Genomic DNA, 446,449 nt, shown 5'->3' on the forward strand with positions numbered 1-446,449 from the left:
ACAGACAAGAAGTTCCCTCATCAACCCGCTGCGGTGGCTAGGGAAAGAACTACAGGGCTGGGGGTGGTGGCAACGCGTCAGCGGACTGAGGTACCCATCAGGTACGCGGCCGTGGGATTGCGGAGCGCGGTGATGTCTTCGAGGGGATTGCCTGGTACGACGAGCAGGTCGGCGTCGTGACCAGGGAGGATGCGGCCTTTGGCGGGTAATCGGCAGGCGGTTGCGGCCTCGGAGGTAGCGGAGGCGAGGGCGAGGCTGGGCGGCATCCCTCCGGTGGTCAGGGCGATGATGGCTTCGGGGAGGATGCCGTGGCGTTTGCCGGGGGTGATGCCTGCGTCTGAGCCTGAGATGAGGTGGACGCCCGCGCGGTACAGGTCTCCGAAGACGCGGATCCGGGTGGCGTAGTCCGTTCCGGTGCGGCGCATCATTTCCAGTACTGCGGGTGGGGGCGTCGCGCCCGGGACCATCCCGAGCGTCGGGCACACCGCAGTACGGGATGAGACGAGTTGGCTCACAACAGACGAGTCGACGACCATGCCGTCGCCGGCGATGAAGGAGCAGTGTTCGATCCCGTCGACCCCGGCCGTGAGCGCGTTCCTGATCGACTCCAGCGAATGCGCGTGCGCGGTCACCGGCAGCCCGAGCGTGTGCGCCTCCTGCACGACGGCGGTGAGCTCCTCCGAGGTGAACTGAGAGGCCGCCGGATCGGTCCCGGGCGTGTTGACGCCGCCACTGGCCATGATCTTCACCAGATCGGCACCCCGCTCGGCCCGTTCGCGGACCGCGCGCCGTAGCTCGTCCAGCCCGGAAGCCTCGCCGCCCATGTTCCAGCAGTGCCCGCGGGGAACGGTGATCGGCGGCCCCGCTCGCCACGACGGTCGGGAAAGCAGACCGGTCGCCACCATCACGCCACCCGACCACGGCCCACGATCGGTCGCCGAGATCCCGCACGGTCGTTACTCCGGCCGCAAGCTGTTCCGTCAGCGACTTCTCGATCTCCGCGACCAGTTCGTCGTCGCTGAAGTCGGTAATCCGGTCAAGCGCCCCCAGCCCGCTGTCACAACACAGATGCACGTGGGTGTCGATCAGCCCGGGCAGCAGCGTCGCGTCCTCGTACCGGACCACCTCACACCCAGCCGGAACCTCCGACTCGGCAGGCAACACCGCCGAGATCCGCCCACCCTCGACAAGCACCACAGCCCCGCCGCCGGAGTACTCCACCCCGTCGAACACCCCGCCCACCGCAAGAGCCAACATCTGCTGACAGTAGCTTCCGTATGCCACGCGAGTCAGTAGTGTCGCCATGCCCGGAGTTGGGCATGAGTGAGGTCTAGCCCTGAGTGATCGAGGAGATGACGGATGTGAAGCTCTACTCCGATGTGGGGGCCCAGCGGTTCGGGCAGGTGTTCGGAGATCTGCTGCTGGTGGGCTGGATCGCGTTCTGTACGGCGCTGGGGCTGACGGTCTTCAAGATCACCAACGCGTTGGGATACCCCGGGCGGAAGGCTGCCGAGGCGGGCGACGGGCTGGCAGGGGATCTGCACAACATGTCCGAGCCCGTCGGCAAGGTGCCGCTGGTGGGGGACCAGCTACGGGCGCCGATCGACGGTGCTGCGAAGGCGGCGGCGAAGCTTGCCGAGGCGGGGCGGGATCAGGCGCATGCGGTGGAGCAATTGGCCTATCTGCTGGCTGCGGTGACGATCGGGCTGCCGGTGTTGTTCGCGTTGCTGATCTGGTTGCCGCGGCGGATCCGGTTCTCGCGCCGGGCGACCGCGGCGCGGAAGTTCATCGACAACGCGGCCGACCTGGATCTGTTCGCGCTCCGGGCGATGGCGAACCAGCCGATGCACAAGCTCGCGAAGATCTCCCACGACCCGGTCGCGGCCTGGCGCGAAGGCGACTCCACAGTCATCGCCAAACTTGCCGACCTCGAACTCCGCGCCACCGGCCTACGGGCGCCCAAACCCGCCCTGGAGTCCTGAGCCACGCGCCGGCGCCGCGTACGTCGTACGGGCTGGAGCGTTGATGGGGCGTGTTGTGGGGACGTGCCGTCTAGGTTCGGCGTATGGCGCGGGTGTTGCTGGTGGAGGATGACGACGCGATCCGGACCTCGGTGGGGAAGTCCCTGACCGCGGCCGGGCATGTCGTCACGGCCTTGGCCGCCGGCGCCGACGGGGTCGCTTCGGTCGCCAGGGATCGTCCCGACGTCATGCTGCTCGACCTCGGTCTCCCTGATTTCGACGGTCGCGACGTACTCGCGATGGTCCGCGCCGTAAGCGACGTTCCGGTCATCGTGGCGACCGCCCGCGACGACGACGCCAGCGTGGTCCGCCTCCTCGACGCGGGTGCCGACGACTACGTCATCTAGCCGTTCAGCTCGGCCCAGATCGACGCACGGATTCGCGCCGTACTACGACGCGGCGGCGCCGATCAGCAGGAGGAAGCCGCGCTCAGCGTCGGCGGGTTGTCGATCGACCCGCGCAGCCGCGAAGTCACCGTCGACGGGAAGCCGGTCGACCTGACCCGCAAGGAGTTCGACCTCCTCGTCGCGCTGGCCCGACGCCCCGGTGCCGTCGTCACCAAACGCGAACTGCTGGCCGAGGTCTGGGGCCTGCCGTGGGGTGGCGGCGACAACGGCCTGGCGGACCGTATCGATGAGGTGATCGCGGTCGAACGAGAAGCGGTCGCCGACCTCTCCCACCGACTCCGTACTCCGCTCACCGCGCTCCGCCTCCAGGTCGAGGCCCTCCCGGACCGCGACCGCGCCGAGGAGCTGAACGTCCAGGTGAACAGCCTCGAACGCACCTTCACGGCAGTCATCAGCGCAGCCCGAAGACCGCAGCGCGAAGGCCGCGTCCCGCACTGCGACGCGGTTGCGGTCACTCGTCAACGAGCGGCTTTCTGGGAGCCATTGTTCGAGGACCAAGGCCGCGAACTCACCCTCGATCTGCCAACCCCACCGGCCGACGTGAGGTCGTCAGCCGAAGATCTCGCCGCCGCCCTGGACGCCCTCGTCGAGAACGTCGTCGCACACACTCCTGACGGCACCCCCGCCCGCATCATCCTCACCGGACAACAGGTAGCCGGCAACGCCGGCGTACTGATCGTCGTCGCGGACGAGGGCCCCGGCATCCCCCTCGGGTCCGGTGAACGCGGCCCGCAGCGACCGTGGCTCAACCAGCCTGGGCCTCGACATCGCCCGCCGCTGTGCCGAAGCAGCCGGCGGCCGGCGGCCGGCTGACCATTCACCCCAATGTCCCCACCGGCTCCTCGGTCCACCTCACCCTCGCCTCCCCGTAGCCGAACACAGCTGCGGCAGGGTTCAGGTGCAAGTTTTGGCGAGGATCTGGGCGGCCTGCTGGTCGTCGCGGGTGATGGGGAGCTTGTACTTCGCGGCGACGTGGAGGTAACGGGCGACGTAGGGGCAGCGGAACGACTTGTTGAGGGGGAGCCATTCGCCGGGGCCCTGGTCGGATTTGCTGGCGTTGGTGGAGCCGTCGACGGCCAGCAGGTTGTCGGTCTGGTCGTTCGCGAAGTCGATCCGGCGTTGCTCCGGCCAGGTCGAGGCGCCGAGGTCCCAGGCGCGGGACAGCGGGTAGATGTGGTCGATCTGCACCTTGCTGGCGGCTGCCTTCCGGAAGCTGATCGTCCGGCCGGTGTACGGATCCAGCAGCGTGCCGGACATCACCACACACTGGCGGGTGCCGGCCTTGTAGGTCACCGCGGTCAGTTGCTTGGCGAGGACGTTGTCGCGGGTGTCGCAACCGTCGTGACCGCCCGCCCCGGCGTGGTTGTCGGACCAGGCCTGACCGAACGAGCAGGCGCCCTTCTTACCGCACTCGCGGCTGTAACCCTTCACTTTAGGCCGGCTCGACACCACTTTCACAGTGGCGAGTTCGGCCAGGATCGAGTTTGCCGAAGTACCGGCGGGCTCGGCCGGCTGTTGGTCAAGCGAGGTACAACCGGTGGTGAGGAGAATCAGTGAGGCGAACAGGGCAACGGGGCGGCTGGCAGATGTCATCGGCGGGTGCAGCGCTCATTTCGGGGCAGGAGGAGACGACCGGTCACCGTCGTCCGCTGGCGAGTTCTATCACCAGCACCGTCGCCCGATCCAGCAACTCGCCCTGCGCGTCGCTGCCTACTCCGAGTGCGGCATTCGTCTGGACCGCGACACCGTCCAGGATCGCCGTGATGAGCTTGGCCCGAGAGGCGATCTCGGCCTTCGTCACCTCGCCGGCCGCGCGCTCGATCACGCCGCTCAGTTGGTCGTAGAACGCCTCGTAGATCTCGCGGTTCAGCTCGCGGAACCGGTCCTGGTGGAAAGCCAGCAGCGACAGGGTTGCGAAGACACTCCCGGCTCCGGTCGTCCAGTTGCTGATCAGGCCCGGCACTAGGGCGTGTCTCCAAACCCTGTGCGTGCTGCGCGGCACTCGGTGCGGCACCTCGGTGTGCTGGAGTGAAGGCCACGATGGAAGAACATCGAGGCCTTCACTCCAGCACACCGAGCTACCGCACCGAGCACCTGCTCGCGACTGCACAGGGTTTGGAGACACGCCCTAATCGCGAGGTCGTCGTCAGGGAGGTCGGTCGCCACCCGCAGGGCGGTCAGGTCGGGCTCGAACTGCGCCCGGATCACCGCCTCCAGCAGGTCGTCCCGGGTGGCGAAGTAGTACTGCAGGTTGCCCAGTTTCATCTCGGCCGCGGCCGCCACGCGACGCAGTACGAACTGGTCGTAGCCCTCCTTCACCAGGACGTCGCGCGCGACCCGGAGGACTGCCTCCCGGCGGCCTTCGCCTCGGCTGCTCAAGACACCGCTGGGGTGGTCGATCTGGCAGGCGGGCTGCTGTTGCCGGGGTTCGTGGATGCTCATATCCACCCGGTGCAGGGCGGGCTGAGCGAGCGCGGTGCGACCTGTCGCCGGCGCATGGCCGCGCGGAGTACCTCGACAGGATTGCCGCGTATGCGGTTCGCGGATGTTCACCATCTGGCGCCATGTCTGGCGTACCCGTGTACCTCAACTTCGGGACCGCTACCGGAACGCGGAACGGGCATCCGCGAGCCATGAAGGGTCACTTCGGAGGGCCGGACCCTCGACGGTGACCCTGGGGGCGATCCTCATTTCGGTGGGCGTAAGAGATGTTCGCCGGCTAGTTGGATCGCTTCGAGTCTGGTACGGCCGGGATGGTCCAGAGCGATGAAGTGGCGACCGATTGCCAGCGCGAACGCGAGGATGCTGCGTGCCTCGATCTCGTCCGGGTCGGTGATGAAGGTGCCGAACATCGCGCGCAGGAAATCCATCCGCTCGGTGTCGATCCGGCGCAGTCTCGCCGCAACGGATTCGTCGTGGCGTGCCCATGCCCGGACAGCGAGATCGATCTGGTGGAAGTCTTCCGAGGAGGTCAGCTGACCCGCGCGCCGGATCCGGGTGGCGGCGTCGCCACCTTCAGCGTCGACATGGGAGAGGACTTCCTGGGTGCAGCGGCGTTCCCATTCGTCGAGCATCTCGACGAGCAACGCGGGACGGCCATCGAAGTACCCGTAGAAACCGCCCTTGGTCACGCCGAGTTCGGCGGCCAGCGCCTCGACCCGGACCGCGTCGGGTCCGCCTCGGGTGAGGGCTACCAGACCCGCCTCGATCCAACGGGCTCGTGGTGTGCGGGCCACGGCGGGAATCGGTCCACCTCCATTGATCGCGTTGAAGTTGTACGGTACCGTACAGGCTAATTATACGGCATCGTATAAATGAGAGGCTGGATCGTGTCCCGACTCGAAGCGATCGCCCACACCGAGGCGAAATGGCGCATTCACGAGGTGACAGCGGACTTCACAGTCGAAGACGTGTGGTCCTTCAGCACGCCCGGCGCCGGGCCCGACGACTTTCCGGCCATGCTCGCCGCCCTGCGAGCGGCCGGTGGGCTCGACAAGCAGCCCTGGCCGGCGAAGTTCTTGTTCGCTGTGCGTTGGAAGCTCGGCGCCCTCTTCGGCTGGGACAAGTCGTCGGCGGGCATCGGTCACCGGATCGCCTCGCTTCGCGACCGGTTGCCCAGCGACCTTCGCACTGCCTCCACCGGGCCGGACAGTGACCGCATGCCGCTCAAGCCGATCTATGAGCTGGAACGGGAGGCCGCTCGCGAGATGGCGAACAAGACCGTCCACACCGTGATGCATCTTGGCTGGCTGCAGGGTGAGAACGACGACTACGAACTGCGAATGGCCGTGCTGGTCAAACCCAACGGATCGTTCGGGCGGCGTTATATGGCTGCCATCGCGCCGTTACGCTACCTGATCATCTACCCGGCGTTGACCCGGCAATGGGAACGAGCCTGGCGTGACCGCGAGCAGTCGCCCGGTTAGCCTCGAAATTTCATGGGTTCCGGCGTGTTGCCGATGGTTGGTGTTTTCGGTGTTCCGGCGGGTTGGTGGCGTGGGTCGGGCTCGGCTGTCGCGTCGAACGCCGAGGCTAGTGGTCGGTCGGGGGTGAGTCGCGCAGGGCCGCCCGGACGCCCGCTTGAAAGCGGGTATGAACGCCAAGACGGTCGATCAGGGAGGCGATCCGGCGTTGGGCCGTTCGATAGCTCACGGCGAGTTGCCTGGCGATGGCCTCATCGGTGAGTCCGGACAGCAGCAGGGCGATGACGCGCTGGTCGTCGACCGAAGACCGGTTCTCGGGGGTTCGGGCACCGGCGCCTGCCAGATCCAGGGGGAGGGCGCGTTGCCAGAGCCCTTCGAAGAGGTTGCCGAGGGCATCGAGCAGGGTGGAGGGGTGCACGATGATGATTGCCGGAGTGGTGCCGGGTTCACGCTGTAACGGGAGGACTGCCAAGCGTCCGTCGCAGAGGTAGAGCTTCAGCGGCAGCTTCGGCAGGACTCGCGACTGGCGGCCGGTCTGGATCAGTTGTTCGATGTCGGCCAGTGCTTCGGGTTGCTCGACGTACGCGCTGTCATAGATGGTGCGATAGCTCACTCCACTTGCGAAGGTCCCGGCGGACGGGCCGTCGCCGAGGTCGACGTCGGGAGGCCCGGCCAGGTAACAGACCTCGCTTCGCGCGCTGCGCCTGATCTGCAGCAGCCGTTGCCTGATGGGCCGATTGCCGGTGACGATCTCGATGACGGATCCGGGCCCGGCTCGCGCCACCTGCTCCCGGTAGATGCCGGCCAGTTGGTCGGAGTACTGCCTGGCCCGATGGAGTTGCTGCTCGCTGTCCAGCAGCAGGGTGTCGATCGCGATGTCGGGCGAGACCGCAGCGTAGGTGGGGGCCTTGAGCATCGATCGTCGGACCAGGCCGAGTTTCTCCAGCCCGTCGAGCACCGGCTGCAGCTTCTCGGCCCGATCCCAGTCGGCCGCGAGCTGGCTCACCGTGGACGGTGGCCGGTCGACGACGAGTTCGTAGGCGGCGTCCTCGGCCGCGGTGAGACCGAGCGCCTGCAGTCCCATCGGCGGGTCGAAGGGCAGGTCATCGCGCGGCATCCGTGCCACCTCCCGATTCGGTCAGCCAGCCGCGGCGTACGGCCTGGTAGCCGGCCTGGAAACGGGTCGCCGCGTCGAGGCGCTGCATCATCGCCCGGAGATGCCGATGAGCGGTGCGTTCGTGCCAGCCGAGGCTGTCGGCGATGGCTTGGTCGGTCTGCCCGGCCGCGAGCAGGGACAGCAGCGCCCGATCGGTCTCGCTCGGGGCGTCATGGCCGGCCATGACGGGCTGCTCCTGCTTACTGTGCAGCGGTACCGCGCGTTCCCAGTACATCTCGAAGAGTTCCGAGATGGCGTCGAGCAGGACCGAGTCGTGGATCACCAGCCAGGTCTCGAGATCGACCGGCTGACTGCGCAGTGGAACCATCGCCGCCGTCTCGCTGAGCAGGAGCTTGAGTGACACGTCGGTGACGCGGGCCTCCTCGCCGATGACGACGCCACGCTCGATCGCGGGGGTCCGGCCGGGCAGGCCAACTGCTTGCCGGTCGTACAGCACCCGGTAACGGACACCTTCGCGGAGCAGCCTGAGCTCCTCGCCGTTGTCGTCCAGCGGATCGGCGAGGTAGGGCGGGGCGTCGATTCCGCGCATCTCGGTGCGAACCGTTCGGTAGAGCTCCTTGAACCGGGCCTGGACCGCCTCGCGGCCGTGGACCACCTCGACGAGGTCGAGCGGGTCCTCGGTGATCGCCGCCTGGCGGTAGCGGACGGCGAGCTGGTTCATTCGTTGCCGGGCAGCCACCAGCGCCTGCTCCCGCGCGGCGAGCAGCGCTTCGAGGCCGGCATCGACGGGCACGACGGCGAAGCGGGGCGGGTCCGTCGGCAGCCGGGTGACCAGCGCGAGTTCTTCCAGTCCGCGCAGGGCCGCTTCGGCGTCGACGGCCCAGACCCGGCCGGCTGTCAGCGCGTGGAGTCCTTCGAGGGTGATCGGCGGCTGGGCGAGCAGCAGCTCATAGAGGGCCTGCTCGTTCGTGGACAGTCCGAGGGCTTGGAGCACGGTATCGATCATCGCCCGGGAAGCCGCGCCCCGACCACCGGATTCTCGCCAATGGCGTGAACCCGGTGGGCAAACCCGTTCCGTCAACGGCTACGGCGGTGCGATCTTCGAACACGACATCCGTCCCTCCGCTCCGCTGCTTGCGCGAGAACTCCGATCCCTGGGAGCACCGCATGAGAACACCGCCCGGACTACACCACCGAAGGACGACGGCGATCGTCGCCGCCGCCGCGATCGTCGCCGGCCTGACCTCGACCGCGTTCGCCACCTCCTCGAAGCCATCACTCGCCGGTACTGCGGCGCCCGTCACGCAGGCTGTGACGAAGTCGCCAGGCAGCGAGCTGATCAGCCTCAAAGGCCTGAGCTCCGGGTCGCACACCGTCACCCTGATCACCGGCGACCGGGTCAAGCTGACCGAATCCGGCGGCCACTACGCGGTCACCACCGAAGCCGCGCATCGGGCCGACGGACCGACCCCCACCTTCTTCACGCAGGCCGGTCCGGACGGAATGCTCGTCATCCCCAGCGACGCGACAGCCGCAGTACAGGCGGGGCGACTGGACCGCCAACTGTTCAACGTCACCTACCTGGCCGAGAACGGCTACACCGACGACGCGGTCAAGCAGGTTCCGCTGATCGTTCAATATCCGGCCGGCAGGTCCGCGAACGCCGTACGGTCTGCTGCGGCGGCTCTGCCTGCCAGTGTGCCGACGCACGACCTGTCCAGCATTCACGCATCGGCGCTCGAAGTACCGAAGGCACAGGCCGGGACGTTCTGGGCCGGTGTTCGCAACCTGACCGCGGCGCCAGGAAAAGCAGCGGCGCTTTCCGGCGGAGTGGACAAGATCTGGCTGGACCAGAAGGTCAAAGCGGACCTGGATGTGAGTGTGCCGCTGATCGGCGCACCGACCGCCTGGGCCGCGGGCCAGGACGGCACCGGCGTGAAGGTCGCCATCCTGGACACCGGCGTCGACACCACTCACCCGGACCTGGCAGGCAAGGTCGTCGAGTCCAAGTCGTTCGTCAGCGACACGATCACGGACGGCAACGGACACGGTACGCATGTCGCCTCCACCATCGTCGGCTCCGGCGCCGCCTCGAGCGGTAGGTACAAAGGCGTCGCACCCGGCGCTCGGCTCATCATCGGCAAGGTGCTCGACGACGGCGGATCCGGCGACGAGTCCGGCATCATCGACGGCATGCAATGGGCGGCCTCGAGCGGCGCCAAGGTCGTCAGCATGAGCCTCGGCGGTGGCCCGAGTGACGGTACGGACCCGCTCAGCCAGGCCGTCAACGACCTGACCGCGGCAACCGGCACGCTGTTCGTCATCGCCGCGGGCAACGCGGGACCAGAGGAATCCACGGTCGCGTCTCCAGGTGCGGCCGACGCGGCGCTGACGGTGGCAGCCACTGACAAGAGCGACGGGCTCGCCAATTTCTCCAGTCGCGGCCCCCGGCTGGACTCGGCTCTCAAGCCTGACATCGCGGCCCCGGGCGTGAACATCGTCGCCGCGCGCGCGGCGGGAACCAGCCTAGGTACGCCGGTGAACGACAAGTACACAACGCTTTCCGGTACTTCGATGGCCACGCCGCACGTTGCCGGTTCGGCCGCGATCCTCGCCCAGCGTCACCCGGACTGGAAAGCCAGCCAGCTCAAGGCCGCGCTGATGAGCACCTCCAAGGACGATGGCTTCACCGTCTACCAGCAAGGGTCCGGCCGGGTCGACATCGGCCGTGCCGACACCCAGCAGGTGTTCGCCACCACCGCGAACCTGGACTACGGATCGGTCGACGCCGGCCAGGCGCCAGCCACCAAGGAGCTCACCTACGGCAACCTCACCGGCAAGCCCGTCACGCTGAAGCTGGCGCCGGTCCTCAAGTCCGTCGGCGGGCAAGAGGCGACCACCGCACTGACAGTTGCCCAGAGCATCGAGGTGCCTGCGAACGGCACGGCCGCCGTGACCGTCACACTCGCCTCCGCCGATCTCGCTGTCGCCACCTACACGGGTGCCGTCATTGCTACCGACGAGGCCACCGGCGTACGGCTGTCCACTCCGGTCGGCCTCGTCCGGGAGCCTCCGAAGGTCACCCTCACCATCCGCACGCTGGGCCCCGACGGGAACCTGGCGTGGCCCGAGGGCTCCAGCGTGGTCGACGTCACCGGTGACCGCGGCGGCGTGGACAGCACGCTGCGGGCGGTCTCCCAAGGCATCAGCGAGGTGAAGGTGCCGGCCGGCGTCTACAGCGTGCTGCAGTTCCAGATGTGGATCGACAAGTCCTACCTGCCGGTGCTCGCGACTCTGGTCGACCCCGGGGTGACCGTCAACGGCGACACCACGGTCACACTCGATGCCCGCAAGGCACAGCGAATTACCTACAGCACCCCCAAACCTTCCGAACCGATACCAGGGCCCGGGAGTACCCACCTGCGGGTGGAGCGCACCGCGATCAACGGAACGACCTGGGTGAGCGGATTCGACGCCGCGCCGTTCGTGCTCGCGTACGCGACGCCTACCAAAAAGGTGACCAAGGGGAGTTTCCTGCTCACCTACGCCACGCAGTACGGGCCGCCGGAAACAGTCCTGAGCATGCAGGGCCGCCGACCGATCGCCCTGCACCCTGTCGTCTATCCCCACGTCGGGGAAAACCAGAACGGTGGCCTCTTCACCGCTGACCTGCACTTCAAGGGCACCCAGACGCTCGGTGTAGTCGACGTAGGCGTCGGCAAGCCGGCGGACCTGGCCGGGAAGGACCTCCGCGGCAAGTTGGCTTTGCTCGATGACGATCAGACGTGCGCCGTCCGGATGGACCGGATCCATGCGATCCGGGACGCCGGTGGCGCAGGCATCCTGGTCTGGCCGTCGGGGCAGCTCGGGGTCTGCTTCAACGGCCCGAACATCCCGGAGAGTCCGGTGAATACCGATGACGACGCGAGCACCGAGATCGGCATTCCCTATCTGTCGCTACCTCCGCTGGAGGGGCGCGCACTCGCCGACCGGCTGACCCACGAGGCGGTCAAGCTCAAGGTCAGCGCCACTCCGCAGGAAGACGCGCCCTACACCTACTCGTTGCTCACGTTCGAGAAGGGGCGCATCCCGGCCTCGCTGCACTACCGGCTGACCGGCAAGGACCTGGCCGATGTGACGATGGAACTGCACGCCTCCAAGCCGGACGCCGCCGCCGCGATCACCACGGCTTTCACGCGTGGCCAGGTCTATTGGTCGGTGTCCGAGATTCCGCCGGTGAAGACACCGACGATCCGGCACCAGTACGTCGGCCCGCTGTACCCGGATGTGGTCCATGAACGGGAGCTGATCCCGGCCGACGGTTCGGCGGCTGCCTGGTGGTCCTTGCATGTGTTCGACCGGCCGGTCCACGTCACCGAACGACGTAACGTCGGCCTGACGACGCCCGGTTCCATCACCGCACCGGACGCCGCGTACGCCGTACCGGATCCGTCCGTGCCGAAGATCTCGCAGAACCTCTTCGCGGTCTGCGCGCTGTGCCGCCAGGGCGACAACTTCTATCCGTTCTTCGTCCGCGCCAACGGCACCGGGCAGTGGGACGCCGCCGGCTTCTCGCCGGACGACACCCACCTGTACGCCGACGGCAAGGAGCTCCCGATCGGTAGTCCGCTGCCGGGGACCTTCGGGTATACGTTGCCGAAGGCATCCAAGAGCTACCGGCTGACCGTCGACGACCTGAACACCAGGGCCACCTGGAACTTCCGTTCGGGCACGGTCGGCAAGGACGTCACGAAGCCCGGGTACATCTGCGTGGAGTCCTTCGTGACCAACGGGGAATCCACTGCTCCCTGCCGGCCGGAGCGGCTGGTATTCGTCAGCTATGACCTCGGGGCGAGTCAGGCGATGGACAACACCGTTCGGGCCGGTGGTCTGCACAGGTTCAAGGTGAACGCGTACCACGCACCGTCGTCCGCGCCGTTGCCGAAGATCACCGGCGCCAAGCTCTGGTACAGCACCGACGATGGGGCGCACTGGAAGCAGGCTCTGCTGATTCCGGGTAAGGACGGCAGCTTCACCGCGGCCGCCATCTATCCCAGGCTCACGGCGACCAAGGGCGCGGTCAGCCTGAAGGTCGAAGCATGGGATGCCGCCGGCAACCAGATCGAACAAACCACTCAGCGGGCGTTCAACCTCCGCTGACCGATCCCGATCGGGCGGTAGGCACACCTCCCTGTGCCTACCGCCCGATGTGGGTCACCAGTGTGCGGTGATGGTGAGCTCCTGCCAGTACGGAAGGACTCCTTCACGGCTGTCTGGGTTGGTGCCGTCGGTCCACACGCGCAGCTTGTGGGTGCCTGTTGAGTTGGGGCGGTAGCGCAGCAGGTAGTTGCCCTGGGCATCGGCCATGGTGGTGTCGGTGACCTTGATCCAGGCGTCGTGCTGCCAGCGCTCCAGCCACACGGGCATCGCACCCGGCCTGACCTTCCCGGTGACCTTCACCGGTTGCCGCACAGCCGGTGTGGAGTCGTTGACCGTGGCGCTCACCAGGGCATGTACCTGGACTCCGGAATAACTCGAACTGCGGTTCCAGGTGTCGTCCCCCGCGAAGAGCGCTGCCCCCGCCGCATCGGTGACGTATGCCCGCACGGTCGCGGTGTAGGCGCCCAGGTTGTCGGTGGTCACCGACAGGGGTGATGGATCGGGCAGGCGTTGCAGCACCGACAGGGTGCGATTCGGCAGCGGCTGCCATCCGGTGGCATCGGTCCGGCCCTCGAGCACGCCGGACACCGTGACCTGTGTGCCGTAGCCGACGTACTGCTCGGGCGAGGTGGACCGGATCCGAGTCAGGTTGACGACGCGAACCACGTAGGGGGCGATCGGCGGGAAGGTCTCGGTGTGGCTGGGACCACCATTGAGGTCGATGACGGTGAACGATGACAGGTACCACTCTCCCGTCCTGGTACCCAGCGGCAGCACGAACCCGCTACCGTCGCCGACCGGCGATTCTTCGGTGCCGCCGACCCTGGTCAGGGTGCCGTAGGTCGGGCAGCCCGCACCCGGTTCGATCGTTCCGGCTAAGTAGTCGGCACCTTCGTTCTGGACGGCGACCACATCGGTGATGGCCGGAAACGGGCACCCCGGATCCGCGGCATGAGCGGAAGTTGCGCCACCGATTGCGGTGACGGCTGTGAATAGCGCGGCGGCGAACAGCCGCACGGTGGACAACGAACGGGTCAATATGACCTCCAGGTTTGGAATGTACTCAGCTTGATGCCGCCCCACCCCCACAAGTTGCGATCCACGGCGCCCCAACCCGGGCCGCGATGGCGAAATCCAGGATGCAGAAATTTCTTTGCAGAAACTATTCTGCATGACCTAGAGTGGCGGGCATGGAGGAATCCGATCGCCAGGTCCGTGACGGCGAAGAGCTCAAGGCGTTGACCCATCCGCTCCGGCTGCGGATGCTCTCCGTGCTGCGGGAGCACGGGTCCGCGACCGCCACCGAACTGGCCAAGCGGTTCGACACCGACACGGGAGCGACGAGCTACCACCTGCGGAAGCTGGCGCAGTACGGGTTCGTCGAGGAGGTCGCCGCCGAGGGGCATCCGCGGGCTCGGCGCTGGGCGGCGGTGCACGCTACGACGTCCTGGAACAACTCCGAGGTCGGCGAGACGGGCGAAGGCCGTACTGCGGCCGGCTGGATGCGCCGGCAGCAGGCGGGGATCCTGGTTTCCGACGCCGAGTCCTTCGAGCAGCTGCAGGACAGCCTGCCGTCCGAGTGGATCGACGCGGCAGGAATCGGCGATCTGCTGGTCAAGCTCACTCCCGAATCCCTCGGTGAGCTCTGGGGCCGCTTCTACGCCCACCTGGACGAGCTGAAGGCGAGAGACGCGGGCGACGAAGCGGCCCGCCGAGTCTCCATCGTGGTCGGCGGTTTCCCGCGACCCGACGAGCCGAAGCCATGACCTCGCGGGAGCTTCGGCATCGGTATGCGCTGATCAGCTTCCTGACCTGGTTGCCGACCGGGCTCTTTATCCCGGTCTTAGTCGTTCTGCTGCTGGAGCGGGGGATCGGGCTGACGACGATCGCCGCGCTGGGCGTGGCCTACTCCGTGACGGTGATGCTGCTCGAGCTGCCCACCGGCGGTCTCGCGGATGTCGTCGGGCGTCGTCCGGTCATGGTCGCCTCGGCCGCGTCGAGCCTCGCCGCGCTGATCCTCCTCGGCTTCGCCGACTCGCTCGTCCTACTCGCCCTCTCCGCCGTACTGCGTGGGGTCGGCCGCGCGCTCGGCAGTGGTCCGGTCGAAGCCTGGTACGTCGACCAGGCCAACGAGCTCCCCGATGCCGACCTGACCCACGGGCTGTCAGTAGGCGCGATGGCGTCGTCCGTCGCGCTGGCTGTTGGAACGGTCGCCGGCGGGGTGATCCCGTTCGGGCTCGGTGCGACTCTTGCCTTGCCGGTGCTGCTCGCCGCGGGAGCCGATGGCGTTCGTCTGGTGGTGACGTTGGTGGCCATGCCCGAGCCGAAGTACGAGGCGAAGACTCTGCGGAGCGTCGTGCGCGGGGTGCCTTCGGCGATCGCGTCCGGGGTGCGGGTCGCAGGGCGGAGCGTGGTGCTGATCCGGATCCTGATGGTCTCCGCGGGGATGGGGACGACCCTGGCGGTGATGGAGTTGCTGACGCCTGCCTGGCTGACGGAGTTGGCAGGTGCGGCGGACAGGGGAGTGCTCGCGTACGGGCTGGTGGCCGCCGTCGGGTTCGCGGCGGACGCTCTCGGGAGCGGGCTGAGCATGCCGCTGTTGCGGCGGCTCGGTTCGGTGCGAGCGGTCTGTCTGGCGGGTTACACCGTCAGCTCGCTGGCGCTGGCCGGCATGGCCGCGGCGACGGCGGTGGACGGGATCGCCGGAGTCCTCGCGGCCGCGATCGCCTACTCGCTGATGTTCGTCGGCCTCGGGGTGACGGCCGGGCCGCTGGCCCAGTTGCTGCACAGCCAGGTGGACGCGGCCGAGCGGGCGACCGTTGTCTCCGTCGAGTCACTGATCCTGATGCTGGCCGGAGCGGTCGGCGTGGTCGGGCTGGGCCAGCTCGCGGTCTCCACCCACCCGGCGGTGGCATTCGGTGTTACGGCGGTGGTTCTGGCCGTGCTCGCCGCGCCGGTCATCGCGGTGACGCAGGGCAGCGAAGTGCGTGGCGTAGCCGGCGACCTGGCCGCGGGTGGCGTCCTCCCGGCCGCCGCTGGCGCGGCGGGCCGGGAGGCTGTCGACAGCTCACCGGACCGTCGGTAGGTCGGCCTCCGAAGCCGTCGTGTCACCTGTCAGGTCTTGTCCGGGGGTGCCGGCCGGTGGCATCCGCAGGGTGATTGCGGCCAGTACGGCGCCGGCGGCGGCGATCACGGCGGCGCCGGTGAAAGCGGCTGAGTAGCCCTCGGTGAGCGAGGCGAGGTCACCGAGGCGGTCGGCGCCGTTGGCTGCGGCGACCGCGGTCATCGCAGCCAGCCCGAGCGCGGAGCCGATCTGGTAGCTGGTGTTCACGATGCCCGATGCCAGGCCACCTTCCTCCGGGCGCGCGGATGACAGCGCGATGCCGAGGCTGGGGATGAACGCCAGCGACATTCCAGCCGCGGCGATCAGCGACGCGGGCAGTACGTCGGCCCAGAACGACCCGTCGGCGCGGATCAGGGACAGTCCGGCCAGGCCGGCGGTGAGGATCGTCATGCCGGTGACGAGGGCCTTCTTCGGGCCGATCGCGGCGATCGCCTTCGGTGCGACCACGATCATGCCCAGCATGATGAACGTCGTCATCGGCAGTAGCGCCGAACCGCTCGGGAACGCGCTCAGGCCGAGCACCTGCTGCAGGTACAGGTTCAGGAAGAACCACATCGGCACCCACGCCGCTCCCAGCAGCAGTTGCGCCACGTTGGCCGCGGCCAGGTTCGGCGCGGTGAAGATCCCCAGCCGCATCAACGGCTCACGTCGCTTGGCCTGCACGGCCATGAACACCAGCAGCAGTACGATCGCCGCCGCAGCCACCAGCAGGGTCGAAGGCGAGCCCCAGCCGACCTCCGGCGCACGCACGATCGCATACACCCCCGCGCCCAGTCCCAGCGTCACCGTCAGGGCGCCGACCACGTCGACAGATCCCCGCCGCGCCGGCGCCGGCGGCATCAACGCCCGTGTCGCGAGCAACGCGACCAGCGCGATCGGGACATTGAGGAAGAACACCCAAGGCCACGACAGGTACTCGGTGATCACGCCACCAAGGAAGACTCCCGCCGTGCCGCCGGCCGGAGCAGCCGCCCCGTACAGCGCGATCGCCTTGGTCAACTCCTTCGGACTGCCGCCGAACAGCATCATCAGCAGCGTCAGCGCGGCCGGAGCGATCAGCGCCGCCCCAACCCCCTGAACCGCGCGGCCGGTCAGCTCGGCCGCGACAGTGGTGGCGAACCCAGCCATCAGCGACCCAGCCAACAACACCGCCCAGCCTGCCGCGAAGACGCGCCGCGCGCCCAGCAGATCAGACAGCCGCCCACCGAGCAGCAGCAGGCCGCCGAACGCGACCACATAGGCGTTGAACACCCAGGACAGATCGCCCGGACTGAACCCCAGCTCGGTCCGCATCTTCGGCAACGCGACACCGATGATCGAGGTGTCCATGATCACCATGAACTGCGCCGCGGCGATCACGCCGAGCGCCCACCAGCGCCGTGACGACGCCGGGACTTCCAACTCGCTCATATTTACTCCTTACGGGTATGGGGTATGCATCGCCTACGCGACGATCCCAGGTGAGATTGAGGGATGAATTGATACCCTAGGGGGGTACCCCGTGATTAAGCAAGTGGCTGGCGGACGCAGTTGCTGCCGGCGGACCGCGAGCCGACCGCAAACTCAAGGAAGCCTCCGAGGCCATCGCGCGCCTGGTGCGTTCCTGAGGCATCCCTCCTGCCGACGTTGGCAGGCCGGCAACAAGTCATGAACCGGGCCGACTGCCTGTCGAGGGTCTGATGCTGTGATGCGCTCTAGGAGCGGCCTTCGATGGCGACGGAGTTGTCTGCCGCGTCTGGGACGGCCCGTTGAGCGGTCGGAACTGGGGCCTGCAGCCGCCTCGGCAGTGCGAGGAAAACTCCGGCGGTGATGCAAGCCCCCGCGACGGCCAGGATCAGGGGCCGATAGCCGATGGACTCAGCCAGGATCGCGCCGCCGAGCGGTGCGCTGGCTTTGGCGATGAGGACTGGTGTGGCGAGAGTTCCGGCAATGGTGGCGTAGCCGGTGGAGCCGTAGCGGTCGAGCAGGATGGCGGGGGTGGCGATGGATGCGACGCCGAATCCGAGTCCGAACAGGACCAGGCAGGCGATTGCGCCGGCAAGGTGGCGGCCGGTAATGGGCAGCAGCGAGATCGCGGCGCCTTGGATGACGAGGATGCCTGCGGCGATGGTGGCCATAGGCAACCACCGCGGCGACAAAGTCGTGACCACCCGTCCGGTCACCGACAGCAGGCCGAGCAGACCGGCCAGAGTCGCGGCGAGCGCAGGCGGGTGCCCGAGGGTGGTGAGGTAGAGGACGAGATGTACGGCGATGACGGCCAGCGCTGCGCTGTGCAGCACGAATGCTGCCGCGAGCAGCCAGAAGCCGGGGTCACGCAGGACCCGTCCCTGCGAAGCTGTCTGGTGGGCCCGTGCGGCCAGGTGGTGCCGGGGTGCTGTCTTGCGGACCGCGGTGGCGTGCAGCGGCACGGTGATCAAGGCGAGGACGCCGGCAAGAGTCAGCAGGGTTTGGCGCCAGCCGTGGGCCTCGACCAGGTGCCCGGTGAGCGGGATGAAGATTGAGCTGGCGAAACCGGCGACGAAAGTGATTCCCAGTAATGCCTTGGTTCGGCTGCGCGGGGCGGTGACGGCGATGACGACCGCGAAGGCAGGTTCGTACAAGACCATGGCCGAGGCCGCACCGATCACTACGAACGCCCCGTACAGCTGGGCGACAGTATGGACTTGTGACCAGCCGAGAACGCCGGCCGTGCCGAGCAGCGATCCGGTCGTCATCAGGGCCTGGCCGCCGCGTGCGTCGAGCCAACGCCCGACCGGAACTGACATCAGCCCGGTGACGAGAACCGCGGTGGTCAGGGCGCCGGCCGCGGTGGCGGTGGTGATGCCGAGGTCGCGGCTCATTGGACCGAGCAGCGCGCTGAAGGCGTAGTACAAGACGCCGTAGCCGATGGTCTGGGTGATCGCCAGGGACGCGACCAGGCGGCGAGGTACGCCGGAACGACCGCCGATTCCTGCCCGGGCGGAGCTGGGAGCGGCGGTCGTTCCGGGATCCATCAGCTGCAGCAGCCAGACACGATGGTGGTGGGCTTGTCGTCGATCACGGTGAGCAGGCCACCACTGATGCCCGTCGCGAGACCGCGCCCGGCCGGTGGGGTGATCTCGACTGCCTGAGGCGTCGGGCCGCAGCAGCCGCCGGCTGCCTCGCCACTGGACGAGGTTGTGTCGGTGAGGTTGGTGGAGCAGACCCCGGTCTCGGGCAGGTCGAGCTGCACGTCGCGGGCGGCGTCCCAGTCACCTGCCAGGGCGGCGACCACGGAGCGAGCCTGTTCGAAGCCGGTGGCCAGCAGGAACGTCGGCGCCCGGCCGTACGACTTCGCGCCCACGGCGTAGTAGCCCGGTTCGGGGTGGGCGAGTTCGTCGACTCCGTGTGGGGGCACGGTGCCGCACGAGTGCTGGTTCGGGTCGATCAGCGGCGCCAGCGCACGGGTCGATCCCAGGATCGGGTCGAGGTCGAGGCGCAGTTCGCCGACGATGGCGTGGTCGGGTCGGAAGCCGGTGGAGTTCACGACCGTGTCCGCGACGACGCGCCGCTCACCGGCGACCAGTTCGACGCGACCGTCGCTGGTCTGGTCGACGGACTCGATTCGGAAGCTGCTGACCAGCTCGACCCGCCCCGTCCGTACGAGGTTCTGCAGCCGTGATCCGAGTGCGCCGCGGGCGGGCAGTTCGTCGGCGTCGCCGCCGCCGTAGGTGCGGGCCTGATCCGCGCCGCGCACGACCCATACGACCTCCGTACCCGGAACTTGCTCGGCGAGTTCGCCGAGATCCAGCAGCGTGGTGGCGGCCGAGTGTCCGGCGCCGACGACCGCAGTACGGCGTCCCGCGAACCGGTCACGATCGCGGCCCAGAACATCAGGCAGCGCTCGGGAGATGTCAGCTGCCGCGGCAGTCTCGCCGCGTGCTGGGATGCCGGAGCCGCCGAGCACGTTGGGGCGCCGCCAGGTCCCGGCCGCGTCGATCACGGCCGAGGCGAGCAACTCGGACCCGTCGGCCAGGCGGACCAGGAACGGTGCATCCTCGCGACCGGCGGTGCGGATCCGGTCGAACCCGACCCGGGTCACGGCCTGCACTGGGGAGTTGTAGCGGATCCTGTCGCTCAGCTGGGGGGTCTTGGCCAGCGGCGCGAGGTAGGAGTCGATCAGGTCGCCGCCGGTGGGCAGGATGCCGGCGTCGGGTTCGGTCCAGCCGCCGGCCTGCTCCAGCAGCCTGCGCGACGCGCTGTCGATGTCGTAGCGCCACGGGCTGAACAGCTTGACGTGCCGCCATTCGTCGATCGCTGCGGCGACGCCCGGGCCGGACTCGAGGACGACGAAGTCGAGGCCGCGTTCGGCCAGGTGCGCGGCAGCGGCCAGGCCGATCGGGCCTGCGCCGATGACCACGACCGGCAGGTCGGAAACGGTGACGCTCATGGTGTTTCTCCAAGCTGTGCAGAGTTTTTGACGAGATGGTCCACGGTCGCCGTGACCAGATCCGTCGCGGCGAGCAACGTGCGAGCTTCGACCCGGTCGGGGGTCTCGGCGGGTGTCTGGTAGCCGGGCATGCCCATGCCCATGCCGATCCCGATCGCGGCCAGGCCGGCAGCGGCGTACCGGCGGTTGTCCGAAGCCATCGACCCGGCGCGCAGCGGTACGCCGGTACGCCGTCCGGCCTGGTCCACCGCGGCCAGTAGCGGTTCGGCCGGTCCACCGGCTTCGACCGCGGCCGCGTCGCCGAGCTGGGCCGCGCCGTCGACATTGATCACATAGGTGCTGGGGGCAACTTGGGGCGCGTGATGCGCCGACCCGCGAGCGCCGACTTCTTCGCCGTCGAGCAACGCGACTGCCAGCCCGGCACCGACCGGCAGACGAGCCGAGACCAGCCGGGCGGCTTCGAGCACGACCGCGACGCCGGAGGCGTTGTCGGCTGCAGCGGGATGCCGTTGTTGCGGGTCGTCGCCGACTCCGTCGAAGTGTGCGGTCAGCAGCACCGAGATGTGGCCGGGCAATGGTTCGGCGAACACCCCGTACACGTTGGTCCCGGTCGCGGTGATGGTCCGCATCGGCACCGACCCCGTCACCGTCTCGCCCGCGGTGTGGGCCAGCTCGGCGTGCAGATCGGCGCGCACCGACACGATCGCGACCTTGCCCATCGCAGGTCCGGCGATCATCTTCGGCATCCAGCCCGCCTCGTCAACACCCCTGGCGACCAACAGCCCGGCAGCCTGTTCGGCCTCCGCCCGCGCCACCGCGTGTGCGTCAGCCGCGGCGACGGCGATCCAGCCGCCACGCCACGAATCGGCGTCGGCAGACACGAGCGGACCTGAGGTTGGAGCTAGCCGAGCTGAGCTGAGCTGCTCGGCGAAGTCGCGGCGATGGACGAGCTGTCGCCGCCCGACGGTCAGTACGGGTGTGGCCAGCAGCTCCTTCACGCCACCCGCCTCGAACTGATCGAGGGCTACTGCGGCGCCAAGGTCGCGTAGTTGGCCGGCCAGCCAGACCGCGGCCGCCTTCCCGCCCGGCGTACCGATCCCGCGCCCCAGATACTGGTCGGAAGCGAGTTCACCGACGATGGCGAGCATGGCGTCGACGGAGGCGCCGCCACGGGCCGCGACGGCCTCAGCCGCGAGCGGCCACGGCGACGCGGTGCTCATCCGCAGCACCCGCCAGAAGTGGCCTCGTCCGTGGCAGCCTCGGCGACAGGAGCAGACCCGCAGCATGAGCCGGCCGCGACCGCGGTGTCGGTGCCGCAGCAACCGCCCGTGGACTCTGCAGCGGCCTGCCCGGCCGGGCCGCTTCCGCAGCAGCTGCCCGCGGACGGGGGCGCGAACGCCTGGGCCGGGTCACCGGCGAACCCGCCGGCAGGAGTGGTGGCGGTGGTTTCGGTAGCCATGATCTGGTCCTTCGTTCGAGCGGTCAGTGGAGGAACTGGATGTGCGTGCGGCGAGCGCGGACCGCCCTGGCGCTAAGTTGATGTTCATCTAAACAGCGATCCCCACCTTGCGTCTTGCTTAGACAGAAGTCAAGATAGACACATGTCGAAACAAGACTTGCCTCTGATCCGAAGCGGTGGCTGCTGTACGCCGATCACGGTCGCGGCCCTCGACGAGGCCATGGCGTCCGAGGGGGCAGCGGTGTTCAAGGCGCTGTCCGACCCGATCCGGCTGCGCCTGATGTCGATCATCGCCTCGGCCGGCGACGAAGTCTGCGTCTGCGACATCACCCCGCACTTCAACGTGTCGGGACCGACGATCTCCCACCATCTGCGGGTACTCCGCGAGGCCGGACTGGTCGACTGCGAGCGCCGCGGGACCTGGGTCTACTACTGGCCGCTGCCGGACCGGCTGCAGTGGGCCTCCTCGCTCCTGTCCGTTCCTGAGGCAACCGCGCTGGCCCACTGAGCACCACCGGCGGCGCCTCGTGTCGCCGCCCGCACCTCGGTCCACGCTGCCCTCACCAGGGAGACATCGTCATACCCTCATCTACCGAAGAACTCGTGGTGGTCGCGAAACTGTCGTTCCTCGACCGGTTCCTGGCTGTCTGGATCATCGCCGCCATGGCCCTCGGCCTGATTCTCGGCCGGCTGATCCCCGGCCTCGACGACGCGCTCGACGCGGTCAAGGTCGGCTCGGTCAGTCTTCCGATCGCGATCGGGCTGCTGCTGATGATGTACCCGGTACTGGCCAAGGTCCGCTACACCGAGACCAGCCGCGTCACCGGCGACCGGAAACTCCTGGTCGCTTCAGTGGTGCTGAACTGGGTGATCGGCCCGGCGCTGATGTTCGCGCTGGCCTGGTTACTGCTGCCCGACCTGCCGGCGTACCGCACCGGCCTGGTCATCGTCGGACTCGCCCGCTGCATCGCCATGGTGCTGATCTGGAACGACCTGTCCTGCGGCGACCGCGAAGCCGCCGCCGTCCTGGTCGCGATCAATTCCGTCTTCCAGATCATCGCCTTCGCCGCACTCGGCTGGTTCTACCTGCAGACCCTGCCCGGATGGCTAGGACTGGAGACCACGAGTGCGGAGTTCTCGATCGGCGCCATCGCGCTGAGCGTGCTGGTATTCCTCGGCGTCCCGTTGCTGGCCGGCTACCTGACCCGCACGATCGGGGAGAGGACGCGTGGCCGTAACTGGTACGAATCTCGGTTCCTGCCGAAGATCGGCCCGGTCGCCTTGTACGGGTTGCTGTTCACGATCGTCATGTTGTTCGCCCTGCAAGGCGACGCGATCACCAGCGCGCCCCTCGACGTCGCTCGCATCGCGCTACCGCTGCTGGCCTATTTCGTCCTCATGTTCGGCGGCTCGTTCGCGCTCGGGCACCGGCTCGACCTCGGCTACGCCAAGACCGCGACACTGGCGTTCACCGCGGCCGGAAACAACTTCGAACTCGCCATCGCCGTCGCGATCGGCACCTTCGGCGTCACCTCCGGGCAAGCCCTCGCAGGCGTCGTCGGCCCCCTGATCGAGGTCCCCGTTCTGATCGCTCTGGTCTACGTTTCGCTGTGGGCCCGGCGGCGCTTCTACCCCAACGCCATCACCTGACCACCTTTGCCGCAAGGAGCAACCGTCATGTCCGAGACCACCCCTGAGGTCTTGTTCGTCTGCATCCACAACGCCGGCCGCTCCCAGATGGCCGCCGCTCTGCTCGACCACCACGCCGCCGGACGTGTCGTCGTACGGTCCGCCGGTTCGCAGCCGGCCAACCAGCTCAACCCTGCGGTCGTAGAAGCGATGGCCGAGCTGGGGCTGGATATCTCCAAGGAGTTCCCCAAGCCGCTGACCGACGACGCGGTGAAGGCCTCCGATGTCGTCATCACCATGGGCTGCGGCGACGAATGCCCATACTTTCCGGGCAAGACGTACCTTGACTGGGAACTTGAGGATCCCGCCGGGCAGAGAATCGAAGCGGTCCGGCCGATCCGCGACGAGATCGACGCGCGGGTCCGCGCACTGGTCGCCGAGCTCGTCCCAGCTCCTGACGCTGCCAACTGATCGCTTCACGGTGAGCGTAGGTGACTCCGGGCGGTGGATGCGGTTATGAAGGCGGCAGTCGGGCGCGACGCGAGACGGCCGGCCGTGAGTCTGGCCAAGGACGATAATCCGTCCGAGCCGGTACTTCATGAGACGGGACAGAGTGCCGGCGGCATGCTTGGCGAGCCATCTGGTGGCTCGCAAACTGATCCGGTTGTAGATCGGTGTCATGTCCCGCCATAGCCCGGCGGGGCAGAGAAGGGTGAGCGAGGAGACCGGCCGGGTGCCGGCGATTTCAAGCCCGACCCAGCCGCCAAGGGAGTTACCGACGATATGGGGGGTTGTGATACCCAGCTCGTCGAGGAAGCCCGCCACGCCTTGCCGCGAGCCTCGCCGGGAGCGGTTCGATCTGAGCAGGCAGTGGTTCGGAGTCCCCGAAGCCGGGGAGGTCGATGGAAAGAACGCCGAAGTGCTCGGTGAGAGCCTCGATAATTGGGTCTCAGACCTGGCGTGCCGATCCGATACCGTGGAGCAGCACCAAGGGAGCGCCGTTGCCGCGCCGAGTGAACGCGAGTGACTTCATGTCTGCCTTTCTCCTGCCGTACATCCTCCCCGCTGCCCTTGGGTATCAGCCCCTCATGCCGGGCCACCTCGGTGCTGCCGTCGGACGAAACGCATCCCTGGCGGCTAGGCGTGCCCCCTGATGACCGACATGCTGTTCCGTGAACTCACCCGCCGGATCGCCGGGGACGTGCAGACCGACAGTGGTACGCGGGCGGCGTACGCGTCCGACGCGTCCAACCACCGGGTCGTCCCCGCCGGCGTCGTGTTCCCTCGCACCGCCGAGGACCTCTCGACGATCGTTGGCCTCTGCCGGGATGACGGCGTACCGATCACTTCGCGCGGTGCCGGGACCAACGTGGCCGGCAACGCGATCGGTCCCGGCGTCGTGGTGGACTACTCGCGCTACTACCAGCGGATCGTGTCGGTGGATCCGGACAGCCGGACGGCCGTCGTCCAGCCCGGGGTAGTGGTGGATCGTCTGCAGGAGGCCGCGGCGCCGCACGGGCTGCGCTTCGGTCCGGACCCGTCGACGCACAACCGCTGCACGATCGGCGGAATGATCGGGACCAATGCCTGCGGCTCCCACTCCGTGGCGTGGGGGACCACCGCTGACAACGTGCTCGACCTCGAAGTGGTCCTGGCCGATGGTCTCGTCCGGCCGATCGCGGACCTGTCCGGGCTGGCCGACCGGTTGACCGGTCTGCGGGACGCCTATCTCGCCCCGATCCGGCAGGAGCTCGGCAGGTTCCCGCGACAGATCTCCGGCTACGGCCTGCAGCACCTGCTGCCCGAGCTTGGCTTCGACCTTGCGCGGGCGTTCACCGGATCCGAGGGAACCTGCGGCATCATCGCGTCGGCGACCGTCAAGCTCGTCGACGTTCCGCCGCGGCGGGTGCTGTTGGTCGCCGGGTTCGCCGACGACATCGCTGCCGCCGCGGCGGCTCCGCTGCTCAGCAAGCTAGGTCCATTGACGGTCGAAGGCATCGACGAGAACCTCGTCCGGGCGTTCGACAGCCGCCCCGGTCCGCACTCGCGACCGGAACTACCTCGCGGCCGCGCCTGGCTGATGTTGGAGGCCGGCGGCGCGGACCAGGTAGAGGTCGAGGAAGTCAGCCACTCCCTGGCGCGGGCGGCCCAGCAGGCCGGCGCACTCGGGACCCGGATCCTCACCGATGCGCCCGACCAGAACGCCTTCTGGCGGATCAGGGAACGAGGAGCCGGCTTGGCCACCCGTACGGCGTCCGGTGACGAGGCGTGGCCTGGCTGGGAGGACGCGGCAGTTCCGCCGGAAAGACTCGCGGACTACTTGACCGGCTTTCACAGGTTGCTGACCGGCCACGGTCGTCAGGGGGTGGTGTACGGCCACTTCGGTGAAGGCTGTGTGCACGTGCGGATCGACCACGACCTGCTCAGCGACCGCGGCCGATCGGCGTACCGGGACTTTCAGCAGCAGGCCGCCGAGCTCGTCGTCGAGCACGGCGGTTCCCTGTCGGGGGAACATGGCGACGGACGGGCACGGTCCGAGCTTCTCAGCCTTATGTACGGCCCGGAGGTTGTGCGGGCGTTCGCGGCGTTCAAGCACGCCTTCGACCCCGACCGGCTCTTCAACCCGGGCGTGATCGTCGATCCGGACCCGCTCGACGCGAACCTGCGACTGGCGATCAACCGTCCGCACACAGTGGATCTGCAGTTCGGGTACCCCGGGGACGACGGCGACTGGGGCAAAGCGATGCGCCGCTGCGTCGGTGTCGGGGCATGCCGCAAGGAGAGTGGCGGCGGCATGTGCCCGTCGTACCGGGCGACCAAGGACGAACGGCACAGCACCCGGGGCCGGTCCCGGCTGCTGTTCGAGATGCTCGACGGGAATCTCAGCGCCGACGGGTGGCGGTCGAAGGACGTTCACGACGCCTTGGATCTGTGTCTCAGCTGCAAGGCCTGCTCGAGCGAGTGCCCGGTGTCGGTCGACATGGCGACGTACAAGGCGGAGTTCCTGCACAAGCATTTCCGTCGGCGGCTTCGGCCGCGAAGCCACTACAGCATGGGATGGCTGCCGCTGTGGCTGGTCGCCGCCCGACGGGTACCGCGACTGGCCAATCTCGTGATGAAGAACAAGCTGCTGGCCCGCCTCGGCGGAATCGACTCCCGACGAGCCGTGCCGAAGCTCTCCACCGCGCCGCTGAAGCTGACTCAGAGTCCGGCCGGCATTCCGGACGCGCCTCGCGTGACACTGTGGGTCGACACGTTCACAGCGGCATTCGACCCGGCCATCGCTGACGACGCGCTGACATTGCTCCGGGCAGCCGGATACGAGGTCACTGTCGTCGGTCCGGACGTGTGCTGCGGGCTGACTTGGGTTTCGACCGGGCAGTTGAACATCGCCCGGCGCGTCATGACCCGAGCTGTCACGAGACTTGCCGGCACGCCGGGCCGGATCGTGGTGCTCGAGCCGAGCTGTGCCGCCGCCCTGCGAGGCGATGCGCCCGAGCTTCTCCACACCACCGCGGCCCGCTGCCGTCGGTGACCGGATCAGCACCTTGGCCGAGTTCTTGCTCGACGTCGATCTCGAGTTCGAGCCCCTCGACGAAGCGGCAATCGGACAGTTTCACTGTCACCAGCGAGCGGTGTTCGGCACGGAACCGGATCGACGACTCCTTGCCCGGCTGGGCATCGACTTCGAGGCCATCGACGAAGGTTGCTGCGGCCTCGCGGGCAACTTCGGCTTCGAACAAGGCCACTACGACGTGTCTGTCGCCTGCGCGGAGCAGTCCTTCCTGCCGACCCTGCGCGACCAACCGGACTCGATGGTGCTCGCGGACGGATTCTCCTGCCGGTTGCAAATCCAGCAGCTAGGCGGCCGGGAGGCCCTCCATCTCGCCCAACTACTACGACGCCAGCTCCGCGAACCATTCACCACCAGGTAGCCGCCCGATCCGGTCCGGGGCGTCTGGAAGGTTCGCCTGCGGGTCGCAGTGCCTGGTGGGCACGCTTCGAAATCGAAGTGGGACGGGTTCCTTCACCTTCTTAGTCAAAGTACCGCGGCCTCCGACGACGACCTACCAGATCTCCCTGTGTGGGCTCGGCGTCGAGTTCGCCTGTCGTGGGTGAGCGCGAGTCGTGCTGTGGTCTTGAGCGGTTGTTCGATCGGCGGTCCAGCCGACGTCGGCACCCCCGAACTTGAATCCGCCCCTGCGCCACTGCCTGACACGTAACCGTCAACTGGGCTAAAGGGCGGCCCTGGCGCACATGGGCCGAACGCCAAGGCCTGGACCAACCCAACCCCGGCCGGGACTCAAAGGGTGATCGTAACAACCCAGTAACCCCCAGCAACGGACCCAAACGTCTCGAAAAGGAGGGCCCGCCATTTGACCACCACCGACAACGCCGGATCCGCCTCGAGGTGGTCGTATGGGTGACAGTCTCGTCACTGAAATTGTCCACCGCAGCAGATCGAACGCAGAGCTGCGCAACTGGCACGACCGCAGTACGACGGCACCACCTCCCCCCGTTACCCCGACGCAACCTCGTGCTCCAACTCCGAGAACAACACCTCCACCGCAGACCCGACTCGAACTCGACCACATGACCCGACTCAACGATCGGCAGGCCACCTCTCCCGGCACCCGCTCATCAGCTCCCACGCCAGATGCTCGCGGCGATGCCGACCCGACGTCTTCACCACGTCGGCGTCGTGCAGCAACTGTTCGCCTTCCAGTTGGTCGAGGCGGCGACCCGAGCGGATCACCACCCGCGACAAGCAGGCCTCGGCGTTGAATCTTCCCAGCCGGCCGCACCTACGCGGTGTTCTTCGGCGCCTTCTACGCGCGCTGATGGAGCTCGTCCCGTATCTCGGCCCTGTTCTGGGAGCCGCACCGCCGGTGCTGGTCGCGCTACTGCAGGGCGATCCGTTGACCGCGTTGTGGCTGGTGTTGTTGTTCATCGGCCTGCAGCAACTCGAAGGCCACATCGTCGCTCCCCAGGTATTCGGCCACCGCCTGCGGATCAACCCGCTGCTGGTGATGTTCGCCCTGCTCCTCGGAGGTGACCTGCACGGCATCCCGGGAGCGTTGGTCGCGCTACCGATCGCCGCCGTCGCCCGTGAGACCGTGCTCTACCTGCGCAGGCACCTGCTGCTGGAGCCCTGGGGCACGCCCAGCGCCGCCGCTCTCACCGCGAGGCCACCACAACCGACCAAACCCGAACGCACCGCGGCTCAGCGGCCACGGCGTGGTTGGGCGCTGGGGCTCGCCCAGCGCTGGTCGACCGTCCGGCTGCGTCGCTCGCCCGGCCCACAAGGTCCGACCCGGCGCAAGCGGCAGACCAGCAGGATCCAGCCGGCTCCGACCCTGCGCAGCCACCCCGGCACCCCGACAACTCCCAGGCTCACCGTGGGCTCTGAATCCGAGCGCGGAGGTCCACACTGAAGACAACATCTCGTTCGCCGCTCAGGACGCCGCGGAGGTGCGATGCGCGGACACCTCAGACGCAGCCGAGACCGCAGTTGGCCTGAAGGCCGGCGACGAATCGAATCTCATCCAGGGCGGCGTAGCCGACAAGATCGCCTTCGGCCTCACCGTCGAGTACAAGCCAGGCGCCACCGAACCCACCCCTCTCCACCGCCACCGTCATCCCGATGGTCTGAGCCGGTCGAGGCAGCAACCTGTCGGCATCTCAGCAGAGGCCGGTAGCAGACCGTCGATCCTGAGAACCGCCGAGAGCAACTGCAGAATCGTGGAACGACATTTAGTATGACTGCATGAGCGAGACTTTTCGGTTGCTTATAGCAGCTGTCGCCGTCGTGTCAGTTGCTTATCTCGTAAACCAATTCCCGCCCCTGAAGGGTTCGGTTTCAAAAGCCGCACTTGCGATTTCAAGGCGCAGCAACATCAGTCCAGCCATTTCTATGGGAATCATCTACTTCGCGTTGGCGGCACTCGCGGTAGGCGGCACCCTGCTGGCCTCCGGCATGACCTCGTCCTCCGCCCCCACGTCTTCTGGCAGCCCCTCGCCCTCGAAATCAGTCGTTATTCCCGGCAACGGATCGCTCACCGTCGAACCGAAGCAGGGGCCGGCCGGCACAAGCGTCTTCGTGTCGGCGCAGGGCTTCGCCGCAAACGAGACAGTACGCATCGAAATCTTCAATGGCGCACGCATAAAAGATTTCCAAGGCCCCTATATAGTCACGGACGCGCGAGCAAACCCCGGTGGGGAAATATCTATCGAGGCAACGATTCCCGATGAACTGTGTTGCCCCACGGGATCCGTCCGTGTTCGGGCTACCGGCAAGATGAGCAAGACCACGGCCGAGAGCAGTTTCACCCTGACGTGAGGGCCAGAGACACTTTAGCCGCGCTACTGGCCGGGTCGGGCACTCAGAGCGTCTGCGGCTCCCTCAAGAATGCATGAGACACCCCTTCCGCCCGGCCGTTCGGCGGCGGCTCAGGGCCCCGCGAGTGGACTCCAACACTCTGCAAGTCCCCGAAGGTCGGTAGTTCCGCCGGAAGTGGGCTCCGCCACTGAGATGGGACCGCCGACTGGGGCGTTGAGGTCGGGGGAGGTAGTCGAGGTCGAGGTAGTCGCCGGGGAAGGGGTACATCGCATTGCCTGCGGCCTCGGTGTCGCTCACTGTGTGGATCCGCGGCCGCGCGTGCTCCGTGGAGTGGTGCCCAGTGACGCCAAATACCGCGAGTTGGTGATCGAGGTTGGCTGTCGCCGGGGGAGTGGGATCGAGGTCGGGGTTGCCGGCCTCGATCCCTTTGGGGTGGTCAGTTCGCGGCTGACTTCAGGGCGTCTTTGTGCAGGTTGAGCCAGGTGGTGAAGGACTGGAGGTCGGGGTTGAGTTCGCGGACCAGGTTGAGGTCGCGGTCGCCGGTGAAGCGGGCTGAGTCCTCGGCGTAGAACTGGAACATGTTTGCGATCTCGACGGCCAGGGGGAAGCCGAGGGCGCGGTACTCGTCCCAGGTGTAGGGCTGGTAGGTGACCTGTTCGCCGAGCGCTTCGGTGAGGGCCGCGGCGTACTCGGTGCCGGTCAGGTGGTCACCGGCGATGCTCACGGTCTTGCCGATGAGCTCGGCGCCGCGCTTGAAGATCCCGAGCGCGGTGCGACCGATGTCCTCGGAGGCGATCCCGGACAGCGGCTGGTCGGCCATCGGCAGGGTGAGGATCAGCTTGCCGTCGGCGTCGCGGGCCGGGCCCATACCCTGCTTGAGCGAGTCGAAGTAGAACGTGGTCTGCAGGTTCGTGGTCGGTACGCCGTACTTCGTGAACAGCTCGTTCGCCTCGCCCTTGGCGTCGAAGTGCGGCACCTTGTAGCGCCCGCCGTCCAGGCTCGGGACCCGGTCGGTGTCACCGAAATGCGGCCGGGTGTCCTCCAGCGTCGACCAGACCACGTGCGCCACGCCGGCGTCCTTGGCGGCCCGGGCCGCGTTCTCGGCCTGCTCGTACTCCATCTGGCCGCGGGTCCGGGCGGCCTCCTCGGCCGGCGTCCGCTCGACCCAGTAGTTCGTCACGACGAAAGCGCCGTGCGCGCCGTCGAACGCCTTGCGCAGGCTGGTCTCGTCGTCGAGGTCGGCCTCGACCACCTCGGCACCGGCCGCGGCCAGTGCCTTCGCGCTCCGCGACTGCGCATTGCGGGTCACTGCCCGTACGGCGTACGTCGCGTCCGGGTCGACCAGGATCGCCCGGACCAGCCCGCCACCCTGCGAACCAGTGGCCCCGACTACGGCGATGAGCTTCTTGTCAGTCATCCGAATCTCCTGCGGGAAAGTTGTGGTTGATGTGTCAACTCGTCCAATCATAGCTCGCTAGGTTGATGTGTCAACCCCTGTCGGGTACGATGAATGGTGTGGCGGAAGAACGGTGGCTCGACGACGACGAGCAGAAGGCCTGGCGCAGCTATCTGCTGATGCGCAAGACGCTGGAAGCGCACATGGAACGGCACCTGCAGCGCGAGTTCGGGCTGTCCGGATCGGACTTCGAGATCTTGGTCAACCTGTCCGAGTCGGAGACCGGGCGGATGCGGGCGTTCGAGCTGGGGGAGGCGACCCAGTGGGAGAAGAGCCGGATGTCGCACCACCTGAGCCGGATGGAGAAGCGCGGCCTGATCCGCAAGGAGTCGTGTACCGCGCGGTATCCGGAGATCGTGCTGACCGACGAGGGCCGGGCCGCGATCGAGGCCTGTGCGCCCGTGCATGTGGCCCGGATCCGGGAGCTCTTCGTTGACGTCCTCGGCCCGGAGCGGCTGGGTACGCTGGGTGCTGCCTCCGACGACGTGATCGCCGCCATCGCCAAGCACAAACGCACCACCTGCCCACCGGGCATCACCGACTGCTGACCTCCTGCGTCAGCGTCTTCATTCCGTCCCTCGGCTGAGAGCCGTTCTCAGGTGGAATTCAGGAGAACTTGACAGCGGCTTGAGGTTCTCTTGGTGTGCGGCTGAGGCTGTCAGCGCGAGGCTTTCGGCATGGTCTCCCCAGATGCCCGTCCAGATCGGTCCCGGTGGTTACGCCGGGCCGGTGCAGCCGCTGTTGCGACAGCCGTGCTCGGAGTCGGCGGTACCGGCCTCGTCGTAGCCGTGCTGTCCGCGCAGCAGCCGGACAGCAACAGCGGTACCAAGGCCAGCTCCGACGACTCGAGCTTCGACAGCAGCTCCAGCTCCGACAGCACCGACGACCAAAGCAGCAGCGGTGTCGGCTCCACGCAGCAGGACTCGCCCACCCAGGGCGGGAGCAACGGCTCATGACCACCCGAGAGCGGCTGAGCGTCTCGCGGACCTGGTCGGCCTGGAGCTGCACTGTCCGGCTCACAGTCGACGACCCCGCAGTACTGGGTGCCGCGTGTGGCGCGCTCAAGGCGTTGATGGATCGCGTCGACAAGGCCGCCAGCCGGTTCCGGCCGGATTCCGAGCTCGCCGCGGTCAACACGCGCGCCGGCTCGATGGTGCCCGGGTCGCGGCTGCTGGTCGACCTCGTGGACGTCAGCCTGGTCGCCGCTTCCATCAGTGGTGGCGCTGTCGACCCCACTGTCGGAGCGGCTGTAGTCGCAGCCGGCTACGACAAAGACATCGCGGCCGTGCGCAGTCGCCGCCCGCAGACTGCCGGCAGCCCTGTCCCAGCCACTTGCTGGCAGACCGTCCAGCTCAACCGCAAGCTGGCGATGGTCGGCGTACCGAAGGGCACTCTTCTAGACCTAGGTGCGATCGCGAAAGCCTGGACAGCCGACAGAGCTGCTCTGGTACTCAGCAAGCGCCACGGCTGCGCAGTACTAGTAGAGATCGGTGGCGACCTCAGAGCCGCCGGTACTCCGGCCGAGGCGTGGGTGATCGGTGTTGCCGAGCGGGAAGGCGACCCGGTCGCCAAGGTCACCCTGTCGCACGGTGGCCTCACTACCTCGACCCGTATTGCGCGTAGGTGGGCCACGCACAAGGGCGACGCGCACCACATCATCGACCCCCGCACCGGCGAACCGGCTGACGGTCCCTGGCGAACTGCGTCGGTGTGGGCGCCAAGCGCAGTACGCGCGAACACCTTCAGTACTGCGCTCGTCGCGACCGGCGAAGCGGCTCTCGGTCGGCTGACGCTGGCCGGGCACCCGGCACGGCTGGTTGCCGACGACGGTGAGATCACCGAGCTGGCCGGCCGGCCAACGGCGACCAGGCCGCCTGATGACGCTCTGGTACTTGGCCCGCGCGGCCGGGGCGATGGCGATGGTCCTCTTCACAATCGCTGCCTCGCTCGGAGCGCTCGGTGCAGGCAGCCGCAAACCAGAGCAGCGGTTCTGGCTGCAGTACGTCCACCGCTCAGCCGCTGCCACCGGCCTGCTGCTCCTGGTCGCCCACGTGACCGCAGTAATCACCGACAGCTATGTAGACATCAACGCCGCCGTCCTGGTGTGGCCGTTCGGTTCCGGATAGCGCCCGTTCGCGGTGACGCTCGGCGTGCTGGCTATGTACGGCCTGGTGCTCGCCGCAGTGGTCGGAGCCGCTAGAGGACACCTTGCCACTTCGCAGGCATTCACCCAGCGCTGGCGCTGCAGGAGAACCCACCGCTGCTCAGGTCTATCGGTCCGCCTCGGCTGCTCGCGGGACTCAAGGAGGGCCGCGCAGACCTCCAACACCACCTCTGGGCGCACGGCGCGCAACCACAACTCACCAGGGAGGCTTACGGCGAGCTAGCGACAGCCGTCGGACTCAGAGGCCGAGGCGGCGCAGGCTTCCCGGTCGCACTCAAGCTGGCCGACCTTCCGGCGAAGGGCATTGAGGCAGTGGTCGTCAACGGCTCCGAGAGCGAGCCGCTGAGCCGAAAGGACCGCCTCCTGCTCACGCTGGCGCCACACCTCGTACTGGACGGCGCAGCCGGTCTCGCCAAAGCGCTGCATGCCAGGGAGGTCCTGGTAGCGGTCCACAACGCTGAGGCAGCCGCCTCGCTCAGGGCCGCGATCCACGAACGCCAGGACTCCGTAGAGATCCAGGTAAGCGACACCCCAGGCCGGTTCGTTGCCGGTGAGGCGCGGGCTAGTCCTGAGCATCCTGGAAGGTGGTCCGGCCGTGCCTCCTGGCCGCAGAGTGCTACCGACGAGGAAGGGCTATCACCAACGCCCTACCTTCCTGTCGAACGTCGAGACCTTCGCCCAGCTCGCAGTACTGGCCCGGCTCGGGTCCCGCGAGTTCAGCAGCACCGGCCTCACCAGCGAGCCGGGCACCCAGCTCCTGACCGTCGACGGCGCGGTCCAGCGACCCGGAGTTATCGAGACGCCGACCGGAGTGCCATTGGAGACCATTCTCCAGTACGCCGGGGCGCCCGTCGCGGGACCGGTCCTGATCGGCGGGTACCACGGCCAGTGATTGCCGAGGGCGGATGGCATCAGACTGAGTCGCCCCGAGGTCGCACTGGGAGCCGGAATCGTCGTAGCGCTCGGATCAGACACCTGCCCACTCGGTGAGGTTTACCGGGTAGCGCAGTGGCTAGCGAGCCAGTCGGCCGGTCAGTGCGGGCCGTGCGTGTTCGGTACGGCCGCCCTGGTCGACGACTTCGGCCGGCTGTTGAACGGCGACCCGGCCGGCTGGCACGACGCCCAACGGCACCTCGGCCTGGTGCCCGGCAGAGGTGCCTGCGCCCATCCCGACGGCTCGGCCCGGTTCCTGGCGTCGGCCCTCGAGGCGTTCGGGGATGACGTCCGCGCCCACCTCGCCGGCGGCTGCGGCCGCGCAGTACTGGGTGTCCTGCCAGTGCCCGGAGGTGCGTGGTGAGGAAGCTGGAGATCGACTGGACCCGGTGCGACGGGCACGGGCTCTGCGCGACCCTGCTGCCCGACGACGTGACGCTCGACGAATGGGGCTTCCCAGTGCTGACCGGTGCCCCGGTTACGGCTGGTGAACTGGCGAACGCGCGCCGCGCAGTACTGGCCTGTCCGACCCTGGCGCTGCGCTTGAGCGGCCTGTGAAAAGTGATCCGTAAGGCATCGGAAAGGAGCGTCCCGGGATCACACCAGTGACCGAAGTGGACTAATCTCTGAGGGGGCGCACAAGGGCGTGCGGTCCGGCGCACGGAAGCGTCGAAGCCACGTGGAGACGGTGGGGAATGCAGAGCAAGCTGGACGTCCAGAAGGCGGATGTTCTCGCCAAGGCAGTGTTCGCTGGAACGCACGGCAAGGACCAGTCGGTCGATGCCGGGAAGCTGCGAGGCTTCCTCGAGCGGTACTACCGGTATGTCGCGGCCGAGGACGTCGCCGAGCGGCAGCCGACGGACTGTCTGGGCGCTGCCCGGCACCACTACAAGTCCGCCTCGGTCCGCCCGCAGGGCACGGCCAAGGTGCACGTCTTCACCCCGACGGTGCAGCAGCACGGCTGGTCCGCCGACGGCCGGACGGTCGTCGAGATCGTGGTCGACGACATGCCGTTCCTGGTCGACAGCGCCGCGATGGTGATCACCGAGCACGCCCTGGAGCTGCAACTGCTGGTGCACCCGCAGTTCGTCGTCCGCCGCGACATCACCGGCACCCTGCAGGAGGTTCTCGGTGACGAGGCCGCCGCGGACGAGCACGACCTGGTCCGGGAGAGCTGGATGCACCTGGAGGTCGAGCGGATCGCCGACCCCGCCGAGCACCGCGAGCTGGAGAAGGCGCTGCAGTTGGTCCTGAACGACGTCCGCGAGGCCGTCGAGGACTGGCCGAAGATGCACGAGAAGGCGGTCACCATCGCTGCCGAGCTGGACCCGGCGAACCTGCCGGTCGGCGCCGCGGAGGTCGAGGACGCCCGGGAGCTGCTGGACTGGCTCGCCGACGAGCACTTCACCTTCCTGGGCTACCGGGAGTACGCGTTCTCGATGCGCGGTGAGCAGGGTGTCCTGCGCGGCGTCCCCGGTACCGGGCTCGGCATCCTGCGCAAGGACCCGAACCAGGACGAGAACGCCGGCCTGCTGCCGCCCGAGGTGAGTGCCAAAGCCCGCGAGAAGAAGCTGCTGATCCTGACCAAGGCGAACTCGCGGTCCACCGTGCACCGCTCGTCGTACCTGGACTACGTCGGCATCAAGCAGTTCGACGAGAACGGCGAGCCGGTCACGGAGCGCCGATTCATCGGCCTGCTCTCGTCGACCGCTTACACCGAGAGCGTCATGCAGGTGCCGGTACTGCGCCGCAAGGCGATCGAGTTGTTCAAGAGGACCGGCTTCGACCCGAGCAGCCACAGCGGCAAGGGCCTGCTGGATGTGCTGGAGACGTACCCGCGCGACGAGCTGCTGCAGGCACCGGTGGAGGACCTGCTGCCGATCGTGCAGTCCGTGCTGCACCTGCAGGAGCGCCGCGCGGTGAAGCTGTTCGTCCGCCGCGACGTCTACAACCGGTACCTGTCCTGCCTGGTCTACCTGCCGCGCGATCGCTACACGACCGCGGTCCGGCTCAAGATGCAGCAGATCCTCAGCGACGCGATCGGTGCGGAGTCGGTGGACTATGCCGCCTACGTGACCGAGTCCGTGCTCGCCCGGGTGCACTTCGTGGTCCGGATGAAGCAGGGCGAGACAGTGGGCGAGTATGACGCCGACCAGCTCGAGCAGAAGGTCATCGAGGCGACCAGGGCCTGGCAGGACGACTTCACCGTCGCGCTGCACGCCGAGGGCGGCGACGGTGCCGTCACCAGGTTGAGCAGTCAGTACGCGGGTGCCTTCCCCGAGGCGTACAAGGAAGACTTCGACGCCAGGGTCGCCGTCAAGGACGTGATGATCCTGGACGGACTGCCGGCCGCCGACGGCCTGGCGATGTCGCTCTACAGCCCGATCGACGAGGAATGGGAGGGCGAGCGCCGCTTCAAGGTCTACCGGACCGGTACGGCGCTGTCGCTGTCCCAGGTGCTGCCGCACCTGACCCACATGGGCGTCGAGGTGATCGACGAGCGGCCGTACGAGATCCGCCGGCCCGACGGCGGTACGGCGTACATCTACGACTTCGGTCTGCGCACCCCCCGTGAGGTCCAGGAGCGCGAGGAGAACCGCACGCTCTTCTCGGACACGTTCCAGGCCGTCTGGTCCGGCCGGGCCGAGTCCGACAAGCTGAACGCGCTGGTACTGCGCGGCAGCCTCAGCTGGCGGCAGGTGTCGATCCTGCGCGCCTACCAGAAGTACATCCGCCAGGGCGGTACGCCGTTCAGCCAGGACTACATCGAGAACACCTTCCTCAGCCACGTCGACGTGGCCGGGCTGCTGGTCCGGATGTTCGAGACCAGCTTCGACCCGGCGCACGGTGCGGCCGACGACCCGAACCGGCGGACCGCGGTCGACCAGCTGGAGAAGGAGATCGTCGCCGCGCTGGACACGGTGCGGAGCCTGGACGAGGACCGGATCCTGCGGTCCTACCTGACCGTGATCAAGGCGACCCTGCGGACCAACTACTTCCAGCCGGGACCGGACGGGCAGCCACGCGCCTACATCTCGTTCAAGCTGGAGCCGAAGGCCATCCCGGAGCTGCCGCAGCCGCGGCCGGCGTACGAGATCTTCGTGTACTCGCCGCGGGTCGAAGGGGTGCACCTCCGGTTCGGCGCCGTGGCCCGGGGCGGGTTGCGCTGGTCGGACCGGCGGGAGGATTTCCGGACCGAGGTGCTCGGCCTGGTCAAGGCGCAGATGGTGAAGAACTCGGTGATCGTGCCGGTCGGCGCGAAGGGAGGCTTCTACGCCAAGCAGCTGCCCGACCCGTCGGTGGACCGGGATGCCTGGCTCGCCGAGGGCGTCGCGTCGTACAAGACCTTCATCTCTGGGCTGCTGGACATCACCGACAACATCGTGTCCGGCTCCGTGGTGCCACCCCGCGACGTGGTTCGCTACGACGGCGACGACGCGTACCTGGTGGTTGCCGCGGACAAGGGCACGGCGACGTTCTCAGATATCGCCAACGGTGTCGCCAAGGAGTACGGCTTCTGGCTGGGTGACGCGTTCGCCTCGGGTGGGTCGGTCGGCTACGACCACAAGGCGATGGGCATCACCGCCCGTGGCGCGTGGGAGTCGGTCAAGCGGCACTTCCGCGAGATGGGCCACGACTGCCAGCACACCGACTTCACCGTCGTCGGTATCGGCGACATGTCGGGTGACGTGTTCGGCAACGGGATGCTGCTGTCGGAGCACATCCAGCTGGTCGCGGCATTCGACCACCGGCACATCTTCCTGGACCCGACGCCGGACGCGGCGACCTCCTTCGTCGAGCGCAAGCGGTTGTTCGACCTGCCACGCTCGTCGTGGGCGGACTACGACAGCGCGCTGATCTCGGCCGGCGGTGGGATCTACCCGCGGACCGACAAGGCGATCCCGATCTCGGCCGAGGTCAGGGCGGCGCTCGGGCTGCAGGACAACCCGGCGAGGCTGACACCGGCCGAGCTGATGCAGGCGATCGTGAAGGCGCCGGTCGACCTGTTCTGGAACGGCGGTATCGGCACCTACGTGAAGGCGAGCACCGAGACGCACGCGGATGTCGGCGACAAGGCCAACGACGCGATCCGGATCAACGGCGCGGATCTGGGCGCCAAGGCGGTCGGCGAGGGCGGCAACCTCGGCTTCACCCAGCTGGGGCGGATCGAGTACGCCGCCAAGGGCGGCCGGATCAACACCGACTTCATCGACAACGTGGCCGGCGTGGACACCTCCGACCACGAGGTGAACATCAAGATCCTGCTGGACAAGGTGGTCGCCGACGGCGACCTGACCGAGAAGCAGCGCAACGACGTGATCGCGTCGATGACGGACGAGGTCGCCGCGCTGGTGCTGAAGAGCAACTACCGGCAGAACATCGGGCTGGCCAACGCCACCGCTCAGGCCGCCGCGCTGCTGCACGTCCACCAGGACTGGGTCCGCCGGCTGGAGAAGCAAGGTCTGCTCGACCGGGAGCTGGAGTTCCTGCCGAGCGTCGCGGAGTTCAAGCGGCGCAAGGCCGACGGGCGTGGGCTGACCTCGCCGGAGCTTTCGGTGCTGATCGCCTACACCAAGATCGTGCTCGAGGCGGAGTTGCTGAAGACCACGCTGCCGGACGACGACTACCTGGAGTCGAAGCTGGCCAGCTACTTCCCACAGGCGATCCAGGAACGCTTCGCCGGGCCGATGAAGTCGCACCAGCTGCGCCGCGAGATCATCACCACCCAGGTGGTGAACGAGTTCATCAACTCCTCCGGCATCACGGCGTACCACCGGCTCTCGCTGGAGACCGGCGGGACGATCGAGGACGTCGTCCGGGCCAACCTGGCCGCGTCGCGGATCTTCGCGCAGCCCGAGCTGCTGGCCCGCAACGCCGAACTCGACAACGTCATCCACGCCGACACCCAGACCGCGATGCGGCTCGAGACCCGCACCCTGGTCGAGCGGGCCACCCGCTGGCTGGTCTCGAACCGGCGGCCCCCGGTGGACATCGCCGAGCTGATCGAGTTCTTCTCGGCCGGCATCGCCAAGCTCACCGCCGCGCTTCCCGACGTACTGCGGGGCCGCGAGCTCGCGCTGTTCGAGCATCGCCGCGAGGAGCTGATCGGCAAGGGGGTGGCCGAGGACTTCGCCACCCGGATCGCGGTGCTGCCCCCGGCGTACGCGGGGCTCGGCATCGTCGAGACGGCCGAGGCGGACGACCTGGACCTGCTCGAGGTCGCCAAGGTCCACTTCGCCCTCGGCGAGCGGCTGCAACTCGGCCTCTTCCTCGAACGCATCGTCGGCCTGCCGCGAACCGACCGCTGGCAGACGATGGCGCGCGCGGCGCTTCGCGACGACCTGCACGCCGTCCACGCCCGGCTGACCCGCCAGGTGCTCAGCCAGACGGACGCGGCCGCCGAGCCGGAGGAGCGGGTCAGGGCCTGGCAGGACATGAACGCGACCGCCCTGTCCAGGGCCGCCACCATGATGGAGGAGATCGTCGAGACCGAGGGGCCCGAACTGGCCCACCTGTCCGTCGGCCTACGCCTGGTCCGCACCTTGCTGGGCAACCACGCCTGACCCACCTCGCCCGATTGCTTACGTCCGAAGAAGTGGAGTACACGTCCCCTCCGCTTCTTCGGACGTTAGGCTTCGGCGCGTGGCGACCCTCATGGATGTGGCTGGCGGTTGTGAGTATCCGGGCCGTGGGCTGGCGATCGGGCGCGACAGCGACGGGATGCCGTTTGCCGCCTACTGGCTGACCGGGCGAAGCCCCGCCTCCCAGCAGCGCGAGCTCGTCGTGTCCGAGCGCGAGATCGTCGTCCGGGAGACGGGCGGTGGCGCGGCCGACGAACTGCGTCACTACACCGCCGCGATCCGGGACGAGGACTGGTTCATCGTCGGCAACGGCAGCCACGTCCCCGAACTCGCCGGCACCCACGCCGACTTTGTGGATCTCCAGGTTGCGCTGCGAAATCTCGACTACGAACCCGACCCGCCCATCCGTACGCCGCGCATCTTCGCCGGTGCCGTCATCGAGGGCCCTGAGCTACTCGACGTCGTCGTAGGCTCCGCCCGCTCGTATTCGGCGGACCAGGTCCAGCACCCGTCCTTGTTCCTGCGCCGCTCCGAGGAGGCCACCGCCGGCGTCATCACCACGTACTCCGGCACCGCCGCCCAGGTGGTCACCGACGGATATCCGGTAGTCGTCTCCGTAGAGGTCGAGTGGGAGTCCCTCCCCGACCTCCTCTGGAACCGACTCGACCCGTCCCTCCGCATCGCCCTCGTCGTCATCCCCCTGCTCCCCGAAACCTTCGACGAAGCCATCACCCGCGCCCGCTGAGGAATCAGCGGCCGAAGAGGGCGCAACCACCCCAGCCAGCCCGTTGATTCAGCGGTCGGAGACGACTACCTCCACGGAGTACTGGTCGGCGCGGTAACAGTGGTCGCCGAATTCGACGGGGGAGCCGTCGGCGTCATAGGCGCTGCGGGTCATCGTGACCAGCGGCTCGGCCTTGGTGAGATGCAGAGTACGGCGTTCTTCGGCGGTCGCGTTGCGGGCACCGATGCGCTGGCGGGCCACGCTCGGCCGGATGCCGCGAGCGCGGAGCAGGGCGTACAGGCCTTCCTTCTGGAGTGCCTCGACGGTCAGGTCATTCATTGCTGGCGGCAACCAGTTGCGCATGATCGCGAGCGGCACGTCGCCTGCGTACCGGAGCCGGACGATCGCGACCACCGGCGTCCCCGGCGGGAGACCGAGCGCCTCGGCGGCCCGGTCGTCGTGGGCCTCGCACTGCAACGAGAGCACGTCGGTGTGCGGCGTCCGGCCTTCGCGCTCGAGATCGTCGTACAGGCTGGTCAGCTCGGCCTTGCGGTGCACCATCTGGTTGGCGACGGTGGTGCCGATGCCGCGGCGACGGACCAGCAGGCCCTTGTTCACCAGCTCCGAGATCGCCCGCCGGACGGTCGGCCGGGACAGGCTGAGCCGGTCCGACATCGCCTGCTCGTTCTCGAACGGGTCGCCCGGGCGCAGGGTGCCGTCGCTGATCGCGGCGATCAGCTGCTCGGCGAGCTGGTGGTAGAGCGGCACCGGGCTCGCCCGATCGATCTGGATCGGGAGGGCGGCCATGTCCGGATATTACCTGAAGGGGGTTTGTATGTCTCGACATGAAAATGTGCTTACAAACTATTGACACCTCTTCGCGGGCGGACAAAGCTGAACCAGCACCGCCACTGGTCGGGTGCTTCGGGACTCACACAAGCCTTGACGAGAGGTCACAGGATGCGAATCGGGTTGGTCGGAGCCGGACGGATCGGGGCGTTCCACGCCGCGACGCTGAAGGGTCTGCCGGCGGTGGACCAGGTCGTGGTCACCGACGTCGACGCGAGCCGGGCGGAACTGGTCGCGAAGGACCTCGGCCTCGAGTTCGCGGCCGACGTGGATCAGCTGCTGAGCAGCGGCCTTGACGGCGTCGTGATCACCGCGGCCACCTCCGCGCACGCCGCGCTGATCGGCAAGGCCGTCGCCGCCGGGATCCCGACCTTCTGCGAGAAGCCGGTCGCCCTCGACCTGGCCGAGACCCAGCAGGTGGTCGCACTGGTCGAGGCTTCGGGAGTGCCGGTGCACATCGGCTTCCAGCGTCGCTTCGACCTCGGCTACCAGGCCGCGGCCGAGCAGGTCCGGTCCGGCGCCCTCGGGTTCATTCACCACATCCGGGCGAACACGAACGACGCGTTCCCGCCGCCGCAGGAGTACATCCCGACCAGCGGCGGGTTCTTCCGTGACTGCACCGTGCACGACTTCGACATCCTCCGCTTCGTCACCGGCCGCGAGGTGGTCAGCGTCTTCGCCACCGGGGCGAACCGGGGCGAGGCGTTCTTCGGCGAGTACGGCGACGTCGATGCGGCCGCCGCGCTGCTCACCCTCGACGACGGCACCTTCGTGTCGGTCAGCGGGACCAGGTACAACGCGGCCGGCCACGATGTCCGGATGGAGGTGCTCGGCTCGCTCGGATCGGTCGCTGTCGGGCTGGACGAGCACACCGCGCTGAAGTCCGCCGAGGCCGGCGTCAGCTTCCCCGGCGGCGAACCGCACGCCACCTTCATGGACCGGTTCCGGCCGGCCTACGTCGCCGAGCTCACCGCCTTCACCGAGGTGGTGGCCGGGTCCCGCGAGGTCCCGTGCACCGTCCGCGACGCACTTCAGGCCTTCCGGACCGCGGACGCCTGCGAACTGTCCCGACGCGAGAACCGCGTTGTTCTGCTGGAGGAGATCGGCGCATGACCGAGCTAGCTGACCGGATCGCCGGCGCCCCGATCTCGTGGGGAGTCTGCGAGGTGCCCGGCTGGGGCTACCAGTACGACGCGGAGACCGTGCTGGCGCAGATGCGCGAGGTCGGGATCGCCGCGACCGAGTTCGGGCCGGACGGCTTCCTGCCGGATGACCCGGCCGAGAAGGCGAAGGCGCTGGCCGACCGGGGACTGCGTGCGGTCGGGGGATTCGTCCCCGTAGTACTGCATGATCCTTCGCACGATCCGGCGCCGGAGATCTCGCAGGCGCTGGAGGGCTTCGTCGCCGCCGGAGCGAGCACGCTGGTGCTGGCCGCAGCGACCGGCGAGGAGGGGTACGACGACCGCCCGGTGCTGGATGCGACCGGCTGGGTGACGATGCTCGCCAACCTCGACCGGCTCGCCGGAATCGCCGCGGCAGCGGGGATCCGGGCCACGATCCACCCGCACGTCGGCACGATGGTGGAGAACGCGGACGACGTACGCCGGGTGCTGGACGGCTCGGCGATCGGTCTGACGCTCGACACCGGACATCTGCTGATCGGCGGGGTGGACCCGGTCGCGCTGGCGCTGGAGCACACCGACCGGATCCGGCACACGCATCTGAAGGACGTCGATGCCGCCTGGGCCGCGAAGGTGCAGAGCGGAGTGGTCAGCTACACCGACGCCGTCCGGGAGGGGATGTACCGGCCGCTCGGACAAGGCGACATCGACCTGACCACGATCGTCGGCGCGTTGGAGAAGGCCGGGTACGACGGCTGGTACGTGCTCGAGCAGGACACGATCCTGCCTGACCGGCCGACCGACGAGGGGCCGGTAACCGATGTACGGGCGAGCATCGAGCACCTGCGGCACATTGCCGAGGCGGTCTGATGGCTGACGACGTACTGACCATCGGGCGGATCGGGGTCGACCTTTATCCGCTGCAGACCGGCACGCACCTGGAGGATGTCGAGAGCTTCGGCAGGTTCCTCGGTGGCAGTGCCACCAATGTCGCGGTCGCCGCTGCCAAGCATGGCCGCAAGTCGGCGGTGATCAGCCGGACCGGGAACGATCCGTTCGGGAAGTTCATCCATCGGACGCTGCTGGAGCTGGGTGTCGACGACCGGTTCGTCACCGGGGTCGAGGGGCTGCCGACTCCGATCACGTTCTGCGAGATCTTCCCGCCGGACGATTTCCCGCTGTACTTCTACCGGTTCCCGAAGGCGCCGGACCTGGTGATCAACCCGGACGAGCTGGATCTGCAGGCGATCAAGGACGCGCGAATCTACTGGTCGACCGTGACGGGACTGTCGGCCGAGCCAAGCCGGTCGGCGCACTTCGCGGCCTGGGAGGCGCGGGAGCGGAAGGCGATCACCGTGCTGGACCTGGACTACCGGCCGATGTTCTGGGCGGATCCTTCCGAGGCGCACGAGCAGGTCAGCAGGGCGCTGGAGCACTGCACGGTTGCTGTTGGCAACCGAGAGGAGTGCGAGGTGGCGGTCGGCGAGACGGATCCCGACAAGGCCGCGCAGGCGCTGCTGGATCGGGGACTCGATCTCGCCGTGGTGAAGCAGGGACCGAAGGGGACCTTGGCTCGTACCCGTGACGAGCGGGTCGAGGTGCCGTCTTTCCCGGTCGAGGTGGTGAACGGGCTGGGCGCGGGTGACGGCTTCGGTGGCGCACTGTGCCACGGGCTGTTGGCCGGCTGGCCGCTGGAGAAGGTGATCCGCTTCGCCAACATCGCGGGCGCGATCGTCGCCTCCCGGCTGGAGTGCTCCACTGCGATGCCGTCCGAAGCCGAGGTCCTGACTTTGATGGGTGAACACGCATGAGCGCCACCGAGCGGGACCTGCAAGCGCCCGGACAGCAGCCGGCGCAGGGCGCTGGGCGCCAGCCCGGGCAAGGCGTAGGGCAGCAGGCGGTGCAGGGCGCTGGGCAGCAGGATTCGCTGCGAACGTCGGCCGGGCCGCGGACCGAGCCGCGGGCGACCGGCGTGGATCTCACTGAGCTTCGGGTGCGGTATCCGGAGCGGATCGCGGAGGCTTGGCAGCAGCGTCGGCGGCGGCAGATCGTCGGCGAGGACGGGCGGCTGCTGATCGTGGCCGCGGACCACCCGGCCCGGGGCGCACTCGGCGTACGGGACGACGCGATGGCGATGGCGAGCCGCCCCGCGCTGATCGATCGGCTGGTGACCGCGCTGGAGCGGCCGGGCGTCGACGGTGTGCTGGCGACTCCCGACGTGCTGGAAGACCTGCTGCTGTTGGGTGCGCTGGAAGGCAAGGTCGTCATCGGATCGATGAACCGGGGCGGGCTGCAGGGCGCGTCGTTCGAGCTGGACGACCGGTTCACGGCCTACGGTACGGCCGATGACATCGCTGCGCGCAGACTGGACGGCGGCAAGATGCTGACCAGGATCTGCCTCGACGATCCGGGTACGGTGGCGACGCTGGAGAGCAGCGCGCGCGCCGTCACCGAGCTCGCCGAGCGGAAGCTGATGGCGATGGTCGAACCGTTCTGGTCGGTCCGTCGCGACGGCCGGGTGACGAACCTGCTCGATCCGGACTCGGTGATCAAGTCGGTGCACATCGCCGCCGGCCTCGGTGCGACCAGCGCGTACACCTGGCTCAAGCTGCCCGTGGTGGACGACCTCGAACGGGTGATGGAGGCAACGACTCTGCCGACGCTCCTGCTCGGCGGCGATCCGACTGTCGCACCCGAAGAGACCTACGCGTCCTGGGGCAAGGCGCTCAGCCTCCCGTCGGTCCGGGGCCTGGTCGTCGGTCGCGCTCTGCTCTTCCCGCCCGACGGCGACGTCGCCGCCGCGGTAGACCAGGCAAGCGCCCTCGTCCACGGAGGCGCCGCATGACCAACAGCAACTGTCATCCGATTCCTGGCAACTCCTGTTCTGCCGAGGGAGAGCGTTCGTGACTGCTTGGTACCGACCTGCTGGATCGACCGCACGGGACGGGTTCGAGTTGGCTGTCAGTCCGGGCGAACCGGACTGGCACCACACCGGCCTGTACGTCGCTACCCTTCGCCCCGGGCAGTCGATCGAGTTCGAGACGGGCGACTGCGAATATCTGGTCCTGCCGCTGAGCGGCTCGGCCGAGGTGATCGTCGACGGTGAGACCGTGCCGCTCGGCGGACGCGCGGACGTGTTCGCCGGCCCGACCGACCTCGCGTACGTCCCCCGTGGCTCGACCGTCGCGGTCACCAGCGCCGGCGGGGCCCGGATCGCGTTCCCCCATGCGAAGGCCGCGTCGGACTACCCGTTCCGCCGGATCGGCGTGGAGCAGGTCGAGACCGAGCTCCGGGGCGCGGGTGTCGCCTCCCGGCAGGTGCGCAACTTCGGCACGCCCGCCGTCCTCGAGGCGGACTCGATCATCGCGTGCGAGGTGCTCACCCCGGCCGGGAACTGGTCGTCGTACCCGCCGCACAAGCACGACGAGCACAAGCCTGGCAAGGAGAGTGAGCTCGAGGAGATCTACTATTTCGAGCTTCAGCTGTCCGACGATGCCCCGGCGGATGCCAAGGGCAACGACCCGATCGGTTACCAGCGGGTCTACGGCACCGAGGACCGCCCCATCGACGTACTCGCGGAAGTCCGCAGCGGGGATCTGGTGCTGGTGCCACACGGTTGGCATGGTCCTGCGATGGCGCCTCCTGGGTATGACATGTACTACCTGAACGTGATGGCCGGTCCCGGCGCCGAACGTGAGTGGCTGATCAGCGACGACCCCCAGCACGGCTGGGTCCGCGAGCTGTGGCCGAGTCAGCAGCTCGACCCCCGCCTCCCGTTCGGAGCCGAGCGATGACGACGACGCCGGGCTCGATGGCACCCCGGATGGCTGTGACACCTCGGATGGCTGGGGCACCCCGGATGACAGTGGCGGGCCGGACGGCAACGGTGACGAAGCGAACGATGACGGTATTCGGAGGAGTTCGATGACGGTGCGACTCACGGTCGCGCAGGCGCTGGTGCGATTCCTGAGCGTCCAGTACTCGGAGCGCGACGGCGTGAAACAGAAGCTGTTCGCGGGCTGCTTCGGCATCTTCGGCCACGGCAACGTGGCCGGCCTCGGCCAGGCGTTGCTCCAGGCCGAGCTGGAAGACCCCGAAGCACTGCCGTACATCCTGGCCCGCAACGAGCAGGCCATGGTGCACAGCGCGTCTGCCTTCGCCCGCACCCGCGACCGCCTCCAGACCTACGCCTGTACCGCGAGCGTCGGCCCCGGCTCGACCAACATGGTCACGGGCGCGGCGCTGGCCACCGTCAACAGACTCCCGGTGCTGCTCCTCCCTTCCGATGTGTTCGCGACCCGGGTGGCCACGCCCGTGCTGCAGGAGCTGGAGAGCTACTCCGCCGGCGACGTCTCCGTCAACGACGCCTTCCGGCCCGTGTCGAAGTACTTCGACCGGATCTGGCGGCCGGAGCAGTTGCCCTCGGCGCTGCTGAACGCGATGCGTGTCCTGACCGACCCGGTCGAGACCGGCGCGGTGACCCTGGCCCTGCCGCAGGACGTCCAGGCCGAGGCGCATGACTGGCCGGAGGAGCTCTTCGCGGAGCGCACCTGGTACGTCGCACGCCCGTTGCCTGAGGCATCCATTGTCGACAAGGCGGCACAGCTGCTACGGGCCTCGGAGCGGCCGCTGATCGTCGCGGGCGGTGGCGTGGCGTACTCCCAGGCGCAGGACGCGCTGCGCGAGTTCGCCGAGGCGACCGGCATCCCCGTGGCGGAAAGCCAAGCAGGCAAGGGATCTCTGCGTTACGACCATCCGCAATCGGTTGGCGCGGTCGGGTCGACGGGCACCACGGCGGCCAACGCCCTGGCTCGCGACGCGGACCTGGTGATCGGGATCGGCACCAGGTACGCCGACTTCACGACGGCCTCCCGGACTGCCTTCCAGAACCCGGACGTGCGGTTCGTGAACATCAACGTGGCGCGCTTCGACGGTGGCAAACATGCCGGCCTCCCTGTTGTCGCGGATGCCCGGGAAGCCCTTGTTTCCCTGCGATCCGCGGTCGGCGATTGGTCTGTACAGAAAAAGTACAAGGAATTGACCGCCGAACTCGCACGAGTTTGGGACCGGACCGTCGAGCAGGCGTACAACCCGCCTGCGGAGGTTGTGGACAACCTCGCCGACGGACTGCTCACCCAGGGTCAGGTGCTCGGTGCCGTCAACGAATTGTCGGAGCCTCGTGATGTGGTGGTCTGTGCGGCCGGTTCGATGCCGGGCGACCTGCACAAACTCTGGCGGACCCGCGATCCGAAGGGATACCACGTCGAATATGGCTTCTCCTGCATGGGCTACGAGATCGCCGGCGGGCTGGGCGTCCGCCTCGGCGCACCCGACCGGGACGTCTTCGTCATGGTCGGCGACGGGTCGTACCTGATGATGGCGTCCGAGCTCGTCACCGCGGTCCAGGAGAACGTGAAGATCATCGTCGTCCTGGTCCAGAACCACGGCTTCGCCTCGATCGGCGCCCTGTCGGAATCGCTGGGCTCCCAGCGATTCGGTACGGCGTACCGGCGGCGCGGCGGCGACGGGCGGCTGGACGGGGACTACCTGCCGGTCGATCTCGCGATGAACGTGCGCAGCCTCGGCGTCGAGGTGCTCGACGTGAACAGCCGCGCCGAGCTGGAGAAGGCGATCGGTACGGCGAAGGCGGCGACCGGGCCGATCGCGATCCACGTGAAGACGGATCCGCTGATCGGCGCGCCCGACAGCGAGGCCTGGTGGGACGTCCCGGTCAGCGAGGTCTCGGCATTGGAGTCGACCCGGACAGCCTCCGCGGCGTACGAGAAGTCGAAGCAGGACCAGCGGCCCTATCTGACACCGATCGAGGGGCAGAACTGATGGGCACCGTGAAAGTCGGCAGCGCGCCGGACTCCTGGGGAGTCTGGTTCGCTAACGACGAGCAGCAGACTCCTTGGGAGCGGTTCCTCGACGAGGTCGCGGGCGCCGGCTACACGCGGATCGAGCTCGGCCCGTTCGGCTACCTGCCGAGCGACCCCGCCCGGCTGAAGGAAGAGCTGGACAAGCGCGGTCTCGAGGTGACGGCCGGAACGATCTTCGAGCACCTGCACCGGCCCGGACTCGTGGGACTCGACCTGGCGTGACGTCTCGGCCGCCGCCGAGCTGGCCGCGGCGATGGGGGCCAGGCATCTGGTCGTGATCCCGTCGATGTGGCGTGGATCGAACGGCGAGATCGTCGAGCCGCGACTGGATCACGAGGGCCAGGCGCGACACGGCCGGCAGGTGACCGAGCTGGGCCGGCGGATCGCCGCGGAGTACGGGCTGAAGACGCAGTTCCATCCGCACGCGGACGGGCACGTGGACAGTCAGGAGACGGTCGAGCGGTTCCTCGTCGAGACCGACGGGGAGCACGTCAACCTCTGTCTGGACACCGGCCACATCAGTTACTGCGGTGGCGACAACCTGGAGCTGATCCGGAAGTACCCGGATCGCATCGGGTATGTGCACCTGAAGCAGGTCGACCCCACGGTGCTGGCCGAGGTGGAAGCAGCCGGCGTGGGCTTCGACGAGGCGGTGCGGCGCGGTGTGATGTGCGAGCCGCCTCTCGGCGTACCAGAGCTGCCGCCGGTGCTCGACGCACTGGCTGCCCTCGATGTCGATCTGTTCGCGATCGTGGAGCAGGACATGTATCCCTGCCCACCGGAAGTGCCGCTGCCGATCGCGGAGCGGACGCTGTCATACCTGAGGACCCACGGGGGTGGTGTTTCCGTTTGACGACCGGGCAAGGTATCCCTTCCTGGTCACACCCGAACGCCGCGGCGTTACCGCGGGAACGTCTGAAAGGCTGGTTGTAGTCATGGTTCGGTGGCAGAAGAAGGCGGTGGCCGCGGGGGCGGCGCTCGTGCTGGTCACGGCGCTGGGTGCGTGTAGTTCCTCCGGTGGTAAGAAGGAAGAAGAGAAGTCGAGTGGTTCGACCGGCAACGTGGCGAACACGCCACGGATGAAGGTCGCGTTGATCACCCACTCCGGTCCGGGCGACACGTTCTGGGACATCGTCCGGCGGGGCGCCGAAGCGGCTGCCCAGAAGGACAACATCGAGTTGCAGTACTCGTCCGACCCGGACGGCGCCGCCCAGGCCAACCTGGTCCAGACGGCGATCGACTCGAAGGTCGACGGCATCGCGGTCACCCTGAACAAGCCGGACGCGGTGATCCCGAACGTCAAGAAGGCCGTCGCGGCAGGGATCCCGGTGACCGTCCTCAACGGCGGCCTGGACACCTGGAAGACCTCCGGTGCGATCGGCTACTTCAGTCAGGACGAGCGGATCGCCGGCCAGGCGACGGGTGAGAAGCTGAAGGCGCTCGGCGCCAAGAAGGTCATCTGTGTCATCCACGAGCAGGGCAACGTGAGCCTCGAGGCTCGCTGCCAGGGCATCAAGGACAAGTTCGGCGCCGTCGAGAACCTGAACGTCAACGGTTCCGACCAGCCGGGGACGCAGGCGACGATCACGTCTAAGCTTCAGCAGGACAAGGCGGCCGACTACGTGGTCGCGCTGAATGCAGGCATCGCCCTGACCGCGGTTCAGGCGGCCAAGGATGCCGGTTCAGCGGCCAAGATCGGCAGCTTCGACATGAGCAAGGCGATGGCCAAGGCGGTCAAGGACGGAACGGTGGACTTCGCCGTCGACCAGCAGCCGTACCTGCAGGGCTACCTGGCGGTCGACGCGATCTGGCTGAACAAGACCAACGGCGACACGATCGGCGGCGGCGAGGCCACTCTCACCGGCCCGGCGTTCATCGACAAGACGAATATCGATGCCGTCGAGAAGTACGCCACGGCCGGAACTCGCTGAGGTACCGGCCATGGCATCGACGATCACGACCCCGGACAGTATCGACGACCGGGTCTCCACGCGGTCCGTGGGTGTGCGCCTGCTGAGCCGTCCCGAGATCGGATCGCTGGTCGGCGCGGCGGTGATCCTGCTCTTCTTCGTAGCCACCGCGGCACCCTTCCGCGACATCCACAACACCGGGACGATCCTGTACGGGGCCGCACTGATCGGTGTCATGGCCGTCCCGGTCTCCCTGCTCATGATCGGCGGGGAGTTCGACCTGTCAGCCGGCGTCGCGGTGACGACCGCCGGCCTGACCGCCGGCATCGTCGCCTACCAGCTCAGCGTCAACGTGTGGGTCGGAATGGTGGCAGCCCTGGCGCTGGCGCTGCTGATCGGTGCCTTCAACGGTTGGCTGCTGATGCGGACCGGATTGCCGAGTTTCCTGGTGTCACTCGGTACCTTCTTCATCCTGCAGGGCTTGAACATCGCGGTCACCCGGCTGACGTCCGGGGCGGTCGCGTCGAACTCGATCAGCGACATGGACGGGTTCGGTACGGCGCACGCGGTGTTCGCGTCGCAGTTCAAGGTCGGTGGCATCACCATCAAGATCATCGTCGTCTGGTGGATCGTCTTCGTCGCGATCGCCGCCTGGATCCTGCTCCGGACGAAGATCGGCAACTGGATCTTCGCGGTCGGTGGCGACGCCGCTGCGGCGCGGGCGGTCGGCGTACCGGTCAAGAAGGTCAAGATCGGCCTGTTCATGACCGTGGGCTTCTTCGCCTGGTTCACCGGGATGCAGTTGCTGTTCGTCCAGAACGGTGTGGTGCAGTCCGGTGAGGGCGTAGGCAAGGAGTTCCTCTACATCATCGCGGCGGTGGTCGGAGGCTGCCTGCTCACGGGCGGCTACGGCTCCGTCGTCGGCGGTGCGGTCGGGGCGCTGATCTTCGGCATGGTGCAACTCGGCGTCGTGTACGCCGGCTGGAACCCGGACTGGTTCAAGGCCTTCCTCGGCGCCATGTTGCTGCTGGCCACGATCGTGAACCTCGTCGTCAAGAACAAGGCGGAAGCGCGATGACCACTACGACCAGCTTCGCCAACGAGGCGGCCAGCAGCCCGACCACGCCGATCGTGCACCTGGACGAGGTCGGCAAGAGCTACGGCAACGTGCACGCCCTCCGGGGGGTGTCCCTGGCCGTCAGGCAGGGCGAGATCACCTGCGTGCTCGGCGACAACGGTGCGGGCAAGTCGACGTTGATCAAGATCATCGCCGGCCTGCACGAGCACACTGACGGTGTGCTGTCGGTGAACGGCGAGGTCCGCCGGTTCGGTTCGCCGCGGGAGTCGCTGGACAGTGGGATCGCCACGGTCTACCAGGACCTGGCGCTCGCTCCGTTGATGTCGGTCTGGCGGAACTTCTTCCTCGGCAACGAGCTGACGAAGAGGTTCGGCACGCTGGACGCCACGAAGATGAAACGGATCACCGGCGAGGAGTTGACCAAGATGGGGATCTCGATCCCCAACCTCGAGCAGCCGGTCGGGATGCTGTCCGGTGGTCAGCGCCAGTGCATCGCGATCGCCCGGGCGATCTTCTTCGGCGCCAAGGTGCTGATCCTGGACGAGCCGACCGCCGCTCTCGGCGTGAAGCAGTCCGGCGTGGTCCTGAAGTACATCGTGAAGGCGCGCGACGCGGGTCTCGGCGTCGTCTTCATCACCCACAACCCGCACCACGCTTACCTGGTCGGCAACCACTTCATCGTGCTCAAGCTGGGGCGGGTCGCGCTCGACACGCATCGGGCCGAGATCACCTTGGAGCAGTTGACGAACGAGATGGCGGGCGGCTCCGAACTGGAAGCCCTCAGCCACGAGTTGCGGGGCGTGGACGCGTCGGCCGTGGTGCAGCCGGGCAGCGGCACAGGCAAGGTCGATTCCCCACTGGAGAGCAGATGACACAGCAGGACCTCCGGATCGGCATCATCGGCGTCGGGATGATGGGCGCCGATCATGCCGAGCGGGTCGCGCGACGGACCTCCGGCGCGCGGCTGGTCGCGGTGTCCGATCCCGACGTCGCCAGGGTGACCGCCCTGGCGACGGCGCTGGACGGCGTACGGGTGATCGACGACCCGCTGCAGTTGATCGCCGACGCCGGGGTCGACGCGGTGATCATCGCCTCGCCCGGGTTCGCGCACGCCGAGCAGTTGATGGCGTGTCTGGAGCATGGCAAGCCGGTGCTCTGCGAGAAGCCGCTGACGATGGACACCGAGTCCTCGTTGCGGGTGGTCGAGGCGGAGCAGAAAGCCGGCCGGTCATTGATCCAGGTCGGGTTCATGCGGCGCTTCGATCCGGAGTACGCCGCTTTGAAGCAGTTGCTCGACTCCGGCGACCTCGGCCGGACGCTGCTGCTGCACAACGTGCACCGGAACAAGACCGTCCCGGAGACGTTCCGCAGCGAGATGATCGTGCGCGATTCCCTGGTGCACGAGGTCGATGTGGCGCGCTGGCTGTTCGGCGACGAGATCGCCCGGATCACCGTGCACGCCCCGAAGCCGACCAGCCTGGTCGGCGACGGGGTGCTCGACCCGCAGTTCGCGGTGTTCGAGATGGCCGGCGGGGCGATCGCCGACGTGGAGGTGTTCGTCAACTTCCAGGTCGGGTACGAGGTGCGCTGCGAGGCGGTGGCGGAGAAGGGCAGCGCCACGATCGGCCTCGGGGTCGACGTACTGACCAAGCGGGCCGGACACTGGGGAGGAGCGGTGCCGGACGACTTCCGGGTCCGCTTCGGGCTGGCCTACGACATCGAGGTCCAGCGCTGGGTGAATGCCGCGGCGAAGGGCGAGATCGATGGCCCGACGGCCTGGGACGGGTACGCCGCCGCCGCGGTCTGCACGGCGGGCGTGCAGTCGCTGCAGGAAGGACGCCCGGTGGAGGTCGAGATGGTACGCCGCAGCGAGGTGCTTGGCTGAGACTCGACCCGAAAGATCACCGCCTAACCGAACAAGCAAGGCCGAAGAAGCAAGGGATGCAGCTGTGAGCACTGAGCGAATCACCCATCTGATCGGCGGGACCCCGTGGACGGGCGTCTCCGAGCGCACCAGCAAGGTCTACAACCCCGCCACCGGCGAGGTGACGGGCGAGCTGGACCTGGCCTCGGCCGCGACCGTCGACGAGATCGTCAAGGTCGCCAACGACGCCTCGAAGGGCTGGGGCCGGACGTCGCTCACCAAGCGCGCGCAGGTGCTGTTCGCCTTCCGGGAGCTGCTGAACGAGCGCAAGGAGGACATCGCCGCCCTGATCACCGCCGAGCACGGCAAGGTGCTGTCCGACGCCCTCGGTGAGGTGACCCGTGGTCTGGAGGTGGTCGAGTTCGCCTGCGGCATCCCGCACCTGATGAAGGGCGGCTTCAGCGAGAACGTGTCGACCAACGTCGACGTGTACTCGATCCGCCAGCCGCTCGGCACGGTCGCGGTGATCTCACCGTTCAACTTCCCGGCGATGGTGCCGCTGTGGTTCGTCCCGATCGCGATCGCCTGCGGCAACAGCGTGGTGATCAAGCCGTCCGAGAAGGACCCGTCCGCGGTCAACGCGATCGCCGCGTTGTGGAAGGAAGCGGGCCTGCCCGAGGGCGTGATGAACGTCGTGCACGGTGACAAGGAGGCCGTCGACCGGTTGCTCGAGCACCCGGACATCAAGTCGGTCTCGTTCGTCGGCTCGACCCCGATCGCGAAGTACGTGTACGAGAAGGGCACCGCGAACGGCAAGCGGGTGCAGGCACTCGGCGGCGCGAAGAACCACATGGTCGTGCTGCCCGACGCGGACCTCGACCTGGCTGCCGACGCCGCCGTGAACGCCGGCTTCGGATCGGCGGGGGAGCGCTGCATGGCGATCTCCGCACTGATCGCCGTCGAGCCGGTCGCCGACGACCTGATCGGCAAGATCCGCGAGCGGATGGCGACGCTGAAGACCGGTGACGGCACGCGCGGCTGCGACATGGGCCCGCTGGTGACCGGCGCCCACCGCGACAAGGTCGTCGGATACGTCGAGGCCGGGGTTTCCGCTGGTGCGGAGCTGGCGGTCGATGGCCGCGAGGGTCCGTTCGACGGTTCCGACGACGGCTTCTGGCTCGGCCCGACGCTGTTCGACAAGGTCACCCCGGACATGTCGGTCTACACCGACGAGATCTTCGGCCCGGTGCTCTCGGTGCTCCGCGTCCCGTCGTACGACGCGGCGCTGGAGCTGGTGAACTCGAACCCGTACGGCAACGGCACGGCGATCTTCACCAACGACGGCGGCGCCGCCCGGCGGTACCAGACCGAGGTCGAGGTCGGCATGGTCGGCGTCAACGTCCCGATCCCGGTGCCGATGGCGTACTACTCCTTCGGCGGCTGGAAGAACTCGCTCTTCGGTGACACCCACGCCCACGGCACCGAAGGCGTCCACTTCTTCACCCGCGGCAAGGTGATCACCTCCCGTTGGCTGGACCCGTCCCACGGCGGCCTGAACCTAGGCTTCCCCACCCACGACTGACCTTCTTCGACGGCACCCAGGCACAGGGCTTGGGTGTACCGTCGTTGGCAACCCCCGGGGCAGCAGGAGTACCGCGGCGAACGAAGCTCGTTGAGCCGATTCAGCCCATCTCATCCAGCCCTGGAGTGCGTCATGGCCAAGAACAAAGGCGGACGCGAAGTCCGCAAGCCGAAACAACCCAAACAGGCGAAGTCCAACGCGAGCGACAGCTCGATCATCCCGCCGACGAAGCAGGGACGTAAGTAGATAGGTCTGTCTGCGGCGGCCGGACGAGCGCCAAGCTCAGCCGGCCACTCGCAGTATGGGTCAGTGCAGTACAGGTCAGAGCCGGCTGACCGGGCGAGGCTGCAATCCCGCGTCCCGGTAGCAGGCGTCGATGAGCTCCATCGTCGCGACCGCGTCGTCGGCGTCGATCGGCAGCTCGGCGCCGTCGCGGAGGTGTGCGGTGAACGCCTCGAGCTGATACGCGTACGACGACTTGCGGCCGAGCTGCTCGACCCAGGTGTCTTCCTTCGTCTTCACCATCACCCGATCGTCCAGGTGCGGCAGGACGAAGCTCGGCGCGAACGCCTCGCCGCGCGTTCCAGTGATCCGCAGGCTGAAGTCGAGCTCCTCGGCCGCCATGCTGGTCCGCACCGCGCCCGTCGCGCCGTTGGGGAAGACCAGATCGGCATTGAGCCACTCGTCAACGCCCGGCAGCCGCTTGCGCTCACCGGCGCGCGCGTTCGCGAGGGTCGGCGCACCGCCACCCCACGGCGCGAGCATCCGAGCAGCGTGCAAGGCGTAGCAACCGACATCCATCACCGCACCGCCCGCCAGCGCAAGTGACCAGCGCGGATCGTCGTCGTCCGGCGGCGGCATCACCATCGTCGCCTCGACGTGCCGCAGATCGCCGAGCTCGCCCTTGGCCAGCAACTCGTGCAGCCGCCGGGTCACTGGATGGAAGAGGTAGTGGAAGCCCTCCATCACCACGACGCCGGCGTCGCGGGCAGCGTCGCGAACCTCCGCGGCCTCGGCCGCATTGCTCGCCGACGGCTTCTCCGTCAGCACATGCTTGCCTGCGGCAATGGCTCGCAGGTTCCACGGCCCGTGCAGCCCGTTCGCCAGCGGGTTGTAGATCGCCTCGACCTCGGGATCGTTGATGACGTCCTCGTACGACGCGTGGACGCGTTCGACCCCGTGTTCCTGTGCGAAGGCAGTCGCCCGATCGGAATCTCGCGCGGCGACCGCGACCAGCCGGGCGCCGGTCAGCCGGGCCGGTTCGACGATCGCCCGACCTGCGATCCGGGCGGCGCCGAGGATTCCGATGCGAAGCGGTTCCATGCCTTCTCCTTCAGCTGTCGTCCGTACGGCGGCGTACGGCGTACTCGTCGAGGGCGGTCTGCAGGCGATCGGCCGGCCAGTCCTCGTCGAGGGCCTGCCGGACCAGCTCGGCCTGGGTCTGCGGAGCGAGACCGCCGATCGGCTGGTCCCGATCCAGGTTGGTCGGAAAAGCGTAACCTTCGGCGCCGGCCCGCGATGATGTTGTCCAAAGTTGCCGGCGGGAAGGCGCCATCCTGCCGGAGCTTCCGTAGGACGGGATAGAGGGTGACCGCCATCCGGACCCGGTCGACGCTCTCCATCGCCCGGCCGAACGCCGACGAGATCTGCAACAGGTTCGCCATCCGGAAGATTCCCGCCGACCGGTTGCTACCGGCCGCGTGGAACAAGGCCGGGTTGAAGAACACCGCGTCGCCCTTCTCCAACGGTAACTGCACGTGATGGGCGACGAAGTGCTCGCCGAACTCGGGCTGCCGCCAAGCCAGGTAGCCGAGTTCGTACTTGTGCGAGTGCGGCAGGTACAGCGTCGGCCCACTCTCCACCGGCATGTCACAGTGCGCGACCGCCCCCTGCAAGGTCAGCACGCTCGACAACTTGTGCACATGAGCAGGGTAAAGAGCGGCGACCTCGTTCGACTGGAATCCGAGGTGGTAATCGCGATGAACGGTCTGACCTTCACCTCCCGGATTCACAACGTTCACCTGCGAAGTCACCTGGTACGCCGGTCCGAGCCAGGCCCGCGCGGTCAACGCCAGCAGGTCGTTGGCGTAGTACGCGGCGAACACCTCGGGCGCGCGCACGGCCAGCTTCTCCAACGCGTTCCAGACCCGGTCGTTCGCGCCCGGCTTGGCGAAGTGGTCGCCGGCCGCCGTACCGGCCGTCTGCTGATCGCGGATCATCGCGTTGAACTCGTCCGTCGTGGCGTCGACGATGTCCTTGCCGAAGGCACCCTTCAGCACGACGATGCCCGGGCCGTCGCTGAGCGCGTGGACCAGTTCGGCCTGCACCTCGCGCTGATCCTCCTTGCGGATCCGGTCCGCGTCGTACAGGGGGACCTGCTGCTCGATGCGGTCCGCATACTCATAGTCGGGCGTCTCGTCCCGCAGTACTTCGAGGAGGTCGGCCACCTTGGCGTCCTCCGGATCCAGCCAAACATCGGTCATCGTCGGCTCCTCTCGTCGGGTCTAGCCATCAAAGCCGTGGGCCGGTGGTGGTGCGACGGACCAGGCGGGGTGCGATCGGGGTGGGGGTGGTGTGGTCGGACGTGGTGGTTCTGGAGTGGGCCTGCTGGAGGGCCTGGTCGGCCAGTGCAGGGGTGTTCTGCGCGATCGTGGTGAGGTTGATGTGGGACAGGGCGGCGATGGTGGTGTCGTCGTAGCCGATGACCGAGAGCTCGGTGGGCACCTGACGGGACTGGCGGACGGTGTCCAGGAAGCCGACGGCGGAGCGGTCGTTGAAGGTGAAGACCGCGGTCACCGTCGGGTGCGTGTCGAGGAGTTGCTTCGCGGCCAGGGCGCCGTCGTTCTCGGTGGGGCCCGCCGGGATGACGAGTGGTGTCAGGCCGGCGCGGCGCATGGTGGTCCGGTAGGAGGCGCGGCGGTCGGTGGCGCCCGGTGATCTAGCGCCGTCGATGTGAGCGATCTCGGTGTGGCCCAGGCCGATGAGGTGCTCGGTTGCCAGCCGCGCACCAGCGGTGTCGTCCGTCCGTACTACGTCGACCCCCGCCGCGCTGACCTTGCGGGCCACGACGATCACCGGCTGGTCGGCTGCAAGCGACGCCAACGCGGACGGCGCGAGCATCGGACCCAGCAGAATCAGCGCCTCGCAGCGGTAGTCCAGCAGGGACTGGATCGCGCGAGGTTCGTCGCGGGTAGGAGCGACGGCGCTCAGTGCGAGCTCGTAACCGGCCGACTCGGCTGCTGTGTAGAGGGACTCGACCAGGTCGCCATGGAAGGGCTGCCGTACGTCGAACGTCACGCCCAGCAACCGGGTGCGGGTCCGGCCCAGCAACCGGGCTCGGTGATCCGGGCGGTATCCGAGCTTGGTGCCCGCGGCAAGGACCCGGGCACGGGTGGCTTCGCTGGCGCCTGGCGCGTCGCGGTAGACGATCGAGACCAGAGCGCGGGAGACTCCGGCCAACGAGGCAACGTCTTCCATCGTCGCGGGGCGATCCCGACGAGCCATCCGTGGTACCTCCTGAAGTTGTTGCCCGGGCGCGGAAACGATTACGGCGGTCAAGAGTCCGAGAACTCTTGACGGAGCTATCAAAGCAGTGCTCGCTAGCTTCTGACTAGAGCGCTCTAGTACCCAGAGCCGCGCTCGTCACACAACGGGGCACCCAAGCGAGGAGATCGACCAGATGCACACCGACCATGGGCTGGAAGTCGTCCGGATCGCGTTGATCGGGGCGGGCAGGATCGGGACCATGCACGCCGGCAACATCGCCCGGAGAGTGCCGGGCGCCGAGCTGGGGACCGTCGCGGATCCGCGGCTGGACGCGGCCCAGCAGGTGGCGTCGAAGTACGACGCGACCGCGACCGCGAACGTCGACGACGTGTTCAAGGATCCGGACATCGGCGCGGTGGTGATCACCTCGATCGCGGCCGCTCATGCCGAGCTGATCGAGAAGGCGGCCGACGCGGGCAAGGCTGTCTTCTGCGAGAAGCCGGCCGGCCTGACGCTCGCGGAGATCGATCGGGCGATCGAGGTCACCAAGCGCGCCGGCGTGCCGTTCCAGGTCGGGTTCAACCGCAGGTTCTCGAAGGACTTCGCGGCCGCGTACCGGACCGTCCGGGAAGGCGGGATCGGCACACCTCAGCTGATGCGGTCGGTCACTCGCGACCCCGGCCGGCCCGCGGGATTCGTCAATGCGGCCAACGTGAAGCCCTGGACGATCTTCCGGGAGACGCTGATCCACGACTTCGACACGTTGCTCTGGCTGAACGAGGGCGCCGAGCCGATCGAGGTCTACACGAAGGCGGACGCGCTGGTCGCCCCGCAGTACAAGGACAGTGGGCTGATCGACACCGCGGTCGTGATGATCACCTTCGACAACGGCGCGATCGCGACCGCCGAGGCGAACTTCTCCGCCCTCTACGGGTACGACGTCCGCGGCGAGGTGTTCGGCTCGAAGGGGATGGTGACGGCCGGGCGTCACGCGAGCAGCCCGATGCAGCACTACCACGAGCACGGGATGCAGCAGCAGACGTTGCGCAGCGACGAGGAGATGTTCACGGACGCCTACGTCCAGGAGGTCTCCGACTTCACCGACGCGGTCCGTACGCGGAGCACGCCGCCGGTGACCGGCGAGGATGCCCGCCGGGCGCTCCGGGTCGCGCTCGCCGCGATGAAGTCCCACGAGGAGCACCGCCCGGTGAAGCTGGCGGAGATCGGATGAGGCTGGCCGTCTGCGCGGAGATGGTCTTCACCGACCTCGAACTGACCGACCGGATCCGCCGCATCGACGAACTCGGCTTCGACGTCGAGATCTGGAACTGGCACACCAAGGACATCGACGCGCTGATCGCGACCGGCGCGACCTTCTCCTCGATGACCGGCTACATCAGTGGCTCGCTGACCCACGACCAGGACCAGTTGCTCAAGACGGCGGCCCAGTCCGCCGAGGTGGCGAAGCGACTCGGGTGTCCCCGGCTCAACCTGCACGGCACCGAGCTCGGCGATCACGGCCTGCCCCGCTTACCGCAGTACGAGTTGACGGGTGCGATGTGGCTCGCGGCCGAGCAGACGCTGAGGGACCTGGCGCGCCTCGGTGCGGAGTACGACGTGATGTTCGTCCTCGAGAACCTCAACACCGAGATCGATCACCCTGGTGTGCCGTTCGCGAAGGCGAAGGACGTGCTCGCGCTGGTGCGGGCCGTCGATCACCCGAACCTGCGGATGATGCTGGACGTCTACCACGCGCAGATCGGCGAGGGGAACCTGATCAGCCTGATCGAGCAGGCCGGGCCGTACCTCGGGGAGGTCCAGGTCGCAGACGTTCCGGGCCGCTGCGAGCCGGGCACCGGCGAGATCAACTATCCGGCGATCGCGGCGGCGCTGCGCAGGATCGGGTACGACGGCACGGTCGGGCTCGAAGCCTTCGCGGAAAGCGACAGCGAGCTCGCGCTGCGCCGGTTCCGGGACGCCTTCAGAAACGAAGAGATCTGATCAAATCCGTCCCTCGACTCGACGATGGGCCGCTGACGCCCCAAGATGTGCCCATGAGCACCGTCCAGGTCAGCGTCGATCGCACCAGTCGCACCCCGCTTCACGTTCAGCTTGCTCAGCAGCTCGAAGCGGCGATCCAGGGCGGCGACTTACCGGTCGGCTCCAGGCTCAGTAACGAGGTGGACCTCGCAGAGGCCTACGGATTGAGCCGCCCGACCGTGCGGCAGGCCATCGCTCGCCTGGTCGACCAGGGCCTGCTCGTACGCAAGCGCGGTGTCGGCACTCAGGTAGTCGGCAACTCCGGTCAGGTGCGCCGCTCGCTGGAGCTCACCAGCCTGTACGACGACCTCTCGGCCGCACACCGTAAGCCGGAGACCGAGGTGCTGCGCTTCGGCATCGCCCCTGCCAGCGCAGAGGTCGCCACTGCCTTGCAGTGCGAGGTGGGAGACCGCGTAGTACGGCTGGAGCGTCTGCGGCGAGCCGATGGCGAGCCGCTCGCGCTGATGCGCAACTGGTTGCCGCCGGAGATGCTGGACACGGACCCGGCGACGCTGGCCGAGCGCGGCCTCTACGAACTACTCAGGGCCGAAGGAGTTCGCCTCAAGGTGGCGCACCAGACCATCTCGGCCATCCCCGCCACAGCAGAACAAGCCCGGCTCCTCTCCGAGGAACCGGGCTGTCCGCTGCTTGCGACGACGCGGATCACGTACGACGATCACGGTCGGGCCGTCGAGTACGGCTCACATCTTTTCCGTGCTTCCCGTTACGTCTTCGAACACACCCTCGTCCACCGCTGACCGATCACTTGGACGGCCGACGGTAGACGACGCGCGGGCGAGACCCTACTTGGTGCCGCCAGGGAAGATCCAGAGCTTGCTGTCGGCCATATTCGTCAACTGCTCGACCGTGTACGCCGGAGCTGCCCGAGTGTGCTTGACCTCGGGCTTCTCGCCCAACCCGTTGAAGCTCGACATGTTGATGGTGCGCCCGTCGGGAAGGTACAGCTGGATGAAGTTCCCGACGATCCCGTACTTCTGCTGTCGGGAGTCGTCGTAGGACGGGACATTGTTTGCCCAGGCGAGCACCGAGCCGTCGGACCGGACCTTGCAGTGGGACAGACCCTCCTCCGGGCACTTCTTGACCGGGGCACTGGTTGTCAGCAGGGCGTCCACCGACGAAGCGCCCTTGCCGTCGTTGGTGACATAGGAAGCCCCGTTGTAGCCGTTCTGGCCGCCGCCCCAGGTGTGGGGCTGGCTCAGCTGCGGGTGGCCGGGGATGACCTTCTTCAGGGTCGCCAGGGTTGCGGGCAGCGGTACCACCGGCGGCTTGGGTTCAGCAGCGGGCTGTTGGGTGATCGTCTTCTTGGGTGGGTAACCCCAGTTCTTGCTGCCGGCGAGCTTCGCCAGTTCAGTCAGCGTGAACAACGGTTGCTTCCGCGTGACGGGGCTTCCCTCTCCAGCGGCGCTCATGCTCGTCAACGCGACCTGAGTACCGTTGGGCCGAGTGAGCATGACGTAATTGGACGACGCTTCCTTGAGGTGGCCGTTCCGGCTGACCGCTTCTCGCGTGACCGCCTCCAAAGCGCTTCCATCGGCCTGGATCGTGCAGGTGTGCGGGAGGCTGTTGGAGCAGTCTGTCGGGTTGCCGTAGGCATATCCCGTGGTGACCATCAGCCACGACGCACCATTGCCGTCGTCGACGACGATCGAAGCGGAGTTCTGGCCCCCTAGTCCGCCGTCCATCGACGTCGGCTTGGAGATCTGGAGACCGGCGGGGACGAGCTTGCGCAGCGTGGCCAGGGTGTCCTTTCCCGTCGCCGGTGCGGCGGGCTTTGCCGGTGTCGTGGCTGCCGCGGCCGGCGCACTGGCAACGGGTGCCTGCTTGTGGTCCGGGCTGCCGAGGACCTGGGTACCGCCGAAGACGATGCCGGCAGTTACCAGTACTGCGGTGGTGCCGCTGAGGCTGAGCAGGGCGGTACGCCGACGGCGTAGTACGGCACCGCGTTTCATGCCGCGTTCGACCAGGTCGGTGGACTCGGGTTCGAGGGTCTCGGTGGCCCGGCGCATCAGGTCGGGCAGGGAATCGTTCATGTTGTTCATCGGAGCTCCTGGTACATCAGGTCAGAGGGTGATCAGGTGGACGGCGTCTTCGCCGAGGACAGTCCGGAGCCGGTCCAGCGCCCGGGAGGTCCTGGTCCTGATCGCACCGGCGTTCTTGCCGAGATCCAGCGCGACCTGTTCGACGCTGCGATCTTCGAAGAACCGCAGCACCAGTACGGCGCGATCGAGAGGGGCCAGTTCGGCAAGTGCGTTCTGCAGTGACAGCCGCAGCGCGTGATCGCCCGGCCGTTCGGCTCGTTCCGGCAGGTCGGGGGTCGGCTGCTCGGTCCAGCTCCGCCGTCGCCGCTGCGAGATGAATGTGCGGACCAGCACCGTCTGGGCGTACGCCGGTGGGTTGTCGATCCGCTGGACTCCCCGCCAGGCCCGGAACATCTTCGCCAGTGTCTCCTGGACCAGGTCCTCGGCGTGGTGCCGATCGCCGGCCAGCAACCAGGCCGTCCGGTACAAGTGAGGTGTTCGCGCTCGGGCGAACTCCTCGAAGTTCTCCGCGTTCGGTCTCATCGCAGCCTTTCCGTCGTGGTCTCACTCTCTATGACGCTTCAGGCCAACGAGCCCGTTACAGTCCCCGTACTCCGGGCGCCGATCGGTTGCGGGGAGGTGCAAAAGGTGGCCGGGTGGGTGAGTGGACGGATACGTTCGGTGAACCTGTGCCCGTGTGAGAGTTATCCACAGGGCCCGGCAGCGGGTTGGCGCCGGTGGGCTCCGGCTTGAAAGAATGATCGCGCAGGGTGATCAGCGGGTTGCCGGACGAGACGCCACGGGGAGACGGATGACAGCCGACAGACTTGCCGCGCGCCGGTCCGGCTGGGACGGCGCGGTCGAGCTGATCGACGCCCAGGTCCGCGACGTGGTCCGGCGCGAGGGCATCGACCCACTCCGCAACCCGGCCGCGGTGAGCACCATCGTCGCGACCGTCATGAAGGAGTACGACGAGCGCAGCCTGACCGGGATCGTGCCGCCGATCGGCGATCTGGAGGCGGTCAGCCGCGAGGTGCACGACCGGGTGGCCGGGTTCGGCCCGCTGCAGCGGTATCTGGACGATCCGGCCGTTGAGGAGATCTGGATCAACGAGCCCAGCCGGGTCTTCATCGCCCGCGATGGCCGGCACGAGCTCACCACCACGGTGCTGACCGAGGAAGAGGTCGCCGACCTGGTCGAGCGGATGCTGAAGACGACCGGGCGGCGGATCGACGTGTCCCAGCCGTTCACGGACGCGCGGCTGCCGGACGGGAGCCGGGTGCACATCGTGCTCGGTGGCATCACTCAACGCTATGCGGCCATCAATATCCGCAAATTCACAGTCCGGGCGACCCGGCTGGCGGATCTCGTCGCGCTCGGTTCGCTCACCCCGCACGGGGCTGCCGTCCTGGACGCGGCCGTTGCCTCCGGCCTCAATATCCTGGTGTCCGGCGGCACCCAGGCGGGCAAGACGACGATGCTGAACGCGCTGGCCGGGTCGATCCCCGGCAGCGAGCGGGTGATCAGCTGCGAAGAGGTCTTCGAGATCAAGCTGCCGATCCCGGACTGGGTCTCGATGCAGACCCGGCAGGCTGGTCTGGAGGGCACCGGCGAGGTGCGGCTGCGCGACCTGGTCAAGGAATCCCTGCGGATGCGGCCGTCCCGGATCATCGTCGGTGAGGTCCGCGGTGAGGAGTGCCTCGATCTGCTGCTGGCCTTGAACAGTGGACTTCCCGGCATGTGCACGATCCATGCGAACTCGGCGCGCGAGGCATTGACCAAGATGTGCACGCTGCCGCTGCTGGCAGGCGAGAACATCGGGTCCCGCTTCGTATTGCCGACTGTTGCCGGGTGCGTGGATCTGGTCGTGCATCTCGGGATCGCCTCGGACGGGCAACGGCGGGTGCGCGAGATCGTGTCGGTGAGCGGCCGGATCGAGGATCAGGCGATCGAGACGGAGACGCTGTTCGGCACCGTCGACGGGCAACTGCGCCGGGCCGAGGGCCAGCTGCCCCATCCCGAGCGGTTCCAGCAAGCCGGGTACTCGCCGGCCGGTCTGCTGACCGAGTTGCCGCGTGGGGTGAGCTGATGGGCCTCCTGCTCGGACTGTTCTTCGGGATCGGCCTGTTGCTGGTCGGCTGGTCCTTCCTGTCACCGCCGGACGCGACGCCACGTGGCGACGGCCGGCTCATCAGGCGGAGCCGCGACCTGCTGGCGAGTGCTGGAGTCGAAGGAGTGACACCCGCTGCCTTCATCGGCGCTTGCCTGTTGACGGGGGTCATCGCCTTCGTGCTGATGTTCGTAGTGTCGGCAGCGCTGCCGGTCGGGCTGGTGTTCGGGGTGATGGCCGGCGGAGTTCCGGTGGCGTTGTTGAAGAGCCGGGCCCGGAAGCGGCTGGCGGAGTTCCGCGAGCTCTGGCCCGACGTGGTCGACAACGTCGCGTCCGCGGTACGGGCCGGTTTGTCGTTGTCCGAGGCCCTGGCGCAGGTCGGGGAGCGGGGACCACTGCCGTTGCGGGAGCCGTTCCGGCGGTTCGGTTCGGACTACGCCTCGACCGGGCGGTTCGCGGACTCGCTGGATCGGTTGAAGGCACGGCTCGCGGATCCGGTCGGAGATCGGGTCATCGAGGCGCTCCGGATCGCGCGTGAGGTCGGTGGCGGCGACCTCGGGCGACTGTTGCGTTCGCTGTCGAGCTTCCTGCGTGACGACGCGCGGACCAGATCCGAGCTGGAGGCCCGGCAGTCCTGGTCGGTGAACGGCGCCCGGGTCGCGGTGGCCGCACCCTGGCTGGTGCTCGGGATGTTGTCGTTCCAGGGCGATGTGATCCAGCGCTACAACTCACCGGTGGGAGCGTTGATCATCGGCGTCGGCGCGGTCGTCTGTGTCATCGCCTACAGATTGATGCTGCGGATCGGCCGACTCCCCGAGCCCGAGCGGGTGCTGCGATGAGCCCGGGGCTGCCGCGGGGCGATCGGCTGTCAGAGTCCGGGTCGCTGCTGCAAGTGAGACGAGGGCTGCCGCATGACCGTTGGCTGTCCGGGCGGCGGGTGCTGCGATGAGTCCCTTGGTGACGGGAGCGCTGCTCGGGGGACTGTTCGGAGCTGGGCTGTTGCTGGTTGTGCGGCGGCTGCCGTTTCTGCGGCGTCCCTCGGTGGACGACCGGATCGGGCCGTACCTGCGCGATATCGGTGGGTCGGAGGTGTTTCTCGGCGTGGTCGATTCGAGTTCGCCGTTCTACGCGGTTCTGCGGTTGTTCGGGCCATCGCTGCGAGCCGGGGCGACGCGCTTGGAGCGGTTGCTCGGTGGCGCGGCCTCGGTCCGGCGCAGGTTGTCGCGGGCCGGGATCGACCGCACGGTTGAGGAATTCCGGATCGAGCAGGTGCTGTGGGGTGCGGCCGGCTTCGGTCTCGGTCTGCTGGTCGCGTTGGTCGCGCTGTCGCTCGGCGTCGGCAATCCGGTCGGGCTGCTGGTGCTGTCGGCCTTCCTCGCTGTGATCGGCGTTCTGTCGCGGGATACCTACCTCACCAGCCAGGTCCGTCGCCGGGAGCGGCGGCTGCTCGCCGAACTGCCTACCGTGGCAGAGCTTCTGGCGCTGTCGGTGGCGGCCGGTGAGGGCCCGGCCGCGGCGCTCGACCGGGTCGCGCGGTCGTGCCGTGGCGAGCTGGCCATCGAGTTGCAACGCGTGCTCGCGGAGACACGTGCGGGCGAGCCGCTGGTCCGCGCGCTCGACGCCCTGGCCGATCGGACCGGCCTGGTCGCCCTGTCCCGCTTCGCCGACGGGTTGGCGGTCGCCCTCGAACGAGGAACCCCGCTGGCCGACGTACTGCGGGCGCAGGCGGGCGATATCCGCGAGGCGAGCAGGCGCGAGCTGATCGAGTCCGGTGCCCGCCGCGAAATTTCAATGATGGTCCCGGTGGTGTTTCTGGTGCTCCCGGTGACCATCGCATTCGCCTTCTACCCAGGCGCTGTCGGCATCCGGCTGATCGCCGGATGAATTGAGGAGAACTGATGTCCCTACTGCTGACCAGGTTGTTCCTGACCCTGGTGCTGACGCCACAACCGGCCCGGAAGGAGCGCGGCGACGTCCCCGGCTGGGTGCTGATCACCGTGATGACGGCCGGTCTGGTCGTCGCGATCTGGGCGCTGGCCGCCGACCAGCTCAAATCCATGCTCGAAAAGGCCCTGGACTCCGTCACCAGCAAGTGATGAGGTCCTCCAGGAACGAGCGCGGATCGGCGGTGGTCGACTTCGTGATGGTGTCGATGCTCGTGGTCCCGTTGTTCCTGGGGATCATGCAGGTCGGGCTGTTCCTGTACGTACGGAACACGGTGACGGCGGCGGCCTCGGAGGGCGCTCACTACGCCGCGGTTCTGAACCGCGAACCGGCCGACGGGGAAGCGCGCACCCGGGAGTTGGTGGACGGCGTAGTACGCAATGAGTTGATCGACTCGGTCACCGCGGAAACAGTGGATGTCGACGGCCAGCCAGGCGTTCTGGTCGTGGTCGAGGCCCACCTGCCACCGCTCGGTCTCTGGGGGCCGGGGATCGGCTTCCATGTGGAGGGCCACGCGATCAAGGAAACCGGCCAATGAACCGCGGCATCCTTCGCTTGAACCAGGGCACACTTCCCTGGTTGCTCGGCGGCATCGTCCATCGCGAGCTGAAGCTGGTGCGGCGGGTTGTCTCGCGACGACGGCGTGGTGAGCAGGGGAGTGCGGTGGTGGAGTTCTCCTGGTTGGCGTTGTTGTTGATGGTGCCACTGGTCTACGTGATGCTCGGCGTGTTCGACGTTCAGAGAGCGTCGTACGGTTCGACGGCTGCGACTCGCGCGGCGGCGCGGGCCTTCATCATCGTTCCGGCGGGGGTGTCCGAGGACGAGGCACGAGCGCGGGCGTTCGAAGCCGCGCGGCTGGCGATGAAGGATCAGGGCGTCGAGCTGAGCCCCGGCCAACTGCGGATCAGTTGCGATCCCGCCTGCCTCGAGCCGGGTTCGACCGTCACCGTCGAGCTCGACACCGAGATGCCGCTGCCACTCATCCCGTCCGCGCTTGGCGGCGAACGCCCCGCGGTCCACCTCAGCTCCGTCCACACCGAGCCGTACGGCGACTATCGCGAAGCCAAAGGCACCCGATGAGAACAACCCTTCCCCGGCGGCTCGCAGGCAGGCAACACCGACGGCTCCGGCGGCGGTCACGCCTGACCACGATGCTCCCCGTTCCGCCCGGCGCCCGCAGTACTGCGGGCAGCCGTCGTCGGAGGGATGAGCGGGGTCAGATGACTGTGCTGATCATCGGTTTCGCGGCGATCGTGTTGTTGATGATCGTGGTGGTGACCGACATCTCGAAGGTGTTCCTGGTCCGGCGGGATCTGGATGCGACGGCTGACGGCGCGGTGCTGGCTGCCGCGAACGGGCTGGCGGCGATCTATGCGCAAGGCGGGTCCGGTGAGAACGCGGAGATCGACCCGGACGAGGCGCGTCGGCTGACCGCGGAGTACCTGGATTCTGTTGACGCGAGCAACCGGTTCGACGGCCTCGGCTGGCGGGCGGACGTGACCGGGACGACTGTCACCGTTCAGCTCTCCTCGGCGGTCGATCTCCCGTTCCAGCCACCAGGCTGGCAGGGCAGCGCCGACATCGCCTCGGACGCAACCGCCGTTGTGCCGATTCGTTGACCCCGGCAACGACTCGGGCCGGACGACACGAAGCTTGATCCAGTACGGCGTGCGCTCACTGGAGTTGGCGAGATACACCGCGCGTTGCCCCGGAGGTGACAGGGTGCGACGCGCGTTGGGTGGGGGGTGTGGATGGGGGTGCGGCACGATGGGGGAATGCGGATCGACCTGGCGGGGCCTATCTGTCCGGCATGATGGAGCGCGGGTTCGGCCGGGTGATGAATATCGCCAGTGACTCGGCCGTGGTGATGCCGATCGAGAGGGTGCACTACGGCATGACCAAGACCGCCCTCCTCGCGGTGACCCGCGGCCACGCGAAGGTGGCGGCAGGCACCGGTGTCACGGTCAACTCGGTGATGGCGGGACCGACGCACACTCCTGGCGTCGAAGAGTTCGTCGGCGAACTGGTTGGCGACGATCTCCCGTGGGACGAGGCACAGAGCCAGTTCATGAAGGAGCACCGCCCGTACTCGCTGATCCAGCGCCTGATCGAGCCGGCCGAGATCGGCAACATGGTCGTCTACCTCAGCTCGACCCAAGCCTCCGCCACTACCGGCGGCGCGATCCGGGCCGACGGCGGATACATCGACTCGATCCTGCCCTGATACCCGTCCCCGGACAGGCGATCGAGGCGAACTGGTTCAGCGGGTGAAGACGTCCAGGTGGTCGTGGAGCCAGGTGGGGAAGGTGCGGCCGGGGCGGGCGGTCAGGAGTTCGACGGTGGGCTCGATCGGGTGCGGCGAACCCACGCGGGAAGCCCAGTAGGACAGCAGTAGTTCGAGCTGGGCAGGGTTGCGCATCGAGGAGCCCATTTCTTCGCGGGCCTGCTCGAGGGTGAGGTCGACCGCCTTGATCGGTACGCCGGTGAGCTCGGTGATCAGCTCGATCTGGTGGCGACGCGTCATCGATTCGGGGCCGGTCATCGGGTAGTGCTTGCCGTCGTGGCGGTCGCCAGGGCCGTCGAGCAGGACCTGGATCGCGACGTCGGCGATGTCTTGTTCGTGGATCGGGGCTTCTTCGGCATCCAGGTAAGGGAGCCGGATCTGGCCGGTGGCGCGGACCGAATAGGACCAGTAGATCGCGTTCGTCATGAAGGTGCCCGGCTGCAGGAACGTGGTCGCGTACGAGCCGGCGGCGATCGTGCGCTCGGTTTCGGCGTGCGGGTCGGCGGAGTTGCCGTTGTCGGCGTGGGAGGCCAGCGAGGAGAGCAGGACCACCTGCTTCACGCCGGCCGCCTCGGCTGCTTCGGCGAACAGGGCGGCCGACGACGGGTCGGAGTACAGGAAGACCTGGGAGACGTCCTTCAGTACGGCGGCCAGGGAGGCGGGGTCGGTCGTGTCGAGGGCGACGGCGCCGGGGAGATCGGCCGGTTCGCGGCTGGCGACGCGGACGTCGAGGCCGGCGGCGGTGAGGCCGGTGTGGACGGCTCGGGCGATCTTGCCGCGGCCGCCGGTGACGAGAATGCTCATTTGACTTGCTCCAAAAATGTAGTGACTACAAGAATGGAAGAAGTAAAGCATACGCGACTAAGATCTGTCGACATGGATGCGACGGCGGAACCGGGTGGGCGGCGGGAGCGGAAGAAGCAGCTGACCCGATGGGCCATCTCGAATGTGGCCACCGAGCTGTTCATGGAGCGCGGTTTCGATGCCGTCACCGTCGCGGAGGTCGCCGCGGCGGCGGACGTCGCGGTACAGACCGTCTTCAACCATTTCCCCACCAAGGAAGACCTGGTCTTCGACGAGACCGGCTGGTGGGCCGGGCCGGCGGAGGCGATCCGGGAAGCGCCGGCCGGGGTCGACGTGATCGAGGCGCTACGGCTGCGGTATCTGGCCCAGATCCGGAACCAGTTGGCCGTCGGGCATCTCGCGACCTGGCGCCAGTTCAACAGCACCATCGAGTCCAGTCCGGCGCTGCTGGCCAGGCGGCGGCGCATCGCCGAGGAGATGGAGGTGCTGCTGGCCGAGGCTCTGCAGGAGCGTGACGGTCGACTCTCCGACCGGATGGCCCGCCTGATCGCCGCCCAGTACGCCGCCGCGCAGAAGGTTCTGGAGGGCGAGTTGGCCCGATTCGTTCCGGTCGATCCGTCACCGGAGCAGCTCGAGGAAGCTGTTGCCGGCCTCGAGCAGGCGATCGACGAGGTCTTCGCGGTACTGGCGAGAGGCTTCGAGTTGGCTGCGCGGTCAAAACACTGATTCTCGACCGGAGTCACACACCGGGTACGCTGCTTGGTTGTGGCTGGACCTGATTTCGACACTGACCTGAAGGCACTCGACGCGACGCTGACGTCCATCGAGAAAGTCCTCGACGTTCCCTCGATGCGGCGCGACCTCGCGGACCTCGGTGAGCAGGTCGCGGCGCCGGATCTGTGGGACGACCAGGCCAACGCGCAGAAGGTGACGTCGCGGCTGTCCCGGCTGGAGTCCGACCTGGACCGGCTGACCGGTCTGCGGACCAGGGTCGACGACCTCGGCGTGCTGATCGAGCTGGCCCGTGACGAGAACGACGCCGACACGCTGGCCGAGTCCGAGCGCGAGATCTCCTCGCTGGCCAAGTCGATCCAGTCGCTCGAGGTGCGGACGCTGCTGTCCGGCGAGTACGACGAGCGCGAGGCGCTGGTGACGATCCGCTCCGGTGCCGGTGGCGTCGACGCCGCGGACTTCGCCGAGATGCTGCAGCGGATGTACCTGCGCTGGGCCGAGCGGCACGGTTATCCGACCGAGGTCTACGACACCTCGTACGCGGAAGAGGCGGGTCTCAAGTCGACCACCTTCAGCGTCAAGGCGCCGTACGCGTACGGCACGCTGAGCATCGAGACCGGTACGCATCGGCTGGTCCGGATCTCGCCGTTCGACAACCAGGGCCGCCGGCAGACCTCGTTCGCCGCGGTCGAGGTGGTCCCGGTGCTGGAGCAGACCGACGAGATCGAGATCCCGGAAGAAGACCTGCGGATCGACGTGTATCGCTCGTCGGGCCCCGGTGGTCAGAGCGTCAACACCACCGACTCCGCCGTCCGGCTGACCCACATCCCCACCGGCACCGTGGTCTCGTGTCAGAACGAGAAGTCGCAGCTGCAGAACAAGGCCAGCGCGATGGTCATCCTGAAGGCAAGGCTGCTCGCGCTGAAGAAGGCCGAGGAGCGCGCCGAGATCGACGCCCTTCGTGGCGACGTGCAGGGCTCCTGGGGTGACCAGATGCGGTCCTACGTGCTGCATCCGTACCAGATGGTCAAGGACCTGCGGACGCTGTACGAGTCGGGTAACACCAGCGGCGTGTTCGACGGTGAGATCGACGAGTTCATCGAGGCCGGCATCCGCTGGCGTCGTACCGGCCAGCAGGCCTCCGACCAGAATTAGCCTCGGTGCGGCTGGAAGATCTACGCGCGGACTGCGGTAGCTGCCACGGTCTATGTTGTGTCGCGCTGACGTTCGCGAAGTCCGCCGATTTCGCGATCGACAAGGATGCGGGCGAGCCGTGCCCGAACCTCCAGCAGGACTTCCGCTGCGGGATCCACGAGAAGCTGCGGCCCGAGGGTTTTCAGGGCTGCACGGTCTATGACTGCTTCGGCGCGGGACAGAAGGTCTCGCGGCTGGCGGGACCGAGCTGGCGCGAGCAGCCCGGCCAGAAGATGTTCGCGGCGTTGCCGATCATGCGGCAGTTGCACGAGTTGCTCTGGTATCTGACCGAAGCCCTGCAGTTGGACCAGACGCGCGAGATTCACCAGCAGTTGCGGGAGCTCCGGGACCACGTCGAGGAAGTGACGCTGCAGGACCTGGAGACCGTGGATCTTGAGGCCGAGCGGCAGGCGGTCAACGAGCTGCTGCTGAAGACCAGCCGGCTCGTCCGGGGGAAGCAGCCGAAAAGCAAGGAACGCCGCGGAGCCGACCTGTTCGGGGCCAAACTCCGCGGCGCGGATCTGCGGGCTGCGAACTTGCGGGGTGCCTACCTGATCGCGGCCGACCTGCGGGAGGCGGACCTCCGTCAGGCCGATCTGATCGGCGCTGACCTCCGCGACGCCGATCTGCGCGGCGCCGACCTCACCGGCGCCCTCTTCCTCACCCAGTCCCAGGTCAACGCCGCCCGCGGCAATACGGCTACCAAACTGCCCTCCGCCGTACTACGACCAGCCCACTGGGTCTGACCGTTGCTGGTGGTTGGCGTTAGGGAAAGCGTGAGGGCCTAGCGCGCTCGGGTGGCTAGCGGAGCTTGGCGGTTACTGGGGTCATCAGGAGTGAGATCGCGGTGATTGCCAGGGCTACTGCGGCTAGTGCGCCGCCCTGGCCCCAGGAGGTTCCTGCCAGCGACAGGTACGCCGTACCGACGGTTGCGGCGCCTAGTGCGAGACAGGTCTGCTGGCTGGTGAGCAGGATGCCGCTGCCGAGTCCTGCTTGCGCCGGTGGCACCTGACCGACGACTACACCGATCAGCGGGACCATCACCAGGCCGCTGCCGAAGCCCGCGATCAACATGGGAATCGCCAGCGTCCACGGCGTCACGTCGGGCCAGACAGTGAGGGCTACGACCGCCAGTACGGCGTACCCGACTGACTGCACGATCCACCCGCGCAGGATGAGCCCAGCGCCGTACCGCTGCTGCAGGCGAGGTCCGTAGATCGAGGTGATCAGGAAGCCGACAGCCATCGGCAGCAGGCTCAGACCGCCTTCCAGCGGAGACATTCCGGCCTCGCCCTGAGTGGCCAGTGCGAACACGAACATGAAGCCGCCGAACGTGGTAAAGAACCCGACGGCCAGCAGCAAGCCGATTCGCATCGCGCGCAGCCGCAGTACGGTCGGTGGGATCAGCGGGGCCCTGCCGGCCTTCTCGGACCTGTGCTGGTGCAGACCGAGCAGTGCGACCGCAGGGATCGTCGCGGCGAGCGAGACCCAGGTCCAGAGCGGCCAACCGAGTGGGCGGCCTTCGGTGAGCGGCAGGAGCAGCAGTACGAGAGTCAGAGCGAGTAGAGCCGCTCCGACGATGTCGACGCGTTGCGCGTTGTGCGCACGCGTCTCCGGTAGCAGCTTGACTGCCGCAATCAGAGCAACGATGCCGACCGGCACGTTGACGAGGAAGACGGAACGCCAGCCGAGGTCGAAGACGTTGGCCTCGATCAGTACGCCGCCAAGAATCTGGCCGAGTGCGGCAGCGGCACCACCGGCTACACCGAACATGGCCATCGCGCGGGCCCGGTGCTCGCCGGTGAGCAGGCTGCTGATCGACGCGAGCACCTGCGGGGTCATGGCCGCGGCAGCAGCGCCCTGCACCACGCGGGGCCGCCAGCAGTACGCCGATGGTCGGTGCGAGCGCGCAGATCAGCGACAGCACGGTGAAGCCGGCCAGCCCGATCATGAACAGGCGCTTGCGGCCGAACCCGTCGCCGAGGCGACCACCGACGACGAGCAGGGTGGCATTGGCGATGCCGTAGCTGCCGACGACCAGTTGGAGCTCGCCGGAACTGGCGTGCAGGTCCATGGCGATCGCGGGCAGTCCGACGTTGATGATGAAGAAGGAGAGCATCGGCAGGAAGGCGCCGAAGAGCAGCGTGGTCAGCGCCACCGGGCCCAGCGGCGACGCTGCCGTGGGCTCAGCGGTGGTGCGGTCGGAGAGGACCTGGTCTGTCATAGGAACCAGCTTGCGGCTGATTCGAGCCGGGTGGTGAGAGCCTGGTTATCCTGGTATTGGCAGCACCCGGCACCAGTCTGGGAAACACAGCCATCAGCCCGCAGGATGGAGAGGTGAGTCTCCTGACCAGCATCCCAGCCACCACCGACAAGACAGCACCGAGTGGCGCGCCGGTGCCTACAGGTGGCAGCGACAAGGGGGAGCGGCGGCGGGAGTTGGCGGCGTTCCTGCGGAGCCGGCGGGAGCGGATCCAGCCGGACGAGGTCGGCTATGCACCAGGCGGGCGTCGCCGTACGCCGGGCCTGCGGCGCGAGGAAGTCGCCCAGCTCGCCGGGGTCGGCGTCACCTGGTACACCTGGCTCGAGCAGGGCCGGGACATCAACGTGTCCGCCCAGGTGCTCGACGCGATCGCCCGCACCCTCCGGCTGGACCGGCTGGAGCGGAACCACCTCTACACGCTGGCGGGGATGACACTCGGCCCGGCCAAGCTCGACTGCACCGCGTTGCCCGGCTCGATCCAGCGGATGCTCGACCAGGTCTCGCCGTATCCCGCGATGGTGCTGAACACCCGGTACGACGTACTGGCGTTCAACGACGCCTATTGCAAGGTCGTGATCGACATGGCCACGGTCCCGGTGGAGGAGCGCAACATCCTCTGGCTGACCTTCGTCTCACCGGAGTGGCGCTGTTCGTTCGTGGACGGGGACTCGACCAGGTTGCACATGGTCGCCGCCTACCGGGCGGCGCTGGCCGATCACCTCGGCGAGCCCGAGTGGCAGAACCTCACCGAGCGGCTGCTGCTGAACTCGCCGCTGTTCGCGGAGCTCTGGGAGCGGTACGACGTCGCGGCGCCGAGCACGAAGGTCAAGTTGCTGGACAACGAGCGGGTCGGGTTGCTCCGGATCGAGCCGGCGAACTTCTGGCTCAGCCAGCTGGGGCAGTTCCGGGCGACGGTCTACACCGCCGCCGACGAGGACACCGAGGAGAAGCTCCGCCTGCTGGTCAACGGCTGACGGCCGGCTGGTTGTCGGCTGGGTGGTGGCGGTCGCGGGCTGACGGTTGCCGGGGCGTCCAAGGTGCCCCCGGCAACCGGGTTCAGGCGACCAAGTTCAGCCGACCGGGATGCCGGGGTTGGTCAATCCGCGGCCGCCGGTGATCGTGTTGGAGCGATCGATGCTGACCTTGCACGATGAAGCGTTGTAGTTGGTGATGTTGAACGCGTACCGCCCAGAGCCGGTCGCGCCCGTCAGATCGGACCTGTTGTCGCGGAACACTGTGCCGCAGCCCCAGCCGTTCTGCTGGGTGTGCGTCTCGTAGCCGTTGTTGGTGGTGTTCTTGCCGGTGTTGTTCTCGATCAGGTAGTTGTTGCCCTTGACATCGATCCAGCTGTCGTCGTAGTTGGCGCCGGTCAGGCCGCGGCCGTCGAAGCTGTTGCCCGCGACCCGGCCGCCGGTGGTGCCTTCCTTCAGGTCGACCGCCTCGCCGCCGACGTCCGGGCCGATGGTGTTGTCGAGGATCTGCACGTTGTCCGACTTGTCCGAGGTGCCGCCGGCGCTGCCGACGTACACGCCCTCGCCCATCCCGCGGCCGTCGTTCCCGGTGTCGTAGATCTTCGAGTTCCGGATCGTTCCGTAGGTGCTGCTGTTGCGGAAGTGCACTCCTTCCATGTCGAGGCCGTGCACGGTGACACCGTCGACCGTGACCCGGGTCGCGGAGTCGATCATGATGCCTTTCTGGCCGCCGGTGATGGTGAGTCCTTTCACCTGCCAGTAGCTCGCGCCGTTCAGGTGCAGGCCGTAGCCGCCGCTCGCGGTGAGGACGGCGTCGGCGCTGCCGGTCAGGGTGATCGGCGCCGACGAACTGCCGGACACGGTGGTCTTGAAGTTGCCGGTATAGGTGCCATCGGCAAGTTTGATGGTGTCGCCGGCATGGGCGTTGGTCAGCGCGGTCTTGAGTTGCGCGGCGGTGCTGACGTTCACGGTCGCCGCGTGGGCGGGCAGCGCTGGTAGTGCGGCTGCCAGCAGGAGGGTCGGTACTGCGGCTGCACGGAACAGTCTCATGGGAGGAGCCTTTCGGGTGACGACGGAAGGGGCGTTGCGCCGTACACAAGGGATGCGACCCGGGGCCGGCGACGGGGCGGTGCGCCGGCCCGGGACTTGGACTCAATTTGTCTCCTGCTGCGGTCTGGGACGGGGACAGGAAGGGGATTCTCGATATGATTAGGAAAGTTTCCTAATAGTTCACCGGAACCTAGCGGGGCTGCGTTCCGCTGTCAATCGGTCGCGAAGGGTGATGAAACAAATTCCCGCCTGCCGGAACGCGATAGCCGGACTAAGCCGTGTTGCGGGACTTCCAGCCGGATTTCAGAGCGGCCAGAGTGGCCGTGATGGCGGGGCGGCGAGAGGTGGCGGTGCGCCAGACGGCGTACAGGCGGCGGCTCGGGGCCGGGTGGAGCGGTACTGCGACGACGCCGTCCGGCAGTGGGCCACGGCCGAGCCGCGGCAGCAGGCCGATTCCGATGCCCTGGGCAAGCATTGCGAGCTGGGTCTGGTACTCCGCGACCGAGTACGCCACGTCGGGTTCGACGCCGGTCTTGCGCATCGTCGCGATCAGCCAGCCATGGCAGATCGAGCCGGCCGGCTGGCAGATCCAGCGCTCGCCGACCAGGTCGTCGGCGCGGACGGATTCCTTGCCCGCAAGGCGATGCGAGGTCGGCACCAGGATGTCGGCGGGATCTGAGCCGAGCTTCACTCGGGACAACTCGTCCGGCAGCGTGAGCGGTGTGTTGTGCCAGTCGTGGACGACGGCGATGTGGATCTCGCCACGGTTGACCGCGGCAACGGCCTCGAACGGATCCGTCTCGGCGACCCGTACGTCGAGGGCCGGGTGGTCGGTGATCAGCTTCGGGAGGACAGCCGGGAGCAGTCCTCGTGCTGCCGTCGGGAAGGCCGCGATCGTCAGGGAGCCGATCGCCTGGCCGCGTTGCTCTTCCAGCGTCAACTCGGCGTCCTCGACCAACCGCAACACCTGAGCCGCCGTCGCCGCCAACTGCTGGGCGGCGTCGGTCAGCACGATCCCGCGACCCCGCCGTTCCAGCAGAATCGTGTGGGTCTCGCGCTCCAGCTTGGTCAGTTGCTGGGAGACGGCGGATGGTGTGTAGCCAAGTGCCTCGGCTGCGCTGCCGACCGATCCGTAGACAGCCACCGCGTGCAGCGCCCGCAATCGGCCGAGATCGATCATTTAGCACTCCTACAGTGATAGCGGTAGCAAGATTCGCTGGTCCTAAACAGTAGCCCAGCCCAGACTTGGTGACCATGAACCCTCGTCACGTCCTGCTCGCGGTCGCCGTCGCCATCGTCTGGGGGATCAATTTCGTTGTCATCGAGGTCGGCCTGCAGGACTTTCCGCCACTGCTGTTCTCCGCTCTACGCTTCTTCTTCGCAGCGGTGCCGGCCGTGTTCATCCTCGGCAAGCCGCGAGTCGCCTGGCGGTATGTGATCGCCGTCGGCCTCGTGCTCGGGGTGGCCAAGTTCGGCCTGCTGTTCGTGGGGATGTCGCACGGCGCCCCGGCGGGATTGTCGTCGCTCGTCCTGCAGAGCCAGGTGATCTTCACGCTGCTGTTCGCAGTACTGGTACTGCGTGAGCGGCCGCGGAAGACCCAACTGCTCGGGATCGCGATCGCGTGTGTGGGGATGGTTCTGATCGTGCTCGACCATGGGCTCAAGGCGCCCGTGGGTGCGCTGCTGATGGTGATCGCGGCCGCCGCCTGCTGGGGTGTGTCGAACATCGTCACCCGGCACGCCAAGCCGCAGGACACGCTGCGCTTCATGGTCTGGGTCAGCGCGGTCGCCGTAGTACCGCTGATGCTCCTGTCGCTGGCAACCGAGGGCGCGCACGCGGATGCCGAGGCCTTGAAGTCCATCAACCTGACCGGCGTCGGCGCGATCGGCTACCTCTCCTTCGTAGCCACGCTATTCGGTTTCGGCGCCTGGGGCTTCCTGCTCCGCACCTACGACGCCAGTACGGTCGCGCCCTTCTCCCTCCTCGTCCCGGTCGTCGGCATGGCCGCCGCTTGGGCATTCCGCGGCGAGGCAGTAGGCGCGCAACAGGGCATCGCAGCCGCCCTCATCATCGGCGGCATGGCCTGCACAGTCCTCCGCCGGCGCACCCGACGGGACAGCGGAGTACTCACTCGTACTGGTTGGCCGGCGGTGTCACAGTCCTCACCCCGGTGATTGTCAGAGCGGCGATGTCGCCGTCCGCGCGCTTGGTCGGCTCGGCCCATTCGCCGGTCACCGTCACCCACTGGTTCTTCGGCGGCGCGACCTGGCCGCGCGCCTCGACCATGAACGCGGTGCCGTCGGCCACGCAGCAGGTCAGGCCGATCCGCGACACGTACCACGTGCCGTTCTTGCCCGGGGTGACGAACCCGGTCAGCTGGAAATTCCGGCCCTTCATGCTCTCCTTCTCCCACACGGCCCAGACGGCGTAGTCCCGCACCGCCAGCGGTACCGGGGTGTCGCCCTGTGCGCTGTCAGCCAACCAGGAGTTCCCCTTGGGTGCGGCCGGTTTTGACGACACCGGCGACTGCCGCTGTGCCGCATCAGCCCCGAGCGCGGGCGGATCGACAACCAGCAAGGCAAACACCGGGATCAACAACAGCCAAGCGGCACGAGGCAGCCCGTGATGACCATGCCCGTCATCACCCCGTACTGCGTGGTCGGCGTCGTCCTTCTTCCTCGTGTCGGCGAGAACGTCGACGACGGCCAGCACGATCAGGATCGCCCCGGCCGCGAGCAGCATCCAGCGCATCCCAGGCTTCACGTACCGCAGATAGGTGCCCGTGGTCGCGAGTTGCGCCACCGCGGCCCCGACGAACACGACGACCAGGCCTGCGACGTTGCGCCTCACAGCAGCCACCATCCGACGAGAAGACTGGACAAGACCGCCACCACGAAGGTGGCCGGCGCGAACCTGACGGCGAACTTCGGCCCGAACGTCCCGGCCTGCAACGCGATCAGCTTCACGTCCACGATCGGGCCGACCACCATGAACGCGAGCCGCGCGGTCGACGAGAACTGGCTCAGGCCGGGCCGCCACGAACGCGTCCGCCTCCGAGCAGATCGCCAGCAGTACGGCGAGTAGTCCGAGCACGATGACGGAGACGAGCAAGTTGCTGGCGACATGGTCGAGCCACTGCCGCGGTACGACGACATTCAGCGTCGCGGCCGCAGCAGCGCCGACGACCAGGAACCCGCCCGCGTGCAGGAAGTCGTGCAGCATCGACGAGCGGAACACCTCGAGCTTCCCGGTGCCCTCCGGATGCCGGTTCTTCGGCATCTTCAGCCAGTCGCTGCCTTTGCCGGTCAGCAGCCACAGCCAGCCGAGGATCATCGAGACCCCGAGCGACGTGACGGCCCGCGCGATGACGACCTTGGGCTGCCCCGGGAACGCGACGGCCGTCGAGGCCAGCACGACCGGGTTGATCGCTGGCGCGGACAGCAGAAACGCGATCGCCGCGGCCGGCGTTACGCCGCGATTCATCAACGCGGCCGACACCGGCACGGAGGCGCACTCACAACCCGGCAGCACCACCCCGGAGACACTGGCCACCGGTACTGCGAGGGCCGGGTGCTTCGGGAGCGCCTTCGCGAAGAAGCTGGCGGGGACGAACGCGGTCAGCGCGGCCGACAGGAACACCCCGAGGACGAGGAACGGCATCGCCTGGACCGTGACCCCGACGAACATCGTCGCCCAGGTCCGTACGCCGTCGTCGGTGAACGCGCCCGCGAAGATCTTCCGTCCGAACAGCGCGAGTCCCACCAGCAGCACCAGCGTCGCGGTGAACGCGATCGAGGAACCGGCGGGCTCCTCCTCTTCAGGCGCCTTCTCAACTACCTCGGCAGGCGTCGTCATGGGCGGCATCCTGACACAACAAAACGCACCCGAACGAGCACTCACCGCACCCGTGAAATGAAAATCACCGTCATCACGGCAAATAGTCGACCCACCCCTCCGGCAGCACCGAACGGCAGCGGGGGCTACCTGGTGCGTGGCAGGGTGGAGGTATGGATGCCAACGTCGTGGAAGCAGTCGGGAAGCTGACCGAGCGCTGGGTGCGAGAGCTGCCACCCGGCAACACCGTGGTGTCCGGATTGGGGCTATGGCCCCTGCTCGCCTTGCTGGCGACCGCAGCCGATGAGCCAGGCCGAAGCGAGCTGGCCGAGGCTGCGGGTCTCGACGCGGACAGTGCCGCGAAGAAGGCAGTCGAGTTGGTCGACGCCATCGACGGATCGGCCGACCTGCATGCCGCGCTGGCGGTCTGGGTCCACGAGCAGCTCAAGTTGAGCGAGTCGTTCGACACCGTAGTACCGGCTGCGCTGACCGGCACCCTCACCGGCGATCTGAGCGCTGACAAGGCGAAGCTCGACGCCTGGGCCGCCGAGCACACCGACGGCCTGATCCGCGAGATGCCGATCGAGGTGACGCCGGACCTTGCCGTAGTACTGGCCTCCGCGCTGTCCCTCAGGACCACTTGGACCAAGCCGTTCAAAGAGCAGATCAAGCGCCAGTACGACGGCCCGTGGTCGGGCGGCTCCTGGCACTGGCTCGAGCGCACCGACCGCGAGCTCGATTCCGTACGCCGGTACACCGACCCCGCTGCCGGTCCGTTGACCGTGATCACCGTGCAGGGCGATGCCGACGTCGACATCCTGCTCGGAATCGGCGCGGCCGACGCCCAGCGTTCCGACGTACTGGCCGGGCTCGTCGCAGCCTCGGCGAAGCCTGCCGAGGGGGAGCCGGGGAGTGCCCTGATCGAGCAGGGGGAGCCGGGTCAGGAGATCGCGCCCGGGCTCAAGATCGGTCTGACCACGACCTCGGTGCCGGATCTGAAGCTGTCGCTGCCCTCGTTCAACGTGAAGGTCGAACACGACCTGCTGGCTCAGCGGGAACTCTTCGGCCTCACGACGGTGACCGGCCCGCCGTCCGGGAGTGGTCACTTCAGCGGGATCAGCCCCGACCAACTGGTGGTCGCATCGGCGAAGCAGACCGTGCTCGCCCGCTTCTTCGCCACCGGTTTCGAGGCGGCCGCCGTCACCGCGATGGGCCTGATGCGGACCTCGATGCCCACCAACCAGGCTCGTCGGCTCGACGTCGAGCTCGCGCGCCCGTTCGCCTTCACCGCAGTACTGCGAGCCAGCCGGCTCCCCATCGTCACCGGCTGGATCGAGCAGCCCACCGAGCCGGGCTAAGCCGGTAGGGTAAACAGCTGGTTGAGCAGCGTCGACGCTTCGTCGACGCCCTCGCGGTCGCCGGTGAGGAGCAGGTCGAACAGCAGGCCGCGTGACGCCGCGAGGCCCAGTCGCGCGTACGCCGGGGCCCGGTCCGGGGCGATGCCGGCGCGGATGCAGAGGTCGATCAGCGGTGGGAGCCAGACGTTGATCAGGTCCGCCTTGAGCGCCTCGGTGTGCGGCTGGTCCTGCATCGCGTGGGCGGAAAGCTCGAAGAACAACGGGCCGTAGACCAGCGCGGCCTCGGTGACGCGACGCCAGAACTGCTCGGCCTGCTCGGCGATCGTCCCCTCCTCGAGCGAGGCGAGCAGATCCCGCTGCTGCTGCTCGACCGTGCGGACCACCTCGGCGAGCAGGCCCTCTCGCGAGCCGAAGTGGTAGATCAGCATCCGGTGGCTGGTGCCGATCGACGTCGCGATCGCGCGCAGGCTGGCGTCGCCGATGCCGTTGCGAGCGAAGTGCTCAACCGCGTCCGTCAGCAGGGTCTCGCGGCTCACGCCTGCTCGCTGACCTTCTTCAGGCTTTCGGTCTCGAGCGCGATGTACCGCTTGGTCAGGTTGGCGTAGAGCTTCCCGAACAGCCAGCCGAGCGGGCCCTCCTGGATGATCGTCGCGGTCGCCACCGTGCCCTCCGGCGTACTGACCACCCGGTGCACGCCGGTGGTCTTGATCCCGGGGCCGCGGGAGACCCACTCGAAGTACTCGCCTTCGGCCAGGTCGGTCACCTCCCAGATCGCGACCGGGAGCTTCGGCTGGCGGATCCGGGTCCGGGCGCCGAGGTGGATGCGGCCCTCGTCGAGCCGCTCGACCTGGTCGACCGTCGGGGTCCACTCGGGCCACTTGGCGACGTCGCTGAAAACCTCCCAGACGCGTTCCGCCGGGGCCTGGACTGTGATGGAGTGATCGAAGCGCATGTACCAAATGGTACATCTTTCCGCGACGCGCGCAACGGTCAGCGGAGCGTGAACGGTAGTCGGACGGAGCGTAAGAGTCCGATCAGTTCGGCGATTGCAATCTGCTGGCGGTCCGCAGGCCCAGGTAGGGTCTGCCGCATGACAGAGAAGAACCTCACGGAAAACGAGCAGGACCCGGGTGCGAACACGCAGATGTTCCGCGCCTTCGTCAACGAGGCCACCACCGAGGCAGCCGAGGAGCCGAAGGTCAACGGCCGCACGCTGGCCATCGTCGGCGGCGTCGTTGTCCTGATCGCCGTCATCGCCGCGATCCTCGTTCTCTGATCTCCCGGTGACCCGCCGCCGAGGCACCACGGACGCGGCGCGCTGCCAGTGACCACCGTCGACGTCCACGTCGTACGGGTGTTCGTCGATCCCTCCGGTGCCTTCGGGAACCCGCTGGGCATCGTCGACGGCGCCAAGGTTCCCGCTGCGGCCCGCCTCGGCGTCGCGGCCGCGCTCGGCTACAGCGAAACCGTCTACATCGACGACCCCGCGACCGGCGAGCTGCAGATCTTCACCCCCAGCATCGAGATGCCCTTCGCCGGGCACCCCACCGTCGGCGTCGCTTGGTGGCTGCGGTCCCAGGGCTACGACACCCCCGTACTGCGGGTGCCCGCCGGCGAGGTGCCCGTCACGCACTCGGGCGACCTCACCTCGGTCCAGGCCGACCCTTCGTGGGGCAGCGCCTTCACCTGGCGCGAGGTACCTTCGGCGGCCGACGTCCTCGCCGCGGACCCGGCGTCCTACTCGGACGATCACACCTATCTCTGGTCCTGGATCTCCGAGGCGGACGGCACGATCCGGTCGCGCATGTTCGCGCCGGCCATGGGCATCGCCGAGGACGAGGCAACAGGTTCGGCCGCCACGCAGTTGACCGCGCGCCTGGGCCGCCCGCTCCACATCACCCAGGGCGCCGGCTCCCAGCTCCTCACCACGGTCGTCAGCCCGACCGCTGTCACCGTAGGCGGCCGAGCCGCCGCTGCTGCCTCGCACACCTTCACCCTCTGACAGGCCTTCTCCCGAGAATCGTTGACTGGGGGAGCCCGCGGATAGAGCATGGGGACTCGGCTACGTGGGAGGTTGTTGTGGCGGACGTTGTACGGGCGGCGCTGGTGCAGACCAAGTGGACCGGCGACCAGGAGTCCATGACGAAGGCGCACGAGGACTATGCGCGGCAGGCCGCAGCCGCCGGGGCGAAGGTGATCTGCTTCCAGGAGCTCTTCTACGGGCCGTATTTCTGCCAGTTGCAGGATCCCAAGTTCTACGAGTACGCCGAGTCCGTGCCCGGGCCGACCACCGAACGCTTCCAGGCGCTGGCCGCCGAGCTCGGCATGGTGATGGTCCTGCCCATGTACGAGCAGGAGCAGCCGGGCGTGCTCTACAACACCGCCGCGGTGATCGATGCTGACGGCAAGTACCTCGGGAAGTACCGGAAGAACCACATCCCACAGGTGAACGGCTTCTGGGAGAAGTTCTACTTCCGCCCCGGCAACCTCGGCTACCCGATCTTCGACACCGCTGTCGGGCGGATCGGGGTCTACATCTGCTACGACCGGCACTTCCCCGAAGGCTGGCGGGCACTGGGCCTCGCCGGCGCCAAGATCGTCTTCAACCCGTCGGCCACCAGCCGCGGTCTGAGCTCGTACCTGTGGAAGCTCGAGCAGCCCGCTTCCGCCGTCGCGAACGAGTACTTCATCGGCGCGATCAACCGGGTCGGCATCGAGGACGACTACGGCGAGAACGACTTCTACGGTACGTCGTACTTCGTCGACCCCGAAGGTAAATTCGTCGGCGAGGTCGGCCACGACCACGATCCCGAGCTGATCGTCCGCGACCTGGATCTCGGCCTGCTCGACACCGTCCGGGATCGCTGGCAGTTCTACCGCGACCGCCGCCCCGACGCGTACGGCGACCTCACCAAGCCGTAGCCGGGTTGCGTCCGAAGTAGCGAGGGTCAGGCCCCACCCTTCTTCGGACGCAAGGAAACAGCCGAACCAATCGAGGAGCGCCGAGGATGTCGTTGCTGGTCAAGGGTGGAACCGTCGTCGGGCCGACCGGTGCGCAGCCGGCCGATGTGCTGGTCGAGGGCGAGAAGATCGTCGCGCTGTTCGACCCGGCGTACAGCCAGACCGTCCAGGCGGACGAGGTGATCGATGCAGGAGGCAAGTATGTGATCCCGGGCGGGATCGACGCGCACACGCACATGGAGATGCCGTTCGGTGGCACGTCGGCCAGCGACACCTTCGACACCGGGACCAGGGCGGCCGCGTTCGGCGGCACCACCACGATCGTCGACTTCGCGATCCAGAAGACCGGCGAGGTGGTCCAGGACGGGCTGGACGCCTGGCACACCAAGGCCGACGGCAACTGTCACATCGACTACGCCTTCCACATGATCCTCGGTGGGGTCGACGACGAGTCCCTGAAGGCGATGGACTCGCTCGTCACCGAGGGGATCACCAGTTTCAAGCTGTTCATGGCCTATCCCGGGGTGTTCTACTCCGACGACGGCCAGATCCTGCGGGCGATGCAACGGGCCCGGGAGAACGGCGCGATGATCATGATGCACGCCGAGAACGGCATCGCGATCGACGTACTCGTCCAGCAGGCGCTGTCGCGAGGTGAGACCGATCCGATCTACCACGGCATCACCAGGCCGGAGGCGCTCGAGGCGGAGGCGACCAGCCGGGCGATCTCGCTCGCGTCGGTGGCGAAGGACTGCCCTCTCTACATCGTCCATCTGTCGGCCAGCAAGGCGCTCGAAGCAGTGGCCGCCGCGCGCAACGACGGCCGCAACGTGTTCGCGGAGACCTGCCCGCAGTACCTGTACCTGACGCTGGAGGATCAGCTCGGTGCGCCCGGTTTCGAAGGGGCCAAGTGGGTCTGCTCGACACCGCTGCGGAGCAAGCACGAGTCGCACGCGCGCGATCTGTGGAAAGGCCTGCGCAGCAACGATCTCGCGATGGTGTCGACCGATCACTGCCCGTTCTGCTTCAAGGACCAGAAGGAGCTCGGCCGCGGCGACTTCTCCAAGATCCCGAACGGGATCGGCGGCGTCGAACACCGGGTCGACCTCGTCTACCAGGGCGTCGTCGACGGGCAGTTGTCGCTGGAGCGCTGGGTGGAGACGATCGCGACCACGCCGGCCCGGATGTTCGGGCTCTACCCGCAGAAGGGGATCGTCGCGCCGGGCTCCGATGCCGATCTCGTCATCTACGACCCGAACGGGACCACCCGGATCAGCGCCGAGACGCATCACATGAACATGGACTACTCGGCGTACGAAGGGGTGGAGATCCAGGGCCGGGTGGGCACGGTGATCTCGCGGGGCACCGTGATCGTGGCCGATGGCAACTACCATGGCCGCAAGGGGCACGGACGGTACCTGCGCCGCGGGCTGTCGTCGTACCTGGTCTGACGAGGGGGCAAACCGGTGGACTTCGGAGTGGTGTTCCAGTGTGATCCGCCCGCGTCGGCGGTGGTGGAGCTCGCGGTCAAGGCCGAGGAGGCCGGTTTCAGCCACGTCTGGACGTTCGACTCGCACCTGCTCTGGCAGGAGCCGTTCGTCATCTACAGCCAGATCCTGGCCGCGACCGAGCGGGTCGTCGTCGGGCCGATGGTGACGAATCCGGGCACCCGCGACTGGACCGTGATCGCGTCCCAGTTCGCGACGCTGAACGAGATGTACGGCAACCGCACGGTCTGCGGCATCGGCCGCGGCGACTCGGCGTTGCGGACCCTCGGCGCGAAGCCCGGGACCATCGCCGAGCTGAAGGAGTGCGTCGAGGTCGTCCGCGAGCTCGCCTCCGGCCGGGCCGTGGAGTATCGCGGGCAGCAACTGAAGCTGGCCTGGGTGGAGGACGGCTCGCTCCAGGTCTGGGTCGCGGCGTACGGGCCGAAGGCGCTCGCGGCGACCGGCGAAGTCGGCGACGGGTACATCCTGCAGCTTGCCGACCCGGATATCGCGGCCTGGATGATCGCCGCCGTACGCCGCTCCGCCGAGCAGGCCGGCCGCGATCCCGACGCGATCACCTTCTGCGTGGCGGCCCCGGCGTACGTCGGCGACGACCTTGCCCACCAACGCGACCAGACCCGCTGGTTCGGCGGCATGGTCGGGAACCACGTGGCCGACATCGTCGAGCGGTACGGCGCGACCAGCCAGGTGCCGACGGCGCTGACCGACTACATCGCCGGCCGCAAGGGCTACGACTACGCCGAACACGGCCGCGCCGGCAACACCCACACGGACTTCGTCCCCGACGAGGTCGTCGACCGCTTCTGCATCCTAGGCCCGGTCGAGAATCACCTGGCCCGCCTGGAAGAACTCAAGTCCATCGGCGTAGACCAGTTCGCCCTCTACCTCCAACACGACGCCAAACAAGAAACCCTCACGGCCTACGGCAAACACATCATCCCAGCGTTCTGACCGCTTACGTCCGAAGAAGTGGAGGACACGTCCCTCCGCTTCTTCGGACGTAAGGCAGGTCAGCGTTTACGGGTAGACGAAGAGGCTGGTCGGGTCGAAGGTGGTGCGGACCTCGGCCAGGCGGGCGAAGGTTGCTGGCGACCAACTGGCTTCGTACGAGCCTTCGAGTTCCAGGCCGCCGGCGAAGTTGATGTTGTTCTGGGCCGAGGTCCAGGGGGCGAGCTGGGCGAGGATGCCGTCGACGATGGGCGGCAGGACGTCCGCGAACAGGTTGGGGTCGGGCACGCCGACGAAGGAGAGGCTGAAGTCGGCCTCTCTGCCGCCGACCGCGCTGCCCTCCGGCACGTCCCGGCGGGTTGCGCCGCCGAGGTGCCGCAGTTCGACCGCGACGATCGGGATCTGCTGCTCCGGACCGACGGCCTGGAGCAGAGCGGAGACGAAGCCGTCGTCGATCCCGTCCAGGAGCAGGCCGCGCACCCAGCCGGGGCCGGGGTCGCGCGGGTCGTTGTGGATCTGCGCGATGTTGGCCGCCGGCATCTCGCCGACCGCGTCGATCAGCGTCGGTGCCAAATCGCGGATCGGCCGGAGCAGCCGGTCGCCCTCGGCCGGGTCGCCGACGAAGGCGTAGCGCAGGTTCAGCAGGGTCTTGCCCCGCAGCGGCTCCGGGATGACCTCAAGCGGTGGCAGCCGGAGGATCGCCACGGACGACGAAGCGGACTCGGGCGCCGTCTTGGTCCAGTCGGCCCAGGCGCCGAGGACCGCAGCGATGTGCTCGGCGTCGAAGAACATCGCACCGCCGTACAGGGTGGTGAGCGGGACGAGCTCGAAATCCATCGAGGTGACGACGCCGAAGCCGCCCTTGCCACCGCGCAGGGCCCAGAACAGGTCCGGATTCTCCTTGGCGTTCGCCGAGACCACGTTGCCGTCGGCCGTGACGACCCGGAACCCACGCGCCCAGTCGGAGGAGTATCCAAAGGTGCGGGCCAGCGGGCCGAGGCCGCCGCCGAGCGTGTAGCCGACGGTTCCGACAGTGTCGGAAGCGCCGGTGATCGGGGCGAGACCGTGCTCGGCCGCGGCCGTGATGACCTCGGCCCAGTCGAGGCCGGCGCCGATGCGCGCGATCCGGCCGTCGATGCTGAGGTCCTTGAGACGGGACGTGGTGATGAGGATGCCGTCGGTGACCCCTGCGACGGAGCCATGGCCGGTAGCGAGCACACGCACCGGTACTGCGTACTTCGACGCGACGCGGACGGCCGCGGCGACATCGGCCTCGGAAGTGGCGCCGACGGCCACCTCGGGTGAGTGGACAGCGATGGTGTTGTGGGCAGCGACCTCGGCGGTGAAGCCTTCGTCACCGCGCGTCAGGACCGGGCCGGCAATGCTGGAACGGAGTTCGTCGATCATGCCCCAGTCTGTACAGACGCCGGGTCATTCGCTGATCCCGGAACGCTCCACCCCTTCGACGATCCAGCGTTGCAGGAAGACGAACATGATCACCAGCGGCAGGATCGCGATGCCGGCGGCAATGAAAAGCTGCGGGAGATCGATGGTCTGCGCGGTGAGGAAGGTCGACAGCGCGATCTGGACGGTCCAGGAGTTCTGGTCCGGCGCGATCACCAGCGGCCAGAGGAAGGCGTTCCACGAACCGATGAAGGTGATCGTGCCGATCGCGGCGATGAAGCCCGTCGAGTTCGGCACCACGATCCGCCAGAACGTTCCCCAGTACGCCGTACCGTCGAGCTGCGCCGCTTCCTCCAGTTCGCGCGGGAAGTTCAGGAAGTACTGCCGGAACAGGAAGGTCGCGAACGCCTGGAAAAGACCCGGGATGATCAGGCCGCGCAGCGTGCTCACCCAGCCGAGCGAGGACACCAGCACGAAGCTCGGCACGAATGTCACCGCCGCCGGGATCAACAAGGTGGCGACGATGAAGTAGAACACCGCATTCGCATACCGGAAAGGGATGCGGGCCAGGCCGTAGCCCGCGAGCCCGGAGATCACCAGCACGCCGACGGTCTGCACCACCGCGATCACGAGCGAGTTGAGCAGGCTCCGCGCCATCGGCACGGCCGGGTCCTTGAACAGGTCGGTGATGTTGTGCCACTGCAACGACGACGGGAACAGCTTCCAGGTCGGCGAGGTGATGTCGGCCTCGGTGGACAACCCGTTGCGGAGCACCAGGTAGAAGGGCAGCAGGAAGAAGACGGCGCCGACCCCGAGTACGACGTACCGCAGGACCGAGCCGGTCTTGTAAGCTCCCGAGCGCTGGATGTTCGCCATCTCAGTCCTCCCTCCGGCCGAGGCCGAGAATCCGGTTCTGGCTGAGCGCGATCACGGCGATCAGGAGGGTGAGGATCACGGCGCCGGCGCTGCCGTGGCCGAAGTCCTGACCCTGACCGAGCGCCGCGTAGTACAGGTAGACGAGCGGTGGTCGCGCGTACGGCGGGTAGCTGCCCGAGCTCGACAGCAGGTTGTAGAACTCGTCGAACGCCTGGAACGCGTTGATCAGCAGGAGAAGCAGCACCGCGGTGGAGGTGGCGCGGAGCTGGGGGAGGGTGATGAAGCGCAGCACCCTCGGCCCGCTGGCGCCGTCGATCGCGGCGGCTTCGTAGAGCGTCGGCGAGATCCGTTGAAGACCGGCCAGGAACAAGATCATGTAGAACCCGGCCTGCAACCACATCCGCGCTGTCACGATCACCAGCCAGTACCACGGGGGCTGGGTGACCGAGAGCCACGCGATCGGTTCGACGCCGAACCAGCTGAGCACGGTGTTCATCAGGCCGAAGCGGACGCCGGAGAAGATCGACAGCTTCCAGACCAGCGACGCCACGACGTACGAGCAGGCCGTCGGCAGGAAGTAGACCGAGCGGAAGAACGTGCGCGCGAACCGGGCGCGATTCACCAGCAGGGCAAGGCCGAGCGACACCACGAAGGTGGTCGGCACGATGAACAACGCGAACAGGATGAAGGTCAGCAGGCTGGACCGGAACGCGCCGTCCCGGATCATGTCCAGGTAGTTGCCCAGGCCAACGAACTTGGTCGGGGTGACCGTGTTGTGCGCGTCGAAGAAGCTCAGCACCACCGACCAGATGATCGGGACGTAGACGAACACGATCAGCCCGAGCACGAACGGCCCGACGAAGATCCCGAACCACAGGTTGCGGTCGTACCGGCCGCGCAGCCGCCGCCCCAGCGACGCCCGGCCCGTCGCCAGGGCGGGCTGCTGCAGACCTTGCGCAGTCATCAGCCGGTGATGCGCTTCAGTTCCGCGTCCACGACCGCCTTGACGGCTTTGATCTCGGTGGCCGGATCAGAGCCGTTCTTGATGATCCGGCTGAGCGCGTCGGAGTACGCCGTACCGGACTTCGAGGTCCACAGCAGCGGGGTCTGGGCGTGCCCGTTCTCGTTGACGAACTTCGCCGCGTCGGCCGCCGGGCCGGATTTCAGCTTGCCGGCCTTCTCGACCAGGCTCTTGCGGGCCGGGATGTGGAAGCCGTACGACTGGGCCCAGTCGAGCTGCTTGTCGGTCTGGTCCACCCACAGCCACTTGATGAACTTCTTCGCCGCGTCGACGTTCTTCGACTTGGTGCTGACCGCGGCCGCGTAGGCGCCGACCGGGACACTCGGCGCACCCGTGCTCGCGTTGAGCTTCGGCCAGGGCAGCACGCCGAAGTCGTCCGGCAGTGCCTTCTGGATCTGCGGGAACGTCCACAGACCGGTGAACTGCATCGCGGTCAGGCCCTGCGTGAACGCCGACGGGTCGGACCAGTCGGTCGGTGCGCCGAGCAGCAAGGACTTCGAGGTGAACAACTCCCGGAGCTTGCGCAGCGACTCGACCGCGGCCGGGTCGTCGAACCCGAAGGTGTTGTCGTCGGTGAGGTAGTCGAGGCCGGCCGACCAGAGCGCCGGACCGCCGAGGATGCCGACGCCGCCGTCGTTGCCGACGAACAAGCCCTTCACCTTGTCGGTGGTGAGCTTCTTCGCGGCCGCGAGTAACTCGTCCACGGTGGTCGGCGGCTGGACACCGGCCGCCGAGAGCAGACTCTTGCGGTAGACGAGCAACTGCATGTCGGTCACCTGCGGGATCGCGTAGAGCTTGCCCTGGTAGGTGAGCCGGGAGATCAGCGACGGGGTGAAGTCGCTCTTGGCATCGCCGAGCAGGTCGCTCAGGTCGGCGACCTGGCCGCCCTTGATCATGTCGATGGTCGGGCCGTTGCCGTACTCGAACACGTCCGGCCCACCGTCGGTGAGCAACGCCGAGGCGGTCTTCTTGTCGTAGTCACCCGGCGACCACTGCACGGTCACGGTCGCGTCGGGGTACTCCTTGGCGTACTTCTGAACTGCTTGCTGGGTGCCCGGCTCGCCGTACTGGTGGTACCACTGCGCCAACGCGGGTTTGCCGCCGCTCGAACTGTCCGAAGTGGAGCGGCCGGTGTTCGAACCACACCCGGTCACGGCCAGCGCTGCCAGCCCACCACCCACGGCCAGGAACCGCCGCCGCCCGAACCCGTTGCCCTCAGCACCCGACATCTCGCCGTACCTCCGCTCCGGCGCGGTCCGACCACCGCGCGTCATTCCCCGACCCTACGACCAGAGAGGGCTGTCCGGTCCCCATTCTCAAACCCGCGCCGATGCCGCCGAAAATCTCGCCGCCGGATCTTCCTTCCGCGATAGCATCGCCGTCATGTCTTCTCCCCGTGCCTAGAGAGCGCTCGCTGTCGCCGAGCCCATTCGCCGTACCCCGCTCCCTTGATGGAGCCGGGGCTCTCTAGGAGCGTTTCTCGTGACCAGCACAACTCGTGCTGGGAGCTACCGCGACGTCCTGCTGCTGCCCAACGCGCTGCGCACCTTCGCGCCCGCGCTGTTCGGCCGGCTGTCGTACGGTCTGCTTCCACTGTCCATTCTGTTCACCGTTCAACAGACAACCTCTTTCGCAGTCGCAGGCATTGCTGTCGCTGCCTTCGGGCTCGCCTCGCTGTCGATGCCGCTGAAGGCTCGCCTCGTCGACCGCTACAGCCAGCGTCGGGTCCTCCCGCTCTTGGCTGCCGTCTGCACGGCCGGGCTGGCAGCGGTTGCCTGCCTCCGTACTGCGAACGCCCCGCTGCTGGTGGTCCTCGTCGGCATCACCGGCCTGTTCGCCCCACCGCTAGGCCCGTCCATGCGATCGGCCTGGCGCCTCATCACCGACGGCACCACCCTCAAGGAGCGTGCCTACGCGCTGGACTCGATCTGCGAGGAGTCCCTCTTCTTAGGCGGTCCACTCCTTGCCGGAGTCCTGATCAGTACGGCGTCACCCGCTGCCGCACTCGCCTGTACCGCGGGCCTGATGATCGTCGGCACGTGTGTGATGGCGACGAGCCCACTGGCGCGTCATACGAGCCCAGCGCCACCTCGGCAACACCTGTTGGGTCCGCTGCGCGAGCCCGGACTGCGCCGGATTCTGCTGGTCATCCTCGTCACGGCGTCCGGAGTCAGCGTCGCCTATCTGTCTCTCGCCGGAGTCGCCCAGCAGCAGGGGCACCCAGGAGCGGCCGGGTATCTCGAGGCGGCGATCGGTGCCGGGAGCGTGGTCGGCGGGCTGAGTTGGGCGCGGCGGAAGCACACCCGATCCCGGTCGAGTCACCTTGCGGGGCTGATCGGCGTACTGGCCGCAGGTCTGCTCGCCGCCTCGCTGACCACGAACCTCATCGTACTGGGGCTTGTGATGGGTCTGGCCGGGGTGGCGGTCGCGCCGCTGTTCGTCGTCTCCTATCTCGCCGCGGACGATCTGACTCCGTCGCATCAGCGAACGGAGGCGAGTACGTGGATCAATACCTCGAACAACCTCGGCAGCTCGGCGGGCGCATCACTGGCGGGGCTGACCATTGACCACACCGGGCCTTCCCGGAGCTTCCTCGCAGGGGGCATCCTGCTCGCTCTGACGGCCGGCACAGTCCTGCTGGCTCGACGGCATTTGAACCGCTAATCGCCGACGCCCGGCGTCAGGCTCCCAGTACGAGCTGACGCCGGGCGCTGGTCAGTGAGGTGTCAGGCCGTGCACTGGCTGGACGCAGCGACGCTGCCGCCGTCGTTCAGGTTGCCGTTGTACATCCAGCCTTCGATGGTGGTGTTGGCGATCCGGACGTGGGTCCATTTGTGGCCTTCGCTGTTCTGGACCCAGCAGTGGTAGAAGAGGTCCTTCGAAGTATCGACCTGCTTGACCACATCGCAAGACTGGTACGGACCGGTCCGGATCGGCGAGGAGCTGATGACCTTGCCCGCCCCGGAGCTCCGGTTCTGCCAGGCGGGGTGGCTGCCGCAGTCGGCGCTGGCCGACTGGGCGTTCAGGGCGATGAAACCACCGGCCACCAGCGGCAGGGTTACTGCTGCGGTGACGAGGCGACGGATGCTACTCGGAGTACTCATCTGATTATCTCCCGTAGTCGAGGGCGGTCGCGGTGACACTAGCCGGGAGAAGTGGTCGATGAATAGACCTTTGAAAGAAATATCAAATGCATTCTTTGGTCAAGCGATTGTTTTTCCGAATAAATGCATCTGGTATTTCTCGGATTTACTCAGGCGTCGGAGAGGCGGGCAATGGTCGCGCCGGCGCGGCGGACAATAGGAACAGGGCCGGCCGGTAGCACATCTCCGATGAATGTGTAATGCCGAAGAATGTCGGGGTCGACGTCGCCGGGGCGGGAACGGCTGTGATCGCGGACCCAGTCGATGATGTCGCCCCAGCCCGGTGCCGCCAGCGAGCCGCCGAAATGCTGGACCGAGAGGCCTGCACAAAGGTTCCCGAAGGCCAGGCGGTGGGCGAGCGGCCAGCCGCGAAGGGTGCCGAGGACGAGGGACGCCAGGAAGACGTCGCCCGCGCCGGTCGGGTCGTAGGACCGGACCGGGAGAGCCGGGATGTGCTCCTCCTCCCCGGTGGCCGAGTCGATCGCCAGTACGCCGTCCGAGCCGTTCGTCACGACCGCCAGCGGCACCCGCTCGGCCAGTTTGTGCAGCGCTGCCTTCGGGGTGTCGGTCCGGGTGTAGGCCATCGCCTCCCCGGCGTTCGGGGTGAAGGCGTGGAAGCCGTCCAGTACGTCGAGGACGGCGGGCGACCAGACGTCGGTCGGATCCCAGCCGACGTCGCCGAACAGCAGCGCGCCGGACTCGCGGACCTCGGTCGTCCAGCTCGGCAGTTCCTCCGCCACCGGGACGATCGCGGACCTGGTCCGCAGTCCCGGGCCGACCAGCTTGCTCGGGTCGCCGGGCGCCTCGTGCGCGTGGGTGACCATCGCGCGGTCCCGGTCGATCGACATCGACACGGTGACGGGGGAGTGCCAGTGGCCGATCCGGCGCGAGTGCGACAGGTCGACCTTCTCCTGGTCGGCCAGCGTCCGCCAGCAGAAATCGGCGTACACGTCGTCGCCGAAGACCGCGGCCAGTCCGCTGCGCAGGCCGAGCCGGCTGGCGGCGATGGCGAAGTTGGCGACGCCGCCGGGGCAGGAGCCCATCCCCTCGGCGAAGATCTCGGTCCCGGTCGTCGGCGCCGACTCCAGGCCGGTCAGCACGATGTCGAGGAACACGGTCCCCTGGACGAAGACGTCGTAGGTTTCCGGCTCGTCCATCACGGTGAATCCGTTCCTGTCGGTAGCTGGTGCTGTGCTGTCCTTCGTAGCATCATCGACCGGTCATCACCACGGATTTAGGAGAAAGCAATGAGTTGTGCCCCGTGTCGGAGGTTCCGCTGCGCTACCGGCGCCCGGGCACGCACCTGGACACCGCTATCGCTAGCGGAACCTCCGACACGGGGCACTGGGGTGTGTCTGTGATCCCGACCTGGATCTCGGTGGTCGGGGTGGTGATGACCGTGCTGAGCCCGGTGCTGGCGTTGGGCGGGGTCGCGCTGGGCGGGTATCTGAGCCGCAAGGCCGATCGTGAGCTCGATACCTGGCGGCACCGGGAGGAGACGATGCGGATGGTCCGGTGGGCCGTCGAGCAGATCCTCGAGGGTGACGAAGCCGGAACGGACGCCGGTGTGGTGACGCTACGCTCACTGATGAGGTCGGAACTGTTACAGCCGGAGGACTACGATCTGGTCGCCGCGCTGACGGCCGCCGTTGCGATCGACCGGGTCGGCCCGGCCGCGTACGCTGAACTCGAGAACGCGGACACCGAGGTTGTCGAGGGAGGCGCCGGTGAGTGAGAAGAAGACCGTCAAGGTCTCCCGCCAAGCCATCGAGCTGGCCCGGCTGCACGTCGAAGCGGCCCGCAAGGCCGGTCGCAAGCCAGAGCCGGGCCTGGCCCGGATCGCCGGCGCCCGCCCCGCCACCGGGCCGGAGGCAACCCCAGCCTGACGTCCGTACTACGGACGCCCGCGCGCCCCGAAGTACCGGCTATCGGTCCCGTCGGGCGGCACGCCGTAGAACCCTAGGGCCTCGTGTCGGGGGTTCCGTTGCACTAGCGGACCCCCCGACACGAGGCCCTACACTGATCGCGGCCGCTCCGGTGGCGTACGGTGCCCTCGTGGTGACCACTACGTTGCTCCCTGTTCCCGACCACGGCCGGACAATCCCGTGATCCGCTTCGAGAATGTTTCCAAGACCTACGAGGGCCAGTCCAAGGCTGCCCTGCTGAACGTCGACGTCGAGATCGAGAAAGGCGAGTTCGTCTTCCTGGTCGGTACCTCCGGGTCCGGCAAGTCGACGTTCCTGCGCCTGGTCCTGCGCGAGCACCGGACCTCCAAGGGCCACATCATGGTGGCCGGCAAGGACCTGAACCGGCTGGCCAGCTGGCGGATCCCGCAGATGCGCCGGCAGATCGGCACCGTCTTCCAGGACTTCCGGCTGCTGCCGAACAAGACCGTCGCCGAGAACGTGGCGTTCGCGCTGCAGGTGATCGGCAAGCCGCGCCAGCACATCCGCAAGACGGTCCCCGAGGTGCTCGAGCTGGTCGGTCTGGACGGCAAGGAGGACCGGATGCCGGACGAGCTGTCCGGCGGTGAGCAGCAGCGGGTGGCGATCGCCCGCGCGTTCGTGAACCGGCCGATGATCCTGATCGCCGACGAGCCGACCGGAAACCTCGACCCGGGCACCTCGATCGGCATCATGAAGCTGCTGGACCGGATCAACCGGACCGGCACCACCGTCGTGATGGCCACCCACGACGTGTCGATCGTGGACCAGATGCGCAAACGCGTGATCGAGCTGGAGAACGGTCATGTCGTCCGCGACGAGTCGCGCGGCGTCTACGGCTACCAGCACTAGGGCCGCTGCACCCCTGGTTCCCCGACCTACGACGTTACGGACTGACTTGTTATGCGCTTGAACTACATCCTCTCGGACCTCGGTATCGGGCTGAAGCGGAACCTGTCGATGACGATCGCGGTCGTCGTCACCATCTGGGTGTCGCTGTCGCTGTTCGGCAGCGCCCTGCTCGCGCGTGAGCAGGTCGACCTGATGAAGGGGAACTGGTACGACAAGATCCAGATCTCGGTCTTCCTCTGCACCAAGGACTCCGGCGGCCGCGGCTGCGCGGGCACCGAGGTGACCACGGAGCAGAAGAACCGGATCAAGCAGGTGATCGAGTCGAGCCCGGACACCGCGCCGGAGGGCGTCTTCGGGGAGACCAAGAAGGAAGCGTTCGACCAGTTCAAGAAGCTGTACAAGGACTCGCCGATCGTCAGCACGGTCACCGAGGACCAGATGCAGGAGTCCTTCCGGGTCAAACTGAAGGATCCACAGCGCTACCAGAACCTGGTCAGCGCGGTCGCGGGCCTGCCCGGCGTCGATACCGTCCAGGATCTACGCCAGTACCTGGATCCACTCTTCAAGGCGCTGAACGGGTTGCAAGTCGGTGCGCTGGTGGCCGCCGGACTCCTGCTGGTCGCCGCGCTGATGCAGATCTCGAACACCATTCGGCTGGCGGCGTACGCGCGCCGAAGAGAGATCGGCATCATGCGCCTGGTGGGCGCCTCGAACTTCTATATCCAGCTGCCGTTCCTGCTGGAGGCCGTGCTGGCAGCGCTGATCGGCGCGGTCCTTGCCTGCGGCACCCTTTGGGTCGGCGTGTACTTCGTCGTCATGCAGCGGGCCGCGGAGACCTTCCGCGTCTGGCAGTGGGTCGGCGCCGCCGAAACCTTCCAGGCCACCCTGATCATGGTGGTGGTCGGTCTGGTGCTCGCCGTGGTCCCGACATTCCTGACAACGCGGAAATACCTCAAAGTCTGACCCAGGTGACCTATGGTCGGTGTTGTGCCTTGACAAGAGGCGGCACGACACCATCACCCATAGCAAGGGGTCGACTGTGGTCCCGCACTTCCCCGGTGCGAACCCGCGCAAGCGGGGGAGCATCAAGCGAGACGACAGCATCGGCGCCACCGGAACACCGGACGGACGGATCCTCAGGCGACGCCTGGGCGGCTCGCCCGGCCGGCAGACGGTCATCGCCGCTTGCTGCGTTGTCCTGTCCCTGTCCGCCGGAGTTCTGGCGGCGGTCCCGGCTGCCCAGGCAGACCCGCCGGACCCCGCCGCGAAGAAGAAACAGCTCGACTCGCAGATCCAGAGTCAGCGGGGCGAGCTGAACCAGGCGTCCGACCAGCTCGCCAAGTCCGTTGCCGCGTACACCCAGGCCGAGACGCAGTACCAGGCCGTCCAGGTGAAGTACGCCGCGGCGCAGGGCCGGCTGGCGGCCGCGAAGGCTGCCGACACCGTTGCCGCGAGCAAGCTCAAGGTGGCCGAGGCGGCGCTCCAGACGGCGATGGACGACGTCGCCTCGGGTGAGCAGCTGATCGAGGCGAAGAAGGCCGTCGCGGGTCGCGCCGTCAGATCGGCGTACCAGCAGCAGAACACCCTGGTCGGGTTGAGCATCGTCCTGCGAGGGGCATCGCCGGCCGATCTGGCCACCGGGATGCAGGTCCAGCGCAATGTGTTCGGCATCCAGGGCAACGCGATCACCAACCTGAACAACGCTCAGGCGCAGCTCGCGAACAAGCGGGTCAAGGTCGCCGCGGCGGAGCAGGCGGTCGCCGACCAGCGCGCCGAGGCGGCTCGTACGGTCAAGGAGGTCACCGCGCTGACGCTGCAGGTGGCCGCGGACAAGGCCGAGGCGGCCAAGGTCGCGGCAACCAGGCTGACCGCGCAGCAGGCCGCCGAGAAGGAGAAGAACAGCGAGCTCGCGCAGTACAACGCGCTGGTCTCCGAGCGGACCAGGGTCGAGCAGATCCTGATCGCCCGGGCTCGCGCCGAGAAGGCTGCCGCGGCCCGGCGAAAGGCAGCCCGGGAGGCAGCCGAGCGGGCGAAGGCGAAGAAGGAGCATCGGCCGCCGCGGGACGTCCCGGACGATCCGGGTAACTCCTCGGGCCTGAGCTTCCCGATCAACACGTACATCACCTCGCCGTACGGGCTGCGGTTCCACCCGATCCTGCACGTCTGGAAGCTGCACGACGGCACCGACTTCGGCGCCGGCTGCGGTACGCCGATCCACGCTGCCGCGAGCGGGGTGATCACTGACCGTTACTACAACGGTGGCTACGGCAACCGGTTGTTCCTGTCGAACGGCGTGATCCGGGGCGACTCGATCACCACCGTCTACAACCACCTGTCCCGGTACAACGTCAGGGTCGGCCAGCACGTGAAGAAGGGCCAGGTGATCGGGTTCGTCGGTACCACCGGCTACTCGACCGGCTGCCACCTGCACTTCATGGTCTACCAGGACGGTCGCGTGGTTAACCCGATGAAATGGTTGTAGGCGACCTGAGATACTGGTCGGATGGTGAAACAGACCGGCCACAAACCGATCGCGCAGAATCGTAAGGCGCGACACGACTACCACATCGACGACGTGGTGGAGGCCGGACTCGTGCTGACCGGGACCGAGGTGAAGTCCCTGCGGCTGGGTCGGGCCTCCCTCGTCGACGCGTTCGCCGCTGTCCGCGGTCGCGAGCTGTGGCTGCAGGGGATGCACATCCCGGAGTACACGCACGGCACGTGGACGAACCACGAGCCACGGCGGACGAGGAAACTGCTGCTGCACAAGGACGAGCTCGAGAAGCTGATCAAGGCTGTCGAGCAGCAGGGTGTCTCGCTGATCCCGCTGGCGCTGTACTTCAAGGACGGCTACGCCAAGGTCGAGCTGGCTACCGGCCGGGGCAAGAAGGACTACGACAAACGCCACGCCCTCGCCGAACGCCAAGCCAACCGAGAGGCCCAGCGAGCCCTCTCAGACCGCTCCCGCCACTGACCCCGCGCCGGCTCGCTCGCGTTCCCAGCCAGGTATCCACCTTCGGGGTTGGTGGTCCCGACCCCAGCGCCTTCCTTCCCTTGTTCTTGGGGTTGGCTCAGGGGTTGGTCCGGGCTGAACCCGATGGGGTGACACGTGTTTCGGCGGGACAGTGGGTGCATGTCCACTTCTGATCTGCTGGTGACGCCGGCCCAACGGGACCGTGCGGTCGAGATTCTGCAAGAGATGTACGCCGACGGCCGGCTGGATCATGGCGAGTTCGACACCAGGATCGAACTGGCGTTGAAGTCGCGGACCCGGGCCGAGCTGAACGGCACCTTCGACGGACTGGTCTCGCGCCCGGTCCCGACGTACGCGCCCGCCGCCTTCACCCGGCCCGCCCCGCTCGTGCGAACCGACAGCCAGGGCCGCGGGATGGGTTCGATCGCCCACTGGCTCGGCTACCCGACCTTCTTCGTCGGCCCGGCGCTGATGGTCGCCAGCAGCGGGAAGTCGAACCCGGCCGTCCGCAAGCACGCGGTCGAGGCGCTGAACTTCCAGCTGACCGCCTTCGCCGCATTCGCGACGCTGGGGATCGTCACCAGTGTGGTCGGGTTCGCCGGCTTCCTGTTCCCGCTGCTCGGCCTGCTCTGGTTCGTCCTGACCGGCGTCGGCGGCCTGGCCACGCTGCTCGGCTCCAACTTCCGCTACCCGTTCACGCTGCGCCTCGTCCGCTGACTCCGGGGAATCCCAGGTGCGGGTGACTTGTTCTAGTTGATAGTGTTGAGGCTTCGCGGCCAGTCAGGGTGCTTTCGGGTCGCGGGGTTTGACAACTCAAGAGGGGGTGAACGGTTTCGACTTTGGACGTACGTTCCAAGAGAAGCGGGCCGAGGACCCAGGGTTATCTCGCAAACGATCCCTGGAAAACAATAACTGCCAACGCTAACGCGCGCAGTAGCTTCGCTCTCGCCGCCTGACGGCCTGAGCTAAAAGAAGCGGTCAGCCCGGGGTTGCTTCCGACCCGGTTCCTGGCCTCAGCTAGGAAGCTTGCTTCGTCAACTCGGTCACGGGGTTGACGCGGGACATTTACAGTGACTGAGTCTGTCAGCAACTTTGTCTGTGAGAGTGCTGGGGCTGAGAATTAGCGATTTACAGACTGCGCCCGGAGAAGTCTTGGGTCGACGCTGAAGGACGCGGGTTCGATTCCCGCCACCTCCACCCCTTTGAGTCGAACAGACAAGCCCCGGCAGCCACAGGCTGCCGGGGCTTCGTCATGCGCCTTCCGCGGACCCAGCTTCGTGTCGTGATGGGCGGGATACGGCGTTCCAGCACGAGATACAGCGTTTTAGTTGCCTCGATCATCTGGTGGTCACGTCCAGATCAGCTGCCGGATCTCCGCACCTTCGACTACCCAGCGCACTGAAGCAGGTGGATGTCCGATTCGTTATGTGAAGTCCCCGGCGAGCCGCGGCCCAGTGGCTTGCGTCCGGCGAGGAATGCGCACCAGAATGCCGGGGGTGTGTCACTTGGGGGTGGCCTGGGCGCAGTTGGCCGGGCCGAACGAGGACGCACGACTCATCGCAAGCCCGTCCCTTTGGACCGGCGTGACCAGTGGAGAGAAAGAAACCTGTGAACGACGTAGCGAAGTCGGAGCGCTCTGGTGCGCTCAAGGCAGTAAGTTCCAGGGGCGCGGCTCTGCTCGGTGGCGCCGGTGCGATCGCGCTGGCGCTGGGCGGGCTCACCGTGGTCCTTGCCTCGCCGGCCTCGGCCGACGGGATCGTGAAGGACGGCAACCCGACCTGCGCGGTGCTGGTCCCGGGCTCGGAGGAGATCAAGTTCGACCCGCCGACCGCGGGTGTCAAGTCCGAGAACGGCGTCACGGTGACGATGGCCGTCCGCACGCTGCTTGCCGACGACCCGGCGCACGCGGGTGACCAGACCGGTTCCACCGTCATCGACTTCACCGCCGTCGGTGGCACCGTGCTCGGTGCGATCGTCAAGGGCGGTCCGGTCGCGAACTTCTACGACTACCGGCCGGACGGCGTCCTGCTCGGTACCTCGCTGCACCCGCCGGTGAACGAGTCGAACAAGAATCTGCCGTTCTACGGCCTGAGCCACGTCAACTTCTGCTACGGCAAGCCGACCACGCCGACGCCGACTCCCACGCTGACGCCGACGCTGACGCCGTCCGAGACTCCTTCGGAGACGCCGAGCGAGACGCCGTCCGAGACCCCGTCGGAAACCCCGTCGGAAACCCCGTCGGAAACCCCGTCGGAAACCCCGAGCGAGACTCCTTCGGAGACGCCGAGCGAGACCCCGTCGGAGACTCCTTCGGGAACGCCGACTGTGAGTCCGTCCGAGACGCCGACCGCCACGCCGAGTCAGAGCACTCCGGTTGTCGTGCCGACCGAGGTCGACGCCGGCCTTTCCGGCCCGGCGTTGTCGAATGCTTCCGCCAGCTCCAGCCACCAGGGAATCTGGGGCGGAGTATTGCTGGCCTTCGGCGCCATCCTGCTGGCCGCAGGTGTGCTGAAGTCCCTGAAGCGCCGTGGTACCCACGCCGCCTGAAACGCCCGGTAGGCGTCGCCGCCAGGGACGCTCCCGTTCACCACGGTGGACGGCAGCGATCCTGACGGCCGGCGCCGCGCTGGTTCTTTTCGGGGCTTACGTGCAGTTCGGGCGTGACACCTCGGCCGCCGATCAGGGCGGCCGGCCCCGGAGCCCGGCTGCGACAGCTCGGTCCTCGCAGCCGGCTCCAAAGGTGAAGCCGCCGGCATCAACCGCCGGTACGCCGACCGCCGGGCCGACGAAGAGCACTACCTCGTCGGCTGGGCCGAAATCGACCCCGTCCAATCGCCCCAAGGCGGGTACCCCGATCCGGGTGTCCGTCCCGAGCCTCGGCGTCTCGGCCCGAGTGCTCGGCATCCGCGCCCATGGTGGCGCGTTGATCCCGCCGTCCAACCCGAGCCTTGTCGGCTGGTGGTCCGAGGGTGCCCGCCCCGGAGCGGCGAAGGGCTCGGCGATCATCACCGGTCACACCGTGCACACCGGTGGCGGCGCCTTCGACGATCTCGAACAGCTCCGGGCCGGCGACGCCGTCACCGTGTCGACTGGCAAGGGCACGATCAGGTACTCGGTCGTGAGCGTCGCGGTGTACCGCAAGGGAGCCCTGGCCAAGCAGGCCGCGCGCCTGTTCGACCAGGGGGTGGCCGGCCGGCTGGTCCTGGTCACGTGTGAGGACTGGGACGGCAGCAAGTACCTGAGCAACGCGGTCGTCATCGCCAAGCCGGTCGGCTGACCTTCAAGAACTTGCTTCGTCATGCCTGCAGCTCTGCGAGCTGCTGCTGCGCCTCGGCCAGTTCGGGCACCTGGAGGTCGGTGAAGATCTTGACGGCCTCTTGAAGGTAAGGCAGCGACTCGCCGGTGCGGTCGAGGGCGGCAAGGGCTGCTGCGAGGCGTTGCCGGGTGGTGCCGCGGTCGATGCCCTGGTCGAGTTCGTCCGCGAGGCCGATCGCGGTCCGGAACAGTTCCACGGCCTGCGAGTAGTCAGCCCTGAGGTGGGCGAGCTTGCCGAGACCCTGGGTCGCCTGGAGGCGAAAGGTGCCTTCGCCCTGGTCCCGGGCGGCCCGGTCGGATTGCTCGAAGAGTTGCAGCGCTTCGTCGTACCGGCCGCTGGACAGCTGGATCTCGGCCAGGCTCAGCAAGGCGCCGATTTCGGCGATGGCCTCGCCGACCTCACGGGTGTATTGGAGGCACTGACGCTGGAGGTCCGCCGCCTCCTCGTAGCGGCCGAGCTTCCAATAGGCGCCGGCGAGGCTGGCGCGCGCATAGTTCACCACCGTCCGGGTCTGGAGCTTCTCGGCTGCCGCGAGCGCCTCGCGATACTGCTCGGCGGCCTGCTCCAGCCGGCCGAGGTCGAAGTGGACGTCCCCGAGGCCGACGCCGGCATTGATCGCCACCTGGTGCTCGCCGATCTCCTCGGCCACCGCGAGGCTGCGGGCGTAGGTGATCGTGGCCTCGGCGAAGCGGGCCGAGGTGCACTGGAGGTCACCCAGCCCCAGCAGCGCCTGGCATTCGCCGGACCGATAGCCGGTCGCGAGTGACAGCTCGAGGACGCGGTCGTACTGCGCCTTCGCCTCCGCGTTGCGCCCGCTCATCCGGGCGATCTCGCCGAGCCCCATCGCGGCGACGATCTCGCCCACCTGCCAATCCGCGCGGCGCGCGGCCGCCAACGCTTCGGTGTAGGCCTCGATCGCCGGGTCCAGCAGGCCGCGGATCTGGAGGCCTAGCGCCACCATGGCACCGAGCCGTGCCACGCCGACCGCGTCGCCATCGTTCTGAGCCGCCGCCAGTGCGGCTCGGTAGAGCGGCACGGCCTCCGTCACGCGAGCGCGCGATTGGAGGTGCCGGTGGATGGTGCCGCAGAGGTAGGGATTGAGCTGGGCGTCGTCCTGGGCGAGCCTGAGGAGGGTGTCGGTTTCGCGGTCGAGCCAGCGTTCGGCCGACCTGGCGGTGCTCAGGTCGCCGGTGAGTCCGCGGGGGCGGCGTTGCTCCTCCGAGGGGTAGAGCAGGTCCATCGCCGTCGTCGCCGTACCGGCGTAGTGCGTCTTGAAGCGCTCGACGGCGGCCGATCGGCCGGCCGTCCCGTCCTCGTCGACGGACAGCAGCGCGGAGTAGGCGCGGACCAGGTCGTGGAAGGTGTAGACGGCCGGTTCGTTCTCGATCAGGAGGTGGCCGTCGACCAGGTCGTCGAGGATCGGCCGGACCTCCCGCACCGTCAGGTCGGTGCCGGCGGCAACTACTGCCTCGTCCATCGCCGCGCCCGGCGCGAGACTCATCAGCCGGAAGAGCCGCTGGTGTCCGGCCGGGAACTGCCGGTAGGACAAGGCGAAAGCGGCCGCGACGCTCTCCTGCCCGGCTCGCAGATCGGCGAGCGATTCCGCTGGTGAACCAAGCCGGCCTGCCAGCCCGGCCAGGTCACCGTCGTCGTAGCGAGCGGCAACGATCTGTACTGCGAGTGGCAGGCAGTCGCAGAGCTCGACGACCCTGCGCAGCAGCCCCGGATCCCCGGCCGCCCCGGCCAACTCGGTGAACAGGGCAACGGCCTCGTCCGTACTGAGTGGGTCGATCGAGAACGGCCGGGCGGACCCGAGTCCGGTGAGCCGCGATCGGCTGGTGATCAGGACCGCGCAGCCCGCCGTGCCGGGAAGCAGTGGGCTGACCTGTTCGGCCGAGACGGCGTTGTCGAGAACGATCAGCATCCGCCGGCCGGCGAGCCTGGTCCGGTAAAGCGCCGACCGCTGCTCCAGTTCGTCGGGAATCCGCTGGCCCGGTACGCCGAGCGTCCGGAGTACGCGGGCCAGGATCGCTCCGGCGTCCTCCGGTTCGACGCTTTCGGTGAAACCGTGCAGATCGATGAAGAGTTGGCCGTCGGGATAGTCGTCCACTACTTCGTGGGCAGCCTGTACGGCGAGCGCGGTCTTGCCGACTCCGGCCATTCCGTCGATCGTCACAATGGCCACCCCCGGATGCGGAACGCCGCCCGGTGACAAATAGCCCGAAATGGTGTCGAGGACCTCGCGCCGGCCGGTGAAAGTGGCCGGGGCGGGCGGCAACTGCGATGGCGTCGCGGTGCCCGGCCGGCGTCGCGCCGACTCGGCGAGGGCAGTTGCGTTCGGCCCGCTGAGTCCGAGCGCCTTCGTCAGTTCCTCGATCGTCTCCCGGCGGGGGAAGCGGCGCTGCCCGCGTTCCAGCAAGGAGACGGCCTTGGGGCTGAGCGAGGCGCGGTGGGCGAGTTCTTCCTGGGAGATGCCGGCCGACTGCCGGTGGTGGCGGAGCAGTTCGGCGAAGGAGGTCACGGCGCCAAGCTTAAGCAAACAACCGATTTTGCCGGGAAAGCGCTCTATTTTGAGGTGACAACGCAGTCAATGGCTGGCTTGTGCCAACGGCAGTAATGCGCCTTGCCCAGGATATGAGACGGGCATAGTGTCCGTCCGCGATCCACTGGCGGTGGACGAGGGGGAAGGGGATCAGTGCGGCCCAGTGGTGTCCGGAGCGTTCAGGCGGAACAGGTGCAGCCGCTTGCCAGCCCGGCGAATCGCAACCCGCCCTGCACCATTTCCTGAAAGGGCCACGCCCATGGTCTTGTTTCAGCGTTCCCGGAAGGCCGCCACATTCTTCGCGGTCACCGGTCTGACGGTCGCTACCGTCGCCGGTCTCGGAGCGACATCGTCCAACGCCGCGTCCAACGCGGCCCCACCGAAGCCTACCGAGGCCCAGTCGAAGGCCCTCGCGGCCAAGGCGGCGTCGTCGTTGGTGGCCAAGTCACCGGCCGGTCTGCATGCCGGCAAGAACGACAAGTTCGTCGCCAAGACGATCATCTCCGAGAAGTCCGGACTTCAGTACGTCCCCTACGTGCGGACCTTCAAGGGCCTGCCGGTCGTCGGCGGTGACTTCGTGGTCGTCACCGACGCCAACGGCGTCGTCAAGGACACCTCGGTGGCCCAGACGGTCACGATCCCCGACCTGTCGACGACGGCCCGGGATCACCGCCGCCTCGGCAAAGGCGACCGCGACCAAGCTGCTCAAGCAGGTGACCTCCAGCACGCAGCCGACGTTGGCTGTCTATGCGCTCGGCAACAAGCCGAGCCTGGCGTGGGAGTCCCGCGTCACCGGTCGCAACGCCACGGAGCCGTCGAGTCTGTCGGTCTACGTCGACGCGAAGACCGGCAAGGTGCTCGGCACGCAGGAGCACGTGATGGCCGGCAACGGTACGGCGGCGTACAGCGGTCCGAACCCGGTCCACCTGGACACCACGCTGTCCGGCAGCACGTACTCGATGAAGGACCCGGGCACCACCAACCTGTCCTGCCAGGACGCGGCGAACAACACCACGTTTTCCGGGCCGGACGACTTGTGGGGTAATGGGAACGCCACCAGCCGCGAGACCGGTTGCGTCGACGCGTTGTTCGCCGCGCAGACCGAGCGGCACATGCTGACCGACTGGCTCGGCCGCAACGGCATGGACGGCAACGGCGGCGCCTGGCCGATCCGCGTCGGCCTGAACGACGTAAACGCCTACTACGACGGCAGCCAGGTGCAGATCGGTCACAACAACAACAGCCAGTGGATCAGCTCGATCGACGTGGTGGCACACGAGATGGGCCACGGCATCGACGACCACACCCCGGGCGGGATCTCCGGCAGCGGGACCCAGGAGTTCGTCGCCGACGTCTTCGGCGCGGGCACCGAGTGGTACAGCAACCAGTCGTCGGCGTACGACCCGCCGGACTTCCTGGTCGGCGAGGAGATCAACCTGGTTGGCCAGGGTCCGATCCGCAACATGTACAACCCGTCGGCACTCGGCGACCCGAACTGCTACTCGAGCTCGATCCCGAGCACCGAGGTGCACGCCGCAGCCGGTCCCGGTAACCACTGGTTCTACCTGCTGTCGCAGGGCAGCAACGGTTCGCCGGCCAGCCCGACCTGCAACAGTTCGACGGTGACCGGCATCGGCATCCAGAAGGCCATCCGGATCATGTACAACGCGATGCTTCTGAAGACGAGCAGCAGCTCGTACCTGAAGTACCGCACCTGGACGCTGACCGCGGCCAAGAACCTGTACTCGCCGAGCTGCACCGAGTTCAACACCGTCAAAGCGGCGTGGGACGCGGTGAGCGTTCCGGCACAGGCGGGCGACCCGACCTGCTCCACCAGCGGCGGGGTAACCGTCGGCAACCCGGGCAACAAGAGCGCCACGGTCGGTTCTGCGATCGCGTCGTTCACCCTGTCTGCCTCGGGCGGCACCGCGCCGTACACCTGGTCCGCCACCGGTCTGCCGGCCGGAATCACCATCGGTTCCTCCACGGGCACCGTTTCCGGTACGCCGACCACCGCCGGTACCTACAACGTGACCGCGACGGCCACGGCGAGTGCCGGTGGATCCGGTAGCACGTCCTTCACCATCACGGTCAACCCTGTCGGTGGCGGTTGCTCCTCGCCCGGCCAGAAGCTCGGTAACCCCGGCTTCGAGACCGGTACTGCGGCGCCGTGGTCGGCGTCGGCAGGCGTGATCGACAACTCGTCCGGTCAGGCCGCACACGGTGGCTCCTGGAAGGCGTGGCTCAACGGCTACGGCACGACCCACACCGACACCCTGAGCCAGTCCGTCGCGATTCCGGCCGGCTGCCACGCGGTGCTCTCGTTCTACCTGCACATCGATTCGGCCGAGACCACGACCACGGTTCAGTACGACAAGCTGACCGTGAAGGCGGGCTCGACCACCCTGGCGACACTCTCCAACCTGAACAAGGCTGCGGGCTACTCGCTGAAGTCGTACGACGTGTCGTCGCTGGCGGGCCAGACGGTCTCGTTCAACTTCACCGGCACTGAGGACTCCTCGCTGCAAACCTCCTTCGTCATCGACGACACAGGCCTCAACCTGAGCTGACGAAGAGGGCACTACCAACACAAACAGCCGGCCGCCTCACCCTTCGGGGGTGAGGCGGCCGGTGTTGTTGTCCACAAGGGCTTTCAGTTCAGGTTCATCCTGGGTTCGCCGTTGAGGAGGCCGGTGCCGGCGATGGTGCAGGTGCCGCCGCGGTTGAGGTTGTAGGACTGGCGGACGCAGGAGCGGAGGGCCAGCTGGGCCCAGTAGTTGGGGTGCAGGGACTCCTGGATGAAGTAGTTCGAGCCGATCGTGGTGACGGTGCGGATCTGGTTGATCCACTCGGTCTTGTCGACGGCGGCCGGCTGGGTCCACGACGACAGGCCGACCTCTTCGTACAGGCCGACGGTCGACTCGCAGAGGCGGCGGCCGTTGAAGGCGGACTGGAGTTCGAGGATGCGGGTGTTGGCGAGGCCCGACTGGCCGACGGCGGCGCGGACGGTGTTGTTGATGGTCGCGAGCGCGGTGCTGTTGGCCCAGTCCGCGTCCGCGTTCCAGAAGCCGCAGCCGCCCGTGTTCTGCCGGCCGTAGCCGCTCTCGCCGTAGCGGAACCCGCTCGCGGTCGGGATCGGTGACGGGTAGGTCTGCACCTGCAGGGTCCACGCGTTGTCTGCGTACCCGGCGTTGCGCATCGCCGTCCGCAGGTTCTGGAACGAGGTCGCGATCCGGGCCCGTACGGCGGTGACGTTGGCGGTGGTGAAGTTGGCGACCACCGACGAGTCGTCCTTGCAGTAGTCCTTGAACCAGGTCGGCGAGGTGAGGAAGTCGGTCACGCAGGAGGTGACGACCGAGGCGAAGTTGAAGTCGTTGCCGCCGATCGACGCGACCACGAGCTTCACGTTGTGGGTCGAGGCGAACTGCTGCAGGAGTTTCGCCTGGCCGAGATGGCCGTTGCCGTCGTCGTAGAAGTCCAGACCGGGCTTGAAGTTGTCACCGGTCGTCGTGGCGGTGCTCGCGCCGGAGCAGGCCAGGTTCAGGCCGCTGACGCCGGCGCCGATGTAGGCCTCGGCCGACCGGCTGCGGTGACATCGCGAGATCGTCTCCGCGGTGCCACTGGCGTTGTCGTGGTAGGCGTGCGCGCCGAGTGCGTCGGCCGGTGCCTCGGAGTTGTTGGAACTGCCGGCCCAGCGGCCGGCCTCGCCCGAGATGTAGGAGTCGCCGACCGAGACGACGTACGGCGTACCGGTGCCCGGGCCGTCGGCGCGGGCGGTGGAAGTACTGACAACCAGGGCGGAAGCTGTCAGGAGGACTGCGCTGGCGACGGAAAAGCTGCGATGGATCTTCATCGATTGGCCCCATCTCGACCGTTTGGGCGGGCGATGGCCGTTCGGACCCCGTGATCGGCCATCTGGCTCGGGAATCTACCGCCGGGTAACGGCGGATGGTAGACCGAGAGTGGTGGCATGTTTTCGCCCTGTCACGATCTTGCCAATTTCCGCGCGCCCGGACCCGGCGTGGGGGAGCATGTCGGCATGTCAGTCGAGGGGCCGCAGTTGCCGGTAGGGACGCAGGTCGTACTACGGGTCGCGCGGCCCGATGCCGACGGCGGTACTGCGCAGCGCGGCGCGACCGGGCGGGTCAGCGGAGTCACCCCCGACGGTCGCTACACCGTGCACCTGGTCGACGGGCGCGACGCCACCGCGGGACGGGACCAGCTCAGCCTGCGTACGGCGTACCAGGACGAAGCTGTTGCGGTTGACCAGGTCGACGGCGACGAACTGGTGCGGGAACACACCGTGTACGCCGTGGTGGTCGGATCTCGTGCTTTCGGGCTCGACACGGATGCCTCAGACACCGATACGCGGGCCGTGTACGTCGCGCCGACGGAGGCGTTCTGGTCGCTCGCGAAACCGCCGACGCATGTCGACGGGCCCGAGCCGGAGTGGTTCTCGTGGGAGGTCGAGCGGTTCTGCGAACTGGCGCTGAAGGCGAATCCGAACCTGCTCGAAGTGCTCCACTCGCCGCTGGTGGTCAAGCAGACTCCGCTGGGTGAGGAGCTGGTGGGCCTGCGCGAGGCGTTCCTGTCGCAGCTCGCGTACCAGACGTACTCCGGCTATGTGCTGAGCCAGTTCAAGAAGCTGGAGGCGGACTTCCGGCGCGACGGTGCGCCGAAGTGGAAGCACGTCATGCACCTGATCAGATTGTTGCTGGCAGCCCGCACTTTGCTTGCTGAGGGCAAGTTGGTTGTCGACGTCGGGCCGGATCGCGAGCGGCTGCTCGCAATCAAGAGGGGCGAATCGTCCTGGCCGGACGTCGAACGCTGGCGGCTGTCCCTGCACGAGGAGCTCGACCAGGCGCTGGCGAAAACCGTGCTGCCGGCGACGCCCGATGTCGGTAGGGTCGACGCCTGGCTCAGGTCCGTCCGGAAGAGGAGCATCGGTGACGCGTGACATGCGAACGCTCGACTACACCGAGCTCCGCGGCATCGTCGGAGACCAGCCGTACGACCTGCTCTTCGCCACCGTCTCCGGCGCACACCTCTACGGCTTCCCGTCCAAGGACTCCGACGTCGACCTCCGCGGTGTCCACGTGCTTCCGGTCGCCGAGGTCGTCGGACTGACCACGGGCCCGGAGACGCTGGACCGGACCTGGTTCCAGAACGAAGCCGAGGTCGATCTCGTCACCCACGACCTGGCCAAGTTCCTCCGGCTGATGCTGCGCCGCAACGGCTACGTGCTGGAGCAGGTGCTGTCGCCGCTCGGGGTGGTGACGAGTCCCGGGCACGAAGAGCTGGTCGCGCTCGCGGACGGGTGTCTGACGAAGTGGCACTCGCATCACTATCGCGGGTTCGGGAAGACGCAGTGGGCGCTGTTCGGCAAGACGGGGGAGCTCAAGCCGCTGCTCTACACGTTCCGGGTGCTGTTGACCGGGATCCATCTGATGCGCACGGGCGAAGTACAGGCTGATCTGCGGGAGCTGGCCGACCAGGCACCGGCGTACCTGCCGGAGTTGATGGCCGCCAAGGCCGAAGTCGAACATGGTCCTGTCGACGGGCCGGCCGCCGAGCTGATCGAGCGAGACGTCCTGCGACTGCAGGCGTTGCTCGACGAGGCCGAAGCGGAGTCGAAGCTACCGGACGCCCCCTCGGCGGGGGCGGCGCTGAACGATCTGCTGGTTCGTACGCGCCTCGCTGCGCGCTGACGGCCGCTGCCCCCGGGCAGGGCGGGCGAGGGCTCCAAGGTAGTTACTTAACCTCGTGAAGCTATTGACATCCCTGACGGCAGGGTAAATAGTTCCGTCCTGAAACCAATCAAAAGGCAGAGTGAATCAACAGTGTCGAACATCAAGGTGCTGCAGCTCCGCTCCGCGGGCGTGAGCCTCCTCCTGGACTGCTCCGGTCCGGCCCTGCCGTCCGTGCTGCATTGGGGCGCGGATCTGGGTGAGCTGAGCGACACCGCTCTGGTGGACTTCCGGCGGGGAGCGGGCGCGATCCAGGTCGGCAACGGCCTCGACGAGAACCAGCCGGTCGCGCTCATCCCGGAGTACTCGTCCGGCTGGTTCGGGCTGCCCGGCCTGAACGGGCACCGCGACGGCCAGGACTTCTCCGCGTCGTTCCAGCTCACTGAGGTTGCTCAGACCGGCAACACGGTCCAGGTCACGGCGGCCGATCCGCAAGCCGGACTGAGCCTGGCGCTCGTGGTGGAGCTGACCGACTCGGGCCTCGTCCGGGCAAAGGCGGAGCTCACGAACACGGGCGGTTCGCCGTACACGGTCGATGGGCTGGTGCTCGCGCTGCCGGTGCCGACCGAGGCGACCGAACTGCTCGACCTGACTGGCCGGCACATCGGTGAGCGGCACCCGCAGCGGAGTGCGTTCACCCAGGGTCTGCACCTGCGTGACAACCGCCGCGGCCGGACCGGCGCCGACGCCACCCTGCTGCTCTTCGCCGGTACGCCGGGCTTCGACTTCGGCACCGGCGAGATCTGGGGCGTGCACACCGCCTGGAGCGGCAACCACCGCTCGTACGCCGAACGCGGGATGAGCGGGTTCGCCGTCATCGGTGGCGGCGAACTGCTCCTTCCCGGCGAGGGGCGCCTGGAAGCCGGCGGGAGCTACAGCACCCCGTGGATCTACGGCACGTACGGCGTGGGTCTCGACCAGCTGTCGACGCGCTTCCACGCCTACCTGCGGGCTCGGCCGAGCCACCCGACGACGGATCGGCCCGTCGTACTGAACACCTGGGAGGCCGTGTACTTCGACCTCGACCTGGACAAGCTGAAGGCGCTCGCGGACGCGGCGGCCGAGGTCGGTGCCGAGCGGTTCGTGCTCGACGACGGCTGGTTCCGTGGCCGCCGCGACGACCACGCCGGCCTGGGCGACTGGTACGTCGACGAGGGGATCTGGCCGAAGGGCCTGCACCCGCTGGTCGACCACGTCACCGGGCTCGGCCTGCAGTTCGGTCTGTGGGTGGAGCCGGAGATGGTCAACCCGGACTCCGACCTGGCTCGTCAGCAGCCGGAATGGATCCTTGCCACCGGCAACCGGATGCCGCTGACCGCGCGCCACCAGCAGGGCCTGAACCTGGGCATCCAGGCCGCCTACGACTACTTGCTCGAGCGGCTGGACAGCCTGCTGAGCGAGTACGACATCAGCTACCTGAAGTGGGACCACAACCGCGACTTCGTTGACGGCGGCAACCAGTTGACCGGGACGGCCGGGATCCACGAGCAGACGCTCGCGCTCTACCGGTTGCTCGACGAGCTGAAGCGGCGTCATCCCGGCCTGGAGATCGAGTCCTGCTCGTCCGGTGGCGCGCGGGTGGACCTCGCCGTTCTGGAGCGGACCGACCGGGTCTGGGGAAGCGACAGCAACGACGCGCTGGAGCGGCAGAAGATCCAGCGGTACACGCAGTTGCTGCTGCCGCCCGAGCTGATCGGCTGCCACGTCGGCCCGCCGAAGGCGCACACCACCGGCCGGACCCAGAGCCTGGCCTTCCGGGCCGCCACCGCCTTGTTCGGCCACTTCGGAATCGAGTGGGACATCAGCAAGGCGTCGCCCGAAGAGCGGGCGGAGCTGGCAGGCTGGGTCGCGCTGCACAAGGAACTCCGGCCGCTGCTGCACACCGGCAGGGTGGTCCGCGCCGATCGCGGCTCGGACGACTTCCTGCTGCACGGAGTGGTCGCGCAGGACGGTTCCCGCGCGGTGTACTCCGCCGTACAGCTGGCGCAGTCGATCACCTCCGACGTGGGCAGGGTCCGGCTGCCGGGTCTCACCAAGGACCGCGTGTACCGGGTGCGAAAGCTGGTCACGCCGGGAGCCGAGCCGCGGCACAGCGCAGCCTGGTGGAGTGACGGCGTGGAGCTGAACGGTGCTGCGCTCGCGGCGGCCGGCGTACAGGTTCCGGCGCAGTGGCCGGAGAGCGCGGTTCTGCTGGAAGTTCTGGCCATCGACTAGAAGGAGATCGCCCGTGACCGTGACGACGAGTCCCCCTCGAAAACGACGAAGTCCCGGGGATCTGAAGGTCGCGATGATCTTCCTGGCTCCGGCGACGCTGGGGTTCGTGGTGTTCTACATCTGGCCCACGCTCCGCGGCGCGTACCTGAGCTTCACCGAGTACAGCCTGCTGTCGGCGCCGAAGTTCAACGGGCTCGACAACTACGAGCGGATGGTGCACGACAGCTTCTTCTGGAACGCGCTCGGCGTCACGGTCGAGTACGTGGTGATCAACATCGGCCTGCAGACCGTGCTCGCGGTCGGCATCGCGATGCTGATGTACCGGCTGACGAAGTCGATCACGGTCCGCGCGGTGGTGCTGCTGCCGTACCTGGTGGCGAACGTCGTGGTCGCGCTGGTCTGGTACTGGATGCTCGACTACCAGGTCGGCATCGTGAACCAGGCGCTGAGCTGGATCGGGATCGACCCGGTCGCCTTCTTCGGTGACTCGCACTGGGCGATCCCGACCGTTGCCCTGATCAACGTCTGGCGGCACATGGGCTACACGGCGCTGCTGGTGTTCGCCGGTCTGCAGATGATCCCGACCTATGTGTACGAAGCGGCCGAGGTGGACGGATCGACCGAGATGAAGACGTTCTGGCGGATCACCCTGCCGCTGCTGCGGCCCGTACTCGTGATGGTCCTGGTGGTCACCATGATCGGGTCGTTCCAGCTCTTCGACACCGTCGCGGTGACGACGCAGGGCGGGCCGATCAACGCGACCCGGGTGATCTACTACTACATCTACGAGCGGGCCTTCACCCGGTTCGACTTCGGCTACGCGTCGGCGATGGCGCTGGTGCTGTTCGCCATCCTCGCGCTCGTCTCGCTGCTGCAGCTGCGGTTGCTGCGCGCCAAGGAGAGTGATCTGGCATGAGGCGTGAGCTGAACCCGGGCCGCGTCGTCGCCTGGGCCTGCCTGATCGTGTTGATGCTGCTGACGCTGTTCCCGTTCTACTGGATGCTCCGTACCGCGTTCTCGGACAACACCCAGTTGCCAGGGCATCCCAGCTCGCTGCTCCCGGTGGAGTCCACCCTCGGTGCCTTCAAGCGCGTACTGGGGCTGTCATCGGTCGCCGAGGCGCAGGCACAGGGTGGTTCCGGAGCCGCGGTGAACTTCTGGCTCTACTTGCGCAACTCGCTGATCGTGTCGACCGTCACCACGGTGTGCCAGGTGTTCTTCAGCGCGCTCGCGGCGTACGCGTTCGCCCGGTTGCGCTGGCCCGGCCGGGACAAGGTGTTCGCGCTGTTCCTGGCCGCGCTGATGGTTCCGCCGATCTTCACCCTGCTGCCGAACTTCGCGCTGATCAAGAACCTCGGGCTGCTGAACAGCTTCGCCGGCATCATCCTGCCGACCGCGTTGATGACGCCGTTCGCGATCTTCTTCCTGCGCCAGTTCTTCCTCGGCATCAACCGGGAACTGGAGGAGGCGGCGATGATCGACGGCGCCGGTCACGGCCGGATCTTCTTCGGGCTGATCATCCCGATGAGCGCCGCGCCGATCACCACGCTGGCGATCCTGACCTACATCAACTCGTGGAACGACTACTTCTGGCCGTTGCTGGTCGGTCAGCAGGAGAAGGTCCGGGTCCTCACCGTCGCGCTCGGGGTGTTCCGCTCACAGACCCCGCAGGGCGGGCCGGACTGGGCCGGGCTGATGGCGGCGACCCTGATCGCGGCGCTGCCGATGATCCTCCTGTTCGTGGTGTTCGCCCGCCGGATCACCAACTCCATCGGTTTCTCCGGGATCAAGTGAGGTCTGCGATGAGCTTCTCGAGACGGACACTGCTGAAGGCCGGACTGGCCGGACTCGCCGCATCGGCTGTCGCCGGCTGCAACAACGGGGCCACCGATCGTGGTGCCGGTGAGGTCATCTACTGGCTCTGGGACTCCGCCCAGCTACCGATGTACACCGAGTGCGCGAAGGTGTTCCAGCAGCAGAACCCGCAGTACCAGGTGAGTGTCGAGCAGTACGGCTGGAACGACTACTGGGGCAAGCTCGTCACCGGGTTCATCTCCGGAACGGCGCCCGACGTGTTCACCTCGCACTCGGCGAAGTACCCGCTGTTCGCGGACAAGGGCCAAGTGCTGGCGATCGACGACTTCGTTGCTGCTGACAACGTCGATCTCGACATCTACCAGAAGGGGCTGGCCGATCGATGGATCGGTGCCGACGGCAAGCGGTACGGGTTGCCGAAGGACTGGGACACCGAGGTCTACTTCTACAACTCCGGTCTGACCGACGCGGCCGGGATCTCCGCCGAGCAGCTGAACTCGATGACCTGGAACCCGTCCGACGGCGGCACCTTCGAGCAGATCGTCGCGCGGCTGACGGTGGACTCGAAGGGCCGGCGGGGCGATCAGCCCGGGTTCGACAAGAACAACGTCAAGGTCTACGGACTCGGGTACGGCGATGCCGGCGGCGCCGACGGGCAGACGAGCTGGAGCTGGTACGCGGCGTCGAACGGCTGGGTGTACTCCGAAGGGCAGCCGTGGGGCACCAAGTTCTTCTACGGCGATCCCAAGTTCACCGAGACGATCGGGTGGTGGCGTGGCCTGATCACCAAGGGGTACATGCCGACGTACGCGCAGGCCAAGTCGGGCGTCGACATCACCACGAGCTTCGGCGCCGGCAAGTACGGGCTGACGCCGAACGGTTCCTGGATGCTCGGCACGTACGCCGGGCTGAAGGGCGTGAAGACCAAGCTGGCCCGGCTCACCCAGGGCCCGAACGGCAAGCGGATGTCGATGATGAACGGTCTGGCGGACACCATCTGGGCGGGCACCAAGCGGCGCGAGGCGTCCTGGGCCTGGGTGAAGTTCCTCGGCTCGCAGACCGCGCAGGACATCGTCGCCAGGGCCGGGGTGGTGTTCCCGGCCGTCAGCGCCTCGATGCCGGCCGCCAATGCGTCGTTCGCCAAGGCCGGCTGGGACGTGACGCCGTTCCTCGAGCCGGTGGAGGCGGGGAACGTGTTCCCCTACCCCGCCAACCCGAACGCCGCCGACGTCTCCGCGGTGATGACGCCGGCGATGGAATCGGTGATGTCCTTCGCCTCCGACCCGGCGTCACTGGCCAAGGCCAACAACGACGTCAACAAGATCCTCGCTGCGAACGCCTAGCTGGCGCTGCTGTAGCGGCGGCTGGCCAGCTGCCAATGCAGGATCGTGAGTAGGACGCCAACAGTCAGCAGGAGTAGACCTGTCGACAAAGCAGCAACGGTGCCGGCCAAAACCTTGGCCGGCACCGCTGCTATCAGGCCCGCCGGAACGATCGTCGCGAGGACGAACTGAACGGACTTCGGGAAGTAGGCCAGCGGGTACCGCCCGGCTTCGCGGGCCTGGAGCGCGACCTCGTTGATCGGCTCCGCGCTCTCGAACCAGAACGCCAGGTAGACGAGGTTCGCCCAGAGCAGGCTGAAGCCGATGAACCCGATCGCTGTCCATCCTGCGGCTCGGACAATCAGTTCTGGTGTTATCGGTAGGTGTGCTGCGTGGGCGCCTGCAGCGGCCAGACCGAGGCCGGTGACGACGCGGCCGAGCTCCGCAGGCTCCATCCATCTCAGCGCCGCGAAAAGCTGTGCGTTCACCGGGCGGACGAGGATGAGGTCCAGTTCGCCTTTGCGCACGTAGCCGTCGATGCGGCGCAGATTCGGGGCGACGAAGCAGTCCATCAGACCGGTGCAGGCACCGTAGATGCCGACCACGATCAGGGTGAGCGGGCCGTTCCAGCCGACCGCGGCAGCCGCCGTACCGGTGAGGATCAGCACCGGGATGAGGCCCAGGACGAGTTCTGCCGTGGAGGCGATCGCGTTGGTGACCGTCTGGCTGCGGAACTGCAGGTCGCGCCGGATTGCTTGCTTTAGGCAACTCCACCAGAGCCGCGCGTAGCGCTTCATGCGCCGGCTCCTTGATAGCTGCGCAGCCCGATCCGCCAGACGAACACCGCCGCGCCGACGAACGCGGCGAACCAGGCGAACTGCAGGGCGAAGCTCCCGCGCGACGGGTTGCCGAGCAGGACCTCGAGCGGGAACGACACCATGAACCGGAACGGCTGGGCGTCGAGGAAGCTCCTGACCGCCGCGGGGAAGAGCGCGAGCGGGATCAACGCACCCGACAGGATCCGGGCCAGGAGCGAGCGCAAGCGGTCCACCGCGGAGACGTCCTCGAACCAGAACGCCAGCGACCCGATCACGATGTCGAGCGAGAAGGTCATCGCGGCGGCCATCAGGAGTGAGATCGCGAACGCGAGCCACTTCCCGACAGTTGTCGGCAGGTCGACCTGGTTGCGGAAGATGAATCCGAGCACAGCCGCGAGCGGTATCAGCAGGAACAGCTTGATGACCTTCTCGGCGAGGTTGTTGGCGAGGCCGTTGAGATGGGTGGAACACGGGCGGACGAGCCAGGAACTCAACCCACCAAGGCGGATGCTCGCCGCCAGGAACCCCGAGGTCCAGCTGCTGGTGAGCATCGCGACGATGCTCACGAGGACGAGATAGGTGGTCAGGAACGACTCGGTGACCGGTGGCTTGGCGCCCTGGGCGATCGCGCCCCGCCATACCAGCAGGGAGATGGCCGGGGCGACGATGTTGCTGAGCTGGAGCATCGCGAGCCACCAGCGGTAGTGCAGCATGATCGTCACCTCGCGGACGACGAGGATCCGCAGGACGCGGGCGAGCCTCATGCGTCCGCTGCCGCTTCGGTGAACAGCTTCGACATCACCTGGTCGAGGTCGGCGTCGACCCCGGCGTCTGCTCGCTCGCGAAGCGCTTCCAGGTCGCCGTCGAAGATGGTTCGGCCGTGGTTGACGACGGCGATGCGCTCACACAGCGCCGCGACGTCGTTCATGTCGTGGCTGGTCAGCACGATCGTCGTACCGAGGTCGCGGTTCAGCTCGGCCAGGAAGGCGCGGACGCTGAGCTTCGCGACGACGTCCAGGCCGACGGTCGGTTCGTCGGCGAAGAGCAGGTCGGGGCCGTGCAGCAGCGCGAGGATCAGCTCGCAGCGCATCCGTTGCCCGAGCGACAGCTTGCGGACCGGGATGTTCAGGATGTCTTCGACTTGCAGGCGCTCGGCGAGGTCTTTGATGGTGGCCTCGAAGCGTGGTTCGGGGATCGCGTACATCTCCTTGTGGATCAGCAGCGAGTCGTACGTCGAGACGTCCCACCAGAGCATCGACTTCTGGCCGAACACGACGGAGATCCTGGAGAGGAAGTCGTAGCCGCGCTTGGCCGGGCGGTGACCTAGGACCTCGAGGTCGCCGCTGGTTGGGCGCAGCAGGCCGCAGAGCATCTTGATCGTGGTCGTCTTGCCGGCGCCGTTCGGGCCGAGGAGTCCGATGATCTGACCGCGGGGCACGGTGAGTTGCAGGGCGTCGACCGCGACGCGTTCGCGGCGGTCCGGGCGGAAGAGGCCTTTGACGGCACCAGCCAGGCCTGGTTGCTGCTCGGTGTAGCGGTAGGTCTTGGTCAGAGCCTCGGTGTGGATCGCGGGCTCTTCAGTGCTGGATTCGGGCATGGGGCTTGCTCCAATCCGCGGCTCCAGGCTGACTGGGGAAGTCGCCTCAGTGGATCAGCAGGAACCGCCGGGGTCGCGCCGGACCCGTCGAAGACCCTAACCCGGGAGGGCGGCCCGGCTCATCCGAATTACGCCTGGTTCCAGGGTCGGACCCTGGGTTGTCCCTGGTACGGCATACGCCAGCGGGAGTACGCCGTACTGCGTCCAGGGGTGCAGGGTGCGTCGCGTGGAGTAGGTGAGGTGTAGCCGCCGAGGCGACGCGGGGGAGGGGTCTCGGGCGACACGATCGGTGCAGTTGGAAATCAGCGAGCATCGAGGAGTTGTCATGAGCGGGAACGAAGGACCTATCCGCGTTGGTGATCAGGAACGCGAGGACGCGGTGACGCGGCTCGGCGCGCACTACGAGGCCGGGCGGCTGAGCGCGGAGGAGCACCAGGAGCGCGTCGGCGAGGCGCTACAGGCGAAGACCTGGGCGGATCTGACCGCGCTGTTCGCGGATCTGCCGGGCGAGCGGCCCACCGGTACGCCGGGCGGTGGTGAGCCGGGTTCGTCGGGTGAGGAGGGTTGGGCTGGGCCGTGGGGTTGGTCCCGGCCGCCGTGGACGGCGCCGGCGGAGCAGGGCGAAGGTGCTGCCGCCGGGCGCGCGGCGTACGGGCGGGGACCGGGCGTTGGTGGACCGGGTGGGCGAGGGGCATGGAGTGCTGGTGGGCCGCCGTGGGCTCGGCGAGGGGTGTTCGGGCGGGCTCCGTTGCCGTTGCTGGTCGCGCTGGCGGTGGTCGGAGTACTGGCTTCGATTGGTTGCGTGGTCGGCGGTGGGCATCCGCCGGTGCTGCCGTTGCTGTTGATCGTCGCGGGCATCTTCCTCGTGAAGCGTCGTAGGCAGGAGCGGCGCGCATGAGGGCGGCGTACCGGGTTCTCGCGTCCCTCATCGCGATAGCCGTCGTCTTACAGATCGCGTCGATCGCGTTGTCCGGGTTCACGATCGCCAAGGACGCGGATGACGGGACGACGATCGGGTCGGACTACAGCAACTTCGGCCAGAGCTATCACAGCATGGCCGGTACGGCGATCGGCCTGCTCGCGTTGGTGCTGCTGATCTTGTCGTTCATGACCGACGTACCGCGCGGGCGAGTGCTGGCCGGGATCATCGTCGGCCTGGTGGTGCTGCAGTTCGTACTGGCAGTGGTGTCCTTCGGCCTTCCTGCGTTGGGGATCCTGCACGGCATCAACGGCATGGCGATCGCCGCCGTCGCCGGAGCAGCATCGCGGCGCGCATCGTCACCAACCCCTGTGCCCAGTGCGTAAGTGGAAGGGGCGGCTGATCGCCCTCGGAGTTGCGCTGGCGGTACTCGTACCGCTGGCGTACCTCTGGGCAACCAGCCTTGTCCAGGCAACTATTCCGCGACGGACATGGGGTACGCCGACTACGGCGGCGGGCCTGCTGTTGAGCATATGCACCATGGTGGGATGAGCGTGGCTTCACTGACCGGGCCATCTGGTACTCCGACGGTTGCGATGACTCTGGTCGCGCGGCAACAGAAGTTCACCCTTGCCAGCGGTGAATCTGTTGATGGATTCACCGTGAACGGAACGTCTCCCGGACCGCTGATCCGTGCCAGGGTTGGCGATCTGGTCGAGGTCACGTTGGTGAATGAGTCCGTGCGTTCTGGCGTCACCTTGCATTGGCACGGGATCGACGTGCCCAATGCCGAAGATGGAGTCGCCGGAGTCACGCAGGACGCAGTACCGGTTGGTGGTCGGCACGTCTACCGCTTCCGGGCTACGCAAGGTGGGACGTACTGGTACCACTCGCACCAGGTCTCGAGCGAGGAAGTCCGCGACGGCCTGTTCGGCCCGATCGTCATCGGTGCCGCGGCTGGACCCGAGGTTGTTGCCGCGATCCATACGTACGACGGAAAGCGCACCATCAACGGACACACCGGATCGCAGCGGGTGGCCTTGGCTGCTGGATCTCTGGTACGAATCCGCGTAATCAACACGGACAACGCTCTCATCCGCACCGGTCTGGTCGGCGCACCCTACAAAGTCATCGCCGTAGACGGCCGCGACCTCCACGGCCCAACGCCGACGACTTCCGCGTTCCCACTAGCAGCCGGCGCCCGAGTCGACCTAGAAGCCACCGTGCCTCCGTCCGGCGCCTTACGCCTGGACGCCGGCACGACCTCCGTCACAATCGGCCCTGTCTCATCCGCCCCACCCACCGACGCCCTGTCATCCGACACCGTCGACCTACTGACCTATGGCACCCCCGCACCACTCGGTTTCGACCCGTCCCACGCTGACCGCACCTTCGAATACCGCATCGGCCGCCGCGTCGGCTTCCTCGACGGCAAACCCGGTCTCTGGTGGACCATCAACGGCCGCAAGTTCCCCGACGTACCAATGTTCATGGTCGGCGAAGGGGACGTAGTACGAATGAAAATCTCCAACACCAGCGGCCAATCCCACCCCATGCACCTCCACGGCCACCACGGGGTCGTCCTCTCCCGCAACGGCACCCCCACCACAGGCACCCCCTGGTGGATCGACACCCTAGAAGTAGCCGACAACGAAACCTACGAAATAGCCTTCCTCGCCAACAACCCAGGCATCTGGATGGACCACTGCCACAACCTCCCCCACGCCTCCGAAGGCTTGATGACCCACCTCGCTTACACCGGCTACACCACCCCCTACGTCATCGGCGGCCCCACTTCCAACAAACCCGAATAGCTGGTACGCCGACCCGCTTCGCGTCCCCCTACGTCGCCCGCTCGACCCACCCGCCCCAGGGTCGCAACTCCTCCGTCGCCGCTCAGCAACTGCGGCGTGGCCCGCAAAACCGCGTGGCTCGCGATGACGCTGGCCGTAGTACGGGTCATGATCAGTCAGGTGAAGATCAGCTGGCCGCTGGATGAGTCCTGCCTCAGGTGAATGGTGTGTCCGAGGAGACGCCAATCTTGACCACTCGCCGAGGGGGCAGGGCCTGACGGTCGCCGAGCACGCCTCCACGCGCACACTGGCACGTGAAATCAGGCTGGCTTCCGCCGTTGCCCGCTCAACCGCCACAGCCACAGCCACAGCCAGCTTCGCGACCATTGCCGTAGCCGCATCCGGCAGGCTGCTGCTAGGGGACAACATCTGGGGCGGCGCTACTGACTAGAGGGCGGAGTGGCGATAGCGTCTTGACAGCAGCGTTGCTCGGCTTCGGGAGGAACCGTGCGAGGTGCAGAGGGAAGGGTGAACCTCGGTCCGCCTGTCATCACTGTGGGCGCGGTCGCGCTTGTGTTTGCGCTGACGGCGGCGCTTGGTGCTGATGCCTCGACTGGTTCGGTGGATAGCGACGTATTTGTCGGTGGCGTGCCGTGGACAGTCTGGCGGATGGTCGCGGCTGCGGCGGTGGTGTTGTTCCTCGCGGTGATAGTGACCGCCGTTCGCGTCCTCGTTGAGGTCGACAGGTGGGGGATCGTCGCATCCAAGTCCACCCGCTGGACGTACCTCGCATTTGCGACGGCGGGTGCCGGTGCACTGATCGTCGGCCGGCTTGTTGCTAGTGGCAATAACCCCGATCTTCCGGTCAAGAATCTCGAGCTGCGGACCGGCGCCGTACTGCTGACTGGACTGATTGCCACAATCCCCTGGCTCGTTCTCGTCTGGCTCGCGCATGAAACGTGCCACCTCCTTCAGCGTCGGATCGAGCTGTTGCCGCCGATTCCCACCAGAACAGAGGAGTCCGCCGCCGCGAGCCTCGTTGGAGGCGCCGAGTTGCATCGTGAAGTGATCAGCCGGCTGCTGCGTCTGTGGGATCTGCTGGTGCTTTGCGTCGGGGTGTTCGCGCTCGGTGTGGTCGCGGCCATCGTCACGTCGAGCACACTGCGTGCTGCATTCATCGACGTACATCCGGATCGAGAGAGGGACTTCCCGGCAGTGAACGTCCTGTACTACGGCGCCTTGTTCGCCGTCATCGCGTCGGTGCTCAGCGTGCCGCTGGTCGCGGCATGGAGGCGATGCGCCCAACACGTCGTCGATCGCGCCTACCCCCTCCCAGCGGATGGACAACCGACAGAAGCATGGGTAGCTGCCCGGGCTCGCCTCGAGGTGCTGTTGCACCTGAACGTCTCGCTGCTACGGAATCCGCTCACCGGTCTGGCCGTGCTGTCACCGCTGCTTACCAGCGCCTTGGCCGCGTTCATTCCACAGCTCGCGAAGTCCTGAGCGGAGAACGATCGCGGTCAGCTGCCGAGGAGACTCGTCTCATCTGCCGGGGGCGATGTGTGCGAAGAAGATATCGGTGGGTCTCAGGGTACCCTGCTGCTATGACGAGGCAATGCCCAACGGACCTGACTAGGCGACTTCCTTCACGAGGCTGGTGAGTTCGTGGTTGAAGCGGGGGTGGGTTTCGGTGAAGGGCAGGTGGCCTACGCCGTGGTACCAGGATGGTTTGGCGGTTTTGCAGATGTCGAGGACGTGTTCGGACATCGAGGGTAGGACGATCGTGTCGGAGCGTCCGTGGGTTACGAGGACGGGTACGGTCAGGTCGGCCAGTACGTCGTCGCTGTTGATCTCGCGCGAGATCAGCGCGCCCCTGACCTCGGGGGAAACGACCATGTTCCAAGCCAGCGCGGCGTTCCAGTCGTTCGGGGCGAGGGGCTCGCTGGTGCAGACGCTGAGGAAGCGCCGAATGGCGGCGATGTTCGTGGGGAGGTCGGGTTGGCCGGCGTCCGGCGCGTTCTCGAGATCGGCCACCCCAGGCATCAAGCGAGATGTCGTCGACGTCACGATCCGAGAGCCCACATCCACGCTCGTCGTAGCGGATGAGAGTGTGATTGTCCCCGAGAGCGTCGAGCCACTGGCGCCACACCGGACTCTCCCCGTCGAACTCCAGGTGGATCGTCCAGGTCGCGACTCTGACGAGTGGTGGACCGTCGCCACGGACCGGATACGCCAACTTCACCGCATCCGGCCGCCGCACAGTAGCCGACCTTCTGTCGCACCTCTCGATCGTACCGAGATCTGCGTCATCCGCACCGCACCAAAGCGGCTGCTGAAAGGGAGTTCGGCTAGTCGAGTTCGCGCACGCTCGTTGTCTCGTCCGGCTCGACTGCCGATCGGTCGGACGTCTGCTGAGGCAGGGGGGCATGGGGAACTTTCTTCACCAGTTTGCCCGACTGTGATTTCTCGGCCAGGATCCGGACAGCGACGAAGATGCCTGCGCTGACGAGGGCAAGGGTGGTGATCAACACGGCGAACAGCACCGGCATGCTCATCTGATCGAACATCGACCTCAGCTCCTTCTCATTGCCAAGGACGCTACGCCGATTCCCCCCAACAACCACTTACGGCAACCTAACGGCTATTCGCGCCAGCTTTCTATGCCTCTGACAACTAATTCTCGAGCTGGCGCGAGGCGCGACCGGCCTCATGCGACGGACGCACCTGTCGGCGTCGCTTCTACTTCACCGCGATGATCTCTGCGGTGCGGATGTCCGGGTCCGTTGCGAGGAGGTCGGCGCCAACCTGGCCGAGAGCGATCGGAATCTGACCGTTCAGGTGGGCCTGACGAGCGTCCTCCCCCTCGAAGGTGTCGAAGATGCCGTAGGTGGTATCGCTCAGCTTGAACGCGTACCAGGTGACGGTGCCCTCCTCGGCCAACGCCAATTCGCGTCCCTGCTTGAGGAACTCGCCGAGCTCTTCTCCCTTGCCAGGCTTGGCTTCGAGCAGCGCCAGCAGTCCACGATCGACTCCCATTGGAGATCCTTTCATCGTCAAGGCCGGGGCCTTGAAACCAATCTGGCGGACAACGCGAATCCAAGGGCGATGGCCAGCATCGTCAGGACACCGCGTGGCCAGAAGATATGACTGTCGCGGAAGGACCAGCCAGCCGCGATCAAAATGACACCGCCCGGCACAGCGCGTACGCCGTACCGGATGCAGAGGGCGACCGTCATGGCCGCGGCCGCCACGAGAAATCCGTACACCCCAACGCGACCGAACGCGTCGCCACCGGCAAATAACGGCTGTACGGCGGCGCCAAGATCCGAGAAGGCACCGCCATTTCTCGCCACCGTGCCCGCGGAGAACCCGGCAACCAGATCGAGCCCCGTGTAGAAGACCGCGTAGGTGAACGCCCCGACCCACGCCACAACAGTCGCGACGCCGGCACCATCCCGTCCGGGACGCCGCCACAGTGGAGCGATGAACCCGACCGCGAGGAGGGGGAAGACAGGCAGCAGAAACACATGAAGTCGCTGCCACGACCTCGCCGTCCCGACAGTCAGAAAGTGAGGATGAACCAGCCCGGCAACGGCAAGCAGAATCGGCGGCACGATCACCAAACCGACCAGTCGCAGCGACCTCATCGACTCAATCTAGCCTCGCCACTCACCAACCGCGCCGCCGCCGCGATCACGTCTCGCTTACGTCACGCCGCTGCTCACGGTCTCGCCGCGTCCACAGCATCGAGGCGCAATGCTCCCCAAGCGCCACCCCGAGTCACCTCGAAGTGAACGCCCTCGGCTGTGATTCACGCCTGGTCGGCGGGTCAACCCTGGTTCGCGCCGGCCTTGGTGAGGCCGGCCCCGGTCCGCGGGGTTCCGACCGATCGATCCCCGATTCGGCGTCTTTGAGCACCGGTTGAGCATGCCCCGCGGTGGCCGTGCTCATGTGGTGCACAAGGATCGCCCCGGTGTCGCGTTGTGGAGGGGGCAGGTGCTACCGGTTGAACGCTGCTTAGCCTGCTCGACGAGGGCGGGTTTAGGTCGTCGGCTGCCGGGTTTTTCGTCCGCTGCCGGACTGATAGCGCGCTATCGGCCGAACATCGTGTCAGCGGACCCGATCCCGGGCCCACCCTCACCCCGGGAGCCAGGTGGCGGCGAACCATGGTGGGCAGCGCCGTCGGAGGAGCTGCGATGCGGGGCTCTTCCCGTGGTACGTGGTCAGGCGCTGGTGGCTACTGGGGACAACAACAGGTGGCTTATGCGCTGGGATTGGGTTAGGCGGTGAGCGGCCAGGCGGGCGCAGGCGGCGTCTATGGCGGCTCGTTGGGTTGTGTAGTAGCCGTACCAGTAGGGGTCGTCCGGTTGCGGGTCGTAGGCGTCGTCGAGGTCGGCGTACCAGTCGCAGCCGGTTCGGAAGACGCGTGCGTGTAGGTGGATCTCGGTGCCCAAGTCGTTCATCGCTCGCCATCCCAGGTGAGATTGCCGTGCGTGCCTACAGTTCCCATGATGGAACTGCGTAAACGGTGTTCGGTGACGCGACACGCGGGGATGGGTCAGGTGACGAGAACGGTGATTCGCTGGGCGCTGTTGTTGGCGAAGCCGCCTCGGTTCCAGGGCGCCTCGATCGGCTGGACGCGGCCGCTTTCGTCGTGGGCGCGGACCGTCAGGACGTGTTCACCCGGACGGGCATCCCAGTCGTAGGAGAAGGAGCGCCACGAGAGGTCGTTGCTTGGAGCATCCAGTTTGGCGTCGCTCCAGGAGGCGCCGGCGTCGACGCTGACCTCGACGCGTTCGATCGGGGCCCAGCCGGACCAGGCCCGGCCGCTCAGGACAACGGAGCCGGCGGCAACGAAACGGTGGCGGCTCATGAAGTCGGGGTGACCGGGTGGGATCAGCAGGGCGCGCGGCTCGATCCGGGTCACGCCGACGCCGATCTCGCCGGCCTCCTGGCGGAAACGGTAGGCGACCGCGTTCTGGTAGCCGGTGAATTCGTGGTCGATGACCTCGATCGAGCGCAGCCACTTGACGCTCGCCATCCCGTACCAGCCAGGCATCACCAGCCGCAGGGGATACCCGTGCTGTGGCGGCAAAGGATGCCCGTTCATCTCCCACGCGACGATGGCGCCGGAGTCCAGCGCTTCGCGGACGGTGAGCCCCCGCTGGTAGTCCTGTTCGACCCCACGTTCAAACCCATGGTCCGCGCCGGTGAAGACAACATCGATCGCATCCTTGCGCAGCCCGGCCGCACGGAGCAGGTCAGCAAGCGGTACGCCGGTCCACTCGGCCGTGCCGACCGCCTCGACCAACCACGGCTGGCTGATCGGTCGCGGGTTCAAACCGGCCCGGCCGTTCCCCGCGCATTCCAGCGTGACCCGGACGGTCTCACGCCCCATCGCCCGCAAGGCTGTCAGACCGAACGACAGTGGTTGCTCGACACAACCATCAACGGACAATTCCCAGGTCGCCGCGTTGGCGGCAGGGATGTCGTAGTGCACCAGCACGTAGTGCAGGCCGGGCGGCGTCAGGTCGTACCGCAACGCCTCCAGCGGAATGCCGTGATTCCGCGCGGCCAGTTGCAGCTCGTCACCGGTGATCCCCTCCCCGGTGTCCGCAAGGCGACTCTTCGTACTGAAGTTCTCGACGGTCATGGCAACTCCTTCCCCCGATCGTCAGCCTAGGACAAAGAAGGGAACTGCACTATATGGGCCAGGCTCAGAGCCAGCCGTTGCCGATGGCGATCCGGACGGCCTCGGCGCGGGTTCGGGCGCCGGTCTTGCCGATGGCGGCGGACAGGTGGTTACGGACGGTGCCCTCGGAGAGGTGGAGTTCGCGGGCGATGTCCGCGACGGTGCCGCCTTCGCGGGCGGACCGTAGTACGTCGGACTCCCGCGCGGTCAGCGGGCTCGTGCCGGCGACCAAGGTTTCCGCCGCCAGGGAGGGGTCGACCACCCGTAGGCCCTGGTGAACGCGGCGTACGGCGTCGGCGAGCTGGGCGGCGGGGGTGTCCTTCACGACGAACCCAGTCGCCCCGGCCTCCATCGCACGCCGCAGATACCCGGGCCGCCCGAAGGTCGTCACCATCAAAACCCGAACCCCCGGTACTGCGGTACGCAACGCCGCGGCAGCCTCGATCCCGTCAAGACCGGGCATCTCCACGTCCAGCAGCGCCACATCGGGCTTGGCCGCGCGGACGGCGTCGACCACCTCATCGCCCCGGCCGACCTCGGACACCACCTCGAGATCGGGTTCCAGATCGAGCAACGCGGCAAGGGCGCCTCGGACCAGTGCCTGGTCGTCCGCGATCAACAGTCGGATCGTCACGGGGCAACTCTGACAGCCAGCCGGAATCCGCCATCCGGCGCCTGGCCGACCTGGACGCTCGCGCCCGCCTGGTCGGCCCGCTCCCGAAGCCCGATCAGCCCGTGCCCGGACGTGCCGGCGACCGCGGTTGGGCCCTTCCCGTCGTCGACGACCTCGACCATCGACTTGCTGAGCCGGATCGTGCAGCGCTTGGCGCCCGAGTGGCGGATGACGTTCGTGACGCCCTCGCGGACCACCCAGGCGAACAGTTCGCGGTTCTCCTCAGGCACCTCGTCGACCACCGTCGGCAGGTCCGCCTTGATCTCCGCAGCCTGCAGCGCCGCTCGCGCGGACACCAGTTCCCCGGCCAGACTCAACTCGCGATACCCCGCGACAGCGGCCCGTACGTCGGCCAGTGCCGCTCGCGCCAGTTGCTCCACGTCGGCCACCTCGGCCGCGGCCCTGGTCGGATTGGCCTCCATCAGCCGCCCGGCCAGCTCGGCCTTGACCGTGATCACCGTGAGCGAGTGGCCGAGGATGTCGTGCAGATCCCGGGCGAACCGGTTCCGTTCCTCCTGTACCGCGAGTTCGGCGAAGTCCTTGCGAGCGGCGGTCAACTCGATGCTGCGCAGCATCGCGCGGCGGATCCCGAAGACCGCGAGCCCGCCGAGGACGATCGACAGGCTGTAGCTCCCGTCGTCCCGCCAGCCCGGGGTGAGCCGGAGCGCGAGCTCGGCGACCGCCAGCAGACCGGCCCCGAGCGCCACGCCGACGCGCAGTGGCAGCACCATCATGCCGAGCGCCTCGACGAAAACCAGCGATGTCAACGCGGTGACGCCGGCCGCCGGAAGCATCAGCGCCGCCAAGGCGAGCAGCGTGACGATGAAACCGAGCCGAACGCCCATGGGCGTCTTCACCCGGGCCATGTTGTTGGACCGGGCGTACCAGAAGAACGCCATGTAGGCGACGGCGAACCCGACAACTCCCAGCAGCCCCAGCGCCCGCTCGGCCATGTCGTCGTGATTGAGGATGACCCCGAGCGGCTTGCCCAGGAAGAACAGCCAGACACCGGTCAGCAGCCAGCCGAAGCCGGGCCGCCGGCGCGCGCTGTCCAAGACGGCGCCGACGGCCTCGTACTGGTCCGGCTCTGCCAGCCGGTCGCGACGATTCACGGCTTCACGTTAACCGTGGCGCTCAGGCGCGGGCGGTGTCGGCGCGGTACCGGCGGAGCGCGATGAAACCGAGGACTACGGTCCAGCCCAGTACGACCAGGACGGCGTGAGTTTCGATCCCACCCTGCGACAGCGCGCTGCGGGAGCTCTGCCCGGTCCAGTACGCCGGGGTCAGCTGGGCGATGTGCTTCATCACCGACGGCATCGACTCGACCGGTAGCCAGAGTCCGCCGAAGGCCGCGATCAGCATCGTGCTCAGTCCGGTGATCGGCTGGACGCTGTCCGGCTTGGCGGCGTACCCGATGACCAGGCCGATCGCGGCGAACGGCAGGGCGCCCAGCCAGGACACCAGCGCCACGGACACCCACTGGGACAGGCTCAGGTGGACGTCGCCGGCCGCCATACCGAACAGGAAGACGACGACCAGCGGCGGGATCGCCAGCAGCAGCGACAGGATCACCTTGGATGTGACGTAGGCCTGCGGCTTCAGCGGCGTGAGCCGCAGGGTGCGGTTCCAGCCGCCGTCGCGCTCGGCGGCGATGATGCCACCGCTGCTCATCGCGGCGGACATCGAACCGAAGATCGCCATGCTCACCATCACGTAGGCGATGGCCGAGATCCCGCTCTGGCTGGCGTCCTTCGGGATCGTCAGGCCGAAGATGGCGAACAGCACCAAGGGCATCAGGATCGCGAAGATCACCACCCGCCGGTTCCGCAGCGTGCGCCTGATATCGAACTTCAGGTAGTCGAGGTTCATGCGACGGACTCCTCCTCGGCGGCGCTGATCGCCAGTACGGCGTCCTCGAGGTCGGCCGCGGTCACCTCGATGTCATGGGCGTTCGTGTTGTCGAGCAGGTAGCGCAAGGTGTCGTCGGAGTCACCGCACTGCAGCAGCACCACGTCACCCCGCGTTTCCACACTCCGTACGCCGGGAAGCGCGGCGAACGCGGCAAGGTCGGCCCCGGGCACGGTGGCGCGGATCGTCCGGCCGGAGACGCCTGCCTTGATCTGCGCGGCGGTGCCGTCGGCAACCACTTTGCCGTTCCGCATCAGCACCACGCGATCGGCGTACGCGTCCGCCTCTTCCAGGTAGTGGGTCGCGAACAGCACGGTCCGGCCGAGCGCGGTCTCGGCGTGCATGGAGGCCCAGAAGTCACGGCGGGACTCGACGTCCATGCCGGTGGTCGGCTCGTCCAGCACGATCAGGTCGGGTTGCGGGATGATCGCCATCGCGAACCGGACCCGCTGCTTCTGGCCGCCGGACAGGCCCTTCAACTTGCGGCCGGTCAGGTCGGCGATGCCGGCCCGGTCGAGTGCTTCGGCGACCGGCATCGGGTCCTTGTGCAACCCGGCGACCAGGTTCAGCAGTTCGCCGACCTTGGCGTCCTCGATGATCCCGCCGCTCTGCAGCATCACCCCGATCTTGCCGGCGGCGATCGCCTCGGCCGGCGAGGAGCCGTAGACCTGGACGCTGCCCTGGTCCGGCCGGACCAGGCCGAGCAGCATCTCGATCGTGGTCGACTTGCCGGCGCCGTTCGGGCCGAGCATCGCCACCACTTCGCCCGACCGGATCGTGAGGTCCACCCCAGCCACGGCCTGCACAGTGCCGTACCTCTTGGTCACACCGCTGAGGGTGACCGCACTCGTTGTCGTCATACCGAGAATGCTGTCGCCCGACGACGTAACGGCCATGGTTCGGCCGTCATGACCCACCCATGACATTCGTCAGCGACCACTCAGGGTCGCTGGTCAGGGTCCTGTTCAGGGGAACGAGAAGAGCTCCCCGCAGCGCCGCGGGGAGCTCTTCATATCAAGGTCGTGCTGGTTGGTCAGGCAGGCAGGGACCAGACCTGGTTGGCGCTGGCGGCGCAGTCCCAGATGCGCGTCGATACGCGCCCCTGAATTTTCCGAAAGTATCTGGAGCCGGGTGCCGTCGGCCGAGGACTGGCCGGTGGCGTCCAGGCAGCGGCCCGACGACGGGTTGCGGAGGTTGCCGTTCGACTGCGGCTGCCACGACTGCGCGCCGGTGCCGTTGCAGTCGTACAGCTGGACGAGGGTGCCGTTCGCAGTACCGGCGGCACTGATGTCCAGACACTTGCCGAGGGCCCTGATGGTGCGGTCCGGAAATCACTTCGCTCCTGCTCGCTTCGTCCGGTACGGTCGCGGGGTCGTTTTTCACCAGACTGAGAGCAGGTTTCGTCCATGGCATGTCGGATCAGTGAGCTCGTGCTCGGTTGCCGCGACCCTGAGGTGCTGGCGAAATTCTGGTGCGAGGTGCTGGACTTCGTCGTACTCGATCGCGAGTACGACGGCACGCTCGAGATCGGGCCGCGCGAAGGGTTCGGCGGTCCGCAGCCGACGATCATCCTCAGTCGCCGGGAAGAGCCGGAACCCGGGAAATCCCGGCTGCACATCGACGTCAATGCCACCGACCGCGACCAGGACGCCGAGCTCGAACGCCTGCTGAAGCTCGGTGCGCGCCCGGCCGACATCGGCCAGACGGGCGAGGAGCACTGGCATGTCCTGGTCGACCCCGAAGGCAACGAGTTCTGCCTGCTGAAGACCCGCCTCAACCCGCTCTGACACGCATCGGCCGCGGAGGGGCAGGGCGTCGTGGATGCGCGCTCAGATGTCGGGGGCCTCTGAGGCCGGCGTGCGGGTGATCGCGATCGAGGCGGCGACGACGCAAGCCATCCCGGCCAGCTGGATCACGGCCAGGCGCTGGCTGAGGATCAGGAATCCGGCGGTGGCGCCGACGGCTGGTTCGAGGCTCATCAGGATGCCGAACACGGCCGGCTTCATCCGCCGGAGCGCGAGGGTCTCGAGTGAGTACGGCAGGACGGACGAGAGCACCGCGATGGCCAGGCCGGCCACGAGTGAATGCCAGTGCAGAAGCTCGCTGCCCGCGCTGGCAAAGCCGAACGGAGTGGTGATGAGCGCGCTGACCACGATCGCCAGAGCCAGTCCGTCGAGCTGGGCGAACCGGCGGCCGGTCTCGGCGCTGAGCAGGATGTAGCAGGCCCAGAGCACCCCGGCCAGCCCCGCGAACGCGACACCTAGCCAGTTCACTGCGCTCAACTCATGACCATTCACCAGTACTACGCCGAGCGCGGCCCCGGCGACGGCGATCAGATCCCGCCGTTTCCGCGACATCGCAGCGGCGAGACCGAGTGGCCCGATGAACTCGATCGTCACGGCCACGCCCAGTGGGAGCCGCTCCAGTGAGAGATAGAAGCTGAGGTTCATCAACCCGAGCACGATGCCGAAGGCAACTACCGCTAGGAAGTCGCGCTTGGTCCGCTGCTTGAGGCCAGGCCGTGCGATCACCAGCAAGATCGGCACCGCGAGCGCGAGCCTGAGCGAAACGGTGCCTACGGCCCCCAGCTTCTCGATCAGCTGCGCCGCCAAGGCCCCACCGAACTGGACGGAGACCACCCCGCCCAACACCATCGCCGTCGGCGGAACTCGTGGCGCACGCACCTCCAGATCACACCACGCCATCTCGGCCGTACCTCGCGTCGGCCCACCTCCTGGGATGACGGTTCGTCCCGATGGACAGGTAATAGTCGAGCCGGGAGTGGAGGTTCACGCTCAGTGCGGCCTGGTCGGGGGTGGATCTGGCGACCATTACCTGTCCGTCGGGACACTGGCGCGGGGAGGTGGCTCTCTAGCCCGATCGCTTGGGCAAGCTAACCGCGGAGGGTGTTCAGGCCTTGCCAGAGGAAGGTCATCAGGGTGGTCGCGGTCTGGGCGGGGGTCGGGGGAGCGGGGTGTTTGGTGCGCCAGATGGCCAGCCGTTCGGTGGCGCCGGAGATGGATTGGGCGACGATCTGGATCTCGTCCTCGGTGAAGCTGTGGCCGGGTGGGAGGTTGAGCCGGACCATGGTGGCGATCAGTTCGACGAAATCGGCGCGGACCTCGTCGGCGGGCCTGGGCGGCGGGCCCGGCCGCGAGCATGCCCTCGTCGACCAGTACGGACCAGGCGCGCGGATGCTCGTCGAGGAACGTGAACCATTGGACGAAGCCGGCGTACATCGCCTGCTCGGCGTCCGGCGCGGCCAGCACGGCATCGGAGACGGCGTCGAGGAGCTGAGCGCGGAGCCGGGACAGGCAGGCGAGGAACAAGCCGTCCTTCGAGCCGTAGTACTGATAGATCAGCGGCTTCGAGACGCCGACCTCGGCGGCGATCTCGTCCATCGAGGTGCCCTGGTAGCCGCGTTCGCCGAAGATCCGCTCGGCCGCGTCCAGGATCTCGCGCTCCCGCGCCGCCCGATCCCGCCGCCGCTTCACCGGTACCGCGGACTCGGGTACCGCGGGCTCCGGTACTGCGCTGTCAGTGGTCGAGGTCACTTGCGCAGTCTAATTGACTCCGAGTAACTTACTGGGAGTAAGTTCAACCTAGCTCCCGGAGGCAGTCGTGCGGAACGAGTCGACGCATCACCGGATCGTCGTGGTGGGAACGGGCTTCGCCGGCATCGGGATGGCGGTGCGGCTGAAGGAAGCCGGGTACGACGACTTCGTCGTACTGGAGCGTGCCAAGGACGTCGGCGGCACCTGGCGCGACAACACCTACCCGGGTTGCCGCTGTGACGTCCCGTCGCACCTCTACTCGTTCTCCTTCGCGCCGAACCCGGACTGGTCGTCGACGTTCTCGCCGCAGCCCGAGATCGAGGCGTACCTCCGCAAGGTCACCGACGGATTCGCCGTCCGCCCGCACATCCGCTTCGACCACGCCGTCCAGGACGCGCACTGGGAAGACGGTCATTGGCGCATCCACACCAACCAAGGCGACCTGACGGCCGACCTCCTGTTGTCCGGCATGGGCCCGCTGGCCGAGCCGTCGTACCCGAAACTGACCGGGATCGAGTCGTTCGAGGGCGAGGTATTCCACTCGGCGCAGTGGGACCACGAGCTCGACTTCAGCGGGCGGAAGGTTGCCGTGATCGGGACCGGCGCCTCGGCGATCCAGTTCGTGCCGGCGATCCAGCCCGAGGTCGAGGAACTCCATCTCTTCCAGCGGACCCCGCCCTGGGTGATGCCGCGGCCGGACCGCAGGATCAGCAAGGCGGAGAAGAGGATCTACAAAGCGTTTCCCCTTGTGCAGAAGGCTGTTCGCGCCGGGATCTACTGGTCGCGCGAGTCGCTTGTGCTCGGTTTCGCCAAGCTCCCAAGGATCATGAAGCAGGGGCAGAAGATCGCCGAGCGGCACCTGGCCCAGCAGATCCGCGATCCCGAGTTGCGTGCCAAGCTGACGCCCGACTTCACCCTCGGCTGCAAGCGCGTGCTGATCTCCGACGACTACTACCCGGCCGTCGCGCAGCCGAACGTGGACGTCGTCACCGACGCGATCCACGAGGTCACCCCGACCGGGATCATCACCGAGGACGGCGTGAAGCACGAGGTGGACACGATCATCTACGGCACCGGGTTCCGGGTCACCGACCTGCCGGTGATGGACATGCTGACCGGCCGCGACGGCCTGACCCTGCGCGAGGCCTGGAGCGACGGGATGGAAGCGCATCTCGGTACCGCGGTCAGCGGCTTCCCCAACTTCTTCCTGCTGATCGGGCCGAACACGGGTCTCGGTCACAGCTCGATGGTGTTCATGATCGAGTCGCAGATCGCCTACATCCTGGACGCGATCAAGACGATGGACGCCGAGGGGATCAAGGAGGTCGAGGTCCGGCCGGAGGTGCAGCGTGAGTTCGTCGACGGCGTCCGTTCGTCGATGCGCAACACGATCTGGTCCCGCGGCGGCTGCACGAGCTGGTACCTCGACTCCGAGGGCCGCAACACCACCCTGTGGCCATCCTTCACCTTCCGTTTCCGCCAGTTGACCCGCCACTTCGACCGGGGTCAGTACCTGACGAGGTAGCTCTCGCTATGTGACATTGATCGTGTTACATTCGATCAGTCACATATCTGGGTGAAGGGTGCGCCGATGATCCCGCTGCACGGCATCGGCGGCCGGGGTGATCTCCCGGTCCCGCTCTGGCTGGCCGTCTACTCGGCCGGCGCAGCGGTGGCGGTCTCCTTCTTCGCGCTCGCAGCCTTCTGGTCCCGCCCGCGTTTCGAGCGGTCATCCGGTACTGCGCTCGCGTGGCTGGCGCAGGTCGTCGACGCGCGCCCGATCAGGTGGTTGCTCAAGGCAATCGGTCTTGCCACGCTCGCCCTGCTGCTCGGATCCGCCTGGTTCGGCAGCAGCGAGCCGTCGCTCAATCCCGCGCCGACCTGGCTGTACGTGTGGATCTGGGTCGGCATCATCCCGCTCTCGCTGCTGCTCGGCCCGGTCTGGCGACTCGCCAACCCGTTCCGCACCCTCGCGAGCGCGATCCCGCGTACGTCGTACCGGCAACTCCCGCAAGGCATCGCGTATTGGCCGGCCGTTGCCGGGCTCGCCGGATTCCTCTGGCTCGAACTCGTCTACCCCGACGGCTCGGAGCCGCTGACCGTCGCGATCACCGTCACGGCGTACGCGCTCATGAATGTTGCCGCCGGCATCGTTTACGGCCCGCACTGGTTCGCGATCGGCGACAGCTTCGAGGTGTACGCCGAGATGCTGGCCAAGCTGAGCCCTTTCGGCCGCAACGACCAGCATCAACTCGTACTGCGTAACCCGCTTGCCGGGCTCGCCACGATCCCGCAGCAACCCGGTGTCGTCGCGCTCTTCTGCCTGCTGCTCGGGTCCACCGCGTTCGACGGCATCAGCAGGTGGTCCGCCTGGACCAACCAGACCGGCCAACTCGGCCACGCCGGCCACCTCGTCATCTACACCCTCGGTCTCGTGACCTCGGTCGCGATCGTGTCCGGGCTGTTCCTGCTGGCGGCGCGATTCACTGGTACTTCGGAGGTGCGGCCGGGGGCAGTCGGCGATGCAGGTCTGCCTGGTGCATTCGTGCACTCGCTGGTGCCGATAGCGATCGGGTACGCGGTGGCGCACTACTTCTCTTTCGCGTTGTTCCAGGGGCAGGAAGGGGTGCTGCTGGCAACGGATCCGTTCGATCTTGGCTGGGATCTGCTCGGGATCAGTCGGACAGGAATTGACTACGCCTTCCTGGGTACCGGGCTGATCGCTGCAGTGCAGATAAGTGCGATCGTGCTCGGCCACGTGATGGGGGTGGTGGCCGCACATGATCGCGCCGCCTACCTGTTCCGCCGCCGGCAACTGCGACGGGCGCAGTACCCGATGCTGGCCGCGATGGTTGCCTTCACTGCCGGTGGGATCGCGCTGGTGACGGCCTCGTGATCGCGTTGCACCTGGGCGGTGTGCCCGAGCTGGCGATGTTCCTCGGCCCGATCCTGCTGATCGTCGCGTTCGTCCGGATCGCCCGTCGCAACGAGTCCCGGGTCACCGACGACGAGGACGACTGGGACGCCGACCTGGGAGACCTGGCCGAACCGCCGCAGCCAAACCGCCCGCAGCCGAACCGCCGCAGCCGAACCCCGTAGCCGAACCACCCGCAGCCGAACCACGCGCAGCCGAACCACCCGCTGTCGAACCACCCGCAGCCGAACCACCCGCTGGCGAGTCGCCCGCCGCGGAGCAGTCCGCCGAACCGTCCGCCGCCGCTGAGGCCTACGGAGTACGGGCTGGTCAGCCGGTCGAAGGCACGGAGTCGGGCGCGAGGCCGAGCTCCTCGTAGGCGACGACCTCGATCTCGCGGCCCATCGCCTCGCGGAACGCGGCGACCAGCGCCTGACCTGCCAGCGGGATGATGTTCTCCAGGGTGCGCTGGATCTCGGGCCAGCCGTCCGGAGGCAACCCGGCGTCGGCGAACTGGCGCCAGACCGTACTGCGGAACAGCTCGACGTAGACCTTCGCGACCGCGTCGGCGTGGCTGAACAGCTTCGGCAGCATCTCGAAGATCGCCTCCAGTGGCACGCCGAGCTTGATCACCTCGAGGCCGGTGCGAAGCAGATCCGGGTTGGAGATCCGGAGCTGGCCGTCGTCCTGGCGCTCGGCGATGCCCAGCTCGATCAGCTTGGCGATGGTGTCGGGGTCGTGCGGGATCCCGGCCCCGGTCGGCCAGTTGCTGCTCGGTGATCACTTCGGGCTCGGCCGGCGTCCACGGGCTGACCAGGGTCTCGAAGACGCCGAGCGCGAGCGCGCCGTCGGGGAGCTCGCTCATCATCCGCTCGACCGCGGCCAGCGTGTAGCCCTTGTCGAGCAACTCGCGGACCAGCGTGAGCCGCGCCACGTGGTCGGCGCCGTAGTACCCGGTCCTGCCCGCGAGCCGTGGCGGCGGGATCAACCCGCGTCCGGCGTACGCGCGCACGTTACGGACGGTCATGCCCACCTTCGCGGCGAGCTGGTCGACCGTGAGCTCTTCGGTGGCCGGCTCGGCCGGCAGCTGTCCTCCCACTCTTGACAGTCTTCCAGACTCCACGTTACATATCTTATGTAACATCACTCATGGCGCATGTCGTGTGGTGTGAACTTGCCCGGACCAGCGAGGGAGTCCCGTATGACCGTCCCCTTGGCGGCATCGACCGGTTCCGCCACGTTCGACCAGATCGCGATCGTGACCGGCCTCGTCTCACTGATGTACCTCGCACTCGCCGTGCTGCTGTGGCGGGAACGGACCGGCCGGGTCACGGCGGTAGGGCGCCTCGCGGACACCATCGGGAGACTGGACGGAGTCCCCCGCTGGGCTGCGCTGACGCCCTACCTGCACGCCGTCTCGCTGCTCGCCTGCGCCTTCGGCGTCTGGTGGGACATCGCGGTGCACATCGACAAGGGCCGCGACACCGGCCCGTTCGGTACGCCGGCGCACTACCCGATCTTCTTCGGCATCCTCGGCGTGATCATCTCCGGCGTGCTGCCGATCGCGCTCGCCCGCAAGCCGCTGCCGGCCCGGACGATCAAGCTCACCAAGGGGTGGCGGATCCCGTGCAGCGCCGCGCTTGTCACGGTCTGCGGGACGTTCGCGCTGGTCGGCTTCCCGCTGGACGACGTGTGGCACCGGTTGTTCGGCGAGGATGTCACCCTCTGGGGGCCGACGCACCTGCTGATGATCGGCGGCGTCGTGTTCTCGATCTTCGCGAGGCTGCTGGCGTCCGCCGAGGTCGAGCAACTGGTCGGGCTGAACCTCCGTCGCCGGTTCCAGGAGATCGTTGCCGTCGGCGCCTTGTTGATCGCCTGGGACCTGTTCAGCACCGAGTTCAACTACGGCGTCCCGCAGTTTCCGCTGATCTTGCAGCCGATCCTGATCGTCTTCGGCGCGGCGCTCGCTTTGACGCTGCTGCGGGCCCGACGCGGCCCCGGCACTGCGTTTGCCTCGGTTGCCGTCTACCTGATCATCCGGGGCGGTATCGCGTGGGCGGTCGCGCAGCCGCTGGGTGAGATCGTCGGCCACTTCCCGTTGCTGATCGCCGAGGCGGCGCTGGTCGAGCTGACGGCCTTTGCTCTCGGCAACAAGAATCGCTTCCGGCTCGGGGTTGTTGCCGGTGCGCTGATCGGTACCGTCGGTGTTCTGGTCGAGTTCGGGTGGAGCCAGGTGTGGATGCCGATCCAGTGGCCGTCGTCGATGATTCCGTCGGCGCTCGGGTTTGGCGTCGTCACCGGCATTGGTGCGGGTCTCGTCGGCGCGTGGCTCGCCACCCGGTACGCAGAGGTGGCCGGCGAGGTGCGCGAAACGCCGACCGTGCGGCGTACGCATCAACTCGGCGCGGTCGGGCTGGTCGTGGTGATCGCAGCGCTGTTCTTCTGTGTACCGCGGTCGGCCGATCCGGGGGTGAGTGCCACAGTGTCGTTGGATCGAGTGGCCACCGGAGCCGAGCCCACGGCGTACGTGACGGTGAAGCTGGATCCAGCCGACGCGGCTGATGGGGCGCGCTGGTTCCAGGCGCTGGCCTGGCAGGGCGGTGGGTCGATGACGCATCCGATGAAGAAGATTGCCGAGGGCACTTATCGGTCGACCGAACCGCTGCCGATGTACGGCAAGTGGAAGTCGATGGTGCGGCTGCATCGGGGATCGCGGGATCTGGTGGCGATGTGGGTCTACGCGCCGGAGGATCTGAAGATCGAGAAGCCGGCCGTGCAGGTGTCGGACGGGCAGAAGGTCGACTTCATCGGTGAGCAGCAGGTACTGCGGCGCGAGGAGCGGACCGACGTACCGCGCTGGATGTGGAACGGCGGATACGCGCTGCTCGCGGTGGTCGGATCGCTGGAAATCATCGGGATCGCCTGGCTGGTCGGCCGAGGCGCCCGAGGCGGTCGGCTGCGGGCGGCGCATCTGCTTGCTGAGAGCAACAAACGCGCAAAGGAGACCGCGTGACACCGAAGGGGTGGTTGGACTCGGCCGGCGCAGTTGCGTTGGCTGGCATCGGCGCACGGGCGCTCGCAGGGGACGCGCCGAGAGCCGCTGCCCGTCAGATGCTTTGCTTGTGGACTGACGATCTGGGGAAGATATGACGATGCAGGCTGAACGTGCTGGGGTGACCACGTCTGATGGCGTGCGGTTGCATGTGGAGACGACTGGTTCGTCTGATGCGCCGGTGACTGTGGTGTTGGTGCACGGGTGGACGTGTTCGACCCGGAGCTGGCATCACCAGTTGAGCGGATTGCCGCAGGTGCTGGGGGCGTCGGCCGTGCGGGTTGTCGCGTATGACCATCGTGGGCATGGGCGGTCCGAGGCGGCGCCCGTGGGGACGACGCGGATCTCGCAGCTGGCGGATGACTTCGAGGCCGTGCTGGATTCCGTCGTGGGGGATGGGCCGGTGGTTTACGCCGGGCATTCGATGGGTGGGATGACGCTGATGGCGCTGGCCGATCAGCGGCCGGAGTTGTTCGGCTCGCGGATCAAGGCGGCGGCTTTGGTGAGTACGTCGTCGGGGCAGATCGCGTCGCGGGCCTTCGGCTTACCTGCTCGCTTCGACGGCGCAGCCGCGCTGGTGGCGCCGCGCGCGATGAATCTCGCCGGCGAGCGAATGGAGCGCCGGGCGCTCCGGCGATCCGCAGTACGGGGTGCGGCGGATGGCGGACGAGGTGCGGCGGAGGATGCTGCGGTGCGGGGGGCTTGGCGGGAGTTGGCTGGGGCTCGGTTGCGGCGGCCGGCTGTGCGGGAGTTGGTGTTCGGCAAGAAGGTGGATCCGGCTGAGGTGGACATCCTGATGGCGGATCTGGCCGTGACGCCTGGGCGCTCGTACAGTGGGTTCTTCGAGGCGATCAGCCGGCACGACCTCGGGCATGCGCTCGAGGTGCTCGGCGAGATTCCGGTCGAGATCATGCACGGCACCCGCGACCGGCTCCTGCCGCCGCGGCACGCGAACCGGATGGCGCAGCTCCTACCGAGCGCCCGCCTGTGGATGTACCCGGGCGCCGGCCACATGCTCATGCAGGAACGCCCCCGAGACGTGACCCACCGCCTGGCCTCGCTCGCCCGCAAGGCCGCACTCCCAGACCATCAATAGACCGGTCGCCGGGCTCGACCAAGATCTCGCCCGCCTGGCGGGGGGCGGGAGCAGCGACTATTGATGGCCTGGCGATCCGCCTAGAGCGCGCGCATCCGGTTGTTGCGAGCGTTGTGCTCGACCTCGGCCAGCCCGAGCGCCTCGAGCACCGGAGGCACGTAGTTGCCGAAGCGCCCACGGAACCCCTTCTTCAGCCCGTACCAGCCCCCGACCGGGTTGTCCTCCGACCGCGCCCACGCCTCGACCGTCCCGGGCGCCGCGGGCTTCTGCTCATCCGCGTTCCCCAACGGCATCCAGTCGCCGTGCGCCTTGAGCATCCCGTGCAGATCGTCGATACACCTCAACTGATAACTCAGCCGAGTGCTCCCGACCTGACACACCAACGCCGGCGGATCCGCCTGCTCATCGCGATAGATCTTGTACTCCGACCCGCCGGGCGGCGTACTCAACACCCACGGATCCTCTTTCGACCCACTCCCACCGAACGCAGCCTCAGCCATGCTCCACCCCCATCTAGTACTCCGCAGGCTACGGAGATCAGGCGCTTTGCGGTAGATCCGCGATTCGCGCTCGCCGTAGGTTATGGTCCGCTGTGCTCAAGAACACCGCTGCCCTGATCCTGGCGCTGACGCTTGCCGGCTGCTCCGGCGGGTCGGATGCTCCGGCCGCCGAGCAGAAGGCGAAACCCGTGGACCCGCGCTCGTCGGTGATCCAGTCCAAGTGGTGGACCTGGGCGGCACTTCCCGAGGACGTGAACCCGGTCGCGGACCGCACCGGTAAGCACTGCGCCGAGCAGCAGCCCGACGGGATGTGGCTGGTTGCCGGGACCTTTGGCGGAGTCGCGAACCGCGCTTGTACGATCCCGGCCGGCCTACCGATCGTGGGGCCGGTGGTGAACACGATCGGGGCCGACGAGGCGGACTGTCTGTCGTTCTCGAAGATCGCCGAGGGCAGCGTGAAGCTCGACGACGGCGCGCCCGAGATCATCGAGGTCGACCCGGTGCTGTTCCAGTTCGTCGCCAAGCAGGGGAACCCCTCGGGGTATGACGCAGGCCTGCTGAAGGGCTACGGGTGTGGGCTTTGGTTCACCGCGGGTCCGCTAAAACCGGGTACGCACACCTTGGTCATCAACGGAAAGAGCGGCGACTTCTCGGTCCAGGCGACCTACAACCTGACGGTGAAGGATGCCGCCGGCCTCTGAGCGGGGCCGCGCCGGTTGTGGCGCGGAGCACCTGCTGTCAGTCGCTGATCCTGGGCCGAAGCCGCCTAGGGTGGCTGGGTGCAGAATCTTCTGTCGGATCTGGTGGTTGTTGATCTCACTCGGGCGTTGGCGGGGCCGCAGGCGGCGATGATGCTGGGGGACCTTGGGGCTCGGGTGATCAAGGTCGAGACGCCTGCCGGCGGGGACGACAGCCGGGGGTGGGGGCCGCCGTTCGTGGGGGCGGAGGACGAGCGGGAGTCGACGTACTTCCTGTCTGCCAATCGGAACAAGGAGTCTGTCACCGCTGACCTGAAGTCGGTGGAGGGCAAGGAGTTCCTGACCAAGCTGGTCCGGCGGGCCGACGTACTGATCGAGAACTTCCGGCCGGGGGTGCTGGACCGGCTCGGGTTCTCCAACGAGCGGTTGCACGAGCTGAACCCCGGGCTGGTGATCTTGTCGATCACCGGGTTCGGGCACGACGGGCCGGATGGTGGGCGGGCCGGGTACGACCAGATCGCGCAGGGGGAGGGCGGTCTGATGAGCATCACCGGGGCGGTCGAGCCGACGAAGGTCGGGGTGCCGATCGCGGATCTGCTGGCCGGGATGTACGGCGCGTACGGGGCGATGGCCGCGTTGCACGAGCGCAGCATCACCGGCAAGGGGCGGGTCGTTCGGACCAGTCTGTTGGCGTCGGTGGTCGGGGTGCACGCGTTCCACGGGACGAAGTGGACCGTGGCGGGGGAGTTGCCGGAGCGCGTCGGGAATCACCATGCGCAGATCGCGCCGTACGGGATGTATCGCACCCGGGACGACATCGTGCAGGTGGCGGTCGGGAGCGAGGGGCAGTGGCGGACGTTCGCGCCGGTCGTCGGGCTGGATCCTGATGATCCGCGGTTCGCGGTCAATTCGCAGCGGGTGGCGCATCGCGATGAACTGACGGCCGCGATCGAGGTGGCGTTCGCGGCGGAATCGGCGGACGTGTGGCTGGAGCGGCTCGCGGCGGTGGGGATCCCGGCGGGGAAGGTGCGCGACTTCCAGCAGGTGTACGAGTGGGAGCAGACCCGATCGCAAGGCCTGCTGATCGACGTCGACCACCCGACGCTCGGCCGCATCCAGCTCCCCGGCCCGCCGCTCCGCTTCGACGACAACCCGTACGCCGGTGCCCGCGAGGCCAACCTCCCGCCACCCCGCCTCGGCGAACACAACGCCACGGTCCAGGCCTGGCTGGACGAAGACGCCTGACCCTTGGTGGTGCGCCGCCGACACTCACCGTCGGGCGATCCCTGGGTTTGGTCGTTGGTGAGTGGGGGAACCTTTCCATCCTGATCGAACAGGTGCCGGTCAGGGGTGGATCCGGCCTAGGGTCGGAAGGCTGCGGTCGAGCGCCGTTTCCGCCACCGTCTTCCTGCTCCTGATCGCGGACGCAAGCGGTTGGTCGGTGTCGATCCGGAGCCAGGGGTTGACGGGTCGCGGAGCAGAGGTCTAGCGTCCGGGAAATCGATTACTCACCCGATCGCGGAGGTGTCATGGCCGAGGTCGCAGCGCTGGTCCGGATGGCGCGGATCGGCAAGCGATACGGCGGCGTCCACGCCTGCCGGGAGATCGACTTCGACCTGGGTACGGGCGAGGTGCACGCGCTGCTGGGCGAGAACGGGGCCGGCAAGAGCACGCTGATGAAGATCCTGTCCGGTGACGTCACGGACTACGACGGCCAGATCGAGATCAACGGTCAGCCCGTCACGTTCGCCGGTCCCACCGACGCGCAAGCGGCCGGGATCGCGATGATCCACCAGGAACTCGACCTCGTCCCCGGCCTGTCCGTCGCCGACAACATCTTCCTCGGCCGCGAGCTCCGCACCCGCTGGCGCACGGTCGACCGCCGCCGGATGGAACGCGGAGCGCGCACCCTGCTCGAACGCAGCGGGGTGAAGCTCGACCCGCGCCGCCCAGTCGGCGAGCTACGCGTCGGTGAGCAGCAACTCGTCACCATCGCGAAGGCGATCTCGCTCGACGCCCGGGTGCTGATCATGGACGAGCCGACCTCCGCGCTCACCTCCACCGAGGTCGAACGCCTCTTCGTGGTGATCCGCGAACTGCGCCGCAACGGCGTCGGCATCGTCTACATCTCGCACCGGATGGAAGAGATCGCCCAGGTAGCGGACCGCGCGACCGTCCTGCGGAACGGCCAGTTCGTCACCAGCTTCGACCCGCGCAAGCTCACCACTTCCGAGGTCGTCGAGGCGATGGTCGGCCGCCCGGTGCAGACCATGTTCACCACGCCCGATGCGGCGACCGGCGACGAGCTACTCCGCGTCGAGAACCTTGCGATCAAGCCCCGCCGCCCCCGTCCCGGCCGGCGCGATCCGGACGGCATCTCGCTCTCGGTCCGGGCGGGCGAGATCGTCGGCCTCGCCGGACTCCTGGGCGCGGGCCGGACCGAACTGCTCGAGACCCTGTACGGCGTGGCGCCGGGCGGCGTGCGCTCCGGCCGGATCGTGCTGCAGGGTAAGGAGATTCGGCCCCGCGGACCACGGCACGCGCTGAGCAACGGGATCGGATTCGTCCCGGAGGACCGGCGAGCATCGGGTCTGGTGCTGTTCCACTCGATCCTGGCCAACACGGTGGTGTCCAGCCTCCCGGCGTACGGGCGGTTGGGGGTGATCGCGCGCCGGATGGAACGGGCCGCTTCGGTCAAGATGGCGGACCGGTTGCGGCTGAAGTACGGGCGGCTGCAGGACGACGTCGGGACGCTGTCCGGCGGGAACCAGCAGAAGGTCGTGTTCGGGCGGATGTTGCTGACCGAGCCGAAGCTGCTGCTGCTCGACGAGCCGACTCGCGGCGTCGACATCGGCGCGAAGGCCGAGATCTACCGGTTGCTGGGCGAGCTGGCGGGCCAAGGCATCGGCGTACTGCTCGCGTCGTCGGAGTTGCCGGAGCTGGTCGGCGTCTGCGACCGGGTCGTCGTACTGCGGGACGGTCGCGACGTGGCGTCGTTCAGTACAGCCGAGTCGAGTGAGAGCGATCTGCTCGCCGCCGCGATGGGAGAGGGTGCCGTGTTCGAAGAGGTCGGAGGGCCGCAGTGACGAAGGCACAGGACAAGCCCGCCGCCGGCGCGCGACCGGCGGACGAGCCCGCGACCGGCGCGCGACCGGCGGACGAGGCGCTGGCCGGCGTACGGCCGGGGGACGAGCGAGCTGGGGCCGCAGCCGGTGCGGCGGTCGGGGTGGCGAAGGCGCCGACTGCGATCGCGGAGAGCTCCGGCGGTGTGGTCGCGACGCTGTTCCGGTTCCAGAGCGTGTTCGGGCTGCTCGCGGTGTTCGTTGCCGCGATCATCTTCTCGCCCCGGCGCGACGGCGCGATCCTGTTCGTCAGCGCGGACAACCTGGCGAACGTCGTCCGGGCCGTCTCCGAGATCGGCATCATCGCGATCGGGATGACGTTCGTGATCCTGATCGGCGGGATCGATCTGTCCGTCGGCGCGGTACTCGGGCTGGCCGCGGTCGGCTCGGCGGTGCTGATGGTCGAGAGCGACTGGGGCTTCCTGCCGTCCGTCGTCCTGGTACTCGCGATCGGCCTCGTTTTCGGTGCGCTGCAAGGGATGGCGACGGCGATGATCGGCATCCAGTCGTTCATCGTGACCTTGGCCGGGCTGCAGATAGCCAGAGGTCTGGCCAGGATCTGGTCCGACGGCCAAGGCGTGGCGATTGCCTACGGCAACGGTCCGCACGAGGCGCCGGACTCGTTCGCGATCCTGGGCGAGCGGACCTTCGGCGGGCTGGTTCCGATCCCGGTGCTGATCTTCGCGGTGGTCGCGATCGCGGCCGTGGTCTTCCTCCGGGTCAGCGCGTTCTCCCGGCACCTGTACGCCGTGGGTGGCAACGAGAAGGCGGCCCGGCTGTCCGGCGTACCGGTGGTCCGGGTGAAGGTCGCCGTGTTCGCGATCTGCGGGCTGCTCGCCTCGCTGGCCGGGATCGTGCACGCCGTCCAGCTCAACCAGGGCAGCCCGAACGACGGCATCGGCTACGAGCTGGACGCGATCGCCGCGGTGGTGATCGGCGGCACCAGTCTGGCCGGCGGCCGCGGCTCCGTGGCCGGCACGGTGGCGGGCGCGCTGCTGCTCGGCGTACTGAACAACATCCTTGCCCTGAACAACATCGACTCCAACATCCAGCTCCTGATCAAGGGACTCGTGATCGTCGCGGCGGCCGCGCTGCAACGACTCCGTCCCGCCTCCTGAGACCCCAGAAAGGCTCGTCATGCGAAAACTGCAAGCGCCCCTAGCCGCCGCGGCCGTTGCCGCCTTGGTACTCGCCGGCTGTGGCACCACCAGCGACCGTACGTCGGACACCCCGCAGGCGCAGAACTCCAAGGAGTGCAAGGGTGCGGACGGCAAGTACACGATCGGGATGAGCCAGGCGAACGTCGCCGAGCCGTACCGGCAGCGGATGGACGACGACATCTTGGCCGCCGCCAAGGAGGTGCCGCAGTTCGAGGTGAAGTTCGCCGACGCGGCGCAGGACAACGCCAAGCAGGTGGCAGATGTCGAGAACTACATCACCCAGCAGATCGACCTGCTGATCATCAGCCCGAACGAGGCCAAACCGCTGACCGCCGTGGTGAAGAAGGCCTACGACAAAGGCATCCCGGTTTTGGTCCTGGACCGCAAGGTCGAAGGTGACGCCTACACCGGCTTCATCGGTGGCGACAACGTGCAGATCGGCACCGAGGCCGGCAAGTACATCGCCGAGAAGCTGTTGCCGAACGGCGGCAACGTCGTCGAGCTGAAGGGCCTGGCCGGAGCGACTCCGCAGACCGAGCGGCATGACGGGTTCATCGCCGGGATCAAGGGCAACCCGAAGGTCAAGGTGATCGCCAGTGCGAGCGGCGACTGGCTGCGGGAGAAGGGCCAGGCGCAGATGGACGCGCTGCTGAAGGCCAACCCGAAGATCGACGTCGTCTACTCCCACAACGACCCGATGGCCGAGGGCGCCTACCTGGCAGCCAAGGCGGTCGGCCGCGAGAAGGAGATGAAGTTCACCGGCATCGACGCGCTGCCGATCCCGTCCGGCGGCATCAAGGCGGTCGAGCAGGGCCGGCTCAGCGCGACGTTCACCTACCCGACCAACGGCAAGGAAGCGATCGCCGCCGCGAAGAAGATCCTGGTCGACTGCGGCACCATCGAGAAGTCCCAGACCCTGCAGACCCGCCTGATCGACGAATCCAACGCCGCCGCGATCTACGCCGAGGAGAACCCCACCGGGTAACCCCCACCGCCACAGTCCTTGCGTCCGAAGACCCGAGGGCCCTGACCTCGGGTTCTTCGGACGCAAGCAGTCAGCCTCGGTGCGAGCTGCCGCGTTCGATCAGGCGGGCGCCGAGGGTGGTGGTTGTGGGGGGACGGGTGTTGTCGGCGATTCTTGCCAGTAGCAACCGTGCGGCGACCGTGCCGATCTCGTATGCGGGCTGGGCGACCACCGACAGCGGCGGATCCACCAGCTCTGCCCACGGAGCGTCGTCGAATGCCACCAGCCCGACATCTCTGCCAGGCCGGGTCCCGTGTTCCTGAAGCGCCTGCAGTACGCCGACCGCCATCGCGCTGTTGGCGACGAGCAGCGCGTCCGGAGGCTCCTCCTGGTTGAGCAGTTCCTGCGCCGCCCGATGCGCTCCGGCCGCCTTGTATTCGGTACGTCGCACCAGCTTCGTCGTACTGCGGCGCTTGGCCGACTTCAACGCATCGCGGTAGCCCGCGAGGCGGTCATCCGCAGTACGGACTCCCAACGGGCCGGTGATGCACCCGATCCGGTTGTAGCCCTGGGCAACGAGATGGGCAGTCGCCTGTCGAGCGGCGAGCCGGGTATCGACCAGAACCACATCGCTTTCCTGCTCCGGCAACGGCCGGTCGACGGCGACGAACGCAGTACCGCGGGTCACCAGCTTGCCGACCGAGGACGTCGTGCCGGTGGGGGACAGGATGACGCCGGCGACACGCTCCTGGATCGCGATGTCGATGTAGCGGTTCTCCTTGTCCGCGTTCTCGTCGGAATTGCAGAGGACCACCGAGTAGCCGACCTCGTGCGCGACGTCCTCGACGCCGCGAGCGATCGCGGTGAAGAACGGGTTCTCCACGTCGGAGATGATCAGCGCGACCACCGCGGCCTCCTGACGGCGCAGGTTCCGGGCCGGGCCGTTCGGCTGGTAGCCGAGCTCGTCGGCGGCCTTGCGGACCCGTGCCACCAGCTCGGGATCGACCGTCGACTTGCCGTTCAGGGCCCGCGAGACGGTCGCCGTGGAGACCCCCGCCAGGGCCGCGACCTCGCTGATCCTCGCCATCGCACCTCCCGTTGCCTGGAGGTCACCTTAGCGGTCGGGTAATGGATTACCCAGCGACTGCCGATGGACGCGACGGCGGTGGACGCACCGTGGCGGCGTTGGACGCAACGTACGGAACCTCCGGCCCCCGGAGCGGTCATGAGAAGATCCGGGCGTGACTGCCTTGCCGAGCGTTTCCTACTCCATCACCGTCCGCCTCGAGGTCCCCGCCGGTGGCTCGACGGTCAGCAAACTGACGACCGCGGTCGAGCAGGCCGGTGGCCTCGTCACCGCGCTCGACGTGACCGCGTCCGGCCATGAGCGGCTGCGCATCGACGTGACCTGCGCCGCCGCGGACACCGAGCACGCCGGCCGGCTGGTCGAGGCGATGCGCGCGGTGCCCGGTGTCGAGATCGGCCGGGTCTCCGACCGGACCTTCCTGATGCACCTCGGCGGCAAGATCTCGATGGAGGCCAAGCATCCGATCCGGAACCGCGACGACCTCTCGATGATCTACACACCCGGCGTGGCCCGGGTCTGCCTGGCGATCGCGGCCAACCCCGACGACGCCCGCAGGCTGACGATCAAGCGCAACACCGTCGCGGTCGTCACCGACGGGTCCGCCGTACTGGGCCTGGGCAACATCGGCCCGAAGGCCGCGCTGCCGGTGATGGAGGGCAAGGCCGCGCTGTTCAAGCGGTTCGCCGGGATCGACGCCTGGCCGCTGTGCCTGGACACCCAGGACCCGGACGCGATCGTGCAGATCGTCAAGGCGATCGCCCCCGGCTTCGCGGGCATCAACCTGGAAGACATCTCCGCGCCGCGCTGCTTCGAGATCGAGGCCCGGCTGCGCGAGGAGCTCGACATCCCGGTCTTCCACGACGACCAGCACGGTACGGCGATCGTCGTCACCGCCGCGCTGTTCAACGCGTTGCGGGTGGTCGGCAAGGACATCAGCGCCGTACGGGTCGTGCTGTCCGGCGCGGGCGCAGCCGGTACCGCGATCCTCAAGCTGCTGATCTTGGCAGGGGTGAAGGACACGATCGTGGCCGACATCGCCGGGGTCATCCACCCCGAGCGCGACGGGCTGTCGCCGGAGCTGCGCTGGATCGCGGAGAACACGAACGCCGCGAAGTACAGCGGGAATCTGAAGGGGGCGCTGGCCGGGGCCGACGTGTTCATCGGGGTGTCGGCGCCGAACATCCTGGACGGCGACGACATCGCCACCATGAACGAGAACTCGATCGTCTTCGCACTGGCCAACCCCGACCCCGAGGTCGACCCGGCGGCGGCCCACGAGCACGCCGCGGTGGTGGCGACCGGGCGCAGCGACTTCCCGAACCAGATCAACAACGTGCTGGTCTTCCCGGGTGTCTTCCGCGGCCTGCTGGACGCGCAGTCGTCGAAGGTGTCGATCGAGATGGAGCTGGCCGCAGCCAAGGCGCTGGCCGGTGTCGTCACCGACGACGAGCTGAACGCCGACTACATCGTGCCGAGCGTCTTCCACCCGGAGGTGCACAACATGGTCGCGCACGCCGTCCGGGACGCCGCGGGCGGCAGGCCGCCGGCCGCCGAGCAGTTCCCGGACGACTCGCCTGCTCTGTAATGCGAGAATAGGGGTGGTGGGCCGGAAGCAAGAACTGTTGTGGCGGGCCGGCTTCGTGCTGGCCTGCCTGATCCACCTGTACGGCGTGTACTGGCCGCGGCAGGCAGGGCCGGACACGCTCTTCCCGTACGCCGACAAGGTGGCCCATCTACTGCTGTTCGGGTCGGTCGCGTTCCTGGGGCTCGGCGCCGCGGTGCCGGCTCGCTGGTTGCTCGGAGCGCTGGCGGTCAACGCGGTACTCAGTGAAGTGATCCAGCACTACCTGCTGCCTCACCGCAGTGGCGATCCGTTCGACTCGCTGGCCGATCTCGTGGGCGTCGCGGTGGGCGCCTTGCTCGGGTTCTGGGCTCTGGGGACCAAAAAGGTTGCCGGGCACGACATGATGGGTTCATGACGGCCTCGACCCTGACCGGTTCGCTGCTGGTGGCGACACCGTTGCTCGACGAGCCGCCCTTCCGCCGCTCGGTGATCCTGCTCCTCGATCACGACGAAGACGGCGCGCTCGGGGTGGTGGTGAACCGTGCTGCCGACCTGGAGGTCGAGCGGGTGCTGTCCGACTGGTCGACGACCGTTTCGGAGCCCGGTGTGCTGTTCATGGGCGGCCCGGTCGGCACCGACAGCGCGCTCGCTGTCGCCGAGGTGATCGAGTCCGCCGACCCGCCGGGGTGGCGTGAGTGCTTCGGACGGATCGGGCTGATCGACCTCGACGTACCGCCGGCGCTGCTCGAAGGCGCCATCCAGCGGATGCGGATCTTCGCCGGGTACGCCGGCTGGAGCAGCGGCCAGCTGGAAGGCGAGATCACCGAGGGCGCCTGGTACGTCGTACCGTCCGAACCCGACGACGTCTTCAGCCTCCAGCCCGAAGGCCTCTGGCGCCGCGTCCTGCACCGCCAGCGCGACGAGATCGCCTACCTGGCCACCTATCCGGACGACCCGACCCAGAACTAGCCACCACGCAAGCGTGAGTTCCGGTGCCCGGCTCGGTGAGCAACACCGGGTCGGGCACCGTACGGTTTGTCGTGCGGGTTACTCCTCGCCGCCGCCGCCGTCGCCCTCGTCGCCGGGGTTCAGGGAGTCCCAGATCTCTTTGCACTCGGGGCAGACCGGGAAGCGCTGTGGGTCGCGGCTCGGGACCCAGACTTTGCCGCAGAGGGCTACGACCGGGGTGCCCATCACCATCGCCTCGGTCAGCTTGTCCTTCGGCACGTAGTGCGAGAACCGCTCGTGGTCGCCCTCGTCCAATGACGGCTTGGTGCGCTCGTCGACGACCGTCTCCGCGCCGGGGCTCAACTGAGTACTCATGCCCCCAAGTGTAGGTCGACACAGCCACCACCTCCCGCAGTTTCTCCACAAGCGATCACCAGAAACTGCCCTGTGGACAACCGGGGCAACCCGGGGCAGACGACTGCACTTTGTAGGCATGACCAACTCAAGGAGGCACCATGGTCCTCATGCAACCCGATCAGCTCTACAACCTGCCGTGGCGTCCGAACCTGCCGCTGACCAGGGACGATCTCGACCGGATGCCGGATGACGGGCACCGCTACGAGCTCATCGACGGGGCGCTGATCATGACTCCGGCACCTTCGTTGCGCCATCAATCGGTCGTCGTCAATCTGGTCTGCCTGCTGAAGGCGGCCTGCCCGCGGGACCTGAAGGTCCTGGTCGCCCCGTTCGACGTCGTTCTCGCGCCGGACTCGATCATGCAGCCCGATCTGCTGGTCGCACGCAGCGAAGACTTCACCGAGCGGGAGTTGCCGACCGCGCCGTTACTTGCTGTCGAGGTGTTGTCGCCGAGTACGCGGCGGATCGATCTGATGCTGAAGTTCTCGCGGTTGGAGGCGGCGGGGTGTGCGTCCTACTGGGTGGTCGATCCCGACACGCCGGAGTTGATCGCGTGGGAGATGCGGGACGGGGCATATGCGCAGGTGGCGAAGGTCGCGGGGGATGACGAAGCGCGGTTGACGTTGCCGTTCGGGGTGACTGTGGTGCCCGCCGATCTGATCTTGTGAGAGTTGTCGGGTAACGTTCCTGCACGGCCGACAGTCGACTATCGGGGGAGTATGCCGTCCGTGGATTCGCACGTGCCAGCACCACCAGCCGTGCTCCCTCCGGCCTACCCGGACCGCGCTGCTTGGGGTACTGCGAGCAAGCTGCGGGCGTGGCAGGCGGAGGCGCTTCAGCTCTACCTGGACAAGCAACCGAAGGATTTCCTCGCGGTCGCGACGCCGGGGGCAGGCAAGACCACCTTCGCGCTGACCGTGGCGGCGGAGTTGCTGCACAGACGGGTGATCGAGCGGATCACCGTGGTGACGCCGACCGAGCACCTCAAGGTGCAGTGGGCGGACGCGGCCGACAAGGCCGGGATCGCGATCGATCCTGCGTTCGCGGGGCGTCGCGGCCCGGACGAACAAGGACTTCCAGGGCGTCGCCGTCACGTACGCCGGCGTCGCGGTGAATCCGTTGGCCTTCCGGGTCCGGACGGAGAAGTTCCGCACGCTGGTGATCCTCGACGAGGTGCACCACGGCGGTGACGCGCTCAGCTGGGGCGAGGGTGTGCGGGAGGCTTTCGAGCCGGCCACGCGCCGCTTGGCTCTGACCGGTACGCCGTTCCGCAGCGACGACAACCCGATCCCGTTCGTCACCTACGAGCACGGTCACGACGGCGCTGCCCGGAGCCAGGCGGACTACACGTACGGCTACGGTCACGCGCTGCGCGACCACGTAGTACGGCCGGTCATCTTCATGTCGTACTCCGGGGAGATGCGCTGGCGGACCAAGGCCGGTGACGAGGTCGCTGCCCGGCTGGGTGAGCCGCTGACCAAGGACTTGACCGCGCAGGCGCTGCGGACCGCGCTGGACCCGACCGGCGAGTGGATGCCTGCGGTGTTGTCGGCTGCGGACAAGCGGCTGACCGAAGTACGGCGGCACATGCCGGATGCCGGGGCGTTGGTCATCTCTGGTGATCAGAACAATGCCCGGGCGTACGCGAAGGTGTTGCGCGAGCTGACCGGCGAAGCGCCGACTGTGGTGCTGTCGGACGAGAAGGCGGCGAGCAAGAAGATCGCCGCCTTCTCCGAGGGACAGCAACGGTGGATGGTCGCGGTCCGGATGGTGAGTGAGGGCGTCGACGTGCCGCGGCTCGCGGTGGGCGTTTATGCGACGCCGACCTCGACGCCACTGTTCTTCGCGCAGGCGGTCGGACGGTTCGTCCGGGCCCGCAAGCGCGGTGAGACGGCGTCGGTGTTCGTGCCGTCGGTGACGCGGTTGCTCAGCTTCGCCGCCGAGATGGAGGTCGAGCGTGACCATGTGCTCGGCCGGAAGAACACGAACGACGACGGCGACATCTTCGCGCTCGAGGACAACCTGATCGCCCAGGCCAACCAAGCCGAGGGTGCTAGTGACGACCTGGACGCGAAGTTCGAGGCGCTCGGGTCGGACGCGAGCTTCGACCGGGTGGTGTTCGACGGCGGTGACTACGGGACCGGCGGCGATCTCGGGTCGGACGAGGAGATGGACTTCCTCGGTCTGCCCGGGCTGCTCGAGCCGGACCAGGTCCGCGAACTGCTCCGCAAGCGCCAGGCCAAGTCGCTCGCGGCGCAGAAGCGTACGAAACGCGCAGCCGGTGAGGACGACGATGACCCGACCGTGACCGAGCTCGCGACGCACGAACAGGTCTCCCTGCTCCGCCGCGAGCTGAACGGCCTGGTCGCCGCCTGGCATCACCGCACCGGTCAGCCGCACGGCGTCATCCACAACGACATCCGCCGCAAACTCGGCGGCCCCGCGGCGGCCCACGCCTCCTCCGCCCAGCTCCGCGAACGTATCGAACTGATCCGCGACTGGGCCACCCAACGCCGCGCCTGACCGCGACCCACCCGACCGACCAGCCGGGTGGGACAGCCGGTCCACACGCCTGAGCTACCAGCCGGGTGGGACAGCCGGTCCACACGCCTCAGCTACCAGCCGGCACCCGGGCCTGGGGGCTACGGGCGGTAGACGTGGAGGTAGTCGACCTGCATCGACTCCTGGGTGACGGTGGGTGGGATGCCGGCGTAGACGAAGAGGTCGAGGATCAAGGCGTCGCCGGTTCCGGAGTACGGGCCCTGTTCGCAGATCTGGCGGCCGTCCAGGTACCAGGTGGTCTTGTCGGGGCCCAGGCGTTCGGCGATCGTGTGCCAGTCGGTGGTGAGGTCGGTCGGCGACTCGTACGTGCAACTGCCGCCCGACTGGTGGTTGGTCAGGTACAGATTGCGATGGTTGTCGCTGTAGAACTCGTACGCGTCCTGCTCGTTCGAGCCGCTACCGTTCCACGTCCAGGTCGACGGCCAGAATCCCTTCGCCGCCGGGAGTTCAGCCGGGTTTCGACGTAGTCACCAGCCTTCACCGCAAACGAGTCGGCCGGATCGTGCCCGCATGCCTGGCCGGTGGTGATCAGTCCGCTCGACCACTCGTAGCCCGGTTGCGGGTTGTCCTTGCGCGCGGTGATCGTCAGTACGCCGTTGCCGACCGACAGCGCGTCCCAGGTGTGCCATTCGAGCTGCTGATTGCCATTGTTCCCGAGGCACCCGTCCGCTTCCGCGTTCGAGTGGATGGCCCACTTCGCCCGGTCGATCGCCGTACCGTCGAACTCGTCCGCGAACACCAGTACTCCGGGGCCGTCCGCCGCCGGTTGGCCGGCCGACGCGGCCGGGCCGACCGTGGCGACGATGATCGCCGCACAGGCCAGGCCGGCACCTATGGTCATTAACTTACGCATCAATGATCGCCTCTCGTCAGAAACTAACGGTCAAACGTTCGCTTGACGAGAGAGAATTGTCAACCGTGAGGCGAAGTCAGCGACTGGGTGCCGATGACGTCGAGGAGGCGGAGGGCCTGGTCGGAAGGGGAGTCCGGCTCGGCGGTGTAGAGGATGACGCGTTGGTCGCGTTCGGGGATCACGAGGATCTCGCAGAGAACGTCGATCCTGCCGACGACCGGGTGGTTGATGGTCTGGCAGAGCCGTTGCTGGACTCCGACCTCGTGCAGCTTCCAGATGGCAGCGAACTCGTCACTCCCGGCCTGGAGGTCGCGGACCAGCGCAGCGATCGACTTGTCCTCGGGGTACTTCCCGGTCGCCGCGCGAAGATCAGCGGCCGCCTCCCGCGCGAACGCCTTGGTATCCGACTCGCCGAAGAGCTCCGCCGTACCGGTCAGGAATCGCAGCCGCAGCAGGTTCCGCTCGCGAGGTTGGAGCGCGCTGAAGTCGGTGATGAGTGCCGCCGCCAGCGGGTTCCACGCGAGTACGTCGTACTTCGCGTCCAGCACGAGTCCGGGGACGTCGAGGCGCGCCAGCATCCGCAGTACGCCGATTCGTACGTCGGCGGGCGGCCCCGGCGGCGGACCGGGCTGCTCGCCGGCCAACCGGAACAGGTGGTCGCGCTCGTCGTCGGACAACCGCAGCGCCCGGGCGAGCCCGGTCAGCACCGGGCCGGGACGGTCTCGGACCGCGTGCTTGCTCGAGCCGCGTGTAGTAGTCGGTCGACATCGTCGCCAGGCTCGCGACCTCCTCCCGGCGCAACCCCGGCGTACGGCGGCGCAGCCCGGCCGGCAGCCCAACGTCCTCCGGGCGCAATCGCTCCCGCCGGATCCGCAGGAACTCCGCCAGCTCACCTTTGTCCACACCAACACCTTCCCAAAGCACCAGGATCGCAGCAGGCCCGGACCGCAACCAGGGACTCCCGATCCCAGGCTCAGCCCGCTCTGCCCGGGATCGCCAAGGCATCGCACCGTGGAGGCATGAACAAGAAGATCGCGCTCGTCACGGGCGCCACCAAGGGAATCGGCCGCCAGATCGTCCAGCAGTTGGGCGAGCTCGGCTTCACCGTCCTGGTCGGGTCGCGGGATCTCGCCCGCGGCCAGGCCACCGCCAAGGAGCTCAAAGCCGACGGCCTCGACGCCGAGGCGATCCAGCTCGAGGTCACCGACGAAAGCTCGATCCGAACGGCGGCCAAAAGCATCGAGCAGGCTCACGGGCGCCTCGACGTACTGGTGAACAACGCCGCAATCATCGCCGAGGGCGACACCGCGGCATCGGAGATCGCAGCCGACGTACTGCGAAAGGGCTACGAGACGAACGTGGTCGGCCTGGTCGCGGTCACCCAGGCGATGCTGCCGCTGCTCCGGCAGGCCGACAGCGCCCGGATCGTGAACCTGTCGACAGGACTCTCCTCACTGACCATGGTCGGCGACCCCGAAGATCGCGCCTCGACCGTGAAGATGGCCGGCTACAACTCGTCGAAGATCGCCGTCAACATGGTGACCGTGATGCTCGCCAACGAACTCCGCGGCACCGGCATCCTGGTCAACGCCGCCGACCCGGGCAAGTGCGCTACCGAGATGGGCGGCCTCGACACCCCGCGTACGCCGGCCGAGGGCGCAGCCGTCGCCGTACGCCTCGCCACCCTCGCCGCCGACGGCCCAACCGGCCAACTCCACGCCGAATCCGGCCGCCTCCCCTGGTAGCAGTCCGGCCGCCCGCCCTGCCGGTTGGTGCTGTGACATAGGTTTGTGGGCTGTGGCTCGCCTGTTGACCGATATTCGCCCCCTGCGGGAGTCGGCGGATTTTCGGCGGCTGTGGATCGGCTCGACTGTTTCGCAGCTCGGGCAGCAGATGACCGCGGTGACTGTGTCGATCCAGGTGTACGCGCTGACGCACTCGACGTTCGCGGTCGGCCTCGTCGGGCTCTGCTCGCTGGTCCCGCTGATCGTGTTCGGCCTGTACGGCGGTGCGATGGCCGACGCCATCGACCGCCGTACGCTCGCTCTCGTCTCGTCCACCGGCCTTTGGCTGCTCTCGATGCTGCTGGTGGCGCAGTCCGAGCTGCACTGGAACCAGGTCGGAGTCCTGTACGGCGTGGTCGCGGCGCAATCGGCCTGCTTCGCCGTGAACAACCCGGCCAGATCCGCGATCATCCCGCGCTTGATCCGGCCCGAGTTGCTACCGGCGGCGAACACCCTGAGCCAGGCAGCCTTCAACCTGGGCTTTACGGCCGGCCCTTTGCTTGGCGCTGTCGTGATCGCCTGGCAGGGGTTCGGCGCTGCCTACCTAGTGGACGTCATCACCTTCACCGCGGCCCTCTACGCACTGTTCCGGCTACCTCCGGTCCCACCGACCGGCCTGGTACGACGTGCCGGCCTGCGATCCGTGCTGGAAGGATTCACCTTCCTCAGGACGGCTCCGGCCCTCCTGGCCACGTTCCTGGCCGACATCCTCGCCATGGTGTTCGCCCAGCCCCGGGCCCTCTTCCCAGCCGTGGCCGGCTCGTTCTTCGCGGGCGGAGTACGGACTGTGGGTGTGCTGCAGGCGGCACCGGCTCTGGGCGCGCTGGTGGGAGTGCTGTTCTCGGGCTGGGTCAGCCGGCTCCGGCGTCAGGGGGTGGCGATCGTGGCGGCGATCACCGTGTACGCCGCGGCGGTCGGCCTGTTCGGGTTGTCCCGGACGATCTGGCTCGGCGTGGCCCTGCTCGCGATGTCGGGTGCTGCGGACATGGTCAGTTCGGCGTACCGGAACACGGTCCTTCAATCGGCGGCCCCGGACGCGATGCGCGGGCGGTTGCAGGGCGTGTTCATCGTGGTGGTCGCGGGCGGGCCGAGACTCGGGGACTTCGTCGCCGGTACGACGGCGTCGCTCACCACCCCCACGATCGCGCTGCTGGCCGGCGCGGCGGTCTGCATCACCGGGCTCTTCGTCCTGCTCGCCTGGAACAAGCCGTTCCGCGCCTACGACTCCGAGGTCAGAGCGCTCCGCTGAGCCAGTTCCCCGCTGAGCAAGTTCCCCGTGCTAGCCGCCGGTGGCGAGCTTCCCCAGCACGGACCACCAGGAGTCCATGTCCGGGTTGATCTCCTTCATCGGCTTACCGTCCACGGTGACGATCTCGCGGTCGCCGAGCGGCTTCTTCAGCTCGATCGGCAGCAGCGAGATGTCGTTCCCGACCGGGCAGGGTTCCTTGGCGTCGTAGACGACGGTGATCCTGGTGTCCTCCTGCTTCACCTTCACGTCGCTCCCGCAGGTACCGAAGATGCCGACGAGGAAGTCCGTCTCGTCGTACGACGGGCTGTTCTGGATCCACTTCAGGTACTTCGGCTTGTGGCCGCGGACCAGCTGGTACGCCGCTACCGGCTGCTGGACCTTCTCGATCACCTCGCCGGACCCGTCGCCGATGAAGTTGCCGTAGATCATGTTGATGCACGGGTCGGCGGTCTGGGACTTGTCGTCGGACGCGCCCCAGGCCTTGGCGGCGATGTAGCAGCCGTTCGCCTCCCGGTTCAGCGACACGTTGAACCCGACCAGGGCGAGCGCGCCGAGCACCAGGGCGCCCGCGAGCATCCGGCGCGAGTAGACCTGCTTCGGCCCCAGCTGGACCGGCCCGACCGCCTCAGCGCCGTCCGGCTGCTGCTTGAACATGCCCAGGATATTGCTCGTCCACTGCGGATTCACCAGCGTCGGGACCGCGTAAATCGCGATCAGCACGACACAGACGGCGATGGCGGGAAGGAGCGACCAGTAATTTCGCACGGCAGCAAGATACGGGGCCATCGGGCCGCGACCGAAAAACGGTTACCCTTCGGATGTGCCTGCAGAGACGTCCCAGACGCTCGACAGAGGACTGACGGTTCTCGAGTTGCTCGCGGACGCCCCGGACGGGCTGTCGATCACCGAGCTGGCCGCCTCGCTCGGGGTCAGCCGGACCGTCGTCTACCGGCTGGTGAACACGCTCGAGCTGCACCGCCTGGTCAGGCGCGACAGCGAGGGCAGGGCCCGGCTCGGGCTGGCTGTGCTCCACTACAGCCGCCGGGTGCAGCCGACGCTGCGCGACGCGGCACTGCCGGTACTGCGATCGCTCGCCGAGGACACCGGCGCGACGGCCCATCTGACCGTGGCCGACGGTGACGAGGCCCTCGCGATCGCGGTGATCGAGCCGAGCTGGACCGATTTCCACGTGTCGTACCGGATGGGCTCACGCCACGCGCTCGACCAGGGCGCTGCGGGGAAGGCGATCCTGGCCGGCCGCCGCAAGCCCGATCCGGCCGGACGGCCGTTCGTCATCACCGCCGGTGAGCTCCAGGCAGGCGCACAAGGTGTGTCGTCCCCGGTACTCGGCGTGCCCGGCGTGGAGGCGTCCATCGGCGTCGTCGTCCTCGGCAAACTCGACCGCGACTTCGTGGGCCCGCGAGTAGCCCGCGCTGCCGTAGAAGTGGCCAAACGCCTCGCTTAGCTGCGCGCGAACCGCCAACACTCACCAAGCACTCCGCCGGAGCAAGATCCACGCTCGGCACGGCCGCCTCAGGCGGCTGAGGGGCGCGTTACTGACTGTTGGAAGTCCGGGACGTCGCGGCGTGGAGTAGCGGCAGCACTCGGTGGGGGATCTGCTCGGCGAGGGCGATCACCGTGGAGGCGCGCTGGATGCCGCGGACGATGACGACCTGGTCGATCACCCGCTGCAGGTCGGCGTTCGAGCGCGCCACGATCCTGCACCACAGGTCCTCGGCGCCGGTGATCGTGTGGACTTCCAGCACCTCGGGGATCTTCGCCAGCGCGGGCCGCCACCGTCGTATGACCTGAGCCCTGCTCGATCTGCAGCGTCGCGAAGGCCGTCACCGGATATCCGATCGCCGTCGTGTCCACATCCGGCCCCCAGCCGCGGACCACGCCGTCGCGTTGCAGCCGGTCCAGTCGCGCCTGGATCGTCCCGCGAGCGACACCGAGCCGCCGCGAGGCCTCCAGTACGCCGACCCGCGGCTCGGCCGCGAACAGATCGAGGATGCGGGCGTCCAGAGCATCGACAGCCGTCACAGTGGCTTCCTCCCAATCTGACCGAATAGTCCAACCGAACCCTGAGAATACTGCACAACCTGTCCAGTAAAATTTGGATGTGTTGCGCAACCTGTCCTCACCCAGCGAGGCTCCCATGCTAGTTCTTCTGAACGACGCGAATCCCTGGAGGAGACCGATGACCAGCACCGACCTCACCCCCGCAGAGCTCGACGCCGATCTCGACCTGGAGCAGCTGAAGCAGCTCGTCGGACTCGTGCCGTACGACGAGAGCACCGACCCGTTCCCGGTGACCGCGATGGATGCCGTCGTGTTCGTGGTCGGCAACGCCACCCAGACCGCGAAGTACTACCAGCTCGCCTTCGGGATGGACCTGGTCGCGTACTCCGGCCCGGAGAACGGCAACAAGGACAGCAAGGCCTTCGTCCTGAAGGCGGGATCCGCGCGGTTCGTCATCACCGGCGGCGTGCACCCGAACAGCCCGCTCAACGACCACCACCGCAAGCACGGTGACGGCGTCTCGGACATCGCGCTCGAGGTCCCGGACGTGGACAAGTGCATCAAGCACGCCCGCGAGCAGGGCGCCATCGTGCTGGAGGAGCCGCACGACGTCACCGACGAGCACGGCACGGTCCGCCGGGCCGCGATCGCGGCGTACGGGGACACCCGGCACTCCTTGATCGACCGCAGCCGGTACGACGGCCCGTACCTGCCCGGCTTCGTCGAGGCCGTGACGGCCGTGACCCGGCCGGAGGGCCACCCGAAGCGGCTGTTCCAGGCGGTCGACCATGTCGTCGGCAACGTGGAACTGGGCCTGATGGACGAGTGGGTCACCTTCTACAACAAGGTGATGGGCTTCGTGAACATGGCGGAGTTCATCGGCGACGACATCGCCACCGACTACTCCGCGCTGATGAGCAAGGTGGTGGCCAACGGCAACCACCGGGTGAAGTTCCCGCTGAACGAGCCGGCCATCGCGAAGAAGAAGTCGCAAATTGACGAGTTCTTAGAGTTTTATGATGGCGCCGGCGCCCAGCACATCGCGCTCGCCACCAACGACATCCTGCGGACCGTCGACATCATGCGCGCCAACGGCGTGGACTTCCTGAACACGCCCGACTCGTACTACGAGGACCCGGAGTTGCGGGAGCGGATCGGCAACGTGCGGGTGCCGATCGAGGAGCTGCAGTCGCGCAAGATCCTGGTCGACCGCGACGAGGACGGCTACCTGCTGCAGATCTTCACCAAGCCGGTCGGCGACCGGCCGACGGTGTTCTACGAACTGATCGAGCGGCACGGCTCGCTCGGCTTCGGAAAGGGCAACTTCAAGGCGCTGTTCGAGGCGATCGAGCGCGAGCAGGAGCGCCGCGGCAACCTCTGAGACCCTCGGTGTCGGCCCGCCTCGCGGTGGCGGGCCGGCGCCGTGTTGGCGACACGCCGTGACTTGGCGAACCTTGCGTCCGATTACCGGATTGACTGTCGGGTCAGGGTCGGTTGGACTACTGTGCCTGATGGGTACACGTCGGGGCGTGCGCCCAGGAAGGGTTTTCCGATGAAGACACTGGGCATTCTGCTCAGCACCGCGGGCTTGGCCGGAGCGGGCGCTATCGCTCTGGCCCAACCAGCACAGGCGGTCGAACTCGCCAACTGCACCGGTGCCAGATCCATCTCGTCAGCGCAGATTTATCGCGACCACAAACCACCGGGCTGGGGCGACGTCAGGCTCATGCGTGACGACTGCTCGCAGTACTGGGCCGAGGTCACCATGGACTCCACCGTGCCGGCGCATGCGCTGACCAGCGGATACCTGGTGCAGTACGGCGGCTCCAACAACGGCCGTTCGCTGTCCTGTGACGACCAGAACACCGCTGTCACGCCCGGTAAACGCACCTGCCGGACGCCGAAGGTGAGATCGCTGGACACCAGCACCACCTTCGTCGCCATCGCGCGGGAGTTCCACGACTACGGCGGCGGCTACGAACAGATCTCCGAGAACAGGACCGCGCGGACCCGCTGACTCCTCCTGACGGAGGCCGATCACACCATTAGGCTCACCAGGTATGAGTGAGGTTGTCGAGCGGCTGAAGAAGGCGCTGCCGCCGGAGGCGCTTGTCACCGATCCGGACCGGATCCAGAGCTACCGGTACGACCGGGCGATGTTCTGTCCGGCCGGAGAACCGGTGGCGGTCGTGCTGGCGCGGGAGACGGCGCACGTCCAGGCGGCGGTCCGGATCGCCGCGGAGGCCGGCGTGCCCGTAGTGCCGCAGGGCGCGCGGTCCGGCCTGTCCGGCGCCGCGAACGCCGTGGACGGCTGCATCGTGGTGTCGCTGGAGAAGATGGACCGGATCCTGGCCATCGAGCCGGTCGACCGGTACGTCGTGACGCAGCCCGGCGTGTTCAACGCGGTGCTGTCGCGCGCGGTCGCCGAGCAGGGTTTGTTCTACCCGCCGGATCCGTCCAGCTGGGAGTTCTGCTCGATCGGCGGCAACCTGTCCACGAACTCGGGCGGCCTGTGCTGCGTGAAGTACGGCGTGACCACCGACTACGTGCTCGGCCTCGAGGTCGTGCTCGCGGACGGCCGGGTACTGCGGACCGGCCGGAAGACGGTCAAGGGCGTCGCCGGGTACGACCTGACCAAGCTGATCGTGGGCAGCGAGGGGACGCTCGGCATCATCACCGAGGCGACCCTGGCGCTGCGCCCGGAGGCTGCCCGGCCACGGACCATGGCGGCGCTGTTCGACACCGGCGTGGCCGCCGGTGAGGCGATCGTCGAGATCATCCGCAGTGGCGTCTCGCTGAGCCTGCTGGAGATCATGGACCGGACCACGATCAAGGCCGTGAACGACTACAAGCGGATGGACCTGCCGACCGAGGCGGCCGCGATGCTGATCGCCCAGTCGGACGCCGGTGGCGAGGCCGGCGCGGCGGACGTCGCGATGGTGGCGAAGCTGTGCCGCCAGTACGGCGCGATCGAGTGCATCGAGGCCGACGATCCCGCCGAGGGCGAGTTGCTGCTGGAGGCTCGCCGGGCGGCGCTGGTCGCGCTGGAGCACCTCGGGACGACCATGATCGACGACGTCTGCGTGCCGCGATCCAGGCTGGCCGACTTCATCGCGGCGGTCGAGGGGATCGCCGCCGAGGTCGACATCACTGTCGGCGTACTGGGGCACGCGGGCGACGGGAACATGCACCCGACCGTGGTCTTCGACGCGACCGACCCCGAGCAGGCCCGCCGGGCCCAGGTGGCTTTCGACCGGATCATGGAGGTCGGCCTTGAACTCGGTGGCACCATCACCGGGGAACACGGCATCGGCGTACTCAAGCGGGACTGGCTGGCCCAGGAGATCGGCCCGGTCGCCCTCGACGTCCACCGCGCGATCAAGGCCGCTTTGGACCCGGAAAACCTCCTGAATCCGGGCAAAGTCATGGCGTTGGGAAACCTGTGACTCAACCGAAACGGAACTGCCGGGGCCATACGACGTCGGTGGCCGTCGAATGTGACGTCCTGGCCGCACTATGGAAGGCAGTTGACTGAAACCGCCCGGGGGATTCTGGATGAGGCACGGCAGGAGGCGAACCATGCGAGCAAGGCAGTTGCTGCCTGCTGCCGTGGTGCTGTTCGCTCTGCTGACCTTCACCGGCTGCGCGAACGGCAGCGGCCTACGCGTCGAGGGGGCCGAGCCGGCCGGTACGACGACCACTCCGGCCACGGCCTCGACCGAGGGCACTCAGGGGTTCGGCAAGACGGACCGGACACCGGCGAAGGTGACCGTGAGCCTGACCCAGGTCCGGCAGACGCTGCTCGCCGACAAGAGCTTGGACACCTACTCCCGTACGGTGCTGAGCAAGTGCCTCGTGATCGAGCGCTGCCTGAGCCGTGGCGCGACCGTGAACGTGTTGCACAGCGCCCAGCCGCAGCTCGTGGTGCTGATCCACACGATCGAGGGTTTCACCTTCGGCGCTTTCCTGATCGCCGTCGAACCGGCCGGACCACGCCGGGTTTGGAGTTTGAAGGCCGATCAGTTGAAGATCAATGCCAGCCCGCAAGGTGACCTGGTGGTCGAGTCGGAAATGTTCGGCCCCGAGGACAAAGCGTGCTGCCCGTCTGTAACTCGGGTCGAGGTCTACCGTTGGAATGGTCGACAGATGATCAAGGTGAGTTCGCAGGACCAAAAGGGAGACTGAGTTTCGGTGGTACCGGAAGAACCGGCAGCGCGCATCCTGATGGTCGAGGACGACGCGGTGATCCGTGAGGCAACCCAGTTGACCCTTGAGCGGCACGGGTACGACGTCACAACGGCCGAGGACGGGCTGGAGGCGATCGAGAGTTTCGAGAAGATCCACCCGGACGCGGTGATGCTGGACATCATGCTGCCCGGGCTGGACGGGATCTCGGTGTGCCGCCGGATCCGCGAGACCAGCACCGTGCCGATCGTGATGGTGTCCGCGCGCGGCGACGCGCTGGACGTCGTACTGGGCCTGGAGGCGGGGGCCGACGACTACGTCACCAAGCCCTTCGACACCCAGGTCCTGGTCGCCCGGCTGCGAGCCGTACTGCGGCGCGCGGTGGCCGACCCCGATCGGCCGGCTCCGTCGACCGGAGCGACCGTCGAGTCGTTCGGCGACCTGGAGCTGGACCGGGAGGCACTGGAGGTGCGGCGGGGCGGCAGTACGGTGCAGCTGACCCCGACCGAGCTGAAGCTGCTGATCGAGTTCGCGAACAACCCGGGCGTGGTGCTGAGCAGGTCCACCCTGCTCCAGCGCGTCTGGGACTACGAGTGGGGTGGCGACGGCCGGCTGGTCGACGTCCACCTGCAGCGGCTGCGGACCAAGATCGGAGCCGACCGGATCGAGACCGTCCGCGGGTTCGGATACAAGCTCAGGGCATGAAGTGGGGCTGCGCAGCAAGCTCGGCCTGATCTTTCTGCTGGTTTCCTCGCTCGCGATCCTGGTGCTCTGCGTGGCGGTCTACACGCAGGCCCAGTCATCGCGGCTGGACCGGACGCGGAGCTTCGCGGACGAACGGATCCAGTTGGCGGCGGAGAGCTACGACCGCAACGACGTACCGCTGTTCGGATCCCGGCTGGACGATCCCGACCTGCCGCCGCAACTGCGGGACGCCGTCAAGAGCGGTAAGCGGGCCACCTTCAAGACCGGTTCGCCGAACGCGAAGATGTGGGCCGCGGTCTCGGTCAAGGACGGCCGGATCCTGTCGATCGTGCAGGACTACGACGTCAACGACGCGTCCATGAACGCGCTGCGCCGTGCCCTGATCCTGGGTGGCATCGGCACGGTCGCATTGGTCGCCCTGGCCAGCGTGGTGCTGGCCGGCAGCCTGTCCCGCCGGATCGTCGCAGTAGCCGTTACGGCGCGTCGCATCGCCGCCGGTGACCTCGACGCGTCGGCGGCCGGTGCGGCGGGCAAAGGCAAGGACGAGGTGCAGTCGCTGGCCCTGGCGCTCGACACGATGGCCAGTTCGTTGCGCGGCCAACTGGAGGCCGAGCGCAGGTTCACCGCCGACGTCGCCCACGACCTCAGGACGCCCGTCACGGGCCTCCTGACGGCCGCCGAGCTGTTGCCCGCGGGACGTCCCAGCGAATTGGTCCGCGACCGCGCGAAAGTGCTGCGGCGCCTGGTCGAGGACCTGCTGGAGATCGCCCGGTTCGACTCCGGTGTCGAGCAGGCTGACCTCGAGAATGTCGGGCTCGGTGCGTTCGTCGGATCGGCGGTCGGCCGGTTGCGGATGCAGCAGTCGCTGGCTCCGGACAGCGTCGTGGTGCATCAGGTCGGCCCGGAGGAGACCGTGTCGACAGATTCGCGCCGGATCGAGCGGATCCTGGCCAACCTGATCGTCAACGGTCTGCGGCACGGGAAGCCGCCGATCGAGGTGACCGTGAACGGCCGGGTGATCGAGGTGGTCGACCACGGCAACGGGTATCCGGAGGAATTGATTGCCGAGGGCCCCCGTCGGTTCCGGTCCGGGATGGCCGAGCGCGGCGTCGGCCACGGCCTCGGGCTCACCATCGCCGCGGGTCACGCGAAGGTGCTCGGCGCCGAGCTCACCTTCGGGTCTGCCCTATCGGGTGGAGCCCTTGCCAGGTTGGTGCTTCCGGCAACACCTGAGACGGACCTGTAACACAACTTCTGACCGAGTGCCGGCGTCTCTTCGTACGTCGGGTTCACCAGAACCCTTACCAGATGTCCTTCTCCGGACCTCCGCGCGTTAGCTCCGGCGAAGGACATTACGAGGGGAAACCAAAGGATCATGCGTACTCAATTTGTTCGTCGTACTGCCGCTGTCGTCGCGGGTGTCGCTCTGGCCGCCGGCGCGATCGGTGTCGCCGGGGCCCTGCAGGCCAGCGCCACGCCGGACACCACCCGGATCACCTCGGTCGGCGCCGGTGCGGTCGCCGCGGCTCCGACGATCAGCATCAAGTCCGACCACACCACCGCGAAGGCGTGGTCGAAGGTCGCGCTGACCGGCAAGACCACCGGCCTCGCGAAGAACACCACCGTCCAGGTGCAGCGGCTGGAGAGTGGCAAGTGGGTCAACTTCCCGGCCACCACCAAGGTGACGTCGGCCTCGACCTACTCGGTCTGGGTGAAGAGCGGCCGGGTCGGCGTGAACAAGTTCCGCGTCGTCGCGGGCAAGGCCGCCAGCGCGGCCGTCGCGGTCACCATCACCAAGTGAACCATCGGTGTGCGGGTGGATTTGATTCCATCCTGCACACTGGTAGCAGGCCGGCGGCGCCACTCCCGGGGCGGGGGGTGGCGCCGCTGCTTTTCTCAGGGCCAGTCTGTCCTCGGGGTCAGGGTCAGTGCGTCCCGTAGACGTTCAGCTCGGCCGCCGAGCCGAAGACGGCCCCGTTCAGCGAGCTGGTGCCGACGAACTTCACGTACCGGCCCGCCTTCGCGGTGAAGTCGACCCGCTGGGTGTCCCGCGAGTTCGGGAACTCACCGGCCTTCACCGGTGCACCCCAGGTCTGCCCGTCGGTGCTGACGTAGATCTCGTACCCCTTGAACATCCCGTTCGTACCGCTCTGCCGGGGCAGGTAGCTGAAGCCGTCCACCTGGTACGTCGTCCCGAGATCCAGCGTGATGTGGTGCGGATAGGTAGCCGGGGTCGGCACCTCGGACCAGGCCGTGTGCCACAGCGTGCTCGGGTCTCCGTCCAGCGCACCGACGGCCGCGCCACCCGTGCCCACATCCTCGCTGCTGACGTCGGTCACCTTGATCCGCGATTGCGGCACGATGCCCGGCGGTAGCACTGTGGCCTCCGCCGAAGTGGTCGCAGTACCACCCGTTGCCGTGAGCCCGTATTTCCCGGCCGGTGTCCCGGCGGGCGGAGTCACCGACCAGGAGGTGGTCACGCCGGCACCGGCTGCGACGGTGTCGTGGGTCGCGGGCGTCGCCGCCTCGACGGTCCATCCGGCCGGCGCCTGGAGCGCGAGGGTGATGTCGTTCACCGCGACCACGTCGTTGTTGGTGAACGTGGTGACGACGGTGTTCGCCTCACCCGAGACCATGCCGTTGAGGCCGGCGCCCGACAGGCTGAGCGTCGTACAGTCTGCTGGCTCGTCGGATTCGCCCAGGTCGGCGACGGCGAAGTTGTCGATCACGAAGTCCGCCTGGTCGCCGCCGGACGAGAGCTTGCGCAGACCGACCCAGTAGTCGCCGCCGCAGCCGGCCACGAACTCCTGCGAGAAGGCCGCCTTGGTCCGTTGCTCGCCGATCGGTGTGGAGTGCACGTCGACCGAGTCCGGTCGGTCGACGCCCTGCACCCAGGCGTAGTGCCCGGCCAGACCGCTCTCGTAGTCGAAACCGACCTTGTACTTGTGGCCCGGCTTGAAGTCGACGGTCCATGGCGCGGTCCGGTACACCAGACCCTCGTTCTCCTCGTGCGACTTCAGCGACCAGTCGCCGTCTAGCGCGTCGTCGACCAGCTTGCCGTTCCAGCCGGCCTGCGTGTACGGCGCGTGCTTGCGGGCCAGCACGGTTCGCGGGTCGGTCGTGCCACCGGCGTCGCCCTTCATGAACGGGCCCCAGCCCTGGTCGGTGTGCTCGAAGTCGTCCACCAGACCCGCGGCCGGCCGGGTCGTCTCGACTACTCGTACGTCGTCGAGCCGGACCCTCGCAGTACCGTCCGCCGCACTGATGCCCAGCGTCGCAGTGGTGCCCTTGGCCTCGAAAACGACCCGGGCCCGCTGGTAGTAGGCGTCGTGCTTGTCGTCGGACGCGACCTTGTTCTGGGCAGTCGACCTGGTCACGATGACCTTCGTGCCGTCGACACTCAAGGTGGTCGGCCGCGTCTTGCCGGGCTCGACCTCGATCCAGGCGGAGGCGCTGTAGGTACGCCCCTTGATGAGGCCTGTCAGCGTCTGCTGCAACGACGCTGGCTCCGGGCCGAAGGCGGCGACGTGCTGACCGTTGGCCAGGGTGTCGATCTTCGCGAAGCCGGTCGGCTTCCACGCGTTCAGGTCACCTGCGTTGAAGCCGGGATCCTTGACCAGGCTGCCCTCACCCCACTGAGCTACCGGCTGCTGCGGCGCCTTGTCGGGGTACAGGACGTACGGCTGGCCGGGCTCGGCGTCCAGCGTGACGACACCCTTCTTGACGGGTGCGGTGGTCACCTTGACCCGGCCGGTGTCGGTCAGTTTGTAGACGGTGAACTTGGTCGTCGCGGCCAATACGGCTGGTACGCGCCAAGCGGTCAGGCCGCCCTCGGGGTTGTAGTGGTACAGCTTCTTGTTGTTGTCCCAGGGCAGCAGGTACTTGTCGCCGTCGAGCACCTTGGCGGTACCGGCGTACAGGGTGCGCTTGCCGTTCTCGACCGTGCCGCGGACGCCGCCGGTGAAGGTGATGTCGTTCGGGTTCCAGTCGGTGATCTTCTGCTGCTGCAGGAACTTGGCCGGCAGGTTGCGCTGCCAGATTCCTGCGTAGAACTTGTTCCAGTCGGTCTCACCGGTCCAGCCCTCGAACTCGACGATGGAGGCCTGGCCGAGGATCGGGTCGGCGTTCCAGACGTCCTTCTCCTGGTTGCGGGCGAACCGGATGATCTGGCTGTTCAGGCCCTTGTTGGTCGGGCCGCCGTAGTCCAGGTCGTTGGCCCAGTGCGACCACAGCGAGGTGCGCTCGTGCCGGTCGGCCCACTCGGTCGCGATCTGCCAGCCCTGGTCGGCGAGCTGCCGGGTCAGGCCGTCGGCCAGCCAGCCGGACTGGTAGTACACGTCGATGTAGAGCTCCTGCAGGTTCTTGTCGGTCTCGTCCCGCAGTTGCTGGAAGCGCTTGATGATGTTGCCCGAGGCAAGATCCGGCCGCTGCTCGATGTAGTAGCTCTGGTTGAGCCAGTTCCAGCCTTTGGCGGTCTTGTCGACGAGGTCCTCGTTGAAGGCGTTCGCCTCCGGGTAGGACTCGGTCGCGTTCACGTGCACGCCGAACGCGGCGTTCCAGTCCTTGCCCGTCTTCAGCAGGGTGTTCAGGTCGGTCAGACCGCCGGCGCGGACGTTGTAGTTGCCGCCGTAGTCGGGATGCGCCGAGTCGTGACCTTCGGACCCGTATCCCTTCAGCACTGCCAGTTGACCGAGCCCGTCGGTGCTGAGCGAGATCCGCTTGACGTCGTCGAGGGTGCGCAGGAACGGGTGCGTGGCCTGGCTGGCGAAGTTGAACGGGATGTGGGTGACCACCCGGTCCTTGACCAGGTCGCCGCCCTTCGGCTCGACCATGATCGAGCGGAACGCGATCGCGCCGTCCTGCCAGTCGACCGTGTGGTCACCGTTCGCGTCCGGGGTGACGACAACCTTTGCCCAGGGCAACGGCTCCGTGTACGGCGAGGTGTCGGCGCGGTAGGTCCACTGGCCGCTCCAGACGCCGACCCGGCTGGCGCCGTCGGCAGCTTTCCGGGCCCGGTGCCAGAATCTCGCTCCGTCGTCCACGGACTGCCCGGACGGCTTGTCGTACGTCGAGTTCGACTCGATCCCGGCCGCCAGACCGCTCGTGTTCACGAACGCGTACGCCGCTCCGGTCGGCGCCGGCTCGGCTGCCGTCGCGGCGGTCACCGAGGTGATCTTGTCCGCCGTCCGGGTGGAGTCCGGATCCAGCGTGGTGAAGGCGGTGGTCGCACCCGGGTCGGCGCTGGCCACCGAGACCAGGTCGTGGTCCGGGATGTCGATCGTCTTCACCCGGCTCGCCTCGGTGTCCCGAACGGCGTCGATCTTGAACGTGGTGACCCGGCCCGCAAGGGCGAGGCTGGCATCCAGTTCGACCCCGGGCAGTGCGTCGAAGGCGAGTTTGTAGTCAGCCCGGCTGAGGTCGGCGCTGACAACCGGCGTCCGGGTGAGCTTGGCGGTCCGGGCTGTCCCGTTGATGGTGACGGTGGAGATCACCTCGGGCTGACCACCGAGGGCCTGCCCGGACGCGTTGTCGACGTACCGGACAACGCGGGGAAAGTCGCTGCCGACGGTGACGGTCAGGTTGCCGGACCTCAGTGAGAGCGTCGCCGGGACGGCTGTAGCGGCCGTCGGGGTGGTTTGTGAGGCGGTGGCTGACGGGGCCAGTAGCAGGCCGCCGGTCAGGGCGAGAGCGGCGGCAACGGCCGCCGGGCGGATCGGAATCACGAGCGCACTCCTCGGTGGACGGAAGGGGCGATGTCGGATTCTGTGCGCAGAAGCGAGCAAGAGTCAAGAGAAACGAACAGTTATGAACAATTTTAGTTAACGTTTAGCCAGCCGAAAGCGCTTGCGTCCGAAGCTCCGAGGGGCCGGACCCTCAGTTCTTCGGACGCAAGGGCCAGCAGTGGGGTCAGTTGGCGGGGAGGATCCTGCCGGTGACCTCGCCGAGGCCGATCTTGGTGCCGTCGGGAGTGGTGGCCGAGGCGGTGATGGTGACCTCGTCGCCGTCCTGGAGGAAGGTCCGTTCCTCGCCGTTGACCGTGATCGGCTCGCGGCCGCCCCAGCTGAGTTCGAGGAAGGAGCCGCGCTGGTTCTTCTCGGCGCCGCTGACCGTGCCGGAGGCGAACAGATCACCGGTTCGCACCGAGGCGCCGTTGACCGAGAGATGGGCGAGCATCTGGGCGGCGGACCAGTACATCTCCTTGTACGGCGGGGTGCTGACCAGTTGGCCGTTCCAGCGCACCTCGAAGGTGATGTCGAAGTTCGTCAGTTCGTCACTGGCCAAGTACGGCAGGACGGCCGGTTCTTGCGGGGGGAGCGGCACCTTTGTCGCTTCCAGCGCGTCCAGCGAGACGACCCAGGGCGAGATCGAGGTGGCGAACGACTTGCCGAGGAACGGGCCGAGCGGGACGTACTCCCAGGCCTGGATGTCCCTTGCAGACCAGTCGTTCACCAGCACAACGCCGTACACGTGATCCTTGAAATCCTCGACGGCGACCCGGCTGCCGAGCGTCGACGGGCTGCCGACGACATACCCGAGCTCGACCTCGATGTCGAGCCGTTGCGTCGGGCCGTACGTCGGGGCGTCGTCGGCCGGGGCCTTCCGCTGGCCACTGGGACGGACGATTTCGGTGCCGCTGGCAACTACCGTTCCGGCCCGGCCGTGGTAGCCGACCGGGAGGTGCTTCCAGTTCGGTAGCAGCGGTTCGGCGTCCGGGCGGAAAAGCCTGCCCACGTTGGACGCGTGGTGCTCGGACGCGTAGAAATCGACGTAGTCGGCGACCTCGAACGGGAGCAGCATCGTCACCGCGGACTGCGGGATGAGATAGGGCTCGATATCGCTTCTGTTGTCGTCGTTCCGGACCAGGTCGAGCAGCCATTCGCGAGTCGCCTGCCAGGCCGGGCGGCCGAGGGCGAGGAACGCGTTCAGCGAGGGTTGGGCGAACACCTGGGAGTCGTCGCGCTGGTGCGCGACCGGGGCCAGGTCGATGATCTGGTCACCGATCGCCGCTCCCACCCTGGGATCCTCGTCGCCGGCCCGGAAGATGCCCAGCGGCAGGTTCCCGGGTCCGAACGGAGAGTTCGCCGGGATGTCGATCCAGGTCACTTCGCCTCCAGCAGGCCTAGTGCGGTCAGGTCTTGGCGCGGTTCGTCGATGCTGCAGGAACCGAACGAGGTGAACCACCGGCGCGCCCCGGCGGCCTGCTCCTCGGACAGCTCGCCGGCCGATGTCGCGAGCTCTTCGCCGTCGCGGTTGTCCAGGATCCGTACGAGCTGGTCCTGTGGCGCACCGTCGAGCCCGGCCCTGGTCGCCAGCAAGACGTTGAGGAATCCGTGGTGGACGAACCCGGTACTGCGGTCGGTGTGCCGGATCGCGTTGTGCAGCCCGGCCGTGCACTTGAAGGCGACCTCGCGATCGAGGCAGGCCGTGATGAACGCGGCAACCTCGTGGCTGGTCGGGAACAGGATCGGGTCGAGCCCGCCGGTGCGGAGCTTCGCGGCGTACCCGGCGTCGGCGACCACGTCCAGCGCTCGTTCCCAGGCGCCTTCCAGGCCTATCTCGACGTACGCCGTCTCGTCGTCCATGCAGTCGTCGCAGGCGCGGACCACCCGGAGCGCGTTGCGGGACAGGTCCTCCTCGTCGCGCAGCCGGACCTCGACCGACTTGACGATCAGGGCCGCCGAGCGATCGCCGTACCGGATGGCCGGCTCGATACCGCCGGCGCCGCCGGTGATGACGACGGAGACCTCGAGCGGCCCGTCGGCCTGACCGGCCTCGGCGGCCACCTTCATCAGGTTCTCGTCGGTGCAGACGAAGGGCCCGACCAGCTCGGCGTACTCCGCCTGGCGGTGCTCCCGGTGCGCGGCCACGGCTTCGACCAGGGGCAGCTCCCCGGGTGGGAACATCGCGGCGTCGTCGACCAGGTGCCGGAACAGCACAGGGATGGTTGACATGGCCCCGAGCCTAACGGATGCTTTCGGTAAGCGGACACATGTGTCCGATAAACGTACAAGGTCTGGATGAGGTCATGGTGCACTACCGGCAGGTCGGGCAGGTTCCGCCGAAGCGGCACACCCAGTTCCGCAAACCGGACGGCGGGCTGTACTACGAGGAGCTGATGGGCGAGGAGGGGTTCTCGTCAGACTCGTCGCTGCTGTACCACGCGGGCGTGCCGTCGGCGATCGTCGATTCGCAGGTCTGGGAGCTGCCTGACCTGGTGACGACGCCGAACCATCCGCTGACGCCGCGGCATCTTCGGCTGCACGATCTCTTCGACGGTGATGCCGCCGTTGCGGCCAACGTCGTCGAGCATCGGCGGCTGGTGCTCGGCAACGGTGACGTCCGGATCTCGTACGTCGTGGCCGAGGCGGTTTCGCCTTACTACCGAAACGCGATCGGCGACGAGTGTGTCTACATCGAGAAGGGGTCGGCGACGGTCGAGACGGTGTTCGGCGTACTGACTGCTGCTGAAGGGGATTACGTTCTGATCCCGCGTGCGACGACGCATCGGTGGTTGCCGGGGCCCGACGGGGTTTTCGCGTACTGCATCGAGGCGAACAGCCACATCGCGCCGCCGAAGCGGTACCTCAGCCGGTACGGGCAGTTCCTCGAGCATTCGCCGTACTGCGAACGCGATCTGGTCACTCCCGGTTCGAGTTTTGTTGTCGAGGGCAATGACGTCGAGGTGCTGGTGAAGCATCGCGGGCACGGGGCGGCGGGGATCGTCGGTAGCCGGATGACTTATGCGACGCATCCATTCGACGTGGTGGGCTGGGACGGGTGTTTGTATCCGTACACGTTCAACGTGCGCGACTTCGAGCCGATCACGGGCCGGATCCACCAGCCGCCACCCGTGCACCAGGTGTTCGAGGGCAACAACTTCGTGATCTGTAACTTCGTACCGCGCAAGGTGGACTACCACCCGCTGTCGGTCCCGGTGCCGTACTACCACTCGAACGTGGACTCCGACGAGGTCATGTTCTACTGCGGCGGCGACTACGAAGCCCGCAAGGGTTCCGGGATCGGCCTGGGCTCCATCTCCCTCCACCCCGGCGGTTACGCCCACGGACCCCAGCCCGCCGCCATCGAGGCTTCTCTTGGCGCCGAATCCTTCGAAGAACTAGCCGTAATGGTCGACACCTTTCGCCCCTTGGAACTGGGCGAGGGTGGGTCCGCAGTCGACGACGGCGCGTATGCCTGGACCTGGTCAGGCCGCCACCTCAACAGTTGAGTTCCGCGCCTCCAGGCAGGCACTGCTCCTCGGATCAGCGGCAGCCCGGCCGGATTCAGACGTGCTGGCCGGCGTCGACTGGCGCTACTACCTATCTGGTGAGGTGTGGCGCAATAGGGCGGGGACAGCGGTCGGCCAGGTCGCCCGCGACAAGCCCTGGCCGATGCCGGGGAGGGTGAGCAGCGTGGCGTTCGGGATTTCCGCGGCCAGCGCCTTGCCGTTCTGGTACGGGAAGAACGGGTCCTCGTCCCCGTGCACCACCAGGGTCGGTGCCGAGATCTCGCCGAGTCGTTCGCGCCACCGCGGTCGGCAGTCGATGGCCGCGAACATCGTCCCGAGGTGGCTGGCCCGCCGCGCCTTCGCCGATTGTCCCGCTCGATCGAAAATCGATCCGGCTGTCGCGCGGGCGTCCTGCTCGTCGAACCCCCGTGAGCCGACCATCAGCCGCGCGGACTCGGTCATGTAGTCGACCACGCTGTCGCGATCGGTCCAGTCCGGCGCCGGACGCCCGAACAGTTGCTTCATCGTCTCCGGGTGATGATCGGTCAGGTCGGGATCGACGGGACCGGGCGCCACCGGACGGGTCGAGACCAGCGTCAGTGACGCCACCTGGCCGGGATGGTCGAGCGCGAGTAGCTGCGCGATGAACCCACCGACGCCCACCCCGACCACGTGCGTGGGCCCCAGATCCATGACCTTCATCAGCTCTGACGCGTCGGTCACCAGGTCCCGCAGGTTGTAGTTCGGCGCGTCGGGATCAACGACCGTCGACTGCCCCGCGTCGCGCAGGTCGTAGCGCACCACAAACCGCCCAGCCAGCGCCGCGCACAGCTCATCCGGCCAGCTCAGCATGGAGATCCCGACCAGCAGCATCGGCGGATCGTCCCTCTCCCCGAACGTCTCCACACACAACTCGACCCCATTGACCTTGAACTGCATCCCTACTCCTCCCGGTTGATCACCTTCTCAACCCACCGACGAACGGCACTCACCGAAACGGACACCAAGGCGGAAACTCTCGCCCACGCCAGGCTTTCGGGCGGAGGACCGCCTTGCATCAGTCGGGCCGGATCCCCACACCATCAGTAGTCCTTGTCGGCACTGGTCAGCACGCGTGAGTTCGCCCGCGCTGCCGCCGATCCGAGCAGTACTGCTGGCCTGGAAGTCCGGATCGAGGTCACGTGGCGGAACCGCGGTCGCCTGCCGGGAGGGGCGACGCAGGATCGGTGCGGAAATGCTACTGGTGGGTCACTAACCGTGGACCCGGGGTGCGGAACAGCCTATTGTCGTCGTCGGGTCACAGTTGGTGAAGGATTTTACGGGGAGCGGGTGTATGGGTCGGTCACGTGCTGGGGAGCGGGGCGGTGGGTCTGTTGGGGCCATTGCCGTGCTTGTGCTGCTCGGTGGTGTGGCTGTCGCTGGGGTGCTCGGGAACAAGCACGATGAGCTGCCTCCGGTTGACCTCACCACGCTGACGGCTTCCTCGACGCAAACCACGATCGCGTCCGCGCCGCTCGATCCGGAGCCGTACGCGGGTACCGACGGGCTGGTTGTCCATCCGAGGGCCGAGGCCGCGCTCTACACCGCGCCGGATGCGGACGCGTTCGCCAAGATCGGGCCGAGTCAGTTCGGGTCGACCTGGTTGCCGGTGGTCGAGAAGGCCGACGGCTGGGTGCGGGTGCTGCTGCCGTCGAAGCCGAACCGGTCTACCGGCTGGCTGCAGGACGAGGATCTGGATCGCGCCGCGTCGTCGTACCTGATCCGCGTGCATACCGGCTCGCGCACGATCGAACTGTTCGAGAAAGGCAAGTCGCTCGGCGATTGGAAGGCCGGCGTGGGCGCGAAGGCGACGCCGACGCCGCCCGGCCGGACGTTCCTGCTCGGGTCCATCATCGACAAGACGCGCTCCGCGTCCCCGGTCGTGCTCCCGCTGGGAGCGCACAGCCCGACCCTCGACACCTTCGGCGGCGGACCGGGCACGGTCGCGATCCACGGTTGGCCGCGGCCGGATGTGTTCGGGGCAGCCATCAGCGCCGGCTGCGTCCGCGTACCTCGTACTGCGCTCGCCAAGCTCCAGCAGGTGCCATTGGGCACCCTCGTCCTGATTGACAGCAAGTGAAACCCAGCGATCCGCCCCGATCAGTGAGGAACTCGCAGATGCGACGACACTTCGGACCGACCGTTCTGACACTCGCGGCCGTGATCGGCCTGGTGACGTTCAGCCTCGTGGCCAGCGCCCCCGTCGGTACGGCGGTGGGCAAGCCCTCGTCGGCGTACGGGATCAGCGCGACCGGTCAGGTCCCGTTCGCGAAGACGCCTTACGTCGAATCGCTGAACGGGACCCGGCACGATTCGTCGGCACTCGAGGTGCCGAAGAACCCGCTGATCGCGCTCCGGGCCGCGAGTGTCACCGCCGGGAACAACTCGGCCGCGGTGGAACTCTTCGACCTCACCGTCGGACCGGACCTGCTCAACCAGATCAAGATCCCGCCGGAGCTGAAGAAGAGCTGCGCCAACCTGCCCGCGACCGGTGCCGGCGATCTCCCGATCCCTGAGCTGCCGTTGCCCGATCTCGGCCTGCCGTTGCCGAAGCTGAGTACCAAGGACCTGCCGGTCAAGAACCTGCCTGACCTGTGCAACCTGCTGCTCACCCCGCCGAGTTCGCTGCTCGCCATCGATAGCGTCAATGTCTATTGCACGGGCGACACCGGCGCCGTCGACATCGGTTCGCTCACGCTGCTCGGGCAGAAGATAGCGATCCCGAGCACCAAGCAGACCGTCACCATTCCGGCGGCCCCGCTGGCCAAGATCACCGTCAACGAGCAGTCGAAGAGCTCAGACGGCTCCTTCACGATCACCGCCCTCACGATTGACCTGGGCGACGGCACCGAGGTCATCAAGCTCGCCTCAGCCACCTGCGCCAAGCCCGCCGCAACCCCGAAGCCCACCCCCACCAAGAAGCCGACAATCCCGCAGCCGACCGAACCAGGCAACGTCCCGGCCGCCCCGGTCCCGAAGCCCGTCAAAACCCACCACGCCGTCACCGGCTGACCTACCACCGGGCTCCTCCGTCGCCCTCCCGAAGACGCGGCTCCTCCGTCGCCGCTGAAATGCGTGAGCGGTCGATGCCTGCTGAAGCGGGCTGAGGTTGGCTGCTCCTCGGGTGCGGGTGCGGGTGCGGGTGCGGGCTGCGGCTGCGGCTGCGGGTGCGGGCCCCGGTGTCCGGTGCCCGGCAGACCCGCGCGGGTGCGGCAGAGCGCGACGGGGAGCTCATGCGGGAGAACCGTGCCGCGTGGGAGCTGCGGACTCCTGTTCATCTCGGGTCGCCGGCGCTGGGTGGTGGCACGTGTCGGCGCGCGGGGGGAACCGGTGGGCTGAGAGGGTTTGGGGATGGAAGCGGAGCAGGTGTTTGTCGTGGGCATCGATCGGGGTGCGGTGGAGGCCCGGCGTGGGGTGGTGCGGCGGGGCGTGCGGCGTGGGGCGTGGGTGACGTTGGGGATTGGGGCCGTAGGCATCGGACTTGCCGTGTATGCCCTGCTCGCGTTCCGTGGGTCCGGGATGTGGCCGTTCGCGCTGCTGCTGATTTTGAGCATGTCGCCGTTGGTGGCTAGTACGGTGCTTGCGGTGCGGCTGGATGGTGAAAGGCAGCGGTGGTACGCCGCGAGCGAGTTGCCGCCGGTGGCGTTTCGGATGTCACCCAAAGGGCTGGAGTTGGCGTGTGACGGGGCGCCGTACCCGGTGATCCTGCCGTGGCCGGCCGTCGCTGGGTTCAAGCAGGAGAAGGTGTTCGGGCAGTTCGTGCTGCACCTGACTCTTGCCCCGGGCATCGCGGCCACCACCGCCGGAGTACGAGGGCTTGATCAGCCCGCGGTACGGGCCGTGGTCAAGCCGAGCGCCCTGCTGAAGCCGACCGGGCTTTACCTCGTCAAAGCATTGGACCAGCCCGTGCACGTCATCGATCAGGCTCTCAAGCACTTCTCCGGCGGCAAAGCGGGGATCACGACCTCAGCAAGGTAGCGAGCGGAACGTGTAGCCCTGCGCCGACAGCTTGGTCAGCGCGCGGTCCAGAGCAGCGACCGTCTCGGACCGGTTGCCGCCGCCGTCGTGCATCAGGATGATCGCGCCCGGGTGGGCGCCGCGCAGGATCGCGCGCTCGATCGCCGCCGCGCCCGGCTTCTTCCAGTCGTTCGTGTCGACGTCCCAGAGGATCTGCTGGAGGTGGTAGGACGCGGCGATCGCCTCCACCTTCTTATTCGTGTCCCGGTACGGCGGCCGGAAGCAGCGCGACTTCACCCCGCTGGAGATCTCCTGGCGGATCCGCGCGTCAGTGAGGTGGGTCAGCATCGGGTGGTCCCAGGTGTGGTTGCCGATGTGGTTCCCGTAGCCGCGGGTCAGGTCGACCAGTTGCGGGTGCGCGGCGACCTCGCGGCCGAGCACGAAGAAAGTTGCCTTGGCGTGGTGCTTGGCGAGGATGCTCAGCACCTTCGGCGTGTACACCGGGTGCGGCCCGTCGTCGAAGGTCAGGTAGATCGTCTTCGCCCCGTGCGTACTCAGATCCCAGGCCGCCGGCTTGGCCTCCCGCTGGTTCTTCCGCGCCGGCGTCTTCAGCCGTTTCCCGAGCTGCATCGTGAGCGGGCCGTGGGCGGTGGGGCGGGCGGACGGAGCGGCCTGCGCGGACGAGTGCTCAGCGGGTTGCGCGGCCTGGGCGAAGGCGGCGGCGAAGAGGACGGCGGCGGCGAGCAGGAGTTTGCCGGGCGGCAAGGTCATGGATTGCATCCTCTCCCGCCGGCAGGGCCAACTCGAAATCAGCTCCGCGTATGGTGCTGGAAGCCACATCCCAACGACGCGTGAGGCGCAAACATGACGGACAACGGTGACCCGAGGACGATGGGCAGACGTACGGTGATCGGGGGTGCCGCCGCGACGGCTCTGGCCGCGGCCGGCTTCCAGGCAGTCCCCGCGTACGCCGGGACGCACGGCGGTCATCAGCCGAAGACGGTCCGGTTGAGTGTGCTGGGGACCACCGACCTGCATGGCAATGTCTTCAACTGGGACTACTTCAAGAACGCGGAGTACGACGACAAAGCGCACAACGACATCGGCCTGGCCAAGATCTCCACCCTGGTCAAGGCGTACCGCATGCAGGTCGACCGGCATACTCCCGCCCCGCTGATGCTCGATGCCGGTGACACCATCCAGGGCACCCCGCTGGCGTACTACTTCGCCAAGATCCAGCCGATCACCGGTGGTCACACGCACCCGATGGCGGCCGCGATGAACGCGATCGGCTACGACGCCGCCGCGCTCGGCAACCACGAGTTCAACTACGGGCTCGACATCCTGCGCAAGTTCCAGCGGCAGCTGAATTTCCCGCTGCTCGGCGCGAACGCGCAGGACTGGACCACCGGGCTGCCGGTCTTCCCGCCGTACGTGCTGAAGCGGGTGCACGTGCCGGGCGAGCGGCCGATCACGGTCGGCATCCTCGGCCTGACCAACCCGGGCATCGCGATCTGGGACAAGGCGAACGTCGAGAACAAGGTCAAGTTCGGCGGGATCGTCGAGCTGGCCAAGATCTGGGTGCCGCGGGTCCGTAAGGCCGGTGCCGACGTGGTGATCGTGGCGGCGCACTCGGGGATGGACCTCTCCTCGTCGTACGGCGACGCGCTGCCGGTCCCGGAGAACGCCTCGGTCCTGATGGCCGAGACGGTCCCGGGCATCGACGCCGTACTGGTCGGGCACGCGCACCTGGAGATCCCCGAGCGCCTCGTCACCAACAAGGTCACCGGCCAGCAGGTCGTCCTTACCGAGCCGCTGAAGTGGGGTATGCGGCTGTCCGTGATCGACCTGGATCTGCAGAAGCAGCGCGGCTGCTGGAAGGTCGTCGGCCGGCACAGCCAGGTGCTGAACGCCAACACGGTCGAGGCCGACCCGCAGGTCACCAACCTGCTGCAGGCAGACCACGACAAGGTCGTCGGCTACGTCAACGCGAAGATCGGTACCTGTACCGAGGCGATGTCCGCGGCGACCGCGCCCTGGGAGGACACGGCCGCGCTCGACTTCGTCAACTTCATCCAGGCCGATGCGGTCAGCAAGGCACTCGTCGGTACGCCGCAGGCGTCGCTGCCAGTGCTCGCCATCGCGGCGCCGTTCAACCGGGCGGCGGCGATCCCGGCCGGTGACGTATCGGTCCGGGACGTGGCCGGCCTGTACATCTTCGACAACACCCTGCTCGCCGTCACGATGACCGGCGCTCAGATCACCGACTACCTGGAGTTCTCCGCGACGTACTTCAAGCAGGTCAGCGGTCCTGGCCCGTTCCCGGCGGACCAGGTGACGAACGCGGTGACGCCGACCGCGCCCGGCGGCACGCCTGACTACAACTACGACATCATGGGCGGCCTGACCAAGCCGTTGGCGTACAAGATCGACATCGCCAAGCCGGCCGGTTCCCGGATCACCGACCTCCAGTACGACGGTGCGCCGGTGGGCGCCGATCAGCAGTTCGTCGTCGCGGTGAACAACTACCGGCAGTCCGGCGGCGGCAACTTCCCGCACGTCAAGACGGCCCCGGTCGTCTACAACCGGCAGGTCGAGATCCGGCAGTTGATGATCGACTACGTCACCGCGACCGGCGAGGTGAACCCGTCGACCTTCCACACCACCGACTGGTCGCTCACCTCGGGCGGCGCCCCGATCGTGGTGAACGCCTGAGCCAGAGCCCCGCGTCGGGTGGCTCCGCTCCCTGGGGTGGGGGTTGACCCACTCCTCTTGGGGTTACCCCACTCGCATAGCAGTGGGGTAACCCCGACTGGAGGGGGTAACCCCGGGCTGGAGGGGGTAACCCCGGGCTGGAGGGGGTAACCCCGGGCTGGAGGGGGAAGCCCGACTGGAGGGGGGAAGCAGCCGCTTTGCTTCTCCGGTCGGCACTGGTCCGAGGGCCCGCCGGGTCCGGTAGACCGGCGCGACCCATGAAAGGCCGGACTTGACCCGGTCTGGCGGCGGATCCGGTCGCGGGACCGCACGGGTCCGTTGGGTTGGTCAGCGGGCACCGGTTCCGACGGTCGAGGCGGCGCCCAGCACCTGCGCGAGTAGTTGGTAGGTACGTAGTCGGTCGGCCGGGTCGTGAGTCAGCACGTTGACCACCAACTCGTCGGTGCCGTGCAGGTAGGCCAGGTCGGACAGAATGGGTGCGACCTGGTCCGGCGTACCGGAGATCAGGGCTTTGCTGTTGTACGACGCTCGCTCGAGTTCGGCGCTGGTCCACCGATGGTTCCGGGCGGTTTCGATCGAGGGGAGCGGTCTGTCGTCGCCGAGGTCCTTGCGGCTCCGCCAGAGGAGCAGGCTGGCGGCCAGATCGTTCGCGTGGGATTCGGTGTCGGCCACGATCACCCGTACGGCGAGCGCGCTGCTCGGAGCGGGCGACGCCTCGTGGTACGCCGTCATCGACTCCAGACCAGGTCCTGGATTCAAGAAGTGCGCATACGCGTACGCCGTACCGAGTTTCGCCGCGAGGGCACCTGACGAGGCGCTCGCGCCGAGCACCCAAAGGTGCGGATCGTCGCCCAACCACCTCCGCAGGTCGGCAACGTCCGCCGGGAAGGTCTCGGGCGGTCCACCGGCGCGGCCGAGACCCAGATCGACCCGGCCTGGATAGAGGTCGGCCAGAATGCTGAACACTTCGGCTACTTTTGTCGCTGGGTATCGCGGCAGCAGCACCCCGCCCGAACCGACCCGCATCCGCCGCGTGGCGCCCAGGATGATCGGCACCAGGATCTCCGGTGCGGTCCCCGCGAACCCTGGCGAGCCATGGTGCTCGGCAACCCAGTACCGCGTCACCCCGAGCTCGTCCGCCGCCTCAGCCAACTCCACCGAAGCCCGCAACGCCTCGCCCGCCGTACTGCCCTCGCCGATCGGGGACTGGTCGAGGATCGACAGTCGCGGGGCTACGAGCGACTGTCCCCCATAGCCGACAACAGCCTCGCCGGCATCCGGGCGGGTCATGCCCGGCTGACGCTCCTGGTGGCTGGCAGGCCGATCCTCGCCGCCAGTCGGCCCGTTCACGACCGTGCCTCGCTCATGGTTGCCGGGACGATCCGGTAGTCGGCCTCGAAGACCAAGTTGTGGAGGTCCGCGGCGGCGATCGCGCGCAGGGTCGGCAGTTCCGCCAGCGCTTGCTCCGGCGTGAACACGTTGAGCGGCCATTCGCCGACCGTGCCGCCGCTCAGATGCGGGTGGTGGAACCCGCGGCCGTAGTGCGCCCGGATCGCGATCGGGTTGATCCCCGCTTCGGCCTGTTCCGTCCACGACAAGGCCCAGATCGCCGCGAGCCCGCCGTCCGGCGTACTGCCCAGCCCGGTCGCCGAGACCGTTCCGGTGCCGAGCAGCAGGTCCGCGTTCACCTCGTCGAGAACCTCCTTCGCGACCGGGTCGAGCAACTCGACCGTGGCCGCGAAGAGCTGCTCCTTCTCCGCCCGGGTGACCGCGGTCTCGCCGTGCGAACGGTCCCGGAGGTCGGCGAAGTGCCGCAGCAGGGCTTCGCTGTGCGGGTGTGTCATGACATCTCCTTGCTCGAACTCAGCTCCAGAAAGGCCGAACCGATCCAGTCACGCATCGGCCCGGGCGCCAGGATCGCGCCGTGTGGCACTCCCGGCAGGACTTCCAGCCGTACTGCGACGCCGTCGGACAGCAGCCGCATCGCGTACTCCTCCACGTCGTCGCGCACCGGATCGTGCTCGCCGACGACCAGCCACGCGGGCGCAGTACCGCTCAGATCGTCAGCCTGGAACGGGGTGCTGTACCCAGCCCCGTCGCCCGACCCCAGATACGCCCGCCAAGAGGTCATCAAGTCTTCCCTGGTCGGGAAGACCGACGGCTTGTACGACGATGCGCGGCACTCCGGGTCCATCGGAGGATAGGCGAGCACCTGCGCCGCCAACTGCCGGCCCTGGTCGCGCCAGGCCAGTGCGGCGCATCCAGCGATGGTGCCGCCCGCGCTGTCCCCACCTACGGCGACCTGGTCGTCGCCTGCTTGCACAGCTACCCACTCCAGCACTGCCAGCACGTCCTCGAGCGCCGCCGGATGCGGATGCAGCGGAGCGAGCCGGTAGTCCACGCTGACCACAGTGGAGCCTGTGAGCCGGGCCAGGTCGGCACAGACCTCATGCCACCCGGCCACGGACCCACGTGTCCAGCTGCCGCCGTGTACCCACACCAGCCAGCCCTGCCACGACTCGACCGGCCGGTAGAGGCGCGCCGGTACTTCGCCGATCACCAGGGAACCCCAGGAGACCGTCACGCTCAGCGCGTCACTGACCGCGGGACGACCGAGATGACGGCCCCTCATGAACGCTTGCCCCGCTTCAGGAACACGGCGACCAGTCCGGCAGCGACCAGGCAGAGCGCGGTGTTGACCCAGATCGCGGTGGTCACGCCGCTGAGCACGGTGGCCGGGTTCTCGCCGCCGAGCGAGTTCACCCGGGCGGTGGCGATCGCACTCATGATCGGAATGCCCATCGTGATGCCGACCTGCTGACTCATCGTGGCCAGGCCGGTCGCCAGGCCCTGCTCCTCGTTCGGCAGTCCGGTGGTCGCGGTGACCATGAAGCCGACGATCGCGATCAGGTTGGCGACCCCGCCGACGAAGGTGGCGACCAGCAGCAGCGCCATCCAGGACGAGTCCGGGCCGAGCAGCACCAGGGAAAGGGTGGCGGCGGCCTGGATCAGGAAGCCGAGCACGATCGCGTTCTTCGCGCCGACGCGGCCGATCACCTTGGGTGCGACGATGCCACCGATCACGGTGCCCGCGCCGAGGACCGCGAAGGACAGTCCGGCGCCGAGCGGCGTGAAGCCGAGCGTCTTCTGCAGGTACAGCGTGAGCAGGAAGACCAGCGAGGTCTCGGTGATGAAGGCCAGCAGACCGGCGAAGTTGCCCCAGCCGATGTTCGCCCGGCGCAGGATCGCCACCGGTACGAGCGGAGCCGCGACCTTCTGCTCGACCACCCAGAAGATGGCGAGCGCGACGATGCCGACCAGCAGCGAGCCGAGAGCGGCCGGGTCGGTCCAGGACTTCTCGCCGGCCCTGGTCAGGCCGAACACGACCGCGAGCAGACCCAGCGTGACCGAGATGGCACCCGGTACGTCGAGCTTCGGCCGCTCGGCCGGACGGCTCTCCGCCAGCACCATCGGGGCGAGCACGAGAACGGCCAGCGCGACCGGCACGTTGATGAAGAAGGCCCAGCGCCAGCTCAACAGATCGGTCAGCACGCCACCGAGGATCGCGCCGGTGGTGAAGCCGGCCGCCATCAGCGCGCCGTTCAGGCCGAGCGCCTTCTCCCGCAGCTTGCCCTCGGGGAAGGAAGTGGTCAGCAACGACAGCGCGGCCGGGGTGACCGCGGCGGTCGCGAGTCCCTGCGCAACCCTTGCCGACAGCAACATCGTCGGCGAGGTGGAGATACCGCCGACGAGCGAGGCGATACCGAGCAGCGCCATCCCGATCAGGAACAGCCGGCGGCGGCCGAAGAGATCGGCCACCCGGCCCAGCAGGAGCGTGAAGCCCGCGGCGCAGAGGGCGAAGGCCGTGGCGATCCACTGCAGGTTCTCCAGGGCGAACCCGACGTCGGCGCCGATCGTCGGCAGCGTGACGTTCAGGATCGAGAAGTCGACGGCGAGGGTGAAACTCGCCGTCAGCAGCAGCACCAGCGCCAGCCGCTGCCGGCCCGTCATCCGGGCCTCGGGAACGCTCGCGGTGGCGAGATCGGATGGGGTGCCTTCTTCAACGGTGGACATGCAGGTGAACCTCTCTATCGAAACAGCTCCTACCTGCACGATCCCGGCACCGGCGCAGATCAACCAGAACCCTGTGTTGCCCACCACTCGTTTGCCTAACACTCGTAGGGACAGGACGAGCCGTGCCCGATAGGAGACGATGGTCGCGCCGTTGTGCCCCCTTCCGCCCGAGGAGAACCGGTGAATCTCGCCCTGCTTGCGTTGGCGATCGGTGCGTTCGGCATCGGTACGACGGAGTTCGTGATCGTCGGCCTGCTGCCGGACATCGCGACCGATCTGGCGGTGACCATCCCGACCGCGGGACTGCTCATCTCCGGCTACGCGCTGAGCGTGGTGATCGGCGCGCCGTTGATGACGCTGGCCGGCTCGCGGCTGCCCCGTAAGACGATGCTGGTCGGGCTGATGAGCGTCTTCATCCTCGGCAACGTGTTGTGCGCGCTGGCCGGCAACTACCCGCTGCTGATGGCCGGCCGGGCGGTGACGGCGCTGTGTCACGGTGCCTTCTTCGGCATCGGCTCGGTGGTCGCGGCCAACCTGGTCGCGCCGGCCAAACGCGCCAGCGCGATCGCGCTGATGTTCACCGGCCTGACCATCGCCAACGTCCTCGGCGTGCCGATGGGTACCGCGTTGGGTCAGCATTTCGGCTGGCGGTCCACGTTCTGGGCGGTCGCCGGAATTGGTGTCCTCGGTGTCATAGGTTTGATCATCTTGGTGCCGAAACAGCCGGCCGAGTCCGGCAGTATCCGCGGCGAGTTGGCGGTTTTCCGCAGACCACAGGTGTGGCTGGCATTAGTGATGACCACCCTGGGTTTCGCCGGTGTATTCGCATCGTTCACCTATATCGCACCGATGATGACCGGGGTGGCCGGATTCAGTTCCGGGTCGGTGACCTGGCTGCTGATCGTTTTCGGGGCCGGACTCTGCCTCGGGAACGTGATCGGCGGAAAAGCCGCCGACCGGAATTTGATGCCGAGCCTCTACGTCATTCTCTCGCTGTTGGCGGCCGTGCTGCTGTTGTTCGTCTGGACGGCGCACAGCCGCCCGCTGTCCGTGCTGACCATCTTGCTGTTCGGCGCCGCCGGCTTCGCCACTGTGCCCGCGTTGCAGATGCGGGTGATGGACAAGGCTGTCGGGGCTCCAGCGCTGGCCTCCGCGGCGAACATCGCCGGATTCAACCTGGGCAACGCGATCGGCGCCTGGCTGGGTGGTCTCGCGATCGATGCGGGATTGGGGTACACGGCACCTAACTGGGTCGGTGCGGGCCTCGCGCTGGCCGGTCTGGCGGTCGCCGTGTTCTCTGGCGCGCTCGACCGTCGTAGCCGGGTCGTCGCGACGGGTCCGCCCGGCAGAGTGGTATTACCGGTTGAATGAAAAATGAACTGAATTGAAAAGCCATTGGTGATCCCGGTGATCATCGATGGCTTTTTCATGCGTTTAAATCAATGCCCAGAGCGGAATTAGTTGTCGACCTGTTCCGTCGTGACCTTCGTCACAAATGCATTCCTAGAGTTTGCTTGACGACGAGATCACCGGACCGTAATTCTTGTAGCGCGGTCAGTAACTGACTGCGAATCCGCTGGGGGCGGGTGATTGTTACTTCTCTATTAACGGATCTGGTGGTCCGCCAAGAAGAATTCCTAGCAAATCATCAAGCGTGGAGGGGTAGACCTATGCCTGAAAAAGGTGTGCAGCGCAGATCCGTTCTGTTCGGCGCCGCCGCGGCCGCTGTCGGCGGGGTGACGGCCACCGCGGCGCAGACCGGGACCACGGCGGCGGCAGCGCCCGTAGTACCGGCGACTGGTGTGCCGGCCGGGGCGAAGATCCGGCCGGGCGATCCGCGGTACCGGGAGTTGTCCCGGGGCAACAACCAGCGGTTCGTCTCCCAGCCGGACTACATCCGGATGATCACCTCGGCCGAGGACGCCGAACACGCCGTCCGGGAGGCCGTCCAGGCCGGCAAGCGAGTCTCGATCCGCGGCGGTGGCCACTGCTTCTCCGACTTCGTCTGCAACCCGGAGATCGAGGTCGTGCTCGACGTCTCCCAGCTCACCCGGGTCTACTACGACCAGGTCCGCCGCGCGTTCGCGGTCGAGGCCGGCGCCCGGCTGATGAACGTCTACGAGTCACTGTTCAAAGGCTGGAACGTCACCATCCCGGGCGGCATCTGCTACAGCGTCGGCGTCGGCGGCCACATCTCCGGTGGCGGCTACGGCCTGCTGTCCCGGGCGCACGGCCTGACCGTCGACCACCTGTACGCCGTGGAGGTGGTGACCGTCGGTGCCAATGGCAAGGTTCGGACCGTCGTCGCGACCCGGGAGCCGAACGACCCGAACCGCGATCTCTGGTGGGCCCACACCGGAGCCGGCGGCGGCAACTTCGGCGTCGTCACGAAGTACTGGTTCCGCTCGCCGGGCGCCAAGGGCTCGAACCCGTCCGACCAGCTGATCAATCCACCGTCGACCGTGCTGATCAGCGCGATCGAGTTCCCGTGGGACCAGCTGACGCCGGCCAAGTTCCACCGGCTGCTGAAGAACTTCGGCGGCTGGCACCAGCGCAACGCGTCGCCGAACTCGCCGAACGTCCAGCTGAGCAGCCTGTTCAACGTCAGCTCCAAGGCGCACGGCAGCCTCGGCATGTTTACTCAGGTGCCGAACGACAACCCCAACGCACGGGCGATCCTGGACGACTACCTGGCGGCCATCACCAAGGGCGTCGGCATCACCGCGCAAGAGGTGACCAAGCCGCTGGCCGAGGTCGGCGTGCTGTCCGGCTTCGCCGAGCCGCGGGAGCTGCCCTGGCTGCAGGCCACCCGGCTGGTGGGGACGAACAACCCGACCATCACCAACCCGACCTCGCGCGGCGTGCACAAGTCGGCGTACATGCTGAAGAACTTCACCGACGAGCAGATCGCAGCCGTCTACAAGCACATGACCCGGCCGGACTTCCAGAACCCGGACACGATGCTGGTGCTGTTCTCGTTCGGTGGGCAGGTGAACGCCGTCAAGGAGGACGCGACCGCCAACGCCCAGCGGGACACGATCTTCAAGATGTGCTTCCAGACGTTCTGGGAGAAAGAGACCGATGACCAGTTCTACGTCGGCTGGGCCCGGGACATCTTCTCCGACTTCTTCGCGGCCACCGGCGGTGTTCCGGTGCCCGGGACGGGCGCGGACGGGTGCTACATCAACTACCCGGACAACGACATGGCCGACAGCCGGCACAACCGGTCGGGCGTGCCGTGGTCGACCCTCTACTTCAAGGGGAACTACCCCCGCCTGCAGCAGATCAAGCGGCGGTACGACCCGACCAACTATTTCCGCCACAAGCTCTCCATCGAACCGGCCTGATCAGGGCCGGGTCGAGGAGTCCAGCTCATGAGTGCCTGCAAGCAACAGCCGAAGAGCGGCTTCGGACGGCGTACCGGGCTGGGCGCTGTACATCAGGATGCGGTGCGCCGAGTCGTCGGGAAGCTGGGCCACCTCGAAGGAGAGCTCGAGCTGACCGACGACCGGGTGCTGGAACTGCTTCGTCCCGAAGGTGCAGTTGACCACCGGGTGGCGCGACCAGAGCTCGGCGAACTCGGTGCTCTTCATCGACAGCTCGCCGATCACCTCGGCCAGATGCAGATCGTTCGGATGCCGGCCGGCGATCAGTCGCAACGACGCGACCGATCGTTTCGCCTCCTCGTCCCAGCGCGCGTAGAGCTCACGCGTGTGCGGGTCGAGGAACAGCATCCTGGTCAGGTTCGGCCGGGTCTCCGCGGAGTACGGGCTGTCGGCTTCGTAGTGGCCGGCCAGCAACTGGTGGCCCAGGTCGTTCCAGGCCAGGACGTCGCTGCGCCGGTCCATCACCACGGCCGCGATCCCGTCGATCGCTTCGATCAGCTGCTTGGTCGCCGGCCGCGCGGTCTCGGGCTTGCCCGCCGGACGGCGCTTGCGGCGGGTCGGCCGGGCGAGATTGCGCAGGTGCATCGTCTCGTCGTCGCTGAGTTGCAGCGCGCGGGCGATGGCGTCGAGGACGTCGTCGGACGCGTTCTGGCTCTGGCCCTGCTCGAGCCGGGTGTAGTACGCGACGCTGACTCCCGCCAGTTGGGCCAGCTCCTCCCGGCGCAGGCCGGGCACCCGGCGGGCTCCGTAGGAGGTCAGGCCGACGGCTGACGGTTGTAGCCGCGCGCGCCGCGTGCGGAGGAATTCGCCCAACTCAGCAGGTTTCTCCATAACCGCAAGTATGCCCGGGCTCAGCGACCTGAGCCTGACCCTGCCAGTACAAGTCAAACGCTCGCATAACCCACCCGCCCTCCCAGCGAGGCCGCGCGGCGATCCCGCACGGCCGGAACCAGGAAGAATTATGCGCAAGGTAGCTGTCATCCTCGGGACCCGACCCGAAGCCATCAAGTGTGCGCCGGTGATCCGGGCACTGCAGGACGACCCGCGGTACGAACCGCTCGTGCTGTCCACCGGTCAGCACCGTCAGATGCTCGACGAGACGCTCGCCGCGTTCGGGCTCAAGGCCGACGTCGACCTCGGCGTGATGACCGACAAACAGACGCTGTCCCAGGTCACCCATCGGGCGCTCAGCGGGCTGGCCGGTCCGTTGACCGATGCCGGGGTCGAGGCGGTGATGGTGCACGGCGACACCGCCACCACGCTGGCCGGTGGCCTGGCGGGTTTCCATCACCAGATCCCCGTCGTACACATCGAGGCCGGTCTGCGCAGTGGCAACCTCTACTCGCCCTTCCCGGAGGAGGCGAACCGCCGGCTGGTCGCCCAGCTCAGTGAGCTGCATCTCGCCCCGACGCCCGGCAACTACGCCAACCTGATCCGCGAAGGCATCAACGAGTCCAAGATCGTTGTCACCGGCAACACTGTGATCGACGCGCTCCGCTGGGCCAGTGGCCAGGCGGTCGACTACGGGCATCCGTCGCTGGAGGACCTGGACGAGGACCCGCGCCGGGTGATCCTGGCCTCGGCCCACCGCCGCGAGTCGTGGAGCAAGCTGGACGAGATCGGCGCCGCCATCCGCGAGATCGCCACCACCGAGGCGGTGCGGATCGTCGTACCGCTGCATCGCAATCCCGTTGTGCGCAAGGCGATGCTGGCCCAGATCGACGGCTTGCCGACCGTGGACATCGTCGACCCGCTGTCGTACGTTTCGTTCTGCAGGCTGATGCTGCGCAGCGACCTCATCTTGTCCGACAGCAGCGGAGCAGAGGAAGAAGGCCCCGCGCTAGGCAAGCCCACGCTCGTACTGCGTGACATCACCGAGCGGCCCGAGGCAGTCGCAGCCGGTACTGCGCGGTTGGTCGGCCGTACTCGGGAGAGGATCACCGCCGAGGTTCGCGGCCTCCTCCACGACCAGGACCGCTACACCCGGATGTCCACCGCGGCCAACCCGTACGGCGATGGCAAAGCGACCGATCGGGTCGTCGGCGCACTGGCTCATTTCTTCGGCGACGGTCCGGCTGTGATGCCGTTCGTACCGGGTCACCGGATCCTGGCGGCGCCCGACCTGATCAGGTCGGTGGCCTGATGAGCCGGCTTGCCTTGTCGAACCGGTTCGTCGAGGCGACGTACGTCGAGCAGCCGAAGGACCACCCGATCGGGAACCGGGCGATCGTGGTGAATCCGGGCCTGACTCCCGTCTGGGTAGGGGAGGAGCCGGTTCGCTATATCCCGGCCCTCTCGTCGACCGTGCTGCGGGAGACGCGGGTCGAGAGCGGTGACTCCGTGCTGGTGTTCGAGATCCTCGACGAGGAGGACATCGCGGAGATCGTGCACGAGCCGGGTTGGAACCTCTTCGCCGATCTGTTGCCGGGATTCCCGCGCGAGACCTTGCTCTACCGGGGTCCGCTGGAGGACCTCGGCGTCGTCGAACTCGACCAGGGTGTCGCGCTGGGGGAGCTGCCGACCGGGGCCGCGGCCGTTCCGGGTGTCGGTGAATCTGTGGTTCGCGCCGGCCGGGACCGACTGCGCGATCCACAACGAGCACGACTTCATCGAGATCCACTCGCAGCTCCACGGCTACGGCCGGATGCAGAAGTTCAAGGACCGCGACCACACCACCTTGTACGAGGACCTGCGGATGAGTCCGGGTCATACCCCGCCGGTGCCGTTCTGCCGGAGCGTTCCCGGCGGCTTCGTCTATCCGTGGCACCAGTACCGGGCCGATTCGGACTGTGTCTGGCTCGCCGTCGAATACCACGCAGTTCACTGAGGAGGAGAACATCATGGTGACACCGCCCCGATTCACCGCTGAAATTGTTGCCGAGCAACTGCGCGACGGCTACTGGCTGGAGGCGCCGGACATCACCGGCGACGGCAGCCCTGACTTGTTCGGCTACGGCCTGCGCCTCGGCGAGATCTACTGGTACGCCAACGAGCCCGGCTGGCCGCGACGGCTCATCACCGACGGGTACCGGATGCCGGTCGGCGCCGACTACGCCGACATCAGCGGCAACGGTCATCCCGACGTGGTCGTCTGCTACGAGCTGTACGGACCGATCGGCACCATCCACGACCCGGACGAGGCCGGTGGCAAGATCGACTGGATCGAGAACCCGGGCGACGCGGGTAAGTCGGAGGAGCGCTGGAAGAAGCACTACATCGGCCGCGCGACCGGGATGCACCGGCTCCGGGTCGGTCACTTCACCCGCACCGATCGGCTCGAGGTGATCGGCCTGCCGATCGTCGCGAAGGCCGACGTCCACGCAGTACTGCCGGTTGTGCTGTTCACCCAGCCGGACGACGTTCAATCAGCTGCTGAGTGGCCCAAGACGGTCATCGACGACACGTCGTTCCGGATGATCCACGGCGCGGAGAAGCGCAAGGGGCTGATCCCTGGCTCGGATCTCGAGTCGATCCTGCTCGCGTCGGACGAGGGCGTGACGTGGCTCTGGTACGACGCCGCGCAGGGGGAATGGCGCAAGGAGCTGATCGGGACCGGTGAGCTGACCCAGTTCGAAGAGACCGGGTTCCGCGGGAGCGGCGATCTCGATGCTGGTGGTCTCGGTGGCAACCCGTTCGCGTACGTCGCGGCGATCGAGCCCTTCCACGGCAACGCGGTCGGGGTGTATGTGAAGGACGCCGACGGGGGATGGCAGCGGACGCTGCTGGATGTGTACGGCGACCCGAACGAGAACGGTGAGGGTCCGGGACACCAGATCGTCTGCGCGGACTTCGACGGGGATGGGGACGACGAGTTCCTGGTCGCCCTGCGTGGACCGTGGCCGTGGCAGGGAGTCATGTACTACAAGGCGATCGATGCCCAGCGTGGCATCTGGGCGAAGTGGCGAGTAACAGACGAGTCGGTCGCCCGGATCGCCACCGCCGACTTCAACGGCGACGGGCGGCTCGACTTCGCCACCATCGCGTACTCCGTCCAGAACTACTACGTCGCCAAGGACGCGAAGGTCATGCTCTACCGCAACGAAACCCCTCAGGTGGGCTCCGATGTCGACTGAAACCTCCGCTTCCACCCCGGCTGCCGCAACTGCCGCCACTGCCGCCGCCGAGCTGGCTGCCGCTGCTGCCGCCGCCGAGCGGGCTGCCGCTGCTGCCGCCGCCGAGCGGGCTGCCGCCACTGCCGCCACCGAGCTGGCTGCTGCCGCCGCGCCGGGCAGCAAGCGAGCGCCCTTGCACTCGCTGACCGGGTTGCGGTTCATCGCCGCTTTGCTGGTCTTCTTCTTCCATCTCACGCTGTCGAACTCGCCGGTGCCGCCGAACAGCCCGGTGAATCCGTTCGCCGACGCGGGGCTCGCCTCGTTTCTGGAAACCCTGTTCAGCAAGGCCGGCTACCTCGGCGTCTCGTTCTTCTTCGTGCTGAGCGGCTTCGTGATCACCTGGTCCGCCACTCCGGGAGAAGGCGCACTCCCGTTCTACCGGCGCCGGCTGCTGAAGATCTTCCCGAACCACCTCGTCATGTTCGCGGCGGCGATGATCCTCTTCGCCGGCGCGACCACCCGGCCCGGCGCCTGGATCCCGAACGTCTTCCTGCTGCACTCGATGTTCCCGCAGGGCGACGTCTACGTCAGCGTCAACCCGCCCTCGTGGACCCTCTGCAGCGAACTCCTCTTCTACCTGTCGTTCCCCTTGCTGATCAAGCCGATCCGGCGGATCGCGGCGAACCGGCTCTGGTACTGGACCGGCGCGATGGTGATCGCCATGGTCGGTGTCCAGCTTGTCACGCAGTACCTGATCTCCGATTCGCCCAAGTCGCCGATCACGCCGATCTCGGTGACGCAGTTCTGGTTCGGCTACATCTTCCCGGTCCCGCGGATGTTCGAGTTCATTGTCGGCATGCTCGTCGCCCGGGCCGTGATGGCCGGCCGCTTCCCGCGGATCGATATCCGCTGGTCGATCCCGGCGATCGTCCTCGGCTACGTCGCCGCTCTGAAGGCTCCGTTCGTCTACGGCTTCTCGGTCGCGTCGATCCTGCCGATCGTGCTGGTCATCGGCGCGTTCGCCACCGCCGACCTCCGCGGCGAACGCACCGGCGTCAACAACAAGACCTGGCGCTGGCTGGGCGAGATCTCCTTCGGCTTCTACATCTGCCAGGGCGTCGTCATCTTCTACGGCCGCACCCTGTTCGGATCCGACCCCTTCAGTACGCCGGTCGCCATCCTCGTCGCGATCGCTCTCTTCATCGCCACCCTGCTGGCGGGCTGGGGCCTGCACTCCTTGGTGGAGCGTCCGATGATGCGCCGCTTCGCCAGGCCCCGCCCCAATGCCACCGCACCCCCACGCCAAGGGAACTGACTCACCACCTCCGCCCCCGTTTCAAACCACCCACCCCCACCACCCACCACCCACCAAGCCAACCGAGCCACCCGAGCCACCCGAGCCACCCGAGCCACCCGAGCCAACCGAGCCACCCGAGCCACCCGAGCCAACCGAGCCAACCGAGCCACCCGAGCCAACCGAGCCAACCGAGCCAACCAAGCCAACCGAGCCGGCCTGACGAGCGACATCACCAGCGCGCGCCCCAAGCCGCCAGTCCCCGGCCGTACCTCGGTCGGCCTGACCTCGCGAGCCTCGCCAACCATGTCTCAAGTGGGCGTGGCGGGCGGGGTTGGCTGCGTGAGGTGCTCAATGGTTGCGAGGGGTCTGCCGGCGTCGCGTTGGACTCGAGTGGCTGGGCAGGCCGGGCCGATAGGTGCGGTGCTGTTCCCCGGCTGAGGCCAGGGGCGGTGGTGGTATCGCGGCCCGGCCCCGGGCGGGGGGCCGGGGTGGTGGCCGGGGGGGCGGGGTTAGCCGGTGTCGAGGGTTTCGGGGGCCCAGGGGTCGTAGTCGGCCGGGGGTCGGGTGGCTGGTGGTGGCGGGTCGTTGGCCAGGGGAAAGGCACGGACCGGGCGTCCCGGCCGGTCAGGCCGGTCGGGACGGTCAGGCCGGTCAGGACGGTCAGGACGGTCTTGTCGCCTGAACGGGTCGTTGGTGGTGTGCTCGGTGGGGCGTGACGCGGCGTCGCGGTGGGGTGTGTCGGCGGTGTCGGCTGGTGGTGATGGTGAGGTGCTGGGTGGTTGGGTGTGGCGGGGTGGGGTAGCCCAGGTGGGGCGGGTGATGTGGACGGTGCCGTTGGTGATGGTGATGGTGTAGTGGCCGGCGTGGACTGCTTTGTGGTCGGTGCTGCAGAACAGGGCGAGGTTTTCCAGGCAGGTGGGGCCGCCGTCGATCCAGTGGATGAGGTGGTGGGCGTGGCAGTAGCGCGGTGGCGCTCCGCAGATGACGCACCCTTTGTCGCGCTTGTTCAGGGCGCGTCGGATCGCTGTGGTGACGAAACGTTCCTCGCGGCCCACGTCGAGGGGTTCGGAGTCCGAGCCGAGCACGATCGGGATGATCGCGGCGTCGCAGGCCAGGCGGCGGACCGCTGCCGCGGACAGGCTGTCACCGAACTGGAGGTTCCCGGTCGCGTCGCGGCCTTGTTGTTTCAGGTCGGTGTAGTCGATGGTGACGGTCACATGCGGCTTCACGCCGCCGTGGCCGGGAAGGTCACCGGTACCGGCGGCGACGGTCAGCACCTGGGTGAGGGCGTCGGCCTGGCGTTTGTCGCGCGACCGCGGGTCGAGTTCACCGTCGACTTTGCGGGGTTTCGCGGCGGCTTCGATGAGAGTCTTGAACAGTTCGGCGTTGGCGTTGGCCAGGAACCCGGAGAACTTCACGCCACGGTCGGCGTTGGTGAGGTGGAGCGCTTCGCGGCGTTCGGCGGCGTCTTCGGCCGGTTCGGGGCCGTCGGTGTCGAGGACCTCGCAGACCTGTTTGCCGAGTCGTTTCAGTTCCCATGACGTCAGGTGCCGGGCGGCTTCGACCATCTGCTGTTCGGCGACCCGTAAGGTCTCCACCGCCACCATCGCCGCCGCCGGGACTGCTTCGAGTGTGGACACGATCGCTTCGGCCTGGGCCGGATGCAGCAACACCGCCAGCAGTTCGGCGTCAACTGGCTCATCGGCCGGGGCACCGGTCTGGCCGGGCTCGGCGTCGCCGTCGGCGTCGACGTCGGCTGAATGACCGGTCCGGGCTGGCGCGGTGCCGGCGCCGGCCGGGTCACCACCGGTCTCGCCGGTCTCGCCGGTCTCGCCGGTCTCGCCGGTCTCGCCGGTCTCGCCGGTCTCGCCGGTCTCGCCGGTCTCGCCGGTCTCGCCGGTCTCGCCGGTCTCGCCGGTCTCGCCGGTCTCGCCGGTCTCGCCGGAAGCGTCGGCGTAGTGGATGGCCGGCTCGTCACCCGTCTCACCGGTCTCGCCGGAAGCGTCGGTCTTACCGGAAGCGTCGGTGTAGTGGATGGCCGGGTCGTCACCGGCGGGTGTGTGCGGGTCGGGCAGGGCTGCGGTGACGGCGGGGTATTTGGTGAGGGCGGCAGCTAGGGCGAGGTCGCGTTTCACCTCGGGGTGGTTGAGCCGGTGGCGCGTCGCGATGAACCGGGTGGTGCCTTGGCCGCTGATCTCTTGGGTGTGGCCGGTCTCGTCGAGTCGGGCGATGACTTCGAGGCGGTAGGTCTCCCGGCGCGCGGACTCGGCATGCAGCGCGTCGAGAGCGGCGACTGCTTCCTCGCCACTCATCATGCACGCGGGCCGCGCGGACAAGAGGAGTTCCATACAGCTAACACTAGACCCGCCCACCGACAGTTTCCGAACCCACGAATCCCTTGTGGACAAGGGATTCCACGATGTACGAGATCTGGCCAAGTTGTCCACAGCACCGATCAGGCTGTGGACAAAAGCACCGTTTGCGGGCCCGTCTCCTGGTTGGTCTGGTTCGGTGTGGTGAAGCTGAGGGAGGCTTTTTGGGTACTGCGCTTTGTCGCTCGGGTGGTCGTTCGGCGGGAAGACAAGGTGGGCCCGGTTCGGCTGACCCAGCACGCCGAATCCGTCCGGCGTCTCGTGCCAGGTCGTGAACGGGTTCGGTACGCCGGGAGGCAGGTCCACTCCGGGCGGGCGCTCCGGTCAGGTGAGGTTGACGCCCGCCGTACGGAGGTCGACGAGGGCTTGTTCGGTGCTGGCCGGTGCCACCCCAGCGGTGAGGCCGGTCAGCACCGTAGTACCGAAGCCCTCGTTCTTCGCGTCCAGTGCGGTGGCGCGGACGCAGTAGTCGGTGGCGATCCCGCAGACGTCCACCTCGGTGACGCCCTTGTGCCGGAGCCACTCGGCCAGACCTTCACCGTTCTGGCTCTTGCCCTCGAAGCCGGAGTACGCCGCGGCGTACTCGCCCTTGTCGAAGATCGCGTCGAACGGCTGCGGATCGAGATTCGGGTGGAAGCCGACCCCGTCGGTGCCGGCCACGCAGTGCCGCGGCCAGGAGTCGACGAAGTCGGGTGTCTCGGAGAAGTGGTCGCCCGGGTCGATGTGGTGATCCCGGGTGGCGACGACGTACCCGTATCTGTGCTCGCCAGGCTCGGCCTCGTGCCACTCGTGCAGCAACGTGCCGATCCGGAACGCGACATCCGCCCCACCGCTGACCGCCAGACTCCCGCCTTCGCAGAAGTCGTTCTGCACATCCACCACAATCAACGCCCGAGCCATCGCAACGCTCCTTCGCCGGTGTCCTGCCCCTCACGGTACAAGCCCCACCCACCTTGTCCGGTGAGGCTCTCGTACAAGCCGCGGTCCGTCGCCTGGCGGGCGGCCGTCTGCTCGAAGAAGGTGACCATGGCCGACCACGGATCGTCGGTGGTCAGCGCTTCGCGCGCGTCGGCCGCGATCTGGGCGGTGGCGTCGGCCAGTACGGCGGCCGCGATCGCCTGCTTGTTCGGGAAGTGCCGGTACGCCGTCCCGACCCCGACGCCCGCGTGCCGGGCGATGTCGTCGAGCGTCGCGCCGAACCCGTGGTCCGCGAAGACCGTCCGGGCGGACTGGACCAGCCAGGCCCGGTTGCGGACGGAGTCCCCGAAGCGGAGGTTGTCTCTCCGATCCTTAGGGTGGAGGCATGGACCTGACCGGGATGCAGCAGCTCGCCGTGGTCGCGGCCGGGCTCGGGGCCGGGATGCTGACCTCTACGGTCGGGGTGGCGTCGCTGGTCAGCTTTCCGGTGCTGATCGCCCTCGGGATCCCGCCGGTCGTCGCCAATGTGTCGAACACGCTCGGGCTCATCCCCGGCAGCCTGAGCGGAACATTCGGGTACCGCCGGGAACTGATCGTGAAGCCGCGAGTGGTCTGGTTCGTAGTGCTGACCTGCTCTGTCGGGGCCGTTGTGGGCGCCGTACTGCTGCTGTCCCTGCCGCCCGGCGTGTTCGAGGCCGCCGTACCGTGGCTGATCGTCCTTGCTTGCCTGACCGTTGGGGTGCAGCCGCTGATCGCTCGCTGGCTGCGGCGACACGGCGAACCGGGCGGCTCGCGAGGAAGGTTGTCGCCGGCAACCACCGTGTTCGCGGGGCTGACCGGCGTGTACGGCGGGTACTTCGGCGCCGGTGCCGGAGTGATGATGATGGCCGTACTCAGCCTCGGCCTCGACCTGGACCTCCGGGTCGTGAACGCTCTGAAAACCCTGGCCCTGATGGTCGCGAACATTGTCGCCGGCCTGATCTTCGTCTTCGTCGCCGACGTGAACTTCACGGTCGCCGGCCTGCTGGCGATCGGCTCGGTGGTGGGCGGCTACGTAGGCGCGCACATCGGCCGCCGCCTGCCGCCCACCATCCTCCGCGTCCTCATCATCGCCGCGGGCCTGACCACCGCCATCACCATGTTCTGACGACCGCGCTACCTGGCCGCCGCCGAACCCAAACGCCGCGGTCGGTTCAGGCAGCGAACATGGCGCCGCCGTTGACGCGGATGATTTCGCCCTGGGTGGCAGTGGTGCGAGGCGAGCAGAGGAACACGATCGCCGCCGCCACATCCGTTGCCTCAGGCAAACGCCGGGCGGTGAACTGTTGCGCGATCTGCTCGAGCGCGGGCTTCGGGATCATCCGGTGCTCGCCGTTCTCCAAGGTGATCCCGGGCATCACGATGTTCACGAGCACACCGTCCTGGCCGAGGTCGTGCTGCAGGCTCGCCACCATCCCGTGCAGGCCCGCCTTCGCGGCGCCGTACGCCCAGGACCCGGCCATTCCGCGCTCCACCAGATCCGTTGACAGCAACACCAATCGCCCCTGCGTGGACCGCCGCAACGCCGGCGCCGCAGCCTGGACCAGGTAGAAGTTCCCCTCCAGGTTCGCCCGCATCACCGGCACCCACACCTCGGGCTTCGCGTCCTCGATCCGCGTCGGCCGATCATGGAAGCCCGCCGTACCCCAGTTCACCGCATTGCCCACCAAAGCGTCCAGCCCACCCCAATGCTCCACCGTCGCCCCGACCGCAGCGGCAATCGACTCGGGATCGCCCAGCTCCATCCGTACGGCGTACGCCTCACCGCCCGCCTTCTCGATCTCCTCCAGCACCTCGTCGGCGGCCTCCTCGCGCGAGTGATAGGTGATCGCCACCCGCGCCCCTTCCCGCGCGAACGCCAACGCGGTCTGCCGCCCGATCCCCGACGACCCGCCGGTCACCAGCGCCGCGGCCCCAGTCAACCCAAGCTCCATCTTCAGCTCCTCCATCTCTAGTGATTAGCCGACTAACCAAAAACCTAGCCGACTAACAATCCATTCGCAACCGTGAATCGCCTCGGCAGCCCGAGCTGCAGTTTTTGGTGCGTCGATGTGGAAACTTGTAGTGAACAGTTGACTTCTGTGCAGTAATGATCAAAATCAGTAGCAGCCTGGCGAGTCCGCTGGCGTCCTCGGCCCCAAAGGAGCTCCTGTGTCACGTTCGCGAAAGACTGCTGTGGTGGCTCTGCTGGGCCTCGGATTACTCGTCGGCGGTATCGGTTCGGCGGCCTCAGCGGCGCCTTCGAACGCGACGTACACCATCTCGGTCGGGTCCAAGGGCAGTTGGGGGACGCCCACCGATACCCCGGCCGGCACGTACATCGACAAGGACGGAACGTTCTACTTCCAGCAGTCCGCCGCCCTCTACGGCACCAGTGAGCCGCGGAAGTGGGACTTCTACACCGGGACGAACTTCGACACCGCGACCAAGTCGAGCGCGATCAGCAACGCGGTCAACCCGAACAACGCCAACGACAAGAACTACGACACCACCTGGCGGTGCAACAACAGCCCCACCGGGCTGGAAGCGACGTTCGCGCCGAGCGGCTCCAGCTACTCACAGAAGAACTTCTGCGACCTCGCCGGTGTCTGGGTCGACCCGGACAGCGGCGACTGGTACGGCCTGGTGCACAACGAGTTCACGCCACAGCCCTTCGGTGACGGTCTGCACTACGACGCGATCGACTACGCGGTCTCCACCGACCAGGGCAAGACCTGGACGATCAAGAGCCACGTCATCACTTCGCCGTACAGCACCAAGCGTAACGACAACACCGCGTTCCCGAACCAGACGTACTCCTACGGCGACGGCGATCAGCGACTGTTCGTCGACACCGCGTCGGGCTATTTCTACGTGTACTACGGCTCGCGGATCGTGGACAAGTCGGGCGGCTGGAAGAACTTCCGCCAGCATGTCGCCCGGGCCAAGATGTCGTCGAAGATGAGCCCTTCTTCCTGGCAGAAGTGGTACGACGGTTCCTGGTCGCAGCCCGGGGTCGGCGGTCTCGAGAGCAACCTCGTCCCGGTCGACTCGAGCAACCCCACCGGGTACACGCCGCTCGCGAAGGAATACCAGCCCACCACCACCGGCACGGTGGATCAGCAGGTCGCGGCCGGCACGCTCTCCCCGACCTCTCCGCTGTTCGTGATGGACATCGCGTACGACGCGTACCTCGGGCTGTACATCGGCGAGCCCCAGGCGGTGCGGCAGGACGGCAACGAACCGCAGCACTTCTACGTCACCGACGATCTCACCAGCCAGAAGTGGTACTCGATCGGCGACACCGGCAGCTACACCACCGCGTCGTGGTACCGCTGGTTCCTCGACAGCGTGAACAAGACGAACTCCACGATCATCGGCAAAGCCTTCCGCTCGTACTGCTCGTTCGGCTGCTCCGGCGGCACTTCCGGCGAGTACGTCAATCTCACGGTCAACTCGACCTCACCCGCAGCCGCGCCACTGGACCTCACGAAGACCTACCGAATCGCCAACGGTGGCGGGCGCGTCCTCGCCCAGCAGTCCGGTACGACGGCAACCACCTCCGTCGGCACCGCCTCGGGATCCACCCTCGAAGCCTGGTACTTCGTTGCCAACGGCGACGGTTCCTACCAGATCCTCAACTCGTCGACCGGCAATGCGCTCGGAGTCGACGCCGGTACGACGGCCAGTCGGGCGTGGGGCGCCAGGCCGACCGTCACCACTGTCGGCTCCACCGCGGGCCAGCAGTGGTGGATCATCAAGAGCGCCGGCGGAACCTTCCGCTTCGTCAACCGCCACAGCGGTCTCGTCCTCGGGCTCTCCGCGGACTCCACCCGCCTCGCCGAGACCACCCCGACCCGCGACTGGACGAACACCACCGGCAACAGCGTCGGCGGAACCCGCACCGCGGCCGAGCAGACCCTCACCGTCAGCCAGCTCGGCACCGCACCGCAGAACCTCAACGGCGTACACACCATCTCGACCGGCGGCAAAGCGCTCGACGACCCCGACCGCAGTACCGCCCCCGGCACGCAGCTGATCACCTGGACCAGCAACGGCGAGACCAACCAGAAGTGGACCTTCACCCAGCAGGCCGACGGTTCTTACACCCTCAAGAACAACTCGTCCGGCCTCTGCGCCGACGTCAACGGCGGCGCCACCACCGCCGGAGCCGCCATCATCCAGTGGACCTGCACCACCGGCGCCAACCAGCACTGGACCGCCACCAAACTTGCCAACGGCAACTACACACTCACCGCAGCCAGCAGCGGTCTGCTCCTCACCACCGCCTCCACCACCGACGGCGCCAAGGTCAGCCAACAACCCAACACCAACACATCTCTCCAGCAATGGACCATCAACTGACCACCCCTGCCGCTGGTGGCTTGTGACCACCCCTGCCGCATGACGCCCTCTGCCCCTGACCGCGGTCAGGGGCAGAGGGCGTTGGTGATGGCGTTGGTCAGCCAGGTTTCGTAGCGGGGGAGGGGCCAGGTGCGGGTGAGGACCAGTAGGTCGTAGAGGTCGATCGAGGTGTAGGTCCAGAGGGTGTCGCGGGTTTCGTCGAGGGGGAGGCCGGGGCGGAGTTGGCCGGTGGAGTGGAGGTGGGTGGCCAGCATTGTCATGCCGGTGAGGCGTTCGGTTTGGAGGTTCTGCCAGACCTCTTCGAGGGTGTCGTCGACGTGGCGGCCGTCGCGGATCAGGATCTGGACCTTGGCTGAGCGTTGCTGGCGATGCGCGAAGCCCTCGACGTACAGGGCGAGCTTGCGGCGTACGTCGGGCTCGGCCTGGATCGCGATCGCCTCGGGTCGCTCGGCGACCGGGATCGGTTCGTCGTCGCCGGCGATGACCAAATCGAAGACGGCCTTCGCCAGGGCTGCCTTGGTGCCGAAGCCCTTGTAGACGCTCTCGGCCGAGACGCCGGCGGTCCGGGCCACGGCCGCGATCGTCGTCGAGCGGAACCCGTCGCGCTCGAACAACTCCTGAGCAGCCTGTACGACGGCCAGCCGCCGCGCCACTGCGCGCTCGCGCCGGCCCGAGGCGTCGTAGGCCCTCTTGACTTCTGCCATCACCAGACCCAATCTAATTGGAGGCAGTTGAACTGTATCGAATTGGAGGGATCATGAACAGCACACCCGGGATCGTGTCGAGCGATCCCCGATCCATCGCGGTCCGCAGCATCCAGATCATGGCGGACGGCGAGCCGGCCGACTTCGAGGAGCTGGTCCACCCCGACGCCGTCAACCGCGAGGACCAGGTGGAGCCGCCTGCCGCCCGGGTGGGCGGGCCGAAGGGGTTCCAGGCGACCGCCCTGTGGCTTCGGGAGGCGTTCGCCGGGCTCCACTACGACATCCATCACGTCGTCGCCGAGGGAGATCTGGTCGCCCTGAACTGCACGATGAGCGGTCGTCATGTGGCGCCCTTCGTCACCTACACGCCCGACGGCGGGGTCGGTACCGCGTTCCCGCCGACCGGCCGGACCTTCGCGGCCACCCAATCGCACTGGCTCCGGATCCAGGACGGCAAGGTGATCGAGCACTGGGCCAACCGGGACGACCTCGGTCAGGCCGAGCAACTCGGCTGGGTGCCGCCGACGCCGGTCTACCTGTTCCGGATGGCCAGGGCGAAGTCGAAGGCCAAGCGCGGCTGAGCGGCGCCACGCTTTCGCCGTACAGGTGTCTGATCGCGGCGGTTTCAGCACAGTTATGTTCGAGCTTCGTCAGACCTTGGGCCGGGAGCCGCAGGCGACGGGTTTGGTGGAACTTGAGGGCGGTAACCTCGTGGATGATCGGTGGCTACCGACAGTTGATCGAGGAGGGACCGCGCGTGACGACAGTCCCTGCCGAAGGCGACGCGTCCCATGTCATCGACGTGAGCAAGCCCAGCGTCGCGCGGGTGTACGACCTTGCTCTCGGCGGTAAGGACAACTACGAGAGCGATCGGGTCATCTACCGGCAGATCATGGAGATCCTGCCCGAGGTCCCTGAGTGGGCGAAAGAGAACCGGCGCTGGCTCCAGCGGGCGGTCCAGTGGATGAGCCGCGAGCAGCGGATCGACCAGTACCTCGACCTCGGCGCCGGCCTGCCGACCGTGCAGAACACCCACCAGATCGCCCAGGGCGTGAACCCGATGGCCAAGGTGGTGTACGTCGACAATGATCCGTCGGTGATCGCCCACGGCCGGGCGCTGCTGATGGACAACGAGCGGACCGATTTCGCGGCCGCCGACTTCACCAGGCCGGACGAGGTGCTCTCCGATCCGGCGGTGAAGGAGACGCTGGACTTCAACCGTCCGGTCGGGCTGATCCAGGCACTGGTCCTGCACCACATCGGCGACCTCGACGAGGTCCTGGCGAACCAGGCCGAGTACCTGGCCAAACTCCCGTCCGGGTCGTGTGTGGCGATCAGCCACGCCTGCAACCCGCGCGACGGCAGCGAGGCGGCGACGCTGGCGGCAGTGTTCGAGGACAAGTTCCGGCCGCATTTCCCGTCGCTCCGCTTCCGGTCGCCGGCCGAGGTCACCTCGATGTTCGGCGACTTCGAACTGGCCGAACCGGGCCTGGTCCGGCTGTTCGACTGGTACGAGCCGGGCGCCCAGCCCGAAGAGAGCCCGGCTGAGAACTACCGCGCTGCCGCGAGCCAGTTCCTCATCTGCGGAGTGGCCCGCAAACCCTAGTCGCCGCGGTTGGGGGTGGGGGTTGCTTCCAGCTTGCGGCGGATCAGGATCAGGCTTTTGGGTGTGCCGTTGTCGAGGGCGCTGGTGACCTGGTCGAGCACGAGCAGGTACTGCTCCTTGTCCGGCCAGTCGAGCGGAACCGAGGAGACCCGGGCGCTCGCGCAGCGGATCTCGAGGCGGAATCGCAGGACGAGGTGTTCGTTCTCGTAGGCAGGGTCCTTCGTCAGGTTCTTCGCGAGCTGGAGCTCCGCGAGCAGTTCCTCGCGAGCCTGCTGAGCGACGGCGTACTGGTCGTGGGTCTCCTGCCAGGCGCGAGCGCCGTCGACTGCCTGCTGGAGTGCGACGGCGACGAGCGCGATGATGCCGGTCTTGATGGCTTCGGCGACCATCGGATCCCCGACGGCCAGCGCGCCGAGTGGCGTCGAGGCCACCGCGATCGTGACCAGCAAGGCGATCTTGAGGATGAAACCGACCAGACCGTCGAGCTGCGAATGGTCCCGGCTGACTTCGATCTCCTGCAGCTTCGTCCGCACCTGCTGGATCTGCGCCAGCGCCTGCTCACGGTCGGCGGAGCCGAGCTCGCCACGCGCGGCCAGGGAAGCCAGTACTCCGTCGACGTCGGCCCGGGTGAGGTGGAGGAGCTCGGCCACGTCGGCCAGCGGCAGGTAGCCGAGCTCGTCGATCGCCACCAGTTGCGGGACGACCTTCCGCACCTGCTTCTTCGTACGCCGGCTGCCGGCCGGCGCGCGCAACTTGGCCGCGGCGGAGGCGAGCAACGCGTCCAGATCGCCGATCACCTCGCGCAAGGCGTTGTCGGCCAGCTTCTTGTCACCCGCGTCGAGAGCGGCCAATCGGGCCCGCTCATGCTGCATCAGAGTCTGCTGTCCGGGCGGCCCGGCCGAAATCGCCTGCGCGTCGTCATCACTCGGCACCGGCGATCCGAACTCGTCGTACTCCGGCAGCTTGCCCGGCCGGGAATCCAGCCCCTTCCCGCCCACCACCGCCGACAGCGCGTCGTCCCGCTTCGGCCCAGGCCTCGAAAAACTCAACTCTCCTCCTAGTGCCCCGAGGTGCGTGCCTGGGCGCCGGTCCACGTCAAAGAACTTCGGACTCGGGGCACTAGAACGCGCCGACATCCACAACACTAGTGCGCGGTAGGGAATTCGAGCCGTCCGCCCGCTGGAACCGGCTGAAGGCGGCCCGGAGGTCGGCCATCCAGTCGTCCGGTGCCGAGTGAGCGGCGAAGTGGTTGCCGGAGGTGTACTCCGTCCAGGAGACCAGACCGGTGTGGTCATGCTCGGCCAGCGAGCGGATCGAGCGGTAGTCGTTGGCGAACTGGGCCACTGCCAGCGGGGCACTCGATGTCTGACGCCGGCCGGTACGGGACGCCTCGTAGTACAGGCGCATCGAGGAGGCGACGGTGCCGGTCAGCCAGTACGTCATCACGTTGGTGAGCACGAACTCCAGGTCGTGGCCACCGCGGTAGATCAGATCCATCCAGCCGAGCAGCCCGACCGGCGAGTCCGACAACGCGTGCGCGAGGCTCTGCGGCTGCTGAGACTGCAGTACGTCGTACGCGCTCATCGTCTGCCCGTACCACTCGCGGTCGGCGAGCACAGCCGGGTCGTCGATGACTTCGCCCGGTCGTGGCTCCGCGAAGACCTGGGTGACGTGCATGCCGATCACGTCCGAGGGGAACAATCGCCCCAATGCCAAGGAGACCGACGACCCCCAATCGTTGCCTGCAGCACCGAAGCGGTCGTAGCCGAGCCGCTTCATCAGGGTGTGCCAGGTGACGGCGATCCGCTCCAGGTCCCAGCCGCGATCACGGGTGGGTCCGGAGAACCCGAATCCTGGCAGGGACGGAATCACCAGGTGAAATGCCTGCGCCGGATCCCCGTCGTGCTGGCGCGGATCGGTCAGCGGCCCGATCACGTCGAGGAACTCGAACACGGATCCGGGCCAGCCGTGGGTCAGGATCAGCGGCGTCGCATCCGGCTCTGGCGACCGCACGTGCAGGAAGTGCACCCGCTGCCAGTCGATCACCGTGCTGTACTGCGGAAACGCGTTCAGTCGCGCCTCCCACCGACGCCAGTCGTAGTGGTCTCGCCAGTACGCCACCTGCTGCCGGACATGCCCACCCGGTACGCCGTAATCCCAGTCGCTGTCCGGAATCTCCTGCGCCCACCGAACCCGCGCCAATCGCTCAGCGAGATCGTCAAGCACCCGCTCCGGTACCGCCACCTGATCCGGCTTGATCGCACCGATACTCATGTCACTCCCTAGGCTCGAAACCGCTCTCGAGCCGTACGTCGTAGCCCCGCGCCTGAACTCGACATTCTGTGAGTCAGGCGCGGGAGACGACGACGTGGAAGTTGTTCGTCAGGCGAGACCGGTGAGGGAAGAGATCGTTGCCTTGTGCAAGTGGGTGATCACGTTCAGGGTCTTCGGGTCCGAGCGGTAGGTGTGCGAGCCCGACTCGAAGACGAGGTAGGCGCGGCCGCCGTACTCGGTCACTCCCTCGGACATGCTCGGCGCGCGGAAGCAGCTCAGCTTCGCCTTGTCGAGATCCGGCTGGCCGCGGCGGACGACGTACAGGTTGCTGCGGTTCGTCCGTCCGTAGGAGGTGCTGAAGACGAAGTGGGTGCCGGTGACGAGCAGGCCCTGGGTCTTGGCCGGCACCTCCCACGCCTTGTTGATCGTGGTCAGCGAGCCGTTGCTGTTGATCTTGTACTGGTACATCTTGTCGCGGCCCTTGTCGTTGAACTTGCCGGACCAGATGTAGCCGCCGTAGCTGGTCAGGAACGACGCGCCGTAGACCTTGCGGTCGGGGCCGACGGGCTTGATGAGCGGCGTACCGGCCTTCTTGAGCCCGGCCTTGAGGTCGGACAGCCGGTACTTGCGGATCGTGTTGGTGCCACCCTGCACGAACGCCCAGCCGTTGCTGGTGGTGATGCCGCCGCCGTGTGTCGGGGCGATCGCGACCACGCCGACGGTCTTGTTGGTGGCCGGGTCGATGCCGATGATCTGCGAGTTCGAGCCGGTGCGGTAGGCCGCGACCAGCAGCAGGTCCTTGCTGCCGTCCCAGTTCCACCAGGTACCGATGCCCTGCGGCGTGTGCGTCGAAAGGTTCGGCACCGCCGCGCTGTTGCTGAAGCGAGCGTCGTAGACCTTCGAGGCGGACGGCCCGTCGTAGAACGGCTTGCCGCCGGTCGCGGTACTACAGCTGATCGCCTGGACCGAAGCCGTGTTCTGGGTCGCTGCCTGCGAAGAGTCAGATCCGGTCAGTGCGACCGTGACAGCGGTTCCGGTACCCAGAACGCCTGCCAGGCCGAGCGCGATGACCGTACGGCGACGGGGAAAGGTGGTCGGGAGCAACATCTATTCCTCTCAAAAGTCGGACCTTTCGACCCTAACTTCCGCGGAGGTTCATCAGTCGGTGGCTTCGTAAGCGGTGAGGAATCGGTTCAGGGCGACCGGGTTCAGGTCGGATGTGTAGGCGGCGTAGCCGGGCTGGTTCCAGCCGTCGGCGCCGAAGCCGTGGTAGAGACCTCCCGCTTGTTCGACGATCAGGCGGCCGGCGCAGATGTCCCAGGCGTTGACCGAGGTGCCCATGGCGGCGTCGATCCAGCCCGCGCCGACGTGCGCGAGGCTGAGGGCCGCGCTGCCCGAGCGGCGCAGAGTCCCGTACGACGTGGCGAGGTCGCCGAAGCGGGCCAGTCCCTCGGCTCCGTCGGTGGCGACATCGCGAGCGCTCGGGTAGCCGGTGATGATGAACGCCTCGGCCTCGTCGCGGTAACCGGTCGAGCGGATCGGGCTCCCGTTGTGCCAGGCGCCCGACAGATCGGCGGTGAAGAGATCTCCGGACATCGGGTCGAGGATCGCGCCGGCCACGATCCGCCCGTCGACGACGGCACCGATCGACGTACAGAAAAAGGCCAGGCCGCGGGCGAAGTTCGCCGTACCGTCGATCGGGTCGACGTACCAGGTGACGTCGCCGGTGCCTTGGTGGGCGCCGTCCTCCTCGCCGACGATGCTGCTGCCGGGGACATTGGCGGTGAGCGATTTGGTGATGGCTTCCTCGGCCCGCCGGTCGTGCTCGGTGACCGGGTCGTGCTGGTCGCGCTTGAACTCGATGTTCATCGTGCTGCGGAAGGCCGCTCGGAGGTCATCGGCGACGAGCCGGGGCCCGCCTCTGCGGCGGCAGCGCGGAGTTCCGCGGAGTACGCGACCACGGTGGCATCGGGGCTGGCTGGACCATCGACGGAGGACATCGGGCTCCAAGGGAAGGCAGTCGGGACGCGTCCACCCTATGGCCTGCATGTAAGGATCAAGTCCGGGCATGTCAGGATCAACTGAGGAGGCCGGCATGGGTGGATTGCGGAACTGGGCGGGGAACATCGAGTTCGGCGCGGAGCAACTGGACGTGCCGGAGTCGGTCCTGGAGTTGCAGGGGCTCGTCGCCGGCAGCGACAAGGTCCGGGTGCTCGGAACCGGCCATTCGTTCAACCGGATCGCGGACAGCCCTGGGCGGCTGGTGTCGATAGCGGACCTGCCACAGGTGTTGCAGATCGACGAAGAAGCGAGCACGGTCACGATCTCGGCCGGTCTGCGGTACGGCGAGGTGACGGCTGCTGTCCAGGCCCAGGGTTTCGCCTTGCACAACCTCGGATCGCTGCCGCACATCTCGGTCGCCGGGGCGTGCGCGACCGGGACGCACGGTTCCGGTGACACCAACAAGCCGCTGGCCGCAGCGGTTTCCGGGCTGGCTTTCATCAGCGCCGACGGGGAGCTCACCGGGCTGAACCGTGACGATCCGGATTTCGCCGGTGCGGTGATCTCGCTCGGCGCGCTCGGGGTGATGGTGCGGATGAGGCTCGACCTGCAACCGGCGTACGAGATCAGTCAGATGGTGTACGACGGGCTGCCGGTCGAGCGACTCAGCTCGGACCTCGACGAGGTCTTCGGCTCGGCGTACTCTGTCAGCGCGTTCACCGACTGGGCCGACCCCGACGTGATGGTCTGGCGGAAGTCCAAGGACACCACCTTCGAGCCCGAATGGCTGGGTGCCCGGATCGCCGACGGACCGCGGCACCCGATCAAGGTGATGCCGGCCGACTTCGCCACCCAGCAGGGTGGCGTCCGCGGGCCGTGGAACGAGCGGCTGCCGCACTTCCGGCTCGAGTTCACCCCGAGCAACGGCGAGGAGCTGCAGTCCGAGTACTTCGTACCGCGGGATCGCGCCGCCGAGGCCTTCACCGAATTACGGGCCCTGGGCAACCAAATGGCAGGCCTGCTGCAGGTCTCCGAGATTCGGACGATCGCAGCCGACGACCTCTGGCTCAGCCCGAGCCAGGGGCGGGACACGGTCGCGCTGCACTTCACCTGGGTCCCCGACCAGCAAGCCGTCATGCCGGTCCTGGCGGAGCTGGAGGAGAAGATCCTTCCGCTCGGAGCCCGCCCGCACTGGGGCAAGGTCTTCGCCGCAGACGCCGGCGTGCTGCGGGATTGCTACCCGAAGGTGCCGGACTTCACCGCGTTGACGACGAAGTACGACCCGGACGGCAAGTTCCGCAACGACTATCTGGAGACCTACCTGCCGCGCTAGGTCAGATCGACCAACGCGAGGGGCAGATCGCCGATCGGGTGCTGGGTGACGTCGGTGGCACGGAGCAACGTGCCGCTGACGTGCCGGGCGCTGTTACTCAGCACGATCCGGCCCTCGGCGTTGACGATGGCAACGGTTCGGCCGGTGGCCCGCAGTGACGGCAGGACGGCCTTCTCGAAGGTGAACACCCGGACGTCCGCGCCGGCCACTCCGACGAACCGGTCGCCGGCGACGACGGGCACGGTGAAGGTGAGCGTGTAGTCGTCCGTGCAGAGGTAGTCGACGTACGGACCGGTGATGTGCCGGCGGCCGGTGTCGCGCGGCACCTCGAACCAAGGCAATGAGCCGTAGTCGTAGAAGTTCTCGCCGCGCGGATCGGTGTCCACGATCAGCCGGTCCGGCGCGCCGTTGCGGAGCATGAACCACTCCAGCCACCAGCGCGAGTCGGCCAGCACGTCCACCGCAGCGACGTACCCGGCGCCCTGGATCCGCCCGGCCGCATCGGCCAGGGTCGGCAGCACCAGTTTGCTGACGCCCGTGAGATCCGTACGCCGGACAGCGTCACGATCCGCGAAGACGTCCCGCACCTCGGCCGCGATCCGGTCAGCCAGGCCGAAAGCCTCGCCCGCCACCGCGTCGACCAGGCTCAAGATACTCGCGACGCCCTCAGTCCGTGTGCTCATCAATCCTCCAGCGTTGGCGTCGTGAGTCTGAGGTCGATCAGGCGTGCCGTCGAGTCCGCGACGCGTTCCTCGGCGGCGGCTCGGGCTGCCTCGGGGTCGGCGTCGGCGATCGCCGCGACGACGGTCCGGCAGCTTTGCACGGTCAGCCGATGGCTCTCGTCGTCGCCGAACGCGAGCCACAGCAGGGTGCCGACCTCGGCCTGCAGGCTCACTTCCGCGCGGTAGAGCCGGGTGGACTGGGCCGTGGCGGCGACCTCGATGTGGAACTGCGCGTCGGCCCGCCGCCGGGCACCGGCGCCGTCTGCGTTGTCCAACGCGTCGCAGACGCCGTTCAGGCGCTTGACGTCCTGCGGCGTGGCTCGTTCGGCGGCCAGTCGCGCGGCCGTACCGGCGATGGCGCTGTAGTGGTCACCGAGATCGCGGAGCTGGGCGAGGCTCAGCTCGGCCAGCCGGTCCCGCACGATCGCGGTCGACATCTCTTCCTGGGCCTTGACGAAACTGCCGCCGCCGCGGCCGCGCCTGGTCCGGATCAGCCCGCGCTGGCGGAGGGCGGAGAGTGCCTCGCGGATGGTCGTGGTGGAGACGCCGAAGATGCCGGCCAGGTCGGCCTCGCCGGGGAGCTGCTCGGAGTCGGGCAGCAGACCGAGCGCGATCGCGTCGGTGAGGCGCCGGGCCACCAGTTCGGACCGGCTCAGCGATTCCAGCGGCGCGAACACGGCCGCCGCACCGCTGCCGTAGAACCGCAGCGCCATTCCACCCACCCTTCTGGCCGTCGATCGGACACAGGTCCGACACGGTTGCAGAGTATTCCGGCCGATCGCTTGAACTTTAACATCTGATTTCATATGTTTACGCCCACTCAAGGCGAGGAGAGCGGGATGCGAACCGTCCGGAACCTGATCAACGGGAAGTCGCGTGACGCGAGCAGCGGTGCGACCAGTGAGCTCGTGGATCCCGCGACCGGCAAGGTCTTCGGAACGGCCCCGCTGTCCGGCGCCGAGGACGTGGACCTGGCCTACCGAGCCGCGGCCGACGCTGCCACCGACTGGGCGGCGGCCACGCCTTCGGAGCGCCAGCGCGGCCTGCTCCGGTTCGCCGACCAGATCGAGGCGCGCGCCGACGAGTTCGTCGCCGCCGAGTCGGAGAACACCGGCAAGCTGCTGGAGCTCACCAGAACCGAAGAGCTCGCCGTGATGGTCGATCAGCTCAGGTTCTTCGCCGGTGCGGCCCGGCTGCTGGAGGGCAAGTCGGCCGGTGAGTACCTGGCCGGCCATACGTCGTGGGTCCGGCGCGAGCCGATCGGGGTGGTCGGCCAGATCACCCCGTGGAACTACCCGATGATGATGGCGATCTGGAAGTTCGCCCCGGCCGTTGCCGCCGGCAACACAGTGGTGCTGAAGCCGGCCGAGACGACGCCGGTGACGACGGTGCTGCTGGCCGAGATCGCGGCAGAGGTGCTGCCGCCCGGAGTACTGAATGTCGTCTGCGGCGACCGCGACACAGGCCAGGAAGTCGTCTCGCATCCCACGCCCGAACTGGTCAGCATCACCGGCTCGACCCGCGCGGGCATGCAGGTCGCGAGCACGGCAGCCCTCGACCTGAAACGAACCCACCTGGAGCTCGGCGGCAAGGCGCCCGCCATCGTCTTCGCCGACGCGGACCTGGCAGCCGCCGCCGAAGCGATCGGAATCGGCGGCTACTTCAACGCAGGCCAGGACTGTACTGCGGCCTGCCGGGTGCTGGTCCACGAAAACGTGCACGACGAATTCGTTGCCGCGTTGGCCGATTGGGCCCGCTCGAACGCGCGACCCGGGTTGGCCGACGACACGGACGCGCTGTTCGGGCCGTTGAACAACAGTGTGCAACTCGGACGGGTGCAAGGGTTCCTCAGCCGGTTGCCCGAGCACGCGACGGTCGTGCTCGGTGGACAACGAGCCGGCGGCGTGATGACAGACGGCTTCTTCTACGAGTCGACGATCGTCACCGGACTCCGCCAGGACGACGAGATGATCCAGGACGAGGTCTTCGGACCGGTGATCACGGTGCAGACATTCAGCGACGACGACGATGCCCTGCGGATGGCGAACGGCGTGCAGTACGGATTGGCGTCCAGCGTCTTCACCACCAACCACGGAAGAGCGTTGCGGATGTCGGCCGCGCTCGACTTCGGCTGCGTCTGGATCAACACGCATATCCCGCTGGTCGCGGAGATGCCGCACGGTGGCTTCAAACACTCCGGCCACGGCAAGGACCTGTCCATGTACGGACTCGAGGACTACACCCGGGTCAAGCACGTGATGTCGGCCTTCTGAGGACCATGGATGACCACACCGATGACTGACGACACGGCGACCGGCGACACGGCGACTGGCGTACGGGCTGGTGCGCCGGAGACCGCGATCAGCCTGCGGGGTCTGCGGAAGATCTTCGGGTCCGTGACAGCGGTGGCCGGGATCGACCTGGACATCGCCGAGGGCGAGTTCTTCTCGATGCTCGGCCCGTCGGGTTCCGGTAAGACGACCGTGTTGCGGATGATCGCGGGTTTCGAGGCGCCTACCGAGGGCCGGATCCTGCTCGGCGGGACCGAGGTGACCGACCGTCCGCCGTACGCGCGGGATGTGAACACGGTCTTCCAGGACTACGCGTTGTTCCCGCACATGAGCGTGCTGCAGAACGTCGAGTACGGGCTGCGTGTGAAGCGGGTCGAGCGCCGGCTGCGCAGACCCCGCGCCATCGAGGCTTTGGAGACCGTGCGCCTGACCGGGTACGGCGATCGCCGTCCGCATGAGCTGTCTGGTGGCCAACGGCAACGAGTCGCGCTTGCTCGCGCGCTGGTCAATCGGCCCAAGGTGCTGCTGCTCGACGAGCCGCTCGGCGCGCTGGATCTGAAGCTGCGCCGGGAGATGCAGATCGAGCTGAAGGCGATGCAGCGCGATGTCGGCATCACCTTCCTGTTCGTCACCCACGACCAGGAGGAGGCCCTGACGATGAGCGATCGGATAGCGGTCTTCAACGGCGGCCGGATCGAGCAGGTCGCGGCGCCGGCCGAGCTCTACGAGCATCCGGCGACGGCCTTCGTCGCCGGCTTCGTCGGCACTTCGAACCTGCTCGACGGCGCGGTCGCCAAGGCCGTGCTGGGTCAGGACGGGTTGTTCACCGTCCGGCCCGAGAAGATCCAGATGCGGCCGCGCGACGAGGCCGCCGCCGACGGTGACTGCAGGGCGGACGGTGTGGTGCGCGAGGTGGTCTACCTCGGCTCGGCCACGCAGTCCGTCGTCGACCTGGACGCGGGCGGGTCACTCATCGTCCTGCAGCAGAACCTGCGTGGGTCCGTCCAGGACAAGCTCGATCTCCGCGGCGCCCAGGTCCGGCTGACCTGGCATCGCGAACACACCGTCGCGATCGACGGTCCGCGAAGTGCCTCAACCCCTCCTGATTAGGAGATCTCCGATGAAGTCGATGGTCAAACTCACCGCCGCGACGGGCCTGTGCCTGATCGCCCTGGTCGCGGCCTCCTGCGGCACCTCGAAGAACAGTTCGAGCGGTTCGGCGGCGAACTCCGGCTTCACCGCTCCCGGTCTGCCGAAGCTCGACAAGCTGGGCACCGGCGAGGGCAAACTGAGCGTGCTGGCCTGGCCGGGGTACGCCGAGGACGGCTCGAACGACCCGAAGGTCGACTGGGTCACCCCGTTCGAGAAGAAGACCGGCTGCCAGGTGACCGTGAAGACGTTCGGCACTTCCGACGAGGCCGTCAGCCTGATGAAGACCGGCGCGTACGACGTGGTGTCGGCCTCCGGTGACGCGTCGCTGCGGCTGATCGCGGGCGGCCAGGTCGAGCCGGTCAACACCGACCTGATCCCGAACTACGCCGACCTCTACCCATTTCTCAAGGACCGGCCGTGGAACTCGGTGAAGGGCCAGATGTACGGCGTACCACACGGCTACGGCGCGAACCTGCTGATGTGGCGGACCGACAAGGTGACACCGGCGCCGACGAGTTGGGGCGCGGTGTTCGAGAGCGATTCGCCGTACAAGGGGAAGGTGACGGCGTACGACTCGCCGATCTACATCGCCGACGCCGCGATGTACCTGATGACGAAGAAGCCCGACCTGGGCATCAAGAACCCGTACGCGCTGGACGACAACCAGTTGCAGGCCGTGGTGGAGCTGCTGAAGCAGCAGAAGACGATGGTTTCGGAGTACTGGTCGGACTACCTGAAGGAGGTCCAGGCGTTCACCAGCGGCAACTCGGTGATCGGCACCACCTGGCAGGTGATCGCGAACGTGGCGACCGGCGAGAAGGTGCCGGTGTCGGTGACGGTCCCGACCGAGGGTGTCACCGGCTGGTCGGACACCTGGATGGTGAGCGCGGCCTCGAAGAACAAGACCTGCGCCTACCAGTGGATGGACCACATCGTCAGCCCGGAGGCGAACGCGGCGGTCGCCGAGTACTTCGGTGAGTCGCCCGCGAACGGCAAGGCGTGCGCGCTGACCGCGGACAAGAAGCACTGCGACACCTTCCACGCCGGCGACGCGGCGTACTCCGAGAAGATCTGGTACTGGACCACCCCGATCGAGCAGTGCCTGGACGGCCGCACCGACGTCAAGTGCACCGACTACGGCAAGTGGACCCAGGCCTGGACCCAGATCAAAGGATGATCACTCGGTCTGAGTCGGTGCGGCGGGGGAGCCTGCTGCAGCGGCATCCTCGGATTCGTCTCGGGTTGTTGCTCGGGCCGCCTATGTTGTGGCTTGGGGTGGCGTACCTCGGGGCGTTGGCGGCGTTGTTCGTTACGGCTTTGTGGTCGCAGAACAGCTTTACCGGGTTGATCGAGCGGGAGTGGTCGCTGGACAGCTTCCGGACGTTGTTCACGGTGGATGTGTACCGGACGATCGCGTTCCGTACGGTCGGTGTTGCCGCGCTGGTGACTGTGGTCGACGCGGTGGTCGCCTTTCCGATCGCGTTGTACATGTCGAAGGTGGCGCGGCCGGGGCTGCGGCGGTTCCTGCTGGTGGCTGTGCTGATGCCCTTGTGGGCAAGCTATCTGGTCAAGGCCTATGCCTGGCGCGGGATGTTTTCCGAGGGCGGGCTGGTGTCTTCCGTGCTAGGAGTGGTCGGTCTCGACTCGCCGGGATATGGGCTGATCGCAACGATCGTGACGCTTGCCTACCTGTGGCTGCCGTACATGATCCTGCCGATCTACGCCGGACTCGAGCGATTGCCGAATTCGTTGCTGGAGGCATCTTCTGACCTGGGCGGCAGATCCGGTACCACGATCCGCCGCGTCGTCCTGCCAATGGTGTTCCCGGCCGTGGTGGCGGGCTCGATCTTCACCTTCTCGCTGTCGCTGGGCGACTACATCGCCGTACGGATCGTCGGTGGCACGAATCAGCTGCTGGGGAACGTCGTGTACGACAACGTGGGTGCGGCGAACAACCTGCCCTTCGCGGCCGCGGTCGCCACGGTGCCGGTCGTGGTGATGCTGGTGTATCTGGCCGCTGTTCGCCGTACGGGCGCGATGGAGAGCATCTGATGACCATCTCCCGACCGACCCGGATCGTGCTGCGCTGCTTGACGATACTGATCCTCGGCGTGATCTACGTGCCGCTCGCGCTGGTGGTGGTGAACTCGTTCAACGTGAACAAGACGTTCGCCTGGCCGCCGAAGGACTTCACGCTGGAGTGGTGGAAGCGGGCGGCCGAGAGCCAGGGCGCGCTGGACGCGTTGTGGGTGAGTGTGCGGGTCGGACTCGCCGCGACGGTGATCGCATTGGTACTCGGCACGATGATCGCGTTCGCCTTGCAGCGGTTCAGGTTTTACGGCCGCGAAGCGGTGTCGTTGCTGGTGATCCTGCCGATCGCACTGCCCGGCATCGTCACCGGGATCGCGCTGAACAACGCGTTCCGGACCATCTTCGGGTGGGAGCTGGGATTCGTCACGATCGTGATCGCGCACGCCACCTTCTGCATCGTCACGGTCTTCAACAACGTGATCGCCCGGCTGCGGCGGATGGGATCGCAACTGGAACAGGCGTCGGCGGATCTCGGGGCCTCCGGCCTCACCACCTTCCGCCTGGTGACGTTCCCGTTGCTGCGGTCGTCGCTGCTGGCCGGTGCCTTGCTGGCCTTCGCGCTGTCGTTCGACGAGATCATCGTGACCACCTTCACGGCCGGCGCGCAGGAGCAGACGCTGCCGATCTGGATCTTCAACAACCTGTTCCGGCCGAACCAGGCGCCGATCGTGAACGTCGTCGCCGCCGTCCTGATCACCGTCTCGGTGATCCCGGTCTGGCTGGCGCAGAAGCTGTCCGGGGACGCGGAATCCATGGGCGCTGGAAGATAGAATCAGAGGGAGCTCAAGACAATGGTCAAACAAGAACGCCTGCTGGTCACGGAGATCCCCGGGCCTCGCTCGGTGGAGCTGCTCGCACGAACCCGGCAGGCGGTGGCGCGCGGCGTGGGAATCACCCTGCCGGTGTTCGTCGAGCAGGCGGGCGGCGGCATCCTGGTCGATGTCGACGGCAACCACCTTATCGACTTCGGCTCCGGGATCGCGGTGACGAATGTCGGCAACTCGGCCGAGCGGGTGGTCGCCGCCGTCCAGGAGCAGGTCGCGCGATTCACCCACACCTGCTTCATGGTCACGCCGTACGACGGGTACGTGGCCGTCTGCGAGGCGCTGAACCGGCTGACGCCGGGAGACCACGAGAAGCGCTCGATCCTGCTGAACTCCGGGGCCGAGGCGGTCGAGAACGCGGTGAAGATCGCCCGGGTGCACACCGGGCGGGATGCGGTGGTGGTGTTCGACCACGGGTACCACGGCCGGACCAACCTGACGATGGCGATGACGGCGAAGAACATGCCGTACAAGGACGGGTTCGGGCCGTTCGCGCCGGAGGTCTACCGGGTGCCGACCTCGTACCCGTTCCGCGAGCCGCTCACCGGTGCGGAGGCGGCGGCCCGGGCGGTGGGGCAGATCGAGAAGTACGTCGGGGCGTCGAACGTCGCGTGCGTGGTGATCGAGCCGATCCACGGTGAGGGCGGATTCGTCGCACCGGCTGAAGGGTTCCTGCCCGCGATCGCCGACTGGTGCCGCGAGAACGGCGTGGTCTTCGTCGCCGACGAGATCCAGACCGGCTTCGGTCGGACGGGAGACCTTTTCGCCTGCTCGCACGAAGGCGTCGTACCGGACCTGATCACGCTGGCGAAGGGGATCGCCGGCGGATTGCCGTTGGCGGCGGTGACGGGCCGGGCCGAGATCATGGACTCCGTGCACGTGAGCGGCCTCGGCGGCACGTACGGCGGAAACCCGGTCGCTTGCGCGGCCGCACTCGCCGCCATCGCCACGCTGGAAGAACTCGACCTACCGGCCCGAGCCCGCGAGATCGAGTCGCTCATGCTCCCGGCGCTCGAAGAGCTCGCGACCCGCCACCCGTCGATCGGCGACATCCGCGGCCGCGGCGCGATGATCGCCATCGAACTGGTCGACGACGCGCTGGCCACGAACCCCACCGCAACCGCAGCCAAGACCCCGAACGCCGCAGCAACCGCCGCCATCGCCAAGGCCTGCCACGCCGAAGGCCTGGTAGTCCTCACCGCCGGCACTTACGGCAACGTCCTCCGCTTCCTCCCACCCCTGGTTATCCCGCACGACCTACTACGAGAAGGCCTCGAAATCCTCGGCAAGTCCTTCGACTCGGTGCTGAGCTAGCCGGGGAGGTCGTCGACGTTGGCGGTGATGGTCCAGAGGAGGTTGCGGAGGAGGCGGCGGTCTTCGGGGGTGACGCCGGCGAGGGCGCGGTTGCCTGCCTGGGCGTGGAGTTGCTGGACGGTGTGGGCGAGTTCGGTGCCGTGGTCGGTGAGTTCGATGCTGACCTGGCGGGCGTCCTTGTCGTTCTTGACGCGGCGGACCAGGCCGGCGGCTTCCATCCGCTGGGTGGTGCGGGTGGCGGTTGGGACCTCGACGTCGAGGACCTTCGCGAGCTGGGCGACCGGGAGCGAGCCGAGGTGCAGGAGCTTGGCCAGCACGATCTCCTGACCGGTGTGGACGCCGGTGCCGGCCAATTCGTCGCCGATGGCTTTGCGGGCGGCGCGGTCCGCGAACCGGAGCGCGATCAGGATGTCGGCCGCGCTGGCCGGCGCATCCGGTGACCACTTCAGCTTCGACGTGCCGGGGTCGCTGTCGGCACCCGAGGCACCCGAGGCACCCGAGGCACCGGAGTCGCCGACGGCACTCGATGCTCCGGGGTCGCTGTCGGCACTCGAGGCACTCGAGGCACCCGAGGCACTCGATGCTCCGGAGTCGCCGGCGGCACTCGATGCTCCGGAGTCGCCGGCGGCACTCGAGGCACCGGGGTCGCTGTCGGCACTCGATGCGCCGGGTACACCGGAGTCGCCGCCGTCGGTTGTCATCGGTTGGACCTTGGCGCGAACGGGTTGCGCGCGTTGAGGTCGCCGATGTACTCCGTCGGGATGGCCGGCTCGCCGCGGCTGAGCTGGCTGGCGCTGCGGGGGAGTTCGTCGCGGACCTTCAGGTGATGCGCCTGGGACTCCGCGGGCGTCGTCCGGCCGATGATCTTGCCGGCCTCGACCAGCGGCTTCAGCAGCTCGCGGTCATCGCCGTCGTCGACCGGGGCCTGCCCGACGCCGATCAGCTCGACCTCGGCGACTCCCGCGGCGGACCGGCGGCGGAGCGCGTACTTGCGGCCGCCGATGGAGATCTTGTCCGGGCTCTTCTTCGCCACCGGAGCCATCACACCGGTCGCGTCCTCCCGCGACACCAGCTTGTAGACGAAGCCACAGGTGGGATAGCCGCTGCCGGTCACCAGCGACGTACCGACGCCGTACCCGTCGACGGAGGCCGGCGCGAGCGCGGCGATCTGGAATTCGTCCAGGTCGCTGGTGACGATGATCCGGGTCTTGGTGGCGCCGAGCGCGTCGAGCTGCTCGCGGACCTGCCCGGCCAGCGAGGGCAGGTCGCCGGAATCGAGCCGGACGGCACCGAGCTCCGGGCCGGTGATGTCGATCGCGGTCTTCACCGCCTCGGTCAGGTCGTAGGTGTCGATCAGCAGCGTCGTTCCCTTGCCGAGGGCATCGACCTGGGAGACGAAGGCATCGCGCTCGGAGTCGTGCAGCAGGGTGAACGAGTGCGCCGCCGTACCGGCACTCGGGATACCGAAGCGGCGGGCCGCCTCGAGGTTGGAGGTGGTGGCGAAGCCCGCGATGTACGCCGCGAGGGCGGCCGCGACGGCCGACTCCTCGTGGGTCCGCCGCGAACCCATCTCGATGCATGGCCGGCCGCCGGCCCACCAGGTCATCCGGGAGGCGGCCGAGGCGACCGCGGAATCGTGGTTCAGGATCGACAGGAAGACGGTTTCCAGCAGCACCGCCTCGGCGAAGCTGGACTCGACCACCAGGACGGGGGAGCCGGGGAAGAAAATTTCGCCGTCGGCGTACCCGCTGATGTCGCCGCTGAAGCGGTAGCCGGCCAGCCAGTCGCAGGTAGCCTGGTCCACGATGGCCCGGTCGCGCAGGAACTCGATCGTCTGCTCGTCGAAGCGGAACCGCTCGAGCACGTCGAGGAGCCGGTTCACGCCGGCCACCACGCCGTACCGGCGGCCGTCCGGCAGGCGGCGCGCGAACAGTTCGAAGACCGAGCGGCGATGTGCCGTACCGTCGGCGAGGCTGGCCTGCAGCATGGTCAGCTCGTAGTGGTCCGTCAACAGCGCGGTGGACGCGCCTCCCGTGGTAGTCACAGGGGCAGCCTATTGCGAGTCCGGAACCGATGATGGAGAGAATGGTCTGGTGACCACCGCACCAAGCGAACTTGCGAGCCCCGAAGTCGACGAGGCGATCGAGTTGAGCCCACCGTGGGTGACGATCGTCTGGAACGACCCGGTGAACCTGATGGACTACGTCACGTTCGTGTTCCAGACGTACTTCGGCTACTCCAAGACCAAGGCGCAGAAGCTGATGATGCAGGTGCACGAGGAGGGCAAGTCGGCCGTCTCCAACGGCAACCGCGAGGCGATGGAGCGCGACGTCGAAGCCATGCACACCTACGGCCTGTGGGCCACCTGCGAGAAGTCGTGACGAGGTTCCGTAAGCGCAAGAAGACCGTGATCGTCAGCTTCGCCGAGCACGAGGCCGACATCCTGGCGAACCTGCTGCGCAACCTGGTCGAGCTCCTGTACGACGGGATGCCGCCGCGCGCGACCGAGTCCAGCGATCCGCTGGCGGCGCTGCTCGACAACGACGGGCCGACGTCGCCGCCGGAGGACGTAGTACTGCAGCGGCTGCTACCGGACGCGTACAAGGAGGACGACCACGCGTCGTCGGAGTTCCGCCGGTTCACCGAGCGCGGGTTGCGCGACACCAAGGCGGGCGACGCCAAGCGGGTGCTCGCCGCGCTGGAGGAAGCGTCAGCGGTCGATGACGGCATCACGCTCGAACCAGAGGACCAGCTGTCGTGGCTCCGCGCCCTCAACGACCTCCGGCTCGCGATCGGCACCCGCCTGGACATCAAAGAAGACGACTACGGAGTCTGGGAACAACTCCCCGACGACGACCCCCGCCGCCTGACGTACGACCTGTACGACTGGCTCGGCTACCTCCAGTCAGCTCTGCTGCACAACATGCGCTAGGCGCGGGTGCAGGTCAGGGAAAGCGGAGGCGGGGGATGGCTCGGCTACCTGCAGTCAGCTCTGCTGCTCAACATGCGCTAGGCGCGGGTGCAGGTCAGGGAAAGCGGAGGCGGGGGATGGCTCGGCTACCTGCAGTCAGCTCTGCTGCTCAACATGCGCTAGGCGCGGGTGCAGGTCAGGGAAAGCGGAGGCGGGGGATGGCTCGGCTACCTGCAGTCAGCTCTGCTGCTCAACATGCGCTAGGCGCGGGTGCAGGTCAGGGAAAGCGGAGGCGGGGGATGGCTCGGCTGCCTCCAGTCGGCGCTGCTGTACGACATGCGTTGGTAGGTAGGGTCGGGGCTATGGAAAACAGGACTCTTGGGCGTACTGGGCGGGATGTTGGCGTGGTTGGGCTGGGGGCCTGGCAGCTGGGAGCTGACTGGGGTGAGGTCGGGGAGGACGAGGCTCTCGCCGTACTGCGGGCAGCTGTGGACGGCGGCGTCACGTTTATCGACACCGCGGACGTGTACGGCGATGGGCGGAGCGAGCGGGTTGTCGGGAAGCTGCTGAAGGAGCACCAGGGGCTCACGGTCGCGTCCAAGATGGGGCGTCGGGTCGAGCAGAAGACCGGGAACTACAACCTGGACGCGTTCCGCGCCTGGAACGATCGGTCGCGGGAGAACCTCGGCGTCGACACCATCGACCTGGTCCAGCTGCACTGCCCGCCGACCGAGGTCTACTCGACCGGCGCGGTCTTCGACGCGCTCGACACCTTGGTGCAGGAGAAGCGCATCGCGGCGTACGGCGTGAGCGTGGAGACCTGTGCGGAAGCGCTCACCGCGATCGCCCGGCCGAACGTGGCCAGTGTGCAGATCATCCTGAACGCTTTCCGGCTGAAGCCCCTCGACGAGGTACTCCCGGCCGCGGCCGAGGCGGGCGTCGGCATCATCGCCCGGGTCCCGCTGGCCAGCGGCCTGCTGTCCGGCAAGTACGACGAGAACACCAGTTTCGGGGCCGACGACCACCGCAATTACAACCGCAAGGGCGAGGCCTTCGACGTCGGCGAGACCTTCTCCGGCGTCGACTTCGCCACCGGCCTGGAGGCGGTCAAGCGGCTGATCCCGCTGGTCCCCGAAGGGGCGACGATGGCCCAGTTCGCGCTCCGCTGGATCCTCGACCAGCCGGGCGTCTCGGTGGTCATCCCCGGCGCGCGCAACCCGGAGCAGGTGGCCGGCAACGTCGGCGCGGAGGCGCTCGACCCGCTGACCGCCGACCAGCTCAGCGCAGTACGGGATGTGTACGACGAGCTGATCCGCCCGCAGGTGCACGACCGCTGGTAGGCGGCTGCCGAGCACCTGGTGTCCACATGGTGGACCGACTCAGGCGTTGGTCGGGGCGATCCGCCGTCCGCCGTACCGTTGAGTTGTGCTGATCATCGACCAGGCGACGTACGACGCGATCGTCGCGCACGCCCGCCGGGACCACCCGGACGAGGCGTGTGGCGTGGTGGCCGGGCCCGAAGGCTCGGACCGGCCGCAGCGGTTCATCCCGATGCTGAACGCGGCGATGTCACCGACGTTCTACGAGTTCGACTCCGGCGATCTGTTCGGCTTGTACAAGGAGATGGACAAGCGGGACGAGGAGCCGGTGGTGATCTACCACTCGCACACGGCCACCGAGGCCTACCCTTCGCGGACCGATATCAACCTGGCGCAGGAGCCGAACGCGCACTACGTCCTGGTCTCGACCAGGGACGGCGCGGACGCACCGGAGTACGACGGGCCGGTCGAGTTCCGGTCCTACCGGATCGTCGACGGCGAAGTCACCGAGGAAGACGTCAAGGTCGTGGCGGACTATGAAGGTGGTGTGTCTCGTGGATAGCTCGGCACCGGCGGCGCCCAGGCGGGCACCTCGCCGCGTTGGAGGAAAAGGCACGATAGAAAAGCATCGAGCCCTTCCCTCCGCCTTGCGATGCACCCACCTGGACACCGCCGGCACTCAAGCTATCCACGAGACACACCACCTAGGAGAAATCTGAAATGGCGATCGAGTTGCGCGTGCCGACGATTCTGCGCACCTATACCGGTGGCGAGAAGGCGGTGAACGGGGACGGCGCCACGCTGGCCGAGTTCATCGACCACGTGAACGGCAACCACCCCGGGTTGAAGGAGCGGATCGTCGAGGGTGAGCCGGAGGAGCTGCGCCGGTTCGTCAACGTCTACGTCAACGACGAGGACGTCCGCTTCACCGGCGGCCTGACAACCGGTGTGAAGGACGGCGACGTGGTCGTCGTACTGCCGGCTGTCGCCGGCGGCTGATCATGCGCTTCGACAGCCTGCTCGACTCGATCGGCGGTACGCCGCTGGTCGGGCTGCCCAAGCTGTCCCCGTCGGCCGACGTACGGTTGTGGGCCAAGCTGGAGGACCACAACCCGACCGGGTCGATCAAGGACCGGGCCGCGTTGCGGATGCTGCTGGACGCCGAGAAGGACGGCCGGCTGCGGCCGGGCAACACCATCCTCGAGCCGACGTCGGGCAACACCGGGATTTCGCTCGCGATGGCCGCCAAGCTCCGTGGCTACCGGATGGTCTGCGTGATGCCGGAGAACACCTCGCAGGAGCGCCGGCAGATCCTGCGGATGTGGGGCGTCGAGATCATCTCCTCGCCTGCCGCGGGCGGCTCGAACGAGGCGGTCCGGGTGGCCAAGCAGGTCGCGGCGGACCACCCCGACTGGGTGATGCTGTACCAGTACGGCAACCCCTCGAACGCGGCGGCGCACTACGACGGGACGGCCCGGGAGATCCTCACCGACCTGCCGTCGGTGACGCACTTCGTGGCCGGGCTGGGCACCACCGGCACGCTGATGGGCGCCGGCCGCTTCTTCCGTGAGCACAAGCCGGAGGTCCGGATCGTCGCCGCCGAACCGCGGTACGGCGAACTCGTCTACGGCCTGCGCAACCTCGACGAGGGGTTCGTGCCGGAGCTGTACGACGCGTCGCTGATCGACGCCAGGTTCTCGGTCGGCCCGCGCGACGCGGTCCGGCGGGTGCGCGAGTTACTGGACAACGAAGGCATTTTCGCCGGGATCTCGACCGGCGCGATCCTGCACGCGGCGCTCGGCCAGGCGGCCAGGTGCGTCCAGGACGGGCAGTCCGCGGACATCGCGTTCGTCGTCGCCGACGGCGGCTGGAAGTACCTGTCCACCGGCGCCTACGAAGGCACGATCGATGAAGCAGAGGACCGCCTCGAAGGTCAACTCTGGGCCTGAAGCAGTACTTCTATGGGCGGACCTGCCTGAGCCACGTCTACGCGGTCCCGCTGCACTGACAGCCGGCACCACGGACTGGTAGGTCCGGCCTGCAGCATCAGGTCGGATCCGCCGGTCGGGCCGGATCAGGAAGGTTGCTTGAAGAGGATCTTTCGTCCTAGCCGGGGATGAGTGCCGCGGCCCTTGCAACTGCTGCAGGGGCGTTGGGCGTAGGTGAAGATGGTGCCTTTGTGCCGTCCGGCTCCGTTGCAGCGACCGCACTTGGCGTTCGGGTGCAGCGAGAGCGAGATGATGTAGACGGCCAAGACGGCGATCGCGAGCAACAGCAGCATCCCGGTCGGCCCGAGGGCCGAGCCGATGTCTGCCGACGTACTGCTCGTGGTCGTTTCCGCGGCCTGGCCGGTGGCGTGTCCTGCTGCCGTGGCGTTGGTCGGATGCGGATTCGGTGCGGCGGTGGAACTCAGGGCCACCGCGATCTGGACTGCCAAATTCATGGCATCGCTAAGGGCGGTCGGAAACACATCCGTTAAGAGTGGCCTGCGTCACGTCACAATGCAATTCCTGAGAGTAAAGATGTGGATAACTCCGGCGTGTCGTTTCGTCTTGTAGGTAAGGCTCACCTTCGAGCCTGCCCGATGCCGGTCCTGTCGGTCCTCAGAGCTAGGGTTCACACCGTGGCAGACGCACCGATCGGCATCTTCGACTCCGGCTTCGGCGGGCTGACCGTGGCCCGCTCGGTGCTGGACCAGTTGCCGCATGAGCCGATCCTGTATCTGGGCGACACGGCTCGTCAGCCGTACGGTCCGAAGCCGATCGCCGAGGTCCGTGAGTACGCGCTTGAATGCCTGGACCACCTGGTCGAGGGTGGCGTGAAGATGCTCGTGATCGCCTGCAATTCGGCCAGTGCCGCGATGCTCCGCGACGCCCGCGAGCGGTACGACGTACCGGTGGTCGAGGTGATCCTGCCGGCGGCGCGTCGTGCGGTCGCTGCCACCCGCAACAACCACGTCGGCGTGATCTGCACCCACGCGACGGCGTCCTCGCTTGCCTATGAGGATGCGTTTGCCGCCGCTCCGCAGGTCGAGCTGCTGACCAAGGCCTGCCCGAGTTTCGTCGACTTCGTCGAGGCCGGCACGACGTCCGGTCCGGAGTTGCTCGCGGCGGCGCACGAGTATCTCGATCCGCTGGTCGAGGCCGGCGTCGACACCCTCATCCTCGGGTGCACCCACTACCCGTTACTGACCGGCGTCATCTCGTACGTGATGGGCGACGAGGTCAGCCTGGTCAGCAGCGCCGAGGAGTGCGCCAAGGACGTGTACGGCGTGCTGACCAAGAGCGGCCTGCTGCGAGCGGACAACCTGCCGGCACCGCAGCACCGGTTCGTCACCACCGGGAACCCGGCCGAGTTCGCCGCGATCGGCTCGCGGTTCCTCGGCCCGGTGCTTTCCGGCGTCGACCAGTTCGCCTGGGTCCGCTAGACACGCCGAGCCAGATGTGACGCGGCTCGCACCTGGGTGTCGCGGCGTCCGTTGTCAATGGCACCGGTACCGGGGCGGGACGTGCCGGAATCGTCGCCAGGTAACCGGTTCAGCTGATCGCCGACGCCCTGAGGTCGTCTGCGAACTGACCAACCCGCCGGTAATGTTCAAGGTATGAAGCTCACCGTGCTCGGCTGCTCCGGGTCCGTCCCCGGTCCGGACTCGCCTGCCTCGAGCTATCTGGTCAGCGCGGACGGCTTCAACCTGGTCCTCGACCTGGGCAGTGGCGCGCTGGGCGCGCTGCAGCGGCATCTCAGCGTGCCCCAGATCGGCGCGATCGCCCTGTCCCACCTGCACCCGGACCATTGCATGGATCTGTGCGGGCTGTACGTCTCCGCGAAGTACTCGCCCGCCTCGCCGTTCCCGCGCATCCCCGTCTACGGTCCGCCCGGTGCGGCCGGCCGGATGGCGCTGGCCTACGACCTGCCCGAGGATCCGGGGATGGAGGAGGAGCTGGAGTTCCATACCTGGCAGGAGATCCAGCAGATCGGGCCTTTCACCGTCCGCACCACGCCCGCCATCCACCCGGTCCCGGCGTACTCGATCAGAGTTGAGCACGGCAACAAGGCCCTCGTCTTCACCGGCGACACCGGCCCGAGCGACGCTCTGATCGAGCTTGCCCGCGGTGCCGATGTGCTGCTGTCGGAAGCGGCCTTGAAGGACGACGATCCGAACAATCCGGTTGATCTGCACCTCACCCCCGCCGATGCTGGGGAGCATGCCAAAAGAGCGGGCGTGAAGCGCCTCGTCATCACCCATGTCCCGCCGTGGTTCGACCGCGACATTCAGGCCGAAGGTGCTCGCCGCACCTTTCCCGGTGAGGTTCTGGTCGCCACCCCCAACGCGGTCTTCGAGATCTAGATGCACGTCGAACTGTCGGACGGCGTACGCCTGCGCACTATGACAACCGGTACGGCGACCGCCGCGCTGCCCGTCGTTCTGGTGCATGGCGGTCCTGGCCTCTGGGACTACCTGGAACCGGTGGCGGAAATGATCGGCGATCGTACGGTCGTGCACCGGTTCGACCAGCGCGGGTGCGGCAGGTCGGACCCATCCGAAGACCAGACGATGAAGCGGCTCCAGGACGACATCGAGGAACTCCGGCAGCACTGGGGCTACGAGAAGATCGTTGTCATCGGCCACTCCTTCGGCGCCACGCTCGCGCTGACCTACGCGGCGGCGTACCCGGCCAGCGTCGCGCGAGTCGGCTACCTCGGCGGCGTCGGCATCGGCGACTGGTTCACCCCGTACGAGGCGGAGCGGCTTCGGCGGATGACTCCGGCGCAACAGGCCCGGCTCGACCAGTTGAGCGGCCGGAAGCGAAGCCAGGAAGAGGAAATCGAGTTCCGCGCGTTGTTCTGGTTCACCGATCACGCCGATCGCGAGCAGGCCTGGAAGTGGGGCCTGGAGGATGCGGACGTCCCGTATCCAATCAACTTCTCCGCCAACAGCGCGATCAACGCGGAGACCGAGTCGTGGTCCGACGAAGACCTCGCCCGTACAGCGAGCGCCGTCACCGCGCCGGTCTGGTTCGTCCATGGCGACGGCGACCCGCGCCCGGCGAGCGCAGTACGGGAACTGGCCGAACACGTTGCCCAGCACGAGTTCCGGCTGATCGAAGGCGCCGGCCACTCGCTCCACCGCGAGCGACCGGACGCCTTACGAGAAGTACTTGCGGAGATTGTCAGCTAGGCCGCGACTGGCCTTGGTCGAAGTACTCGATCAGTGCTGGGTCGAGTGCCGGGATGTCGATCGGGGCGCCGTTGGAGCGCAGCGAGGTGGTGGCCGCGTAGCCGGCGGCGACGGCCGCGCGGGCCGCGATCGGTGAGGTGATGGTCGCGCCGCCGTCGCGGACGAAGTTGACGAATTCCGCCACCAGGCGGGGATCCGCGCCCGCGTGCCCACCCTCTGCATCCGGGATGTCGACCACCAGATCGGCGTCCTCGCGGTAACCGGAACGGCCGCTGTTCCAGACCTTCACGACGCCACCGGGGCCGTCGCCGAAGTTCTCCAGCCGCCCGGCCGTGCCGATCACGGTGTAGTTGCGCCAGTAGTCCGGGGTGAAGTGGCACTGCTGGTAGGTGAGGAAAACCCCGTTGTCCAGTTGGAGATTCGCCATCGACAGGTCCTCGACGTCCATCACCGGCGCGAGTCCCGTCTGCGACAGCGGCGGCCAGTTGTCCTCGGAGACGAAGTCGGAGAACCGCTGCCCGGAGCGATCCTGGCGATCCTCGATCCCGCCGTACAGGACCAGCCCGCCGAGTGCGTTCGCCCGGGTCGTGTAGCCGTCGGCCAGCCAGTGCATCACATCGATGTCGTGGGCACCCTTCTGCAGCAGCAGACTGGTGGTCCGGCTGCGGTCGGCGTGCCAGTCCTTGAAGTAGAAGTCGCCACCGTGGCCGACGAAGTGCCGGCACCAGATCGTCTTCACCTCGCCGATCGCGCCGGACCGGATCAGGTCCCGCATCGTCTGTACTACGGGCATGTGGCGCATGTTGTGCCCGACGTACAGGCGGGAACCGCTGTCGTACGCCGCCTGCAGCACCCGGTCGCAACCGGCGGTCGTGATCGCCAGCGGCTTCTCCACGAAGACGGCGACGCCGGCCCTGGAGGAAGTCGATCGCCGGATCCTCGTGCAGGTCATCGGGGGTCGTCAGGAAGACGCCGTCCAGGTTCAGGTCGAGCAGTTCCTTGTGGTCGCCGTACGCCTTCGCCTCGGGGTAGTTGTCGAGGGCGGCCTGCTGCTGGGCGCCGACCGGGTCGCAGACCGCGACGATCCGCGATCCCTCCCCGGGCTGGTGCGCATGGCGGGCGATCCCGCTGCGGGCGCCGAGTCCCACCACGCCGAACCGAAGATCAGTCATAATCAGGCAACTCCTGCACGTAGGTGTTTGCAGGAGCCTATGTCTGGACACTTCCGATCTTCAACACCCGGTTCATCAGGTGGTGTCAACCGACCGGTCACCTGGGTGGCACCCAGGACTCGCTCGGCGCCGTCACCATGACGGAACGTGAGCCTCCACTATGTGGCACTGGGTGACTCGACGACCGTGGGTGTCGGGGACCCGATGAACGGCAGTACGACCGACCTTTCCGGTGCCGGCGCGCGTCCGGGGGAGGGGTGGCGGGGCTGGGCCTCGCTGCTCGCCGACTCCCTGGGCAGCTCCCACCGTGTGACGTTCGCCAACTTCGCGACCAGCGGTGCCACCGCGCCGATGGTGGCCGCCGACCAGCTCCCGTCGACGGGTTCGGACCCGATCGACCTCGCCTCCTTGATCGTCGGCGTGAACGACACGCTGCGATCGACCTTCGACGCCGGTCAGATCCGGGACTGCCTGCAGTACTGCGCGGAGCAGTTGACCGCGCGCGGTGCGTTGCTGCTGACGGTCCGCTTCCACGATCACGGCCAGGTGTTCGGCCTACCGTCGTGGTTGCGCCGCCCCTTGTGGCAGCGGATCGAGCAGGTGAACGCGGCGTACGACGACCTGTACGCCCGGTTCGGCGGGATCCGGATCGACATGGCCGACTACCCCGAGGTCTACCGCCGCGACTTCTGGAGCGTGGATCGCCTCCACCCCGGCGAACGAGGCCACCGCCACCTGGCCCGGGCCTTCGCCGACCAACTCCACCACCACGGCTTCCCGATCGCAGTCCCACCGGCCCTCGCCTGCGCCGGCCAAACCCCCTCCAAATGGGCCGACACCCGCTGGATGATCCGCGAGGGCATCCCTTGGCTGGGCCGCCGCGCCGGCGACCTCACTCCCTGGGCCGCCAAAATGGCCCTCACCCAGTTCAGCCACCTCCGCTCCGCCCCCACCGATGCGGAGGTAAGGCGCGTTCAGGTTTAGGGCTTCTAAATCCTCCCGTCTTCCCTTGCCTCGCCCACCTCCGATGCGGAGGTAAGGCGCGTTCAGGCTTAGGGTTTCGGGCATGGCTCGTATCGATGGACGTACTGCTGATCAGCTCCGGCCGGTGACCCTGACCCGGAAGTGGCTCGACCATGCCGAGGGATCGGTGCTGGTCGAGTTCGGCAAGACCCGGGTGCTGTGTGCGGCGAGCGTCACCGAGGGCGTGCCGCGCTGGCGGAAGGGGTCCGGCCTGGGCTGGGTGAGCGCGGAGTACGCGATGCTCCCGCGCTCGACCAACACCCGCTCGGACCGCGAGTCCGTGAAGGGCCGGATCGGCGGCCGGACGCACGAGATCTCCCGCCTGATCGGCCGCTCCCTTCGTGCGGTGATCGACTACAAGGCGCTCGGCGAGAACACGATCCTGCTCGACTGCGACGTACTGCAGGCCGACGGCGGCACCCGGACTGCCGCGATCACCGGCGCGTACGTCGCCCTCGCGGACGCGGTCTCGTTCCTGCGTGACCGCAAGGCGCTGAAGGGCGAGCCGCTGACAGGCTCGGTCTCCGCGGTCTCGGTCGGCATCATCGACGGCGCCCCGATGCTCGACCTCTGCTACGAGGAGGACGTCCGGGCCGAGACCGACATGAACCTGGTGCTCACCGGCGACGGCAAGTTCATCGAGGTGCAGGGTACGGCGGAAGGCGCGCCGTTCGACCGCGACGAGCTTGACGCCCTGCTGGAGCTCGGTTCCGCCGGTTGCGCCGACCTCACCAAGCTCCAGTTGGAGTCGCTGTCGTGAGCAAGGTCCTGCTGGCCTCGAACAACCAGAAGAAGCTCGAGGAGCTGCGCCGCATCCTCGCCCCGATCGTGCCCGGCATCGAGGTGCTCGGGCTGGCCGACGTCACGCCGTACGAGGAACCGGCCGAGACCGAGCCGACCTTCGAGGGCAACGCGCTGCTGAAGGCGCACGCCGCCGTCGCCGCGACCGGGTTGCCGTCGATCGCCGACGACAGCGGGATCTGCGTCGACGCGCTGAACGGGATGCCGGGGGTGCTGTCGGCGCGCTGGTCCGGCCCGGCCAAGGACAACCACGCGAACAACGTGCTGCTGCTCGGCCAGCTGGAAGACGTACCGGACGAGCGTCGCGGCGCCTCCTTCGTCGCGGCCGTTGCGTTCTGCCGGCCGGGTGCCGAGGACGAGATCGTCCGCGGTGAGATGCCCGGCTCGGTGATCCGGGAGCTGCGGGGTACCGGCGGTTTCGGGTACGACGTGCTGTTCCAGGCCGAGGGCTACGACCTGACCACGGCCGAGTTGTCGATCGAGGAGAAGGACGCCATCAGTCACCGGGGCAAGGCGTTGCGCCAACTCGCCCCGCTGGTGGCCAAAGCGCTGGGAGCCTGAGATGTTGTTCGCCGGATCTGATCGTGACGGAGTCGCCGAGGGACGCATCACCACGGCGTACCGGCGCTGGGCCGAGCCGCGGGTGGTGGCCGGCCGCGTCTATCGCACCAACGCCGGCCGGATCGAGATCGAGAGCATCAGCCAGATCAATCCCGATCTGCTCGCCGACAACGACGCCGACGTGATCGCGGCCGACCGCGGCAACGCGAAGGACGTCCGCCGCCGCCTCCGCGGCAACGAGGACTGGCCGACGTTCCTGATCCGCTTCCGCCTGGTCGAGGGACCGGACCCGCGCGAGGAGCTGGCCGCGTCCGCCGATCTGTCCGACGCCGACCTGGCGGACCTCGGCGACAAGCTCGCCAAGCTGGACGAGCTGAGCCGCCACGGCGCCTGGACCACCGCGACCCTCCGCCAGATCCAGGCCAAGCCGGCCACCCGGGCCCGGCGACCTGGCCGCCGAAGTCGGCCGCGACACCGCCGGCTTCAAACTCGACGTCCGCAAACTCAAGAACCTGGGCCTCACCTACAGCCTCGAAACCGGGTACGAGCTAACCCCGCGAGGCACGGCGTACCTCAACAGCCTGGCCTGAGACCTATGGATGGTCACGGTTTGAACGATCGAGCTCCCTGGCTCTAGGCAGGCCCCGACACAGAGCGTTACGGTAATCCCCATCCCGAGGGGGGCTCGGGGACTCAGGGGGAACCATGTCTCAGCCATACCCAGAAACACCTTCGAACGGCGAACCACCCGCCGTCCCGCAGTACGGCGTGTATCCACCCGCCCAACCACCAGCCGTCCCGCAATACGGCTTCTATCCCGCTCCACAGGCACCGGCAGCCCCGCAGTACGGCGCTCAGCCACCAGCCGTCCCGCAGTACGGCGCTCAGCCACCAGCCGTCCCGCAGTACGGGTATCCGGCCGCGCAGTACGGCTACCCACAACAGGTCCAGCCGAAGAACCCAGGCCTCTCACTCCTGGCCTCGTTCTTCATCCCCGGCCTAGGCACCCTCATCAACGGCAACACCGGCCTGGGCATCGCCATCTTCGCCGCCTACTGCTTCGCCTGGCTAACCACCATGATCCTCATCGGCTTCCTACTGCTGCCCGCGGTGTGGGTCTGGGGCATGATCGACGCCTACCAAGGCGCCAAGAACTGGAACACCGCCCACGGAATCCTGAGCTGATCCCGGCTCAGCCGACTCCAGGCAGCGCCCCCTGCCACTGAGAACAGCTTCCCGAGGGGGCTCGCGGAAGAGGGGGAGTCATGCATCAGCAGCACCCACAACAGTCGACGTACCAGGTGTTCTGGAGACGCGAGAGATGCCAAAGATGCGCGCCGCCTGCCGGGCCGCGCGGCTCGGTCGCGACCACCGACGGCCGCTTATGTGAACGAGCAGCACGCCAAACCGAGGGCGACCGCCTCCGCTGCAGGCTCACCTAGACGGAGGGTACGACGGGGCCGCCGTCTAGTTGGTGGGGCCTGAGGCGGCGGGAGGTGCGTGGGTGCGACGTGAGCGCGTGGGACTTGCGGCTGACCACCAACGCCTGCTTGTGAGCGGGCGACGTAGGAGCGCGCGATGCCGGGCGGGTGCGAGCGGCGACGCAGGAGCTGCGTGGGGGCTTTTTACAAGCCGGCGACGCAGGAATCCGGCGTGCGGGGCTGTTCGTCGTACGAGAGTGCCAGAGGAGGGACTCGAACCCTCACACCCTAAAGGGCACCGGCACCTAAAGCCGGCGTGTCTGCCATTCCACCACTCTGGCGTGGGGAGACCTGCTCCCTAGGACATCTTAGGGAGCAGGTCTCCTGGATTGCTCAGCGACTCTGCAGTGCGTTGATGAAGACGCCTTGCAGGTCGGTGGGGTTGCGGGCCACGTAGCTGAGACCGCCGGTCGCGGCGGCCAGTTGGCCCAGTTCGTTGCCGTCTACGTCGGGACCCATACCGAGTGCGATGATCCGGACCGGTTGCGCCGGATCGCGCATGCCTTCCAGGGTGCGGATCGTCGCGGTCAGTGTGGGGCCGTTCGGGTCGTCGTTCTTGCCGTCGGTGAAGAGCATGACGGCGTTCACGGCGCTCGAGTCGTAGTTCTGCTTGACGGCCTTCACAGCCGCGATCGCGGTGGCGTAGAGCCCGGTGCCACCGTTGGGGATCGCGCTCTGCGCCGTCAGGCTGGCCAGCATCTTGCTGCGCTGGGCCGGTGTCAGCGGTGCGATCGGGACCAACTGCCTGAAGTCTTCCTTGTTCGGGCCGATGCTGGTCGAGAACGACCACAGTCCGAGCGCGGCGTTGTCCGGGAACAGTTTGAGGCCCTGTGTGGCGGCAGCGATGGTCAGCTGCATCCGTGTCTTGCCGCCGACCTTCTCGTTCATCGAGCCGGACACGTCGATCACCGCCAGCGAGTGCGCGGTCAGCGACAGCCTGGTCCAGTTGAGCAGCGCCTTCTCGACGACGCTCGCGTTCGGCTTGGTCAGCTGGGTGATGTCCCCGACGCCCCGGCCGCCGCCGAGCGGACTCAGCAGCGAGTCACGGAAGCCGGCGTCGTCGCGGGCCTGGCTGGACGCGTCCGACAGCATCTCCGCGGCCAGCGACTTGGCTGCCTCGGTGATGACGGTGTTGTCGGACTTGGCCGTCACCGCGATCGGATAGTCGAACAGAAGCGTGCCGGTGGCCGGCACGATCGCCTTCAGTTCGGCGTCCGGGTGCTCTTCCTGGTACTTCACGAAGGCCTGTTCCGAAGTCGGTACGACGACGGGGCTGCCCTCCGCGGCAGCTCGGCCGAGGAGGCCGTCCACCTCCTTGTACGGCTGCGCCAGCGAGCCCAGGCGCTGAGCGAGCGGAACCATCACCGAAGACACCAGGCTGTCGGCGGCCGAGGTTTTGGTTCGTTCGGCACCGACCGCCAGCAGGGCGAGCAGGCCGGACGATTGGGTCAGCGGGTCGAGCAGGGCCGGCTTGGTTCCCTGGAAGGATCCCAGCCAGGACGAGACGTTGGCGAAGTTCTCGTTCCGGCCGACCAGTACCAGCGGTGAGCTGGCGATGGACGGCACGACGACGGTCGGGACGGACTGACCGTCGTCGGCCTGAGCGACCCAGGCGGACGAGTCCGGCACCCAGAGATCGGGCTTGTTGTCAGCACCATTGGCGATGTTGCGAGCGTCCGACGCCGACGGGACCGCAGTAATCGTGAACTGCAGGCACGGGGCGTCCTTGTCCTTCTTGGCGGACAGTGCCTTGGCTGCCGCCTCCAGCTGAGGCTGGATCTCGGGCGTGGTGTGCAGCTGGATCTGGGTCGGGTCGTCACAAGACCCTCCACCCAGAAATCCGTCCGCACCCGATTCCGACCCGAAGGAGCGGACCACAAACACGGCGCCCAAAGACAGCACCAGTAGGCCGACGGCCGTCAAATAAACCGGACGACGGTTGTTGTTACTTTTCGTCACCGCAGAGGAGTGTTTTCCCATCGCGGCAGGTCCCTCCCTCCCAGAGGCAGACTGCGGGCGCAGATTACCCGGTTTGCACTGGTCAGGGCGAAGGTCACGGACTGGCTTCACGCTATGGACACAGGGTTGCAACTGAACGCTGGACGGTTAGCCAGTACTGCTCATCCCTGTATCGCCGCAAAATCTCACGGAGGGTAGCGTCTCCGCTCCGGTCAGGTGAGCTCAATGTGTGATCCAAATCACATCGTTGAGTTTGCTCAAACGACCGTTCTATGGACCAGACCCATGAAACGGTCGAGGGTTTCCCTTCGCCGGATGTCCTGACAAAGGAACTTGTACTACGGACGCCGCCGGACGGGAAAAGGTTGACTTTTCACCTTCAGGGTCCTCGCCAGACCTCGAAAGGAGAACCGGAGAATCAGAGACCGAGGTCCCGGCGGAGCTTGGCGACGTGGCCGGTGGCCTTCACGTTGTACTGCGCGATCGCGATCTTGCCGTCTCCGTCGACCACGAAGGTGGACCGGATCACGCCGGTCACCTTCTTGCCGTACATCGTCTTCTCGCCGAACGCGCCGTACGCCGTCAGCACTGCCTTGTCGGGGTCGCTCAGCAGCGGGAAGGTGACGCCGTCGCGCTCGCGGAACTTGGCCAGCTTGGCGGGCTTGTCCGGCGAGATCCCGAGCACGGTGTAGCCGTGCGCGACCAGCGAGTCGAGCGAGTCGCGGAAGTCGCAGGCCTGCTTCGTGCAGCCTGGCGTCATCGCGGCCGGGTAGAAGTAGACGATCACGTTCTTGCCGCGCAGGTCCGCCAGCGCTACGTCGTTGCCGTCGGCGTCGGGAAGGGTGAAGTCGGGTGCGGCATCGCCGACGGTCAGACGCTCGGACATCGGGTTCCCTTCGCAGCGGCTATTGTCCGACATTCTGCCGTACGCCGCTCCGCCCGCCACAGGTGGTTCTCAGTAGCCCCACCAGTCGCATGTGTTACAGGGAAGCCGTGCGTGCGTGAAAGCTGGCGGGCGGCCGGCAGGTCAGACGCGGCGGGGGAACTTGCGTGCGGGTTCGGCGCGCGGTGGAGTGGACGGCATGCGCGCGATGACGGTGGTGCCGGGCAAGGCGGACTCAGCTGCGGTCGGAGAGGTCGCCGAACCACCGCTGAGCGACGGCTCGATGCTGGTCGAGGGTCTGCTGGCCGGGATCTGCGGCACCGACCACGAACTCGTCGGTGGCGAGTTCGGCAGCGGCCGCTCCGGCTCGGATCGGCTGGTGATCGGCCACGAATCCCTCGGCCGCGTGCTGGAACCGGCCGCCGGCTTCACCGCGGGCGATCTGGTGCTGGGCATCGTCCGCCGCCCGGACCCGGTGCCGTGCCCGGCCTGCGCTCGCGGCGAGTGGGACTTCTGCCGCAACGGCCTCTACACCGAACGCGGCATCAAGGGCATGGACGGGTACGGCGCCGAACGCTGGCGGATCGACCCGTACTACGCGGTGCCGGTTCCCGCCACGCTCGGCAGCCTGGGCGTACTCGTGGAACCGGCCAGCATCCTCACCAAGGCCTGGGATCAGGTCGACCAGGTCGCCGCTCGCTCCTGGTTCGGGCCAAAGCACGTACTCGTCACCGGAGCCGGACCGATCGGGCTGCTCGCCGCGCTGATCGCAGTGCAGCGCGGCTACACGGTGCACGTACTGGACCGGGCTGCCGACGGACCGAAGCCGCAGTTGGTGCGAGACCTCGGCGCGCAGTACCTGACCGACCTCTCGGAGCTCGACGCTGTTCCCGACGTGGTGATCGAGGCCACCGGCGCCGGACAGGTCGTGGTGGAGTGCGCCAAGTTGCTGCCGGCGGCCGGGGTGATGTGCCTGACCGGGATCTCGCCGGGACCGACCTCGATCGACGTACAGCTGGATGCGTTGATCCGGCAGTTGGTGGTCCGCAACGCGGTCCTGGTCGGGTCGGTGAACGCGGCCAAGCGGCACTACGCGGATGCCGTGGAAGTCCTGCAGGCAGCGGATCCGGCCTGGCTCGGGCGGTTGATCACCAGGACCGTCCCGCTGTCGGACTGGCCGTCGGCACTGGTCCGGGAGCCCGGTGACATCAAGGTGGTCGTAGATCTGCAGGCCTGACCTGCAAGGATGGCGTCAGCGCGGCCATCCTGGGGCATCCCCGGGCAGGCCGGTGGCAAAAGTCAAGGTGCATCAGTCGAAGGGAGCGTCGGACAGATGTCGGACACGAAGGCTCGGACCGCCGACCAGATCGAGGCGGACATCGCCGCCACCCGCGTGCGACTCGCCTCGACCGTTGATGAACTGGTCGACCGCGCGCACCCGAAGAATGTCGCCAAGCGGCAGGTCGAGCAGGCGAAGGCGCAGGTCTTCGACGAGCGAGGTCAGCTGCGCACCCAGAAGCTGGTCGCGGTCGGCGGCGCGGCCGTCGGGGTGATCGCCGTACTGCTGCTGATCCGCCGGCTGGTGGGTCGCCGGTGACTTCTCGCAAGCGGCTCGCCGACGACAAACTGCCGATCCGGATGCTGCACGACCGGGTGCTGGTCGCGATCGAGACCGAGGGTGAACGCAAGTCCTCGGCCGGCATCCTGATCCCGGCCACCGCGCAGATGGGCCGCCGGCTCGCCTGGGCGAAGGTGGTCGCGGTCGGCGCCAACGTCCGGACCGTCGAGGTCGGCGACCGGGTGCTGTTCGATCCCGAGGACCGCGCCGAGGTCGAGGTCCGCGGCGACGACTACGTGCTGCTGCGCGAACGGGACCTGCACGCGGTCGCGGCCGGCCGTCTCGAAGACGGCCAGACCGGCCTCTACCTGTAGAACCCGAAAGGTTTTCGGGCTGATTGAACTCAGAAGCTGTTGGGGCCGAAGCGGAAGATCGCGACTACCAGCGCGAGAATCAGGATCACCGCGTTGATGATGATCGGCTGATTCTCCTTGCGGCGGCCGTGAGTGATGATCGCGCCGACCATGATGACGGCCAGTCCGGTCGCCGCGAGCGGGACCAGGATCTCGGCGATGTTCAGCACGGCCGGCAGGATCAGGCCGAGGGCGCCCAGTACTTCCGCCGTGCCGATGAGCTTCAGCGTTCTCGCGGAGAAGTCCTCGGTCCACTTCATGTTGGCGTTCGCGCCAAGCTTCTCCTTGGACTGGCTGAGCTTGCCCAGCCCGGCCGCCAGGAAGAACGCGGCCAGCACTCCGGCCAGGATCCACAGCACTACGTTCATAGCGTTCTTGCCTGCTCTCACTCGATTAGTTGATGTTTCAAGTCAACCGTAAACCGGCATGAGTTGATACGTCAACTCATGGTAGTACGATGGCCGGATGGGGGACGACGAGGTGCGCTGGCTGGAGCCGGACGAGTTGCAGACCTGGATGACGCTGGCGGCGTTGATGTTCAAGCTGCCCGGCGCCCTCGACTTCCAGTTGCAGCGCGACTCGGGGTTGACCCACTTCGAGTACCTGGTGATGGCCGGCCTGTCCGAGTCGCCGAGCCGGTCCCGCCGGATGAGCGAGCTGGCCGGCTTCGCGAGCGGCTCGCTGTCCCGGCTCTCGCACGTGGTGAAACGACTCGAGCAGCGCGGTTTCGTGGAGCGCTGCCCCTCGCCTGAGGACGGCCGGATCACGGTCGCCACCCTCACCGACGCGGGGTACGAGCAGGTGGTCGCGGCCGCTCCCGGTCATGTCGCGACGGTCCGCCAGTACGTGATCGACGCACTCAGCCCGGAGCAGCTCGGCCAGCTGAAGGCCATCGGTGGCCAGATCCTGCAGAAGGTCGAGCCCGGGCGAAGCTGCTGACGCTGTCCGGTTGGCGGCGCCCGGATCAGGGGCGCGGATCCGGCAGGAGACAATGCTGGGGTGACCTTCGCACCCACGTCCAGCCGCCTGCCCGACTTCCCCTGGGACAAGCTCGCCCCTTACAAGCAGAAGGCGGCGGCTCACCCGGACGGCATCGTCGACCTGTCCATCGGCAGCCCGGTCGACCCGGTGCCCGACCTGGTGAAGCAGGCACTCGCGGCAGCGGCCGACGCACCGGCGTACCCGACGACACTCGGTACTACGTCCGCGCGGCAGGCGGCGGTGGACTGGATGGCCCGCCGCTTGGGTGTATCCGGTGTGGACCCGCAGACCGGCGTGCTGCCGGTGATCGGTACGAAGGAGCTGATCATGCTGCTGCCGATGCTGCTCGGCGTCGGCGCCGGCGACACCGTGCTCATCCCCGACCTCGCCTACCCGACGTACGAGGCAGGCGCTGCGCTGGCCCGGGCCACTAGCGTCCCGATCGCCGACCCCACGACGTACGACGGTCCGGTGCGGGTCGCGTACCTCAACTCGCCGCGGAACCCGTCCGGTGCGATCACCACGGCAGCAGACCTTCGTACTGCGGTGGAGTGGGCCCGTGCCAACGACGTGCTCCTGGTGAACGACGAGTGCTACATCGAGCTCGGCTGGGACTCGCAGCCCGTGTCGGTGCTGCACCCGGACGTCTGCGGCGGCTCGTACGACAACCTGCTCGCGGTGCACTCGCTGTCCAAGCGGTCGAACCTGGCCGGCTACCGCGCCGGATTCGTCGCTGGTGACGAGGCGGTCGTCGCCGAGTTGCTGGCGGTCCGCAAGCACGCCGGGCTGATGGTGCCGTCGCCGATCCAGGCAGCCATGGCGGCCGCGTTGTCGGACGATGTCCACGTCGATGAGCAGCGTGCCCGGTACGAACGCCGCCGGGCCGTACTGCGGCAGGCGCTGACCGACGCGGGCTGGACCATCACGCTCTCCCAGGGCGGCCTCTACCTGTGGGCCGAGCATCCGGCGTACGACTCCTATGAGTCCGTCGCGGCGCTGGCGGATCGCGGCATCCTGGTGGCGCCCGGTGTCTTCTACGGGACGGCAGGGCACCGGCACGTACGGGTGGCGCTGACCGGGACCGATGAGCGGATCGATGCGGCGGTCAAGCGGCTGCAGGAATAAGAGAACCTTTGGCAGGAGTGTGACGTCCCTAGTAGTGGAAGCATCTAGGTAGGTAGTGGGGCCTGCCTGGGCTTCTTCTGAGGGGGAGGACGGCCATGAACCTGCGCGCTATGGGGGCTGCCGCGGTTGCGGCGATATTGCTGATCGGATTGGTCCCGACCGGGGCTTTCGCTGATCCTGATCCAGGCCTACCGGTCACCAGTACCACGGCGACTCCGGTGGCCACGCCGCCTGGCACACCTGCCTCGACACCTGCCTCGACGCCTGCCTCAACCCCGGCTACAACGCCGGCTACCACGCCTGCGACCACTCCGGCTACGACGCCTGCCACGACTCCGGTCGATCCGCCGGCGACTGTTCCGTCGAAGCCGACCCGTACGACGGCCGCGGACCCGCTGTCGATCTCGCTGGACCAGCCGGCCACCACCTGGGAGGACCGGCCGCTGACGTTCACCGGCAAGCTCAGCAACGGAGCCGTCGACTGGTACATCTCGCTGTGGCAGGCACTACCCAGCGGCTGGACCCTGCGCAGCTCGACGAAGTCGACCGCCGGCGGCGCGTACCGGATGACCTACACGCCGACCACTTCGATCAACACCACGTTCCGCGCGGTGATCGGGCCCAGGTTCTACGAAGCCCCGGCGATCTCACCAGCCCGCATCGGCACTGCGCAGGACCGCAAGATCGTCGCCAACACCCCGGCGCCGTCGTACATCACGCTGACCGGCGTCTCCGTGTATGGCCACACCACCCCGGCCGAGCCTGGGCTCGAAGTGGTTCTGCAGGACCTCCTCGGCAACGGCACCTGGCGCTGGCTGACCAGCGTGAAAGTAGATGCCAATGGCTACTTCCACCTGCCGATCCCGGACAACTTCCCGCACACCCGCACGATCCGGGTGGTCAGCCGGGGCGTGCCCGCCGCGGCGGTCGAGGTATCGGCGTCGGCCCGCTACGTGATCAAGGCCGCGCTGAACCCGGCGGTCTTCGCCGTCGCCGCGAGCATGGTCCCGAAGACCTATCGAGCGGGCTGCCCGGTGGGGCCGGCCTCACTGCGCTTGCTGGTGATGAACTACTGGGGCTTCGACGGCCGGGTCCACAAGGGCGAGCTGATCCTCCGCGACGCGGCCGTGCAGAAGATGATCACGGTCTGGACCGCGACCTTCAACGCGCACTTCCCGATCCGCCGGATGCAGCGCGTCGACGTCTTCGGCGGCAGCGATGTCTCCTCGATGACCGCCGACAACACCTCTGCCTTCAACTGCCGCCAGGTGACCGGCGATCCGTACTCACTCTCACCGCACTCGTACGGCACCGCGATCGACGTCAACACCGTCGAGAACCCGTACCTCGCGGCGAACAACGTCTGGTACCCGTCCAACGGCCTCAGCTACCGCACCCGCAGCGTCGCCCGCCCGGGCATGCTCTTCTCCAGCAGCGCCGCCACGAAGTCCCTGATCGGCCAGGGCTACTTCTGGGGTGCCAACTGGTCCAAGCCCGACTATCAGCACTTCGAACCGAAGTGAAGCCAGTACTAGCGGTCGTAGCGGCGCTGGGGCTGCTGGTGGGATGCAGCAACAGCGCGGCTTCGGGGGAGACGCCACCACCGACTACGCCGATCCCCAGCACTGTCGGCGGCACAGTGCCGGTCCCGACCAACACCTTGAGTACTGCGAAGCCAACTGACGCCGCCAAGCCGCCGCAGATACCCGAGCGGGCCACGGCGCCACCACCCGCGTCGGCCGGGCCGGTGACTGCGAAGAACCTGCCCGCACCGGAGAAGCTAGGGGACGGCTGGAAGACCTACACCGACCCGGGTGGCTCGGAGCAGGGCTTCCTGGGCAACGACACCTGGACCCGCCGGCGTGACGGCCACCAGGCCGCCTATGAGGCGCTACCGGTCGGCTGTGCGAACCCGCAGCCGAAGGGCTCGCTGCCGGTCCCGCTGCACGCCCTGCAGGGTTCCTACCGAACAGGCTCAGACCAACCCGCCAACGCGCTGCTCCTGCGCTTCGCGGACGCGACCAAGGCAACGGCGTACTTCACCGGCTACCAGGCCCGCATGAAGGGCTGCGGAGACAGCGGCGGCCTGGCAGTGCAGTCGCTGTGGTCCACGGACACCACCGCTGCCGCAGTACGCCGGTATGCCGAGGCAGACGCCTTCGTCGAGGTATCTGTCGTGCGTGGATCTACTGTTGCCCTACTGGCCCAGCAGTCGTCCAACCCCGAGACTGAAGGCAATTGGTCACATTCCGTAGCATCAGAGTTGGAAACTGTGATCGATTTGCCCTAAAGATGCACTACCTTTCAGTATTTTCTGGCCGTAAACTCCTGACATGGGCGATTTCGACAGCTACGCGCGACTCACGGCCGACCTCGAGACGCCGTACGCGGTGGTCGACCTGGCTGCCTTCCGCCGGAACGCGGACGACCTCGTCCGGCGCGCCGCCGGTACGCCGATCCGAGTGGCGTCCAAGTCGGTGCGCTGCCGTGCGCTGATCACCGAGGCGCTGCAACGGCCCGGCTTCCACGGCGTGATGTCGTATTCGCTGCCGGAAGCGCTCTGGCTTGCACGCAACGGCGTCGACGACATCCTGATGGGCTACCCGACCGTGCATCGGGCCGCGCTGCGTGAGCTGGCCGCCGATGCGGATGCGGCTTCACGGATCACCCTGATGATCGACGACGTCCAGCACCTCGAACTGATCAAGGCGATCACCGGTGGAGGCGAGCGGATCCAGGTCTGCCTCGACGTCGACGCCTCGTTGCGGATCTTCGGCCAGCACCTCGGCGTACGGCGCTCGCCGCTACGCACCCCCGAGCAGGTGCTCGGACTGGCCCGCACTGTCGTCGCCGATGACGCCTTCGAGCTGGTTGGGGTGATGTTCTACGAGGCGCAGATCGCGGGCCTGCCGGATACGTCGCCGGCTGTTCGCTGGGTCAAGCGCCGGTCCGCGGCCGAGTTGGCCGAGCGGCGCGGCATGGTCGTCGACGCGGTGAAGCAGATCGCCCCGCTGCGGCTGGTGAACAGTGGTGGCACCGGCAGCCTCGAGGTCAGCAGCGCCGACCGGGCCGTCACCGAGGTGACTGCTGGTTCCGGTCTCTACGGGCCCACGCTCTTCGACAAGTACGACATCTTCAAGCCCGAGCGCGCCGTCGCCTACGCCCTCAGCGTGGTCCGCCGTCCCACGCCGCGGATCGCGACGCTGTTCGGCGGTGGCTACATCGCGTCCGGTCCGGCGAAGAAGTCCCGGCAGCCGTCCCCGACCTGGCCGGCCCGGTCTCGGTCTGCTCGGCACCGAGGGTGCCGGGGAGGTGCAAACCCCCGTAGCGGGAGAATCGGCGCGTGGCCTGCGGATCGGCGACCGGGTCTGGATGCGGTACGCCAAGGCAGGCGAGATGCTGGAACGATTCGACCGGCTGTACGCGATCGACGGCACCGAGCTGACCGAGCTCGTGACGTATCGGGGTGAGGGGAAGAACTTCGGATGAGCACCTGGCGCAACTGGGCCGGCACCGAGTCGGCGACCGGGGTGGAGGTGCTCCGCCCGGCCTCCATCGACGAGGTGTCCGTCGCGGTGAAGACGGCCGCCGAGCAGGGCAAGAAGCTCAAGGCGGTCGGCTCCGGCCACTCGTTCACCGGGTGTTCGGTGCCGGAGCAGGTGATGATCCGGCTCGACGGGCTCGCCTCGATCACCACCGCCGACCGGGAGTCCGGGCGGGTCACGCTCGGCGCCGGTACCGGTCTGGCGAAGCTGAACGCGGGCCTGGCGTCCTTCGACCTGGCGATGGCGAACCTCGGCGACATCGACAAGCAGACCATCTCGGGCGCGATCTCCACCGGCACCCACGGCACCGGCGCCCGGCTCGGCGGCCTCGCGACCCAGATCGTCGCGCTCGAACTGGTCACCGCGGACGGCTCCGTGCTGCACTGCTCGGCCGAGGAGAACCCCGATGTCTTCGCCGCGGCGCGCGTCTCGGTCGGCGCGCTCGGTGTCATCACTTCTCTCACCCTGCAAAGCGTTCCGGCGTTCCTGCTCCGCGCGCAGGAGATGCCGCTGCCGCTCGGCGAGGTGCTCGACAGTTTCGATGAATTTGCCGACGGCAACGATCACTTCGAGTTCTACTGGTTCCCGCACACCGACCTGGCGCTGACCAAACGCAACAACCGGGTCGCCGCCGGGGTCGGCGCGTCCCCGGTCAGCCGGCTGCGCGGCTGGATCGACGACGAACTGCTGTCCAACCGGGTCTTCGAACTCACCAACCGGCTCGCGGTTCGCCGGCCCGGGTTGGTGCCGCGGATCAACCAGTTGGCGTCGCGCGCGCTGTCGGCCCGCGAGTACGTCGACGCGTCGTACAAAGTGTTCTGTTCCGAGCGGAACGTGATCTTCCGGGAGTCCGAGTACGCCGTACCGCGGGAGCATGTCGTCGAGGTGGTCCAGCAGTTGCGGGCGTGGATCGACCGGTCGGGGGAGCGGTTCCCGTTCCCGATCGAGGTACGGGTCGCGGCGGCGGACGACATCTGGCTGTCCACCGCGTACGGGCGGGACACGGCGTACGTCGCGATCCACCAGTACCACCGGCTGGAGCACGACAAGTACTTCGACGCGTTCGAGCAGATCGCCGGGGCCTTCGGCGGCCGGCCGCACTGGGGCAAGCTGCACACCCTCGCCGCGGACCAGTTCCGCGACCGCTACCCCCGCTTCGACGACTTCCTCGCCATCCGCGACCGCCTGGACCCCCACCGCGCCTTTACCAACCCCTACACCCGCCAAGTCTTCGGCCCCTGAATACACGGTAAAAAAGTTCACCAGACCGGGTGCCGGGCATAGCCTTCTTCGCATGACTGCACCTGAGCCGCTCGAGCCGCTGATTGAGGACTGGACGAAGGCCCTTGCCGTCGTCGCGCATCCTGACGACCTGGAATTCGGTGCCGCCGCCGCGATCGCGCGGTGGACCGCCCAGGGCAAGGAGGTCGTCTACTGCCTGCTCACCTCAGGCGAGGCGGGGATCGACGGCATCGCACCGGCCGAGTGCGGTCCGCTGCGGGAGGCCGAGCAGATCGAGTCCGCCCGGATCGTCGGCGTCGACACGGTCGAGTTCCTCGGCCAGCCCGACGGCACGATCGAGTACGGCGTACCGCTGCGGCGGTTGATCGCGCAGGCGGTCCGGCGGCACCAGCCGGAGATCGTCATCACGAACAACTTCCGCGAGACCTGGGACGGCGACGTCATGCTGAACATGGCGGACCACATCAACACCGGTCGCGCCACCTTGGACGCCGTCCGCGACGCCGCCAACCGGTGGATCTTCCCCGACGACGGTGAGCGCTGGAACGGGGTCCGCCAGGTCTGGGCCGGTGGTTCACCGACCGGGAAGCATGCGGTCGACACCACCGACACGTTCGAGCTCGGCGTCGACTCGCTGAAGGCGCACAAGGCGTATATCGACGGGCTCAACTGGCCGCACTTCGACCCGGCCGAGTTCCTCGAAGGCATCTCCCGCGGCACCGGCACCCGCCTCGGCACCACCTATGCGGCCCCCTTCGAAGTCTTCACCGTCTGAACCACCCGGCTCCGCACCACCTCGCAGGCCTTCAAGCTCCTCACCGTGTGAACCACCCGGCTCCGCACCGCCTCGCAGCCTTCAGGCTCCTCACCGTGTGAACCACCCGGCTCCGCTGGCCGTATGAGTGGGTGACAGGCGCTGCGGGGCACGCCGTAGCGGTTAGCGACAGGCGCTGCGGGCAGATTGCGTCATGTGTTGTCCATCTCCTGTTCGCCAGGGGCGACCTTCGGACCTGGCAGACTCGGAAATACATGACAGCGCAGCTATCAGCAGGCTCGAGGATCGGACAGGCGATGAGATCAGACGACGCCGGTGCCTCGGTGCGGTTGCTCAGGACCGCGCCCGAGTGGTCGAGTGGTACCTACCGGACCGATTGGTCGCGGACGGATCACTGGGCGGCCGGGAAGCAGGCTGCGATGGACATCGATGCTGCTGAGGCGTGGCAACCGCCGTGGTGGTTGCTGGTGTTCGGGCCGTTGTGCTGGCTGCTGGTCTCGGCGCTGGTGGTCGGTCAGCGCGGACTGCCGATCGGCCTCGTCGCCTTCGGACTGCTCGCGCCGGTCGGGATGCCGATTCCCGTCGTCATGCGCTGGATCCGCAAGCACCGCCGGCTGGACGGCGCCTATCTCGGCCCGCTCGCGTTCGCGGCCATGGCCATCGTCACCGACATCCCGCTCTGGGTCTGCGCCGCCGTCGGCCTCGGAGCCGCGTTCCTCAGCCTGATGCTAGGAGCCATGCGGGGCTTCGCCCACGGCTGAGGCTCAGCTCGCGCGGGGCTTCGCCCACGGCTGAGGCTCAGCTCACGCTGGGCTTCGCGCCCGGCTGACCTCGGGTGACTCCCTCAGCGGGGTCACCTTTGACGGCTGATGGTTAGCTGACTTCTTCGACGGCCGGCTCTAGCTGGAGTACTCGTTGGGCGTCGGCGAGGACTGCTGGGGAGGCCAGGGACTGCCAGCGGGGGATCTGCTCCTGCAGGAAGGGGCGGAGCTTCGGGGTCAGGTCGGGAGCGTGGTCGAGGACGTCGAGCTCGTTGACGATCGTGAGGTCGACGAACTCGCGGAGCTCGGAGTTGCTCAGCTCTTCCGTGGTCCCGGTGAAGCGATCCGTCACCATGCGATGCTCGGCGAGATCCCGCCAGGTCGTCTCCCGGTCGCAGGATCCGTACCGGTAGACGAGCAGCTCAGCCTCGGGCCCGATCACTGCTTCCAGCACCGGTCGCTCGGTCTGCCAGTCGAACAGATGCGTCGGGAACCCGTCCGTGCCGTACGCCGCGTGTGCCAGGCCCGCGATCCTCAGGGTGTCGGAGGCACCGAGCGAGGTGAGCCGCTTCGCGACCCGGTGCAGGTGCACGTACAACGTGCCGCCCGCGTGCTCCAGCTCGTCCGCGCCGCGAACCAGCAACAACGATCCCAGGTCTTCGAAGGTGCTCATCTGACCCCTTCTGGCTTTCGGAGTGGTCAGGGCCCTGACTGGACCGGCCCAGGCACCCAAGGTACGGCCTGGTGTGCACCGCCGCCCAGGGATGCGGCGTGCCGGATCGGTCACACTGCGGACACCCACTGGGCACCCACAAGTCACCGATCCGGCACCTCCTCATTCACCTCTCCCAAGGCCTTCTGTGCCGGACGCCTCTGACACAGACCTCAGGAAACCCACGAGCACACAAACCCGCTCCGGCTTGTCCAGTGCCCCGTGTCGGTAGTTCCGTTGTGCTACCGGCGCCCAGGCACGCACCTGACCACCGCTATCACTAACTGAACTACCGACACGGGGCACTCGCTGACGTGTGAGGGAAGCACCCGTCGGCGGGACGCGTACGCCGGGAGGGAGTGCGGCTGGTGAGGGTCTACTAGTCGTCGAGCTCGGCGAGCGCCTTGCGGGCTGCTTCGAGCTCGGCCTCGAGGGCGGCGACCTTGGCGGCCTGCTGCTCGCGGGCTGCGTCGATGACCTCGTCGATCGGGCCGGACAGGTCTTCGTGCAGCTCCTTGGCCGCGCGCGAGACGGCCGCGGCGGCGACCAGCAGGTTCTTCGCGATGAAGCTGTTGCCCTGCTTGAGCTCGGCCTTCCACTCGCCGTCGGCGGTGCCGGTGACGGTCAGGGTGAGCTCGAGCGTCTTGGTCTTCTTCGGAGCGGCCTTCTTGGCCGGTGCCTTCTTCGGCTTCTCCTCGGCCACCGGAGCAGCCGGCTCGGCGACGTCCGTGTCGGCGGCGTCAGTGCCGGCCTCCGGCGCGGCGTCAGCGGCTGACGTGACCACAGCCGCCGTCTCGGTCGGCGAGTCGATCACCGCTTCGGGAGTGTCGACGACGTCGGTCTGAGCTTCTCCTGCAAGGGTGTCTACAGTCATCGTTGCGGCGATCTCCCTGAGTGACAATTGTCCCCGCCGGAGCGGGCTGGCGCTGAGAGTGTATTAGAACACACGTTCGACCCCCAGCGCCAATCGCCTCGCTGCACTACCTCCGCTCAGGCGGACTGCTCCTTGCGATCTCCCGACCAGTCGAGGTGGAACGCACCCTCGCGGTCGATCCGGCGGTACGTGTGCGCCCCGAACAGGTCGCGCAGCCCCTGGATCAGAGCAGCCGGCAGCCGGTCGGCGCGCAGGCCGTCGTAGTACGAGAGAGCCGCGGAGAACCCAGGAGCTGGAACGCCAAAAGTGGCGGCCGCGGCGACAACGCGACGCCAGGCGTCCTGCCCACTCACGACAGCGTCCTTGAAGTAGTCGTCGACCAGCAGCGACGGCAATGCCGCGTCCCGGTCGTACGCCTCCTTGATGCGGTCCAGGAAACGGGCCCGGATGATGCAGCCGCCGCGCCAGATCTTCGCCATCGCGCCCAGGTCGATGTCCCAGCCGTACTGGTCGCTGGCGGCCCGGATCGCGTCGAAGCCCTGCGCGTACGCGACCAGCTTCGACGAGTACAGCGCGTGCCGTACATCCTCGATGAACGCATCCCGGTCGATGTCCAGCTTCGCCTCCGACGACGGCCCGGCCAGTACTCCGGCCGCGGCCTCCCGGCGTACGACGTCGCCCGACAGTGAGCGAGCGAAGACGGCCTCGGCCATGCCGCTGACGGGGATGCCCAGGTCCAGAGCGACCTGGACGGTCCAGCGCCCGGTGCCCTTCTGCTCGGCCTGGTCCAGCACCACGTCCACGAACGGCTGGCCGGTGGACTCGTCGACCTGGCTGAGCACCTCGGCGGTGATCTCGATCAGGAAGGACTCCAGGTCGCCCGTGTTCCAGTCGCGGAACACGTCGGCGATCTCGGTCGCGCTCAGTCCGAGCACGTGGCGGAGCAGGTCGTACGCCTCGGCGATCAGCTGCATGTCGGCGTACTCGATGCCGTTGTGCAGCATCTTCACGAAGTGGCCGGCGCCGTCCGGGCCGACGTGCACGCAGCAGGCCTCGCCGCCGACGTGGGCGGAGATCCTGGTCAGCATCGGCTCGAGCGCGGCGTAGGCGAAGGTGGAGCCGCCCGGCATGATGCTCGGCCCGTTCAGCGCGCCCTCCTCGCCACCGGAGACGCCGGCGCCGACGAAGTGCAGGCCCTTGGCCTTCAGGGCGTCCTCGCGCCGCCGGGTGTCGGCGAAGTGCGCGTTGCCGGCGTCGACGACGATGTCGCCCTCGTCCAGCAGCGGCACCAGCTCCTCGATCACCGCGTCGGTCGGCTCGCCCGCCTTGACCATGATGATGATCTTGCGCGGCTGCTCCAGCGCGGCCACCAGGGCCGGCAGGTCGTCCGCCGCGGTGAACTCACCCTCGTGGCCGAACTGCTCGATCAGCGCGTCCGTACGGGCCTTCGAGCGGTTGTGGACGGCGACGTGGAACCCGTTGCGCGCCAGGTTGCGGGCCAGGTTGCGACCCATCACCGCGAGTCCGGTGACAGCGATCTGGGCTGGAGCTGAACTCATGAAATCTCCTGCGGGTGGGTGCTGGAAGCTGCGTGCGGGACCCAGTCTGTCGCGTCCGGCAACCCCTGGGCCTATCGGGTATCCAACCCTTGGAACACGTTTCCCATTCCGTCGCCGAGGGATTGCCAGCGATCGTCTCCAGTGGTAAACATCTGAGAAATCGATTTCCCGGCAACGTGAGGTCCGCCCATGACCGCAGTTCTGCGTCGCGCAACCGCCCTCCTGCTAGGAGCACTTCTGGTGCTCCCGGTTTCCGTATCCACAGCCTCAGCCACCGGTACGCCGTACGCGGTGGCAGGCGTAAGCGCCCGAAGTGCAGGCAACGGGCCGGTGGGCTGGGACGTCTACCGCCGGCTCGACCGGCTGCCGGAGCTCCAGAACGGGGTCCGGTCCAAGCAGTTCTCCAGCTTCGGCCGCGACGGCACCAACAACGACGGCTTCGACGGCACCTACTCCTGCCTGCGTACTACGGCCGTCGGCTGCGTCATCGCCGAAGCCCGGGGAGCGGGCGAGATCGCGTCGATCTGGTTCACCCGGGACGAGGGCGACGTCCGCAGGACCGGCAAGATCACCGTCGAGGTCGACGGCAAGACCGTCCTGGACGCGCAGTTGCAGGACGTCGTGGACGGCAAGCTCGGCTCGCCCTTCGTCTATCCGCTGGTCGCCAACGCCCTGCAGACCTCGGGCGGCGTCTACATTCGCGTGCCGATGCCGTACCAGAAGTCGATGCGCGTCACCGTGCGGAACAACCCGCTCTTCTACCACGTCGACTACCGTCAGTTCCCCGATGTGGCAGGCGTCAGCACCTTCGACCCGACCGACAAGGCCGAGGACGTCGTCGCGCTGCTGCAGGGCTTCGGCACGAAGGACCCCAAGCCGGCGGCCGCCGGTGCGAAAAACACCGCGAAGCCGGTGAACCTTGCCCCCGGCAAGCAACTCACCTTGGCCGACGACGCGGGCCCCGGTGAGCTCAGCGCGCTCAGGCTGAAGTTCCCGCAGATCGTCGGCCTGGACCTGAAGACCTTCGCCGACGACGGCCGCGCGTTCCTCGGCGGCAGCCAGTTCACGATGAAGGTCGACCCGGCCAACACCGGCGTGAAGCTGATCCGCCGGATGGATCTGCGGATCGGCAACCAGCGCGCGAAGATCTTCGTCGACGGCGTCGCAGCCGGTGAGTGGGCACCGTTGCCGGCCAAGGGTGCGCAATGGGCCGACCAGATGGTCGACCTGCCGGCGGCAGTGACCGCAGGCAAGTCGCAGCTCGTGATCCGCAACGAGTTCGTCTCCTCCGACCTCGACTTCAACGAGTTCACCTACTGGGCCGACTCCGTCGTCGGCGGCACGGTGAAGCGCACCGACACCCTCGACGTCGGTCCGGACCACCTCGCCGACGAGCAGTCCCACGCCTACTCGATCACCAAGGAGAACTGGAGCGGCTCGCACTCGATGCCGTACGCCGTCACGGCCGACGACGCCGCCCGGGTGAAGTCGTCCGACGCGCTGCTGGCCGGAGTACGGGTCCAGGTCACTGTCGACGGCAAGAAGCGGGTGGACGCTCCGCTCGGTGAGTTCTTCGGCTCGGGACTCGGTGAGAACGAGGTGCGCTCCTTGTTCTTCGCGATGGATCCGAACGGCTGGTATTCCGCGTGGTGGCCGATGCCTTATCTAGCGCGAGCAACAGTCAGCCTGGTCAACACCACGCAGTACAAGTTGGATGGGCAGGCAGAGGTCACTACTGCTCGCAGCGCACAAGCAGGTGTCGACCTGGCGACCGGGAAGTCCGGCTACTTCACCGCACTCTCCAAGCGCGGTGAGGCGACCTTCGGGCAGGACTGGGCGATTGCGGACGCCACTGGACGCGGCAAGTTCGTCGGGGTCTCGCAGACCATGGAGGGGCTGCAGCCGGACGGCAACACGCGTGGCTACCTCGAAGGCGACGAGCGCGTGTACGTCGACGGCGAGCGCACCCCGGCGATCCACGGCACCGGCACCGAGGACTATTTCGAGTCCGGGTGGTACTTCAACCAGGGCACCTACTCCACGCCCTTCCACGGCAACTCCGGCCACGAGGTCGCCGCGGGCGAGTGCAAGAACGAGTGCGACAGCGCGTTCCGCCTGCACATCACCGACGCGGTCGACTTCCAGAACCAGCTCACCTTCGGAATCGAACACGGCCAGCAGGACGACCACCCGGCCGTCTACGGCACAACAGCCTTCCTGTACTCCGCCGCCCGGTTCGGTGCGCGCGAGACCGACCGGATCGACACCGGTTCGGCCGCCAGCCGTCAGCAGCACGGCTACGTCGACACAGGGACCGAGGCGGAGCTCACCAGCGTCTACGAGGGCGACCACGACGACACTGCGATCACCGACCAGGTCCGGTCGACCACTGCGCCGATCCGGTTCACGGTGAAGGTCGATCCGGTCAACCGCGGTGTGACGCTGCGGCGTACGGGAGACCAGAACGTCGCTGGACAGTCGGCCAAGGTCATCGTCAACGGCAAGGACGCCGGTACCTGGCTGCAGCCGCTGGGCAATGCAAAGCAGCGCTGGCTCGACGACAACTACCAGCTACCCGCATTGCTCACCTTCGGCAAGACCAAGCTCGCCATCGAGCTCCAGCCGACGGGACCGGGCTGGACCGCGTCCGCGTACGCCGTACAGTCGCTCGTCATCCCGTACGCCGACAAGCGGGCCCCGGCGCGACCCACGGACGTCACTGCGAAGAGCCGCACCGACAACGCGATCGCCCTTAGCTGGAGTGACTCGGCAGACGACAGCGGTATCGCGCGGTACAACGTCTATGCGGCCAAGGAAGGCGTCGAGGAGAAGCTGGTCGGCAGCAGCGTTGTCCCCGGCTTCGTGCACAGGGGGATCGGGCTGGGTGAGACCTGGAAGTACCGGGTCTCCGCAGTCGACCTGGCCGGACACGAGAGCGCCAAATCGGCAACGGTGGAGGGCACCTCGGGCAGCACGCTTCGAGTGGAAGCGGAGTCGCTCCTGCCAGCTGTGTCCGCCACTGTCCCGGCGGACGCGCAAGGGAGCTGCTGCGGGGTCAACTGGTCCGGCGGTGCCCAGCTGTGGATCCATGGGACCAAGGCCGGCGACAAGGTCGTGCTGGAGTTCGCAGTACCGACCACTGGGACCTACAACCTGTCGAGCGTGCTCACCAAGGCGGCTGACTACGGCATTGTGGACGTCGCTGTCGATGGCAAAGCGCCGGTCTCAGTCGACGGGTACGCCGCAACTGGCGTGAGTGTGCAGACGGTGAACCTGGGCGTCCAGGCACTGACGGCAGGCAAGCACCAGCTGAGCATCACAGTGACCGGCAAGAACCCAGCGGCGACCGGTTACCTGGTCGGTGTGGATCTGATCGATCTGGAGCTGAGCGTGATCCGTGACGTGCCGTTCGAGAAGGTCGACAAAGTAGTTGCCGCAGGCAAGTTCGCGAAGGTCTACGACCCGAGCGTCGGCGAGACCGGCCCGTGGTACTACAACGACCACACGCTGGTGCAGGATCGTAAGACCGGCACCTGGCACGTCTTCGCGATCACCCATGCCGAACCGGCGAACCCGCTCGACGAGAAAAGCTTCGGGCACACCACCGCGCCTTCGCCGAACGGCCCGTGGACCAAGCAGCCGCCGGCGCTCGTGGCCGATCCGGCCGCGGGGGAGAGCCACATCTGGGCGCCCTACGTCATGTACGACAAGGGCACCTACTACATGTTCTACGCGGGCGGGACGCCCGACCACACGGCGTACCGGATGCAGCTGGCGACGTCGACCGACCTGGTGCACTGGACCCGCAGTACGGCGAACCCCTTGTTCACCGACGGATTCGACGGGCGGGACCCGATGGTGCACAAGGTCGGCAACCAGTGGGTGATGTACTACACCGCCAACTCCACGCCGAGCGGTGGCAACCACATCGTCGCCTATCGGACCAGCACCGACCTGCGACATTGGAGTGAGCGGCAGACGGCGTTCCAGCATCCGGAGACCGGCACCTTCGGCGGTCCGACCGAGTCGCCGTTCGTGGTGCAGCGCGGCAAGGACTGGTACCTGTTCGTCTGCTGCGACGGCGGCTATGAATCCACCAAGGTCTACAAGAGCAAGGACCCGCTGCACTTCACCCTCGATCAACTGGTGGGGACGATCCAGGCGCACGCGGCCGAGGTGGTCCAGGACGGCGACAAGTGGTTCGTCACCGGCGCGGGCTGGGGCAAGGGCGGGCTCTTCGTCGCTCCACTCGACTTCAACGCCGTACAGGTGACGAAGGGACACGTGATCAGCAACAAGTACTACCGGGCGACCGTGCAGACGGCTCCGAAGGCGTCGTTGACCGCATTGGACGTGGATCCGTCCGGCCAAGGGAACTACAAAGCCGCCCTCGACTCCTCGTCACGAGCCACTGGGCCTTATCTGGGTGTCGGCACCTTCGGCGTCACCGACCTGGCCGGGGCCGCAGCCACCGTCGACAGCCAGACCGGGAAGCTCGAACTCACCGGCATCCCGTTCGGCGACGAGCCGGTGACCGCCGACTGGTCGTTCGACTTCGGCCCGAAGACGTTCGACACCAGCCTCAACTGGAAGGTGTCCGGTGTAGTCAATGCCCCGGTCTGGGAGGCTTCGTTCAACGTCGACTCGGCACTGCCCAACCAAGGCGATCCCGGTGGCTTCGAGCGCAACGGCGATGTCCCCGGCTTCCCGGACTGGTCGATGGCGACCGGCCCCGGTCTCAGCGTCGTCACTGCCTACAAACGTGGCTCGTCCTGGGCTGAGGACAACCACTGGTACGACCCACCCACCGGAACCGTTGCCTGGCAGCCGTTGTGGCAACCAGGTGGCCGCGCCCTACCGCCCGGCTCGTACGCCGGTGGCACCTGGCGAGTGGGCTTCTCCGCCACCGAAAAGGACACCACCCTCGCCAACCAGTTGGCAGGAGACCTCAACTAGTGCCCTGCTTCTGAAGTTCGCTGGATAGGTCTGACACCATGCCGGGCGCGGGGGACGAGGCCTTCCCCGGCCCCCGGCCCCCCGCTCCCCGGAAGGTGTCTGAGGCCGCACCGATGGCAGCCAACCCCGACGCCCCAAGTGCGGGCGTCTTTGTGCACCGGCTGAGTATTCCACCCGCGGAAAACGCTCAGCGGATGCACAGAGGCCGGCAACCGACGCGGGCGTTCCGCGCCCTTGTGCACGCCCTGAGCACGCGATCGGCCCGGAACACTCAGCCGATGCACAAAGACGCCCACACCGCAGGCAACAGCGAGCATCCCAGACACACACAGCCTCGGAGCCAGCCGACCCGCCCAATCACGCTCCGCGCACTTGACCAACCCCACCAGACCCCGGTGCCCCGACGGCGAACGAACTCCCACCCGATCCCGGCGGGCGAAGGACTACTGCCACGCAGCCGAAGCCGCTACCGCCAACGCGGCACAGGACAAAACACCCGAGACCAACTTATCCAGCGAACTTCAGAAACAGGGCACTAGGGTCGGGACCATGACCACCCCTGTCCTGGAACCCCGTCGTACCGCGTTGATCCTGATCGACTTGATGCCGCGCATCATCGCCCTGGACACCGCTCCGCTGTCCGGGCCGGAGGTGCTCGAGCGATGCGTCGCGCTGGCCAAGGCGACCAGGGCCGTCGGCGGGCTGGTCGTCAACGTCCGGGTCGAGCGGCCGAACGTCGAGGTCCAGCCCGACGGCAGCGGGCTCGCGCCCGAGCTCGACCCGCAGCCGGGTGACGTCGAGCTCGTGAAGCGCACGGTCGGCGCGTTCCACCAGACAGGCCTGGACGACGTGCTGCGCTCGCACGGCGTCGAGACCGTTGTCCTCGGCGGCATCGCGACCAATTTCGGGGTCGAGTCCACCGGCCGGGTCGCGGACGAGCACGGCTATCGCACGATCTACGTCACCGACGCGATGACCGGCCTGGACGCGCACGCCCACGAGTTCGCCGTCTCGTACGTCTTCCCCCGCTTCGGCGAGACCTGCACCGGCACGGAGTACGTCGCGGCATTGAGCCAGCCTTAGGGCGCGATCACCAGAACAGGCCCGTGTTCTCCCGGACCCATTCCTGCAAGGTTCGCGGGGGATGCCCGGTCACCGTTTCGACGGCGTCGGTGACCGTCGTCTCGTCAACGTTGCCGTCGGCAAAGAATCCCTCGATCGCGCTCGCATAAGTCGCCGGCATCGAGGCGAACAACTCCTCGTGCGACTCGGCCCGGCTCAACTCACGCGCCACCAGCGTCCGGCCGAGAGCCTGACCGACGATTTCCAGCTGCTCGGCAGGCTTCAACGCGACCGGCCCGCTCAGCCGGTACGCCGTACCCGAGTGTCCGTCGCCGGTCAGAGCCCGGACCGCGACGTCCGCGATGTCGCGCGGGTGGATCGTCGAGATCGGTACGTCGGGGAACTGGACCCGAACCACGTCGCCCGCACGCAACTGGTCCAGCCAGCGCAGGGTGTTGGACATGAAGGTGTTCGGTCGCAGGAAGGTCCACTCCAACCCGGACGCGATCACCGCGGCCTCGGTGGCGAGGTGGTAGGCGGCGACCGCGTTGTCGGTGGATTTGCCGACGACCGAACTGCTCGACAACACAGCGACCCGTCGTACGCCGGCCTGGACCGCCTTCGCCAGCAGCTCGTCGACCCGGTCGTATCCGCTCAGCAGGAAGAGTCCGGTCACGCCCGCGAGTGAGTCGGCGAACGTGTCCGGCTGGTTGAGATCGCCGTACACAGGCTCGATCCCGGCCGGCAGCTCCATCGGCTTACGAACCAAGGCCCGTCCGGCAAGTCCCTCGGCCGCCAGCGATGCGACCACCGCACCACCCGCGTTACCACTCGCTCCGGTCACCAGAATCGTCACAGAATCCCTTTCGTCGCCCTGATCGCAGCACGGACCTCGCTGGTCGGGTCGTCCTCGTGGTAGACCCGCTCACTGGTCTCGATGTTGTCCAGGAAGCGCTGATAGGTGACCGCGCCGAGGAGCCGGGCCGACCACCTTCTTGGTCTCTTCCACCTCGCCAGTGTGGAGACCCGACTCCGTCCCGCCAACCGGATTTCCGCCCTCGCCCTCTCCGCGCCGTGGGGATTCGGGTTGGGTCCGGGGATTCGGTTCGCTCAGGTGGGTGGGGTGAGGCGGTGCCAGGTCCGGCGGCCGGAGCGGAGGGTGGCGGGCGTGCTGAGGTCGACGAGCTCTTCCGGGTCAGTCTTCTTCGCCCCACCGACCGAGACCGCGCCCTGCTGGATCAGCCGGCGCAGTTCCGAGTTGCTGTCCGCCGGGCGCGCCAGCCTCAGGAGCTGGATCAAGCTCGCCGGAGTGCGGCCGACCGGAACTTCCGGGATGTCGGTCGGCTCCTCGCGATGAGTGAAGGTGTTCAGGAAGGCGTCCTGTTCCGTCCGGGCGGCGCCGGCGCCGTGGTAGCGAGTGACGACCGCCGAAGCCAGCCGGAGCTTGGCGTCGCGGGCAGGCGGACCGCCTTGCGCGGCGGCATCGGCAAGAGCGGCGACAGCGTCCAGGGGAAGTTCGGTGTAGACGCGGGCGTACACCTCGACGAGCGAGTCGGGCAGGCTCATCAGCTTGCCGAACTTGTCCCGTGGGGTGTCCGTCAGGGCGACGAAGTTGTTGAGCGACTTCGATTGCTTCGGCCCACCGTCCAGGCCAGGGGTGATCGTGCTGGTGATCACCACCTGCGGCGGTATCCCGAGGCGTTGCTGGAACTGCCGGCCCATCTGCTCGTTGAACAATTGGTCCGTTCCCACGATGGTGAGGTCGCTGCCGACGGCGAAACTGTCGTAGCCCTGCAGTACCGGGTAGATCAGCTCATGCAGCCCGATCTCGCGGCCTTCGGCGATCCGGGTCCGGAACATGTCCCTAGCCATCAGTTGCGCGTGCGTGACCTGGCTGAACAATCCGAGCAGGGTCGCGGTGTCCATCGCGTCGTACCACTCGGAGTTCCGGCGTACTTCGAAGACGTCGGGTGAGGTCCGTAGTACCAGCCCGACTTGTTCGGTGAAAGCGGCCGCGTTGGCGTCGATCTCGGCCGGCGTGAGCACCGGGCGGGTCTCGGAGCGGCCGGTGGGATCGCCGATCCGGGTGGTCAGGTCGCCGAGCAGGAAGACGACCTGATGACCCAGATCCTGCAACTGCCGCATCATCCACAGGTTCACGGCGTGCCCGAGATGCAGGAACGGCGCGGTGCAGTCGACGCCGTACTTGATCCGCAACGGCCGGTCGGAAGCGAGTCGCTGAAGCAGGTCGGCCTCGCCGATGATGCTGTCCGTCGTACGCCGCAGTCTTTCCAGCACAGCGGAGGTGTCGGTCATGACAAGGAGCTCCTCAACAGAAGGAGACAGCCCAGTAGGTGCCTCCGGCAACGGAAAAGGCAGGAACCGGAGTGGTTCCTGCCTTGGAGGCTCTGGGGTGGGGCGCGACTGTCGCGGTACTACGAAGTGCCGGCTCTTCCCAGAGCCGGTCGATACCGCGCGAGTCGCTCGATCACGCGAGGAGGTTAGCAGTTCCCGGTCCGGCCGGCCATCGCCTATTTCGCGGGCGGTCCGGCCAGGGCGGCTACGCTCGGTCAGGTGATGACGGAGAAGGTGGTCTTGGTCGATGAGGCCGGGCGGGCGATCGGGACCCAGGACAAGGCGACGGTCCACCACGCCGAGACGCCGTTGCACCTTGCTTTCTCCAGCTACGTCTTCGACGACCGGGGCCGGGTTCTGCTGACTCGGCGGGCCCACTCGAAGAAGACCTGGCCGGGGGTCTGGACGAACAGCTGCTGCGGTCACCCGCTCCCCGGCGAGCCGATCGAAGCCGCCGTACGCCGTCGGCTGGCGGACGAGCTCGGGCTGGTTCCGGCGACGGTCGAGTTGGTGCTGCCCAGGTTCCGGTATCGGGCTGAGATGCCCGACGGGGTCGTGGAGAACGAGCTCTGTCCGGTCTTCCGGGTCACCTGCAGTGGTGATCCGACGCCCGATCCGGCCGAGGTCGCGGCGTACAAATGGGTGGACTGGCCGGTCGGCGACGTTCATAGTGGGCTCGAGGCAGCGCTGCGGGCCGCTCTCTCGCCTTGGTGCGTGTTGCAGGCGCAGGAGCTGTCGCGACTCGGCGCTGGGCCGGCGGAATGGCCGGTGGCTGATCCGGCACTGCTGCCGCCGGCGGCACAGTAGGGGGCAGAGATGAACGAGGTACTGATCCGCGAGGCCACGACGGACGCGGACTACGACCAGTGGCGTGAGATCCGGATCGCGGCTCTTCCGCACGAGCGGTGCCCTAGCGCGGCCGAGCTGCGGGACCTCGACAAGCCGGGGCGGCTGATGCTGCTGGCCGAGTGGGACGGGAAGGTCGTCGGCCACGGGCTGTCGGACCAGTCGAACGAGACCGGTCGCGCGGCTGTCGTACCGCGGGTCCGTCCGGACGCGCGCCGGCAGGGCATCGGTACGGCACTGCTGCTGGCGCTGGCAGAGCATGCCGTTGCCCAAGGCTACGATCGTGCCGGCTGCACGGTGGACGACGCCGGATCTGTGGTCTTCGCCGAGAGGTTCGGTTTCGCCGAGGTGAGTCGTCAGGTCGAGCAGGTCCGCCCGATCGGGGCCGAGCCCTGGCCGGCGCCGCCCACCGGCTACGAGGTGGTCACCGTGGCCGAGCGGCCGGACCTCTGGCCGCTCGCCTACCACCAGGTCGCAGTCACGACCTTCCCGGACATGGACGTCCCCAGTCTCCTCAACGTCTCCGAGCACGCCTGGGCGACGGAGTGGATGACGGACCCGGAGTCGATGTTCGTGGCCGTCGCCGGCGACGAGGTGATCGGCGTCGCCGGTCTGCTGCTCGATCCGGACAAACCGGAACGCGCCGAGGTCGCCTACACCGGCGTACGCCGGGAATGGCGCGGCCAGTCGGTCGCCTCGACCCTCAAGCGCACGAGCATGGCCTGGGCCGCCGAGCACGGGATCACCGAGATCTACACGTGGACGCAGCACGGCAACGCGAACATGCGGCGCCTCAACGAGCACCTCGGCTTCACCTACGGCATCACCAGCATCGACGTCCGCAGCCCCCTCCCACTCACCGCGCCGAACTGAAGCCTGTCCGGTGAAGGCCGTTGGACTCCGACTGCCTGGGCAGGGTCAGCCGGCCCGGGTCAGCTCCTCGAGCAGTTCCGGACCCGACCAGGCCCTCCGCGGACCCACCTCGGCGGCACGGATCAGCTCGACCAGCTTCGCGTTGACCGGCGCCTCGCGGCCAAGGGATTCGGCCAGCCGGACGACCTCGCCGTTGATGTAGTCGATCTCCGTACGCCGGCCGGCCACCAGGTCCTCCCACATCGAGGTCCGGGCCAGCGGGTCGATCGCCAGGGTCTTGCTCGCCAGGCGTTTGTAGATGAAATCGGGCAGCCGGAGCAACATCGGGAAGCGGTGGGGCGGGATCACCATCAACTGAGCCGGCTTGATCCCCTCAATCGTCAGCAGGGCAAGCGTTTCGGCCTGCGCGGCGGCCAGGCAGCGCCGGAACGCCCGCTGGGACAGCTCGTCTCGCAACGGCACGTCCGCCAGCGCGTTGATCGGATTGTTCAAGTTCAGCAGGAGCTTCGCCCACTGCACCGGCAGGATGTCGGCGTGCTGCGTGAGCGGCAGACCGGCCGTCGCAAACCCTTCCACGTACGGCGTGAGCGCGGCGTGCCGCTGGACGTCCAACCCTCCCGAGGTGCCCTGGTGGAAAGCGCCACCACCACGGTTGAGCACGTTGAACGGCACCATGCCGGACAACACCACCTGATCCGGCAGCCGCTCGCGCAGGATGTCGCCGTTACGGATGCCGTTCTGGAAGCTGACCACCACCGCACCCGGCTTCAGCGCTCCGGCCAACTCATCGGCCGCCGTCGGCGTTCCGGCAGACTTCACCGTCACCAGAACCAGATCCGCATCCGCCACGGCAGCCGGCTCGGTCTCGAACGGGACATCTCGGACACTCAGCTCCGCGCCCAGGTAGTCAGTGAGGTGCAACCCGTGCTCCGCGAGCTCGTCGCCCATCCGCCGCCGGCCGATCAGCGTCACCGGCGTACCGGTCGCGGCCAGCCGCCCGCCGACATAACATCCGATCCCGCCGGCTCCATAGACCGCGATCCTCACCCGCACATCCCCCTCGGTCGAAAGTCGCCGGAACCCCGCCCGACAGTACGTCAAGCGCCGGCTGGATCGTGTTCTTCACGGCCCGGATGGCTTGGAGTTCCACCGGTACTCCCGCTGATCACCACGCCAGGAGCGCCACTCACCATGCCAGGAGCGCCACCGGCGATCCTCCGTGCTTGATCCTTCGGGCGGTCGGCTGGGGGCGCTGGCCGACGAGAGCGTCGCGCCGGCGTTGGTTCATCGATACCCCTCCCGTCGATGGACCGTCGCCGTGCGGTTCGAGACTCTCGTCGGCCTGCCCCCCGTGGGCTACCTGAACCGCCGGCGGGTCCAGGCAGCCGGCCGGCGTGGTGGCACCGGCCGGCTGGACCATCAGTGCAGCCGGACCCGCGGATCGAGGACGGCGTACACGACGTCGACCAGGATGTTCGCGATCACCACGGCCGCCGAGGCGAACAGGACGATCCCGATGATCACCGGCAGGTCCTGCTGGTTGATCGCGGTCACCGCGGTCTTGCCCAGCCCAGGAAGGCTGAACACGGTCTCGGTGACGACCACGCCACCGATCAGCTGGCCGAGGTCGATCCCGAACTGGGTGACCACCGGCGTCAGCGCGCTGCGCAGCCCGTGCCGCACGATCACCCGGCTCTCCCGGATGCCCTTCGACCGCGCGGTACGGATGTAGTCCTCGCCGAGCACGTCCAGCATCGAGCCGCGCGTCAACCGCGTATAGGTTGCTGCTAGCAACAATGCCAGTGCGAGCCACGGCAGTACGAGGTGCTGCACCCAAGCACCCAGGCCCTGGGTGAAACCGCTGTACCCGCCGGCGGGGAACCAGGTGTAGCCGGCCAGCGTGAGCCGGAAGTACAGGAAGTACAGCAGCAGCAGGCCGAGCAGGAATGACGGGAACGAGTAGAAGAACAGCGCGAACAGCGTGAGTCCGCGATCGGCCAGCGAGCGTGGATGCACCGCGGAGATCACCCCGTTGAACACGCCGAGCAGCAACCACAGGACCGAGGCGCCGAGGGCGAGCGACACCGTCACCGGCAGCGCCTGCCCGATGATCGTCGTCACCGCGACCTGGTGGTAGTAGTCGTAGCCGAGGTTGCCCTGGACGGCGTTCTCGATGAAGTGCAGGTACTGCTTCCAGATCGGCAGGTCCAGCCCGAGCCGGTGGTTGATCAGCGCGATCGTCTCCGGCGTCGCCTGCCGGCCGGCCAGGGTCTGTGCGACGTTGCTAGGGGCAACGAAGAACAGGCCGAAGACGGCGAGTGTGATCAGCCAGAGCACGAGTATGCCGTGGCCGAGGCGGCGGAGCAGGAACAGAGCCATGGGACACCTTCCTCAGCGCAGTCGGTCGGCTCGTGGATCGAAGGCGTCCCGGACGCCGTCGCCGAACAGGTTGAACGCGAGCGTCGTGGTCAGCAGCGCGATACCGGGGAAGAGGATGAACCACCACGCGGTCGTGTAGTAGTTCTGCGACGAGCTGATCATCCCGCCCCAGTCCGCCGTCGGTGGCGGCAGTCCGAGCCCGAGGAACGACAGCGTCGCCTGGGTGACGATCACGACCGGGATCAGCAGGGTGGTGTAGACGATCACCGGCGCCAGCACGTTCGGCAGGACGTCGACGAACATGATCCGGGTGTCGCCGGCACCGAGCGACCGGGCCGCCTCGACGAACTCGCGTTCGCGCAGCGAGAGCACCTGGCCGCGGACGATCCGGGCCACCGAGGCCCAGCTGAAGAACCCGATCACCATCACCGTGACGGTCAGACTGGGGCCGGTGATGGACACCAGTGCGATCGCGACGAGCAGGAACGGCACCGACAGTACGACGTCGATCAGCCGGGCGAGGATGGTATCGACGATGCCACCGAGGAACCCCGCCGCCAGGCCGAGTACGACGCCGATGACGACCGTGATGGCGGTCGCGAATACTCCGACCAGCAGTGAGATCCGGGCGCCGTACGCGATCCGGACCAGGATGTCGCGGCCGAGATCGTCGGTGCCGAACCAGAACGTGCCGTTCGGCCCGCGCGGCAGCCCGTCCGGGGTCAGTCCGATGTCGCGGTACTGCTCGTTCGGCGGATGCCCGGTGATCGCGGCGAAGGCCGGCGCGAACACCGCCATCAACACGATCAGGATGATCACCGCGAGCGAGATCATCGCCACCTTGTCCCGGCGCAGCCTCCGGATCGCGAGCACGAACGGGCTGCGCCCTTCGATCGCCTTGGCCGGTACGGCGTCGAGCACTTCCGCAACGGCGGTCATGATGCTTTCAAATCCGGTACCGCGGTGGACAGGTCCTCGCCCGGCCGCAACGGGAAATAGCACGCGATCTCGTGTTCGGCGTGCTCGGCCGCGATCGGCTCCAGCACCGGTTCGGCGCCGGCGCACTCGGTCCGGGCCTTCGGGCACCGGGTATGGAACCGGCAGCCGGACGGCGGATTCGTCGCGGACGGGATGTCGCCGACCAGGATGATCCGCTCCCGGCTGTCGGCCGTGTCCGGATCGCTGACCGGGAGGGCGGACAGCAACGCCCGGGTGTACGGATGCCGGGTCTGCTCGAACAGTTCCTCGGTCGGCGAGATCTCGACGATCTTGCCCAGGTACATCACCGCGATCCGGTCGCTGACGTGCCGGACCACCGACAGGTCGTGCGAGATGAACACGTAGGTGAGGTCGAACTCGTGCTGCAGATCGGCCAGCAGGTTGATGATCTGTGCCTGGATCGAGACGTCCAGTGCGGAGACCGGCTCGTCGCAGATCACCAGCTTCGGTCGCAGTGCCAGCGCCCGGGCGACCCCGATCCGCTGCCGCTGCCCACCGGAGAACTCGGCCGGGAACCTGTTGTAGTGCTCGGGATTCAGCCCGACCAGCTCCATCAGTTCCTGCACCTTCTTCTTCCGTTCGGTCCCCGACGAGATGCCGTGGCCATACTCTTTGCGATGGATGGCGAACGGGTCGCCGATGATCGAGCCGACCCGGCGGCGCGGGTTCAGGGAGCCGTACGGGTCCTGGAAGATCATCTGGATCTCACGGCGCAACGGGCGCATCTCCCGCCGGGACAACCCGGTCAGCTCGGTCCCGTCGAACCAGACCGCGCCCGCCGTCACGTCGTACAGGTGAGCCATGCAGCGGGCCAGCGTCGACTTGCCGCAGCCGGTCTCGCCTACCAGGCCGAGGGTCTCGCCCCGCTTCACCTCCAGCGAGACCCCGTCGACCGCACGGACCACTTCTCTGCGCTGGGTCGGGAACTCCTTGCGGACGTCCTGGACCCGCAGTAACGGCTCGGTCATGAAGCCACCGCCTCATTCGCGTCATGGTTCAGGAAGCAGGCCGACTGGTGCCGCGGATCATCGAAGACATCGGTCAACGGTGGTGTCTCGACCCGGCAGCGATCGAAGACGTGCGGGCACCGGGCGGCGAACGGGCACCCTTCCGCCAGCGTGATCAGGCTCGGCGGCGTCCCCGGGATCGGGGTCAGCCGCTTGCCGCTCCGGGCCGGCAACGAGGCCAGCAGGCCTTGCGTATAAGGGTGATGGTTGCGGTAGAAGATGTCCCGCCGGGGCGCCTTCTCCATCGCGGCACCGGCGTACATCACGATCACCTCGTCGGACATCTCGGCGACCACGCCGAGGTCGTGGGTGATCAGGATGATCGCCGTGCCGAACTCCTCCTGGAGCCGGCGCATCACCGTCAGCACCTGCGCCTGCACGGTCACGTCCAGCGCCGTCGTCGGCTCGTCCGCGATCAGCAGCGCCGGGTCGAGTGCCATCGCCATCGCGATCATCACCCGTTGCCGCATCCCGCCGGAGAACTGGTGCGGATAGTCGTCCAGCCGGTCGGACGCCCGCGGGATCCCGACCAGGGTGAGCAGTTCCGCGGCCCGGCGGCGGGCCGCCTGCTTGGAGATCTGCCGGTCGTGCGCCTGGATCATCTCCACGATCTGCCAGCCGATCCGGTAGTGCGGATGCAGGCTGGACAGTGGGTCCTGGAAGATCATCGCGATCTCGGCCCCGCGGAGCCGCCGCAGGGTGGCGGCATCCGCGGTGATCAGGTCCGTGCCGTCGAAGACCGCCGAGCCGGTGATGGTGGCGCCACGGGTCAGACCGGTGATGGTCTGGGTGGCGACGCTCTTGCCGGAACCGGATTCGCCCACGACGGCCAGCGTCTGGCCGCGCTCGATGCTGAACGACAGCCCCCGGACGGCGCGGACGATGCCGTCCGGGGTGTCGAACGAGACCCGGAGGTCCCGGACGTCGAGCAGGGCTCCTGAAGACGCCACCGGTCAGCTCTGCTTGCCCTTGGCCAGCCAGACGTTCGTCGGATCGAACGACTGCAGCGACGGGACGTAGACCGCGTTGTTCACCTGTTCGGCGTGGTAGTTGGCCTGCTTGTTGTTGGTCAGCGGGAAGAACGCCGCGTTCGCCATCACCCGCTGGTCCGCCTTGGCCCACAGCGGTGCGGCCAGGTCCGCGCTCGGGGCCGCGATCGCTTCCTTGATCAGCGTGTTCGTCTCCGCGTCGTTGTAGAGACCGAAGTTGCTGCCGACCGGCGGGAACGACGGCTCACCCGAGAAGAGCGGGTTGAAGAACGACACCGCGGCGTTGCCGTACCAGTCGGCTCCCCAGCCGGCCAGTGACAGATCCCAGACCCCCCGCTGCGCGACGCTCGGCACCTGCAGGTACTTCACGTAGAAGTCGGCGTTGGGCGACGGTACGCCGACCACGGTGATGCCGACCTTGGACAGGTCCTGCTGGATCGTCTGGAAGCCCTTGCTGCTGCCCTCGGACGCGTTGCGGTACAGGAACTTCAGCGTCAGGTGCGGCACGCCGGCCTCGGCGAGCAACTGCTTGGCCTTGTCCGGGTTGTACGGGTACGGATCGTTCGGCTGCGAGCCGACGATGACGTCCGGCAGTACGTGAGTCAACGGCGGGTTGATGGTCGGGCCGCCGAGGACCTGGATGATGTGGTCGCGGTTGATCGCGTAGCTCAGCGCCTGCCGGACCTTGGGGTTGGTCAGCGCCTTGTTGTTGTTCGGCGACGCGGTGTTGTAGATGACGTACGGGTTGGATCCCGCGGTGTCGCCGATGTTCAGCTTGGGGTCCTTCTTGGCCTTCAGCGCAGGAAGCTGCGAAGGCGGCGGAGCGACGTCCCATTCCATGTCGGCGCTCTGCGTACCGGTCTGCAGTTGCTGCTGGACCGATTCCTGGCTGACCGTCTCGTTCACCACGATCTTGTCGACGTACGCCTTGCGGACCGGGTCGGTGGACGCGTTCCAGGCCGGGTTGCGGGAGTAGTTGATCGACTTCGTCGGAACCCACGAGTCGACCTTGTACGGGCCGTCGGACGGGTAGTTGTTGCCGAGCTCGGTGCTGGCCGGCAGGTACTTGAGCGACTCGACCGGGGCCGGCGAGAAGGCCGGCAGCGTGAGCATGCCGACGAAGTACGACGCGGAGTGGGTCAGGTGGAAGACCACGGTGGTCTCGTCCTTGGCCTCCACGCCCGGCAGCGGCGTCTTGTCGATGTAGTCCTGGATCGCGGCCGGCGTCTTGGCCACCTTGGCGAAGCCGCTCGCGAAGGACTGGAAGCCGACGATCAGATCGGCGTAGTCGGGGATGCCGCCGAACGGCTGGACCGGGTTCGCGGTCCGCTTGAGGCCACGGACCAGGTCGGCCGCCGTCACCTGGCGGGACGGGGTGGTGCTCCACTTGGCGCCCGGCCGGATCTTGATCGTGTAGGTCTTGCCGTCCGCGCTGATGCCGCCGTTCGCGGCGGTCGGGAGGTCGGTGGCCAGATCCGCGACCGGATCGGTGTTCTTGCCGCCCGGATCGGCCGGATAGGTGAACAACTGACGGCTCCACATCCGCAGGTTCAGGTAACCGACGGAGTAATAGCTGATGTTCGGATCCATGTAGTCGACGTCACCGGCCCCCAGCAGGTTGAGGGTGCCGCCGCTGACCGCGTCGCCGCCTGTGCTCGGGGTGCCGCCGGGCGGGGTGGCGCCGTTGCTGTTGCAAGCCGCCAGCGTGATCGTCAGCGCTGCGACTATGGTGGCCGTCGCGAGCCGTCTTGCTGCCATTGGTCCTCCTCCGGAACTCGGTACGGCCGAAAGTAGGACCGGGCGAGGGGGACGGTGGGGCAGTCACGGAACCGTCAAGGTTTTGTCATCGGGCCCGCGCCGCAAGATGACGAATTCATGACGGAAGTCACCTGCCGGTCGCCCTCCGGCGAGCCACACTGGTGACGTGGCACACAGCTTGCTGTTGGTGGACGACGAGCCCCGGATCCGGCGGGTACTGCGACTTGCCCTGGAGGACGAGGGGTACGACGTGGCTGAGGCGGCGAACGGGCTGGATGCGCTGGCCGCGCTGCGCCGTGAGCCGCCCGACGTGGTGCTGCTCGATCTGATGCTGCCGGACCGGGACGGCTTCACGGTCTGCCGCGAGATCCGGCGTACGAGTGATGTACCGGTGATCATGGTGACCGCCCGGGCCGACAGCCACGACGTGGTCGCCGGGCTCGAGGCGGGCGCGGACGACTACGTGACGAAGCCGCTGGTCGCGAAGGAGTTGTCCGCCCGGATCCGGGCCCTGCTCCGCCGGGTCGAGCCTGCCAGTACGCCGCAATCCGACACCTTCGTCGTCGGCGAACTGGAGATCCACGTCGCGGCGGCCGAGGTGATCCGCGACGGCGGGGTGCTGCCGCTGACCCGGACCGAATTCAAGTTGCTGGTCGAGCTCGCCGGTGCGGAGGGCAAGGTGTGCAGCCGGGAGCACCTGCTGTCCAAGGTCTGGGGCTACGGGTACTTCGGTGACAGCCGGATCGTCGACGTCCATATCCGCCGGCTACGGCTGAAGATCGAGCGGGACCCGGCCGGCCCGAAGCACCTCGTCACCGCGCGCGGCCTCGGCTATCGACTGGTGAGCTGACCTTGCGGCGGCGGTTCGGCCTGCGCGACCGGGTGATGCTGGCGTACGGCCTGCTCGCCCTCGGGCTCTCGACGGGGCTCGCGCTGGTCACCTTCAACGTGGTGGCGAACTACCTCACCGACCAGCGGGAATCGTCCGCGGTGGTGGAGACCCTGGACAACCAGGTGGCCTTGGACTACGGGCTTTTCGGCACCACGTCCAACTGCCTGCCGATCCGGACCCGCGGCGAGACCGAGTGCAGCAGCATCGTCGTCCGGGCCAACGTGAACGTGATCAATCTGCTGTACTCGTTGCCGGCCCGCCGACTCGGCGACCTCGATGGTGTATTTCGACGGCCACTGGTACTCCGCTGCCGGGCGGCCCGAAGACCTCCCCGCGGACATGGTGACGGCGGTCCGGTTCGGCGACGTCGAGCAGCATCGCCGGATCGAGGTCGGCGGCCAGCAGGTGCTCGCGGTCGGCGTACCGATGGCCCGGCAGGGTGAGGCGTTCTTCGAGTGGCACCCGTTGTCGAACCTGGACAACACCCTGCGGAAGTTGAAGGTCGCGCTCATCATCGCCGCGGTGATCACCGGCCTGCTCGGCCTGGCGGTCGGCCGGCTCGCCAGTACGGTCGCGTTGCGGCCGCTGGCCAAGCTGACCCAGGTCGCGGCGGCGGTGGCCCGCGGGCGGCTCGATGCGCGACTGCAGGCCGAGGACGACCCGGACCTCGGCGGGCTGGCGCGGTCGTTCAACCAGACCGCCGCGACGCTGGAGCAGCGGGTGATCGCCGATGCCCGGTTCGCCGGTGACATCAGCCATGAGCTGCGGACGCCGCTGATGACGATGCTCAACTCGATGCAGCTGATCCAGAACCATCGCACCGAACTGCCCGCCACCGTGCGGGAACCGGTCGACCTGCTGGGCGACGACCTGGAGCGGTTCCGCCGGCTGGTGATCGACCTGCTGGAGATCTCCCGCGACGACGGGGGCGACCAGGGCAGCCGGGAGATCGTCCGGATCGCCGACCTGGTCCGGGCGGCCGCCGATGCCGCGGGAGGTCGCGAGCTCACGACGGTGTCGCATGACGCGGAAGGGATGACTTTCCAGGCGGACAAGCGCCGGCTCGAACGGGTGATCGCCAACCTGGTCGAGAACGCCGAGTACCACGCCGGTGGCTGCAAAGGTGTGCTGGTCCAGGCCGGTGGGCTCGGCGTCATCGTGTACGTCGACGACGCGGGCCCCGGCGTACCGGTCGCGGATCGCGAGCGCATCTTCGAGCGGTTCGGCCGGAGCGAGGACAACCGCCGGGGTATCGGCCTGGGGCTGGCGATCGTGGCCCGGCACGTCGAATGGCACCACGGGACGATCCGGGTCAAGGACCGTCCGGAGGGTGGCGCCCGCTTCATCGTCGAGCTGCCCGCCAAAACCAGCTGACCCCCACCAACGCCTTCCTTCCGGCCCTAAATCCTTTTTGGATTTTTGCTGTTGCCCCTACCCTTGGGGCATGGCTACTTGCCTCTGTGTCTAGCTGCGCGACCCGCTTCCGTGCCTGAAGTGCGTCCAGCAGTAGTCACAGAGAGTAACCACCATGATCACCGCTCGCGGTGTCGACCTGCGCGTCGGCGCTCAGCTTCTGCTTTCCGACCTGTCCTTCCACATCAGCCCTGGCGACCGCATCGGTCTGGTCGGGCGGAACGGTGCAGGCAAGACCACCTTGATGCGCGCCCTGGCCGGCGAGACCCGTGCGGCCGTCGGCTCCATCGCGATCACCGGTTCCGTCGGTTACCTGCCGCAGGACCCGCGCGCGGCCGATCCCGCGCTCACCGTCACGGCCCGGATTCTGTCCGCCCGCGGCTTGGACCTCGTAGTACAGCGCCTTCGTAAGGCCGAGGCGGCGATGAGTACCGCCACCGGTGAAGCGCAGGAGCGTGCGATGGCGGCGTACGCGCGGGCGGAGACCGAGTTCCAGGCCGGCGGTGGCTATGCGGTCGAGGCCGAGGCGGCGCGACTTGCTGCCGGAGTCGGGCTGCCTACCCGCGCTCTGGAGCAGCCGGTCGGCCAACTGTCCGGCGGCCAGCGTCGCCGGGTCGAACTGGCCCGGATCCTGTTCGCTGATCACGGCACGTTGCTGCTCGACGAGCCGACCAACCACCTCGATGCGGATTCGGTCGTCTGGCTGCGGTCGTTCCTGCTCGGATACCAGGGCGGTCTGGTCGTCATCAGCCACGACCGGGAGTTGCTCGCGGCCACTGTCAACCGGGTGTTCCACCTGGATCCGCAGCGGGTCACGATCGACATCCACAACACGGGCTGGAAGAAGTACCTGGCTCAGCTCGACACCGACGAGCGTCGCCGTGCGCGAGAACGCAGTACGGCGGAACGTAAGGCGTCAGTCCTCCACGCGCAGGCGGACAAGATGCGGGCGGGCGCAAGCACGGCTGTTGCCGCCCGCAACATGGCTCGCCGCGCAGACAAGCTGCTGTCCGACCTGGAGCCCGTACGGCGTGCGTCGCGCGTGGCCCGGATCCGCCTGCCCGAGCCAGTGCCGTCCGGGCGTACTCCGCTGAGCGCGAGCGGCCTGACCAAGTCGTACGGCGGGTTGCAGGTGCTGAATGGGGTTGACCTGACCGTCGACCGGGGGAGCCGGTTGGTCATCCTGGGGCTCAATGGTGCCGGGAAGACCACGCTCCTGCGGGTCCTTGCCGGCCATGAGCAGGCCGACTCGGGTCAGGTCGTACACGGTCATGGACTGCGGCTGGGCTACTTCGCGCAGGAGCACGACACGCTTGACCTGGCCGGCACAGTCCGGCAGAACCTGGCTACTGCGGCTCCGCGGTTGACCGACGGCGAAGTACGGAATGTCCTTGGCTCGTTCCTCTTCAGCGGCGACGACGCGGACAAGCCTGCCGCCGTGCTGTCCGGCGGCGAGAAGACACGCCTGGCGTTGGCAGGCCTCGTCCACTCAGGAGCAAACGTGCTCCTCCTCGACGAACCCACCAACAACCTGGACCCGGCTTCGCGTGATGAGGTTTTGGGTGCTGTCAGCAACTACCCAGGCGCGTTGGTGATGGTCACCCACGACGAGGGCGCCATCGAAGCCCTCCACCCCGACCGAGTCCTCATCCTCCCCGACGCAACCGAAGACCTCTGGACAGACGACTACCTCTCCCTGGTCTCCCTCGCCTAACCCCCGCCGCGGCCCCTGCTCTTGTGGTGGTCTGGCAGGGGCCGCGGGGCTTGGGTTAGCGCAGGCCGAGTTCTGTGTTGACCCAGGCGAGGCGGTCGTCCTTGGCCGGCTGGTTGAGGAAATGGTCGGCTGTCTCGTAGAGAGACACCTTGGCTGTGGGTTTGGCGGCGCTGAAAGCAGCCCGGACCTCGGGGGTGACGAAGATGTCGCGGCCGGCCCATTGGAAGTACACGTCGTGGGCCTTGCTCACGTTGTCGACCGGGTCGAGTCCGGCGAAAACCTTGCGGTAGGCAACGGTTTGGTCGGCGGGGAGGCCGAGCCAGAACGTGTCGAACCAGTTCGCCCAAGTGGCGTCGCCGGCCATGAACACCATCGCGTGCACGCGTTTGCGCAGCAGGGACGCGTACATCGCGCCGTAGTCGTGCCCGATCACGGCCGTCCGGCGCTCGTCGACGCCGTCCTGCCGGAGCAGGGTCCCGTACGCCGCTTCGACGGCGGCCAACTGGTTGGTCACCTTCGTCCGGTCCGACTTGTCGCCGACCGGATCGCCCTCCCACGGGAAGGTGAGCTGAGGCAGTACGGCGACGGCGCCCTTCCCGGCGAGCGCGATCGCTTCGGAGAGGAACTCCGTGCGGTTCTGCGTCGATGCCGGCGGCTCGAACCAGTGCAGGTAAAGCGCTCCGGCCAGGTGGTTGTGGTGCTTCGCAGGCCTGACCAGGTACGCCGTGACGGGTGCCTGTCCTGGGACGGGGATCTGGATGTCCGTCACCACCACCGGCTCCGGAGCCCGCTGCTTCGACGCGCTCTGTACCGCGCTCGACCCGCCGGCCGCCGTGACGCCCAGGACCAACGCCCCGACGACCGTCGCGATCAGAAATCTCTTCATCGCCCACCCCTTTGACTATCATCTACTAAAATGCTTTAACAACTGATGACGGTAGAGCCGGGTAGGCCTGATGGTCAAGACGGGGGAGGATGTGCGGGATGAGCAGAGTGCCGGCCGCCGATTCCTTGCTGGCCTTCGTGCTGGACTTCTGCAACACCTATGACTTGCTGGAGGATCCGCCGGACCGGCTGAGCATCCCGCTCGTCGATCGGGTCGCCGAGCGGCACGGCGTACCGGGCTTCGGCCTACGCGCCGCCGACCTGGAGCCAGTGCGGGTGGTGCGCAATGAGCTGTACGGCGTGTTCGCGGCGGAATCGCCGGCGGCGCAGGTCGAGATCCTCAACCGCCTGTTGAGCACGTACGGCGCTGTACCGCGACTCGTCATCGGATCCGGCGCCTCGCTGAGTGGCGACGGCGTACGGGTGGCGGCGACAGGCGGAGACAGTCCGGTGGCGCGGCTCGCGGTGGCGGCGGCCGATGCGCTCGCCCGGGCGGTCGCGGACGGCTCGGCAGACCGACTGCGGACCTGCTTGGGCGATCCCTGCCGGTGTGTGTACGTCGACCGGACCAAGGCGAACCGGCAGCGCTACTGCTGCGAGCTATGTAACGACCGGATGGCCTCAGCCGCCTACCGCCGCCGCAACCGCTGAGCCCGGGGCACTAGCTGCTTCGGTGGCGGCCTGGGGTGGTGCCGATGATGGCGGTGAAGGCCGTGATGAAGCTGCTGGGGTTCGCCCATCCGCAGGCGTGAGCGACGTGGGTGGTGTCGTGGCCTTCGGCGAGCAGGACGAGCGCGTGACCGATCCGCAGTTGGGTGCGCCATTCGTAGAAGGTCATACCGAGTTCGCCACTGAACAGGCGGCTGAGCGTGCGGCTACTGGCTCCGACCGCCTGCCCGAGTCCGGCCAGTGAGGTGTTGTCCGCCGGGTCGTCGTACAGCAATCGTGCAACGGCGCGCAGCCGGTCGTCCTGCGGATCTGGTAGCTGCAGTGGCTGCTCGTGCGCCTCGTCGAGTTCATCCACGAGGACCCGGCAGAGGCGGGTGCGAGCGGCACGGTCGTAGTCCGGTACGGCGGGGTCGTAGCTTCGTGGACCCGTCAAGGCGAGAAGGACTTCGCGGGCGAGGCCGGAGGCCGTGAACACGGTCGGCCGGGCAGGAACCAGCCGGGCAAGGGAGGGCGGCAGGAACACGATGCGCATGTCGGTCTGGCCGTGAGCGCGGTGCTGGTGCGGAAAGCCGGCCGGGGTCCAGGCAACGCGATTGGCGGGAACGATCGAGGTGCCACGTTCGGTATGAACAGACAGCACGCCACTGGCCGCGTAAACGAGGTGCCCGCGCGCATGGGTCCGCAGCGAACTCGTCCCACCCGACGGCCAGAGGTGCGCCCCGCCGGATGGCCAGATGCGCGACGCCGGGCGCGATGGGGGATCCTGGCGGCCAACGGGCATAATCCGGCACTCTATCGGCGACCCGCCACGGCGTAGGTGAGCAGGCGGGTGGCAGGATGTTCGGGTGTCATTTTCGATGCGGGTTCGGCGGGGTGGGCGGGCGGATGTGCCCGCGGTGTTGGGGTTGCTGGACGGGGCGACCGAGTGGCTGGTCGCGCGGGGTCGGGCTGATCAGTGGGGTACTGAGCCGCATTCGACCAACCCGCGGCGGATCGAGCAGATCACCGGATTCGCTGAGGACGGCGGCCTGTGGATCGCCGAAGCCGAGGACCCGGACGCAGCAGGATCCAGCGCCGATGCCCAGCGGAGCGGCGTACAGGTTGTCGGGGCGTTGGCGGTGGGGGAGGCGCTGTCGTATGTGCCGGCCGCGACCGAGCCTGAGTTGTACGTGCGGCTGCTCGTGACTGATCGCCGGCTGGTCGGCCAGGGGATCGGCACGCAACTGCTGGACCATGCGCGACTGCTCGCCCGAGCAACTGGGGCCGGACTGTTGCGGGTGGACTGTTTCGCCGGCGGAGATGGTGCCTTGATCCGGTACTACGAGAAGCAGGGCTTCACGCGCGCCGAGCAGTTCGCAGTACCGGTCAATGACTCGGAATGGCTTGGTCAGGTTCTGATTCAGCGGTTGTGATCGGGCGGTGGTACGTCCCGTGCGCGTCGCTGCAGTGCGCTGTCTCATCGTCGGCAGAGGCGTGGTCCACCTGAAGCGTCGAGTGCGTCAGGTGGTGCCGCTCCGCCAGCAGCGTCTCGAGCTGACCGCGGATCAGGTGGCAGTCCAGCCCCTCCTGGACCAGGATGTGCGCGGACGCTGCCGGCTCGCCTGAAGTGATCTCCCAGACATGCAGGTCGTGGATCTCGATCACGCCCGGTACTGCGCACAGCTCAGCGCCAAGCGCCTGCGGGTCGATCCGGGACGGCGCGGCTTCGAGGAAGATCCGGCCGGAGTCGCGGACCAGGCCGATCCCGGCCTTCAACATCAGTACTGCGACCACCAGCGCGGCGATCGAGTCGGCGCGGGCGAAGCCGGTCAGCAGCACGACGAGCCCGGCGATGGCGGTCGCGACAAAGGCGAACAGGTCGTTCAGGATGTGCTGGAAAGCGCCCTCGACGTTGAGGCTGGTCCGATTCGCCTTGCTGATCAGCCAACTGGCGAAGAGGTTGACCACGATGCCGACGACACCGGTGATCAGCACCAACACACCCTCGACCTCGGGCGGATGGATCATCCGGGCGACCGACTCGTACAAGAAGAAGGCCGCGAGCAGCAGCAGTGTGATGCCGTTGGCCTGCGCCGACAGGATCTCGACCCGCTTCAGCCCGTACGTGAACCCTCCGGCCGGCGGCCGTGCCGACAATCGGATCGCGATCAGTGCAAGGGCGATCGCGGCGGCATCGGTGAGCATGTGCGCGGCGTCGGTGATCAGCGCCAGCGATCCGGCCGCGAAACCGACGATCACCTCGGCGGCCATGAACGCGAGAATCAGCGCCAGCGCACCGCTCAGCAACCGCCGATCAGCCTCCGCGCTGACACCGTGCCCGTGACCGTGTCCGGCGCCCATCAGTGCCGCTCCGGGTGGATGGCGTCGGTGTGTTCGGTGTGCGCGACGGCGAGGTCGACGAGCATCCGGACGTGCGCGTCGTCGAGCCGGTAGTAGGCCATCCGGCCGTCGCGACGGACCACGACGACACGATGGGCGCGGAGCAGCCGGAGTGCGTGGGAGGTGGCGGACTCGCTCATCCCCGTCACGGCCCGCGAGGTCGCAGACGCAGAGTTCGCCGTCCAGCAGCGCGACCAGCAACTTCAGCCGCCGCGGATCACCGAGCAGGCCGAACACATCCGCCGTGTCGACGATGTCCTGCTCCGAAGGCATCCTGGCATGGACGGCAGCCACCCGCTCGGGATCGACCAGCCGCACGTTGCACTCGTCGATCACCGCTGCAGCTTGCACATCTGCAGAACTCTTCATATATCTCACAGTAGCGTACGCCGCGGAGGCGAAGGAGTTCTGCGGCGTACCACGGCAGGTTGAAGGCCGTGGCCGCAAGTAGACCCCCGCCATCTGTCACCAGGAACTACTGACTGTAACGATGTGCGCTCCGGAGCGATGTAGCAGGCAGGGGAATCCGGGAGGCGACCGTGACCACTGCTACGCCACCGACAATCGACGCACTGGCAACCGACGAGCCGGCGATCGAAGTACGGCCGCCTGAGCCGCCACCGGTGCCCGCACCGGAGCCGGCCGACTTGCGAACGGTCGGCGCCTTCCTGGCCGTCCTGCTCGTGCTCTGGTTGGCGATGAACGAGATCAGCCTGCTGTCGGCCGGATTCCTGGCCACCGACGGAACCTCCTGGTCCTTCGGCGGGATGTCCGGCCCGAAGGACGGCGCCAGGATCGCCCAGTGGAACAGCATCCTGACCCCCGACCAACTGCCCTACTGGAAAGAACTACTGCGCGACTACCTGGTCCTGGACTTCCTGTTCATCGCCACCTACACGATCGCGCTCTACCGCCTCGTCCCCAACCGCCCCCGGGTCTGGTACGCCGTCTTCCTCCTGCCACTTTTCGACCTCGCAGAGAACATCGTCACCGGCGTACTGCGAAGCAAGCGCTGCGCCGATCTCGACTGCGTGCCTGACGGTCTGGTCAACGGATTGACCTGGTTCACGGCGTTGAAGTGGCTGGCAGTCGTAGCACTGGTGGTGCTCGGCCTCGTCAAACTCCAGGACCAGCCGCTGCGGCGGATCGGGCGAGCCCTGTACCTCCAGCGGTTCAGCCTGCTCGCGTTCCTGCCGATCGCGGCCATGTCCATCGTGCCGGGCAGCAGCGTGCTCGACCAACTGCCCGATGTCCAACGCCGCTGGCTGGACGAAGGGCCTGGCCTGCGCCATGCCGCGATCGCGGGATGCGTCTACCTTGTCCTTCTCCTGACGATCTTCCTGCTGGGCAGACTCCGCAGCGACTGGGCGCTCCGGCGGGTGCGCGGCCTTGACCTCTGGCCGTTCTACGACGGTCCGGGGATAACGAACGAACGCCACTACGACTCCCGGCTGTGGAAGATCGGTCCGCTGCTGCTCCCGGCCCTTGCCTTGGTGCTTTGGCTGGCCGACTGGGGCACGGTGTTCTTGGTCCGACTGGTGATCTTCTGCGCCATTCCGCTGCTGGTGGTGGCGCTTTCGCGGTGGCGACGGGGCAAGAATGGACGGCAGCCGCGGCCGCTGCGACCTGTCTACCCCGAATATCCCTCGTATGTGATGGCCACCGGAGACGCGATCGCGGTGGCCTCGGTGTCGCTGGGCGGCCTGGGCATGATCCGCGCGTTCTCCGGGCTGACGGCCCTCGATCTCGTCGACCTGGTCCCGCCGCCGCACGTGCGTCCGCTGATCGCGTTGCTCATCGGTGCCGTGCTGGCTGTCGGACCTTGGTTCGCGGCCGGCCCGGTCCTGCGGATGATCGCCCGCTGGGACAGCGAGAGTGGTGTCCGGGGGAGAATCGGCCGCTTCCTCACCCCGGGCAAGAACAGCCAGGAGAACAACTCGGGGATCAACATCGAGCCGATCACCTGGCTGCGGTTCGTGCTGCTGCTGATCTCGGTGGTCACCTTCCTCCTGCTGGCTGCGTTCCCTCGGCCATTCGGGAACACCCTAGGGGTGCTCGCGGCGGCGATCCTGGCGCTCAGCGTCCTGGTCATAATGCTCGGCGTGATGGTGGTCTACGCGCAGGACCGGCAACCGCCTGATCTCTTCCAGTGGGGGCCCGAGCGGCTGCGAACGCGCTCGACTCCGATCATCACCCTGCTCGTCCTCGCGCTGTTGCTGACCGGACTGGCCGGTGGGAAGAACGACATCCACCCGGTCACCGCCCGCGGAACCGTTCCGGAGCGGCCGACCATGGAGCAAGCGTTCGAGGCCTGGGTGGCCCAGGACGATGGCTGCAGCATTCGGCTGGCAGACACCGGCCGACCGGGTGAGCTTTCGTTGCGCCCGATGCTGATGCTGGCCGCGGAGGGTGGCGGCATCCGTGCCGCCTACTGGACCGCGGCGACGCTGGGACAGATCGGTGCCGCCGGCGCAGGTTGTGGCGGGCATTCCACGCTGTTCTCGGCGGGCGCGAGCGGCGGCGCGCTGGGGCTGAGTCTGGGGAGATTCACCACCGACCCGGCGGCCGCCGCCAAGTCCATCTCCGGTCACCAGGCGCTGGGTGCTGCCATGATCTCGTTGCTGTCCGGTGATCTGCTGGCGACCAGTGCCGGCCTGCGGTTCGATGCCGGTTCTCCGTACCGTGATCCCAAGAACCAGCCGCTGGACCGGGCCGGGCTGATGGAGACCTCGTGGGAAAAGATCCTCCCGGAGCTCCGGACGCCGTTCCTCGCCGCGGACAGCACCACCGCGGCCCGTGATGGCGCGAAAACCGTGACCGGACAGCTCGTCCTCAACTCGACGGTGGTCCGCGACGGCTGCGTCGCCCTGGTGAGCCAGGTGGATCTCAGCGCAGGATCCCGGTCTGCCAGCGGCACACCGGTCTGTGGGTCCGAGGAGGCGGGATCGCACAATTTCGACTTCTTCGGCTTCTACGGCCGGGGCAGCAACGATGACGAGAAGCACTGTGTCGGCAACCTCCCCGCGCTGGCCGGCACCATGCTGGCGAACCGCTTCCCGTACGTCACGCCATCCGGTACTGCGGCCCGCTGCCGCGGTCTCGACCCGGCTCAGCTGGTCGACGGCGGATACACCGACAACACCGGACTGGGTACCGTCGTCGACCTCGCGCCACACTGGAACAAGCTGGTCAAGGACCACAACGATCAGGTCGCCAAGGACGGCCACGGGGAGTTCGTCGTACCGATGGTCGTCTACATCGAGAACGGAACAGGACCCGACTTCAGTACCGGCAACAAGGAGCCGATGTACGACTCCCGCGTCAAGCCAGGCACCGGTACGAAGTGGCCGTCGGACCTTCCCTTCGTACCCCGGACGGTCGTGCCTCTGGTCCCTGAGTTGGTGGTGCCGCCGGTCACGATCTTTCTTACTGCGAAGGGAGACACCACCAACAGCCCCCAGCTGCTCTCGGAGGCCTCGCGGAGGTTGGCTCCGGAGTCGCTCTGCACGTCGTCGCCGCTCTGCGACCGGTTACGGGCGCAGAAGCAGTTGCCGAACAACGTGTTCGTCGTGCATCAGAGTAGGCAGCCGTCGCTGTCCGCGCCGCTGGGGTGGGTGTTGTCCGAGACCAGTCAGAGCGATCTGAACGGTGACCTGGCGATGCAGGCCGAGGACGGCTGCTCGGATTCGGACTGCGGATATCCGACCCTGCGCAACCTCGTCGACATCCTCAAGCCGCCACTCCCGAAGCCCTGATGGCACAAGGCTTCAGCTGAAGACTCCCGCCAGGTCGGGCCAGCGCTCGGCCTTCGCGTAGACAGGGACGACCTCGAGCGGGACCTCGCGGGTGACCTCGGCGCCGCCGGTGACGGGCTCGCCGGTCCAGGCGTCGATCCAGTCGCCGGCCGGGAGGTACGTCGTCCAGGTGGTAGCGCCGGGTTCGAGGACCGGGTTGATCAGCAGGTCGTCGCCGAGTTTGTACTGGTGCGGGTGGTTCCAGATCTCCTCGTCGGCCGGGTGGTCGAAGAAAAGCGGGCGCATCAGGGGCCGGTCGGTGGCGATCGCGCGAGCCGTTTGCTCGGTGAGGTACGGGATGAGGCGCTCACGCAGTACGGCGTACTGGCGGAAGAGCGGGATCACCCGGTCGTCGCCGGTGGTTTCCGCGACGTGCCACGGCGTACGGTCGCGCAGCGGGAGTTGGTGGTGGTTGAACTCCGAGTGGTACTGCATGATCGGCAGGAAGACCGAGGCTGCTGCTGCCCGGAGATACAGCTCGGCGTCGGGGATCGGGCCGGAGAAGCCGGCGAGATCCCAGCCCCAGTAGACGATTCCGCAGGACGCCGCGGTGAGTCCGGCGGTGATGGAGGAGCGGAACGCCTCCCAGGTGGAGTCTTCGTCGCCGGCCCAGAAGATGCCGTGCGCCTGGGATCCGGTGAAACCGGCCCGCGAGAACGTCACCGGGGCCTTGCCTGCCGAGCGGAGCAGATCCCCGAAGGTGTGGGCGTAGTGGACCGGGAACAAGTTGTTGCCCTCAGCACCCAGCTTGCCATCGGCGTACCGGAGGTCATGGCCCCAGGCGTGCTCACCACCGTCGGTCTTGAAGCCGTCGACATCGAGGTCCTCGACCAGGTAGCGGCGCTTCTCGGTCCACCAGTCGCGGGTGCGCTGGACGGAGAGGTCGGGCATCAGCGCCTTCGGGAACCACCAGCCGCGGTTGTGGTACGCCTTACCGTCGGACTCCAGTACTGCGTGACCGTCGCGGACCATCGCCTCGGCGTCAGCCGCGACCTGGCCGGTGCTGAACTCCGTTTTCTGCAACGGGATCTGCCAGAGGATCACCTTGATGTCCCGGGCGTGGAGCTCGTCGACCATCGCCTTCGGATCCGGCCAGGCGCCGTCCGCGCGGTACTCGAAGTCCGCTGCCTTGTGCGCGCTGCCGTCAGCGGTCACCTCGTACCGCGCGTCGCGCCAGATGGTGATCCCCTCCTCGTCACTCCAGGCCTCGATCACCACCGCACCGACCGGGATCGCGAGGTCGCGATGCGCGTCCATCCGCCCCATCACCAGCTCCTGGGTATTCCACTCGTTGCCCGAGGCCCACAATTTGAACACCCAGTCCGGCAGTTCCTCGGCGCGCCCGACCTCGTCCAGAAACTGCTTCAGAACCGCGGTCGCGTCACCCTCATAGATCCCGAGGTCGACCATCGCCTCATCACCAAGCTCGACCTCCACGGTCAGTGCGTGGTCGTCCGACGAGTACCACGTACGCCGAGACGTCCGCACATGAAACCCCCAGTCGCTTCCGACCACGTGCGCGAACGGCATCGGCAGGTACGTCCGCCCATGCACCCCCTGCGACTTGTACTGCTCGAACACCACCGCATCCAGCTGCCTTCCCCGCTGGTCGAGGGCGTCGTACCTCTCCCCGAACCCCACCAGCCGATCCCCAGCCGCAAGCGGCAACACGAACCGAGCCCGGTGCACGCCGTTCGCCGACCTCAACCACTCAACCCCGCGAACCCGGTCCCCACCCCCAAGCACCTCACCACCATCAGACCCCCACGATGCCGGAGCCACTTCAAACCACTCACTCACCTCACCCGCCGCGTCAATGGCGGCGGCGGGCGCCATCGGCGACGTTTCCGCCGCTATCGACGCGGCGGGTGAGGTGAGTTCGTCTGTTGTGTAGGTGTGGAAGCGGTAGCGGGTGGGGGTGGTTATCGGGGGTGTTGTTACCGACCAGCCGCCGTCGCCTCCTAGCGCGCCGGCCTGGGCGGCGCTCAGGTGGCCCTCGCCACCGGCCAGGGCGGCGGTGTCGGCGGAGTTCGCCTTGACCGGCTCCAGTTCGAGCTCGGTGCCGTCCCACTCGCACACGACCCGGGTGATGTCGGCGCCGACGATCACGCCCAGGCGTACGGGTTCACCGATCAGGGGGAGCACCGGGACGCGTTGGTCGGGGGAGGTGGCGTAGGGATGTTCGATGCCGTGGGGGCGATGGGTGATCATCGGGCGTCCTTTGGGGTGATGCCGAGTTCGTCGGTGAGGATCAGGTACATGCCGTGGGACCACAGGAGCGGGGTCGCCACGGTGCCCCAGCGGGCGATCCATTCGTCGCGGGAGCCGGGGTGCAGGAGGTGGTGCGGGACCTGTTCGGGGAGGTCGCCGTGTTCGTCCACCTGGTCGGCTATCCAGCGAAGGTGCCGCAGGGCACCGGCCGTGTCACCCGCGGCGGCGAGGTTCCAGCCGAGGAGCGCCGACAGCAGGATCCATTGGCCACCACCGTAGAACACGTCCGCCGTGAACCGGTGCACCCCACCATCGAAGTCGAGGTCCTTCGCGACCGCCGCCCGCGTCATCGCGGCGAGGCCGTCGTCGGGAGCAACCAGCCCGAACGGTACGACGCAAGCCGGCAACGACCCGTCGACGGCCGAACTCCCGAGCCACTTCACCAAGTGCCCGTCCACGATGCCCTCCGCCGACACCAGCGAACGGATGTCGGCGGCAACCTTCAGCGCCGCCGCCGACCACGGTGCCGACCGCAACCCGGAGCAGGTGCCGACAGCAACCAATCCGCCATGGATCGCGCCCAGGGTGGAGACATGCCGATGCTCGACATGCTCCTCCCACCAGTCGTAACAAGGCCGGTCCCAGAACGCGACCAGGTAGTCGACTGCTACGTCGATCCCCTCCTGCCAGCGCGACAGATCCAACCCGTGCCGCGTGGCGTGAGTGACCACCGACCACAGCCACATCCCGTAGCCGTCGGTCTGGAAGTCCCACCACGGATCCGACCGGTCCTTCCCGTCGAAGGTGAACCGCGTCGGCAGCATCGCTTCGTTCGGCGGCACCTCACCGCGGGCGAGCGCCGCGCGCAGGTCGTCCACCTGCGCGCGGCGACGACGCAGTACGTCGTTCACCCAGTCGTGGAACCGGTCTGCCGACACCAGATCGCCGTACCGCGAGATGCCCTCCGCGGTGAACGAACCGTCGCGCAGCCAGGCATACCCCCGGTACGCCGAGAAGGTGGGCGCGGCCGGGTAGGCGCCGGCCGGGTCCTGGTGCTCGGTGATGACGGCGTGGCTGTGCCGGGCGAGTTCGCGCAGACGGGTGAGCTCGGACAGGTCCAGGGCGGCGATCATGGGTTCCTTCACTTCTTCAGCAGGCCGTTGACCTTGGTCTGGGCATCCGCGAGGGCCTTCTCCACCGGCTTGCGACCGGCCGCGGCGGAGCCGAGTTCAGCGGTGACCAGGTCCTGCATCTCCTGCTGGCGCTCGATCACCGGCGGCAGCACGGTGTTCTCGAGTGCGGTGAAGACGGCCTTACGGTTGGCCGGCTTCTTCTGGTCCAGGTACGGCGCGAGCTTGGCCTCGTCCGCGACCGGCGGCAGCTCCCAGGAGGTCGCCAGCCGGGTCTTCGTGGTGTCGTCGGACGACGCCAGGAAGGTGACCCACTTCTGCGCGGCCTCGGCGTTCTTCGACGCGGCCGACACGACCAGCCCGTTCACGAACATCGCCGACGCCTTCTGGGTGTTGCCCGGCTCGACCACGACGTCCCAGTCGAACGGCGCGTCGGCCATCGCCGAGAACATCCAGATCCCGGTGTGCCACATCGCGAGCTTGCCGGACTTGAACAGCTTCGAGTCGAAGTCCGGCGTACCGGCGCCGTCGGCCTCGGTCGGCATCGTCTTGCCGACCTTGTCGACCAGGAACTTCGCGGCCTCGACACCCTGCGGGGAGTTGAAGGTCGCCTCGGTCCGGTCGGCGTTCAGGAACTCGCCGCCGTTCTGCGCGAGCACCTTGTAGAACTCGTTGTACGACACGGGCTGGTAGTCGCCCCAGGTCTTCGTCGCCTTGTTCGTCAGCTTGAGACCGGCGGCCTGTTCTTCCTTCCAGGTCCAGTCGGCGGTCGGCTCGGCGACCCCGGCCTTCTTGAAGAGAGCCTTGTTGTAGAAGAGCACGACGTTCGAGAACGACTCCGGTACGCCGTACTGCTTGCCACCGTCGTTGAATGCGTCGATCAGCGACTTCTTGTACGCCGCCGAGTCCACGTTCTTGAGCTCGGCCAGCGAGCCGTTCTTCGCGTACGTCACGAAGTTCTCGTAGTTCAGCTCGAACGCGTCGGCCGCGGTGCCACCAGCCACCGAGGTCTGCAGCTTCGTGAAGTAGTCGGCGTACGGAACGGTCTCGACCTGGACGGTGATGTTCGGGTTGGCCGTCTGGAAGGCGTTGACGATCGTGGTCAGGTCCTTCTCGTGCCCGTCGTTGGACGAGAAGTTCATGTACCGGACGACGCTCTTGCCTTCTGGCGCCGCGGCCTCCTTGGTCGCCGAGCCTTGGCCGCAGGCGGTCAACGCCAGCGCGACGGTCAGGCCGATCGCCCCGATCTTGAGTGTGCGCATGATGGTTCCCTCTCTTGCTTACTTGATGCCTGTGTGGGCGACACCGGCGATGATGTGGCGCTGTGCCACCAGATAGACGATGGCGATCGGGACGATCGAGACGACGGAGCCCGCCATCACGACATCCCACTGAGTGGTGAACTGGCCTTGCAGGGTGGACAGACCCAGCGGAAGCGTCATGAACTCCGGCGACCGGATCACGACGAGTGGCCAGAGGAAGCTGTTCCAGCTGCCCATGAACGCGAACACCGCGACGGTCGCGAGCGCGGGCCGGATCAGCGGCAGCACGATGGTGGTGAAGATCCGGAGGTGGCCGGCGCCGTCGATCGTGGCCGCCTCGTCGAGCTCCATCGGTACGGCGGTGACCGCCTGGCGGAGCAGGAAGACGCCGAACGCCGACGCGATCGTGGGCGCCAGCAACGCGAAGTACGTGTCCTGCAGGTCGAGTGTCTTCATCTCGATGAAGAGCGGGACGACGAGCACCTGCAGCGGCACCATCAGGGTCGCGAGGTAGAACCCGAAGATCACGTTCTTCAACGGGAAGCGCAACCGCGCGAACCCGTACGCCGCCATCGAGCCGGTGACGAGTTGCAACGCCGTGGAGACGATCGCCACGCCGAGCGAGTTCAGGATGATCCGCCAGATCGGCATCGCGTCCAGCAGGGTGCGATAGGCGTTCAGGGTCGGGTGGTCGACGAAGACGGTCGGACCGTCGGCGAGGGAGCCCTCCGGCGTGATCGAGGTGATCACCGTCCACAGGAACGGGAAGAGCATGATCGCGGCGCCGACCAGGACCGCGGCGTACAGGGCGATCTTCGCCGGCAGCGTGCGGGGGTCACGCATAGTGCACCCACCTCCGCTGACCGCGGATCTGGAAGACGGTGATGATCAGGATTACCGCGAAGAGAATCCAGGACAGCGCTGACGCCTCGCCCGCCCGGCCGTAGCGGAAGGTGAGGTCGTAGATCTGGCCGACGACCACCTGGCTGGACCCGGCCGGGCCGCCGCCGGTCATCACGTAGACCTGGTCGAAAACCTGGAACCCGTTGATCAGCGAGATCACCACCACGAAGAAGGTCGAGGGCGACAGGAGCGGCAGGGTGATCCGCCAGAACCTTTGCCAGCTGTTGGATCCGTCCACCTTCGCGGCCTCGTAGACGTCAGTCGGGATGGACTGCAGACCGGCCAGCAGGATGACCATGACGAAGCCCAGGTCTTTCCAGGCGGACGAGAGGATCACTGCCGGAAGCGCCCAGTGCGGGTCGGTCCACCAGCCTGGCTGGGGCAGGCCGAGCCCGCCGAGGAGTTGGTTGACGAGGCCGTTGGTCGGATTGAGCAACCACTTCCAGACCAGCGCGACGACAACCCAACTGGTGACGACCGGGAGGAAGTAGGTCGCCCTCAGGAAGGAGCGCCCCTTCAGCTTCTGGTTGAGCGCCAGCGCGAGGAGCAGGCCGCCCGCGTAGACGATCGGGAGGTAGCCGACGACATAGATCAACGTGTGCAGGAAGACCCGCCGAGTCATCTCGTCGCCAAGCAGGTTGGTGTAGTTGCGAAGCCCGACCCACTCCATCGGCGAGATCAGATTCCACTTGTGCAGGCTCACCCAGAGCGAGGACACCATCGGCACGAGCGTGAAAACAAACAACGGAATCGCACTAGGCAACAGAAAAAACGCCACCCAGCCAAGCTTCTTCAGCTGTCCGGGTCTCGTCCTACGGTGTGCGACCGGCGCGCGGTTCTGTTTCATCCCGCGCCCAGACGGGCTCGGACCAGGCGGCTTTGTTCGCCGCCGTTGCCGGCTGAGTCGAAGGGGCTGGAGAGGACCAGGGAAGCGGCTCCTCGGGCCCACTGGACTTCCGTCCACGGTTCCACCACGACGGGTACGGCTTTGCGGGCTGGTAGCAACGATCGCCGGAACGACGGCTCGAAGCCGGTCTGCCAGAACTCCCATCCGTCCACTCCCTCACCCATCAGCACCACCACCTCGGGATCCACCGTGTGAATCACCCCCGCCAACGCCCGTCCCAACATCGAACCGGCTGCTTCGAAGATCTGTTGCGCACCGGGGTCCCCACCCGTTGCTGCTCGCAACAAGGTCGCGGCGGTGCCGCGCGGCCCGATCACGCCGCGGGCGCGGGCGGTCCGCAGCAAACCCGCACTGCCGATGTGCGCCTCCAAGCACCCGGTCGAGCCACAGGTGCACTGCGGTTCGCCTTCGGCTACGCCGAGCGAGGGGGCGGGGGAAGAGGAGAGCGGGCCCCCGGAGGTCCTGCCGGCTGCACCGGCGGGAGCGGTGGCGGTAGCTGAGGGCCAGACCGGGATGTGGCCGATCTCGCCGGCGCCTCCGTTGGCGCCTCGGTAGATGCCGCCGTCGACGACTATGCCGCAGCCGATGCCCCGTCCGATGGTGACGACCAGGTACGACGAGTGGTCGCGGCCGATGCCGTAGAGGCGTTCTGCTGCGGCGAGGGTATTGACGTCGTTGTCGACCAGGACCGGCGTGCCGATGGCGGCCCGTAGTACGGCCCCTACCGGCGCGGCCTGCCAGCCGAGGGTCGGTGCGTCGACGACTCCCGACGCTTGCGAGTCGACAGCCCCGGGTACGCCGACGCCGACGCCGAGCAGCCGGTCGTCAAGTTCCGCCACCTGCTTGGCCAGGAGTTGCCCGAGTCGCTCGATCGCATCGCCGGCACCCGGGTCGTACCCGAGCTCTGTCGACGACCTGACGGTTCCATCCAGCTCGACGGTCACGACTGCCACGTGATCAGCAGTCACCTTGGCGCCAAGGGCTACCCCCGCATCGCTCACCAGTCCCAGCAGTCGCGACGGCCGCCCGCCCTTCGACGGCACCGATTCGAGCTCCTCGACCAACCCGCGGGCGATCAGATCCTTGGTCACCTGAGTAACGGTCGCCGGACTCAACCCGAGCGCCCGGGCGATATCCGTCCGCGCCGTCGGCCCCTGCGTCCCCAGCAACCCGACGATGCCCGACGGCACCAGATCACCGCGGGGGACAGGACCTTGCAGGTTCACCACAGCACGCTCCAGCGAGACTTAGTTCGGCACTAAATTTAGCCAAAAACTAAGCCCCTCGGAACGCGCTGTCAAGAGTTGGTGAATGGTGAGGCGAGGATGCGCCCACGCTGTGCGCTGGGAGGTCGCTCGACTCAGGCGACGTGGACGGCGGGAGGCACGGCGAGCGCGAAGAGGCGGTCGAAGACCGGAACCCGGTCGAACTGCAACGCGTACGACCGTGCGCGCCGCTCAGCTGCCGCCCGCTGCTCGTAGGTCCAGTCGCACACGACCTCATCAAGCACGGCCCGCAGCATGGCGGGGTCACGCTGCGGCACCAACAGGGCCGTATCACCGACCGCCTCGGGTACGCCGCCGGTCGCACAGGTGATGATCGGCCCGCCGCCGGCGAGCGCCTTCTCGACCAGCGCGATCCCGAACGTCTCAACGAACTCCGGCTGCTCGCGGGTCGGCAGCACGAACGCCGCGCTCCCGGCCATCAGCGCCGGCTTCTCCGCGTCGTCCACGTCGGTCAGCACCCGTACCCGCTCGCCCAGGCCCGCTGCCGCCACCCGCGCCACCACCTCGTCTTCCTGCGGCCCGCGCCCGGCCAGGACCAACTGCACCCGCTCGGCTGACCGCGACCCGGCGTAGGCGTCGATCAGGTCGTCGACCCCCTTCGCCGAGGCGATCCGTGACAGGAACAGAACGTACCCGTCCCGCGAAAGGCCGCGTCGGGCAAGAGTTTCGGCGATTTTGTCATCGGTGAGCGACAGGTAGGACCAGGAGTCGACCGCCGGGTAGGAGATGGTGATCCGCTCACGGCACCGCTGCGCGAACGTCGTGCCGCGCAGGCCGTCGAGGGCCGCCGCCGAGGCCACGATCAGGTCCCTGGTGTACTCCGACACCGCCACGCAGTGGTCGGCCGCGAGGTAGACAGACAGGATGTGCGCGGCCGCCCCGAACCGGCCGGTGTCAACGCACTCGCGAACCACGTTGGTGATGTCCGAGCCCACCGCCTCAGCGACCGTGATGACCCGTGCGGGCCCGATCCGGCGCGCGACCTGGACGGCCTCCTGCACGGCGATCGCGTGCGGGCTCAGGTAGAGGGACATTGCCACCGTCGGCACTCCGTCGCTGAACAGCTCGACCAGCCGCCCGGTGAGCCCGGACAGATAGCGCCCGTCCGGAACCCGGTAGTCGCCAACGGGATCGGGCCGCTCCACGGTGATGCCAGGGCTGTACGGCAGCACGCGGTCGAGTGGTTTCAACGGCAGTCCGGCCGCCTCCAGCGCCTCCAGCGGCCAGGTCACGATCCGCACGTCGTCGAACCCGCGGGTGAGCGCCACCTCCGCGAGGCACCGTGCCTCACCGGAGTGCCCGCAGATCACCGGGTCGGCGCGGACGACGATGACCAGGCGGCGGTTGGGTGCGGACGGAACGAGTGCGTCGTCGGCGATGCTCATGCCTCACCTCCAGTGGCGTGCAGCGGGTCGGATGTGGAGGGTGGCCTGATCTGAGTCCCCCAGCCGGAGGGGCGAGGGCCGAGCTCGATGTGCAGGTTGCGGAGGTGCCGCAGTTCCCGGCCGGAGATCCAGGGGCGTTCGAGTGTCTTGCCGTCCACCGCGATGGATTGGACATAGGAGACCGGTCCGCCTGCCTCGACCGGCTCGAATCCTGTGGTGGTGATCGACAGGTCGCTCTCCGGCAGCCGGGTCATGGACTCCGCCACGGCCGGCGCGCTCACCAGGAACAGGTTCTGCCCAGCCACCGGGAACAGTCCGAGCGTCGCCCACACGTACCACGCGGACAGCCCGCCGGAGTCGTCATTGCCTGGCAACCCGCCCCGGCCGGTGCCGAACTGGTTGGCGATGACGGCATGCACGACCTCTGCGGTTCGATCCGGCCGTCCCGCGTAGTGGTAGGACCACGGCGCGTCGTAGTCCGGTTCGTTGTTCAGTCCCTCGAAACGGCACAGGTCGTACCCGGCGGCCATCTCGGCCACGCTCGGCGCCACTCCCGGCTGGGTGACCGGCGCGGCGCCGTACCCGAAGAACCGGTCGAGCAGGCCCACGAACGCCTCGTCGCCGCCGGCGAGCGCGATCCGGGCGCGCATGTCGTGCAGCAGCCGGAAGGAGTAGTTCCACCGGCCGCCCTCATAGAACGTCGAGTCGCGCAGCAGGCCGGTGCCCGGGTCGTACGCCGCCCGCCAGCCTTGGGCGAGGTCGCGCATCTGCTGGGCCAGCGCCCGGTCGCGCACCTTGTGGGCGATCGCCGCGGTGCAGTGGTAGGCGTACGCCAGGTCGAGGGTGTGGCTGATCGGGTGCGCCACACCGTGCACCAGGTAGTCCTCGCCGTACGTCCGGCGCAGGTCCATCTCCAGGTGCACCATGGCCCAATCCCAGTCGATACCAGGCAGATCCAGTTGGCACAGGTCGGCCAGGAAGGTGTGCGCGAGCGCGCTGCCCTGCCGGGAGAACCGGTCGGCGCCCTTGGCCATCCGGTAGCCGATCGGCAGGTTGCCCTCCTGCTCGGCGATCGACAGCAGCGCGCCGGCCAGCGCGACCGAACGCTGCGGGAACAGCGTGGTCATCAGCGGCAGTTGGGTGCGGTAGATGTCCCACATGGTGCAGATGTCGAACGCGTACGGGCCCTCGGTCGTCCACGACGGGCTTTCGTCCGGGGCGAAGCACGGCTTGACCAGCGAGTGGTAGAGCGCGGTGCCGAAAACCGTTGCCTGGTCGTCGGACTCGGCCTTGATCTCAACCTTGCCGAGATGGTCGCGCCAGCTGGCTGCCGTGCGGTCGCGCCGCCCGGCGAAGGTGGCCTGGGTGCGGCCGACGTCCGTGCGCAGGTTGTCGCGGGCCGTCTCGCACCCACGCAGGGAGAACCCCAGCCGCACCTCGACGGTCTGCTCGGCGCGCGAGGGGCCCATGAAGATCAGCCCGAACGGCCGCAAGGTGGTCGGTCGGATGTAGTCGAAGTCGAGGCGAGTGCCGCCGGGCATCAGGCGCCGGTCGTACCACAGCGCCTGCCGCCAGCCAGGGGCGTCGACCTCCAGGTGGACGGCCAGCGGGACCCCCTCGACGTGGATCTCCCCCTGAGCCACCCCAGGCCCCAGCATCGCCAGGTGCGCCTTCAGCGGCACGGTCTGGCTGTGCGGGATGGCCAGGCCGCCGGTCGAGGCGTCGATGACGATCCGGGCGGCGTCATGCGCCGGGAAGGTGTACCGATGGACGGCCGACTTGGGGCCGACCGTCACCTCGCAGCGCATCCCCGAGCTCAGCGTCGCCGCGTAGTAGCCGGGCTCGGCGACCTCGTCCAGCAGGTCCCAGGTGGTGCCCAGGTCATCGAGCGGGCCGAGCATCGGCGTGACCCGGAAGTAGTTGTAGTACTTGCGGATCGCGCCGGTGCCGGACTGCTGGAAGTGGGTGAAGCCGGAGGCGACCGGGCGGTCGTACAACAGGTCGGGCACGCCCTCGGTGTTGAAGTCGTACAGCCCGTAGCCGGTCGGGTAGGCCCCGGAGTACGGGCAGGCCGACACCATCCCGAAGGGGTGCATGGCGCCCGGGTGGGTGTTGCCGACCTGCGCCTTGGGCCACCACCAGGTCCCTGCCAGGCCCTTTGGCGTGGGCAGGTCGGTAGCGCCGGTCCCGATGAACGGGTCAACGTGCTCGTACATGGGCTCACCCGCCTCGCGTGGCCGACGTGGGCTCCCAAGGTAAGAAGCGCACGTTTCAGCCGCGTGACCGAAGAAGACGCGCAGGTTACGACCCCCTCCGCTTCGGTTCACCGAGGTCATCAGGATGCTGATCGAAGGAGCTCGGTGGGGGGTGGGGTAGGGCTGAGGTCTTGACCGGGGTCGCGGAGCGGGGTTAGCGTCCGGAGACTTCCTTCGGTGACCTTAGTAAGGGGTGGGCGGGTGCAGCCGGTACGAGTGGGGAGCAAGGAACTGATCCGCGAGATCAACTCCTCGCTGGTGCTGGGCGAGCTGCGGGGTGGGCTGGTCTCGCGGACCGAGTTGGCCAAGCGGACCGGGCTGAGCCTGCCTACCGTGTCCGAGATCGTTGGCGAGATGCTTGCGTCCGGCGTGATCGAGGAGCGGGAGACGGCCAGTTCCGGCGGTGGGCGTAGGCCGGTGTTGCTGGGGCTCAAAGCTGATGCCGGGTACGTGATCGGTATCAAGCTCACCGAGACCAAGGTGATCGCGGTGCTCACCGACCTCAACGCGGGCATCGTCGAGCGGGCCACGGCCGCCGTCACCACGAACGACGTCGGCACCGTCGTACGGACTGTCGCCAAGGTGGTCCGCACTCTCACTGGCAAGAGATCCGTGTACGGCGTGGGCGTCGGCGTGGCCGGGGTGATCGACCGGGCGACCGGGGTGGTCCGGCACGGGACGTACTCCGACTGGCACGACGTGGATCTCGCGGCGTTGCTGGAGAAGAAGCTCGGCCTGCCGGTGGTGGTGGACAACGACGTCAACACCCTGGTGGCCAGTGAGCAGTGGTTCGGAGCCGGGCGGGGTGTGTCCGATGTCGCGGTGGTCAGTATCGGCCGCGGTATCGGACTCGGCATGGTTCTGGACGGCCGGCTGTACCGCGGTGCCGGTGGCGGGGCGGGTGAGTTCGGGCATACAAAGGTCGTTGCTGACGGCCCCTTGTGTGCCTGCGGCGGCAACGGCTGCCTCGAAGCGCTGATCGGCGAACCGGCGATCTGCGCACAGGCGGGAACGAAGACCATCGAGCAAGCCATCGACAAGGCCCGTCAGGGCGACAAGGCAACGACTGAGATCTTCGAACAAGTCGGCCGGATCCTGGGAACGGCCGTCGGCAATCTGGTCAATCTCCTCAACCCGAAGCTGATCGTCCTCGCCGGAGAGGGAACCCGGGCAGGCGATCTGTTCGGCCCGTCCTTCGACGAGGCACTACGCGAGACCGTCTTCGACGGACTCCAGCGGGACCTGGAGGTCGTGGTGGACGACTGGGACGACGAAGCCTGGGCGCAAGGCGCCGCGGGCCTCTTCCTGGGCGAGCTGTTCCAGCCGAACCTCCGGCCCGACGAGGCCGGCCGGCCGTCGCTGACCGCCCGCTCAGCCAGCTAGCCGGCCGGCGCCCCGGATCACCCGAGGCGCAGGCCGGCCAACCAACCAGCGTCTTGGGCCGCCAAGGCCGAGGCACTCGTACTCCGGCGCCGGTTCGCTGACCTGGCGCCTGATCTCCAGATCCGGTCGGTGGCCGGAGAGAAGTGAGGCTGTAGATGAGGCATGCCGTCACGCCGCGAAGGCGGTGGACCGCTGCGATCCTGGTGCTCGCAGCGCTGATCTTCCAATTCACCCCGGCCCCCGCCTGGGCCGGCACACTGACCGGAGTCTTCCACGCGCCGTACGGCGCCGACGAGTTGTACAACACCACCGCCACCGAGCGGGCGCCGCGCGACCCGATGGCGGGTGACGCGGTGCAACTCAAGGCCACCACCTGGCCGGTCTCGTCCGGGCAGACGGTCTGGATCACCTGGACCAAGAACGGCGTGAACCAGACGCCGATCGGGGCGGCCTTCGACTACAACAGTGGCAACAACACGTACTGGAAGCTCTCGATGGGCACCTTCGCCCGCGGCGACCAGATCACCTACACCGTCAACGCCGACGTGGACGGCGCCAACCAGAAGACCACCGGCCCGTTCTCCTTCGGAGTCACGTCGTACTCCGGTACCAGTAACGTCTCCGGCTTCGTCAACAACGGCACCAGCGTGGACGTGACGACCGGCGACACCGCGGGCAGCTTCACCCCGAAGGTGCGGTTCGCGTTCCCCGCGATCGACCGGTTCCACGTCCAGGTCGCACCGACCGGGAGCGGCCTGAACATCACCGGCTCCTCGTCGTACACGGTGACGGACAGCGCGGGCACCCTCCAGATCGCCACCACGAAAGTCGTGCTGAAGATCCAGAAGTCGCCGTACCGGGTCGCGGTCTACAAGGGCGACGGGACGACGCTGATCGCCCGGCAGTACGACCCTGCCACCTTCCGGAACACCGGCTGGGCCAGCGACGGCAGTACTACGGTCACCAAGGTCGAGGATCATTGGCTGTCTCCGGCGAGTGAACGCTTCGAGGGGCTCGGCGAGCGGTACGACTCGCTCAATCAGCGCGGTAAGGACGTCAGCAACTACGTCTACAACCAGTACCAGGACCAGGGCCCGACAGCGCGGACCTATCTGAGCGTCCCGTTCGTCACGAACTCGGCAGGCTACGGCATCTACGTGCCGAGCACCCGGTACTCCGTGTTCAACCTCGGTACGCACTTCAGTGACATGGCCGGATTCACCGTCGACACCGGCGGCGCGCTCAACTCGACCGTCGACTACTACTTCTTCACCGGTACCCGGGCAGAGATGCTCGACCAGTACACCGCGACGACCGCGCGCCCCAAGCTCCCGCCGAAGTGGTCCTTCGGGCTGTGGGGTTCCGCGAACGAGTGGAACACCCAGGCTGAAGTGAGCGCCGAGCTCTCGAACATGACCGCCAACCAGATCCCGCACAGCGCGATGGTGCTGGAGCAGTGGAGCGACGAGGCGACCTTCTACCTGTGGCACGGCGCGACGTACACCCCGAAGCCGGGGAACCAGGCGCTGACGTACGCCGATCTGACCTTCCCCGCGGGTGGCGAGTGGACCAACCCGAAGGCGATGGTCACGGCGGCACATGCCCAGAACGTCAAGATGATCCTCTGGCAGATCCCTGTCCTGAAACAGGATTTCGACACCAACCCGGCGACGCCGCCGCAGCAGCACGTCAACGACCGCGACTATGCCGTTGCCCAGGGCTACGTTCTCGGAGACGGCGCCGGCGGCCCGTACCGGATCCCGGCCGGGCAGTGGTTCGGCAACAGCACGGTGCCGGACTTCACCAAGACCGCGGCCACCAACTGGTGGATGAGCAAGCGGTCCTACCTGTTCGACGACATCGGCATCGACGGGCTCAAGACGGACGGCAGCGAGGCGGTCTTCGGCCGTAACGTCACCAGTGGCAGCGGTCGCAAGGGCGACGAGCTGCACAACGCCTACCCGAACGAGTACACCCGGGCGTACAAGGACTTCGTCGAGACCAAGACAGGGACCCAGGGCACGTTGTTCAGCCGCGGCGGTACGTCGGGCGCGCAGGCGAACTCGATCTTCTGGGCGGGCGACCAGTCGTCGACCTTCGACGCCTTCCAGCAGGCGGTCCGGGCCGGTCAGAGCGCCGGCGCGTCCGGCATCCCCTTCTGGTCCTGGGATCTGGCCGGGTTCACCGGAACGTTCCCGGGCAGCGAGCTCTACCTCCGGGCGGCCGCGCAGGCGACCTTCTCGCCGATCATGCAGTACCACTCGGAGAAGTCGAACCCTGGTGTCTCCGAGGCCCGTACGCCGTGGAACGTGCAGGCGCGCTCCGGTGACACCACGGTGATCCCGAAGTTCCGCAAGTTCGCCAACACCCGGATGAACCTGATCCCGTACCTCTACACGGAAGCCAAGAACGCTTCCACCACAGGGCTTCCGATGATGCAGGCGATGAGCATCGCCTACTCGAACGACGCGACAGCGGCGGCTCAGGAGCAGCAGTACATGTTCGGCCGTCAGTTGCTGGTGGCACCGATCACGACGCAGGGCGCGACCAGCAAGAGCGTCTACCTGCCCGCGGGTGAGTGGTACGACTTCTGGAACGGCGGCCGCGCCCAAGGTGCCGGGACGAAGGTCTACAACGCCGACACCGGCACGATTCCCGTCTATGCCAAGGCCGGTGCGATCGTCCCGCTCAACCTGAACGCGAACTACGAGCTCGGCGGCAACATCGGCAACAGCGTCGACACCTACGCCAACCTGGCGTTCCGGATCTACCCGTCCGGTACTACGAGCTACGGGTACTTCGAAGACTCGGCGAACCAGACCAGGACGGTCACGTCAACGGAGAACTTCGCCGGTCACCAGGTGACGGTGAGCGTGCCTCCGTTGGCGACCACGAGCACGTTGCAGGTGGCGTCGTCGAAGCCGAGCGGGGTGACGAAGGGTGGGGTGGCGATGACCACCCACGCCACTCTCGCCGCGCTGCAGAGTGCCGGCGAGGGCTGGTACTGGGATCCGGTCCAGCAGCTCACGCTGGTCAAGACCGCCTCCAGTGCGAGTGCGCGCAGCGTAGTACTGAGTGGCGTGGACAAGCCGGGTTATGAGGCTGAGTTCGGCACCAACACCGGTACGACGACGAACACGGATCACCCTGGCTACACGGGAACCGGATTCGTGGACGGCTTCGAGACGGCCGGGGACTCGGTGTCGGTGGACGCGAACGCCGATGTCACCGGCAGCCACGCGATCAAGCTCCGCTACGCCAACGGCGCGGCCACCACGGCGACGCGAACGATCCAGATCGACGGTGTCAGCGCCGGGTCGGTCAACCTGCCGAGCACCGGCAGTTGGGATACCTGGGGGACCGCGACGCTGACTACCAGCCTCACGGCCGGGAAACGCGTGGTGAAAGTTCTGACAGGCACAGGCGGGATAAACCTCGACAACGTGACGGTGGCAAGGCCATGAGAAAACAACAGAACACCCCCTCGCTCCGCTCGGGGGCGAGGAGAGAGAGCCGCTCGGGGGCTGGGTGGGGGAGGGCGGCGCTGACCAGGCTGGCTGGGCTGGTGCTGTTGTTGCCCTTGCTTGTGGTGCTTCCTGCGGAGGTTGCCCATGCCGCTGTGCAGCGGGTGCAGTTCACTGCCGGGGGCAACTATCTGGTGGTGGAGTTTCTCGACGATGATCTTGTGCACTTCGAGATGGGAGCTGGAGCGGGACCGGGGGCCGGGGCGTCGATCTTCACGACCGATCAGATCGCCAAGACCAACTACACCGGGCCGACCAGCTTCAATCAGACCGGGAACACGCTGACCACGGCCGGGCTCAAGGTCGATGTCAACGCGACCACCCTGTGCGCGACGGTCACCGACACGACCCGTTCGCCGCAGTTGTTGCTCAACACCACCTGTCCGCGGAATCTCAGCCAGGCTTGGAAGGGGCTGAGTTTCACCAAGTCGTCCATGCAGAACGCGTATGGGCTCGGCGAGCAGTTCTTCATGGGTGGTAGCGCTGACGGTGACTGGGTGGGGCGTCAGCGCACCAGCGGTACCTACGGCAACGCGATGCTGTACGACACGGACAACGGGCCGGTCGGCAACGCGCAGATCCCCGTACTGCTCGCTGTCGGCGCGAACACCACCAACTACGGCATGTTCGTCGACCAGGTCTACAAGCAGGACTGGAACCTGACCGGCGACCCGTGGACGATGGACACCTTCGGCGACCAACTCCGCTGGTATGTGATGTCGGGCCCGGATCTCCCGGACCTGCGGAAGGACTATCTGGAGCTGACCGGTCGCCCGCCGGTGCCGCCGAAGAAGGCGTTCGGGTTGTGGATGTCGGAGTACGGCTACGACAACTGGAACGAGATCGACACCACCCTCAGCGGGCTGCGGGCGAACAAGTTCCCGACCGACGGCGTGATGCTCGACGTGAACTGGTTCGGCGGCGTCACGGCAGGGTCGGACAACACCCGGATGGGCACGCTGGAGTGGGACCCGGTCAACTTCCCGAACGCGGCGACCAAGCTGGCGACGTACAAGAACACCAACGGCGTCGGCGTGATGACGATCGAGGAGTCGTACATCGGGAAGAACCTGCCCGAGCACACCGACATGGCCTCCAGCGGCTACCTGATCAGAGCCGGCTGCTCGAGCTGCAGTCCGTCGTACCTGACCGGGAACGACTGGTGGGGTCGCGGCGGCATGATCGACTGGACGCAGCCTGCGGCCAGCGCGCATTGGCACTCCACTCAGCGACAGCCTCTGATCAACGACGGCGTGATGGGTCACTGGCTCGACCTCGGTGAGCCCGAGATGTACGACGCGAACGACTGGACCTCTGGAGTCCTTGCCGGCAAGCACGCGCACTCCGACTACCACAACCTCTACAACCTCGAATGGGCGAAGGGAATCGCCAAGGGATACACGGACAACGCGGTCCAGCAACGCCCGTTCATGCTCGCGCGATCCGCGGCCGGTGGCATCCAGCGCACCGGTACGGCGATGTGGTCCGGCGACATCGGGTCAAAGCTGACTGCGTTGGCCGCCCAGCAGAACGTCCAGATGCAGATGTCGATGTCCGGGATCGACTACTTCGGCTCCGACATCGGCGGCTTCCGGCGGGAGATGCTGAACTCCGACCTGAACGAGCTCTATACCCAGTGGTTCGCGAACTCGTCCTGGTTCGACGTACCGATCCGCCCGCACACGGAGAACCTCTGCAACTGCGCGAAGACCTCGCCGGACTCGATCGGTGACGTGCCGAGCAACCTGGCCAACCTGCGGCAACGGTACGAGCTCACGCCGTACTATTACTCCCTTGCCCACAAGGCGTACACGACCGGCGAACCGCTGATTCCGCCGCTGGTCTACCAGTACCAGAACGACCCGAACGTGCGGGAGACCGGTCACGAGAAGCTGATCGGCAAGGACCTGCTCGTCGGCGTCGCGGCCGGAGCGAACCAGCGCAAGCGGGACGTCTACCTGCCGGCCGGGACCTGGTACGACTACTACACCAACACCAAGACGGTCAGCACGGGCCAGACGCTGACCGACGTGCCGCTGTGGCGCAACGGCAAGTTCCAGCTGCCCGCCTACGCCCGCGGCGGCGCGATCATCCCGAAGATGTACGTCGACGACCAGACCATGAACGTGCTCGGCAAACGCGCCGACGGTACGACGCGCAACGAGCTCGTGGCCCGGGTCTACTCGGACCCGACCGCCTCGTCGTTCACGCTCGCCGAGGACGACGGCGCCACCGTCGGCTACCAGACCGGGTCCAAGCGGACCACCGATCTGACCCAGTCGCGATCAGGCAGTACTGCGACCGTCGGCATCGCGGCCTCGTCGGGGACCTACACCGGCGCCCCGAGCAGCCGGTCGAACGCGGTCGAGCTGGTGGCCGACACCCAGGCGTCGGCCGTGACGCTGAACGGGTCGGCGCTCACGCAGTACGCGAACAAGGCGGCCTTCGACGCGGCCCGCGAGTGGTTGGTACAACGCGGGCGGGAACCTGGTCGTGGCCAAGTCGGCCTCGGTCGCGGTCAGTACGGCGAAGTCGTTCGTCTTCACCCTCGGCCAGGCGGTCGTCTCGAAGACGTTCAGCTGCACCAACGGGACCACTACGACCGGCCAGTCCGTGTACGTCGTCGGCAACGTGCCGCAGCTCGGTGCCTGGTCGGTCGCGAGTGCGGTGAAGCTGGCGCCGACCGGCTACCCGACCTGGACCGGCACGATCAGCAACCTGCCGCCGAACACCTCGGTGGACTGGAAGTGCATCAAACGGCAGGAGGCGAACTACCCGGCGACGGCCGATCAATGGGGCCCGGACCCGAATCTCACCTTCACCTCTCCGGCGACAGGGAGTGGCGGAACGACTACTGGCGGTTTCTGATTCGCTCTCACCCGACTGCGGGCTGTGGCACAGCGATGCCAGTGTCACAGCCCGCGATGGCTTCTGAGACCCTTGTCACGGTCGCATATGTCCTGAGTAAGGACTTAGTGAAGATTCGCTGCTGACGGCTCTGTCGGTGTGAATCCGCGCAGCTGCGGCCGTAGGTTCGGAGAGGTATCAGCCGAAGTCAGGAGTGAGCGAAGTGCAACGGGGCAGTCAGGCCGTGCCGTCGGCATGCCTGTGGGGATCGGCGTCGGCCCGACCATGACGACGCTGAACAAGATTCTGGCGATCGCCGGGGTGGCCCTGCTGCTCGGTGGTCTCGCCCTCGGTTTCCGCTCGGTCTCGGCCGACGAGACCAGCTGCGGTTCGGTCTTCCAGCCCGCCCGCGGCATCACCCCGATGGCCTGCGACGGCCGGCTGAACAGCTCGGCTACCCTCGTCACCGTGCTGATGATCGTCGGCGGCGTCGGCTTGGCCGCCGCCATCGCTCTCAAGGTCATCCGCGACCGCGTCAAGATCTGACTAGCCCTGCTGGACCGGGCTCCGGAGCTGTCTGCCGTGAAACCCGGGTGCGGTCGCGGAGGCGTTGCGAGAGGGTGTTGCCATGAGCATCGAATCGTTCCGGATCGAGTTTCCGCAGTCGGCTTTGGACGATCTGAACGAGCGGCTGGATCGGGTCCGGTGGCCTGACGAGTTGCCAGGCGTCGGCTGGGAGTACGGCGTACCGCTGGGATATCTGCAGGAGTTGGTGCGGTACTGGCGGCACGAGTACGACTGGCGCGCGGCGGAGGCGAAGCTCAACGAGTGGCCGCAGTTCGTCACCACCATCGACGGTGCCCGCATTCACTTCGCGCACGTTCGATCGCCGGAGCCGACCGCGACACCGCTGCTGATCTCACACGGCTGGCCGGGGTCGATCGTGGAGTTCCTCAAGGTGGCCGGGCCGTTGACCGATCCCCGCGCACACGGTGGCGATCCGGCCGACGCCTTCCATCTGGTCATCCCGAGCATCCCCGGATTCACGCTGTCCGGCCCGACCCGGGAGACCGGGTGGGAGTACAAGCGGGTGGCCGCGGCGTACGCCGTACTGATGGAAGAACTCGGCTATCCCGCGTACGGCGTCCAGGGCGGCGACTGGGGTTCGGCGATCGTGCGCGAACTCGGGCGGATCCGTCCGGAGCGGGTGATCGGTGTCCACCTGAACCTTATCCCCGGGGTCGGCGCGACGCACGAGCCGACCGCCGACGAACTCGCTCCGCTCGAGCCGGCCGAACGCGAGCGGACGATCGCGTCGTGGCAGCGGCATCAGGGCTGGGCGAAGGACAAGCAGGGGTACGCCGACCTCCAGTCGACCAAGCCGCAGACGCTCGCCTACGGGCTGACGGATTCGCCGGTGGGTCAGCTGGCCTGGATCGCGGAGAAGCTCGAGGAATGGTCCGACCAGCCGATTGACCGAGACCAGTTACTGACGAACGTGATGCTCTACTGGCTGACCGGTACGGCGGCGTCGTCGGGGCGGATCTACTACGAACGAGCGCATGCCGCCTACTGGGGACAGCCCGACGAACCGTCCCCGGTGCCGACCGGGATGGCGGATTTCCCGAACGACAACTTCATCCCGTTGCGCTGGCTGGCGGAACGGGCGAACACCATCGCTCGCTGGACCTCGTTCGATGCCGGCGGCCACTTTCCCGCGATGGAGGTGCCGGAGTTGCTGACCGGCGACATCCGGGCCTTCTTCCGCGACCTGCGAGGGACCGCCGGTGGCGAGCTGGGTTTTACGGCCGGATGATCAGCTTGCCGGTGGTACGGCGGGCGAGCAGGTCCTCGTGGGCGTGCCGGGCCTGGTCGAGTGCGTACTCGCCGCCGAGGATCGGGCTGATCGTCCCGGCCGCGGTGAGGCGGAGCAGTTCGGCGAGCGGTTCACGGTAGCCGCCGGCATAGTTCAGCGCCGGGACCAGCCAGAAGCCGGCCACCGACTGGTTGCCCTCAGCAAGTACGCCGATGTCGACGAGCGGCCGGCCTTCCCGGCCCGCGTTCCCGTACGAGGAGAGCCAGCGCTTGGCCGTCGGTGACCTCGTCCGGTACGTCCACCGCGCGGGCCTCGGGGATGACAGTCAACTCGGCGTACCCGCCGCCCAGGCGCGCGGCCGGGCGAAGATCGGTCCCAGCTTGCGGGCCTCGAAGATCGGTGCGAGCAGGCGCCGGCCGTCCGCGGTCCGGCCGACGACCTCGACGCCGGGGACGAACGGGAGCTGGGTACCGCCGCGGTACGACCCGTCGGTGCGGTGGGTGTCGGCATAGTTGACGCCGGCCGCGCTGGTCCGCACCAGGATCTGACCCGGTCCGGCGACCGGGTCAGGAAGCTCGGCGGGGACGAGGACCTCTGGTCCGCCGTAGCGGCTGACCTGGATGGCACGCATAACTGGGATTCCGTTCCGTCGAGTGGTGTCCGGTCCGGCAGTCCGGGAGTTGGGCCGCGAACTGCGGTCTCTATCGTGACTGTTATGAGTTTCACCGGGTTCCCGACCGCCGCGCTCGACTTCTACGACGACCTGGAGATGGACAACACCAAGACGTTCTGGAACGAGCACAAGCACGTCTACGAGGAGTCGGTAAAGGCGCCGATGACTGCGCTGCTCGCGGAGCTGGAGGCGGAGTTCGGGGCGGCCAAGCTGTTCCGGCCTTATCGCGATGTGCGGTTCGCCAAGGACAAGACGCCCTACAAGACGCATCAGGGCGCGTTCCTCGATCTGGGGCCTTCGACCGGCTGGTACGTCCAGGTCTCCGCGCCCGGAGTACGGGTCGGCGCCGGCTTCTACGAGGCGTCGGCGGATCGGCTGGCGAGAGTGCGGAACGCGATCGACGAGGACCGGCGCGGGAAAGAGCTGGAGAAGCTGCTCGCGAAGCTGGAGAAGGCCGGCTGGACGCTCGGTGGCGACAAGCTGAAGACCAGTCCGCGCGGCTACGACGCCGACCATCCCCGGATCGAGTTGCTCCGGCACAAGTCGATGACGCTTGGGAAGTCCTACGGGTTCGAGCCGATCATCCACAGCCCGGAACTGGTCGACCAGATCCGGCGGGACTGGCGCGCCACCCGCCCGTTCCTGGATTGGATCGCCGCGAACGCTTGACGGCTTTGAACCCCCGACCTCCTGCCGCCGCGCGGTCGGCGCTATTCGTCGAAGTCTTTGAGGATGCGGGCGATGTGGTCGCGGGTCTTGTTGGGCGGGGGAGCGGCGACGCAGAGGGCTTCCATGGTGGCCGTGTACTGGTCGAGGTCCTCGAGCTTGTCCAGGTAGAGCGCGCTGGTGAGGTGCTCGATGTAGACGATGTCGGGCAGGTCCTGCTCGGGGAACCGGAGGATGCTGTACGCGCCACCCGTCGCCGCGTGCCCGCCGGACTCGAACGGCATGACCTGAAGGGTTACGTTCGGCAGGTGGGTCGCCTCGATCAACGCCTCCAGCTGGATCCGCATCGCCTTCACGCCGCCGATCGGGCGCCGCAGTACGGACTCGTCGACCACGGCCCAGAGCCGGACCGGGCTCTGCGCACGGTGCAGCACCTCCTGCCGGCTGACCCGCAGCGCGACGCGGCGCTCGACCTCCTCGGCCGGGATCAGTCCACGACCGAGCTGGACGACGGCTCGCACGTACTCCTGGGTCTGCAACAGGCCGGGGATGAACTGGAGCTCATAGGTACGGAGCAGTTGGGCGGCGGCTTCGAGGCCGAGGTAGGAGTGGAACCAGCTCGGCAGCACGTCGCCGAAGCGGTGCCACCAGCCCGGGTTGTTCGCGTCCCGGGCGAGCGACATCAGACGCTCGCGTTCCTCGCCGTCGTCCAGTCCGTACAGCGAGAGCAGGTCGCCGACGTCGCGTTCCTTGAACCCGACCCGGCCCAGCTCCATCCGGCTGACCTTGGACTCCGATGAGCGGATCTCCCAGCCGGCGTCCGACCGGCTGATACCGGCCGCCTCCCGCATCCGGCGGAGATGCGCTCCGAGAATGATCCGCAGCGCTGTCGGTCCGCTCTGCGCGCCCGACTCAGTCACGCTCACCTCCGACGCCCCAGCCAATACCCAGCGGACGGTGTGCCCACCCCGACCAAATCATCGCACGTCCTCGCACTGAACTGTCGAAGTTCTTACACAAGAGTCGCCTCTAGTGGTCGCGGTCGCCATCTCGATCACAGAGCGTCAGCATAGCTCTTTCCGGCATCGATGCCAGTTTTCAGCCAAGTCCTGACAAAGTCGAGTCGTTTGGGGGTCGTATTCGGGTCCTTCGAGGTTGCTCCGAAGCCCGATTTGAGCGTGCGAACGGCCTCGAAACGGTTACAACTGAAAAACGTGCGGATGCACGTGCATCGGGCGCTTGCATTCGTACTGTGCGACCGCCATGATTGCTTCATGCACAGAAGGTGAGCTGGAACACGCGAATAGTGACATCGCGTGATCTGGCGGGCCGGTCCACTGATCGTCGGCGGAGACGCCGACCTGACTGGTTGGGGAACCCGAGTCGATGAGCAACTACGACATCGAGGCCGTCGAACACGGCGCCGACACCAGCGGTGGGCGGGCGCCTGACGAGCTGACCGAGCGGGAGATCCAGGAACTGGTCGCGCGCTGCCCCGAGCAGCAGCGGTGGGCCTTCGAAGGCTGGCTGCGAGGAGTCCGTCAACTCGACGGCGACCCGATCGTGAGCCTGGGATGAACAGCGACCGAGTAGGAGGCCGGAAGATGGTGCGGATCTGGTTGGGCGACCATCTGATCGCCGAGTACGTCGCGGAGCCCGACCGGGCATCGCGTTACCAGCGGATCATGACGCCCAAGTTCACCGGATTGCGAATCACCGTTGACAATGCGGCCACGGCCGGCGCCGTCTCGGAGCTTCCGAAGAGCGAGCAGCTCTGGCCGCTCACCGTGCAGTAACGCGGTAGCCGCTCTCCTCTTGTCTTACCTATAGCTGCCGCGCGGCTGCCGTAGGACGGGTACCACGAAAGGCCGATCTTCACTGAAGATCGGCCTTCTCTTTTGCTCTCTGCCCGTCTCAGGCCCGCCTGGTCGGGCTCGCGGCTCTTCAGATGGGTCGCCGGAACGTCAGAGACCCCCTCACCACTCGCCTGGTGAAGGGGTCTCTTGCCTTTGGGGTTCGGTCAGACGAGGTCTTCGAATTCCCCGTCGTGTACTCCACCGAGGAATGCCTCGATCTCCGCCTTGGTGAAAACCAGCGCCGGTCCGGACGTGAAGCGCGAGTTGCGCACCGCCACACCACCGTCCGCCAGCTTCGCCACCTCTACGCAGTTGCCGTTAGGGCCACTTCGCTGACTCTTCCGCCAGGTCAGCTCGCTCATGGCGTCCCCGGGCATGCCGTTGTAGATAGCAGTCATCAGCTGCACCTTCCGTACGTCTTTGGCATATGCACGTGCATTTGGGCTTGCATTTGCATCGTACACGCTAGAGGGTCCTGTGTCCGGTCCATTACTCACCGTCGTCCCACGCCCCTCCACCCCGGCGCGCCGGTAGCTCACCGTGAGTAGAACGGCCCGATCTGCCGGCGAAATGCGCTCCGCGACACCCGAAGCGCGCGGCGACACCCGAAGCGCTCCGCGACACCCGAAGCGCGCGGCGACACCCGAAGTGCGCGGCGACACCCGAAGTGCGCGGCGACACCCGAAGTGCGCGGCGACACCCGAAGCGCGCGGCGACACCCGAAGTGCGCGGCGACACCCGAAGTGCTCCGCGACACCCGAAGTGCGCGACGAGGGCCTCGGAGCGGGGATCCGTGATCAGGACGGCGCGGCTCCTCTGCCGCGGCTAAGAGGTGCGCGGCGCCCGCCCCGCCGTCCCCACGACTCACCTGACGAACTGGAGAAGGCCGGCTTCGTCGAACTACAGCCCACGGATGCGGCTCCTGCGCCGGCGAGTCGCGTCGCCACGCCGACCCACCCACGCCAAGCGGCGCCCCCATCCCAAGGCGCCGCTCCCGCACCACAATTGAGAAGTGCGCCCCTCGTCTCCACGGCTCGCTTCGCGGAGGCGCGCAGTTCCTGCGCCGCAACTAAGAAAGTGCGCGGCCCCTCGCTCCACGACTCACCTCGCGGAGGTGTGACCCGCCGGGTGTGGTCGGCGAGGTCAGCCCAGATTCGCACGGCCTTGGTGAGGCCGGCCCCGGTCCGGGGGCCGACCGATCGCCCCCGATTCGGCGTCTTTGAGCACCGGTTGAGCATTCCTCCGCGGTGGCCGTGCTCATCTGGTGCACAAGGATCGCCCCGGTGTCGCATTGTGGAAGGGGTGTCAGGTGCTACCGGTCGAACGCTGCCGAGCTTGCTCGACGAGGCGGGTTTGGGAAGGACCGTCCGTCTTCGGCCAGGTCCTCGAGGCCGGCGCCCACTCGGCTCGGCCAACACCTGGCTGACGAAATGGTTTCGAGCTGCCGGGTTCTTCGTCCGCTGCCGGACTTATAGCGCGCTATCGGCCGAACATCGCGTCAGCGGACCCGATTCCGGGCGGGTTGGCGGGACTGGGGACACCTTGCCGGGTGCTCGGACATGTTGTTCGGTGTTCGCAGCCCCCGGATGGTGACCGAGCACTCCAGATGGTGTCCGCAGCCCCGGCGTACTTGCCCGGCGTACGGGCTCATCCTTCTGGTGTTTCGGGGTGGCGGAAGGGGTCTTGTGTGATTGAGGGATCAGGTAGTTTCCTGCCTTACCTGGAATCCTTGCCAGAAATACACCGGGGAGAGCTGATCCACCCTTCCACTGGTATTGAGATGTACTAGGCTGACTGGAACGATCCCCCCCGACACGAAGGCTCCGCCGATGGCGACTCCCGACGGCCCGGACGCAACTCCTGGCTTCGACACCTCCCAGCCGACCATCGCGCGCGTCTATGACGCATTGCTCGGTGGCAAGGACAACTTCGCCGCCGACCGCGAGGGCGCGGCGACTTACCTGAAGTACGTACCGGACGCCGGTCGCTGTGCGATCGACAACCGGGCAGCACTGGTGAAGGGTGTTCAGTATCTCGCGCGCACCGCGGGAATCGACCAGTTCCTCGACATCGGCAGCGGTCTGCCGACGCAGAAGAACACTCACCAGGCGGCGCAGGAGGCCAACTCCAAGGCCAAGGTCGTGTACGTCGATGTCGACCCGATCGTGCTCGCGCACGGCCGCGCGTTGCTCGCGACCGACGACAGCACGATCGTCGTCACCGCCGACCTGCGTGAGCCGCAGAGCATCCTCGACAACGAGGAGATCAAGCAGCACCTGGACTTCACCCGGCCGATCGCGCTGATGATCGTCGGCATCCACATGCATTTCCACGACGACGAGAAGCCGGACGAGTGGGTCCGCACGTTGATGAACGCGCTGCCGAGCGGCAGCTACCTGTTCATCACCGACTTCGTCAACACCGGTGAGCCGCTGCAGGCAGCGATCGAGCGGGCCGGCCTGGAGAGCCTGGGTAACGGCTACATCCGGACCCCGGAGCGGATCGAGCAGCACTTCCTCGGCATGCCGCTGGTGGCGCCCGGCCTCGACTTCCTCGCCCGCTGGTTCCCGGAGAACCCCACCGGCGAAGTACCGGCCGCTGAGGACCTCCAGCCGTACCAGCGCATCCTGATGGCGGGAATCGCCAAGAAGGACTGACACAGCACCGACAAAAAGGCGCGCGACCAGCTGGTGGCGCGCCTTTTGCGTGCACGAAGAATCAGCTTGGTGGTCGACGGCAAGCAGTCGCGGGTGTGCCGGTTGTGACGCTGCGTACCGGGTACCGGCACAATGGGGCTGACAGCTTCTATTGATGAGGACCAAGTGCACTACCGGATGATCAGGACGGTGCCCGCCGACGCGGTCGCCATCGTGCGGGCGTACCCGCCGATGGTGATCTGCTTCGCGGCGGCCCTGGCCGGTACGGCGCTGGTCTTCGACGTGTTCTACCTGGTCGCGAGTCCCGGCCTGACGCTGGCGATGGTCTATACGGTGCCGGTGCTCGCGGGATTGATCGCGGGTCTGGTCGCCGCCTCGGACGAGGTCGGCCTGGAGCGCAAGGTGCTCGGCTGGACAGTGGCGGCGACGATCTCCGTCGCCATCACCAATGTGGTGGTGGTCGCGATGATCGCGGCGATGCGCCGGACCGGGCGGTCGAACTGGTCGGCCGGGTTCCGGGCGATCCTGTTCGCGGGCTGCAGCGTGCTGGCGGTCGCTATCACGATCGTTGTCGTCGGCAACCTGATTCCGCGGCTCGGGATCGAGATCAGGACCAAGCTGCCGAAGCGGACGAAGAAGGTCTACGTCCCGCCGCCCGCGCTCGCCGCGCCGAAGCCGCGAGCCAGTAAAGAGGCGGCCGCCCGGGCGAAGCCGGTGCGGGTCGAGCCCGCGCCCGAGGTGATCGAACCCGAGCCCTTCGAGGAGCAGTACGCCGCCCCGGCGTTCGTCCCGCCGCCGCCGAAGGTGGTCGACCTCGAGGTGCCACGCGAGGTCGTCCTGCGATCCGAGGGCACCGGTCACGCCGATCGCCTCGTGCCACGCCCACGCCGTACGCCGTCGGTCCCACCATCCCGCCGCCCCCACCGCCCCCACCGCCCCGGCCGCCGCGACCGCTGACCCGGCAGTCCTTAGGTCGGGCTCAGGGCTTCTTGAGTTTGCGCCAGCCGCCGGCGCGGTTGTTGGCGATGATGTGCCGGAACATGTCCGCGAGGGCCGGGGCGGGCAATGTCTCGCCTTCGCGGACCGAGACCGTCCGGGCGGTCGAGTTGTCGTGGCCGGCGGTGATGATGCCCTCCGGGTCGGGCACGATCGCGCCGTCGTACAGGAAGACGTTGACGTGCGTCTTGGCGGCGAGCAGGGCGCAGATGTTGCCGTCGAGCACGAAGTACGGCTGGACCGTGCGCTTGATCGTCTCCACGACCTCGTCGTCGACACTGTGCACCAGGTCCCGCACCTGGTGACAGATCTGCTGCTGCCACTCCGGCAACGCATCGATGTAGGTGTCGACGCGCGGGTCCTTCTGATAGCTCATGTCGCCATGCTGCCAGTCAGGTCAGAGTGCGGCGAGGCGCCACGGGGCAGCGGAAGTCAGTACCACGACCTTGCGGAGCCTCAGGGGTAGTTCTCCTGTCGTCCGCGACGGGTGCTCCGATCCTGACCCGGGCCGGGCGTCGACCAGCGTGTTCGAGCAGGGAAACGGTGGGTGACACTGGTAGTCGTCGAGGAGGCACCGGTGAAGCTGGTCTGGGACTTGGTCGTGGTGGGTGCGGGTCCAGCAGGTACCGCGACCGCGCTGGGCGCGCTGGCGGCTGATCCGTCACTCTCGGTCCTGTTGGTCGACCGGCATGACTTTCCCCGCGACAAGCCCTGCGGGGATGGCATTGCGCCGCAGGTGCTCGACCTGCTCGAGTCGGTTGGCGTGACTGGGCTGCTGGACGACCGTACGCCGGTGCGCCGCCTCGCGCTCCGCCGTGGTGAACTGGAGGTCGCGCGGGATATGGCGAGGCCGGCTTGGGTCGTGCCGCGGAAGGTGTTCGACCAGCGACTCGTGGAGGCGGCGCAGGCGGCGGGGGCTCATCTCGTCCGGCACCGGGTCAAGTCGATCGACGTACGCCGGGACTCCGTGCAGGTGGACCACCTCGCGGGAGCGATCGTGGTCGGAGCGGACGGAGCCAACTCCGTCGTACGGCGGGCAATCGGCGAGCGCGACCACGTGGCTGGGAACTCCGCCTTGGCCAGCTCCTCGGCGCCCTCCTCCTCAGACGAGGTCGGTCGTGATGGTTCGGCCGAGAGGCGGTGGCGGGCACCAGGCGAGTGGCCGTTCTTCGACCGTACGGCGGGTAGGCCGGTGGCGTTGGCCATCCGGGGCTATGCGCCGACTCCGCCGGAGCGGGCCGCGCGGCAGGAGATCGTGTTCGGTCTCGGACGCCAACCGTCGTACGCGTGGTCCTTCGACCGCGGCGACGGGCTGTCCAACGTCGGCTACGGCGAACAGTTGATCTCGAGCCGCCCGCACCCGACGCGGGCGGAGCTGCTGGAACGACTCGAAGAGTTGCTGCCGGGGGCAAGCGCAGATGGGGGCGACTGGCGAGGGCATCATCTGCCGCTCTCCTCCTGGTCGTGGCGCCCGCGCAACGGGCGAGTGCTGCTCGCAGGAGACGCGGCCGGCCTGATCAACCCGATGACTGGCGAAGGCATCTACTACGCGATCGCCAGCGGCCTACTAGCCGGCCAAGCAGCCGCCGCCGCGATCAGGTCAGGCAACGCGGGCAGGGGTGGCGAGCTGCTCGGTAGCGCCACCGGTCGGTGGTCGGGTCGAACCCGTGCGGTGACCGTGGTCGACGCGGGGGCGGCGTATCGGCGTACGGCTGGGCGGTTGCTTGGCAGTCATCTGCGGCATACGGCGTTGACCGCGTTGCTCTGCAGGTCGGGGTGGGTGCTTGATCGCGGGATTCGCGCGTCGGCGGCGGATCAGGGGGTATTCGACGACCTGGTTGAGATCGGCCTGGCCAACGGACGCATCACACCGCAGTTGGTGCGTGGGCTGTTAAAGCCTTTCGCTGGGTGGCCGTGAGGCGGAGGGGTTTGGCGATGACGGTGTAGGTGTCGTCGGGGTGGTGGTTGATGACGACGGGGTCGGTGAAGTAGGCGTAGGTTTCTGCGGCTTGCAGGGCGTCGTCGACGCGAGGACGAGGCCAGGTCAGGGCGGTGCTGAGCTGGGGCGCGGTGAGTGGTGTGCCGGCGTGGATCAGTGCGGCGAGGACGGTCATGGCGTCGTCCGCGGCGATGGCGGTCGGGCCGCCGTTCATGTCGTCGCTGAGTTGCGCGAAGAAGACGCCCATCTTGTCCAGTCGCGAGCCGGCCGGAGTCTCCAGGCCGAAGAGCTTCGCGCCGTACTGCGCGGCTTCGGCCCAGTCCGCGTTCGTTCGGGCGCTCGTCATCCAGGCCCGGAGCCAGACGTCGTCCTCGATCACGTAGTACTCGTGCCGCTGGCCGGTCTCTCGTCGTCGCTCGATCATCTCTACCTTCTCCAGGTAGGCGATCGCCTTCGAGATCGAGGCGGGGCTGACTCGCAGTTGGCGGACGAGCTCGGCAGCGGTGAGGCTGCGGGAGTCCGTCGTGTAGAGGCTGGCCAGCACGCGCGCGACCATCCGGGGGAGACCGGCTTCGACCATCAACTCGGCGAACCGCTCGGCATACTCGCGAACCGCGACAGCATCGCGCCCATACTCGTCCAGCTCTACGCGTTGCCGCCCCGGATCGCGTCCGTCCTCGTCCGCCTCGTCCGCCTCGACGCGTTGGCGGCCTGGACCGGCTCCGGCGTGATCGAGCACCTCGCCAGGCGGCCGCCTGCTTCGGCGAGCGCGGCTCTCGGTGGCGTAGTGCGCGTGGTCGGCCCGGTACCCGGCCGGACCGCCGTTGCGGGCGATCTCGCGGCTGATGGTGGAGGTCGGCCGGTCCAGCTGCCTGGCGATCTCGGCATATCCGAGACCTTCCGCGAGACCGGCCGCGATGGTCTGGCGATCCTGGTGCCGGAGCCTGCCGCCTGGCATTCGTCCTCCCGATGCATTCACCGTCAGCTCATTGCAACGGTCACCGAGGGACCTTTGCGTTTGCTGTCATTTCCCTTGCAACGATAGCCTTGTTTGCTCCAGAAAGTTGTTCTCGATTACCGCAGCTTTGTTGCCGGGTGCTGAAACGCAACGTAGTTTCCGGGCAGAAGCGAGGGAGCTGATGATGACTGGTGAGGTTGTGCTCGGGGTCGACGGACTGCGGATGCGGTACGGCGCGACGGACGTGTTGCAGGACGTGTCGTTCGAGGCGAGACGGGGAGAAGTGCTGGTTCTGCTGGGCCCGAATGGCGCCGGGAAGACCACGACGATCGAGATTCTGGAGGGGTTTCGCGGCCGGTCAGCCGGAGAGGTCTCCGTGCTGGGGACCGACCCGGCGTACGGCGACGAACGGTGGCGATCGCGGCTCGGCGTAGTACTGCAGTCGTGGCGTGATCATGGCAACTGGCGGGTGCAGGAACTGCTTGCCCACTTCGGCACGTACTACGCGCCGTACGCGACCGCCGCGGTGCCGCGACCGTGGGATGCCGCTGAGCTGATCGACGCGGTCGGGCTGACCGCGCAGGCTGGTCAGAAGATCAAGACGTTGTCGGGCGGGCAGCGGCGGCGGCTGGACGTGGCGATCGGGATCGTCGGACGGCCGGAGGTGCTGTTCCTGGACGAGCCGACGGTGGGATTCGATCCGGCTGCGCGGTACGAGTTCCATCAGTTGGTGCGGGAGTTGGAAGGCACGGTGCTGCTCACCACGCACGACCTGGACGAGGCGAGCAAACTCGCCGACCGCATCCTGATCCTGGCGGGTGGGCGGATCATCGCAACCGGTACGCCCGCGGAGCTGAGCCGGCAGATCGCAGCCGAGGACGAGGTGCGCTGGAGCCGCGACGGAGAGCACTTCGCGCTCTCTACCGCGGACTCGACTGCCTTCGTGCGAGAGCTGTTCGGCCAGTACGGCGAGGCGATCGCCGACCTGGAGGTCCGTCGGGCGTCCCTCGAGGACGCCTACCTGCAACTGATCCGAGAGGCGGCGTGATGAGTGGAGGGGACAGCGGAACGGCGGGCGGTCCACGATGCGGCGCGACAAGTCGACGGAGCGGCGTACGGGCGGCTGATCCGCGCGTGATGACCGGGTCGCACGACGTACGGGCAGGTGATCCGGCGTGATGACCGGGCTGAAGGGCGTGCGGGTGGGTGATCCGCGAGGTCGCTGGATGAGCCGGCGGAACGGCGTACGGGCGGGTGGTCCGCGCGTGATGACCGGGTCGCACGACGTACGGGCAGGTGATCCGGCGTGATGACCGGGCTGAAGGGCGTGCGGGCGGGTGATCCGCGGGTTGTGGCGGTTCGGAGTGGGGTGGCTCAGGGGTGGATCGAGTTGCGGCAGTCGTTTACTTCTGCGGGTGAGTTGGTTGGGCATTTCCTCTGGCCGGCTTTGCTGCTGATCGCGCTGTTCTTCTTGCGGGACAGGACTTTCGGCGGATTCCAGCTCGGCGCGCTGGTGTTGCCGAGCATGGTTGGGATGAACGCGGCGATGGGCATGGTCAGCATGAGTCAGCAGCTCACCGCCGATCGCGAGGACGGGACGTTGCTGAGGGCAAAGGCCACTCCGAACGGGATGCTCGGCTACCTGGTCGGCAAGGTCGTTTCGGTGGCCGGTGGATTGCTGGCGGACTTGATGATCCTGCTGATCCCCGGCCTGCTTCTGGTCGACGGGCTGACGATCGGTGGGTCGTGGATCGCCTTACTGTGGGTGCTTCTGATCGGCCTGGTCGCGACGCTGCCGCTCGGTGCGGTACTGGGGTCGGTCTTCACCACGGCCCGTGCGCAAGGGCTGATCCAGCTACCCGTACTCGGGCTGATCGCGATCTCCGGCATCTTCTACCCGATCACCGCGCTCCCGGACTGGGTGCAGTGGATCGCGCAGGTGTTCCCGATCTACTGGCTGGGTTTGGGCATGCGGTCCGCGTTCCTGCCGGATTCCTTTGTGGGCGTGGAGATCGGCGACTCGTGGCGGCACCTGGAGACCATCGGCGTACTCGGAACCTGGGCCGTACTCGGGCTACTGATCGCACCCGTCGTCCTCCGCCGGATGGCTCGCCGCGAATCCGGTTCCGCTGTCGCGAGTCGTCGCGAACGGGCCCTTCAACGAGTCGGCTGAGCAGTACGGCTGAAGTTCATTGTCTTGGCGGCAGGCCGAGCAAGGGAAAGACCGTCGGGTCGACAAAAGAGGTGACGGCCGCGATCTTCTCGCCATCAAAGGTGAGCACGTCGATGGACCACGGGAGGTGCTCGCTGTCGGCTGTTTCGCCCAGATAGCCAGCGATGGCGACCTGACCGTTGACGGTGACGGGGATGTGCCGCCAACTCGGGCACAGGGTCAACGGGATCGTGGTAGCGAAGTCGCGGACGGCCTCGATCCCGTCGTACCAGTGACCCAGGGGCGGCATCGACCAGGTGACGTCCTTGGTGAGTAGCGCGATGAACGACTCGGCGTCGCCTTGCTCGAGCGCTGTCGAGTACTGCGTGACGATGTCGCGAATCTTGGTGTCGCCGAGGTCGCGCAGGGTGCGCTGCTGGCTGACGGCCGGCACCTTGTCGTTCACGATCCGCCGGGCGCGCTGCAGGGCGCTGTTCACCGACGCGGTCGAGGTGTCCATCATCTCGGCGATCTCGGCCGCGCTGAAGTCCAGTACTTCGAACAGCAGCAGCGCCGCCCGCTGATTTCCGGGCAGGTGCTGCAACGCCGCGACGAAGGCGAGCTGAACCGCCTCGCGCTGCTCGTAGCTGTCGCCGGGCTGGTCCGGATACGGGCCGAGCCAGCTGATCTCGGTCAGCGGCGGGTTGTCGAGTACTGCGCGGTCGCTGGACGGCCCGAGATCCATCGGCAACGCCCGCCGGCCGCGCTGCTCGACCAGGTCCAGGCAGGTCCGGGTCGCGACCGTATACAGCCACGACCGAACCGAACTCCGCCCCTCGAACCGGGCCAGCCCCTTCCAAGCCCGCAACAGCGCATCCTGGAGAGCGTCATCGGCGTCGTATGAGGATCCGAGCATCCGATAGCAGTGCGCGTGCAACTCCCGCCGCAACGGCCCGACCAGCCGATCGAACGCCAGGTCATCCCCACCCCGCGCCGCCTCCAGCTCAGCAGTCACCGCCCATCCCCTCCCACCGCTCAACTCCAGCGAGCTCATCCCGCCGTGTCTTCCGCCTTGCCCAGGCGGGCTCAACCCACCACGCCGGCCTCAGCCCGCGACCCACCACCGACGAACTCGTCCCGTCACGCCGACCTCAGCCCGCCGGTCTACTGGCGGACGTGATCTTCCCAGTCGGGTGGGACGCTGCCGCCCGGGACGGGCTGGGTGACCGGGTGGGCGTCAGGGGAAGCGAGGTCCGGACCCTCGACGAACGTCTCGGTCACGTAGTTCCAGAACCACTGCTCGCCCGGCTCGTAGGAACGAATGACCGGATGCCCCGCGCTCGCGGCGTGGTTGCTCGCGTGCTGCTCAGGCGAACTGTCACAGCAGCCGATATGCCCGCACTCGGCACAGCGCCGCAGGTGGAACCACCAGCCGCCGTTGTCCAGGCATTCGACACAGCCGTCCCCAGACGGGCTGACCTCCGGCCGAATCCCGGTGATGTCCGACATCCAAGCTCCTCTCTCACTGCACCCAAAAGCCCCGCCGTACCGCGGGCGGCTGGTCACAACCGGCAGGTTCGCCGGTCCCGACCACCACCCTGGCACATACCCCGTCCAAGCGCGCGGGTCGTCTACTTCGCGATCTCCCCCAGATGACCGGCCGGTCGGCAAAGAGCGCCGTCCGGCCCGCCGAGTTCCCCACTGCCCGCTCTTCGCTCATCACCGGCTCCTCATCCCCGGCAGAGCCAACCCCACCGACACCCACTACGTCGGACCAAACCCGAACGCCTCGACAAATCCACCACCAGCCCGTTCAGCTTGGTTGGCGTCGAGGGTGAGCGTGCGGGCGGATTGCGCGTGAGGGGTGGGCAATGGGCGCCGATACCGGGTCGCCTGCCGCCGATACGTGACCTCGCTCGCCGGCCACTCCCCGCCTCGAACACGTGCACGCCAAGGACCAGGTCGGTGGCCGCAAGCTGTGGGGACGCGTCGCCGGCACGTCCGTCGGGCTGGACCGAGCCGGGCCGCATCCGCTATGCGTCTCGGTGCCGCCTGCTGCGTGCGCTGAGCCGCGACGTAAAAGGGGCGACCCGGGGTGGGTTGGGTCGAGCAGGCCGGCGGAGGAGGCGCGAAGCGGGCACAGTACGGGGCGCGAAGTGGGCCGTAGTACGGCTGATGGGTTGCGCGAGGTGTGGGGGTGGGTTTACGGTCCCGGTTAACGTTTAAGTGAGCGTTGGTGAGCGAAATCAGCAAGATTAGATCACTAACGGTCAACGATCCGAGTGAGGTCAGCGATGGTTCGGTCTACGGAGAGTCAGGTCAGCCGGCGGGGGTTCCTGCGGTTGAGCGGTATGGCGGTGGGGGCGGTCGCGCTCGCGCCGACCCTCGCGGCCTGTGGTGACGGCGGTAAGGCGAATGGTGGGGCCAAGGCGTCGGGGGATCTCAAGCTGCCGACGTACAAGGCCTTCGAGGGCTTCACGCCGGATCTGCCCGGCGCCGAGTCCGGGCTCGAGCCGGGCTTCCTGCAGTTCCCCGAGAACGCGATCGCCAGCGTGCAGGGCGTCCCGCTGAAGAGTTCGGTCACCGCGTTGACCGAGACGTTCGCGACGCCACCGCCGCCGATGGGCAGCAACCAGATGTGGCAGGCGCTCAACCAGGCGATCGGCGGGGATCTCAAGCTCACCATCGGTACCGACCCCGGCTACCCGGAGAAGTTCGCGACGCTGCTCGCCAGCGACTCGCTGCCGGACCTGATGTGGCTCCCGCCGAACCAGGGCATCCCCAACATCGGCCCGATGCTGGAAGCCAAGTTCCAGGACCTGACCACGTACCTCTCGGGCGACGCCGTCCTGGAGTACCCGAACCTCGCGGCCCTCAAGCCGGCCTCCTGGCGCACAGCGGTGGTGAACGGCAAGATCTGGGGCGCACCCATCCCGTCCACCCCGTTCGGCCAGGTCATGATGGGCAACCCGAAGACCTGGGCCAAGGTCGGCGGCCTGCAGTGCGAGACGGCCGACGAGTTCTTCGCCAAGTGCAAGGAGCTCACCCGCGGTACGAACTACGCGCTCGAGCCGGCGATCGTCAACATGCTGCACATGTTCGGCGAGTGGTTCGGCGCCCCGACCAGTTGGCGGGTCAACCAGGACAGGTCGCTCACGCACCTCTACGAGACCGACAACTACAAGGCCGCGGTCGAGTACGCCGCGAAGCTCTGGGCCGCGAAGGTGTTCTACCCCGACCTCAACTTGGCCGACGCGACCCCGAAGACGGTCAACGGCCAGATCGCGGCTCAGGTGACCGTCGGACCGCGCGCGACCGCCGACTTCCGCGTCCTCGATCCGAGCCTGTTCGTCGAGACGATGATCCCCTTCGGTCACGACGGCAAGGCCAAGCCGGTCTACGACATGGGCTACGGAACCGTCGGCTTCACCCCGTTCAAGAAGACCGACGAGGGTCGCATCCGCGAGCTGCTTGCCCTGATCAACTACCTCTCGGCACCCTTCGGCACCAAGGAATACCTGCAGAAGAATTTCGGTACTGCGGGCCAGCAGTACACCGTCGACGCCAAGAAGAACCCAGTGCTCACTCAGGCCGGCAACCAGCAGGCACCCGGCCTGGTCAGCGCGCTGCAGATCATGACGTCGCCCGAAAGCGTCATCTTCAACCCGGCGTTCCCCGAGGACACCAAGAAGATCCACGCCACCGAGCAGGAGCTGCTCAAGTACGCGATGCGCAACCCGACCGCGGGCACGTACTCCGACACCAGCAGCAAGGTCGGCCCCAAGCTGACCGCGGCCTTCCGCGACACGATCGTCGACATCGTCACCGGCCGGCAGAAGATCGCCGCGTACGACGAGGCGCTGCGGCGGTGGAAGAGTGGCGGGGGAGACAAGATGCGCGGCGAGTTCGAGGCCGTGCTGCCGTCGAGCGTCCCGGTCACCCAGTCCTGAGTACGCCGATGGAAACCCTCACAGCAGACCCGCCGCGCACAACCGGGAGCGGACCCGCCGAGCGCAGTACCAGGCGGGTGAAAGCGAAGTTGCCGTTCGGAGTCCGGTGGCGGCGGGACTGGCAGATGGTCCTGATGATGGTGCCGGGCGTGCTGTTCCTGCTGGTGTTCTTCTATCTCCCGGTGATCGGCAACGTCGTCGCGTTCCAGGACTTCCAGCCGTACCTCGGGATCATGCACAGCGAGTGGAACGGCATCCAGAACTTCATCAATCTCTACGACAACCCGGATTTCTGGGATGCCCTGAGAAATACGATGGTCCTCGCGGGCGTCCAGTTGCTGCTGTTCTTCCCGGTGCCGCTGGCGTTCGCGCTGATCGTGGATTCCCTGGTGAGCAACAGGATCCGGCGTGCGTTCCAGACCATCGCCTACCTGCCGCACTTCCTCTCCTGGGTGCTGGTGATCGCGTTGTTCCAGCAATCGCTGGGCGGCGCGGGCTTCATCAACAACCTGCTCCGGCAGACCGGCCTCGACCCGATCCCGTTCATGACCAACCCGGACACCTTTCCGTTGCTCGTCGTCGGGCAGCTGATCTGGAAGGACGCGGGCTGGGCGATGATCATCTTCCTCGCCGCGCTGTCGGCCGTCGACGTCTCCCTGTACGAGGCGGCCGCCGCCGATGGCGCGGGCCGGTGGCGCCGGCTCTGGCACATCACCCTGCCGTCGATGCGGACGGTCATCGTGCTGCTGCTGATCCTGCGGATCGGCGACATCCTCAGCGTCGGCTTCGAGCAGTTCATCCTGCAACGCGACTCGGTCGGGCCGGGCGCGGCCGAAGTCCTCGACACCTTCACGTACTACGCGGGCGTGGTCGGTGGCGACTGGAGCAGCGGGGCCGCGGCCGGGTTGGCCAAGGGTGTCGTCGGCGCCTTGCTGCTCTGGGGTGCGAACTCGATCGCCCACCGCCTCGGCGAACCGGGCATCTTCCAGAAGCGGAGCGGATCATGACAGCGCAGAAGCGGAGTGGATCATGACGGCGCCGGCGTACCAGGTCAGGTCGAGGCGATCCGCACGGCCGGTCTGGAAGGAGCGGCCGGCCCCGGCGTACCAGTCGATCAAGGCGCTCGTCCTCGGCGGCTTCGCGATCGCGATCATCATCCCGATCCTGGTGGTGGTGTCGACCTCCCTGGCCAGCGACAAGGACATCATCGAGGCCGGCGGCTACGTGCTCTGGCCGAAACACCCGACGCTGAGGGCTTACGGCACGTTGTTCTCCGGCGGTCTGATGGGCCGCGCGATCATGGTCAGCGTTTTCGTCACCGTGGTCGGAACCGCGCTGGCATTGATCACCACGATCTCACTGGCCTATGCGACGTCGCGTCCGGTGCTGTTCGGGCGGCCGGTGCTACTCCTGGTGCTGTTCACCCTGTTGTTTGCCCCGGGCATCATTCCGATGTTCCTGATCGTCAAGCAGCTGGGGCTGATCGACAGTCTGTGGTCGCTGATCCTGCCCGGAGCGCTCGGCGCCTTCAACTTCGTGGTGATGCGGACGTTCTTCATGAACGTGCCGCAGGAGTTACTGGAAAGCGCCCGGATCGACGGCGCGAGCGACTTCACCATCCTGCGACGGATCGTGATGCCCTTGTCCAAGGCCGTGATCGCGGTCGTCGGGCTGTTCTACGCCGTCGGATTCTGGAACGCCTTCTTCAACGCGCTGCTGTACCTCAACGACACCTCGAAATGGCCGGTCCAGGTGATCCTGCGGACGTACGTGCTGCAGGGCAAGTCGCTGTCGGCCGATCAGCTCGGGGTGACGCCGCCGCCACAGCCGCAATCGCTGCAGATGGCCGTGGTGGTCGTGGCGCTGGTGCCGATCGCGATGGTCTACCCGTTCCTGCAGCGGCACTTCACCAAGGGAGTCATCACCGGTGCCGTCAAGGGCTGAGCTACAGGGTCTCTGAGAGAATCGACGCATGTCCACGGAGATGACCGACAAGCCGACGCTCCGGACAGTCGCCGCCGCGGCCGGAGTGTCGATCGCGACCGTGTCGTACGTCCTGTCCGGGCACCCGCGCAGCCAGGCGATCTCCGAGACGACCGCGCGGCGGGTGCGGGACACGGCGAGCCGCCTCGGGTATCGCCGTAACGACGCGGCACGGGCGATCCGGACCGGGAAGTCCGACCTCGTGCTGCTGTCGCTCAGCGTGCTGGCCGATCCGTGGGCCCAGGCGGTCGCGGCCGAGATCAGCGCGGCGGTCACGCCGTTGGGCAAGACCGCGTTGATCGTGGCCGACGGCGACTGGCGGACCGTCCTGTCGAACAAGACCCCGGACGTGATCTTCATCGACCACGTGGCCGACGACCCGGAACTGGTCGCCGATCTGGAGCGCTTCGCGGCGCGCGGAGTACAGATCGTGGCGTTCAGCGAAGTACTCGAACCACGCGGCTTCGACGTGATCCGATCGGGGGCCGAGCCGCGCTGCCACCTAGCCGTCGAGCACCTGCTGGAACGGCATACGAAGATCGGCGCGCTCACCTCCAAGACCGAGGGCGCGCCTCGCTTCGACGCCTACCGCACCACGATGGCCGCGGGCCGGCCTGCCGATGGGGCCGGTCGCGACCTACGAGCCGCACCCGGAGGGCGCCTACCGGGCCGCGCGGGCGCTCCTCGCCGAGCCGGATCGGCCGACCGCGCTCTACTGCACCACGGACTTCGCGGCGATCGCGGCGATCCGGGTCGCCCACCGGCTGCGCCTCGACGTACCGGGTGATCTCGCGGTGATCGGCGTCGGCAACACCCCGGAGGGTGAGCACTACGACCCGTCGCTGTCGACCGTCGGACCGGTCGGTTTCAACGAGGCACTCGGCCAGATCATCGTCGACCGCCTCACCACCCGCGAGAGCGCCGCCGGCAAGGTCTTCGACTTCCCTTGGCAGCTGATCGTCCGCGAGTCCAGTTCACCAGCCCCGGCGGCGCCAGAGCTCCACTGAAGGCAGTTCCGCGCCGACCGTCGTGGAGTCGCCGTGCCCGGGATGGATGCCGGTGGCAACGTCGTACCCGGTGAGCAGGTGATCGACCGACGTCATGATGGTGTCGAAGTCCGACAGCGGCCAACCGGTCAGCCCCGGACCACCGGGGAACAACGTGTCGCCGGTGAGCAGGTGTCCAGGCAGCGCCAGGGTCACTCCATCAGGCGTATGGCCGGGTGTGTGAATCATCCGTACTACGAGGTCGCCGATCACCAACTCCGCACCGTCGGAGAGCTCGCGGTCGATCCGCCCGTCCCACAGCCTTCGCGCAGGATCCAGTCGCAGCAGGCCGGTCGGCAACAAGGCATCGGTCGCGGTACCGGCATCCCAGTACCCGCGGGCCTCGGCGTGGTTCAGCTCATACGCCCAGACCGCGGTCGCGGCCGGGTGAGCAAGAACCGGCGCATCGACGAGGTCCGCGAGCAGCGGCAGCGCGAGGACGTGATCCCAATGCGTATGGGTCAACACGATCGCCTGGATCCGGAGATCCTGTACTGCGGCCGCCAGCCGCTCGGCTTCGTCAGCAGGATCAACGAGGATCGCGTCCCGGCTGCCCGGCGCGTGGACCACCCAGGTGTTGGTATCGAGCGCCCCGGTGACATACCGCCGCAGTACGACACCGTTCTTCTCATCCACCAAGGAGTCCGCGAGCTTCCCGTCGTACGGGGTCATTGATCGGCCGCGCGGCGGAGGAGTTGCTCGTAGATCTCCGGCCGGTCGCTGTCGACGATCGGGTAGCCGGCGGCCCACGGGCCTTCCCAGTGCACAACGATGCCAGGGTTGTGCTCGGACGATCCGTCGGGCAGGAACAAATGTGGGCTGCCGTTCACCTCGTCGCCCTGGCTGATCGCGAAGTCGTCCATCAGCGCGCGCCGATAGGTGCCGTTGTCCAGATCGTCGGTCAGCCGGGCGAGGTCGAGCTCGAGACCGGCGGCGATCTCGAGGATCACGCCTCGGGTGCTGATCGACCTGCTCTCCAGCCAGAACCCCACCCGGAGCGCACGGTCGAGCAGCTCACTCGCCCGGAGGCTCTGTGCCTTGGCTGCGAGGACCGCCTCAGCGGCGAGCAGGACCGTGTGGGGATAGAGGTCGTCGGCGCCGGCCCACACCCTGAACCCCGCTTCCGGGGCGATCTGGCCAAGCCCGACCGCCTCGGTGTCGGTACCGCGGCGCGGGTGCGGGCCGTTGAACAGTTCGAGCGGGAACACGTGGTGGTCGAAGCGGACCTCGAGCCCGAGCTTGGCCCGCGTCTCCCACAACCGATGGACCGCGACGTGGGCGAACGGGCAGAGCAGATCCGACCAGATCTGGATCGTCCGTGCTGCGACGGCGGGTCGTGCGCTGCTGTTCATCCGTGCTCCTGATGCTCTGTGCCAGTGGGGTTCGTGCGGAATCGCCGCGGACTGACCAGTACTGCGGTACGCCGTTCGCGCGCCATCGCCCGGTCGTACTCGTCGAGGTCTTCGTGCTGCCCACCCGCGGCGAGGTAGATGTCGCGCAGTAGCTTCGTCAGGCCGTCCGCGTCCAGGCCGTCGAGGCGATCGTCGGGGCCCGCGAGCTCGACCTCACCGTCCACCGACACCCACTCCCACCCGGCGCGGAAGACCAGCGTCGCGTGTGGGCGGCGGCGCAGGTACCGCGTCTTCGCGGTGTTGCCTCGGGCAACGAATGCCACGACGTCGGCACCGGTGACGGGGTGCCGGACTATCCCGCTGTTCACCACGCTGGTGGCAGGCTCACCCGACTCCCGCAAGGTCACCAGCACCGCGAGCCAGTTGTCCGCAGAGCCGTACTCCCGAACCAACTCCAGCCCCTCAGCCACCCTCAAAACCATCCCGTCCGCCCTTTCCGGTTAATCGGACCACGGTCCGATTAACGAGATTACGGACTGCGGTCCGTTTTGGCAAGAGGGATCGAGTGGCCGCTCGCCATCGCGGGCGGGGCGGGATTGGAGGATGCTGGGAGGTGGTTCGGTGGGGAGGCCGGACCGTCGTGTTCTGAGCAGCGTGAAATCAGCCGATGGCCTTCAGGAGGGCGTCGTTGAAGGCGGGGAGGTCGTCCGGGTTGCGGCTGGTGATCAGGTTGCCGTCGGTGACGAGTTCCTTGTCGACCCAGGTCGCGCCTGCATTGCGCAGATCGGTTTGCAGGCTCGGCCAGGACGTCACGGTCTTGCCTCGAACGACGTCCGCTTCGACCAAGGTCCAGGGCGCGTGACAGATGGCTGCCACCGGCTTCCCCGATTCGACGAACGCCTTCACGAAGCTCACGGCGGCTTCATCGGTACGAAGGGCGTCCGGGTTGGCCACGCCGCCGGGCAGGACCAGCGCCGCGAAGTCCTCGACCGACGCATCGGAGACGGCCTGGTCCACCGGCCGCTTCTCGGCCGCGGTCAGATGATCGAAGGTCTGCACCTCACCGGTCTTCGGGCTTAGCAGGACCGGTTCGTGGCCGGCCTCCGACACCGCCTGCCAGGGGTCGGTGAGCTCCACCCGCTCGATGCCCTCGGCCGCCACCAGAAATGCGATCTTCATACCGGTTCACCCCTCTCGATTCGCGATGTCCCGGACCCGGTACCCGGCGCTCGCGGCCGTATTCAGGACTTGAAGAGGGCGCTGTAAGCGTTCAGGGCCAGTTGGCCGCCGAGGTGGGCGTAGAGGACGTTCGACGTACGGGGGATATCGCCGGAGCGGACCAGGTCGATCAAGCCGGCCATCGACTTGCCTTCGTAGACCGGGTCGAGGATGACGCCTTCGAGGCTGCCGGTGAGGCGGATGGCATCAAGCGTTGACCGGACCGGGATCCCGTAGTACTCGCCTGCCCAGCCTTCCAGGACGGTGATCTCGTCGTCGCGGAGCTCACGGCCGAGGCCGATCAGAGCTGCCGTACTGCGGGCGATCTGCTCGACCTGGGCGCGAGTCTGCTCGAGCTTGGCCGAGGCGTCGATCCCGATCACCCGGCGCGGCCGGTCCTGGCCTGCGAACCCGGCGATCATCCCGGCATGGGTCGAGCCGGTGACCGAGCAGACCACGATCGTGTCGAAGAAGATGCCGAGCTCGCTCTCCTGCTGACGTACTTCGTCCGCCCAGTTCGCGAAGCCGAGACCGCCGAGGCGATGGTCGGAGGCACCGGCCGGGATCGCGTACGGCGTGCCGCCCGCGGTACGGATGTCTTCGAGTGCGTTCTCCCAGCTTTCCTTGAAGCCGATGCCGAAGTCCGCGTCGACCAGTTCGACCTGAGCGCCCATGATCCGCGACAACAGGATGTTGCCGACGCGATCGTTGACCGAGTCGGGCCAGTCCACCCAGCTCTCCTGGACCAGCCGTGCCTTGAGGCCGAGATGCGCAGCCACGGCCGCGACCTGGCGGGTGTGGTTGGACTGCACGCCACCGATCGTGACCAGGTGGGTCGCGCCCTGGGCAAGCGCTTCAGGCACCAGGTACTCGAGTTTGCGGGTCTTGTTGCCACCGAAGGCTAGCCCGGAGTTGCAATCCTCCCGCTTCGCCCAGATCGCCGCGCCGCCGAGGTGGCCGGACAGCCGCTTGAGAGGATGCACCGGGCTCGGGCCGAACGTCAGTGGGTACCGCGGGAAGTCGCTCAAGTTCATTGGTCGCGCTCCGATTCCATTGCCAGCAAGGGTTCCAGGGTCTGCCAGTTCTCGCGGGCGGCGAGTCCGGCGGCCTCGGCGTCGCCGGCGGCGGCCAAGGTGATGATCCGTTCGTGCATCGCGACCGACGAGCGTCCCGACAGCGACGAGAACTGCACACGCTCGATCCGGCGCAGCATCGGGGTGACCTGTTCGAGAACCGCCTGCAGCATCGGGTTCGCGCTGGCGACGACCGCGACCTCGTGGAAGTCGTCGTCGGCCTTGAGTGCGGCATCCACGTCGTTGGCCTTCAGTGCCTTGGCGAATCGGCGGTTCGCCTCCCGCATCGCGGTGAGTTCGTGCTCCGACATCAACGGAACGGCTTCCCGTACTGCGAGTTCGTGCATTGCCGCCGCGACGAGTTGGGCCGATCGCGTCTGGCGTACGTCGAGAGGGCTCACGATGGTGAACCTGCCGGGCTTGGTCCGCACCAGTCCTGACTGTTCGAGCCGCGCGAGCGCCTCTCGGATCGGCGTACGGCTGATGCCGAGCCAGCTGACCAGTTCGGGGTCGCTCAACCGCTCACCGGGCGCCAGGGTGCCGTCGACGATCGCGTCCCGGATCGCCCGGTAGGCGTCGTCCCGGAGCAGGGACCGGGCGACGAGGCCTTGAGCTCGAGGGATCGGCATGCAATATATTGCACGCGACATGCCAGCAATTGTCAATTGCGCCAGCGGGCTGAACAGGACGGATAACGTCTGGAATCCGCTTTACGATGGCGCGATGGAAGCTCAGTACGGACCGCACCGGTTCTCGGGCGGCGGCGACGAGACCACGCAGTACCGCGGGGCGACCTTCGAGGTCGCCGACCTCCGCGGCGCGACGTACCGGGACTGCGATCTGAGTGGGGTCAGGATCATCGACTCGATGCTGATCGACGTCGAGATCTCCGGCTACCTCAGCAATCTCGTCGTCAACGGAGTCGACGTGACGGCATTCGTCGAGGGCGAACTCGACCGGCGGCATCCCGAGCGGGTGCAGCTGAGGTCAATCGGGTCGGCGGACGACTTCCGGGCGATGTGGACGACGATCGAGCGGCTCTGGGCGGAAACGACCGCTCGTGCGGGCCAACTGCCGGATCCAGTCCGGCGCCCTGTGGATAACTCAGTTCCGGCGGGAGAAAAGTCAGTAAACTTTGCAAGGAAGGACAGGGGGCAGCACGAGCGGGTTGATGGCGAGTGGTCGTTCGCCGAGACGCTCCGGCACCTCGTGTTCATCACCGACGCGTGGGCGAGCCGGACGATCCTCGACGCCGAACGGCCGTATCACCCGCTCGGCATCACCCAGGGCTGGTACCGGCCCGCAGACGCGGCGGCACTCGGCATCGACCACGACGCGAGCCCTTCGTACGCTGAAGTGCTGGCGGTGAGGGGCGACCGGATGGCGGTGATCCGCGGCATCCTCGACGAGCTGACCGACTCCGAGTTGGGGCGTTTTTGCGTGCGGACGCCGGCGCCTGGCTATCCCGAGGAAGCTCGCCCGGTCAGCGAATGCCTGTGGGTCGTGATGGAGGAAGAGATCGAACACCACCGCTATGCCATTCGCGACCTGGGAAGGCTCGAGGCAAGCTTGTCGCAGTAACGCGCGAACGGGCCGCCGGTTTGTCACCCGGCGGCCCGTTGCTCAGCGCTTCGGTCGACGACTACTGGATATCGTCGTCCTGGCCGTCGAGCGAGTCGAGGCGGTCCTTGGCCATGTCGCCGCCCTGGTCGATCTTGTCGCCGTACTTGCCGCCGGTCTTCTCGTCCAGCGCATCGCCGGCTTTGTCGACGCCCTGGCCGACCTTGTCGCCATGGCTGTCGACCGCGTCCTTGGCCTTGTCCTTGAAACTGTCGAAAGCACCCATCTCGCCGAACTTCCTTCCCGTTGGCGCCCCGTCGGAACCGTCTGGGGTGTAGCCGAGACGCTCCTGATGTCACTTACGCCTGCCTGGTGCCCATCGCCTCAGTTGCCAAACGCAAGGAATCCGGCCTGCCCGTACGCCGGTGCCTCAGCCCGCCGTACGGGCAAAGATCACCGTCGTTTCGCCGCCCTCTTCGACCCGGTCGCCGGTCCGCTCGAACCCGCACTTCTCCGCGACCCTGATCGAGGCGGCGTTTCCCTCGTCGGCCTCCAGGATCAACTGGCTGAGCCCGAGTTCACCCAGCGCCCAGCCGCTCACCAGCTGAACGGCCCGCGGCGCGACGCCCTGCCCCCGGCTGGCGGGGAAAACGCTATACGCGATGGTCGCCACCTCGTCGTCGCGGAACTGCAGGTTCACGATCCCTACCGGCTCGTCGGTAGCGGCAGCCGCGATCACCATCGGCGCAGCCTGCCCACTCCGCCACGCCTCGGCGACGCGGGCCAGGCTCGTCCGCCTGGCGGCCTCGTCCATCGGCGGATCGGTCAGCCACCGAAGGCTCTGCGGATCGTGGCTCGCCGCGGCGATCGCCTCCAGATCGGACTCGAGCCGCAGACGCACCACCACGACGTCGTCCGTCAACGACCTGCTTGGCGGCTTGATCGGACTGGTTCGCCCCATCTGCTGCTCCCCTCCGCGCTCTCAGTCGTTCAATACCAGCACGCGGAGGGGGCAGGGACGGGATCAGGGTTTGTAGATGGTGGCGCTGTTGTAGAGCTTGTTGGTGAAGGACGAGATGTAGGTGTGGCTGTCGGTGGCGCCGAGGTCGTAGGTCAGGAAGACGCCGTAGCCCTCCCTCACCGTGCGCGCTGCCAGGCTCGACGCGGTGGTGGTGCTCGTCGCGTTGATCTGGATCGCGGCGGGGGAGAGCTGGGACTTGGCACTCGGGCCGCGCGGTACGGACCATGTTCCGTAGTACGGGTTCCAGGCGTAGTTGAAGGTCTCGGCGATGCTCTGGCCGTTGTAGCTCAGGCGTTCGGCCGACGGGCCGATGTCGTACAGGGTGATGAGCTTGTTCGGCAGCTTCTGGCGTAGCGCCGAGACGAGGTAGAAGAACGAGCTGTCGTTCGGCTGACCGGTGCCGTTGTTGCCGTACTCCGTGTACTCGTCATCGAAGTCGATCCCGTCCAGCCCGTACTGCGTAACAGCGTCGGCCAGCTCCTGGGCGAACGCCTCGGCGGCTGCCTTGGACGGGAAGTTGGCGAAGCCGGCGCCCTGGTGGTTGCCGAGGATGGACAACAGAACCTTGATGCCCTTCGCCTGCAGCGGCCGGACCTCGGTCGCCACGTTGTCCAGCACACGCTGGACGTTCTCGTTGAAGGACAGGTAGGCCTTCGTGCCGTCGTAGTTGATGTTCGCCGCGAAGATCACCGCGATGTCGAACACCTGGGCGCCGCCGTTGGCCAGCGTGTACTTGCCGACGTTCACCATGCTGTTGTTGTTGACCTCGACGTAGGCGACCGAGATCGGGCCGGACTTCGCGGTGCGGCGACAGGCTGCGGCTTCGCCGGCGGACGCGACGCCGGTCACCGCCGCGGCGGTGGTGGCCGCGAGCAGTGACAACAGGGTCCTTCGCCGCATGAGCTCTTGACTCATCTCAACTCCTCTTCAGGGCGGGCGGGATCGCTATACCGGTTAACCGGTCCTCACGCACCCAGGTTCGGGCGTACGGGATGAAGAGGTAAACCGGTATAGCTCCCAGATCATCGACCGGCCCGGAACCCTGTGTCAAGACGTGACCACGGGCTGCCAGCCATCCCCGCGCGGCTTTGTGCACAGCCTGAGCAGATTCCCCCGGGGATTCACAGATCTGGTGCACAAAGCCGCACCTCCGCCCAAACCCGGGATGTGCTGCTGGGGGGCTCGGACACGATGCTGGGGGCGGGGACACCCTGCCGGGGGCTCGGACACGAAATAGCTTGTCCGAGCCCCCGATATCCTGTCCAAGGTCCCGCCTCCAGCCCGGCCACACCATCGCCGTCCCGCCGCCACCGCACCATCGCCGTCCCGCCGTCCCGCCGTCACCGCACCATCGCCGTCCCGCCGTCCCGCCGTCACCGCACCATCGCCGTCCCGCCACCGGTCGGCCCGGCAATCACCGTCCCGCTACCACCGCACCGGCGATCGGCGCGATCGGGCGCGATCGCTGAGACGTGAGCAGAACCGGGTGCGGCACTTACCACCCCAACGTTGCTTGACGAGGCAGTGGACCCCCCGGCGGGCGGCTTCAGGACGACGCTTGTCCGGCGTACGCCAGGTCTCTACTCGACGGCGTAGGTGAGGAGCAGGAGGCTGTCGCCGACAGGGCGACTGCTGGCCAGGCGGAGGGGTTTCGACTTGCTGGTTCCGGCGAACGGGTGTTCGCCGGCGCCGAGGATGATCGGGTAGACCATCAGGCGCAGTTCGTCGACGAGGTCGTGCTCGATCAGGGTGGGCACGAGGCCGCCGCTGGCGTAGACGACGATGTCCCCGGCGACCTCCTCCTTCAGCTTCGAGACCGCGGCCACCACGTCGCCCCGGAGTACGGACGTGTTGGTCCATTCAGGGTCTTCGAAGGTCGAAGAGGACACCACGTACTTCGGCAGGCTGCGCAACCGGTCCGCCCAGTCGCCACTGCGCGACGTCCAGCCCCGCGCGACGAAGTACTCGTAGCTGCCTCGACCCATCAGCAGCGCCTCGGCGCCGAGAGCCTCGTCGAGCTCGACCTTGGCCCAGGCCGTGCGGTCGGAGTCGGTGATCCGGCCGAACCAGCCGCCGCGCTCGAAGCCGTCCTCGCCGGTCGGGTCCTGGATGACTCCGTCGAGTGTGATGTTCTCGCTGATGACGAGCTTTCCCATGATGGGTTCTCCTTGGTTGTCGGGGTACCACCGATACAGACACCGTGCCGCCGGGAAAGGGGCGCGCCCCCTTTGGCGCCCGGCCGGTGTCACAACGGGTATCGACGAAAGGTGGGAGAGGTGCTGACCGATCTGATCTCGCGGGCACGGGCGGGCGACGGCGAGGCGTTCCGGGAGCTGACCGAGCCGCACCGCCGGGAGCTGCAGGTGCATTGCTACCGGATGCTCGGCTCGCTGCAGGACGCCGAGGACACCCTGCAGGAGACGCTGCTCGCCGCGTGGCAGGGCTTCGGTGGATTCGAGGGGCGCGCCTCGCTGCGCACCTGGCTGTACCGGATCGCCACCAACCGCTGCCTCAATGCGCGTCGATCGGCCGCTCGCCGCCCGGCGAAGGCGTGGGACGTGCCAAACGTCCAACCGCCCGAGCCGACCGGGCTCGGTGAGGTCGTCTGGCTCGAGCCGTTCCCGGATGCCCTGCTCGAGGACGCTCCGCTCGGCCCGGAAGCGCGCTTCGAACAGACCGAATCGATCTCGCTGGCCTTCGTGACCGCGCTTCAGGCGTTGCCGCCGCGTCAGACCGCCGTACTGATCCTGCGCGATGTGCTCGGATTCCACGCGAACGAGGTGGCCGAGATGCTCGACACGACCGTCGAGTCGGTCAAGAGCGCACTTAAACGAGCGCGGGCCGGCCTGCACGGGCGCCGGCTCGGCGACTCACCGCCCGCAGCCGGCTCGGTTGCGGAGGAGGCCGTGGTGGCGAAGTTCGTCCGCGCGTGGGAGTCCGCCGATCTCGACGCGCTGGTGGCCCTGCTGACCGACGACGTGTACCTGTCGATGCCGCCGATTCCGTTCGAGTACGTGGGCCGGGACGTGGCGCGCCGCTTCTGCGCCGGCATCTTCCAGGCCAGCCGCAGGTTCGAGCTCGTGCCGACGCGAGCCAACGGGCAGCCGGCGTTCGGTGCCTACCTCCGCGGCGCCGACGGGGTCAGCCACGGAGTGGGCCTCTACGTCCTCACTCTGAGTGACGATCGGATCAGCGCCATGAGCCGCTTCGAGAACAGCATCCTCGGAGGGTTCGGGCTACCGAGATCTCTGCATTAGTTCCGCACATACATCGCGCGGCCGGGGGCACTGGGGAGGCCTAGCGAAGGGAGTTCCCGATGGGAGCCGACGACAAGATCAAGAACGCTGCCGACAAGCTCAAGGGCTCGGCCAAGGAGAAGGTCGGCGACGCGACCGACAACGAGGACCTGCAGGCCGAGGGCCGGGTCGACGAGAGCAAGGCCGACCTCAAGCAGGCCACCGAGAAGGCGAAGGACGCCTTCAAGAACTGACACGCTTGTCGCGGAGGCTCCTTGGGTCCCCGGACCGCACGACTATCGGACCGGACCCCAAGGAGCCGCACGATGAGAGGGATGATTGCGGTCGCCGCGATCGTGCTGGCCCTCGCGGCCGGTTGCGGCGATCCAGATCAGAAGATGCTCGACGCCGGCGCGCGGGCCGCTCGTGACACCGCGTCCGAGGTCGGGACGGCACGGCTGGCGGCCCAGTCGGTGCTCGATCACAAACTGTGGAATGCCCCGGCGACCCAGGTCGTCGCCGATGCCGAGCAGGCCATCGGCAAGGTTGCGAGCACGTTCGACACCCAGCAGCCGCAGACTGGACGATCGCGGCAGACCTTTGACACCTTCTCCGCGGCGCTGTCGACCGCGCAGGACAATGTCACCGAGCTCCGGATCGCGCTGAAGAACGATGATCTCGGCACCGTCGCCGATCAGGTCAAGGCGTTGCAGACGATCGGGCAGCAACTCGGCAAGCTCGGGGAGCAGGCCAAGTGAAGCGGCTGCTGGCCGTCACACTCGGCATCCTGACCGCGATCGGCGGCTTCGTCGACATCGGCGACCTGGTCACCAACGCGCTCGTCGGCGCCCGCTTCGGGATGCGGCTGGCCTGGGTGGTGGTCGTCGGCGTGATCGGCATCTGCCTGTACGCCGAGATGTCGGGCCGGGTCGTGGCGATGTCGGGACGGCCGGTGTTCGACCTGATCCGGGAGCGCCTCGGCCGGCGTACCGGGTTGTTCGCCTTGGTCGCCTCGTTCCTGGTCACGCTGCTGACCCTGATCGCCGAGATCGGCGGTGTCGCGCTCGCCTTCGAGCTGGCCAGTGGAGTGAACTACCTGCTCTGGATGCCATTGGCCGCGCTGGCTGTCTGGCTGGTGGTCTGGCGGGTGAAGTTCTCCCATCTGGAGACTGCCTTCGGCCTGGTCGGGTTGTTGCTGATCATCTTCGCCGTCGCGCTGTGGAAGCTCGGCCCGGACTGGGGCGAGCTGATGCATCAGGCAACCAGCCCCGGCCCGATCGGTCATGAGTCGTGGATGACCTACGCGTACTACGCGATCGCGTTGTTCGGCGCCGCGATGACGCCGTACGAGGTGTTCTTCTTCTCCTCCGGTGGGGTCGAGGAGAAGTGGGGCCGCAAGGATCTCGGCACCGAGCGGTCTAACGTCTTCATCGGCTTCCCGCTGGGCGGCCTGCTGTCGCTGGCGATCGCGGGTTGCGCGGCGGTGCTGTACCTGCCGGCCGGGATCAAGGTCGACACCCTCGGCCAGGTCGCCCTGCCGACAGCTGTTGCCTTCGGCAAGCTCGGGCTGGCGATCGTCTTACTGGGTGTTTTCGCGGCTACCTTCGGGGCGGCGCTGGAGACGTCGTTGTCGTGCGGGTACACGATCGCGCAGTACTTCGGCTGGCAGTGGGGCAAGTTCGTCCGGCCGCGGCAGGCGTCGCGGTTCCACCTGGTCATCGTCATCTGCCTGGCGTTGTCGATCCTGGTGCTGCTGACCGCGGTGGATCCGGTGAAGGTGACGGAGTACTCCGTGGTGTTCGCGGCGATGGCGCTGCCGCTGACCTATCTGCCGATCCTGATCATCGCCAACGATCCCGACTACCTGGGCAAGGCGACCAACGGCCGGGTGCTCAACTTCTTCGCGCTGATCTACCTGGGCTTGTTGCTGTTGGCATCGATCGCGGCGATACCGCTGATGATCCTCACGAAAGCGGGGCAGTGAGATGGCCGGAAGAGTTCTCCATGCGCAGCTGCATCTGCTGGACCGTCAGCTGATCGACTACGGCAGTGGTGCGTTGCTCGGCAAGGTCGACGATGTGGAGCTGGACCTGACCTCCGAGATCCCGGTCGTCGCCGCACTGATTTCCGGGCATCAGCGGATCCCGGCGGCCGACATCGCCGAGATCGACACGGCGGTCAAGATCACGCCGTACGACCTGAATCTGACCAAGGGCGACGACTGGGTCGAGGAACACATCATCGGCAAGATCCCAGGAGCCGGCCATGAGACTGACTGAGCTCCTCGGAGTACGGGTTCTCGATGCGCATGGCAACGACATCGGCGGAGTGGCCGACGTCCGGCTGGTCCAGGACGGACCGCTGCAACCGTCGATGCAGGCGGCGCTCCGGGTCGACGGCCTGATCGTGGTCGAACGCAGGGCCTCGCAGCTCTTCGGCTACGAACGCCACGTCGGCCCCGCCCTGCTGCGCCGAATCGTCCACAGCCGCCTCGGCGCGGTCTGGTACCTGCCCTGGCAGGACATCGACCAGATCTCACCCGACATCGTCCGTGCCCGGGCCGACCAGTTGACGCCTCTCGAAGAGCTACCCAGCCGCCACGACTGATCGTCAGCCGGTGATCTCGGCGGCCAGTTTCTCCGCGGCCGACTTGTCGAAGGAGCCGGTGATCTGCACCTGACCGCCGCGGATCGCCGACATGACGGCGGGCGCGCTTACCACCCGGCCACGGATCACGATCGCGATCTGGTTCTGCGGCGTCGTCTTCGTCGCCAGGTCGGCGGTGAGGTCGCCGAACAACTTGGCGCCCTCCGGATCCAGTTTGAGGCCGACGTACCAGCCACTCTCCTGTCCGGAGCCGGGCTTCACCTCGGCCACGTGGCTGCCATCCAACTCGACCTTGCCAAGGGTGTAGCGATTGCCCAGCGAATCGCAGGCAACCCCATCCGGTGCAGGGGTGTCGGCATCGCAGGTCCCAGGCGCGGCCGTGACCACCCGGCGGAACTGCACCGACTCCGGAGCCGCCGGCTTCGTCCTCGTCGAACTGTCGGCCGACTTCGAGTCGTCGTCGCGCAGCAGCACAAAGGCGCCCACTGCCAGTACGGCGACCAGCAGCACCACGAGCGCGCCGATCAGGATCAGCGGGCCCCGACTCTTCTTCGGCGGCCGCCCGTACTCCGGCGGCCCGTACTGCGGAGGCGGCGGAAACCCACTGTCGTGCACCATGACATCGGATGCTATCCGCACGGCGAGTCACCAGCGTCGGCCTAGGCTCTCGGCATGAACTCCCTGTCGGAGCAGCCGTTCCTGCGTCCCCTGGCCGCGGCCGACGTGCCGATCTATGCGGCTTGGGGCCTGGACCGCCACTTCTGCGAACACTCCGGCTGGACCGTCGATCTGCCGCTCGCCGAGCACGTGGCGCACTGGCAGAAGCTGACCGCGCAGCCGAAGCCTGACCACCTACGCCTGGCAGCAGTCGTGGGGGACCAGTTGGTGGGTTACGTCGACTTCGCCGGCGACGAACCGGAGCGACGCGAGTTGGGCTACATCGTCGGCCCGTCCGACCGCTGGGGACAGGGCCTCGGCGGCGCCATCGCACGACTCGGCCTCGAGTACGGCTTCCGCCACCTCGGCCTGAAGGAGATCTGGGCCGAAGCAGTAGACGCGAACCATGCCTCGATCCGCATCCTTACCTCTATCGGAATGACCGAGACAGGCAGAGGCGACGACGAGCCGTTCCTGGGCGACCCCAGCTTCTACCGCCGTTTCACCATCACCGTGACCGATTGGGAATAGCCGCGCTGGTGGTTCACACAAACTCGGATGCGCTTGTCGGTGGGGCCCGACGAGGTCGGCCGCACCACCAAGCGAGCAGACCCTCAAGTTCCGGGTCACCGACGGCGCGGCGAACGACGAGGTGTCCGTCCACGTCACGGTCCGGCCGCACGGCACGCCGGTCGGCGAGAAGGTCGAGGCCGAGGCGTACGTCGCTCAGCACGGCTGGATCGATGGTGGCGCGAACTTCATCGAGAGCAACGCGTCGGCGAGCGGCGGCAAGAACGTCGGCTGGACGGCGGCCGGCAACTGGCTGCAGTACCGCGTGGACGTCGCCGAGGCCGGCACGGACGACGTGGAACTGAGGGCCGCGAACGGCACCGGCGCCGTTGCTACGGACGCGGTGTCGTTGCGCGACGCCTCAGGCGCGGTACTGGCCAAGGTCTCCGTGCCGGACACGGGTGGCTGGGCGACGTACCAGTCGATCCATGCCCAGGTAACCGTGCCGGCCGGAGATCAGGTCATCACGTTGTTCTGTGAGACCGGCGGATTCAACCTCGACTACCTCCGCCTCACGACACCGTGACGGTTTGGCCGAGGTCGTTGTAGCCGGTCTTCGGCTGCCAGGTGCCGGTGTTTGCGAGACGGACGGCGTACGCCGAGTTGTAGGTCTCCGTCGACCCCGGCATCAGCCTGGTCGACCGCAGCCGTGGTGATGCGTCGGCGACATTGAGCAGCAGGCGGTATCGACCCGGTACGGCGGGTGCGCGCACCTGGAGTGCGAGCGTGGTCGTCGTACCGGGAGCCCAGCGGCGGGGATCGGCGGGCACCTTGACGCTGTAGCTGTGCTTGGCGCCTTGGAAGATCAGCTCGACCTCGCGCGGGTTGTACGGCGCGGCCCAACCGCTGTTGCGGATGTCGAGGTTGACCGACACCGTGCCGCGCGGCCGGGCCTTGTCGGAGAACGTCCCCTTCACCAGCGAGAAGCGGTAGCCGAGCTCCTTCTTGACGGTGTTGATCTCGTCGCCCCAGGTGTCCAGCACATCGTGGTTGTAGTCGGTGTTCAGGAAGGAGAAGTGCATCCTGGCCATCTCCTCGGACGCCGACGGCCAGTCCGAGCGGGGTGAGTTCACGGCGCAGGTCTCGCCACCTTGCGGCAGATAGTTGCTGTCCTGCGCGACGAAGTCCTTGTCGAGCTCGATCGGATCGCTGAGATAGGTGCCGAAGTCGTCCGGGCTGGCCAGGAAGCAGTCGTTGTGATGCCCGATCCGCGCCACCGGCGACCCGTCGTACGCATGCGCGGCGTCGAGTCCGCCCGCGGCACCGGTCGGTACGCCGTACGTGCGTTGCTTCATGTACGGCGTGCGCACCTGGATCATCCGGTCCCGGGGAAGGGCGCGGAGCAGCGCATCGGTGACGGCCTTGCGGTCCGCCCAGTTCTGGTCGGTGACGATGCTCGGGTCGGCCGGGTCGGAGAAGTAATCGGTGTAGTAGCCCTCACCCCACAACCCGATGAAGCCTTCCTGGACCACCGCGATGACGTCGGAGTTCTCGCGCAGGATCGGCTTCAGCTGGTCGATGTGCTTGAGCACCCGGCTCAGTGGCGCATCGCCGTACGGCGTGGGCGGCGGCCACCCGTCCCCGGGCAGTGCGTAGGCGAACCTGACGATCGCCTTGACCCCGGCGGCGCGGATGGTCCTGAAGTCGGCGCGAACCTTGTCCAGGTAGGCATTGTCGATCATGTCCTGGCCGGCGAACTTCTCCAGGTAGAAGACCCGGAGGATCTGGGTGATGTCCTCCTGGGTCCGGAAGTTGCGCAGCGTTGTCGCGTCGAGCGGCGTGTAGCCGGAGCCGTCCGCGAAGTAGTGCGTTTCGGTGTGGTGGTAGAAACCGCGCTCCTGGTTGGCGATCACGTCGGTGGACGCGGTGTAGGTTCTGGTGGTCCTCAACCCGTTGCCGTTGGCAACGGCAGCCTGGGTCGGCAGTGCCAGGCCGAGGACGGCGATGGCAGCGAAAAGCCTCTTCACAGTGGGCTCCTTGACTAGCTGACGGTGATGGTGCGGAGGAGCGAGTTCATGCCGGTCGCCGATTCCCAGGTGGACTGGTTCGCGAAGCGCACGGAGTACTCGGGGCGGGTGGACAGCTGCGGATCGGGCAGGTTGAGAAGCAGTGCGTAGGTGCCCGTCGGAAGGCTTGCCGGGACGGTGAGCGTCTGCGAGATCGTGGTGGTCGAGCCGGCGGTCCAGCGCCGCGGGTCGGTGCTGAGGGCCAGTCGCTGGAGCGCCCCGGTGGAGGTGTTCCGTAGTACGAGCTCGACGCTGTGCGGGTTGTACGGCGTCGCGAAACCGTCGTTGTGCAGGTTGATCGTCACGGGCAGGCTGCCGCCTCGCGTGGCGGTGGTCGGGTAGGTGCCGTTCTGCAAGGTGAAGCGGTAGCCGAGCCGCTTGGTGATGTCGGCCAGGCAGCCGCCGGTGCTCCACGAGTTCAGGACGGTGGGCTCGTAGTCGGTGTTCAGATAGGACCAGTGGAATTGCGCGAGCTCGGTCAGCGCGGTGGGACAGCTCGAGCGCGGCGGGTTCGCCCCGCATGTCTCGCCACCCATCGGTACGTAGGTGGTGTCGGACTGCAGGTAGGGATACTCGACCGAGGTGTTCTCGTAGGTGCCGTAGTCGTCCGGGCTGGCCAGGAAACAGTCGTTGTGGTGACCGAGCCTCGACAGCGCCGAGCCGTTGTAGGCCTGGCCGGACGTCACCGCGCTGGTCGAGTACATCGTCCGCTTGATCTTCGGAGTACGGACCTGGACCATCCGGTCCGACGGCAGCACGCTGAGGATCTTGTCGGTGACCGCCTTGCGGTTGGCCCAGTCGGTCGCGCTGATCACGCCGGCGTTACCGAAGTTCTGGGTGTAGTACCACTCGCCCCAGGCGCCGATGAAGCCTGCCTGCATGACGGCGATGACGTCCTTGTTGCTGCTCAGGTACGGCGCTAGCTGGTCGAGGTGGGACTGCACGCGGGACAGCGGAGCGTCGTCGCCGGTGGTCGCGGTCGTGTAGGCGAATCGCAGAACCACCTTCAGACCAGCGGCCCGGACGGTCGCGAGTTGCTGCTGGAGCTGATCCAGCGCCGACTGCGCGATCGCTGTGTTCTTGTACTCCGCGAGGTAGAAGATGCACATCACCTGCGAGATGCCCTGGCTGGTTCGGTAGCTCTGCAAGGTGGCGAGCGAGAAGTCGGTCTTGTCGCAGTCTCCGGTGTGGTGGTAGAGCCCACGCTCGGGGTTGGCGAAGTTGTCAGTGGATGCCGTGTAGGTCACCTGCGTCCCACCGCCGCCACCTCCTCCGCTGTAGACGTGGGTGTACTTCGAGGACGTCTCGAGTGGGCTCTCGACCTGGAAGATCAGATCGGCGTCGTTGGGTGACGCGGTCTCACCGAGGTCGGCCCGCGCCACCGTCCACTTGGCGACCCCACCGGTGGCCGAGTAGGTCACGGTCTTGACCAGCGTCCAGCTCCAGCCGCCACCGTTGTGGTGATAGAGGCTGTTGTTCTCCAGCAGGTAGTCGGCGCCGATCCCGGCCTGCGCGAAGCCGGTGGCTGCGTTCCGATCCGTGTCGATGTAGGTCCGCGCGAACTGCGGTGCGCCGGTGTAGTTGAACTGGTAGGTGACGTTGGTCGCGTCATTGGTTGCCGAGAGCCCGCTGATGGACGCGTAGGCGGGCGAGACGACGGCGAGTACTGCGGCGAGGCTGCCGGCGACGATGCCGGCCAGCAGTTTCAGGGTGCGGGGAGACCTCATGGCGGTGGTCCTTTCCTGGGCGTGGAAAGCGGTCAGCCTTTGATGCCGGATGTAGCGATTCCTTGGATGAACTGGCGTTGCAGCAGGGTGAAGATGACGATGATGGGCAGTGATGCGAGCAACGATCCGGCCATCAGGACCGGGTAGTCGGTCTGGAACTGTCCCTGCAGGGAGGCGAGACCGGCCGACAGCGTCATCTTGCTGGGATCGGTGTTCACCACCAGCGGCCAGAACAGGTCGTTCCAGGACCAGAGCAGGACGAGCAGCGCGAGTGCGACCAGCCCTGGCCGGGCCAGGGGCAGCACGATCGACCAGTAGATGCGGACCGTGCCGGCTCCGTCGATCGCAGCCGCTTCCTCGAGCTCCTTGGGCAGGCCGAGGAAGAACTGGCGGAGCAGGAAGACGCCGAACGCGCTGAACAGGCCGGGAACCACCAGCGCCTGCAGGGAGTTGAGCCAGCCGAGCGACGACATGATCTGGTACTGCGGAATGATGAACAGCTGCGGCGGCACCATCAGCACCGACAACAGGATCCCGAAGAGCAGGTTGCGGCCGGGGAACCGCAGCCGGGCGAAGGCGTACGCGGCCATCGAGCAGAACAGCACCTGGCCGATCGTCCGCAGCCCGGCCATCAGCACGGTGTTGAGGAACTGGTGACCGAAGGGGAGGACGTCGAAGACCTTGCCGTAGTTGTCCCAGCGGCCCTCGGGCAGCAGGGACGGCGGCACCTTCGTTGCATTGCTCAACGATTTCAGCGAGGTGATGATCTGCCAGACGAAGGGCGCCACCATCGCGAGTGCCGAGGCGATCAGGATCGTGTGCACACTCAGGTTCTTGTTACGCATAGTGCACCCACCTCTTCTGGAACCGGAACTGCACAGCCGTCAGGACGACGATGAGGAGCAGCAGCATCATCACGATCGCCGCCGCGTAGCCACGGTCGTTGGTGACGAAGGCCCGGTCGTAGAACAGCTGGACGACGGTTTCCAGCCGCGGGAACGCCGGGTTCGCCCGGGCTCCCGCGCCGGACCCGGCCATCACGTAGACCAGGTCGAACAGTTGCAGCGAGCCGATCACCGAGACGACCGAGACGAAGAAGGCCGTCGGCGACAACAGCGGCAGGGTGACGTGGAAGAACTGGCTGAGCGGGCTGGCGCCGTCGATCGCGGCAGCCTCGTAGTACTCCTTGGGAATCGCCTGCAGGCCGGCCAGGAAGATGATCAGGTTGTAGCCGACGCTGCTCCAGACACCGACCACGACAAGCGCGTACAGCGCGGTCGCCGGGTCGGCCACCCAGTTCGGTCCGTCGATCCCGACCAGGGACAGCAGGTAGTTGATCAGTCCGTAGTCACCGTTGTAGAGCCACCGCCAGACCATCGCGATCGCTACCGGCATCGTGACGACGGGCAGGAAGAACAAGGTGCGGTAGAGGCCGACGAACCGCATGCCTTTGCGATTGAGCAGGACGGCGAAACCGATCGCCAGCGGGATGCTGAGCAGGCCGAGCCCGGTGTAGGTCAACGTGTTGACCAGCGCCCGGCCGACCTCCGGATCGCTGCCCAGCCGACGGTAGTTGTCGAGTCCCGTCCAGGTGTGGCCGCCGAACGCACCCCACTCGGTGAGCGAGAAGTACGCGGTCTGCAGGACTGGCCAGAGGTAGAAGATCCCTATCCCCAGCCCCGTGGGAGCGATGAACGCGTACCCCCACAGGGCCTCCTTGAGACGGCCCCGCCCTCGCCGTCCGCCGCCGGTGTCGGCGGCGGACGCCTTGTTCTGCGTGCTGTCCCGCCGAGGTGTCATCGTCACCGTCATGTCATTCCTTGGCGAGCATGGCGTCCATGGCCTGGGCCAGATCTGTGGCCGCCCTGTCCGTCGGGACCTCTCCCGTCCAGGCCTTGGTGAGGTAGGTGAGCTCGGCCTCGTTCCACGCCGCCGTGTTCTTCGAGACCGGGAACGGCACCGCGTAGTTCACGGCGTCCATGAACGTCTGCAGTTTCAGCTCGGGATGTGCCTTGACCCAGGCGGTCTGGGTGCCGTTGTACGCCGGGATCGGGCCCTTCTGGCCGAGGATCTCCGCGGCGTCCTTGGAGCCGAGGTAGCGGACGAACTCCCAGGCCTGGTCCGGATGCGCGGTCTTGGTGGAGACCACGTTCGCCACCCCGTGGATGACGGTGGCCTGCAACTCGTCGCGGGGGAGCGGGGCGACGTCCACCTTGCCCTTGGTGTAGCTGTTGGCGGAGAACTCCGAGACGTTCCACGAACCGCCCCAGTACATCGCGATCTTGCCGGCCTCGAAGAGCTGGATCGGGGTGGTGTCGGTCATCGCCTTCAGGTCGGGCGAGGACTTCTTTTCGATCAGGTCGGTCCAGAACTTCAGGCCCGCGATCGTCTTCGGGTCGCTGTACCCGGACTTCTTGCCGTCCGGTGAGATCACGTAGCCGCCGGCCTGCGCGATCGTGTCGTACTGGTACTCCTGGAAGCTGCCCAGCTGGGCAGCCGTGCCGTAGATGCCCTTGGCCGGGTCGCTGAGTTTCGCGGCGGCGTCCTGGAAGTCCGCCCAGGTCCAGTCGTCCTTCGGGTACGGGAGCTTCTTCGCGTCGAAGAGCGTCTTGTTGTACCAGACGGCGACCGTGTCCATGTCCTTCGGAAGCCCGTACGGCTTGCCCTCGAACGTGTACAGATCGGTCAGCGGCTTCGGGTAGACCGAGAGGTCCGCCTCGCCCGGCATCGGCCCGATCACCTTGTTCGAGGCGTAGAGCTGGAAGTTCGGGCCGTTCATCCAGAACACGTCCGGTGCCGCCCCGCCGGTCGCGGCGGCCTTGAGTTTGGTCCAGTAGTCCGCCCACGGCGTCAGCTGGACCTCGACGGTGATGTTCGGGTGGGTCTTGGTGAACTCGGCGGCCAGTGACTCCATCACCGGCTTCTGGTTGGCGTCCCAGACGCCGTACGACAGCGTGACCTTGGCGTTCGGGTCGGCAGCCTTCTTGTCGCCGCCACCCGAACAGGCCGAAACAACCAGCAAGGTTGAGAGCAGGCCACGCTCAACCGCTTCGACATCCGCATCCTGGGTCCTCCTGAGCATCCCGCGGCCCTGCGCAGTCGCAGGGTGAATGGGACTAATCATGGAGTCCATGGAAATGATGTCAAGGGGTTGGCGCGAATCAGTTGCTGCCGGCGGCTCCGAAAAAGGCCGGCGAGGACAGCTCGGACCCGGCGTACAGGCTGGCCTCGACCTGCTCGAGTGCGAGCCGGACGGCACCGAAGGCCACCCCCTCGTCGCCGAAGGTGGAGACCCGGATCTCCGGCGTCCGCAGGCACCAGCGGTCGAGTTCGCGGCGGAGCGGCTCGACCACCACGTCGGCCGAGCGGGAGAAGCCACCGCCGATGACCAGCAGTTCCGGATCGAGGGTGAGAATCAGCGCCGAGACACCGACCGCGATGTCGCGGGTGTACTTCCGGACCGCCCGGACGGCCTCGCGGTCGCCGTCGCGGGCGGCGAGGAAGACGTCCACGAACTCGTCCTCGCGGGCGCCCGACCAGGCGCGCAGGTGCTCGGGAGCCCGCAGCCAGCCGATCGCGGGCAAGGCGCCGATCTCGCCCGCGGAGTTGCCGAAACCGCGATGCAGCTTCCCGTCGATGATCAGGCCGGTACCGGTTCGCAGGCCGGCCAGCAGGAACACGACGTCCTTGGCGTGCCGGGCGACCCCACGCCAGGACTCGGCCAGCGCGGCCAGTTTGCTGTCGTTCTCCACCCGGACCGGCCCGGCGACGCGCCGCCTCAGGTGTCCGGCGAGGTCGACCCCGGTCCATTCGGCCAGCGAGTCCGAGAGCATCACCTTTCCGGTGCCGTCGACCAGGCCGGTGGTGGCGACTCCCGTCGACCAGATCTGGTCGGGAGCGACCGCTGCCTCGGTCAGAGCGGCGGTGACACACCTGTCCAGGGCGGCCAGGCGTTCCCTGCGGCCGAGCTGCGGAGTCACAGTCACGCAGGTGGAGCTGAGCACGTCGCCGTCCAGGTCTGTGACCAGGGATCGGATCGTGTGGCCGCCGATGTCGACGCCGAGGACCCAGCCGGCATCCGCGCGGAACCGGTAGCGCCGGGCCGGCCGGCCAAGGGTGCCCGGAGCGGGCTCGACCTCGGCCACCCAGCCGTGCCCGATCAGCTCCCGGGTCACGTCCTCGGTGGAGGCTCTGGACAGACCTGTTCGCTTGGCCAGCTCGGTCATCGTCAACGGCTGATCGGTCCGCAGTACCCGGATCACTGCCAGCGCGTTGAGCTGCCGCAGCCGGGAAAGATCGCCGCCGGTCGGCTCCTCGGTCATCACGGCCCCTTGAGGTTCGTCGCCATCACTGTCAATAATGATGGACTCCTTGATAAGTATAGGAAAGGAATCCATGACTGGCGTGACTCTAGCCCTGGTCGGTGGCGGTTTGCGGGGCCAGCTGTACGCACGGAGCGCCGTTCTGTCCGGTACGGCGCGGGTGACCGCGATCGCCGAACCGGATCCGAGGCGGAGAGCGGCGCTCGCCGAAGAGTTCGCAGTACCGGCCGGGCGGTTGTTCTCGGGCTGGGCCGAACTCGCTGCCGCCGGGCGGCTCGCCGACGCGGCGATCATCGCCACCCAGGACCAGTTGCACACTGACCCCGCCGTCCGGCTGGCGGATCTCGGCTACCACATTCTGCTGGAGAAGCCGATGGCCACCAGCGAGCAGGACGCCGACGCCATCGCGACCGCGGCGGAGCGCAACGGGATCATCCTGGCGGTCTGCCATGTGCTGCGCTACACGCCCTACACGCGGATGCTGAAGGGGCTGCTCGACTCGGGCCGGATCGGGCGACTGGTGAACGTGCAGCATCTGGAACCAGTCGGCTGGTGGCATCACGCGCACTCGTTCGTGCGCGGCAACTGGCGGCGGTCGGACACCTCTGCCGCGATGCTGCTCACGAAGGCCTGTCACGATCTCGACTGGCTCATCCACCTGTACGGCGCGTTGCCGTCGCGGGTCAGCTCGTTCGGCAGCCTGACCCACTTCAAGGCCGCCGACCGTCCGATCGGGGCCGCTGCGCGCTGCGTCGAGTGTCCGCTGGAACAGTCGTGCGCCTACTCCGCCAAGCGGCTCTATCTGGACTGTCTGGCCGATCCCGACCGGCACTTCTGGCCGCTCGGAGCGGTCACCGACGAGCGCACCGAGGCCGGCGTACTCGAAGCGCTGCGGACCGGACCGTACGGCCGGTGTGTCTATGCCTGCGACAACGACGTCGTCGATCACCAGGTGGTGAACCTCGAGTTCCCTGACGGCGGCACCTGCTCGTTCACGATGAGCGCCTTCACTCCGATGGAACACCGCCAGACCCGGCTTTGCGGAACCAAGGGCTACCTGGACGGCAACGGCCGCACGATCCGGCTGGTGGACTTCCTCACCGGCACCGAGGAGATCCTCGAGGTACCGGAAGCCGACGGCGACGGTCACGGCGGGGGAGACCAGGAACTCATCACCACATTCCTCCGCGCGGTCGAGACCGCCGACCCGGCCCTCCTCCCCACCGACGCCGGCGCCAGCCTCGCCACCCACCGAGTCGTCTGGGCCGCCGAACAAGCCCGCACCACCGGCACGGTGGTCACCCTGTAGCCGGTGGCCTTCAGTTCGGGCTCAAGCTCTCGGAGCCGTCGACCGCGATCCCATGGGCGGCGGGCCCCGTTCCCCCGCAGTACGGGCGTCTTTGTGCACCAACTGAGTACTCCGCCCCCGGAAAACGCTCACCGGATGCACAGAGGCCGGAACCGACGCGGGCGTGGCGCACCTTTGTGCACCGCCTGAGCGTGCGATCGGCCCGAAACACTCAACCGGTGCACAAAGACATCCGTACTGCGGGGGTCGAGGGCTCCAGGCGTGCCCCGGCCTTGGAGCCGGCCAACCTGAATTTACAGCGTTGTAGATTTGTCGCAGCCGAATGTGACCACACCGAGCAGAGCGTGTCCAGGCCTCGCGGCCACTGCGCGGTAGGTGCTCGGTGGTCGCGGCCCTCGGTATCGTGGGGGTCCGGTGTCAGGTGATGAGAGGTGTGGGTGAGTAAGGGCTGGTGGTGGGTGGCGGTCGGGGCCGTTGTCGTGGCGGCGTGGGTCGCGCGTGGGGGCGACTCGCCGAAGACGACGGACGCACCCAAGGCTGCGGCGACGGTTGAGACGCCGAAGCCGAGTGCCCCTCCGAAGCCCAGTGCTGAGGCCTCGACGGAGTGGTACCGGAACTACGATCCGGCGCAATTCGCCGTACCGGTGCGGAAGGCTGCCGGCCGGGCGGGTGTCAGTCCTCAGTTGCTGATGGCAATCTTGTACAACGAGGACTACAAGCCGCACAATCCACAGCTGGAACGGTCCTGGCAGCACCTCAAGCCGGACGCGGCCTTCGGGATCGCCAACATGCATCGGGCGGCCTTCGACGACACCAAACGCGGCCGCTCCTTCGCCGGCCGGAACTGGGATGAGCTGCCCGATCACCCGGAGCTCGCGATCGAGGCGGCTGCCTGGCATCTGCACGACCTGGCCGCACGGGTGCCCCGCCGTACCGGTGGAAAGTTCAGCAAGGACGAGTTGCTTGCCCTCGGCTACAACACCGGCGCGCGCAACATGCGGGCCTTCGCGGCCGGCGCCAAGCCCGGCTCGCAGGCCCAGTCCTACCTCGACGACCTACACAAGAACTTGCCCAAGGCCACCAAGGCGATCACCGGCTGACCGTCGGCCGGACCGGTCCAGGTACCCCTTCACCCCAAGGCCGGTTGACCAAGTCCTGCTTCCCGCCGTCAACGCGGTCGCGGGTCGCCGAAGTAGGAGAGACCGGGGAGCGGAACTTACCCAGAGCAGCCAGCAGACCTCCCCACACCGCTCTGGTCACCCGGCTCGCACCGTGACGTTCCTCGCGGGACGGCCGGATCGCTCTGCGGGGTGGCCGCGTGGGGGAACTCCGGGGACGCCGTAGGGCAGTCAGGAGGTGGTGATGCAGCCCGCGGGGAGGTCGAACCAGCGGAGGTTGTCGAAGTCGGTGTTGACGGTGGCTTCGTTGGTGGGTGCGTTGTCCTGGCAGGCGGAGAGGAGTTGGCGGGCTTCGGCGAGGTAGTCGTCGAGGGCCGACTCGGGCGCGGTGTCGTCGTGGCGGGGGTACCGCAGGGTGCCGTCGGCGTCGTAGCCGACCTGGGAGAGGCGCATCGGGGGTTCCACCGGGCCGCGGTGGTGCTTCCAGAGGCCGTTGGCCGGGTCGAAGCGGTAGTCGCGGAGCAGGCGCCATCCTTCCCGCGCGACCAGGCGGACCGCTTCCACGACGTACGCGAAGACCGCTTCGGAGATGAAGTAGTTGAAGTTGACCCGCACCCAGCCCGGCTTGATGCCCTCGCAGCCGTGCATGATCTCCTCGGCGAACTCCGCCGACTGCTGTAGGTCGATCCCGAGCAGGGTGTGCCCGTACGGTCCGGCGCAGGAACAGCCGCCCCGCGACTGGATCCCGAACAGGTCGTTCAGCAACGCGACGACGAAGTTGTGGTGCAGATAGCGCCCGGACGGCGCCTTCACCACGAACGACACGATCGACAGCCGTTCGGCGTCCAGGTTGCCGAGGATCTGGATGTTCGGCTCCTCGCGCCACGCCTCGACCGCGCGCCGCAGGTAGGCGTCCTCGTGGGCGCGGATCACCTCGATCCCGACCGCCTGCTTGAGCTGGAAGACCAAGCCGGCCCGGATCGACTCGATGATGGCCGGCGTGCCGCCCTCTTCACGGTGGATCGGGTCGTCGACATAGCGGTGCCCGGTCGGGTTCACGAAGGCGACCGTGCCGCCACCCGGTACGTCGGGAACGCGGTTGTGGAGCAGGTCGCGGCGGGCGACCAGCACACCCGGCGTGCCGGGGCCGCCGATGAACTTGTGCGGGCTGAGGAAGATCGCGTCCTTGTACGACAGCGGGTCGGCCGAGCGGCCGCCGTACATGTCGATCTCGATGTACGGCGCGGCGGCGGCGAAGTCCCAGAACGACAGGGCGCCGTGCCGGTGCAGCAGCGCGGAGACCCGGTGGGTGTTGCTGACGATGCCGGTGACGTTGCTCGCGGCGGAGAACGAGCCGATCTTGAGCGGCCGATCGGCGTACCGGAGCAGCTCTTCCTCGAGCCGCGGGATGTCGATGTGGCCGTCGGAGTCCTGGCCGATCGTCACCACGTCCGCGATCGACTCGCGCCAGGGCAGCTCGTTCGAGTGGTGCTCGTACGGGCCGATGAAGACGACCGGGCGGCGGTCGGCCGGGATCACGTCGGTCAGCTGGTACTCGTCGTCCAGTCCGGCCGGGATCCGCAGGCCGAGGACGCCGATCAGCTTGTCGATCGCCCCGGTCGCGCCGGAGCCGCAGAAGATCACGGCGGTCTCGGAGTCGCCGCCGACGCTGTCGTGGATGATCCTGCGGGCGTCCTCGCGGAGCCGGGTGGTCTGCAGGCCGGTGCCGCTGGACTCGGTGTGGGTGTTCGCGTACCGCGGCAGCACCTCCTCGCGGATGAAGTCCTCGAGGAAGGTCAGGGCGCGTCCGGAGGCGGTGTAATCGGCGTACGTGACCCGGCGGGGCCCGTACGGGCCGGGCATCACCTGGTCGTCACCGATCACCGACGCGCGGATACGGCTGAGCAGCGGGGTGTCCGCCGGCATCGCGAGCCGGTCGCTCGGTAGGGCGTCCTGGATCGTCATGGCGTCAGAGTAAGCCCGTCCGTGAAGTTCGTCTCCTGCCATTACACGGCTCGCTTGGCTAAGGTCGGTCGGAGTCGAGGCTAGGAGCTGGGGATGACGTTTTCCACCGAGTTGTGGGATCGCGGTGCCGCGAAGGTGTACGAGGAGATCCTGCGGCACCCGTTCATCACCGGGCTGACCGACGGGACGCTGGACCACGCTGCCTTCCGCTACTTCATCGTCCAGGACAGCCATTACCTGCGGGCGTACTCCCGTGCGCTCACGCTGGTCGCCGCGAAGGCCACCGACGAGGACGCCGTACGGATGTTTGCCCGGCACGCGGCGGAGGCGATCGAGGTCGAGCAGGAGTTGCATACCTCGTTGCTTGCGTCCTTGGGGCTCACCTCGGCCGATGTCGACGCGGCCGGATCGCGGCCGACCACCACGGCGTACATGTCCTATCTGACGGCGGTCTGCGCTACTGGCACTTACGCCGAGGCCGTGGCCGCGGTGCTGCCCTGTTACTGGATCTACCGCGATGTCGGCCGCGAGCTGCTCAAGCGGTCGTCGCCGGATCCGGTTTACGCGCAGTGGATCGCGACGTATGGATCCGAGGAGTTCGATTCGGTCGTAGAGTCGGTACTGGCGGTGACGGATCGGCTCGGGGACGAGGTCGGCCCGGGCGAGCGCGAACGTTGCCACCGGCACTTTTCCACCACCACCAGGTACGAGTGGATGTTCTGGGACGCCGCGTACCGCGAGCTGGATTGGCCGGTCGGATGAAGGATTTCTACGACGTCGTGATCGTCGGTGGCGGGCACAACGGTCTGGTCGCGGCCGGTTATCTGTCCGGCGCCGGGCTGTCCACGCTGGTGCTGGAGCAGCAGGGCCACACCGGCGGCGCCGCGGTCAGCCAGCAGGTGTTCCCCGGCGTCGACGCGCGCCTCTCGCGGTACTCGTACCTGGTCAGCCTGCTGCCGGACAAAATCGTGGCCGACCTCGGCCTGTCGCTCGAACTCCGGTCCCGCTCCGTCGCGTCGTACACGCCCGTACGCCGGGGAGGGCGCGATCTCGGGCTGCTGGTGGACCGCCCCGAGGGCTCCGCCACGCGCTCGTCGTTTGCCGCATTGACCGGGAGCGACGCGGAGTACGACGCGTGGACCGCCTTCTACGGGTCGGTGGGGGAGCTCGCTGCCGTGGTCGCGCCGACTTTGCTGGAGCCGCTGACGACCGCCGCCGCCTTACGCCGTCAGGTGGATCCCGCTTTGTGGGAGGCGTTGGTCGAGCGGCCTTTCGGGGAGCTGGTCGAGCAGCGATTCGCGGACGACACCGTGCGCGGCGTTGTCGCCACGGATTCGGTGATCGGGACCTTTGCCGGGTTGCACGATGAGTCGCTGATCCAGAACCGGTGCTTCCTCTACCACCTGATCGGCAACGGCACCGGCGAATGGCGGGTGCCGGTCGGCGGGATGGGTGCTGTGACCGACGCCCTGGCCGCGTCTGCCCGGCGTGCCGGCGCATCGCTGGTGACGAACGCATCCGTGACATCGGTGGAGGCCGATGGGACCCGTGGCTCCGTTACGTGGCTCGGTGGTGACGGTGAGCGTTCGGTGGACTGCTCCTTCATCCTCGCCAATGTGGCGCCTGCCACGCTCGACGCATTGCGCGGCCGAGCTGCGGGGGAGCGGCCTGAGGGTTCGCAGCTCAAGATCAACCTGTTGCTGTCACGGCTTCCGCAACTGCGGTCGGGGGACGACCCCGCGCGCGCTTTCGCGGGCACCTTCCACATCGACGAGGACTACTCCCAGCTGGAGACGGCTTACACGGAGGCGGCTGGGGGCACGCTGCCCGCAGTACCGCCGTCTGAGGTCTACTGCCACTCCCTGACGGACCCGTCGATTCTGAGCCCTGCTCTGGCCGCCTCCGGGCACCAGACCCTGACGGTCTTCGGCGTTCACTTCCCCGCGCGATTGTTTGCCTCCGACAACGATGCCGCCCGCGACGAGTCCGTACGCCGGGTGCTGGCCGGCCTGGAGTCCTACCTGGCCGAGCCCCTCGAGCCGTGCATCGCCCGCGACGCCGACGGCAACCTCTGCATCGAGGCCAAGACCCCCTACGACATCGAGGAATCGGTCGGCATGCCCGGCGGCCACATCTTCCACGGCGACCTGCAATGGCCCTGGCTCGACGACTCCGCCGAAGCCGGCCGCTGGGGCGTCGAGACCGACGTCGCCAACCTCCTCATCTGCGGCTCCGGCGCCCGCCGCGGCGGCGCGGTCAGCGGCATCCCCGGCCACAACGCCGCCCAGGCCGTCCTCGAACTACACCCCTGAAACTCTCACCCCGAACCGATTTCGCATCCCCCCGTCCGCCCTGCTACGATCCTCTTCGTTCGAACACAGCAGTAAACAAGCGCCGCTAGCTCAATTGGCAGAGCAGCTGACTCTTAATCAGCGGGTTCGGGGTTCGAGTCCCTGGCGGCGCACCAGCATCAAGGCCCAGGCAGATATCGCAATCTGTTCCTGGGCCTTCATGCGTCCGGCGCACCATTTACGCGCCACTTTGCATCGGACCAAGCGAACCTGGTCCCGGCGACTCAAGACCCGACCTCTGCAGCCCGAGCCGATCTCCAAAGGCGCCATGGTTGCGGGAAGGCGGCACCTGCCGACTCCTCCGTCGCCGGCTCCCATCCATCTGATGTGCCGCTCCTGCGTCGCAGCTTCACCGCGATGGCGGCCAACTTCCGCGATCATGACGGTCACGTGCGTGATGTGACAGCCAGCGGTAGAACCAAAACCGGGGCCGAGCAGGCGCACATCACGCATCGATCGCGTCATCTCTGACATCAAGATGGCCCGGCGCCCCAACTGCTGCTCGGACGTGCTCGATATGGCACTGGAGACCGTTTCCACTGGGACGACCTCACCGGCGATCTCCGATGTTGTCGTCGCATTGTTCGCCCCCGATCCAGACCTGGCCGAACATGCCGGCCTGACAACCAAGACCCTCCCGACTGACGGCCGGGAGCGGTGCAGCGATCGCCGTACGTCGCCTCCGGTTCGCGAGGCGGGGCGGGCTCGGTCAGTTGAGTGCGGCTGGGGATTCGGCGTGGGGGATGAGGATTTGTGGGGTTCCTGCGCCGTTGGCTGGGACTGTCCAGATGTCGGCGTCGTCGGTGCCTCGTGAGATGGCGTAGCCGATTGTGGTCGGGCTCAGCCAGGCTGGCTGGTCGTCCACGCTGCGGGTTTCGGCCAGTTGGATCCGTGTGCCTGAGGCCAGGTCGAGTACGGATAGGCGCCAGCCCTTGGCGGGGTTCCCGTTGATCGCTGATTTGAAGGCGATGCGCGTGCCGTCGGGGGACAGGGACGGGCATTCGACGTTCTGCGCGATGGTCCGCACCGTCTTTGCCGCGATGTCGCCTTCGACGAGGTAGCGGTGTCCGGCGGTGGACATGGTCGCGTAGAAGCGGTTGTCGTCGGCGGCGAAGGTGATGCCCCAGAAGTTGAGATCGGCGGCAGTGTAGGGACGGCCGTCGAGGGTGACCGAGAGGAACTCCAGAGAGTCGACTGTCTCCTCGTTCTTGAGGTCGATCAGTCCGGCGCGGGTGGAGAACCGTCCGTGGTTGTAGGCGTCGCCGGCAACGAAAACTGTCCAAGCCGCCATGCGCCCATCCGCGGAAACTCGAGTACGGTTCGGGACCCCGACGAGCGGAATCGCCTTCCTTACCTTGAGACCTTGATCCAGGATCGCGATCTGGAATGTGCTGAGAGCGCCGTCTTGCCGCAGACAGGTGCCGGTGCCGCCACCGGCGTAGACCCGAAGGCAGGTGAGGGTAGACACCGAGCGTGGCCCGTCGGGATGATCTTTGGCGACCACGGCCAGGTGTCCCAAGCTGTCCGGCGCAGTGCTACGGAACAGGATCCGCGGCCCTCCTGTGAGGCTGAGCTGGCTGGTCGCGGCGGCTGCCGAGGACGGTTCACGCGTCACCGCGAACGCGCCGTACCCGACTGCCACTGTGGTCAGCAGCAGGGCTCCGAGCACTGCGACCAGTACCCGGCGCGTCACGCCGGCTCCTCAGCGGTGCTGCCTGCGCCCTCGCGGCTGCCCGTTGCCGGGATGCCGCGCAACAACAGAGCCACGGCGAACACCGCAACCGCGACCAGTCCTGCGGCGATCCGGGTTGCGCTCGCCGGACCCCACAGCGCCCACGCGAGTCCGAACAGGATCGATGAGAGCAGGTAGGACAGCGCCTGACCGGTCTGGATCAGCGCGAGTCCCGACGTACGCAAAGCTGTGGGCAGTACCGGTCCTGCCAGTGCCATCAGTACTCCGTCCGTGGATGCGTAGAAGAGGCCGTACAGCGCGAGCACCACCACGAGCAGTGGCAGGCCGCCGAACGGTCCGAACAGCAGCAGGTAGACCAGCACCAGCGCGGTGTAGCCGCCGAGCACGACCTTGAGCCGTCCGATCTTGTCGGCCAGAACCCCCATCGGCGTGGCCAACAACAGGTAGGACAAGTTGGTGCCCACGGCGAGCAACGGGAACCAGCCGATACTCAGCCCCTCCCGCCGCTGCAGCAGCAGGTAGACGAAGCCATCGCCAATGGTCACCATCCCGGCCAGGCCTGCTGCGAGCACCAACCGGCGTACCGGCGCTATCCGCAGCAATCCACGCAGCGCGGAGGGCTGCACCGCGCCCTTCGATGGCTGTTCGTCGCGATGATCTCGCACGAACAGTACGAGCATCAGTACTCCGAAGGCGGCGATGCAGAAGCTGGCTACGAACACCGCGTCGTAGGCCTGCGCAGTGGCCGCCAGGATGCCGAGCGCGACCAGCGGTCCGATGAAGGCCCCGATGGTGTCCATCATCCGGTGGACGCCGAACGCCCGGCCGTACAGCTGCGGGGGAGTGGAAAGGGTGATCAGTGCGTCGCGCGGCGCCGTACGCAATCCTTTGCCAGTGCGGTCGATCGCGATGACCGCGCCGAGCCCGCCGACGCTGTTGCCCACAGCAAGCAGTCCTAGTTTCGCCACCGCCGACAGCCCGTAGCCGATTCCGGCGACGAACTTGCGGCGACGTGCCCGGTCGGCGATATAGCCGCCGACCAGCCGCAGGAGCGCGGTCGCACCCGTGTAAGTGCCGTCGACCAGGCCATACACGGTGGGGCTCAGGTGCAGGCCGAGCACCAGGTAGACCGGCAGGACCGCGGTCACCATCGCCGAGGAGATGTCGGTGATCAGGCTGACTGCGCCGAGGGCGAACACGTTTCCGCTCAGCAACAGCATCGCGCGCCGGCGCGGCGGTCTGGGTGTGCCGTCCGCGGCGTGCGGCTGGTCAATCGTGGACAGGTACACGGGTGCCACCTCCGTGAGGTCGGGCGGGAGCCCCCTCGCGGACAGGCGTCGGCTGTCCACGAGCGGGGTGACGGTTTCCGGCTACCGCTCTGTTGCGAACGGCATACGGGCGGTCAGTTCCACACGTTGGTGACTTCCGGAGCCGAGTTCAGATGCGAGAGCCCGGTGGCGCTCTCGATGGTGCTCAGGACGTTGTAGTGGTTGATCTGGTTGGAGAACGAGCCGACCTGGGTGTGGGCGCCGACGAACGCGGTGAAGATGTGGTTCGACGAACCGCCGTTGTCCTCGTCGAAGGTGATGATCAGCAGGCTGTTGTGGGTCTTGGCCCACTGCGCGTAGGCGTCGAGATTGTTCTTCAGCCAGGTGTCTCCTGTGCCGACCGAACAGTCGTGCATGTCGTTGCACATGTTGGGGCTCACGTACGACACGGCGGGGAGGCTTGCGTAGTTCGTCGAGCTCGGGAAGGTGCTGAATCTGAGGTTGCTGGTTGCGGGCACGCTGCTGAAATTCACCCAGCCGTTGTGCTTGCGCCGGTACGTGCCGCTCGAGCAGCCGGTGTAGCCGTCGGAGGGCATGCTCTCGGAGTAGCCTTTGAAGGTCTTGCCCGCGGTGATCAGCTGCTTGCCGAGGTTGTTGCCGCTGTAGGTGTGGGGGCAGCTGTCGTCGGTGAGGCCTTGAGTCGTCCCGGAGAAGACCGCCAGGTAGTTGGGTTCGCTGGGGTGGGTGACCCCGTAGGACTGGGTGAACTTCGCGCCCTGGGCGGCCAGGCTGTTGAAGTTGGGGGCACTGGAGCTGCCGTTGATCTGCGAGTACGCGTGGTTCTCGAACATCACCAGAACGATGTGATCGAACGCCGGCACGCTCGCCGCTGCCTGCGCGCTGGACGAGGTGGCGGTGCCGACCGCCGTCGCCGAACCGACAAGAGCCGCCACCAGCACGACCGCGGCCGCAATCTGCTTACGTATCACGAATCCTCCTCACAGGATGGGCTGACCCTGATCGAAGTCAGAGCCGGAGCAAATCCTGTGGGCCGACAGCCGCTCCGGCCCGAATCCTGCGAACACCCCAGATGTGGCCGAGATGAACACTCCGCTATCGAGCGTGCACAGCCTGACGTCATCCACGGACAGGTGGGCAGTACGGAGCTCTTCATCGAGTCCGGTGCCTGGCGCTGTGGTTGCCGGACTCGGCGAGCGGCTTCAGATTGGTGGGATCTCTCCGTGTGGCGAAGGACGTCCGGTCGTAGTGTCGAGGAAGGGGCGGCCGAGGTCGCCCAGGGTTCGCGGGTCGGGAGGGATGAGCGATGGTTGACTCGGTCGCACCACACGGGCTCCACCACGTGACTGCAATTGCGGAGGATCCGCGGCGCAACGTCGACTTCTACACCACGGTGCTGGGGCTACGCCTGGTCAAACGGACTGATATTTCGGCGGCCGTTCCACTCCAAGGAAGCGGAACGACCTCCTTCGTGTGGTGAAGGCGGATCACCGCCCTCCAGCGCCGAACTGACGCAGGATGGCACGGTTGCCGGTCCTCACCCATTCCTCGACGAGATCCTGCGCCCTGCCCGGCGGTGGGTGAACTGGCGCAGCTGCCTACCCAAAGATCGCCGCGCTGGTCGTCACCCAGACCCTGCTCACGCTCTGACGACCTCAACCACCGACCCTGCACGGCGGGAAACCGAGCGAGTTCGCCAGTGTGCTCGATACGATCTCTCACCACCGGTTGGAGGTGCCCGATGAGGCTCGAAGTGCTGCATGTCCCGGATTGCCCGAACCTGCTTCCCCTGCTGGAACGGCTGGCCGAGGTGAGCGATCTACCGATCACGACCCGGGTCATCCAGACCGAGGCCGACGCGATCCGGTTCGGGATGGCCGGCTCGCCCACGCTGCTGGTCGACGACGCCGACCCATTCGCCTCGCCCGGACACCAAGAGATCGGGCTGTCGTGCCGGCTCTACCGCGACCAGGACGGACAGATCGTGTCCGCCCCGACGACCGCGCAACTTCGCGAAGCAATCGCTCCACCCGCCTTCACCGCTGACGCCAACCACGACTGATCACTCAGCTGCGAGTCCCACCCCGTCGCAGCTCTAACTCGGGTGGCTGGCGACGAACAAAGTCGTCTCCCCTCGCGGGTCGCCGCCGGAGCCCGCTGTGGTGGTGTCCAGGTTTCGTGGAGCGAGGTGAAGCCGATCTCGCGGTGGGTTCAGTCCGCGGCGTCCTGGTCGGGCAGATCGCGCCGGCCAATGCTGAGGTGCTCGATGTGATAGACCGCCTCGTCCAGCAGTTGCGCGACATGACTGTCGTACAGCTCATAGACGATCCGTCGCCCGTCCCTCTTGCCGGTCACCAGCCCGAGGGCACGGAGCAGGCGCAGTTGGTGCGACACAGCTGACTGCTCCATCCCGACCGCAGCAACCAGGTCGCCTACCGCGCAGGGCCCCTCCTGCAGGCGGGTAAGGATCAGCAGCCGGCTGGGGGTCGCCAGCGCCTGCAGGGTCGCGGCGACCGTCGCGGCCGTATCGGCATCCAACTGCCCGGCCGATCGGCGCCTGCCCTCCACTCCATGACCCATAGCTGGCATCCTAGTAGACACACATGAAGACGTGTTCACCTATTGTTGGTTCCGCCCGTACGTCCTGGACGGGAACCCGGTCACCAACCTTCGAGGAGATGCCAGTGTCTGGTTCCCACCACCAGGACGAATCCGATTCGGCAGGTCACGGCCACGGTCACGGGCACGGGCATGAGCGCCGCAGTGGAGTGCTGGGGTGGCTGGGGTCGGTCGTTCGTCCGCACAGCCACGATTCGGCAGACTCGGTGGACTCCGCGCTCGAGGCGAGCAAGGACGGGATCCGCGCGGTCAAGATCAGCCTCGTCGGACTCGGCGTGACCGCGATCGTCCAGGCGCTGCTGGTGGTTTTCACCGGGTCGGTCGCGTTGCTGGCCGACACGATCCACAACTTCTCCGACGCGCTCACTGCGGTGCCGCTGTGGATCGCGTTCGTGCTGTCCCGGCGGCCGGCGTCGCGCCGCTACACATATGGCTACGGCCGCGCAGAAGACCTCGCCGGAGTGTTCATCGTCGCCATGATCGCGCTGTCCGCGGTGGTCGCCGGGTACGAGTCGGTCCGCAGGCTGCTCGACCCGCAGCCGCTGGGTCACTTGTGGGTACTGGTCGGCGCCGGTCTGGTCGGGTTCGCTGGCAATGAACTGGTCGCGGTCTACCGGATCCGGGTCGGGCGCCGGATCGGTTCGGCCGCGCTGATGGCTGACGGGCTGCATGCCCGCACCGACGGGTTCACCTCGCTGGCAGTCGTGCTCGGTGCGGTGGGGGTGATGGCCGGGTTCCCCCTGGCCGATCCGCTCGTCGGGCTGGCGATCACCGTCGCGATCTTGTTCGTACTCAAGGGCGCGGCCACCGACATCTACCGGCGCCTGATGGATGCTGTCGATCCCGGGCTGGTCGACGTCGCCGAGACCGCCCTGCGGTCAACGCCCGGAGTCGACGACGTCGACGAACTCCGACTGCGCTGGACCGGGCACCGGATCCGCGCCGAAACCAGCGTGGTGGTCGACCCCGCACTGAGCCTGGTCGAAGCGCACGCGATCGCTAACGATGCCCATCACCGTCTGCTGCATCAAGTGCCGAAGCTGGACGCGGTGACCGTACACGTCAGCCCGAGCGACGCCGACGGTCAAGATCACCACGCCGGACTCGCACACCACCACACCGTCGACGAGTCGCGGCCCAGCCATCCGGCAGACCATTGAAGTCACGCACCTTGGCAGCGAACAGATCGCGCAAAGGGATCACCGATAGGGGGCCCGGCTACTGTGGGCCTGTGATGGCGCGGTCGGCAGTACTGCGATCGGGACTCACGCGGATCCTGACAGTGGTCGGCGTGCTTGCCGGTGTCCTCGCCATGCACGGCCTGACCAGCAACCATGACGCAGAAATGCCCGGCATGGCCGCCGCGCCGACAACTAGCTCCGGGCATCGAGCGACTGGCGACCCCACGATGGCGGCCGGCCACGACGATGCACTGTCGGCTGGATTCACGACCGAGGAACCTAAGGCGCGCGGGGCGGACGCCGGTCACGGGATGGCAGGGGCTTGCGTGGCTGTCCTGACTCTTTCTCTGCTGCTACTGGCCCTGGCTGCCGGGTCGCGGTGGCGGCGGATCCGGCAGCGAGGTCATCGAGGTCTGCCGCTGGCGTGGCGGCCTGTGCCGGATGGCCGGCCGCCACCGTGGCTCGCGCCTTCGCTGTCGAAACTCTGCGTGCTGCGGACCTAGGCCCACCGGCCCCGGACTCGCGCCGCTGCTGGCTACGCGTGTCCCGCTCCGCTTCGCACCGCACTGTTCTTTCGACAGCGATTAGAGGTTCTTTGATGACGCACACCACCCGTACTACGGCTGCCACGGCGACGGCGATCATCGCCGGCGCACTGGCTTTGGCCGGCTGCAGCAGCTCCACCGATCACGGCTCGATGCCGGGCATGTCCCAGCCCACCTCGTCAGCCACCAGTACGACTCCGGTCACCACCGCGGCACCGGTGGGTGACCACAATGATGCGGACGTCAAGTTCGCCACCGACATGATCCCTCACCACCAGCAAGCCGTTCAGATGGCCGATATGACGGTCACCAAGGCCACCACTTTGGCAGTGAAGGAGTTGGCGGCCGGTATCAAGGCCGCTCAGGATCCCGAGCTCAAGCAGATGTCGGCCTGGCTCACCAGTTGGGGTGCTCCGGTCCCGAGCTCGATGGCCGGCCACGACATGTCAGGGTCGATGCCGGGAATGATGAGCATGGACGAGATGGCCAGCCTGGACAAGGCCACCGGGGCGGCGTTCGAGCGGATGTGGCTGCAGATGATGATCAAGCACCACCAGGGCGCGGTCGCGATGGCCAAGACCGAACAAACCACCGGCAACGCCACCGCGGCGATCGCGCTGGCGAAGAAGATCGAGACCGGCCAGACCGGCGAGATCGACACCATGCAGAAACTCCTGGTCCACTACACCGGTCGCTGACCACTACGGAAGGGGATCGGCACCGACTGCGGATCCCCTTCCATCGGTTCACTGCCGTTCAGCCACCGCCTCCGCTTGGGGACCGCCGGCGGTCCAGCCAATCAGGTGGGAAGGCCGGCAAGGCGGCGAATAGCGGCCAGCCCGTCTGGAGTGCCTGGCCAATGCCGTTCGAGTGCGGCCGGGCCGGCGTGGTGGGTGACAGAGCGCAGAGCGAGCGCCACGATCACGACGTCATCGGCGTACCCGACAACGGGGATGAAATCGGGCACCAGATCGAAGGGCAGCCCAAGATAGATCAGCAGCAGCCAGAGCCGGACCCGGACACCGCGGGGGCAGGCTGCCTTAGGCCGCAAGCTAGCGGGCCTTCGCTAGATGTGCCACCGTGAAAGCTCTACTACGGGCGCATCAGGTGCCAGCTGCCGGCAGCGGCAAGCGCAAGGACGAGGAGGGTGGCCGCCTCGTCGCCGGCCTCGGTGCGGATCTGATGGTCTGCTCCGGCGCAACCGGCGATCCGCCGCAGCGTTTGCAACTCGCTGTCGTCGCGTCGGTGACTTTGAGCCGCGCACATGGTGACGTGATCGCCGGCGGCGTGAATCTGCCTTCGATGCGCGACTGCGTCCGGGACGATCCTGGCGATCAAGACGGTCAGTGCAGCAGCCGTGAGAACGATCGACGCCACCAACACGACTGTCCGCCGTGGCGATGGTTGGTGGGGTCGCGAAGGTTTCACGGTTGCCGGCTCGAGGTGTCGGTTCGCCGGGCCGCGCGGCGCCGGATCCGCCAAGTGGCGTAGGCGATGACGATGAAGGTCACGGCGATGAGGGCGGTGGCGCGGCCGAAGGTTTTCTCGACGGTGGCGTAGGAGTTGCCGGCGAGGTAGCCGACCAGAACCACGCCGGTTCCCCAAACCAGGCCGCCGGCGGCGTTGAAGGCCAGGAACTTCGGGTAGCGCATGCCTGCGGTACCGGCCAGGGCGGGCATGGTGGCGCGGAGGAAGGCCACGAACCGTCCCAGGAACACCGCCGCGCCGCCGCGCCGCGCGAGCTGTTCGCGGGCGGCGTTGATCCGGTCGCTGCGACGCTTGAGTAGGCGGGTGCGAAGGATTCGGGGTCCGAGGTGGCGGCCGACCTCGTAGCCGACGCTGTCCCCGACGATCGCGGCGCTGACCACCACGACGATCATCACAGGAAGCGACGCGTGGCTCTGGCTGGCCGCGACACCGCCGAGCACCGCCGCGGTTTCGCCGGGCAGGACGAAGCCGACGAACAGTGCGTCTTCGGCGAACACGAGCAGACCGACCAGCCCGTAGACGGCAAGGCCGTGCAGGCCCAGGAGCCAGTCGGTCAGCCGGTTCATGACAGCTGCGGGTGAACTGCAGCCACCAGGACCAGGCGCAGCGGTGTCCCGGCCAGCGCCCCGACCAGACGGGTGAGCGGTCTGCGGATGACCAGCCAGGTGACGACAGCGACCAGGCCGCCGAGCAGCAGCCCGGCGGCCACGTCGCCCGGGTAGTGCGCGGCGATGTAAACCCGGGTGAACGCCATCAGGACTGCGGCGATTGTTGCGATGATGCCGAGCCGCCGGTTCACGAGCCACAGGCCGACGGCGACGGCACCGGCCATGGTGGCGTGATCGGAGGGGAACGAGGCGTCGCTACTGCGGTTGGCCAGGACGAGGATGTTGTGCAGCGACGAGTAGGGGCGAGCCTCGTTGACCGCGTGCACGATGGGCTGGTTGACCGCCAGAGCGAGCAAAGTGGCACCGCCCGCGGTGATGGCAGCCGCGACCCGCGACACGTCGCCGGTCCGGCGGGCGATCCACCAGCCGGCCAGGAGCAGGAAGGCGAACAAGACCACGCCGTACCCGGCGTAGATCTGTGCCGGCGTGTGCAGCCAAGGCGTGGCCTTGGCGAAGGCGTTGATCTGCTCAAACAGCCAGTGGTTCACTCCGGTATCCCATCTACTACGATTAAGGTAGTAACCAACACTACTACGATCTTTGTAGTAGTCGTGAGGAGAGGTGGCTGGTGGCTTCCCGAGGGCAGACCCGCGGCCGCGGTGATCTGGAACAGCAGGTGTACGCGGCGCTCGCCGCGGGTGGTGGTCCGATGACCACGGCCGACGTGCGTGACGCGCTCGGTAGCGAGCTTGCCTACACGACGGTGATGACGGTGCTGGCCCGGATGCAAACCAAGGGCTTGGCGACCAGGATCCGCGCCGGGCGGTCGTATGCCTACAGTGCGGTGGTGGATGCGGCCGAGGTGACCGCCCATCAGATCCATCGCCTGCTGGATGCCCGCGGAGATCGTGCGGCGGTGCTGACCCGCTTCGCCCGTGGACTGTCGCCCGAGGAGTCCCAGTTGCTGCTGGACCTGCTCGGTCCCGACGCCGAGCCGGAGCAGACATGACCAGCGCAGCGGTGGTCGGGATCGTGGTGATCTTCTTGTACGCGCTCGCTGCCCCGGCGTTGTGTCGCGCGCTGGCGCCGGCGGTGGCGACTCGGATCCTCGTCCCGGCCAGCGTGTTCGCCGCCGCGAGCGGGGCGTTCATCCTCGCGGTCCTGGCGTTCACGTGGATCGGCCAGTTCCCGCTGATCGCCGCGCGGGGAGCCTGGTCACCGACGAGATTGCGCAGCGACAGCCCGATTCCGGCCGGGCTGGCCGTGGTCAGTGGAGTGCTGGTCGCGCTGGCGGCGATCTCGGTCGTGTGGACCGTTACTCGCCGGGTGCACGCGCTGCTCGAGGTGTACCGGGCGTGCCGTGACCTCACTGCGGTCGGTGGACTCATCGTGTTGAACGATGCGCGTCCGGATGCGTTCACCACTCCGCAGCCGGCGGGCCGGGTAGTGGTGACCAGCGGTCTGCTGCGGGCCCTGGGCGATCGTGAGCGGCGGGTGCTGCTCGCGCATGAGGCGTCGCATCTGGCGCATCGTCATGCCTGGTGGAACCTGGCTGCAGACCTCGCCGCGGCGCTGAACCCGCTGCTGCGGCCGACGGCACGGGCCCTGGCGACGGCGGCGGAACGGTGGGCCGACGAGGACGCGGCACAGACCGTTTGCGACCGGCGCCTGGTCGCGGCAACGCTAGTCCGGGTTGCGCAGCTACAGACCCGCTTCCCCGCAACTGCCCGGCGTACTGCAATCACTGTGGCTGGACCGGCGGCGACCGGTGGTGACGTCGCTGTGCGCGTCCGTGCACTCCTGGCACCGCCGCCCCGCCGTCGGCCGGTGGTGGTCGCCGCCATCGTCACGGCGCTGCTGATCGGCTCCCTGCCCGCGGCCGCGGTCCAGCACACCGGCGAGGCCCTGTTCGAACACGCCGCTCAGCCCGCGGTTAGTCGCCACACCTGAACGCCCACGCGATCCCCCGACTGGCGGGGGCGCCTCCCTCGAGGAACGGTCCCGCGTTCGGGACCATCGGCGGGCCGCTGCATCGGCCCCGCCAATGGCTAACCGCCGGCACGTCTAGAGTGCGTGACCGGCGTCTGCGGCTCAGGGCCGGCCCCCACAGCGCCCACCAGTGGTCCGAGGGCGAGGAGTGCCGAGAGTGCGGCGTAGCCGTAGCTGAGAGCGGCTGCGGTCGCGACGCCCGCGACCAGCAACGGTCCACCCGCGTCACCGAGTTCACGGCCGAGTTCGGCGGTGCCCATCGTCTGAACGGTCATCACACCGAGAACAGCAACCGGAATCCGCCCAGCCAGACCAGCCCGCCACCCAGCAACGGACCGAGGGTGTAGCCGATGCTCTTGTAGAAGCCGTAACTGCCGAACGCCCGGCCGTGCTTGGCCGCAGGGTTCAGCCTCGCCACCAAAGCAGAGGCAGCCGGGGAGGGACTGCCCCTGGTTCGGTTGACTCCTGATCTGTGAGGACTTGAGTCCTTGCTGGAAGGATGTCTGTCATGCCGAAAAGCGTTCCCTGTGGCGTGTGCGCTCGACGCCGCAGCTGTCTGCCGCCCGTCCGCGAACATGGCGGCTTGGCATAGTCCACAGAAACGTGTCGCGGATTCAACATCGCAGGTCACAGGGTGCGGGCGACGTCGGGATCGCGGCGGGCTGCGACGCCAACTGCTGGCTTGGTTGAGTGCGTCGTGCCAGGCGGTGTGGTTCTGCCGGTGGGCGTCGAAGACGTACTGATGGCCGCGGTGTTGGACCGCCGGGGCGAGGCGGCCCGCCGGGAGCTGTCGCAGTCCTGCTGATTCCGCGGTTCGCAACACGGGTGACACCGTGCCTAGAGATAGGGGTGCTGCCCCCGGCCCTGAGGCCGGGGGCAGCGGAGTTTCAGGCTGCTCGGATGTTTGCGGTGATTCGGGTGTTGGGGCCGCTGTTTTGGAGGTGGAAGCTGAGGGTGGCTCGTCCGGTCCAGCCGGGTGGTGCGAGGTTGGGTAGGTTGATGGTGAAGTCGGAGAAGTTTGCGACGGTGATGACTTGGTCGGGTTGGCGCTGGGTGCCCCATGGCTCGGGTGCTGATCGGCCGCTGTTGTAGAGGCCGCCGTGAATCAGTACGCCCTTGGTGTATCCGCCGGCTGTCTGGAAGTCGATTCTCATGCCGAGCAGGCTGTTGGCGTCGAGTTGCTGGAAGTTGCCGCTGGCTTGGAGGCGGACGCGCAGGTTGGCGGGCAGGTTGGAAGCGACGGTGCCGGACGCGACGTCGGCCCAGGTTTCGCCGGCCATGCCGAGTGCTGCTGTCCAGGTGCGCTGGTCGAAGCTCGCATAGCTGGGTTTGCCGTGGTTGGGGATGTAATGGTTGCTTCGGACAACGTTGCCCAGGCTGACGGCGGCGAGGGAGTCGGTGCCGGTGCCGTCCTCAGCTTCCAGGTAGACGGTGCCGTGGTCGGGGATGGTTCCGGACCAGTTGAGACCGGCGGTGCTGGTGCCGAGCCGTTGTTCGACCGGCGTCAGGTGTTCATTGGCGTGATTGTCTTCGTAGCTGGCGTGTTGTGCGTCGATGCGGTAGACGCGGAAGTTGCCGTTGGCGAAGGGAACGTTGTTCAGTGCAGCAGACACGGACTGTTCTGTACCGGAGGTGTTCCACAGCAGCATGCCGGACTTGTGGCCGTCGGAGGAGGCCATTCCGTCGACGGCGCCGCTGATGTTGAGCTGTTTGCGCTCGACGGGCATGTTGGCGTAGAGCTGGAAGGCGTTGTAGGCAGCGCGTTTGTGGCCGTCGCGGTCGAGCAGCCCGATGACGTCGCAGGTGCTGGCGCAGACGGGATCTTGGAACTGGGCCCATTCGACGTGGGTGATCCAGGGCTTGGCCAGCAGCGCCTTGTAGCTCTTCAACATCTCGGCTGCGCCGCGGTAGGTGATGACGTCGGTGGGGGCGGTGAAGTCGTTGGTCCAGTTGTATTCGTTGAGGTTGTTGTCGACCGACGCCATCCGGTAGGCGGTCAGCCCTGAGTCGGTGGCGTTGCGGTAGTTGTTCTCGAGGCTGCCGTTGGTGGCATCACCATAGGCGTGGAAGGAGAACCCGTCGAGCGGGAGGTTGTCCGACAGTACGCGGTTGACGAATGGCCCTGACCATCCGACGCAGCACAGCGCCGGGCCTTCGACGTAGGCGTCGGGATTGGCGGCTCGCAGGGCGCGCGAGGCGTCGCGATAGAGGTCGAGGTACTGGGCTTGGTTGCCGGTCCAGAAGACGCCCGGCAGGTCGGGCTCGTTCCAGATCTCGTAGGAGCCGATGCGGCGACCGGTCTGTTTCCAGTGACTGGCGAAGGCGGGCACGATCTGGTTGGCCCAGACCGAGGGGTTGCTGGGCGGGTTGTTCCAAGATCCGCCGGCCGGTTTGAGGATGCCCGGGGTGTAGGTGAGGGCGGGTACCGGTTGCGCGCCGGCGTTGTTGATGAGGTCGACGAGCTGGTCGACCTGGCTGAAGTTGTACTGCGGGCTGGCGGCCGATCCGGTGATCATCGGCGCCCAGTCGTGTTGTTCGTTGCCCCACATCATCTCCCAGCGCACCCGCGCCGGGCGGAGGGTGGCGAGCCGCGGGGCGTCGCGCTGCCACCGGGCCAGCGACACGTAGCCGCTGTTGAAGACGCCGAACTTGCTCTTGGTGAGGGGGAAGTCGGTGTTGGCGTTGAAGTCGGCGGTCACCGTAGCGGTGGCGGCCTGGGCGGGTTGGGCCACGAGCGAGGCCCCAATCAGGAGCGCGGTTCCGAGTGCCACGCATACCCGTCGCATTGTGCTCATCTGCAGTCCTTCTGTTCGCTTGGGTGGGCGGTCCTGCGCTGAACGGGAAAGGAACTTTCACCTCCGATCCGGGCTGGTCGGTTGTGTGGCTAGCGGGGCGGGCCCGGTGATGATCTGTGCGATCAGGGAGAGGTCGGCCTTGGGTTTGCGGTCTTCGGTCAGGAGGCCGTTGCGTTCCTGGACGGTGTCCGCGAGCTGGGTGTAGCAGAATCCGGCCAGGCCGGTGGATCCGTGCACGGCTTCGAGAAGCGCTGCCAGCCGCTCGAGGAGCTGTTCGGGGGAGTCGGTAACCCCATATCCGCTCCAGGTGGTGGGATCGTCCGGTGCGTGGGTGAAGCCACCGAACTCGCTGAGCAGGACCGGGACCGGGACCGCGGTACTAGCGTCGCCGAGAGTGAGTTGCTTTCCCCCTGGCCGGCCGTTCTCCACGGTGTTCTTGACGCGGTCTTCATTGGCGTACCGCTGGTGGATCGTGTCCGGATCGTGCGTGTAGTCGTGAATGCCCAGCAGATCACCGGCCACGTACTCCCAGCCGTCGTTGCCGATCACCGGCCGGGACGGGTCGAGCGCCTTGAGCAGGCGGTAGAGGCCGTGGACCGCGTCGCGCTGCTGCTCGGAGCTCGCGACCTGGGCAACGCCCCAACTCTCGTTGAACGCGACCCACGCGACGACACAGGGATGGCCGGCGTCGCGTTCGACGATCTCCATCCACTCGCGGGTACTGCGAGCCAGTGACCGCCTGCTGTACGAGTAGGTTGCGGCCGAGTCGGCACACACCAGCACGCCCAGGCGGTCACACCAGTACAGGAAGCGCGGGTCTTCAGCCTTCTGGTGCGTCCGAATGCCGTTGAATCCGAGTTGTTTGATCAGCTCGACCTCGGCGCGCAAGGTGTCGGCGCTGGGTGCTGCCAGGTGCGACTGCGGCCAATATCCTTGCGCTAGGGCGAGCCGCAGGTAGTACGGGCGTCCGTTGAGGAGGAAGGAGTGCTGATCGGTGCCGACCGTGCGGAAGCCGAGGTAGCTCTCGACCCTGTCGACTCCGCCCGCACCGTCGACTGTGACAGTGGCATCGCAGAGGGTCGGCTGCTCGGGTGACCACAGCAGGTGATGGGGCTCTGCTTCGAAGCTGTTGTCCTGGATCGTCAGCCGACGGCGGAGCAGGCTGCCGGTCACGGTCCAGGTGTCGTCGACCAGGGTCCGGTCGTTCAGGTGCAGTTGGATCGACACCTTGACCGGCTGGTTGCTGTGTCTGGTCAGCCGTACCTCGACGTCGAAGCTGCCGGGCGGCTCGCTGGGTGTGAAGAGAAGGCTTTCGATGTGGTCTCCCGGGACCTCTTCGAGCCAGACTGGCTGCCAGATGCCGGAGGTGCGCTCGTACCAGATGACGTGTGGCTGTTCCTGCCAGTCCTGCTTGCCGCGGGGTTGCTCGAGGTCGTGAGGATCGTCCCAGGCGCGGACCACCACTACCTGTTCTCCGTCGCCGGTCAGCGAGTCGGTGATGTCCGCAGCGAAGGGAGTCTGGCCGCCTTCGTGACTGACGACGTGCTCGCCATTGACCCAGACATCGGCGCGATAGTCGACGGCGCCGAACCGCAGTACCAGGCGACGGCCGGGCGAGGGAGCGGTCACGTGAAGCACCCGGCGATACCAGAGCACCGGGTGGTAGCCGGTGTCGTGGATGCCGCTGGCAGGCGACTCCGGCGGATACGGCACGGTGATGGTGCGGTCGAAGACGTCTGTACGGCGCTGCCAGTGTTCGGCTAGTCCGACGTCGGAGTCGTCGTGGGCGAACTGCCACTCTCCGGTGAGGTCTTGCCAGTCGGCGCGGGCCAGTAGGGGACGCGGGTGATGGTCTTGCAAGGGCGTCGGCATGGATGCTCCTCGGGAGGGCGGGCTGGTCGGCTGCTAGCCGAGGTGAACTACGGCGAAGGTGTGGGGAGGTGCGTCCTGGAGCGTGACCGTGACGCGGACTTCACCGTGCTCGGCGCCGACGGCGGCGAGTTCCACTGTGGCCGACCTCATCGCGGTGTCGGTGCCGAGCTGAAGTTCCCGACTCGCGGTGGGTCCGTCGAAGCGCACGGCGAGGGACGCCTGGGGGACGGCTGAACCTGCAGCGTCGGTGACTCCGCCGGTGACGGTGACCGATGGGCCGCAGCCGACGAGGTCCGCTGCGATCAACGGGACTGCCTGTGGATCGGACGCGGTGCCGAGGCGGAACGTGGTGGTGGCCTCTTCGAGGTCGGCCCACGCGGAGGTCCGCCGACCCGTGTACTGGTGCCGGACCCGGCGAACCTCGCCGACTGGCGCTGCGCTGTGGGGGTGGTGGACGGAGCCGGTCAGTTCGAGCAGAACGACTCCACCGCGGGGCAGTTCAAACGTCCAATTTCGCTCGACAGCCGCGTGCTCGACCTCACTACCGTCGTGTTCGGCGTCGATCCGGCGTAGCGCGGCAGCGTCATAGTCGCCTTCGCCCGTGTCGAGCTGGATCTGTACCGTCCGCGCTGCTCGGTTCCAGATCGCCACCGCGAACCGGCCGTTCTCGGAACCGGCCAATGCTCCCACTTCGGGCGGTCCGTCGAGGTCCACGACGCAGCGGTCCACCGGCATGTTCTGGTAGAACTCGTAGGCGCTCAGCACAGGCTTGGGTCGCCCGTCGATGGTGACCATTCCCGAGTAGTTGCCGTGTCCGCTGTCGAGGAACTGCGCCCAGCTCACCTTGGTCAGTCCGGGGGCCGCCAGCAAGGTGGCGAAGTCGGCCAGCAGAGCGGCCGCCAGGTGATGCGTGTCCTGTGCGCCGCCGAGCGGATAGTCGACCGGGTAGGAGTTGTACTCGTTGAGGTGCACCTCAACGTCGCCTAGTTCTGGTCGGTTCTCCAGATGCTGCAGAACCTTGTCCAGCGCGGTCTGGATGCTGTGGGTTCCGTAGTGGTGGAACGAGAAGAAGTCCAGCGGCAGGTCCTCGGCCGTTACCAGGTCGAGGAAAGCCGGGATCCAGTGCTCGTTGGCCAGTACCGATGCCAGCGCCGGACCGCCTACTGGCGTGTCCGGATCGGCCTTGCGGATCGCCGACGCGGTGGCCCGGTACAGCGCGAGATAATCGTCGAGGTCACCCCCGAAGAACACCGCTTCGCCGGTTCGTTCGTCGCGCAGGTCAGGTTCGTTGTAGACCTCGTGGTACCCGACTGTGACACCGCGCTCGTACGCGCCTTCGACGTAGGCGCTGATCATGTCGACCCAGCCGCCGTCGTCGTCCGCCAGATCCCGCCAGTCGCCGCCCCGAGGCTGGTAGGGCGACGGGATATAGCAGTACGACCAGTAGGGGCGAATGCCGAGATCGTTGAGGAAGGCACCGATCTCGTCGAGCTCGGAGAAGTCATAGGCGAAGCCGTCGCGCGACGGTTCGCTGATCGGGCGCTCGTAGCCGATCCAGTCCGCGCCCCAGCCGATGTCGATGCGCACCGACTCCGGCTGTGCGGCCCGCAACGCCGCGGCGTCGCGATGATAGGTCGCCGCGTGCACGATGCCACTGTTGAAGACGGCGAACTTGGACTTGGAAAGGGGGTGGTCGGCGCGACTGGCCGGGTGCACCCGGATGGTCGCGATAGTGGCAGGTGTCTTCAAGGAAGATTCCCCTTCTCAGTTGGCAACGCCGCTGAAGGCGATACCGCGAACGACCCAGCGCTGCACGAAGATGTAACCGACGACGATCGGCAGGGAGACGAGAGTGACTCCGGCCATGATTTCGCCGTACTGGCTGTTGTAGCGGCCGACCAGGCTCTGCAGTGCCTGGGTGAGTACCCACTGGCTCTGGTCCTGTAGGTAGATGGAGTTGACGAAGAAGCTGTTCCACAACTGGACGAAGGTCAGCAGCCCCATGGCCAGATAGGCCGGTCCGGCCAGCGGCGCCATCACCGCGAAGAAGGTGCGCCAGCGTCCCGCCCCATCGACCGCCGCCGCGTCTTCCAGCTCCTGCGGCAGGGTGAGGAAGAACTGGCGGAAGAAGAAGGTGGGCAAGGCGCTGCCGAACAGCATCGGCACGATGATCGGTAGCGGAGTGTCGATCCACCCCAGGTTGCGGAAGATCACGTACTGCGGAATGAGGGTCACCTGGGCCGGCACCATCAAGGTCAACAGGATCACCATCAGCAGCGCCCGCTGCCCCGGAAACGTGAAGCGGGCCAGGGCATAGCCGGCCAGGGAGCTGGACAGCAAGGTTCCGGCCGTACCCACGACGGCGATCAGGACGGTATTGCCGACATAGCGCCCGAAATCAGGCAAAATGGCCAGCAGGTTGGCGTAATGGTCGAACGTGATCGGGTGAGGGATCAACTGGTCGGCGTCGAACATGTGCGCGTCGGTGCGCAGCGACATCGAGACAGCCCACAGCACCGGCAGGATGTAGAGGATCACCAGCACGGTCATCGCGGTGTGATAGACGCCTGCCTTCGCCCGCTTGCGGGCTACCGGTTTGCCGCCGCCGGTCGGAGCCCGGTCCGGAGTTGGTACGACGTGAGCGATGGGCTCGGTCACGGTCATCCCCGGCCGCCTTTCGTCGAGGTGGTTTCGCCGGCGTAGAAGACCCAGCGCTTGCTGAAGGCCCACTGCCCAAGAGTGAGCAGGAATGTGAGCAGCGCGAGCACCCATGCGATGGCTGCGGCATACCCCAGGCCGGACAGACGCTCGTTGTAGTTGAACATCTGGTTGTACATGTAGAGCACCACCGTGCGAGTGGAGTCCTCGGGGCCACCGGCCGCCGCGATGCCGCCGCCTGAGGCCGTCATGGCCACCACCGGGTCGAACAGCTGCAGCGCACCGATCAGTGAGGTGACCATCAAGAACAGCACTGTCGGCGAGATCATCGGCAGCAACACGTGCCGGAATCGCTGCCAGGCATTGGCGCCGTCGATCTTCGCGGCCTCTGGCAACGCATCCGGAACGCCGTGCAGGGCGGCGATGTACAGCGTCATGCCGTATCCAAGGCCCTGCCAGGTGGTGACCAGTGCGATCGAGGCCATCGCCGTTCGGGGGTCGAGTAACCACTCAGGGCCGGTGAGCCCGAACACCTCGAAGGCGCCGTTGATCGGCCCTGACTCGGTGTTGAACATCCACCGCCACACGATGCCGACCGCGATCTGCGACAACACGTAGGGCAGGAACAGCAGAGCGCGGTACGCCGCCACTCCGCGACGCGGCCGGTAGGCGACCAGGGCAGCCAGCAAGGAGAACAGCAGGAAGCTGGTCGTCCCGGTCAGGATGAACTTGACGGTGTTCCACAGCACCTTCGGGATCCGCTCGTCGTCGGTCAGGTGAGCCCAGTTGTCCCAGCCGATCCAGGTAGGTGCGGGTGCGACCAGGTCCCAGTGCGTGAAGGAGTAGTAGAGCGACACCCCGAGTGGGAGCCCGATGAAAGCAACCAGCCCGAAGAGTTGTGGCAGGAGGAACAGCAGGGCGGTGCCCGCCTCGCGGCGGCGGGGATTGTGGCGCCGCCGCGTGTCAGGTGACGTCTGCATCAGATCGACCTCATGCCTGCTCAGGATCCGAGGATCTTTTCGACCTTGGCGCAGGTGCCCTTCAAAGCTTCGGCCGCGGTCTTCTTGTTCGTGATGAGGCTCGTCAGCGCCGGCCCGATGCCGTCCTGGCCGAGGACGGTCCCGAGCTGACCGGTCGGGTCGATGTTGGTTCGCGCCAGCGGCCACTTGGCCGGGTCCAGTTGGGCTTCCTTCAAATGTGCAGGCTCACCAGGCGCCTGCAAGAAGGCCGCACCGCTGGCCACGTCCTTGTACGCCGGGATGAGGCCCATCTGCTTGCCGGCGCCCTCAGTGGCCATGTACTTCACGAACTTCCAGGCGTTGTCCACATTCGGGGATTTGGCGTACGCGGCCCAACTGTGGACCTGAAGGAGAGTGGAGTTACCCGCGGGTCCCTTGGGCAGCGCGGCCATGTCGTACTGGAGTTTCGGGTTCTGCTGCGCCGCAATTGTGACCTGCTCGTGCGATCCCTGCTGCATGGCGACGTGACCCTGGATCCAGCGCAGGTAGCCAGGTGTCTGCTGTTCCTGCTGCGGCGTCACTGCCGAGTGGTCCTTCCACATCATGTCCTGCAGCAACTGCATTGCCTCGATCGTGCCGGCCTTCTCGATCTCGCACTGGTCGCGTTTGTCGTCGCCGAGCAGACCCCCACCGTGCGCCCACAAGACAGGGGAGTAACCCGGCTCCGACGGGATCGCGATGCGGTTGTAATAGCCCCACTGGACGATCTTCTTCGGGTCGAAGTTCGGGCTCTCGGCATTGTTGCCGGCGGCATCCAAGGTCAGCTTTCGCGACCAGGCCCGTAGCTCCTGGTAGGTGTAGTCGCCGTTGGCAGCCGGCTCTTTGAGGCCTGCCTTCGCGAACATCGCCTTGTTGTAGAACAGAGACTGGACGTTGTAGCCCATCGGCAGTGCGTAGTAGCGGCCGTCCTTGGCGGCCTTGTCCGACTCGATCACGACCGGGACGAAATCCGAGGTCTTTACGCTGTCGGCGCCCATCTTGTCGGTCAGGTCGGCCAGCACGCCGTCGTTGGCCATCTCGTTGAGGTTCCAGCTGCCCGTGACGAGCACGTCGGACATGGTCTTGCCGGCGATCAGGGTCTTGCAGGCCGCGTAGTCGGCACCGCAGTCGGTCTTGTTGAATTTCAGCTTGATCGACGGGTTGGCCTGCTCGAATCCCTTCGCGGCCGCCTTGATGCTGTCGATGTCCTCGTTCACACCCCACACCGAGATGCTCAACGTGTCGGACTTGTCACCGCCCGACGGACTCGTGTTGGAGCACGCTGTCACGGCGAGGAGCGCCGAAACCGCCAGATAGGCCGGCAGGCGCCGTCCAGTAAATGTCATCGATTCCTCCAGGGATCTGCCGCCTGATCTGACAAGATTCGCGGCCTTCGGTGATTTTTACCACGTGGCCTGCCACGTGGTAAAGACTATGATCGAGGTTTCCAGAACCCGAGGGTAAGAACCAGGAGCAGTCGATGACGGTCACTCAGGCGCACGTGGCAGCGCGGGCAGGCGTCGCTCGCAAAACCGTGTCGAACGTCATCAACGACTATCCCCACGTCAGCGACGACGTTCGCGCCCGTGTGCTGCAGGCGATCGAGGAGCTCGATTACCGCCCGAACCACGCCGCCCGCAGCCTTCGAAGCGGCCGTAGCCGCATCATCGGGTTGGCTGTGCCCGAACTCGACGTCTCCTACTTCTCCGAGCTGGCCCGGTTGGTGGTCGAGGTCGCGCAGACGCGTGGTCTCACGGTGATGATCATGCAGACATTCGGTGACCGGGACCGCGAACTCGCGGTCGTCAACGGCACCTACAGCCAGTTCGTCGAAGGCCTGATCTACAGTCCGGTCGCCCTTGGCAGCCACGACCTGGAGCAGCGACGGGACAAAACGCCGATCGTGCTCCTCGGTGAACGCTCCAGTCAGGGCCTGGTGGACCACGTAGGGATCGACAACGTCGCCGCTGCCCGGGTCGCGACCACCCATCTGGTCGAACTCGGCCGTCGCCGTATCGCCTTCATCGGTACCCAGCGTCGGCCGACCTCAGAGATCGCTCGCCTTCGCACCACGGGCTACCGCGAGGCGCTGGCCGCCGCCGGGTTGCAGGCGGAACCCCGGCTGACCGTCCCGACTGTCGGCTACCATCGCAAGGACGGGATGATGGCGATGCAGAAGGTGCTCGAGGGGCCCGGCTTGCCCCCCGACGCGGTTTTCTGCGCCACGGACCTACTCGCCCAAGGCGCCATCCGGGTACTGCTCCGCGCTGGCCTGCGGGTCCCTGACGATGTCGCCGTAGTCGGCTTCGACGACATCGATGAAGGCAACTACAGCACTCCTACCCTCACCACCATTTCCCCCGACAAACGTCAAATCGCCGAGCACGCCGTCGCCCGCCTCCTCGCTCGGGCCCACAGCAAGACCGACCTCGAGGCCGACGACACCGTTACCAACTTCTCGTTGATCGTCAGGGAAAGCACCGTGGGGCCGACGGATCGCCAACCGTAGCGCGAAGCCTCCACACCGCGGAGCGAAGTGCCGAAATCACTGGCGGGCAACGGCCTGGGCCGTTGCCATCTTGACCTCGAAGTCGCGGAGGGCTCGGTGTCGGCGTACGGGTGGTCCGGTTGAACGCTGGCCCGGGCAACGGGCAGCAGTTGTACGAGCAAGACTTTCTTGACTGCCACCCCACCCCGATCGGCACCTGAGCGGCGGCACGAGGTGCTGTGGTTGGCAGCCCGAAGGCTCAGGCATCGAAGTTCGCGAGCCGCTCCAACTGAGCGTCGCGCCTGCGCAGTGCCAACGCGGCGCTGCGGGTCGCCCGGTCCAGCGCTCGTTCGAGCCGCGCTGCGTGGTCTTGAGTTGTTGCCGGGCCTGGTCCAGTTCTTCGACTAGGCGGTGTTGGTGCCCTGAAGGTACAAGTCACCTCAGTGATGGCACGCTGACCTGGTGACAGCACCACGAGATGGATCACCGTAGCGTCGAGGTCCGGCCGTGGTTCTGGGTCATCGGCCTCGTTCGAAGGTATAGCTTCGCTCCACCCGCGCGATCTGGACTTCGTAGGCAGCCAACCATCGCGAGCGGCCCTGACGCTGGGCTTGCCGATGAAGCGGGTCATCCCGCCACTTCCTGATCGAGACCGCGTCGGTGAAATAGAGCAGCGATACCGCCCCGCCCTGGGCGTCGGTCGATCTTTCGCTGCCTAGGTAGCCGGGATGGTGGGCCACCGATTCGTTCAACCTGGCATCCATGGCGGCGTACGCGTCGGCGTCGTCGCCTGTGTCCGAGACGGTGAAGATCGCGACGTAGTACGGCGGTTGCGGCTTGTTCAAGGCAGCCCTTCCCGTGATTTCGAGGGGTATTCGGATCCAGCCCTCACATGAATGCGGCCGCGATCGTTCCAGGAACGGTGGGGAAACGCCCACCCGTCTGGAGGTTCGTGTGAAGCGAGTGATTGAGCCACGTGTTTTCTACTTCGGCACCCCGGTGGTCCTGATCAGTACCCTCAACGAGGACGGGACCGCCAATCTAGCGCCGATGTCGTCGGCATGGTGGCTGAGCGGCTCTGCGATGCTCGGTCTCGACCAGACCTCACAGACAACGCTCAACCTGTTGCGACACGGTCAGTGTGTGCTCAATCTTGTGGACTCGACTATGGCGCCGGTGGTGAATCGGCTGGCCCTACTGACCGGAACGCCTCGCGTTCCGCAGCACAAGGCACAGAAGGGATACACATTCGAGGCGCAGAAGTTCAAGGCAGCTGGTTTGACGCCTGTCGCTTCCGATCTGGTGGACGTCCCACGGGCCGCGGAGTGCCCGATCCAGCTGGAGGCGGCCGTGCTTGCCTCGCATTCGTTCGGGGGTGCTGACAGCGGAGTGACGGCCTTCGAGGTCGGGATCGTCCGGACGCACATCGAAGAGGACCTCGTCGTTCCCGGACGACCTAACTACATCGATCCACTCCGCTGGGATCCCCTGATCATGAAGTTCACCGAGCTCTTCGGCGGCGGTTCGCCGACCGGCGAATCGGCATTGGCCCGCGGCTGGGACATGCCACCCCTCATCCGCGCCGCCGAGCCCGCTGGAACCGCCTGACGTCCTGCGTCCAACGCTCATCGGTAAGCACTCGAACCCCGCCCCCCAGCCTTGCCGGTGATCCTCGACAACGACGCAACCTGCGCAGCGTTGGGCGAGTACTGGACGACCCAGCGCAAGGAGCCGGCGCCTGCCTCGGCGACCGTATTCATGGCGGACGGACGCGGCAGCCCTGGGCGCAGCCGCAATGATGCTGCAACAGGAGCTGACCCCCCCACTCAGTCAAAAGCTCCCTCCGTCGGCTACCTGCGACCCCGCTTCGCTAGCCGACCTGATCGGCGTTCTGTCGGCTGGTCTTGGCGAAACCGCTGTGATAGCCCCACCAGCGCGGGCGCCGAGGGAAGTCGCTCATCGCCGGCGCAGCAGAGGGACGGTCACCACGACGTTGAGGACCGCGGTGAACCACGGCCCGACGGCAAGGACGATGTTGCCGTCGGCGAGACCGACGAAGCCGTCTAGCCCCTGCACGACGATCATCGCCGTCGCGGCTACCAGCAGCGCCGTACGCGAGCGCAGCCACAGCGCCACTGTGACGGCGAGGACGAGCGCGGCGCTTCGCGCGAGCGCGTAGCCCTCGGCGGTCACGCCGTCCGACCGGTCGACGAACGCCTCGATCGCGAACCCGAGGCTCACCGAGGCGCTGACCAGGGTGACGGCCCGCGCACAGTAGCCACGCACGCGACGTCGCACCTCCCGGGGTGCTCACTGTGTCCGGCAGCAAGGGTTCTCTGGTCATCAATGTTCCTCTCGGTTGCCGACGATGCAGCGCACTTTGCCGACGGAGCGTTCGATGGGCGAGAACTCCGAGGTCCGCGGCAGCATTTTCGATTTGCGTCGCGAAGTGCGGTTCGACGCTGACGTGGCCCGCGCCTATCCTTCTGCGTGCTTGACCACGAGGTCGTGGCCGCGCTTCATGTAGCGCCGTACGGCGTCGGCAGCAGCCTCGGAGTCACCGGCGTCGAGCGCGTCGACGATGGCGAGCCGCTCTTCCCGCAGCGGCGCCGCGATTCTCCTCCAGACCTCGGGCGAGCGCTCGGCGGAACGCTTGGCGGTGGTGATCTGGGCCTCGATCAGGTGGTTGGCGACGGCGATGAGCAGCTTGTTGCGCGAGATCCCTACCAGGCCGGTGAGGAAGCCGCGCAGCGAGGCTGCGAACTCGTCGTTCGTCATGCTCGCGCGGAACGACTCTGCCGCTGCGCGCAGGACACCGAACTCCTCAGGATCCGGATCGCGCAGCGCGATCTCGACGGCCTTGAGATAGATGACTTCCGAGAACTCAAAGATGCTCGGCAGGTCGACCTTCTCGAGCTCGATCACGGCGTTGAGTGCGGAGGACATGAGCGAGGTGGACTCGGCGGTGACGAAGGTGCCTGCCCCGTGACGGGCCTCGACCAGGCTCATCGCGCTGAGTGCGCGCACCGCTTCACGGATCGTCGGAGAGCTGACGTCGTAGTGCGACGCGAGCTCCTTCTCCGATGGGAGCCGGGTGCCCTTCTCGAGATCGCCGGACAGGATTTTCGTACGGAGGTCATTGATCACCTGGTCCGCGGCGCTCGTGCGGTCTCTGCGGTAGGTGCTTCCCCCCAGAACGTCGGTCATCGTGCCCGCTCTCTCAGACATTTGTACACTTGGTCACTTGAAGAATATCGGCGAGCGGGCCGCATTCGCACCGACGACCCGCCGCCGCAGCTCAGTCCTCGCCGGGTTCGGCCACGAGCCCCGCGGCCTCGGCCCCGGCGAGGGCGCACGCTTCGTCGGCATCGGGGTGGTGCCCGCTGACCCCGATCGCCCCGAGAAGTACGCCTGCACCGTCGCGGACGAGCACGCCACCGGGAACAGGGACGAGCTCTCCGTCCGCCAATGAGGTGACTGCCCCGATGAAGGCGGGGTGGGCCGCGGCTTTTCCGGCCAGCGATCGGCTGCCGACACCCAGGTTGAGTGCGCCACGGGCTTTGCCGCGCGCGATGCGCTCCCGCAGCAGGCTGGAGTCGTCTTCGCGGGCAAACGCGACCAGTTGGCCGGCGGCGTCCAGCACCGCCACTGTCATCGGAGGAAACCTCGCCGCGCGGGCATGCGCGAGCACGCCGTCGACGACCGTTCGCGCGGCTGACAGCGCGATCATCGGTCCCCACTGCCCTCGGAGAACGACACGCCGTCGATCCCTCCGACCGGGTCGGTGTACAGCCGGATCACCAGCCCTTCGGGCGAGGCGAAGTCCACCGCCGCACCGATCCTCGCCGTACGGATCGGCGAACGAGCGACCCGGTTGTCGTCGAGGTGCGCCACCCATCCGTCCAGCGCCGTACGGTCGGCAACCCCGTATGTCACCGGGCTGTACCCGGCCACCTCGGTCGCCATCGACGGGTCGAGACGCAACTGCAACATAGGACCGCCTCCGGGGAGCTGGAGGATCACCGCGAACAAGGCCCCCGACTCGTCGTGGTGGTCGAACCGTTCGATCCGCGAGGCCCGCAGCACCGTCTCGTACCAGCGGACGCTCGCCTCGATGTCCGTGACCGGCACGAGGACATGGTGGACGCGGGTCAGCGTGAGGTTGGTGGTCATCCCAGACCCTCAGCGACCTGGAGCGACTTTGGGGACGGCGTCGAGCATCGTGCCGACCAGCAGGCATGGCTCGTCAGACCTGTTGCTCCATCCGTGGTTGGTGCCGCGGATGATGACGGTGTCACCCGGCTTCATCAGTACCTCCTCGACGTCGGTTACGAGGTAGATCTCCCCGATCACGCAGGTGATGCAGTCGAGCGTGTCCGTCCGGTGCATCGTGGGGTGGCGGGCGCTGTCCTCGGCGGTCGCCTCGATCGGGTGACCGATCTGCTCGTTGAGCTCGTTGAAGACCTTCAGGTGCGTGTCCGCGTCGCTGTGGTCCGGCGGGATCTCCAGCGCGCGGCAGAGCATCCCGTTCGCGAACGGTTCGCGGGTCTTCACGTCGAGGGAACGGTCCCCCTCGATTGTGTTGTCGGCGGGCGTCTCCTGGGTTCCCCACAGCGTGGCGCGCCAGTAGAACCCCTCCCTGGACTGGACGTTGGTCTGCTCGGTGTCCAGGACGGCGGACTTCCCGTCTTCGTTCGGCCCGACCACGATGCGCTTCCAGCGTGATGCCATCTCTGCTACTCCTGTATCTCGTTGATTTCCGGGGACGAGGTCGCAATCCGAGGTGGACACCTGCGGCCCGGGGTACGGATCAGCGACCCGGGAAGCCGCTCGCGGGTGCGGGCGGACGCGTCAGTGCCGACCCTGCGACAGCCTTGTCGAGTGCCGCGACGGTGTCCTCGCACCAGCTGCGGAACGCCATCACGTCGAGGCCGAGGCAGAAGACCGTGACGCCGTCCTCGATCGCCTTCGCGCACGCCTCGGTCGTCGGCTCCAGGACCGGGCCACCCATCACGGCGACACCGTGCTCCTTCGCTACGGCAAGCACCGTACGGTAGGCATCCTGGACCTTCGGGCTGGCGAGCATCGCGGTGCCTTCGCCCATCGCGTACGCGAGGTCGCCGGCGCCGAACGTGATCATCCGGACGGCCTCGTGGGCACAGATCTCCTCGATGTTCGCGACCCCGTCGGGGTGCTCGATGAGGGGGATGATCATCGTGTTGGCGTTGTTCCACGCGGCGTACTCGGGGAAGGTGCTGAACGAGTAGCCGCCCGCACGGACCGCCGGGCAGATGCCCCGCTTGCCGGCCGGCGGAAACAGCGCGGCATGAAGCACGGTGTCCACGTCGGCAGCCGACTTCACCATGGGGACGATCAGCCCCTGCGCACCTGCCTCGAGCGAGCGTCGGATGGCTGTCTCGTCGTGCGCCTCCGGGATCCTCACGATCGGCACCAGGCCGACGCCGTCGGCGGCGCGTACGGCATCCTCGATCGCCCGCGGGTTCGTCCCGCTGTGCTCGGTGTCGAGCATGACGAAGTCGAAGCCGGTGCGGCCCATCACCTCGATGAGCGTGTGGTTGCCGGTGAAGCACTGGATGCCGAGGGGGACTACCCCGGTCTCGATCTTGGTGAGCAGCGGGTTGGGTGCGAACACGTCAGTTGTCCTCTCCTGAGCTGGTCGCGTCCGAGCGCTGCGCCCGGATCAGCGCGGTGACGGGGCTGATCTGGAGCGGCTTGCTGGTCGTGACGTCGTCGATGATCGTGAAGTGCGGGTTGTCGGTGTCGTACGCGGGCCAGGCGGTGCCGTCGAGGTGGCTCGGCACACCGGTGCGGGCGAACTCGGTCCAGGCGGTCTGGACTGCGTCGTGGACCGCGAGGTCGACGTCGTCGTAGTAGCCCTCGGGGACGAGGCGCCCGAAGACATACGGGTTCTCGGCTGCGTGGAACGCTCGGGTCCCGTCCTTCTCGGCGCCGGGGGACACGCGCGCGAAACGGTAGTAGTACAAGGTACGGCCGAGCGCGTCGAAGCGGTCGAGTGTCGCCAGCGCCGGCTCGTGCCACACCGCCGCGGTGTAAACCTCCGCGATGGCCTCGTACGGGGTGAGTCCGCGGCCCGTCAGCTCCTTCACGATGTCGTCGGCGGCGTCGCCACCGAGGGCGCGTGCCATGTTCACCAACGTGTCGTGCGTGTAGGCGTCCTCGGGCCGGACCTCCGGGTGGGCGTAGAGCGCGTCCGGCCGGATGAACATCCGCGACTCGTCCTCGGTGCACCCGAACATGACCGGCACGTCCTCGGGCCATCCCTCGAACCCGGGGGTGATGACGTCGCCGTCGACGACGGGATACCAGACGAGGTTCGCGGGCGTGTGGACCTGCCCCTGGGGCGGGAAGATCCCGCTGTTGGCCAGCGATGCCACCCGGACTGGCTCGGGCTCGATCACGCGCATCTCGTCGACCGTGTCGCAGCCGAGCGCTGACTTCATCCGCTGGGTCGCGGCGCGTGCTCGCTCGTAGGAGGGTGAGCCCGCGACGGCGTAGTCCTCGAAGCCCGCGCTTTGGATGATCGCGCGGTGGAACAGCCCCCGCGCCGATGGTGTGGAGAGCAGCGCGCGGGTCGCGGCGCCGCCGGCGGACTGCCCGAAGATCGTCACGCAGCCCGGGTCGCCGCCGAACGCTTCGATGGTGGACCTGACCCACTCGAGCCCGAGGACCCAGTCGGACACGCCGAAGTTCGCGCCGACCTCGGGGTCGGTGAGGAACCCGAAGGCACCGAGCCGGTACTCGACCGAGACGACCGTGATGCCGCGCTGCGACAGCGAGGTGCCGTCGTACAGCGGCATCGACGCGGCCCCGTTGAGGAAGCCGCCGCCGTGGATCCAGAACATCACCGGCTGTTTTGCGGACGGATCGAGGTTGGTCGTCCAGACGTTGAGGTAGAGGCAGTCCTCGCTCTGACCACCCTTCGGCGTGTGCTCGGTGAGTGCGGTCTGGATCGGGCCGGGCCCGAACGTGGACGCCTCCCGGACGCCCTCCCACGCGGTCGGGGGCTGTGCGTGCTTCCAGCGCAGATCGCCCACAGGCGGCGCCGCGAACGGGATACCGAGGAACCGGTGGACGTCGCCGTCCTGGACACCGCGCACGGTGCCGAGCTGCGTTCGTACGTCGGTCATGAGAGAACACCTTCCTTCTCGGGTGCCGTGGGCATGGCGACGGCGAGGGCTTCGATCACGGTCATGCGTTGGCTTCCCGGATCAGGCGGAGCACTCGGGTACGAAGCGCGACGAACTCCGGCAGAGCCTTCGTCGCGAGCTGGTCGCGGTTGGGACCCAGATCGACGGTGATCTCTTCACGGACTCGGGTCGGGGAGCCCGACAGCACCACCACCCGGTCGCCGAGGTACACGGCCTCGTCGATGTCGTGGGTGACGAGCACGATCGTCATGCCGAAGGCGTCGCGCACGCTCAGGACGAGATCCTCGAGATCAGCACGGGTCTGGGCGTCAACGGAAGCGAACGGCTCGTCCATGAGTAGGGCTCTCGGCTCGTACGCGAGCGCACGGGCGATCGCGACCCGCTGTTGCATGCCGCCCGACAGCTGCCACGGGTACTTCGTCCCGGTTCCGTCGAGTCCGACGGCGATGAGCGCGGCTTGTGCCGTGGCGATCCGCTCGGTCTTCGGCATGCCCTTGGAGCGCAGCGGCAGCATCACGTTGCGCTCCACCGACATCCAGGGCATCAATGACCGGCTGTAGTCCTGGAAGACGACGGCGATCTCCGCCGGCGGCCGGTCGACAACGCGCCCTTGCACCTGGACCGTGCCGGCAGTCGGTGGCATCAGGCCAGACATGCAGCGTAGGAGCGTGGTCTTCCCAGCTCCCGAGGGGCCGACGAGGCAGACGAACTCGCCGGTCGCCACATCGAGGTCGACGTCGTCGAGGACGAACTGATCCCCTGTACGGGTCCGGTAGCTCTTGCGCAGTCCTTGCACCGACAGGATCGGTGTGTTGCCAGGTGCCGTCGAGCTCGGCTGTGTACTGGTCTCGATCACGGCTGTTCTCCTCATCCCTGTGTCCCAGTCATGCCGCGGTGCCAGCCGAGCACGACGCGCTCGAAGCCGCGGAAGGCGACGTTGAGCACGTAGCCGAGGACTCCAAGCAGGACCATCGATGCCCACATGCCCGTGATGTCGAACGACCGCTGCGCGTGTAGCAGTTGGTAGCCGATCCCATGGGTGGCCCCGACCATCTCGCTGACGACCACCATCACGACGGCAACGGAGACCGACGTCCGCAGGCCGGCGACGATCTGTGGGCTCGCGGCCGGGATGATGAGCCGGAAGGTCCGATCGGTCCAGCCGATGCGATAGCTGCGAGCGGCGTCGCCGACGAGCGGATCGATTCCGCGGACACCGTCGACGGTGTTGAGCAGGATCGGCCACACTGCCGCCGAGGCGATCGTGACGACCTGCATCGTCGGCCCGATCCCGAGGACGAGCAATGCTGCGGGTATGAGCGCCAGGCCCGGCACCGCCCGTAGCGTCTCGAGCAGCGGGTTCATCGCGGCCGCCAGCGGTGGAATCAGACCGAGCACGACACCGAGCGAGATGCCGGCGACGACGGCCAACCCATAGCCGACGCCGAGGTGCCACAGGCTCGGCACGGCATCGGAGACGAAGTTCGACCCGAACCAGACATCCCACAACGTCGCGACGATCTCGGACAGCGGCGGGAAGTAAAGCGACGTCGACCCCGACGAGGCGACCCACCACACGGCGACGGTGAGGACAGGGACAGCGAGCTCGATCGCGCTGTTGCCTGCCCGACGACCGATGGTCGTCACGCTGTTCGATGTGCTGCGTGCCATGACAGGGCTCTCCTCTCGAGTCGCATCATCAGGAGGTTGAGGACGACGCCCAGGGCGGTCGCGGCGACGACGTAGGCGTACATCGTCGGGATCGTGGCGTACTGGGTCTGCGCGATCGCGATCTTCGAGCCGATCCCGGGCACACCGCCGAGAAGCTCGGTGCCGATCGTGAGCAGCAGGCTCATCGTGGCGGCGATCCGGATCCCGGTCGCGATGAACGGTGCCGCGCTCGGGACGACGAGGTCGAAGACCACCTCGTGGCGGCGCAAGCAGTACGCCTGGGCGACGTCCTTCGCCACCGGATCCACCTGATGCACGCCGTACATGGTCTGCAGGAGCAGCGGCCAGACCGAGCCGAACACGATCACGAGCAGGGCGGTCTGCTGCGTGGCACCGTAGACCAGCAGCGCCAGCGGCAGCAGCACGATCGGCGGGATCGTCCGCAGGAAGTCGATCGCCACCCGGAACAACCTGTAGAGCAGATCGCTGCCACCGAGGACCAGCCCGACCGGGATCGCGATCGCGATCGACACCAGGAGCCCGGTCACCCAGGTACGGACGGTGCTCCCGAGGGTCGACCAGAACTCCGCGGTCCCGAGCATGTTCCACAAGGCGTCGGCGACCGCCGTCGGTGGCGCCACCGCCCGGCGGGAAAGCAGCCCGCGATGGACGACAAACTGCCAGACGACAATGAGCGCGATGAAGGAGAACGCGGAGCCGGCCAGCCGCCACGCACGGGTGCGGTCCACCCGGCGACGGGCATCGCCGTCTGGCCGACCCCGGGCCATGACCTTCTCGTCCGCAAACACGGTGCTCATGAAGCGACGAGCACCGTGTCGAGGTCGATCGGCTTCGGAATGACCTTGTATTGGACCATTAGGTCGACGACCGTCTGAAGCCGGTCGCGCTGGATCGTCGTCGGAGCGAACTGGGGAAGGGCCATCGTCTTCGCCAGCTCCGGGCTGATCTTGGCGGTCGCCTTCTCCACCACGATCTTGCGGACGCGCTCGGGGTCGTGAGCAAGCTCGTCGTTGGCCTTCTCGGCAGCCGCGGCGAACCGCTCGACGACCTCGGGGTTCTTCTCGGCGTATTGCTTGGACGTGACCCACACGATCAGCGGCGCGGACGGCATCGCCTCAGCGGTCGGAGCGATGATCGGATCGAGCCCCTCTGCCTGCCCCTCGGACCGGCTGGTGACCGCGGCCGCGAGGGTCCCATCGGCCACAGCCCCCGTCAGCGAGTTCGGGGGCATCTCCACGAACTCGACCTTCGTGGAATCCCCACCGAGCTTGTCGATTGCCGCCGCGGCGGCAAGCTGCGCGGCACCACCGATTCCGTTCACCCCGACCTTCTTGCCCTTCAGGTCGGCGGCCGCTTTCAGGCCACTGCCGGGCTTGACCAGAATGGCCGTGCTGTCCTGGTCTGCCGTCGCACCGGTCGAGGTCACCGACCCGACGAACACCAGCGGTACACCCTTGGAGATCGCGGTGAGCGCGCCGACCGCATCCGCCTGACTGAACTTCAGCTGGCCGTTGAGCACCAACGGGACCGCGACCGAGCCAGAAGTTACGTTCTGCCGCGTGACGTCGAAACCCGCATCGCTGAACTGGGCCGTCTCGAGTGGCGCGACGAACGGTCCCGCTCCGACGCCGACCGTCAGTTTGGTCGGACCACCACTCCCCTCTGCCTCCGACGAGTCGGATCCACAGCCCGCGACCGCGACCGTGGCGGCCACAACGAGCCACACCCAAATCATTCGACCCTTACCCATCGGGCACCCCTGTCTAGTGACGGTGACCGCATCCGAACGTGATATCGCAGGTGATCTCATGTCATGTGGTCACCAAGAGACTTGCTGACTTGCGATGGCCTGTCAAGGACAGGGAGAAGGTCATTTCAGAGATATCGATCCCGCCGGCGGTGCAGTACCGGCCAACAGGCCGCTGATCGGGGACGAGTGCACGCTCCAAATCCACCACCGCAATCCTGACCGTGGCGTGTGGCCCTCAAAGCCGACGTATCCAAGGCGCGTGAGCAGGCCGGCTCCGCGACACCTGGTTCGACGCGACGGTCCGCCACTCGGTGGATCGCACGGGTCTCGACGGGTCGAGGAATTCCTACGCCGGCGTCGTGGAGTGGTCTCGTGAGGGGCGGTGGACCGCGGCCGGTCCCGCCGCGTGGACTAGGTGTGATGTCCAGGACCGCGTCGTCAAAGGGCTCAGGCGGTCGAAAGTGAGCTCATACAGCCCTCAGCAGCTATCAAACGAGTCCAGTGCGCGCGCTGGCAATGACGGCGAAATCTGAAGTCGTTGTCTGCGGAGGATGTCCCCTGATGCGCCTGGCGCCTCTTCGATTCGGTCAGTGGACGTAGAGGCTGCGCTGTTCGGTGTAGAAGTGCAGCGATTCGGTTCCTCCGAGCCGGCCCATCCCGGAGGCGCCTATCCCGCCGAATGGCACGTGGGGCTCATCACCGACGGACGGTCCGTTGACATGGACCGCTCCGGTGCGAAGGCGCTGTGCGACCGCGTACGCCTGATCGCGATCGGCGGACATGACGCTGGCGATGAGGCCTTCCTCGAGCGAGTTCGCCAGCTCTACAGCCTGGTCGTCGGAATCGAACGGGAGCACCTCCACGATGGGAAGGAACCCTTCCTCGGTGGCGAAGCGGCACGCGGTCGGCACTTCGGTCAGTATTGTCGGGCGGGCGTGGCGGCCGTCGATGTCGCCCCCGGCCATCACCGTCGCTCCCGCGGATCGCGCGTCGGTGATCAGCTCTGCGAACCGGCGTGCGGCGGAATCGTTGATCACGGGGCCGATGTCGGTAGCGGGGTCGCGTGGATCGCCGACCATCATGCTGTCGGCGATGGTGGTCAGTCGTTCGACGGTCTCGTCGAATCGGGACCGGTGGACGAGGATGCGGTCGGTGCACATGCAGACCTGACCTGAGTTGACGAACGAGGAGAACGCCAACGCCGGCGTCCACCGCTCGAGATCGGCGTCGTGTCTCACCACCGTCGCGTTTTTGCCACCGAGTTCCATGATTGCGGGGGTCAATGCTGCGCCGGCCTGAGCTGCGATCGCTCGGCCTACGGGTGTCGATCCGATGAATGCGACTCGTCGGATGTGAGGCGATTGGATGAGAGCGGTGATCACCTGGCGCCCGTCGCCTGGACGGGTCGTCACGACTGATACGACATCCTTCGGTACGCCGGCGCGGTGGAGTGCGTCGGCGAGGATCATGCCGGCTGCGATCGGCGACTCTTCGCTGGGGCGGATCACCACGGCGTTACCGACCGCGAGGGAGATCGCGCTTGATCTGGCACTGAGGATGACGGGGGCGTTCCGCGGCACGATCGACAGAGTGACGCCGGCCGGGATGCGCAGGGAGTGGTTGACGACGTTCGGGTCTGACGACGGGAGGAGTTCACCGATGGGTGAACTCGTGAGCGCGGCGGCCTCGCGGAGCGTCGCTGCCGCCTCGTGGACGTTCATCTCGGCCCACGGTCTTGTCGCGCCGATCTCGAGCGCGAGCGTCTGGACGTGGTCCCCGAGGTGTGCTTCCAGGTCGTCCGCGGCGGCGAGCAGGATTCGTCTGCGCTCGGAGTACGGCAGCGCCGCCCAGTTGGGTTGTGCGACGGCGGCTGCTTGGGCGATGTCCAGAGCTTGCGACGGCGTCATAGCGGGGAATTCGTTCAGCGCGTTCCCTGTGACCGGGGAGATGTCGGGGAACGTCGTCGCGTTCGCCTGTGCTTGTTGCCGGCGGTTCACTGCGGGCCTTTCGCTATGACGAGGACAGGTTTGATCGCGACCCCACGCGCGGCGTCCTCGGCGGCGCGGTTGATCTCCGAGAACGGGTACCGCCGTGCGAGGCGGTCGAAGGGGAAACGGCCTGCGCGATGGAGGGCGATCAACTGAGGGATGAAGCGTTCAGGCTCGCTGTCGCCGAGAGTCACTCCGACGATCCGTCGCCCAGGTAGCTGCGCGTTGACGTTGAACGATGCTCGTGAGCCTGCGGGCGGCGCACCGATGACGAAGCAGCTGCCGCCGATGGCAAGGGATTCGATCGCCATTTCGAGCACGCCGACGTTGCCCGTCGTTTCGATCGCAGCATCAACGCCTCGCCCTTGCGTGATCTTTCGCAGTTCTTCGGTGGTGTCCGCCTGCTCGGCGTTGATGGAGTGGGTCGCGCCCAGCTCGAGGGCCAGCTCGAGGCGCTCCGCGACGCGGTCGACCACGATCACGACGCCCACCGACAGAGCAGCGGCGGCCATCACGGCGGCGAGTCCGACGGCGCCCGCGCCGGTGACGACCATGACTGTGTCGGATGTCGGGCGAAGAACATTGATCACCGCGCCTGCACCCGTCTGCACACCGCACCCCAGCGGCGCGAAGCGGATGAGGTCGTCGTCGGTGGTGTCGGGTTCGAGGAGGACGAGGCTGCGTTCGTCCACGATCGCCTGATGGGCGAACGACGACTGTCCGAAGAAATGCCCGCTCAGTTCCGTGCCATCCGGACGCCGAATGGTCGAGCTGCCGTCGGCCCGGCGTCCGCCGAGTAGGTTCCAGGGCAGGTGAGAGTCGCAATAAGCCGGATGACCGCCGCGGCACGCCGTACAACGGCCGCATGACGTGAACGACATCAGCACCGGGTCTCCCGGTCGGACGCGGTGGACTTCGGATCCGACGGCGGACACTCTGCCTGCGCCCTCGTGGCCGAGAACACCCGGCGTGGGGAAGGGGATGGTGCCGTGGCCCGCACTGATGTCCGTGTGGCACATGCCGACCGCTACGACATCGACGAGTACCTCGTCGGGGCGAAGGTCGTCGAGTTCCACCTCCTCGAGCGTGAATGGCTCACCGGCTCCGTGCGCCACCGCCGCGAGGGTCGTGGTGGTCATCGGGCCGCGGTCCCGGTCGCTGGCGCAGCGAGACGTTTGAGTTTGACCACCGGGAGCCTGAAGTTGATGGAGGCGGCCGCGACCGGTTGCCCGTCGTGGTGCCATCGCAGAACCGCTGATCCGCTCGCGGGATCGCCGTCGATGATCTCCGGCTGCCCCGCCAGCGGCAATTCGCCGGCGATCTTGAGGTCGATGCCGAACTGCTCTGTCCAGAAGTAGTGGTCGGGCTGATAGGGAGGTACTGCCGGATCTAGGAGCACCGCGGCGGCCGCCCGTCCTTGAGTGACCGCGTTGCTCCAGTGGGGAGTACGCCGGAAGACTCCGGGCTTGACTTCGCGCGACGTGACATCGCCGGCGCCTGCAACCCGGGGAGCGGCGAGGCAGCGGGCATCGACGACCAAGCCACCGGCGATGTGAAGTCCCGAGTCTGCGAGCCATTCCACGTTCGGGAGGTCTCCTGCCGCGCACACGACGACGTCGGCTTCGAGCTTCCTGCCGTCGCGGAAGGCGACCCCTGAGATGGGATTGCCGAGTAGTTCCACGTCTCCCGGCGTGATGTGGAAGCGGATGCCTGCCTCGTCGGCCGTCTTGATCAGGTAGTCGGAAAGCCACTGTCCAAGAAGGCGCCGCAGCGGAGGTTCCCGATCGACGAGGGTCACGTCGAGCCCCCGCGAGCGGAGCGTGGATCCAACTTCCATCCCGAGGAAACCGGCGCCGACGACAATCGCGCTTCGGGCCATCGGAATTCGTGCGGCGATGGCTGCTGCGTCGTCGAGTGTGCGTATGACATGCTCCCCGGCTTGACCCTTGCGTGCCAACCTCCGGGCCCGCGCGCCGGTGGCGATGATCACACCGTCGTACGGCATCACGACACCGTCGGCGAGCTGCACGGACCGACCCTCGACATCCAACGACGTGGCGGCCGAACCGAGCACCAGGTTCACGTCATCAGGCAGAGCGGCAAGAGTGGCGCTTTCGAGTGTCTCGGTACCGGCGAGCACGCCCTTGGACAGCGGTACGCGTGAATAGGGTTGCGGGGCTTCCTCGCCGATGAGCGAGATGTCTCCCGCGAACCCTCCCGATCGCAGAGCACCGGCCGCGGTTGCGCCGGCGATCGATGAGCCGACAACAACCAGGTGTGTCACCGGTCAGTCCCGCACTCGAAGGGCCGCAACCGGGCAAACCCGTGCACCGGCGGCGGCAGCGACCTGAAGGGACTCGGGGATTTCGCTCACCCGCAGGCGCACGTAATCCTCGTCGTCCAACTCGTAGACCTCGGGCGCGGTCTGCTCGCACAGCCCGTGGCCCTCGCAGGCTGAACGCCTGACCTCGATCTCCATGGTTCGTACTTCCATTCTTCAGCTCCGCGGGGTGACAGTCAGCGGTACCGAGTCATAGCCGCGGACGATGGGGTTCTTGCCCCGCACGGGCTCCCCGGCGAGTTCGAACCGGTCGATCTGCGAGGCGAGTGCTTCAAGCAGAGTGACGGCTTCCATTCGCGCCAACCCCTGACCCGCGCATGCGTGGACTCCGTACCCGAAGGCGACGTGGTCGAGCGGGTTACGGTCGATGCGAAACTCGTCCGGCTGGCTGTACTTCGCGGGGTCGCGGTTCGCGGCCGCCCAATGCAGGAGGACCTTCGATCCCTTCGGGACGGTGACGTCGCCGAATCTCGCGTCCTTGGTTGCGACCCGCCAGAACCCGACGACCGGTGACTCCAGTCGCAGGATCTCTTCGAAGATGGGGCCGGCCAGCGCGGGGTCCGCCTTGAGCGCTTCCCAGATCTCAGGGCGCTGCGCGAACAGTGTCATCAGCGCGCCGATCGCGTTCACCGTCGTGTCCATACCTGCCGTCAGATACGCACTTACGGTACGGACCGCGCCCAATTGCGTCAGCCGGCCGTCGTCGACCGCATCCATGATGGCCTCGCCCCACCCCCCGGGAGCAAGCTTGGAGCGATCGGCCATCGTTCCCATCCACTGGTGGTACGCCTGCAGTTGCGGAAGGTGCGCGAGAACGTAGTCGCCGAACGGGCCGAAGCCGGCGAAGGTTGCGTCCGCGCCGGGGTGCATCTTCTCGCGACCCTCGATGGGAAGGCCGACCAGGTCGCCGACCACGTTGATGGGGAAGACACGGGCGATGTCGACGACGCCGTCGAAGGTGCCCTTCGCGACCTGCTCGGCGACCAGGGTGTCGGCGTAGTTCGCGATCTGCTGACGTACCTTGGCGAGGCCGCGCGGCGCGAGCTTGTCTGAGAGCACAGCGCGGAGCGCGTCATGCTCCGGCGGGTCGGTAGCGAGCACGGAGTCCGCGATCTGCTGGTTGAACTGCTCGGTGAGCGCGACGCCCTCGGCCGAGGTGAAGGTTTCCCAATCGGCGGCAGTGGCGCGGACGTCGGCGTAGCGGGTCAGCAGGTAGAAGTCCCACTTGGTCGAATAGACCGCGGGGCTCTGCTCGCGCAGCTTCGCGAGCGGCGGGAACGGGTCCGCAACGATCTCGGGCGCGAAGAGGTCAAGATCGGTCTCAGGGCGGACGGCTGGTGAAGCCATGTCAATCTCCGTCGATCGGGTGCCTATAGACGTAGGGAGCTCTGGTCTCCATCCCGGAGACTTTCCTATCATTCAATACGACAGTCCTGCCAGATGCAACAACTGTTCTTCTGCCGGAATCGGACAGGGCCGGGGGGTTGTGGGGGTTCAGTTGCGGTCATAGGCTGCTCGAACTGCCGATTGAAACCTTTCAGATTCTCTGCGCGGCAGCCTTGTCCATCATGAAAGGTCGGTGTGCCGACGATGTCTGCCCTACTTCGCCTGTTGGTCGTCCCGGTTCTCCTGGCCGGCGTCGCTTTGTCGGCGGTCGGGCCCGCGGAAGCGCGGCCGGATCGGGGACAGCCGGGGGCGGAGAGCAGCGTGACGCTGGTGAACAAAGATGCCCAGGGCAACGCTGCGATCCGGTTCGATGTACACGGTGAGGCGATCGACGCTCACGACGGGCAGATCCAGCGTTTCGGCAACACGTACTACCTGTACGGCACGGCGTACGGGTGTGGCTACGAGTGGAACACGCCGGGTGCGCCGTTCTGTGGCTTCGTCTCCTACAGTTCGCCCGACCTGGTGAACTGGACTCCGCGCGGGTTTCTGTTCGACGCGAGTACTTCGACCTGGCAGAGCCGGTGCGACGGTACGACGTACGGCTGCTACCGGCCCCACGTGGTCTTCAACAAGCAGACCGGCAGGTACGTCTTGTGGATCAATACCTACGACAACGGGGTCGGGTATCGGGTCTTCACCTCGAAGAGTCCGGCCGCCGGATTCGTCGAGGTCGCCGAGCCTGATCTCGCCGCGCCCGAGGGGCCGCCGCGGGCTGTCAACTACGGCGATCACCAGATCTTCGTGGATGACGACGGCCAGGCGTACCTGGCCTTCACCGACTGGCGGCGCGACGGCGATCTGGTCGTGGAACGTCTCGACAAGACCTACACGACGGGGTCCGGTGCCTGGAGTCGGGTGGGCATTCGCCGTACCGAGGCGCCGACGATCTTCAAACGGGCCGGTACCTACTACCTCACCTACTCGGACCCGAACCGCGGCTACGCGACCACTGGTACCGGGTTCGTCACCGCAACCAGTCCGCTCGGTCCCTGGACTGGTACTGGCATGACGCCGGACGCCTGGTCGGTCGTCGACGGTGCGCTCCACATTGACGGCGGCGGCATCGGTCTCAGCCGGACAGGGGAGGACTGGAGCGACTACACCTTCCGCGCGACCGTGACGCCCGAGCGGGCCGCCGCGAGCGACTACGGGCAAGTGGGACTGGTGGTCCGCGCATCCAACGCGGGCAGCTACCAATGGCTGATCGGCAACTACCCCCATGCGGGTGCGTCCGGCGGCAATCTCACGTAGTTGATCCCTGGCCGCTCGGCGACCACGGTTCCCCTGCCACAGCCGATCGCCACCGGCCAAAGCTATGACATCGAGATCAGCGTCGCGGGCGGAACGATCGAGACCCGCATCGACGGGCAACTCGTCGACACCACCACCGGGCTTGCCGCCGGCAGCGGGAAAGTGGGCTTCCGGCAGAGCAATGGTGATGGCGAGCGGGCGACGGTCGCGGCGGTGTCGGTGACGGCTCCGGACGGGACGGTACTGCTCGCGGACGACTTCACGAACGGACTGGACAAATGGGACAGCCCTGGCGCCGTCATCACCGGCACCAACCTGACCACCACGTCGTGCGGCGGCCAGCCGACCGACGTCCTGCCGATCAAGACGAACGCCGGCACGATCTACCTCTACCAGTCGGATGTCTGGATGGACGCCAAGGCCAACGAGGCCCTCGCCAAGCACTATTGGCAGCCGCTCAGGTTCGACGACGCGGGCGTGATCCTGCCGATCGAGTGCGGCAACTCCTACCAGGTCACCATCCCGACCGGGCGCCCAGCGATCCTTCCTCCGCCACCCGCGATCTCGACCGGTCACGCCGGCTACCGCACCCACTGGGATGTGAGCGGCAGCCTGGCACGGGCGCAGACCTTCACCATCCCGAAGAGCGGCAAGCTGACCGGCGTGCGCTTCACAAGCTTCCAAAGCGGACACCCGAATGCGCCCGTGACGCTGGAACTGAAGCGCGTCCACAACGGCGCGATCGGCGCGACCGTCCAGTCCGTCGAGATTCCCGCGAACCAGGTGTCATGGGCCGCGCGCTGGGTGGGGCTTCGGCTTGACCGTCCGTTGCCGGTTCAGCCGGGTGACCAGTTCGCGCTGACCGTCAGTACGAAGTCGGCGACCGGCGCCTACGGCATCGCTTACACCGACGCCGACCCGTACGGCGGCGGCCAGGCCATGATCAGCCACGACGCGGGGGCGACCTGGCAGGTCGAGAGCAACCGCAGCCTGCACCTCGAAGCCGAGGTCACGCCCTGACCGACATCACCCCCATTGCTCCACCGGCTTCGGTAACTGGCAAGGTCTGATTGAATGACGGGCATGGCCGAAGGCAGTGGGTACCGCGAGCGCAACAGCACCGCGGACCGCGCGCTGAGCATCCTGCAGTTGTACAGCGACGAGCGGCCGGAGCTGACTGCACTGGATGTCGCCGAGCATCTCGGAGTCGCGCGCTCGACGGCATACCGGTACCTGCAGACGCTCGTGCAGTCCGATTTCCTCGCCGAGACGGGTCGGGGCGGCTTCCGCCTCGGCCTGCGGATCCTGGAGCTTTCGCGGATCGCTCGGACCGGGTACGACCTGACCGCGCTGGCGCTGCCGCGCATGCGGGACCTCGCCGAGCGATACCGTCAAACGGTCCTGCTGACAAAGCAGATGGGTGCCGCGGTCATCTGCCTGGAGCGCGAGGAAGCGTACGGCCAGTACGTGCGCCTGTCCTACGAGCGGGGAACCGTCCTCGATTTCAACGCGGGGGCCTCCGCGCTCGTCCTGTTCGCGTGGCTGCCGGAAGCGACGGTACGCGAGTTGCTGGCTACGACCCAGGTGCGCAAGTTCACGCCCAAAACTCTGGTCGAGCCCGACGAGATCATCGAGCGCCTGGCGCAGATCCGCCAGCAGGGATTCGCGCTGACCGACGGCGAGGTGGACCCGAACGCGGTCGGAATCGCAGCGCCTGTCTTCGGCCGCGACGGCCAGGTGCTCGCAGCGGTGAGCATGGTCTTCATCCGGCCCCTTGTGGCGCTGACCGAAATCGATGACCTCGTGGCCTCTGTCAGGTCGACGGCCGAAGTGATCACCCAAGACGCGGCCGCAGTCGGGCGCTGACCGCCCGCCTCTCGAATCGCGGCCACCTCCCACGCCGGTCGGCGCCTCGTGGGATGGGTGGCCCCTTCGCCGGCGGCGCGCGCCTGAAACTGGCCAGCTGCGGCGCCGGCGGCGCGCCGGACCTCGAAGTACCAGCACTACGGTCTTCGCGTGTTCTGTTTTTCGGGTATGATGACTTAAAAGACAGGACACTGGCGCAAGGGAGCGTGAATGACTCACCCCGTCCGCCCTACCGACGTGCTGGTCGTTGGCGCCGGCCCCGGTGGGCATGACTGTCGCGGCGCTCCTGGCCGCTCTTGACGTCGACGTGGCGGTGGTCGAGAAGAACGCCGGTACTGCGGACGACCCGAAGGCGATCAGCCTTGATGACGAGTCGTTGCGTGCCTACCAACGCGCGGGGATTGTGGCCGACGTGTTGAGGGCGATTGTGCCGGGCACCGGCACTCGTTACTACGACAGCGACAATCAGCCGGTTTTCCATGCTCGAGCGGCAGTGCCCTACCGGTCGGGTTATCCGTTCAAGAATCCGTTTGCCCAGCCCGATCTCGAACGTGTTCTCCATGCGGCGCTTGAGCGGAGCCCCCGCGTCGACCTTCGGTTCTCCACGGAGTTGATCGGGCTCGAGCAAGACGATCAGGGGATCGTCGCCCAGACGGTCGGTCCTGCCGGCGAGGGGCAGATATCCGCACGCTATGCGCTGGGCGCAGACGGGGGACGCTCGCGCGTTCGATCGTTGCTGGGGATCACCATGAGCGGGCGGAGCCACGATGACGTCTGGCTCGTCATCGACGCTCTTGGAGACGCCCACAAAGAGCGGTACGGGATGCATCACGGCGATCCACGTCGACCGTATGTGATCGTGCCCGGACTGCACGGACGGTGCCGCTACGAGTTCTACCTGTATCCCGGTGAGTGTGATGCGACCAGCGACCCGCCGTTCGAGCTGATCCAAAGACTTCTGGAGCCTCATCGCTCCATCGCGCCGGATCAGGTGGAGCGGGCGGTGACCTACCGCTTCCATGGTCTGAGCGCGGCCAGTTGGTACTCCGGCCGCGCGTTTCTGCTGGGTGACGCCGCGCACATGATGCCGCCGTTCGCGGGCCAAGGGCTCAACACAGGAATCCGTGACGCGGCAAACCTGGCGTGGAAGCTCGCGGCGGTGGTGAAGGGGTCAGCGCACGAATCGCTCCTGGAGAGCTACGAAGTCGAACGGAGACCGCACGCGGAGGCGGTGATCCGCAGCTCGGAACGACTCGGGCGGATCGTGATGACCACCAACCCGCGTATCGCGCGCTTCCGCGACCAGGTGGTACGCCGTGCGCTCGAGTCCGAGGCGGGTCGAGCCTTTTTCAAGGAGATGCGCTACCGCCCCAGCACCCGGATCGTCTCCGGCGCCGTTCACGATCCGTCGAGCAATCCGCTGGTCGGAACCGTGATCGGACAACCCCTGGTCTTCGACTTCGGTTCACATCGATGCCTGCCCTTCGACGAACTTCTCGGGCAGGGCTGGTCGGTGGTGGCGGTCGGTCTCGGCCAGGGCGGCGACGTCGAGTGGTCGCAAGCGATGGACTCGCTGCGCGGCATCGACGCACGCCTCCTCGACGTTCCGCTCGACGACCTGGTGTACGACCGGCCGGATCCGATCGGCATAGCGATCGACCTCGACACCCGGCTCTATTCCGAGTTCGAGCCGGCTCGCGGATCGTTCGTGATCATCCGCCCTGATCGGGTCGTCGCGGCTGTCGCGGCCGCCGGACAACTGCAAGAGGTCATCTCCGATCTCGGCTTTTTCACGCACGCGCAGCCGATCGCGGCAGCGCCGACCCGCTGAAAGGACATTCCATGGAACGACCGGAACGCATCACCCTGCCGGACGAGGAGAACGCCGGCCGGCTGCGCCGCACCGCCGTTTCGCACATCGGGTTCACGGTCCCTGACGTCGACGAGGCAGAGACCTTCTACACGCGCACGCTGGGGATGGTGCGCCACGCCGATTCGCCGGCTGGCGCCGTCCGTCTCGGTTGGGGAGAGGGCCACCACGTGATTGACCTCCTCCCAGGCGAGCAGGGACTTGCCCACTTCGGGTTCGAGGTCCGCGACAAGGCCGGCCTCGACGGCATCCGCCGACGCCTCGAGACCGCCGGTTCCACCTGTACCGACCTTGACCCGAGCTACATCGACGCGGCCGTGGGCACGCCTGACGGGCTGGTGGTCACCGACCCCGACGGCAACACGGTTCATTTCCACAGCGAGGTGCGCCGGTCGGGTGAGAACGCCGCCGACACCGGTCGGCGGCCCATCAAGTTCCAGCACACCACGGTCGGCACCGTCGCCGTCGCGCCTCTGGTTGCCTTCTATACCGGTGTCATCGGCTTCCGCATGTCGGATCAGCTCAAGGACGGCAACTTCGCCTGGCTCCGCAGCGACCGAGACCATCACACGCTGGCGATCGTGCGTGTCGGGCGCGCCGGTGACATCGACCACTACTCTTATGACCTCGCGGAGTGGGAGGACTTCAAGTCGTGGTGCGACCGACTGACCGAGTTGGACGTCCCGGTGACTTGGGGGCCCGGACGCCACGGGCCGGGGAACAACCTCTTTGTGTTCTTCGACGACCCCGCCGGGAACCACATCGAGTTGTCGGCAGAGATGGAGAAGTTCCACGACGACCGCGTCGACTATGTGCCTCGACGCTGGACTCCCGCGCCTCAGACCGTGAACCTCTGGGGCGGCCAGACCCCGGCCTGGCGCGGCTTGAGCGAAACGAGGATCTGATGGCTTGGGTTTCGTATCGGCAGGATGGTTTCGAGCACGTCGGCGTCGTCGACGGTGAAAAGTACATTCCACTGCGGGGAATCCGGCGGATCGACGCGGACACCGGCCTCGACGCGCTGAGAGAAGCCGATCGGGACGAAGACGCCGTCGTCGACGCAGGCTCGGTCGAGCTGCTGCCGCCCACCTGGGCTCCGCAGAAGATCTTCTGTGTCGGGCTGAATTTTCATGCGCACATCGCGGAGACGAAGCGAGACCTCCCGACCTACCCCGTCCTCTTCCCCAAGTACGCCGACAGCCTCATCGCCGCCGATCGCCCGATCCCGGTCCCTGCTGAATCCGAGCAGGTCGACTATGAAGCGGAGCTCGCCGTTGTGATCGGCCGTCCTGGTCGTCGGATCTCCCCCGAGTCCGCCCTCGAACACGTCCTGGGCTACACGGTCGCCAACGATGTCACTATGCGGGACTACCAGTACAAGACCCACCAGTGGTTGCAGGGCAAAGCATGGGATGGCGCCACACCCCTCGGCCCGTTGCTTCTTGGTACGGACGAGGTGGACGTGAGTACCGCCGGCATCCGCACGATCCTGAACGGTGAGACGCTGCAGGACTCCGATCTGTCCCACCTGATCTTCTCGATCCCCACGCTCATCGCGACGATCTCGGAATTCACCGTCCTCCGGCCCGGAGACCTGATCCTCACGGGCACACCCGGCGGGGTCGGGTTCCGGCGTGACCCTCAGGTCTTCCTTCACCCCGGCGACACCGTCATTGTGGAGATCGATGGCGTCGGCCCGGATCGAGAGCCCCGTCGTCGCGGAGTAGGCAGGCTGTCTGGTGCCGGCGGCTCCCTCGTCAGCTTGGTGGCGACGACCGCCGGACCAAGTAGTCGTAACCGGCGCGGAGCTGCGACTCGGGCCACACTCGGGCCCGCTTGTCGCGCAGCTCGTCCTCATCCGAGAAGGACACGATCTTTCCTGACGCCTGCGCACGGAGGTGGAGGTCGCACGCCGCTTCGAGCAGTACGGCATACATGACGGCGTGGGCCTCGTCGACGCCGGCTGCCACCAGTCCGTGGCGGGGCAGGATGCAGGCGGGCTGGGTGCCGATCGCCTCGGACACGATGCGGCCGCGCTCGGGGTTCCAGATCAGGTCACCCGAGAGCGGCGCCCGTGGTACGGGCGGGTCAGCGAACAGAACTCCCTCGTGCGAGATCGCGCGAAGGGGCACGTCGAGAGCGCTGAACGCGTTCACTGCTGGCGAGTGGGTATGCACCGAGGCGCCCACGTCGGTCCTGGCCCGCTGGATCTCGAGGTGGATGTGGCATTCGAGATGAACAGCTCCCTGGCCGGCGAGTAGCCGGCCGGACCAGTCGATCAATTGGATGTCGTCCGGCTCAAGTTCGTCGAACCCGAGCCCGCTGCGCTTGAGCCAGACCCCTCTGCCCGCTGGATCGCGGATGGCCACATGTCCCCACACCATGTCCTGCTGGCCGGCGTCGGCGAGCGCTCGACTCGCGGTGACGACGCGCATAGCTGTGTCGCGATCGGAGGCCACCTCAGCTCACGGGCTTCGCGAACGCACGCGCGCGATAGGCCTCGATGTCTTCGAGGTTCCACCTCGAGCTCTCTGTTGCCGCCTCCCATACGCAATCGAGTTTGCCAGTGGTGACGGTGCTGAGGTGACGGCTGCTGCCGGCCACGATGCTCGCATAGGCGACGCCGACCGGAATGTGCACGAACGTGCCGGGCGTCATCTCGACGACACCGTTCGCGCTCACCAGCAGCCGCGTACCTTCGATCTGGTACTGCACCTCGTCGGCATTGCGGCGCCGCAGATACTCTCGCCCGTCGCTGTCGGTGATGTCCGTTACGCCGACCGCGTGCTGGGCGCCCTGCCAGATCCACTGCGTCTGGTTCTCGTCCACCTTGGTCGACAGCACCTGCAGGCGCTCATCCTCCTGATGTGCCTGCTCGAGAATCAAGCGCTCGTCGGAGAGTTGTACTGCGCGGTCGCAGTGCCGGCCCCCCAGGCAGTCGGTGTGCACCTCGTTGACCGTGGCCGCCTCCCAGCCCTCGAACGGCGGGATGAGAACCTCGCTGGTGCGAACCACCTCACCGACATCGCGAAGCGGCGTCGGGAAGTACCACAGAATGTGACTCGCCTTGCGGCCGAAGTTGTCATGGGCAACCCCGCACGGGATCCGCACCAGGTCGCCGCCTTCGAGCTCGACCGTCCCCAACTCGGTCATCAATGTTCGGCCGCCGCGGATCTGGTACGACATCTCATCGACATCCAGATTCCGGTGGTACATCGGCTGCCGGAAGTTCATCTGCATCCACTCGATGCGACCTGTGTCGCCTTCCCACAGGATGCGCGGCGGGATGAATGCGCCTTCTTGGTAATCCTGGTCGAAGTGGACGACCTTGAGCGGCGGGATCGGATCCCAGGAGACGCCGGGGACCTTGGGGACCGCCGGTGACAGGAGTGCCAGTTCGTCGCGGAGTAGCCGGCGAGGTGGGTGGTCGAACGGGAACGTGGCGAACAACTCGGTGACGGTCGGCATTTTTCTTCCTCTACTTGGCCCTCAGCCCGCGGTCGCGGGGTGGGTTCTGCTGGTCGGCGACACGACAGCCATCCACATCGGCTCCTGGCGGTCGCGGAAGATGTCGCGGGCACGATCGACGTCGTCGAGCGTGAACCGATGTGTGATCAGGTCCTCGTAACGCTTGGGATCCTCGGCGAGGAGCCGCATCGCGTCGTGCGCGTCCTTGCGGGTCCCGTTGCGGGTTCCCACGAAGGTGATGCAGTTGACCGAGAAGGCCGCGGGAGGAATCACCAGAGGCTCTGGGTTGACGCCCATGTGCACGAGGCGCCCGCCGGTCTTGATCCCGCCGAAGACGAACGATGTGCCCTTCCCGTGCGGGAAGTAGTCGATCACCGCATCGACCCCGGCGGGCTCGATCGCGCGCATCCGACCGGTAACCCCTCGCGCGTCGTCGTCCGGTGAGATCGTGACGGTGCGGACCAACTCCGGATCGATCGCCTGCACCGCTGCGAGGCGGTCCTCGTCGCGTCCCACTGCGATGATCCGCCGGACTCCGTACCATCGAGCGATTGCGATGGTCGCGACTCCCATCGCTCCGGTAGCGGCAGTCACGGCGATGGTCGATCCGGCCTCGGTCTCGGCCAGTTTGAAAGCGCGCACCGCATTTGCGAAGTCGTGGGTTTTGGCGCCGAGGTCGAAACTCAGCGACTCCGGAAGCAGATCGACATTAGCGGCAGGCACGACGACGTACTCGGCGAGCCCTCCGTTGTGGTATTTGCTGTACCGGGGCATGGCGTCGGGTCCGAAGATCGCGTGCCCGATCATCGAGTTGGCGCTGCACATCATCTCGCGGTCGGTCGTGCAGTAGTCGCAGACCCCGCACGAGAGCAGGGGGTGAACCCGTACTCGTTGGTCGGCCAGCGTGGGATCCACGCCTTCGCCGACGGACTCGACAATGCCCGCGATCTCGTGGCCCAAGACCGTCGGAACGATCGGGACGCGGCCCATTCTCAGCAGGTTGAATGCTCCGGGCGCCAGCCCCGCAGCAACGACCCGGATGACGACCTCGTTCGCCCCGGCGGAGGGCTTGGGAATGTCGCCGATCCGGAACGTGCCTTCCGCGTCGACAACCTCTGCAGCGAGCATCACGCCAACTCCTCATGTCCATGGATCTTCTGGAGATACACGGCCTCGGCGGCCGGGTGAAGGGGAATCGGGGTCGCGATCGCAGTCGGCAGGTCGACGGGGTACCGCAGCGGCGAATAGTCCACAGGCAGATGGCGGTACCCGCGAGCAAGTGCTTCCGAGTTGACACTGAACGCCTGCGCGACGAGTTGGGCGAATTCATCAGGCAACCCGCTGGTCGCCGCGACGATCCACCCGGAGTAGTCGAGAGCGCGGATGGTGTCCGCCGTGTGCGGGAAATAGCCGCCGGGAAGCTCGATTGTTCTCAGCCCCCAGCGATGGTCGAGCGCAGCGACCTCGTCATCAGCGAGAGACAGTAAGACGACGGAGCCGTCCCGGGAAAGCTCCTGCCAGTCCGGGGTCATGATCGCCTCGGAGATCATGACATCTGCTCGACCCTCGTGGAGGTCAGCGATGACGTCGAACGGCTGCTCGTGCCGGGTGACCTGGCCGCCTCTCGCGACCACGTCTTCCAGTTCGACGCCGGCAGCCGACAGCACAGCATCTGCCGCGAACCCCATGAATCCGTCCGGGTCGTTGACCCCGAGCGAGATCCTCAGCGGGCCGGGGTGAGCTGCGAGTTCCGCGAGGGTCGTGATCCCAAGATCTTTGCGCACGACCGGGATCATCGCGTCGCGGTGGGGAAGTACCCCGAGCGCAACGAGGTCGGGGATCGGCGCGCCCTCGAACGGTCCGACTCCCTCTCGGGCCAGCCGAGCGAACGACGCAGGTGTCGCCAGAGCGATATCGACATCGCCGGCTCCCAGGGCGCGGAGATTGTCACCCATGCCGCGCCCGGTGTAGATCACAGCCTGCCGGTGGTCAGTTGTGTTGTCCCAGACCCACTGCGTGATCCATCCAGCGGCACGAGTGAGGTTCGCGCCGCCCCAGTCGGCCTTCAGTCGCAGCAGTCGAGAGCTGTCGTCCTCTTCGAGCATCATCGCCCTTCCGTTCTATCCTGCTTTACAATACAGGTGTCCTGACTAACAAAACCAGTGGAAGGCATGCCATGCCCAATGAGCCGACGGCCAGCCTGTCTCCGCGCCGCCTGACAACACTCGGCCACTCGTGCGTACTCCTCGAATTGGCGGCGGCCGACGGGTCGGTACGCCGCTTGATCCTGGACCCGGGCAATCTGACGGCGCCGCTCACCGCGACGGTGGCCGTCGACGCCGTGCTCATCACGCATCCGCACCCCGATCACGTAGACCCCAGCCAACTTGCGGCACTCGCGGCCGGGCGCGAACTACCGATCTTTGGAGGTGCCGGACTCGGCAGTTATCTGAGCGAGGCCGGGATTGACGCCGTCACCGAACTAGAGCCTGGCGAGCACGAGATCGCCGGAATCCAAGTGCGGGTGGGTAGCGCACCGCACGAGGTGATCCACCCCGCGCTTCCACTGCCCGCCAACCTCACCTACGAGATCGGAGGAGTTTTCGCCCCCGGCGACGCGTTTGCCCGTCCCGAGGGACAGACCGAGGTTCTCCTCGCGCCCACCGGCGCCCCATGGATGAAGCTGCTCGAGACCATCTCGTACGTCGCCGAAGTCGCGCCGCAGCGAATGGTGCCCGTTCATGACGGAGGGCTCGGGCCCGCTCACCGGACGCTCCACACCACTGTCATGAAGAAGTTCGCCCCGGAGGGCACCGAGGTAAGCGTGCTCGCGCCGGGACAATCCCTCGAGTTCTGATCACTGCCTAGGCAATCCCCGCCCATGAGGCCGGGACCGCGGGGTCAGCTGCTCGGATGTTTATGGTGATTCGGGTGTTGGGCTGCTGTTTTGCAGGTGGAAACTGAGGGTGGCTCATCCTGTCCAGCCGGGCGGTGCGAGGCTTGGCAGGTTGACGGTGAAGTCGGAGAAGTTCGGCACGGTGATGACCTGGTCAGGTTGTCGCTGGGTGCCGGTACCGCCGGCTTGGAGCCGGATGCGGAGGTTCGAGGGCAGGTTCGAGGCGACGGTGCCTGCCGCGACGTCCGCCCAGATTTCGCCGGCCATGCCTGCTCGCCCAGCAGTCCCTGACGATCTGCAAGCAACCTCGGCGACGATACGGTCGATAACTGCCCAGAGCTGCTTTGTGGGTTCGACCGGAACCCCGCGCACCGTTGTGCGCGATGACACCGGAAGCCCTCGCGTGGTCGACAGGGCGACGCCTGGTCAGCGGCGGCGGGTGCGTCGCATAACGGTCGTGATCACGATCAGGATGATCGCGATGGCGGCGATTCCGGCGGCACCGAGGTCGTCGAGCCCTGTTGCGAGCCAGCGCTGGATGGCCGCGCCGGTGTCGATCACGGGGTCGTTCGCGGCACCGCCACGCTGGACCCGGATTTCGTACCAGCCGTAGTAGGCGACGTAGGCACCGGAGACCAGCAGAAGCAGTCCACCCAGCCGGGAGACGACCCGTCCGGCTTGTCGCAGCGTGGTCAGAACGCCTTCCCGGGCGAGGGCGATGGCGAGCGACAGTGCCGTGACCACGATGCCCATGCCGAGTGCGTAGGCGGCGAAGACCGCGACGCCGCCTGTCACTGTTCCGGCGCGGAAGGTGGCCACGACGGTGACCAGGAAGGGGCCGATGGTGCAGCCCAGCGAGGCCAGTGCGTAGGCCACCCCGAACATGGTCATCGAGGTGAAGGAGCGGGTCAGGGCCGGCCCCCGACCGGCAGCAAGCCTCAGCCCAGGCAACGAGCGTCCAGTGGTCAGCCAGGCGCCGAGGACCGCGAGCACGAGCCCGAGGGCCACGGTGAACCAGGGCAGCCGGGGCTGGATCTGCGCGGCGACGGGAGCCAGGAGCAGCCCGAACACACCGAATACGGCGACGAACCCGACGGTCAGAGCAGCGGCGAAGCCGAGTGCGCGGCCGATCGCGACGGTTCTTCGCGCTGGTTGGTCGCCGAGTACCAGCAAGGATGCGTAGGCGGGCAGGAGGGCGAAGCCGCAGGGATTGACGACGGCCAGGGTCCCCGCCGCCAGGGCCAGCCCGATCGGCACGCTGTACATGGTCAACTGGTGAGTTCGGCGACCTTGGCGCGTAGGTCGTCGCCCCCGAGGACACCGGAGAAGGTGACGTGCCCGGCGGCATCGAGCAGCACATAGGTGGATTGCTGGGTCACGCTGAACCGTCGCCAGATCTGCCCGGTGGGATCGCTGAGATGGGTGATAGCGCCGGTCTTGGTCCGGTCCACGAACGGCTGCATGTTCTTCTGGTCGTCGAGACCGGCGACTCCGAGGACGCCGAGCCGGCCGGCGTGATGTTGCTGGACGTCCAAGACGTCGGGTGCTTCGGCGGCGCAGGTCGGGCACCACGGTGCCCAGAACCACAACAGCACCGGCTTTCCCGCGAGGGTTGCCGCGTCGAACGGTCGACCTGCCAAAGTGGTGCCGGTGAAGGCCAGTTCCCCGACCGGGACAGACCTGCCCGGGCTGCCGGTGGCGGTTGTCTGTGGCGGGGAGGCTGCTCCGGGACCTCGAGCGGTCGCCGATGTGGTCGGGTTTGTTGTTGCGCCGGAGCTGCCGGCGCCGCACCCGGACAGCGTGACCCCCAGAACCAGCGCCGCTACCAGTGCCGCGGCAGATCCAGGAAGTCGCATGACTGTCACGGTGCCACATTTACAGTGATGGTTTCCGTTAGCCCGCTTACGGTCCGTCAACATTCCGGGCGCCGGATCAGACCGCCTCAGACCGACTGGCTGCGGGGCCCATGTCGACAGCGTTGCCGTGACAGCGAGGCCGGCCTGCTGCTCGGCGACTCCTACCATCCCGGCGGACTAGCCATGACTCGCCGGCTCGCGGACGCGACCGGCATCGAGCACGGAGGTGAGGTCCTCGACATCGCGTCCGGGTGCGGCACCACCGCGCTGCTGATGGCCCGCGAACGGGCGGCGCGGGTGGTCGGTGTCGATCTGTCGGCCGCGAACGTCGCGTTGGCGACCGGTGCCGCGACCTTGGCCGGGCTGACCGGGCAGATCCGCTTCGAGGTCGGTGACGCCGAGCAGCTTCCCGTCCCGGACGCGAGCGTCGACATGGTGCTGTGCGAGTGCGCGATGTGCACCTTTCCCGACAAGGTGAACGCTGCGGCCGAGATCAACGGGGTACGCCGCGCTGCTCACCGCCGCCGGCCTGACGGTGACCTCCATCGAAGGTCATGACGCCACGGTCGGCCGGATGATCGACCAGATCGAGGCACGGCTGGAGTTCCTGCGCCTCACCGCCCCCGCCGGCTGCACGCGGGCGGCATCGAGCCGGACCGAACAAGGCAACCCTCGCCGCGGCGCGCCGCGCGGTCAGCGACGGTGTCCTCGGGTACGTGTTGATCGTGGCACACAAACCCGGCCCGGAAACGACGAAGGACATTCCATGAGCAGTCTGCGGCGAGTCCTGCTGGCCACTACCGGAGCGGGGGTAGCAGGAGCGGCAACCTACCTCGGTCTGGTGACCGGTGCGGCGCCGCTCGACCTCGGTATCGGCCGCCGAACCAGACCGCTGGGGCCGTTGCGGATCGAGATCGCCGCCCCGCCCGAGACGGTCTTCGACGCGATCACTGCCCCGTACGGCGAACGCGTACCCCGGGCGCTCCAGGAAAAAGTGCAGGTGCTGGACCGTGGCGAAGACATGGTTCTGGCCGCCCACTACACCCCGATCAGGGGCCGGCTGCGGGCCACCACAGTGGAGACCGTACGGTTCGACCGGCCCGGCCGCGTCGACTTTCGCCTGGTCCGCGGCCCGGTACCCCAGGTGCAGGAAACATTCGACCTGGATGCCGTCGACGGCGGCACCACTCTCACCTACACCGGGGAACTCGGCACCGATCTGTGGGGCCTGGGGCAGGCCTGGGGCAACCTCGTCGCAACAAAGTGGATCGCCACCGTCCAAGCCTCCCTCGACACGATCAAAACCGAGTCCGAACGCCGCGCTCGCCGGTAGCCGCGCGTTGTGTGACAGCGCTCACCGACCCCCGCCAGGCCCGCACCTGGCGTCGCTGTTGAAGCCACCCGGTCAGATCGTGGTGGCCCGACGCGAAGGAGCTGAGATGGCTGACGTGAGCGCCCACCCGGCAACCCCGATGATCTCGGTAGACCACCCGACCAGAGGAGCCATCGCCGGCCTCGCCGGTGGGGTCGTGTTCGGGATCCTGATGCAGACGATGGACATGATCGCGATGGGGTCGTGACCCTCACGATGGCCTGGCGAGCTACCCGCTGGGCGGCAGCAGCACCAGGTAAGTCCCGATGACCGACGAGCACGAATAGGTGGCAACCGGGTGGGCACAGGGCCGCCAAGTCATCTCGTCTAGTCGAGGGGTGAGGTGGCTCAGCCCTGGCACTGAAGCAATCGGTGTCAGGACTGTCTCGCCTGACCGCAGGCTGGTCAGGCGAGGAGTAGGTTGACCTCGGAGGGGGACCAATACGTCTTGGGGACAGTTGTGTCAGACCATCGGACGACGCCACACAAAGCAGTCTTCACCCGGCGACCCCGGGCCTGCCCGGACCCGTCTGGGGACTTGATGGAGCGGGTCGCTGCCGGTGATTGTGACGCCTTCGCTGAGTTCTACGACGCGACAGCGGCCAGTGCCTACGGGCTGATCCGCCGGATCCTGCGCGACCCCGCCACGTCCGAAGAGGTCGCCCAGGACGTCATGATCGAGTTGTTGCGCACCGCAGCCGGCTACGACGCCGCGCGTAGTTCGATCACCGGTTGGGTGCTGACCTTGGCACACCGCCGCGCGATCGACCGAGTCCGTGCCGAACACCCCCGCCAGCGGCCCGAACGCGACACCCCCGCCCTGCGCCAGGGCTATCCGATCGACTACGACCACGCGACCGACCAGACCACCACCCATCTGGACGCGGACACGGTCCGGGACTGCCTGACCCGACTGACTCGGCTGCAACGCGCCACCATCGAACTGGCCTATTACGACGGCTACACCTACCCCGAGGTCGCCGAGTCCCTGGGAGAGTCCCTACCGGCGGTCAAGGACCGGATGAGGGCCGCCCTGCACCGGCTACGTGACTGTCTGCACGACCTCAAACCGGCCTAGCGGACCTGGCCTGGCGCCGCCTGTCTGGGGCCATTGTTGAACTCATGGCCTCGTGTTGTACTGATACAAGGAAGTGATGCCATGTCCACGGTCCAGAAGCAGAAGTCTTCCTCGCGCCGGCAATCCATGGCCGGCCGGCCAATTCCGCGGTCGGCCCGGATCGGTCTGCAGGTCGCCGACGGACTCGTACGGGTCGAGGTGGCCGGCGCGCTGGATGCCCACGCGGCGTCGGTGGTGCGGGAGGTTCTGCTGGATGCCTGCGACCTGAGCACCGGAGTAGTCGTGCTGGATCTCGACGCGGTCTCCCGCCTGGACGACGGCGCCAGCCTGCCGCACCTGCTGGACGAAGCCCAAAGGCGCTGCTGGGCAGCGCGGTGCAGCCTTCAAGTGACCGCAACACACCCCGAAGTCCTGGCAGCGCTGGCCGACGCCGGTATGTGAAGCAGCGCCGGCCGTGACTCACACCTGCAGATGGCTTGGTGGTCAGCAGCGATCGGCATCGAGGGCGGTGGGAGGGCCACGGAAGACATGCTCTTCTGTCCTCTTCCGACTCCGCTGCGGTCGTGCCACGATGCGAAAATCTCCTGACTAGGAAGCGTGCGTCGATCGATGAGCCTGGCGAGTTATGCGACGTTGTCGATTACGGCGGTCGATATGGCACAGGGGCGCGAGGATCTGCGCGGTATCGCTCATGTTCACTGGGAAGGTCCCGACGGCGGGTCGGAGGAGAGCTCAATCGAAGATCTCGTCCGCTGGCTCGATAGAACCGGCGGCCTGGCCTACGTTCAGGAGCCAGATGGAACTCGCGGGCCGCGGATTCATGCCGTCGGCGACAAGCCGCATCGCTACATTCGCAGCAACACAGACGAGGCCGCTGACACCCTGCTGGGGTTGTCGCGGCCGCACCCAGCCACACCCACTCACCGAACGTCAAGACACCGTTGGGGAGGTCGGCGGCCCGGATGACGGCATCGTGCCGAGCTGGTTGACGGCCGTTTCGGCGTTTGCGGCGCTGGTGGCTGAGGTGACCGGGACGAGGCCGATGGCGAGCAGACCGACGGCGAAGCCGAGGTACAGGGCGACGATGGATCCGTCTCCGCCGAGGGTATTGGCTCCACCGAGCGATGCCTGCACTGTCTGCAGGACCGCAGCAGCGACAAACCCTGCCCCGGCGGCCATGATCAGTGGCCGCACGTGAAGGTATCCGCCTGCGAGCGCTGTGATGGCCAGCACCAGGGTGACGATCACTCCGATCGTTCCGAGCGTGATGAGTCGCGGCGGGGTCTGGCTGCCCAGGCCGAGCAGCGGGCTCGCCGCAGCACCTACTCCCAAGGCGATGGCGGATCTGTCGAGCCTGCGGCGTGCTCCGCTGACTTGGTTCATGAGGCAGCCCGCAGCAGTTTCACCAGTACGCCGCCGCGTTGGCGCCAAAGGGGGCGGATGACGCCGTCGATGCCGTAGGCCCGGCCGGCCGCGACGGCGAACAGCATCAGATGCGCGGCGATCATCAGGAAGTACGACCAGAACCATTCGTTCGGCGTCCGTAACACCGACAGGGTGATCGCCATCGACTGTGCGACGCCTACCAAGGCCCAGAACCGGGTCGCCAGGCCGACCAGCAGGAACGCGCCGAGACACCCCTCGATGAGGAAGGTCAGCCAGGCGAACAACAGGAAGTTCGGCAACACGAGGTGTTGCACGAACCAGGCCCAGGGCGCGAATACTTGGTGTTGTACGCCGTTGAGGGTCCACTGGTACAGGCCGTCCGGTGGATCGGAGTGGTTACCGAACCGCGGTGGCCGCTTCCACGACAGGTTCTGGATCCACAGCAATGCGACGGTGATCCGGACGAGCGCGACCAACGCCCGCGACAGCCGGGAAGAGACCAAGGCTTCGTCCGACGCGTTTGGTCTTCGGGTCTGTTCGGTTACCGCCATGGCTCGCCTTCTTCGCCTCGGACTCTTACCGTCCATCAATCCGCACCAGGCTCCTCCACACAAGGCGCAGCGGCCTTACGGCTCCGAAACACTACAGACGATCGCGCTCAGGGCACATAGAGGACGCCGGTCGCGCCGACACCCTGCGCTGGCACCGCCCGAGGTTGCTGTCAGCCCACGCGCCGCAGCAAGACCGCGGTGAACTGCTGGGTGCTTCCCCACGGGGTGACGTGGTCTTCCCCGCTGGTCGAGAGCAGTTGGTAGCCGGAAAACTGGGCTGCGAGTTCGAGGTGGGTGTAGCGGACGATGGGCAGTCCGCTGCAGGTCAGTGGGCCGTCGGGTCCGAAGGTCGCCACCACCGCGAAGCCGTCGGGTCTCAGCGAGCGTTCCATCGACGCGAGGTAGTCGCTGCGTTCGTCGGGTTCGGTCAGGAAGTGGAACACGGCGCGGTCGTGCCAGAGTGCGAACCGCTTGCCCAGCCGCAGGTTGAGAACATCAGCGACCTGGAGGACAACCTGGTCACCGGACGGCCCAAGCCGCTCACGGACCGTTCGGAGCGCGGTCGCGGACAGGTCGATAGCGGTCAGGTCGCGGTAGCCGCGCTCCACGAGGTGGTCGACGAGTGTCGACCAGCCGGCACCGACGTCGAGAATCGGCTCGGCGGTGCCGAGCCGGGCAGCGTCCACGAGTTCTAGGGACAGGCCGGGGACCGACTGCCACCAGGAGACCGCGTCGACGCCTTTGCCGTCGTGGACCGCCTCCCAGTACGCACTGCGGGACTCGGCATCGTCTGGCCGCGCCGGTGAGATGTCGGGCATGGCTTGAACGCTACAGCCGGAAGCTGACGCGTTAGCACGACCTGGAAAGCGTCAGCGAACCGTCATCACTCTGCCCGTCGCAGCGGTCACACTGCGGCCCTAGGGTGACCGCATGGGCGAGTCTGCTGGACTGGGTGAACAGAGCGTGACCCCGCTGGGCGAGGTCGCCGTCCTTGTCGACGGCGGCGACATGGATTGTGGCAGTGGCCTGCTGTTACTGATCACCCGGGCGATGCGTCGCCTCCAGACCGGGCAGTTGCTCGGTGTCCGCAGCGCGGAGGCGAGTGTGGTCACCGACCTGCCCGTGTGGGCCGACTTGGTGGGGCACCAGGTCACCGCCGAGGTCGCCGAGTCCATTGAAGGGCCGTGGTGGTTCTCAGTGCGCAAGGCAGGTGCCGCGCCGTTGTCGTCCACGGTGTTCAGCCAGGGTGACAGGACGCCGGTAGGGCACCGGTTGTGGGCCTACACAAACTTCGACTGCAACCTGGCGTGCCTGTACTGCTGCGCCGAATCGTCCCCGAAGACGGACAGGCGGCGACTCGCCCCGCAGGTCGCGCGCGACGTCTTCGCCGAGTTCGCAGCCCTGGGCGGGCGTGAGTTGTTCCTCACCGGCGGGGAACCGTTCATGCACCCCGACCTGGGCGACCTCGTTGAGGCCGGTGAGGGGCTGGAACGGACGATCCTGACCAACGCGATGATCTTCGCGAGGGGAAGCCGGCGGCAGACGCTCGAGGCGCTGGACCGCTCGGTGGTGCTGCAGGTCAGCCTCGACTCAGCCACCCCTGATCTGCACGATCGTCAACGGGGCTACGGTTCCTGGTCCCGCGCGCTGGACGGGATCACGCTGGCCAGATCCCTGGGTTTCCGGATACGGGTGGCGGCGACGCTGTTTGACGAGGACCCGGCCGGAGTGGAGGCATTGCACCGGCGCCTCGACGCCGAAGGCATCGCCCGGGAGGATCGGGTGATCCGGCCGGTGGCCCACGAGGGGTTCGCCGGCGCAGGGATCCATGTCTCCATCGACAGCCTGGAACCAGAACCCACGATCACCGCCGACGGGGCCTGGTGGCACCCGGTCGCGGTCACCAACCCGCACCTGCGGATCGCCGACGCGCCGCTGCCGCTGGCCGAGGTCTTCGGCGTGGTCCGAGACACCCTCGCTGTTCAGGACGCCGCGGCCGCCACCGGCCGGGAGGTGTTCCGCTGTGCCTGACGTGAAAACTTCGGCACAGGTGATAGCCGGGCTCGCCGGCAGTGCAGTCGGCCCACCGGTTCCACTGACCCACCTTGGAGGCGCCTGATGATTGCGACGACGCGGCGGACCTTCCTGCTCGGCTCGGCCGGTTTGCTCGTCCTGACCGCCTGTGGCGGCGCGGATGGCTCGGGTGCCGGGGCGGGCTCCCAGCGGCCCCCTGGGCCGCTGGGGATGTCCGCGATACCGGACCAGGATCCCGAGCTGCTCAACCGGCTGTATCCGGTGGTGGCCAAGCGATTCGCGGGCGACACCGGACTTCAGGTCGTGTACCGGCCGGTCACCGACTACACCGCGGTGGTCCGCGCCTTCGAGATCGGCGACATCCAGCTGGCGTGGATGGGCGGCCTGACCGGGGTCCAGGCCCGCGCCCGGGTCCCGGGAGCTAGTGCGATCGCCCAACGTGACATCGACGCCGACTTCCACAGCCTGTTCATCGCTGCAAAAAGCTCCGGTCTGGCACCGTTCGCGGACACTGCGGGGCTGAAGAGCCTCGCCGGTCACACGCTGACCTTCGGCAGCCAGACCTCGACCTCGGGCCGGTTGATGCCGCAATACTTCATGAAACAAGGCGGCCTCGATGCAAGCGACCTCAAGGGGAAGCCCGGCTTCTCCGGATCTCACGACGCGACCATCGAGGCCGTCGCATCGGGAAGCTTCGAGGTCGGTGCGGTCAACGAGCAGGTCTGGAAAGCCACCGTGGCGGCCGGCAAGGTCGACCTCGGCAAGGTCGTGATTTTGTGGCGGACTCCCGGATACGCCGACTATCACTGGCTGGCCCGCCCCGATCTCGACCAGACCTTCGGCGCCGGAACCACCGGCAAGATCACCAATCTGCTCCTGGGGCTTGACGCCACCAAACCCGACGACGCCGCGATCCTCAAACTCTTCGGAGCGCGATCATTCATCGGGACCAAGAACGCGAACTACGACCAGATCGAGGCGGTCGCCAAGGAGCAGGGCCTGCTGGCATGAGCGCGTCGACGCCAGTCGTGAGGCTGCGCCAGGCAGGGCGGCGCTTCGGCACCCACCAGGCGCTCCACCAGGTGGACCTCACAGTGCACATCGGCGAGCGGGTCGCCCTCCTGGGCGCCAGCGGTGCCGGGAAGAGCACCCTGCTGGGGCTCCTCAACGGGTCGGTCGCAGCCTCCGAAGGCACGGTTGAGGTCTTCGGCCGGCAGTTCGTCGACCTGTCACCCGGCGACGTGCGCGCGCTGCAGCGGCGGATCGGCACCATCACCCAGGGGCTTGACCTGATCGAACAGGTCCGGGTGCTTCACAACATCAACGCTGGCCGCCTCGCTCAGTGGAGCAGCCCCCGCGCAGTGGCCTCCCTGCTGTGGCCGAGGCCCGACGACAGCGTTCGCGCCGCTTTGCGCCGCGTCGGAATGGAATGGGCGCTGCACGAACGCACCGACCGCCTTTCCGGCGGCGAGCGGCAGCGGGTCGCGATCGCCCGGCTGATCCTGCAACAGCCCGAGCTGATCCTGGCCGACGAACCCGTGTCCAGCCTGGACCCGGCTCGCGCGGCCGAGACGCTCGAACTGCTCCGCGCGCCAGGGCGCGACGCCACCCTTGTGGTCAGCCTGCACCAGCCGGCACTGGCACGGCAGCACTGCACCCGCGCGGTCGGGCTACGCGACGGTGCCGTCATCTTCGACGCCGCGGTCGACGACCTGACCGCAGACCTGCTCTCCGACCTGTACGCCCTGGCATGACCGGGCTGCTCGACCGCCCACCGGCCACAGTGGATCCCGGTGGTGGCTCCGCGAGGTCGCGGCGGATTGTGACCGGCAGAGTCGTGTGGATCCGGCGGCTGATGGGTCTGCTGCTCGCGGCCGGCCCGGTCGCCTGGGCCCTGCACCGCAGTCTTCCTCCGGGAGCGGATCTGGTGAACCGGGGTGGACTGCCGCTGCTCGGCGACCTGTTCGCGTCCGCGCTCCGCCCATCGCTCGAGCCAGGCTTCCTAACCCTGGTCCTGGACGCGGTCGGCGTCACGTTGGCCTTCGCGACCCTCGGCACGACGGGTGCCCTCGTGATCGGCCTGGTCGGCGGACTCATACTCAGCGACGCCGCGTGGACCCGCCCACCACGGTGGCCTGTGCGCGTCGTCCGGCTCCTGCTCCGGAGCGTCCTCGTCGCTGTCCGCTCCGTGCACGAACTGGTCTGGGCCCTGCTGTTCGTGAGCGTGCTCGGCCTGGACCCCCTCGTCGCAGTACTGGCCATCGCGCTTCCGTTTGGTGCCCAGACCGCCCAAGTGTTCGGCCAGACCTTCGACGACCTGCCGCACGGACCCTTGAGGGCGCTACGGAACGCGGGCGCATCCCCGGTCCCTGCCCTGGTCTACGGCCTGCTGCCCGCCGCGGCGCCGCTACTTTTGTCGTACTCGTTCTATCGGTTCGAATGCGCGATCAGATCCACCGTGCTGCTCGGTGTCGTCGGCGTCGGAGGCCTCGGCCAAGCGATAGTCGTCAGTCTCCAGTCGAGGAACTGGAACGAAGTGTGGACCCTGATCGGCGCAGTCCTCCTACTGTCCGCCCTGGTCGACCTGTGGAGCACCAGAGTCCGCTCAGACATGGCAGTCGTGACTTGCTCGGACTGGTCCGGTGGCCGCACGCAGCACAAACGTGGCCGCAGCGCACAGAGGGATGCTGCGGCCATTGTTCGCCGTACCAGCTCACGGTGGGCCCGCTGGTCGGCGCTGGTCCTTCTGCCCGGCATCATCGTCGCCTGGCTGACGTCTGGTGTCTCGCTCGCCGGCCTCACCAGCCCCCGCACCCGAGACCTGACCGGACGGCTGCTGCAGGACCTGTGGCCTCCTCAGCTCCCGAGCGGAGGCTGGCAGGTCCTCATCGGTTCGACTCTGGACACGATCGCCATGGCAATCCTGGCGATCACGGTCGCCGTCATCATCACCGTGGCCCTGGGACCGTGGGCGACCAGCCCACGCCACCCTCCCACCGACCATGCCGGCCTGGCGCGGCTAGCGACCCGGTCGATCTCCCGTGCAGTCTTGTTGGTGCTGCGATCCATTCCGCCGACCGTCTGGGCCGTCGTGGCGCTGCTCGTACTGTTCCCCGGAGTCCTCCCCGGAGCGCTGGCGTTAGGCCTCTACACCGGCGGCATCCTCGGCCGACTGGTAGCCGAGGCGTGGGAAAGCATCGACACCCGCGCCACCGACGTCCTGCGCCACGCCGGAGTGACCCAACGGGTGGCCGCGGTCGCCGCAACCGTGCCACCCTCGGCCCAACAGTTCCTCACCTACACCCTCTACCGGTTCGAGATCTGCCTGCGAGACACCGCGGTCGTCGGCATCGTCGGCGCCGCAGGCCTCGGACAACTACTCGCCGAAAACCTCGCCACCTTCAAATACCCCACCATCACCACCCTCCTCGCCGCCTCGTGCGTCCTCAGCATCACCACCGAACTCGCCACCCGCCGCCTCCACCAAGCAACACGAAATTGACAGCAGGGATGGGCTCACTGCGCGATATGTGATCGCAGGCGGGGTTCTGTATCTTGGGGATCCGACCGGACAAACGCGGGAAGTAGACGCGGCCGGCCTTGTGGCCGGTGCCGTCACCGAGCATCCGTGGGACCGCGAGATCGCGGGTGCACCGGGTCGAAGCAGCAGTGGGGAGCGCCGTCGCCTCATCGCACCTGGCAGCGGTGACTCACCAACCGCGAGTACGCCGTCTACTGCCCTTCGGCTGACCAAGTCTGCAAGCGCCACCGCAGCCCCCGGGCCATCACCGTCATGCTCGCGTTCCGGTCGGCTGTGCGGCGGAGTTCGGTGATGTCACCTCCACCCAGCTCGGCAATCCGTTCTCGCTCGAGGAAGGGACTGAGACCGGGCTGACAGAGCACGCCGTGTCGATCAAAGGGAGGTGGCGCCAGGTTCAGCGATCCGGTCTTGAAGGAATACATACTCCACGCCTTGGTGTCCAGCGCGCCGAGCAGCGCGATCACCGGCATCAGCGAGCACCGTAGTCAGGCACGAAGACTTCGGTGCCGCCTTGCAAGGCCGACTGGTGAGCGCAGATCCCAGGCGCGGTCCACGTTGCCGCGGTCCGCGCGTCCACACGTGGCCGCCGCTCCTCCAGGATGCTTGAGACGAACTCGTGCACAAGATGAGGGTGCGAACCGCTATGGCCGCCATCGGTGAAGCGGCGTAGGGATTCGGGGAGAAGGTCGGCGGCACCGGTCGGACAGACGTCCTTCTCGATCACCACCCGGCCGCGTTGCCCTGGTTCGTGCGGCAGCATCGCGAATTCCTTCATCGGGCCGCCTTCCAGCTGCGGCCATTCGAGCGCACCTGAATCGCCGTATACGGAGAAGCCTTCGAGGTAGCTCCGGCCCAGCTGAAAGAACGACATGGTCACGTTGGCCACCAGGTCTTCGTCGCCGCTCAACTTGAACAGCCCAGCCTCGGTGCCGAAGCCTTCCCCGGCCACGCCGATGTGATCGGACGTCAATCGACTCGATCCGAGACATCGCACCGACTCCACCCGCTCGCCAGTCAAGGCGAGCGCTGGGGAGAGCGCGTGCGTGACGTAATGCATCGGCGGATAGCCGAGCCAGTACGGTGGGTAGCCGTCCAGGTTCTGCAGATGTTCGCCCCGAAAGTACGCCGGTCTGCCGAGCCGGCCGGAATCGAGCAGTGAGCGGGCGTGGAAGTACTCGCGGGAATAGGCCGCGGTCTCCATCATCATGTAGTTGCGCCCGGCCTCGTCCTGGGCGGCGATCAGCTGGTCGAGATCATTCAAAGTCGTTGCCATCGGCACGGCCGAGGCGCAGTGGCGGCCGGACTTCAGGACCTGTTGCACCTGGCCCGCATGCAGCGCCACAGGGGTCACCAGATGGACCGCGTCCCAGCCGGGTGCATGGAGGGCTTCTTCCAGACTGGCGAAACGGTCGGCGACATCGAAGCGATCAGCCACGGACGCAGTACGGTCGGGATTGCTGTCGACCACAGCCACGCGGCCGACGGACTCGTGGGCCTGGTAGATCGGGACGAAGTCGGCGCCGAACCCCAGGCCGACCACGATGACGTCGATCCCCATCAGACAGGTACCTCTCTTTCTTCGCCGAACAAGAAGATGGCGCCACCGCTGGCGAAGTTGTCCAGATCGGCAGTGGCCTCCCGGCCCGCCTGGGATTCGAGGACGAGCTCCAGGTCGGCGCGGATGTCGGTATAGAGCTCAGCCAGGCAGTGGTACTGCGGTGGGGTGCCGCCCGGCGCGGGGTCGAACCGGCAGACGGTCCATCCGGTCAGGCCGGCCATGCGTTGGGCGAGCGGGATGTGCTTCTCGTCGTAGTACCGATCGAAGTCCTGCGTCGAGGACGGTGTCCCGTCGAGATCTGTCACCCTGTACATGTCAACCCCTCAGTCCGGTCAGTGCGATGCCTTCGACGAAGTACTCCTGGGCGAAGGCGAGGAGCACGACGATCGGCAGCAGCACCACGGCCGCGGCTGCCATCAGATAACCCCACTGTGCCGTGTAAGTGCCCTGGAAACGATGCCTACCCCATCGCGAGCGTGTACTTGTTCGCGTCGTTCCAGTAGATCAACGGCCCGAGATAGTCGTTCCAGACGTTGAGGATGGTGAATACCTCGACCACGGCCAGTGCTGGTTTCGGCAACGGCAGGATGATCCGCCAGTACACCTGGAACGGAGTCGCCCCGTCGATGTACGCCGACTCATCAAGCTCGTACGGGATGGACAAGAAGAACTGCCGGAGCAGGAAGATGTTGAACACGGCCGTGCCGAAGAACGATGGCAGGATCAGCGGTAGTTGCCGTCGCACGCCTGCAGTCCCGCCAGGAAGATGACAGCGACGTTGCCGAACCCCCAGACCGACATCTGGCCCAGCGAGGGAATCGCCGTACTCTCGTCAAAGATCCACTGCGACCGCGGCAGCCCAGCTGACACGCGGGATGAAGCAGGGCACCGAGGCGACGAATCCAAGGAAGCCTCGACGCCCTGCGGTTCGAGGGAATCAGCTCAGCTGATGCCGTGGCGGCGTCTTGTTCTCGCTCGACCAGCTGAAGCCCGCTCAACCCTGGCAGAGTGTCGATCTCGTTGTCTATTCGGCGTGTTTCGGCCAGGCTGTCGACTCCATCGAACAGATAGCCGAGCAGTAGCCGGACGTCTTCGTCCGGCATCACCCCCGAGCCGGCGGTGCGCGCGTGTGCTCGGGGCCAGTCGGTAACCTGCTCGGCCTGAAAGCCGAAGGTGGTGTCTGCCAGTGCCCGTTCGAGCAGGGCATCGCCAAGGCAGACGTCCCGAAGGCAGTCGCCCCGTTCCTGGTCGGCTCTCAGGCAAGGTCGTTGCGCAATCACCTACTGGCCCGCCACAGGACCTCGGCCGGCCACCCCACCGGGGGCGACCAGCCGGTTCCTGTGGCGGTCGGCCGCCGGACGGGAGGTAGGTATCCGGCGGCCGAGGTTCGTCAGGCGTTCTTGGCGCTGGTGTTGATGGCGCCGTTGACGCCGTTGGGGAAGAAGCCGCCCTTGGTGACGCTCTTGGGGTTGAGGTAGACGATGTTGAGGACTTGACCGGCGCTACGGCTGAAGGCGATGCCGTTGGCGTCGGTGGGGACGATGTTTGTCTTGCCGTGGAAGATGGTGCCTTGGTCGAGGTCGCTACGGCCGTCGAGGCTGTCGCGGGCGTTGGAGATCGCGACAGACGGGGTCTGCAGGCCGCGGGCGACCAGCGTGGTGCGGATGTTGGCCGCGTGGTACGCCTCGACCGCCAAGATGCCGGCGGCGGCCTCGAGGTAGGTCTTGTTGGTGATCAGCGGTGCGGCGCCTTTGTACGCCGTGACGCCGACGTCCTCGAAGACGTAGGCGGCCAGCAGGAAGTTGTTCTCGTTGGCGTAGGCATCGAACTTCTGGCCCGGCTTGATCAGCCCAGCCGCAGTCGCTGCCGCGCTGAACGCGGCGTCGATGTCGATGCAGGGGCGAGCGACCGCGGCCGCTCCGAGTGCTCCCCGGAGGAACTTCACGTGGGCGAGTTCGTCAGCGGCGATCTCCTGGGCGTACGCCTTGACGATCTTCGACTGGAACTTGACCTTCCGGCCGCCGCGGACGCCGCCCGGCCTGCCCCTGCCGTAGATCTCGGACGCGGGCAGGCCGTAGCCACGGACTGCGCGCAGGTAGAACTCGGCCTCGAGGTACTCCAGGTTGAGGGCGAAGTTCAGCACCGCCCCGTCGCTCGGCTTGGCGGTGTCATGGTGGAGGCCGAGGGCGGCTGACGCCGTACTGGTGGTCAGGAGCCCAGCTCCAGCCACCCCGATCCCGGCTACCCCGGCCGATCTGAGGAACCTGCGTCGATCGACGTCGTTCTCGGCGCTGCGGTTGATGGCGTTGCGGATGAACAGCTTGTCGAACATGAGCTTCTCTCCTGATGGCGAGAATCCACTCAGGTGGGCGGAACCCCGACGGGGACCTGGAGCCGGCCCGCCCCACGAGGAGACGGCGCCGACCATCCAGTCGTTCGGAGCCACCACGCCGCCGGATGGGTGTCAATTGGTCAGAAGATCCTCGACCTTGCGGGTACGGCGCTGATCGTTGAGCCCGCGTGCGCAGAGCGTGGACAGGGGGGACCTGGACACGGCGATCTCAGCTTGATCGCGATCGCCCCGCACGCCCGACATCGGCAGTTCGCTTTGCCGCCTCGGCCTCTGCGAGCGCCTGAGCGGCATTGACGAGTCCGAGGTGGCTGAACGCCTGTGGAAAGTTCCCGAGGAGTTCGCCGCTGACCGGATCGACCTGCTCGGCGAGGAGACCGAGGTCGGTGGCGTAGCCAGCGGCCCTCAGCAAAATGTCTCGGGCCTGCTCGGTCTGGCCCGTCAGCGCCAGAGCGTGCGCCAGCCAGAAGGTGCAAAGGAGGAACGTGCCCTCCGGTTGCTCGAAGCCATCGTCGCCTTGATATCGATAGAGCAAACCTCGCTCGTCCTGCAGACTGTTCTGGATGGCGGCGATCGTCGACAGCAGGCGTGGATCTGATGCCGGGAGGAAGCCCATGATCGCCATCAGCAGACCCGACGCGTCGACCTCGTCCGATCCGAACGACTGCGTGAAGGCGCCGACGCGTTCGCTCCACCCACGGGCGAGGATGCTTTCGCGAATCTCGTCCCGGACCAGGATCCAATCGGCTAGCTGACCGGCAGTGACGGAGAGCTGGTCCGACATGCGGATGCCGCGGTCCAGCGCCACCCAGCACATCAGTTTGCTGTGCAGGAACGGGCGCGCCTGGCCACGAAATTCCCAAATTCCCTGGTCGTTCTCCCGCCACCGGACCGCTGCCGCGTTGACCGCCGATCGCAGAAACAACCGGGTCGACTCGTCCAGGTCACCCAGCTGCAGCCTCAACGTATAGGCCGCGTCCAGCAGCGCTCCGTATACATCGAGCTGTTGCTGCGCCCAGGCGCCATTTCCTACCCGCACCGGCCCACTGTTCCGCCACCCCGAAAGGTGCGAGAGTTCGCGTTCGGAGAGGTCGCGCTCGCCACCGACGCCGAACATGATCTGCAACGGCAGACCTCGCTCGAGTTGTGTCGCCGCCGCCCTGGTCAGGAACGCAAAGAACCGGGCTGCCTCGTCTGGGCAGGCCGCCACGTACAGACCTTGCAGAGTCATGCTGGCATCGCGGATCCAGGTATATCGATAGTCCCACGTGCGGCCGGATCCCACGCCCTCGGGAAGACTGGTCGTCGCCGCCGCTACGATAGCGCCGCTTCGCGCGTAGGTCAGTGCCTGCAACACGACTCCGCTGTGGTGCACCAAGGTGCGCAGCGGCCCTTCATAGGCTTGATGAAGGCTCGACCATGATCGCCATGATGTTTCGGTCGCCTTCAGTCGGCGACGGATCTTGCGGGGCTTCCACACCTTCGCCGACGGCCCCCACGGATCCCATTGCTGCAGAGCGAAGGTCACCTGCTGGCCGGGCCGGAGTATCAAGTCACCGGTCGCGCACCCGGCGGCGATTTGCAGGTGAGCATCGGTGCTGAGCATCAGAACCTGCGAACCGCCGTCGGCGATAACCGCTCCGGGCGCCAATGTCAACCGTGGATGAACCAGCCCGAACTCCGGCCGGGGCGCGAATTCCACCCGCACCGCTACCGAGCCCCGCGTGCAGCGCACATGCCTCAGCAGCACCCCGGGCGCGCTGCGGCCCAACTCATGTCCGTGTTCCTGCGCGCCGAGCGCCATCGCGTCGGTGACTACTAGCTCGCCATCTACAGCTCTCCACGTCGTTTCCAGCACCAGACTCGACGGGAGGTAGCGCCACGTCGACGTGTAGCCGCCAGCGGCAGGAGCGATGAGAAAGTGTCCGGCCACATCATCCAGCAATCTCCCCAGCACCGGTGGACTGTCGAACCGAGGCAGGCACAGCCAGTCGATCGAGCCGTCCGCCGTCACCAGCGCAGCCGAACCACAGTCAGACAGCAAGGCATGCCGATGAAGAGGTACGTCGCTCATGGAAGCCATTCCATCGCACCTCCCACCATGTTGTAAGCACAGCGAGATTGCGTAGTCCGACGGTAATCCGGACCAGCCCGACGCGGTCACCGGCAACGCAGCGCCATCTGCTCAGTCGAGGAGGCTGTCCAAGCCGGGCAGGCGGCTGCGGTAGCCGCGCAGAAGAGTGCGGGCGGTGTTCACGGAGTCGACCAGTGGATGGAGCGCCAATGCTTTGACCGCAAGGGCGGAGGATCTGGTGCCGGCTGCCTGGATGGTGAGTTGCTCGACGGCCTTGACCTGTTGGATGAGACCTAGCTGGTCGCCTGGCAGTGGAGCGGTCGCCAGGGGATGGGGGCCATCCGCATCAACCGTGCAAGGCACCTCAACGACGGCCTCGGGCGGCAGGCCCGGGATCGTGGCCCCGTTGCGTACGTTGAGGATCATCGTCGCGCGCTCGTTGCGCGTGATCGCCGCCATGATTGCCAGTGCGACCCCTTCGTAGCCGCCCCCTGCGATGTCGGCGGCGTCGCGTGACTCCTCGGCGGTCCGCCCTTCCTTCATATACGTGGCATCCCGCTCCTGGCGGACCTGTCGCCATTGCGCCAGTGCCGTGCCGGGCCGCGCGGCGACAGCGTCGTAGAAGGTTCGCTGCTGGCTCAGCAGGAACTCCCCTCGAGTCTCGGCGCCGCCCCGGATCGATCTCACTGCATCGCGGGTGAAGTAGTAGTAGTACAAGTACTCGTTGGGCAGACAGCCGAGCGCTTGGATCCACTCGGCGCCGAACAGTCGGCCCTCCTCGATCGTGGCCAGCAACTGGTCGTCCTGGATCAATTCGGGAAGGACATCCCGCCCATCGTGGCCCAGACCGGTGAGCCATCCCAGGTGATTCAGCCCCGCGTACGACACCGACGTTCGATCCGGATCGTGTCCCAATGCCCGGGCCGCGCGGCGTCCCAGTCCGATCGGCGAGTCGCAGATCCCGATCACCCGCTGCCCTAGAATCTGCTGCATGGCCTCGGTGATCATTCCGGCAGGGTTGGTGAAGTTGATAACCCAGGCCTGCGGGCACATCAGGGCCGCGCGCTCGGCGATCTGTACCGCGGTGGGCAGGGTGCGCAGTCCGTAGGCCAACCCTCCGGGCCCGGTGGTCTCCTGTCCGAGCAAGCCGAGATCGAGCGCCACCCGTTCGTCTGCGGTGCGCCCTTCGAGTCCGCCCACGCGGATTGCCGAGAAGACGAAGTCGGCGCCTTCGAGGGCGACGTTCAGGTCGGTTGTGGTCTCCACTCGCGGTGGCTGTTCCTGTTCCTCGCCGAGCTGTCGAAGGACTTGCCCGATGGCGTCCAGCCGGCCGGGTGCGACGTCGTACAGGGAGACCTGGTCGACTCGTTGGGTGCCCTGGTCACGCATCACTGCGCCGTAGACGAGCGGGACGCGGAATCCTCCACCGCCCAGGATGGCCAGCTTCATGCGGTCCGTACCTCCACTCCCTTGTCAGCGCACAGTTGCAGCGTCGCGGGGTCGGCCCCCGCGCTGGTCACCATCATGTCGAGATCCGCGACATTGCAGACCCTGAGCTTGCCTGTCCCTGGGAACTTGTGCGGATCGGCCAGCAGGACGGATCGATCAGAGGCTTCGATCAGGGCTCGTTTGATCGGAACCTCGACCAGGGTGGTGTCCAGCACCTCGCCGTCGCGGCGAATGCCGCTGGCACCCAGAAAGGCGAGGTCGGCATGGACCTGGCGTAACGCGTCCTCGGTCAGCACCCCCACGAGTGAGTGGTAGGCACGCCGCACCCAGCCGCCCAACAAGATGAGCTCGACCGCCGCGTCGTCGCGCAGCACGTCCAGTACTGCGAGGCTCGTCGTCATCACCGTGATCCTGCGTCCGCGAAGCTCCATGGCCAACAGTTGGGTAGTGGTCCCGACATCCAGCAGGATCACGTCGCCGTCGCTGACAACGGTGGCCGCGAGGCGGGCGATGGCGCGCTTGTCGGGAGCCTCGTTGGCGGCCACGGTGGCGAATGGGCGCTGGACGTCGGCGTCCTCCGAGTCGCCCGCGGGGATCATGGCGCCACCGTGCACCCGGGTGATCCGACCCGCCTCGTCGAGGTGCTGCAGGTCCCGGCGGATCGTCGCCGAACTGACCCCGAGCATGCGGGCCAGGTCCTCCACCGAGGTGGCTCCGTCGGTCCGCAGCCGCTGCACGATCTCGAGTTGCCGCTGATGTCGCACCTGCCGAAGATACCAGTCATTATCAGTCAGAAGCGCGCAGTGTCCGCGTATTTTTGATCAGAAATGCTTGCCAGGTCAGGTATGTCAGGAGCAAGATGGCCGACATGCCGGACACGACGTATGACCCACTGGCCGGCCGGCGTGCCCCCGGAGGCGCAGAGTTCGATGTCTTCCTGTGGGGGACGGTGTTCCTCGACATCATCTTCACGGGGCTGCCGGACCGCCCTGCCGACGGAACCGAGGTCTGGGCCGAGGGGATGGGGTCGTCGCCGGGTGGCACGGCCAACCTGGCGATCGCGGCCAGTCGGCTCGGTCTGCGGACCTCGCTGGCGGCGGCATTCGGAGACGACGATTACGCGGACTTCTGCTGGCGGACCTTGTCCCAGCAAGAGCACGTCGATCTCGGGCCGGTCCCGGAGGTTCGACAACTGGCACTCGCCTGTCACTGTCTCGGTGGCGTACGCCGGCGACCGCAGCATGGTGACCCACGGCCACCCGTCACCGGTCTCGGCCACCGAGATGATCGGCCAGCCACCACGGAGCCGAGCTGTGATTGTCGACCTCGGGGACGTCGACACACTGGGTGATCCAGACCATCCGACCTGGGTCGACCTGGCTCGCAAGGAAGACGCCCTGGTCTTCGCGGATGTCGGCTGGGACGGCAGCGGTGCATGGTCGATGTCCGTGCTGGATCAGCTCGAATATTGCGATGCCTTCCTTCCCAATGCGGGAGAGGCGATGGCGTACACCCGCACCGAGACCGCGCAAGACGCCCTGTACGCCCTGGCGGATCGAGTACCCCTGGCTGTCGTCACCAATGGTGGGGAGGGCGCCCTGGCAATCGATGCGAACACCGGCGAAGAAGCCCGGGTGCCGGCACTCCGTGTCCCGGCGCTGGACCCGACCGGGGCGGGTGACGTCTTCGGCGCGGGACTCGTTGTCGGCACGCTGGCCGGCTGGCCGCTCGACCACCGACTCGCTTTCTCCACGCTCTGTTCGGCTCTGGCCGTCCAGCAGTTCGGTGGCTCTCTCGCAGCACCCGGTTGGGGAGACATCGCCGACTGGTGGCACGAACTTCGCGACTCGCCTGACAAGTCCAGCTACAGCCGATCGTTGCGAAGCCGGTACGCGTTCCTCGACGAGATCGTTCCCACCGTCCCTGTCGGCGCGGTCCGTCGCGCCGCGGCCACCATCGCCCGGAACGCGGACGTCACCCCGATCTGATCGCCACAACGTACGGAGTACCTCATGATCCGCTCTTCCCGATCGAAGCCGACAGCCCGACTCGCCCTCACCGCCGGGGTCCTGAGCCTGGTCACCGCTCTCGCAGCCTGTACGCCGGGCTCGGACACCTCGGCGCCACCTCCGCAGGCGACGGCATCTTCAGTGCAGACCGACGCCGCCAAGCTTGGCGACGTGACGCTTCTGGTCTGGGACCAGGAGGTCCGCGGCGGCCAGGCTGCCCAGATGACTGCGCTGAACACCGCGTTCCAGGCGAAATACCCGAACATCAAGCTCAAGCGGGTCTCCCGGTCCTTCGACGACCTCAAGACCACCCTGCGGCTGGCGCTGAGCGGCAACGAGCCGCCCGATGTGGTCGAGGCGAACAATGGCCGCTCGGACATGGGCGAGTTCGTTAAGGCGAACCAACTCGTACCCCTCGATCCGTACGCCGCGGCGTACGGATGGGACAAGCGCTACCCCGAGTCGGTGCGGCAGTACTCGTCGTACAGCGCTGATGGAAAGACGTTCGGGCAGGGCAACCTGTACGGGCTGCCGCAGGTTGGCGAGATCGTCGGCATCTACTACAGCAAGAAGAAGCTTGCCGCAGCCGGTGTGCAGCCGCCGATGACCTGGGACGAGTTCCAGTCGTCGCTGGCGACCTTGAAGGCCAAGGGGGAGCCGCCACTGGTACTTGGCAACCTGGAGAAGTGGCCCGCGATCCATGTCTTCGGCACCGTCCAAGGACGGACCACCTCTGCTGACACGATCAAACAACTAGCGTTCGGCCGGAAGGGTGCGACCTGGAAGACGCCGGAGAATCTCAAGGCCGCGCAGACGTTGACCGACTGGGTTGGCAAGGGCTACTTCAACCAGGGCTTCAACGGTCAGGACTACGACCCGGCCTGGCAGGGTTTCTCGAAGGGTAAGGGGACCTACCTGATCGCCGGCACCTGGTTGCAGGCCGATCTGGGCAAGGCGATGGGAGACGACGTCGGCTTCATAGTGCCTCCAGGTGCATCGGCTGACGCAAAGCCGTTGGCCACCGGCGGGACCGGACTCCCGTTCGCGATCACGGCCAAGAGCAAGCACCCGGAAGCAGCGGCGGCCTACCTCAACTTCATCACCAGCCAGGACGCGATGGCGACGCTCGCCAAGACGGGGAACCTGCCGGTTGCGGACACAGCCACCCAGCACGTCTCGCCCGGCCTGCAGCAGGATGTCTTCAACGCTTTCGGCAAGACCGTCCAGGCGGGCGGGCTGGTGCCGTATCTCGACTACGCGACTCCGACGATGTACGACACGATCGGTGCGGCGTTACAGGATCTGCTGGCCGGCAAGACGACCCCGGACCAGTTCGTCGACCGGCTGGAGAAGGATTACGGTGCCTTCGCCGCGAAGAACGGGTAGCCCGCCCGGCGAGCCCCGGCGGATCGCCTATCTCTACCTCTTGCCGGGGTTCGTCGTCTACGCGGCCTTCCTGCTCTATCCGTTGCTTCGCGCCGTCCAGTTGTCGTTCTACGACTGGGACGGGTTGACGCTGGGGCGCTGGATCGGCCTCGACAATTATCGCGAGATCGTCAGTGATGAAAGCCTGCGCAGTGCTTTCGGCCACGCGCTGATCTTGATCGTGTTCTTCGCGGTCGTCCCGGTCTGCGTCGGACTGCTGCTCGCATCGATCCTGAACCGGGCCAAGGTTCGGGGGCTGCCGTTCTTCCGGACCGTGGTGTTCCTGCCGCAGGTGGTGGCGATGGTGGTCGTGGCGGTTGCGTGGCGCAGGATCTACGCACCCGACGGCAGCCTCAACGAGCTGCTCGGCGCGCTCGGCCTGGACTCCTTGCAGAGAGGCTGGCTCGGCGACTACGCACTGGCGCTGCCGGCGGTCGGCTTCGTCGGTACCTGGTTCGAGACCGGTCTCGTGACGGTGTTACTGCTGGCCGGGATGAGCAGGATCAGCGGAGACCTGTATGAAGCGGCGAGGCTAGATGGTGCCGGTCCGGTCCGGGAGTTCTTCGCGGTGACGCTGCCCTCCGTGCGTGGTGAGATCGCTGTGGCCTCGACGTTGACGGTGATCGCGGCCTTGCGGACCTTCGATCTGGTCTATGTCACCACCGGCGGCGGTCCTGGCAATTCGACCTCGGTTCCGTCGTACGAGGTGTATCACCGGGCCTTCGAGCTGGGCCGGGTCGGTTCGGCGGCGGCGGTCGGTGTCACCTTGACGCTCGTGATCCTGGCGATCTCGCTGGTGATCAACAGGATCGGCGACCGGGACACAGCCCAATGATCTCGCGGGCCGAGAAGTCGGCGAACTATATTGTGCTGGTCGCGTTCGCAGTGTTCGCGCTCGCGCCGATCCTGACCGTCGTACAGTCCGCCCTCGGTCCTCCCGACGAGGGTACTGGCTCCTCCGTTGCGGGCCTCGGCAACTTCGCCGACGCCTGGCGGATCGGGCATTTCGGCACCTATCTGCGGATGAGTGTGGCCGTATCGGTCTTCGTCGTACTGGTCAGCGTGTTGTTGTCGATCCTCAGCGGATTCGCCTTCGGGGTGATGCGGTTCCGCGGCTCCGGTCCGTTGTTCTACCTCTTCCTGCTCGGCATCATGATGCCGAGCGAAGCAATCGTGGTGCCGCTGTACTTCGACCTGCGGTCGCTCGGCCTGACCGACACCTTCTGGGCGGTCGCGCTTCCCCAGGTCGCCCAATCTGTTGCCTTCGGCACCTTCTGGATGCGGGCCTACTTCCGCTCGTCGAGTCGCGCGCTGGTCGAGGCCGCCCGGCTGGACGGTGCATCCACCCGGCGATTGCTCTGGCAGATCCTGGTCCCGCTGGCCAGACCAGCGATCATCACGATGACCGTGCTGGTCTTCATGTGGACCTGGAACGAATTCCTGATCCCGTTGGTGATGGTGACCAACGAGAGCCTCCGAACGGCACCACTGGGCCTGGCCTTCTTCCAGGGGCAGTACACCCAAGGCTTCACCCTGCTCGCAGCGGGTGCGGTCATCGTCGCGACGCCTGTCGTCGTTCTCTACCTCTTCCTCCAGCGCCACTTCATCGCGGGCATGCTCGAAGGCGCTGTGAGGGAATAGCCCGCATCCCCCGCCAAGGAGACAGCAATGAAGCGTCACCGCACGATGGTTGCCCTGCTGGCAGCCGCTGTCCTGATCCCTCTAGGTAGCCTCGCGGCCACTGCGTCGGCGCAGGCCGGCGGTAGTCCGCCCGGCCGGTATGTCGCCGGTCCCGACACGAAGATCGACGTGATGGGGGAGTGGGCCCATCCCGACGACGACACCTCGATCATCGGGCCGTGTGGGGTGTGGCATCAGCAGTTCGGTACCAAGTGCGGCATCATCATGGTCACCCGCGGCGAGGGTGGCGGGAACTCCGCTGGTCCCGAGTTGGGTCCGGACCTCGGGTTGCGGCGGGAGAACGAGGACCGGGTCGCGCACTACCGGTCCGGCACCGTGGACATCTTCAACCTGGACCGGATCGACTTCTTCTACAACCAGAGCGCCCCGCTGACGAAGTACTTCTGGGACTCCGAGGAGACCCTGCGCCGCGTCACGCGCGTGATCCGGACGACGCAGCCGGAGATCTATATCGGGTTCACGCCGACGCTCGCGGCAGGGCACGGCAACCACCAGCAGGCGGGCAGACTGATCTGGGAAGGTGTGCTGGCGGCTGCTGATCCGACCAAGTTCCCGGAGCAGTTGCGTGGACCGGGTGCGCTGAGCACGTGGCAGGTGAAGAAGGTGTTCTCCGGTGGCAGCACTGCCGGGACCGGGGGAACGACTACGGCTGCCAACTGCGCGACGGGCTTTGTCCCGGCTGCCGGAAACCTGGACACTGTTGCCGGTGTCTGGACCGGCTACGACTCGCCATACAAGTGGCCGGCCGGCAACCTGCAGGCTCAACCGGCTGGTACGCCGAAGAGCTGGCAGCAGGTGGCCGACGAAGGGCGATCGGCCTATCCGACGCAGAGTCGGGTGATGTACAAGGGAACTTCGGTGCCGGCTTGTTCGCGGTTCGGGATGACCCAGTCGTTCGTTCCGTTCCAGCCGAACGTGGCCGCGGACGGCACCGCCAACCCGACGGCGGGCATGGATGACGCGATCCTCTTCGGCGCGACCAAGCCGGACCCAGGTGGGTTACCGAGGGGGACGCTGGAGTACCTGACCTTCTCGCGATTCCTCAACGTGGCGGGGGAGGCGTTCCAGGCGACACTTCACCTCAAGTCAGGCTCAGGCCGGCTGCGGCCAGGCGATGTTGCGCTGACCGTGCCCCAGGGCTGGACTGTCAGTGCGCCGCAGCAGGTCGGCTGGGTCTCGGATCGTGGTGAAACCAGGATCACGTTCACCGTCACCCCGAGCACGACCGCTCCGGTCAACGTGAACGCCCGGATCTCCGCGCTCTACACCAGCGGTTCGAAGACCGGTTACACCGACAACGTCGTACGGATCGTCTCTCCGACCGAGGGCAGGTTCCAGCGGTGGGGCAACTGGCAGGAGTACGACCAGTGGCTTGCCAAGACCGCTCCGCAGGCAACTCGGCTCGGCCGATCGGCCGCGATCCAGTCGATGGCCATCGGTAAGACCCTTGCAGTACCGGTAGTCGTGCACAACTGGTCCAACCAGCCGCAGAGCGGCACAGTAGGGCTCACACTGCCGCCGAACTTCACGGCGGACGCGGTCTCGAAGCCGTACCCGAGCCTGGCCGCAGGAGCTGAGACGACGGTGACCTTCCAGGTCACCAACACCGACATCGCGTTGCCGGCAGCGCAGAACGTGTCGATTCCGATCACGACGACCTACAGTGCACCGGCCGGCACGGGCAACGAGACCCTGACGCTGTCTCTGGTTCCTGCTACCGCAATTGCGAAGGCATCTACCGCACCGGTCGTCGACGGCACAGCGTCACCTGGTGAGTACGCCGGCGCCACGCTCGACCTTGGCCGGATCTGGCAGGGTGCAGCCGGCTGCACCGGCGTTGACGACTGCGGAGTCTCAGCTACCGGAGAAGGCAGTACGGCGAAGGTCAACTGGTCCGACGACGCGCTGTACTTCTTCATCCATGTCCGCGACGACTACCAGTCCTATGCGGTCACGTCCGAAGAGTGTGTCGGGCACTGGCAGGCAGACTCGGTGGAGATCTTGCTCGACCCTCGCGGTAATGCCTCGGAGGTTCTGAAAGACACAGCGAACACCTTCAAGCTCGGCATCTTCCCGTTCACCAACGACCCGGCCAATCGCAACGGCAACGGCGCGAACGGGCCTTGCTGGGAACGCGATGCCGACAACCACCAGGGCTACTCCACTGGACCGCTCGGCATCGGCAACGCGCCCGGCGTTCAGGTGGCGACGAACGCCGCCTGGGTTGGCAGCAACGAGACAACCACGCCGCACGCGTACGCCGGTGGTGGCTACGACCTCGAGGTCAAGATCCCGCTGGCTGACCTGCCCGCGGCTGTCGACCCCGCCAAGTTGGGCCTCAACATCACGCCGTACGACAACGATGACACCTCGGCGGCGGGGACGACCACGCTGCGGCACATCGATATGAGCACCCGGCTCGGCTGGTCCGCGCTCGGTTCTGTCCAATCCGATCCGTACCGCTGGGGGCAGGCTGCTCTGACCGGGTACATCCCACCGGCCGGGCGGCCGACGACTCCGACCGCCCCGGACGTGTCCAACCCCAACCTGAACGGAGTTCTCTCTCCGCAGACGATCGCCCAGTCGGCGCGCAACGGCGTACCGATCTCGGGACGGGTGCCGGCGCCCGCGACGAACAAGCTGAAAGTGCAGAAGGCGAAGCTGTCCAGATCGTCCGTCGACCTTGACGTTTCGTCCAGCGGTTCGGGTACGGCTCACTTGTTCCTCTGGTCCGGACTCATCGGGGCCATCCCGGTCTACACCACCAGTTGTTCTCCCGCAGCTGATCCCGAACCGGACTACGGGTTGACTCCCTGCGCGGTCACAGACGGCGGCTACCCGTCCTGGTCGCCGGACATGAGCGGTCACGTCGTCAAACAGACGACCAGCGCGATCACCACGAAGACTCGGCAGCTCTCGATCCCGATCACCGCGGCCCAGCGAGACAGGTTGCGGGCAGACGGACGGCTGCTGCTCTCGTACGAAACCACAAAGGGTGAAGTCCAGGCCTTCGACCTGCGCTTGCGGCGGTAGCCGAAGCTTGGCCGGTCCCCGCCCCGATGGGCGGGGACCGGCCGGCAAGCCCGTCCTGGTGTCCGCACCTCGAGCTGTTCAGCTGAAGAGCCCCGATGACGTCCTGACCCGGGTAGCCCAGGCACGCGCCAGATCCACTGTGGATACAGCCTTCCTCACACCACAGCCTCCTCTCACGTTCCATTGCCGAGGGTGCGCGCGACATCAGCCGTATCCGATTCGAGGCGAAGAGGAGACACCATGTCGGTAGAGGGAAACAAAGAGATCGTTGGTCGCTGGTTCACCGAGTTCTGGGGCAAGGAGTTCGCCCCCTCCGTCATCGACGAGCTCGCCGCACCCGATATCCGTTTCGAGTACTCGCTTCACGCACCGCTTCGGGGACGCGCCGCAGTACGAGAGTTCGCCACCAAGTTCCGGGCCGCGTTCCCAGATCTTGGTTTCGAAGGGACGGCCGACTTGATTGCCGAGGGCGACTATGTCGTCGGTCAGTGGATCGGCGGTGGTACGCATACCGGCGACGCGTTCGACGACATGCCACTCGGTGGTCTGCCGACCGCCGACACCGGTAAGTCGATGCGTTTCACCGGCACCTCGATCTTGAAGGTGGAAGGCGGTCTGATCACCGAAGAGCTCGGCCTCGACGACGGGATTACCGTCCTCAGGCAACTGGGCCTCATTACCGGCTGACACGCGGCCACGGTCGGCGCAGCGGCTAGGCGAACGACCCTTCTTCGGCGGCCGGCAACGGCGCAACGAAGACGATGCCGGCCGACGGGAAGTTCGTAGTACTGCCAGGCGACGGCTTCCACAGTGACGGCAGTTTCGATCGAGGATGACGTGCGACGGTGCGGGAGCCTGCTCCCCACCGCTCCTCTTCCGGCACGTGCCGAGCTGCAGACGGCCCGGGAGTGACCAGTTCGGCTGTCGGTAGGGAGACGACGCAGGGGGAGATCTGAGATCGAGGCCGACCAGACCACCGATGTGGCAGTAACTTTCCATTCCTTACTGTGAGTTGTATATCTCTAACGCTCCGTGGGGTATAAGGGTTGTGAATGGGTCGAACCGCCCCTAGACCTAGGAGGAGTAATGGCTGGATTGAACGGCGAAGTCTCGTGGTTCTGTTGTGGAAATTCGTGGGGCCCGTGCGGCACCGCTGGACACGGTGCCTGCGGGACTTGCAACTCTGGCAGCTTCCAGCACGCCTGGCCGAACACTTCGGACGGCTGCTACGCGATCACCCACCCCGACACCTGCGGGATCTCGGGGATGTCGCGGCGGACCTGCGGTTACCGGCACTCGACGACGAACCTGTGCAACGGGGCCAGGGTTGTCACCTCCATCGCCGACTGCGGTCCGCAAACTGACCTGTTCTGCGGCGAGCGGGCTTGCTGCGGGGGGACCTGCGCCTCGAACCGCATCATCGACCTGACCCCGGCAGCGTTCAGCTCGATCGCGAGTCTGAACGCCGGCCTGATCCCGTGCTCGGTCAACGCAGGCTGAGGGAGACAGACCAATGACGAACACCTTGGATCGCCGGACCCTGCTCACAGCCGCCGCGCTGGGCACTACCGCGTCCCTCGTCGGCGCGACCGCGATGGGGTCGCTCGCACCCGAGACCGCCTTCGCGGCCCGCTCGCAAAGTCCCGAGCCCGGCGCACCCGACCCGAACTTCGCAGAGGGCCGGGTCACGGCCAGGGACGGGAGCTTGATCCTGGTCTCCGGCTCCGACGGCAGGTTGCACCGGATCCGTCTCACGGGTGGTACGAGCATCTGGAAGCTCAGGCCGACCACCCTGGACCAGGTCAAGGTCGGCGACGGCCTCTACGCCCGCGGCGTGCTGATGCCCGACGGTACCCTGGCCGCCGAGTCGGTCTGGGTGAACATCGTGAACCTGAAGGTTCACGTCACCGCGATCGGCCGGAATGTGCTGCACCTGGACCACAACGGCCAAAAGATCGTCGGCCACGTCGTACCAGGCACAAGTGCCGCCGTGTACAACGGCACGGCCGCGGTGTCCGACCTGTCGATGCTCAAGGTTGGCAAGCATGCGCAGGTGATCGGTGCATGGCGGCCGGACACCAACGAGATCGATGTCGCCACCATCTACGCAGCGGCCTAGGGAGGTCCGCTCATGGTTGAAGAGGTTGCGGGCCTGCAGGCGTTGGTGATCGGCGCGCTGCTGGTGTGGTCGTCCTACGGGAAGCTTGTGGGATCTCTGGTCGGTGCCAGAGCCCGCCGCACAGCCTTGTCGTCTCTGGTCGGCGAGAAGCGGGCGGAGCCTGCCTTCCGCGCTGTGGGTGGCTTGGAGCTGGTCATCGGCACGGCCTTGCTAGTGCCGCCGTTATGGACCGTGGATGCCCTCGCGGCCGCTGCGCTGGCCGTGGGCTTCCTTGCCTACCTCGGTTATGCGCGAGTGGTTGCTCCAGAATCGTCTTGCGGTTGCGCCGGCTCTGCAACTACTCCGGTCTCGTGGCGGTCCTTCGCCAGGGCCGGGCTGCTCCTGCTTGTGGCGGTCCTGGCCCTGACGGCCGACACAGGCTGGTGGTCAACGCCGAGTCCTTCCGCGGTGGTAGTAGCGCTCGGTGTCGCCATGCTGTTCGTCACCTTCTCGTCCGAGCTCGACCGGCACTGGCTGATGCCGCTCCGCCGGCTCAAGGTCCGGCTGACACACCCGCTGGCCGGTACGGCCTCGTACGAGGTGCCGCTGGCATCTACGCAGCAGCAACTGTTGCGTAGCGGCGCGTACCGGGCGGTGAACGGACTCCTGCGGTCCGACATCCGCGACCACTGGGACGAGGGGGATTGGCGGTTCCTCAGCTACACAGCCTCATACGAGGATCGTCCGGCGACGGCGGTCTTCGCGGTGCCGCGGCTGAGGTACGAGCCGGACGAGATCCGGGTGGCGATCGTCGACGAGGAGAAGGGGGAGACCCTCTACCGACTGTCGCTGCTGCCTGTCGTGGCGAGCTGACGGTCCCGGCTTGGCGGGTCAGGAGACCGGCCCGTCAAGTCAGCTCGAAGCGAAGGTGTCGACCCGCAGATGACGCCGAGACCGACCGCTGCCATAAACGGGCCAAGGGCAACCAATGCCTTCTGGCGCTCATCGGCCGGCGATCATGCAGCTGAGACAGAGCCGGCCGTGTGTTGATCATCTGAGATGAATGAAATGGTGCGCAGTCTCTTCGCTTACGGCCATTCGTACGTCGACGGTGACGGAGCTTCGGCGCCGTCGCAATGCTTCGCCGCCATGGCTCCTCGAGCCTTGGCGGTCGCTGTCGGGCAGCCGTATCTCTTGGACTATTCGCAGCGTTCCCCTCACAACAAGGGATCCGACGCTCTCGTTGACAGCTACAACGATCAGCTTCGCCGAGTTGCAGACCGGTATTCGCAAGTGGTTCTTACGGCACCGGTCTACTGGGACCCCACGACGATGATCGCCGACGACACGGTCCACCCAAACGATCTCGGCCATCGTGAACTAGTGCCGCCGTCTGCCGGGTGGCTGCGGGATCTGCCGTCAGCTGACCGCATTGCACTCTTCGGGGCTCGGTCGTCATCACGTCTGAACACCCGACCCACTGCTTTGTGCAAGCAGGGCCAAGCTGCCACGTCGTACGATCGCGAGGCCACGTAAGGCAGGTAATGGTGGGTCTCCCGCACATACGCTCGGGCCAATCTGTGGATCGCGCGCCTCTGGCGTCGAAAGAGCTGACCGGGAATCCTCGGGACACCACTCGATCCGGCTAGTGAGGTCCGCATGCGCAAACGAGTCTGTGTCGCGTTGACTGTCCTGGGTTTCCTCATCTTGGCAGCGGTTGGCCGGGCGCCTGCGGCTGCGGCTGCATCGATTACAGAGGTAACAGGTTTCGGAACGAATCCTGGCAACCTGCGGATGTTTCGCTACCTGCCACCAGGCATCGGATCCGGTCGGCCACTGGTTGTGGCCCTGCATGGTTGCACGCAGTCGGCCCAGGCTTACGACGATGAACCTGGTTGGGTGGAGTTGGCGCAACGGTGGGGCTTCGCGCTGCTGTTGCCGCAGCAGCAGTCCGCGAACAATTCGAGTTCGTGTTTCAACTGGTTCCAGACCTCCGATACGGCTCGTGGGGCTGGAGAGCCGTTGTCGATCAAGCAGATGGTCGACCGGATGGTCGCCGATCAGAGTTCGGACACCTCGCGGATCTTCGTGACGGGGCTTTCCGCTGGGGGCGCGATGACCGCGGTCATGCTGGCGACCTACCCGGAACTGTTCGCCGGTGGTGCGGTCGTCGCTGGTCTCCCGTATCGGTGCGCTTCGACGCTGGTCGAGGCGTTCTCTTGCCAGTCGCCCGGTGTGAATCTCACCCCGTCCCAGTGGGGCGCCAAAGTCCGGGCCGCGTCAGCTTATAGCGGTCTGCGGCCGAAGGTGTCGATCTGGCATGGCGCCAGTGACTCGACAGTTGCCTATAGCAACCTCAATGAACTGATGGAACAGTGGACCGATGTTGCCGGCGCTGACCAGACAGTGGATCTGTCGGACACTGTAAACGGCTATCCGCACAACGTGTACCGCACGCCGGACGGCCGCGACGCTGTCGAGACCTACTCGATCACCGGAATGAGTCACGGTCAACCGGTCTACCCAGGCACCGGCAGTCAGAACTGCGGTACTGCGGCGCCCTACATTCTGTCGATCGGGATCTGCGCAGCGGGGGAGATAGGCCGCTTCTGGGGTTTGGACAACGCAGGCACGCCTCCTCCACCTTCCACAACGTTCGCAGGTGTCGAGTCTGAGGACGGTTACGTCAAGGCCGCGGCTGACGGCTCCGGTGCGACTGTGGGCACTTCGGCCGACCTCGCTATCGGCAGAGGTGTTGACGGCAAAGAGAATCGCGCCCTGCTGTCCTTCGATACCGGTGCGATACCGGACGGCGCTTCCATCACCCGAGCCTGGCTCACCGTTAGGTACGCAGGTGGGTCCGGTAATCCATGGGCCGATCCAACCGGTAATCGGTTGGTGGTCGATGTCAAGACTGGCTGTTTCGACGAATGCGCAACGGATGCAGGCGATTGGTCCAGCGCATCGACAGCCGCGGCCAGCGCAGCTATTGCTGCGTTCAGCATGGGGTCGGTCTCGTCCACAGATTTCTCCCCGACCGGTGTTGCCGCGATCAACCGGTCCGGTCGCACTCAGCTCCGAGTCCGCTTCGAGCGGAATCCCGGTAGTACGGCGTACAGGTTCCTGAGATCGGGGCCCGAGATTACTTTGTCTGTGACCTATGCGGCGGCTCGGTAGTTAGAAACCACTCCTCACCAGATTGATCAACACCAACAAATATATGGAGGGCTGGTCCGATGAAGCACCGAATCTCTTCCACCAAAGCTTTGAGAATGGCGCTCACCATCATGACATCGGCAGCCGTGGTTGCGGCTGCGCAGTTGACTGCGGCGGCGCCGGGGCAGGCGGACGTCCGAGCGGCGATCGACTACGGTACGTCGGGCAATGGCAATCCGCAGACCAGCGACTGCACTGTAGATGTCGACCCCGGTGGCTCGATCAATGACGCTATTTCGAGGGTTGGCTCAGGCGCGATTGTGTGTGTCCGGGCCGGCGACTATCGAGACCAGACAGTGAACCTGGACAAGGGCGGCGTGGTGGTGCGATCCAACGGGATCTCGCGGATCAAGGGTGCGGTCGTGCGAGGAAAGGGCGCAACGCTCGACGGGTTCACGGTGGTCGGCGGCGACTATAACTCGCCGAAGTCGGGAATCGTGTTTGCCGGGGACGGGATCAAGATCGTGAACAATCTCGTCAACGGTGGCAAGCTGATCTACGGGATCTCCTGCGAGCGAGGGTCTTGCAACAACGGCCTGGTCGCCCAGAACACGGTCACGGGTATCGAGAGCATCGGCATGTTCATCGAGGACGGCACCGGAACCGTTGTCGAACGCAACAACATCTACGACCTGCACAAGGACCGGACCGGGCAGGGCTACGATGTCGACGGGATCCGGTTCTGGGGACGACACACCTTCCGCTACAACTACATTCACGACATCAACGAGTTCTCGAGCAAGGACAACCCGCACACCGACTGTTTTCAGACCTACAACAACGGTACGCCTTCGGCTGGCACGTTGATCGAGAACAACTACTGCCTCCGGGTGTCCCGGCAGTGCCTGATCGCGCAGAACAACAGCGCCAGCAGCTACCAGATCCGCGATATCACCTTCCGCGACAACGTCTGTGAGACCTATGACAGTCAGGGCATCAACCTGGGCAGCATGAGCGGTGTCGTGATCGAGAACAACCTGATCCTGAGCGGCTTCCGCTACCAGATCATCAACCTGGAAGAACAGGCCGCCCATCTGGCCAACACCAATACGACTGTCCGTAACAACATCCTTGTCCGCGCCGAGTCCAGGGCCACCACCTACCGGCGCAGCGGCGGCAGTACCAGCGAGCACTTCTCCAACAACCTCGAGCTGCTCGACACGAGCATCAAGACCCGCGACAGCGAGTTCAACAACAGCAGCGGGCCTTACCCCGAGCGACGCTCCGCCGACTTCTCGAGTTATCGCTCCTACGCCTCAGCTCGCAACATCGTCGACAAGGGCCGAACCGGTAACGCCTCGGCCACCGACATCGACGGTGGCCCACGAGTGCTCGGTGCGTCCATCGACATCGGACCATTCGAGATCCGGTAAATACCTGGCGGCGGAGCACGGCATTGAGCGGTTCAGCAGAGCCACTCGCCGGCAGAACTTTGTCATCTCGCAGCGGCGCCACTGCCGGATTTCCCCTGATCGAGCTCATCTGACCCCAGCCAACGAACCGAACGCGGGTGAGATTGGGTGGCCGAGGAGGGAGCCCTGCGCGCAGTCGGCCCAATGGTCGCCAGGTCATTGTTGAACCGGTGCGGTCGTGCTGGGATCGGTAACGGAGGTGATGCAAATGCCGCCGGCGCAGGATCCTCGAACCCGCGGCCCCTGACGGCCGGTACCGCGGCATCGGGAGCGATGCAGGTCGACGATGGTCAGGTACGGGTAGTCGTGACCGGAGAGCTGGACAAGCTCGCTGCATCAGCAGTGCGAGAGGTACTGCTGGCTGCCTGCGAGCTGAGCGTCGGGGTGGTAGTACTAGACCTCGCCCCCGCTGCGGCTACCGGCCGCTCGAAGCCGGAGCCCGCGCCACCTCTGCGCGATCCACCTCCGCGGCGCGATCCACCAGGTAACCGGCTACCCAGGTGGGCCCCTTACTGCCCATCGCGAGACCTGTCACCCGACGCCGGGCTGTCGGGAGTCGTCGGTGATCGAGTGTTGGAACGGCGGGACGAGTGGGTTGAGGAGGTCGGGGAAGGTGTCGACCAGGCCGTCGACGTGGTTGCCGCCGTCGATGCGTCGGTAGGTGTGGAGCCGTTGGCGTCCGGACTGTTTCACCATAGCGGCGTAGCGGTCGGAGTCCTGGGTGATGGGGAGCAGGCTGTCCAGGGTGCCCTGCAGGGTGATGAGTGGGCGACCGATCCTTCCGGTGAGAGCGATCCGTCCTACGGCCTGCTGGGCTTGCGGTCGGGCGGCGTAGACGTAGTCGGCCTCGGTGCCGTGGTACGACGGGTCGAGTTCGCTCGCGTAGATGCGCTGGGTCAGTTTCCAGTAGACGGTGTAGTGGTAGTTCCAGAGGAAGTCCGAGCGCGGATCGAACCCTGCGGCAACGATCGCATTGTGGTCGGGACCGTTTGGTCGTTCGTAGCCGCGGATGGCGGGCGGCAGGAACGTCAGGAGGTTCGGCCCGTTCCGGCTCCAGAGGGTTCCTTCCAGGTCGACGCCGCGGGTGTACAGCTCGGGGTGGTTCTCGAGTTGCCAGCGGACGAGGTAGCCGCCATTGGAGATGCCGGCGGCTATCGTCCGCGCGGGTGGCTTTCCGTAGCGGGCGGTCACGGTGGCGCGGGCGGCCAGTGTCAGCTGGGTCATCCGGAGGTTCCACTCGACGATGGCGTCTCCCGGCCGGATCCCGTCGGTGAAGAAATTGCTGCCTGTGTTGCCTTTGTCGGTGGCCGCGAAAGCGAAACCGTGCGCTAGAACCCAGTCGGAGATGGCCTTGTCATTCGCGTACTGCGCGCGGACACCGGGCGAGCCGGACACGACGAGGCCGCCGTTCCAGTGGGTCGGCAGCCGGAGTACGAACTGGGAGTCGTGGTTCCAGCCATGGTTGGTGTTGGTGGTCGACGAGTCTGGGAAGTAGCCGTCGATCTGCACCCCGGGTACGCCGGACTGTTGCGGCAGGGCGGCGTGGGTGAGGCCGGTGTAGTCGGCGGGGTTGGTGTGGCCGGTCGTGACGGTTCCGGCGGTCGTTAGATCGGCCAGGCACGCATTGACCTGATAGGCAGCCCCAGGCATTCGGAGGTGCTTCGCCGGCGCGCAGAGGTCAGGCTGCGAGCCGGTCGCGGGAGTACCGCCGGAACCTGCGGTGACGATGGTCGCGGTCATCAGCAGGGCTGAAATGACGATACGGTGCATGACGCGTCCTCCTATTGCGGCGGCTGCGCTAACGCTAAGGGCCGAAGCTGGTAAGGGATATCTCCTCCGAGCACATGACTCGTGGGCCTCCTAAGGGCTGTCAGCCCATGGTGTGAAGGTGCCGGCTCCTCGAGTTCGGTCAGGGCGACGAGGGCAGTCGGGGCACGACACAGGGCCGCGTTCCCGGCGGCCAATTCGATCGTGAGAATCTGTAGCTTCTGTTTTGCAGGCGCCACTAGCAAGGCATCTGCCGCGTTGCGGCGTAGTACCAGGGCGAGCGACACGACGCCGCTTGACGACTCCACCCACGATCCCAGTGCCTCAGCCAGCTCCGCCGGTGTGCCGTTGATGTCGACCAGGGACGGATCGGCTGTGGTCCTCGCTTCGAGGGTACGGCGGTGGGTGCGTGTTTGGTGGCGATCGCGGTCAGTTTGCGGCGGCTGGTCGCCCGGATCCCGCTGGGTCCGCCGAAGCCGATGAGGATTTCCAGTACCGCGGGATGGCTGACCTTAGCGCCGAGAACTTGACAACCAACTTCGCGTCGAGGTGTACAGCCCGCAGCGTGCTGGACCGGATGCAGGCGCCGATCTCCCGGCGGCAGTTTGGACGGGCGCCGATTTGACCTTCTAGTCGAGTTGAAGGTTTACCGTCGTGGGCATGTACCGGATTTCGCAGCTGGCCGAGCGCAGTGGGGTGCCGGCGTCCACGCTGAGGTTCTACGAGCAGGCCGGGTTGCTGACGGCGGCCAGGTCGGCCGCCGGGTACCGGCTGTACGACGACACCGCGCTGGGGCGGCTGGAGTTCATCGCCTCCGGCAAGCGGCTGGGGTTACCACTGGACGAGATCCGCGACCTGCTCGCGGTCTGGGACCAGGGAGTGTGTGCCTCGGTCCGCGATCAGTTGCGGCCGATGATCGCGGCCCGGATCGCGGAGGCCGATCGCCGGGTCGCTGAGCTCACGGCGTTCTCCGAGCGGCTGACCGAGTTGCACGACCAGCTCGGCGCACCCGCGCCGGTGGGGGCCTGCGGGCCCGGGTGCGGGTGCGTGACCGCTGCGACACCACCAGGACCGGTGATGGTCGAGTTGACCACACCGGCCAAGGCGCGGGCCACGAACAGCGAACCGTTCGGGGTACTGAGGTGAGGCCGGATCCCGGGTCTTCTCGGATGGGGCGTCCGTGGACCGGGATCGCGGCCGCCGGCGCGGCGGTGGCGGCCTGCGCGGTGTGCTGTGCCGGGCCGCTGCTGGCCGTGCTGGGTGGGCTTGGTGCCGCGTCACTCGTTGGCGCCGTGTTCTGGCCGGTCCTCGGACTCGTGGCGGTCACCGCCGCGGTCGGAGTGGTCTGGATCATGCGGCGACGCCACCGGCCGGCAGCATGCACCACGGAGGCCGGGCCGGCAGATCTGGGCATGCCCAGCACCGCTGCCAAACCGCGCTCCGGGCGATCCGAGGCGCGTTCGTGAAGACCAGGTGGATGGCGCGGGTGAGCCTTCCCGCGGTGCTGGCTGTTCTGCTGATGGCGTCCGCGGCGCTGCTGGTCGTCGGCGCGGCCATTGAACACGGAACCGGAGGCGAGTCGCGCACCGAGTCGGTGCAGACCGGCGAGGCCGGAGAAGGCGCCTACCACGATGAGGCGCCGGAGTCGGCGGCCGCCGAAGGTGAGGCCGCACACGGCGAGACGGTTCTCGGGATGGAACTGGAATCGCCGGTGTCGATCGCTGCGCTGGTCGTGGTTTCGCTGGCTCTGGCTGGGTGGGTGTGGCGGCGACCTACCCGGCTCACCGCAGCCATCCTGGTCGTATTCGCCGCAGTGGTAGCTGTCGCGGATGGTCGAGAGGTCGGCCACCAGTTGTCCGGTGACCATGCTGGCCTGGCCGCAGTGGCAGCAGTCCTGGTCGTCTTCCGCCTCGCCACGATCATCGGCGCGGCCCAGTTGTGGCGCTCGATGTCTCCGGGCGTTCAGGCAACAGCACCTGGCGCCTGAACGCGGCTCACGTTCTCTCCGGCCGGCGACGGCCAGGTGCTGCTGGAGGCGACCGTCCCGCCAGCGCACGTCGCGGTCCTGGACGCGCTCGCGGTCCGGGCCGCGGCGGGCCTGGCGGCGTGACCAGTCCGGGGCTGCGCAGCCCTGCCACGGACTTGCAGGCTTTCGCCGCGCGCTACAGCTACGTCCGCGACACCAGCAGGGCGCTCAGTGGTGCGTTCGGGGTGAAGGCGATGGACTCGACTGTCGTGATTGACCCTGCTGGCCGGATCGTGTGCCGCGACGCCATACCGACCGACGAAGCCACCCTGCGCAGCGCGCTGGCCAAGGTCACGTCGACCAGCGGTGCGTCGTGAACAAACACAGCCGCCACGGAGAAACCATCGCTCCAATACAGCAACCCTCCAATGTCGTGGCAGGAGCTCGAGTCCAAGCTGTCGAATCGCCGTTCGGCACGGGAGCAACTCGTCAACGACGCTAAGTTCAGTAAAGACGGGGGGTGATTCGCCGGCCTGCGATCGGGCGACATCACTCCATCGACTCCAGAATGCGGTCGAGTGTCCGGCGCCCCATTCTGCTCATCGCCGGATTGCTCTCGACGTAGTACCAGACAACACCCATCGCCTGTTCGAACGCCCATGCCTTGCCGCGCTCCCATTCCAGATCGGCACAGACCAGCGTCCGCCGGAGCACTTCCCGCGGGCCTGGCTGCAACAGGTGCCAGGCGCTGACCAGATCCAGCGCGGGGTCGGCCGGGCCGAAGCCGCCGGTGTCGAGTACGCCGCTGAGCCGGTCGCCCGCGACCAGTACATTGCCGGGAATCAAGTCACCGTGGCTCATCACGTCGGCACCCGTGCGTGGCAACTCCCGAAAGTGGCTCCACACCTGGCGCAGCCGGAGGACGTCGAGCAGCCCCTTACTCTCCTCGAAGCATTTCGCCATCCAATCGTCGTGCTGAGCGAGAACACCGCCACGACCTTCGCCGCCGAAAAGCCGCCCCCCGCGTCTCGGCGTCCCGCAGGGCTGCGATGAAGACAGCAAGGTCCTCGGCAAAAGCGTCCGACCCACTCGGGTCGGCATCAAAGCCGATCGTTCCCGGCAGCCATGTCTGGACCGACCACGGCATGGGGTAACCCGTTCCAGGCTTCCCCAGGGCGACGGGTTCCGGGGCGGGGAACCGAGACACCTGTGCCAGTTCCGCGCTCGCCTGGGCTTCCTGTTCCAGAACCGCCAGCGCCTCGGCAGCATCGGTCAGACGCAGTGGGAAACGCGCAGAGAGGTCGTTCCCGATGCGGAAGATGGCGTTGACCGTCCCGGTCGACGACACGAGTTGGATCGACTTGCCGCTCCACCGAGGGAACTGCTCTTGGATCAAGGTCGCAACGACTTCGGTGGTCACGTCCACTTGATCATCGTGCATGGTCATTCTCGCGGGCCCTTCACTAGTCCAATTCGAAACGCCGGAAGCAGACCAGCACAACTGAGACGACAGCCAGTATTCACACGCCAGGGTCCAGATCAAAGGAGATTTTCGGCCGCCCAGGTGTCTCGTCCGTTGTCGTTGACGCTGAGGTACAGCGTTCCAGTTGACGGCGGGGGTGGATCGACGAGGTTGACCGTGATCGCTCGCCATATTGATGGCTATGGGTTGATCAGGTTTGCGGCTTGGACGTGTGGCGCGAGAGGTCGCGAGGATGATTCAAGTGACGACCTATCGGAGCGACGCCACGTAGCTCGTCTTGGCCCGGAGGGTGCTCTTAGCAGGCAGTGGGGGGCGGCGAAGACGACTCTGGCTCGTCGGCTGACTCGGAGGCACCTGGTGCGGTCCGTGATTTGCTGTGGGATCGCGCGGACACCTTGATCTGGCTGACAGTCAAGACGGCCTGACCACCTCGACGGCGTGATCGGGGGGCCGGCCGCCCGTGCGGCCGGCCCCGGTCTGCTAGCTACGCGTTGGCGCGGCTGGTGTTGATCTCGCCGTTCACGCCGGCGGGGAAGAAGCCGCCCTTGGTGGCCTTCTTCGGTGTCAGGTAGACGACGTTGAGGACCTGGTCGGCGCCCCGGCTGAAGGCGATGCCGTTGGCGTCGGTCGGGATGATGTTGGTCTTGCCCTTGTACGTCGTGCCCTGGTCGAGGTCGGCCTTGCCGTCGAGGCTGTCGCGGGCGTTGGAGATCGCGACAGACGGGACGTCGAGGCCGCGCGCGACGAGCGTCGTACGGATGTTGGCTGCGTGGTAGGCCTCGACCGCGAGGATGCCGGCGGCGGCCTCGAGGTAGGTCTTGTTACTGATCAGCGGCGCTGCGCCCTTGTAGGCGGTGACGCCGACGTCTTCGAAGACGTAGGCGGCGAGGAGGAAGTTGTTCTCGTTGGCGTAGGCATCGAACTTCTGTCCGGGCTTGATCAGCCCGGCCGCGAGTGCCGCTGAGGTGAACGCGGCGTCGATGTCGATCGAGGGACGAGCCACTGCGGCAGCACCGAGAGCCTTGCGCAGGAAGCGCACGTGGGCGAGTTCGTCAGCGGCGATCTCGTCGGCGTAGGCCTTCACGATCTTGGACTGGAACTTGACCTTGCGGCCGCCCTTGACGCCGCCGGGCTTGCCCTTGCCGTAGACATCGGCTCCGGACAGGCCATAGCCCCGTACTGCGCGAAGGTAGAACTCCGCCTCGAGGTACTCCAGGTTGAGGGCGAAGTTCAGTACCGCGCCGTCGCTCGGCTTGGCGTTGTCGTGGTCTTCGTCGTGACCGAGACCGAGATCCAGACCCAGCCCCGAACCGATGGTGTCGGCATTGGCAGCGTTGAACGCGCCACCGGCGAGCAAACCGCCGCCGACCAGTCCGGCTCCGACGCCCGTGGCACCGGCGGCGCGGAGGAACTTGCGCCGATCGACGCCGTTCTCGGAACTCCGATCAATTGCGTGGCGGATGAACAGTTTGTCGAACAATTCAGACTCCAGAATCGAGCTTCCGCCAGGCCGGATGACCGGACGGGCACAGCGAGTCGTCCCAAGAGCGGTTGCCGGCGACCAGCCATCCGGACCCATTCGGCGCCGAGGCATCACCGGATCGGTCCGAACAGCGTGTCGACCGAACGATCTGATGACCTCACGGCTCCGAAGGGATGATGTCCGTGTTGTCGAGGGGAGAGGCTGGCGCATGTATGCACCGGCTCCACTGAAGCGTCAGCTGAACCGTTCGGGGTTGCTTCTCCTCGGGCCTGCCTTTGTTGCCGCGGTTGCCTATGTCGACCCGGGCAACTTCGCTACGAACATCGCCGCCGGTACGACGTACGGCTACCTGCTGTGCTGGGTGGTGGTCGGTGCGAATCTGATGGCGGTACTGATCCAGTACTTGGCGGCCAAGGCGAGCATCGCGACTGGGCGGACGCTCCCACAGTTGTGCCGCGAGCAGTTCAAGCGATCAACCTCTACCGGGCTGTGGGCTCAGGCCGAAGTGGTCGCGATCGCGACCGACCTGGCTGAGGTCGTCGGGGGTGCGATCGCGCTGAACCTGCTGTTCAGGATCCCGCTCCTGCTCGGTGGGGCTGTCACCGGAGCGGTGTCGTTCGCCCTGTTGATGTACCAGTCCAAGCGGGGTCAGCGCCCGTTCGAGGCGGCGATCGTGGGACTTCTGGCGGTCGTGCTGATCGGGTTCGTTGTGTCGACGGTGCAGTCTCACCCGTCGGGCTCGGCCGTGATCGGCGGTCTCGTACCCAGGTTGGACGGAACCGATTCCCTGGTGCTGGCGGCAGGCATGCTCGGCGCGACTGTGATGCCTCACGCGATCTGGCTGCACGGTGCGCTCGTCACGGAGCGGCATGGCAAGACGCTGCGATCGGTGGTCGGCAAGCTGCAGGTTCTGAAGGCCACTCGGCTGGATGTCGGGATCGCGATGGCGCTGGCCGGTGCGGTGAACCTTGCCATGGTGGTGGTCGCGGCTGCTGCGCTCAGGGGGACTGGAGCAGACACTCTTGACGCGGCGTACCACGCCTTTGGCGACAACCTCGGCCGGATGCCGGCGTTGTTGTTCGCCCTCGCGTTGCTAGCGTCCGGTTTCGCATCGTCGTCGGTCGGGACGTACGCCGGGTCGGTGATCCTGGACGGCTTCTGGCGCAAGCACATCCCGCTGGCCGTTCGGCGCTCGATCACCTTGCTCCCTGCTTTGGTGATCCTTGCCCTAGGCATTGATCCGACACGTGCTCTGGTGGTCTCGCAGGTGGTGCTGAGCTTCGGGATTCCGTGCGCGTTGTGGCCGCTGGTCCGGCTCACCGCGTCGCGCCGGGTGATGGGAGAGTTCGTCAACCGTTGGCAGACCACCGCTGCGGCCTGCCTGGTAGCGGCCGCGATCACCACGCTGAACGTAGTATTGATCGTCCTTACTCTCCGCGGCTGAGGTACCTGCGGCGACAAGGTCAGAGCCAGGCAACGAACCGTGACACGCAGAGTGGGCCGGTCCTCCCCCTGGGAGACCGGCCCACTCTGCGAATGAATCAGTAGGTGATCGCGGCAACCACCTTGCCCGGGTCGACGAGGAAGGGTGCGACCGCCTTCAGTACGTCGCCCTTCGCGATGCCCTTCTCGAACGGCCCCTGGTAGACGCCGCCCTCGGCCTTCAGCCCGAGCAGGTTGCCGACGACCGCGGCGTGCCTGGCCTCGACCCCGAAGATGCCGGCCGCTGCCTGAAGGATCATCTTGTCCTTCACGAAGCCGGCCGCACCGAGATAGGCGCCGACCCCCTTGTTCTCGAAGATGTGCGCGGTGGTGAGGTAGCTCTTGCGGCTCTCGAAGGCGCCACCGAAGTCCACCGCCGGTGCGCCGACCGGCGTACCGCCGAGCTTCTGGATCGTTGCCGTCAAGGTCGCCACGTGCGACGCCTCGTCGGCACCGATCTGCATCAGGTACTTCTTCTCCTTGCCGGAGACGAGGTTCGCCTTGTTGCCCTGGCGATAGAACTCGGCCTCCAGATATTCCAGCGTCAACGCATAGTTCAGTACGTCGATGTCGCTGCCGAAGTCCTTGGCGCTGGCCAGGTGAAAGCCGTTGTTCAAGGCACCCAAGGCTACGCCGGCCGGGACCGCGGAAGCATTGGCGTGGATCAGATCACGGGTCGTGTCAGTCATCGAACTCCTCCTCTACTTCGCGATGAACGGCATGGCGGCCTGGAGTACCGGCCCCATCGCCAGATGGGCTTCGATCGGTGCCGGGAACGGGTTCCCGCCGGTGATCTGGGCGATGATCGCGGCGTGCCGCGACTCCACCCCGGCGATAGACGCGGCGGCACCGAGCAGGTCAGGGCTCTTCACCAGCGGCACCTGACCGTGGTACGCCTTCACACCGAGCTCCTCGAAGACGCCCGCGGTCTTCAGGAACGAGGCCCGGCTGGCGAACGTACCGGCCGGGAACTTGACCTTCGGCTGCGCGACGGGCTTGCCGCCGAGCTGGACGATGGTGGACCGGACCACGTTCACGTGATCGGCTTCGTGCTGCTGGATCGGATCGACCAGGTCCAGGTCGCGACCCTTCAGCAGCTTCGCCTTCAATCCAGCGGTGTAGAACGCGGACTCCAGATATTCCAGGGTCAGCGCGTAGTTGAGGATGTCCAGATCGCTGGCATTGGCGTCGTTCTTGGCGAAGCCGCGGTCCGCGGTGCCGAACGCGACCGGGTCACCGGCGCGGGTCGCGACGTACGTCACACCCACGCCGATCAGAGCCGCGTTGCGCAGGAAACTCCGCCGGCTGTGCTCGTCGGCGAATTCGAGGACCGGACGGCCTCCGAAGATTGTCTTGATACCCATGAACTCTCCTTGAGTGAACGCTCAGACAGCGCGCGCCTCGACGACGATGCGCTGGAAATGAGCGGTGATGGGGTTGCAGGCGAACAGGGTGATCACCTTGTCGCCCGATTTGGTGGGCTGGCGGAGGACGAACTTCACGTACTCCGCCTGCGGCACGATGGTGGTCTTGAAGACCTTGTACGTCGTGCTCTTCGCGCCAACGGTCACCTTGATCGGGTCACCGGCGCGAAGCCTGTCGAGGTAGAGGAAAGGTTTCTCGTTCGTACTGCGATGACCGCTGATCACGCTGTTGCCAGGACCACCCGGCAGCGGCGTACCGGGCCAGTGACCGACTCCGTGAACCAGCGCGGCCTCGTCGACCCCGTTGTTCAGCTGCTGATCCACACCCAGCTTGGGAATCGCCAGCCGGCCGAGTTTGAGTTGCTCGCCGGGCTTGGCCTTGATCGCCTCGATCGGCACCCCGGCCGCCGGATTACCCTCACCCGGCGCGAACTGCGACTCGACCGGCTTGCCGTTGCGGATCTGGTCGAGCATCCGGTTCACCAGGGCGTCGGGCTCGGCCGCCTCAGACTCGCCCGCGGCAGGCTCGGATACCTTGCCTGGCGGAGTTCCCACGGTTGGTGCCGCGCCTACTTGGTCGCCGTCCGGGCCGAACACGACGACACCCACCGCGACCAGGGCTACGAAGCCGATACTCGCAGCCAGCCACCGATACAGCGGTTTCCAGGACTTCATACTGCCGACCATCTCCTCACCGCGCTGTTGATCAGCAGGCCTTCGGAGGCCTCGCGCCGGCGGATGGCTGACGCGGCAGAGAAATTGGCAGAGAGGGGCTGACCCATCTCTGGGGTGGGTGGCTCCGAAGACCGTGTTGTCAATCAAGGAACAGGAGATGTCATGGTTCCCGAACTCGGTATGCCTCAGGGCGCGGAGTGGCTCGTCATCCTCGCGATCGTGGTTTTGCTTTTCGGCTCGGCCAAGCTGCCGGCGTTGGTCAAGCAGCTCGGCAAGTCGAAGAAGATCTGGGAAGACGAGATCGGCTCCCACAGCAAGAAGACAGGCGGTGAGCTCGGCGAAGAAGCGGACCCGGCGGAGCGCAGTACGAAACTCTTCAGCTCGGCCGACTCTCAGTCAGACCATCGCAGCTAAGACCTGATGAGCGTCGAACAACTCAACTCCGTGGAGGAATCCGGAGCCGGGAGGATGACCCTGCGTGAGCACATCATCGAGCTCCGGAACCGGTTGCTCATCAGTGTGCTCGCCATCGTCGTGTGCACCGTCGGCGCCTGGTTCATCTATCACCGGGCCTTCATCTTCCTGACCGATCCGTTCTACGAGAGCGTCCGGCAGCTGAATCCTGGGGCCGGTGAGACCAAGCCGATCCTGACTTTGGCGGGGGTCGGCGATGCGTTGACGTTCCAGATCAAGGTGTCGGCGTTGATCGGTCTGGTGTTGTCGGGGCCGATCTGGCTTTATCAGTTGTGGGCGTTCATCGCGCCTGGGTTGCATCGGAGTGAGAAGAAGTGGGCGATCCTGTTCGCGGCGATCGCCGCGCCGTTGTTCGCCGGCGGGATGGCGGTCGCGTACTGGACGCTGCCGAAGGGCATCGCGATTCTGATCAGCTTCACTCCGGATGCGGTGCAGAACCTGGTTGAGGTGCCGCATTATCTGGATTTCGTGATCCGGACGATGCTGGTGTTCGGGATCGCGTTTTTGATCCCGTTGGTGGTGGTTTTGCTGAATATGGTCGGGTTGGTGCCGGCGTCGGCGTTGAGTAAGTTCCGGCCGTACATCATCTTGGTGATTTTCGTTTTCGCCGCGGTCGCGACTCCGTCTGGTGATCCGTTCACGATGTGTCTGCTGGCTATTCCGATGTGCCTGCTGTTCTTTGTCGCCGAGGTGATCTGCCGGATCAACGACAGGCGCCGCTCGCGCAAGACCGAGGAGGTCTGAACCGTGCTCGACATCGGTCTTCCCGAAATGCTGGTGATCGCAGTGATCGCGATAGTTGTCCTTGGCCCCGACCGGTTGCCCGAGTTCGTCCGTACTGCGGCCCGCTTGCTGAACCAGGTGCGCGGTATGGCCGCCAACGCGCAGAAGGATCTGCGCGACGAACTAGGGCCGGAGTTCGCCGACCTCGACGTCCGCGAACTCAACCCCCGAACCTTCATCCGCAAGCATCTGCTGGAAGGGACGGAGCGTGAGGCCACGGCCGACGCAGTAAGGAAAACGACTCCGACGTTCCCGTCGCCCTACGACCACGAAGCAACCTGAACGCGCCTAGCGTGATGGGAACCAGCCATCCCTACCGTCGATGACTGCCTGTCCGCCGGGTACTGCGAAACCCGGCGCTCTCGGAGGAGGCCGCTCTTGAGGTGGTGGTCGAGGCTTTGGCGGACTGCGCAGGAGACCTCTGGAGGTTGTCTCGCCGCCATCCGCGGTAAGGCACTCAGGAGCATCCCAAGAACGGCGGCGAGACACCCGACCGACCAGTGTGAGGCCTCCGGTCGATCAGGATCATGAGCCGCGCAGCCGGAGCCGCCGCGGCGAGTCGGCGTCAGCGAGCGTACGCACCCGATGGCCGACGCATCGTTGCGGCACCAGGCCAGTGGTCGGCTTCCCGAGCCTTCGATCTAGCGGCTCAGGCCGCTGGGGACAACGCTGCCAGCTGTTCGCGCAGGTCGGCGAGAAGTTTGGTCAGCAGCCGCGAGACCTGCATCTGGCTGACGCCGATGTCTTTGCCGATGTCGGCTTGGGTCCAGCCCTCGATGAACCGCAGTTCGAGCAGCCGCCGGTCGCGGGGAGCCAGATCCTCGAGGAGCGGGTTGAGCATGTCTACCGCCTCCAACTGCTCGACATAGGAGTCGTCGGTGGCGCGGAGGGTGTCGCTCAACGGCAACTCTTCTCCGCCTTCGTGGTAGCCGTTGGGGCGATCCAGGGACAGCACGTTGAAACACCCCCGGGCGGCCAGTGCCTGCTCGACCTCGGCGACCGGGACATTGGTCCGTCCCGCGATCTCTTCATGGCTGGGTTCTCGGCCTAATTCCTGTTCCAGCGCCGGCAGCGCGGCGGCGATTGTTCCCTGCAGTTCCTGAAGCCGGCGCGGGATCCGCACAGTCCAGCTGCAATCGCGGAAGTAGCGTTTGATCTCGCCGCGGATTGTGGGGACGGCGAACCCTATGAACGGGGTGCCATCGTCAAGACGAAAGCCGCGCACGGCTTTCAGTAACCCGAGGTAGGCGACCTGTTCCAGATCGTCGTCTTCGGGGCCCCGGTTGCGGAACCGCCGCGCGATCCCGCGGGCGATTTCGATGTTCAGTTCCACAGCTTGCTCGAGCAGGCGCTGACGCTGCGTCTCGTCCGTACAGTCGACTCTGGCTTGCAGTAGCTGTCTGGTCGCGGCTTCGCGGCGGGCCCGGTCTTGCGGGGACGAGCAGTTGAGCGGGATCTGCTGGAGGCTGGTGATCTCGGTAATAACCATTGCATGACCTCGCGACGGGAGTCACGGCGTGGCACACCCTTGAACCACGGTCATCGACTTGCTGCATCGAACCGTACCCCCGACTCCAGGAACTCATGCCAAACTTATGCAACGAGGTGCCCGGCGACCGGGCAATGACCGGCGGGCCATCGGCATTCCGCTGGCGCTGCTGGCCGTCGGCGTTGTGGTCTGCCTGGCCGCCGCGTTCCTCGTCGGAGTTCGCCGGCCAGTACAACCACGCCACCGGTGTCCGCAAGGTCACCCGCGACACCTACCGCGTCGACGCCAAGGGCTCGGCCGGCTCCAGCGCGGTCTGGGGACGGTTCACCCCGACCCGGTGAGCATGATCCCGCACCCGCGGTACCGCGGCGTTCGTGAACGTGATGGTGGCCAGCTACCGCGTCGGACGCTCGAGGGTGATTGTGCTGAGGGCGTTCATGGTGCGCCTTTTAGATCGGGTTGGCTGGGGACGATGGAGCGGTTCACGGACGGCGGAACAGGCGGCTGATCATCCGGTAGATCGCGAATTGGCTGCTGGCGAAGTAGTGGTGCTTGGGTAGGTCGTCGGTGACGTTCTGGACGCGTAGCCGGTAGTAGATGTGTCGCTGTACCGGTGGCAGGGCGTCTTGGTGTTCGAAGTTGCCGCTGGGGATGAACACCATTCCGGCCGATCCGCCGATGGTCTCGATGAACGGCTGGCCGCATTCGTCGCAGCGGCCGCGGTTGAGCCTCGCGCACTTGGCGAAGCGCCCCTTGTCGGGATTCCCGAAGCGCGAGCCACGCCCGTGGGCGAAGCCGGGAGGTAGCACCTTCGGGTTGTTGAAGGTGGCGTGCTCTGCGTGGATCACGATGTTCTTGGCCCGGACGAAGGTCACATCGGTAGCGGGCTTGCCCATGAATTGCTGGCAGTACAGGCAGTGGCAGTAGAAGCGCTGCATGGGGACGCCGGCCTTCACCTCGAAGGTGTTCGCGCCGCAGGTGCACGAGCCTCGCGTCACGGTTGCAGCTGTGGAGTTGGTGGTCATGAGTCTGGGTCCGTTCTGTGCGGTCGTGGTGATCGGGGACGGCGGAGGTCGGCTACGTGTTCAGCGGAGGAAGAAGTTGAGGAGGGCGTCGGCACGCCGTCCGAACGGCGCCTGCAGGAGGGTGATGCTGTTCCAGCGGCCCTGCACGTAGATGCCCTTGGGGTGGCTGAGGGTGCGGAAGCCCTCGATCCCGTGGTATTTGCCCATGCCGCTCTCGCCGACACCGCCGAACGGAAGGTCGTCCTGGCCGACGTGCATGATCGTGCCGTTCACGGTGACGTTGCCGGACGTCGTACGGTCGAGCACCTTGCGCCGGTCCGCGTCCTTGCCGCCGAAGTAGTAGAGCGCGAGTGGGCGCGGTCGAGCGTTCACGTAGTCGATGGCGTCATCGATGTCGCGGTAGGGGAAGATCGGCAGGATCGGCCCGAAGATCTCTTCGTGGGCGATCCGCATGTCGTCGGTGACACCGAGCACGACAGTGGGCGCGAACGTGTGTGGGCGCTGGGTGGCATCCTCCGGCCGGTGTCCGACCTCGATGATCAGTGCGCCATGTGCGCGGGCGTCCTCGACCAGGTCGAGGAGGATCGAGTACTGCTTGTCGTTGACGATCGAGGTGTAGTCCTTGCTCGTCGGGCCGTCCGGGTAGGCGGTTTTCACCAGCCTGTCGTAGGTGTTGACGAAGGTGTCGATCTCGGACTCGTGCACCAATGCGTAGTCCGGGGCGATGCAGGTCTGTCCACCGCTGAGCAGTTTCCCGAAGACGATGGAGGACACGGCCCGGTCGTGCACGTGGCCCTTGGCAACGATCGTCGGAGACTTTCCGCCGAGCTCGAGGGTGACCGGGACGAGGCTCTCGCTCGCGGCCTTCATCACCGACCGGCCGACTGCAGAGCTGCCGGTGAAGACCAGGTGATCGAACGGGAGCGAGGAGAATGCCGCTCCGTCGCCGTTGACGACGGTGACCTGATCTTCACCGAAGATCTCGGCGACCATGGACGCGAGCTCGGCATTGGTCGCGGGCGAGAACTTCGATGGCTTGAGCATGACGCGGTTGCCTGCGGCGATGGCGGTGACGACCGGCATCAGCGACAGGTTCACGGGGTAGTTCCACGGTGAGATGACGCCCACCACACCGAGTGGCTGGTACTCGATGTGGTTGCTGCCTGCACGCTGGTGCAGGGCGATGTGGCGGCGGGCCGGCCGCAGGAAACGGCGCAGGTTGCGGACGAGGTAGTCGATGCCCTGGACGACACCCAGAATTTCCATCATCGCGGTCTCGTGGCGTGAGCGGTTGCCGAAGTCGGTGTTGATGGCGGCCTCGATGGCCTCGCGGCGGGAGAGCAGCGCGGCCTTGAACTTCTTCAGGTCGCTGCGCCGTTGGGTCAATGATGGCGCGCCGTCGCGCAGATAGGCAGCGCGCTGAACGGTGAGGATGTCGCTGAAGCGTTCCCGGTCGGATTGTCCGGCCGAGGTGGGGTTGGCTTTGGTGGTGGTAGGCACGGGAGTGCTCCTCGATCAGTGGTTGGGACTGTTGCTGGGGGAGGCAGAACCCCGGTGGGAGTGCGTCAGGCGCCGCGCATGGCACGTCGCTGGGTGGCACCCATGAACCGGACGACCTGGCGGCGAGGCAGGAACTTGCTGGCCATGGCTATCGGCCGGCCGTTGGTGATCACGGAGGGTGGGCTTGAGCGACGGTCGAGGGTCTTCAGGGCGATCCGGACGACCTCGTGAGGGGTTACGCGCTTGGCGCCGTAGTCGGCGGATTGGCTGCCGGCGGCGTCGTAGAACTCGGTCTCGATCGCGCCGGGGCTGACGGCCAGGACGTGTAGGCCGGTGCCGCGGGTCTCTTCCCACAGTGCTTCGGTGAAGTTGAGGACGAAGGCCTTCGTGGCGCCGTAGACACCGAGGTACGGCGTGGGCTGGAAGCCGAGCAGGCTGGCGACGTTGATCAGCACGCCGTTGCCGGCCGCCGTCAGCGGGCCGATGAACGCTCTGCTGAGGTCGACCAGGGCGCCGACGTTCAGCGCGATCATGTCCTGCAGCCGGTCCGGGTCCTCGTCCGGGAAGGCGTTGTGGGTGCCGAAGCCCGCGTTGTTGACCAGCCCGGTCGCGTGGATGCCCCGGGACTCCAGCTCGGCGCGGAGGCTACGACCGGCGTCGGGCAGCCCGAGATCGCGAGCGATCACGGTCACGGCGACACCATGGGTGCGGGTCAGCTCCTCGGCCAGGGTCTCGAGCCGGTCGGCGCGACGGGCGACGAGCACGAGGTTCGAGCCACGGGCGGCGAGCTGGCGGGCGAACTCGGCGCCGAGACCTGAGCTCGCTCCTGTGACGACGATGGTCTGGTTGCGGTAATCAATGGTGGTCATGGCGACACTATATGCACGATGATGCACTGAGTGCAAGAGATTACATCGAATGAACTCCTGTACCATGGGTGCATGACTCAGAAGGTGACGCCCATCCGGGAGCAGACGCGCGCCGTGGTCCGCTCGCTGCTCGCGCGCACGGCCCTGGAGTTGTTCGCCGCCAAGGGCTACGACAACACGACGGTCGAGGAGGTAGCGGCCGCGGCGGGCGTCTCCAGGCGCACGCTGTTCAACTACTTCCGTAACAAGGAGGACCTGGCGCTCAGCAGCCTGTCCGAGCAAGGCGAGCTGATCGCCGCGCGATTCGCCGAGCGGCCGGCCGACGAGGGTGCTTGGGAGTCGCTGCGTGCCGCGTTCCAGGTCCTCCTGGAGATCGAGATGTCCGCGGATGACCGGCTCGAGATCACGACGCTCCTTTTCGGCAACGAATCGCTGCGCGCCGGGCACGCGGAGAAGCAGGCGCGCTGGCAGGACCTGCTCGCGCCATTGATCGAGCCGCGACTGCCGGCCTCCCAGCATCGCGTCCTCGAGGCGCGCGCGATCGCGGCAGCCGGGATCACCTGCCTGCAGGCCGCGAACGAGGAGTGGGTGCGGCTGCGCGGGAGCGTCGACATCGCCGAGCTCTACGACATCGCCGTGCAGGCGGTCCGCCGTCGCTGAGGCTCTGCTCAAGAGCAATCGCGGGGATGTCGCTCTTCGGCCCGACCCGCCGCGCTCCTTGGGAGCCGCCGGTCAGTGAGGTCCGGCCGCGGCCGGACCTCAGCAGCGGCTCGAAGCTCTCCTGCGCCACTCGCAATATCTGTGGTGGCCGGATTAGACATTGCTGGATGGCGTGTGTAGTGTTCCTCGTGTTGACAGAGAAGCACAGCGAAGCTGACGTGGACAGCTAACGTCCTGTCCCAGAATGTGATTGTGATGTACGCACGACGGCGGACTCCGCCGGGCCGATCAGTGAAGGGGCTCGGGTTTCACGCCAGGATCCGGTCAGAGTCGCTGGAGCCAGTGGTCGGAAAGGGCTCCAGGTTTGACGGATGCAAGCAGCAGTTGCAGTTCGCAGTTGAAGTCTGTAGTCGCAGTAGGTAGTTCGTAGTTGTAGTCGCGGTTCCGTATCCGTAGTAGCAGTTCGCAGTTGATGGTGCAGTTTCGTAGTTGCAGTAGCTGTTTGTAGTTGCAGTAGTGGTAGGTAGTTGTGGTTCGAGAGAAGGGAAGGGATTACACCGTCGGATCGCCCGCCAGTGCCAGTACTTCGCCGGGCGGGTGCCGTGGTTCCATCGGATTGGAAGGTGGTCTTCGGTTACGCATTCAGCGATCCCCGCAGTGACAGCCTTCACGTGGCGTCCTGCGGATCTGTAAGACCGGCCTCACGGCTGGTAGATGGTGACAATCCCAACCCCTTGGGCCCCGGTGCTTCGGCACCGGGGCCCTTCGGCATGGAGGTGCGATGACCCCAACCGGCACTTGGAGACTCTGATGGGGTCAGCCTCGGCCCGCTGGCCGGCCAGTTTCGACGATGACTGTCCGGCGTTCACGATGGGCCGGGGCCGCCGAAGCCCTGCGTATCAACGACCAGCGACAAGGACAGGCCTAGCAACCCGCGACGGGGACCTGCTGAGGCTTCAACCCCGCGTTGCGGACTTCGGCAACGTGCTGCGGGGCGGCGGTTAGTGCACTACTGGGAACACGAGATGGGTGACGCGGTCTCCCTGGACGCAGACTGATGGGTTGCCGAGTAGTACGTCGTCAGCCGAGAGCTTGCCGAAGAAGGGGCGGTTGCCTTCGCCCATCAGGACCGGGACGAGGTCGACGGCCACTTCGTCGAGCAGCCCGAGGTCCAGGCATTGCCGGGCGATGGTGCCACCGCTGACCGCGACGTCGCGGTCGCCGGCGAGGGTCTGTGCATGAGCGATTGCGGCCGCTACGCCGTCGGTCACGAAGGTGAACGGTGCCTCGGGGTGTGCCTCGATCCAGTCGGTGGGGACCCTGTGCGTCACGACGACGACGGGGACGTCGAGTGTGTGGCGACCCTGCCAGCCCTCGGCCACCTCGAACAGTGTCCGGCCGCAAACCAGTGCGCCGAGTGAGGCCACCCACCGCCGCCAGTGTTCCGAGCTCGGCGGGGTCAGGTGGACAGCGAAGTCCTCAGCGGGAGTTGGGATCTCGACCTCGCCGTTTTGCAGCCAGTCGAACAACCGGCCGATGGTGTTGTCCTGCTTTGCGACGTACCCGTC

General features: G+C 67.2%; 446 protein-coding genes, 2 tRNA genes, 1 other RNA gene and 13 pseudogenes (1 of these 462 running past the window's edge). 247 read left to right on the forward strand and 215 right to left on the reverse strand.

Annotated elements, in window-relative coordinates; translation table 11 throughout:
- Window positions 1–77 precede the first annotated feature (77 nt).
- Together F1D05_RS28035 and F1D05_RS43200 are read right to left on the reverse strand one after the other, a co-directional pair.
- Window positions 78–905, reverse strand: coding sequence for an amidohydrolase family protein (locus tag F1D05_RS28035; RefSeq protein WP_185443442.1), 828 nt, complete (start codon window positions 903–905; stop codon window positions 78–80).
- Window positions 906–993: 88 nt separating this feature from the next.
- Window positions 994–1,125, reverse strand: a pseudogene (locus tag F1D05_RS43200) (amidohydrolase family protein); the annotation flags it as partial.
- On the opposite strand from F1D05_RS43200, the gene F1D05_RS41050 reads away from it, so the two are divergent.
- From F1D05_RS41050 to F1D05_RS39105, 4 genes are all read left to right on the forward strand, one after another.
- Window positions 1,079–1,264, forward strand: coding sequence for a hypothetical protein (locus F1D05_RS41050; protein ID WP_246486973.1), 186 nt, complete (start codon window positions 1,079–1,081; stop codon window positions 1,262–1,264). The pseudogene F1D05_RS43200 and the gene F1D05_RS41050 sit on opposite strands and share 47 nt — an antisense overlap.
- A gap of 88 nt (window positions 1,265–1,352) precedes the next feature.
- Window positions 1,353–1,982, forward strand: a complete 630-nt coding sequence (locus F1D05_RS28045) for a hypothetical protein (protein WP_246486034.1) — start codon at window positions 1,353–1,355, stop codon at window positions 1,980–1,982.
- A gap of 83 nt (window positions 1,983–2,065) precedes the next feature.
- Window positions 2,066–2,368 carry a response regulator gene (locus F1D05_RS39100; protein WP_206685854.1) on the forward strand — a complete coding sequence of 101 codons (303 nt, stop codon included), beginning with the start codon at window positions 2,066–2,068 and terminating at the stop codon, window positions 2,366–2,368.
- Between the two features lie 96 nt (window positions 2,369–2,464).
- A complete protein-coding gene (locus tag F1D05_RS39105) occupies window positions 2,465–3,241 on the forward strand; it encodes a winged helix-turn-helix domain-containing protein (protein ID WP_206685855.1) in 777 nt (258 codons plus the stop codon).
- A gap of 81 nt (window positions 3,242–3,322) precedes the next feature.
- Here F1D05_RS39105 and F1D05_RS28055 read toward each other — a convergent pair whose 3' ends face one another.
- The 4 genes from F1D05_RS28055 to F1D05_RS28070 form a co-directional block, all read right to left on the reverse strand.
- Window positions 3,323–4,021 carry an HNH endonuclease family protein gene (locus F1D05_RS28055; protein ID WP_185443443.1) on the reverse strand — a complete coding sequence of 233 codons (699 nt, stop codon included), beginning with the start codon at window positions 4,019–4,021 and terminating at the stop codon, window positions 3,323–3,325.
- 43 nt (window positions 4,022–4,064) lie between these two features.
- Window positions 4,065–4,391: a TetR family transcriptional regulator C-terminal domain-containing protein gene (locus F1D05_RS28060; RefSeq protein WP_185443444.1), complete on the reverse strand. Its 327-nt coding sequence runs from the start codon at window positions 4,389–4,391 to the stop codon at window positions 4,065–4,067.
- Window positions 4,391–4,870, reverse strand: a complete 480-nt coding sequence (locus tag F1D05_RS28065) for a TetR/AcrR family transcriptional regulator (RefSeq protein ID WP_185443445.1) — start codon at window positions 4,868–4,870, stop codon at window positions 4,391–4,393. The genes F1D05_RS28060 and F1D05_RS28065 overlap by 1 nt, the downstream gene beginning before the upstream one ends.
- A 245-nt stretch (window positions 4,871–5,115) precedes the next feature.
- Window positions 5,116–5,664, reverse strand: coding sequence for a TetR/AcrR family transcriptional regulator (locus tag F1D05_RS28070; RefSeq protein ID WP_206685856.1), 549 nt, complete (start codon window positions 5,662–5,664; stop codon window positions 5,116–5,118).
- A 93-nt stretch (window positions 5,665–5,757) separates the two neighbouring features.
- Here F1D05_RS28070 and F1D05_RS28075 point away from each other — a divergent pair, with 93 nt between their 5' ends.
- Window positions 5,758–6,354 carry a DUF2867 domain-containing protein gene (locus F1D05_RS28075; RefSeq protein WP_246486035.1) on the forward strand — a complete coding sequence of 199 codons (597 nt, stop codon included), beginning with the start codon at window positions 5,758–5,760 and terminating at the stop codon, window positions 6,352–6,354.
- 106 nt (window positions 6,355–6,460) lie between these two features.
- Here F1D05_RS28075 and F1D05_RS28080 read toward each other — a convergent pair whose 3' ends face one another.
- A complete protein-coding gene (locus F1D05_RS28080; RefSeq protein ID WP_185443447.1) occupies window positions 6,461–7,468 on the reverse strand; it encodes a helix-turn-helix transcriptional regulator in 1,008 nt (335 codons plus the stop codon).
- Entirely contained in the window at window positions 7,455–8,474 is a 1,020-nt protein-coding gene (locus F1D05_RS28085) for a LuxR C-terminal-related transcriptional regulator (protein ID WP_185443448.1), read from the reverse strand. Before F1D05_RS28085 ends, F1D05_RS28080 begins: the two co-directional genes overlap by 14 nt.
- Before the next feature lie 161 nt (window positions 8,475–8,635).
- Here F1D05_RS28085 and F1D05_RS28090 point away from each other — a divergent pair, with 161 nt between their 5' ends.
- On the forward strand, window positions 8,636–12,628 hold the full coding sequence (locus F1D05_RS28090; RefSeq protein WP_185443449.1) for a S8 family peptidase: 3,993 nt from the start codon (window positions 8,636–8,638) through the stop codon (window positions 12,626–12,628).
- 54 nt (window positions 12,629–12,682) lie between these two features.
- On the opposite strand, the gene F1D05_RS28095 is transcribed toward F1D05_RS28090, so the two are convergent.
- Complete coding sequence (locus F1D05_RS28095; RefSeq protein ID WP_185443450.1) at window positions 12,683–13,666, reverse strand: hypothetical protein; 984 nt, start codon at window positions 13,664–13,666, stop codon at window positions 12,683–12,685.
- A gap of 152 nt (window positions 13,667–13,818) precedes the next feature.
- Between F1D05_RS28095 and F1D05_RS28100 the strand changes: the two genes are divergently transcribed.
- Both F1D05_RS28100 and F1D05_RS28105 read left to right on the forward strand, forming a co-directional pair.
- The gene (locus tag F1D05_RS28100) at window positions 13,819–14,394 is read left to right on the forward strand and encodes an ArsR/SmtB family transcription factor (protein WP_246486036.1); all 576 of its coding nucleotides are present in this window, start codon (window positions 13,819–13,821) and stop codon (window positions 14,392–14,394) included.
- A complete protein-coding gene (locus tag F1D05_RS28105; RefSeq protein ID WP_185443452.1) occupies window positions 14,391–15,713 on the forward strand; it encodes an MFS transporter in 1,323 nt (440 codons plus the stop codon). Before F1D05_RS28100 ends, F1D05_RS28105 begins: the two co-directional genes overlap by 4 nt.
- Here the strand turns inward: F1D05_RS28105 and F1D05_RS28110 are convergent.
- The 5 genes from F1D05_RS28110 to F1D05_RS28130 form a co-directional block, all read right to left on the reverse strand.
- A complete protein-coding gene (locus F1D05_RS28110; protein WP_185443453.1) occupies window positions 15,696–17,162 on the reverse strand; it encodes an MFS transporter in 1,467 nt (488 codons plus the stop codon). The genes F1D05_RS28105 and F1D05_RS28110 overlap by 18 nt on opposite strands.
- Window positions 17,163–17,446: 284 nt before the next feature.
- The gene (locus F1D05_RS28115) at window positions 17,447–18,745 is read right to left on the reverse strand and encodes an MFS transporter (protein WP_185443454.1); all 1,299 of its coding nucleotides are present in this window, start codon (window positions 18,743–18,745) and stop codon (window positions 17,447–17,449) included.
- Window positions 18,745–20,160, reverse strand: a complete 1,416-nt coding sequence (locus F1D05_RS28120; protein WP_185443455.1) for an FAD-dependent oxidoreductase — start codon at window positions 20,158–20,160, stop codon at window positions 18,745–18,747. Before F1D05_RS28120 ends, F1D05_RS28115 begins: the two co-directional genes overlap by 1 nt.
- Window positions 20,157–21,380, reverse strand: a complete 1,224-nt coding sequence (locus tag F1D05_RS28125; RefSeq protein WP_246486037.1) for a M28 family metallopeptidase — start codon at window positions 21,378–21,380, stop codon at window positions 20,157–20,159. Before F1D05_RS28125 ends, F1D05_RS28120 begins: the two co-directional genes overlap by 4 nt.
- Window positions 21,377–21,619: a hypothetical protein gene (locus F1D05_RS28130; RefSeq protein WP_185443457.1), complete on the reverse strand. Its 243-nt coding sequence runs from the start codon at window positions 21,617–21,619 to the stop codon at window positions 21,377–21,379. Before F1D05_RS28130 ends, F1D05_RS28125 begins: the two co-directional genes overlap by 4 nt.
- 142 nt (window positions 21,620–21,761) lie before the next feature.
- On the opposite strand from F1D05_RS28130, the gene F1D05_RS28135 reads away from it, so the two are divergent.
- The 5 genes from F1D05_RS28135 to F1D05_RS39110 all read left to right on the forward strand — a co-directional run bounded on the left by F1D05_RS28135 (window position 21,762) and on the right by F1D05_RS39110 (window position 27,183).
- Window positions 21,762–22,127 (forward strand): ArsR/SmtB family transcription factor, encoded by a 366-nt coding sequence (locus tag F1D05_RS28135; protein WP_185443458.1) that lies wholly within the window; start codon window positions 21,762–21,764, stop codon window positions 22,125–22,127.
- Between the two features lie 95 nt (window positions 22,128–22,222).
- The gene (gene arsB, locus F1D05_RS28140) at window positions 22,223–23,269 is read left to right on the forward strand and encodes an ACR3 family arsenite efflux transporter (protein ID WP_428994974.1); all 1,047 of its coding nucleotides are present in this window, start codon (window positions 22,223–22,225) and stop codon (window positions 23,267–23,269) included.
- Window positions 23,270–23,296: 27 nt separating this feature from the next.
- A complete protein-coding gene (locus tag F1D05_RS28145; RefSeq protein ID WP_185443460.1) occupies window positions 23,297–23,719 on the forward strand; it encodes an arsenate reductase ArsC in 423 nt (140 codons plus the stop codon).
- 682 nt (window positions 23,720–24,401) lie between these two features.
- Complete coding sequence (locus F1D05_RS28150; protein ID WP_206685858.1) at window positions 24,402–26,783, forward strand: FAD-binding and (Fe-S)-binding domain-containing protein; 2,382 nt, start codon at window positions 24,402–24,404, stop codon at window positions 26,781–26,783.
- A 13-nt stretch (window positions 26,784–26,796) separates the two neighbouring features.
- Window positions 26,797–27,183: a hypothetical protein gene (locus F1D05_RS39110; protein WP_206685859.1), complete on the forward strand. Its 387-nt coding sequence runs from the start codon at window positions 26,797–26,799 to the stop codon at window positions 27,181–27,183.
- A gap of 668 nt (window positions 27,184–27,851) precedes the next feature.
- Here F1D05_RS39110 and F1D05_RS28155 read toward each other — a convergent pair.
- The gene (locus F1D05_RS28155; RefSeq protein ID WP_185443461.1) at window positions 27,852–28,007 is read right to left on the reverse strand and encodes a hypothetical protein; all 156 of its coding nucleotides are present in this window, start codon (window positions 28,005–28,007) and stop codon (window positions 27,852–27,854) included.
- An 82-nt stretch (window positions 28,008–28,089) separates the two neighbouring features.
- Here F1D05_RS28155 and F1D05_RS28160 point away from each other — a divergent pair, with 82 nt between their 5' ends.
- The gene (locus tag F1D05_RS28160) at window positions 28,090–28,683 is read left to right on the forward strand and encodes an AI-2E family transporter (RefSeq protein ID WP_185443462.1); all 594 of its coding nucleotides are present in this window, start codon (window positions 28,090–28,092) and stop codon (window positions 28,681–28,683) included.
- 55 nt (window positions 28,684–28,738) lie between these two features.
- On the opposite strand, the gene F1D05_RS28165 is transcribed toward F1D05_RS28160, so the two are convergent.
- Window positions 28,739–28,888, reverse strand: a complete 150-nt coding sequence (locus F1D05_RS28165) for a hypothetical protein (RefSeq protein WP_185443463.1) — start codon at window positions 28,886–28,888, stop codon at window positions 28,739–28,741.
- 127 nt (window positions 28,889–29,015) lie between these two features.
- Between F1D05_RS28165 and F1D05_RS28170 the strand changes: the two genes are divergently transcribed.
- Window positions 29,016–29,588: a hypothetical protein gene (locus F1D05_RS28170; RefSeq protein WP_185443464.1), complete on the forward strand. Its 573-nt coding sequence runs from the start codon at window positions 29,016–29,018 to the stop codon at window positions 29,586–29,588.
- 436 nt (window positions 29,589–30,024) lie between these two features.
- Here the strand turns inward: F1D05_RS28170 and F1D05_RS28175 are convergent, their stop codons facing one another.
- Window positions 30,025–31,005 carry an NmrA/HSCARG family protein gene (locus F1D05_RS28175; protein ID WP_185443465.1) on the reverse strand — a complete coding sequence of 327 codons (981 nt, stop codon included), beginning with the start codon at window positions 31,003–31,005 and terminating at the stop codon, window positions 30,025–30,027.
- An 89-nt stretch (window positions 31,006–31,094) separates the two neighbouring features.
- Between F1D05_RS28175 and F1D05_RS28180 the strand changes: the two genes are divergently transcribed.
- The 9 genes and pseudogenes from F1D05_RS28180 to F1D05_RS28215 all read left to right on the forward strand — a co-directional run bounded on the left by F1D05_RS28180 (window position 31,095) and on the right by F1D05_RS28215 (window position 40,468).
- On the forward strand, window positions 31,095–31,592 hold the full coding sequence (locus F1D05_RS28180) for a MarR family winged helix-turn-helix transcriptional regulator (RefSeq protein WP_206685860.1): 498 nt from the start codon (window positions 31,095–31,097) through the stop codon (window positions 31,590–31,592).
- A gap of 129 nt (window positions 31,593–31,721) precedes the next feature.
- The gene (locus tag F1D05_RS28185) at window positions 31,722–32,000 is read left to right on the forward strand and encodes a hypothetical protein (protein WP_185443467.1); all 279 of its coding nucleotides are present in this window, start codon (window positions 31,722–31,724) and stop codon (window positions 31,998–32,000) included.
- The gene (locus tag F1D05_RS28190) at window positions 31,997–33,244 is read left to right on the forward strand and encodes an FAD:protein FMN transferase (protein WP_185443468.1); all 1,248 of its coding nucleotides are present in this window, start codon (window positions 31,997–31,999) and stop codon (window positions 33,242–33,244) included. Before F1D05_RS28185 ends, F1D05_RS28190 begins: the two co-directional genes overlap by 4 nt.
- Window positions 33,245–33,487: 243 nt before the next feature.
- Window positions 33,488–33,712, forward strand: a pseudogene (locus tag F1D05_RS43205) (hypothetical protein); the annotation flags it as partial.
- A 91-nt stretch (window positions 33,713–33,803) separates the two neighbouring features.
- Window positions 33,804–34,100, forward strand: coding sequence for a hypothetical protein (locus F1D05_RS41060; RefSeq protein WP_246486039.1), 297 nt, complete (start codon window positions 33,804–33,806; stop codon window positions 34,098–34,100).
- Complete coding sequence (locus F1D05_RS28200; RefSeq protein ID WP_185443469.1) at window positions 34,101–34,505, forward strand: NADH-ubiquinone oxidoreductase-F iron-sulfur binding region domain-containing protein; 405 nt, start codon at window positions 34,101–34,103, stop codon at window positions 34,503–34,505.
- Complete coding sequence (locus tag F1D05_RS28205) at window positions 34,502–34,699, forward strand: ferredoxin (protein ID WP_185443470.1); 198 nt, start codon at window positions 34,502–34,504, stop codon at window positions 34,697–34,699. The genes F1D05_RS28200 and F1D05_RS28205 overlap by 4 nt, the downstream gene beginning before the upstream one ends.
- Before the next feature lie 137 nt (window positions 34,700–34,836).
- Window positions 34,837–39,705, forward strand: a complete 4,869-nt coding sequence (locus F1D05_RS28210) for an NAD-glutamate dehydrogenase (RefSeq protein WP_185443471.1) — start codon at window positions 34,837–34,839, stop codon at window positions 39,703–39,705.
- A 79-nt stretch (window positions 39,706–39,784) separates the two neighbouring features.
- Window positions 39,785–40,468, forward strand: coding sequence for an IMP cyclohydrolase (locus F1D05_RS28215; RefSeq protein ID WP_185443472.1), 684 nt, complete (start codon window positions 39,785–39,787; stop codon window positions 40,466–40,468).
- A gap of 48 nt (window positions 40,469–40,516) precedes the next feature.
- Here F1D05_RS28215 and F1D05_RS28220 read toward each other — a convergent pair whose 3' ends face one another.
- Window positions 40,517–41,254: a GntR family transcriptional regulator gene (locus F1D05_RS28220; protein ID WP_185443473.1), complete on the reverse strand. Its 738-nt coding sequence runs from the start codon at window positions 41,252–41,254 to the stop codon at window positions 40,517–40,519.
- Between the two features lie 153 nt (window positions 41,255–41,407).
- Between F1D05_RS28220 and F1D05_RS28225 the strand changes: the two genes are divergently transcribed.
- The 13 genes from F1D05_RS28225 to F1D05_RS28280 all read left to right on the forward strand — a co-directional run bounded on the left by F1D05_RS28225 (window position 41,408) and on the right by F1D05_RS28280 (window position 54,730).
- On the forward strand, window positions 41,408–42,409 hold the full coding sequence (locus F1D05_RS28225) for a Gfo/Idh/MocA family protein (protein ID WP_185443474.1): 1,002 nt from the start codon (window positions 41,408–41,410) through the stop codon (window positions 42,407–42,409).
- A complete protein-coding gene (locus F1D05_RS28230; RefSeq protein WP_185443475.1) occupies window positions 42,406–43,287 on the forward strand; it encodes a sugar phosphate isomerase/epimerase family protein in 882 nt (293 codons plus the stop codon). Before F1D05_RS28225 ends, F1D05_RS28230 begins: the two co-directional genes overlap by 4 nt.
- Complete coding sequence (gene iolC, locus F1D05_RS28235) at window positions 43,287–44,228, forward strand: 5-dehydro-2-deoxygluconokinase (protein WP_185443476.1); 942 nt, start codon at window positions 43,287–43,289, stop codon at window positions 44,226–44,228. Before F1D05_RS28230 ends, iolC begins: the two co-directional genes overlap by 1 nt.
- 161 nt (window positions 44,229–44,389) lie before the next feature.
- A complete protein-coding gene (locus F1D05_RS28240; protein WP_185449547.1) occupies window positions 44,390–45,262 on the forward strand; it encodes a class I fructose-bisphosphate aldolase in 873 nt (290 codons plus the stop codon).
- 58 nt (window positions 45,263–45,320) lie between these two features.
- Window positions 45,321–46,211, forward strand: coding sequence for a 5-deoxy-glucuronate isomerase (iolB, locus tag F1D05_RS28245; protein WP_185443477.1), 891 nt, complete (start codon window positions 45,321–45,323; stop codon window positions 46,209–46,211).
- Between the two features lie 115 nt (window positions 46,212–46,326).
- Window positions 46,327–48,255, forward strand: a complete 1,929-nt coding sequence (iolD, locus tag F1D05_RS28250; protein ID WP_428995041.1) for a 3D-(3,5/4)-trihydroxycyclohexane-1,2-dione acylhydrolase (decyclizing) — start codon at window positions 46,327–46,329, stop codon at window positions 48,253–48,255.
- Window positions 48,255–48,518 (forward strand): hypothetical protein, encoded by a 264-nt coding sequence (locus tag F1D05_RS41065; protein WP_246486040.1) that lies wholly within the window; start codon window positions 48,255–48,257, stop codon window positions 48,516–48,518. Before iolD ends, F1D05_RS41065 begins: the two co-directional genes overlap by 1 nt.
- 31 nt (window positions 48,519–48,549) lie before the next feature.
- Complete coding sequence (locus tag F1D05_RS28255) at window positions 48,550–49,149, forward strand: TIM barrel protein (RefSeq protein ID WP_343066530.1); 600 nt, start codon at window positions 48,550–48,552, stop codon at window positions 49,147–49,149.
- 82 nt (window positions 49,150–49,231) lie between these two features.
- A complete protein-coding gene (locus F1D05_RS28260) occupies window positions 49,232–50,227 on the forward strand; it encodes a substrate-binding domain-containing protein (RefSeq protein ID WP_185443479.1) in 996 nt (331 codons plus the stop codon).
- A gap of 10 nt (window positions 50,228–50,237) precedes the next feature.
- Complete coding sequence (locus F1D05_RS28265; RefSeq protein ID WP_185443480.1) at window positions 50,238–51,284, forward strand: ABC transporter permease; 1,047 nt, start codon at window positions 50,238–50,240, stop codon at window positions 51,282–51,284.
- Window positions 51,281–52,156, forward strand: coding sequence for an ATP-binding cassette domain-containing protein (locus F1D05_RS28270; protein ID WP_185443481.1), 876 nt, complete (start codon window positions 51,281–51,283; stop codon window positions 52,154–52,156). Before F1D05_RS28265 ends, F1D05_RS28270 begins: the two co-directional genes overlap by 4 nt.
- Complete coding sequence (locus F1D05_RS28275) at window positions 52,153–53,169, forward strand: Gfo/Idh/MocA family protein (protein ID WP_185443482.1); 1,017 nt, start codon at window positions 52,153–52,155, stop codon at window positions 53,167–53,169. Before F1D05_RS28270 ends, F1D05_RS28275 begins: the two co-directional genes overlap by 4 nt.
- 64 nt (window positions 53,170–53,233) lie before the next feature.
- Window positions 53,234–54,730, forward strand: coding sequence for a CoA-acylating methylmalonate-semialdehyde dehydrogenase (locus tag F1D05_RS28280; protein ID WP_185443483.1), 1,497 nt, complete (start codon window positions 53,234–53,236; stop codon window positions 54,728–54,730).
- A 321-nt stretch (window positions 54,731–55,051) separates the two neighbouring features.
- Here the strand turns inward: F1D05_RS28280 and F1D05_RS28285 are convergent, their stop codons facing one another.
- Genes F1D05_RS28285 through F1D05_RS28295 form a run of 3 tightly spaced genes read right to left on the reverse strand, consistent with a single transcriptional unit; the run spans window position 55,052 to window position 58,234 of the window.
- Entirely contained in the window at window positions 55,052–56,053 is a 1,002-nt protein-coding gene (locus F1D05_RS28285; protein WP_185443484.1) for a Gfo/Idh/MocA family protein, read from the reverse strand.
- Complete coding sequence (locus tag F1D05_RS28290) at window positions 55,978–57,213, reverse strand: phytanoyl-CoA dioxygenase family protein (RefSeq protein WP_246486041.1); 1,236 nt, start codon at window positions 57,211–57,213, stop codon at window positions 55,978–55,980. The genes F1D05_RS28285 and F1D05_RS28290 overlap by 76 nt, the downstream gene beginning before the upstream one ends.
- Before the next feature lie 28 nt (window positions 57,214–57,241).
- Window positions 57,242–58,234, reverse strand: coding sequence for a LacI family DNA-binding transcriptional regulator (locus F1D05_RS28295; protein WP_185443485.1), 993 nt, complete (start codon window positions 58,232–58,234; stop codon window positions 57,242–57,244).
- 175 nt (window positions 58,235–58,409) lie between these two features.
- Between F1D05_RS28295 and F1D05_RS28300 the strand changes: the two genes are divergently transcribed.
- The 3 genes from F1D05_RS28300 to F1D05_RS28310 are packed head-to-tail and all read left to right on the forward strand — an operon-like array spanning window position 58,410 to window position 61,014.
- Window positions 58,410–59,447 (forward strand): Gfo/Idh/MocA family oxidoreductase, encoded by a 1,038-nt coding sequence (locus F1D05_RS28300; protein WP_185443486.1) that lies wholly within the window; start codon window positions 58,410–58,412, stop codon window positions 59,445–59,447.
- Entirely contained in the window at window positions 59,444–60,217 is a 774-nt protein-coding gene (locus F1D05_RS28305; protein WP_185443487.1) for a TIM barrel protein, read from the forward strand. Before F1D05_RS28300 ends, F1D05_RS28305 begins: the two co-directional genes overlap by 4 nt.
- Window positions 60,218–60,270: 53 nt before the next feature.
- Window positions 60,271–61,014, forward strand: a complete 744-nt coding sequence (locus tag F1D05_RS28310) for a GntR family transcriptional regulator (protein ID WP_185443488.1) — start codon at window positions 60,271–60,273, stop codon at window positions 61,012–61,014.
- 45 nt (window positions 61,015–61,059) lie between these two features.
- On the opposite strand, the gene F1D05_RS28315 is transcribed toward F1D05_RS28310, so the two are convergent.
- Both F1D05_RS28315 and F1D05_RS28320 read right to left on the reverse strand, forming a co-directional pair.
- Complete coding sequence (locus F1D05_RS28315) at window positions 61,060–62,316, reverse strand: hypothetical protein (protein ID WP_185443489.1); 1,257 nt, start codon at window positions 62,314–62,316, stop codon at window positions 61,060–61,062.
- Window positions 62,317–62,337: 21 nt separating this feature from the next.
- Complete coding sequence (locus tag F1D05_RS28320; RefSeq protein ID WP_185443490.1) at window positions 62,338–62,838, reverse strand: SigE family RNA polymerase sigma factor; 501 nt, start codon at window positions 62,836–62,838, stop codon at window positions 62,338–62,340.
- A gap of 268 nt (window positions 62,839–63,106) precedes the next feature.
- Between F1D05_RS28320 and F1D05_RS28325 the strand changes: the two genes are divergently transcribed.
- The 8 genes from F1D05_RS28325 (at window position 63,107) to F1D05_RS28360 (ending at window position 68,573) form a co-directional block, all read left to right on the forward strand.
- Window positions 63,107–64,384: a CpaF family protein gene (locus tag F1D05_RS28325; RefSeq protein WP_185443491.1), complete on the forward strand. Its 1,278-nt coding sequence runs from the start codon at window positions 63,107–63,109 to the stop codon at window positions 64,382–64,384.
- Complete coding sequence (locus F1D05_RS28330) at window positions 64,384–65,244, forward strand: type II secretion system F family protein (protein ID WP_185443492.1); 861 nt, start codon at window positions 64,384–64,386, stop codon at window positions 65,242–65,244. Before F1D05_RS28325 ends, F1D05_RS28330 begins: the two co-directional genes overlap by 1 nt.
- Window positions 65,245–65,350: 106 nt before the next feature.
- Window positions 65,351–66,289, forward strand: a complete 939-nt coding sequence (locus tag F1D05_RS28335; RefSeq protein WP_185443493.1) for a type II secretion system F family protein — start codon at window positions 65,351–65,353, stop codon at window positions 66,287–66,289.
- A 14-nt stretch (window positions 66,290–66,303) separates the two neighbouring features.
- Window positions 66,304–66,501 carry a hypothetical protein gene (locus F1D05_RS28340; protein WP_185443494.1) on the forward strand — a complete coding sequence of 66 codons (198 nt, stop codon included), beginning with the start codon at window positions 66,304–66,306 and terminating at the stop codon, window positions 66,499–66,501.
- Window positions 66,501–66,887, forward strand: a complete 387-nt coding sequence (locus F1D05_RS28345) for a TadE/TadG family type IV pilus assembly protein (RefSeq protein ID WP_185443495.1) — start codon at window positions 66,501–66,503, stop codon at window positions 66,885–66,887. The genes F1D05_RS28340 and F1D05_RS28345 overlap by 1 nt, the downstream gene beginning before the upstream one ends.
- The gene (locus F1D05_RS28350; RefSeq protein ID WP_246486042.1) at window positions 66,884–67,429 is read left to right on the forward strand and encodes a hypothetical protein; all 546 of its coding nucleotides are present in this window, start codon (window positions 66,884–66,886) and stop codon (window positions 67,427–67,429) included. Before F1D05_RS28345 ends, F1D05_RS28350 begins: the two co-directional genes overlap by 4 nt.
- Before the next feature lie 140 nt (window positions 67,430–67,569).
- Window positions 67,570–67,968: a Tad domain-containing protein gene (locus tag F1D05_RS28355; RefSeq protein WP_185443496.1), complete on the forward strand. Its 399-nt coding sequence runs from the start codon at window positions 67,570–67,572 to the stop codon at window positions 67,966–67,968.
- Between the two features lie 191 nt (window positions 67,969–68,159).
- Window positions 68,160–68,573, forward strand: a complete 414-nt coding sequence (locus F1D05_RS28360) for an SDR family NAD(P)-dependent oxidoreductase (RefSeq protein WP_246486043.1) — start codon at window positions 68,160–68,162, stop codon at window positions 68,571–68,573.
- Window positions 68,574–68,609: 36 nt separating this feature from the next.
- On the opposite strand, the gene F1D05_RS28365 is transcribed toward F1D05_RS28360, so the two are convergent.
- Window positions 68,610–69,437: an NAD(P)H-binding protein gene (locus tag F1D05_RS28365; protein WP_185443497.1), complete on the reverse strand. Its 828-nt coding sequence runs from the start codon at window positions 69,435–69,437 to the stop codon at window positions 68,610–68,612.
- 72 nt (window positions 69,438–69,509) lie between these two features.
- Between F1D05_RS28365 and F1D05_RS28370 the strand changes: the two genes are divergently transcribed.
- Genes F1D05_RS28370 through F1D05_RS28380 form a run of 3 tightly spaced genes read left to right on the forward strand, consistent with a single transcriptional unit; the run spans window position 69,510 to window position 72,109 of the window.
- On the forward strand, window positions 69,510–70,163 hold the full coding sequence (locus F1D05_RS28370; protein WP_185443498.1) for a TetR family transcriptional regulator: 654 nt from the start codon (window positions 69,510–69,512) through the stop codon (window positions 70,161–70,163).
- A gap of 39 nt (window positions 70,164–70,202) precedes the next feature.
- Window positions 70,203–71,324, forward strand: a complete 1,122-nt coding sequence (prfB, locus tag F1D05_RS28375) for a peptide chain release factor 2 (protein WP_185443499.1) — start codon at window positions 70,203–70,205, stop codon at window positions 71,322–71,324.
- 5 nt (window positions 71,325–71,329) lie between these two features.
- Entirely contained in the window at window positions 71,330–72,109 is a 780-nt protein-coding gene (locus F1D05_RS28380) for a pentapeptide repeat-containing protein (RefSeq protein ID WP_246486044.1), read from the forward strand.
- Window positions 72,110–72,164: 55 nt separating this feature from the next.
- Here the strand turns inward: F1D05_RS28380 and F1D05_RS28385 are convergent, their stop codons facing one another.
- Together F1D05_RS28385 and F1D05_RS43210 are read right to left on the reverse strand one after the other, a co-directional pair.
- Window positions 72,165–73,193 carry an MFS transporter gene (locus tag F1D05_RS28385; RefSeq protein WP_246486045.1) on the reverse strand — a complete coding sequence of 343 codons (1,029 nt, stop codon included), beginning with the start codon at window positions 73,191–73,193 and terminating at the stop codon, window positions 72,165–72,167.
- 103 nt (window positions 73,194–73,296) lie between these two features.
- Window positions 73,297–73,587 (reverse strand): annotated as a pseudogene (locus F1D05_RS43210) (MFS transporter); the annotation flags it as partial.
- A 113-nt stretch (window positions 73,588–73,700) separates the two neighbouring features.
- On the opposite strand from F1D05_RS43210, the gene F1D05_RS28395 reads away from it, so the two are divergent.
- Window positions 73,701–74,600, forward strand: coding sequence for a helix-turn-helix transcriptional regulator (locus F1D05_RS28395; protein ID WP_246486047.1), 900 nt, complete (start codon window positions 73,701–73,703; stop codon window positions 74,598–74,600).
- Window positions 74,601–74,696: 96 nt separating this feature from the next.
- Here the strand turns inward: F1D05_RS28395 and F1D05_RS28400 are convergent, their stop codons facing one another.
- Both F1D05_RS28400 and F1D05_RS28405 read right to left on the reverse strand, forming a co-directional pair.
- Window positions 74,697–75,647 (reverse strand): right-handed parallel beta-helix repeat-containing protein, encoded by a 951-nt coding sequence (locus F1D05_RS28400; protein ID WP_185443501.1) that lies wholly within the window; start codon window positions 75,645–75,647, stop codon window positions 74,697–74,699.
- Window positions 75,648–75,918: 271 nt separating this feature from the next.
- Window positions 75,919–76,827 carry a LysR family transcriptional regulator gene (locus F1D05_RS28405; protein WP_185443502.1) on the reverse strand — a complete coding sequence of 303 codons (909 nt, stop codon included), beginning with the start codon at window positions 76,825–76,827 and terminating at the stop codon, window positions 75,919–75,921.
- A 74-nt stretch (window positions 76,828–76,901) separates the two neighbouring features.
- Between F1D05_RS28405 and F1D05_RS28410 the strand changes: the two genes are divergently transcribed.
- The gene (locus tag F1D05_RS28410; protein WP_185443503.1) at window positions 76,902–77,822 is read left to right on the forward strand and encodes an EamA family transporter; all 921 of its coding nucleotides are present in this window, start codon (window positions 76,902–76,904) and stop codon (window positions 77,820–77,822) included.
- On the opposite strand, the gene F1D05_RS41075 is transcribed toward F1D05_RS28410, so the two are convergent.
- On the reverse strand, window positions 77,776–79,503 hold the full coding sequence (locus F1D05_RS41075) for a TIGR03943 family putative permease subunit (protein WP_246486048.1): 1,728 nt from the start codon (window positions 79,501–79,503) through the stop codon (window positions 77,776–77,778). The two genes, F1D05_RS28410 and F1D05_RS41075, sit on opposite strands and share 47 nt — an antisense overlap.
- Before the next feature lie 152 nt (window positions 79,504–79,655).
- On the opposite strand from F1D05_RS41075, the gene F1D05_RS28425 reads away from it, so the two are divergent.
- Window positions 79,656–80,840 carry a serpin family protein gene (locus tag F1D05_RS28425; protein WP_185443505.1) on the forward strand — a complete coding sequence of 395 codons (1,185 nt, stop codon included), beginning with the start codon at window positions 79,656–79,658 and terminating at the stop codon, window positions 80,838–80,840.
- Here the strand turns inward: F1D05_RS28425 and F1D05_RS28430 are convergent.
- Together F1D05_RS28430 and F1D05_RS28435 are read right to left on the reverse strand one after the other, a co-directional pair.
- Window positions 80,837–81,376: a TetR/AcrR family transcriptional regulator gene (locus tag F1D05_RS28430; protein ID WP_185443506.1), complete on the reverse strand. Its 540-nt coding sequence runs from the start codon at window positions 81,374–81,376 to the stop codon at window positions 80,837–80,839. The genes F1D05_RS28425 and F1D05_RS28430 overlap by 4 nt on opposite strands.
- Window positions 81,373–81,792: an SRPBCC family protein gene (locus F1D05_RS28435; RefSeq protein WP_185443507.1), complete on the reverse strand. Its 420-nt coding sequence runs from the start codon at window positions 81,790–81,792 to the stop codon at window positions 81,373–81,375. Before F1D05_RS28435 ends, F1D05_RS28430 begins: the two co-directional genes overlap by 4 nt.
- Window positions 81,793–81,930: 138 nt before the next feature.
- On the opposite strand from F1D05_RS28435, the gene F1D05_RS28440 reads away from it, so the two are divergent.
- From F1D05_RS28440 to F1D05_RS28460, 5 genes are all read left to right on the forward strand, one after another.
- Window positions 81,931–82,116 carry a hypothetical protein gene (locus tag F1D05_RS28440; RefSeq protein WP_185443508.1) on the forward strand — a complete coding sequence of 62 codons (186 nt, stop codon included), beginning with the start codon at window positions 81,931–81,933 and terminating at the stop codon, window positions 82,114–82,116.
- A gap of 48 nt (window positions 82,117–82,164) precedes the next feature.
- Window positions 82,165–82,842 carry a PhzF family phenazine biosynthesis protein gene (locus tag F1D05_RS28445; RefSeq protein WP_185443509.1) on the forward strand — a complete coding sequence of 226 codons (678 nt, stop codon included), beginning with the start codon at window positions 82,165–82,167 and terminating at the stop codon, window positions 82,840–82,842.
- Window positions 82,843–82,919: 77 nt separating this feature from the next.
- Window positions 82,920–83,762: a nitrilase-related carbon-nitrogen hydrolase gene (locus tag F1D05_RS28450; protein ID WP_185443510.1), complete on the forward strand. Its 843-nt coding sequence runs from the start codon at window positions 82,920–82,922 to the stop codon at window positions 83,760–83,762.
- 86 nt (window positions 83,763–83,848) lie between these two features.
- Complete coding sequence (gene hydA / locus F1D05_RS28455) at window positions 83,849–85,252, forward strand: dihydropyrimidinase (RefSeq protein ID WP_185443511.1); 1,404 nt, start codon at window positions 83,849–83,851, stop codon at window positions 85,250–85,252.
- A 15-nt stretch (window positions 85,253–85,267) separates the two neighbouring features.
- Entirely contained in the window at window positions 85,268–86,260 is a 993-nt protein-coding gene (locus F1D05_RS28460) for a TIGR03842 family LLM class F420-dependent oxidoreductase (RefSeq protein ID WP_185443512.1), read from the forward strand.
- A 66-nt stretch (window positions 86,261–86,326) separates the two neighbouring features.
- Here F1D05_RS28460 and F1D05_RS28465 read toward each other — a convergent pair whose 3' ends face one another.
- The 4 genes from F1D05_RS28465 to F1D05_RS28480 are packed head-to-tail and all read right to left on the reverse strand — an operon-like array spanning window position 86,327 to window position 90,832.
- Entirely contained in the window at window positions 86,327–87,664 is a 1,338-nt protein-coding gene (locus F1D05_RS28465) for an FAD-binding oxidoreductase (protein ID WP_185443513.1), read from the reverse strand.
- 24 nt (window positions 87,665–87,688) lie between these two features.
- Window positions 87,689–88,537, reverse strand: coding sequence for a carbohydrate ABC transporter permease (locus tag F1D05_RS28470; RefSeq protein WP_185443514.1), 849 nt, complete (start codon window positions 88,535–88,537; stop codon window positions 87,689–87,691).
- A gap of 1 nt (window position 88,538) precedes the next feature.
- Window positions 88,539–89,501: a carbohydrate ABC transporter permease gene (locus F1D05_RS28475; RefSeq protein ID WP_185443515.1), complete on the reverse strand. Its 963-nt coding sequence runs from the start codon at window positions 89,499–89,501 to the stop codon at window positions 88,539–88,541.
- Complete coding sequence (locus F1D05_RS28480; protein ID WP_246486049.1) at window positions 89,501–90,832, reverse strand: ABC transporter substrate-binding protein; 1,332 nt, start codon at window positions 90,830–90,832, stop codon at window positions 89,501–89,503. The genes F1D05_RS28475 and F1D05_RS28480 overlap by 1 nt, the downstream gene beginning before the upstream one ends.
- A 208-nt stretch (window positions 90,833–91,040) precedes the next feature.
- On the opposite strand from F1D05_RS28480, the gene F1D05_RS28485 reads away from it, so the two are divergent.
- Window positions 91,041–92,222 carry an MFS transporter gene (locus F1D05_RS28485; protein WP_185443516.1) on the forward strand — a complete coding sequence of 394 codons (1,182 nt, stop codon included), beginning with the start codon at window positions 91,041–91,043 and terminating at the stop codon, window positions 92,220–92,222.
- A gap of 62 nt (window positions 92,223–92,284) precedes the next feature.
- On the opposite strand, the gene F1D05_RS28490 is transcribed toward F1D05_RS28485, so the two are convergent.
- Entirely contained in the window at window positions 92,285–92,662 is a 378-nt protein-coding gene (locus F1D05_RS28490; RefSeq protein WP_185443517.1) for an SH3 domain-containing protein, read from the reverse strand.
- 149 nt (window positions 92,663–92,811) lie between these two features.
- Complete coding sequence (locus F1D05_RS28495) at window positions 92,812–93,858, reverse strand: carbohydrate kinase family protein (protein ID WP_185443518.1); 1,047 nt, start codon at window positions 93,856–93,858, stop codon at window positions 92,812–92,814.
- 104 nt (window positions 93,859–93,962) lie between these two features.
- Here F1D05_RS28495 and F1D05_RS28500 point away from each other — a divergent pair, with 104 nt between their 5' ends.
- The 10 genes from F1D05_RS28500 (at window position 93,963) to F1D05_RS28545 (ending at window position 101,747) form a co-directional block, all read left to right on the forward strand.
- Window positions 93,963–94,436 (forward strand): hypothetical protein, encoded by a 474-nt coding sequence (locus F1D05_RS28500; protein WP_246486050.1) that lies wholly within the window; start codon window positions 93,963–93,965, stop codon window positions 94,434–94,436.
- Window positions 94,429–94,587, forward strand: a complete 159-nt coding sequence (locus tag F1D05_RS28505) for a hypothetical protein (RefSeq protein WP_185443519.1) — start codon at window positions 94,429–94,431, stop codon at window positions 94,585–94,587. The genes F1D05_RS28500 and F1D05_RS28505 overlap by 8 nt, the downstream gene beginning before the upstream one ends.
- A gap of 219 nt (window positions 94,588–94,806) precedes the next feature.
- Complete coding sequence (gene ftsE / locus F1D05_RS28510; protein WP_112246967.1) at window positions 94,807–95,496, forward strand: cell division ATP-binding protein FtsE; 690 nt, start codon at window positions 94,807–94,809, stop codon at window positions 95,494–95,496.
- A gap of 51 nt (window positions 95,497–95,547) precedes the next feature.
- Window positions 95,548–96,459 carry a permease-like cell division protein FtsX gene (ftsX, locus tag F1D05_RS28515; protein WP_206685861.1) on the forward strand — a complete coding sequence of 304 codons (912 nt, stop codon included), beginning with the start codon at window positions 95,548–95,550 and terminating at the stop codon, window positions 96,457–96,459.
- A 76-nt stretch (window positions 96,460–96,535) separates the two neighbouring features.
- Window positions 96,536–97,978 carry a peptidoglycan DD-metalloendopeptidase family protein gene (locus tag F1D05_RS28520; RefSeq protein WP_185443520.1) on the forward strand — a complete coding sequence of 481 codons (1,443 nt, stop codon included), beginning with the start codon at window positions 96,536–96,538 and terminating at the stop codon, window positions 97,976–97,978.
- A 21-nt stretch (window positions 97,979–97,999) separates the two neighbouring features.
- Entirely contained in the window at window positions 98,000–98,470 is a 471-nt protein-coding gene (gene smpB / locus F1D05_RS28525) for an SsrA-binding protein SmpB (RefSeq protein WP_185443521.1), read from the forward strand.
- A 159-nt stretch (window positions 98,471–98,629) separates the two neighbouring features.
- Complete coding sequence (locus tag F1D05_RS28530) at window positions 98,630–99,187, forward strand: DUF1707 and DUF4870 domain-containing protein (RefSeq protein WP_185443522.1); 558 nt, start codon at window positions 98,630–98,632, stop codon at window positions 99,185–99,187.
- Window positions 99,188–99,289: 102 nt separating this feature from the next.
- Window positions 99,290–99,670: a transfer-messenger RNA gene (gene ssrA / locus F1D05_RS28535) on the forward strand.
- 408 nt (window positions 99,671–100,078) lie between these two features.
- The gene (locus tag F1D05_RS28540) at window positions 100,079–101,017 is read left to right on the forward strand and encodes a hypothetical protein (RefSeq protein WP_185443523.1); all 939 of its coding nucleotides are present in this window, start codon (window positions 100,079–100,081) and stop codon (window positions 101,015–101,017) included.
- Between the two features lie 313 nt (window positions 101,018–101,330).
- Window positions 101,331–101,747, forward strand: coding sequence for a class F sortase (locus F1D05_RS28545; RefSeq protein ID WP_185443524.1), 417 nt, complete (start codon window positions 101,331–101,333; stop codon window positions 101,745–101,747).
- A 19-nt stretch (window positions 101,748–101,766) separates the two neighbouring features.
- Here F1D05_RS28545 and F1D05_RS28550 read toward each other — a convergent pair whose 3' ends face one another.
- Window positions 101,767–104,307, reverse strand: a complete 2,541-nt coding sequence (locus F1D05_RS28550) for an ATP-binding protein (RefSeq protein WP_185443525.1) — start codon at window positions 104,305–104,307, stop codon at window positions 101,767–101,769.
- Window positions 104,308–104,587: 280 nt separating this feature from the next.
- Here F1D05_RS28550 and F1D05_RS41080 point away from each other — a divergent pair.
- A pseudogene (locus tag F1D05_RS41080) lies at window positions 104,588–104,878 on the forward strand (M4 family metallopeptidase); the annotation flags it as partial.
- Here F1D05_RS41080 and F1D05_RS41085 read toward each other — a convergent pair.
- Window positions 104,774–105,037, reverse strand: a complete 264-nt coding sequence (locus F1D05_RS41085; RefSeq protein WP_246486974.1) for a hypothetical protein — start codon at window positions 105,035–105,037, stop codon at window positions 104,774–104,776. The pseudogene F1D05_RS41080 and the gene F1D05_RS41085 overlap by 105 nt on opposite strands.
- Window positions 105,038–105,041: 4 nt before the next feature.
- Between F1D05_RS41085 and F1D05_RS28555 the strand changes: the two genes are divergently transcribed.
- Window positions 105,042–106,898: a M4 family metallopeptidase gene (locus tag F1D05_RS28555; RefSeq protein WP_246486051.1), complete on the forward strand. Its 1,857-nt coding sequence runs from the start codon at window positions 105,042–105,044 to the stop codon at window positions 106,896–106,898.
- An 83-nt stretch (window positions 106,899–106,981) separates the two neighbouring features.
- Here the strand turns inward: F1D05_RS28555 and F1D05_RS28560 are convergent, their stop codons facing one another.
- Window positions 106,982–108,181 carry a hypothetical protein gene (locus F1D05_RS28560; RefSeq protein WP_185443526.1) on the reverse strand — a complete coding sequence of 400 codons (1,200 nt, stop codon included), beginning with the start codon at window positions 108,179–108,181 and terminating at the stop codon, window positions 106,982–106,984.
- Between the two features lie 186 nt (window positions 108,182–108,367).
- On the opposite strand from F1D05_RS28560, the gene F1D05_RS28565 reads away from it, so the two are divergent.
- From F1D05_RS28565 to F1D05_RS28590, 6 genes are all read left to right on the forward strand, one after another.
- Complete coding sequence (locus tag F1D05_RS28565; protein ID WP_185443527.1) at window positions 108,368–109,285, forward strand: nucleotidyltransferase domain-containing protein; 918 nt, start codon at window positions 108,368–108,370, stop codon at window positions 109,283–109,285.
- Entirely contained in the window at window positions 109,275–110,036 is a 762-nt protein-coding gene (locus F1D05_RS28570) for a nucleotidyltransferase domain-containing protein (RefSeq protein WP_246486052.1), read from the forward strand. The genes F1D05_RS28565 and F1D05_RS28570 overlap by 11 nt, the downstream gene beginning before the upstream one ends.
- A gap of 132 nt (window positions 110,037–110,168) precedes the next feature.
- Window positions 110,169–112,289 (forward strand): alpha-galactosidase, encoded by a 2,121-nt coding sequence (locus F1D05_RS28575; RefSeq protein ID WP_185443528.1) that lies wholly within the window; start codon window positions 110,169–110,171, stop codon window positions 112,287–112,289.
- A gap of 13 nt (window positions 112,290–112,302) precedes the next feature.
- Window positions 112,303–113,205, forward strand: coding sequence for a carbohydrate ABC transporter permease (locus F1D05_RS28580; RefSeq protein WP_246486053.1), 903 nt, complete (start codon window positions 112,303–112,305; stop codon window positions 113,203–113,205).
- Complete coding sequence (locus tag F1D05_RS28585; protein WP_185443529.1) at window positions 113,202–114,083, forward strand: carbohydrate ABC transporter permease; 882 nt, start codon at window positions 113,202–113,204, stop codon at window positions 114,081–114,083. Before F1D05_RS28580 ends, F1D05_RS28585 begins: the two co-directional genes overlap by 4 nt.
- 8 nt (window positions 114,084–114,091) lie before the next feature.
- Entirely contained in the window at window positions 114,092–115,447 is a 1,356-nt protein-coding gene (locus F1D05_RS28590; RefSeq protein ID WP_185443530.1) for an extracellular solute-binding protein, read from the forward strand.
- Here the strand turns inward: F1D05_RS28590 and F1D05_RS28595 are convergent.
- The 3 genes from F1D05_RS28595 to F1D05_RS28605 are packed head-to-tail and all read right to left on the reverse strand — an operon-like array spanning window position 115,444 to window position 117,841.
- Entirely contained in the window at window positions 115,444–116,223 is a 780-nt protein-coding gene (locus F1D05_RS28595) for an ABC transporter permease (RefSeq protein ID WP_185443531.1), read from the reverse strand. The genes F1D05_RS28590 and F1D05_RS28595 overlap by 4 nt on opposite strands.
- A complete protein-coding gene (locus tag F1D05_RS28600; RefSeq protein ID WP_185443532.1) occupies window positions 116,220–117,008 on the reverse strand; it encodes an ABC transporter permease in 789 nt (262 codons plus the stop codon). The genes F1D05_RS28595 and F1D05_RS28600 overlap by 4 nt, the downstream gene beginning before the upstream one ends.
- Complete coding sequence (locus tag F1D05_RS28605; protein ID WP_185443533.1) at window positions 117,005–117,841, reverse strand: ABC transporter ATP-binding protein; 837 nt, start codon at window positions 117,839–117,841, stop codon at window positions 117,005–117,007. The genes F1D05_RS28600 and F1D05_RS28605 overlap by 4 nt, the downstream gene beginning before the upstream one ends.
- A 325-nt stretch (window positions 117,842–118,166) precedes the next feature.
- Here F1D05_RS28605 and F1D05_RS28610 point away from each other — a divergent pair, with 325 nt between their 5' ends.
- The 4 genes from F1D05_RS28610 (at window position 118,167) to F1D05_RS28625 (ending at window position 122,056) form a co-directional block, all read left to right on the forward strand.
- On the forward strand, window positions 118,167–118,739 hold the full coding sequence (locus tag F1D05_RS28610; protein ID WP_185443534.1) for a DUF1707 SHOCT-like domain-containing protein: 573 nt from the start codon (window positions 118,167–118,169) through the stop codon (window positions 118,737–118,739).
- On the forward strand, window positions 118,736–119,146 hold the full coding sequence (locus tag F1D05_RS28615; RefSeq protein WP_185443535.1) for a hypothetical protein: 411 nt from the start codon (window positions 118,736–118,738) through the stop codon (window positions 119,144–119,146). The genes F1D05_RS28610 and F1D05_RS28615 overlap by 4 nt, the downstream gene beginning before the upstream one ends.
- Before the next feature lie 162 nt (window positions 119,147–119,308).
- Window positions 119,309–120,574 (forward strand): multicopper oxidase family protein, encoded by a 1,266-nt coding sequence (locus F1D05_RS28620; RefSeq protein ID WP_246486054.1) that lies wholly within the window; start codon window positions 119,309–119,311, stop codon window positions 120,572–120,574.
- 600 nt (window positions 120,575–121,174) lie between these two features.
- Window positions 121,175–122,056, forward strand: coding sequence for a hypothetical protein (locus F1D05_RS28625; RefSeq protein ID WP_185443536.1), 882 nt, complete (start codon window positions 121,175–121,177; stop codon window positions 122,054–122,056).
- A 129-nt stretch (window positions 122,057–122,185) separates the two neighbouring features.
- Here the strand turns inward: F1D05_RS28625 and F1D05_RS28630 are convergent, their stop codons facing one another.
- The 11 genes from F1D05_RS28630 to F1D05_RS28680 form a co-directional block, all read right to left on the reverse strand.
- Complete coding sequence (locus F1D05_RS28630) at window positions 122,186–122,587, reverse strand: alpha/beta fold hydrolase (protein ID WP_185443537.1); 402 nt, start codon at window positions 122,585–122,587, stop codon at window positions 122,186–122,188.
- 314 nt (window positions 122,588–122,901) lie between these two features.
- Entirely contained in the window at window positions 122,902–123,120 is a 219-nt protein-coding gene (locus F1D05_RS28635) for a hypothetical protein (RefSeq protein WP_185443538.1), read from the reverse strand.
- A 172-nt stretch (window positions 123,121–123,292) separates the two neighbouring features.
- A complete protein-coding gene (locus tag F1D05_RS28640; protein WP_185443539.1) occupies window positions 123,293–123,589 on the reverse strand; it encodes a putative quinol monooxygenase in 297 nt (98 codons plus the stop codon).
- A gap of 17 nt (window positions 123,590–123,606) precedes the next feature.
- On the reverse strand, window positions 123,607–124,200 hold the full coding sequence (locus F1D05_RS28645) for a hypothetical protein (protein WP_185443540.1): 594 nt from the start codon (window positions 124,198–124,200) through the stop codon (window positions 123,607–123,609).
- A gap of 576 nt (window positions 124,201–124,776) precedes the next feature.
- On the reverse strand, window positions 124,777–125,016 hold the full coding sequence (locus F1D05_RS28650; RefSeq protein ID WP_185443541.1) for a hypothetical protein: 240 nt from the start codon (window positions 125,014–125,016) through the stop codon (window positions 124,777–124,779).
- 95 nt (window positions 125,017–125,111) lie between these two features.
- Window positions 125,112–126,206: a sulfite oxidase gene (locus F1D05_RS28655; protein ID WP_185443542.1), complete on the reverse strand. Its 1,095-nt coding sequence runs from the start codon at window positions 126,204–126,206 to the stop codon at window positions 125,112–125,114.
- A 64-nt stretch (window positions 126,207–126,270) separates the two neighbouring features.
- Window positions 126,271–126,879: a response regulator transcription factor gene (locus F1D05_RS28660; protein WP_185443543.1), complete on the reverse strand. Its 609-nt coding sequence runs from the start codon at window positions 126,877–126,879 to the stop codon at window positions 126,271–126,273.
- Window positions 126,876–128,030, reverse strand: a complete 1,155-nt coding sequence (locus F1D05_RS28665; RefSeq protein ID WP_206685862.1) for a sensor histidine kinase — start codon at window positions 128,028–128,030, stop codon at window positions 126,876–126,878. The genes F1D05_RS28660 and F1D05_RS28665 overlap by 4 nt, the downstream gene beginning before the upstream one ends.
- Window positions 128,031–128,052: 22 nt before the next feature.
- The gene (locus F1D05_RS28670; protein ID WP_185443544.1) at window positions 128,053–128,787 is read right to left on the reverse strand and encodes an ABC transporter permease; all 735 of its coding nucleotides are present in this window, start codon (window positions 128,785–128,787) and stop codon (window positions 128,053–128,055) included.
- On the reverse strand, window positions 128,784–129,686 hold the full coding sequence (locus F1D05_RS28675) for an ABC transporter ATP-binding protein (protein WP_185443545.1): 903 nt from the start codon (window positions 129,684–129,686) through the stop codon (window positions 128,784–128,786). The genes F1D05_RS28670 and F1D05_RS28675 overlap by 4 nt, the downstream gene beginning before the upstream one ends.
- Before the next feature lie 105 nt (window positions 129,687–129,791).
- Complete coding sequence (locus tag F1D05_RS28680; RefSeq protein ID WP_343066652.1) at window positions 129,792–130,142, reverse strand: ricin-type beta-trefoil lectin domain protein; 351 nt, start codon at window positions 130,140–130,142, stop codon at window positions 129,792–129,794.
- Between the two features lie 90 nt (window positions 130,143–130,232).
- Between F1D05_RS28680 and F1D05_RS28685 the strand changes: the two genes are divergently transcribed.
- Complete coding sequence (locus F1D05_RS28685; RefSeq protein WP_185443546.1) at window positions 130,233–130,613, forward strand: VOC family protein; 381 nt, start codon at window positions 130,233–130,235, stop codon at window positions 130,611–130,613.
- 42 nt (window positions 130,614–130,655) lie between these two features.
- Here F1D05_RS28685 and F1D05_RS28690 read toward each other — a convergent pair whose 3' ends face one another.
- The 3 genes from F1D05_RS28690 to F1D05_RS41090 form a co-directional block, all read right to left on the reverse strand.
- Window positions 130,656–131,510, reverse strand: coding sequence for an EamA family transporter (locus F1D05_RS28690; RefSeq protein WP_185443547.1), 855 nt, complete (start codon window positions 131,508–131,510; stop codon window positions 130,656–130,658).
- A gap of 7 nt (window positions 131,511–131,517) precedes the next feature.
- Window positions 131,518–131,658, reverse strand: a complete 141-nt coding sequence (locus F1D05_RS28695) for a hypothetical protein (protein WP_185443548.1) — start codon at window positions 131,656–131,658, stop codon at window positions 131,518–131,520.
- A 61-nt stretch (window positions 131,659–131,719) separates the two neighbouring features.
- Window positions 131,720–131,914: a hypothetical protein gene (locus tag F1D05_RS41090; protein ID WP_246486975.1), complete on the reverse strand. Its 195-nt coding sequence runs from the start codon at window positions 131,912–131,914 to the stop codon at window positions 131,720–131,722.
- Between the two features lie 533 nt (window positions 131,915–132,447).
- Between F1D05_RS41090 and F1D05_RS28705 the strand changes: the two genes are divergently transcribed.
- The 3 genes from F1D05_RS28705 to F1D05_RS28715 all read left to right on the forward strand — a co-directional run bounded on the left by F1D05_RS28705 (window position 132,448) and on the right by F1D05_RS28715 (window position 135,479).
- The gene (locus tag F1D05_RS28705) at window positions 132,448–133,905 is read left to right on the forward strand and encodes a flavin-containing monooxygenase (RefSeq protein WP_246486055.1); all 1,458 of its coding nucleotides are present in this window, start codon (window positions 132,448–132,450) and stop codon (window positions 133,903–133,905) included.
- 66 nt (window positions 133,906–133,971) lie between these two features.
- Window positions 133,972–135,276: a hypothetical protein gene (locus tag F1D05_RS28710; RefSeq protein WP_185443549.1), complete on the forward strand. Its 1,305-nt coding sequence runs from the start codon at window positions 133,972–133,974 to the stop codon at window positions 135,274–135,276.
- The gene (locus F1D05_RS28715; protein WP_185443550.1) at window positions 135,273–135,479 is read left to right on the forward strand and encodes a hypothetical protein; all 207 of its coding nucleotides are present in this window, start codon (window positions 135,273–135,275) and stop codon (window positions 135,477–135,479) included. The genes F1D05_RS28710 and F1D05_RS28715 overlap by 4 nt, the downstream gene beginning before the upstream one ends.
- Before the next feature lie 145 nt (window positions 135,480–135,624).
- On the opposite strand, the gene F1D05_RS41100 is transcribed toward F1D05_RS28715, so the two are convergent.
- Together F1D05_RS41100 and F1D05_RS42625 are read right to left on the reverse strand one after the other, a co-directional pair.
- Entirely contained in the window at window positions 135,625–135,927 is a 303-nt protein-coding gene (locus tag F1D05_RS41100) for a hypothetical protein (RefSeq protein WP_246486976.1), read from the reverse strand.
- A 283-nt stretch (window positions 135,928–136,210) separates the two neighbouring features.
- Window positions 136,211–136,438 (reverse strand): annotated as a pseudogene (locus F1D05_RS42625) (MerR family transcriptional regulator); the annotation flags it as partial.
- A 57-nt stretch (window positions 136,439–136,495) separates the two neighbouring features.
- Here F1D05_RS42625 and F1D05_RS28725 point away from each other — a divergent pair.
- Window positions 136,496–138,307, forward strand: a complete 1,812-nt coding sequence (locus tag F1D05_RS28725) for a hypothetical protein (protein ID WP_185443551.1) — start codon at window positions 136,496–136,498, stop codon at window positions 138,305–138,307.
- Between the two features lie 160 nt (window positions 138,308–138,467).
- Window positions 138,468–139,442: an alpha/beta fold hydrolase gene (locus F1D05_RS28730; RefSeq protein WP_246486056.1), complete on the forward strand. Its 975-nt coding sequence runs from the start codon at window positions 138,468–138,470 to the stop codon at window positions 139,440–139,442.
- An 80-nt stretch (window positions 139,443–139,522) separates the two neighbouring features.
- Here the strand turns inward: F1D05_RS28730 and F1D05_RS28735 are convergent, their stop codons facing one another.
- Window positions 139,523–139,942 (reverse strand): DUF6855 family protein, encoded by a 420-nt coding sequence (locus F1D05_RS28735; protein WP_185443553.1) that lies wholly within the window; start codon window positions 139,940–139,942, stop codon window positions 139,523–139,525.
- A 92-nt stretch (window positions 139,943–140,034) separates the two neighbouring features.
- On the opposite strand from F1D05_RS28735, the gene F1D05_RS28740 reads away from it, so the two are divergent.
- The 5 genes from F1D05_RS28740 (at window position 140,035) to F1D05_RS28760 (ending at window position 145,907) form a co-directional block, all read left to right on the forward strand.
- Window positions 140,035–140,643, forward strand: coding sequence for a signal protein (locus tag F1D05_RS28740; protein WP_185443554.1), 609 nt, complete (start codon window positions 140,035–140,037; stop codon window positions 140,641–140,643).
- A 78-nt stretch (window positions 140,644–140,721) separates the two neighbouring features.
- On the forward strand, window positions 140,722–141,885 hold the full coding sequence (locus F1D05_RS28745; RefSeq protein WP_185443555.1) for a CaiB/BaiF CoA transferase family protein: 1,164 nt from the start codon (window positions 140,722–140,724) through the stop codon (window positions 141,883–141,885).
- Between the two features lie 284 nt (window positions 141,886–142,169).
- Window positions 142,170–143,726 (forward strand): sugar ABC transporter ATP-binding protein, encoded by a 1,557-nt coding sequence (locus tag F1D05_RS28750; protein ID WP_185443556.1) that lies wholly within the window; start codon window positions 142,170–142,172, stop codon window positions 143,724–143,726.
- Complete coding sequence (locus F1D05_RS28755) at window positions 143,723–144,880, forward strand: ABC transporter permease (RefSeq protein WP_246486057.1); 1,158 nt, start codon at window positions 143,723–143,725, stop codon at window positions 144,878–144,880. Before F1D05_RS28750 ends, F1D05_RS28755 begins: the two co-directional genes overlap by 4 nt.
- Before the next feature lie 19 nt (window positions 144,881–144,899).
- The gene (locus F1D05_RS28760; protein ID WP_185443557.1) at window positions 144,900–145,907 is read left to right on the forward strand and encodes a substrate-binding domain-containing protein; all 1,008 of its coding nucleotides are present in this window, start codon (window positions 144,900–144,902) and stop codon (window positions 145,905–145,907) included.
- Between the two features lie 70 nt (window positions 145,908–145,977).
- Here the strand turns inward: F1D05_RS28760 and F1D05_RS28765 are convergent, their stop codons facing one another.
- Window positions 145,978–146,973 carry a LacI family DNA-binding transcriptional regulator gene (locus F1D05_RS28765; protein WP_185443558.1) on the reverse strand — a complete coding sequence of 332 codons (996 nt, stop codon included), beginning with the start codon at window positions 146,971–146,973 and terminating at the stop codon, window positions 145,978–145,980.
- 154 nt (window positions 146,974–147,127) lie between these two features.
- Between F1D05_RS28765 and F1D05_RS28770 the strand changes: the two genes are divergently transcribed.
- From F1D05_RS28770 to F1D05_RS28780, 3 genes are read left to right on the forward strand one after another with little or no spacing between them, the layout of a single operon-like run.
- A complete protein-coding gene (locus F1D05_RS28770) occupies window positions 147,128–148,558 on the forward strand; it encodes an NAD-dependent malic enzyme (RefSeq protein WP_185443559.1) in 1,431 nt (476 codons plus the stop codon).
- Between the two features lie 16 nt (window positions 148,559–148,574).
- Entirely contained in the window at window positions 148,575–148,952 is a 378-nt protein-coding gene (locus F1D05_RS28775; protein WP_246486058.1) for a VanZ family protein, read from the forward strand.
- On the forward strand, window positions 148,949–149,506 hold the full coding sequence (locus F1D05_RS28780; RefSeq protein WP_185443560.1) for a YqgE/AlgH family protein: 558 nt from the start codon (window positions 148,949–148,951) through the stop codon (window positions 149,504–149,506). The genes F1D05_RS28775 and F1D05_RS28780 overlap by 4 nt, the downstream gene beginning before the upstream one ends.
- Window positions 149,507–149,584: 78 nt before the next feature.
- Here the strand turns inward: F1D05_RS28780 and F1D05_RS28785 are convergent, their stop codons facing one another.
- A complete protein-coding gene (locus F1D05_RS28785) occupies window positions 149,585–149,860 on the reverse strand; it encodes a DUF3039 domain-containing protein (protein ID WP_185443561.1) in 276 nt (91 codons plus the stop codon).
- A gap of 140 nt (window positions 149,861–150,000) precedes the next feature.
- Between F1D05_RS28785 and F1D05_RS28790 the strand changes: the two genes are divergently transcribed.
- Window positions 150,001–150,570 carry a Uma2 family endonuclease gene (locus tag F1D05_RS28790; protein WP_185443562.1) on the forward strand — a complete coding sequence of 190 codons (570 nt, stop codon included), beginning with the start codon at window positions 150,001–150,003 and terminating at the stop codon, window positions 150,568–150,570.
- A 51-nt stretch (window positions 150,571–150,621) separates the two neighbouring features.
- A pseudogene (locus tag F1D05_RS28795) lies at window positions 150,622–152,425 on the forward strand (DEAD/DEAH box helicase).
- Between the two features lie 302 nt (window positions 152,426–152,727).
- On the opposite strand, the pseudogene F1D05_RS43215 reads toward F1D05_RS28795, so the two are convergent.
- The 3 genes and pseudogenes from F1D05_RS43215 to F1D05_RS28805 all read right to left on the reverse strand — a co-directional run.
- Window positions 152,728–152,844: pseudogene (locus tag F1D05_RS43215) on the reverse strand (glycoside hydrolase family 16 protein); the annotation flags it as partial.
- The gene (locus F1D05_RS39120; RefSeq protein ID WP_206685863.1) at window positions 152,799–153,305 is read right to left on the reverse strand and encodes a glycoside hydrolase family 16 protein; all 507 of its coding nucleotides are present in this window, start codon (window positions 153,303–153,305) and stop codon (window positions 152,799–152,801) included. The pseudogene F1D05_RS43215 and the gene F1D05_RS39120, both read right to left, overlap by 46 nt.
- A gap of 71 nt (window positions 153,306–153,376) precedes the next feature.
- On the reverse strand, window positions 153,377–154,024 hold the full coding sequence (locus F1D05_RS28805; protein ID WP_246486059.1) for a transcriptional regulator: 648 nt from the start codon (window positions 154,022–154,024) through the stop codon (window positions 153,377–153,379).
- Between the two features lie 312 nt (window positions 154,025–154,336).
- On the opposite strand from F1D05_RS28805, the gene F1D05_RS28810 reads away from it, so the two are divergent.
- Window positions 154,337–155,062 (forward strand): SDR family oxidoreductase, encoded by a 726-nt coding sequence (locus F1D05_RS28810; protein ID WP_185443563.1) that lies wholly within the window; start codon window positions 154,337–154,339, stop codon window positions 155,060–155,062.
- A gap of 52 nt (window positions 155,063–155,114) precedes the next feature.
- On the forward strand, window positions 155,115–156,350 hold the full coding sequence (locus F1D05_RS28815) for an MFS transporter (RefSeq protein WP_185443564.1): 1,236 nt from the start codon (window positions 155,115–155,117) through the stop codon (window positions 156,348–156,350).
- Window positions 156,351–156,380: 30 nt separating this feature from the next.
- On the opposite strand, the gene F1D05_RS28820 is transcribed toward F1D05_RS28815, so the two are convergent.
- The gene (locus tag F1D05_RS28820; RefSeq protein WP_246486060.1) at window positions 156,381–157,115 is read right to left on the reverse strand and encodes a hypothetical protein; all 735 of its coding nucleotides are present in this window, start codon (window positions 157,113–157,115) and stop codon (window positions 156,381–156,383) included.
- 55 nt (window positions 157,116–157,170) lie between these two features.
- On the opposite strand from F1D05_RS28820, the gene F1D05_RS28825 reads away from it, so the two are divergent.
- Window positions 157,171–157,815 carry an IclR family transcriptional regulator gene (locus F1D05_RS28825; protein WP_012919439.1) on the forward strand — a complete coding sequence of 215 codons (645 nt, stop codon included), beginning with the start codon at window positions 157,171–157,173 and terminating at the stop codon, window positions 157,813–157,815.
- Window positions 157,816–157,903: 88 nt separating this feature from the next.
- Here the strand turns inward: F1D05_RS28825 and F1D05_RS41115 are convergent, their stop codons facing one another.
- Together F1D05_RS41115 and F1D05_RS41120 are read right to left on the reverse strand one after the other, a co-directional pair.
- The gene (locus F1D05_RS41115; protein WP_246486061.1) at window positions 157,904–158,116 is read right to left on the reverse strand and encodes an Lrp/AsnC ligand binding domain-containing protein; all 213 of its coding nucleotides are present in this window, start codon (window positions 158,114–158,116) and stop codon (window positions 157,904–157,906) included.
- 184 nt (window positions 158,117–158,300) lie between these two features.
- Window positions 158,301–158,510, reverse strand: a pseudogene (locus tag F1D05_RS41120) (hypothetical protein); the annotation flags it as partial.
- A gap of 40 nt (window positions 158,511–158,550) precedes the next feature.
- On the opposite strand from F1D05_RS41120, the gene hppD reads away from it, so the two are divergent.
- The 7 genes from hppD to F1D05_RS28865 all read left to right on the forward strand — a co-directional run bounded on the left by hppD (window position 158,551) and on the right by F1D05_RS28865 (window position 165,063).
- Complete coding sequence (hppD, locus tag F1D05_RS28835) at window positions 158,551–159,753, forward strand: 4-hydroxyphenylpyruvate dioxygenase (protein ID WP_185443566.1); 1,203 nt, start codon at window positions 158,551–158,553, stop codon at window positions 159,751–159,753.
- A gap of 171 nt (window positions 159,754–159,924) precedes the next feature.
- Window positions 159,925–160,389 carry a hypothetical protein gene (locus tag F1D05_RS28840; protein WP_185443567.1) on the forward strand — a complete coding sequence of 155 codons (465 nt, stop codon included), beginning with the start codon at window positions 159,925–159,927 and terminating at the stop codon, window positions 160,387–160,389.
- Window positions 160,390–160,432: 43 nt separating this feature from the next.
- Window positions 160,433–161,818, forward strand: a complete 1,386-nt coding sequence (locus F1D05_RS28845) for an FAD-binding oxidoreductase (RefSeq protein WP_185443568.1) — start codon at window positions 160,433–160,435, stop codon at window positions 161,816–161,818.
- 133 nt (window positions 161,819–161,951) lie between these two features.
- On the forward strand, window positions 161,952–162,557 hold the full coding sequence (locus F1D05_RS28850) for a hypothetical protein (protein ID WP_185443569.1): 606 nt from the start codon (window positions 161,952–161,954) through the stop codon (window positions 162,555–162,557).
- A gap of 6 nt (window positions 162,558–162,563) precedes the next feature.
- Complete coding sequence (cseB, locus tag F1D05_RS28855; RefSeq protein ID WP_281388780.1) at window positions 162,564–163,262, forward strand: two-component system response regulator CseB; 699 nt, start codon at window positions 162,564–162,566, stop codon at window positions 163,260–163,262.
- Window position 163,263: 1 nt separating this feature from the next.
- Window positions 163,264–164,508 carry a HAMP domain-containing sensor histidine kinase gene (locus tag F1D05_RS28860; protein WP_185443570.1) on the forward strand — a complete coding sequence of 415 codons (1,245 nt, stop codon included), beginning with the start codon at window positions 163,264–163,266 and terminating at the stop codon, window positions 164,506–164,508.
- 129 nt (window positions 164,509–164,637) lie between these two features.
- Window positions 164,638–165,063: a hypothetical protein gene (locus F1D05_RS28865; protein ID WP_185443571.1), complete on the forward strand. Its 426-nt coding sequence runs from the start codon at window positions 164,638–164,640 to the stop codon at window positions 165,061–165,063.
- 124 nt (window positions 165,064–165,187) lie between these two features.
- Here F1D05_RS28865 and F1D05_RS28870 read toward each other — a convergent pair whose 3' ends face one another.
- The 3 genes from F1D05_RS28870 to F1D05_RS28880 form a co-directional block, all read right to left on the reverse strand.
- A complete protein-coding gene (locus tag F1D05_RS28870) occupies window positions 165,188–168,985 on the reverse strand; it encodes an endo-alpha-N-acetylgalactosaminidase family protein (RefSeq protein WP_246486062.1) in 3,798 nt (1,265 codons plus the stop codon).
- A 184-nt stretch (window positions 168,986–169,169) separates the two neighbouring features.
- A complete protein-coding gene (gene fahA / locus F1D05_RS28875) occupies window positions 169,170–170,366 on the reverse strand; it encodes a fumarylacetoacetase (protein WP_185443572.1) in 1,197 nt (398 codons plus the stop codon).
- A complete protein-coding gene (locus tag F1D05_RS28880; protein WP_185443573.1) occupies window positions 170,363–171,214 on the reverse strand; it encodes a hypothetical protein in 852 nt (283 codons plus the stop codon). The genes fahA and F1D05_RS28880 overlap by 4 nt, the downstream gene beginning before the upstream one ends.
- Window positions 171,215–171,288: 74 nt before the next feature.
- Between F1D05_RS28880 and F1D05_RS28885 the strand changes: the two genes are divergently transcribed.
- Entirely contained in the window at window positions 171,289–172,491 is a 1,203-nt protein-coding gene (locus F1D05_RS28885; protein WP_185443574.1) for a homogentisate 1,2-dioxygenase, read from the forward strand.
- Between the two features lie 87 nt (window positions 172,492–172,578).
- Here the strand turns inward: F1D05_RS28885 and F1D05_RS28890 are convergent, their stop codons facing one another.
- Window positions 172,579–173,430, reverse strand: coding sequence for an alpha/beta fold hydrolase (locus F1D05_RS28890; protein WP_185443575.1), 852 nt, complete (start codon window positions 173,428–173,430; stop codon window positions 172,579–172,581).
- Window positions 173,431–173,824: 394 nt separating this feature from the next.
- Here F1D05_RS28890 and F1D05_RS28895 point away from each other — a divergent pair, with 394 nt between their 5' ends.
- From F1D05_RS28895 to F1D05_RS28905, 3 genes are all read left to right on the forward strand, one after another.
- Window positions 173,825–174,610 carry a L,D-transpeptidase gene (locus tag F1D05_RS28895; RefSeq protein WP_185443576.1) on the forward strand — a complete coding sequence of 262 codons (786 nt, stop codon included), beginning with the start codon at window positions 173,825–173,827 and terminating at the stop codon, window positions 174,608–174,610.
- A gap of 38 nt (window positions 174,611–174,648) precedes the next feature.
- Window positions 174,649–175,542 (forward strand): hypothetical protein, encoded by an 894-nt coding sequence (locus F1D05_RS28900; protein WP_185443577.1) that lies wholly within the window; start codon window positions 174,649–174,651, stop codon window positions 175,540–175,542.
- Window positions 175,543–175,905: 363 nt separating this feature from the next.
- Complete coding sequence (locus F1D05_RS28905) at window positions 175,906–176,508, forward strand: hypothetical protein (protein ID WP_246486063.1); 603 nt, start codon at window positions 175,906–175,908, stop codon at window positions 176,506–176,508.
- Here the strand turns inward: F1D05_RS28905 and F1D05_RS28910 are convergent.
- Window positions 176,497–177,258 (reverse strand): polysaccharide deacetylase family protein, encoded by a 762-nt coding sequence (locus F1D05_RS28910; protein ID WP_206685864.1) that lies wholly within the window; start codon window positions 177,256–177,258, stop codon window positions 176,497–176,499. The genes F1D05_RS28905 and F1D05_RS28910 overlap by 12 nt on opposite strands.
- Before the next feature lie 93 nt (window positions 177,259–177,351).
- Between F1D05_RS28910 and F1D05_RS28915 the strand changes: the two genes are divergently transcribed.
- Window positions 177,352–179,202 carry a bifunctional metallophosphatase/5'-nucleotidase gene (locus tag F1D05_RS28915; protein ID WP_185443579.1) on the forward strand — a complete coding sequence of 617 codons (1,851 nt, stop codon included), beginning with the start codon at window positions 177,352–177,354 and terminating at the stop codon, window positions 179,200–179,202.
- Window positions 179,203–179,529: 327 nt separating this feature from the next.
- On the opposite strand, the gene F1D05_RS28920 is transcribed toward F1D05_RS28915, so the two are convergent.
- Genes F1D05_RS28920 through F1D05_RS28935 form a run of 4 tightly spaced genes read right to left on the reverse strand, consistent with a single transcriptional unit; the run spans window position 179,530 to window position 183,276 of the window.
- Window positions 179,530–180,552, reverse strand: a complete 1,023-nt coding sequence (locus F1D05_RS28920; protein ID WP_206685865.1) for an MsnO8 family LLM class oxidoreductase — start codon at window positions 180,550–180,552, stop codon at window positions 179,530–179,532.
- The gene (locus tag F1D05_RS28925) at window positions 180,549–181,046 is read right to left on the reverse strand and encodes a hypothetical protein (RefSeq protein ID WP_185443580.1); all 498 of its coding nucleotides are present in this window, start codon (window positions 181,044–181,046) and stop codon (window positions 180,549–180,551) included. The genes F1D05_RS28920 and F1D05_RS28925 overlap by 4 nt, the downstream gene beginning before the upstream one ends.
- Window positions 181,043–181,834, reverse strand: a complete 792-nt coding sequence (locus F1D05_RS28930; RefSeq protein WP_185443581.1) for an alpha/beta hydrolase — start codon at window positions 181,832–181,834, stop codon at window positions 181,043–181,045. Before F1D05_RS28930 ends, F1D05_RS28925 begins: the two co-directional genes overlap by 4 nt.
- The gene (locus F1D05_RS28935) at window positions 181,831–183,276 is read right to left on the reverse strand and encodes an MFS transporter (RefSeq protein WP_206685866.1); all 1,446 of its coding nucleotides are present in this window, start codon (window positions 183,274–183,276) and stop codon (window positions 181,831–181,833) included. Before F1D05_RS28935 ends, F1D05_RS28930 begins: the two co-directional genes overlap by 4 nt.
- Before the next feature lie 180 nt (window positions 183,277–183,456).
- Here F1D05_RS28935 and F1D05_RS28940 point away from each other — a divergent pair, with 180 nt between their 5' ends.
- Complete coding sequence (locus F1D05_RS28940) at window positions 183,457–184,647, forward strand: MFS transporter (RefSeq protein WP_185443582.1); 1,191 nt, start codon at window positions 183,457–183,459, stop codon at window positions 184,645–184,647.
- Between the two features lie 299 nt (window positions 184,648–184,946).
- Window positions 184,947–186,623 (forward strand): FAD-dependent oxidoreductase, encoded by a 1,677-nt coding sequence (locus tag F1D05_RS28945; protein WP_185443583.1) that lies wholly within the window; start codon window positions 184,947–184,949, stop codon window positions 186,621–186,623.
- Here F1D05_RS28945 and F1D05_RS28950 read toward each other — a convergent pair whose 3' ends face one another.
- Window positions 186,624–187,493, reverse strand: coding sequence for a helix-turn-helix transcriptional regulator (locus tag F1D05_RS28950; RefSeq protein ID WP_185443584.1), 870 nt, complete (start codon window positions 187,491–187,493; stop codon window positions 186,624–186,626).
- A gap of 130 nt (window positions 187,494–187,623) precedes the next feature.
- Here F1D05_RS28950 and wecB point away from each other — a divergent pair, with 130 nt between their 5' ends.
- On the forward strand, window positions 187,624–188,805 hold the full coding sequence (gene wecB / locus F1D05_RS28955; RefSeq protein WP_185443585.1) for a non-hydrolyzing UDP-N-acetylglucosamine 2-epimerase: 1,182 nt from the start codon (window positions 187,624–187,626) through the stop codon (window positions 188,803–188,805).
- Here the strand turns inward: wecB and F1D05_RS28960 are convergent.
- On the reverse strand, window positions 188,760–189,272 hold the full coding sequence (locus tag F1D05_RS28960) for a hypothetical protein (protein ID WP_185443586.1): 513 nt from the start codon (window positions 189,270–189,272) through the stop codon (window positions 188,760–188,762). The genes wecB and F1D05_RS28960 overlap by 46 nt on opposite strands.
- Before the next feature lie 34 nt (window positions 189,273–189,306).
- Here F1D05_RS28960 and F1D05_RS28965 point away from each other — a divergent pair, with 34 nt between their 5' ends.
- The 3 genes from F1D05_RS28965 to F1D05_RS28975 are packed head-to-tail and all read left to right on the forward strand — an operon-like array spanning window position 189,307 to window position 192,029.
- A complete protein-coding gene (locus F1D05_RS28965) occupies window positions 189,307–189,489 on the forward strand; it encodes a hypothetical protein (RefSeq protein ID WP_185443587.1) in 183 nt (60 codons plus the stop codon).
- A gap of 13 nt (window positions 189,490–189,502) precedes the next feature.
- The gene (locus F1D05_RS28970) at window positions 189,503–190,735 is read left to right on the forward strand and encodes an FG-GAP repeat domain-containing protein (RefSeq protein ID WP_185443588.1); all 1,233 of its coding nucleotides are present in this window, start codon (window positions 189,503–189,505) and stop codon (window positions 190,733–190,735) included.
- Entirely contained in the window at window positions 190,725–192,029 is a 1,305-nt protein-coding gene (locus F1D05_RS28975; protein ID WP_185443589.1) for an acyltransferase family protein, read from the forward strand. The genes F1D05_RS28970 and F1D05_RS28975 overlap by 11 nt, the downstream gene beginning before the upstream one ends.
- 491 nt (window positions 192,030–192,520) lie before the next feature.
- On the opposite strand, the gene F1D05_RS39455 is transcribed toward F1D05_RS28975, so the two are convergent.
- The 3 genes from F1D05_RS39455 to F1D05_RS43220 all read right to left on the reverse strand — a co-directional run bounded on the left by F1D05_RS39455 (window position 192,521) and on the right by F1D05_RS43220 (window position 195,621).
- Complete coding sequence (locus F1D05_RS39455; protein WP_246486064.1) at window positions 192,521–194,359, reverse strand: HNH endonuclease signature motif containing protein; 1,839 nt, start codon at window positions 194,357–194,359, stop codon at window positions 192,521–192,523.
- Between the two features lie 348 nt (window positions 194,360–194,707).
- Window positions 194,708–195,283: a nicotinamidase gene (locus F1D05_RS28990; protein ID WP_185443591.1), complete on the reverse strand. Its 576-nt coding sequence runs from the start codon at window positions 195,281–195,283 to the stop codon at window positions 194,708–194,710.
- Window positions 195,268–195,621 carry a TetR/AcrR family transcriptional regulator gene (locus F1D05_RS43220; RefSeq protein WP_185449580.1) on the reverse strand — a complete coding sequence of 118 codons (354 nt, stop codon included), beginning with the start codon at window positions 195,619–195,621 and terminating at the stop codon, window positions 195,268–195,270. Before F1D05_RS43220 ends, F1D05_RS28990 begins: the two co-directional genes overlap by 16 nt.
- Window positions 195,622–195,686: 65 nt before the next feature.
- Here F1D05_RS43220 and F1D05_RS29000 point away from each other — a divergent pair, with 65 nt between their 5' ends.
- Window positions 195,687–196,448: a sulfite exporter TauE/SafE family protein gene (locus tag F1D05_RS29000; protein WP_246486066.1), complete on the forward strand. Its 762-nt coding sequence runs from the start codon at window positions 195,687–195,689 to the stop codon at window positions 196,446–196,448.
- A gap of 46 nt (window positions 196,449–196,494) precedes the next feature.
- Here F1D05_RS29000 and F1D05_RS29005 read toward each other — a convergent pair whose 3' ends face one another.
- The gene (locus tag F1D05_RS29005; protein ID WP_185443592.1) at window positions 196,495–197,274 is read right to left on the reverse strand and encodes an SDR family NAD(P)-dependent oxidoreductase; all 780 of its coding nucleotides are present in this window, start codon (window positions 197,272–197,274) and stop codon (window positions 196,495–196,497) included.
- 217 nt (window positions 197,275–197,491) lie between these two features.
- On the opposite strand from F1D05_RS29005, the gene F1D05_RS29010 reads away from it, so the two are divergent.
- The gene (locus tag F1D05_RS29010) at window positions 197,492–199,684 is read left to right on the forward strand and encodes an RICIN domain-containing protein (RefSeq protein ID WP_206685867.1); all 2,193 of its coding nucleotides are present in this window, start codon (window positions 197,492–197,494) and stop codon (window positions 199,682–199,684) included.
- Window positions 199,685–199,749: 65 nt separating this feature from the next.
- Here the strand turns inward: F1D05_RS29010 and F1D05_RS29015 are convergent, their stop codons facing one another.
- Window positions 199,750–200,388 (reverse strand): TetR/AcrR family transcriptional regulator, encoded by a 639-nt coding sequence (locus tag F1D05_RS29015; RefSeq protein WP_185443593.1) that lies wholly within the window; start codon window positions 200,386–200,388, stop codon window positions 199,750–199,752.
- A 53-nt stretch (window positions 200,389–200,441) separates the two neighbouring features.
- Between F1D05_RS29015 and F1D05_RS29020 the strand changes: the two genes are divergently transcribed.
- The gene (locus F1D05_RS29020) at window positions 200,442–200,969 is read left to right on the forward strand and encodes an ester cyclase (protein ID WP_185443594.1); all 528 of its coding nucleotides are present in this window, start codon (window positions 200,442–200,444) and stop codon (window positions 200,967–200,969) included.
- A 176-nt stretch (window positions 200,970–201,145) separates the two neighbouring features.
- Entirely contained in the window at window positions 201,146–201,994 is an 849-nt protein-coding gene (locus F1D05_RS29025; RefSeq protein WP_185443595.1) for an SAM-dependent methyltransferase, read from the forward strand.
- Here F1D05_RS29025 and F1D05_RS29030 read toward each other — a convergent pair.
- The 4 genes from F1D05_RS29030 to F1D05_RS29045 all read right to left on the reverse strand — a co-directional run bounded on the left by F1D05_RS29030 (window position 201,991) and on the right by F1D05_RS29045 (window position 206,137).
- Entirely contained in the window at window positions 201,991–203,043 is a 1,053-nt protein-coding gene (locus F1D05_RS29030) for a hypothetical protein (RefSeq protein ID WP_185443596.1), read from the reverse strand. The genes F1D05_RS29025 and F1D05_RS29030 overlap by 4 nt on opposite strands.
- A gap of 70 nt (window positions 203,044–203,113) precedes the next feature.
- Window positions 203,114–204,268 carry an epoxide hydrolase family protein gene (locus tag F1D05_RS29035; RefSeq protein WP_185443597.1) on the reverse strand — a complete coding sequence of 385 codons (1,155 nt, stop codon included), beginning with the start codon at window positions 204,266–204,268 and terminating at the stop codon, window positions 203,114–203,116.
- A gap of 108 nt (window positions 204,269–204,376) precedes the next feature.
- Window positions 204,377–205,375: a hypothetical protein gene (locus F1D05_RS29040; protein ID WP_246486067.1), complete on the reverse strand. Its 999-nt coding sequence runs from the start codon at window positions 205,373–205,375 to the stop codon at window positions 204,377–204,379.
- A 51-nt stretch (window positions 205,376–205,426) separates the two neighbouring features.
- Window positions 205,427–206,137: an inositol monophosphatase family protein gene (locus F1D05_RS29045; RefSeq protein WP_246486068.1), complete on the reverse strand. Its 711-nt coding sequence runs from the start codon at window positions 206,135–206,137 to the stop codon at window positions 205,427–205,429.
- A 199-nt stretch (window positions 206,138–206,336) separates the two neighbouring features.
- Between F1D05_RS29045 and F1D05_RS29050 the strand changes: the two genes are divergently transcribed.
- Window positions 206,337–207,602, forward strand: a complete 1,266-nt coding sequence (locus F1D05_RS29050) for a D-arabinono-1,4-lactone oxidase (protein WP_246486069.1) — start codon at window positions 206,337–206,339, stop codon at window positions 207,600–207,602.
- Here the strand turns inward: F1D05_RS29050 and F1D05_RS29055 are convergent.
- Window positions 207,599–208,285, reverse strand: a complete 687-nt coding sequence (locus F1D05_RS29055; RefSeq protein WP_185443598.1) for a cache domain-containing protein — start codon at window positions 208,283–208,285, stop codon at window positions 207,599–207,601. The two genes, F1D05_RS29050 and F1D05_RS29055, sit on opposite strands and share 4 nt — an antisense overlap.
- On the reverse strand, window positions 208,285–209,037 hold the full coding sequence (locus F1D05_RS29060) for a FadR/GntR family transcriptional regulator (protein WP_185443599.1): 753 nt from the start codon (window positions 209,035–209,037) through the stop codon (window positions 208,285–208,287). The genes F1D05_RS29055 and F1D05_RS29060 overlap by 1 nt, the downstream gene beginning before the upstream one ends.
- Before the next feature lie 126 nt (window positions 209,038–209,163).
- On the opposite strand from F1D05_RS29060, the gene F1D05_RS29065 reads away from it, so the two are divergent.
- The 6 genes from F1D05_RS29065 to gabT all read left to right on the forward strand — a co-directional run bounded on the left by F1D05_RS29065 (window position 209,164) and on the right by gabT (window position 215,996).
- Entirely contained in the window at window positions 209,164–210,597 is a 1,434-nt protein-coding gene (locus F1D05_RS29065) for an aminobutyraldehyde dehydrogenase (RefSeq protein WP_185443600.1), read from the forward strand.
- 9 nt (window positions 210,598–210,606) lie between these two features.
- The gene (locus F1D05_RS29070) at window positions 210,607–211,725 is read left to right on the forward strand and encodes an ABC transporter ATP-binding protein (RefSeq protein WP_185443601.1); all 1,119 of its coding nucleotides are present in this window, start codon (window positions 210,607–210,609) and stop codon (window positions 211,723–211,725) included.
- 10 nt (window positions 211,726–211,735) lie between these two features.
- Window positions 211,736–212,944 (forward strand): ABC transporter substrate-binding protein, encoded by a 1,209-nt coding sequence (locus F1D05_RS29075; protein ID WP_185443602.1) that lies wholly within the window; start codon window positions 211,736–211,738, stop codon window positions 212,942–212,944.
- 98 nt (window positions 212,945–213,042) lie between these two features.
- A complete protein-coding gene (locus F1D05_RS29080; RefSeq protein ID WP_246486070.1) occupies window positions 213,043–213,819 on the forward strand; it encodes an ABC transporter permease in 777 nt (258 codons plus the stop codon).
- Window positions 213,819–214,628 carry an ABC transporter permease gene (locus F1D05_RS29085; protein ID WP_185443604.1) on the forward strand — a complete coding sequence of 270 codons (810 nt, stop codon included), beginning with the start codon at window positions 213,819–213,821 and terminating at the stop codon, window positions 214,626–214,628. The genes F1D05_RS29080 and F1D05_RS29085 overlap by 1 nt, the downstream gene beginning before the upstream one ends.
- 21 nt (window positions 214,629–214,649) lie before the next feature.
- Complete coding sequence (gene gabT, locus F1D05_RS29090; RefSeq protein ID WP_185443605.1) at window positions 214,650–215,996, forward strand: 4-aminobutyrate--2-oxoglutarate transaminase; 1,347 nt, start codon at window positions 214,650–214,652, stop codon at window positions 215,994–215,996.
- Here gabT and F1D05_RS41130 read toward each other — a convergent pair.
- Complete coding sequence (locus F1D05_RS41130) at window positions 215,993–216,697, reverse strand: MarR family winged helix-turn-helix transcriptional regulator (RefSeq protein WP_246486071.1); 705 nt, start codon at window positions 216,695–216,697, stop codon at window positions 215,993–215,995. The two genes, gabT and F1D05_RS41130, sit on opposite strands and share 4 nt — an antisense overlap.
- Complete coding sequence (locus tag F1D05_RS29100; RefSeq protein WP_246486918.1) at window positions 216,694–217,983, reverse strand: nicotinate phosphoribosyltransferase; 1,290 nt, start codon at window positions 217,981–217,983, stop codon at window positions 216,694–216,696. Before F1D05_RS29100 ends, F1D05_RS41130 begins: the two co-directional genes overlap by 4 nt.
- A gap of 106 nt (window positions 217,984–218,089) precedes the next feature.
- Here F1D05_RS29100 and clpS point away from each other — a divergent pair, with 106 nt between their 5' ends.
- The 6 genes from clpS to F1D05_RS29130 all read left to right on the forward strand — a co-directional run bounded on the left by clpS (window position 218,090) and on the right by F1D05_RS29130 (window position 222,175).
- Entirely contained in the window at window positions 218,090–218,377 is a 288-nt protein-coding gene (gene clpS, locus F1D05_RS29105) for an ATP-dependent Clp protease adapter ClpS (RefSeq protein ID WP_185443607.1), read from the forward strand.
- Window positions 218,374–218,928, forward strand: coding sequence for a DUF2017 domain-containing protein (locus F1D05_RS29110; RefSeq protein WP_185443608.1), 555 nt, complete (start codon window positions 218,374–218,376; stop codon window positions 218,926–218,928). Before clpS ends, F1D05_RS29110 begins: the two co-directional genes overlap by 4 nt.
- Window positions 218,929–219,311: 383 nt before the next feature.
- Window positions 219,312–220,247 carry an aldo/keto reductase gene (locus F1D05_RS29115; protein WP_246486072.1) on the forward strand — a complete coding sequence of 312 codons (936 nt, stop codon included), beginning with the start codon at window positions 219,312–219,314 and terminating at the stop codon, window positions 220,245–220,247.
- Window positions 220,248–220,332: 85 nt separating this feature from the next.
- Window positions 220,333–220,788 (forward strand): Mov34/MPN/PAD-1 family protein, encoded by a 456-nt coding sequence (locus F1D05_RS29120; protein ID WP_185443610.1) that lies wholly within the window; start codon window positions 220,333–220,335, stop codon window positions 220,786–220,788.
- A 158-nt stretch (window positions 220,789–220,946) separates the two neighbouring features.
- Window positions 220,947–221,225 (forward strand): MoaD/ThiS family protein, encoded by a 279-nt coding sequence (locus tag F1D05_RS29125; protein ID WP_185443611.1) that lies wholly within the window; start codon window positions 220,947–220,949, stop codon window positions 221,223–221,225.
- A 2-nt stretch (window positions 221,226–221,227) separates the two neighbouring features.
- Window positions 221,228–222,175: a PLP-dependent cysteine synthase family protein gene (locus F1D05_RS29130; protein ID WP_185443612.1), complete on the forward strand. Its 948-nt coding sequence runs from the start codon at window positions 221,228–221,230 to the stop codon at window positions 222,173–222,175.
- A 125-nt stretch (window positions 222,176–222,300) separates the two neighbouring features.
- Here F1D05_RS29130 and F1D05_RS29135 read toward each other — a convergent pair whose 3' ends face one another.
- The gene (locus F1D05_RS29135) at window positions 222,301–222,669 is read right to left on the reverse strand and encodes a hypothetical protein (RefSeq protein WP_185443613.1); all 369 of its coding nucleotides are present in this window, start codon (window positions 222,667–222,669) and stop codon (window positions 222,301–222,303) included.
- Between the two features lie 141 nt (window positions 222,670–222,810).
- Here F1D05_RS29135 and murI point away from each other — a divergent pair, with 141 nt between their 5' ends.
- The 3 genes from murI (at window position 222,811) to F1D05_RS29150 (ending at window position 225,405) form a co-directional block, all read left to right on the forward strand.
- Window positions 222,811–223,653, forward strand: coding sequence for a glutamate racemase (gene murI, locus F1D05_RS29140; protein ID WP_185443614.1), 843 nt, complete (start codon window positions 222,811–222,813; stop codon window positions 223,651–223,653).
- Window positions 223,654–223,827: 174 nt separating this feature from the next.
- Window positions 223,828–224,574: an MBL fold metallo-hydrolase gene (locus tag F1D05_RS29145; RefSeq protein ID WP_185443615.1), complete on the forward strand. Its 747-nt coding sequence runs from the start codon at window positions 223,828–223,830 to the stop codon at window positions 224,572–224,574.
- On the forward strand, window positions 224,575–225,405 hold the full coding sequence (locus F1D05_RS29150; protein WP_185443616.1) for an alpha/beta fold hydrolase: 831 nt from the start codon (window positions 224,575–224,577) through the stop codon (window positions 225,403–225,405).
- On the opposite strand, the gene F1D05_RS29155 is transcribed toward F1D05_RS29150, so the two are convergent.
- Together F1D05_RS29155 and F1D05_RS41135 are read right to left on the reverse strand one after the other, a co-directional pair.
- Window positions 225,398–226,357: a Gfo/Idh/MocA family protein gene (locus tag F1D05_RS29155; protein WP_246486073.1), complete on the reverse strand. Its 960-nt coding sequence runs from the start codon at window positions 226,355–226,357 to the stop codon at window positions 225,398–225,400. The two genes, F1D05_RS29150 and F1D05_RS29155, sit on opposite strands and share 8 nt — an antisense overlap.
- Before the next feature lie 22 nt (window positions 226,358–226,379).
- Window positions 226,380–226,577: pseudogene (locus F1D05_RS41135) on the reverse strand (gfo/Idh/MocA family oxidoreductase); the annotation flags it as partial.
- Between the two features lie 147 nt (window positions 226,578–226,724).
- On the opposite strand from F1D05_RS41135, the gene F1D05_RS29160 reads away from it, so the two are divergent.
- The 5 genes from F1D05_RS29160 (at window position 226,725) to F1D05_RS39125 (ending at window position 230,147) form a co-directional block, all read left to right on the forward strand.
- The gene (locus F1D05_RS29160) at window positions 226,725–227,561 is read left to right on the forward strand and encodes an SGNH/GDSL hydrolase family protein (RefSeq protein ID WP_185443617.1); all 837 of its coding nucleotides are present in this window, start codon (window positions 226,725–226,727) and stop codon (window positions 227,559–227,561) included.
- 82 nt (window positions 227,562–227,643) lie between these two features.
- Complete coding sequence (rph, locus tag F1D05_RS29165) at window positions 227,644–228,360, forward strand: ribonuclease PH (protein ID WP_185443618.1); 717 nt, start codon at window positions 227,644–227,646, stop codon at window positions 228,358–228,360.
- Window positions 228,357–228,962 (forward strand): RdgB/HAM1 family non-canonical purine NTP pyrophosphatase, encoded by a 606-nt coding sequence (rdgB, locus tag F1D05_RS29170; RefSeq protein WP_185443619.1) that lies wholly within the window; start codon window positions 228,357–228,359, stop codon window positions 228,960–228,962. The genes rph and rdgB overlap by 4 nt, the downstream gene beginning before the upstream one ends.
- A gap of 1 nt (window position 228,963) precedes the next feature.
- Window positions 228,964–229,599 carry a hypothetical protein gene (locus tag F1D05_RS29175; RefSeq protein WP_246486074.1) on the forward strand — a complete coding sequence of 212 codons (636 nt, stop codon included), beginning with the start codon at window positions 228,964–228,966 and terminating at the stop codon, window positions 229,597–229,599.
- A 68-nt stretch (window positions 229,600–229,667) separates the two neighbouring features.
- Window positions 229,668–230,147: a hypothetical protein gene (locus tag F1D05_RS39125; protein ID WP_206685868.1), complete on the forward strand. Its 480-nt coding sequence runs from the start codon at window positions 229,668–229,670 to the stop codon at window positions 230,145–230,147.
- Window positions 230,148–230,641: 494 nt separating this feature from the next.
- On the opposite strand, the gene F1D05_RS29185 is transcribed toward F1D05_RS39125, so the two are convergent.
- The 3 genes from F1D05_RS29185 to bcp all read right to left on the reverse strand — a co-directional run bounded on the left by F1D05_RS29185 (window position 230,642) and on the right by bcp (window position 233,288).
- A tRNA-Leu gene (locus F1D05_RS29185) sits at window positions 230,642–230,724 on the reverse strand.
- Between the two features lie 52 nt (window positions 230,725–230,776).
- Window positions 230,777–232,402 carry a substrate-binding and VWA domain-containing protein gene (locus F1D05_RS29190; protein ID WP_246486075.1) on the reverse strand — a complete coding sequence of 542 codons (1,626 nt, stop codon included), beginning with the start codon at window positions 232,400–232,402 and terminating at the stop codon, window positions 230,777–230,779.
- 418 nt (window positions 232,403–232,820) lie between these two features.
- Window positions 232,821–233,288, reverse strand: coding sequence for a thioredoxin-dependent thiol peroxidase (gene bcp, locus F1D05_RS29195; protein WP_185443621.1), 468 nt, complete (start codon window positions 233,286–233,288; stop codon window positions 232,821–232,823).
- A 196-nt stretch (window positions 233,289–233,484) separates the two neighbouring features.
- On the opposite strand from bcp, the gene F1D05_RS29200 reads away from it, so the two are divergent.
- The 3 genes from F1D05_RS29200 to F1D05_RS29210 all read left to right on the forward strand — a co-directional run bounded on the left by F1D05_RS29200 (window position 233,485) and on the right by F1D05_RS29210 (window position 235,217).
- Window positions 233,485–234,522: a glucose 1-dehydrogenase gene (locus F1D05_RS29200; RefSeq protein ID WP_185443622.1), complete on the forward strand. Its 1,038-nt coding sequence runs from the start codon at window positions 233,485–233,487 to the stop codon at window positions 234,520–234,522.
- A gap of 96 nt (window positions 234,523–234,618) precedes the next feature.
- Window positions 234,619–234,882: a DUF3618 domain-containing protein gene (locus F1D05_RS29205; protein WP_185443623.1), complete on the forward strand. Its 264-nt coding sequence runs from the start codon at window positions 234,619–234,621 to the stop codon at window positions 234,880–234,882.
- A complete protein-coding gene (locus tag F1D05_RS29210) occupies window positions 234,879–235,217 on the forward strand; it encodes a GroES family chaperonin (RefSeq protein ID WP_246486076.1) in 339 nt (112 codons plus the stop codon). The genes F1D05_RS29205 and F1D05_RS29210 overlap by 4 nt, the downstream gene beginning before the upstream one ends.
- A gap of 29 nt (window positions 235,218–235,246) precedes the next feature.
- On the opposite strand, the gene F1D05_RS29215 is transcribed toward F1D05_RS29210, so the two are convergent.
- Complete coding sequence (locus F1D05_RS29215; protein WP_185443624.1) at window positions 235,247–235,624, reverse strand: DoxX family protein; 378 nt, start codon at window positions 235,622–235,624, stop codon at window positions 235,247–235,249.
- A gap of 97 nt (window positions 235,625–235,721) precedes the next feature.
- On the opposite strand from F1D05_RS29215, the gene F1D05_RS29220 reads away from it, so the two are divergent.
- From F1D05_RS29220 to F1D05_RS29255, 8 genes are all read left to right on the forward strand, one after another.
- Window positions 235,722–236,195, forward strand: a complete 474-nt coding sequence (locus tag F1D05_RS29220) for a MarR family winged helix-turn-helix transcriptional regulator (RefSeq protein WP_185443625.1) — start codon at window positions 235,722–235,724, stop codon at window positions 236,193–236,195.
- Between the two features lie 60 nt (window positions 236,196–236,255).
- Complete coding sequence (dapC, locus tag F1D05_RS29225) at window positions 236,256–237,362, forward strand: succinyldiaminopimelate transaminase (RefSeq protein ID WP_185443626.1); 1,107 nt, start codon at window positions 236,256–236,258, stop codon at window positions 237,360–237,362.
- A 95-nt stretch (window positions 237,363–237,457) separates the two neighbouring features.
- Complete coding sequence (locus tag F1D05_RS29230) at window positions 237,458–238,885, forward strand: M15 family metallopeptidase (protein ID WP_246486077.1); 1,428 nt, start codon at window positions 237,458–237,460, stop codon at window positions 238,883–238,885.
- Entirely contained in the window at window positions 238,882–239,652 is a 771-nt protein-coding gene (locus tag F1D05_RS29235) for a hypothetical protein (protein ID WP_185443627.1), read from the forward strand. Before F1D05_RS29230 ends, F1D05_RS29235 begins: the two co-directional genes overlap by 4 nt.
- 43 nt (window positions 239,653–239,695) lie before the next feature.
- Window positions 239,696–240,832, forward strand: coding sequence for an alanine racemase (locus F1D05_RS29240; RefSeq protein ID WP_246486078.1), 1,137 nt, complete (start codon window positions 239,696–239,698; stop codon window positions 240,830–240,832).
- A gap of 15 nt (window positions 240,833–240,847) precedes the next feature.
- Complete coding sequence (locus tag F1D05_RS29245; protein ID WP_185443628.1) at window positions 240,848–242,149, forward strand: D-arabinono-1,4-lactone oxidase; 1,302 nt, start codon at window positions 240,848–240,850, stop codon at window positions 242,147–242,149.
- Between the two features lie 52 nt (window positions 242,150–242,201).
- Window positions 242,202–242,924: a PIG-L deacetylase family protein gene (locus F1D05_RS29250; RefSeq protein ID WP_185443629.1), complete on the forward strand. Its 723-nt coding sequence runs from the start codon at window positions 242,202–242,204 to the stop codon at window positions 242,922–242,924.
- Window positions 242,925–243,220: 296 nt separating this feature from the next.
- Window positions 243,221–243,685 carry a hypothetical protein gene (locus tag F1D05_RS29255; protein ID WP_185443630.1) on the forward strand — a complete coding sequence of 155 codons (465 nt, stop codon included), beginning with the start codon at window positions 243,221–243,223 and terminating at the stop codon, window positions 243,683–243,685.
- A gap of 112 nt (window positions 243,686–243,797) precedes the next feature.
- Here the strand turns inward: F1D05_RS29255 and F1D05_RS29260 are convergent, their stop codons facing one another.
- From F1D05_RS29260 to gndA, 3 genes are all read right to left on the reverse strand, one after another.
- Entirely contained in the window at window positions 243,798–244,358 is a 561-nt protein-coding gene (locus F1D05_RS29260) for a DUF6817 domain-containing protein (protein ID WP_185443631.1), read from the reverse strand.
- Between the two features lie 418 nt (window positions 244,359–244,776).
- On the reverse strand, window positions 244,777–245,271 hold the full coding sequence (locus tag F1D05_RS29265; RefSeq protein WP_185443632.1) for a DUF6319 family protein: 495 nt from the start codon (window positions 245,269–245,271) through the stop codon (window positions 244,777–244,779).
- Window positions 245,272–245,387: 116 nt separating this feature from the next.
- A complete protein-coding gene (gene gndA / locus F1D05_RS29270) occupies window positions 245,388–246,830 on the reverse strand; it encodes an NADP-dependent phosphogluconate dehydrogenase (RefSeq protein WP_185443633.1) in 1,443 nt (480 codons plus the stop codon).
- Window positions 246,831–247,019: 189 nt separating this feature from the next.
- On the opposite strand from gndA, the gene F1D05_RS29275 reads away from it, so the two are divergent.
- Complete coding sequence (locus tag F1D05_RS29275; RefSeq protein WP_185443634.1) at window positions 247,020–251,786, forward strand: DUF2961 domain-containing protein; 4,767 nt, start codon at window positions 247,020–247,022, stop codon at window positions 251,784–251,786.
- Window positions 251,787–252,335: 549 nt separating this feature from the next.
- On the forward strand, window positions 252,336–252,869 hold the full coding sequence (locus F1D05_RS29280) for an isochorismatase family protein (RefSeq protein ID WP_185443635.1): 534 nt from the start codon (window positions 252,336–252,338) through the stop codon (window positions 252,867–252,869).
- Window positions 252,870–252,876: 7 nt separating this feature from the next.
- Here the strand turns inward: F1D05_RS29280 and F1D05_RS29285 are convergent, their stop codons facing one another.
- The 3 genes from F1D05_RS29285 to tyrS all read right to left on the reverse strand — a co-directional run bounded on the left by F1D05_RS29285 (window position 252,877) and on the right by tyrS (window position 255,164).
- A complete protein-coding gene (locus F1D05_RS29285; protein ID WP_185443636.1) occupies window positions 252,877–253,704 on the reverse strand; it encodes an NAD(P)H-binding protein in 828 nt (275 codons plus the stop codon).
- Window positions 253,701–253,892 carry a hypothetical protein gene (locus tag F1D05_RS29290; RefSeq protein ID WP_185443637.1) on the reverse strand — a complete coding sequence of 64 codons (192 nt, stop codon included), beginning with the start codon at window positions 253,890–253,892 and terminating at the stop codon, window positions 253,701–253,703. Before F1D05_RS29290 ends, F1D05_RS29285 begins: the two co-directional genes overlap by 4 nt.
- A 66-nt stretch (window positions 253,893–253,958) precedes the next feature.
- The gene (tyrS, locus tag F1D05_RS29295; protein WP_185443638.1) at window positions 253,959–255,164 is read right to left on the reverse strand and encodes a tyrosine--tRNA ligase; all 1,206 of its coding nucleotides are present in this window, start codon (window positions 255,162–255,164) and stop codon (window positions 253,959–253,961) included.
- A 261-nt stretch (window positions 255,165–255,425) separates the two neighbouring features.
- Between tyrS and idi the strand changes: the two genes are divergently transcribed.
- Together idi and F1D05_RS29305 are read left to right on the forward strand one after the other, a co-directional pair.
- On the forward strand, window positions 255,426–256,010 hold the full coding sequence (gene idi, locus F1D05_RS29300; RefSeq protein WP_185443639.1) for an isopentenyl-diphosphate Delta-isomerase: 585 nt from the start codon (window positions 255,426–255,428) through the stop codon (window positions 256,008–256,010).
- Between the two features lie 9 nt (window positions 256,011–256,019).
- Entirely contained in the window at window positions 256,020–256,922 is a 903-nt protein-coding gene (locus F1D05_RS29305) for a GNAT family N-acetyltransferase (RefSeq protein ID WP_185443640.1), read from the forward strand.
- Window positions 256,923–256,967: 45 nt separating this feature from the next.
- On the opposite strand, the gene F1D05_RS29310 is transcribed toward F1D05_RS29305, so the two are convergent.
- The 6 genes from F1D05_RS29310 to F1D05_RS29335 all read right to left on the reverse strand — a co-directional run bounded on the left by F1D05_RS29310 (window position 256,968) and on the right by F1D05_RS29335 (window position 264,054).
- Window positions 256,968–257,969, reverse strand: a complete 1,002-nt coding sequence (locus tag F1D05_RS29310) for a 2-dehydropantoate 2-reductase (protein WP_185443641.1) — start codon at window positions 257,967–257,969, stop codon at window positions 256,968–256,970.
- Between the two features lie 372 nt (window positions 257,970–258,341).
- Window positions 258,342–259,301: an ABC transporter permease gene (locus F1D05_RS29315; RefSeq protein ID WP_185443642.1), complete on the reverse strand. Its 960-nt coding sequence runs from the start codon at window positions 259,299–259,301 to the stop codon at window positions 258,342–258,344.
- Between the two features lie 12 nt (window positions 259,302–259,313).
- Entirely contained in the window at window positions 259,314–260,240 is a 927-nt protein-coding gene (locus tag F1D05_RS29320; protein WP_185443643.1) for an ABC transporter permease, read from the reverse strand.
- The gene (locus F1D05_RS29325; protein ID WP_185443644.1) at window positions 260,237–261,268 is read right to left on the reverse strand and encodes an ABC transporter ATP-binding protein; all 1,032 of its coding nucleotides are present in this window, start codon (window positions 261,266–261,268) and stop codon (window positions 260,237–260,239) included. Before F1D05_RS29325 ends, F1D05_RS29320 begins: the two co-directional genes overlap by 4 nt.
- Window positions 261,265–262,257: an ABC transporter ATP-binding protein gene (locus F1D05_RS29330; RefSeq protein WP_185443645.1), complete on the reverse strand. Its 993-nt coding sequence runs from the start codon at window positions 262,255–262,257 to the stop codon at window positions 261,265–261,267. The genes F1D05_RS29325 and F1D05_RS29330 overlap by 4 nt, the downstream gene beginning before the upstream one ends.
- 3 nt (window positions 262,258–262,260) lie before the next feature.
- A complete protein-coding gene (locus tag F1D05_RS29335; RefSeq protein ID WP_185443646.1) occupies window positions 262,261–264,054 on the reverse strand; it encodes an ABC transporter substrate-binding protein in 1,794 nt (597 codons plus the stop codon).
- Window positions 264,055–264,220: 166 nt separating this feature from the next.
- On the opposite strand from F1D05_RS29335, the gene F1D05_RS29340 reads away from it, so the two are divergent.
- The 4 genes from F1D05_RS29340 (at window position 264,221) to F1D05_RS29355 (ending at window position 268,073) form a co-directional block, all read left to right on the forward strand.
- Window positions 264,221–264,904, forward strand: a complete 684-nt coding sequence (locus F1D05_RS29340; protein WP_185443647.1) for a response regulator transcription factor — start codon at window positions 264,221–264,223, stop codon at window positions 264,902–264,904.
- 2 nt (window positions 264,905–264,906) lie between these two features.
- On the forward strand, window positions 264,907–265,389 hold the full coding sequence (locus F1D05_RS29345) for a hypothetical protein (protein ID WP_185443648.1): 483 nt from the start codon (window positions 264,907–264,909) through the stop codon (window positions 265,387–265,389).
- Window positions 265,286–266,320 carry a HAMP domain-containing sensor histidine kinase gene (locus F1D05_RS29350; protein ID WP_185443649.1) on the forward strand — a complete coding sequence of 345 codons (1,035 nt, stop codon included), beginning with the start codon at window positions 265,286–265,288 and terminating at the stop codon, window positions 266,318–266,320. Before F1D05_RS29345 ends, F1D05_RS29350 begins: the two co-directional genes overlap by 104 nt.
- A gap of 154 nt (window positions 266,321–266,474) precedes the next feature.
- Window positions 266,475–268,073, forward strand: coding sequence for an ABC-F family ATP-binding cassette domain-containing protein (locus F1D05_RS29355; RefSeq protein WP_185443650.1), 1,599 nt, complete (start codon window positions 266,475–266,477; stop codon window positions 268,071–268,073).
- A gap of 55 nt (window positions 268,074–268,128) precedes the next feature.
- Here the strand turns inward: F1D05_RS29355 and F1D05_RS29360 are convergent, their stop codons facing one another.
- Window positions 268,129–268,959, reverse strand: coding sequence for an alpha/beta hydrolase family protein (locus tag F1D05_RS29360; protein WP_185443651.1), 831 nt, complete (start codon window positions 268,957–268,959; stop codon window positions 268,129–268,131).
- Between the two features lie 98 nt (window positions 268,960–269,057).
- Between F1D05_RS29360 and F1D05_RS29365 the strand changes: the two genes are divergently transcribed.
- Entirely contained in the window at window positions 269,058–269,609 is a 552-nt protein-coding gene (locus F1D05_RS29365; protein WP_185443652.1) for a CGNR zinc finger domain-containing protein, read from the forward strand.
- Between the two features lie 10 nt (window positions 269,610–269,619).
- Here F1D05_RS29365 and F1D05_RS29370 read toward each other — a convergent pair whose 3' ends face one another.
- Window positions 269,620–270,408, reverse strand: a complete 789-nt coding sequence (locus F1D05_RS29370) for an AraC family transcriptional regulator (RefSeq protein ID WP_185443653.1) — start codon at window positions 270,406–270,408, stop codon at window positions 269,620–269,622.
- A 64-nt stretch (window positions 270,409–270,472) separates the two neighbouring features.
- On the opposite strand from F1D05_RS29370, the gene F1D05_RS29375 reads away from it, so the two are divergent.
- Complete coding sequence (locus F1D05_RS29375; RefSeq protein WP_246486079.1) at window positions 270,473–271,039, forward strand: GNAT family N-acetyltransferase; 567 nt, start codon at window positions 270,473–270,475, stop codon at window positions 271,037–271,039.
- Here F1D05_RS29375 and F1D05_RS29380 read toward each other — a convergent pair.
- Window positions 270,993–271,967 carry a cation diffusion facilitator family transporter gene (locus F1D05_RS29380; protein ID WP_185443654.1) on the reverse strand — a complete coding sequence of 325 codons (975 nt, stop codon included), beginning with the start codon at window positions 271,965–271,967 and terminating at the stop codon, window positions 270,993–270,995. The genes F1D05_RS29375 and F1D05_RS29380 overlap by 47 nt on opposite strands.
- A complete protein-coding gene (locus tag F1D05_RS41140; RefSeq protein WP_246486977.1) occupies window positions 271,967–272,146 on the reverse strand; it encodes a hypothetical protein in 180 nt (59 codons plus the stop codon). The genes F1D05_RS29380 and F1D05_RS41140 overlap by 1 nt, the downstream gene beginning before the upstream one ends.
- 399 nt (window positions 272,147–272,545) lie before the next feature.
- On the opposite strand from F1D05_RS41140, the gene F1D05_RS29390 reads away from it, so the two are divergent.
- Complete coding sequence (locus F1D05_RS29390) at window positions 272,546–275,761, forward strand: hypothetical protein (RefSeq protein ID WP_185443655.1); 3,216 nt, start codon at window positions 272,546–272,548, stop codon at window positions 275,759–275,761.
- Window positions 275,762–275,773: 12 nt separating this feature from the next.
- Here the strand turns inward: F1D05_RS29390 and F1D05_RS29395 are convergent, their stop codons facing one another.
- From F1D05_RS29395 to F1D05_RS29430, 8 genes are all read right to left on the reverse strand, one after another.
- The gene (locus F1D05_RS29395) at window positions 275,774–278,011 is read right to left on the reverse strand and encodes a TIM-barrel domain-containing protein (RefSeq protein ID WP_185443656.1); all 2,238 of its coding nucleotides are present in this window, start codon (window positions 278,009–278,011) and stop codon (window positions 275,774–275,776) included.
- Window positions 278,008–279,156, reverse strand: coding sequence for a glycoside hydrolase family 15 protein (locus F1D05_RS29400; protein WP_246486080.1), 1,149 nt, complete (start codon window positions 279,154–279,156; stop codon window positions 278,008–278,010). The genes F1D05_RS29395 and F1D05_RS29400 overlap by 4 nt, the downstream gene beginning before the upstream one ends.
- Window positions 279,153–280,403 carry an ABC transporter substrate-binding protein gene (locus tag F1D05_RS29405; protein ID WP_185443657.1) on the reverse strand — a complete coding sequence of 417 codons (1,251 nt, stop codon included), beginning with the start codon at window positions 280,401–280,403 and terminating at the stop codon, window positions 279,153–279,155. Before F1D05_RS29405 ends, F1D05_RS29400 begins: the two co-directional genes overlap by 4 nt.
- A gap of 18 nt (window positions 280,404–280,421) precedes the next feature.
- A complete protein-coding gene (locus F1D05_RS29410) occupies window positions 280,422–281,246 on the reverse strand; it encodes a carbohydrate ABC transporter permease (RefSeq protein WP_185443658.1) in 825 nt (274 codons plus the stop codon).
- Window positions 281,239–282,027: a carbohydrate ABC transporter permease gene (locus tag F1D05_RS29415; RefSeq protein WP_246486081.1), complete on the reverse strand. Its 789-nt coding sequence runs from the start codon at window positions 282,025–282,027 to the stop codon at window positions 281,239–281,241. Before F1D05_RS29415 ends, F1D05_RS29410 begins: the two co-directional genes overlap by 8 nt.
- 122 nt (window positions 282,028–282,149) lie before the next feature.
- Window positions 282,150–283,442: an ROK family transcriptional regulator gene (locus F1D05_RS29420; RefSeq protein ID WP_185443660.1), complete on the reverse strand. Its 1,293-nt coding sequence runs from the start codon at window positions 283,440–283,442 to the stop codon at window positions 282,150–282,152.
- Between the two features lie 131 nt (window positions 283,443–283,573).
- Window positions 283,574–284,884, reverse strand: a complete 1,311-nt coding sequence (locus F1D05_RS29425) for a glycosyltransferase (RefSeq protein WP_185443661.1) — start codon at window positions 284,882–284,884, stop codon at window positions 283,574–283,576.
- Entirely contained in the window at window positions 284,881–287,100 is a 2,220-nt protein-coding gene (locus F1D05_RS29430; protein WP_185443662.1) for a glycoside hydrolase domain-containing protein, read from the reverse strand. The genes F1D05_RS29425 and F1D05_RS29430 overlap by 4 nt, the downstream gene beginning before the upstream one ends.
- Before the next feature lie 240 nt (window positions 287,101–287,340).
- On the opposite strand from F1D05_RS29430, the gene F1D05_RS29435 reads away from it, so the two are divergent.
- The 6 genes and pseudogenes from F1D05_RS29435 (at window position 287,341) to F1D05_RS29455 (ending at window position 296,709) form a co-directional block, all read left to right on the forward strand.
- Entirely contained in the window at window positions 287,341–288,522 is a 1,182-nt protein-coding gene (locus F1D05_RS29435; protein WP_185443663.1) for an ROK family transcriptional regulator, read from the forward strand.
- 155 nt (window positions 288,523–288,677) lie between these two features.
- Window positions 288,678–291,986 carry a TIM-barrel domain-containing protein gene (locus F1D05_RS29440; RefSeq protein WP_185443664.1) on the forward strand — a complete coding sequence of 1,103 codons (3,309 nt, stop codon included), beginning with the start codon at window positions 288,678–288,680 and terminating at the stop codon, window positions 291,984–291,986.
- Window positions 291,987–292,855: 869 nt separating this feature from the next.
- A pseudogene (locus tag F1D05_RS41150) lies at window positions 292,856–294,364 on the forward strand (TIM-barrel domain-containing protein); the annotation flags it as partial.
- Between the two features lie 295 nt (window positions 294,365–294,659).
- Window positions 294,660–294,914 carry a carbohydrate-binding module family 20 domain-containing protein gene (locus F1D05_RS41155; protein ID WP_343066653.1) on the forward strand — a complete coding sequence of 85 codons (255 nt, stop codon included), beginning with the start codon at window positions 294,660–294,662 and terminating at the stop codon, window positions 294,912–294,914.
- A gap of 234 nt (window positions 294,915–295,148) precedes the next feature.
- On the forward strand, window positions 295,149–295,439 hold the full coding sequence (locus F1D05_RS29450; protein WP_185443665.1) for a hypothetical protein: 291 nt from the start codon (window positions 295,149–295,151) through the stop codon (window positions 295,437–295,439).
- An 82-nt stretch (window positions 295,440–295,521) separates the two neighbouring features.
- A complete protein-coding gene (locus tag F1D05_RS29455; RefSeq protein WP_185443666.1) occupies window positions 295,522–296,709 on the forward strand; it encodes an epoxide hydrolase family protein in 1,188 nt (395 codons plus the stop codon).
- Here F1D05_RS29455 and F1D05_RS39460 read toward each other — a convergent pair.
- From F1D05_RS39460 to F1D05_RS29465, 3 genes are read right to left on the reverse strand one after another with little or no spacing between them, the layout of a single operon-like run.
- The gene (locus tag F1D05_RS39460) at window positions 296,696–296,893 is read right to left on the reverse strand and encodes a zinc-binding dehydrogenase (protein ID WP_219732968.1); all 198 of its coding nucleotides are present in this window, start codon (window positions 296,891–296,893) and stop codon (window positions 296,696–296,698) included. The genes F1D05_RS29455 and F1D05_RS39460 overlap by 14 nt on opposite strands.
- 13 nt (window positions 296,894–296,906) lie before the next feature.
- Window positions 296,907–297,038: a hypothetical protein gene (locus F1D05_RS42265; RefSeq protein ID WP_281388784.1), complete on the reverse strand. Its 132-nt coding sequence runs from the start codon at window positions 297,036–297,038 to the stop codon at window positions 296,907–296,909.
- Window positions 297,035–297,340: an alcohol dehydrogenase catalytic domain-containing protein gene (locus F1D05_RS29465; RefSeq protein ID WP_185443667.1), complete on the reverse strand. Its 306-nt coding sequence runs from the start codon at window positions 297,338–297,340 to the stop codon at window positions 297,035–297,037. The genes F1D05_RS42265 and F1D05_RS29465 overlap by 4 nt, the downstream gene beginning before the upstream one ends.
- A gap of 84 nt (window positions 297,341–297,424) precedes the next feature.
- On the opposite strand from F1D05_RS29465, the gene F1D05_RS29470 reads away from it, so the two are divergent.
- Window positions 297,425–298,051 carry a DUF2461 domain-containing protein gene (locus tag F1D05_RS29470; RefSeq protein WP_185443668.1) on the forward strand — a complete coding sequence of 209 codons (627 nt, stop codon included), beginning with the start codon at window positions 297,425–297,427 and terminating at the stop codon, window positions 298,049–298,051.
- 41 nt (window positions 298,052–298,092) lie between these two features.
- Here the strand turns inward: F1D05_RS29470 and F1D05_RS29475 are convergent, their stop codons facing one another.
- Entirely contained in the window at window positions 298,093–298,968 is an 876-nt protein-coding gene (locus F1D05_RS29475; protein ID WP_185443669.1) for a helix-turn-helix domain-containing protein, read from the reverse strand.
- Window positions 298,969–299,434: 466 nt separating this feature from the next.
- On the opposite strand from F1D05_RS29475, the gene F1D05_RS29480 reads away from it, so the two are divergent.
- Complete coding sequence (locus F1D05_RS29480) at window positions 299,435–299,626, forward strand: hypothetical protein (RefSeq protein ID WP_185443670.1); 192 nt, start codon at window positions 299,435–299,437, stop codon at window positions 299,624–299,626.
- A 26-nt stretch (window positions 299,627–299,652) separates the two neighbouring features.
- Window positions 299,653–299,844: a hypothetical protein gene (locus tag F1D05_RS29485; RefSeq protein WP_185443671.1), complete on the forward strand. Its 192-nt coding sequence runs from the start codon at window positions 299,653–299,655 to the stop codon at window positions 299,842–299,844.
- Between the two features lie 224 nt (window positions 299,845–300,068).
- Here F1D05_RS29485 and F1D05_RS29490 read toward each other — a convergent pair whose 3' ends face one another.
- Window positions 300,069–300,302, reverse strand: a complete 234-nt coding sequence (locus tag F1D05_RS29490) for a DUF397 domain-containing protein (RefSeq protein ID WP_185443672.1) — start codon at window positions 300,300–300,302, stop codon at window positions 300,069–300,071.
- Window positions 300,303–301,733: 1,431 nt separating this feature from the next.
- Between F1D05_RS29490 and F1D05_RS29495 the strand changes: the two genes are divergently transcribed.
- Window positions 301,734–302,561: an SAM-dependent methyltransferase gene (locus F1D05_RS29495; protein WP_185443673.1), complete on the forward strand. Its 828-nt coding sequence runs from the start codon at window positions 301,734–301,736 to the stop codon at window positions 302,559–302,561.
- A gap of 177 nt (window positions 302,562–302,738) precedes the next feature.
- A complete protein-coding gene (locus F1D05_RS29500) occupies window positions 302,739–303,518 on the forward strand; it encodes a hypothetical protein (RefSeq protein ID WP_246486082.1) in 780 nt (259 codons plus the stop codon).
- 22 nt (window positions 303,519–303,540) lie between these two features.
- Here the strand turns inward: F1D05_RS29500 and F1D05_RS29505 are convergent, their stop codons facing one another.
- A complete protein-coding gene (locus F1D05_RS29505; RefSeq protein ID WP_185443675.1) occupies window positions 303,541–303,933 on the reverse strand; it encodes a DUF1801 domain-containing protein in 393 nt (130 codons plus the stop codon).
- A gap of 171 nt (window positions 303,934–304,104) precedes the next feature.
- Here F1D05_RS29505 and F1D05_RS29510 point away from each other — a divergent pair, with 171 nt between their 5' ends.
- On the forward strand, window positions 304,105–305,475 hold the full coding sequence (locus tag F1D05_RS29510) for an NAD(P)/FAD-dependent oxidoreductase (protein WP_246486083.1): 1,371 nt from the start codon (window positions 304,105–304,107) through the stop codon (window positions 305,473–305,475).
- Here the strand turns inward: F1D05_RS29510 and F1D05_RS29515 are convergent.
- Window positions 305,423–306,454, reverse strand: a complete 1,032-nt coding sequence (locus tag F1D05_RS29515; protein ID WP_185443676.1) for a GbsR/MarR family transcriptional regulator — start codon at window positions 306,452–306,454, stop codon at window positions 305,423–305,425. The two genes, F1D05_RS29510 and F1D05_RS29515, sit on opposite strands and share 53 nt — an antisense overlap.
- 184 nt (window positions 306,455–306,638) lie before the next feature.
- Between F1D05_RS29515 and F1D05_RS29520 the strand changes: the two genes are divergently transcribed.
- The 3 genes from F1D05_RS29520 to F1D05_RS29525 all read left to right on the forward strand — a co-directional run bounded on the left by F1D05_RS29520 (window position 306,639) and on the right by F1D05_RS29525 (window position 308,627).
- Entirely contained in the window at window positions 306,639–307,502 is an 864-nt protein-coding gene (locus F1D05_RS29520; RefSeq protein WP_246486084.1) for an ABC transporter ATP-binding protein, read from the forward strand.
- Window positions 307,503–307,632: 130 nt separating this feature from the next.
- Window positions 307,633–307,764: a hypothetical protein gene (locus tag F1D05_RS42270; protein WP_281388785.1), complete on the forward strand. Its 132-nt coding sequence runs from the start codon at window positions 307,633–307,635 to the stop codon at window positions 307,762–307,764.
- Window positions 307,764–308,627: an ABC transporter permease gene (locus F1D05_RS29525; protein ID WP_185443678.1), complete on the forward strand. Its 864-nt coding sequence runs from the start codon at window positions 307,764–307,766 to the stop codon at window positions 308,625–308,627. The genes F1D05_RS42270 and F1D05_RS29525 overlap by 1 nt, the downstream gene beginning before the upstream one ends.
- 16 nt (window positions 308,628–308,643) lie before the next feature.
- On the opposite strand, the gene F1D05_RS29530 is transcribed toward F1D05_RS29525, so the two are convergent.
- Both F1D05_RS29530 and F1D05_RS29535 read right to left on the reverse strand, forming a co-directional pair.
- On the reverse strand, window positions 308,644–309,621 hold the full coding sequence (locus F1D05_RS29530; RefSeq protein WP_246486085.1) for a sigma-70 family RNA polymerase sigma factor: 978 nt from the start codon (window positions 309,619–309,621) through the stop codon (window positions 308,644–308,646).
- Window positions 309,622–309,770: 149 nt separating this feature from the next.
- Window positions 309,771–310,115 (reverse strand): UBP-type zinc finger domain-containing protein, encoded by a 345-nt coding sequence (locus F1D05_RS29535; protein ID WP_185443680.1) that lies wholly within the window; start codon window positions 310,113–310,115, stop codon window positions 309,771–309,773.
- 785 nt (window positions 310,116–310,900) lie between these two features.
- Here F1D05_RS29535 and F1D05_RS29540 point away from each other — a divergent pair.
- The 5 genes and pseudogenes from F1D05_RS29540 (at window position 310,901) to F1D05_RS41165 (ending at window position 315,546) form a co-directional block, all read left to right on the forward strand.
- The gene (locus tag F1D05_RS29540) at window positions 310,901–312,556 is read left to right on the forward strand and encodes an extracellular solute-binding protein (protein ID WP_185443681.1); all 1,656 of its coding nucleotides are present in this window, start codon (window positions 310,901–310,903) and stop codon (window positions 312,554–312,556) included.
- Window positions 312,557–312,633: 77 nt separating this feature from the next.
- Window positions 312,634–313,563, forward strand: coding sequence for an ABC transporter permease (locus tag F1D05_RS29545; RefSeq protein ID WP_185443682.1), 930 nt, complete (start codon window positions 312,634–312,636; stop codon window positions 313,561–313,563).
- A 22-nt stretch (window positions 313,564–313,585) separates the two neighbouring features.
- Window positions 313,586–314,500 carry a carbohydrate ABC transporter permease gene (locus tag F1D05_RS29550; RefSeq protein WP_185443683.1) on the forward strand — a complete coding sequence of 305 codons (915 nt, stop codon included), beginning with the start codon at window positions 313,586–313,588 and terminating at the stop codon, window positions 314,498–314,500.
- Between the two features lie 40 nt (window positions 314,501–314,540).
- A pseudogene (locus F1D05_RS41160) lies at window positions 314,541–314,690 on the forward strand (LacI family DNA-binding transcriptional regulator); the annotation flags it as partial.
- Between the two features lie 469 nt (window positions 314,691–315,159).
- Window positions 315,160–315,546, forward strand: coding sequence for a substrate-binding domain-containing protein (locus F1D05_RS41165; protein ID WP_246486086.1), 387 nt, complete (start codon window positions 315,160–315,162; stop codon window positions 315,544–315,546).
- Here the strand turns inward: F1D05_RS41165 and F1D05_RS29565 are convergent.
- The 6 genes from F1D05_RS29565 to F1D05_RS29590 all read right to left on the reverse strand — a co-directional run bounded on the left by F1D05_RS29565 (window position 315,514) and on the right by F1D05_RS29590 (window position 319,857).
- Complete coding sequence (locus F1D05_RS29565) at window positions 315,514–316,221, reverse strand: MBL fold metallo-hydrolase (protein WP_185443686.1); 708 nt, start codon at window positions 316,219–316,221, stop codon at window positions 315,514–315,516. The two genes, F1D05_RS41165 and F1D05_RS29565, sit on opposite strands and share 33 nt — an antisense overlap.
- 32 nt (window positions 316,222–316,253) lie before the next feature.
- The gene (locus tag F1D05_RS29570; protein ID WP_185443687.1) at window positions 316,254–316,937 is read right to left on the reverse strand and encodes a DsbA family oxidoreductase; all 684 of its coding nucleotides are present in this window, start codon (window positions 316,935–316,937) and stop codon (window positions 316,254–316,256) included.
- A complete protein-coding gene (locus F1D05_RS29575) occupies window positions 316,934–317,407 on the reverse strand; it encodes a pyridoxamine 5'-phosphate oxidase family protein (protein ID WP_206685869.1) in 474 nt (157 codons plus the stop codon). Before F1D05_RS29575 ends, F1D05_RS29570 begins: the two co-directional genes overlap by 4 nt.
- A 190-nt stretch (window positions 317,408–317,597) precedes the next feature.
- Window positions 317,598–318,116, reverse strand: coding sequence for a type 1 glutamine amidotransferase domain-containing protein (locus tag F1D05_RS29580; protein ID WP_185443689.1), 519 nt, complete (start codon window positions 318,114–318,116; stop codon window positions 317,598–317,600).
- A gap of 62 nt (window positions 318,117–318,178) precedes the next feature.
- Window positions 318,179–319,189: a 1-aminocyclopropane-1-carboxylate deaminase gene (locus F1D05_RS29585; RefSeq protein ID WP_185443690.1), complete on the reverse strand. Its 1,011-nt coding sequence runs from the start codon at window positions 319,187–319,189 to the stop codon at window positions 318,179–318,181.
- Entirely contained in the window at window positions 319,186–319,857 is a 672-nt protein-coding gene (locus tag F1D05_RS29590) for a GntR family transcriptional regulator (protein ID WP_185443691.1), read from the reverse strand. Before F1D05_RS29590 ends, F1D05_RS29585 begins: the two co-directional genes overlap by 4 nt.
- 94 nt (window positions 319,858–319,951) lie before the next feature.
- On the opposite strand from F1D05_RS29590, the gene F1D05_RS29595 reads away from it, so the two are divergent.
- On the forward strand, window positions 319,952–320,809 hold the full coding sequence (locus tag F1D05_RS29595; protein ID WP_185443692.1) for a DinB family protein: 858 nt from the start codon (window positions 319,952–319,954) through the stop codon (window positions 320,807–320,809).
- 61 nt (window positions 320,810–320,870) lie between these two features.
- On the opposite strand, the gene F1D05_RS29600 is transcribed toward F1D05_RS29595, so the two are convergent.
- From F1D05_RS29600 to F1D05_RS29615, 4 genes are all read right to left on the reverse strand, one after another.
- A complete protein-coding gene (locus tag F1D05_RS29600; RefSeq protein ID WP_185443693.1) occupies window positions 320,871–321,074 on the reverse strand; it encodes an antitoxin in 204 nt (67 codons plus the stop codon).
- Between the two features lie 144 nt (window positions 321,075–321,218).
- Complete coding sequence (locus F1D05_RS29605; RefSeq protein ID WP_185443694.1) at window positions 321,219–321,749, reverse strand: GNAT family N-acetyltransferase; 531 nt, start codon at window positions 321,747–321,749, stop codon at window positions 321,219–321,221.
- Window positions 321,750–321,812: 63 nt separating this feature from the next.
- Window positions 321,813–322,724 (reverse strand): endo-beta-N-acetylglucosaminidase H, encoded by a 912-nt coding sequence (locus tag F1D05_RS29610; protein WP_185443695.1) that lies wholly within the window; start codon window positions 322,722–322,724, stop codon window positions 321,813–321,815.
- A gap of 665 nt (window positions 322,725–323,389) precedes the next feature.
- Entirely contained in the window at window positions 323,390–323,965 is a 576-nt protein-coding gene (locus F1D05_RS29615) for a dihydrofolate reductase family protein (RefSeq protein ID WP_185443696.1), read from the reverse strand.
- Between the two features lie 120 nt (window positions 323,966–324,085).
- Here F1D05_RS29615 and F1D05_RS29620 point away from each other — a divergent pair, with 120 nt between their 5' ends.
- The 6 genes from F1D05_RS29620 to F1D05_RS29645 all read left to right on the forward strand — a co-directional run bounded on the left by F1D05_RS29620 (window position 324,086) and on the right by F1D05_RS29645 (window position 327,652).
- A complete protein-coding gene (locus F1D05_RS29620) occupies window positions 324,086–325,066 on the forward strand; it encodes a sigma-70 family RNA polymerase sigma factor (protein WP_185443697.1) in 981 nt (326 codons plus the stop codon).
- A 59-nt stretch (window positions 325,067–325,125) separates the two neighbouring features.
- Entirely contained in the window at window positions 325,126–325,299 is a 174-nt protein-coding gene (locus tag F1D05_RS29625) for a CsbD family protein (protein WP_185443698.1), read from the forward strand.
- A gap of 72 nt (window positions 325,300–325,371) precedes the next feature.
- Complete coding sequence (locus tag F1D05_RS29630) at window positions 325,372–325,803, forward strand: hypothetical protein (protein WP_185443699.1); 432 nt, start codon at window positions 325,372–325,374, stop codon at window positions 325,801–325,803.
- Window positions 325,800–327,029 (forward strand): NRAMP family divalent metal transporter, encoded by a 1,230-nt coding sequence (locus tag F1D05_RS29635; RefSeq protein ID WP_185443700.1) that lies wholly within the window; start codon window positions 325,800–325,802, stop codon window positions 327,027–327,029. Before F1D05_RS29630 ends, F1D05_RS29635 begins: the two co-directional genes overlap by 4 nt.
- 1 nt (window position 327,030) lies before the next feature.
- Window positions 327,031–327,324: a hypothetical protein gene (locus tag F1D05_RS29640; RefSeq protein WP_185443701.1), complete on the forward strand. Its 294-nt coding sequence runs from the start codon at window positions 327,031–327,033 to the stop codon at window positions 327,322–327,324.
- On the forward strand, window positions 327,311–327,652 hold the full coding sequence (locus F1D05_RS29645; protein WP_185443702.1) for a hypothetical protein: 342 nt from the start codon (window positions 327,311–327,313) through the stop codon (window positions 327,650–327,652). Before F1D05_RS29640 ends, F1D05_RS29645 begins: the two co-directional genes overlap by 14 nt.
- 3 nt (window positions 327,653–327,655) lie before the next feature.
- Here the strand turns inward: F1D05_RS29645 and F1D05_RS29650 are convergent, their stop codons facing one another.
- Window positions 327,656–328,270 carry a SecDF P1 head subdomain-containing protein gene (locus F1D05_RS29650; RefSeq protein WP_185443703.1) on the reverse strand — a complete coding sequence of 205 codons (615 nt, stop codon included), beginning with the start codon at window positions 328,268–328,270 and terminating at the stop codon, window positions 327,656–327,658.
- 54 nt (window positions 328,271–328,324) lie between these two features.
- Here F1D05_RS29650 and F1D05_RS29655 point away from each other — a divergent pair, with 54 nt between their 5' ends.
- Both F1D05_RS29655 and F1D05_RS29660 read left to right on the forward strand, forming a co-directional pair.
- Window positions 328,325–328,840 (forward strand): GNAT family N-acetyltransferase, encoded by a 516-nt coding sequence (locus F1D05_RS29655; protein ID WP_185443704.1) that lies wholly within the window; start codon window positions 328,325–328,327, stop codon window positions 328,838–328,840.
- 121 nt (window positions 328,841–328,961) lie between these two features.
- Window positions 328,962–329,405, forward strand: coding sequence for a carbohydrate-binding protein (locus tag F1D05_RS29660; protein ID WP_206685870.1), 444 nt, complete (start codon window positions 328,962–328,964; stop codon window positions 329,403–329,405).
- On the opposite strand, the gene F1D05_RS29665 is transcribed toward F1D05_RS29660, so the two are convergent.
- Genes F1D05_RS29665 through F1D05_RS29690 form a run of 6 tightly spaced genes read right to left on the reverse strand, consistent with a single transcriptional unit; the run spans window position 329,392 to window position 336,934 of the window.
- Window positions 329,392–330,846, reverse strand: a complete 1,455-nt coding sequence (locus F1D05_RS29665) for a DUF4832 domain-containing protein (RefSeq protein WP_185443705.1) — start codon at window positions 330,844–330,846, stop codon at window positions 329,392–329,394. The genes F1D05_RS29660 and F1D05_RS29665 overlap by 14 nt on opposite strands.
- Window positions 330,847–330,860: 14 nt before the next feature.
- Complete coding sequence (locus F1D05_RS29670) at window positions 330,861–332,612, reverse strand: DUF4832 domain-containing protein (protein WP_185443706.1); 1,752 nt, start codon at window positions 332,610–332,612, stop codon at window positions 330,861–330,863.
- Between the two features lie 32 nt (window positions 332,613–332,644).
- Window positions 332,645–333,457, reverse strand: coding sequence for a carbohydrate ABC transporter permease (locus tag F1D05_RS29675; protein ID WP_185443707.1), 813 nt, complete (start codon window positions 333,455–333,457; stop codon window positions 332,645–332,647).
- The gene (locus F1D05_RS29680; RefSeq protein WP_246486087.1) at window positions 333,450–334,424 is read right to left on the reverse strand and encodes a carbohydrate ABC transporter permease; all 975 of its coding nucleotides are present in this window, start codon (window positions 334,422–334,424) and stop codon (window positions 333,450–333,452) included. Before F1D05_RS29680 ends, F1D05_RS29675 begins: the two co-directional genes overlap by 8 nt.
- A 1-nt stretch (window position 334,425) precedes the next feature.
- Window positions 334,426–335,736: an ABC transporter substrate-binding protein gene (locus F1D05_RS29685; protein ID WP_206685871.1), complete on the reverse strand. Its 1,311-nt coding sequence runs from the start codon at window positions 335,734–335,736 to the stop codon at window positions 334,426–334,428.
- A 37-nt stretch (window positions 335,737–335,773) separates the two neighbouring features.
- Window positions 335,774–336,934, reverse strand: coding sequence for an ROK family transcriptional regulator (locus F1D05_RS29690; protein WP_185443708.1), 1,161 nt, complete (start codon window positions 336,932–336,934; stop codon window positions 335,774–335,776).
- Window positions 336,935–337,007: 73 nt separating this feature from the next.
- Here F1D05_RS29690 and F1D05_RS29695 point away from each other — a divergent pair, with 73 nt between their 5' ends.
- Together F1D05_RS29695 and F1D05_RS29700 are read left to right on the forward strand one after the other, a co-directional pair.
- Complete coding sequence (locus F1D05_RS29695) at window positions 337,008–338,243, forward strand: Gfo/Idh/MocA family protein (RefSeq protein ID WP_185443709.1); 1,236 nt, start codon at window positions 337,008–337,010, stop codon at window positions 338,241–338,243.
- A gap of 437 nt (window positions 338,244–338,680) precedes the next feature.
- Window positions 338,681–339,343: a transglycosylase SLT domain-containing protein gene (locus F1D05_RS29700; protein WP_206685872.1), complete on the forward strand. Its 663-nt coding sequence runs from the start codon at window positions 338,681–338,683 to the stop codon at window positions 339,341–339,343.
- Window positions 339,344–339,592: 249 nt separating this feature from the next.
- On the opposite strand, the gene F1D05_RS29705 is transcribed toward F1D05_RS29700, so the two are convergent.
- A complete protein-coding gene (locus tag F1D05_RS29705) occupies window positions 339,593–341,326 on the reverse strand; it encodes an aminotransferase class V-fold PLP-dependent enzyme (RefSeq protein WP_206685873.1) in 1,734 nt (577 codons plus the stop codon).
- Window positions 341,327–341,419: 93 nt separating this feature from the next.
- Between F1D05_RS29705 and tenA the strand changes: the two genes are divergently transcribed.
- The 3 genes from tenA (at window position 341,420) to F1D05_RS29720 (ending at window position 343,793) form a co-directional block, all read left to right on the forward strand.
- Window positions 341,420–342,088 carry a thiaminase II gene (gene tenA / locus F1D05_RS29710; RefSeq protein ID WP_185443711.1) on the forward strand — a complete coding sequence of 223 codons (669 nt, stop codon included), beginning with the start codon at window positions 341,420–341,422 and terminating at the stop codon, window positions 342,086–342,088.
- On the forward strand, window positions 342,085–343,638 hold the full coding sequence (locus F1D05_RS29715; protein WP_185443712.1) for a phytoene desaturase family protein: 1,554 nt from the start codon (window positions 342,085–342,087) through the stop codon (window positions 343,636–343,638). The genes tenA and F1D05_RS29715 overlap by 4 nt, the downstream gene beginning before the upstream one ends.
- A gap of 79 nt (window positions 343,639–343,717) precedes the next feature.
- Window positions 343,718–343,793, forward strand: a tRNA-Lys gene (locus F1D05_RS29720).
- Window positions 343,794–344,386: 593 nt separating this feature from the next.
- Here the strand turns inward: F1D05_RS29720 and F1D05_RS29725 are convergent.
- The 3 genes from F1D05_RS29725 to F1D05_RS29735 form a co-directional block, all read right to left on the reverse strand.
- Window positions 344,387–345,370 (reverse strand): TolB family protein, encoded by a 984-nt coding sequence (locus F1D05_RS29725; RefSeq protein ID WP_185443713.1) that lies wholly within the window; start codon window positions 345,368–345,370, stop codon window positions 344,387–344,389.
- Window positions 345,367–346,659: an MFS transporter gene (locus F1D05_RS29730; RefSeq protein WP_219732969.1), complete on the reverse strand. Its 1,293-nt coding sequence runs from the start codon at window positions 346,657–346,659 to the stop codon at window positions 345,367–345,369. The genes F1D05_RS29725 and F1D05_RS29730 overlap by 4 nt, the downstream gene beginning before the upstream one ends.
- A gap of 113 nt (window positions 346,660–346,772) precedes the next feature.
- Window positions 346,773–347,627 carry an alkaline phosphatase family protein gene (locus tag F1D05_RS29735; RefSeq protein ID WP_185443714.1) on the reverse strand — a complete coding sequence of 285 codons (855 nt, stop codon included), beginning with the start codon at window positions 347,625–347,627 and terminating at the stop codon, window positions 346,773–346,775.
- A 335-nt stretch (window positions 347,628–347,962) separates the two neighbouring features.
- Here F1D05_RS29735 and F1D05_RS29740 point away from each other — a divergent pair, with 335 nt between their 5' ends.
- Window positions 347,963–348,136, forward strand: coding sequence for a VOC family protein (locus F1D05_RS29740; RefSeq protein WP_246486088.1), 174 nt, complete (start codon window positions 347,963–347,965; stop codon window positions 348,134–348,136).
- Window positions 348,137–348,397: 261 nt separating this feature from the next.
- Window positions 348,398–348,718 (forward strand): alkylmercury lyase, encoded by a 321-nt coding sequence (locus tag F1D05_RS29745; protein ID WP_185443715.1) that lies wholly within the window; start codon window positions 348,398–348,400, stop codon window positions 348,716–348,718.
- A gap of 149 nt (window positions 348,719–348,867) precedes the next feature.
- On the opposite strand, the gene F1D05_RS29750 is transcribed toward F1D05_RS29745, so the two are convergent.
- A complete protein-coding gene (locus F1D05_RS29750) occupies window positions 348,868–349,236 on the reverse strand; it encodes an ArsR/SmtB family transcription factor (protein WP_185443716.1) in 369 nt (122 codons plus the stop codon).
- A gap of 104 nt (window positions 349,237–349,340) precedes the next feature.
- On the opposite strand from F1D05_RS29750, the gene F1D05_RS29755 reads away from it, so the two are divergent.
- The 3 genes from F1D05_RS29755 (at window position 349,341) to F1D05_RS29765 (ending at window position 351,699) form a co-directional block, all read left to right on the forward strand.
- A complete protein-coding gene (locus F1D05_RS29755; RefSeq protein WP_246486089.1) occupies window positions 349,341–350,435 on the forward strand; it encodes a cation diffusion facilitator family transporter in 1,095 nt (364 codons plus the stop codon).
- A 74-nt stretch (window positions 350,436–350,509) separates the two neighbouring features.
- On the forward strand, window positions 350,510–350,959 hold the full coding sequence (locus F1D05_RS29760) for a DUF6153 family protein (RefSeq protein ID WP_246486920.1): 450 nt from the start codon (window positions 350,510–350,512) through the stop codon (window positions 350,957–350,959).
- A gap of 95 nt (window positions 350,960–351,054) precedes the next feature.
- Entirely contained in the window at window positions 351,055–351,699 is a 645-nt protein-coding gene (locus F1D05_RS29765; protein WP_185443719.1) for a DUF305 domain-containing protein, read from the forward strand.
- Window positions 351,700–351,800: 101 nt separating this feature from the next.
- Here the strand turns inward: F1D05_RS29765 and F1D05_RS29770 are convergent, their stop codons facing one another.
- From F1D05_RS29770 to F1D05_RS29785, 4 genes are read right to left on the reverse strand one after another with little or no spacing between them, the layout of a single operon-like run.
- Window positions 351,801–352,052 carry a YkvA family protein gene (locus F1D05_RS29770; protein WP_185443720.1) on the reverse strand — a complete coding sequence of 84 codons (252 nt, stop codon included), beginning with the start codon at window positions 352,050–352,052 and terminating at the stop codon, window positions 351,801–351,803.
- Between the two features lie 41 nt (window positions 352,053–352,093).
- A complete protein-coding gene (locus F1D05_RS29775; protein ID WP_185443721.1) occupies window positions 352,094–352,378 on the reverse strand; it encodes a hypothetical protein in 285 nt (94 codons plus the stop codon).
- Between the two features lie 47 nt (window positions 352,379–352,425).
- Window positions 352,426–353,055 (reverse strand): DedA family protein, encoded by a 630-nt coding sequence (locus tag F1D05_RS29780; RefSeq protein ID WP_185443722.1) that lies wholly within the window; start codon window positions 353,053–353,055, stop codon window positions 352,426–352,428.
- Entirely contained in the window at window positions 353,052–353,645 is a 594-nt protein-coding gene (locus tag F1D05_RS29785) for a phosphatase PAP2 family protein (protein WP_185443723.1), read from the reverse strand. The genes F1D05_RS29780 and F1D05_RS29785 overlap by 4 nt, the downstream gene beginning before the upstream one ends.
- An 80-nt stretch (window positions 353,646–353,725) precedes the next feature.
- Here F1D05_RS29785 and F1D05_RS29790 point away from each other — a divergent pair, with 80 nt between their 5' ends.
- Window positions 353,726–354,106: a BlaI/MecI/CopY family transcriptional regulator gene (locus tag F1D05_RS29790; RefSeq protein WP_206685874.1), complete on the forward strand. Its 381-nt coding sequence runs from the start codon at window positions 353,726–353,728 to the stop codon at window positions 354,104–354,106.
- Window positions 354,103–355,047 carry a M56 family metallopeptidase gene (locus tag F1D05_RS29795; RefSeq protein WP_185443724.1) on the forward strand — a complete coding sequence of 315 codons (945 nt, stop codon included), beginning with the start codon at window positions 354,103–354,105 and terminating at the stop codon, window positions 355,045–355,047. The genes F1D05_RS29790 and F1D05_RS29795 overlap by 4 nt, the downstream gene beginning before the upstream one ends.
- Window positions 355,048–355,145: 98 nt before the next feature.
- Here the strand turns inward: F1D05_RS29795 and F1D05_RS39130 are convergent, their stop codons facing one another.
- The 8 genes from F1D05_RS39130 to F1D05_RS29830 form a co-directional block, all read right to left on the reverse strand.
- Entirely contained in the window at window positions 355,146–355,361 is a 216-nt protein-coding gene (locus F1D05_RS39130) for a hypothetical protein (RefSeq protein WP_206685875.1), read from the reverse strand.
- Window positions 355,361–355,504 (reverse strand): hypothetical protein, encoded by a 144-nt coding sequence (locus F1D05_RS39135; RefSeq protein ID WP_206685876.1) that lies wholly within the window; start codon window positions 355,502–355,504, stop codon window positions 355,361–355,363. Before F1D05_RS39135 ends, F1D05_RS39130 begins: the two co-directional genes overlap by 1 nt.
- Window positions 355,505–355,973: 469 nt before the next feature.
- Window positions 355,974–357,881: a GH39 family glycosyl hydrolase gene (locus F1D05_RS29805; protein ID WP_185443725.1), complete on the reverse strand. Its 1,908-nt coding sequence runs from the start codon at window positions 357,879–357,881 to the stop codon at window positions 355,974–355,976.
- A gap of 57 nt (window positions 357,882–357,938) precedes the next feature.
- Entirely contained in the window at window positions 357,939–359,753 is a 1,815-nt protein-coding gene (locus tag F1D05_RS29810) for a glycoside hydrolase family 2 protein (RefSeq protein ID WP_185443726.1), read from the reverse strand.
- Window positions 359,754–359,786: 33 nt separating this feature from the next.
- Entirely contained in the window at window positions 359,787–361,502 is a 1,716-nt protein-coding gene (locus tag F1D05_RS29815; protein ID WP_185443727.1) for a GH39 family glycosyl hydrolase, read from the reverse strand.
- A gap of 15 nt (window positions 361,503–361,517) precedes the next feature.
- Window positions 361,518–362,417, reverse strand: coding sequence for a carbohydrate ABC transporter permease (locus F1D05_RS29820; RefSeq protein WP_185443728.1), 900 nt, complete (start codon window positions 362,415–362,417; stop codon window positions 361,518–361,520).
- Window positions 362,414–363,391, reverse strand: coding sequence for a carbohydrate ABC transporter permease (locus F1D05_RS29825; protein WP_185443729.1), 978 nt, complete (start codon window positions 363,389–363,391; stop codon window positions 362,414–362,416). The genes F1D05_RS29820 and F1D05_RS29825 overlap by 4 nt, the downstream gene beginning before the upstream one ends.
- Window positions 363,392–363,411: 20 nt before the next feature.
- Window positions 363,412–364,755, reverse strand: coding sequence for an ABC transporter substrate-binding protein (locus F1D05_RS29830; RefSeq protein ID WP_185443730.1), 1,344 nt, complete (start codon window positions 364,753–364,755; stop codon window positions 363,412–363,414).
- A 134-nt stretch (window positions 364,756–364,889) separates the two neighbouring features.
- Between F1D05_RS29830 and F1D05_RS29835 the strand changes: the two genes are divergently transcribed.
- Window positions 364,890–365,918 (forward strand): LacI family DNA-binding transcriptional regulator, encoded by a 1,029-nt coding sequence (locus tag F1D05_RS29835; RefSeq protein WP_185443731.1) that lies wholly within the window; start codon window positions 364,890–364,892, stop codon window positions 365,916–365,918.
- 497 nt (window positions 365,919–366,415) lie between these two features.
- Here the strand turns inward: F1D05_RS29835 and F1D05_RS29840 are convergent, their stop codons facing one another.
- Window positions 366,416–366,742, reverse strand: coding sequence for an antibiotic biosynthesis monooxygenase family protein (locus F1D05_RS29840; protein WP_185443732.1), 327 nt, complete (start codon window positions 366,740–366,742; stop codon window positions 366,416–366,418).
- 109 nt (window positions 366,743–366,851) lie between these two features.
- Between F1D05_RS29840 and F1D05_RS29845 the strand changes: the two genes are divergently transcribed.
- Window positions 366,852–367,505: a flavin reductase family protein gene (locus tag F1D05_RS29845; RefSeq protein ID WP_185443733.1), complete on the forward strand. Its 654-nt coding sequence runs from the start codon at window positions 366,852–366,854 to the stop codon at window positions 367,503–367,505.
- A 348-nt stretch (window positions 367,506–367,853) separates the two neighbouring features.
- On the opposite strand, the gene F1D05_RS29850 is transcribed toward F1D05_RS29845, so the two are convergent.
- The 16 genes from F1D05_RS29850 to F1D05_RS29925 form a co-directional block, all read right to left on the reverse strand.
- The gene (locus F1D05_RS29850) at window positions 367,854–368,183 is read right to left on the reverse strand and encodes a hypothetical protein (protein WP_185443734.1); all 330 of its coding nucleotides are present in this window, start codon (window positions 368,181–368,183) and stop codon (window positions 367,854–367,856) included.
- Window positions 368,184–368,375: 192 nt separating this feature from the next.
- A complete protein-coding gene (locus F1D05_RS29855) occupies window positions 368,376–369,104 on the reverse strand; it encodes a FadR/GntR family transcriptional regulator (protein ID WP_185443735.1) in 729 nt (242 codons plus the stop codon).
- 91 nt (window positions 369,105–369,195) lie between these two features.
- Complete coding sequence (locus F1D05_RS29860; RefSeq protein ID WP_185443736.1) at window positions 369,196–369,627, reverse strand: GlcG/HbpS family heme-binding protein; 432 nt, start codon at window positions 369,625–369,627, stop codon at window positions 369,196–369,198.
- Window positions 369,624–370,070 carry a VOC family protein gene (locus F1D05_RS29865; RefSeq protein ID WP_185443737.1) on the reverse strand — a complete coding sequence of 149 codons (447 nt, stop codon included), beginning with the start codon at window positions 370,068–370,070 and terminating at the stop codon, window positions 369,624–369,626. Before F1D05_RS29865 ends, F1D05_RS29860 begins: the two co-directional genes overlap by 4 nt.
- A gap of 9 nt (window positions 370,071–370,079) precedes the next feature.
- Entirely contained in the window at window positions 370,080–370,628 is a 549-nt protein-coding gene (locus F1D05_RS29870; RefSeq protein ID WP_185443738.1) for a cupin domain-containing protein, read from the reverse strand.
- A gap of 79 nt (window positions 370,629–370,707) precedes the next feature.
- Window positions 370,708–371,550 (reverse strand): HpcH/HpaI aldolase family protein, encoded by an 843-nt coding sequence (locus F1D05_RS29875; protein ID WP_185443739.1) that lies wholly within the window; start codon window positions 371,548–371,550, stop codon window positions 370,708–370,710.
- A gap of 1 nt (window position 371,551) precedes the next feature.
- Window positions 371,552–373,066, reverse strand: a complete 1,515-nt coding sequence (locus tag F1D05_RS29880) for a carboxylesterase/lipase family protein (protein WP_185443740.1) — start codon at window positions 373,064–373,066, stop codon at window positions 371,552–371,554.
- 61 nt (window positions 373,067–373,127) lie between these two features.
- A complete protein-coding gene (locus F1D05_RS29885; RefSeq protein ID WP_246486090.1) occupies window positions 373,128–373,943 on the reverse strand; it encodes an ABC transporter ATP-binding protein in 816 nt (271 codons plus the stop codon).
- An 11-nt stretch (window positions 373,944–373,954) separates the two neighbouring features.
- Window positions 373,955–374,758 (reverse strand): ABC transporter permease, encoded by an 804-nt coding sequence (locus F1D05_RS29890; RefSeq protein WP_185443742.1) that lies wholly within the window; start codon window positions 374,756–374,758, stop codon window positions 373,955–373,957.
- On the reverse strand, window positions 374,731–375,576 hold the full coding sequence (locus F1D05_RS29895) for an ABC transporter permease (RefSeq protein ID WP_185443743.1): 846 nt from the start codon (window positions 375,574–375,576) through the stop codon (window positions 374,731–374,733). The genes F1D05_RS29890 and F1D05_RS29895 overlap by 28 nt, the downstream gene beginning before the upstream one ends.
- Entirely contained in the window at window positions 375,573–376,505 is a 933-nt protein-coding gene (locus F1D05_RS29900) for an ABC transporter substrate-binding protein (protein ID WP_185443744.1), read from the reverse strand. The genes F1D05_RS29895 and F1D05_RS29900 overlap by 4 nt, the downstream gene beginning before the upstream one ends.
- 611 nt (window positions 376,506–377,116) lie before the next feature.
- Window positions 377,117–378,526: an aldehyde dehydrogenase family protein gene (locus F1D05_RS29905; RefSeq protein ID WP_185443745.1), complete on the reverse strand. Its 1,410-nt coding sequence runs from the start codon at window positions 378,524–378,526 to the stop codon at window positions 377,117–377,119.
- On the reverse strand, window positions 378,523–379,761 hold the full coding sequence (locus F1D05_RS29910; RefSeq protein ID WP_343066540.1) for an NAD(P)-dependent alcohol dehydrogenase: 1,239 nt from the start codon (window positions 379,759–379,761) through the stop codon (window positions 378,523–378,525). The genes F1D05_RS29905 and F1D05_RS29910 overlap by 4 nt, the downstream gene beginning before the upstream one ends.
- Window positions 379,653–380,801, reverse strand: a complete 1,149-nt coding sequence (locus tag F1D05_RS29915; RefSeq protein WP_185443747.1) for an NAD(P)/FAD-dependent oxidoreductase — start codon at window positions 380,799–380,801, stop codon at window positions 379,653–379,655. The genes F1D05_RS29910 and F1D05_RS29915 overlap by 109 nt, the downstream gene beginning before the upstream one ends.
- Before the next feature lie 3 nt (window positions 380,802–380,804).
- A complete protein-coding gene (locus F1D05_RS29920; protein ID WP_185443748.1) occupies window positions 380,805–380,996 on the reverse strand; it encodes a ferredoxin in 192 nt (63 codons plus the stop codon).
- 18 nt (window positions 380,997–381,014) lie between these two features.
- Entirely contained in the window at window positions 381,015–382,205 is a 1,191-nt protein-coding gene (locus F1D05_RS29925; RefSeq protein WP_185443749.1) for a cytochrome P450, read from the reverse strand.
- Between the two features lie 243 nt (window positions 382,206–382,448).
- On the opposite strand from F1D05_RS29925, the gene F1D05_RS29930 reads away from it, so the two are divergent.
- The 6 genes and pseudogenes from F1D05_RS29930 to F1D05_RS43225 form a co-directional block, all read left to right on the forward strand.
- Entirely contained in the window at window positions 382,449–383,558 is a 1,110-nt protein-coding gene (locus tag F1D05_RS29930) for a family 43 glycosylhydrolase (RefSeq protein ID WP_185443750.1), read from the forward strand.
- Window positions 383,559–384,578: a hypothetical protein gene (locus F1D05_RS29935; protein ID WP_185443751.1), complete on the forward strand. Its 1,020-nt coding sequence runs from the start codon at window positions 383,559–383,561 to the stop codon at window positions 384,576–384,578.
- 54 nt (window positions 384,579–384,632) lie between these two features.
- Window positions 384,633–385,424: an IclR family transcriptional regulator gene (locus F1D05_RS29940; protein ID WP_185443752.1), complete on the forward strand. Its 792-nt coding sequence runs from the start codon at window positions 384,633–384,635 to the stop codon at window positions 385,422–385,424.
- A 268-nt stretch (window positions 385,425–385,692) separates the two neighbouring features.
- Complete coding sequence (locus tag F1D05_RS29945; RefSeq protein ID WP_185443753.1) at window positions 385,693–387,255, forward strand: FAD-dependent monooxygenase; 1,563 nt, start codon at window positions 385,693–385,695, stop codon at window positions 387,253–387,255.
- Window positions 387,256–387,266: 11 nt separating this feature from the next.
- Window positions 387,267–388,199, forward strand: coding sequence for a VOC family protein (locus F1D05_RS29950; RefSeq protein WP_185443754.1), 933 nt, complete (start codon window positions 387,267–387,269; stop codon window positions 388,197–388,199).
- Window positions 388,199–388,933, forward strand: a pseudogene (locus F1D05_RS43225) (fumarylacetoacetate hydrolase family protein); the annotation flags it as partial. The gene F1D05_RS29950 and the pseudogene F1D05_RS43225, both read left to right, overlap by 1 nt.
- 118 nt (window positions 388,934–389,051) lie before the next feature.
- Here the strand turns inward: F1D05_RS43225 and F1D05_RS29960 are convergent.
- The 4 genes from F1D05_RS29960 to F1D05_RS29975 are packed head-to-tail and all read right to left on the reverse strand — an operon-like array spanning window position 389,052 to window position 392,870.
- The gene (locus tag F1D05_RS29960; RefSeq protein ID WP_206685877.1) at window positions 389,052–389,753 is read right to left on the reverse strand and encodes a class II aldolase/adducin family protein; all 702 of its coding nucleotides are present in this window, start codon (window positions 389,751–389,753) and stop codon (window positions 389,052–389,054) included.
- A 1-nt stretch (window position 389,754) separates the two neighbouring features.
- Entirely contained in the window at window positions 389,755–390,762 is a 1,008-nt protein-coding gene (locus tag F1D05_RS29965) for a hypothetical protein (protein WP_185443755.1), read from the reverse strand.
- Window positions 390,763–390,783: 21 nt separating this feature from the next.
- Entirely contained in the window at window positions 390,784–391,890 is a 1,107-nt protein-coding gene (locus F1D05_RS29970) for a zinc-dependent alcohol dehydrogenase (protein WP_185443756.1), read from the reverse strand.
- Window positions 391,890–392,870: a TAXI family TRAP transporter solute-binding subunit gene (locus F1D05_RS29975; protein ID WP_185443757.1), complete on the reverse strand. Its 981-nt coding sequence runs from the start codon at window positions 392,868–392,870 to the stop codon at window positions 391,890–391,892. Before F1D05_RS29975 ends, F1D05_RS29970 begins: the two co-directional genes overlap by 1 nt.
- Window positions 392,871–392,938: 68 nt before the next feature.
- Here F1D05_RS29975 and F1D05_RS29980 point away from each other — a divergent pair, with 68 nt between their 5' ends.
- Window positions 392,939–393,619 (forward strand): MBL fold metallo-hydrolase, encoded by a 681-nt coding sequence (locus F1D05_RS29980; protein WP_185443758.1) that lies wholly within the window; start codon window positions 392,939–392,941, stop codon window positions 393,617–393,619.
- Between the two features lie 114 nt (window positions 393,620–393,733).
- Here the strand turns inward: F1D05_RS29980 and F1D05_RS29985 are convergent, their stop codons facing one another.
- The 3 genes from F1D05_RS29985 to F1D05_RS29995 form a co-directional block, all read right to left on the reverse strand.
- Complete coding sequence (locus F1D05_RS29985; protein ID WP_185443759.1) at window positions 393,734–393,925, reverse strand: hypothetical protein; 192 nt, start codon at window positions 393,923–393,925, stop codon at window positions 393,734–393,736.
- Window positions 393,926–394,084: 159 nt separating this feature from the next.
- Window positions 394,085–394,924: a cytochrome c biogenesis CcdA family protein gene (locus F1D05_RS29990; protein ID WP_185449616.1), complete on the reverse strand. Its 840-nt coding sequence runs from the start codon at window positions 394,922–394,924 to the stop codon at window positions 394,085–394,087.
- A 2-nt stretch (window positions 394,925–394,926) separates the two neighbouring features.
- On the reverse strand, window positions 394,927–395,514 hold the full coding sequence (locus F1D05_RS29995) for a TlpA family protein disulfide reductase (protein WP_206685878.1): 588 nt from the start codon (window positions 395,512–395,514) through the stop codon (window positions 394,927–394,929).
- A 183-nt stretch (window positions 395,515–395,697) separates the two neighbouring features.
- Here F1D05_RS29995 and F1D05_RS39145 point away from each other — a divergent pair, with 183 nt between their 5' ends.
- From F1D05_RS39145 to F1D05_RS30020, 5 genes are all read left to right on the forward strand, one after another.
- A complete protein-coding gene (locus F1D05_RS39145; RefSeq protein ID WP_206685879.1) occupies window positions 395,698–396,072 on the forward strand; it encodes a class I SAM-dependent methyltransferase in 375 nt (124 codons plus the stop codon).
- 208 nt (window positions 396,073–396,280) lie between these two features.
- Window positions 396,281–396,847 carry an SRPBCC family protein gene (locus F1D05_RS30005; protein WP_185443760.1) on the forward strand — a complete coding sequence of 189 codons (567 nt, stop codon included), beginning with the start codon at window positions 396,281–396,283 and terminating at the stop codon, window positions 396,845–396,847.
- A gap of 106 nt (window positions 396,848–396,953) precedes the next feature.
- A complete protein-coding gene (locus tag F1D05_RS30010) occupies window positions 396,954–397,094 on the forward strand; it encodes a hypothetical protein (RefSeq protein ID WP_185443761.1) in 141 nt (46 codons plus the stop codon).
- 333 nt (window positions 397,095–397,427) lie between these two features.
- Complete coding sequence (locus F1D05_RS30015; RefSeq protein WP_185443762.1) at window positions 397,428–397,964, forward strand: sigma-70 family RNA polymerase sigma factor; 537 nt, start codon at window positions 397,428–397,430, stop codon at window positions 397,962–397,964.
- An 81-nt stretch (window positions 397,965–398,045) separates the two neighbouring features.
- Window positions 398,046–398,405: an STAS domain-containing protein gene (locus tag F1D05_RS30020; RefSeq protein ID WP_185443763.1), complete on the forward strand. Its 360-nt coding sequence runs from the start codon at window positions 398,046–398,048 to the stop codon at window positions 398,403–398,405.
- A gap of 489 nt (window positions 398,406–398,894) precedes the next feature.
- Here the strand turns inward: F1D05_RS30020 and F1D05_RS30025 are convergent, their stop codons facing one another.
- From F1D05_RS30025 to F1D05_RS30035, 3 genes are all read right to left on the reverse strand, one after another.
- A complete protein-coding gene (locus F1D05_RS30025; protein WP_185443764.1) occupies window positions 398,895–399,347 on the reverse strand; it encodes an Rv1678 family membrane protein in 453 nt (150 codons plus the stop codon).
- Window positions 399,344–399,901 carry a DoxX family protein gene (locus F1D05_RS30030; RefSeq protein WP_185443765.1) on the reverse strand — a complete coding sequence of 186 codons (558 nt, stop codon included), beginning with the start codon at window positions 399,899–399,901 and terminating at the stop codon, window positions 399,344–399,346. The genes F1D05_RS30025 and F1D05_RS30030 overlap by 4 nt, the downstream gene beginning before the upstream one ends.
- Window positions 399,902–400,071: 170 nt before the next feature.
- Entirely contained in the window at window positions 400,072–400,719 is a 648-nt protein-coding gene (locus F1D05_RS30035) for a class I SAM-dependent methyltransferase (protein ID WP_185443766.1), read from the reverse strand.
- A 112-nt stretch (window positions 400,720–400,831) separates the two neighbouring features.
- Between F1D05_RS30035 and F1D05_RS30040 the strand changes: the two genes are divergently transcribed.
- The 4 genes from F1D05_RS30040 to F1D05_RS30055 all read left to right on the forward strand — a co-directional run bounded on the left by F1D05_RS30040 (window position 400,832) and on the right by F1D05_RS30055 (window position 405,437).
- Window positions 400,832–401,932, forward strand: coding sequence for a radical SAM protein (locus tag F1D05_RS30040; protein ID WP_185443767.1), 1,101 nt, complete (start codon window positions 400,832–400,834; stop codon window positions 401,930–401,932).
- A gap of 87 nt (window positions 401,933–402,019) precedes the next feature.
- Window positions 402,020–402,946, forward strand: coding sequence for a putative selenate ABC transporter substrate-binding protein (locus F1D05_RS30045; RefSeq protein ID WP_185443768.1), 927 nt, complete (start codon window positions 402,020–402,022; stop codon window positions 402,944–402,946).
- Window positions 402,943–403,689: a phosphonate ABC transporter ATP-binding protein gene (locus F1D05_RS30050; RefSeq protein ID WP_185443769.1), complete on the forward strand. Its 747-nt coding sequence runs from the start codon at window positions 402,943–402,945 to the stop codon at window positions 403,687–403,689. Before F1D05_RS30045 ends, F1D05_RS30050 begins: the two co-directional genes overlap by 4 nt.
- 68 nt (window positions 403,690–403,757) lie before the next feature.
- On the forward strand, window positions 403,758–405,437 hold the full coding sequence (locus tag F1D05_RS30055) for a PhnE/PtxC family ABC transporter permease (RefSeq protein ID WP_185443770.1): 1,680 nt from the start codon (window positions 403,758–403,760) through the stop codon (window positions 405,435–405,437).
- Between the two features lie 230 nt (window positions 405,438–405,667).
- On the opposite strand, the gene F1D05_RS30060 is transcribed toward F1D05_RS30055, so the two are convergent.
- The 9 genes from F1D05_RS30060 to F1D05_RS30100 all read right to left on the reverse strand — a co-directional run bounded on the left by F1D05_RS30060 (window position 405,668) and on the right by F1D05_RS30100 (window position 413,671).
- Window positions 405,668–405,946, reverse strand: coding sequence for a hypothetical protein (locus tag F1D05_RS30060; RefSeq protein ID WP_185443771.1), 279 nt, complete (start codon window positions 405,944–405,946; stop codon window positions 405,668–405,670).
- Window positions 405,946–407,034 carry a Gfo/Idh/MocA family protein gene (locus tag F1D05_RS30065; RefSeq protein ID WP_185443772.1) on the reverse strand — a complete coding sequence of 363 codons (1,089 nt, stop codon included), beginning with the start codon at window positions 407,032–407,034 and terminating at the stop codon, window positions 405,946–405,948. Before F1D05_RS30065 ends, F1D05_RS30060 begins: the two co-directional genes overlap by 1 nt.
- A complete protein-coding gene (locus F1D05_RS30070) occupies window positions 407,034–407,348 on the reverse strand; it encodes an EthD family reductase (protein ID WP_185443773.1) in 315 nt (104 codons plus the stop codon). The genes F1D05_RS30065 and F1D05_RS30070 overlap by 1 nt, the downstream gene beginning before the upstream one ends.
- A gap of 146 nt (window positions 407,349–407,494) precedes the next feature.
- Window positions 407,495–407,779, reverse strand: a complete 285-nt coding sequence (locus F1D05_RS30075) for a carbohydrate ABC transporter permease (protein ID WP_206685880.1) — start codon at window positions 407,777–407,779, stop codon at window positions 407,495–407,497.
- A complete protein-coding gene (locus F1D05_RS30080; protein ID WP_206685881.1) occupies window positions 407,758–407,904 on the reverse strand; it encodes a hypothetical protein in 147 nt (48 codons plus the stop codon). Before F1D05_RS30080 ends, F1D05_RS30075 begins: the two co-directional genes overlap by 22 nt.
- A 520-nt stretch (window positions 407,905–408,424) precedes the next feature.
- On the reverse strand, window positions 408,425–409,366 hold the full coding sequence (locus F1D05_RS30085) for a ferritin-like domain-containing protein (RefSeq protein WP_185443774.1): 942 nt from the start codon (window positions 409,364–409,366) through the stop codon (window positions 408,425–408,427).
- A gap of 229 nt (window positions 409,367–409,595) precedes the next feature.
- Window positions 409,596–411,458: a glycoside hydrolase family 15 protein gene (locus F1D05_RS30090; RefSeq protein ID WP_185443775.1), complete on the reverse strand. Its 1,863-nt coding sequence runs from the start codon at window positions 411,456–411,458 to the stop codon at window positions 409,596–409,598.
- Window positions 411,459–411,569: 111 nt separating this feature from the next.
- On the reverse strand, window positions 411,570–412,907 hold the full coding sequence (locus F1D05_RS30095; protein ID WP_185443776.1) for a 6-phospho-beta-glucosidase: 1,338 nt from the start codon (window positions 412,905–412,907) through the stop codon (window positions 411,570–411,572).
- Window positions 412,904–413,671 carry a DeoR/GlpR family DNA-binding transcription regulator gene (locus tag F1D05_RS30100; protein WP_185443777.1) on the reverse strand — a complete coding sequence of 256 codons (768 nt, stop codon included), beginning with the start codon at window positions 413,669–413,671 and terminating at the stop codon, window positions 412,904–412,906. Before F1D05_RS30100 ends, F1D05_RS30095 begins: the two co-directional genes overlap by 4 nt.
- A gap of 95 nt (window positions 413,672–413,766) precedes the next feature.
- Here F1D05_RS30100 and F1D05_RS41170 point away from each other — a divergent pair, with 95 nt between their 5' ends.
- The 12 genes from F1D05_RS41170 to F1D05_RS30155 all read left to right on the forward strand — a co-directional run bounded on the left by F1D05_RS41170 (window position 413,767) and on the right by F1D05_RS30155 (window position 427,762).
- Window positions 413,767–414,258, forward strand: coding sequence for a hypothetical protein (locus tag F1D05_RS41170; RefSeq protein WP_246486091.1), 492 nt, complete (start codon window positions 413,767–413,769; stop codon window positions 414,256–414,258).
- Complete coding sequence (locus tag F1D05_RS41175) at window positions 414,221–414,895, forward strand: carbohydrate kinase family protein (RefSeq protein WP_246486092.1); 675 nt, start codon at window positions 414,221–414,223, stop codon at window positions 414,893–414,895. The genes F1D05_RS41170 and F1D05_RS41175 overlap by 38 nt, the downstream gene beginning before the upstream one ends.
- A 24-nt stretch (window positions 414,896–414,919) precedes the next feature.
- Window positions 414,920–416,302, forward strand: coding sequence for an extracellular solute-binding protein (locus F1D05_RS30110; protein WP_185443778.1), 1,383 nt, complete (start codon window positions 414,920–414,922; stop codon window positions 416,300–416,302).
- The gene (locus tag F1D05_RS30115; protein WP_185443779.1) at window positions 416,277–417,176 is read left to right on the forward strand and encodes a carbohydrate ABC transporter permease; all 900 of its coding nucleotides are present in this window, start codon (window positions 416,277–416,279) and stop codon (window positions 417,174–417,176) included. Before F1D05_RS30110 ends, F1D05_RS30115 begins: the two co-directional genes overlap by 26 nt.
- Window positions 417,173–417,982 carry a carbohydrate ABC transporter permease gene (locus tag F1D05_RS30120; RefSeq protein ID WP_185443780.1) on the forward strand — a complete coding sequence of 270 codons (810 nt, stop codon included), beginning with the start codon at window positions 417,173–417,175 and terminating at the stop codon, window positions 417,980–417,982. Before F1D05_RS30115 ends, F1D05_RS30120 begins: the two co-directional genes overlap by 4 nt.
- Window positions 417,983–418,009: 27 nt before the next feature.
- Window positions 418,010–421,075, forward strand: coding sequence for a PIG-L family deacetylase (locus tag F1D05_RS30125; RefSeq protein WP_185443781.1), 3,066 nt, complete (start codon window positions 418,010–418,012; stop codon window positions 421,073–421,075).
- Window positions 421,076–421,315: 240 nt separating this feature from the next.
- The gene (locus tag F1D05_RS30130; RefSeq protein WP_185443782.1) at window positions 421,316–421,762 is read left to right on the forward strand and encodes an ester cyclase; all 447 of its coding nucleotides are present in this window, start codon (window positions 421,316–421,318) and stop codon (window positions 421,760–421,762) included.
- 399 nt (window positions 421,763–422,161) lie between these two features.
- A complete protein-coding gene (locus F1D05_RS30135) occupies window positions 422,162–422,575 on the forward strand; it encodes a hypothetical protein (protein WP_185443783.1) in 414 nt (137 codons plus the stop codon).
- A gap of 13 nt (window positions 422,576–422,588) precedes the next feature.
- On the forward strand, window positions 422,589–423,194 hold the full coding sequence (locus tag F1D05_RS30140) for a cell wall protein (protein ID WP_185443784.1): 606 nt from the start codon (window positions 422,589–422,591) through the stop codon (window positions 423,192–423,194).
- A 12-nt stretch (window positions 423,195–423,206) separates the two neighbouring features.
- A complete protein-coding gene (locus tag F1D05_RS30145; protein ID WP_185443785.1) occupies window positions 423,207–424,046 on the forward strand; it encodes a MauE/DoxX family redox-associated membrane protein in 840 nt (279 codons plus the stop codon).
- 786 nt (window positions 424,047–424,832) lie between these two features.
- Window positions 424,833–426,350 carry an extracellular catalytic domain type 1 short-chain-length polyhydroxyalkanoate depolymerase gene (locus tag F1D05_RS30150; protein WP_185443786.1) on the forward strand — a complete coding sequence of 506 codons (1,518 nt, stop codon included), beginning with the start codon at window positions 424,833–424,835 and terminating at the stop codon, window positions 426,348–426,350.
- 95 nt (window positions 426,351–426,445) lie between these two features.
- Window positions 426,446–427,762 carry a hypothetical protein gene (locus tag F1D05_RS30155; RefSeq protein WP_185443787.1) on the forward strand — a complete coding sequence of 439 codons (1,317 nt, stop codon included), beginning with the start codon at window positions 426,446–426,448 and terminating at the stop codon, window positions 427,760–427,762.
- A 570-nt stretch (window positions 427,763–428,332) separates the two neighbouring features.
- On the opposite strand, the gene F1D05_RS30160 is transcribed toward F1D05_RS30155, so the two are convergent.
- Together F1D05_RS30160 and F1D05_RS41180 are read right to left on the reverse strand one after the other, a co-directional pair.
- Window positions 428,333–429,571 carry a tannase/feruloyl esterase family alpha/beta hydrolase gene (locus tag F1D05_RS30160; protein ID WP_185443788.1) on the reverse strand — a complete coding sequence of 413 codons (1,239 nt, stop codon included), beginning with the start codon at window positions 429,569–429,571 and terminating at the stop codon, window positions 428,333–428,335.
- Between the two features lie 400 nt (window positions 429,572–429,971).
- Window positions 429,972–430,097 (reverse strand): annotated as a pseudogene (locus F1D05_RS41180) (IS110 family transposase); the annotation flags it as partial.
- Window positions 430,098–430,228: 131 nt separating this feature from the next.
- Here F1D05_RS41180 and F1D05_RS30165 point away from each other — a divergent pair.
- The 4 genes from F1D05_RS30165 to F1D05_RS30180 all read left to right on the forward strand — a co-directional run bounded on the left by F1D05_RS30165 (window position 430,229) and on the right by F1D05_RS30180 (window position 431,911).
- The gene (locus tag F1D05_RS30165; protein WP_206685883.1) at window positions 430,229–430,714 is read left to right on the forward strand and encodes a MerR family transcriptional regulator; all 486 of its coding nucleotides are present in this window, start codon (window positions 430,229–430,231) and stop codon (window positions 430,712–430,714) included.
- Between the two features lie 23 nt (window positions 430,715–430,737).
- Window positions 430,738–431,034 (forward strand): hypothetical protein, encoded by a 297-nt coding sequence (locus F1D05_RS30170; protein ID WP_206685884.1) that lies wholly within the window; start codon window positions 430,738–430,740, stop codon window positions 431,032–431,034.
- A complete protein-coding gene (locus tag F1D05_RS30175; protein ID WP_185443790.1) occupies window positions 431,031–431,555 on the forward strand; it encodes a hypothetical protein in 525 nt (174 codons plus the stop codon). Before F1D05_RS30170 ends, F1D05_RS30175 begins: the two co-directional genes overlap by 4 nt.
- 119 nt (window positions 431,556–431,674) lie before the next feature.
- Window positions 431,675–431,911 carry a TlpA family protein disulfide reductase gene (locus F1D05_RS30180; protein ID WP_185443791.1) on the forward strand — a complete coding sequence of 79 codons (237 nt, stop codon included), beginning with the start codon at window positions 431,675–431,677 and terminating at the stop codon, window positions 431,909–431,911.
- A 172-nt stretch (window positions 431,912–432,083) separates the two neighbouring features.
- On the opposite strand, the gene F1D05_RS42275 is transcribed toward F1D05_RS30180, so the two are convergent.
- The 3 genes from F1D05_RS42275 to F1D05_RS30190 form a co-directional block, all read right to left on the reverse strand.
- The gene (locus F1D05_RS42275; RefSeq protein WP_206685885.1) at window positions 432,084–432,497 is read right to left on the reverse strand and encodes a phosphotransferase; all 414 of its coding nucleotides are present in this window, start codon (window positions 432,495–432,497) and stop codon (window positions 432,084–432,086) included.
- Window positions 432,472–432,960: a phosphotransferase gene (locus tag F1D05_RS42280; protein ID WP_206685886.1), complete on the reverse strand. Its 489-nt coding sequence runs from the start codon at window positions 432,958–432,960 to the stop codon at window positions 432,472–432,474. Before F1D05_RS42280 ends, F1D05_RS42275 begins: the two co-directional genes overlap by 26 nt.
- Before the next feature lie 541 nt (window positions 432,961–433,501).
- Window positions 433,502–434,497 (reverse strand): ferritin-like domain-containing protein, encoded by a 996-nt coding sequence (locus tag F1D05_RS30190; RefSeq protein WP_185443792.1) that lies wholly within the window; start codon window positions 434,495–434,497, stop codon window positions 433,502–433,504.
- 211 nt (window positions 434,498–434,708) lie between these two features.
- Between F1D05_RS30190 and F1D05_RS30195 the strand changes: the two genes are divergently transcribed.
- Window positions 434,709–435,944, forward strand: coding sequence for an Nramp family divalent metal transporter (locus F1D05_RS30195; RefSeq protein ID WP_185443793.1), 1,236 nt, complete (start codon window positions 434,709–434,711; stop codon window positions 435,942–435,944).
- Window positions 435,945–436,041: 97 nt separating this feature from the next.
- On the opposite strand, the gene F1D05_RS30200 is transcribed toward F1D05_RS30195, so the two are convergent.
- Genes F1D05_RS30200 through F1D05_RS30210 form a run of 3 tightly spaced genes read right to left on the reverse strand, consistent with a single transcriptional unit; the run spans window position 436,042 to window position 438,081 of the window.
- Entirely contained in the window at window positions 436,042–436,671 is a 630-nt protein-coding gene (locus F1D05_RS30200) for a ferritin-like domain-containing protein (protein WP_185443794.1), read from the reverse strand.
- A 12-nt stretch (window positions 436,672–436,683) separates the two neighbouring features.
- Window positions 436,684–437,346 carry a ferritin-like domain-containing protein gene (locus tag F1D05_RS30205; protein WP_185443795.1) on the reverse strand — a complete coding sequence of 221 codons (663 nt, stop codon included), beginning with the start codon at window positions 437,344–437,346 and terminating at the stop codon, window positions 436,684–436,686.
- Window positions 437,347–437,367: 21 nt separating this feature from the next.
- A complete protein-coding gene (locus F1D05_RS30210; RefSeq protein ID WP_185443796.1) occupies window positions 437,368–438,081 on the reverse strand; it encodes a class E sortase in 714 nt (237 codons plus the stop codon).
- A 162-nt stretch (window positions 438,082–438,243) separates the two neighbouring features.
- Between F1D05_RS30210 and F1D05_RS30215 the strand changes: the two genes are divergently transcribed.
- From F1D05_RS30215 to F1D05_RS30225, 3 genes are read left to right on the forward strand one after another with little or no spacing between them, the layout of a single operon-like run.
- Window positions 438,244–438,495, forward strand: coding sequence for a twin-arginine translocase TatA/TatE family subunit (locus F1D05_RS30215; RefSeq protein WP_185443797.1), 252 nt, complete (start codon window positions 438,244–438,246; stop codon window positions 438,493–438,495).
- Between the two features lie 6 nt (window positions 438,496–438,501).
- On the forward strand, window positions 438,502–439,299 hold the full coding sequence (gene tatC, locus F1D05_RS30220) for a twin-arginine translocase subunit TatC (RefSeq protein WP_246486093.1): 798 nt from the start codon (window positions 438,502–438,504) through the stop codon (window positions 439,297–439,299).
- Between the two features lie 3 nt (window positions 439,300–439,302).
- The gene (locus tag F1D05_RS30225; protein ID WP_185443798.1) at window positions 439,303–439,620 is read left to right on the forward strand and encodes a sec-independent translocase; all 318 of its coding nucleotides are present in this window, start codon (window positions 439,303–439,305) and stop codon (window positions 439,618–439,620) included.
- Between the two features lie 367 nt (window positions 439,621–439,987).
- On the opposite strand, the gene F1D05_RS30230 is transcribed toward F1D05_RS30225, so the two are convergent.
- Complete coding sequence (locus tag F1D05_RS30230; protein WP_185443799.1) at window positions 439,988–440,827, reverse strand: sigma-70 family RNA polymerase sigma factor; 840 nt, start codon at window positions 440,825–440,827, stop codon at window positions 439,988–439,990.
- A gap of 95 nt (window positions 440,828–440,922) precedes the next feature.
- Between F1D05_RS30230 and F1D05_RS30235 the strand changes: the two genes are divergently transcribed.
- On the forward strand, window positions 440,923–441,168 hold the full coding sequence (locus F1D05_RS30235) for a hypothetical protein (protein WP_185443800.1): 246 nt from the start codon (window positions 440,923–440,925) through the stop codon (window positions 441,166–441,168).
- A 141-nt stretch (window positions 441,169–441,309) separates the two neighbouring features.
- Here F1D05_RS30235 and F1D05_RS30240 read toward each other — a convergent pair whose 3' ends face one another.
- The 3 genes from F1D05_RS30240 to F1D05_RS30250 form a co-directional block, all read right to left on the reverse strand.
- The gene (locus tag F1D05_RS30240) at window positions 441,310–441,852 is read right to left on the reverse strand and encodes a GFA family protein (protein WP_185443801.1); all 543 of its coding nucleotides are present in this window, start codon (window positions 441,850–441,852) and stop codon (window positions 441,310–441,312) included.
- A gap of 60 nt (window positions 441,853–441,912) precedes the next feature.
- Window positions 441,913–443,352: a coniferyl aldehyde dehydrogenase gene (locus F1D05_RS30245; RefSeq protein ID WP_185443802.1), complete on the reverse strand. Its 1,440-nt coding sequence runs from the start codon at window positions 443,350–443,352 to the stop codon at window positions 441,913–441,915.
- A gap of 65 nt (window positions 443,353–443,417) precedes the next feature.
- Window positions 443,418–444,221: an SDR family NAD(P)-dependent oxidoreductase gene (locus tag F1D05_RS30250; protein WP_185443803.1), complete on the reverse strand. Its 804-nt coding sequence runs from the start codon at window positions 444,219–444,221 to the stop codon at window positions 443,418–443,420.
- 72 nt (window positions 444,222–444,293) lie between these two features.
- On the opposite strand from F1D05_RS30250, the gene F1D05_RS30255 reads away from it, so the two are divergent.
- Entirely contained in the window at window positions 444,294–444,881 is a 588-nt protein-coding gene (locus F1D05_RS30255; protein ID WP_185443804.1) for a TetR/AcrR family transcriptional regulator, read from the forward strand.
- Between the two features lie 1,001 nt (window positions 444,882–445,882).
- Here the strand turns inward: F1D05_RS30255 and F1D05_RS30260 are convergent.
- Window positions 445,883–446,449: the 3' portion of a dihydrofolate reductase family protein gene (locus F1D05_RS30260; RefSeq protein WP_185443805.1), read on the reverse strand. 36 nt of this gene lie beyond the right edge of the window; the window shows 567 of its 603 coding nt (coding positions 37–603); its start codon lies off the right edge, out of view; the stop codon is at window positions 445,883–445,885.

It is taken from the genome of Kribbella qitaiheensis (assembly GCF_014217565.1).
GTDB classification, from domain to species: domain Bacteria; phylum Actinomycetota; class Actinomycetes; order Propionibacteriales; family Kribbellaceae; genus Kribbella; species Kribbella qitaiheensis_A.

Excerpts from the sequence above, each read along its gene's own strand:
- F1D05_RS28035 (WP_185443442.1), bottom strand. The coding sequence starts at position 905 with ATGGTGGCGACCGGTCTGCTTTCCCGACCGTCGTGGCGAGCGGGGCCG.
- F1D05_RS28045 (WP_246486034.1), top strand. The coding sequence starts at position 1,353 with ATGACGGATGTGAAGCTCTACTCCGATGTGGGGGCCCAGCGGTTCGGG.
- F1D05_RS39100 (WP_206685854.1), top strand. The coding sequence starts at position 2,066 with ATGGCGCGGGTGTTGCTGGTGGAGGATGACGACGCGATCCGGACCTCG.
- F1D05_RS28055 (WP_185443443.1), bottom strand. The coding sequence starts at position 4,021 with ATGACATCTGCCAGCCGCCCCGTTGCCCTGTTCGCCTCACTGATTCTC.
- F1D05_RS28065 (WP_185443445.1), bottom strand. The coding sequence starts at position 4,870 with ATGAGCATCCACGAACCCCGGCAACAGCAGCCCGCCTGCCAGATCGAC.
- F1D05_RS28080 (WP_185443447.1), bottom strand. The coding sequence starts at position 7,468 with ATGCCGCGCGATGACCTGCCCTTCGACCCGCCGATGGGACTGCAGGCG.
- F1D05_RS28085 (WP_185443448.1), bottom strand. The coding sequence starts at position 8,474 with ATGATCGATACCGTGCTCCAAGCCCTCGGACTGTCCACGAACGAGCAG.
- F1D05_RS28090 (WP_185443449.1), top strand. The coding sequence starts at position 8,636 with ATGAGAACACCGCCCGGACTACACCACCGAAGGACGACGGCGATCGTC.
- F1D05_RS28100 (WP_246486036.1), top strand. The coding sequence starts at position 13,819 with ATGGAGGAATCCGATCGCCAGGTCCGTGACGGCGAAGAGCTCAAGGCG.
- F1D05_RS28105 (WP_185443452.1), top strand. The coding sequence starts at position 14,391 with ATGACCTCGCGGGAGCTTCGGCATCGGTATGCGCTGATCAGCTTCCTG.
- F1D05_RS28110 (WP_185443453.1), bottom strand. The coding sequence starts at position 17,162 with ATGAGCGAGTTGGAAGTCCCGGCGTCGTCACGGCGCTGGTGGGCGCTC.
- F1D05_RS28115 (WP_185443454.1), bottom strand. The coding sequence starts at position 18,745 with ATGGATCCCGGAACGACCGCCGCTCCCAGCTCCGCCCGGGCAGGAATC.
- F1D05_RS28120 (WP_185443455.1), bottom strand. The coding sequence starts at position 20,160 with ATGAGCGTCACCGTTTCCGACCTGCCGGTCGTGGTCATCGGCGCAGGC.
- F1D05_RS28125 (WP_246486037.1), bottom strand. The coding sequence starts at position 21,380 with ATGAGCACCGCGTCGCCGTGGCCGCTCGCGGCTGAGGCCGTCGCGGCC.
- F1D05_RS28130 (WP_185443457.1), bottom strand. The coding sequence starts at position 21,619 with ATGGCTACCGAAACCACCGCCACCACTCCTGCCGGCGGGTTCGCCGGT.
- F1D05_RS28135 (WP_185443458.1), top strand. The coding sequence starts at position 21,762 with ATGTCGAAACAAGACTTGCCTCTGATCCGAAGCGGTGGCTGCTGTACG.
- F1D05_RS28145 (WP_185443460.1), top strand. The coding sequence starts at position 23,297 with ATGTCCGAGACCACCCCTGAGGTCTTGTTCGTCTGCATCCACAACGCC.
- F1D05_RS28150 (WP_206685858.1), top strand. The coding sequence starts at position 24,402 with ATGACCGACATGCTGTTCCGTGAACTCACCCGCCGGATCGCCGGGGAC.
- F1D05_RS28160 (WP_185443462.1), top strand. The coding sequence starts at position 28,090 with ATGGAGCTCGTCCCGTATCTCGGCCCTGTTCTGGGAGCCGCACCGCCG.
- F1D05_RS28165 (WP_185443463.1), bottom strand. The coding sequence starts at position 28,888 with ATGACGGTGGCGGTGGAGAGGGGTGGGTTCGGTGGCGCCTGGCTTGTA.
- F1D05_RS28170 (WP_185443464.1), top strand. The coding sequence starts at position 29,016 with ATGAGCGAGACTTTTCGGTTGCTTATAGCAGCTGTCGCCGTCGTGTCA.
- F1D05_RS28175 (WP_185443465.1), bottom strand. The coding sequence starts at position 31,005 with ATGACTGACAAGAAGCTCATCGCCGTAGTCGGGGCCACTGGTTCGCAG.
- F1D05_RS28180 (WP_206685860.1), top strand. The coding sequence starts at position 31,095 with ATGAATGGTGTGGCGGAAGAACGGTGGCTCGACGACGACGAGCAGAAG.
- F1D05_RS28185 (WP_185443467.1), top strand. The coding sequence starts at position 31,722 with ATGGTCTCCCCAGATGCCCGTCCAGATCGGTCCCGGTGGTTACGCCGG.
- F1D05_RS28190 (WP_185443468.1), top strand. The coding sequence starts at position 31,997 with ATGACCACCCGAGAGCGGCTGAGCGTCTCGCGGACCTGGTCGGCCTGG.
- F1D05_RS28210 (WP_185443471.1), top strand. The coding sequence starts at position 34,837 with ATGCAGAGCAAGCTGGACGTCCAGAAGGCGGATGTTCTCGCCAAGGCA.
- F1D05_RS28220 (WP_185443473.1), bottom strand. The coding sequence starts at position 41,254 with ATGGCCGCCCTCCCGATCCAGATCGATCGGGCGAGCCCGGTGCCGCTC.
- F1D05_RS28225 (WP_185443474.1), top strand. The coding sequence starts at position 41,408 with ATGCGAATCGGGTTGGTCGGAGCCGGACGGATCGGGGCGTTCCACGCC.
- F1D05_RS28230 (WP_185443475.1), top strand. The coding sequence starts at position 42,406 with ATGACCGAGCTAGCTGACCGGATCGCCGGCGCCCCGATCTCGTGGGGA.
- iolC (WP_185443476.1), top strand. The coding sequence starts at position 43,287 with ATGGCTGACGACGTACTGACCATCGGGCGGATCGGGGTCGACCTTTAT.
- F1D05_RS41065 (WP_246486040.1), top strand. The coding sequence starts at position 48,255 with ATGGGCACCGTGAAAGTCGGCAGCGCGCCGGACTCCTGGGGAGTCTGG.
- F1D05_RS28255 (WP_343066530.1), top strand. The coding sequence starts at position 48,550 with ATGGGGGCCAGGCATCTGGTCGTGATCCCGTCGATGTGGCGTGGATCG.
- F1D05_RS28260 (WP_185443479.1), top strand. The coding sequence starts at position 49,232 with ATGGTTCGGTGGCAGAAGAAGGCGGTGGCCGCGGGGGCGGCGCTCGTG.
- F1D05_RS28265 (WP_185443480.1), top strand. The coding sequence starts at position 50,238 with ATGGCATCGACGATCACGACCCCGGACAGTATCGACGACCGGGTCTCC.
- F1D05_RS28270 (WP_185443481.1), top strand. The coding sequence starts at position 51,281 with ATGACCACTACGACCAGCTTCGCCAACGAGGCGGCCAGCAGCCCGACC.
- F1D05_RS28275 (WP_185443482.1), top strand. The coding sequence starts at position 52,153 with ATGACACAGCAGGACCTCCGGATCGGCATCATCGGCGTCGGGATGATG.
- F1D05_RS28285 (WP_185443484.1), bottom strand. The coding sequence starts at position 56,053 with ATGGAACCGCTTCGCATCGGAATCCTCGGCGCCGCCCGGATCGCAGGT.
- F1D05_RS28290 (WP_246486041.1), bottom strand. The coding sequence starts at position 57,213 with ATGACCGATGTTTGGCTGGATCCGGAGGACGCCAAGGTGGCCGACCTC.
- F1D05_RS28295 (WP_185443485.1), bottom strand. The coding sequence starts at position 58,234 with ATGGCTCGTCGGGATCGCCCCGCGACGATGGAAGACGTTGCCTCGTTG.
- F1D05_RS28300 (WP_185443486.1), top strand. The coding sequence starts at position 58,410 with ATGCACACCGACCATGGGCTGGAAGTCGTCCGGATCGCGTTGATCGGG.
- F1D05_RS28305 (WP_185443487.1), top strand. The coding sequence starts at position 59,444 with ATGAGGCTGGCCGTCTGCGCGGAGATGGTCTTCACCGACCTCGAACTG.
- F1D05_RS28310 (WP_185443488.1), top strand. The coding sequence starts at position 60,271 with ATGAGCACCGTCCAGGTCAGCGTCGATCGCACCAGTCGCACCCCGCTT.
- F1D05_RS28315 (WP_185443489.1), bottom strand. The coding sequence starts at position 62,316 with ATGAACAACATGAACGATTCCCTGCCCGACCTGATGCGCCGGGCCACC.
- F1D05_RS28320 (WP_185443490.1), bottom strand. The coding sequence starts at position 62,838 with ATGAGACCGAACGCGGAGAACTTCGAGGAGTTCGCCCGAGCGCGAACA.
- F1D05_RS28325 (WP_185443491.1), top strand. The coding sequence starts at position 63,107 with ATGACAGCCGACAGACTTGCCGCGCGCCGGTCCGGCTGGGACGGCGCG.
- F1D05_RS28330 (WP_185443492.1), top strand. The coding sequence starts at position 64,384 with ATGGGCCTCCTGCTCGGACTGTTCTTCGGGATCGGCCTGTTGCTGGTC.
- F1D05_RS28335 (WP_185443493.1), top strand. The coding sequence starts at position 65,351 with ATGAGTCCCTTGGTGACGGGAGCGCTGCTCGGGGGACTGTTCGGAGCT.
- F1D05_RS28340 (WP_185443494.1), top strand. The coding sequence starts at position 66,304 with ATGTCCCTACTGCTGACCAGGTTGTTCCTGACCCTGGTGCTGACGCCA.
- F1D05_RS28345 (WP_185443495.1), top strand. The coding sequence starts at position 66,501 with ATGAGGTCCTCCAGGAACGAGCGCGGATCGGCGGTGGTCGACTTCGTG.
- F1D05_RS28350 (WP_246486042.1), top strand. The coding sequence starts at position 66,884 with ATGAACCGCGGCATCCTTCGCTTGAACCAGGGCACACTTCCCTGGTTG.
- F1D05_RS28355 (WP_185443496.1), top strand. The coding sequence starts at position 67,570 with ATGACTGTGCTGATCATCGGTTTCGCGGCGATCGTGTTGTTGATGATC.
- F1D05_RS28360 (WP_246486043.1), top strand. The coding sequence starts at position 68,160 with ATGATGGAGCGCGGGTTCGGCCGGGTGATGAATATCGCCAGTGACTCG.
- F1D05_RS28365 (WP_185443497.1), bottom strand. The coding sequence starts at position 69,437 with ATGAGCATTCTCGTCACCGGCGGCCGCGGCAAGATCGCCCGAGCCGTC.
- F1D05_RS28370 (WP_185443498.1), top strand. The coding sequence starts at position 69,510 with ATGGATGCGACGGCGGAACCGGGTGGGCGGCGGGAGCGGAAGAAGCAG.
- F1D05_RS28400 (WP_185443501.1), bottom strand. The coding sequence starts at position 75,647 with ATGAGACTGTTCCGTGCAGCCGCAGTACCGACCCTCCTGCTGGCAGCC.
- F1D05_RS28405 (WP_185443502.1), bottom strand. The coding sequence starts at position 76,827 with ATGATCGATCTCGGCCGATTGCGGGCGCTGCACGCGGTGGCTGTCTAC.
- F1D05_RS28410 (WP_185443503.1), top strand. The coding sequence starts at position 76,902 with ATGAACCCTCGTCACGTCCTGCTCGCGGTCGCCGTCGCCATCGTCTGG.
- F1D05_RS41075 (WP_246486048.1), bottom strand. The coding sequence starts at position 79,503 with ATGACGACGCCTGCCGAGGTAGTTGAGAAGGCGCCTGAAGAGGAGGAG.
- F1D05_RS28425 (WP_185443505.1), top strand. The coding sequence starts at position 79,656 with ATGGATGCCAACGTCGTGGAAGCAGTCGGGAAGCTGACCGAGCGCTGG.
- F1D05_RS28435 (WP_185443507.1), bottom strand. The coding sequence starts at position 81,792 with ATGCGCTTCGATCACTCCATCACAGTCCAGGCCCCGGCGGAACGCGTC.
- F1D05_RS28440 (WP_185443508.1), top strand. The coding sequence starts at position 81,931 with ATGACAGAGAAGAACCTCACGGAAAACGAGCAGGACCCGGGTGCGAAC.
- hydA (WP_185443511.1), top strand. The coding sequence starts at position 83,849 with ATGTCGTTGCTGGTCAAGGGTGGAACCGTCGTCGGGCCGACCGGTGCG.
- F1D05_RS28465 (WP_185443513.1), bottom strand. The coding sequence starts at position 87,664 with ATGATCGACGAACTCCGTTCCAGCATTGCCGGCCCGGTCCTGACGCGC.
- F1D05_RS28470 (WP_185443514.1), bottom strand. The coding sequence starts at position 88,537 with ATGGCGAACATCCAGCGCTCGGGAGCTTACAAGACCGGCTCGGTCCTG.
- F1D05_RS28475 (WP_185443515.1), bottom strand. The coding sequence starts at position 89,501 with ATGACTGCGCAAGGTCTGCAGCAGCCCGCCCTGGCGACGGGCCGGGCG.
- F1D05_RS28480 (WP_246486049.1), bottom strand. The coding sequence starts at position 90,832 with ATGACGCGCGGTGGTCGGACCGCGCCGGAGCGGAGGTACGGCGAGATG.
- F1D05_RS28490 (WP_185443517.1), bottom strand. The coding sequence starts at position 92,662 with ATGAGTACTCCGAGTAGCATCCGTCGCCTCGTCACCGCAGCAGTAACC.
- F1D05_RS28495 (WP_185443518.1), bottom strand. The coding sequence starts at position 93,858 with ATGGACGAGCCGGAAACCTACGACGTCTTCGTCCAGGGGACCGTGTTC.
- ftsX (WP_206685861.1), top strand. The coding sequence starts at position 95,548 with ATGCGCTTGAACTACATCCTCTCGGACCTCGGTATCGGGCTGAAGCGG.
- smpB (WP_185443521.1), top strand. The coding sequence starts at position 98,000 with ATGGTGAAACAGACCGGCCACAAACCGATCGCGCAGAATCGTAAGGCG.
- F1D05_RS28530 (WP_185443522.1), top strand. The coding sequence starts at position 98,630 with ATGTCCACTTCTGATCTGCTGGTGACGCCGGCCCAACGGGACCGTGCG.
- F1D05_RS28560 (WP_185443526.1), bottom strand. The coding sequence starts at position 108,181 with ATGAAGATCCATCGCAGCTTTTCCGTCGCCAGCGCAGTCCTCCTGACA.
- F1D05_RS28565 (WP_185443527.1), top strand. The coding sequence starts at position 108,368 with ATGTCAGTCGAGGGGCCGCAGTTGCCGGTAGGGACGCAGGTCGTACTA.
- F1D05_RS28585 (WP_185443529.1), top strand. The coding sequence starts at position 113,202 with ATGAGGCGTGAGCTGAACCCGGGCCGCGTCGTCGCCTGGGCCTGCCTG.
- F1D05_RS28590 (WP_185443530.1), top strand. The coding sequence starts at position 114,092 with ATGAGCTTCTCGAGACGGACACTGCTGAAGGCCGGACTGGCCGGACTC.
- F1D05_RS28595 (WP_185443531.1), bottom strand. The coding sequence starts at position 116,223 with ATGAAGCGCTACGCGCGGCTCTGGTGGAGTTGCCTAAAGCAAGCAATC.
- F1D05_RS28600 (WP_185443532.1), bottom strand. The coding sequence starts at position 117,008 with ATGAGGCTCGCCCGCGTCCTGCGGATCCTCGTCGTCCGCGAGGTGACG.
- F1D05_RS28605 (WP_185443533.1), bottom strand. The coding sequence starts at position 117,841 with ATGCCCGAATCCAGCACTGAAGAGCCCGCGATCCACACCGAGGCTCTG.
- F1D05_RS28610 (WP_185443534.1), top strand. The coding sequence starts at position 118,167 with ATGAGCGGGAACGAAGGACCTATCCGCGTTGGTGATCAGGAACGCGAG.
- F1D05_RS28615 (WP_185443535.1), top strand. The coding sequence starts at position 118,736 with ATGAGGGCGGCGTACCGGGTTCTCGCGTCCCTCATCGCGATAGCCGTC.
- F1D05_RS28620 (WP_246486054.1), top strand. The coding sequence starts at position 119,309 with ATGAGCGTGGCTTCACTGACCGGGCCATCTGGTACTCCGACGGTTGCG.
- F1D05_RS28635 (WP_185443538.1), bottom strand. The coding sequence starts at position 123,120 with ATGTTCGATCAGATGAGCATGCCGGTGCTGTTCGCCGTGTTGATCACC.
- F1D05_RS28640 (WP_185443539.1), bottom strand. The coding sequence starts at position 123,589 with ATGGGAGTCGATCGTGGACTGCTGGCGCTGCTCGAAGCCAAGCCTGGC.
- F1D05_RS28645 (WP_185443540.1), bottom strand. The coding sequence starts at position 124,200 with ATGAGGTCGCTGCGACTGGTCGGTTTGGTGATCGTGCCGCCGATTCTG.
- F1D05_RS28650 (WP_185443541.1), bottom strand. The coding sequence starts at position 125,016 with ATGAACGACTTGGGCACCGAGATCCACCTACACGCACGCGTCTTCCGA.
- F1D05_RS28655 (WP_185443542.1), bottom strand. The coding sequence starts at position 126,206 with ATGACCGTCGAGAACTTCAGTACGAAGAGTCGCCTTGCGGACACCGGG.
- F1D05_RS28670 (WP_185443544.1), bottom strand. The coding sequence starts at position 128,787 with ATGAACCTCGACTACCTGAAGTTCGATATCAGGCGCACGCTGCGGAAC.
- F1D05_RS28675 (WP_185443545.1), bottom strand. The coding sequence starts at position 129,686 with ATGACGACAACGAGTGCGGTCACCCTCAGCGGTGTGACCAAGAGGTAC.
- F1D05_RS28685 (WP_185443546.1), top strand. The coding sequence starts at position 130,233 with ATGGCATGTCGGATCAGTGAGCTCGTGCTCGGTTGCCGCGACCCTGAG.
- F1D05_RS28695 (WP_185443548.1), bottom strand. The coding sequence starts at position 131,658 with ATGGTCGCCAGATCCACCCCCGACCAGGCCGCACTGAGCGTGAACCTC.
- F1D05_RS41090 (WP_246486975.1), bottom strand. The coding sequence starts at position 131,914 with ATGGTCCGGCTCAACCTCCCACCCGGCCACAGCTTCACCGAGGACGAG.
- F1D05_RS28710 (WP_185443549.1), top strand. The coding sequence starts at position 133,972 with ATGATCCCGCTGCACGGCATCGGCGGCCGGGGTGATCTCCCGGTCCCG.
- F1D05_RS28725 (WP_185443551.1), top strand. The coding sequence starts at position 136,496 with ATGACCGTCCCCTTGGCGGCATCGACCGGTTCCGCCACGTTCGACCAG.
- F1D05_RS28735 (WP_185443553.1), bottom strand. The coding sequence starts at position 139,942 with ATGGCTGAGGCTGCGTTCGGTGGGAGTGGGTCGAAAGAGGATCCGTGG.
- F1D05_RS28750 (WP_185443556.1), top strand. The coding sequence starts at position 142,170 with ATGGCCGAGGTCGCAGCGCTGGTCCGGATGGCGCGGATCGGCAAGCGA.
- F1D05_RS28760 (WP_185443557.1), top strand. The coding sequence starts at position 144,900 with ATGCGAAAACTGCAAGCGCCCCTAGCCGCCGCGGCCGTTGCCGCCTTG.
- F1D05_RS28765 (WP_185443558.1), bottom strand. The coding sequence starts at position 146,973 with ATGGCGAGGATCAGCGAGGTCGCGGCCCTGGCGGGGGTCTCCACGGCG.
- F1D05_RS28780 (WP_185443560.1), top strand. The coding sequence starts at position 148,949 with ATGACGGCCTCGACCCTGACCGGTTCGCTGCTGGTGGCGACACCGTTG.
- F1D05_RS28785 (WP_185443561.1), bottom strand. The coding sequence starts at position 149,860 with ATGAGTACTCAGTTGAGCCCCGGCGCGGAGACGGTCGTCGACGAGCGC.
- F1D05_RS28790 (WP_185443562.1), top strand. The coding sequence starts at position 150,001 with ATGGTCCTCATGCAACCCGATCAGCTCTACAACCTGCCGTGGCGTCCG.
- F1D05_RS39120 (WP_206685863.1), bottom strand. The coding sequence starts at position 153,305 with ATGACCATAGGTGCCGGCCTGGCCTGTGCGGCGATCATCGTCGCCACG.
- F1D05_RS28810 (WP_185443563.1), top strand. The coding sequence starts at position 154,337 with ATGAACAAGAAGATCGCGCTCGTCACGGGCGCCACCAAGGGAATCGGC.
- hppD (WP_185443566.1), top strand. The coding sequence starts at position 158,551 with ATGACCAGCACCGACCTCACCCCCGCAGAGCTCGACGCCGATCTCGAC.
- F1D05_RS28840 (WP_185443567.1), top strand. The coding sequence starts at position 159,925 with ATGAAGACACTGGGCATTCTGCTCAGCACCGCGGGCTTGGCCGGAGCG.
- F1D05_RS28845 (WP_185443568.1), top strand. The coding sequence starts at position 160,433 with ATGAGTGAGGTTGTCGAGCGGCTGAAGAAGGCGCTGCCGCCGGAGGCG.
- F1D05_RS28850 (WP_185443569.1), top strand. The coding sequence starts at position 161,952 with ATGCGAGCAAGGCAGTTGCTGCCTGCTGCCGTGGTGCTGTTCGCTCTG.
- F1D05_RS28865 (WP_185443571.1), top strand. The coding sequence starts at position 164,638 with ATGCGTACTCAATTTGTTCGTCGTACTGCCGCTGTCGTCGCGGGTGTC.
- F1D05_RS28880 (WP_185443573.1), bottom strand. The coding sequence starts at position 171,214 with ATGTCAACCATCCCTGTGCTGTTCCGGCACCTGGTCGACGACGCCGCG.
- F1D05_RS28885 (WP_185443574.1), top strand. The coding sequence starts at position 171,289 with ATGGTGCACTACCGGCAGGTCGGGCAGGTTCCGCCGAAGCGGCACACC.
- F1D05_RS28890 (WP_185443575.1), bottom strand. The coding sequence starts at position 173,430 with ATGCAGTTCAAGGTCAATGGGGTCGAGTTGTGTGTGGAGACGTTCGGG.
- F1D05_RS28895 (WP_185443576.1), top strand. The coding sequence starts at position 173,825 with ATGGGTCGGTCACGTGCTGGGGAGCGGGGCGGTGGGTCTGTTGGGGCC.
- F1D05_RS28900 (WP_185443577.1), top strand. The coding sequence starts at position 174,649 with ATGCGACGACACTTCGGACCGACCGTTCTGACACTCGCGGCCGTGATC.
- F1D05_RS28910 (WP_206685864.1), bottom strand. The coding sequence starts at position 177,258 with ATGACCTTGCCGCCCGGCAAACTCCTGCTCGCCGCCGCCGTCCTCTTC.
- F1D05_RS28915 (WP_185443579.1), top strand. The coding sequence starts at position 177,352 with ATGACGGACAACGGTGACCCGAGGACGATGGGCAGACGTACGGTGATC.
- F1D05_RS28925 (WP_185443580.1), bottom strand. The coding sequence starts at position 181,046 with ATGACACACCCGCACAGCGAAGCCCTGCTGCGGCACTTCGCCGACCTC.
- F1D05_RS28930 (WP_185443581.1), bottom strand. The coding sequence starts at position 181,834 with ATGAGGGGCCGTCATCTCGGTCGTCCCGCGGTCAGTGACGCGCTGAGC.
- F1D05_RS28935 (WP_206685866.1), bottom strand. The coding sequence starts at position 183,276 with ATGTCCACCGTTGAAGAAGGCACCCCATCCGATCTCGCCACCGCGAGC.
- F1D05_RS28945 (WP_185443583.1), top strand. The coding sequence starts at position 184,947 with ATGCCTGAAAAAGGTGTGCAGCGCAGATCCGTTCTGTTCGGCGCCGCC.
- F1D05_RS28950 (WP_185443584.1), bottom strand. The coding sequence starts at position 187,493 with ATGGAGAAACCTGCTGAGTTGGGCGAATTCCTCCGCACGCGGCGCGCG.
- wecB (WP_185443585.1), top strand. The coding sequence starts at position 187,624 with ATGCGCAAGGTAGCTGTCATCCTCGGGACCCGACCCGAAGCCATCAAG.
- F1D05_RS28960 (WP_185443586.1), bottom strand. The coding sequence starts at position 189,272 with ATGAAGTCGTGCTCGTTGTGGATCGCGCAGTCGGTCCCGGCCGGCGCG.
- F1D05_RS28965 (WP_185443587.1), top strand. The coding sequence starts at position 189,307 with ATGCAGAAGTTCAAGGACCGCGACCACACCACCTTGTACGAGGACCTG.
- F1D05_RS28970 (WP_185443588.1), top strand. The coding sequence starts at position 189,503 with ATGGTGACACCGCCCCGATTCACCGCTGAAATTGTTGCCGAGCAACTG.
- F1D05_RS28975 (WP_185443589.1), top strand. The coding sequence starts at position 190,725 with ATGTCGACTGAAACCTCCGCTTCCACCCCGGCTGCCGCAACTGCCGCC.
- F1D05_RS39455 (WP_246486064.1), bottom strand. The coding sequence starts at position 194,359 with ATGGAACTCCTCTTGTCCGCGCGGCCCGCGTGCATGATGAGTGGCGAG.
- F1D05_RS28990 (WP_185443591.1), bottom strand. The coding sequence starts at position 195,283 with ATGGCTCGGGCGTTGATTGTGGTGGATGTGCAGAACGACTTCTGCGAA.
- F1D05_RS29000 (WP_246486066.1), top strand. The coding sequence starts at position 195,687 with ATGGACCTGACCGGGATGCAGCAGCTCGCCGTGGTCGCGGCCGGGCTC.
- F1D05_RS29005 (WP_185443592.1), bottom strand. The coding sequence starts at position 197,274 with ATGGAGCTTGGGTTGACTGGGGCCGCGGCGCTGGTGACCGGCGGGTCG.
- F1D05_RS29015 (WP_185443593.1), bottom strand. The coding sequence starts at position 200,388 with ATGGCAGAAGTCAAGAGGGCCTACGACGCCTCGGGCCGGCGCGAGCGC.
- F1D05_RS29020 (WP_185443594.1), top strand. The coding sequence starts at position 200,442 with ATGAACAGCACACCCGGGATCGTGTCGAGCGATCCCCGATCCATCGCG.
- F1D05_RS29035 (WP_185443597.1), bottom strand. The coding sequence starts at position 204,268 with ATGAGTATCGGTGCGATCAAGCCGGATCAGGTGGCGGTACCGGAGCGG.
- F1D05_RS29040 (WP_246486067.1), bottom strand. The coding sequence starts at position 205,375 with ATGTTGCTCCCGACCACCTTTCCCCGTCGCCGTACGGTCATCGCGCTC.
- F1D05_RS29045 (WP_246486068.1), bottom strand. The coding sequence starts at position 206,137 with ATGAACATCGAGTTCAAGCGCGACCAGCACGACCCGGTCACCGAGCAC.
- F1D05_RS29050 (WP_246486069.1), top strand. The coding sequence starts at position 206,337 with ATGTCAGGATCAACTGAGGAGGCCGGCATGGGTGGATTGCGGAACTGG.
- F1D05_RS29055 (WP_185443598.1), bottom strand. The coding sequence starts at position 208,285 with ATGAGCACACGGACTGAGGGCGTCGCGAGTATCTTGAGCCTGGTCGAC.
- F1D05_RS29060 (WP_185443599.1), bottom strand. The coding sequence starts at position 209,037 with ATGGCGCTGCGGTTCTACGGCAGCGGTGCGGCGGCCGTGTTCGCGCCG.
- F1D05_RS29065 (WP_185443600.1), top strand. The coding sequence starts at position 209,164 with ATGCGAACCGTCCGGAACCTGATCAACGGGAAGTCGCGTGACGCGAGC.
- F1D05_RS29070 (WP_185443601.1), top strand. The coding sequence starts at position 210,607 with ATGACCACACCGATGACTGACGACACGGCGACCGGCGACACGGCGACT.
- F1D05_RS29075 (WP_185443602.1), top strand. The coding sequence starts at position 211,736 with ATGAAGTCGATGGTCAAACTCACCGCCGCGACGGGCCTGTGCCTGATC.
- F1D05_RS29085 (WP_185443604.1), top strand. The coding sequence starts at position 213,819 with ATGACCATCTCCCGACCGACCCGGATCGTGCTGCGCTGCTTGACGATA.
- gabT (WP_185443605.1), top strand. The coding sequence starts at position 214,650 with ATGGTCAAACAAGAACGCCTGCTGGTCACGGAGATCCCCGGGCCTCGC.
- F1D05_RS41130 (WP_246486071.1), bottom strand. The coding sequence starts at position 216,697 with ATGACAACCGACGGCGGCGACTCCGGTGTACCCGGCGCATCGAGTGCC.
- F1D05_RS29100 (WP_246486918.1), bottom strand. The coding sequence starts at position 217,983 with ATGCTGCAGGCCAGCCTCGCCGACGGTACGGCACATCGCCGCTCGGTC.
- F1D05_RS29125 (WP_185443611.1), top strand. The coding sequence starts at position 220,947 with ATGGCGATCGAGTTGCGCGTGCCGACGATTCTGCGCACCTATACCGGT.
- F1D05_RS29130 (WP_185443612.1), top strand. The coding sequence starts at position 221,228 with ATGCGCTTCGACAGCCTGCTCGACTCGATCGGCGGTACGCCGCTGGTC.
- F1D05_RS29135 (WP_185443613.1), bottom strand. The coding sequence starts at position 222,669 with ATGAATTTGGCAGTCCAGATCGCGGTGGCCCTGAGTTCCACCGCCGCA.
- murI (WP_185443614.1), top strand. The coding sequence starts at position 222,811 with ATGCCGGTCCTGTCGGTCCTCAGAGCTAGGGTTCACACCGTGGCAGAC.
- F1D05_RS29145 (WP_185443615.1), top strand. The coding sequence starts at position 223,828 with ATGAAGCTCACCGTGCTCGGCTGCTCCGGGTCCGTCCCCGGTCCGGAC.
- F1D05_RS29150 (WP_185443616.1), top strand. The coding sequence starts at position 224,575 with ATGCACGTCGAACTGTCGGACGGCGTACGCCTGCGCACTATGACAACC.
- F1D05_RS29155 (WP_246486073.1), bottom strand. The coding sequence starts at position 226,357 with ATGACCTGCACGAGGATCCGGCGATCGACTTCCTCCAGGGCCGGCGTC.
- rph (WP_185443618.1), top strand. The coding sequence starts at position 227,644 with ATGGCTCGTATCGATGGACGTACTGCTGATCAGCTCCGGCCGGTGACC.
- F1D05_RS29175 (WP_246486074.1), top strand. The coding sequence starts at position 228,964 with ATGTTGTTCGCCGGATCTGATCGTGACGGAGTCGCCGAGGGACGCATC.
- F1D05_RS39125 (WP_206685868.1), top strand. The coding sequence starts at position 229,668 with ATGTCTCAGCCATACCCAGAAACACCTTCGAACGGCGAACCACCCGCC.
- bcp (WP_185443621.1), bottom strand. The coding sequence starts at position 233,288 with ATGTCCGAGCGTCTGACCGTCGGCGATGCCGCACCCGACTTCACCCTT.
- F1D05_RS29200 (WP_185443622.1), top strand. The coding sequence starts at position 233,485 with ATGCGCGCGATGACGGTGGTGCCGGGCAAGGCGGACTCAGCTGCGGTC.
- F1D05_RS29205 (WP_185443623.1), top strand. The coding sequence starts at position 234,619 with ATGTCGGACACGAAGGCTCGGACCGCCGACCAGATCGAGGCGGACATC.
- F1D05_RS29215 (WP_185443624.1), bottom strand. The coding sequence starts at position 235,624 with ATGAACGTAGTGCTGTGGATCCTGGCCGGAGTGCTGGCCGCGTTCTTC.
- F1D05_RS29220 (WP_185443625.1), top strand. The coding sequence starts at position 235,722 with ATGGGGGACGACGAGGTGCGCTGGCTGGAGCCGGACGAGTTGCAGACC.
- F1D05_RS29230 (WP_246486077.1), top strand. The coding sequence starts at position 237,458 with ATGAACCTGCGCGCTATGGGGGCTGCCGCGGTTGCGGCGATATTGCTG.
- F1D05_RS29240 (WP_246486078.1), top strand. The coding sequence starts at position 239,696 with ATGGGCGATTTCGACAGCTACGCGCGACTCACGGCCGACCTCGAGACG.
- F1D05_RS29245 (WP_185443628.1), top strand. The coding sequence starts at position 240,848 with ATGAGCACCTGGCGCAACTGGGCCGGCACCGAGTCGGCGACCGGGGTG.
- F1D05_RS29250 (WP_185443629.1), top strand. The coding sequence starts at position 242,202 with ATGACTGCACCTGAGCCGCTCGAGCCGCTGATTGAGGACTGGACGAAG.
- F1D05_RS29255 (WP_185443630.1), top strand. The coding sequence starts at position 243,221 with ATGAGATCAGACGACGCCGGTGCCTCGGTGCGGTTGCTCAGGACCGCG.
- F1D05_RS29260 (WP_185443631.1), bottom strand. The coding sequence starts at position 244,358 with ATGAGCACCTTCGAAGACCTGGGATCGTTGTTGCTGGTTCGCGGCGCG.
- F1D05_RS29265 (WP_185443632.1), bottom strand. The coding sequence starts at position 245,271 with ATGACTGTAGACACCCTTGCAGGAGAAGCTCAGACCGACGTCGTCGAC.
- gndA (WP_185443633.1), bottom strand. The coding sequence starts at position 246,830 with ATGAGTTCAGCTCCAGCCCAGATCGCTGTCACCGGACTCGCGGTGATG.
- F1D05_RS29275 (WP_185443634.1), top strand. The coding sequence starts at position 247,020 with ATGACCGCAGTTCTGCGTCGCGCAACCGCCCTCCTGCTAGGAGCACTT.
- F1D05_RS29280 (WP_185443635.1), top strand. The coding sequence starts at position 252,336 with ATGACCACCCCTGTCCTGGAACCCCGTCGTACCGCGTTGATCCTGATC.
- tyrS (WP_185443638.1), bottom strand. The coding sequence starts at position 255,164 with ATGACCGACACCTCCGCTGTGCTGGAAAGACTGCGGCGTACGACGGAC.
- idi (WP_185443639.1), top strand. The coding sequence starts at position 255,426 with ATGACGGAGAAGGTGGTCTTGGTCGATGAGGCCGGGCGGGCGATCGGG.
- F1D05_RS29305 (WP_185443640.1), top strand. The coding sequence starts at position 256,020 with ATGAACGAGGTACTGATCCGCGAGGCCACGACGGACGCGGACTACGAC.
- F1D05_RS29315 (WP_185443642.1), bottom strand. The coding sequence starts at position 259,301 with ATGGCTCTGTTCCTGCTCCGCCGCCTCGGCCACGGCATACTCGTGCTC.
- F1D05_RS29320 (WP_185443643.1), bottom strand. The coding sequence starts at position 260,240 with ATGACCGCCGTTGCGGAAGTGCTCGACGCCGTACCGGCCAAGGCGATC.
- F1D05_RS29325 (WP_185443644.1), bottom strand. The coding sequence starts at position 261,268 with ATGACCGAGCCGTTACTGCGGGTCCAGGACGTCCGCAAGGAGTTCCCG.
- F1D05_RS29335 (WP_185443646.1), bottom strand. The coding sequence starts at position 264,054 with ATGGCAGCAAGACGGCTCGCGACGGCCACCATAGTCGCAGCGCTGACG.
- F1D05_RS29350 (WP_185443649.1), top strand. The coding sequence starts at position 265,286 with ATGGTGACGGCGGTCCGGTTCGGCGACGTCGAGCAGCATCGCCGGATC.
- F1D05_RS29355 (WP_185443650.1), top strand. The coding sequence starts at position 266,475 with ATGATCACCGCTCGCGGTGTCGACCTGCGCGTCGGCGCTCAGCTTCTG.
- F1D05_RS29360 (WP_185443651.1), bottom strand. The coding sequence starts at position 268,959 with ATGAAGAGATTTCTGATCGCGACGGTCGTCGGGGCGTTGGTCCTGGGC.
- F1D05_RS29365 (WP_185443652.1), top strand. The coding sequence starts at position 269,058 with ATGAGCAGAGTGCCGGCCGCCGATTCCTTGCTGGCCTTCGTGCTGGAC.
- F1D05_RS29370 (WP_185443653.1), bottom strand. The coding sequence starts at position 270,408 with ATGCCCGTTGGCCGCCAGGATCCCCCATCGCGCCCGGCGTCGCGCATC.
- F1D05_RS29380 (WP_185443654.1), bottom strand. The coding sequence starts at position 271,967 with ATGGGCGCCGGACACGGTCACGGGCACGGTGTCAGCGCGGAGGCTGAT.
- F1D05_RS41140 (WP_246486977.1), bottom strand. The coding sequence starts at position 272,146 with ATGAGCGAGTCCGCCACCTCCCACGCACTCCGGCTGCTCCGCGCCCAT.
- F1D05_RS29395 (WP_185443656.1), bottom strand. The coding sequence starts at position 278,011 with ATGATCACCCATCGCCCCCACGGCATCGAACATCCCTACGCCACCTCC.
- F1D05_RS29405 (WP_185443657.1), bottom strand. The coding sequence starts at position 280,403 with ATGCGCACACTCAAGATCGGGGCGATCGGCCTGACCGTCGCGCTGGCG.
- F1D05_RS29410 (WP_185443658.1), bottom strand. The coding sequence starts at position 281,246 with ATGCGTGACCCCCGCACGCTGCCGGCGAAGATCGCCCTGTACGCCGCG.
- F1D05_RS29415 (WP_246486081.1), bottom strand. The coding sequence starts at position 282,027 with ATGGTGTCCTCGCTCTGGGTGAGCCTGCACAAGTGGAATCTGATCTCG.
- F1D05_RS29425 (WP_185443661.1), bottom strand. The coding sequence starts at position 284,884 with ATGAGCATCGCCGACGACGCACTCGTTCCGTCCGCACCCAACCGCCGC.
- F1D05_RS29430 (WP_185443662.1), bottom strand. The coding sequence starts at position 287,100 with ATGTACGAGCACGTTGACCCGTTCATCGGGACCGGCGCTACCGACCTG.
- F1D05_RS29440 (WP_185443664.1), top strand. The coding sequence starts at position 288,678 with ATGAGGCATGCCGTCACGCCGCGAAGGCGGTGGACCGCTGCGATCCTG.
- F1D05_RS29450 (WP_185443665.1), top strand. The coding sequence starts at position 295,149 with ATGCCTGTGGGGATCGGCGTCGGCCCGACCATGACGACGCTGAACAAG.
- F1D05_RS29455 (WP_185443666.1), top strand. The coding sequence starts at position 295,522 with ATGAGCATCGAATCGTTCCGGATCGAGTTTCCGCAGTCGGCTTTGGAC.
- F1D05_RS29465 (WP_185443667.1), bottom strand. The coding sequence starts at position 297,340 with ATGCGTGCCATCCAGGTCAGCCGCTACGGCGGACCAGAGGTCCTCGTC.
- F1D05_RS29470 (WP_185443668.1), top strand. The coding sequence starts at position 297,425 with ATGAGTTTCACCGGGTTCCCGACCGCCGCGCTCGACTTCTACGACGAC.
- F1D05_RS29480 (WP_185443670.1), top strand. The coding sequence starts at position 299,435 with ATGAGCAACTACGACATCGAGGCCGTCGAACACGGCGCCGACACCAGC.
- F1D05_RS29485 (WP_185443671.1), top strand. The coding sequence starts at position 299,653 with ATGGTGCGGATCTGGTTGGGCGACCATCTGATCGCCGAGTACGTCGCG.
- F1D05_RS29490 (WP_185443672.1), bottom strand. The coding sequence starts at position 300,302 with ATGACTGCTATCTACAACGGCATGCCCGGGGACGCCATGAGCGAGCTG.
- F1D05_RS29495 (WP_185443673.1), top strand. The coding sequence starts at position 301,734 with ATGGCGACTCCCGACGGCCCGGACGCAACTCCTGGCTTCGACACCTCC.
- F1D05_RS29500 (WP_246486082.1), top strand. The coding sequence starts at position 302,739 with ATGATCAGGACGGTGCCCGCCGACGCGGTCGCCATCGTGCGGGCGTAC.
- F1D05_RS29505 (WP_185443675.1), bottom strand. The coding sequence starts at position 303,933 with ATGAGCTATCAGAAGGACCCGCGCGTCGACACCTACATCGATGCGTTG.
- F1D05_RS29515 (WP_185443676.1), bottom strand. The coding sequence starts at position 306,454 with ATGCCAGGCGGCAGGCTCCGGCACCAGGATCGCCAGACCATCGCGGCC.
- F1D05_RS29520 (WP_246486084.1), top strand. The coding sequence starts at position 306,639 with ATGACTGGTGAGGTTGTGCTCGGGGTCGACGGACTGCGGATGCGGTAC.
- F1D05_RS42270 (WP_281388785.1), top strand. The coding sequence starts at position 307,633 with ATGACCGGGCTGAAGGGCGTGCGGGTGGGTGATCCGCGAGGTCGCTGG.
- F1D05_RS29525 (WP_185443678.1), top strand. The coding sequence starts at position 307,764 with ATGACCGGGCTGAAGGGCGTGCGGGCGGGTGATCCGCGGGTTGTGGCG.
- F1D05_RS29535 (WP_185443680.1), bottom strand. The coding sequence starts at position 310,115 with ATGTCGGACATCACCGGGATTCGGCCGGAGGTCAGCCCGTCTGGGGAC.
- F1D05_RS29540 (WP_185443681.1), top strand. The coding sequence starts at position 310,901 with ATGGTTCGGTCTACGGAGAGTCAGGTCAGCCGGCGGGGGTTCCTGCGG.
- F1D05_RS29550 (WP_185443683.1), top strand. The coding sequence starts at position 313,586 with ATGACGGCGCCGGCGTACCAGGTCAGGTCGAGGCGATCCGCACGGCCG.
- F1D05_RS41165 (WP_246486086.1), top strand. The coding sequence starts at position 315,160 with ATGGGGCCGGTCGCGACCTACGAGCCGCACCCGGAGGGCGCCTACCGG.
- F1D05_RS29570 (WP_185443687.1), bottom strand. The coding sequence starts at position 316,937 with ATGAACAGCAGCGCACGACCCGCCGTCGCAGCACGGACGATCCAGATC.
- F1D05_RS29580 (WP_185443689.1), bottom strand. The coding sequence starts at position 318,116 with ATGAAGATCGCATTTCTGGTGGCGGCCGAGGGCATCGAGCGGGTGGAG.
- F1D05_RS29585 (WP_185443690.1), bottom strand. The coding sequence starts at position 319,189 with ATGAACTTGAGCGACTTCCCGCGGTACCCACTGACGTTCGGCCCGAGC.
- F1D05_RS29590 (WP_185443691.1), bottom strand. The coding sequence starts at position 319,857 with ATGCCGATCCCTCGAGCTCAAGGCCTCGTCGCCCGGTCCCTGCTCCGG.
- F1D05_RS29595 (WP_185443692.1), top strand. The coding sequence starts at position 319,952 with ATGGAAGCTCAGTACGGACCGCACCGGTTCTCGGGCGGCGGCGACGAG.
- F1D05_RS29600 (WP_185443693.1), bottom strand. The coding sequence starts at position 321,074 with ATGGGTGCTTTCGACAGTTTCAAGGACAAGGCCAAGGACGCGGTCGAC.
- F1D05_RS29605 (WP_185443694.1), bottom strand. The coding sequence starts at position 321,749 with ATGGGGCGAACCAGTCCGATCAAGCCGCCAAGCAGGTCGTTGACGGAC.
- F1D05_RS29610 (WP_185443695.1), bottom strand. The coding sequence starts at position 322,724 with ATGAGTCAAGAGCTCATGCGGCGAAGGACCCTGTTGTCACTGCTCGCG.
- F1D05_RS29615 (WP_185443696.1), bottom strand. The coding sequence starts at position 323,965 with ATGGGAAAGCTCGTCATCAGCGAGAACATCACACTCGACGGAGTCATC.
- F1D05_RS29625 (WP_185443698.1), top strand. The coding sequence starts at position 325,126 with ATGGGAGCCGACGACAAGATCAAGAACGCTGCCGACAAGCTCAAGGGC.
- F1D05_RS29630 (WP_185443699.1), top strand. The coding sequence starts at position 325,372 with ATGAGAGGGATGATTGCGGTCGCCGCGATCGTGCTGGCCCTCGCGGCC.
- F1D05_RS29640 (WP_185443701.1), top strand. The coding sequence starts at position 327,031 with ATGGCCGGAAGAGTTCTCCATGCGCAGCTGCATCTGCTGGACCGTCAG.
- F1D05_RS29645 (WP_185443702.1), top strand. The coding sequence starts at position 327,311 with ATGAGACTGACTGAGCTCCTCGGAGTACGGGTTCTCGATGCGCATGGC.
- F1D05_RS29650 (WP_185443703.1), bottom strand. The coding sequence starts at position 328,270 with ATGGTGCACGACAGTGGGTTTCCGCCGCCTCCGCAGTACGGGCCGCCG.
- F1D05_RS29655 (WP_185443704.1), top strand. The coding sequence starts at position 328,325 with ATGAACTCCCTGTCGGAGCAGCCGTTCCTGCGTCCCCTGGCCGCGGCC.
- F1D05_RS29670 (WP_185443706.1), bottom strand. The coding sequence starts at position 332,612 with ATGAGGTCTCCCCGCACCCTGAAACTGCTGGCCGGCATCGTCGCCGGC.
- F1D05_RS29675 (WP_185443707.1), bottom strand. The coding sequence starts at position 333,457 with ATGCGTAACAAGAACCTGAGTGTGCACACGATCCTGATCGCCTCGGCA.
- F1D05_RS29680 (WP_246486087.1), bottom strand. The coding sequence starts at position 334,424 with ATGACGGTGACGATGACACCTCGGCGGGACAGCACGCAGAACAAGGCG.
- F1D05_RS29685 (WP_206685871.1), bottom strand. The coding sequence starts at position 335,736 with ATGATTAGTCCCATTCACCCTGCGACTGCGCAGGGCCGCGGGATGCTC.
- F1D05_RS29690 (WP_185443708.1), bottom strand. The coding sequence starts at position 336,934 with ATGACCGAGGAGCCGACCGGCGGCGATCTTTCCCGGCTGCGGCAGCTC.
- F1D05_RS29695 (WP_185443709.1), top strand. The coding sequence starts at position 337,008 with ATGACTGGCGTGACTCTAGCCCTGGTCGGTGGCGGTTTGCGGGGCCAG.
- F1D05_RS29705 (WP_206685873.1), bottom strand. The coding sequence starts at position 341,326 with ATGACGATCCAGGACGCCCTACCGAGCGACCGGCTCGCGATGCCGGCG.
- tenA (WP_185443711.1), top strand. The coding sequence starts at position 341,420 with ATGACGTTTTCCACCGAGTTGTGGGATCGCGGTGCCGCGAAGGTGTAC.
- F1D05_RS29715 (WP_185443712.1), top strand. The coding sequence starts at position 342,085 with ATGAAGGATTTCTACGACGTCGTGATCGTCGGTGGCGGGCACAACGGT.
- F1D05_RS29740 (WP_246486088.1), top strand. The coding sequence starts at position 347,963 with ATGGTTGACTCGGTCGCACCACACGGGCTCCACCACGTGACTGCAATT.
- F1D05_RS29745 (WP_185443715.1), top strand. The coding sequence starts at position 348,398 with ATGAGGCTCGAAGTGCTGCATGTCCCGGATTGCCCGAACCTGCTTCCC.
- F1D05_RS29750 (WP_185443716.1), bottom strand. The coding sequence starts at position 349,236 with ATGGGTCATGGAGTGGAGGGCAGGCGCCGATCGGCCGGGCAGTTGGAT.
- F1D05_RS29760 (WP_246486920.1), top strand. The coding sequence starts at position 350,510 with ATGGCGCGGTCGGCAGTACTGCGATCGGGACTCACGCGGATCCTGACA.
- F1D05_RS29765 (WP_185443719.1), top strand. The coding sequence starts at position 351,055 with ATGACGCACACCACCCGTACTACGGCTGCCACGGCGACGGCGATCATC.
- F1D05_RS29780 (WP_185443722.1), bottom strand. The coding sequence starts at position 353,055 with ATGAACCGGCTGACCGACTGGCTCCTGGGCCTGCACGGCCTTGCCGTC.
- F1D05_RS29795 (WP_185443724.1), top strand. The coding sequence starts at position 354,103 with ATGACCAGCGCAGCGGTGGTCGGGATCGTGGTGATCTTCTTGTACGCG.
- F1D05_RS39130 (WP_206685875.1), bottom strand. The coding sequence starts at position 355,361 with ATGACCGTTCAGACGATGGGCACCGCCGAACTCGGCCGTGAACTCGGT.
- F1D05_RS29805 (WP_185443725.1), bottom strand. The coding sequence starts at position 357,881 with ATGAGCACAATGCGACGGGTATGCGTGGCACTCGGAACCGCGCTCCTG.
- F1D05_RS29810 (WP_185443726.1), bottom strand. The coding sequence starts at position 359,753 with ATGCCGACGCCCTTGCAAGACCATCACCCGCGTCCCCTACTGGCCCGC.
- F1D05_RS29820 (WP_185443728.1), bottom strand. The coding sequence starts at position 362,417 with ATGACCGTGACCGAGCCCATCGCTCACGTCGTACCAACTCCGGACCGG.
- F1D05_RS29825 (WP_185443729.1), bottom strand. The coding sequence starts at position 363,391 with ATGCAGACGTCACCTGACACGCGGCGGCGCCACAATCCCCGCCGCCGC.
- F1D05_RS29830 (WP_185443730.1), bottom strand. The coding sequence starts at position 364,755 with ATGACATTTACTGGACGGCGCCTGCCGGCCTATCTGGCGGTTTCGGCG.
- F1D05_RS29835 (WP_185443731.1), top strand. The coding sequence starts at position 364,890 with ATGACGGTCACTCAGGCGCACGTGGCAGCGCGGGCAGGCGTCGCTCGC.
- F1D05_RS29855 (WP_185443735.1), bottom strand. The coding sequence starts at position 369,104 with ATGACCGACGTTCTGGGGGGAAGCACCTACCGCAGAGACCGCACGAGC.
- F1D05_RS29860 (WP_185443736.1), bottom strand. The coding sequence starts at position 369,627 with ATGATCGCGCTGTCAGCCGCGCGAACGGTCGTCGACGGCGTGCTCGCG.
- F1D05_RS29865 (WP_185443737.1), bottom strand. The coding sequence starts at position 370,070 with ATGACCACCAACCTCACGCTGACCCGCGTCCACCATGTCCTCGTGCCG.
- F1D05_RS29870 (WP_185443738.1), bottom strand. The coding sequence starts at position 370,628 with ATGGCATCACGCTGGAAGCGCATCGTGGTCGGGCCGAACGAAGACGGG.
- F1D05_RS29880 (WP_185443740.1), bottom strand. The coding sequence starts at position 373,066 with ATGACCGACGTACGAACGCAGCTCGGCACCGTGCGCGGTGTCCAGGAC.
- F1D05_RS29890 (WP_185443742.1), bottom strand. The coding sequence starts at position 374,758 with ATGGCACGCAGCACATCGAACAGCGTGACGACCATCGGTCGTCGGGCA.
- F1D05_RS29895 (WP_185443743.1), bottom strand. The coding sequence starts at position 375,576 with ATGAGCACCGTGTTTGCGGACGAGAAGGTCATGGCCCGGGGTCGGCCA.
- F1D05_RS29910 (WP_343066540.1), bottom strand. The coding sequence starts at position 379,761 with ATGGCACCACGACGGGCAACCGGTCGCGGCCGCCTCCATCAACTTCAG.
- F1D05_RS29920 (WP_185443748.1), bottom strand. The coding sequence starts at position 380,996 with ATGGAGATCGAGGTCAGGCGTTCAGCCTGCGAGGGCCACGGGCTGTGC.
- F1D05_RS29925 (WP_185443749.1), bottom strand. The coding sequence starts at position 382,205 with ATGGCTTCACCAGCCGTCCGCCCTGAGACCGATCTTGACCTCTTCGCG.
- F1D05_RS29930 (WP_185443750.1), top strand. The coding sequence starts at position 382,449 with ATGTCTGCCCTACTTCGCCTGTTGGTCGTCCCGGTTCTCCTGGCCGGC.
- F1D05_RS29940 (WP_185443752.1), top strand. The coding sequence starts at position 384,633 with ATGACGGGCATGGCCGAAGGCAGTGGGTACCGCGAGCGCAACAGCACC.
- F1D05_RS29945 (WP_185443753.1), top strand. The coding sequence starts at position 385,693 with ATGACTGTCGCGGCGCTCCTGGCCGCTCTTGACGTCGACGTGGCGGTG.
- F1D05_RS29950 (WP_185443754.1), top strand. The coding sequence starts at position 387,267 with ATGGAACGACCGGAACGCATCACCCTGCCGGACGAGGAGAACGCCGGC.
- F1D05_RS29965 (WP_185443755.1), bottom strand. The coding sequence starts at position 390,762 with ATGCCGACCGTCACCGAGTTGTTCGCCACGTTCCCGTTCGACCACCCA.
- F1D05_RS29970 (WP_185443756.1), bottom strand. The coding sequence starts at position 391,890 with ATGCTCGCTGCAGAGGTTGTCGACGCGGAAGGCACGTTCCGGATCGGC.
- F1D05_RS29975 (WP_185443757.1), bottom strand. The coding sequence starts at position 392,870 with ATGATGCTCGAAGAGGACGACAGCTCTCGACTGCTGCGACTGAAGGCC.
- F1D05_RS29980 (WP_185443758.1), top strand. The coding sequence starts at position 392,939 with ATGCCCAATGAGCCGACGGCCAGCCTGTCTCCGCGCCGCCTGACAACA.
- F1D05_RS29985 (WP_185443759.1), bottom strand. The coding sequence starts at position 393,925 with ATGGCCGGCGAAATCTGGGCGGACGTCGCGGCAGGCACCGTCGCCTCG.
- F1D05_RS29990 (WP_185449616.1), bottom strand. The coding sequence starts at position 394,924 with ATGTACAGCGTGCCGATCGGGCTGGCCCTGGCGGCGGGGACCCTGGCC.
- F1D05_RS29995 (WP_206685878.1), bottom strand. The coding sequence starts at position 395,514 with ATGCGACTTCCTGGATCTGCCGCGGCACTGGTAGCGGCGCTGGTTCTG.
- F1D05_RS39145 (WP_206685879.1), top strand. The coding sequence starts at position 395,698 with ATGACTCGCCGGCTCGCGGACGCGACCGGCATCGAGCACGGAGGTGAG.
- F1D05_RS30005 (WP_185443760.1), top strand. The coding sequence starts at position 396,281 with ATGAGCAGTCTGCGGCGAGTCCTGCTGGCCACTACCGGAGCGGGGGTA.
- F1D05_RS30010 (WP_185443761.1), top strand. The coding sequence starts at position 396,954 with ATGGCTGACGTGAGCGCCCACCCGGCAACCCCGATGATCTCGGTAGAC.
- F1D05_RS30015 (WP_185443762.1), top strand. The coding sequence starts at position 397,428 with ATGGAGCGGGTCGCTGCCGGTGATTGTGACGCCTTCGCTGAGTTCTAC.
- F1D05_RS30020 (WP_185443763.1), top strand. The coding sequence starts at position 398,046 with ATGTCCACGGTCCAGAAGCAGAAGTCTTCCTCGCGCCGGCAATCCATG.
- F1D05_RS30025 (WP_185443764.1), bottom strand. The coding sequence starts at position 399,347 with ATGAACCAAGTCAGCGGAGCACGCCGCAGGCTCGACAGATCCGCCATC.
- F1D05_RS30030 (WP_185443765.1), bottom strand. The coding sequence starts at position 399,901 with ATGGCGGTAACCGAACAGACCCGAAGACCAAACGCGTCGGACGAAGCC.
- F1D05_RS30035 (WP_185443766.1), bottom strand. The coding sequence starts at position 400,719 with ATGCCCGACATCTCACCGGCGCGGCCAGACGATGCCGAGTCCCGCAGT.
- F1D05_RS30040 (WP_185443767.1), top strand. The coding sequence starts at position 400,832 with ATGGGCGAGTCTGCTGGACTGGGTGAACAGAGCGTGACCCCGCTGGGC.
- F1D05_RS30045 (WP_185443768.1), top strand. The coding sequence starts at position 402,020 with ATGATTGCGACGACGCGGCGGACCTTCCTGCTCGGCTCGGCCGGTTTG.
- F1D05_RS30050 (WP_185443769.1), top strand. The coding sequence starts at position 402,943 with ATGAGCGCGTCGACGCCAGTCGTGAGGCTGCGCCAGGCAGGGCGGCGC.
- F1D05_RS30060 (WP_185443771.1), bottom strand. The coding sequence starts at position 405,946 with ATGCCGGTGATCGCGCTGCTCGGCGCGCTGGACACCAAGGCGTGGAGT.
- F1D05_RS30065 (WP_185443772.1), bottom strand. The coding sequence starts at position 407,034 with ATGGGGATCGACGTCATCGTGGTCGGCCTGGGGTTCGGCGCCGACTTC.
- F1D05_RS30070 (WP_185443773.1), bottom strand. The coding sequence starts at position 407,348 with ATGTACAGGGTGACAGATCTCGACGGGACACCGTCCTCGACGCAGGAC.
- F1D05_RS30085 (WP_185443774.1), bottom strand. The coding sequence starts at position 409,366 with ATGTTCGACAAGCTGTTCATCCGCAACGCCATCAACCGCAGCGCCGAG.
- F1D05_RS30090 (WP_185443775.1), bottom strand. The coding sequence starts at position 411,458 with ATGAGCGACGTACCTCTTCATCGGCATGCCTTGCTGTCTGACTGTGGT.
- F1D05_RS30095 (WP_185443776.1), bottom strand. The coding sequence starts at position 412,907 with ATGAAGCTGGCCATCCTGGGCGGTGGAGGATTCCGCGTCCCGCTCGTC.
- F1D05_RS41170 (WP_246486091.1), top strand. The coding sequence starts at position 413,767 with ATGGCCGACATGCCGGACACGACGTATGACCCACTGGCCGGCCGGCGT.
- F1D05_RS30110 (WP_185443778.1), top strand. The coding sequence starts at position 414,920 with ATGATCCGCTCTTCCCGATCGAAGCCGACAGCCCGACTCGCCCTCACC.
- F1D05_RS30120 (WP_185443780.1), top strand. The coding sequence starts at position 417,173 with ATGATCTCGCGGGCCGAGAAGTCGGCGAACTATATTGTGCTGGTCGCG.
- F1D05_RS30125 (WP_185443781.1), top strand. The coding sequence starts at position 418,010 with ATGAAGCGTCACCGCACGATGGTTGCCCTGCTGGCAGCCGCTGTCCTG.
- F1D05_RS30130 (WP_185443782.1), top strand. The coding sequence starts at position 421,316 with ATGTCGGTAGAGGGAAACAAAGAGATCGTTGGTCGCTGGTTCACCGAG.
- F1D05_RS30135 (WP_185443783.1), top strand. The coding sequence starts at position 422,162 with ATGGCTGGATTGAACGGCGAAGTCTCGTGGTTCTGTTGTGGAAATTCG.
- F1D05_RS30140 (WP_185443784.1), top strand. The coding sequence starts at position 422,589 with ATGACGAACACCTTGGATCGCCGGACCCTGCTCACAGCCGCCGCGCTG.
- F1D05_RS30145 (WP_185443785.1), top strand. The coding sequence starts at position 423,207 with ATGGTTGAAGAGGTTGCGGGCCTGCAGGCGTTGGTGATCGGCGCGCTG.
- F1D05_RS30150 (WP_185443786.1), top strand. The coding sequence starts at position 424,833 with ATGCGCAAACGAGTCTGTGTCGCGTTGACTGTCCTGGGTTTCCTCATC.
- F1D05_RS30155 (WP_185443787.1), top strand. The coding sequence starts at position 426,446 with ATGGCGCTCACCATCATGACATCGGCAGCCGTGGTTGCGGCTGCGCAG.
- F1D05_RS30160 (WP_185443788.1), bottom strand. The coding sequence starts at position 429,571 with ATGCACCGTATCGTCATTTCAGCCCTGCTGATGACCGCGACCATCGTC.
- F1D05_RS30165 (WP_206685883.1), top strand. The coding sequence starts at position 430,229 with ATGTACCGGATTTCGCAGCTGGCCGAGCGCAGTGGGGTGCCGGCGTCC.
- F1D05_RS30170 (WP_206685884.1), top strand. The coding sequence starts at position 430,738 with ATGGGGCGTCCGTGGACCGGGATCGCGGCCGCCGGCGCGGCGGTGGCG.
- F1D05_RS42275 (WP_206685885.1), bottom strand. The coding sequence starts at position 432,497 with ATGGCGAAATGCTTCGAGGAGAGTAAGGGGCTGCTCGACGTCCTCCGG.
- F1D05_RS30195 (WP_185443793.1), top strand. The coding sequence starts at position 434,709 with ATGTATGCACCGGCTCCACTGAAGCGTCAGCTGAACCGTTCGGGGTTG.
- F1D05_RS30200 (WP_185443794.1), bottom strand. The coding sequence starts at position 436,671 with ATGACTGACACGACCCGTGATCTGATCCACGCCAATGCTTCCGCGGTC.
- F1D05_RS30205 (WP_185443795.1), bottom strand. The coding sequence starts at position 437,346 with ATGGGTATCAAGACAATCTTCGGAGGCCGTCCGGTCCTCGAATTCGCC.
- F1D05_RS30210 (WP_185443796.1), bottom strand. The coding sequence starts at position 438,081 with ATGAAGTCCTGGAAACCGCTGTATCGGTGGCTGGCTGCGAGTATCGGC.
- F1D05_RS30215 (WP_185443797.1), top strand. The coding sequence starts at position 438,244 with ATGGTTCCCGAACTCGGTATGCCTCAGGGCGCGGAGTGGCTCGTCATC.
- tatC (WP_246486093.1), top strand. The coding sequence starts at position 438,502 with ATGAGCGTCGAACAACTCAACTCCGTGGAGGAATCCGGAGCCGGGAGG.
- F1D05_RS30230 (WP_185443799.1), bottom strand. The coding sequence starts at position 440,827 with ATGGTTATTACCGAGATCACCAGCCTCCAGCAGATCCCGCTCAACTGC.
- F1D05_RS30235 (WP_185443800.1), top strand. The coding sequence starts at position 440,923 with ATGCCAAACTTATGCAACGAGGTGCCCGGCGACCGGGCAATGACCGGC.
- F1D05_RS30240 (WP_185443801.1), bottom strand. The coding sequence starts at position 441,852 with ATGACCACCAACTCCACAGCTGCAACCGTGACGCGAGGCTCGTGCACC.
- F1D05_RS30250 (WP_185443803.1), bottom strand. The coding sequence starts at position 444,221 with ATGACCACCATTGATTACCGCAACCAGACCATCGTCGTCACAGGAGCG.
- F1D05_RS30255 (WP_185443804.1), top strand. The coding sequence starts at position 444,294 with ATGACTCAGAAGGTGACGCCCATCCGGGAGCAGACGCGCGCCGTGGTC.